The sequence below is a fragment of the Jannaschia sp. L-14R genome, assembly GCF_056857695.1.
Genome location: NZ_JBSXNP010000010.1, coordinates 511,901 through 839,491, shown reverse-complemented (window position 1 = coordinate 839,491; position 327,591 = coordinate 511,901). Strand labels below are relative to the sequence as shown.

The 327,591-nt window shown below is 61.8% G+C and carries 340 protein-coding genes, 2 tRNA genes, 1 other RNA gene and 4 pseudogenes (1 of these 347 running past the window's edge); 160 read left to right on the top strand and 187 right to left on the bottom strand.

What is annotated here, in order from left to right; translation table 11 throughout:
* Nucleotides 1-170, top strand: a 170-nt coding sequence (locus tag AC13C2_RS12595) for a transposase domain-containing protein (RefSeq protein WP_482887016.1), incomplete at its 5' end; no start/stop codon positions are given.
* A gap of 87 nt (nt 171-257) precedes the next feature.
* Here AC13C2_RS12595 and AC13C2_RS12590 read toward each other — a convergent pair.
* A pseudogene (locus tag AC13C2_RS12590) lies at nt 258-425 on the bottom strand (transposase); the annotation flags it as partial.
* A gap of 158 nt (nt 426-583) precedes the next feature.
* On the opposite strand from AC13C2_RS12590, the pseudogene AC13C2_RS12585 reads away from it, so the two are divergent.
* Nucleotides 584-732 (top strand): annotated as a pseudogene (locus tag AC13C2_RS12585) (IS5/IS1182 family transposase); the annotation flags it as partial.
* 36 nt (nt 733-768) lie between these two features.
* On the opposite strand, the gene AC13C2_RS12580 reads toward AC13C2_RS12585, so the two are convergent.
* The 8 genes from AC13C2_RS12580 to rfbF all read right to left on the bottom strand — a co-directional run bounded on the left by AC13C2_RS12580 (nt 769) and on the right by rfbF (nt 6,765).
* Nucleotides 769-999, bottom strand: coding sequence for a CmcI family methyltransferase (locus tag AC13C2_RS12580; RefSeq protein WP_482886998.1), 231 nt, complete (start codon nt 997-999; stop codon nt 769-771).
* A gap of 73 nt (nt 1,000-1,072) precedes the next feature.
* The gene (locus AC13C2_RS12575) at nt 1,073-1,858 is read right to left on the bottom strand and encodes a cephalosporin hydroxylase family protein (protein ID WP_339643016.1); all 786 of its coding nucleotides are present in this window, start codon (nt 1,856-1,858) and stop codon (nt 1,073-1,075) included.
* A gap of 28 nt (nt 1,859-1,886) precedes the next feature.
* Nucleotides 1,887-2,681, bottom strand: a complete 795-nt coding sequence (locus AC13C2_RS12570; RefSeq protein ID WP_339643019.1) for an NAD-dependent epimerase/dehydratase family protein — start codon at nt 2,679-2,681, stop codon at nt 1,887-1,889.
* Nucleotides 2,678-3,181: an acyltransferase gene (locus tag AC13C2_RS12565; RefSeq protein ID WP_482886997.1), complete on the bottom strand. Its 504-nt coding sequence runs from the start codon at nt 3,179-3,181 to the stop codon at nt 2,678-2,680. Before AC13C2_RS12565 ends, AC13C2_RS12570 begins: the two co-directional genes overlap by 4 nt.
* Nucleotides 3,178-4,407: a class I SAM-dependent methyltransferase gene (locus tag AC13C2_RS12560; protein ID WP_482886996.1), complete on the bottom strand. Its 1,230-nt coding sequence runs from the start codon at nt 4,405-4,407 to the stop codon at nt 3,178-3,180. The genes AC13C2_RS12565 and AC13C2_RS12560 overlap by 4 nt, the downstream gene beginning before the upstream one ends.
* Nucleotides 4,404-4,952, bottom strand: a complete 549-nt coding sequence (locus AC13C2_RS12555) for a dTDP-4-dehydrorhamnose 3,5-epimerase family protein (RefSeq protein ID WP_424338286.1) — start codon at nt 4,950-4,952, stop codon at nt 4,404-4,406. The genes AC13C2_RS12560 and AC13C2_RS12555 overlap by 4 nt, the downstream gene beginning before the upstream one ends.
* A complete protein-coding gene (rfbG, locus tag AC13C2_RS12550; protein WP_482886994.1) occupies nt 4,949-6,034 on the bottom strand; it encodes a CDP-glucose 4,6-dehydratase in 1,086 nt (361 codons plus the stop codon). The genes AC13C2_RS12555 and rfbG overlap by 4 nt, the downstream gene beginning before the upstream one ends.
* Complete coding sequence (gene rfbF, locus AC13C2_RS12545; protein WP_482886993.1) at nt 5,995-6,765, bottom strand: glucose-1-phosphate cytidylyltransferase; 771 nt, start codon at nt 6,763-6,765, stop codon at nt 5,995-5,997. The genes rfbG and rfbF overlap by 40 nt, the downstream gene beginning before the upstream one ends.
* Nucleotides 6,766-6,939: 174 nt before the next feature.
* Between rfbF and AC13C2_RS12540 the strand changes: the two genes are divergently transcribed.
* Complete coding sequence (locus tag AC13C2_RS12540; RefSeq protein ID WP_482886992.1) at nt 6,940-7,785, top strand: glycosyltransferase family 2 protein; 846 nt, start codon at nt 6,940-6,942, stop codon at nt 7,783-7,785.
* Nucleotides 7,786-7,789: 4 nt separating this feature from the next.
* On the opposite strand, the gene AC13C2_RS12535 is transcribed toward AC13C2_RS12540, so the two are convergent.
* The 10 genes and pseudogenes from AC13C2_RS12535 to AC13C2_RS12490 all read right to left on the bottom strand — a co-directional run bounded on the left by AC13C2_RS12535 (nt 7,790) and on the right by AC13C2_RS12490 (nt 16,273).
* Nucleotides 7,790-8,755 (bottom strand): glycosyltransferase family 2 protein, encoded by a 966-nt coding sequence (locus AC13C2_RS12535; protein WP_482886991.1) that lies wholly within the window; start codon nt 8,753-8,755, stop codon nt 7,790-7,792.
* Nucleotides 8,756-9,057: 302 nt separating this feature from the next.
* Nucleotides 9,058-9,360 (bottom strand): annotated as a pseudogene (locus AC13C2_RS12530) (transposase); the annotation flags it as partial.
* A gap of 84 nt (nt 9,361-9,444) precedes the next feature.
* Nucleotides 9,445-10,329, bottom strand: coding sequence for a DUF2189 domain-containing protein (locus AC13C2_RS12525; protein WP_482886990.1), 885 nt, complete (start codon nt 10,327-10,329; stop codon nt 9,445-9,447).
* Nucleotides 10,323-10,493, bottom strand: a complete 171-nt coding sequence (locus tag AC13C2_RS12520; protein ID WP_482886989.1) for a hypothetical protein — start codon at nt 10,491-10,493, stop codon at nt 10,323-10,325. Before AC13C2_RS12520 ends, AC13C2_RS12525 begins: the two co-directional genes overlap by 7 nt.
* Nucleotides 10,490-11,368, bottom strand: a complete 879-nt coding sequence (gene ccoP / locus AC13C2_RS12515; protein ID WP_482886988.1) for a cytochrome-c oxidase, cbb3-type subunit III — start codon at nt 11,366-11,368, stop codon at nt 10,490-10,492. The genes AC13C2_RS12520 and ccoP overlap by 4 nt, the downstream gene beginning before the upstream one ends.
* The gene (locus AC13C2_RS12510; protein WP_482886987.1) at nt 11,359-11,532 is read right to left on the bottom strand and encodes a cbb3-type cytochrome c oxidase subunit 3; all 174 of its coding nucleotides are present in this window, start codon (nt 11,530-11,532) and stop codon (nt 11,359-11,361) included. The genes ccoP and AC13C2_RS12510 overlap by 10 nt, the downstream gene beginning before the upstream one ends.
* Nucleotides 11,529-12,308, bottom strand: a complete 780-nt coding sequence (ccoO, locus tag AC13C2_RS12505) for a cytochrome-c oxidase, cbb3-type subunit II (RefSeq protein ID WP_482886986.1) — start codon at nt 12,306-12,308, stop codon at nt 11,529-11,531. Before ccoO ends, AC13C2_RS12510 begins: the two co-directional genes overlap by 4 nt.
* 4 nt (nt 12,309-12,312) lie before the next feature.
* Nucleotides 12,313-13,965 (bottom strand): cytochrome-c oxidase, cbb3-type subunit I, encoded by a 1,653-nt coding sequence (gene ccoN, locus AC13C2_RS12500; RefSeq protein ID WP_092763082.1) that lies wholly within the window; start codon nt 13,963-13,965, stop codon nt 12,313-12,315.
* A complete protein-coding gene (gene ccoS / locus AC13C2_RS12495; protein WP_092763080.1) occupies nt 13,962-14,138 on the bottom strand; it encodes a cbb3-type cytochrome oxidase assembly protein CcoS in 177 nt (58 codons plus the stop codon). The genes ccoN and ccoS overlap by 4 nt, the downstream gene beginning before the upstream one ends.
* Entirely contained in the window at nt 14,135-16,273 is a 2,139-nt protein-coding gene (locus AC13C2_RS12490; protein ID WP_482886985.1) for a heavy metal translocating P-type ATPase, read from the bottom strand. Before AC13C2_RS12490 ends, ccoS begins: the two co-directional genes overlap by 4 nt.
* A 530-nt stretch (nt 16,274-16,803) precedes the next feature.
* Here AC13C2_RS12490 and nirK point away from each other — a divergent pair.
* Nucleotides 16,804-17,970: a copper-containing nitrite reductase gene (nirK, locus tag AC13C2_RS12485; RefSeq protein ID WP_482886984.1), complete on the top strand. Its 1,167-nt coding sequence runs from the start codon at nt 16,804-16,806 to the stop codon at nt 17,968-17,970.
* A 136-nt stretch (nt 17,971-18,106) separates the two neighbouring features.
* On the opposite strand, the gene mprF is transcribed toward nirK, so the two are convergent.
* The 3 genes from mprF to AC13C2_RS12470 all read right to left on the bottom strand — a co-directional run bounded on the left by mprF (nt 18,107) and on the right by AC13C2_RS12470 (nt 22,705).
* Nucleotides 18,107-20,707 (bottom strand): bifunctional lysylphosphatidylglycerol flippase/synthetase MprF, encoded by a 2,601-nt coding sequence (mprF, locus tag AC13C2_RS12480; protein WP_482886983.1) that lies wholly within the window; start codon nt 20,705-20,707, stop codon nt 18,107-18,109.
* Nucleotides 20,708-20,839: 132 nt separating this feature from the next.
* Nucleotides 20,840-21,964, bottom strand: coding sequence for a S1C family serine protease (locus AC13C2_RS12475; protein WP_482886982.1), 1,125 nt, complete (start codon nt 21,962-21,964; stop codon nt 20,840-20,842).
* Nucleotides 21,965-22,087: 123 nt separating this feature from the next.
* Nucleotides 22,088-22,705, bottom strand: coding sequence for a DedA family protein (locus AC13C2_RS12470; RefSeq protein WP_482886981.1), 618 nt, complete (start codon nt 22,703-22,705; stop codon nt 22,088-22,090).
* Between the two features lie 315 nt (nt 22,706-23,020).
* Here AC13C2_RS12470 and AC13C2_RS12465 point away from each other — a divergent pair, with 315 nt between their 5' ends.
* Nucleotides 23,021-23,278, top strand: coding sequence for a hypothetical protein (locus AC13C2_RS12465; protein WP_482886980.1), 258 nt, complete (start codon nt 23,021-23,023; stop codon nt 23,276-23,278).
* Here AC13C2_RS12465 and AC13C2_RS12460 read toward each other — a convergent pair.
* The gene (locus AC13C2_RS12460; protein WP_092763067.1) at nt 23,231-23,560 is read right to left on the bottom strand and encodes a YidH family protein; all 330 of its coding nucleotides are present in this window, start codon (nt 23,558-23,560) and stop codon (nt 23,231-23,233) included. The genes AC13C2_RS12465 and AC13C2_RS12460 overlap by 48 nt on opposite strands.
* Between AC13C2_RS12460 and AC13C2_RS12455 the strand changes: the two genes are divergently transcribed.
* From AC13C2_RS12455 to AC13C2_RS12435, 5 genes are all read left to right on the top strand, one after another.
* A complete protein-coding gene (locus AC13C2_RS12455; RefSeq protein ID WP_482886979.1) occupies nt 23,537-24,394 on the top strand; it encodes a DUF502 domain-containing protein in 858 nt (285 codons plus the stop codon). The two genes, AC13C2_RS12460 and AC13C2_RS12455, sit on opposite strands and share 24 nt — an antisense overlap.
* Before the next feature lie 140 nt (nt 24,395-24,534).
* A complete protein-coding gene (locus tag AC13C2_RS12450; RefSeq protein ID WP_092763062.1) occupies nt 24,535-24,753 on the top strand; it encodes a hypothetical protein in 219 nt (72 codons plus the stop codon).
* Nucleotides 24,754-25,236: 483 nt separating this feature from the next.
* Nucleotides 25,237-25,668 (top strand): hypothetical protein, encoded by a 432-nt coding sequence (locus tag AC13C2_RS12445; protein WP_245737585.1) that lies wholly within the window; start codon nt 25,237-25,239, stop codon nt 25,666-25,668.
* 77 nt (nt 25,669-25,745) lie between these two features.
* Complete coding sequence (locus AC13C2_RS12440) at nt 25,746-26,417, top strand: winged helix-turn-helix domain-containing protein (RefSeq protein WP_482886978.1); 672 nt, start codon at nt 25,746-25,748, stop codon at nt 26,415-26,417.
* Nucleotides 26,414-27,793 carry a HAMP domain-containing sensor histidine kinase gene (locus AC13C2_RS12435; protein ID WP_339640723.1) on the top strand — a complete coding sequence of 460 codons (1,380 nt, stop codon included), beginning with the start codon at nt 26,414-26,416 and terminating at the stop codon, nt 27,791-27,793. Before AC13C2_RS12440 ends, AC13C2_RS12435 begins: the two co-directional genes overlap by 4 nt.
* Before the next feature lie 215 nt (nt 27,794-28,008).
* Here the strand turns inward: AC13C2_RS12435 and AC13C2_RS12430 are convergent, their stop codons facing one another.
* The 3 genes from AC13C2_RS12430 to AC13C2_RS12420 are packed head-to-tail and all read right to left on the bottom strand — an operon-like array spanning nt 28,009 to nt 30,937.
* On the bottom strand, nt 28,009-28,419 hold the full coding sequence (locus AC13C2_RS12430; RefSeq protein ID WP_217638807.1) for a GtrA family protein: 411 nt from the start codon (nt 28,417-28,419) through the stop codon (nt 28,009-28,011).
* Nucleotides 28,419-29,414, bottom strand: a complete 996-nt coding sequence (locus AC13C2_RS12425) for a glycosyltransferase family 2 protein (RefSeq protein WP_482886977.1) — start codon at nt 29,412-29,414, stop codon at nt 28,419-28,421. Before AC13C2_RS12425 ends, AC13C2_RS12430 begins: the two co-directional genes overlap by 1 nt.
* Nucleotides 29,411-30,937 carry an ArnT family glycosyltransferase gene (locus AC13C2_RS12420; RefSeq protein WP_482886976.1) on the bottom strand — a complete coding sequence of 509 codons (1,527 nt, stop codon included), beginning with the start codon at nt 30,935-30,937 and terminating at the stop codon, nt 29,411-29,413. Before AC13C2_RS12420 ends, AC13C2_RS12425 begins: the two co-directional genes overlap by 4 nt.
* A gap of 146 nt (nt 30,938-31,083) precedes the next feature.
* Between AC13C2_RS12420 and AC13C2_RS12415 the strand changes: the two genes are divergently transcribed.
* Nucleotides 31,084-31,755, top strand: coding sequence for a response regulator transcription factor (locus AC13C2_RS12415; RefSeq protein ID WP_092763050.1), 672 nt, complete (start codon nt 31,084-31,086; stop codon nt 31,753-31,755).
* Nucleotides 31,748-33,109, top strand: a complete 1,362-nt coding sequence (locus AC13C2_RS12410) for a sensor histidine kinase (RefSeq protein WP_482886975.1) — start codon at nt 31,748-31,750, stop codon at nt 33,107-33,109. Before AC13C2_RS12415 ends, AC13C2_RS12410 begins: the two co-directional genes overlap by 8 nt.
* Before the next feature lie 58 nt (nt 33,110-33,167).
* On the opposite strand, the pseudogene AC13C2_RS12405 reads toward AC13C2_RS12410, so the two are convergent.
* Nucleotides 33,168-33,451: pseudogene (locus AC13C2_RS12405) on the bottom strand (transposase); the annotation flags it as partial.
* A 99-nt stretch (nt 33,452-33,550) separates the two neighbouring features.
* On the opposite strand from AC13C2_RS12405, the gene AC13C2_RS12400 reads away from it, so the two are divergent.
* Both AC13C2_RS12400 and AC13C2_RS12395 read left to right on the top strand, forming a co-directional pair.
* Entirely contained in the window at nt 33,551-33,862 is a 312-nt protein-coding gene (locus AC13C2_RS12400; RefSeq protein WP_482886974.1) for a hypothetical protein, read from the top strand.
* 120 nt (nt 33,863-33,982) lie between these two features.
* Nucleotides 33,983-34,639, top strand: a complete 657-nt coding sequence (locus AC13C2_RS12395) for a hypothetical protein (RefSeq protein WP_482886973.1) — start codon at nt 33,983-33,985, stop codon at nt 34,637-34,639.
* A gap of 66 nt (nt 34,640-34,705) precedes the next feature.
* Here the strand turns inward: AC13C2_RS12395 and AC13C2_RS12390 are convergent.
* Nucleotides 34,706-34,780 (bottom strand) — tRNA-Asn (locus tag AC13C2_RS12390).
* A 71-nt stretch (nt 34,781-34,851) separates the two neighbouring features.
* On the bottom strand, nt 34,852-35,736 hold the full coding sequence (locus AC13C2_RS12385) for an MBL fold metallo-hydrolase (RefSeq protein ID WP_092762999.1): 885 nt from the start codon (nt 35,734-35,736) through the stop codon (nt 34,852-34,854).
* Here AC13C2_RS12385 and AC13C2_RS12380 point away from each other — a divergent pair.
* Nucleotides 35,735-37,042 carry an ATP-binding protein gene (locus AC13C2_RS12380; protein ID WP_339640727.1) on the top strand — a complete coding sequence of 436 codons (1,308 nt, stop codon included), beginning with the start codon at nt 35,735-35,737 and terminating at the stop codon, nt 37,040-37,042. The genes AC13C2_RS12385 and AC13C2_RS12380 overlap by 2 nt on opposite strands.
* 28 nt (nt 37,043-37,070) lie before the next feature.
* Here AC13C2_RS12380 and AC13C2_RS12375 read toward each other — a convergent pair.
* A tRNA-Ile gene (locus AC13C2_RS12375) sits at nt 37,071-37,147 on the bottom strand.
* 54 nt (nt 37,148-37,201) lie between these two features.
* Here AC13C2_RS12375 and AC13C2_RS12370 point away from each other — a divergent pair.
* Nucleotides 37,202-37,624 (top strand): ABZJ_00895 family protein, encoded by a 423-nt coding sequence (locus tag AC13C2_RS12370; protein ID WP_482886972.1) that lies wholly within the window; start codon nt 37,202-37,204, stop codon nt 37,622-37,624.
* Nucleotides 37,625-37,756: 132 nt separating this feature from the next.
* Nucleotides 37,757-37,969 (top strand): hypothetical protein, encoded by a 213-nt coding sequence (locus AC13C2_RS12365; RefSeq protein ID WP_092762993.1) that lies wholly within the window; start codon nt 37,757-37,759, stop codon nt 37,967-37,969.
* 2 nt (nt 37,970-37,971) lie between these two features.
* Here AC13C2_RS12365 and AC13C2_RS12360 read toward each other — a convergent pair whose 3' ends face one another.
* The gene (locus AC13C2_RS12360) at nt 37,972-38,868 is read right to left on the bottom strand and encodes a sterol desaturase family protein (protein ID WP_474521604.1); all 897 of its coding nucleotides are present in this window, start codon (nt 38,866-38,868) and stop codon (nt 37,972-37,974) included.
* Nucleotides 38,869-38,970: 102 nt separating this feature from the next.
* Between AC13C2_RS12360 and purM the strand changes: the two genes are divergently transcribed.
* Genes purM through rnd form a run of 3 tightly spaced genes read left to right on the top strand, consistent with a single transcriptional unit; the run spans nt 38,971 to nt 41,843 of the window.
* A complete protein-coding gene (gene purM / locus AC13C2_RS12355; RefSeq protein WP_482886971.1) occupies nt 38,971-40,020 on the top strand; it encodes a phosphoribosylformylglycinamidine cyclo-ligase in 1,050 nt (349 codons plus the stop codon).
* Complete coding sequence (gene purN, locus AC13C2_RS12350; protein ID WP_482886970.1) at nt 40,017-40,634, top strand: phosphoribosylglycinamide formyltransferase; 618 nt, start codon at nt 40,017-40,019, stop codon at nt 40,632-40,634. Before purM ends, purN begins: the two co-directional genes overlap by 4 nt.
* Before the next feature lie 51 nt (nt 40,635-40,685).
* On the top strand, nt 40,686-41,843 hold the full coding sequence (gene rnd / locus AC13C2_RS12345; protein WP_424338089.1) for a ribonuclease D: 1,158 nt from the start codon (nt 40,686-40,688) through the stop codon (nt 41,841-41,843).
* Here the strand turns inward: rnd and AC13C2_RS12340 are convergent.
* From AC13C2_RS12340 to AC13C2_RS12300, 9 genes are all read right to left on the bottom strand, one after another.
* The gene (locus tag AC13C2_RS12340; protein ID WP_482886969.1) at nt 41,840-42,301 is read right to left on the bottom strand and encodes an SH3 domain-containing protein; all 462 of its coding nucleotides are present in this window, start codon (nt 42,299-42,301) and stop codon (nt 41,840-41,842) included. The two genes, rnd and AC13C2_RS12340, sit on opposite strands and share 4 nt — an antisense overlap.
* A gap of 98 nt (nt 42,302-42,399) precedes the next feature.
* Nucleotides 42,400-43,248 (bottom strand): hypothetical protein, encoded by an 849-nt coding sequence (locus AC13C2_RS12335; protein WP_482886968.1) that lies wholly within the window; start codon nt 43,246-43,248, stop codon nt 42,400-42,402.
* Between the two features lie 21 nt (nt 43,249-43,269).
* Nucleotides 43,270-44,367, bottom strand: coding sequence for an ABC transporter ATP-binding protein (locus tag AC13C2_RS12330; RefSeq protein ID WP_482886967.1), 1,098 nt, complete (start codon nt 44,365-44,367; stop codon nt 43,270-43,272).
* Nucleotides 44,364-45,161, bottom strand: a complete 798-nt coding sequence (locus AC13C2_RS12325; protein ID WP_092762982.1) for an ABC transporter permease — start codon at nt 45,159-45,161, stop codon at nt 44,364-44,366. The genes AC13C2_RS12330 and AC13C2_RS12325 overlap by 4 nt, the downstream gene beginning before the upstream one ends.
* The gene (locus tag AC13C2_RS12320; RefSeq protein ID WP_092762981.1) at nt 45,161-46,081 is read right to left on the bottom strand and encodes an ABC transporter permease; all 921 of its coding nucleotides are present in this window, start codon (nt 46,079-46,081) and stop codon (nt 45,161-45,163) included. Before AC13C2_RS12320 ends, AC13C2_RS12325 begins: the two co-directional genes overlap by 1 nt.
* Before the next feature lie 42 nt (nt 46,082-46,123).
* A complete protein-coding gene (locus tag AC13C2_RS12315; RefSeq protein ID WP_092762980.1) occupies nt 46,124-46,444 on the bottom strand; it encodes a hypothetical protein in 321 nt (106 codons plus the stop codon).
* A gap of 169 nt (nt 46,445-46,613) precedes the next feature.
* Nucleotides 46,614-47,132, bottom strand: a complete 519-nt coding sequence (gene rpsI, locus AC13C2_RS12310) for a 30S ribosomal protein S9 (protein ID WP_092762979.1) — start codon at nt 47,130-47,132, stop codon at nt 46,614-46,616.
* 2 nt (nt 47,133-47,134) lie between these two features.
* Nucleotides 47,135-47,596: a 50S ribosomal protein L13 gene (gene rplM, locus AC13C2_RS12305; protein ID WP_092762978.1), complete on the bottom strand. Its 462-nt coding sequence runs from the start codon at nt 47,594-47,596 to the stop codon at nt 47,135-47,137.
* 151 nt (nt 47,597-47,747) lie between these two features.
* Nucleotides 47,748-49,193, bottom strand: a complete 1,446-nt coding sequence (locus AC13C2_RS12300) for an aminotransferase-like domain-containing protein (protein ID WP_482886966.1) — start codon at nt 49,191-49,193, stop codon at nt 47,748-47,750.
* Nucleotides 49,194-49,303: 110 nt separating this feature from the next.
* Here AC13C2_RS12300 and AC13C2_RS12295 point away from each other — a divergent pair, with 110 nt between their 5' ends.
* Nucleotides 49,304-49,531, top strand: coding sequence for a DUF1127 domain-containing protein (locus tag AC13C2_RS12295; protein ID WP_092762976.1), 228 nt, complete (start codon nt 49,304-49,306; stop codon nt 49,529-49,531).
* A gap of 134 nt (nt 49,532-49,665) precedes the next feature.
* Nucleotides 49,666-49,965, top strand: coding sequence for a hypothetical protein (locus AC13C2_RS12290; RefSeq protein WP_474521614.1), 300 nt, complete (start codon nt 49,666-49,668; stop codon nt 49,963-49,965).
* Nucleotides 49,966-49,967: 2 nt separating this feature from the next.
* On the opposite strand, the gene AC13C2_RS12285 is transcribed toward AC13C2_RS12290, so the two are convergent.
* On the bottom strand, nt 49,968-50,417 hold the full coding sequence (locus AC13C2_RS12285) for a PaaI family thioesterase (protein ID WP_474521615.1): 450 nt from the start codon (nt 50,415-50,417) through the stop codon (nt 49,968-49,970).
* Nucleotides 50,418-50,473: 56 nt separating this feature from the next.
* Here AC13C2_RS12285 and AC13C2_RS12280 point away from each other — a divergent pair, with 56 nt between their 5' ends.
* The 16 genes from AC13C2_RS12280 (at nt 50,474) to egtD (ending at nt 64,685) form a co-directional block, all read left to right on the top strand.
* Nucleotides 50,474-51,259, top strand: a complete 786-nt coding sequence (locus tag AC13C2_RS12280) for an enoyl-CoA hydratase (protein WP_482886965.1) — start codon at nt 50,474-50,476, stop codon at nt 51,257-51,259.
* 37 nt (nt 51,260-51,296) lie between these two features.
* On the top strand, nt 51,297-52,091 hold the full coding sequence (surE, locus tag AC13C2_RS12275; protein ID WP_092762973.1) for a 5'/3'-nucleotidase SurE: 795 nt from the start codon (nt 51,297-51,299) through the stop codon (nt 52,089-52,091).
* A gap of 24 nt (nt 52,092-52,115) precedes the next feature.
* The gene (locus AC13C2_RS12270; protein ID WP_092762972.1) at nt 52,116-52,733 is read left to right on the top strand and encodes a protein-L-isoaspartate(D-aspartate) O-methyltransferase; all 618 of its coding nucleotides are present in this window, start codon (nt 52,116-52,118) and stop codon (nt 52,731-52,733) included.
* 43 nt (nt 52,734-52,776) lie between these two features.
* Nucleotides 52,777-53,970: a peptidoglycan DD-metalloendopeptidase family protein gene (locus tag AC13C2_RS12265; protein ID WP_482886964.1), complete on the top strand. Its 1,194-nt coding sequence runs from the start codon at nt 52,777-52,779 to the stop codon at nt 53,968-53,970.
* Nucleotides 53,971-54,091: 121 nt separating this feature from the next.
* Entirely contained in the window at nt 54,092-54,352 is a 261-nt protein-coding gene (locus AC13C2_RS12260) for a twin-arginine translocase TatA/TatE family subunit (RefSeq protein ID WP_092762970.1), read from the top strand.
* Between the two features lie 21 nt (nt 54,353-54,373).
* Complete coding sequence (gene tatB / locus AC13C2_RS12255; RefSeq protein WP_482886963.1) at nt 54,374-55,015, top strand: Sec-independent protein translocase protein TatB; 642 nt, start codon at nt 54,374-54,376, stop codon at nt 55,013-55,015.
* A complete protein-coding gene (gene tatC / locus AC13C2_RS12250; RefSeq protein ID WP_092762968.1) occupies nt 55,012-55,860 on the top strand; it encodes a twin-arginine translocase subunit TatC in 849 nt (282 codons plus the stop codon). The genes tatB and tatC overlap by 4 nt, the downstream gene beginning before the upstream one ends.
* Entirely contained in the window at nt 55,857-56,696 is an 840-nt protein-coding gene (locus tag AC13C2_RS12245; RefSeq protein WP_092762967.1) for an ATP-binding protein, read from the top strand. Before tatC ends, AC13C2_RS12245 begins: the two co-directional genes overlap by 4 nt.
* A gap of 123 nt (nt 56,697-56,819) precedes the next feature.
* Nucleotides 56,820-58,010 (top strand): ABC transporter substrate-binding protein, encoded by a 1,191-nt coding sequence (locus AC13C2_RS12240; protein ID WP_092762966.1) that lies wholly within the window; start codon nt 56,820-56,822, stop codon nt 58,008-58,010.
* Between the two features lie 69 nt (nt 58,011-58,079).
* Nucleotides 58,080-58,871 carry an ABC transporter ATP-binding protein gene (locus AC13C2_RS12235; RefSeq protein ID WP_482886962.1) on the top strand — a complete coding sequence of 264 codons (792 nt, stop codon included), beginning with the start codon at nt 58,080-58,082 and terminating at the stop codon, nt 58,869-58,871.
* Nucleotides 58,868-59,689, top strand: coding sequence for an ABC transporter ATP-binding protein (locus AC13C2_RS12230; protein ID WP_482886961.1), 822 nt, complete (start codon nt 58,868-58,870; stop codon nt 59,687-59,689). The genes AC13C2_RS12235 and AC13C2_RS12230 overlap by 4 nt, the downstream gene beginning before the upstream one ends.
* 3 nt (nt 59,690-59,692) lie before the next feature.
* Nucleotides 59,693-60,061, top strand: a complete 369-nt coding sequence (locus AC13C2_RS12225) for a hypothetical protein (protein ID WP_482886960.1) — start codon at nt 59,693-59,695, stop codon at nt 60,059-60,061.
* A 40-nt stretch (nt 60,062-60,101) separates the two neighbouring features.
* Nucleotides 60,102-61,112, top strand: coding sequence for a branched-chain amino acid ABC transporter permease (locus AC13C2_RS12220; protein WP_092762962.1), 1,011 nt, complete (start codon nt 60,102-60,104; stop codon nt 61,110-61,112).
* Nucleotides 61,109-62,410: a branched-chain amino acid ABC transporter permease gene (locus AC13C2_RS12215; RefSeq protein WP_175495851.1), complete on the top strand. Its 1,302-nt coding sequence runs from the start codon at nt 61,109-61,111 to the stop codon at nt 62,408-62,410. The genes AC13C2_RS12220 and AC13C2_RS12215 overlap by 4 nt, the downstream gene beginning before the upstream one ends.
* A gap of 92 nt (nt 62,411-62,502) precedes the next feature.
* Entirely contained in the window at nt 62,503-63,753 is a 1,251-nt protein-coding gene (gene egtB / locus AC13C2_RS12210; RefSeq protein ID WP_482886959.1) for an ergothioneine biosynthesis protein EgtB, read from the top strand.
* Nucleotides 63,753-64,685, top strand: coding sequence for an L-histidine N(alpha)-methyltransferase (gene egtD, locus AC13C2_RS12205; RefSeq protein WP_482886958.1), 933 nt, complete (start codon nt 63,753-63,755; stop codon nt 64,683-64,685). Before egtB ends, egtD begins: the two co-directional genes overlap by 1 nt.
* A 4-nt stretch (nt 64,686-64,689) precedes the next feature.
* Here the strand turns inward: egtD and ispG are convergent, their stop codons facing one another.
* From ispG to AC13C2_RS12185, 4 genes are all read right to left on the bottom strand, one after another.
* Nucleotides 64,690-65,820 (bottom strand): flavodoxin-dependent (E)-4-hydroxy-3-methylbut-2-enyl-diphosphate synthase, encoded by a 1,131-nt coding sequence (ispG, locus tag AC13C2_RS12200; protein WP_482886957.1) that lies wholly within the window; start codon nt 65,818-65,820, stop codon nt 64,690-64,692.
* 85 nt (nt 65,821-65,905) lie between these two features.
* Nucleotides 65,906-67,231 (bottom strand): helix-turn-helix domain-containing protein, encoded by a 1,326-nt coding sequence (locus AC13C2_RS12195; RefSeq protein ID WP_482886956.1) that lies wholly within the window; start codon nt 67,229-67,231, stop codon nt 65,906-65,908.
* 136 nt (nt 67,232-67,367) lie between these two features.
* A complete protein-coding gene (gene hemA, locus AC13C2_RS12190; RefSeq protein ID WP_092762957.1) occupies nt 67,368-68,612 on the bottom strand; it encodes a 5-aminolevulinate synthase in 1,245 nt (414 codons plus the stop codon).
* A gap of 121 nt (nt 68,613-68,733) precedes the next feature.
* Complete coding sequence (locus AC13C2_RS12185) at nt 68,734-69,300, bottom strand: 5-aminolevulic acid synthase (RefSeq protein WP_482886955.1); 567 nt, start codon at nt 69,298-69,300, stop codon at nt 68,734-68,736.
* A gap of 108 nt (nt 69,301-69,408) precedes the next feature.
* Between AC13C2_RS12185 and AC13C2_RS12180 the strand changes: the two genes are divergently transcribed.
* Nucleotides 69,409-70,785 (top strand): M20/M25/M40 family metallo-hydrolase, encoded by a 1,377-nt coding sequence (locus AC13C2_RS12180; RefSeq protein ID WP_482886954.1) that lies wholly within the window; start codon nt 69,409-69,411, stop codon nt 70,783-70,785.
* 334 nt (nt 70,786-71,119) lie between these two features.
* Here the strand turns inward: AC13C2_RS12180 and AC13C2_RS12175 are convergent, their stop codons facing one another.
* Nucleotides 71,120-71,467 (bottom strand): DoxX family protein, encoded by a 348-nt coding sequence (locus AC13C2_RS12175; RefSeq protein ID WP_482886953.1) that lies wholly within the window; start codon nt 71,465-71,467, stop codon nt 71,120-71,122.
* A gap of 17 nt (nt 71,468-71,484) precedes the next feature.
* Nucleotides 71,485-72,741: a phosphoribosylamine--glycine ligase gene (gene purD, locus AC13C2_RS12170; protein ID WP_482886952.1), complete on the bottom strand. Its 1,257-nt coding sequence runs from the start codon at nt 72,739-72,741 to the stop codon at nt 71,485-71,487.
* Between the two features lie 103 nt (nt 72,742-72,844).
* On the opposite strand from purD, the gene xseA reads away from it, so the two are divergent.
* Entirely contained in the window at nt 72,845-74,404 is a 1,560-nt protein-coding gene (xseA, locus tag AC13C2_RS12165; RefSeq protein WP_482886951.1) for an exodeoxyribonuclease VII large subunit, read from the top strand.
* 73 nt (nt 74,405-74,477) lie between these two features.
* Here the strand turns inward: xseA and AC13C2_RS12160 are convergent, their stop codons facing one another.
* From AC13C2_RS12160 to fabD, 14 genes are all read right to left on the bottom strand, one after another.
* A complete protein-coding gene (locus tag AC13C2_RS12160) occupies nt 74,478-75,095 on the bottom strand; it encodes a TetR/AcrR family transcriptional regulator (RefSeq protein ID WP_339640798.1) in 618 nt (205 codons plus the stop codon).
* Entirely contained in the window at nt 75,088-75,960 is an 873-nt protein-coding gene (gene ppk2, locus AC13C2_RS12155; RefSeq protein ID WP_482886950.1) for a polyphosphate kinase 2, read from the bottom strand. Before ppk2 ends, AC13C2_RS12160 begins: the two co-directional genes overlap by 8 nt.
* A gap of 98 nt (nt 75,961-76,058) precedes the next feature.
* Entirely contained in the window at nt 76,059-77,060 is a 1,002-nt protein-coding gene (locus AC13C2_RS12150; RefSeq protein ID WP_482886949.1) for an alpha/beta fold hydrolase, read from the bottom strand.
* Nucleotides 77,035-77,949: a homoserine O-acetyltransferase MetA gene (gene metA, locus AC13C2_RS12145; protein WP_092762949.1), complete on the bottom strand. Its 915-nt coding sequence runs from the start codon at nt 77,947-77,949 to the stop codon at nt 77,035-77,037. Before metA ends, AC13C2_RS12150 begins: the two co-directional genes overlap by 26 nt.
* 50 nt (nt 77,950-77,999) lie before the next feature.
* On the bottom strand, nt 78,000-78,854 hold the full coding sequence (locus AC13C2_RS12140; protein WP_092762948.1) for an ATPase: 855 nt from the start codon (nt 78,852-78,854) through the stop codon (nt 78,000-78,002).
* Nucleotides 78,851-79,789: a DMT family transporter gene (locus tag AC13C2_RS12135; protein WP_482886948.1), complete on the bottom strand. Its 939-nt coding sequence runs from the start codon at nt 79,787-79,789 to the stop codon at nt 78,851-78,853. Before AC13C2_RS12135 ends, AC13C2_RS12140 begins: the two co-directional genes overlap by 4 nt.
* A 112-nt stretch (nt 79,790-79,901) precedes the next feature.
* Nucleotides 79,902-81,047, bottom strand: coding sequence for an OmpP1/FadL family transporter (locus tag AC13C2_RS12130; RefSeq protein WP_482886947.1), 1,146 nt, complete (start codon nt 81,045-81,047; stop codon nt 79,902-79,904).
* 137 nt (nt 81,048-81,184) lie between these two features.
* A complete protein-coding gene (locus AC13C2_RS12125; protein WP_482886946.1) occupies nt 81,185-82,072 on the bottom strand; it encodes a DMT family transporter in 888 nt (295 codons plus the stop codon).
* 6 nt (nt 82,073-82,078) lie between these two features.
* Nucleotides 82,079-82,534, bottom strand: a complete 456-nt coding sequence (gene ccmE / locus AC13C2_RS12120; RefSeq protein ID WP_339640813.1) for a cytochrome c maturation protein CcmE — start codon at nt 82,532-82,534, stop codon at nt 82,079-82,081.
* 12 nt (nt 82,535-82,546) lie between these two features.
* A complete protein-coding gene (locus AC13C2_RS12115; RefSeq protein ID WP_474521636.1) occupies nt 82,547-83,356 on the bottom strand; it encodes a glutamate racemase in 810 nt (269 codons plus the stop codon).
* 22 nt (nt 83,357-83,378) lie between these two features.
* Entirely contained in the window at nt 83,379-84,251 is an 873-nt protein-coding gene (locus AC13C2_RS12110) for a lysophospholipid acyltransferase family protein (RefSeq protein WP_482886945.1), read from the bottom strand.
* A 130-nt stretch (nt 84,252-84,381) separates the two neighbouring features.
* On the bottom strand, nt 84,382-84,615 hold the full coding sequence (locus AC13C2_RS12105; RefSeq protein ID WP_055086694.1) for an acyl carrier protein: 234 nt from the start codon (nt 84,613-84,615) through the stop codon (nt 84,382-84,384).
* 157 nt (nt 84,616-84,772) lie between these two features.
* Nucleotides 84,773-85,510 carry a 3-oxoacyl-[acyl-carrier-protein] reductase gene (fabG, locus tag AC13C2_RS12100; RefSeq protein ID WP_092763348.1) on the bottom strand — a complete coding sequence of 246 codons (738 nt, stop codon included), beginning with the start codon at nt 85,508-85,510 and terminating at the stop codon, nt 84,773-84,775.
* Nucleotides 85,511-85,537: 27 nt separating this feature from the next.
* A complete protein-coding gene (fabD, locus tag AC13C2_RS12095) occupies nt 85,538-86,476 on the bottom strand; it encodes an ACP S-malonyltransferase (RefSeq protein ID WP_482886944.1) in 939 nt (312 codons plus the stop codon).
* 319 nt (nt 86,477-86,795) lie between these two features.
* Between fabD and AC13C2_RS12090 the strand changes: the two genes are divergently transcribed.
* From AC13C2_RS12090 to AC13C2_RS12070, 5 genes are all read left to right on the top strand, one after another.
* Entirely contained in the window at nt 86,796-87,407 is a 612-nt protein-coding gene (locus AC13C2_RS12090) for a holin-associated N-acetylmuramidase (RefSeq protein WP_092762940.1), read from the top strand.
* Complete coding sequence (locus AC13C2_RS12085) at nt 87,398-87,907, top strand: holin family protein (protein ID WP_482886943.1); 510 nt, start codon at nt 87,398-87,400, stop codon at nt 87,905-87,907. The genes AC13C2_RS12090 and AC13C2_RS12085 overlap by 10 nt, the downstream gene beginning before the upstream one ends.
* Nucleotides 87,908-88,034: 127 nt before the next feature.
* Nucleotides 88,035-90,008, top strand: coding sequence for a heme lyase CcmF/NrfE family subunit (locus tag AC13C2_RS12080; protein WP_482886942.1), 1,974 nt, complete (start codon nt 88,035-88,037; stop codon nt 90,006-90,008).
* Nucleotides 90,005-90,457, top strand: a complete 453-nt coding sequence (locus AC13C2_RS12075) for a cytochrome c-type biogenesis protein (protein WP_092762937.1) — start codon at nt 90,005-90,007, stop codon at nt 90,455-90,457. Before AC13C2_RS12080 ends, AC13C2_RS12075 begins: the two co-directional genes overlap by 4 nt.
* Before the next feature lie 350 nt (nt 90,458-90,807).
* On the top strand, nt 90,808-91,584 hold the full coding sequence (locus AC13C2_RS12070; RefSeq protein WP_092762935.1) for an enoyl-CoA hydratase-related protein: 777 nt from the start codon (nt 90,808-90,810) through the stop codon (nt 91,582-91,584).
* Between the two features lie 61 nt (nt 91,585-91,645).
* Here the strand turns inward: AC13C2_RS12070 and AC13C2_RS12065 are convergent, their stop codons facing one another.
* Entirely contained in the window at nt 91,646-92,260 is a 615-nt protein-coding gene (locus AC13C2_RS12065) for a class I SAM-dependent methyltransferase (protein WP_092762934.1), read from the bottom strand.
* A gap of 244 nt (nt 92,261-92,504) precedes the next feature.
* Here AC13C2_RS12065 and fabF point away from each other — a divergent pair, with 244 nt between their 5' ends.
* Nucleotides 92,505-93,758, top strand: coding sequence for a beta-ketoacyl-ACP synthase II (gene fabF, locus AC13C2_RS12060; RefSeq protein ID WP_092763346.1), 1,254 nt, complete (start codon nt 92,505-92,507; stop codon nt 93,756-93,758).
* Nucleotides 93,759-93,778: 20 nt separating this feature from the next.
* Nucleotides 93,779-94,957, top strand: a complete 1,179-nt coding sequence (gene mltG, locus AC13C2_RS12055) for an endolytic transglycosylase MltG (protein WP_339645785.1) — start codon at nt 93,779-93,781, stop codon at nt 94,955-94,957.
* Between the two features lie 117 nt (nt 94,958-95,074).
* Here mltG and AC13C2_RS12050 read toward each other — a convergent pair whose 3' ends face one another.
* Nucleotides 95,075-95,737: an SH3 domain-containing protein gene (locus AC13C2_RS12050; RefSeq protein WP_474521641.1), complete on the bottom strand. Its 663-nt coding sequence runs from the start codon at nt 95,735-95,737 to the stop codon at nt 95,075-95,077.
* Nucleotides 95,738-95,748: 11 nt separating this feature from the next.
* Nucleotides 95,749-96,045 carry a hypothetical protein gene (locus AC13C2_RS12045; RefSeq protein ID WP_482886941.1) on the bottom strand — a complete coding sequence of 99 codons (297 nt, stop codon included), beginning with the start codon at nt 96,043-96,045 and terminating at the stop codon, nt 95,749-95,751.
* Nucleotides 96,046-96,071: 26 nt separating this feature from the next.
* Between AC13C2_RS12045 and AC13C2_RS12040 the strand changes: the two genes are divergently transcribed.
* The 19 genes from AC13C2_RS12040 to cysE all read left to right on the top strand — a co-directional run bounded on the left by AC13C2_RS12040 (nt 96,072) and on the right by cysE (nt 111,286).
* Complete coding sequence (locus AC13C2_RS12040; RefSeq protein WP_474521642.1) at nt 96,072-96,437, top strand: hypothetical protein; 366 nt, start codon at nt 96,072-96,074, stop codon at nt 96,435-96,437.
* Nucleotides 96,379-97,701: a DNA-packaging protein gene (locus AC13C2_RS12035; RefSeq protein ID WP_482886940.1), complete on the top strand. Its 1,323-nt coding sequence runs from the start codon at nt 96,379-96,381 to the stop codon at nt 97,699-97,701. The genes AC13C2_RS12040 and AC13C2_RS12035 overlap by 59 nt, the downstream gene beginning before the upstream one ends.
* 68 nt (nt 97,702-97,769) lie before the next feature.
* A complete protein-coding gene (locus tag AC13C2_RS12030; RefSeq protein ID WP_092762930.1) occupies nt 97,770-98,921 on the top strand; it encodes a phage portal protein in 1,152 nt (383 codons plus the stop codon).
* Nucleotides 98,918-99,217: a hypothetical protein gene (locus AC13C2_RS12025; protein ID WP_092762928.1), complete on the top strand. Its 300-nt coding sequence runs from the start codon at nt 98,918-98,920 to the stop codon at nt 99,215-99,217. Before AC13C2_RS12030 ends, AC13C2_RS12025 begins: the two co-directional genes overlap by 4 nt.
* A 43-nt stretch (nt 99,218-99,260) precedes the next feature.
* On the top strand, nt 99,261-99,629 hold the full coding sequence (locus tag AC13C2_RS12020) for a hypothetical protein (RefSeq protein WP_139204704.1): 369 nt from the start codon (nt 99,261-99,263) through the stop codon (nt 99,627-99,629).
* A 45-nt stretch (nt 99,630-99,674) separates the two neighbouring features.
* A complete protein-coding gene (locus tag AC13C2_RS12015; protein ID WP_424338076.1) occupies nt 99,675-100,202 on the top strand; it encodes an HK97 family phage prohead protease in 528 nt (175 codons plus the stop codon).
* A 31-nt stretch (nt 100,203-100,233) separates the two neighbouring features.
* Nucleotides 100,234-101,379 carry a phage major capsid protein gene (locus AC13C2_RS12010; protein ID WP_092762922.1) on the top strand — a complete coding sequence of 382 codons (1,146 nt, stop codon included), beginning with the start codon at nt 100,234-100,236 and terminating at the stop codon, nt 101,377-101,379.
* A 215-nt stretch (nt 101,380-101,594) separates the two neighbouring features.
* Nucleotides 101,595-102,146, top strand: a complete 552-nt coding sequence (locus AC13C2_RS12005; RefSeq protein ID WP_482886939.1) for a head-tail connector protein — start codon at nt 101,595-101,597, stop codon at nt 102,144-102,146.
* Entirely contained in the window at nt 102,146-102,487 is a 342-nt protein-coding gene (locus AC13C2_RS12000; RefSeq protein WP_482886938.1) for a head-tail adaptor protein, read from the top strand. The genes AC13C2_RS12005 and AC13C2_RS12000 overlap by 1 nt, the downstream gene beginning before the upstream one ends.
* Nucleotides 102,484-102,918, top strand: coding sequence for a DUF3168 domain-containing protein (locus AC13C2_RS11995; RefSeq protein WP_482886937.1), 435 nt, complete (start codon nt 102,484-102,486; stop codon nt 102,916-102,918). The genes AC13C2_RS12000 and AC13C2_RS11995 overlap by 4 nt, the downstream gene beginning before the upstream one ends.
* A gap of 3 nt (nt 102,919-102,921) precedes the next feature.
* Nucleotides 102,922-103,335, top strand: a complete 414-nt coding sequence (locus tag AC13C2_RS11990) for a phage major tail protein, TP901-1 family (protein WP_339645806.1) — start codon at nt 102,922-102,924, stop codon at nt 103,333-103,335.
* Nucleotides 103,335-103,658, top strand: coding sequence for a gene transfer agent family protein (locus AC13C2_RS11985; RefSeq protein WP_482886936.1), 324 nt, complete (start codon nt 103,335-103,337; stop codon nt 103,656-103,658). Before AC13C2_RS11990 ends, AC13C2_RS11985 begins: the two co-directional genes overlap by 1 nt.
* A complete protein-coding gene (locus AC13C2_RS11980; protein ID WP_474521650.1) occupies nt 103,655-103,870 on the top strand; it encodes a rcc01693 family protein in 216 nt (71 codons plus the stop codon). Before AC13C2_RS11985 ends, AC13C2_RS11980 begins: the two co-directional genes overlap by 4 nt.
* Nucleotides 103,863-104,519, top strand: a complete 657-nt coding sequence (locus tag AC13C2_RS11975; protein ID WP_424338364.1) for a phage tail tape measure protein — start codon at nt 103,863-103,865, stop codon at nt 104,517-104,519. The genes AC13C2_RS11980 and AC13C2_RS11975 overlap by 8 nt, the downstream gene beginning before the upstream one ends.
* A 10-nt stretch (nt 104,520-104,529) precedes the next feature.
* Nucleotides 104,530-105,162: a phage distal tail protein, Rcc01695 family gene (locus tag AC13C2_RS11970; protein ID WP_339643046.1), complete on the top strand. Its 633-nt coding sequence runs from the start codon at nt 104,530-104,532 to the stop codon at nt 105,160-105,162.
* The gene (locus AC13C2_RS11965; protein WP_482886935.1) at nt 105,159-106,028 is read left to right on the top strand and encodes a DUF2163 domain-containing protein; all 870 of its coding nucleotides are present in this window, start codon (nt 105,159-105,161) and stop codon (nt 106,026-106,028) included. Before AC13C2_RS11970 ends, AC13C2_RS11965 begins: the two co-directional genes overlap by 4 nt.
* Nucleotides 106,025-106,471: a C40 family peptidase gene (locus AC13C2_RS11960; protein WP_482886934.1), complete on the top strand. Its 447-nt coding sequence runs from the start codon at nt 106,025-106,027 to the stop codon at nt 106,469-106,471. The genes AC13C2_RS11965 and AC13C2_RS11960 overlap by 4 nt, the downstream gene beginning before the upstream one ends.
* Nucleotides 106,472-106,474: 3 nt before the next feature.
* Entirely contained in the window at nt 106,475-110,401 is a 3,927-nt protein-coding gene (locus AC13C2_RS11955) for a baseplate multidomain protein megatron (protein ID WP_482886933.1), read from the top strand.
* 66 nt (nt 110,402-110,467) lie between these two features.
* Nucleotides 110,468-111,286 carry a serine O-acetyltransferase gene (cysE, locus tag AC13C2_RS11950; RefSeq protein WP_092762898.1) on the top strand — a complete coding sequence of 273 codons (819 nt, stop codon included), beginning with the start codon at nt 110,468-110,470 and terminating at the stop codon, nt 111,284-111,286.
* 74 nt (nt 111,287-111,360) lie between these two features.
* Here the strand turns inward: cysE and AC13C2_RS11945 are convergent, their stop codons facing one another.
* The 4 genes from AC13C2_RS11945 to AC13C2_RS11930 form a co-directional block, all read right to left on the bottom strand.
* Nucleotides 111,361-112,722, bottom strand: a complete 1,362-nt coding sequence (locus AC13C2_RS11945) for a pyruvate dehydrogenase complex dihydrolipoamide acetyltransferase (RefSeq protein ID WP_482886932.1) — start codon at nt 112,720-112,722, stop codon at nt 111,361-111,363.
* A 12-nt stretch (nt 112,723-112,734) separates the two neighbouring features.
* The gene (locus tag AC13C2_RS11940; RefSeq protein ID WP_482886931.1) at nt 112,735-114,114 is read right to left on the bottom strand and encodes a pyruvate dehydrogenase complex E1 component subunit beta; all 1,380 of its coding nucleotides are present in this window, start codon (nt 114,112-114,114) and stop codon (nt 112,735-112,737) included.
* 1 nt (nt 114,115) lies between these two features.
* On the bottom strand, nt 114,116-115,135 hold the full coding sequence (gene pdhA, locus AC13C2_RS11935) for a pyruvate dehydrogenase (acetyl-transferring) E1 component subunit alpha (protein WP_092762892.1): 1,020 nt from the start codon (nt 115,133-115,135) through the stop codon (nt 114,116-114,118).
* A 129-nt stretch (nt 115,136-115,264) separates the two neighbouring features.
* Complete coding sequence (locus AC13C2_RS11930; protein ID WP_339643068.1) at nt 115,265-115,564, bottom strand: FtsB family cell division protein; 300 nt, start codon at nt 115,562-115,564, stop codon at nt 115,265-115,267.
* 373 nt (nt 115,565-115,937) lie between these two features.
* Here AC13C2_RS11930 and AC13C2_RS11925 point away from each other — a divergent pair, with 373 nt between their 5' ends.
* Nucleotides 115,938-116,144, top strand: a complete 207-nt coding sequence (locus AC13C2_RS11925; RefSeq protein ID WP_482886930.1) for a hypothetical protein — start codon at nt 115,938-115,940, stop codon at nt 116,142-116,144.
* A 57-nt stretch (nt 116,145-116,201) separates the two neighbouring features.
* On the opposite strand, the gene AC13C2_RS11920 is transcribed toward AC13C2_RS11925, so the two are convergent.
* From AC13C2_RS11920 to AC13C2_RS11900, 5 genes are all read right to left on the bottom strand, one after another.
* Entirely contained in the window at nt 116,202-117,095 is an 894-nt protein-coding gene (locus AC13C2_RS11920; protein ID WP_482886929.1) for a fructose bisphosphate aldolase, read from the bottom strand.
* Between the two features lie 79 nt (nt 117,096-117,174).
* Nucleotides 117,175-117,486, bottom strand: coding sequence for a hypothetical protein (locus AC13C2_RS11915; RefSeq protein WP_092762884.1), 312 nt, complete (start codon nt 117,484-117,486; stop codon nt 117,175-117,177).
* Nucleotides 117,487-117,702: 216 nt separating this feature from the next.
* Nucleotides 117,703-118,875 carry a phosphoglycerate kinase gene (locus AC13C2_RS11910; protein ID WP_482886928.1) on the bottom strand — a complete coding sequence of 391 codons (1,173 nt, stop codon included), beginning with the start codon at nt 118,873-118,875 and terminating at the stop codon, nt 117,703-117,705.
* A gap of 120 nt (nt 118,876-118,995) precedes the next feature.
* Nucleotides 118,996-120,000 carry a type I glyceraldehyde-3-phosphate dehydrogenase gene (gap, locus tag AC13C2_RS11905; RefSeq protein WP_092762880.1) on the bottom strand — a complete coding sequence of 335 codons (1,005 nt, stop codon included), beginning with the start codon at nt 119,998-120,000 and terminating at the stop codon, nt 118,996-118,998.
* Nucleotides 120,001-120,144: 144 nt separating this feature from the next.
* Nucleotides 120,145-120,288: a hypothetical protein gene (locus AC13C2_RS11900; RefSeq protein WP_175495850.1), complete on the bottom strand. Its 144-nt coding sequence runs from the start codon at nt 120,286-120,288 to the stop codon at nt 120,145-120,147.
* A gap of 139 nt (nt 120,289-120,427) precedes the next feature.
* Here AC13C2_RS11900 and AC13C2_RS11895 point away from each other — a divergent pair, with 139 nt between their 5' ends.
* Nucleotides 120,428-121,384, top strand: coding sequence for a DUF808 domain-containing protein (locus AC13C2_RS11895; RefSeq protein ID WP_092762876.1), 957 nt, complete (start codon nt 120,428-120,430; stop codon nt 121,382-121,384).
* 16 nt (nt 121,385-121,400) lie between these two features.
* On the opposite strand, the gene AC13C2_RS11890 is transcribed toward AC13C2_RS11895, so the two are convergent.
* The 3 genes from AC13C2_RS11890 to tkt all read right to left on the bottom strand — a co-directional run bounded on the left by AC13C2_RS11890 (nt 121,401) and on the right by tkt (nt 125,367).
* On the bottom strand, nt 121,401-122,072 hold the full coding sequence (locus tag AC13C2_RS11890) for an NYN domain-containing protein (RefSeq protein ID WP_482886927.1): 672 nt from the start codon (nt 122,070-122,072) through the stop codon (nt 121,401-121,403).
* 74 nt (nt 122,073-122,146) lie between these two features.
* Nucleotides 122,147-123,337, bottom strand: a complete 1,191-nt coding sequence (locus AC13C2_RS11885; RefSeq protein WP_482886926.1) for an NADH:flavin oxidoreductase/NADH oxidase family protein — start codon at nt 123,335-123,337, stop codon at nt 122,147-122,149.
* Nucleotides 123,334-125,367, bottom strand: coding sequence for a transketolase (gene tkt, locus AC13C2_RS11880; protein WP_474521660.1), 2,034 nt, complete (start codon nt 125,365-125,367; stop codon nt 123,334-123,336). The genes AC13C2_RS11885 and tkt overlap by 4 nt, the downstream gene beginning before the upstream one ends.
* 147 nt (nt 125,368-125,514) lie before the next feature.
* Here tkt and AC13C2_RS11875 point away from each other — a divergent pair, with 147 nt between their 5' ends.
* Complete coding sequence (locus AC13C2_RS11875; protein WP_482886925.1) at nt 125,515-125,904, top strand: hypothetical protein; 390 nt, start codon at nt 125,515-125,517, stop codon at nt 125,902-125,904.
* Entirely contained in the window at nt 125,897-126,298 is a 402-nt protein-coding gene (locus tag AC13C2_RS11870) for a cell division protein ZapA (RefSeq protein WP_482886923.1), read from the top strand. Before AC13C2_RS11875 ends, AC13C2_RS11870 begins: the two co-directional genes overlap by 8 nt.
* Nucleotides 126,299-126,322: 24 nt before the next feature.
* Here AC13C2_RS11870 and AC13C2_RS11865 read toward each other — a convergent pair whose 3' ends face one another.
* Nucleotides 126,323-126,994 (bottom strand): SDR family NAD(P)-dependent oxidoreductase, encoded by a 672-nt coding sequence (locus AC13C2_RS11865; RefSeq protein WP_339643102.1) that lies wholly within the window; start codon nt 126,992-126,994, stop codon nt 126,323-126,325.
* 126 nt (nt 126,995-127,120) lie between these two features.
* Here AC13C2_RS11865 and AC13C2_RS11860 point away from each other — a divergent pair, with 126 nt between their 5' ends.
* Nucleotides 127,121-127,696 carry a biotin transporter BioY gene (locus tag AC13C2_RS11860; RefSeq protein ID WP_482886922.1) on the top strand — a complete coding sequence of 192 codons (576 nt, stop codon included), beginning with the start codon at nt 127,121-127,123 and terminating at the stop codon, nt 127,694-127,696.
* A gap of 54 nt (nt 127,697-127,750) precedes the next feature.
* Here AC13C2_RS11860 and AC13C2_RS11855 read toward each other — a convergent pair whose 3' ends face one another.
* The 4 genes from AC13C2_RS11855 to radA form a co-directional block, all read right to left on the bottom strand.
* A complete protein-coding gene (locus tag AC13C2_RS11855) occupies nt 127,751-128,164 on the bottom strand; it encodes a DUF1284 domain-containing protein (protein WP_474521662.1) in 414 nt (137 codons plus the stop codon).
* A gap of 56 nt (nt 128,165-128,220) precedes the next feature.
* Nucleotides 128,221-129,699, bottom strand: coding sequence for an amidophosphoribosyltransferase (gene purF / locus AC13C2_RS11850; protein WP_474521663.1), 1,479 nt, complete (start codon nt 129,697-129,699; stop codon nt 128,221-128,223).
* Between the two features lie 84 nt (nt 129,700-129,783).
* Nucleotides 129,784-130,374 (bottom strand): CvpA family protein, encoded by a 591-nt coding sequence (locus tag AC13C2_RS11845; protein ID WP_482886921.1) that lies wholly within the window; start codon nt 130,372-130,374, stop codon nt 129,784-129,786.
* Between the two features lie 30 nt (nt 130,375-130,404).
* Complete coding sequence (gene radA / locus AC13C2_RS11840; protein ID WP_482886920.1) at nt 130,405-131,772, bottom strand: DNA repair protein RadA; 1,368 nt, start codon at nt 131,770-131,772, stop codon at nt 130,405-130,407.
* Nucleotides 131,773-131,990: 218 nt separating this feature from the next.
* On the opposite strand from radA, the gene AC13C2_RS11835 reads away from it, so the two are divergent.
* Nucleotides 131,991-133,007 carry an autotransporter outer membrane beta-barrel domain-containing protein gene (locus AC13C2_RS11835; protein WP_482886919.1) on the top strand — a complete coding sequence of 339 codons (1,017 nt, stop codon included), beginning with the start codon at nt 131,991-131,993 and terminating at the stop codon, nt 133,005-133,007.
* A 72-nt stretch (nt 133,008-133,079) separates the two neighbouring features.
* Here AC13C2_RS11835 and AC13C2_RS11830 read toward each other — a convergent pair whose 3' ends face one another.
* The 6 genes from AC13C2_RS11830 to pyrC all read right to left on the bottom strand — a co-directional run bounded on the left by AC13C2_RS11830 (nt 133,080) and on the right by pyrC (nt 139,101).
* On the bottom strand, nt 133,080-133,865 hold the full coding sequence (locus AC13C2_RS11830) for a DNA repair protein (RefSeq protein WP_482886918.1): 786 nt from the start codon (nt 133,863-133,865) through the stop codon (nt 133,080-133,082).
* Nucleotides 133,866-134,064: 199 nt separating this feature from the next.
* Nucleotides 134,065-135,111 (bottom strand): alanine racemase, encoded by a 1,047-nt coding sequence (alr, locus tag AC13C2_RS11825; RefSeq protein ID WP_092763334.1) that lies wholly within the window; start codon nt 135,109-135,111, stop codon nt 134,065-134,067.
* Between the two features lie 46 nt (nt 135,112-135,157).
* Nucleotides 135,158-136,651: a replicative DNA helicase gene (locus tag AC13C2_RS11820; RefSeq protein ID WP_339646847.1), complete on the bottom strand. Its 1,494-nt coding sequence runs from the start codon at nt 136,649-136,651 to the stop codon at nt 135,158-135,160.
* A 128-nt stretch (nt 136,652-136,779) separates the two neighbouring features.
* Nucleotides 136,780-137,235 carry a hypothetical protein gene (locus tag AC13C2_RS11815; RefSeq protein WP_092762851.1) on the bottom strand — a complete coding sequence of 152 codons (456 nt, stop codon included), beginning with the start codon at nt 137,233-137,235 and terminating at the stop codon, nt 136,780-136,782.
* A gap of 104 nt (nt 137,236-137,339) precedes the next feature.
* Complete coding sequence (locus AC13C2_RS11810; protein WP_482886917.1) at nt 137,340-138,017, bottom strand: orotate phosphoribosyltransferase; 678 nt, start codon at nt 138,015-138,017, stop codon at nt 137,340-137,342.
* 64 nt (nt 138,018-138,081) lie between these two features.
* On the bottom strand, nt 138,082-139,101 hold the full coding sequence (gene pyrC / locus AC13C2_RS11805) for a dihydroorotase (RefSeq protein ID WP_482886916.1): 1,020 nt from the start codon (nt 139,099-139,101) through the stop codon (nt 138,082-138,084).
* Between the two features lie 54 nt (nt 139,102-139,155).
* Here pyrC and AC13C2_RS11800 point away from each other — a divergent pair, with 54 nt between their 5' ends.
* The 11 genes from AC13C2_RS11800 to AC13C2_RS11750 all read left to right on the top strand — a co-directional run bounded on the left by AC13C2_RS11800 (nt 139,156) and on the right by AC13C2_RS11750 (nt 146,287).
* A complete protein-coding gene (locus AC13C2_RS11800; RefSeq protein WP_482886915.1) occupies nt 139,156-139,962 on the top strand; it encodes an urease accessory protein UreD in 807 nt (268 codons plus the stop codon).
* A complete protein-coding gene (locus AC13C2_RS11795; protein ID WP_092762842.1) occupies nt 139,959-140,279 on the top strand; it encodes an urease subunit gamma in 321 nt (106 codons plus the stop codon). Before AC13C2_RS11800 ends, AC13C2_RS11795 begins: the two co-directional genes overlap by 4 nt.
* A gap of 5 nt (nt 140,280-140,284) precedes the next feature.
* A complete protein-coding gene (locus AC13C2_RS11790; RefSeq protein WP_339646869.1) occupies nt 140,285-140,593 on the top strand; it encodes an urease subunit beta in 309 nt (102 codons plus the stop codon).
* The gene (locus tag AC13C2_RS11785; RefSeq protein ID WP_092762840.1) at nt 140,590-140,880 is read left to right on the top strand and encodes a hypothetical protein; all 291 of its coding nucleotides are present in this window, start codon (nt 140,590-140,592) and stop codon (nt 140,878-140,880) included. The genes AC13C2_RS11790 and AC13C2_RS11785 overlap by 4 nt, the downstream gene beginning before the upstream one ends.
* Nucleotides 140,877-141,290, top strand: a complete 414-nt coding sequence (locus AC13C2_RS11780; protein ID WP_245737579.1) for a lysozyme inhibitor LprI family protein — start codon at nt 140,877-140,879, stop codon at nt 141,288-141,290. The genes AC13C2_RS11785 and AC13C2_RS11780 overlap by 4 nt, the downstream gene beginning before the upstream one ends.
* Nucleotides 141,291-141,580: 290 nt before the next feature.
* Entirely contained in the window at nt 141,581-143,290 is a 1,710-nt protein-coding gene (ureC, locus tag AC13C2_RS11775; RefSeq protein ID WP_482886914.1) for an urease subunit alpha, read from the top strand.
* Between the two features lie 115 nt (nt 143,291-143,405).
* The gene (locus AC13C2_RS11770; protein WP_482886913.1) at nt 143,406-143,840 is read left to right on the top strand and encodes an urease accessory protein UreE; all 435 of its coding nucleotides are present in this window, start codon (nt 143,406-143,408) and stop codon (nt 143,838-143,840) included.
* The gene (locus AC13C2_RS11765) at nt 143,830-144,447 is read left to right on the top strand and encodes an urease accessory protein UreF (RefSeq protein ID WP_482886912.1); all 618 of its coding nucleotides are present in this window, start codon (nt 143,830-143,832) and stop codon (nt 144,445-144,447) included. Before AC13C2_RS11770 ends, AC13C2_RS11765 begins: the two co-directional genes overlap by 11 nt.
* Before the next feature lie 33 nt (nt 144,448-144,480).
* Complete coding sequence (gene ureG, locus AC13C2_RS11760; RefSeq protein WP_482886911.1) at nt 144,481-145,110, top strand: urease accessory protein UreG; 630 nt, start codon at nt 144,481-144,483, stop codon at nt 145,108-145,110.
* An 86-nt stretch (nt 145,111-145,196) separates the two neighbouring features.
* Nucleotides 145,197-145,568, top strand: coding sequence for a VOC family protein (locus tag AC13C2_RS11755; protein WP_482886910.1), 372 nt, complete (start codon nt 145,197-145,199; stop codon nt 145,566-145,568).
* A 5-nt stretch (nt 145,569-145,573) separates the two neighbouring features.
* A complete protein-coding gene (locus tag AC13C2_RS11750) occupies nt 145,574-146,287 on the top strand; it encodes a helix-turn-helix transcriptional regulator (protein WP_092762826.1) in 714 nt (237 codons plus the stop codon).
* Between the two features lie 6 nt (nt 146,288-146,293).
* Here AC13C2_RS11750 and AC13C2_RS11745 read toward each other — a convergent pair whose 3' ends face one another.
* The 7 genes from AC13C2_RS11745 to AC13C2_RS11715 all read right to left on the bottom strand — a co-directional run bounded on the left by AC13C2_RS11745 (nt 146,294) and on the right by AC13C2_RS11715 (nt 153,762).
* On the bottom strand, nt 146,294-147,076 hold the full coding sequence (locus AC13C2_RS11745; RefSeq protein WP_092762824.1) for a TatD family hydrolase: 783 nt from the start codon (nt 147,074-147,076) through the stop codon (nt 146,294-146,296).
* A gap of 48 nt (nt 147,077-147,124) precedes the next feature.
* The gene (locus tag AC13C2_RS11740; protein ID WP_482886909.1) at nt 147,125-148,183 is read right to left on the bottom strand and encodes a DNA polymerase III subunit delta'; all 1,059 of its coding nucleotides are present in this window, start codon (nt 148,181-148,183) and stop codon (nt 147,125-147,127) included.
* Nucleotides 148,180-148,776, bottom strand: coding sequence for a dTMP kinase (tmk, locus tag AC13C2_RS11735; RefSeq protein WP_092762820.1), 597 nt, complete (start codon nt 148,774-148,776; stop codon nt 148,180-148,182). Before tmk ends, AC13C2_RS11740 begins: the two co-directional genes overlap by 4 nt.
* A 116-nt stretch (nt 148,777-148,892) precedes the next feature.
* Entirely contained in the window at nt 148,893-150,065 is a 1,173-nt protein-coding gene (locus AC13C2_RS11730; RefSeq protein WP_482886908.1) for a D-alanyl-D-alanine carboxypeptidase family protein, read from the bottom strand.
* Between the two features lie 49 nt (nt 150,066-150,114).
* Nucleotides 150,115-151,239, bottom strand: a complete 1,125-nt coding sequence (locus AC13C2_RS11725) for an SPOR domain-containing protein (RefSeq protein ID WP_482886907.1) — start codon at nt 151,237-151,239, stop codon at nt 150,115-150,117.
* A gap of 362 nt (nt 151,240-151,601) precedes the next feature.
* On the bottom strand, nt 151,602-152,870 hold the full coding sequence (gene clpX / locus AC13C2_RS11720) for an ATP-dependent Clp protease ATP-binding subunit ClpX (RefSeq protein WP_339646011.1): 1,269 nt from the start codon (nt 152,868-152,870) through the stop codon (nt 151,602-151,604).
* A gap of 244 nt (nt 152,871-153,114) precedes the next feature.
* The gene (locus tag AC13C2_RS11715; protein ID WP_474521683.1) at nt 153,115-153,762 is read right to left on the bottom strand and encodes an ATP-dependent Clp protease proteolytic subunit; all 648 of its coding nucleotides are present in this window, start codon (nt 153,760-153,762) and stop codon (nt 153,115-153,117) included.
* 242 nt (nt 153,763-154,004) lie between these two features.
* Between AC13C2_RS11715 and AC13C2_RS11710 the strand changes: the two genes are divergently transcribed.
* Together AC13C2_RS11710 and AC13C2_RS11705 are read left to right on the top strand one after the other, a co-directional pair.
* Nucleotides 154,005-154,736, top strand: coding sequence for an ArsR/SmtB family transcription factor (locus AC13C2_RS11710; protein ID WP_482886906.1), 732 nt, complete (start codon nt 154,005-154,007; stop codon nt 154,734-154,736).
* On the top strand, nt 154,736-155,383 hold the full coding sequence (locus AC13C2_RS11705; protein ID WP_339640609.1) for a hypothetical protein: 648 nt from the start codon (nt 154,736-154,738) through the stop codon (nt 155,381-155,383). Before AC13C2_RS11710 ends, AC13C2_RS11705 begins: the two co-directional genes overlap by 1 nt.
* A gap of 12 nt (nt 155,384-155,395) precedes the next feature.
* Here the strand turns inward: AC13C2_RS11705 and AC13C2_RS11700 are convergent, their stop codons facing one another.
* Together AC13C2_RS11700 and AC13C2_RS11695 are read right to left on the bottom strand one after the other, a co-directional pair.
* Nucleotides 155,396-156,385, bottom strand: a complete 990-nt coding sequence (locus AC13C2_RS11700) for a hypothetical protein (protein ID WP_482886905.1) — start codon at nt 156,383-156,385, stop codon at nt 155,396-155,398.
* An 8-nt stretch (nt 156,386-156,393) separates the two neighbouring features.
* On the bottom strand, nt 156,394-159,531 hold the full coding sequence (locus AC13C2_RS11695) for a valine--tRNA ligase (protein WP_482886904.1): 3,138 nt from the start codon (nt 159,529-159,531) through the stop codon (nt 156,394-156,396).
* A 142-nt stretch (nt 159,532-159,673) separates the two neighbouring features.
* Between AC13C2_RS11695 and AC13C2_RS11690 the strand changes: the two genes are divergently transcribed.
* Complete coding sequence (locus tag AC13C2_RS11690) at nt 159,674-161,971, top strand: xanthine dehydrogenase family protein molybdopterin-binding subunit (protein WP_482886903.1); 2,298 nt, start codon at nt 159,674-159,676, stop codon at nt 161,969-161,971.
* Complete coding sequence (locus AC13C2_RS11685) at nt 161,958-163,037, top strand: DUF2235 domain-containing protein (protein WP_482886902.1); 1,080 nt, start codon at nt 161,958-161,960, stop codon at nt 163,035-163,037. Before AC13C2_RS11690 ends, AC13C2_RS11685 begins: the two co-directional genes overlap by 14 nt.
* Nucleotides 163,038-163,057: 20 nt before the next feature.
* Here AC13C2_RS11685 and AC13C2_RS11680 read toward each other — a convergent pair whose 3' ends face one another.
* The 6 genes from AC13C2_RS11680 to AC13C2_RS11655 form a co-directional block, all read right to left on the bottom strand.
* A complete protein-coding gene (locus tag AC13C2_RS11680) occupies nt 163,058-163,486 on the bottom strand; it encodes an SRPBCC family protein (protein ID WP_482886901.1) in 429 nt (142 codons plus the stop codon).
* Nucleotides 163,483-163,797: an ArsR/SmtB family transcription factor gene (locus AC13C2_RS11675; RefSeq protein ID WP_424338094.1), complete on the bottom strand. Its 315-nt coding sequence runs from the start codon at nt 163,795-163,797 to the stop codon at nt 163,483-163,485. Before AC13C2_RS11675 ends, AC13C2_RS11680 begins: the two co-directional genes overlap by 4 nt.
* Nucleotides 163,798-163,994: 197 nt before the next feature.
* On the bottom strand, nt 163,995-165,308 hold the full coding sequence (locus tag AC13C2_RS11670) for an HlyC/CorC family transporter (protein ID WP_482886900.1): 1,314 nt from the start codon (nt 165,306-165,308) through the stop codon (nt 163,995-163,997).
* A gap of 79 nt (nt 165,309-165,387) precedes the next feature.
* On the bottom strand, nt 165,388-166,323 hold the full coding sequence (locus tag AC13C2_RS11665; RefSeq protein WP_482886899.1) for a site-specific tyrosine recombinase XerD: 936 nt from the start codon (nt 166,321-166,323) through the stop codon (nt 165,388-165,390).
* A complete protein-coding gene (locus AC13C2_RS11660) occupies nt 166,320-167,846 on the bottom strand; it encodes a hypothetical protein (protein ID WP_092762794.1) in 1,527 nt (508 codons plus the stop codon). The genes AC13C2_RS11665 and AC13C2_RS11660 overlap by 4 nt, the downstream gene beginning before the upstream one ends.
* On the bottom strand, nt 167,836-167,964 hold the full coding sequence (locus tag AC13C2_RS11655) for a hypothetical protein (RefSeq protein ID WP_281243217.1): 129 nt from the start codon (nt 167,962-167,964) through the stop codon (nt 167,836-167,838). Before AC13C2_RS11655 ends, AC13C2_RS11660 begins: the two co-directional genes overlap by 11 nt.
* A gap of 106 nt (nt 167,965-168,070) precedes the next feature.
* Here AC13C2_RS11655 and AC13C2_RS11650 point away from each other — a divergent pair, with 106 nt between their 5' ends.
* Both AC13C2_RS11650 and aroB read left to right on the top strand, forming a co-directional pair.
* The gene (locus AC13C2_RS11650; protein ID WP_245737593.1) at nt 168,071-168,652 is read left to right on the top strand and encodes a shikimate kinase; all 582 of its coding nucleotides are present in this window, start codon (nt 168,071-168,073) and stop codon (nt 168,650-168,652) included.
* A gap of 7 nt (nt 168,653-168,659) precedes the next feature.
* The gene (aroB, locus tag AC13C2_RS11645; RefSeq protein WP_092762792.1) at nt 168,660-169,754 is read left to right on the top strand and encodes a 3-dehydroquinate synthase; all 1,095 of its coding nucleotides are present in this window, start codon (nt 168,660-168,662) and stop codon (nt 169,752-169,754) included.
* Here aroB and AC13C2_RS11640 read toward each other — a convergent pair.
* The 9 genes from AC13C2_RS11640 to AC13C2_RS11600 all read right to left on the bottom strand — a co-directional run bounded on the left by AC13C2_RS11640 (nt 169,751) and on the right by AC13C2_RS11600 (nt 175,735).
* Nucleotides 169,751-170,014, bottom strand: coding sequence for a ribbon-helix-helix domain-containing protein (locus tag AC13C2_RS11640; RefSeq protein ID WP_092762790.1), 264 nt, complete (start codon nt 170,012-170,014; stop codon nt 169,751-169,753). The two genes, aroB and AC13C2_RS11640, sit on opposite strands and share 4 nt — an antisense overlap.
* Nucleotides 170,011-170,187: a DUF4169 family protein gene (locus AC13C2_RS11635; RefSeq protein ID WP_092762788.1), complete on the bottom strand. Its 177-nt coding sequence runs from the start codon at nt 170,185-170,187 to the stop codon at nt 170,011-170,013. Before AC13C2_RS11635 ends, AC13C2_RS11640 begins: the two co-directional genes overlap by 4 nt.
* A complete protein-coding gene (gene fumC, locus AC13C2_RS11630; RefSeq protein WP_482886898.1) occupies nt 170,184-171,575 on the bottom strand; it encodes a class II fumarate hydratase in 1,392 nt (463 codons plus the stop codon). The genes AC13C2_RS11635 and fumC overlap by 4 nt, the downstream gene beginning before the upstream one ends.
* 85 nt (nt 171,576-171,660) lie before the next feature.
* On the bottom strand, nt 171,661-172,218 hold the full coding sequence (locus AC13C2_RS11625) for a class I SAM-dependent methyltransferase (RefSeq protein ID WP_092762784.1): 558 nt from the start codon (nt 172,216-172,218) through the stop codon (nt 171,661-171,663).
* A 156-nt stretch (nt 172,219-172,374) separates the two neighbouring features.
* Nucleotides 172,375-172,854 (bottom strand): SspB family protein, encoded by a 480-nt coding sequence (locus tag AC13C2_RS11620; protein WP_092762782.1) that lies wholly within the window; start codon nt 172,852-172,854, stop codon nt 172,375-172,377.
* Between the two features lie 239 nt (nt 172,855-173,093).
* Nucleotides 173,094-173,446: a transfer-messenger RNA gene (gene ssrA, locus AC13C2_RS11615) on the bottom strand.
* Nucleotides 173,439-173,789 carry a DUF4345 family protein gene (locus AC13C2_RS11610; RefSeq protein ID WP_175495848.1) on the bottom strand — a complete coding sequence of 117 codons (351 nt, stop codon included), beginning with the start codon at nt 173,787-173,789 and terminating at the stop codon, nt 173,439-173,441. The genes ssrA and AC13C2_RS11610 overlap by 8 nt, the downstream gene beginning before the upstream one ends.
* An 88-nt stretch (nt 173,790-173,877) precedes the next feature.
* Nucleotides 173,878-174,927, bottom strand: coding sequence for an extracellular solute-binding protein (locus AC13C2_RS11605; RefSeq protein WP_092762780.1), 1,050 nt, complete (start codon nt 174,925-174,927; stop codon nt 173,878-173,880).
* A gap of 82 nt (nt 174,928-175,009) precedes the next feature.
* On the bottom strand, nt 175,010-175,735 hold the full coding sequence (locus AC13C2_RS11600) for a FadR/GntR family transcriptional regulator (protein ID WP_423787115.1): 726 nt from the start codon (nt 175,733-175,735) through the stop codon (nt 175,010-175,012).
* An 88-nt stretch (nt 175,736-175,823) separates the two neighbouring features.
* On the opposite strand from AC13C2_RS11600, the gene AC13C2_RS11595 reads away from it, so the two are divergent.
* From AC13C2_RS11595 to AC13C2_RS11535, 13 genes are all read left to right on the top strand, one after another.
* Complete coding sequence (locus AC13C2_RS11595) at nt 175,824-176,534, top strand: DUF2182 domain-containing protein (protein WP_482886897.1); 711 nt, start codon at nt 175,824-175,826, stop codon at nt 176,532-176,534.
* A complete protein-coding gene (locus tag AC13C2_RS11590) occupies nt 176,531-177,217 on the top strand; it encodes a DUF1326 domain-containing protein (protein WP_092762778.1) in 687 nt (228 codons plus the stop codon). Before AC13C2_RS11595 ends, AC13C2_RS11590 begins: the two co-directional genes overlap by 4 nt.
* A gap of 11 nt (nt 177,218-177,228) precedes the next feature.
* Entirely contained in the window at nt 177,229-177,729 is a 501-nt protein-coding gene (locus AC13C2_RS11585) for a DinB family protein (RefSeq protein WP_482886896.1), read from the top strand.
* The gene (locus AC13C2_RS11580) at nt 177,726-178,805 is read left to right on the top strand and encodes a dimethylsulfoniopropionate demethylase (RefSeq protein ID WP_482886895.1); all 1,080 of its coding nucleotides are present in this window, start codon (nt 177,726-177,728) and stop codon (nt 178,803-178,805) included. Before AC13C2_RS11585 ends, AC13C2_RS11580 begins: the two co-directional genes overlap by 4 nt.
* Nucleotides 178,802-179,791 (top strand): acryloyl-CoA reductase, encoded by a 990-nt coding sequence (gene acuI / locus AC13C2_RS11575; RefSeq protein ID WP_482886894.1) that lies wholly within the window; start codon nt 178,802-178,804, stop codon nt 179,789-179,791. The genes AC13C2_RS11580 and acuI overlap by 4 nt, the downstream gene beginning before the upstream one ends.
* 110 nt (nt 179,792-179,901) lie before the next feature.
* A complete protein-coding gene (locus tag AC13C2_RS11570; RefSeq protein ID WP_092762772.1) occupies nt 179,902-181,287 on the top strand; it encodes a cryptochrome/photolyase family protein in 1,386 nt (461 codons plus the stop codon).
* A 67-nt stretch (nt 181,288-181,354) separates the two neighbouring features.
* Nucleotides 181,355-182,566: a class I SAM-dependent methyltransferase gene (locus AC13C2_RS11565; protein WP_339640652.1), complete on the top strand. Its 1,212-nt coding sequence runs from the start codon at nt 181,355-181,357 to the stop codon at nt 182,564-182,566.
* Nucleotides 182,566-183,027, top strand: coding sequence for a TrgA family protein (locus AC13C2_RS11560; protein ID WP_482886893.1), 462 nt, complete (start codon nt 182,566-182,568; stop codon nt 183,025-183,027). The genes AC13C2_RS11565 and AC13C2_RS11560 overlap by 1 nt, the downstream gene beginning before the upstream one ends.
* An 18-nt stretch (nt 183,028-183,045) precedes the next feature.
* Nucleotides 183,046-184,161 (top strand): NUDIX domain-containing protein, encoded by a 1,116-nt coding sequence (locus AC13C2_RS11555; RefSeq protein ID WP_482886892.1) that lies wholly within the window; start codon nt 183,046-183,048, stop codon nt 184,159-184,161.
* A 53-nt stretch (nt 184,162-184,214) separates the two neighbouring features.
* A complete protein-coding gene (locus AC13C2_RS11550) occupies nt 184,215-185,240 on the top strand; it encodes a cysteine synthase A (RefSeq protein WP_482886891.1) in 1,026 nt (341 codons plus the stop codon).
* A complete protein-coding gene (locus tag AC13C2_RS11545) occupies nt 185,237-187,678 on the top strand; it encodes a DUF3772 domain-containing protein (protein WP_482886890.1) in 2,442 nt (813 codons plus the stop codon). The genes AC13C2_RS11550 and AC13C2_RS11545 overlap by 4 nt, the downstream gene beginning before the upstream one ends.
* Nucleotides 187,675-188,391, top strand: coding sequence for an alanyl-tRNA editing protein (locus AC13C2_RS11540; protein ID WP_482886889.1), 717 nt, complete (start codon nt 187,675-187,677; stop codon nt 188,389-188,391). Before AC13C2_RS11545 ends, AC13C2_RS11540 begins: the two co-directional genes overlap by 4 nt.
* An 871-nt stretch (nt 188,392-189,262) precedes the next feature.
* Nucleotides 189,263-190,093: a bifunctional allantoicase/(S)-ureidoglycine aminohydrolase gene (locus AC13C2_RS11535; RefSeq protein ID WP_092762758.1), complete on the top strand. Its 831-nt coding sequence runs from the start codon at nt 189,263-189,265 to the stop codon at nt 190,091-190,093.
* A gap of 50 nt (nt 190,094-190,143) precedes the next feature.
* On the opposite strand, the gene AC13C2_RS11530 is transcribed toward AC13C2_RS11535, so the two are convergent.
* The 3 genes from AC13C2_RS11530 to puuE are packed head-to-tail and all read right to left on the bottom strand — an operon-like array spanning nt 190,144 to nt 193,530.
* The gene (locus tag AC13C2_RS11530; RefSeq protein WP_482886888.1) at nt 190,144-191,586 is read right to left on the bottom strand and encodes a uracil-xanthine permease family protein; all 1,443 of its coding nucleotides are present in this window, start codon (nt 191,584-191,586) and stop codon (nt 190,144-190,146) included.
* A 49-nt stretch (nt 191,587-191,635) separates the two neighbouring features.
* Complete coding sequence (locus tag AC13C2_RS11525) at nt 191,636-192,124, bottom strand: ureidoglycolate lyase (protein ID WP_482886887.1); 489 nt, start codon at nt 192,122-192,124, stop codon at nt 191,636-191,638.
* On the bottom strand, nt 192,121-193,530 hold the full coding sequence (gene puuE, locus AC13C2_RS11520) for an allantoinase PuuE (RefSeq protein ID WP_482886886.1): 1,410 nt from the start codon (nt 193,528-193,530) through the stop codon (nt 192,121-192,123). The genes AC13C2_RS11525 and puuE overlap by 4 nt, the downstream gene beginning before the upstream one ends.
* Before the next feature lie 142 nt (nt 193,531-193,672).
* Here puuE and uraH point away from each other — a divergent pair, with 142 nt between their 5' ends.
* From uraH to AC13C2_RS11500, 4 genes are all read left to right on the top strand, one after another.
* Entirely contained in the window at nt 193,673-194,026 is a 354-nt protein-coding gene (gene uraH / locus AC13C2_RS11515) for a hydroxyisourate hydrolase (RefSeq protein WP_482886885.1), read from the top strand.
* Nucleotides 194,027-194,059: 33 nt separating this feature from the next.
* The gene (locus AC13C2_RS11510; RefSeq protein WP_424337939.1) at nt 194,060-195,316 is read left to right on the top strand and encodes a urate hydroxylase PuuD; all 1,257 of its coding nucleotides are present in this window, start codon (nt 194,060-194,062) and stop codon (nt 195,314-195,316) included.
* Between the two features lie 160 nt (nt 195,317-195,476).
* Entirely contained in the window at nt 195,477-196,544 is a 1,068-nt protein-coding gene (locus AC13C2_RS11505; RefSeq protein WP_482886884.1) for an SDR family oxidoreductase, read from the top strand.
* 197 nt (nt 196,545-196,741) lie between these two features.
* Nucleotides 196,742-197,761 (top strand): PAS domain-containing protein, encoded by a 1,020-nt coding sequence (locus tag AC13C2_RS11500; protein ID WP_339640680.1) that lies wholly within the window; start codon nt 196,742-196,744, stop codon nt 197,759-197,761.
* Here AC13C2_RS11500 and AC13C2_RS11495 read toward each other — a convergent pair.
* The 6 genes from AC13C2_RS11495 to dctP form a co-directional block, all read right to left on the bottom strand.
* Nucleotides 197,758-198,486: a Crp/Fnr family transcriptional regulator gene (locus tag AC13C2_RS11495; RefSeq protein ID WP_482886883.1), complete on the bottom strand. Its 729-nt coding sequence runs from the start codon at nt 198,484-198,486 to the stop codon at nt 197,758-197,760. The two genes, AC13C2_RS11500 and AC13C2_RS11495, sit on opposite strands and share 4 nt — an antisense overlap.
* Nucleotides 198,487-198,842: 356 nt before the next feature.
* Entirely contained in the window at nt 198,843-200,357 is a 1,515-nt protein-coding gene (locus AC13C2_RS11490; protein WP_482886882.1) for an AMP-binding protein, read from the bottom strand.
* An 11-nt stretch (nt 200,358-200,368) separates the two neighbouring features.
* The gene (locus tag AC13C2_RS11485; protein WP_482886881.1) at nt 200,369-201,559 is read right to left on the bottom strand and encodes a malonyl-CoA decarboxylase; all 1,191 of its coding nucleotides are present in this window, start codon (nt 201,557-201,559) and stop codon (nt 200,369-200,371) included.
* A gap of 59 nt (nt 201,560-201,618) precedes the next feature.
* Nucleotides 201,619-202,938: a TRAP transporter large permease gene (locus AC13C2_RS11480; RefSeq protein ID WP_482886879.1), complete on the bottom strand. Its 1,320-nt coding sequence runs from the start codon at nt 202,936-202,938 to the stop codon at nt 201,619-201,621.
* On the bottom strand, nt 202,938-203,498 hold the full coding sequence (locus AC13C2_RS11475; RefSeq protein ID WP_245737573.1) for a TRAP transporter small permease: 561 nt from the start codon (nt 203,496-203,498) through the stop codon (nt 202,938-202,940). Before AC13C2_RS11475 ends, AC13C2_RS11480 begins: the two co-directional genes overlap by 1 nt.
* 68 nt (nt 203,499-203,566) lie before the next feature.
* Nucleotides 203,567-204,553: a TRAP transporter substrate-binding protein DctP gene (gene dctP, locus AC13C2_RS11470; RefSeq protein WP_482886878.1), complete on the bottom strand. Its 987-nt coding sequence runs from the start codon at nt 204,551-204,553 to the stop codon at nt 203,567-203,569.
* A gap of 177 nt (nt 204,554-204,730) precedes the next feature.
* On the opposite strand from dctP, the gene AC13C2_RS11465 reads away from it, so the two are divergent.
* Nucleotides 204,731-205,408, top strand: a complete 678-nt coding sequence (locus AC13C2_RS11465; RefSeq protein WP_092762737.1) for a GntR family transcriptional regulator — start codon at nt 204,731-204,733, stop codon at nt 205,406-205,408.
* 98 nt (nt 205,409-205,506) lie between these two features.
* A complete protein-coding gene (locus AC13C2_RS11460) occupies nt 205,507-206,079 on the top strand; it encodes a hypothetical protein (protein ID WP_482886877.1) in 573 nt (190 codons plus the stop codon).
* Between the two features lie 169 nt (nt 206,080-206,248).
* Here AC13C2_RS11460 and AC13C2_RS11455 read toward each other — a convergent pair whose 3' ends face one another.
* The 9 genes from AC13C2_RS11455 to AC13C2_RS11415 all read right to left on the bottom strand — a co-directional run bounded on the left by AC13C2_RS11455 (nt 206,249) and on the right by AC13C2_RS11415 (nt 216,129).
* Complete coding sequence (locus AC13C2_RS11455) at nt 206,249-206,923, bottom strand: ferric reductase-like transmembrane domain-containing protein (protein WP_482886876.1); 675 nt, start codon at nt 206,921-206,923, stop codon at nt 206,249-206,251.
* A gap of 334 nt (nt 206,924-207,257) precedes the next feature.
* The gene (locus AC13C2_RS11450; RefSeq protein ID WP_482886875.1) at nt 207,258-208,622 is read right to left on the bottom strand and encodes an NADH-quinone oxidoreductase subunit N; all 1,365 of its coding nucleotides are present in this window, start codon (nt 208,620-208,622) and stop codon (nt 207,258-207,260) included.
* Nucleotides 208,622-210,085 carry a complex I subunit 4 family protein gene (locus AC13C2_RS11445; protein ID WP_424337932.1) on the bottom strand — a complete coding sequence of 488 codons (1,464 nt, stop codon included), beginning with the start codon at nt 210,083-210,085 and terminating at the stop codon, nt 208,622-208,624. The genes AC13C2_RS11450 and AC13C2_RS11445 overlap by 1 nt, the downstream gene beginning before the upstream one ends.
* 13 nt (nt 210,086-210,098) lie before the next feature.
* Nucleotides 210,099-211,913 carry an NADH-quinone oxidoreductase subunit 5 family protein gene (locus AC13C2_RS11440; protein WP_482886874.1) on the bottom strand — a complete coding sequence of 605 codons (1,815 nt, stop codon included), beginning with the start codon at nt 211,911-211,913 and terminating at the stop codon, nt 210,099-210,101.
* Nucleotides 211,910-212,221, bottom strand: a complete 312-nt coding sequence (nuoK, locus tag AC13C2_RS11435; protein WP_092762725.1) for an NADH-quinone oxidoreductase subunit NuoK — start codon at nt 212,219-212,221, stop codon at nt 211,910-211,912. The genes AC13C2_RS11440 and nuoK overlap by 4 nt, the downstream gene beginning before the upstream one ends.
* Nucleotides 212,218-212,742: an NADH-quinone oxidoreductase subunit J family protein gene (locus AC13C2_RS11430; RefSeq protein WP_245737571.1), complete on the bottom strand. Its 525-nt coding sequence runs from the start codon at nt 212,740-212,742 to the stop codon at nt 212,218-212,220. The genes nuoK and AC13C2_RS11430 overlap by 4 nt, the downstream gene beginning before the upstream one ends.
* The gene (locus AC13C2_RS11425) at nt 212,739-213,638 is read right to left on the bottom strand and encodes a complex I subunit 1 family protein (RefSeq protein ID WP_092762721.1); all 900 of its coding nucleotides are present in this window, start codon (nt 213,636-213,638) and stop codon (nt 212,739-212,741) included. The genes AC13C2_RS11430 and AC13C2_RS11425 overlap by 4 nt, the downstream gene beginning before the upstream one ends.
* Nucleotides 213,635-215,323, bottom strand: coding sequence for a heavy metal-binding domain-containing protein (locus AC13C2_RS11420; protein ID WP_482887015.1), 1,689 nt, complete (start codon nt 215,321-215,323; stop codon nt 213,635-213,637). The genes AC13C2_RS11425 and AC13C2_RS11420 overlap by 4 nt, the downstream gene beginning before the upstream one ends.
* Before the next feature lie 440 nt (nt 215,324-215,763).
* Complete coding sequence (locus AC13C2_RS11415) at nt 215,764-216,129, bottom strand: NADH-quinone oxidoreductase subunit A (RefSeq protein ID WP_482886873.1); 366 nt, start codon at nt 216,127-216,129, stop codon at nt 215,764-215,766.
* Nucleotides 216,130-216,507: 378 nt separating this feature from the next.
* On the opposite strand from AC13C2_RS11415, the gene AC13C2_RS11410 reads away from it, so the two are divergent.
* Nucleotides 216,508-217,194, top strand: coding sequence for a DUF6629 family protein (locus tag AC13C2_RS11410; RefSeq protein ID WP_092761971.1), 687 nt, complete (start codon nt 216,508-216,510; stop codon nt 217,192-217,194).
* Here AC13C2_RS11410 and AC13C2_RS11405 read toward each other — a convergent pair.
* Nucleotides 217,191-217,889 carry a DsbA family oxidoreductase gene (locus AC13C2_RS11405; protein ID WP_482886872.1) on the bottom strand — a complete coding sequence of 233 codons (699 nt, stop codon included), beginning with the start codon at nt 217,887-217,889 and terminating at the stop codon, nt 217,191-217,193. The genes AC13C2_RS11410 and AC13C2_RS11405 overlap by 4 nt on opposite strands.
* A 254-nt stretch (nt 217,890-218,143) precedes the next feature.
* Between AC13C2_RS11405 and AC13C2_RS11400 the strand changes: the two genes are divergently transcribed.
* The 7 genes from AC13C2_RS11400 to AC13C2_RS11370 all read left to right on the top strand — a co-directional run bounded on the left by AC13C2_RS11400 (nt 218,144) and on the right by AC13C2_RS11370 (nt 223,179).
* A complete protein-coding gene (locus tag AC13C2_RS11400) occupies nt 218,144-218,782 on the top strand; it encodes an RNA polymerase sigma factor (RefSeq protein ID WP_482886871.1) in 639 nt (212 codons plus the stop codon).
* An 88-nt stretch (nt 218,783-218,870) separates the two neighbouring features.
* Nucleotides 218,871-219,215, top strand: coding sequence for a hypothetical protein (locus AC13C2_RS11395; protein WP_482886870.1), 345 nt, complete (start codon nt 218,871-218,873; stop codon nt 219,213-219,215).
* 158 nt (nt 219,216-219,373) lie between these two features.
* On the top strand, nt 219,374-219,862 hold the full coding sequence (locus AC13C2_RS11390) for a hypothetical protein (protein ID WP_482886869.1): 489 nt from the start codon (nt 219,374-219,376) through the stop codon (nt 219,860-219,862).
* A 46-nt stretch (nt 219,863-219,908) separates the two neighbouring features.
* Nucleotides 219,909-221,303, top strand: coding sequence for an ethylbenzene dehydrogenase-related protein (locus tag AC13C2_RS11385; RefSeq protein ID WP_482886868.1), 1,395 nt, complete (start codon nt 219,909-219,911; stop codon nt 221,301-221,303).
* Nucleotides 221,304-221,368: 65 nt separating this feature from the next.
* Nucleotides 221,369-222,067, top strand: a complete 699-nt coding sequence (locus AC13C2_RS11380; protein WP_482886867.1) for a DUF2231 domain-containing protein — start codon at nt 221,369-221,371, stop codon at nt 222,065-222,067.
* Nucleotides 222,060-222,779 carry a rhodoquinone biosynthesis methyltransferase RquA gene (gene rquA, locus AC13C2_RS11375; protein WP_482886866.1) on the top strand — a complete coding sequence of 240 codons (720 nt, stop codon included), beginning with the start codon at nt 222,060-222,062 and terminating at the stop codon, nt 222,777-222,779. The genes AC13C2_RS11380 and rquA overlap by 8 nt, the downstream gene beginning before the upstream one ends.
* A gap of 157 nt (nt 222,780-222,936) precedes the next feature.
* The gene (locus AC13C2_RS11370) at nt 222,937-223,179 is read left to right on the top strand and encodes an EF-hand domain-containing protein (RefSeq protein ID WP_482886865.1); all 243 of its coding nucleotides are present in this window, start codon (nt 222,937-222,939) and stop codon (nt 223,177-223,179) included.
* Nucleotides 223,180-223,412: 233 nt separating this feature from the next.
* Here the strand turns inward: AC13C2_RS11370 and AC13C2_RS11365 are convergent, their stop codons facing one another.
* Nucleotides 223,413-224,150 (bottom strand): acetoacetate decarboxylase, encoded by a 738-nt coding sequence (locus tag AC13C2_RS11365; protein ID WP_482886864.1) that lies wholly within the window; start codon nt 224,148-224,150, stop codon nt 223,413-223,415.
* Between the two features lie 23 nt (nt 224,151-224,173).
* Nucleotides 224,174-225,292: a DUF3734 domain-containing protein gene (locus tag AC13C2_RS11360; protein WP_482886863.1), complete on the bottom strand. Its 1,119-nt coding sequence runs from the start codon at nt 225,290-225,292 to the stop codon at nt 224,174-224,176.
* Nucleotides 225,293-225,819: 527 nt separating this feature from the next.
* On the opposite strand from AC13C2_RS11360, the gene AC13C2_RS11355 reads away from it, so the two are divergent.
* Together AC13C2_RS11355 and AC13C2_RS11350 are read left to right on the top strand one after the other, a co-directional pair.
* Nucleotides 225,820-227,175, top strand: coding sequence for a class I SAM-dependent methyltransferase (locus AC13C2_RS11355; protein WP_482886862.1), 1,356 nt, complete (start codon nt 225,820-225,822; stop codon nt 227,173-227,175).
* Complete coding sequence (locus tag AC13C2_RS11350) at nt 227,172-228,089, top strand: DMT family transporter (RefSeq protein WP_482886861.1); 918 nt, start codon at nt 227,172-227,174, stop codon at nt 228,087-228,089. The genes AC13C2_RS11355 and AC13C2_RS11350 overlap by 4 nt, the downstream gene beginning before the upstream one ends.
* A 13-nt stretch (nt 228,090-228,102) precedes the next feature.
* On the opposite strand, the gene AC13C2_RS11345 is transcribed toward AC13C2_RS11350, so the two are convergent.
* Complete coding sequence (locus AC13C2_RS11345; RefSeq protein ID WP_474521735.1) at nt 228,103-228,501, bottom strand: MerR family transcriptional regulator; 399 nt, start codon at nt 228,499-228,501, stop codon at nt 228,103-228,105.
* Between the two features lie 106 nt (nt 228,502-228,607).
* Here AC13C2_RS11345 and AC13C2_RS11340 point away from each other — a divergent pair, with 106 nt between their 5' ends.
* From AC13C2_RS11340 to AC13C2_RS11320, 5 genes are all read left to right on the top strand, one after another.
* On the top strand, nt 228,608-229,000 hold the full coding sequence (locus AC13C2_RS11340) for a mercuric transporter MerT family protein (protein WP_482887014.1): 393 nt from the start codon (nt 228,608-228,610) through the stop codon (nt 228,998-229,000).
* 15 nt (nt 229,001-229,015) lie between these two features.
* On the top strand, nt 229,016-229,321 hold the full coding sequence (locus tag AC13C2_RS11335; protein ID WP_092761945.1) for a heavy-metal-associated domain-containing protein: 306 nt from the start codon (nt 229,016-229,018) through the stop codon (nt 229,319-229,321).
* A 50-nt stretch (nt 229,322-229,371) separates the two neighbouring features.
* Nucleotides 229,372-229,758, top strand: coding sequence for a mercury resistance system transport protein MerF (merF, locus tag AC13C2_RS11330; RefSeq protein ID WP_482886860.1), 387 nt, complete (start codon nt 229,372-229,374; stop codon nt 229,756-229,758).
* Nucleotides 229,759-229,833: 75 nt separating this feature from the next.
* A complete protein-coding gene (gene merA / locus AC13C2_RS11325) occupies nt 229,834-231,264 on the top strand; it encodes a mercury(II) reductase (protein ID WP_482886859.1) in 1,431 nt (476 codons plus the stop codon).
* Nucleotides 231,265-231,286: 22 nt separating this feature from the next.
* Nucleotides 231,287-232,639, top strand: coding sequence for a dihydrolipoyl dehydrogenase family protein (locus AC13C2_RS11320; RefSeq protein ID WP_424337927.1), 1,353 nt, complete (start codon nt 231,287-231,289; stop codon nt 232,637-232,639).
* 193 nt (nt 232,640-232,832) lie between these two features.
* Here the strand turns inward: AC13C2_RS11320 and AC13C2_RS11315 are convergent, their stop codons facing one another.
* The 7 genes from AC13C2_RS11315 to AC13C2_RS11285 all read right to left on the bottom strand — a co-directional run bounded on the left by AC13C2_RS11315 (nt 232,833) and on the right by AC13C2_RS11285 (nt 239,892).
* The gene (locus AC13C2_RS11315) at nt 232,833-233,672 is read right to left on the bottom strand and encodes a multicopper oxidase domain-containing protein (protein ID WP_482886858.1); all 840 of its coding nucleotides are present in this window, start codon (nt 233,670-233,672) and stop codon (nt 232,833-232,835) included.
* Between the two features lie 14 nt (nt 233,673-233,686).
* A complete protein-coding gene (locus AC13C2_RS11310) occupies nt 233,687-235,264 on the bottom strand; it encodes a cytochrome c oxidase subunit I (RefSeq protein ID WP_339646503.1) in 1,578 nt (525 codons plus the stop codon).
* Between the two features lie 34 nt (nt 235,265-235,298).
* Nucleotides 235,299-235,901 carry a cupredoxin domain-containing protein gene (locus tag AC13C2_RS11305; RefSeq protein WP_339646505.1) on the bottom strand — a complete coding sequence of 201 codons (603 nt, stop codon included), beginning with the start codon at nt 235,899-235,901 and terminating at the stop codon, nt 235,299-235,301.
* A gap of 619 nt (nt 235,902-236,520) precedes the next feature.
* Nucleotides 236,521-237,138 carry a phosphatase PAP2 family protein gene (locus AC13C2_RS11300; protein WP_482886857.1) on the bottom strand — a complete coding sequence of 206 codons (618 nt, stop codon included), beginning with the start codon at nt 237,136-237,138 and terminating at the stop codon, nt 236,521-236,523.
* 258 nt (nt 237,139-237,396) lie between these two features.
* Nucleotides 237,397-238,545: an aminotransferase class I/II-fold pyridoxal phosphate-dependent enzyme gene (locus AC13C2_RS11295; protein ID WP_482886856.1), complete on the bottom strand. Its 1,149-nt coding sequence runs from the start codon at nt 238,543-238,545 to the stop codon at nt 237,397-237,399.
* The gene (locus AC13C2_RS11290) at nt 238,535-239,446 is read right to left on the bottom strand and encodes a fatty acid desaturase (RefSeq protein ID WP_482886855.1); all 912 of its coding nucleotides are present in this window, start codon (nt 239,444-239,446) and stop codon (nt 238,535-238,537) included. The genes AC13C2_RS11295 and AC13C2_RS11290 overlap by 11 nt, the downstream gene beginning before the upstream one ends.
* 101 nt (nt 239,447-239,547) lie before the next feature.
* Nucleotides 239,548-239,892, bottom strand: a complete 345-nt coding sequence (locus AC13C2_RS11285) for a hypothetical protein (protein ID WP_482886854.1) — start codon at nt 239,890-239,892, stop codon at nt 239,548-239,550.
* A 526-nt stretch (nt 239,893-240,418) separates the two neighbouring features.
* Here AC13C2_RS11285 and AC13C2_RS11280 point away from each other — a divergent pair.
* Nucleotides 240,419-241,024, top strand: coding sequence for a DedA family protein (locus AC13C2_RS11280; protein WP_482886853.1), 606 nt, complete (start codon nt 240,419-240,421; stop codon nt 241,022-241,024).
* Between the two features lie 219 nt (nt 241,025-241,243).
* Here AC13C2_RS11280 and AC13C2_RS11275 read toward each other — a convergent pair whose 3' ends face one another.
* The 4 genes from AC13C2_RS11275 to AC13C2_RS11260 all read right to left on the bottom strand — a co-directional run bounded on the left by AC13C2_RS11275 (nt 241,244) and on the right by AC13C2_RS11260 (nt 244,902).
* Entirely contained in the window at nt 241,244-242,026 is a 783-nt protein-coding gene (locus tag AC13C2_RS11275) for a 3-hydroxybutyrate dehydrogenase (RefSeq protein WP_092761918.1), read from the bottom strand.
* Nucleotides 242,027-242,529: 503 nt separating this feature from the next.
* Complete coding sequence (locus AC13C2_RS11270; RefSeq protein ID WP_092761916.1) at nt 242,530-243,222, bottom strand: endonuclease/exonuclease/phosphatase family protein; 693 nt, start codon at nt 243,220-243,222, stop codon at nt 242,530-242,532.
* 5 nt (nt 243,223-243,227) lie between these two features.
* Nucleotides 243,228-244,574, bottom strand: a complete 1,347-nt coding sequence (locus tag AC13C2_RS11265) for a phospholipase D-like domain-containing protein (RefSeq protein WP_482886852.1) — start codon at nt 244,572-244,574, stop codon at nt 243,228-243,230.
* Between the two features lie 142 nt (nt 244,575-244,716).
* Entirely contained in the window at nt 244,717-244,902 is a 186-nt protein-coding gene (locus AC13C2_RS11260) for a hypothetical protein (RefSeq protein WP_424338373.1), read from the bottom strand.
* A gap of 489 nt (nt 244,903-245,391) precedes the next feature.
* Between AC13C2_RS11260 and AC13C2_RS11255 the strand changes: the two genes are divergently transcribed.
* From AC13C2_RS11255 to AC13C2_RS11245, 3 genes are all read left to right on the top strand, one after another.
* On the top strand, nt 245,392-246,810 hold the full coding sequence (locus AC13C2_RS11255; RefSeq protein WP_482886851.1) for a cytochrome ubiquinol oxidase subunit I: 1,419 nt from the start codon (nt 245,392-245,394) through the stop codon (nt 246,808-246,810).
* Nucleotides 246,811-246,820: 10 nt separating this feature from the next.
* Entirely contained in the window at nt 246,821-247,831 is a 1,011-nt protein-coding gene (cydB, locus tag AC13C2_RS11250; protein WP_482886850.1) for a cytochrome d ubiquinol oxidase subunit II, read from the top strand.
* 123 nt (nt 247,832-247,954) lie between these two features.
* Nucleotides 247,955-248,191: a YrhK family protein gene (locus AC13C2_RS11245; RefSeq protein ID WP_092761904.1), complete on the top strand. Its 237-nt coding sequence runs from the start codon at nt 247,955-247,957 to the stop codon at nt 248,189-248,191.
* 212 nt (nt 248,192-248,403) lie between these two features.
* On the opposite strand, the gene AC13C2_RS11240 is transcribed toward AC13C2_RS11245, so the two are convergent.
* The gene (locus AC13C2_RS11240) at nt 248,404-249,096 is read right to left on the bottom strand and encodes a CBS domain-containing protein (protein ID WP_482886849.1); all 693 of its coding nucleotides are present in this window, start codon (nt 249,094-249,096) and stop codon (nt 248,404-248,406) included.
* Between the two features lie 117 nt (nt 249,097-249,213).
* Entirely contained in the window at nt 249,214-249,696 is a 483-nt protein-coding gene (locus tag AC13C2_RS11235; RefSeq protein ID WP_424338452.1) for a hypothetical protein, read from the bottom strand.
* A gap of 610 nt (nt 249,697-250,306) precedes the next feature.
* On the opposite strand from AC13C2_RS11235, the gene AC13C2_RS11230 reads away from it, so the two are divergent.
* The 5 genes from AC13C2_RS11230 (at nt 250,307) to AC13C2_RS11210 (ending at nt 254,055) form a co-directional block, all read left to right on the top strand.
* Nucleotides 250,307-250,915: an RNA polymerase sigma factor gene (locus AC13C2_RS11230; protein ID WP_482886848.1), complete on the top strand. Its 609-nt coding sequence runs from the start codon at nt 250,307-250,309 to the stop codon at nt 250,913-250,915.
* Nucleotides 250,916-251,042: 127 nt separating this feature from the next.
* Nucleotides 251,043-251,375 (top strand): YncE family protein, encoded by a 333-nt coding sequence (locus tag AC13C2_RS11225; RefSeq protein WP_482886847.1) that lies wholly within the window; start codon nt 251,043-251,045, stop codon nt 251,373-251,375.
* A 139-nt stretch (nt 251,376-251,514) separates the two neighbouring features.
* Entirely contained in the window at nt 251,515-252,000 is a 486-nt protein-coding gene (locus AC13C2_RS11220; protein WP_482886846.1) for a c-type cytochrome, read from the top strand.
* Between the two features lie 189 nt (nt 252,001-252,189).
* A complete protein-coding gene (locus tag AC13C2_RS11215; RefSeq protein WP_339643831.1) occupies nt 252,190-252,576 on the top strand; it encodes a DUF302 domain-containing protein in 387 nt (128 codons plus the stop codon).
* 153 nt (nt 252,577-252,729) lie between these two features.
* A complete protein-coding gene (locus AC13C2_RS11210) occupies nt 252,730-254,055 on the top strand; it encodes an APC family permease (RefSeq protein ID WP_424338453.1) in 1,326 nt (441 codons plus the stop codon).
* 315 nt (nt 254,056-254,370) lie between these two features.
* On the opposite strand, the gene AC13C2_RS11205 is transcribed toward AC13C2_RS11210, so the two are convergent.
* Genes AC13C2_RS11205 through AC13C2_RS11170 form a run of 8 tightly spaced genes read right to left on the bottom strand, consistent with a single transcriptional unit; the run spans nt 254,371 to nt 262,755 of the window.
* The gene (locus tag AC13C2_RS11205; RefSeq protein ID WP_482886845.1) at nt 254,371-254,982 is read right to left on the bottom strand and encodes a hypothetical protein; all 612 of its coding nucleotides are present in this window, start codon (nt 254,980-254,982) and stop codon (nt 254,371-254,373) included.
* A gap of 15 nt (nt 254,983-254,997) precedes the next feature.
* Nucleotides 254,998-257,433, bottom strand: coding sequence for a copper-transporting P-type ATPase (locus tag AC13C2_RS11200; protein WP_482886844.1), 2,436 nt, complete (start codon nt 257,431-257,433; stop codon nt 254,998-255,000).
* Nucleotides 257,434-257,481: 48 nt separating this feature from the next.
* Entirely contained in the window at nt 257,482-258,249 is a 768-nt protein-coding gene (gene fabI, locus AC13C2_RS11195) for an enoyl-ACP reductase FabI (RefSeq protein WP_482886843.1), read from the bottom strand.
* Nucleotides 258,250-258,293: 44 nt separating this feature from the next.
* Complete coding sequence (locus AC13C2_RS11190) at nt 258,294-259,322, bottom strand: bifunctional enoyl-CoA hydratase/phosphate acetyltransferase (protein ID WP_482886842.1); 1,029 nt, start codon at nt 259,320-259,322, stop codon at nt 258,294-258,296.
* A 3-nt stretch (nt 259,323-259,325) separates the two neighbouring features.
* A complete protein-coding gene (locus AC13C2_RS11185; protein WP_482886841.1) occupies nt 259,326-260,534 on the bottom strand; it encodes an acetate/propionate family kinase in 1,209 nt (402 codons plus the stop codon).
* Nucleotides 260,531-260,716 (bottom strand): hypothetical protein, encoded by a 186-nt coding sequence (locus tag AC13C2_RS11180; protein WP_424338167.1) that lies wholly within the window; start codon nt 260,714-260,716, stop codon nt 260,531-260,533. Before AC13C2_RS11180 ends, AC13C2_RS11185 begins: the two co-directional genes overlap by 4 nt.
* Nucleotides 260,717-260,734: 18 nt before the next feature.
* Nucleotides 260,735-262,489 (bottom strand): DUF3141 domain-containing protein, encoded by a 1,755-nt coding sequence (locus AC13C2_RS11175; RefSeq protein ID WP_424338166.1) that lies wholly within the window; start codon nt 262,487-262,489, stop codon nt 260,735-260,737.
* Nucleotides 262,486-262,755, bottom strand: a complete 270-nt coding sequence (locus tag AC13C2_RS11170; protein ID WP_175495816.1) for a DUF5676 family membrane protein — start codon at nt 262,753-262,755, stop codon at nt 262,486-262,488. Before AC13C2_RS11170 ends, AC13C2_RS11175 begins: the two co-directional genes overlap by 4 nt.
* Before the next feature lie 553 nt (nt 262,756-263,308).
* Between AC13C2_RS11170 and AC13C2_RS11165 the strand changes: the two genes are divergently transcribed.
* From AC13C2_RS11165 to AC13C2_RS11140, 6 genes are all read left to right on the top strand, one after another.
* Complete coding sequence (locus AC13C2_RS11165; RefSeq protein ID WP_092761879.1) at nt 263,309-263,974, top strand: L,D-transpeptidase; 666 nt, start codon at nt 263,309-263,311, stop codon at nt 263,972-263,974.
* A gap of 524 nt (nt 263,975-264,498) precedes the next feature.
* Complete coding sequence (locus AC13C2_RS11160; RefSeq protein ID WP_482886840.1) at nt 264,499-266,886, top strand: heavy metal translocating P-type ATPase; 2,388 nt, start codon at nt 264,499-264,501, stop codon at nt 266,884-266,886.
* Nucleotides 266,887-266,941: 55 nt separating this feature from the next.
* Complete coding sequence (locus AC13C2_RS11155) at nt 266,942-267,220, top strand: TFIIB-type zinc ribbon-containing protein (protein ID WP_092762037.1); 279 nt, start codon at nt 266,942-266,944, stop codon at nt 267,218-267,220.
* A gap of 78 nt (nt 267,221-267,298) precedes the next feature.
* The gene (locus AC13C2_RS11150; protein WP_482886839.1) at nt 267,299-268,216 is read left to right on the top strand and encodes a cation diffusion facilitator family transporter; all 918 of its coding nucleotides are present in this window, start codon (nt 267,299-267,301) and stop codon (nt 268,214-268,216) included.
* A gap of 30 nt (nt 268,217-268,246) precedes the next feature.
* Complete coding sequence (locus AC13C2_RS11145; RefSeq protein WP_482886838.1) at nt 268,247-268,858, top strand: hypothetical protein; 612 nt, start codon at nt 268,247-268,249, stop codon at nt 268,856-268,858.
* Nucleotides 268,855-270,288: an alkaline phosphatase D family protein gene (locus tag AC13C2_RS11140; protein ID WP_482886837.1), complete on the top strand. Its 1,434-nt coding sequence runs from the start codon at nt 268,855-268,857 to the stop codon at nt 270,286-270,288. The genes AC13C2_RS11145 and AC13C2_RS11140 overlap by 4 nt, the downstream gene beginning before the upstream one ends.
* An 18-nt stretch (nt 270,289-270,306) precedes the next feature.
* Here the strand turns inward: AC13C2_RS11140 and lspA are convergent, their stop codons facing one another.
* Both lspA and AC13C2_RS11130 read right to left on the bottom strand, forming a co-directional pair.
* Entirely contained in the window at nt 270,307-270,801 is a 495-nt protein-coding gene (gene lspA, locus AC13C2_RS11135; RefSeq protein WP_482886836.1) for a signal peptidase II, read from the bottom strand.
* Nucleotides 270,798-271,271 (bottom strand): copper chaperone PCu(A)C, encoded by a 474-nt coding sequence (locus tag AC13C2_RS11130; protein WP_482886834.1) that lies wholly within the window; start codon nt 271,269-271,271, stop codon nt 270,798-270,800. The genes lspA and AC13C2_RS11130 overlap by 4 nt, the downstream gene beginning before the upstream one ends.
* A 197-nt stretch (nt 271,272-271,468) precedes the next feature.
* On the opposite strand from AC13C2_RS11130, the gene AC13C2_RS11125 reads away from it, so the two are divergent.
* The 3 genes from AC13C2_RS11125 (at nt 271,469) to AC13C2_RS11115 (ending at nt 273,765) form a co-directional block, all read left to right on the top strand.
* Nucleotides 271,469-271,897 carry a MerR family transcriptional regulator gene (locus tag AC13C2_RS11125; protein ID WP_482887013.1) on the top strand — a complete coding sequence of 143 codons (429 nt, stop codon included), beginning with the start codon at nt 271,469-271,471 and terminating at the stop codon, nt 271,895-271,897.
* Between the two features lie 333 nt (nt 271,898-272,230).
* Nucleotides 272,231-272,839 carry a cation diffusion facilitator family transporter gene (locus tag AC13C2_RS11120; RefSeq protein ID WP_092761867.1) on the top strand — a complete coding sequence of 203 codons (609 nt, stop codon included), beginning with the start codon at nt 272,231-272,233 and terminating at the stop codon, nt 272,837-272,839.
* 11 nt (nt 272,840-272,850) lie between these two features.
* Nucleotides 272,851-273,765 (top strand): cation diffusion facilitator family transporter, encoded by a 915-nt coding sequence (locus AC13C2_RS11115; RefSeq protein ID WP_482886833.1) that lies wholly within the window; start codon nt 272,851-272,853, stop codon nt 273,763-273,765.
* 33 nt (nt 273,766-273,798) lie between these two features.
* Here the strand turns inward: AC13C2_RS11115 and AC13C2_RS11110 are convergent, their stop codons facing one another.
* Nucleotides 273,799-274,833, bottom strand: a complete 1,035-nt coding sequence (locus tag AC13C2_RS11110; RefSeq protein ID WP_474521770.1) for a cytochrome c oxidase assembly protein — start codon at nt 274,831-274,833, stop codon at nt 273,799-273,801.
* Nucleotides 274,834-275,668: 835 nt separating this feature from the next.
* On the opposite strand from AC13C2_RS11110, the gene AC13C2_RS11105 reads away from it, so the two are divergent.
* From AC13C2_RS11105 to AC13C2_RS11070, 8 genes are all read left to right on the top strand, one after another.
* On the top strand, nt 275,669-276,154 hold the full coding sequence (locus AC13C2_RS11105; RefSeq protein WP_482886832.1) for a DUF411 domain-containing protein: 486 nt from the start codon (nt 275,669-275,671) through the stop codon (nt 276,152-276,154).
* A 70-nt stretch (nt 276,155-276,224) separates the two neighbouring features.
* On the top strand, nt 276,225-276,353 hold the full coding sequence (locus tag AC13C2_RS11100) for a hypothetical protein (protein WP_339642502.1): 129 nt from the start codon (nt 276,225-276,227) through the stop codon (nt 276,351-276,353).
* 77 nt (nt 276,354-276,430) lie between these two features.
* Nucleotides 276,431-276,967, top strand: a complete 537-nt coding sequence (locus tag AC13C2_RS11095; protein WP_482887012.1) for a DsbE family thiol:disulfide interchange protein — start codon at nt 276,431-276,433, stop codon at nt 276,965-276,967.
* Entirely contained in the window at nt 276,964-277,476 is a 513-nt protein-coding gene (locus AC13C2_RS11090) for a TlpA family protein disulfide reductase (RefSeq protein WP_482886831.1), read from the top strand. Before AC13C2_RS11095 ends, AC13C2_RS11090 begins: the two co-directional genes overlap by 4 nt.
* A gap of 58 nt (nt 277,477-277,534) precedes the next feature.
* Entirely contained in the window at nt 277,535-277,819 is a 285-nt protein-coding gene (locus AC13C2_RS11085; protein WP_482886830.1) for a hypothetical protein, read from the top strand.
* Between the two features lie 247 nt (nt 277,820-278,066).
* Nucleotides 278,067-278,723, top strand: a complete 657-nt coding sequence (locus tag AC13C2_RS11080; protein WP_424338162.1) for an SCO family protein — start codon at nt 278,067-278,069, stop codon at nt 278,721-278,723.
* A gap of 94 nt (nt 278,724-278,817) precedes the next feature.
* The gene (locus tag AC13C2_RS11075; protein ID WP_092761853.1) at nt 278,818-279,558 is read left to right on the top strand and encodes a cytochrome c biogenesis CcdA family protein; all 741 of its coding nucleotides are present in this window, start codon (nt 278,818-278,820) and stop codon (nt 279,556-279,558) included.
* Nucleotides 279,559-279,856: 298 nt separating this feature from the next.
* Nucleotides 279,857-280,924 carry an aldo/keto reductase gene (locus AC13C2_RS11070; RefSeq protein ID WP_424338161.1) on the top strand — a complete coding sequence of 356 codons (1,068 nt, stop codon included), beginning with the start codon at nt 279,857-279,859 and terminating at the stop codon, nt 280,922-280,924.
* Nucleotides 280,925-280,951: 27 nt separating this feature from the next.
* Here AC13C2_RS11070 and AC13C2_RS11065 read toward each other — a convergent pair whose 3' ends face one another.
* The 10 genes from AC13C2_RS11065 to AC13C2_RS11020 form a co-directional block, all read right to left on the bottom strand.
* Nucleotides 280,952-281,548, bottom strand: a complete 597-nt coding sequence (locus tag AC13C2_RS11065) for a dihydroxyacetone kinase subunit L (RefSeq protein ID WP_092761850.1) — start codon at nt 281,546-281,548, stop codon at nt 280,952-280,954.
* Entirely contained in the window at nt 281,545-282,546 is a 1,002-nt protein-coding gene (locus AC13C2_RS11060) for a dihydroxyacetone kinase subunit DhaK (RefSeq protein WP_092761848.1), read from the bottom strand. The genes AC13C2_RS11065 and AC13C2_RS11060 overlap by 4 nt, the downstream gene beginning before the upstream one ends.
* Complete coding sequence (locus AC13C2_RS11055) at nt 282,543-283,517, bottom strand: ABC transporter permease (protein WP_482886829.1); 975 nt, start codon at nt 283,515-283,517, stop codon at nt 282,543-282,545. The genes AC13C2_RS11060 and AC13C2_RS11055 overlap by 4 nt, the downstream gene beginning before the upstream one ends.
* Nucleotides 283,514-284,503 (bottom strand): ABC transporter permease, encoded by a 990-nt coding sequence (locus AC13C2_RS11050; protein ID WP_092761844.1) that lies wholly within the window; start codon nt 284,501-284,503, stop codon nt 283,514-283,516. The genes AC13C2_RS11055 and AC13C2_RS11050 overlap by 4 nt, the downstream gene beginning before the upstream one ends.
* A gap of 50 nt (nt 284,504-284,553) precedes the next feature.
* Complete coding sequence (locus tag AC13C2_RS11045) at nt 284,554-286,056, bottom strand: sugar ABC transporter ATP-binding protein (RefSeq protein WP_092761842.1); 1,503 nt, start codon at nt 286,054-286,056, stop codon at nt 284,554-284,556.
* A gap of 66 nt (nt 286,057-286,122) precedes the next feature.
* Complete coding sequence (locus tag AC13C2_RS11040) at nt 286,123-287,106, bottom strand: autoinducer 2 ABC transporter substrate-binding protein (protein WP_092761840.1); 984 nt, start codon at nt 287,104-287,106, stop codon at nt 286,123-286,125.
* 74 nt (nt 287,107-287,180) lie between these two features.
* The gene (locus tag AC13C2_RS11035) at nt 287,181-288,365 is read right to left on the bottom strand and encodes an alpha/beta fold hydrolase (protein WP_482886828.1); all 1,185 of its coding nucleotides are present in this window, start codon (nt 288,363-288,365) and stop codon (nt 287,181-287,183) included.
* On the bottom strand, nt 288,353-289,345 hold the full coding sequence (locus tag AC13C2_RS11030) for an alpha-ketoacid dehydrogenase subunit beta (RefSeq protein WP_092761836.1): 993 nt from the start codon (nt 289,343-289,345) through the stop codon (nt 288,353-288,355). Before AC13C2_RS11030 ends, AC13C2_RS11035 begins: the two co-directional genes overlap by 13 nt.
* A complete protein-coding gene (locus AC13C2_RS11025; protein WP_424338159.1) occupies nt 289,342-290,346 on the bottom strand; it encodes a thiamine pyrophosphate-dependent dehydrogenase E1 component subunit alpha in 1,005 nt (334 codons plus the stop codon). Before AC13C2_RS11025 ends, AC13C2_RS11030 begins: the two co-directional genes overlap by 4 nt.
* Nucleotides 290,343-291,833, bottom strand: coding sequence for an FGGY-family carbohydrate kinase (locus AC13C2_RS11020; RefSeq protein ID WP_482886827.1), 1,491 nt, complete (start codon nt 291,831-291,833; stop codon nt 290,343-290,345). The genes AC13C2_RS11025 and AC13C2_RS11020 overlap by 4 nt, the downstream gene beginning before the upstream one ends.
* A 106-nt stretch (nt 291,834-291,939) precedes the next feature.
* Between AC13C2_RS11020 and AC13C2_RS11015 the strand changes: the two genes are divergently transcribed.
* Both AC13C2_RS11015 and AC13C2_RS11010 read left to right on the top strand, forming a co-directional pair.
* Nucleotides 291,940-292,875 carry a sugar-binding transcriptional regulator gene (locus AC13C2_RS11015; protein ID WP_092761830.1) on the top strand — a complete coding sequence of 312 codons (936 nt, stop codon included), beginning with the start codon at nt 291,940-291,942 and terminating at the stop codon, nt 292,873-292,875.
* Nucleotides 292,872-293,723, top strand: a complete 852-nt coding sequence (locus AC13C2_RS11010; RefSeq protein WP_482886826.1) for a sugar phosphate isomerase/epimerase family protein — start codon at nt 292,872-292,874, stop codon at nt 293,721-293,723. Before AC13C2_RS11015 ends, AC13C2_RS11010 begins: the two co-directional genes overlap by 4 nt.
* A gap of 610 nt (nt 293,724-294,333) precedes the next feature.
* On the opposite strand, the gene AC13C2_RS11005 is transcribed toward AC13C2_RS11010, so the two are convergent.
* Both AC13C2_RS11005 and guaA read right to left on the bottom strand, forming a co-directional pair.
* Nucleotides 294,334-295,368 carry a Gfo/Idh/MocA family protein gene (locus tag AC13C2_RS11005; protein ID WP_482886825.1) on the bottom strand — a complete coding sequence of 345 codons (1,035 nt, stop codon included), beginning with the start codon at nt 295,366-295,368 and terminating at the stop codon, nt 294,334-294,336.
* Nucleotides 295,369-295,570: 202 nt separating this feature from the next.
* On the bottom strand, nt 295,571-297,142 hold the full coding sequence (gene guaA / locus AC13C2_RS11000) for a glutamine-hydrolyzing GMP synthase (protein ID WP_482886824.1): 1,572 nt from the start codon (nt 297,140-297,142) through the stop codon (nt 295,571-295,573).
* 156 nt (nt 297,143-297,298) lie between these two features.
* On the opposite strand from guaA, the gene AC13C2_RS10995 reads away from it, so the two are divergent.
* Nucleotides 297,299-298,843 (top strand): trimethylamine methyltransferase family protein, encoded by a 1,545-nt coding sequence (locus tag AC13C2_RS10995; RefSeq protein ID WP_482886823.1) that lies wholly within the window; start codon nt 297,299-297,301, stop codon nt 298,841-298,843.
* A gap of 13 nt (nt 298,844-298,856) precedes the next feature.
* On the opposite strand, the gene AC13C2_RS10990 is transcribed toward AC13C2_RS10995, so the two are convergent.
* A complete protein-coding gene (locus AC13C2_RS10990) occupies nt 298,857-299,153 on the bottom strand; it encodes a DUF6477 family protein (protein ID WP_245737550.1) in 297 nt (98 codons plus the stop codon).
* Nucleotides 299,154-299,375: 222 nt separating this feature from the next.
* Between AC13C2_RS10990 and AC13C2_RS10985 the strand changes: the two genes are divergently transcribed.
* Nucleotides 299,376-300,452 (top strand): DUF6456 domain-containing protein, encoded by a 1,077-nt coding sequence (locus AC13C2_RS10985; protein ID WP_482886822.1) that lies wholly within the window; start codon nt 299,376-299,378, stop codon nt 300,450-300,452.
* Between the two features lie 68 nt (nt 300,453-300,520).
* On the opposite strand, the gene gltA is transcribed toward AC13C2_RS10985, so the two are convergent.
* The gene (gene gltA / locus AC13C2_RS10980) at nt 300,521-301,816 is read right to left on the bottom strand and encodes a citrate synthase (protein ID WP_092762029.1); all 1,296 of its coding nucleotides are present in this window, start codon (nt 301,814-301,816) and stop codon (nt 300,521-300,523) included.
* A gap of 103 nt (nt 301,817-301,919) precedes the next feature.
* A complete protein-coding gene (gltX, locus tag AC13C2_RS10975; RefSeq protein ID WP_482886821.1) occupies nt 301,920-303,347 on the bottom strand; it encodes a glutamate--tRNA ligase in 1,428 nt (475 codons plus the stop codon).
* 113 nt (nt 303,348-303,460) lie between these two features.
* On the opposite strand from gltX, the gene AC13C2_RS10970 reads away from it, so the two are divergent.
* Nucleotides 303,461-305,530, top strand: a complete 2,070-nt coding sequence (locus tag AC13C2_RS10970) for a ComEC/Rec2 family competence protein (protein WP_482886820.1) — start codon at nt 303,461-303,463, stop codon at nt 305,528-305,530.
* Between the two features lie 62 nt (nt 305,531-305,592).
* Here AC13C2_RS10970 and lexA read toward each other — a convergent pair whose 3' ends face one another.
* From lexA to AC13C2_RS10940, 6 genes are all read right to left on the bottom strand, one after another.
* Nucleotides 305,593-306,288, bottom strand: a complete 696-nt coding sequence (gene lexA, locus AC13C2_RS10965; protein WP_424338155.1) for a transcriptional repressor LexA — start codon at nt 306,286-306,288, stop codon at nt 305,593-305,595.
* Between the two features lie 128 nt (nt 306,289-306,416).
* Nucleotides 306,417-307,589, bottom strand: coding sequence for a molybdopterin molybdotransferase MoeA (locus tag AC13C2_RS10960; RefSeq protein WP_482886819.1), 1,173 nt, complete (start codon nt 307,587-307,589; stop codon nt 306,417-306,419).
* Nucleotides 307,586-308,068: a cyclic pyranopterin monophosphate synthase MoaC gene (moaC, locus tag AC13C2_RS10955; protein ID WP_424338153.1), complete on the bottom strand. Its 483-nt coding sequence runs from the start codon at nt 308,066-308,068 to the stop codon at nt 307,586-307,588. The genes AC13C2_RS10960 and moaC overlap by 4 nt, the downstream gene beginning before the upstream one ends.
* Nucleotides 308,065-308,877, bottom strand: a complete 813-nt coding sequence (gene trpC, locus AC13C2_RS10950) for an indole-3-glycerol phosphate synthase TrpC (RefSeq protein WP_482886818.1) — start codon at nt 308,875-308,877, stop codon at nt 308,065-308,067. The genes moaC and trpC overlap by 4 nt, the downstream gene beginning before the upstream one ends.
* On the bottom strand, nt 308,874-309,893 hold the full coding sequence (trpD, locus tag AC13C2_RS10945; protein ID WP_092761809.1) for an anthranilate phosphoribosyltransferase: 1,020 nt from the start codon (nt 309,891-309,893) through the stop codon (nt 308,874-308,876). The genes trpC and trpD overlap by 4 nt, the downstream gene beginning before the upstream one ends.
* Nucleotides 309,890-310,489 (bottom strand): anthranilate synthase component II, encoded by a 600-nt coding sequence (locus tag AC13C2_RS10940; RefSeq protein WP_092761808.1) that lies wholly within the window; start codon nt 310,487-310,489, stop codon nt 309,890-309,892. Before AC13C2_RS10940 ends, trpD begins: the two co-directional genes overlap by 4 nt.
* A gap of 132 nt (nt 310,490-310,621) precedes the next feature.
* Between AC13C2_RS10940 and AC13C2_RS10935 the strand changes: the two genes are divergently transcribed.
* Nucleotides 310,622-312,217 carry a divergent polysaccharide deacetylase family protein gene (locus tag AC13C2_RS10935; RefSeq protein ID WP_482886817.1) on the top strand — a complete coding sequence of 532 codons (1,596 nt, stop codon included), beginning with the start codon at nt 310,622-310,624 and terminating at the stop codon, nt 312,215-312,217.
* Nucleotides 312,218-312,246: 29 nt separating this feature from the next.
* Here the strand turns inward: AC13C2_RS10935 and AC13C2_RS10930 are convergent, their stop codons facing one another.
* The 5 genes from AC13C2_RS10930 to AC13C2_RS10910 all read right to left on the bottom strand — a co-directional run bounded on the left by AC13C2_RS10930 (nt 312,247) and on the right by AC13C2_RS10910 (nt 316,511).
* The gene (locus tag AC13C2_RS10930; RefSeq protein ID WP_092761804.1) at nt 312,247-313,080 is read right to left on the bottom strand and encodes an arginyltransferase; all 834 of its coding nucleotides are present in this window, start codon (nt 313,078-313,080) and stop codon (nt 312,247-312,249) included.
* Between the two features lie 119 nt (nt 313,081-313,199).
* Complete coding sequence (locus AC13C2_RS10925; protein ID WP_482886816.1) at nt 313,200-313,664, bottom strand: RDD family protein; 465 nt, start codon at nt 313,662-313,664, stop codon at nt 313,200-313,202.
* A 68-nt stretch (nt 313,665-313,732) separates the two neighbouring features.
* Nucleotides 313,733-314,164, bottom strand: coding sequence for a DUF2852 domain-containing protein (locus AC13C2_RS10920; protein WP_092761800.1), 432 nt, complete (start codon nt 314,162-314,164; stop codon nt 313,733-313,735).
* 308 nt (nt 314,165-314,472) lie between these two features.
* Nucleotides 314,473-315,840 carry a sensor histidine kinase gene (locus AC13C2_RS10915; protein WP_482886815.1) on the bottom strand — a complete coding sequence of 456 codons (1,368 nt, stop codon included), beginning with the start codon at nt 315,838-315,840 and terminating at the stop codon, nt 314,473-314,475.
* Nucleotides 315,837-316,511 (bottom strand): response regulator transcription factor, encoded by a 675-nt coding sequence (locus AC13C2_RS10910; RefSeq protein ID WP_092761796.1) that lies wholly within the window; start codon nt 316,509-316,511, stop codon nt 315,837-315,839. Before AC13C2_RS10910 ends, AC13C2_RS10915 begins: the two co-directional genes overlap by 4 nt.
* 160 nt (nt 316,512-316,671) lie before the next feature.
* Here AC13C2_RS10910 and AC13C2_RS10905 point away from each other — a divergent pair, with 160 nt between their 5' ends.
* The 4 genes from AC13C2_RS10905 (at nt 316,672) to AC13C2_RS10890 (ending at nt 321,937) form a co-directional block, all read left to right on the top strand.
* The gene (locus AC13C2_RS10905) at nt 316,672-317,751 is read left to right on the top strand and encodes a tricarboxylate transporter (protein ID WP_423787131.1); all 1,080 of its coding nucleotides are present in this window, start codon (nt 316,672-316,674) and stop codon (nt 317,749-317,751) included.
* 65 nt (nt 317,752-317,816) lie between these two features.
* Nucleotides 317,817-319,844, top strand: a complete 2,028-nt coding sequence (locus AC13C2_RS10900) for a tripartite tricarboxylate transporter permease (protein WP_482886814.1) — start codon at nt 317,817-317,819, stop codon at nt 319,842-319,844.
* Nucleotides 319,845-319,854: 10 nt separating this feature from the next.
* Nucleotides 319,855-320,946: a 4-oxalomesaconate tautomerase gene (locus tag AC13C2_RS10895; RefSeq protein ID WP_482886813.1), complete on the top strand. Its 1,092-nt coding sequence runs from the start codon at nt 319,855-319,857 to the stop codon at nt 320,944-320,946.
* 4 nt (nt 320,947-320,950) lie between these two features.
* Nucleotides 320,951-321,937: a D-2-hydroxyacid dehydrogenase family protein gene (locus AC13C2_RS10890; protein WP_482886812.1), complete on the top strand. Its 987-nt coding sequence runs from the start codon at nt 320,951-320,953 to the stop codon at nt 321,935-321,937.
* 17 nt (nt 321,938-321,954) lie between these two features.
* Here AC13C2_RS10890 and AC13C2_RS10885 read toward each other — a convergent pair whose 3' ends face one another.
* From AC13C2_RS10885 to AC13C2_RS10875, 3 genes are read right to left on the bottom strand one after another with little or no spacing between them, the layout of a single operon-like run.
* Nucleotides 321,955-322,641, bottom strand: coding sequence for a transporter substrate-binding domain-containing protein (locus tag AC13C2_RS10885; RefSeq protein WP_482886811.1), 687 nt, complete (start codon nt 322,639-322,641; stop codon nt 321,955-321,957).
* 50 nt (nt 322,642-322,691) lie between these two features.
* Nucleotides 322,692-323,726 (bottom strand): AbrB family transcriptional regulator, encoded by a 1,035-nt coding sequence (locus tag AC13C2_RS10880; RefSeq protein WP_482886810.1) that lies wholly within the window; start codon nt 323,724-323,726, stop codon nt 322,692-322,694.
* Nucleotides 323,723-324,373, bottom strand: a complete 651-nt coding sequence (locus AC13C2_RS10875) for a GntR family transcriptional regulator (RefSeq protein WP_482886809.1) — start codon at nt 324,371-324,373, stop codon at nt 323,723-323,725. The genes AC13C2_RS10880 and AC13C2_RS10875 overlap by 4 nt, the downstream gene beginning before the upstream one ends.
* 60 nt (nt 324,374-324,433) lie before the next feature.
* On the opposite strand from AC13C2_RS10875, the gene tcuA reads away from it, so the two are divergent.
* Nucleotides 324,434-325,903: an FAD-dependent tricarballylate dehydrogenase TcuA gene (gene tcuA, locus AC13C2_RS10870; protein WP_482886808.1), complete on the top strand. Its 1,470-nt coding sequence runs from the start codon at nt 324,434-324,436 to the stop codon at nt 325,901-325,903.
* Nucleotides 325,904-326,206: 303 nt separating this feature from the next.
* On the opposite strand, the gene AC13C2_RS10865 is transcribed toward tcuA, so the two are convergent.
* Nucleotides 326,207-327,591, bottom strand: the 3' portion of a protein-coding gene (locus tag AC13C2_RS10865; RefSeq protein WP_482886807.1) for a GcvT family protein. Its footprint extends 1,051 nt past the window's final position; the window shows 1,385 of its 2,436 coding nt (coding positions 1,052-2,436); its start codon lies off the right edge, out of view; the stop codon is at nt 326,207-326,209.

Sequence of the window (327,591 nt, the reverse complement as noted above, 5' to 3'; positions counted from 1 at the left end):
CCCGCGCCATGACCATCATTGAGACAGCCAAGCTCAACGGCCTCGATCCCCTGGCCTATCTCGCCGACATTCTTGACCGCATACATGATCACAAGATCAAAAGGCTCGATGAATTGCTGCCGTGGAATTGGACGCTGCGGGCCTCGAAAACCGACAGTCAAGCCGCATAAGCTGCGGCATCAATGGGGCGGTTACGAAGAAGTCGATGTCAGAGATGCTTTGACGGGTTGCGCGGATTGGCCGAACGCCGCCCTTCTTCACCCAGGCGCCGTTGCTGGTACCAATTTAGCCACTTTGCGAAGGTTCAGAGCGGTTGCTGCGAGATGGAACTGTTCGTTTGCGCCTTTGGGTACTCGGAGCCGCATCATCCGCAAACCGATGTATCGCTTGAGATGGGCAAACAGCATTTCGACCTTTCGTCGCTGGATGAACGAGGTCAGCATAACCAGCTGATCATCGGCCAGGACGGGTCAGCGTATCCAAAGCCGACACTATCGAACACTCTCTATGCGTGGCAGAGCGGTGACGCCGGACGGTTACGAAAGACAGAGGAATAAGTGCCTGCACCGTGATTGAAAGCAAGAAGCACGTCGTCAAATACGACAAACAGCGTCACAGACTGCACGCCCGCATCGAGGTCATGTTCGGTCGGCTCAAAGACTGGCGCCGTGAGCGGCCAGATATGACCGGTGTCCCAAGACCTTCTTTCCCGCCATAGCTTTCGCCGCGTGAGTGGTGAAACGCACGTCTTGCAACTTGGAAAATCAGCTATTTCACACGACGCAAATATCCGTTCGGCGCAACCGAGATCTGCAATTTCGCGTCAATCGTGTGGTCGATTTCGAAATTCTCGTTGGCTTGAAGAAATGCCCGCACGGCTGTCTTTGGATTGTTACCCGGCCCCCAGGGCCGATCCGGAAACATCGAAGCCTCCATGTCTTCGACCACTGTATCGAACACAACGCAGTAGCTTCCATTCCTGAGAAAGGACCGCACCATCAAACCGTGGGAACAAATACCTAGGGAACAGGCTTTCTCGGCCCCTTGCGGCCCCGTCGCCTGAATAATTGGACTATTTCACGCGAAGTAGAAACCCATTCGGAGCGACTGAGACCTGCAGTTTTTCGTCCATTGCATTGTCCACTACGAAATCATCGGTACCTTTCAGAAATGCCCGCACGGCGGTCATCGGGTTGTTGCCAACATCCCATGGCCGATCCTCGAAGAACGCTTCTGGCATATTCTCGACAAACGTGTCGAACACGACACAATAGCTTCCGGGGGTTACAAGCGTTCCGTAGGCATTTAACTCTGCGATCACATGATCATGGGTATGCATGGAATCGAGGAAGGCCAAAACCTTGCTGCCCTTTGGAATATGCGCCTTTACGGCCGCGATTGTCTCTGGCTCAATGGACGAGCCTTCTACCATGCGAATGCGCGACGCCATGCAGTGAGACTCAATCGCGTCGCGGTTATGAGCCCGGATGTCGATATCAACGCCCACCACAGTTCGTTTTGGGGTGGCAGGGTCAAGCGCTTCGCCATTGCTGACGGCGTCGTCGTAGTCCAACATCGCCAGAACAGAGGCCGACAGAATCAACGATCCGCCGTGGGCGATTCCCGTCTCAACCACTACATCGGGGCGCACCCGCCAAATCAGTTCCTGCACGGCGACCATGTCTTGCGGGTATTGGATGATTGGCCTTCCTAGCCAGTCGAAGTTGTAGACGTACCGGCGCGACATGCTTTGCTGAAGCCACTCTTGCGATAAAGATTTGAACGCGTCGTCGGTGCCGTATTGTGCAATCACCTTGCGACGTTCGGCTTCAAACTTTGCTCTTTCGTCCATAGTCATACCTTTTTTACCTTATACTGCCCTGATTTTATTTTAAAATCTGAACAATCTGTTCGATTGGATTGATCGGCGTATGGTCGAATTCTGCAAAAATACGGCCCGTATTTATGGCCGCAAAGCTCATATTTGGGGCGCCGGGAGCTACATGGATATCGCATCGAGTGTGGCGCGCCAAGGCATCGACCCAGTCACGATGCGTGGTCTGCGCTCCACGGGCAACATTGTAGATCCGCTCCGTGCCCCGCTCGGCAATATTTAAGATAGCTTCCGCAGCGTCGTCGATCCAAAGATAGTCCTTCGCAGTGTCGAGCGCACTTTCCAGTCGAATCTCACCCTCTTTCGCCTGCTGCGCAATTGCGCCCAAGAATGTTGAGCGCCCCGCCTCTTTTGGACCCACAATGTTGGACAGTCGGACGACTGTGCCATCCTTACCTTCCGCCGTCAGAACAAGCGCCTCTCCTGCAAGCTTGGTGACGTTATAAAGGTCAGAGGGATCGCCGGGGCGCACCGACAAGGTGGCGTCTTCGGATGTGTTGGTGCCCGTTGAATAAACGCGGGTGGACGACAAGAACAGTACCCTATCGTGGGCCCGTTGCGCCAGAATTTCGGCCAATAGACCTACATGTGCAACGGCCGTATCGTAAGGTCGGTTGCGAAAATCCGCCGTCAACCCGATACACCATATGATCGTTCCATGCCTACCCTCAGGCACAGTAATACTTCCGCGTGGAGGGCAGATCACTTCATAGCTGCGCTCTTGCGCCTTGCGCGCCACAGCGCGCCCGATGAAACCGTGACCCCCGAAAATCGTGATCCGGCTCATGATTTTGTGTCGCCGCGCGGGCGCACAGCGCGCAAAGGAGTGCCTGCGAAAATTGTTGCAGGATTCAACCTGCTGCGTACAATTGATCCCGCTGCGATAACTGATCCCCGGCCAATATGTGCCCCATCCAGCAGCACGCAATTGGCCCCGATCCAAACGTCATCCTCAACAATGATCCCGCCGCGCGACGGTTGGAACCCCTGCATACAAATGGGACGGCTTGGATCATCAAATGCATGGTTGGTGGCCGCAATTGTACAGTTTGCGGCGATCAACACGTCGCGCCCGATGGTGACGCCATGGCCTGAGTAGATCACGCAGCCGCTGTTAAGGTAACTGTTCTCTCCAATCGTGACGTCGCCCGTTCCACCAGCCATTTTGATCTTCACGAAAGCATCTATCATCACCCCTTCCGCTACCCGCAGAACACTGCCTTTAGAGGAAATCTCAAGATCAGCCATCGGGCTAATATGAGCGTCAGGAGCAATATCCCGGCTCATACGATCTTCAACTCAGGCACGAAGGTTACAAACCGTGTGCCAGCCTCCGCCAAATGTGACAGTTGCGCGCGGACTTCATCGGCGATGTTCCACGGCAGGATCACGACATAATCGGGGCGCGCATCATTGAGCGCCGAGGGCGCAAGGATCGGGATGTGGCTACCGGGCAGGAACATGTTCTGCTTGGCGAGCGCCGCGTCGTGGACACGTGGCAAAAGGTCCGGGCGAATACCCGCGAAATTCATCAGCGTGTTGCCTTTTGCCGCTGCGCCGTAGCCCGCGACGGTCTTTCCGTCGCGCTTTGCGTCCAGAAGGAAGCGGACGGCGGCGTCCTTGACGGCTTCGGCTTCGGCCTGGAAACCTTCGTAGAAAGCGGGGGTGTCCATGCCGCGGGTGCGTTCTTCTGCAAGAACTGAAGCCACGTTGCCTGATGCGACGTGGCTCGCGTCCGCCCGACATCCGTAGACGCGAAGCGATCCACCGTGGGTCGGCAGCTCTTCGACGTCCACCACGCGCAATCCGTTGGTTTCGAAGATCCGCTGGACGGTCATCAGCGAGAGGTAGGAAAAATGCTCATGGTAGACGGTGTCGAACTGGCGAAGTTCGACCATCCGCATCAGATGCGGGAACTCCAGCGTGACCACGCCCTCGGGCTTCAGCGCCGTGGCGATTGCACGAGTAAAATCGTTGATATCTGGCACATGGGCATAGACGTTGTTGCCAAGGATCAGATCGGCGGATTTTCCTTCTGCTGTAAGAGTTTCAACCAGAGCCATGCTGAAGAAATCCTCGACGATCTCGATCCCCTTGGCCCGTGCCGCATCTGCGGTGGCAGTCGTGGGTTCCACCCCGAGGCAGGGCACGCCCGCCGCTTTCATGTGTTGCAGGAGGTAGCCATCGTTGGCGGCCAGCTCGATCACGAAACTGTCCGGGCCAAGATCCAGACGCTCCACGATCATGTCAGTGTAGCGTTTCGCGTGGGCCACCCAGCCCGATGAAGTGGAGGAAAAATAGGCGTAATCCGCCCCGAAGACATCCGCCGCGCTGGTGTAATCCTCCGTCTGCACAAGGCGGCAGGCGGTACAGACGTTGAGGCGCAGGGGATAGGTCACCTCGGCCGCCTGAAGGCCCGCCGCGTCCAGATAGCCGTTGGACAGGGGCGCATGGCCGAGGTCGAGGAACCGTTCGGACAAGTGGGCATCGCAATGGCGGCAGGTGTGGATCATATCGCAATCGGCTCCAATTCGGACAGGCGAGGGTGCCCGGTGTCTCGAACGGATACTTCCGTCGGGGGAAAGGGCCAAGGAATGGCAAGCGCCGGATCGTCCCATGCTAGACCCCCTTCATGGGGCTTGGAATAGGGCGCGCTGTGAAAATAGAGCATCTCCACATCGGGCGTCAGGGTCTGGTAGCCGTGGGCGAAGCCCGCAGGTATATATAGCATATCGCGGTTGTCTTCGCTCAATTCCACACAGGTGGCATGGCCGTAGGTATCGGACCCTGCACGAATATCCACGACGACATCGAGGATCACACCGCGCACGCATCGCACCAGCTTGGCATCTGCCATCGGCGGACGTTGGAAATGCAGGCCGCGCAAGGTGAACTTGGTCTGGTTGAACACTGAATTCACCTGGCACCAGGTTACGTCTATACCGACCTGCGCGAACTCTTCGGCACAGAAGGTGCGGGCGAAAAAGCCGCGCGCATCTTCGCGCTTCTCGATGCTAATGTTGTAGAGGCCTTGGGGGGGCAGGGCGTGGAAGATCATGTGCCGCCCTCGAAGGCCTGGATCTGCGCACGGGTCATGGCTAACGCGTCCGCACCGCCCGTGACCGCGCGATACCAGTCAATGGTGTGCTTGACGGATTCTTCAAAGTCCCAGCAAGGGGACCAGCCGAGGGAGTCTTTCGCCAACTCAGTGGAAAGTGCGAGACGTCCTGCCTCATGGACCTGCGCTCCGCCCGAGACGTCGCGCCAGCCCCCCGGCCAATGACGCAGGGCCACGTCAAGCAGGTCGCCCACGGGGCGGTTGGCATTAGGGTCCGGGCCGAAATTCAGGGAGGGAGGAGCAGTGCCTGTGTGCAGGCGCTCGGCGTAGGCAAGATAGCCTGATAAGGGCTCCAGCACATGTTGCCAAGGCCGCGTGGCGCCTGGATTGCGAACTTCGACGGCGCGGCCATCGCGCAGGCTGCGCACGAGGTCTGGGATGATGCGATCCTCCGCCCAGTCGCCGCCGCCAATCACGTTTCCGGCGCGGGCGGAGGCGAGCTTCACATCGCCCTCGGCAAAGAACGCATCGCGGTAGCTGGCAATCACGAGCTCTGTCGCCGCCTTGCTTGCGCTGTAGGGGTCATGGCCGCCGAGGCGATCGCTTTCACGATACCCATAAGTCCATTCGCGGTTCTGATAGACCTTGTCGGTAGTGCTAACGACCACGGTACAGGGCCGCCCAGCCGTGCGGATCGCATCGAGCACATGGACGGTGCCTTGCACGTTCGTGGCCCAAGTCTCCACCGGTTGCGCGTAGGAGCGGCGGACGAGGGGCTGGGCGGCAAGGTGAAAGACGACGTCGGGGGCCACGGCATGGATGCGGGCGGTGACGCCTTCCGCGTCGCGCAGGTCGACTTCGGCATGATCCATGCGGTCCCGCAGCCCGAGTTGATCGAACAGGGCCGGTACCGTGTCAGGGGCCAGTGCCATCCCGAAGACCTCGGCACCCATATCGCTCAACCAGAGCGACAGCCACGATCCCTTGAAGCCAGTATGGCCGGTGACAAGCACCCGATTGTCGGACCAGAACGCCGCGTCGGTCATGCCCAGACGCGCCAGGGCGCTTGATTTCCGGCCCATTGCGCCTCCAGCACATTTCGGTCGCGGAGAGTGTCCATGGCAGTCCAGAAACCTGCGTGGCGATAGGCCGACAGTTGTCCGTCACGGGCGAGGCTCTCCAAGGGTTCACGTTCCCAGATCGTCGCGTCGCCTGCGATACGCTCCAGCACCGAGGGCTCGCATACGAAGAAGCCGCCGCTGATCCAGCGGCCATCGCCTTCAGGCTTCTCGATAAAATGGCTGACGCGGTCCTCCAGCAACTCGATCGCGCCGAAGCGGCCTGCCGGCTGCACCGCCGTCACCGTCGCCTCGCGTCCGTTTGCTTCATGAAACGCCACCAGCGCGCCGATATCCACGTCCGAGACGCCATCGCCGTAAGTCAGGCAGAACGTGTCATCGCCGATATGATCGGCCACCTTCTTCAGCCGCCCTCCCGTCTGGGTCAGTTCGCCGGTATCCACGAGGGTCACGCGCCACGGCTCGGCATTTTGCTGATGTACCTCCATGTTGTTGTCGCTCATGTCGAAGGTGACATCCGACATGTGAAGGAAGTAGTTCTTGAAGTATTCTTTGATGACATAGCCCTTATAGCCACAGCAGATCACGAATTCGGTGATCCCGTGATGGCCGTAGAGCTTCATTATGTGCCAGAGGATCGGTCGCCCGCCGATCTCGATCATCGGTTTAGGCTTGAGGTGCGATTCTTCGCTGATGCGCGTGCCAAGCCCGCCGGCAAGAATTACGGCTTTCATATGATCGACTGCGCTCTTCAGGGGGACAAACTAACTGTCAACTTGCACTGAATAGACAGGTCGGTGCAAGAACGACCGGCTGCATCGTCTGCGTCCGTTCGTTCGCAGCCCTCGAACGCTTCGGAGGACGCGAGATTTTTGAGCACCAACACTTGCTACGGGAATTGTGAGACCATGGGAATTGTCAAAGTCGCCGTTGTCATACCGGTCCATAACGGTGCTGCAACCCTGGCGGCCACGCTGGACAACCTGTTGCAGCAGACCCTTGCTGATATTTCCATCACCGTCGTGGAAAATGCATCGACGGATGAAACCATTCGCGTGGCACAGGAATTTCGCGACCGCGACGACCGGGTCTCAATCGACATCGGGACGACGCTCTTGCCGCCGCTGGAGAATTTCAGCCGCGCCATGAGGATCGGCGCAACAAAGGGCGAATACTTCGTGCTGCGCGCTTGCGACGATGTCTCGACCCTCGATTATCTTGAAGTCTTGGCCGAAGCCCTCGACAGCCAGCCCGCATGTCAAATGGCGGCTGGTAAAACAAAGCTAGTCGCCGGACCTAAGGGCGAGCGGTTCAAGACCCCGCATCCCAACGTTTTCAACTTCAAGGACAGTTATGAAGGCGGGCGGGTGCCCAGGAACCTCACCTTCCCAGCCGAGTGGATTTACGGGATGTTCCGTTCCGAAACGGTCGACCGGTTGCAGGCGCGATGGAGGGAGCTGGGGACGCCGTGGTGCTCGGCATCATATGCCGTGTACGATTTCGTCTTGCAAGATCAGGTGGCCTATGTGCCTGATACGTATTATATTTTTGCGGAAGGGTCGGGGTCCGATAAAACATACGGCGCAAAGGGCTTCCGCGCTCAACTGAAGCGACGCTTGGATTATTGCCTGGGCTGCTTTGCGCTGCGCCATGATCTTCCGCCGGTCTCTCCGGTTACGACAGTCAGGTTCTTCTTGATGTGTTGGGCCGACTCGCGTCGTAAAACCGGCTACAAAATGCTCGGTTTCCTCTAGGGTATCAACGAACAATACCCGAAAGGGACGCAACGCCGTCGAAGCGGCGTGTGATGTCGCACATGGGTGACTGCGCAAGGGCATCGGTCCGGCTTATCATCGTGGCATACATCTGTGCACCGCCGGCATGTTGGCCCCGTTTGGCATTGTACTCGAACCCGTTCACGCCCTTGTAGAACTTGTAGTGAAGAAGCGCCGCAATGGACTCGGAGACCGGGACGGCGGTGTCGATCGCATGTGGCCCGCGATGAAATTTCATGCCCGCCTGCCATCTGAGCAATGCGAATTTATTCAACACCACCGGAGAGTTGGTAAAGGCGGATTTTGTCACGGCCCGCGTGATCCTGTTCTGCCAGGCTTGCAGCCGGTTTGGATTTAGCGGTCGCTCCATCGAGGAATACCGGGACATCAGCGCGCGTTGGAATTTGGACAACGGCTTTGGGGTGAAGAAATGTCGCTCCCTCACGCCGCCCATGAAGCACACCGCCGGGGTCGGAAACCGATTGGCGAAGCTTTGCGGCAATGCCGAGATGCGCAATCCATCTGGCGGCATCCCTTGCCCGTCAAAGAACGGGTAGGCATCCTGGAGCGGGCTTGTGCCTTGATAGTGTTGCTCGGTAAATGGCCGATCAGCATACATGTCGATCATCACCGCCATCAGCGCGTGTTCGTCTTTTTGATCCATGGATTGCGCGAACTTCGGCAACGTTCCGGCCTCTTCCCGGAGATAAAGGAATTCATCCATGTCTGGCAGGCTGACCCATGCGTTGTCGCAAAAATGGTCCAGAATGTCCTGCCGCCAAACGCCGACGTTATTTTTGAATTCAGCGCCCTGATCGGGCCGGAATACGGCCACGTCTGGCTGATTTTGCAGGTTTTCGAAGGTGCCATCGGTGGACCGGTCATCCACGATGTAGAACTGATTGACGCCTAGGGCACGGTAGTGATCAAGGAATTGATCGACGATCATCGCCTCGTTATGGCACAGGGTGACACAGGACACCTGCGGCAGACCATCGACAGTGGCGTCGGATCTTGCGCCAGTGATCTGTTGCAGGGATCCAAGTCGTATGAGATCCGGGTTGAGGCTCATTTCCTGTTCCTTGTCCGAATGGACCAGCGTGAATTGGGCCATGCGGTTTGCGCCGATTATCAAGAGGTCACCCGATCTTTGAGGCTCGCCCAGAACGTGGGTAACGCAGCCGGGTGGGGTTTCCAAGCGACTTGAACTGACCCGACGAAACCTGTTTTTGGAATTCCTAGGGTCAGGGCTCATAGCCAATATATGACAGTTGCGGCGAGGGCGATGGCGGAGAGGAAGACCTTGGGACAGCGATCACAGTGTGTCGCCACACGCCGCCAATCCTTGAGCCTGCCGAACATGATCTCGATGCGGTTGCGTCGCTTGTACCGGTGCTTGTCGTACTAGATGGTTTTCTTACGCTGTTTTCGACCGGGGATAAATGCGCGTACCCCTTTGTCTTTCAACGCTTCTCTGAACCAGTCGGCATCATTTCCGCGGTCTCCGAGCAGCCAGTCGACGTCCGGCAGGCTGCTCAGCCATGCTCGCGCGCCGATAGGGCTTCCTTCCATTCCGTCAAATGGATTGCACCATCAAACCGGGGGATCAAACACCGGGAAAGGGCGCGATCTTCGAGGTCATTCCGCCGGACGGATGAACATGCGCTCGGTGTCACCCTCTTGCCGATCATCGGGACGGATGGCGCGGTAGGCGTGCCATGTGGCGTGACCCAGCATCGGAAAGACGATGACCAATCCGATAAAGGCCGTCGCGACCGAAAGGGCGAAAAGGACCATCACGATCGCACCCCAAACCAGCATGACCGGAAGGTTGGCCCATACCATCGCCATGGAAATGCCCATGGCCGAGAGAGCGTCCGTCCGCTCGTTCAGCAGCATGGGCACGGCGAAGACGCTGATCGCGAAGGCGAAGGCCGCGAAAAGCGCCCCGACCGCACTCCCCGTCAGAAGCAGCGCCCAGCCGGTCGGGGTCAGGAACAGCATCGGGATCAGCGCATCCGTGCCTGGAAAGGGAACCATGCCGAAGAAGAGTGCGTAGATCAGCACGGCGGCCCTGAGCCAAAGCAGGAAAAGCCCCAGCAGCATGACGCCCATGAACAACGCCTGATAGCCGGAACGCGGTTTTACAAAGATCATCCCGGCCAGGTCGGTTCTCTCGCCCGTCTCCAGACGACGGCTTTTTTCATAAAGACCGTTCGCGATTAGCGGGCCGAGGACCATGAAACCCGCAAGCGCGGGAAAGAGCGCGTATTCATAGCGGAACTGGAACAGCACCAGAACCACGAGAAGCGAGCCGGCAAAAACGCCCGCTCCGTAGAGCAAGCTGGACACCGGATTTGTCCACAAATCAGACCAGCCTGCCCGAAGCCATGTGAAGACCGTACGCCACGGCAGGTTGCGTGCGCGCAGGTTTTCGCGCGGCAAGGGCGGAACCACCTTGGGGATGATGCCCCCAGCATGGGGATTGTCGGGCGGGGGCGGATCAGTGCGGTCGCTCAGCATGACGGTTTCGCCGCACGAGGAGCGGCGCCTTTTTCTTTTGTGACTTCGAGGAGGCAATCGGGCTGGGACCCGATGGCAACGATGACAAGGTGGGCATTGGCCGCGACAAATCCCGCGACCAGCAGACCGGCCGAGCTGACGGCGAAAAGGCGCGGGCGGGTCATTCGCCTTGCTCCGCGCCAAGATCCTGGATGTAGAGCGTAAGTGCCATGCGCTCGGCGACCGTCAGTCGGTCTTCCCACGCAGGCATCCAACCTTGGCGGCCGAGGTTGATCGTCGTGAACATCGACGCATCGTCCCCACCGTAAATCCAGAAATCATCGGTGAGATTGGGTGCGCCAAGTTCCTGTATGCCCTTGGCGTTCTCGCCGTGACAACTTGCGCAGTTTTCGGCGAAGATCGTCTCGCCTTCGGCCAACCGGTCCGGGGCAGCTTCCGTATCGAGCCCCGAAAGGGACTGGACGTAGTCCACGACGGTCCGAATTTGCGGTCGGGTCAGGATGCCGGTCTCACCGAAGGCCAGCATCTGCGCCCAGCGGCTTTCGGGATGAGGTGCGTTGATCCCGACGCGCAGGGTTTCCATGATCGTCCCTGCGTCTCCTCCCCAAAGCCATGCACCGTCCACAAGGCTCGGGAAGCCCGGCCCGCCAGCAGCATCTGATCCGTGACATGCGGCACAGCTGTCGCCGTACAGGGCTGGCGCGGTCTGTTCGACCCGAGCCATCAGGACGGCATCCTGGCGGATTTCCTCTACCGGAAGTGTGGCGAGCGCCCGCGTCCACTCTGCTTGTTCGGCATCGGCCGTGAGCACTTGCTGTTTGATCCGCTCCCGATCATCGTAGCCCAGAAGGCCCTTGGTATATGTCGTGACAAGTGGCCACGCTGGCATCAGCACCCAATAGACCAGAGCCCAGATATGGGTCACGGCAATAAAGAACCAGACCGCCCGTGGCACGCGCGTGTTCAATTCGGTGATACCGTTCCATTCGTGGCCGGTCGTTTCGTGTCCGGTCAGCGGATCGCGTTCCTTTACTGACATGGGCCGTCCTCATCGTCGAGAATGCTCTTGGCGGCCTTGTCGAAGCGTTTCCCCAGACTCGGCCAGAACGCATAGACGGTGATTCCAACCGACAGGACCATCAGGTAGATCAGGCCAAAGGATTGGGCGAACGCCGATGTCCATTCATAGGTCAGTTCCATCATTCCTCTCCACTTGCCGGTTGCGTCTTGGTCGGCAGATCGGTCAGGCCGCCCAGAATTTGAAGGTAGGCGACCAGCGCATCCATCTCCGTCAGACGGTCGCTGCGACCGTCGAATATCCGCACGTTCGTCTCGTCTCCGTAGCGGTCGAGGACACCGTCCGCGCGCTCGGTGTCGGGCAGGGCCTGACCAAGCGCATCGGAGGCCGCGCTTCCAATCTGATCATCGGTATAGGGCACACCCACAGCCCGCAGGGCGGCAAGACGACCCGGCAGGCTGTCGGTTTCAAGCGCGGTATCCAGTAGGAAGGCATACTGCGGCATCACTGATTCCGGCACCAAAGCACGAGGGTCGACCAGATGGCGCACCTGCCAGTCGTCCGAATACTTCTCGCCCACGCGCGCAAGATCGGGACCGGTGCGCTTCGATCCCCAGAGCATCGGGTGGTCATACTTGCTTTCGACCGCAAGCGAGTAGGGACCGTAGCGGTCCACATCGTCCTGAAGCGTGCGGATCATCTGGCTGTGACAGGCATAGCAGCCCTCGCGGATGTAGATATCGCGCCCGGCCTGTTCGAGCGGAGTATAGAGCCGCATGTCGGGGTCGGCTTCCACGGTGTCGTCGATGGTGAAGAGCGGCGCGATCTCAATGAAACCGCCCACGCCCGCAGCCAGGATGATCCCGACGCTCAGGGCCATCGAATGCCGCTCGGCGCGGTAATGGGTCTTCGCGTGAAACTCGAAGAAGCGGGTGAAGGGTTTGAGAAGTGTCCTGAACATGGTTCTACTCCGCCGCAGGGACGGCAGGCTCGTTTGCCTCCGATCCGGTTGGATAATCGAGTTGCGGTGCCTGATGACCGGCACTCCGGATCGTCATCACGACGTTAAACGCTCCGATCACGGCACCCGCGAAGAACAGGGCTCCGCCGATCATGCGCGCGATGTAGTAGGGATGCATCGCCACAAGTGTATCGGTGAAGGAATAGGCGAGCGAGCCGCTCTCGGTATAGGTGCGCCACATCAGCCCCTGGGTGATGCCGCTGTTCCACATGGCGAAAACGTAGATGACGGTTCCGGCCAGGGCGAGCCAGAAGTGCCATTCGACCAGCTTCCAGCTGTACATCGTCTCCTTGCGCCAGAGCACCGGCACGACTGCATAGATCGACCCGAAGGTGATCAGCGCGACCCAGCCCATTGCCCCCGCATGCACGTGTCCCACCGTCCAGTCGGTATAATGCGACAACGAGTTGACCGGGCGGATCGCCATGAACGATCCCTCGAAGGTCGATAGGCCGTAGAACACCGCCGCCACCATCATGAAGCGTAGCGTGGCGTCGTCGCGCACCTTGTGCCATGCACCGTTCAGCGTCATCAGCGCGTTGCCAGCGCTGGCCCAGGACGGCACCAGCAGCATGACCGAGAAGGTCATTCCCAGCGTCTGCACCCATTGCGGAATAGCGGTATAGTGCAAATGGTGCGAGCCCGCCCAGATATAGAAGAACACGATCCCCCAAAAAGACAGGATCGACAGGCGGTAGGAATAGATTGGCCGTTCGGCACGCTTGGGCAGGAAGTAGTAGAGCATGCCGAGGAAACCGGCGGTCAGGAAAAAGGCCACCGCGTTATGGCCGTACCACCATTGCGTCATTGCATCCTGCACACCGGAGAAGGCGGAATAGCTCTTTGCCGCGCCGAAGGACGCCGGAACTGCAAGGTTGTTGACGATGTGCAGCACCGCAACAACCAGGATGAAGGCCAGGTAATACCAGTTGGCGACATAGATATGCGGCTCGTTCCGCCGCGCCAGCGTGCGGATATATAGCACGAAATAAACGACCCAGACGATCACCAGCCAGATGTCGGCATACCATTCCGGTTCGGCGTATTCCTTGGACTGTGTGACGCCCATCAGATAGCCCGACGCCGCAATGATGCAGAACAGGTTGAAACCCAGCAGCACGAACCAGGGCGAGATATGGCCAGCCAATCGCGCGCGACTGGTACGCTGCATGATGTGAAACGAGGTGGCGATAAGGGCGTTGCCGCCGAAGCCGAAGATAACGCCCGATGTATGGACGGGCCGGATGCGCCCGAAGCTCGACCAGGCGGCATCGAAGCGCAGCTCTGGCCAGGCCAGTTGCGCCGCGACCCAGACGCCCATGCCCATGCCCACGACCGCCCAGAACAAAGACAGAAGGATTCCGACCTTGGTGGGATCATCGTAGTAGCTTGCCGAGCGGTCTTCAGTCGGCTCGGGACCATAGAGTACGTTGCCCACGAGGAAGAACAGCACCCCGGCAAAGATCAGCGTGATCCAGCCATGCACTCCCATCGGATCGCCCCGGCCGACTATGGCCATGGCGAAACCTGCCAGAGCGACCATGCCCGACAGGACCATCGCAGCCTGTCGCTCACCCGTGGTCAAGCGGTTCATCATCTTGCGGTCTCCTTTTTCGGGGGAAGCGGGGTGTCGCCATCGTCATGCAGGATGCGCTCGGCGTCGCCTGCGAGATCGTCGTATTGACTGCTACGCAAGCTCCAGAAGAAGGCACCGAGGCCGATGGCACCCATCAGCAGTGTGATCGGGATCAGAAGGTGGAGGATCGTCATGCCGGAACTTCGCGAAACATTGCATCCGGCACAGCGTTTGCGACCGCACGTGGGTTCAGGCGCAGCGAATTCGCTACCACCGCAATGGACGACGCCGACATGGCGATGGCCGCGATCAGCGGCGTGACGAGACCCGCGACCGCAAGCGGTACGGCGATGCAGTTGTAGAGGATCGCCAGGCCGAAATTCTGCCGCACGATGTGGCCCGTGCGGCGGGCAACGCCGACGGCCTGCGGTACGGCGCGCAGATCATCGCGCAGGAACACCAGGTCGGCGGCAGCGCGGCCCGCCTCGGATGCCGATGCCGGTGACATCGACACATGCGCGGTGGCCAGCGCCGCCGTATCGTTCAGACCGTCGCCCACCATCAGCACCCGGATGCCCTGCGCGCGCAGGTCGTCAAGCCACGCAATCTTGTCAGCGGGGCTCATTGCCGACTGTGCACCGCGAAGACCCAGAAGGCCCTGAACCTGCGCCACGGCCGGGGCCGCATCGCCGGACAGGATTTCCCCCGGCAGGTTCATCAGGGCAAGGTCCGACACTGAATCCACTGCACCATCGCGCAGTTTTTCATCCAGCGGAAACCGCAGCATCTCGCCGCCTTCGAAGGCAAAGGCAGGCCCGTCACCTGTCATCACATCGGCCGCAATTTCGCCGACCCAGGATTCCCGGCCCAGCCGCGCCCGTCGCCCGTCGATCACACCTTCGACGCCGAAACCGGGGCGTTCTGCGACATCCACGGGCGCTGTGCCGGGCACGGCAAGTCGCGACGCGATCGCGCGTGCCGCCGGATGCGCCGATCGCGCGGCCAGAGACGCAACTGCAACCTGCGATGCGGCATCAAGCTTCGGCAGTACCCTGATCGCCGGTTCTCCGGTCGTTAGCGTCCCAGTCTTGTCCCACGCCACGAGGTCGATGTTCGCCAGCCGCTCCAGCGCCGAGCCATCCTTCATCAGGATGCCCTCGGCCATCAATCGTCCGGCGGCGACCACGTGGGCGACCGGCACGGCAAGGGCCAGCGCGCAGGGACAGGTCACGATAAGCACGCTGATCGCGATGAAAGCGGCCTGCTGCCAATCGCCGGTGACGGCCATCCAGCCGATGAATGTCGCCAGCGCCAACAGGTGAATCAACGGCGCATACAGCCGCGCCGCGCGGTCGGCGATCCGGACATACTGTCCGCGACCTTCCTCCGCCGTGGCCAGCATTCCCATCATCTGCGCAAGAAAGCTTTCGCTGACAGGGCGCAGGACCACCACATCGATCGGACCGGTCAGGTTCAATGCCCCGGCCTCGATCTCGCAGCCGGTGCGCACGGATACGGGACTGGACTCGCCAGTCACCAGGGCCCGGTCGAGATCGGTAGCACCAGAGACGATGCGGACATCGACTGGAATACGCTCGCCTGCCGCGATCCTCAGGACCATGCCCGGAACGACTGCATCGACCGCAATCGTGCGCTGCCCGCCCGAGGGGGTGATCTCCACCGCTTCGCGCACCGCGAGGCGTGCGAGCCCCGTCATCGCGCTGCGCGCTCTGTCCCGCATCCTGTGGTCCAGCCAACGACCGATCAGGAGGAAGAATGTCAGCGTCACGGCGGCGTCGAAGAACACCTGTTCGCCACCCCGGACCGTCTCGTAAAGGCTCAGCCCCGTTGCCAGCGCGATGGCCAGTGCAATGGGAACATCCATGTTCACGCCCCCGCGGCGCAGCGCGGCCCAGGCCGAGACAAAGAAGAAGCGCCCCGCATAGGCCACGATCGGAACCGCGATCAGGGCGGAAATCAGATGGAACGTCTCCCGCGTAGTGCCTGTCGCACCGGACCAGACTGCCACAGACATCAGCATGACGTTCATCGCACCGAACCCCGCCACGGCGACGGCACGCAGCAGCGCCTGGCCTGTCCGATCACCCGCTTCCACGGACAAATCGGCTGCGTCGATCGGTGTCGCCGGATGGCCGATCCTTTCCAGTTCGGCAAAAATCCCCATGAGACCGGGTGAGTTCGGCACAGGCGTCACAACGATCCGTCGCAGTGTCAGATTGGCGCGCACGCTCTCCACATCCGGAAGCGCCGCAAGGGCGCGCTCAATCGTTGCAACGCAGCCGCCGCACCGGATGGTCGGTGCAGACAAGGTGACTGTTTCTGAACGTGTCGAACTGATGGCGGCGGTGGCAGGCACAGGAGGGACCCAAGGTTTTGTTTATCAACTCCTAATGTCGCGCGCTTCTTCACTTCTTGACTTGGATCAATTCGGTTGAGGTTTGGTGGTGTAGCAAGAATTATTCTGTCGTGATGGGAACGTATTGCGGTGCTGCATTCAGATGTTTCCTTAAAGGCGCGCACTTGTTGCTGTTCCTATTCTGCATTGGGATCGCGGTCGCTCAGCTGCCCGATCATCCACGCGCCCGGTTCCGCCATGACAGGGCAACGCATCGATGATGATGTAGTCGCAGTGCGTCCAGAAATTCTCGAAAATTTGCAAGAGGATGAGAATAAGCTCCGGCCGCACCACCGCGACACATGCCTTCACCGTAATGAAAGCCGACCGAGAACGTCATTACGACGGGTGAGACTAAATCGCGAGCGCCGTAGCTTTTTCAAGAAGACGTCCCTCCATGGACCGTTTCGATACCGGATGACAATCTTGAAGGAGAAACAGCAATGCCAACGCCAAACAACAAGGCAAACGCCAGCCGGAAAGACCACACCGCATCAGGGGCCGACGGGGCTTTGCGCGTCGACCGCCGAAGTCTTCTCGTCGGCTCGGCCGGTCTGGCCGCTGGGAGCATTCTGGCATATTCGCCTGTCGTCGCACAGACCGCCCAGGCCGGGCAGGCCCAAGCTGCCGGACATGGGCTGACCCCGGGTATGGTCGGCAACCGGCTATATACTTCCAACCCCACCCACCCAACCATGGCGGACATCAGCGAGAACCCGGCCAACGTGCCGCCGCCGATCACGCGCACCGAACCTGCGACCGTCCGGCTGGAATACGAGACAATCGAGCTTGAGGCGCATCTTGACGGCAATACGAGCTATCGGTTCTGGACCTTCAACGGCAAGGTTCCCGGTCCGTTTGCGCGCGTCCGGGTCGGCGATACCGTGGAGGTCTATCTCAAGAACAACGAGGACAGCTGGTTTGCCCATAACATCGACCTGCACGCCGTAACCGGACCCGGCGGCGGCGCGGCGCTCGGCTCGCCGGGGCCGGGGGAGAGCTACAGTTTCAAGTTCAAGGCGCTCAATGCCGGGCTTTATGTTTATCACTGCGCGGTATCGCCGGTGGCGCAGCACATCTCGAACGGCATGTACGGCCTGATCCTGGTCGAGCCGGAAGGCGGGCTGCCCCCGGTCGATCGGGAATACTATGTCATGCAAGGCGAGCTTTACACCGAGGAACGCATCGGAACCCCGGGTCTGCTGACCGAAAGCTACGACAAGCTGGTCGACGAGCGTCCCGAATTTTTCATCTTCAACGGCCATACCGGCGCGTTGACCGATCACTACCCGCTCAAGGCCAAGGTCGGCGAGACCGTGCGCATCTTCTTCGGTGTCGGAGGACCCAATTTCACGTCGTCGTTCCACGTCATCGGCGAAATCTTCGACCGGGTCTATGTGCATGGATCGCTGGAGACGCCGCCGCTGAGGGATATCCAGACCGTCATTGTTCCGGCTGGCGGCTCCGCCGTGGCGGAATTCAAATGCGATGTTCCCGGACGTTTCGTGCTGGTCGATCATGCGCTGTCGCGGGCGGAAAAGGGCCTCGCGGGCTATCTGATTGTCGAAGGAGACGAAAACCCGGATCTGTTCACGTCGCTGGACACATAATAGATCCGCTTTGGGTCAAGAACAGGAAGCGGGTGCCGAGGCCGTGCGGCTCCGGCACCCTCGCTGCAGAGCTCTGAAGCGCGTCGCGCGATTTCCCGGATGAACCCGTCCGGTTTTCGGGGGTTGACGTAACACATCACCCCGGCGCGACGACTTTGCGCATGCCGCCGGCAATCAGCGACGCCGCGTCCGTCGCGATTAGCAGGATGTTCGCGCGGGGCGGAGCAACCAGAAAGCGGGGTTTCCACTCGGGATCAAACTTCTCCTTGAAGTTCCGCAAACCATCGAAATTGTAGAAATGCCCGCCGTGGCGATAGACAAGTGCGCCAAGTTTCATCGTCCACCGACTGCCGCGCCGGGTTTCAAGTCCGGCGAGCGGTGCCATGCCAAGGCTGAATGCACGGAACCCTTCGGCTTTCAGGTGCAGCATCAACTCGGTAAACAGATAATCCATCAATCCGGACGGTGCATCGTCGACGTGTCGCATGAGATCTATCGTTGCGGTGTCTTTCCCTTCGGTCGTCAGGACATTGGCAAAGGCGACGATGCGCGTATCGTGCCGCACGATGGCAATGGGAAACCGACGCAGATAGTCAGGATCGAACCGGCCGACGGAGAACTGCTTTTCCGAGGTGCGCTTGTCCGCTAGCCATTGATCCGAGATGTTGCGCAGCACATCGATTGTCGTGTCATCGACCGGTGCGCTCAGCATTTCGAAGCTAAGCCCATCCCGGCCCGCGCGATTGTAGGCCGTGCGCAATTTCTTGCGGTGACTGCCTTCGAGCGAGAAGTCGGCCAATGGCACCACGGCCTCTTCGCCCATCTTGTGCATGGCAAGACCCATCTCGGCCCAGAGGGCCAGATTGTCCGTCGCGACCTCGTAAAATACGGGCCGCGCATTGGCCGCATTGGCCGCATCGAAAAATTCCCACGCCAGTTGGGCAGCTTCGTCCGGATCACCGACAGGATCGCCAAGCGCGATCCATGAACGTGCTTGAACGCGATACATCAGAAATGACCGCCCGCTGTCGGAAAACAGCAGCGACTTGTCTCCGGTCAGAGCGAAATTCGCATCCGGATTGGCCTGTGTCGCAATGACTGAACGAGCCTGTTCGATTTCTTCTGGACTGGCGAGTTCGGCTATGACCCTTGGCGGGCGCAGGGCGGTCACGAGTGCGAACAATCCGATCAGAAGCGCCCCGACCAGGCCGGCGCGGGTTGCACGCGGCGCGGATTGATCCGCCGCGAACTGCCACCACAATTCATTGCTGTATGGAGTGGCCTTGTATGCAAAGAAATAGACGCTGGTACCAGCGATGATGATCGATACCAACAGCAGGACCCAGCGCAGTGACAGCGGGTTACGCGTCAATCGCGCGCTTCGGTAAAACTCGCGCTTGCAGGGCAGCAGAATGAGGATCATCAGCAAAAGGATGCTCGCCCGCTCATAATCAAGCCCATGCGCCAGCGATGCCACGATCCCGGCCGCCAACGCGCCCACTGCAACCCACCACGCGCCCTCCACACGTCGCATCAGGCCATGCGCAATAACCAACAGCGCTGCCCCGATGGCGCTGGATAACAGGGCGCCGCCTTCCACCAGGCCCAGGGGTAGGAGCAGTTCCATTTCTTCGGCGACGTCGCTGGACGCCGGAATAACAGCCGAAAGAAGCATGAAGACGCCGGACGCGAATATCATCGCCGACATGGCCAGCGGCACGATCGAGCTGACGGCACCAAAGATCGGCGCTAGAGCCTGCATTCGGGGTGACTGGACCTTGGTGCTGGCCATGCGCAACTCGCTGAGGGCCAAAAGAGCAAGGGCCATCGCGAAAGGCACAAGATAATAGATCAGACGGTAGAGCAACAAACCCGCAGCGGCCTGATCGACAGGGACCGAAGCGGGCAGGGCCGTGAGTATGATGGTCTCGAAAACACCGACCCCGCCGGGCACATGGCTGGCGACGCCTGCGAAAATCGCAGCGGCGAAGACCGCCAGAAACGTGGCAAACCCCATGTCGTTGGGCGGCAGCAGGAGATAGAGAACAGTCGCCGCCATGAGGATGTCGATGGCGGTAAACAGCAACTGACCACTAAGCAAACCCAGAGATGGCATACGGAATCTACGGCCGCGCAGGGTGATTTCGGATTTCCGCAGCGCCATGATGGCCGGGATCCCCAGAGACGCAACCAATGCCACGATCCCGGTCCATCGAAGAATGGCCGGGCTAATAGAAGTCAGCGATTGCAAGGCATATGGGTGATAGGCGAGTGCGCCGAACCCGACAATTGTAGCCCCAAGCCCAAACGCCAGTGACCCGAAAACCGCAATCGCCGCGATGTCGTAAGCGGTTAGTCCCAGGGATGAATAGATGCGATAGCGCACCGCGCCGCCGGTAACCGGACCTGCCCCGACGGTATTGCCGAGAGCATAGCCCAGAAATCCGCCCGTCATGATCACAGGAAGCGGAAGCTTCTTGCCGAGATACCGCAGGGCGGACCAGTCATATCCAATCAGGGCGGCGTAACCCGCGAACATTGCCAGCAAAGACAAGGCGATGATATGCCATGGCGTGCTGCGGACCTGATCCATGACGTCCCTGAAATTCACCGGTTTCAGCAACTGGTAGAGCGCGTATGCGCCGAGTGCGAACAATCCGGCGGTCAGGAGATAGGGGGCGACCGGCTTGACCCGTGCCCAAATGCCGGAAGATGGCGAAGTATCGGAAATCGTCACGTTGGCCCCTCATTTGGCGTCTTTTATAAATATGTAACCCGCCCCGGCGCAAATGGCACCAGGGCGGGTCGTCGGCCGTGAGTGACGACCTCCGCTGCGTCCCGAAGGGTTCGAGCCGCAGCGAAGCTTTTATCAGGCGTCCTGCGCTTTCGCGCGATTTGCCAGAGTGACATCCAGCGTCATGCGTTCTCCTTTCCGCAGAACCTGGACCTTAGAGACGGTATCGGGGGCAGTGCCGGCAACGGCGCGGGTCAGGTCGCGGGCTTCGTCGATCTGTGTGCCATCAAAGTTGAGAATGATGTCGCCGGTTTGCAGGCCGGCCTTTTGCGCCGGTGCACCGTCCACGACTTTCTCGATCTGCGTGCCCTGGCCCTCCTGAAGGCCGAGGATGGATGCGACTTCATCGCTCACCGGCTTGATCTGGACGCCCAGCCAACCCCGATCGATCTGACCATCGTCCTGAAGATCTGCAACCACCTTTGCGACAAGGTCAGACGGTACGGCAAAGCCGATACCGGCGCTTGCACCATCCGGCGAGAAGATCGCGGTGTTGACGCCGATCACTTCGCCCTTGTCATTGAAGAGTGGCCCGCCGGAGTTGCCTTTGTTGATGGCCGCGTCGGTCTGGATGAATTCGTCGAACGGTCCCGCGTTGATGTTACGGTCTTTGGCCGAAACGATACCTGTCGTGACTGTGCCTCCGAGACCAAAGGGATTACCCATCGCGATGACCTCGTCGCCCACGCGCATCGTATCGGATGAGCCAAAGGTAACGGTCGGCAGGTCCGACCCTTCGATATCCAGCAATGCGATATCGGTCAGCGGGTCGGTGCCGACCACTGTGGCTTCGTATTCTGATCCGTCGGCGAACTTGACCGTGACGGTCGTTGCCCCGGCGATCACATGGTTGTTGGTGACGATCAGTCCATCGGACGAGATGATGAAGCCGGACCCAAGACCTTGTCGGTCAGGCACGTTCGGCATTTGCGGCATGTTGTTACCGAACCGCCGCTGGAATTCCCTTAAGAACTCCTCGCTGGGCATCCCGCCGTCAGCGCCGACAGGAGTAGCCTTCTGGGTGACCTCGACCAGAACAACGGCCGGGCTGAATTGTTCGATCAGATCGGCATAGCCGCCTGCAGGAACCGCAAGTGCGGCGGAAGGCGCCAGCGAGACGAGACCGGTAGATGCAACGGTCGCCGCAAGGAGTGCTCCCGTCAGCTTCGTACGCCGTTTGGGAGAGTGTAGATGTGTCATGAGAGAAACTCCGTATTCATGCGTTGTGAAACACATGTCGGCTCGGCAGATTAAGCTGTCTTCGCGGCGGCTATACAGATTTGTAATCTTCGGCGGATTTTTGCAGTGGTCCGTTCGGGCACGTTAGTCGGCCTGTGCTTCGCGTCGCCTGAAAAACTGCCGGACAAGACGATAGATGTAAGCCCCAATCAGCCCGAAAACCACGACCGTCGAAACCGGGTCGATCCAGACCGCAACGGTCTCATATTGCGATTGCAGCAGGTATCCCGCACCCGCAAGCAGCCCGGTCCAGACGAAGCTGCCAAGAGTCGTGAATATGAGGAAAGGCTTGAGCGGCATTCCTGCCATACCTGCAGGCACCGAAATGAGCGTGCGCACACCGGGGATCATGCGTCCGAAGAAAACTGCGCGCCAGCCATAGTTTCTGAACCATGCCGCGGCACTGTCGACGTCTTTCGGAGAGATAGTGAGCCAGGCACCATGTCGTGCAGCAAACCGCTGCAACCGTTCTTCACCGATCCAGACGCCGATGTAATACCAGAACAATGCGCCAAGAACGGAGCCGAGGGTTCCGGCGAGGATCGTTGCTGGCAGCCAAAGCTGGCCTTCCGCTGACAAATATCCCGCAAGGGGCATCACAAGTTCGGACGGGATCGGTGGAAAAACATTTTCAGCGAGCATCAGAGCAGCAACGCCCACGTGGCCAAGACCACTCATCCACGTCGTGATCATTTCAAACATGCTCGGACCTCCAGGGCTCTCCGGGAAGCCGCATATCCTGCGAAACCCCTTTATGCGTCGAATAGATAGAGAAGGGACCTCTACGCGAACCTGACGGTTGGATTACGGATTGGTAAGGATATGAAGCCGAGATTATAGGCACGGATTAAAGCCTTGATTTGTTAGGGAAACTCTAAAAGGGGGTATGCTGAGGCAAATGGCACATCTTAGCGTACGATCCCGACTCCTATCTCGCTCAACATCGCCAGATGATCCGCCATCTTTGCCATCTTCGGTATGCTGATCATCTGGTTTCCGGGACTGACCTGGTGCTAGTTGCGCGGCCCGTCGCCGTCTGATCGAGCAGATCTCGGGTCGGTCCTCGGCCCCCCGAATGATCTGATCTTGCGGGTCTGGTGTGCAGATCCTGCGGTTGCTTTTGACGTGAAATACGACATCACCGAGGCCATCAAGAAGCGCTTCGATGCCGAAGGGATCGAGATCCCCTTCGCCTATCAGAACGTCATCGTGAAATCTTGGCCGGAGTCAGCCGCCGCGGGCAAGCCCGATAAGAAAGACGAAAACCGTGAGTAGAAGCATGGCCAACATAGAGGCAAAGAGAATTTCGATTGCGCCGAACATGGATCGCCCCGGGTCCGACCGCTCGATTTGCCTGCGAATGAAGATAAACCGTAAAGAGGCGAGCGCGACAAGCGCTGCGCTCGAAATAACCAATGCCAAGCCGGTCCATGTACCGTTGGGCGTACCGGGCAGGCGCTCAATGACTATTCCGAAACCGGCAATCGCGATCGCAGTCCGTATCCATGATAGATAGGTCCGCTCATTTGACGCATGGTCCTGAAACTTGTCGATCATCCGATCTCCTTGAAAGTTCGGGCTGTTTTGCGCACCACAGCCAATTATGAATTCATCGGCCGCAAATCACCAGCCGAAGTCCTGCCAACTTATGTAGGATGGCTGTACAACGAGAAGGACGAGACAGTGAATCCTTTGCGGTACTTCTGGGAAAAGGGGATAGCGAGTGCGTTCCTGACCGGGTTGTTTGTGCTGTTGCCGATCATCCTGACGCTTCTGATCATAGAATGGCTTGTCGGGAAACTCCGCGGTGCTTTGGGTCCCGGTACCCTCTTGGGCGATCTGCTGACCTCTGGCGGGTCAACGGTGATCGGCCCTGGTCATGAAACAGTCGCTTTCTGGCTTGGCCTGGCCAGCGCGCTGATCGGTGTCTGGGCACTTGGTGTCTTGGTGAAGTCTCAAGCGAAACGGCAGTTGGCGACCTGGATCGATACCTTGTTTTCGCGCGTTCCGCTGGTGCGCACCATCTACAAGCCGGTGAGCCAGGTCGTGCGATTGATGAACACTGACAATCAAGATGAATTTCAGGGGATGTCAGTTGTCATGTGCCGTTTTGGCAATGAGGAAGGCGCAGAGGTGCTCGCGCTGCTGACGTCGCCGCAGACCTATGAGGTCAGTGGCAAAAGACGGAAGCTTGTCTATTTACCAACATCGCCGATCCCGATGTCCGGTGGACTTGTTTTTGTGACCGAAGCCGCCGTCAGCGCCGTACCGGGCATGAATGTCGACGATCTTATGAAGATATATTTCTCGCTTGGGGCGTTGATGCCGGAACCGGACAAGGGTGGCCTGCCCAAGGCACCGCGTGTGGTACCGGAACAGGCGCCCTCATGAGATTTTCGTTCGCCTGAGACAGCGTGTGGGCGTTTCGAAGTTGGAAGCGTCGAAGCATTACATCGTTGTAATGCCACCGACAGGACGCGGTCCGTGATGCGACCCATATTCCTTTCACAAGGAACAAGGAGACCTGACACATGGAACGCATCAAATCATTGCTGGCAAGCGCGCTCGTGGCCGTGATCTTATTCGCCGGATTCGGCTTCGGTATCATTGCTGTAGGCTTTGCGATCGTCCTGGGTGGCGCCTTTGCGCTGGCGCTGCGATTGGCGGGACCACGGATCATAGCGGAGGCTGAAAAACGCGCTGAAACAGTACAGGACGAAACTTTCGAGGGTCAGCCTGCATCCGCCTGAGAACCAGTCTGACGACAAGGCAACGGCATGGGGTTACCAGCCGTTGCCATTTTTTATTATAAACCCAAGGCAGCAAACTCGATCAGCCACCGGACTTTGATGTTCCTGAGTTGTACAGAGCCGATAGTTGCTCAATATCTTGATGGCCCGGCATTTTCCGACTTCGCTGCCTGCCCCTCACATCAGCATCACATTGCCCCTATTTTCATCTCGGGCAGAATGCGGATCGTCGCTCGACCGCCCGGAAATGCCGACCGATGACCTCATGAGTGTGTCAGCAAGTCATGCCGGATTTATCCGTCAAGCCCGCCAGAGCCAGCATTCGATCAGTTCGCCCCCAGTCCCCGTGCATGACGAATGGACGTCTGGCAGTCCGATCGAACCTAACAAAGATGTAATGCAACGGTCAGTCGAACGAGAATGTCGCTCCATAGATCTGTCTCATCGGACGGGATGGTCCCGCCCAGCACCAAGGAGACGAACATGAAACGCAACAAACTCGCACTCGCTGCCACCTCCGGTCTTGTCGGCCTCTCGGTCTTTGCAGGATCGATGGCATATGCCGCCGAAAACTCCGACGCAAAATCGGCTGAGGAACTTCAGCAGTTTCTGACAGCCAACCCTGAAGTCGCAGCTGTCGTGGCGGATGTCGAAACCAAGACCGGCGGCAAGGTCATGGAAGCCGAGTTCGATGACGAAACCAAGGGCAACGGTGTTGTGGAGTTCGAAGTCGTGATGCCCGACAGCTCGAAGCAAGAGGTACAATACACTCTCGCCGACGGGTCGATGGCCGTCGATGTCCACGATAATGACGATGATGGCGATGACGGCGATGATGGCGACAACGAAGCCGACGATGACGGCGACAACGAATCTGACGATGACGGCGACAACGAAGCCGACGACGACAAGTAAGTCGCAGACATCTGATAAAGATGTAAGAATGCTGGTGGCCTCGTTTCGGGGCCACCAGAAGATCATGGAAGTGCATTATGAAAATTCTTGTCATCGAAGACGACAGAACGACAGGCAACTACGTTGCCGAAGGTCTTCGGGAAGAAGGCCATACGGTCGATTTGATGACTGACGGCAAGGATGCGCTTTTACAGGCCAGCACGACCGACTATGACATACTGATCGTTGATCGGATGCTGCCTGGGCTAGACGGCGTGTCGGTTGTGAAAACCATGCGCGGCGCCAAAAATCAGACACCTGTTCTGTTCCTGACCTCTTTGGGAGGCGTCGATGACCGGATCGAGGGCCTGAATGCAGGCGGCGACGATTATCTCGTGAAACCTTTTGCGTTCGGCGAGCTGTCGGCTCGTGTCGCGGCACTGGCCCGTCGCCCGCGTGCGACACAGGATGAAATAGTCTTGCGCGCCGGTGATCTGGAAATGGATATTATGCGACGCAAGGTGACGCGCGGGGGACAGCATATTGATCTCTTGCCAAGGGAATTCGCGCTTCTCGAACATCTTCTTCGCCGCAAGGGAAGGGTGCAGACCCGGACCATGCTGCTGGAAGCGGTCTGGGATATCAGCTTTGACCCGCAAACGAACGTGGTGGAAACACACATCAGCCGGTTGCGCGCAAAGGTCGACAGACCATTTGAAACAGAGCTGATCAAGACGGTCAGAGGGTCCGGCTACCGGATCGAAGAATGACAACTTTCAAAGAGAGAACGCAGGCCTTGCTACGGTCTACGCCGTTGCGCCTCGCCCTTGCTCTTGTTCTGCTGTTCGCGTTTGTAAGTCTTCTCAGTCTCGGCGCGTCATATCTGGTCATCCGGGATTCCTTCAGCAAAACAATGGAAACTGATCTGCGTCAGGACCTGGCTGGATTTCAGGCAGCCCCCTCGGCCGGTGCGGTCGCCCAGTTGATAGCAGCCGAAGCCGCGGTAACGGATCCGGAACGACGAATTCTCAGCTACCTGACTGCTGACGGAAAATACTATGGTAACGCGATGATCGCACGCTCCAGCGAGGGCTTCGGCGTGCTTTCCTTTCCCGATGGAGAAAACCTTCCTGAAGGTCCGTATCTTGCTTTGACCGCCAACCTCTATGGTGGCCAGTTGACGGTTGCCAACAGTCGCTCGCAGATCGAGGATTTGGAGGAACTTTTCCTCTATATTCTTCTTCTCAGTGTCCTGCCCACAACCGCCATCGCACTTGCGGCCGGGTTGATAATTTCCCGCCGCAGCGGTCGACGCATCGAAGCCGTCGGCCAAACCTTGAAGCAACTCACCCACGGGGACCTGTCTGCGCGGGTCAAGAACACGGCCGGGCGCGAAGATGATCTGTCTTCCATTGCCGAGCAGGTGGATCGCATGGCTGCCGCACAGCAATCGTCCGTCAATGCGCTACGGCAGGTCTCTGCTGATATCGCGCATGATCTCAAGACTCCGATCCAAAGGGTTGCTGTCCTTCTGAACCGGGCCAGAGAACTGCCGAACCTGCCTGACAAGCTTGAAACCATCCTGGATGAAGCGGGTCAGGAGACAACCGGCATCGTCGCGACCTTTCAGTCATTATTGCAAATCGCACAGATCGAAGGCGGTAGTCCGAAGAACAGGTTTCAACCGGTCGATCTGGGAGCACTGGCTGCGACCTTCGTCGAGGTCTACGAACCTTCAGCTGATGAATCCAATCATCGGATCGAGTCCGATCTGCCGGGGCAGGGAACCGCAATCGTTTCAGGTGAAAAAGGTTTGCTTGGTCAGGTTCTTGCAAATCTGATTGAAAACGCTCTGCGCCATACGCCGACAGGATCAGCCATCAGGGTTGCTGTTCAGGCGAGCCCCTCACGCATAGAACTTACTGTTGCCGATAATGGCCCCGGTATCCCAGTCGAAGAACGCGAGAACGTGTTGCGAAGGCTCTACCGGCTGGAGCGGAGTCGGACCACTTCAGGAAATGGTCTGGGCCTTAGCCTGGTTTCCGTGATCGCCGATTTGCATGATGCAAAGCTCGAACTTGGCTCAAACAACCCCGGTTTGCTTGTCAAGCTCACTTTTCCTAAGGCATCAAATGCGCCCGGCTGAAAATGCACAGACCGTCACTGCCGGTTCGCGGCGAAGTTGAAAGCAGAGCAGATATGCGAGAGGCCGGATTGAACGCGATCACATTCGCTGACAAGCGCCGTATGCGTCCGATAGTTTCGTCGGTCATGTCAAAGGCCTGTACCCTGTGGACGTCGCCGGGTTTGCGTTTGAAAAGCGTCTTTCGGTGACCACTCGCGACCCTTGGGTTGAACCTTTCATCGCCCGAGGTGCATTCGCGGGGCGGGATCTTTCGACAATCGCCGAAACGCCCAATTCCGGCTGGCGAAGAAGGTCACTATGGCGGCAATGCCGGTGGAAAGGATCAGTGATGATATCTGGGGCAGGAGGCTAGTCCATACCAGCACGGCGAGGAGCGCTTCGTTCACGATGAACCCGCCAAATGCTACCAATGCGAAACGTTTCAGGGAGGTCGTTATCTCCTTTTCCTGATCGGAAAAGGAAAAACCGTAGTGACCCATGAAACTGACTCCAAACGCGATCAGAAACGAAACCGGGTTGGCAGACAGTGCGGACCAACCAGAATGGATAAGCGTCGCGCCGATGAGCATATGGACAGCTGTTGCAAGCACCCCGACAAATCCAAACCTCAGGAACTGATTCAGCATCATCTTTGATCCTTAATCAGACTGTGCGTTTCCGCGATTATAAACCCCGGGCGTCCTTTGACCTCGGTAAAGACGCGGGCCAGATATTCACCAAGCACCCCGATCGAAATAAGCTGCACGCCCCCCAACAGGAACACCGCAACCGCGAGCGTTGACCAGCCGGGCACATCGACTCCGAAGATCATCGTCTTCGCAGCGATCCAGAACCCGTACAGAATAGAAAGCGCGGCGACGCTCATGCCGATCAAGGTCCAGACCCGCAATGGCCAACTGGTGAAGGACGTCAAACCGGTTAGACCTAGCGTCAAAAGGTTTCGAAAGCCGAATTTGGACGTTCCGCCTGTGCGCTGCTCCAACTCGATCGGTATGGCTTTGGAGCGAAAGCCGACCCAGCCGTACAGACCTTTCATGAAGCGGTTTCGTTCGGGCAGGGCACACAGCGCATCCACTACGCGGCGATCCATCAATCTGAAATCGCGCGCGTCCGCCGGAATATCGGCTTCGGTTCCCAAGTTTAGCAATTTGTAGAAAACGCCGCTGAAGAAACGCTTCAGACAGGGCTCATCGTCCCGGTGTGCGCGCACTGCATAGACAACCTCGAACCCTTCGGCCCGGTGCTGCAGCATGGTAGCAAGATGGCACAGCGGCTCCTGCAGGTCGGCGTCAAGGATCACCACCCCGGAACCCGTCGAAGCCACAAGCCCGGCCATGATCGCCTGTTCCTTTCCGAAGTTGCGCGACAGTCGCAGGATACGCAGAGGAATGTGGCCCGTGGCCTTCTTCGCGCTCTCGAATGTGCTGTCCGAGCTTCCATCGTCCACCACGATAATTTCGTGGGACCGTACCAATGTCCGGGCCTCATCATTGACGCGTCGGATCGTCTCCGCGATGTTTTCTTCCTCGTTGAAGGCTGGGATTACAAAGGAAAGCTCTGGCACATTTACAGGCGCCGGGACTGCCTGAATGTCGTGTATCGGCATTGTGGCCAGTTTCATGGCTTTGCTCCTGAGGCATCCGCTTCAACTAGAAGGAAGTCGCGCCCAAACTGTCCAAGATTTACAAAACTTTCGCCCAGAATTGCCGAGACTTCGTCGAGTGCACCGCGCCGCACCGCGACGGCATCCCTGACATTATTGAAGGCAAGCGCCTTTAGGCTTTGCGGGTCTATGGCCACCTGCGCTTGGCCGCTTGTGTAGAATTCAGCGGAGTAGCTGCGCTTGCCCCAATAGGTCAGACGCATATCCGGATCGATCTGTGCAGCCTGCTCGACCAACGCCTCTTGCGACTTCAAGTTTAGTGTGTCCGGAGCGAAATGAGCAAGAATCGTGAGAGCAAGAAACAATGCCGTGGCGGCGCCTACACAAAGGCCGAATATCGCTTTGGTACCATTTCCAGGTGATCCTTGAACCGAGGACCAAAGGGACACCAGCAATAGGATCGTTGCCGGAATACCCGGCAAGACATACGCTTCAAGAATGTTGGCAGCAGGCATGAAGAGGAGCATTGGCGCGATCGCCCAGAGCAGAAGATAGCTGTGCCAGCCGCGATTGTCTGCCTTTATGACCGCCACCACGTTCTTCGCGCGCAAAAGCAGCCAGCCTGCAAACAGTGTCCACGGCAGGAATGCACCAAGCCAGTAGAACCATATGAGGCCCTTCGCCCGTGCGTGCCCGGCGCCGTAGAGGTCACCTTGCCAGTTTGATACGGTGAAGCGCTCAAAGTGTTCGCCGATGATGAAATAGCGCAGAAAACCCGGTGTTTTCAGCTCTGCGGCGGCATACCACGGCAGCGTCAGCGCCAAAAGCAGTACTGTCCCGGACAGCCATGGAAGCGCCGCCAGCAGAGACCAGCGGCGTCCGATCAGTAGCCAAAGCCCGATTGGCATCAGCGTCAAAACAGACGCGACGGGCCCTTTTGCCAGCAATCCGATAGCCAACCCGACAAAGAACAGGTGTCCCCAGACAATCCCGCCGCCGCGGCGATCGGTCACAAGAGTGTAGAAAGCGACCATGCTCAGCGTTGTGCCAAGTGTCATGACCATATCGGTCATGACAAATGCCGAGGCCCCGAAGAACAGGATCGACGAAAACAGCACGACCATCACGACAAGTGCTTGGTCTGCGCCCGTTTGCCGTTTCATGAATCTGCCAGTCAAGCCGAGAACCGTCAGCCCCGACAGGAATATGAAGATACGTGCGCCAAAACCTCCAATACCGAATATCTGCATGCCAAGAGCGGAAAGCCATGTGTGCAGCGGCGGTTTGCCCCAGAAGGGAATGCCGTAATCAAATTGAGGCGTGATCCAGTCACCCGTCTCGATCATTTTTCGTGCTATCTCGGCGTAACGCGCCTCTGTCGTGTCCGTGAAAGGCAGCCACAACATGAACAGGACGCGGATGGCCAGCAGCGTACAAAGCGCCGCGAGAAGAAATCTGCGATCTGACATCGAAAGCCTGAAAGGGCGAGGAATCCCAATCGAGCGAGGTTGGATTGGGATATTGGTATCGAGCGTGACCATGTCTGCCTCTTGGAGCTTCAAGCTCTCGATTAAGGCAGCCGATCTGGCCTGCTGGTGGTCGTGTCTATACCGATTGGTAATGTGGCGACCATGGTGGATCGAGAATTTTGGAAGTAATCTCGAAACACAATTCGAAAGTGAGCTCTATGCGCGTCCTGATCGTGGAAGATGATCAAGAAACTGCCGACTACATCTGCTCAAGCCTGCGGGAGCTTGGGCATATGTTCGAACGGGCAGCAGATGGTAAGACCGGATTTCTCAGCGCGCTCGACAGCGATTTTGACGTCATGGTCATCGACCGGATGTTGCCGGGACTGGATGGATTGTCGTTGGTCAAGTCGATCCGCAGCGCGGATGTCGCCACGCCAATCATCATTTTGAGCGCCATGGGCGGCATAAACGACAGGGTCGATGGTCTGGAAGCCGGTGCAGACGACTACCTGGTGAAGCCCTTCGCATTTTCGGAACTCTCTGCCCGCCTTACGGCGTTGGCACGCAGACCCCCGATGCAAACCGAAGAGACAAGATTGCAGCTTGCCGATCTGGAAGTCGATCTGATCAAGCACACAGTTGTCAGGGCAGGGGCTCCGATCCAGATTCAGCCACGTGAGTTCCGGCTGCTGGTCTATCTTATGCGCAATGCCGAACGGGTGGTTACACGGACGATGCTGCTTGAAGGCGTGTGGGATTTCCACTTCGATCCGAAGACGAATGTCGTGGAAACCCACATCTCAAGGCTCAGGAACAAGGTCGACAAATCCTTTGACCGGCAATTGATCCATACCGTGCGCGGGTCCGGATACAGCATGCATGCTTAGGCTTGGCCGGACATCGCTGCGACTGTCGCTGCAGTTCGCATTCCTTTATTCTGTCTTGTCGGCTGTCATCTTCGTTGGTGCCTATTGGTTCACTAACTACGAGGTCCGCGACTGGCTGCACGATCAGATGTCCTCGGATATAATAATCCTTGCTGAAATCTATGACAAAAACGGCATTCAAGAGCTGGTCAAGAGCGTCGATGTCATGGCCGATGTCAATTTCGAGAATGCACGCATTTTTCAGCTACTTGGCCCGGACGGAACAATACTGGCAGGTAATGTTTACGCAATGGAAGGGGCGGTGTCCGAAGGATACATCCCAGCCGACAGAGTTGATATTGAGGGCGAGCATTCAGACGAAGTCTCTGGTTACTGGATCGCGCAAAGCAACATTGGTCCGTATACGCTGCTACAAGGAACTGGAAACCATGTCATAGCCGAGGTTCTCGAGGCACTTGGCATCACGCTGGTCGCCGGTTTCATTCTCATCATGGCATTCGGGACGTTTGCGGGTGTTTGGGTCGGCCGCCTGACGGAGCGCAGGATTGAAGCGATCTCAGGTACAATGGAACAGGTGGCGGCGGGCCAGCTTGCTGCGCGTATCCCGACCGATGCTACATCGAACGACGATTTGTCACGCGTCTCCATCAGCATCAACGACACCTTGGAACAGCTTGAAAACCTGATGGAAAGTCAGGTCCAGATTTCCAGCGACATCGCACATGATCTTCGCACACCCTTACAACGCTTGCGGCAGCGCCTGGAGAAGATGTCCGGCCAGCAGGTCATAAATCCCCAGGACGCCGTTATCGCGCTGGAACAGACCGAGGACATCATCAGCACCTTCAATGCGCTTTTACGGATTGCTCAGATAGAAGCGGGGGATCGGCGCGAGCGATTTCAGCGCACCGACCTGCGAAGCCTCGTCACAAACGTTTACGAAGCGTTCGAACCTTCGGCAGAGGACGGCGGACAAAAACTTGATCTTAAGGTGTCGGATCAACCTGTCGTCGTTTTGGGCGACCCCGACCTTTTGATGCAGCTGATTTCCAATCTTGCTGAAAACGCGTTGCGGCATACCCCCAAAGGCACAACGATAACACTGGCGACCTCATACATGGATGAATGTCCAGTTCTCAGTGTTTCTGACACTGGTACCGGAATCGCGTCCCAAGATCGTGAAAAGGTGTTCAGACGCTTTTATCGCGGCGAGAAAAGCCGGACGACAGGGGGCAACGGTTTGGGGTTGAGCCTGTGCAAAGCGATCGCGGAACTTCATCATGCGAACCTTGAGGTTTCAGACAATCAACCGGGCCTTCGGATCGAAGCTCGATTTCCACCTCCAGCCAAATGAATTGCTGCTGTATGACGATAATGCGGCCGCAACGGAAAGGTGACTGATCTGGATCCTGTTACCCCATAACATGCGGAATTAGGCTCCAGACATCATTGATGTATACCCAGAACAAGACGGTTGCTGCGAGCGCGATTGATGAAAGGAACCGTCGGGGATCTGTCGTAGCGGGTGGCAACCCGACGCCAGTCTTTCAGGCGTTCGAACATGATCTCGATCCGACTGCGTTGCTTGTATCGCCGCTTGTCGTATTTGACAGGTTTGTCGCGCGACTTCCGCCCGGGGATGCAGGGCTTGCCCCCCCCTTTCAAACAGGGCCTCACGGAATAAATCCGCATCATAACTTGCCTGAAGACTACGTGTCGAAAGCAAGGACGATCACACCCGTTCCGTTCGACACCTTCGATCCTGAGCGGAATTGCCCCAGCTGGGTGGCGTTCCTTGACCAAGCCCTTGGTGCCCACAGGCCAGCTTGCCGCCCCCTTCGCCGCCGACCGCATTGAACGGCCCATTGACGGCCTACCGTCGCCCGCTGACCGCGTGGCGCACTTGTTCGGGCACCGGCTAGGGGTAGACCTGCCCGACGTGCTGACTGTGGCCCTGTCGTCGCCTGCACAAAGCGTCATGGACGTTCTGACGGGGGAAGGGCTAGGTGACCTTGATCTTGCCACAGCGGCCGTCTTGGCGGTGCCCCTGTGGGCACTTCCCGCCGACCATCGCGCGACCGTTGCAGGGTTGTGCGAATACCCTTAACGAACTCCGCAAGAGTGTCTAACTGCCGTCCCTTCGGGGGGCGGCTTTTTTGTGCATATTGGATAGTCACTGCGGGAACTTGCATGTTACCTTCGTCCAAATTCAGGCCGGGAGACTTCGATGCAATTTGCGACTATCGCAATTTCAGTTCTAGCATTGCTTATATCAGGAGCGACACTTTGGTTTTCGCAGATTCGACGGGGCAAGTTAAAAATGACGCGGCCTACGGTTGTGTTCTTCGGACCCGACGGCGGCGAAGGTGGCATTTCAAAGGTGTTTCTGCGGACCTTGCTCTATTCGACGGGAAAGCGGGGTACGGTTTTAGAACATCTATTCATACGATTGCGTCGTGGGGAAACTCAACAGAACTTCAATGTTTGGGTATATGGCGAGAAAGATTTAGCCCGTGGAAGTGGTTTGTTTGTTAGCGAAGCAGGCATTGCGACCAATCACCATTTTTTGACTCCGATAGACATACGAGGCTTCGACTTTGCAGCAGGCGACTACGAACTTGAAGTGTTTGGGAAAGTAGTCGGCAAAGACGCGACTCTGCTTCTGTCAACCATTTCCCTATCTATTGACGCCCATGAAGCAGATCAACTTCGACAACAAGACCACGGCATATACTTTGATTGGGGTCCAGACGCAGGCCGTTATCAGAAGAAAATCGAAGGTCTCCGGTCTAAGGCACTTGATCCATTGAAGTTACTTGAGGCGTTGCAAAACGGCACATCGCTTGAGCCGCAGACGAACGAAGAACCTGCTTCGACAGAGTAAATTCTGTAAGTAGGCTGTTAGTAGATTTTATGGATTGCCAATTTCCTCAATGAAATCAAGGAAGATTGGCTCCGGCGGTAGGGATCGAACCTACGACCAATTGATTAACAGTCAACTGCTCTACCGCTGAGCTACGCCGGAATACCGAGGGCGGGATTAGCCAAGCGCGGCGCGTGGCGCAAGGGGGGTGCGTGGTATTTTTGTGCAGGGTGTCATGCGCGACTGTAGCATGCGTCGGGGCCCGCTACCGGGGTGGCTGTGACCAGGCCCTGCTGAATCAGGTGAAGAAGATGGGCCAGCACATTGCGGCCCGCTGCCCCCAGAAGGGCGGGAGGGGTGTCGGCATAGATCTGTGCCACGATGCCCGGGATCGTGTGGGTCTGGTCCAGCGCCATCAGAATCGCCGCAGTGCGGGCCTGCCGGTGGTCTCGCAAGGCGCGGCAGCGGGCGGCGGGGGCATGAACCGGTCCGCCGTGGCCGGGATGAAACACCTTCGCTTCCAGCCGCTCCAGACTGTCCAGCGCGTCCATGAACTGCCCCAGATCGCCATCGGGCGGGGAAATCATCGTGCTGGCCCAACCCATAACGGTATCACCGGTGAATACGGTCGCCGCTTCTGCCCATTCAAAGGACAGGTGGTTGGCCATATGTCCGGGCGTCCAGTGTGCGCGCAGCGACCAACCGTCCCCTGAAACGAGATCGCCCGACGACAACAGCCGATCCGGCATGAAATCGTGGTCCACGCCTTCTCCGCCACCCAGACCCGTTAGAGCCTCCATCTCAGGTGTGCGGCCTGCCGTCGACGGGCCGAACCCCAGCACCGGCGCTTGCAGCCGGCGCGACAGCGGTTTTGCGGCGGGGGAATGGTCCAGATGCGAATGTGTAATCAGGATCGCGATAACCCGGCGGCCCGCCACCGCCCGTTCCACTGCGTCCAGATGCGCGTCCAGGGCTGGACCCGGATCAATGATGGCGACATCGGACCTGCCCAGGACGAAGGTGTTCGTCCCCTCGGCGGTCATGGGCGAGGGGTTCGGAGCCAATACCCGGATCAGATCGCTTCCAACCCGGCCGTCGGAGGGGTAGCTTTCGGTCATGTACACTCCTCTGGATCCTTCCGGTCTCGATCGTCCCGGACACGACCCCGTCCGTTCGGACCCGTATCGCAGCAGCTTGCTGCGCCGCTGGTTGCCACGCAGCTTTTATGCCCGCGCCGCGCTGATCCTGATCGTTCCGGTCGTCGCGATCCAGCTTGCCGTGGCGGTGATGTTCCTGCAACGCCATTACGAGGATGCCACGGTTCAGATGACATCCAACATGGCGCGCGAAATCACCCTCGTCCGGTCGCGACCGGAACTGGGAGAACCGCTGGAGATCGCGTTTGTCGACCCGCCCGATGCCATGATGACGCGGTTCTGGGATCTGTCAGGCCGTGCAATGCGCGACACGCTGATGAGCCGCTTTCCCGATCTGGTGACCATCGACACGCGCACCGATCGCAAGAAGGTGCGCCTGGGGTTCGCGGACGGGACCGGCCTGATGTTTTCCCGCAACGAAGTCTCGACGGCAAATCCGCATCAGCTTTTGGTGCTGATGTTCGGAACCGCGATCCTGATGACGGCGGTGTCCTTTCTGTTCATGCGCGGCCAGATCCGCCCGATTCGCCGTCTGGCCCGCGCGGCCCAGGCCTTCGGGCGCGGCCAGATGACGGACTACCGTCCTTCCGGTGCGACCGAGGTGCGGGCGGCGGGCATGGCGTTTCTGGACATGCGCGCCCGGATAGATCGCCATATCGAACAACGCACGCTCCTGCTCTCGGGTGTCAGCCACGATCTCAGGACGCCGCTGACCAGGATGAAACTGGAGCTGTCGATGATGGACTCGGCCGAGGCACAGGCGCTGGCCGACGACGTCGATGCAATGGAGCGGATCATCGACACCTTCCTCGACTTCGCGCGCGAAAGCGCAACGGACGAACGGACCCGCACCGAGGTTCTTTCACTGGTCCGCGAAGCCGTTGCGATGGCTGCGCCCGGGCGCGACCTGCGGGTCACGGGCATCCCGGTTGAAGCGGATATCTTTCCCGACGGGATGCGCCGCGCGGTTGCGAACCTTGTCAAGAATGCGCTGAGATACGGAGTTGAGGTGCGGGTATCGATGCAGCTTGCCACCTCGTCCATCGTGATCGTGGTCGAGGATGACGGGCCGGGTATCGCACGCAAGGACCATATGGAGGCGATGCGCCCCTTTGCTCGGCTGGATGCAGCGCGCTCCAATACATCCGGCAACGTAGGTCTGGGACTGAGCATCGTACGCGATGTGGCCCGCGCGCATGGCGGAGCCTTGCGGCTCGGGGTCTCCGACCTGGGCGGCCTGAAAGCCGAGATCGTCGTGCCGCGCTGATCGGACGGCGCGCGGGGCAGGGGGAATATGGTAGGCCCGGCAGGACTTGAACCCGCAACCAAGGCGTTATGAGCGCCCTGCTCTAACCAATTGAGCTACAGGCCCCCTGGGTCGATGCGATACCAGATGGCCCGGAGGGGTCAAGACAGGAGACACAGGATGACCGACGCGCGAACACCATTTCTGGTCCGATATACCCTGGTTCTTGTCGGGACGCATATTGCGCTGACCGCACTCGGCATGATCGTCGTGCAGGTTTTCGCAGTGGCGATTCCCTCCGGTGCCATAGCAATCATTCCCCCGATGATCGCCGCACTCGCCGCCGGTCAAGGCTGGGGCCGGGCCATCGGCGCGGTGCCCGACAGTGCTGCGGCCTGGCGATTCGCGGTATTCGGCGGGCTTATCGCGCTGGCCCTGCAACTGGCGATCGCCATGTTCGCACTGGTCGCGCTGTCGGGTTTCCAACTGGACACCGGGGCCATGTTGACGCTGATGGCGATCATGGCTGTGGTTTTCGTCATGTCGGTGCTGGTGAACAGGTTCTTCGTGACGATGGGGGCAAAGGCTGTGCTGCGCGGCTGAAGGTTTCTGACCTGCGAAACCGCCTGTCCCATCAAGCAGAATATCAATCACCGAGAGAATTTCATGAGGCGTTTACGCTTGCCGCAGCGTCATGTCGTTCCTAAGGTCCACGCGCACAACCGGAGTATTTTCATGAAGTTGACGAAAACCCTCGCTGCCGCCGTTCTGATCGGCAGTCTGTCCCTCGGCTCCGGCAACGCAGGCGTGCTTCAGCCCGCGCCGTCCAGCGGCGGGTCCGACAGCAACGGCGGCTTCCTGATCGCCGCCATCATCGTCATCGGCGCGGCAATCTTCGCTGGCAGCCGGGCTGCGACGGACACGAGCGCGACGACAACGGACGAATAGCTTCAGCCACGCCCAAGACGCCGCAGCGGCTCCCACAGGGCCGCGCGCAGGGTATGAGTGGTGAGCTTCGGCTCATCCTCCAACCCGAACTGCACAACTTCGATGCCCCGCGTCAGATAGAGCGTGCCGAACATCCAGTCCCAAACCGACAGGACCTCGCCAAAGTTGCGCCCGTGATGTCGGGGCAGGGTGGAATGGTGGATCTGATGTTGCGCCGGCGAGATGAACAACCGCTCCAGCACCGGACCATAGCCGATCCAGACATGACTGTGCCGGAAGTTGGCCAAAGCCGCGTGACTGATTACCAGAAAGGCATTCACCCCGGCGATTTCCGCCACCGTGGGTCCCGCATCCAGCACGCCGATCGCCAGACCGGACACGATGCCGATCACTGCGGAATAACCCAGCGGAACGATCAGCTGCATCAGGGGATGATGGCGATAGGCGGTCACAGGGGTCATCACTTCGGCGCTGTGATGCAGCGCATGCAGGGGCCAGATCGCGGACCAGCCATGCAGCACGCGGTGCATCCAGTAAAGCGTCAGGTCGCCCACCACGAACATCAGCGCCGCCAGCGTCCAGGGAGACATCTCGACCGCTCCGCTGCCGATCGCGTCGGCGACCCAGGTGGCGATGAACGGCGTCACCGTCAGTCGCGTCAGCAGACCCGACAGCACCAGCAGACGCCCGATCCCGAACAGGATCAGGTCCAGCCGGTGCGACCTGTGACCCCAGATCGACCGGGGCGTCAGCCAGGCCCAGAACCCGATTCCCGGTCGCCGCCACAGCCACAGGCCGAAAGCAAAGATCATGGCGGGCACGATATATTCCGGTGCCAGCAGCGATTGCATCCCGAAGAAGGCGCCGTAGATGTCCATCAATTCCATATCGGCCCTCATATCGGGCGCATTTCAGGCAAACCCTTACCCGCCGTCAAGCTTGCACCATTGAAGCGAACTGCCCCGGCTGATACGCCGCAGCCGACAAACAGACAGGTCGGGATGACGATGACGAAAAATGGCCTCACCTATGCCGATGCAGGCGTGGATATCGACGCGGGAAACGCCCTTGTCGATCGCATCAAGCCCGCTGCGAAAGCCACCGAGCGGCCCGGAACGATGGCCGGTCTGGGTGGGTTCGGCGCGCTGTTCGACCTGAAGGGCGCGGGTTATTCCGATCCTATCCTTGTCGCGGCGACTGACGGTGTCGGCACCAAGTTGCGGCTGGCGATCGATACGGGACGGATGGACACGGTCGGCATCGACCTTGTGGCGATGTGCGTCAACGATCTGGTGTGCCAGGGGGCGGAGCCGTTGTTCTTCCTCGACTACTTCGCCACAGGCAAGCTGGTCACCGAAGACGCGGCGCAGATCGTCGAAGGCATCGCGGCGGGGTGCGTGGCCAGCCGCTGCGCCCTGATCGGCGGTGAGACGGCCGAGATGCCCGGCATGTATCACGCGGGCGATTTCGACCTTGCCGGGTTCGCGGTCGGCGCGATGGAGCGGGGCAGCGACTTGCCCGCAGGGGTCGCTGCGGGCAACGTGTTGCTGGGCCTGCGCTCGGACGGGGTGCATTCCAACGGGTTCAGTCTGGTGCGCCGGGTGGCGGAGCACGCGGGGCTGACGTGGGACGATCCCGCACCCTTCGCCGATGCCACGCTGGGCGCGGCCCTGCTGACGCCGACGCGACTTTACGTGTTACCCGCGCTTGCCGCGATCCGTGCGGGCGGGGTCCACGCGCTGGCCCATATCACCGGCGGCGGGTTGACCGAAAACCTGCCCCGCATCCTGCCCGACGGCCTGGGTGCCGATATCGATCTGTCCTCCTGGGAGGCACCCGGCGTTTTCGGCTGGCTTGCTCAGGCCGGGGGCATCGCGCGGGACGAGATGCTCAAGACCTTCAACTGCGGTATCGGCATGGTTGTGGTCGTGTCCGCCGACCGCGCGGACGCGCTGGCCGAAGTGCTGACGGGTCAGGGCGAAACCGTTGCCCGTCTGGGCACGGTCACCGACGGCGCAGGCATCCGCTATTCCGGCGATCCGCGCTGGTGAGCGACAGTGCGAAAAAAGTCGCGATCCTGATTTCCGGCGGCGGCTCCAACATGGAGGTTCTGGCCCGCGATATGACCGGCGACCACCCGGCGCGGCCCTGTCTGGTGCTGTCGAGCGACCCCGACGCGGGCGGGCTGGCACGCGCAGCCGCCCTGGGCATCCCGACTGCCGCCATCGACCATCGCGCCTATCCCGATCGCGCCGCGTTCGAGGCCGCCTTGCAGATCCGTCTGGCCGAAGACGCTCCCGATATTATCGCGCTGGCCGGGTTCATGCGCATTCTGACGCAGGGTTTCACACGTGCCTGGCAGGGCCGGATGCTGAACGTTCACCCCTCGCTCCTGCCGCTCTACAAGGGCCTTCACACCCATGCCCGCGCCATCGATGCAGGCGATGCAGAGGCGGGATGTTCGGTTCACGAAGTCACTGCCGAACTGGACGACGGCCCCATTCTGGGACAGGCTCGCGTGCCCGTCCTGCCGGACGATACGCCCGATACGCTGGCGGCCCGCGTCTTGATTCAGGAGCATCGGCTTTACCCCGCCGTTCTGCGCCGTTTCGCGGGTGGTGATCGCACCCGGCTGGACCTTCCCCCTGTTGTGAATATCAACTAGACCGGCCCGACACATCCGTTCCGAAAGGTCGCCGCCATTCCCGCCTCGCAGATTACAACGCTGACCACGACCGAGGCGCTTGCCGCCTTCTGCGCCGAGGCCGCGAAAGCCCCCTACGTCACCGTCGACACGGAATTCCTGCGCGAGCGGACGTATTATTCGAAACTCTGCCTCGTGCAGCTGGCCTATCCCGGCGATGGCGAGACCGATGCCGTCCTGGTCGATCCGCTGGCCGACGGCATCGACCTTGCCCCCCTGTATGACTTGTTCCGCGATACCTCCGTCGTGAAGGTATTCCATGCTGCACGTCAGGACCTCGAAATCTTCGCCATAGAAGGCGACACCATTCCTGCGCCGCTGTTCGATACGCAGATCGCGGCGATGGTCTGCGGCTTCGGCGAACAAGTCGGATACGAGACGCTGGCCCGCAAGGTCGCCAAGGCGCAGATCGATAAATCCTCGCGTTTCACCGACTGGTCGCGCCGTCCGCTGTCGGACGCGCAGAAGATATATGCGCTGGCCGACGTGACGCATCTGCGGGTGATCTATGAATATCTGGCCGCGGAACTGGAAAAATCCGGCCGTCAGGCCTGGGTCGAGGAGGAACTGGATATCCTGCGCGACCCCGCCACCTATCGGGTCGAGCCGCGCAGCGCGTGGAAGCGTCTCAAGATGCGGAATCCGTCGCCGCGCTACGTCGCCATCGCCCGCGAACTGGCCGCTTTCCGCGAGACCTATGCCCAGTCGAACAACGTGCCGCGCACACGCGTCTACAAGGACGATGCCCTGCTGGAACTGGTCTCGATGAAGCCCAGGGACGCGGGCGATCTGTCCAAGGCCCGTCTTTTGCTGCGCGAGGCCCGGAAAGGTCCGATCGCCGACGGCATCCTTGCCGCCGTGGCCACGGGGCAGGCGATCCCGCGTGAAGACATGCCCAAGCTGCCCGACCAGAAAAGCCGCGACCAGATCAATGCCGCTTTGGCCGACCTGCTGCGCGTGCTGCTCAAGGCCAAGGCGGAACAGGCGGGCGTGGCGTCCAAACTGATCGCCACGGCATCCGATCTGGACGACATCGCTGCGGGCGAGCGGTCTGGCGATTGGGCCAGGGGATGGCGGGGCGAGGTCTTCGGGGCCGATGCCCTGCGTCTGTGCGAAGGCCAGATCGCGCTTGCCTGCAAGGGTAACGAAGTTCGGATCGTGTCGCTTTAGCGCGACACGTAGGCGCCATGCACCCATCCTTCGGCCCCGGTGGCGTGGCGCACGGCGATCCAGTCGCCCTGGGTTCGCAATGGAACCAGCCGGTCGCCCGGATAGACGCGGCGCAGAATGCGGTGGCTTGTTCCGGGTCCGGCGCGGAAGTTCAGATATCCGTCGGAGGTCTGCTTGACGAACAGCACATTGCCCGCCCGCTTTTCCCCGCGTTCCAGATAATTGCCCGACACCCAGCCACGTTCGCCGGACGACAGGCGGATATAGTACCATCTGCCCAGCGTCTCCTCTACGTCCACGCGGTCGCCGGGGGACAGGCGGCGGATGACGTCGAATCGCGTGCCGGGACCGGCTCGCATATTCAGATAACCGTCGTCGGTCTGCGCCACGTAAAGCGTTTGCGCCATTGCACCGAGCGGGACGAGCAGCAGGAACGCCATAAATAGCACGTGTCGCATGGGGATCTCCGGGTAGCCTTGTTGTCTGGTGCATCGTGGCCCGCCGCTGCGACAGGATCAACCGTTGGCGCGACGCATTCTCGCCCGCTGTCGCGCCGTCAGGTCCGCGCCCAACGCAGCAGGGCCGCACCCAGCAGGGTCGTCATGGTCGAAAATAACTTCATCAGGTTCAGAGGCTCTCGCAGGATCATGACACCGATGAACAGCGCGAAGATGATCGACGTCTCGCGCAGGGCGGTGACAAGGGCGATCGGGGCCTGCGTGAAGGCCCAGGTGACAATGGCGTAGGCCACGAAAGAAGCGCCGCCACCGATCCAGAAGGTCCTTTTCCCCGGTCCGGCGAGTTGCCGGAACGTGCCAGGCGACCGCAGCGCGAGATAGAGCGCCATCATCGCCGCGTTCCCTATGGAAAGCCATGCGTAATAGCCCACGGCGGTGCCCGCGGCCCGCGCGCCGGTGCCGTCGACCAGCGAATACCCCGCTATGAACCCACCCGTGACAAGCGCCAGAAACGCGGCGCGTCCGTTGCGAAGCCCGTCCGCATGCCGGGCCAGTCCCAAACTGACGATCCCAAGCCCGATGATCAGGACAGCGAGAAGCTCCATCGGCGCAAGGTCGACGCCCAACAGCACGACTGAAACGGCGGCCACGATCAGGGGCGCGGACCCGCGGGCGATAGGATAGACCTGCGTCAGATCGCCGATCCGGTAGGAGTTGATCAGGAACATCTGATACCCGAAATGCAGCGCCATGCCGCCAACCATCCATGGCAGGGCCCCGGCGGCGGGCAAGGGGACGAAAAGCAGGCTGGCCAGCGCGAAGGGAACGTGACCCAGCATGATACCGGCCATGCCCAACAGCTTGTCGCTGCCGCCCTTGACCATCGCATTCCAGACTGCATGCAGGGCCGCCGCACCGAGTACCGCAAGGAAGACAGTCAGTGTCATACGTCATCATTTCCGGACAAATCAGCGAAACAGCGTCAGAGCGCCCGGCGACCAGGCCAGCCGCGCCTGTGTGCCGATATCCAGCACGGGCCGTCCGAACACGTTGCGCATGGAGATCCGCACCGGGGCATCGCACCCGTCCAGCCGGACATCGTAATAGGTCATATCTCCGTAATAGACCACTTCGGTGACGCTGCCGTCCGCCACCCGGCCCTCCGACGTCTGCCCCGGAAACAGGAGAGTGGCGGTTTCGGGCCGGAACCCGACTACCGGCTCCCCGTCGGTCGTCGCGATCGACTGCAGGTCGTCCACCACGATCTTGCCCAGCCCCGCGACTTCTACCACGTCGTCGTCGACCGTCGCGGGCAGGAAGTTCATCGTGCCGATGAATTCGGCCACGCGGCGGCTGACGGGCCTGCGATACAGATCCTCGGCCTCGGCCAGTTGCGCGATCTCGCCCTCGAACATGACGGCAATGCGGTCGGACATGACCAGCGCCTCCTCCTGGTCGTGGGTGACAAGAATGAAGGTGATGCCGACCTGCCGTTGCAGGCGGATCAATTCCACCTGCATCTGTTCGCGCATCTTCTTGTCCAGCGCGCTCAGCGGCTCGTCCAGCAGCAGAACCTTGGGCCGCAGCACCAGCGCACGGGCCAGCGCGACCCGTTGCCGCTGCCCCCCGGACAGTGCGTTGGCCGCCCGCCCGCCAAAGCCGCCAAGCCCGACCATGTCGAGTGCCTCCGCGACCAGCCGGGCCTTGACTTCGGCATTCAGGTCCGACCGTTTGCGCAAGCCGAATCCGACGTTCTGGGTAACGCTCAGATGAGGGAAAATGGCATAGGACTGGAACACCATATTGGTGGGCCGCTTGTTGGGTGACAGCTTGGTCATGTCCCGATCCGAGATGACGACAGTGCCCCCGGATACATCCTCGAACCCCGCGATCACGCGCAGCAACGTCGTCTTGCCGCACCCCGACGGCCCCAGCAGGGAGAAGAACTCGCCCGCGCGGATGTCCAGGTCGATGCCGCGCAGGGCATGATAATCGCCATAGTATTTCTGGATGCCTGTCAGATGAATCAGCACATCTCCGGATGCGCGCGCATGTAATTCGGTCACAGAAACCCTCCGGTATCTTTGCCACCCATGCGCGCGATGCCACGGCGGCGGTTCCATTCGGCCAGCGTCAAAATCAGCACCGACACAAGCACGAGGATCGTGCCCAGCGCCATGATGACGGGCAGCAGCTTTGGAAACCGCAGCAGCGACCAGATATAGACGGGCAGGGTGGTGTCGCTGCCGGTCAGGAAGAACGCGATGATGAATTCGTCGAGCGAGATCGTAAAACAGATCAGCAGCGCGGCCACGATGCCCGGCATGATCAGAGGCAGGGTAATCAGCCGGAAGGTCGAGGCACGGGTCTCGCCCAGATCGATGGCCGCTTCTTCGAGCGCCGGATCGAGGGCCTGAAAGCTGGCGTTCAGGATGGCAATCGCAAAGGGCGTGCTGATCAGGACATGCGCCGCGACGACGGTCCAGAGCGACAGCGACCAGCCGAAGAACCGGACAACCACCACCAGAAGCGACGTCGCAACGATGATCTCGGGCAGCACGAGTGGCAGCATCACCAGACCAAGCGCCGCCGCCTTGCCCGGAAAACGATAGCGCACGTTGGCCCGCGCCGCCGCCAATCCCAGCAATACCGACAGCACCGACGAGGCGCCCGCGACCATCAGTGAATTGCCCAGCGCGCGATGCAGCTCCGCATTGGTCCAGAGCTCGGCGAACCAGTCCAGCGTGAATCCATCCAGCGGGAAAGCAATCACCGTGCCCGAATTGAAGGCGAACACCGGCAACAGCAGGATCGGCGCATAGAGGAACAGAAGGAAGGCGAATACATAGAAACGCAGCATCAGCGCGGTCCCCCGGCCAGTCTGCGCGCCAGCCAGACCGTGGCGAGCGCGATGATCGTGACCAGTATCATGGCGATTACCGCCAGTGTTGCGCCCATCGGCGCGTTGTTGAGACCCAGAAACTGCGTCTGGATCATGTTGGCAATCATCAGCCCGCCGGGCCCGCCGACCTGCGCCGGGGTGACATAATCCCCGACTGTCGGGATGAACACGATTAGCAGCGCGGCCACGATGCCCGGCGCGGCCAGTGGCAGGGTCACACGAAAGAACGCGGTAAGCGCGGTTTCGCCCAGGTCGCGCGCCGCCTCCAGCAGGCTGCGGTCGATCTTTTCCAGGGCTACGAAAATCGGCAGGATGGCGAAGGGCGCAAAGGCGTGGGACAGGGTCAGGACGACGGCGCTTGCCGAATAGAGCGGCGCGCTGAGCCCCTCCTGCATCCAGAGGATTCCAGTTGCATTTCCAAAGGCTTCCAGCGGGACGTTGATGTAATCCAGAATCGAATTCAACACGCCATTGTAGCCCAGGATCACCTTCCACAGGAATATCCGCAGCAGGTAACTTGTCCAGAACGGAATGGTGATCAGGAACAGCCACAGGCTTTTTCGGTCAGGACGCACGCGAAAGCTGACGTAATAGGCGACCGGAAAAGCCAGCAGAACGGTGATCAGCGTCACCAGCCCCGAAATCCACAGGCTGCGCCCCATGATGGCGCGATAGATCGGGTCGGTCAGCGCCTCGCGGTAATTGGCCAGGGTCAGGGTGCGGTCGATGGTCAGGTAATCCTGCGTCCAGAAACTGAACAGCACGATGGCCAGCATCGGACCCGCCATCAACGCGACCGCATAAAGGAACGGCGGCGCGATCAGCGTCAATCCGCGTTTGCTGTCCTGATCCAACGGCACCCCCAAGCGATAACGCATGTCATGCGCGACGTTTGTCGCCTTCGCAAGTGGTCACCCGTATCAGTCGCCGGTTTGACGGGGCGTGGCCCGTAGACCCGTATTGCGGTGCAGGGCCGGTACTGTCGCCTTGGCCTGCGCGTCCAGTCGCGCAAGGATCGCCGCCGTGGTTTCCGCCGTGACGACCTGAACCCGCGCCGCCAGTGTCTGAGCCACCACCAGCAAGCCGCCGATTGCCAGTCCGCCGCCGGTGCCCATCAGCACCGGGTCCATCGCATAAAGGAACACGCCGCGTCCGGCGATCATGGTTCCGAACCCGACCAGAGCCCAGCCGCAGACGGCGATGATGAACAGAAGGATACGGGTGAAGATGAAACGGGCCATTTGCAGCGATAGAGCCGCATGAACGGTCGTCCTGCAATGCTCAGCGCAAATCCATGTCGTCTGCGCGGGGTTCGGCGCAGGCTAAACGATGGCAGCCAACGGCCCAGGGGTATGCGAAAAGGGCCCGCACATGGCGGACCCTTCGACAATCGCAATGCGAGGCCGAGACTTAGCGCTTGGAGAACTGGAAGCTCTTGCGGGCCTTGGCCTTACCGTATTTCTTCCGCTCGACGACACGGCTGTCGCGGGTCAGGAAACCTGCCGCTTTCAACGCGCCGCGCAGACCGGGTTCATACAGTTGCAGGGCCTTGGAGACACCGTGCTTCACGGCACCGGCCTGTCCGGTCAGACCACCGCCCTTGACGGTCGCCATGACATCGAACTGACCTTCGCGGTCGGTGATCTCGAACGGCTGCTTCAGGATCATCTGGAGCACGGGACGCGCGAAATACGTGTTCACGTCCTTGCCGTTGACGACAACCTTGCCGGAACCGGGCTTGATCCAGACGCGGGCGACGGCATCCTTGCGCTTGCCGGTGGCATAGCTGCGGCCCAGCTCGTCGCGGACAGGCTCGCGCGGGGCGGAGGTGTCCAGCAGGACAGTCTCGCCACCGTCAGTGGAGGCGGTCGAACCGGAAGTGTCGACGGCGCCCTTGAGGTCTTCGAGGGAGTTCAGTTGCTCGGCCATGCTCAAGCGCTCCTGTGGTTCTTGGGGTTCATCGATTTGACGTCCAGCACTTCGGGCGACTGCGCCTCGTGCGGGTGGTCGGCGGAGGCATAGACGCGCAAGTTCGTCATGATGTGACGCGACAGCTTGTTGCCGGGCAGCATCCGCTTGACCGCCTGCATAACGACCCGCTCGGGGAACTTGCCATCTAGGATTTCCTGCGTCGTGCGCGACTTGATACCACCGGGGTATCCTGTGTGCCGGTAATGCGGCTTTTCACGCTTGTTGCCGGTGATCTGCACCTTGTCGGCGTTGATCACGATCACATTGTCGCCCATGTCCATGGACGGCGTGAATGTCGCCTTGTGCTTGCCGCGCAGGCGCGTGGCGATGACTGACGCAAGACGCCCCAGAACCACGCCTTCGGCGTCGATCAGGATCCATTTCTTGTCGATCAGGTCGGGGGTCATGGTAAAGGTCTTCATGGCCTTGCCCTTCTCTGGGTGAATGACGATGGGGCCAGGCCCCGCATGGAGGCCTTATAGAGGCGGCATTGACGGCGTCAACGCGCAAAATATTGTAATAAAACAGTATAATCAGTTGTTTACGAATGGGGTTTTATTTTACCCCATCCGTTCAGACCCCAATCCGCTCCGATGGGTTGTCCAGCAGGTCGCGCAGACGCCGGATCGCCGCTTCGAAGCTGGTCAGGCTGACGCCCGCATTGATCGCCAGCCGCACGGCATGGGGCGTATGGTCGTCGCGGGCCGCAAACTCCTCGGCGGCGCGGATGCGGACGCCAAGGCCGGCTGCGGCCTGGCAGAAGGCGCCGGCGCGCCACCCTCCGGGCAGGGTCAGCCAGAGGAACGGCACATCCATACGCCAGTTCAGGTCATAGCCGCCAAGATGGTTCGCGGCGGTCTGGATATAACGATTGACCTCGGCCCGTGCGGCGGCGCTTTGTCCCGGCAGATCAGGATGCGGCAGCAACAGCCCCGCCAGATCGGTCAGCGGGGTTCCCAGGCCGAAATAGCCGTGTTCCGCCGACCGCCGCAGCGCGGGCGTCCAGTCGCCGGGCGCAATGGCGAACCCGAAACGCAGCGCCGGGGTTACCGTTTTTGCGATCGAGGAGACATACCAGCCCCGTTCCGGTGCCAATCTGCGATAGCAGGCGGCCTGCGACCGGCCCATTCGGTAGCAATCGTCCTCCATGATCTGAAGGTTGTGGGCGCGGGCGACCTCGACGATTTCCAGCCGCCGGGTCTCCGGCGTGAAGATGCAGGTCGGGTTGTGAACTTCCGGGGAAGTGCAGAGGACCTGCGCGTCGCATCCCTGCGCCGCTTCCGCCAGCGCTTCGGGGACGATGCCATGACGGTCCATCGCGACAGGCACGACATTGGCGCGCAATGCCTGCGCGGCACGGCGGAACCCCGGATAGGACAGCGCCTCGACCAGAACGGTCGGCTTCGATCCGGTCAGCACGGTCTGCAGGACCTGGAAAATGGCGCTTTGCCCGCCATGGGTCAGAACGATGTCCGACTCGCTCACCGGGCCGAGCGGCGTGTTGTCGAGCCAGGCCAGAACGCCTTCGCGCGCTGCCTGCGCCCCACCGCGACTGGGATAGTGCATCATGCCCGACGGCGGATTTTCGGCCACTTGAGCGAGCAGTTTCCGGATCAGCAGATGTTGCCCTTTTGCAGGCAGATGCGGCGAGAAAAGGTTGACCTCATAGCTGTCGCCGCCGGTGCGATGCGGGATCGAGTCGACCTCGATCATGTCCTCGATCACATCGGCGATCAGTGGGGCAGGCCGGGCACTGACCGGCTCCGCTACATATGTCCCGCGCCCGACCGCGGCACTCAGGATGCCCTTGTCGGTCAGGCGGCTATAGGCCCGGGCGACGGTGCCCGGCGTGACGCCGATCTTCCATGCCAGTTCGCGCACCGGGGGCAGGCGGGTGCCGGGGGGCAGGGCGCCCCGGTCGATGGCGGCCCGCACGGCGGATTCCAGCACCGCATACTTTGGCCGGGAATCCTCGCCAAACGAGACCTGAATTACATTCGTATCCGGAATTGTATTCATCACAATGTATCGCTGGATTCGGGTGCGGGAAGATTGTATCTATAAATCACACCCTAGCGGTGAAATTGTATCAATACAAGCACAAGGTTATATCCCGAAAGGAACAGACCATGACGGCCCTCGCATTCGATCACCCCGCCCTCAACGCATACGCTGTCTCCGGCGCTTCGCCAGTCGCCACTGCGCTGATTGCCGCCGGATCGACGCTGGCCAAATGGGAGACACGGGCGCGGACGCGCGCCGGGCTCAAGCGTCTCGATGCGATACAATATCCCGATATCGGTCTGACCACCGCCGAAGTGCTGCACGAGGTGGCAAAGCCGTTCTGGCGCGCATGAGGCGTCCGGACACTTCCCCCCTGGGCCGGGTCGTCTGCGGACACCCGGTCCTTTTTTATGCGGGGCACAAGATTTGAGCGAACCGTCGACGCGGCTTTTGCGTTGAGCCGCATCAACAAACGACGGAGCCAGCCATGCGACCCCTTCTGATTCTCGCCCTCTCTGCCGGTTCCGCCCTGGCGCAGCCGGTCGATCCCGAAGCCGATCTCGATACACTGGACTGCAAAGCCACCGCAGGCGGAGTCGAATGCGCCGTCGAAAGCATGACAGGAGACGATGCCGAAAACACGGTCCTCTATTGTCTTGCGGAAGATGCCGAAGGAGAGCCTTTGGCCAATTCCACAGTCAGCACCGGAACCGGCATTGCCGTCTTCAACAGCATTGCGCCAGAAGATGTGGATCGTATCGCCGCCGTGACCTGCCGCGCCGAATGACGTCAGGATACGGACGGGATGGAATAAGTCAGTGTCGCCCGCGCTACGGGCCGGACGTCGCCTTCCGATCGAAGCAGACAATCCCCCACCGCCAGCGCGCGCCCCAGTTTGAGGATCCGCACCTCGCAGATCAGGTCGGCCCCGGCGACGGGTTTGCGCATGAAGTCGATGGAGCAATTTGTCGTCACAGCCAGCGCGACCGGACCGATCCGCGACAGGATCGCCAGATAGACGCCCACATCGGCCAGCGCGAACATCGACGGACCGGACACCGTGCCGCCGGGGCGCAGATGCCGGTCGGCGACTGTCATGCGAACAGTCAGGCCATCCATATCGACGCGGTCCAGCGTGAAATCCTCGGCCACCTGCAGGAATTCGGCCGACAGAAACCGTTGCAGCGCGCGCGCATCCATTTTCAGCCCGGTCGTTTTCGGCCCAGTCATTTCCGTCATTGCATCCCCCCCGTTCCGGTCGCACCCTTATCGCCACGGATCGAGGAGGATTTCAAATGTCTGACATTTTACTTCGGGCCGACGCCGATGGCATTACGACCCTGACGCTGAATGACCCCGGCACACTCAATTCCCTCTCGGATGCAATGCTGGCCGCCCTGCGCGATCAATTGTCAGACATTTCGGAAGGGTCGTCCCGCGTCGTCGTCCTGCGCGCGGCGGGCCGAGCATTCTGTGCCGGACACAACCTTCGCGAAATGCAGGACATGCGCCAGCACGAGGACGGCGGGGCGGCTGCTTTTGGCGATTTGTTTGACCGATGCAGCGCCGTGATGGCTGCCATCCAGACCCTGCCCCAGCCGGTGATCGCGCGTGTCCAGGGCCTCGCCACCGCCGCCGGCTGTCAGTTGGTGGCAACCTGTGACATGGCGATTGCGTCCCAGGACGCGGAGTTCGGTGTGAACGGGGTCGATATCGGTCTGTTCTGTTCCACGCCCATGGTCGCCCTGACCCGCAATGTCGGACGAAAGCGAGCGTTCGAGATGCTGTCGACGGGTGCCTTCCTGACCGCGCCCGAGGCGGTCACGGCGGGGCTGATAAATCGCGCCGTGCCGCAATCCGCGCTGGATGACGCGGTAGCGGCCATTGCGGGAAAGGTTGCGGAAAAGCTGTCGACCGCCGTGCGTATCGGCAAGGGCGTGTTCCATGCCCAGGCCGAATTGCCCGTGGAGGCGGCTTATCACCTGACTCGTGATGCGATGGTGGCCAATCTGGCGGACGACGACACGGCAGAGGGGATACAGGCCTTTCTGGAAAAGCGCGCGCCCCGCTGGACGCAGTGACCCCGGCAACATAACAGGAGGGCGAAAGGGGCCTTTCATGCGCATTCTGATTACCAACGACGACGGCATCTCGGCTCCGGGTCTGGCCGTGCTGCACGACATCGCCACCGCCGTGGCGGGCGACGACGGCGAAGTCTGGACCGTTGCGCCCGCGTTCGAGCAGTCGGGCGTCGGGCACTGCATCAACTATGTCAAGCCGTCGATGATCAGTCAGCTTGGCCCGCGCCGGTTTGCGCTGGAAGGCGCGCCTGCGGATTGCGTTCTGGCGGGCCTGGGCGATCTGGTCGACGGGCCGGTCGATCTGGTGTTGTCGGGCGTGAACCGGGGCAACAACGCGGGCGAGAACACGGTCTATTCCGGCACCATCGGCGCCGCGATGGAGGCGGCGTTGCAGGGTATCCGCGGCATCGCCTTGTCGCAGTTCTATGGCCCTGACAACGTCCACCTGGACAATCCCTTCGAAGCGGCCGCCGAACACGGTGCAGACTGCGTCAGGCGTCTGTGGGCCGACGCGCCTTGGGGCGGCGATGCCTACAAACTGTTCTACAACGTCAACTTTCCGCCGTGCCCCGCCCAACGGGTGCGCGGTCTGGCGGCAGTGGCGCAAGGCTATCGCGGCGACGCACGCATGTCGGTCGCGCCGCAGACCGCACCCTCGGGTCGCAAGTATCTCTGGATCAAGGGGTCCGCGCAGGCCGAGGCGACGCAGCCCGGCACCGACGTCAAGGCCAACATGGATGGCTGGGTGTCGGTCACTCCGATGCGGTGCGACCTGACCGACGCCGCCGCGCTGGACGATCTTCGGATCGCTTTTCCAAAATACAGCGACTGAGGTTCCGTGACACCCGAAAACACCATGCGCCTACAACTGTCTCTGCGATCGCGCGGCGTGACGGATGCGCGCGTTCTGACGGCGATGGAACTGGTGGACCGCGCGCTCTTCGTGACCGAGACATTCGCAGCGCGGGCCTATGACGACGTGCCACTGCCGGTCGCGGTCGGCCAGACCATCAGCCAGCCCAGCGTGGTTGGCCTGATGACACAGGCGCTGGACGTGCAGCCGCGCGACAAGGTGCTGGAGGTAGGGACCGGCACCGGATATCAGTCCGCGATCCTGTCGCATCTGGCGCGGCGGGTCTATACCGTCGAACGCCACCGCGCCCTGACGCGGATCGCTCAGCGGAATCATCAGGCGATGGGTCTGTCGAACATCACCCAGATCACCGGCGATGGCAGTTTCGGTCTGCCCGAACAGGCACCCTTCGACCGCATTCTTGTTACCGCCGCTGCCGAAGATCCGCCCGGTCCGCTGTTGGCACAGCTGCGTATCGGGGGTAGCATGGTGGTACCGGTGGGCGTGTCGGATCACATCCAGATGCTGATCAAGGTGACGCGCACGCCGGACGGATACGATTACGACGAACTTTCGCCAGTGCGCTTCGTGCCATTGGTGGAGGGGGTGGAACACGACTAAAGGACGTGGCATCCCGAATTTGGGCAGTGACAGGGGGACAGTGATGTCCAGAACAGGCAGAACCGCATGGGTGGGGCTTCTGATGGGTGTGGGCGTCCTTGCGGGATGCGCGGAATTCCAGTCAGGGAACCTCGACTTCGATCTACGAAATCAGGCTGGCACGATCGACACGTCTGAAGGGGTGCAACGTTCGGTCGCTGAACGGCCATCGCCCGATGCGAATGGTCTTATCACCTATCCGAATTATCAGGTCGTCGTGGCGCGACGCGGCGATACGGTCACGTCTGTCGCTGGCCGCATCGGATATTCCGCCACCGAACTGGCCCGTTTCAACGGGATGGAGCCAGACAGCCGCCTGAACAAGGACGCGGTTCTGGCCTTGCCGAGTCGCATCGTGCCCGGCGCGTCCGGGACGAACGGGCGCCCTGACATCACCTCGATCGCGGGTGCCGCCATTGATCGCGCATCGGGCGGCAACGCCCCGGCGCAGGTCGCCGTGCAAGACGGGCAGGAACCGGTCCGTCACCGCGTCGCCCGTGGCGAGACGGCATTTTCCATCGCACGTCTATACGGAGTCAGCCCGGCTTCTCTGGCGGACTGGAACGGCCTGGGCACCGATCTGGCTGTCCGCGAAGGCCAGTATCTGCTGATCCCGTTGGTGATCGGCATCGACGGCGCAGAACAGGTGGCGACGGCCGGTTCGGGATTGGGGTCCGGTGCTCCGCTGCCGCCTTCGGCCAGTTCGGCCCTGCCCGAGACGATCGAAGCAGAGGCGCTGCCCGAAAGTCCGAACCTCGATCAGTTCCGCACGGCGGCCAGCGCGCCTGAACCGGCGGCTCAGCCCGTCACGCCTGCCGCCGCCACCGCCGCTCCTGCTGCCTCCGCCGCGACCACGGGGCTGCGCAGGCCGGTATCGGGCGAGGTGCTGCGTTCGTTTTCGGACGGTATCGAAGGCATAGACATACGTGCCGCCGAGGGCACTGCCGTTCTGGCGGCCGCCGGGGGCTCCGTCGCCGCGATCACGCGGGATACCGATCAGGTACCGATCCTGGTGCTGCGCCATCCCGACGGGTTGCTGACGGTCTATGCGAACATCAAGGACATCCGTGTGTCCAAGGGCGATTCGATCACTGCGGGTCAGCGCGTCGCCAGTGTTGGCGGCGGCAACCCGGCGTTCCTGCACTTCGAGGTGCGGCGCGGCTTCGATGCGATCGACCCGGCCCCCTTGCTGCGCTGATCATCGCGAGACCCAAGCAAATTTGCGTGCGGGCGCTTTCATGTGCCCGCCTCAATGCGTAAGTAATGTCCGAAACGCAGACTGCGGGCCTGTCGAGAGGCCCCTTCGAGGGAGACTTACCATGCTCAACAACATTGGCCTGCCGGGCCTTCTTCTTATCGCCGTCGTCGTTCTTGTGCTATTCGGTCGGGGCAAGATTTCCTCGCTGATGGGCGAAGTCGGCAAGGGCATCACGTCCTTCAAGAAAGGCGTCGCGGACGGCTCGAAGGACGATGAACCCGACACCACGGCCACCACGTCCACTGCCGCCGATCCGGCGCTGGCAGACGGGACCGCCGCGCGCGACGTGACGCCGGAAGCGGCGAAGAAGGACAAGGTCTGATCGCGACCCAGGGGCGCTGACATGTTCGACATCGGCTGGAGCGAATTGCTGGTCATCGGCGTCGTCGCCCTGATCGTGGTGGGTCCGAAGGATCTGCCGCGCATGTTCCGTACGCTGGGTGAGTTCACCGGCAAGGCCCGAAAGATGGCCCGCGAATTCCAGACTGCGATGAATGACGCGGCCGAGGACAGCGGTGTGAAGGATATCGCGGGTGATTTGCGCAAAGCGGCCGATCCCAAGCAGTTCGGGCTGGATGCCATCAAGGACGCCACGGGCGAGTTAAGCGCCTGGAATCCCGACGAAGCCGATGGAACGGCCGCCAAGCCCGACGCGGGCCTGAGTCCGGACCGCGCCGCCGCGCGCGACAAGATCCAGGCGGCAACCGCCGCTCGCGCCGAGGCGCGCTTGGCAGCCGAAGCCGCCGAGATGTCGGACGAGCCGGATCTGGTGCCCGATCCCGCTGCGGCCGCGCCCAAGCAGACCCCGCGTAAACAGACCAAACCGAAACAGGCCGCTGCCAAGCCCGCCGCAGCGAAATCTGCCGCCCAAAAGGCGCCCGCGGCCCGCAATCCCGCCGCCAAGAAGCCAGCCGCCAAGAAGCCCGCGGCCCGCAAGCCCGCGGCGAAGAAGCCTTCTCCGGCCAAGTCGGAGGGCAAGGCATGAGCGAGATGGACGACAGCTCCGCCCCGCTGATCGAGCATCTGGCGGAGCTTCGGACCCGGTTGATCTGGTCCGTCGCGGCGTTCCTGATCGGTATGATCCTGTCTTTCATCGTGGCCGAGCAGATTCTGAAATTTCTGCTTTTGCCGATTGAAAATACCATGCGGTCTCTGGGCAACCCGAACCCGACGATGATCTATACCGCCCCTCAGGAGTATTTCTTTACCCTGATCCGCGTGTCGGTCGTGGGCGGGCTGATCCTGTCGTTTCCCGTCATCGCGCATCAGTTGTGGCGGTTCGTGGCACCCGGTCTCTACAAGCAGGAAAAGAATGCGTTCCTACCGTTCCTGATCGCCTCACCCCTGTTGTTCGTCCTTGGCGCGGCCTTCGCGCATTTCGTGGTCGTGCCGCTGGCGATGCAGTTTTTCCTCGGGTTCGCGGATGCCGCGTCCCTTTTGGCCGCTCTGGTGGCCGAAGGAGCCGACGGCGTCAGCGCGTCGGGCATCGGCATCGTGTTCCAAGGCAAGGTGAACGAGTCGCTCGACATCTCTCTCAAGATGATCGTGGCCTTTGGTCTGTGCTTTCAGCTTCCGGTCCTGCTTACGCTGATGGGCAAGGCGGGACTGGTCAGTTCCGCCGGACTGGCCGGCGTGCGCAAATATGCCGTGGTCGGCATCCTTTTGGTCGCAGCCCTCGTGACACCGCCCGACGTGGTGACGCAGCTGATCCTGTTCGTGGTGGTTTTCGGGCTTTACGAAATTTCGATCTGGCTGGTGCGTATGGTCGAACGGCAGCGTGAAAAGCGGATGCGCGAAGAAGGCCTGCTGGACGAGGACGAGACGTTTTGAGCGACGGGCAGGGTGATGCGCTGGATCGGATCGCCGCGGCGCTGGATCGTCTGGCGCCCGCGCCGTTCGCAGCGCCGGACTGGAGTGCATCGGCCTATGTCTGGGACACGGCACCCGACCGCCTGTTGCCGGTGCCAAGTCCGAACCGCATCCCCCTGAACCTGTTGTTGGGTATCGACCGGGCGCGCGATACGCTTCTGGATAATACCCGCCGGTTCGCCGAGGGGTTGCCCGCCAACAATGCCCTGCTCTGGGGTGCGCGGGGAATGGGAAAATCAAGCCTTGTCAAGGCTGTCCACGGCGATCTTGAGGAAACTGGACTGAAACTGGTCGAGTTGCAGCGCGAGGATATCCAGACCGTCGGAAACCTGTTGCACGTGTTGCGCGATGTGCCGCACCGGTTCGTGCTGTATTGCGACGACCTGAGCTTCAGCCATGATGACGCGGCATACAAGTCGCTGAAAGCGGTGCTGGACGGCGGGATCGAAGGGCGGCCCGATAACGTGATCTTCTATGCCACGTCGAACCGTCGCCATCTGATGCCCCGCGACATGATCGAGAACGAGCGCGGATCGGCCATCAATCCGTCGGAAGCGGTCGAGGAGAAGGTATCGCTGTCCGACCGATTCGGCCTGTGGCTGGGATTTCACGCCTGCGATCAGGACGCCTATCTGGCAATGATCCGGGGCTATTGCGATGCTTACGGCGTGACCGTTTCGGACGCCGACCTGCGCGCCCAGGCGGTCGAATGGCAGGCGACGCGTGGGTCGCGTTCGGGACGGGTGGCCTGGCAATTCTTTGTCGATTTGGCGGGGAGGCAGGGGATTTCTCTGTAACGTCCCATTTTCGCAGAGATAAAAATTTGCGAACCGTTCATATCATGGCTTTCATCTCGGCAGGATGCTGCATACCCTCCCTTCCCAAGACTCGAGAAAGAGTCGCCAACCGGGAGAATACATATGAGAAAGTTTTTGCTGGCTACAGCCGCGACGCTGGCCACGACAGCCGCCTTCGCGGACGCGCACAGCCCCATCAAGCTTGGAGTCGTCCTGGGCTTTACGGGTCCGCTTGAATCACTGGCACCCGCTATGGCCGCCGGTGCCGAAATGGCGATGTCGGAAGTCTCGGATTCGGGCATGTTGCTGGATGGCGTCATGGTCGAGCCGGTGCGCGCCGACAGCACCTGCATCGACGCCGCTGCTGCCACATCGGCGACCGAGCGTCTGATCACCGGCGATGGTGTCGTGGGCATCGTGGGCGCCGATTGTTCGGGCGTCACGGGTGCCATGCTGTCGAACGTCGCCGTGCCGAACGGTATCGTGATGATCTCGCCCTCGGCCACCAGCCCCGGTCTGTCGACCGCCGAAGACAACGGATTGTTCTTCCGCACCGCCCCCTCGGATGCGCGTCAGGGTGTCATCATGACGGAAATCCTGATGGACAAGGGCATCGAGAGCGTCGCGCTGACCTATACCAACAACGACTACGGCAAGGGTCTGGCCGATGCGTTCCAGACCGCGTTCGAGGAAGCCGGTGGCGAGGTCACGATCTCGGCCGCGCACGAGGACGGCAAGGCGGATTACTCGGCCGAAGTCGGCGCGCTGGCCGCGGCCGGGGGCGACCGTCTGGTCGTCGCGGGCTATGTCGATCAGGGCGGTTCGGGCATCGTGCGCGCGTCCATCGACTCGGGTGCGTTCGACACGTTCCACTTCCCGGACGGCATGATTTCACAGGCTCTGGTCGACAACTTCGGCTCGGAGATCGACGGCTCGACCGGCCAGAACCCCGGAACCGACAGCCCCGGCGCGAAGCTTTATCAGGACATGGCCTCGGCTGCGGATTATGACGGCACCTCGCCGTTTTCGGCCGAAGCCTATGATGCCGCGGCCCTCATCCTGCTGGCCATGCAGGCGGCAGGGTCCACAGACCCGGCAGCCTATAAGGACAGTGTGATGGACGTCGCCAACGCCCCCGGCGAGCAGATCCTGCCCGGCGAATTGGCCAAGGGTCTGCAGATCCTCAAGGACGGCGGCGACATCGATTACGTCGGTGCCTCGGCTGTGGAACTGATCGGACCCGGTGAATCGGCGGGCAACTACCGTGAAGTCACTTTCGAGAATGGTGAGTTGGTGGTCGTAGGCTACCGCTGATCCTACTTTGACGCGATCGAACGGCCCCGGCACTCTGCCGGGGCTGTTTGTCTAATCGGGGGAACAGACATGATCGAGGTCACCGACCTGCATCGCCATTTCGGCGGCTTCCGGGCCGTGGACGGTGCGACGCTGCGGATCGAGCCGGGCACGATCACCGGGCTTATAGGTCCGAACGGCGCGGGAAAAACAACACTTTTCAATGTGATAGCTGGCGTTCTTAAACCGACATCGGGCACGGTCACGATGGCGGGCGAAGACATCAGCGGCCTGCCGCCGCACGAACTTTTCCACAAGGGTCTGCTGCGGACATTCCAGATCGCCCATGAGTTCAGTTCGATGACCTGTCGCGAGAATCTGATGGTGGTGCCGGGCGACCAGTCCGGAGAGGGTCTGTGGAACACATGGTTCGGGCGCAAGCGCATTGCCGATGAGGAGCGCGCGTTGCGGGCAAAAGCGGATGAAGTGCTGGAGTTCTTGACGATCACACACCTTGCCGACCAACGGGCAGGCCAGATTTCGGGCGGGCAGAAGAAGCTGCTGGAGCTGGGCCGCACGATGATGGTCGAAGCGAAGATCGTTTTTCTGGACGAGGTCGGCGCGGGCGTGAACCGGACCCTGCTGAACACGATTGCCGATGCGATTCTGCGCCTTAACCAGGAACGGAACTACACGTTTGTCGTCATCGAACACGACATGGATTTCATCGGCCGGATCAGCGACCATGTCATCTGTATGGCTGAAGGGCACGTGCTGGCCGAAGGTTCGCTGGCCGAGATCAAGGCCAATGAACAGGTGATCGAGGCCTATCTGGGCACCGGCCTGAAGAACAAGGATCAGCTTGCCGGGGCGGGCGCATGACGCAGAACGACTGGCAGGACAGCCGCGGCAACAAGGACCGGTCGATCACCCGGCCCGGCGGCAGCACGATGGAGCAGGGCAGCGCGCCCGCCGACCGGGTCGAGACGACGAACGCCTTTCTGGTCGGCGACAGCATGACCGGCGGTTACGGGCAGGGGCCAGACATCCTGCACGATTGCACGATTGCCGTCGATCCGGGCGAAATCGCCGTAATCGTCGGTCCAAACGGCGCGGGCAAGTCCACCGGTATGAAGGCCGTGTTCGGGATGCTGAACCTGCGGAAGGGCAGCGTTCGGCTGGACGGCGAGGATATCACCGCCCTGTCGCCGCAGGACCGTGTTGTCCGGGGCATGGGGTTCGTGCCGCAGACATCCAATATCTTCACCTCCATGACGGTCGAGGAAAACCTTGAGATGGGGGCTTTCATCCGTCGCGATGACTTCCGGCAAACGATGGAACAGATCTATGACCTGTTTCCGATCCTGCGCGACAAGCGCCGTCAGCCCGCTGGCGAATTGTCTGGCGGCCAGCGTCAGCAGGTCGCCGTCGGGCGTGCCCTGATGACCAAGCCCAAAGTCCTTATGCTGGACGAGCCTACGGCAGGGGTCAGCCCCATCGTCATGGACGAATTGTTCGACCGCATCATCGAGGTCGCGCGTACTGGCATTCCGATCCTGATGGTCGAACAGAATGCCCGGCAGGCTTTGGAAATAGCGGATCGCGGGTATGTTCTGGTACAGGGGCGGAATGCCCACACTGGCACGGGTGAAGAGCTTCTGGCTGACCCCGAAGTCCGCCGCAGCTTTCTTGGAGGATAAGATATGTCCCGATTTTTACACACGGCCGCGATTTTGACTGTGACCACGATGGCCACGATGGCCACGATGGCCAGCGGAGCCAGCGACGATGCCTGGGACAATGCCGGTGTCGTCAACTGGGTCTGCACATTCGCGTCCGCCCCGCGCAGCGCGCAGGTTCGGCTGACCGTGAATGACGAAAGCGGCGGGTTGCGCTCCGGGTCGGCGACGGTCACCACCTCGTCCGAGGAATTCCGCCTGCAAGGCGCGCTGACGAACGATACCGCGCGGTTCACCGATGGTATCTCCGGCCCGGTCATCCTGACGATCAAGCGCAGCGACGGATCGGCCCTGCTGGCCCCGGTCGCGCGCGGAACCTGCGTGCTGCGTTGACCGACCGCACCCCCTATCCGACCTCTGAGGACACGTCCTGATGGAACCGCTCAACGCGCTGGTAAGCCTCGCGAACTTCGTCCTCATTCCGGCCACGGCATACGGCGCGCAACTGGCACTCGGCGCGCTTGGCGTCACGCTGATCTATGGCATCCTGCGGTTTTCCAATTTCGCCCATGGTGACACGATGGCCTTTGGGACGATGGCGGTGATCCTGACAACATGGGGGTTTCAGGCGATTGGAATTTCCGCCGGGCCTTTGCCCACGGCACTTCTGGCGCTTCCGATCGGGATCGCGGTGACGGGGCTGCTGCTGCTTGGTACGGACCGGGTGGTCTATAAATTCTACCGTACGAAAAAGGCTGTGCCGGTAACCTTCGTGATCGCCTCGCTGGGGGTGATGTTCGTGATGAACGGGCTTGTCCGTTTCATCATCGGGCCGGACGATCAGTTGTTTTCAGATGGCGCACGCTTTCTGATAACTGCGGGCGATTTCAAACGAATGACCGGTCTGGACGAGGGGATGGCAATCAAGACGACGCAGGTCATCACCGTTGTGGTGGCAGTGATCGTGGTCGCGATCCTGTTCTGGTTCCTGAACCGGACCCGCACTGGCAAGTCGATGCGCGCCTATTCCGACAACGAAGATCTGGCTCTGCTGTCGGGCATCAACCCCGAACGCGTGGTGATGTATACCTGGTTGATCGTGGCTGCCTTGGCGACGATCGCGGGCACGCTTTACGGTCTCGACAAAAGCTTCAAGCCGTTCACTTATTTCCAGCTTCTTCTGCCGATTTTCGCCTCGGCCATCGTTGGCGGCCTCGGCTCCCCCGTGGGGGCCATCGCAGGTGGATTCCTGATCGCATTCGCCGAAGTCACCATCACCTATCCGTTGAAAAAGGTGCTGGGCTATCTGATGCCAGAGGCGTTGGAGCCGGACGGCCTGATCCAGCTTCTGTCCACCGATTACAAGTTCGCGGTCAGCTTCGTTATCCTGATAATCGTGTTGCTGTTCCGGCCCACGGGACTGTTTGCGGGGAAATCGGTATGAGCAGCTATAACATCCGCGTGGTCGCCCTGTTTTCCCTCGTGGCGGTACTGTTCGTCGGGACCGGCTTCATCCAGTCGTGGAATGTCGCACTGACGATCTTCAATATGGGCCTGATCTCGGCGATCATGGCGCTCGGCGTCAATATGCAGTGGGGCTATGCCGGGCTGTTCAACGTCGGCATAATGGGGTTCGTTGCGCTTGGCGGTCTGGGCACTGTGCTGGTCTCGACGCCGCCGAATACCGAAGCCCTGGCAGCGGGCGGTCTACGCGTTGTCGGCGGCCTGGCCCTTGGCGCGGCAACGGTGATCGCGGCGATCATGGCATACCGGAGGCTGAAAACCTATCGCGGCTGGATCACGGCGGCGATCCTGCTGGTCGGCTTCTTCGTGTTCCGCGCGGTTCTGGACCCCGGCGTCGAAGCGGTCGAGGCGGTCAATCCGGCCAGTGCGGGCAACATCGGCGGACTTGGCCTGCCAGTGCTTCTCGCTTGGCCCGTCGGCGGTTTGCTGGCGGCAGGCGCGGCCTGGGTGATCGGCAAGACGGCCCTGGGCCTGCGGTCCGATTACCTGGCCATCGCAACGCTGGGCATCGCCGAAATCGTCATTGCCATCATGAAGAACGAGGATTGGCTGGCTCGCGGCGTCAAGAACGTCATCGGCCTGCCGCGCCCTGTTCCCTACGAAATCGACCTTCAGGCATCGTCAGGGTTCAGAAATTTCGCAACCGGGCTGGATGCCGACCCGGTTACCGCGTCGACCATTGCGGTCAAGCTGGCCTACGCGGGCCTGTTCGGCGTCGTGCTCCTGCTCCTGATCTGGCTGACGCAGGCCGCGCTCGCCTCTCCGTGGGGGCGAATGATGCGCGCCATCCGCGACAACGAGGTGGCGGCCGAAGCGATGGGCAAGGACGTTACCGCCCGTCATCTGCAGATCTTCATTCTTGGATCCGCCGTCGTAGGACTGGCTGGGGCGATGATGACGACGCTGGACGGGCAGCTGACGCCCGGCACCTATCAGCCACTGCGCTATACCTTCCTGATCTGGGTGATGGTGATCGTCGGCGGGTCGGGCAACAACTGGGGCTCGGTGCTGGGCGGTTTTCTGATCTGGTGGCTCTGGGTTCAGGTCGAACCGCTGGGTGCGCTTCTGATGGAGGGGGTGACGGCGGGCATGGCCGATGGCTTCTGGCTCAAGGGGCATCTGCTGGCGTCGGTAGCACATATGCGTCTGCTGACGATGGGTGTCATCCTGTTGCTGGTGCTACGATTCTCGCCGAAGGGCCTGCTGCCGGAGCGTTGATCCGCGCACAATGGCCATGACACAAAACGGTAACGGGCAATCTGAATGAGATGACCTAAGTATGAGGTTCGTTCAGATTCTGGAGGAGCCCCATGGCCGCCATTGCCCCAGCCCCGCTTGCCCCGCCCGAAGCTCTGTCGTTGTTCGAGCGTACGCGCCATCGCACGACCAACCTGACGGAACGCCTGCGTCCCGAAGACATGATGCTGCAATCTATGGAGGATGCCTCCCCCGCGAAATGGCATCTGGCGCATACGACGTGGTTCTTCGAAGAGTTCATCCTGAAGCCCCGTTTGCCCGATTATGTAAGCCCCGACGACCGCTTCGCCTTCCTGTTCAACAGCTATTATACGCAAGCCGGGCCGCGCCACGCCCGTGACCGGCGCGGCATGGTCAGCCGTCCGGATTGCGCCGAAGTCGCCGGATATCGCGCCCATGTCGACGAGGCACTGGCCGGACTGCTATCGTCGAACCGTGATGACGCAGATGATATCGCCAGTCTGGTGGAACTGGGCTGCCATCATGAGATGCAGCACCAGGAATTGTTGGTCACCGACCTGCTGCACGGGCTTTCGTTCAACCCTCTTCTGCCCGCCTATCGCGACCCCGAGCCTCTGCCGGTGACGTCCGAAGTTCCGCTCACATTCACGCGCCACGACGGCGGGCTGGTCGAGATCGGGCATGACGGGAAAGGCTTCGCCTACGACTGCGAACAGCCGCGCCACCCGGTCTTTGCACCCGCTTACGACATCGCCGACCGCCCTGTAACCAACCGCGACTGGATCGACTTCATGGAAGACGGCGGCTATGGCGACGCGCGCCACTGGCTGATGGAAGGGCATGCGGTCGCCACCCGCGAAAGCTGGGAACATCCGCTTTACTGGTGGCAACAGGACGGCGAATGGTGGACGTTCACACTGCGCGGCGCGCAACCCTTGGCACTGGATGCACCGGTCGTTCACGTCAGCTATTACGAGGCGGAGGCCTTCGCCCGCTGGGCAGGGACGCGCCTGCCGACCGAAGTGGAACACGAGTTGGCGTTTCGCGACACGCCGATCAACGGTAATTTCCTTGATCACGGCCAGTTACGTCCGATGCCGGGGCAGGGTGTCTGGGGCGACGTCTGGGAATGGACTGCCTCGCCCTTCACGCCCTATCCAGGGTTCCGCCCGCCGGAAGGCGCGCTAGGCGAATATAACGGTAAATTCATGGTCAACCAGATGGTCCTGCGCGGCGGGTCCTGTGCCACGGCCCGCGACCAGATGCGCCCGACCTATCGCACCTTCTTCTATCCCCACCAACGCTGGCAGATGATGGGCCTGAGATTGGCGCGGGACCTCTGATGAAGGATGTTGCCAATTCCGAGCTTCTGGACGATGCGCTGGCCGGCCTGACTGCCCCGCAGAAACACCTTAGCCCCAAATGGTTCTATGACCGGCGCGGGTCCGAATTATTCGAACAGATCACGCAGTTGCCGGAGTATTATCCGACCCGCACCGAGGCTTCGATCCTGCGCGCCAATGCCGACACGCTGGTGGACACAGTGCCCGACGGTGGTGCGTTGGTCGAACTGGGATCAGGCGCATCGGTCAAGACGCGGACTCTGCTGGATGCGGGCCACCATTTCGCAAGTTACGTGCCCATCGACATTTCGGAAGACTTTCTGCTTGCGACAGCGAAGGACCTGCGCGCGCGCTATCCCCGGTTGGCGATCCATCCGGTCGTGGGCGATTTTACTGCACCCATCGATTTGCCGCATTCAATGGACGGAATTGCGAAGGTCGGGTTCTTCCCAGGTTCGACTATCGGCAATCTGGAGCCGGTTGACGCGATCTCCCTGTTGGCGCGGGCCCGTGACTGGAACGGCGTTTGCGGGTTCATTCTGGGTGCCGACCTGGTCAAACCGATCCCCGCCCTGATTGCCGCCTATGACGACACGCAAGGCGTGACGGCAGAATTCAACTTGAACATTCTCAGACGGTTGAACGCCGAAGTTCATGCGAATTTTGACATCGATGGCTTCACGCACCAAGCGCGGTGGTGCGAAAACCCGGCCCGGATCGAGATGCATCTGGTGTCGCGAAAGGCGCAATCCGTCAGGCTCGACAGTCAGGTGATCACATTTGCCGAGGGTGAGACGATCCATACGGAAAGCTGTCGGAAATACACGCCGGATTCACTGTCGGATATGGCCGGAAAGGCAGGCTGGCAGGTTGAGACGATGTTGACCGACGATCGCGAACAGTTCGCTGTCGCGGTACTGCGACCCGCCTAGACGATCATTCTGCCGCCTGTGCTGTCTCGGCCTCGATCGCCGCAGCACGCGCCTCGACCTGTTCGACGATGTGGTCAACCATCTGGTCGTTCGATAATTTGTGGTTCTGCTTGCCTGCCAGGTACACCATGCCCGAACCATTGCCGCCGCCGGTGAAACCGACGTCGGTCATCAGCGCCTCGCCCGGACCGTTGACGACGCAACCGATGATCGACAGCGACATCGGCGTCCTGATGTGTTCCAGCCGACGCTCCAGCTTTTCGACCGTCTTGATGACATCGAACCCCTGGCGCGCACAGCTGGGGCAGCTGATGATATTGACGCCCCGATGCCGCAGACCCAGCGATTTCAGGATCTCGTAACCGACCTTCACCTCCTCCACAGGATCGGCGGAGAGCGAGACACGGATCGTGTCGCCGATCCCCATCCACAACAGGTTGCCCAGCCCGATGGCCGATTTGATCGTACCGGAGACCAGCCCCCCGGCCTCTGTGATGCCAAGGTGGATGGGGGCATCGGTCTGCTCGGCCAGCCCCTGATAGGCGGCGGCGGCCATGAAGACGTCGGACGCCTTGCAGCTGATCTTGTAGTTGCGGAAGTCGTTGTCTTCCAGGATGCGAATATGGTCCAGCCCGCTTTCGATCATCGCGTCGGGGCAGGGTTCGCCATACTTGTCAAGAAGATGCTTCTCAAGCGAACCGGCATTGACGCCGATGCGAATGCTGCAACCGTGATCGCGCGCGGCGGCGATTACCTCGCGCACACGGGCGGTATCGCCGATGTTGCCGGGGTTGATCCGCAGGCATGCGGCCCCGGCTTCGGCGGCTTCGATACCGCGGCGATAATGGAAGTGGATGTCGGCCACGATGGGCACCGTCACTTCGGCAACGATGTCCTTCAATGCTTTCGAAGATGCCTCGTCCGGGACCGAGATGCGGACGATATCGGCCCCGGCATCTGCGGCGGCCTGAACCTGTGCGATTGTGCCAGCGACATCCGTGGTCAACGTATTGGTCATCGTCTGCACGGTGATCGGGGCATCACCGCCGACAGGCACGTTGCCGACCATGATCTGACGGCTCTTGCGGCGGTCGATCTGGCGCCAGGGACGAATGGAATGAAGGGTGTCGGACACGGGCAGGGACCTCAGGTCGCAGAATTCGTGTCACAGGTAATATCTGGGCGCAGAGGGCGCAACCGGCACCCCCTATGCCGCACCATCATTCGACGGGCGCGGCCACCAGATCGGGACCACCGGGCAGGGCCGGATCGACCTCCAGCTCGGCGACGACGCGGGCCAGGTCGCTGTCGTCTTCAAGGTTGGCGACGGTGTAGTTGTCGCGCACCGATGCGGCGTCGAGCGCGACATTCGACACGACCTGCGGGCCGGGGGCGACGGGGCCGAACGTCTGCCCCGCGACGGACAGGTACAGCGCGCCGGAATTGCCGGTCCGAAGGGTGGCCGGGGCTTCGGCCACAGGGACTTCGTAGGTGTCGCCGGGGTCCAGGATCTTCTCGAACAGCGTATTGCCGTCCGCAGACCGGACACGCACCCAGGCCGAGCGCACGGCTACAAGGACCACTGCATCCGGGGCATCTGCCAGGACACGCGGAGTCATGGGGCCAGACAAGGCATCGGGGGTATCACCGCCCATGGCTTCGATGAGGGCAGCGTTGATCGAGGCGTTGATCACCTCGGAACTCGCGTCCGGGCCATCAAGGCCGGAGCGTTCGGCCGCGGCCAGCGCACCGAAGCTGCCGGGTGAAATGGTCGAAATCGGCGCGTCGCGGGCCGTCATGATCGGCACGTCCAGCGCCTGCGGCCGATACAACCGCGCCAGCGCGTCCTGCGACTGAGCGGGAACGCCGGTATCTTCCGGAGCGGACAGTTGCAGCGTAGCGGGGGCCAGGGGGTCAAGTTCAGCGATCAGTTCGGGTGCCTGTTCGACAGGCGCAACCTGCACACGCTGGATTTCCTGCACCACGGTCCAGCCACCATACCCCAGTCCGCCCGCCAGCGCGACCAACACGGCAAGCGAACCCAGCGCGCCCGGTTCGAACCCGGCGAAGACAGGACGAGACTTGTTGGCAAAGAGATTGCCCGAGCCCATCAGCGGATCCATCGCGACGGCCGGCTTGGTCCGGGTGCCGACGTTGAAGGCTTTGGCCTTGGCGATCGGCTGGTCGAAAATGGCTTGCCGGCGCGACACTTCCGATTCCATCGGTTTCAGGGCCGAGAAGCCGCCGAACCCCGATTCCTCGCAAAAGCGGGCGAAAACGATCTCGGGTTCCAGGTCCAGATAACGCGCGTAGCTGCGCACATAGCCTGCGACGAACGACAGCGAATCGAAAGCCGACAGGTCGGTATTTTCGATGGCGGCAATGTAACTGGCCTTGATGCGCAATTCGCGCTGAACATCCATCAGCGACTTTCCCTGCGTGGCTCGTTCGCCCCGCATTTCATCGCCTAGACGCAACTCGAAACTGTCGTAACCCCGTGACGGATTGTCGACTCTTGATAGAAACTTGCTCTTTCGGCCAAACATATGGGCCTGCCCCGCAATCTCTGGACGCGCCTCATTAACGTGCGCGTTTCCGCTTATGATTTAGACCCCGACTCCCCATCGGAGATCTACTGCACGCTTAGGCTACCAGAAAATAAGGCACAATGCACGATAATGCTTATCCTGCGGCTTGAGCGCGATTCAGCGCACAATGCGACCAGAGATCGTCCATTGCGCGGACCAATGCATCCATCATGGGCGGCGTATGAACCGGCGACGGCGTGAACCGCAGACGTTCGGTGCCGCGCGGCACGGTTGGAAAGTTGATCGGCTGGCAATAGACCCCGTGATCCGACAGCAGCCGGTCCGAAATCATCTTGCATTTGATCGGATCGCCGACATGCACGGGCACGATATGGCTGCCGTGGTCGATGATCGGCAGGCCCAGCCCGCGCAGGCGCAGCTTCAGCACGGCAGCGCGTTCCTGGTGCAGGTCGCGCAGGGCCTGGTCGGTTTTCAGGTGCGCGACGCTGGCGGCGGCACCGGCGGCGATGGCCGGTGGCAGCGAGGTTGTGAAGATAAAGCCCGGCGCATAGGACCGCACCGCATCGCACATCTTGGCCGAAGCGGCGATATAGCCGCCCATCACGCCATAGGCCTTGGCCAATGTGCCGTTGATAATGTCGATTCGGTGCATCAGCCCGTCACGTTCGCACACACCCGCGCCCCGGCGACCGTACATTCCTACGGCATGCACTTCGTCGATATAGGTCAGCGCGCCGAATTCGTCGGCCAGATCGCAAATCTCGGCAATTGGACCGAAATCGCCGTCCATCGAATAAATCGATTCGAAGGCGATCAGCTTTGGCGCGGCAGGGTCGTCGGCGGCCAGCAATTCGCGCAGATGCGATACGTCGTTGTGTCGGAAGATGCGTTTCTGTCCGCCATTGCGACGCACGCCTTCGATCATCGAGGCATGGTTCAGCGCATCGGAATAGATGATCAGTCCCGGAAAGAGCCTGGGCAATGTCGACAGCGTGGCGTCGTTCGCGATGTAGGCCGAGGTGAAAACCAGCGCGGCTTCCTTGCCGTGCAGATCGGACAGCTCGGCCTCCAGTTGCTTGTGATAAACTGTCGTGCCGGAAATGTTGCGCGTGCCGCCAGACCCGGCACCGGTCGCCCTCAATGCGTCGTGCATCGCCGACAGGACGACGGGGTGCTGGCCCATGCCCAGATAATCGTTGCCGCACCAGACGGTTATATCCTGTTCCGACCCGTCGGCGCGGGTCCAGACGGCATGGGGGAACTGACCGCGGCGGCGTTCGATATCGATGAACGTCCGGTACCGGCCTTCGTCGTGGAGCGCCTTCAGCGCGCGATCCAGGGCGAAATCGTATCCCGAGGGTGCCGTCTTTTCCGTCATGCGCTTCGGTTCCTTTGCCGTGGGGCCGTCTTTTGTCGGATGTTAAAGGGCGTATCACCCGATGCCTAGCGTCTACGACAAGGTGCGGCCTTGATATAGATCACAGATTGTCGCGCAAAGATTATCGGCTGACGGCGACTTCACAATCGCGCGCACCCTTGGCAGCACAACTGGCTGTTGCAGCCGCTCCGCCATCGCCCAGACCCCATGCGCCGGTCGCCGGGCTGATCGCCAGGGCGGCATTCGCTCCCGCGCGGCGGAAATCGCGTCCCTTCACGATGCGCGAGGCATCCTGGCTGAGCGTCAGGGGACGACCGGGCTGGTATCGGCGAGGATAGATTTCGGCCACCAGAACGCAGCTGGCGCCGCAGCCGGACAAGGCGGCGGCACGGGCATCCTCGATGGAATGGAAGTTGAAGGCCCCCCGTGTCTGAGCGGACTGCAACCCCTCGGCGGGGCTGGCGGCAAGGGCGCCGTAATATTTCAGCTCTGCGACCTTCGGCATCTTCTGAAGCGTGGCAAGGTCTGCTGCGGACAGGAATGGTTGCCGGGTGATGACGATCTGCGAGTTGCGAGTGGAAAACAGCATCCGTTTGGCGGTTGCCTGATCGGGAACCTGTTGCGCGCCCGCAGGCAGAGCGGCAGGCAGCGAAAGGGAAAGCAGAGCAATCAGGGTCGCGCGGATCATGTCGGGCCTCGTGAGTTGGCAGGGCCCGATGGTTCTAACGCGGGATGTCGCCTCTGGACAGCCCCCGAAACCCGGCGCACCTTTGGCGCGAACCGTGCCGGAGGCCCCATGACCGATCCCATTCCCGCCATCCTCGACCGTATCGACGCCGACCAGTCCCGCGCGCAGGACCGACTGAAGGAGCTTTTGCGAATCCCTTCGATCTCGACCGATCCCGAGCATGACGACGATTGCGAGACCGCCGCCGACTGGCTGGTGGCGGAGTTGACGCATCTGGGCTTCGACGCCAGCAAGCGAACCACACCGGGGCATCCGATGGTCGTGGCGCATGGCGGGGCAGGCGAACGCCATGTGCTGTTTTATGGCCATTACGATGTGCAGCCGGTCGATCCGCTGTCCTTGTGGAACCGCGACCCCTTCGACCCTGCCATAGACCAGACGCCGCGCGGCCCGGTTATCCGGGGGCGGGGGGCCAGCGACGACAAGGGCCAGTTGATGACGTTCCTGGAAGCCTGCCGTGCATGGAAGGACGAGACCGGCGGACTGCCCTGCCGCATTACCATCCTGTTCGAGGGAGAGGAGGAATCGGGCTCGCCCTCGCTGATCCCGTTTCTCAAGGCCAACAAGGAGGAATTGACCGCCGAACTGGCGCTGATCTGCGACAGCGGTCTGTACGACGACCGCGTACCTGCCATCGTCACCACCCTGCGCGGGCTTCTGGGCGAGGAATTGACAATCACGGGCCCCGACCGCGATCTGCATTCCGGCATCTACGGCGGTCCGGCGATGAACCCGGCCCGCGTATTGACGCGCATTCTGGGCAATCTGCATGACGATCAGGGCCGCATTGCGATTCCCGGCTTCTACGACGGCATCGGCGAGCCGCCGAGCGAGGTGAAGCAGGGTTGGAAAAACCTCGGTTTCTCGACCGAAGCTTTCCTGGGCGACGTCGGCCTGTCGCATCCGGCGGGCGAGGTCGGGCGCACGGGACTGGAACAGCTCTGGTCGCGACCCACAGCGGAAATCAACGGCATTTCGTCGGGATATACCGGGGCCGGTTTCAAGACCGTCCTGCCGTCCAAGGCGACGGCCAAAGTCAGCTTCCGTCTGGTCGGCGGGCAGGATCCCCTGCGCCTGCGCGAGGCATTCCGCGACTGGGTGATCGCGCAGATGCCGCCAGATTGCCACGTCACCTTCAAGGACCATGGGGCCGCGCCCGCATCGACCATGACGACTGACAGCCCGATTTTCGCCGCCACTCAGCAGGCCCTGACCGAGGAATGGGGCCAGCAGGCGGCCTTCGTCGGTGCCGGTGGGTCGATTCCAATCGCGGGTTATTTTCAGCAGGTGCTGGGAATGGAATCCTTGTTGACCGGCTTTGCCAGGGACGATGACGCGATTCATTCTCCGAACGAGAAATATGACGTCCAGAGTTTCCACAAGGGCATTCGAAGCTGGGCGCGGGTGCTGGGCCGGATCGCCTGATCCGGGGAAGGCACGGCTGGATCATGTCGAGGGTGGTGACCGTGCGGTTCTACAGCACGGTCAGTATGCGATCTCCCGGACTGTCGATGCTCTGGTCGTCATTAGCGACAGCGAGGGCAGCGCCGCTTGCAGGTAAGGCGAGGGCGGTAATGAAAACCCGTCTCATGGAGCGATCTTTGCTTGGCAGAAGCCCGGCCTAGACAGATGCTCTATACACGCCTTCCGTTTTTTGGATCGCGGCCCGCCATCCCCAATAACGTCATGCATGATCTGCCGACCGGATTGGCATGCGCTTTTCCTGCCGTCCGCTCGACGTGATGCGTGAAAATGGCCTTCAGGCGTCCGGCGCGTTCGATTGCTGCGCGGCCACCGCCAGCGCAAGGCATCCGCCCGCGATGGCCCAGTTCTTGACGAAGATCGACATCTGCCACGGATCGTCCGGGATCAGATGAAAGAAACTGGTCAGGGCAGAATATGCCGCCAGCGACATCGTCACCGGCACCACCCGCCAGCCCGCGAACAGGGCCGCCGCCGCTGCCGCGTTATAGATCAGTGCGGGCCAGACCAGTGCGCCCGGCAACCCCAGTCCACGCAGCAGTTCCGCTGCCGCCTCGGGTTCGACCGCCTTCTGCACGGCACCGGCGGCGAACAGCGCGCCGATCAGGACGCGCGCGACGATCATAGCGGGCCGGGTCCATGTCACAGCGCGCGCCAGCCGATGTCGCGGCGGCAGAACCCCTCCGGCCAATCGATCGCATCGACCATCGCATACGCCCGGTCGCGCGCGCCCAGCAGATCATCGCCTCGTGTGGTCACACCCAGCACGCGTCCGCCATTGGCCACCATGCGTCCGTCGGCCAGCGCGGTTCCGGCGTGGAACACCATGTTGCGACTGTCGGCAGGCAGGGCGTCCAGCCCGCCGATTGCCGTCCCCTTGGCATAGGCACCGGGATAACCTTCGGCGGCCATCACGATGCAGATCGCGTGATCGTCGGCCCAATGCACCTGCGCGCCGTCCAGCCGCCCCTCGGCGCAGGCCAGCAACAGGTCCAGCACCTGACCGCCAAGGCGCATCATCAGGCACTGACACTCCGGGTCGCCGAAACGGACGTTGTATTCAACCAGGCTGGGTGCGCCGTCCTCGATCATCAGTCCGACGAACAAGACGCCGCGCATCGGCGTGCCGCGACGGACCATCTCGACCATCGTCGGACGGACGATTTCATCGAGCGCGCGGGCCTCGACCTGTGGCGTCATGACCGGCGCGGGGGAATAGGCGCCCATGCCGCCGGTGTTCGGCCCAGTGTCGCCGTCGCCGACCCGCTTGTGGTCCTGCGCGGTGCCAAGGGGAAGGACTGTCTCGCCATCGACAAGACAGAAGAAGCTGGCCTCTTCGCCGCGCAGGAAGGCCTCTATCACCACCTCGGCCTTGCCGTGGACGCCGCTGAAGATATCGGTCAGCGCGCCCTCAGCCTCTTCGATGGACGCAGCGACGGTGACGCCTTTGCCTGCGGCCAGCCCGTCGGCCTTGATAACGATGGGGAGCGGTTGATCCGCCAGATAGGCCCGGGCCGCCTCCAGATCGTCGAACCGGCCATAGGCCGCGGTGGGCGCATTTACGGCGGCGCAGATTTCCTTGGTGAAGGCCTTTGACGCCTCCAGTTTTGCTGCCGCCGCTGACGGCCCGAACACCGCGACTCCTGCGGCGGTCAGAGCATCCGACACGCCCGCCGCCAGCGGCGCTTCCGGCCCGACGATCACAAAATCCACGCTTTCTTCATCGGCAAAGGTGGCAACGTCGGACCCGTCCAGAATGTCCAGCGCCGCACATTCCGCGATCTGGGCTATCCCCGCGTTGCCCGGGGCCACGATCAGGCGGTCGCACTTCGGGTTCTGCAGCACGGCCCAGGCCAGCGCATGTTCGCGCCCGCCACTGCCGAGGATCAGAATGTTCATGACGCGCCCCTTCGTATTCGACAGGGGCGGTGTAGGGTTGACACGGCACGAGGACAAGCGCGCCGGTATGGTGACGGCAGGCGCGCCGCGCTAGAACCGCCCAATGGACGATCTGATTGACGATTCCGGCCCCGCGCCGCGCCGCAACGAAGCGGAATATACCGTTTCCGAAATCTCGGGTGCGGTGAAACGCACGCTGGAGGACAGCTTCGGGCGCATCCGCGTGCGCGGCGAGATCGGGCGTATCTTCCGGGCGCGGTCCGGGCACCTCTATTACGATATCAAGGATGACCGGAACGTGCTGGCCTGCACCACGTGGAAGGGCCAGATAAGTCAGCTTTCGGTGGAACCGGAAGAAGGCATGGAGGTTATCGTTACCGGCAAGCTGTCGGGCTTCGGCGCGCAATCGAAATACAACCTGAACGTCGACGCGATGGAGGTCGCGGGCGCTGGCGCGCTGATGGCGATGCTGGAAAAACGGCGCCTGGCGCTGGCCGCCGAGGGGCTGTTCGAGCCGTCACGCAAACGGCCGATCCCATTTCTGCCGGGCGTGATCGGCGTCATCACCTCGCCGCAGGGTGCGGTGATCCGCGACATCCTGCATCGGTTGCGTGACCGGTTTCCGCGCCATGTTCTGATCTGGCCGGTGGCGGTGCAGGGTAAGGCATCTGCCCCTGAAATTGCCAATGCCATCCGCGGGTTCAACGCGCTGACCCTGGATGGCGCGATCCCGAGGCCCGATCTTCTGATCGTCGCGCGTGGCGGTGGCTCGATCGAGGATCTCTGGGGCTTCAACGAGGAAATCGTGGTCCGCGCGACCGCCGACAGCGCGATCCCCCTGATTTCCGCCGTTGGACACGAAACGGACACCACGCTGATCGATCATGCTGCCGACCGGCGTGCGCCGACGCCGACCGCTGCCGCCGAAATGGCGGTGCCGGTGCGGTTGGACCTGATGGCGCATGTCGACGGTCTGGGGATGCGTCAGATGCGGGCGGCGCGAGCCTTGGTGGCGGCGCGGGGACAGCGGCTGACCGACCTGTCGCGTGGCCTGCCTCGGCCCGAGGCGCTGCTGGCCAGTGCGCGGCAGCGGCTGGATCTGGCCACCGACCGTTTACCCGCCGCCCTGCGCGCGCGGACGGACCGGGCCCGCGTCGCCCTGTCGCGGTTGGAAGGCCGCATCACGCCCGCCGCGCTGACCGGCACAGTGGCCGAGCGACGGCGCAGGTTGGCCGAAATATCGATGCGGCTGGCACAGGCGCTGCCCCGCGCACAGGCCGCGAAGCGCCGCGATCTTGATCGCTGGGCGACTGCGCTGCGATCCGCCCCGCTGCTGCGACAGGTGCGACAGGGCGAGACGCGGTTGCAGGCTCTTGCGTCACGATTCGTGACGACGGCCACGACGCGTCAGACCCGTGCGCGGGATCGGCTGGAAGCGCTGGATCGCATGCGTCTTTCGCTGGGCTACGAGCGCACGCTGGAACGTGGCTTTGCGGTCATCCGCGCTGGCGATGAGATCGTCACCGACGCCGCCGCTGCCCGCAACAAGCCGACATTGAGGATCGAGTTCGCAGGCAAGCAGACAGTCGATGTGGCGACCGGCGAGTCGCGTGCAAAACCCCGTGCGAAGCAGACGCCCCCGGACCAGGGCAAGCTGTTCTAGCCTCCCGCTGTCCTCTTGGTGGAAATATCCCGGGGAGTGCGAGGGGCGGCGCCCCTCGTTCCGCCACCGAGAATCAAGAATCCGGCGCGACCAGCCCAAGTCCGCGCAGATAAATTCCGATCCCGGCCTCCAGCAGATCCTCGGGCGGGAAGGGGGCGTTGCCGCCGGGATTGCCACGCGCGAAAAGCTCTACCACGCCGTGCGACATAGCCCAGATGTGCGAAGAGAACATCGTCGCGGGCGGGCGGCGGTCTTCGGGGATGTGCTGCGACAGCTCTTCGGCGGCTTTCTCCAGAATGCCACGCGATCGACCGACGGCGCGCGACAATTCGGGTGTGGCATGGCGGGACAGGCCGGATTCGAACATCGCCATATAGTGGCCCGGATACTTGCGCGCAAAGGCCAGATAGGCGCGGCCCGTCGCCTCGAACGCCGCCAGGGCCGAGGGCTGGCCATCCTTGTAGGCGAAGTCCATCAGGTCGCCGAAAATCTCGTGCCCCTGTAATGCGCATTCGATGATCAGCTGTTCGCGACCCTCGAAATGCCGATAGACTGCCGCCGGGGTGACGCCCGCCTGCTTGGCCGCCTCGGACAGGGTGAACCCGGTCGGTCCTTTTTCGGTAATCAACGACAACGCGGCATCGACCAGCGCCTGCCGCAGGTTGCCATGGTGATAGCCGCGTTTAGGCACCGTTCAGCCAAAGCTCAGGCCGACCGGCGATCTTGTCGTCGATCCTGAGCGCCTTGTCGTCGCGTCCGGCATAATCCACCTGTATCAGCACGCTGCGGATCGCGTTCAGGCGTGCGCGACGCTTGTCGTCGGAACGCACGACGGTCCATGGTGCGGTGTCGGTGTGGGTGCGCTCGAACGTCTCGGCGATTGCATCGGTATAGGCGTCCCACCTGGCCAGTCCCTTGACGTCGATCATCGACAGCTTCCACTGCTTCAGGTGGTCATCCTCGCGCGCGAGGAACCGGCGCAACTGCTCGGCGCGTCCGACATTCAGCCACAGCTTCACCAGTGTGATGCCATCCTGGGTCAGCATCGCTTCGAAATCGGGAGCCTGGTCGAAGAAAGTCTCGCGCTGCGCATCAGTGCAAAAGCCGAAGACCTTTTCCACGACGGCTCGATTATACCACGAGCGGTCGAACAGGACCATTTCACCCGCCGTCGGCAGATGTTCGACATAGCGTTGGAAATACCATTGCCCGGCCTCGGTTTCCGACGGTTTAGACAGGGCGACGGTGCGGGCGACGCGGGGGTTCAGGTTTTGGCGGAAGCGTTTGATCGTGCCGCCCTTACCGGCGGCATCCCTGCCTTCGAACACGACAATGACCCGCGCGCCGCTGTCGCGCACCCAGGCCTGACACTTGACCAGTTCGATCTGAAGCGCATCGAGCTGATCTTCATAGTCGTCCTTGTCCATCCATTCATCATACGGAAAATCGTCGGTCAGGATGTCCTTCTTGTCCGCCTTTTCAATGGCCTTGCGGATATCTTTCGGGGCCTCGTCTTCGAAGAACCTCGTGATGGCGGCGTCGAAGGGTTTGGACATACGGAACTCCTTTCCCGAGACATAGCGTGTGCCGCAACGGCGCGACAGTGGGTCTGCCTTCACGGCCCCCGCAATACTGCAGGGGCAAAGACAAAGTGTCAGCTGCGGGCGGCGGCGCGGTCGATGGCGGCGACGACCGCTTCGGGGTCGGCGTGGTGCGGCATGTGGCCGATGCCGTCCAGAAGGGTCAGGTTACCATTTGGAAGCATGTCGATCAGGACGTTCGCATGAATGTCGACGGGAACGATGGTGTCGGCGGTGCCATGCACCATCTCGACCGGCAGAGTCAGGTCGCGATAGCGACGTTCCATCGCGAGGACGTGCGGCTTCAACCCGTTCACCTGCCGCGCATTGGAGCGCAGGCCGTCGCGCCGCAGGATCAGTTGCGCGCCGACATGGGCGAAATACCCGTCGGGCATGGCATCGGGCGCAAAGATGCCTTCGGTAATGGAGCGCAGCCGGTCGATACTTACGGTGGCGGTCAGAAGGGGCACGGCGAGGGCGCCGCCCGGAGCGGAGGCATTGAGGGCATAAAGCGGTCCGAGGCCACCTTTCCAGCGGTTCGACGCGGCAGCCAGCAGGATCAGGGCGCGCGCAGGTTGGTCCAGACCCCAGGCCAGTGCGACGGTTCCGCCGAAGCTGTGTCCCAGCACCAGCGGCGCACGCCCATCGCCTTTCAGCGTGCCGATCTTGGCATAGGCCGTGGCCAGCAGGGCGGCCTGCTCGGCCGGGGATTCCGCTTCGGAGCTGAACACGGCGGCGTATCTCGGATCGGTATGGCCGGTATAGCCCAGACCGGGTCGGTCGAAGGCGATGCACCGATAGCGGTCCGACAACCGGTCGATCATGTCAAAGGTGAATTCCCGTGAACTGCCGGATGCCCCATGGATCAGGATCAAATCCGGGCCAACGCCACGCACAACCGCGTGGACAGGGACCGAATTGCCGTTGAACGTCACGTCCAAAATTTCACCCTCGGGGGGAAATGCGGCTTCGAAACGGGCTTCGCGCGCGGCGGCCCGGCGCTCCATCGCGGTGCCTCCGAGTTTCGCGGCAAGGGTCGCCACCCCGCCCTTAACGGCCAATCTGCGAGATATCATAATGCGTGGTCTGGTAAATCTGGTTGATCCAGTTGCCATATAGAAGGTGCGCGTGACTTCTCCAGCGATTGAGCGGTTTACGTCGCGGATCGTCGTTCGGGTAGTAATGCCCCGGTATGTTGATCGGCGTGCCCATGGCGACGTCGCGTTCGTACTCGGTCTGCAACGTGTCGCTGTCGTATTCGAAGTGATTGAAGATATGCACGGCGCGGTGGGCGGTATCCTCGATCAGGCAGGGACCGGTTTCCTCGGACCCCAGCAGCACCTTCATGCCTGCCGCCTCGACCTCGTCGCGGCGCACTTCGGTCCAGCGCGACACCGGGATCACGCATTCGTCGGAAAACCCGCGCAGATAGGGCGACGACGGGTCTTCGTTCGACACCCGGAAACAGCCGAAAGCCTTGCGGTCCAGCATGTGTTTTTCAACCCCATGGAAGTGCCACGCCATCGCCATGCCGCCCCAGCAGACGCCAAAGGTGGAATGCACGTTGGTCTGGGTCCAGTCCATGATCTGCCGCAGCTCGTCCCAATAGGTGACCTCTTCGAACGGCAGATGTTCGATGGGTGCGCCGGTGATGACCAGACCGTCGAATTTCTCGTGCTTCACGTCCTGAAAGGTCCGGTAGAATTCCTCCATATGGGCGGGGGACGTATGACGCGACTGGTGTTCGGTCATGCGGATCAGGGTCAGATCGATCTGCAACGGCGTCGCGCCGATCAGCCGGGCAAACTGAGTTTCGGTCGTGATCTTCATCGGCATCAGGTTCAGCAGGCCAATCCGCAGCGGACGGATGTCCTGATGCGTGGCCGCATCTTCCGACAGAACCATCACGCCTTCGTCGTCGAGCACGTCATAGGCGGGCAGGTCGCGGGGCAGGGTGATGGGCATGGGTCGATCTGTGTCCGAAGGTCAGGAATAGACGATGGGGAGGGGCAGAGTTAGGTTCGCCCGCGCCGTTTGCCAATGGCTTCGGCCACAAGCGCGGTCACATCGCTGGCATCCCGCGTTGTCGCCACGTCGGCGGCGGCCACCGTCACGCCCCAGTTGCGCGCCATCGCGGCGTATCGCGGATGTCGTGCCATGATGGCGTCGCGATAGGTCGCGATGGCGAATTCATTGGGGTCGACATCTTCGCCCCCGTGTCTGGCCCATTTTTCGTTCAGGAATTCCGGTCGATAGCACATCGGCTTGGGGTCGTGGGCAAATCGCGCGACCAGCGTTTCGACGTGATCGGGCGTGCCTTCGATCCAGACGGGCAGGGAATTCGCGGCCAAAGTCGCCATCACCGGATCTTCCGGGTCTTCGGGGTCGATGACTTCGCAGATGGACCCGCCGGTATCGCAGACGAAATTGTCATAGCCATAGATGTCGCGCGCCCGTTCGATGAAGAACGGCGTATCCAGCAGGGCGTTCACTTCGGCCCGATGGTGCAATTCCTGCCGCCGCGCGTATTCGTCGAAAGGCAGGCCGCCCCTGGCCGGATCGCCGGGTTGGCCCAGAAACGTCGCCAGCGGACTCAGGTTCCCGAAGGTGATGTTCGACCCGATATAGATGCTGTCGGTACGCAGAAGCTTGGCCAGAAACGGCTCCCGCATGGCGTGACGCTTGAGGTTGTCGTTGATGTGCTCGCCCATATAGGCGGTGCCGATGCGGTAATCGATGGAATAATGAAACCAATCCCCGTTGCCGCGCAGGATTTGCGACAGATGGGTCTTCCCCAGCCCGGACATGCCGAAAAAGGTGATGCGCTTGTCGGGGGCCTGCCGCCAGGCCTGCGGGCTGTCGTAGATCATCGCCGTGACGTAGCGCGCGCCCGCAATCGGTGCAACAGGCGGCCATCCATGATCAGAAGGCCAAGGGTCAGCAGGGCAAACCCGGCATAGACGTTGGGTGACAGAACCTCGCCGCGCACCCAGGCACCCAGAAGGATGGCGACAGGTGCGACCATCAGGGTGCAGAGCATGGTATTGCCACTGCCGGCGATGGCCAGCACGCGGAAATACAGCAGATAGGCGACTGCCGTGGCGATCACCGCGTAATAGGCGATGGCCAGGATCGTATCGGTCTGCTGCGGCATAACCGGTCCGTCGATCCACAGTGCCGCCGGGATCATCACCAGGCTGGAGCCGGTCAGCATTCCGGCTGCCGAAACCTGTGGCGCAAGGCCGCGCAGGTTCACTCGCGCCCAGACGCCCGCGAGGGCATAGCAGATAGTGCCCGCCACGACGGCCAGTTGCGCCGCCGAGCGGATGTCGAAATTAGCGAGATTCTCCAGTCCGATAGCCGTCGCAACGCCCAGAAATCCAAGGCCTACGCCGATGGCGCGCCGCACCGTCAGACGCTCGTCGGCAAGGAAGATCGCCGCGGCCAGAACGCCGAACACCGCGGTGCCCGCGTTCAGGATCGAGGTCAGCCCGGTTTCGATATGCAGCTGACCCCAGGCCATCAGGCTGAACGGCAGGACGTTATTGAGCAGCCCCATCATCAGCAGGGCGCCCCAGATGCGCGGATCGCGCGGCACCGGCAGGCGACGGATTGCGACATAGACCCAAAGGACCAGCGCCGCGATGCCCACCCGGAAGGCGACTGTGGTGACAAAGGGGATTTCGTCCAGCGCGATGCGGACGGCCAGAAAACTGCCGCCCCAGATGAAGGACAGCAGGATCAGTTCGACCCAGGCCCGACTGGACAGGGTGGGACTGGACAGGGTGAAGGGGGCATTGGTCATCACCGCCATCGCTACTGCTGTACGATCACCTGCACCACCCGGAACATGCACCAAACGCAAAGCGCCCCGTCGCGGAGACGGGGCGCTTCGGTCGTCAGGTGGTGCGGAAAGGTCAGAAGCTGTAACCGATCCTGAAGCCGACGCCTATGGCGTCGTTGTCCGTGAAGTCGGCGGCGGCGACCGGCGTAGCACCGGCGGTGCGCGGATTGCTGTCACCAAAGCGCGTGTAGTTGATACCCGCCGTCAGTTCGACATTCTGGATCGAGTAGGTCCCACCCACGGTCAGACCAAATTGCCCGTTCGTCGGCCCAAGCGGGGAGACCAGATCGTCGCCACCTTCCTCGTAGGTCAGCGAGATCGCGCCGGAGAACTGCTCGCTGAACTTGCGACCGACCCCGAGGGTCAGGCGGTAGAAATCGTCGATGTCGGTCAGGCTGCTGCCGCCCAGACGGGATGGGCGAACCTTCACTTCGCTATAGTCGGCCCAGCGCACGCCACCGAACACCAGCGTATCGGCCGCGACGCCGGTCTGGAAGTCGATGTTGACGGCCTGCGGGGTGGTCAGCGGCGTGTCCGGACCAGCGGCCCTGGGCGCGCCACCGGGGCCGCTTTCAATGGTGTCGAGGGTATGGTCGATCTCGGAGAAGTAGGTCACCGCAACGCGCAGCGCGATCTCGGGGATCTCATAGGCGGCACCCAACTGGTAGCCGAAGCCGGTATCGCCATCGAAATCGGCGGCGTAGCCCGAAGCCGGGCCGTATGCGGCACCGTTCAGGGTCACCGCGGCATCGATATCCTGCGCCCGGATACCGCCGAGAACGCTGAAGCGATTGTTGATTTTGTAGCGAAGCATACCGGTGATGGAGCGCGAGTTGAGCGTGGCCGTGGTGCCACCCAGGTTCACGCTTCCGCCCACCGGATAGGCGATGTCGGCGCCGTAGGGCTGATCCACGATGATTGCGAAGGAAAGCTTGTCGCTCAGGTCCTGCTTATAGCCGAAAGAGCCTTGGAAGAAGTTATCCGCAACATCACCGCTGGCGCCTGCGCCCGCACCGAGGTTCCGGTCCGTGCCGTCGACCGAAGGCGCGACATAGCCGAAGTTCAACTCGGCATAGGTGCCTTCCTTGAAGATGATGCCGGTGGCTTGGTTAGAACGATCCAGCCCCCCGGCAAATGCGCTGGACGTGCTGACGGTCGCCGCGACCACGGCGAGTGTGAAACGATTCATATTGTTCTCGTCCCTTGTGGTGCCCCCCATTAAGGGGCATGGACCGAACGGCGAGCTTCCTCTTCCCGGTCGCACGGTTGCTGATGACGAAATCGATGGATTCTGCAGCGGATTCGGTCAAATAAGACCCTACGTCACAAATCTTACTAATTTGCTGCGGTCCTGAACTATGGCGCTCGCGCAACAATCTGACCCTTGGGCGGTCGGGCCAGCTGAAGATTGATCCAGGCCGCACTGAAAATAACGGCACCGCCGATCAGCACCATTGGATCAAGGGCCTCGGAATAGATCCAGGTCCCGACCAGCGCGATCAGTGGCAGGCGCAGAAAATCGACCGGCATGATGGTGGAGGCCGGGGCCAGTCGCAGTGCGTTGGTCAGGCACCAGTGGGCGCAAAGTCCGGCCAAGCCGATGGCGACGACCCAGGCGACAAGCGATTCGTCCGGCACCGCGATGTCCCCGTCCCACCCGGCGGCGACCAGCCCGAACAGCAGTTGCAGCGACGTCAGCCAGAACAGGATGCCGGTGACCGTCACGGTTCGCGTCAGACGGCGGGTCAGAAGGTTGGCAATGGCGAAAAACACCGCGGCGATGCCGACGTACAGCAGGCCGATGGAGACGTTGCCCGAAAACGGCTGCGCCACGATCAGCACACCTGCGAAGCCTGCGATGGCAACTATGATCTGCGAACCGCGCACCCGTTCGCCAAGGACCAGCGGTGCCAGCAGCAGCACCCAGATCGGCGAAGTGAACTCGACCGCGAAAACCTGCGCCAGCGGGGCGATCGTGATAGCGAGGAACCAGAGGTTCTGGCCTGTGAAATGCGCCAGGTTGCGGACGATCTGCAACGGCATGTGACGAAGGGAAACCTGACCCATCCGTCCGGTCGCGACGGCCAGCCCCAGAACCACCACAACGCCGGTCAGCGACCTGTAGAGCATGATTTCGAACGTATCGAGCGCAGGGCTGACGACCCGCCCCGCGATGGCCATCAGGCAGAAACTGGCCACACTGCCCAGCATCCAGAGCGCGGCCACAAAGGTCTGTGATGACATCCGGTGTCAGCTTCCGGTGGCCGCGTCGGGGTCCTGATACACACCCTGTTCCTTAAGCGCGTCGATCACTTCCTTGGGCATGTATGTCTCGTCGTGGCGCGCAAGGATTTCGGTGGCCTGAAACGTCGCATCGACATACCGCCCGGTGCCAATCATGCCTTCGCCCTCGCCGAACAGATCGGGCAGAACACCGGTATAGGTGACGGGGACAGACGCGCCACCGTCGGTGACGCGGAACGTGATCTGGGTGCCCTCGCCGCGGATCAGGCTGCCGTCTTCGACCAGGCCGCCGATGCGAAACACCTGACCGGGCGGCGGCGGCGCGGCGGTTACTTCGCTGGGCGACATGAAGAACTGGATGCCGCCCCGGAAACCATAGCCGATCAGGGCCGTCGCTCCGGCCAGCGCGACAGCCGCAATCACGATGATCTGGATCCGGCGGGTCTTTTTCAGCGAACGCATCGGTGGGTATCCTCAGGCGGCATCAAACGATAGGGGGCGGCGCAGAAACTGCGTGGCGCGGGCCGAGACCTGTTCGGGATCGCCGGTCGTCAACATCCGCGACACACCACCGCGCGCCATGTAGGGCCTGCGCGACAGGTAATCGGTAAGGCTGGCGGCGACAATATCTGCCTGACTGTACACGGTCACGTTTTCGCCAAGCGCGCGCTGAAATGCATCCTGCACCAGCGGATAATGCGTGCAGCCCAGAATAGCCGCCTGCGGCGCGGGCATCTTGCGGCGCAGGGCATCAACGTGACTGCGGACCAGCGCCTCGGCCAGGATCATGTCGCCGTCCTCGATCGCATCGACGACACCGCCGCAGGCCTGCGCCTCGACGTCCACGCCGATGGCTCGAAAGGCCAGTTCGCGCTGAAACGCGCGGCTGGCGACGGTGGCGGGCGTGGCGAACAGCGCGACCTGTTTCACATCGACTTCGCGCGGCGGAGAGTTGTCGCCCCAATTGCGTTCGGTCAGTGCCTCGATCAGTGGGACGAAGACACCCAGCACGCGCTTGCCCTCTGGCACCCCCGCCTCCTGCATCCGGCGCAGGGCAGCGGCCGATGCCGTGTTGCAGGCCAGAACCACCAGATCGCAGCCCTTGTCCCACATGTCATGGACGGCGGTGCGGGTCAGGTCGTGGATGGCGTCCGGCTCGCGCACGCCATATGGGGCATGGGCATTGTCGCCATAATAGGTGACGGCAAGATCGGGCATCCGGCGCGTCACCGCATCCCAGATGGTCAGGCCGCCAAGGCCGCTGTCGAAGATGCCGACGCTCATGCGCGGGCCGGTGTCGTGGAATTCATGTGCAGCCCGCTTTCTGTTTATCCCAGTCGAAGCCCAATGCGGCATCCTCCTGCCCGGCCAGATAAGTCCTTGCGCGCAGAATCGCCATCAGATCTGCCTGATTTCCGGGAATCGCGGCGATTTCGCCGGGTGGCAGCGGTGCACCGACCGACACCCGAACGGGTCCGTCGACACGCGCCCTGAATTCGCGGACCAGAAGACCCATCCGCAGCGTTGCATGAATGTGGCTGGCAAGCTGGAACATGCGCGAATTCGATCCCTGAAAATGCAGAGGAACGACCGTCGCACCCGATTGCCGGATCAACTTCGCCGAAAACCCCCGCCAATAGGGATCGCGGGCCCGGCCGAACGGCCTCACCGGGGTCGAAACCGCACCGCCTGGGAAGACGCCGATGATGCCGCCTTCGGCCAGATAGGCCAGAGCACTCCGGCGCATGGAAAGATTGGTCGCCTGACCGGCCCGGCTGTCGTCGAAACTAACCGGCAGGATCGCATCAGCCAGATCGGGCGCACGCAGGAAAACGTCGTTGGCAACGATTTTGAACCCCTGCGGCCGCACCCGCGACAACAGCAGCGACAGCATCAGCCCGTCGAGGATGCCATAGGGATGATTGGCAACCACGACGACCGGCCCTTCGCGCGGGATCAGGTCCAGCGTTCCGCGCACGATATCGGGATACAATCCGTAGCGGCTGGCCATTTCCTCCCAGAAGATCGCGCCTTCGGCTACGGCGTCGTCATACCCACGCGCGCGACGCAACAGGGCATGGCGACCGGTCAGGGTTTCCAGTCCGCGAATGACCATGCGTCCGCTCCGGGTCCGGGCGGAGTTCGCGTAGGTGATATCGCGGGCGACATTCGAGGTCATGTCCGGTTTCTAGCATCGGTGCGGGATGCGGTGCCATTCCAATCTGCGGGACAGGGATATGCAGGCAGACATGCAAAAGGCGCCCCGTGGGGCGCCTTCGATCCAACGATCCGAAACGGATCGAATGGGATCAGGAGTTCGCTTTGATGAACGTCACCGCATCGCCGAATGTCTGGATCGACTCGGCGGCGTCATCGGGGATCTCTATCCCGAACTCTTCCTCGAAGGCCATCACAAGCTCGACGGTGTCGAGCGAGTCGGCACCAAGATCGTCGATGAACGACGCATTCTCGGTTACCTTGTCTTCCTCGACGCCCAGATGTTCGACGACTTTCTTGCGGACCCGGTCCTCGATGTCGCTCATGTCTCTACCTCATCTCGATGCCCGATTTCGGGCGGGTGTGCATGTCCGTGACCCCATGCCGGGTTGCCCGAAACGCCGGGCCTCGGGGTCGCCCCCGAATGTGTGCGCCGCCTATATCATGGAGGCGCAAGATGGCAAATCCTTTGTCCGGCGCGGCCTAGAGCATGGCCATGCCGCCGTTCACGTGAATCGTCGCCCCTGTGACATAAGCCGCTTCTTGGCTGGAAAGATAGGTCACGGCGGCTGCGATTTCGCCCGGTGTCCCCATTCGACCGGCGGGAATCTGATCGTTTATCTTGGATTTCTGGTCGTCGGTCAGCTTGTCCGTCATCGGCGTGGCGATGAAACCGGGGGCAACGGTGTTGACGGTGATGTTGCGCGACGCGACTTCATAGGCCAGCGATTTTCCCATGCCGACCATGCCCGCCTTGGACGCGGCATAGTTCCCCTGACCGGGGTTACCGGTTGCCCCCACGATGCTGCTGATGTTGACGATGCGGCCCCAGCGCGCCTTCATCATGCCACGCAACACGCCTTTGGACAGGCGAAATGCCGACGTCAGGTTGACGTTGATGACGTCGGCCCATTCCTCCTCGGACATGCGCATGAAGAGGTTGTCGCGGGTGATGCCGGCATTGTTGACCAGAATGTCGACCGATCCCATTGCCTCGATTGCCTGTTTGGGCAGGGCGTTGACGGCATCGGCATCCGACAGGTTGCAGGGCAGGATATGCGCCCGCTCGCCCAGATCGGAGGCCAGCGACTTCAGCGGTTCTTCGCGTGTGCCGGACAGGCCAACGGTGGCACCTTGACCATGCAGCGCGCGGGCAATTTCCGCGCCGATGCCGCCGGACGCGCCGGTAATCAGTGCGCATTTTCCTGTCAGATCAAACATCTGCTGGCCTTTCTTCATGTGAATGTCTCAAACCGACGCAGTTGCGTCTGCCACGTCCGAAGCCGTGCCGATGGCGCGCGTCGCGACACCCTTGTCGATGCGCCGGATCATGCCGGACAAAGCCTTGCCAGCCCCGATTTCCCAGACCTCGGTCACGCCCATCTCGACCATGCGGCCCACGCTTTCGCGCCAGCGGACCGACCCGGTGATCTGATCGACCAGCAGCGACCTGATCGAAGTGGCGTCCTGAACGGGCTGGGCCGTGACATTCGCGATCAGCGGCACGGAGGGGTCGGCGATGTCCACATCGTCCAGCGCCTCGGCCATGACGCGGGCCGCAGGTTCCATCAGATCGCAGTGGAACGGGGCCGAGACGGGCAGCAACATCGCACGCTTCGCCCCCTTGTCCCTGGCGATGACAAGCGCGCGCTCGACCGCTTCGCGGTGGCCTGACACGACGACCTGACCCGGATCGTTGTCGTTCGCGGCCTGACAGACCTGATCCTCGGCGGCTTCACGGGCGACGGACTGCGCCGCCTCGAAGTCCAGTCCCAGAAGGGCGGCCATCGCACCGATACCGACCGGGACGGCGTTTTGCATCGCCTCGCCGCGGATGCGCAACAGACGCGCCGCATCGGCCAGCGTGATCGACCCGGCGGCGACCAATGCGGTGTACTCGCCCAGACTGTGACCGGCCACGACGGCAGCGTGTTCAGCGACTGTAATACCTTCGGATTCCAGGGCACGCAGGGCGGCGATCGACGTGGCCATCAGGGCAGGCTGTGCGTTGCGCGTCAGCATCAGGTCGTCGGCTTCGCCCGACCAGATCAGGGCCGACAGGTTTTCGCGCAGGGCGCTGTCCACCTCGTCAAACACGGCACGGGCCGCCGGATAGGCGTCGGCAAGATCGCGCCCCATGCCGATGGCCTGCGCGCCCTGACCGGGAAAAACGAATGCTCTGCTCATGATGTGCCCCCTTGTTTGCTAACGGTTTACCGATGCCGGACGGCGGTGTGAACCCTGCACGTTCCGGTGCGATGACGCACACAAATACGGAATGGTCCCTGGGCGGGCTCTCGGGCCTCGACTGCATGCCGGACCAGCGCTGCTTGCATTCGCGACCTGCCCCGGCGTCATCGAACATCGACGTCGGTATGATCGCTGACGTTCGTGGCCGCGATGTGCAGGTCCTCACGATCCCCGACCGTGCGCTGCCATAACGCTTCGTTAACCGTTCGACCCGAGCCTCTGGCTTTCACGCAATCAGAGCATGGGAGGTCGGGCCATGTTGTCGGTTCGTGCCATCGCAGAAGAAATCGTCGCCCGCGAGGGTGGCTATGTCAACGATCCGGACGATCCGGGCGGGGCGACCAATTACGGTGTTACCATCCATACGATGCGGGCGCTGGGACTCGATATCGACGGCGACGGGGATGTCGATACGGACGACGTGCGCGCCCTGCCACGCGCCCGCGCCGTCGACATTTTCATCGACAATTATTTTCGTCGCGCCCGGATCGATACACTGCCCGAGGCGTTGCAGGCCTCGGTCTTCGACATGCAGGTCAATTCCGGGGCCAATGCGGTCCGTATCCTGCAACGCCTGCTGGGGCGCATGGGGCATCGCGTCTCGGTCGACGGGCGCATCGGTCCCAGGACCGCCGCCGCCGCCCGTGCGGCGCAGGACGCCGCGCCGGATCACCTGGCCGACGCCTACGGCATCGCGCGGCGCAACTGGTACTATGCGCTGGCCGACCGGCGCCCGTCGTCGCGCAAATACGCCCGCCGCAGGGATGGCGGCAAAGGCGGCTGGATCACGCGAGCCGAGGCATTCATCTCGCCGCGCTATCACCTGACGGCGGCGGAGCATGCGGAAAGGACGGCAAAATGGGGGTAGTGTCGGGCATCGTCGCGGGCACAGGCGCGGTCGATGCGCTGGGCCGGGCGGCGCGGGGGGTGGCCGAAGTATTCCTGCCCAACGCGACCGACGGGCAGCGTCTGGGGGCCGAGGCGCAGAAAGCCGCACTGGAGCAGCTGGGCGGTGAGTTCGCACTGGACCGGCGCGGTCTGTTCGACCGGTTCGTCGACGGGCTGAACCGTTTGCCGCGCCCGATGCTTGCAATGGGAACGCTGGGCCTGTTCGTTTATGCGATGGTCGACCCATTGGGGTTCGCCGCCCGGATGGGGGGGCTCGCCTATGTGCCCGACCCGCTGTGGTGGCTGCTGGGCGCGATCGTCGGTTTCTATTTCGGCGCACGGGAGATGCATTATCTTCGGGCACCCGCGACAGTCCCGATCCCCGTACGGCCCGAACCCGTGCAATCCGCCTGGATCGCCGGAGAGGATGATGACAGTGCAAATTCCGCGCTGAGCGATTGGCAAGCCGACCGCGACTGATCGGGTTGACGCGGAAGTGCCCAGTTGACGCGGAAGTGTCCAGTTGACGCGGAAGTGATCGTGCTCGCCTGTGACCGCCGGTCGCGCCCCATTGGCTGCGACCGGCTGTTGTCGTAAGGCAGGCCCCATGATTGCAGAACTTGGACACTTCGCCCTGATAACGGCCTTCGCGGTCGCCATCGTACAGATGATCGTGCCGATGATCGGCGCGTGGAAGGGATGGAGCGGATGGATGGCCGTCGCCAGCCCCGCTGCCTCCGCGCAGGTCGCTTTGGTAGGCGTTGCCTTTGCGGCACTGACCTATGCCTTCGTGACGTCGGACTTCTCGCTACGGCTCGTGGTGCTGAACTCCCATACCGACAAGCCGATGCTCTACAAGATCACCGGCGTCTGGGGAAACCATGAGGGATCGCTGCTGTTGTGGGTGCTGATTCTCGCGCTGTTTGGGGCGACGGCGGCCTGGTTCGGGGGGCAGTTGCCCGCGACGCTCAAGGCGCGTGTTCTGGCCGTGCAGGCCAGCATCGGCGTGGCTTTTTATGCCTTCATCCTGTTCACGTCGAATCCGTTTATTCGCATGCCCGTTCCGCCCTTCAACGGTGAGGATCTGAATCCCCTGCTGCAAGATCCGGGCCTGGCCTTCCACCCGCCGTTTCTCTACCTCGGCTACGTCGGCCTCAGCATGTCGTTCAGCTTTGCAGTGGCTGCCCTGATCGAAGGCCGCGTCGATGCCGCATGGGGCCGCTGGGTCCGCCCGTGGACGCTGGCGGCATGGCTGTTTCTGACCGTGGGTATCGCGCTGGGATCGTGGTGGGCCTATTACGAACTGGGCTGGGGCGGGTTCTGGTTCTGGGACCCGGTCGAAAACGCCAGCTTCATGCCTTGGCTGATTGCCGCCGCCCTGCTGCACTCCGCCATCGTCGTCGAAAAACGCGAGGCGCTGAAGGCCTGGACGATCCTGCTGGCAATTCTCGCGTTCGGATTTTCACTCGTGGGGACGTTCATCGTGCGCTCGGGCGTGTTGACGTCGGTCCACGCCTTCGCCAACGACCCTGAACGCGGCGTGTTCATTCTGGCCATCCTCGGCTTCTTTACCGGCGGCGCACTGTTACTCTATGCGGTTCGCGCGCCGGTAATGCAGGCCAAGGGCGTGTTCGGCGTGGTCAGCCGGGAATCGGCTCTTGTGGCCAACAATCTCCTGCTGGTGGTCAGCGCCTTCGTGGTCTTCACGGGCACTGTCTGGCCACTTGTGGCTGAACTGGCGTTCGGACGCACACTGTCCGTGGGGCCGCCCTTCTTCAATATGGCGTTCACCCCCTTCGTGATCGTTCTGGCCGCGATTCTGCCGGTGGGCTCGATCCTGCCGTGGAAGCGGGGGCGGGGCCGGGTGCTGCGCGTGCTCTGGCCCGTGGCCGTGCTGGCACTGGCAGTCATGGGACTGGTCTGGGCAATGCAGACCGGACGCAGCCTGGGTGGGCCGCTGGGTGCTGGCCTTGGTGTCTGGCTGTTCGCGGGTGCGGTGGTCGATCTGGCGACGCGCACGGGACGCGGGCGCTGGTCCGATCGTCTGGGTCGTGTCACGCGACTGCCGGGGGCAGACTGGGGTAAAGCGCTGGCGCACGGGGGGCTGGGTATCACCGTATTCGGTGTCGCCGCTCTGATCGCATGGCAGCAGGAAGGGATCGCGGTCCTCGACATCGGTGACCGGCTGACGGTCGGGAAATACGAAGTGGTACTGAACGACGTGACCCAGTTGCGCGGCCCGAATTATGTCGCCACCCGTGCCGATCTGACGGCTTGGGAAAACGGACGTCTGCTGGGCGACCTGTTTCCGGAAAAACGTATCTATCCCGTCGCCCAGATGCCCACGACCGAGGCCGGGATCGACAGCAGCCTGACTCGCGACGTCTATGCCGTGATCGGCGATGCGCAAACAGGCGGCGGCTGGGCGATCCGGGTCTATATCAAACCCTTCGCCAACTGGATCTGGGGCGGCGCGATCATCATGGCGCTGGGCGGATTGCTGTCGCTGACCGACCGCCGCTACCGCGTGGCAGCAGGCGCGCGCAAGGCGCCCGCAACCGGTGGGGTGCCAGCGGAATGAGGGGGTTGGTCCTGGCCGCGCTGATTGCCGCCACTCCTGCGCTTGCCGTCGAACCGGGCGAGCAGTTGGACGATCCGGTGCTGGAGGCACGGGCCCGCGAGCTGTCGAAAGGATTGCGCTGTCTGGTCTGCCGGAACGAAAATATCGACGAAAGCGGCGCGGACCTCGCCGCCGAGTTGCGCATTCTGCTCCGTGAACGGCTGGTGGCGGGCGATACCGATACGGAAATCATCGATTACATGGTCGCGCGCTACGGTGAATATGTCCTGCTGAAGCCGACCATGACCGGGGTCAACATGATCCTGTGGATCGCGCCGCTCACCCTGTTTTTGCTGGGCGGTGCGGTCGCGGGCGTGGCGATCACGCGGCATCGTGGCACGCCCGCCGCCCTGAACCCAGAGGAAGAGGCGCGCTTGCAGGCTTTGATGGATGGCGACAGGCTGACCTGATAACTCGACTCTGCGATCCGCAGCCAATCGAGGCATGCCATCTGCCACGCGATGTGACCTTTTTTCTGAATGGTGTCTGCCGGTTCAGACATCTCCTGCGCAATCAGCTGGAATACGTTCCCGCGCATCGAAGCCTGCTGAGCGCCGTCTTGCGCGCCGCAGGTTTTTTGGCGCGGCACAGCGGGCGGAGGGGGCGCAGGCAGCGCGTGGAACGGGCCGAATACCGCCGCCCGACACCGACGCCGCGCGCGATGATCCGGGCTGTCGTGCCCTGATCCGTGCCGTCAGGTTCCGCTAGCGATGTGCAGCGGCCCGCCCTAGGGTCGCTGCGAACGTGGACGGAGACCCCTATGGACTATGAAACGATCCGGCTCAGCGAACGCGACGGTGTCGCAACGCTGACCCTGCAGCGCCCTGACGTGTTGAACGCGCTGTCGACTCAGATGCGCGCCGAAATCCTGCATGCCGTGCACGAGTCCGAAAAGACCGCCCGTGTTCTGGTGATGACCGGCAAGGGCAAGGCCTTCTGTTCCGGGCAGGATCTGGGCGACCGCGCCAATCTCAACACCCTGAACCTGGAACGCACGCTGCGCGACGAATACGAGCCGATGCTGATGGCGATTTTCGACTGCGCCATTCCCACCATCGCTGCCGTCAACGGCCCGGCGGCGGGGGCGGGTGCGAACCTGGCGCTGGCCTGTGACGTGGTGATCGCGACGGAATCGGCGGTGTTCCTGCAGGCGTTTACCCGCATCGGCCTGATCCCCGACGCGGGCGGCACCTACTGGCTGCCGCGTCAGATGGGCATGGCCAAGGCTATGGGTGCGGCGCTGTTCGCCGAGCCTGTCACCGCGCGCCAGGCCAGCGACTGGGGGATGATCTGGGAGGCGGTTGCGGACGAGGATTTCGCCGAGGTCTGGAACGAGCGGGCGACGCATCTGGCGAACGGCCCCTCGCTGGCCTACCGGAACGTCAAACGGGCAATCCGTGGATCGTTCGAGAACTCGCTGGCCGAGCAGCTGATGCTGGAGGCCAGGCTCCAGGGCGAAGCCGGTCATTCGCGCGACTTCAAGGAAGGTGTGATGGCGTTTCTGGAAAAGCGGCCGGCCAAGTTCGAGGGGCGGTAGATCGGTCTCAACTTGTAGTGCCTGGATGGCCTGAGCCAACGGGTGTGCGTCGCGGCTTCGGTCACTCTTTCAGTTTGAAAAGACTGAATTGGAAGGACTGCGGACTGCCCCATGGCGTCTGGTGCAGATCACGACGAGACGTCACGAGTTCGAACTTCGCGCCCAGAACCGCGCCGAGGCTCTCTGGGCTATATCGAACGACCGGCAGGCCGCTGCATTTTTCGGGGCCGTCCGGCGCAAAGGTGGCAATGATTGCATGTCCGCCGGGACGCAGGGCACGGCCAAGCCGATCGATGTAGGCGGCGCGATCATCCCTATCGACCAGGAAGTGGAATACGGCCCGGTCGTGCCAGAGATCGAAAGTCCTCTCCGGCGTCCATGTCGTGACGTCGGCGACGACCCAATCGATTGACTTGCCCGGCTCGCCGGTCTGCTGTCGCGCTCTCTCCACGGCGGATTCGGCGATATCCAGGACGGTCACATCACGAATTCCCAACTGGAGGAGCCGTTCGGCGAATTGCGATGTCCCGGCCCCCACATCGACGACGGACGCGATGGGGCCGGCCTGTTTGCAGAGTTCGAGGGAAATCTCGGGATCGGCCTGATGCCAGCTCAATTCGGTCTCGGTCTTCTCGTCATAGACCTTCTCCCAATGGCTCGTTCGATCCTGTGTCATGGAACTTCTCCTGTCTTGCAGCTCGCCTGGGGGCAGGCCGCTTGGGTATTGTCTGCATAGTATCGGATGGCCGCAATGTCCCGCCCTTGAGGTATTCCATCGACATGGCCGGTTCTGGTCCGAAATCGCATCCGCGTTTGTTTCGGGATGCGCCCACGCCCGCCGCCGCCGCATCACCATGCCTTGAGAGGGGGGGCATCGCAGTGTATCAGCCCTTAAAGACTTGGAGGTAGGGCAGATGCAGATGCGCCGTGTCGTCGTGACAGGACTGGGAATGGTGACGCCGCTGGCCAGCGGCGTTGAGGAAACGTGGCGGCGACTGATCGATGGTGAGTCCGGGGCCGGACCGATCACGCGGTTTGACGCGAGCCATCTGGCGACAACCTACGCTTGCGAAATTCCGCGCGGCGACGGCAGCGACGGCACATTCAACCCTGACGACTGGATGGAGCCGAAGGAGCAGCGCAAGGTCGACGACTTCATCCTGTACGGCATGGCGGCGGCGGTTCAGGCAGTCGAGGACAGCGGCTGGCAACCCGGCGAGGAAGGCAAACTGCGCACCGGCGTGATGATCGGGTCGGGTATCGGCGGGTTGCAGACCATCGCGGAAACCGCTGTTTTGCTTAAGGAACGTGGGCCGCGGCGGGTGTCGCCATTCTTCATTCCGTCGGCTTTGATCAACCTCGTCTCCGGTCAGGTTTCGATCCGGTATGGCTTTAAAGGCCCGAACCACGCGGTCGTCACCGCCTGTTCGACGGGGGCGCATGCCATTGGCGATGCGTCGCGTCTGATCGCACTGGGCGATGCGGATGTGATGATCGCGGGCGGAGCGGAAAGCCCGATTTCCGAGATTGGAATCGCCGGTTTCAACGCCTGCAAGGCGCTCTCGACCAAGTGGGGCAACGATCCGACCAAGGCCTCGCGCCCCTATTCCGAAGACCGCGACGGCTTTGTCATGGGCGAAGGCGCGGGCGTCGTCGTGCTGGAAGAATACGAACATGCCAAGGCGCGCGGCGCAAAGATCTACGCCGAGGTTCTGGGCTATGGCATGTCGGGCGATGCCTATCACATCACCGCGCCCAGCGAGACGGGCGACGGGGCCGAACGGTCGATGCGCGCCGCGCTGAAGAACGCCGAAATAAAGGCGGGCGATGTGGATTACATCAATGCGCACGGCACATCGACGATGGCCGACACGATCGAATTGGGCGCGGTGGAGCGTTTGCTGGGCGATCACGCGGCGAATGCCACGATGTCATCGACGAAATCCGCCATCGGGCATCTTTTGGGGGCAGCTGGAGCGGTCGAGGCGATCTTCTGCATTCTGGCCCTGCGCGATCAGGTTGCGCCGCCGACGCTGAACCTAGATACGCCTGCGGTAGAGCCCAAGCTGTCGCTTGCGCCGAAAGTGGCCGAGAAGCGGAAGGTCGACGTGGTCTTGTCGAACTCCTTCGGCTTTGGTGGCACAAACGCATCGCTCGTCATGGGCAAGCTTTAACTTCGAGGCATAAATATCTGATGTGGAAGCATATTGCCGCCAACGCGCTGACCCTTGGCGTCGTTTTGATCGCTGCGCTAGCCGGGATTATCCAGATCGGGAAATCCAGATGGGCCGAGCCGGGACCGCTGGAGTCCGCGACCTTTTTCGAAGTGCCGCGCGGATCGAATATGCGCGAGGTCTCGACCCGTCTGGCCGAGGATGGCATCGTGTCTTCGGGAAGCATCTTCCGCATAGGCACCGGCTATGCCGAGCGGGACGGCGACCTGAAGTTCGGAACCTACGAAATCCCCTCCGGGGCTTCCATGCCCGAAGTTCTGGACATCCTGACCGCCGGAGGGCCGTCGGTGTTTCCATACACGGTTACTTATATGGTGCGGCAGACCGACCCGGAAATCCGGGTACGGGAACGGATACCGGGGCAGGACCAGCTGATCGAGATCGCAACCTTTGCGCCCGGAGACGAGGTACCGGAGGATTACGCCGCGCTTCTGGAGCGTGGCGTTCCGATCACCTGGCGTGTATCAGTGGCACCGGGACTGACATCCTGGGATATCATTAACGGCCTGGAATCGGTCGACTTTCTGGATGGCGCGGATATCCCGGTCCCCCCCGAGGGAACGCTTGCGCCCGATACCTACGACGTGGCGCGGGGGTCGTCGGCCGAGGAGTTGGTGAACCGCATGCGCGTCTCGCAGGAGCGTATTCTGGCGGATGCCTGGGCCAGCCGTGCCCCGAACCTGCCGATCACCTCGCCCGAGGAAGCGCTGATCCTGGCGTCCATCATCGAGAAGGAAACGGCCATCGCGGAGGAGCGACGTCGCGTGGCGGCGGTGTTCATAAACCGTCTGAACCAAGGGATGCGCCTGCAAACAGACCCGACGGTGATCTATGGTATCACCAAGGGTGAGGGCGGTCCGCTGGGACGGGGCATCCGGCAATCGGAATTGCGGGCCGAAACGCCTTACAACACCTATGTGATTGACGGTTTGCCGCCGACGCCCATCGCCAACCCCGGTGCCGAAGCGATCCGCGCGGCACTGGACCCGGAACAGACGAACGAGATATTCTTCGTGGCTGACGGGACAGGCGGACATCTCTTTGCCGAGACGCTGGCCGAACATAATCAGAATGTCGCGGCATGGCGCGCGATCGAGGCGGCGCGGGAGGCCGCGGAAGGCGCACAGACCGGCAATTGAGATTTCAAATGTCTGACATTTGAAGTCTCGTCGGAAAACGGATCAAATGTCAGACAATTGGTCATGACGTGCGAAAGGGCAGCCATATGGCTGCCCTTTGCAGTTTTCCGAAGGTGATCAGCGCACGATGCGAACGATGGTGCGGTTCTCGGGGTTCACCAGAACCGGGCTACCGTTGAGGTTGACGTAAGCCAGTTCACCGTCCTGAACGGGAACGAGCGTGACCTCGGCCGGCAGGGTGGCCCCGGTGACAACTTCGCCCTGCACGTAGATCGGCTGGATGGGGTTCTGCTGGACGTAGGTCACGGTCTCTTCCTTGACCTCGACGCCTGCTGCGGCACCCAGAGCGGAGCCGATGAGGACACCGCCAACGATCGCAGCGGGACCACCGATGGCAGTTGCAGCAATGGCCGCACCGGCGCTGCCGCCGATGAAGGCTTCGTCGCCGTTGTTGCTTTCGTCATAAGTGACCGTTTCGACGGTCGTGACGGTGGCGGAGGGCAGTGCGACCATCTGTTCTTCTTCGGTCACGACAAGATAGGGCGCATAGGCATAGCCCGTCTCGTCTTCATAGGTGACCTCGCACCAGGAGCCACCTTCGACGCAACCAGAGACGTCGACCATGGCTTCTGCGGGCAGGGTGCTTTTGATGACGTAGTTTTCGCCGGGACCGACGCGCAGATTGAGATCGGTAGCGACCTGGGCCTGAGTTTGGGCCAGGACGGGTGTGGCGGCAATCAGCGCTGCGGCGCTGACGGCGGAAAGAGTACGGTAGGTCATATGATGCTCACTTAATTGTTTGCAGGCACGTCCGGAAATCCGAACGCCATCGCCGAAGCGACGCGATGACAACAAGCGAGATGCTGTGGCGTTCCCTGATATGCGATAACGGGATGCTGCAATTCTGAAACAATCATGAAAAATGTGTAATAAAACAAATGTTTGAAAGATAAGTATGCGGAAATGAAGAAATCCTGTTGACCCACCGAACGCTCAAAAACATCTTTAGGGCAAGCTGGAAGAAATGGGCGAGGCGGCACGGGTGACACCCCGGTCGCCTTTTTCGTTTCTGCCGACGTGCGGACCAAACCGAAACTGCACGGAGCTTGAAGATATGGTCAGTGAACAAATGATCCACCCGTCCGAAGAGGCGGATATCGACACGCGGACACGGGCGGAGGGCGCATTTCTGAGCATGCTCGCCCTTCGCAAGACACTTCAGGGAAGCCTGGACGCGCTTAAGGACAAGCCCTTGGCCGAGCTGGAGATTGCCGGGCTGGCAACGCTTCACAAGGATTTGGGCAAGGCCGTTCAGATGATCCTGGTGGAAGAAGGGAAGGTGGAAGATGCGCTATGCACCCAACGAGGAGGAGACGGGATCGACCTTGACGCGGCACGCGCTGAGATCGGGCGCCGTCTCGATGGCATCCGCGCCCATCTGGATGCGGGAGAGATTTCTGGAGCAACTGAAAGCGAATGAGCTTCAGGCACTGCCGTATCTTTTCGACTTCTGGGCTTTGGACCATCAACTGCCACCCGAGGGTGAATGGCGCACCTGGGTCATTCTGGGCGGTCGCGGCGCGGGCAAGACCCGCTCCGGGGCCGAATGGGTGCGCGCACAGGTCGAGGGGGCCCGGTCGTTACAGGCCGGGGTCGCCCGCCGGGTGGCACTGGTAGGGGAAACATACGATCAGGTGCGGGATGTGATGATCGAGGGGGAGAGCGGCATTCTGCGCTGCACGCCCCCGGATCGGCGCCCGCAGTGGAAAGCCACCAGCCGCAAGTTGGTCTGGCCGAACGGAGCCGAGGCGCAGGCGTTTTCGGCGCATGATTTCGAGGCGCTGCGCGGGCCGCAGTTCGACGCGGCCTGGGTCGACGAGCTGGCCAAGTGGAAATCGGCGGAAGAGGCGTGGGACATGTTGCAGTTCTGTCTGCGGCTGGGAAACAATCCGCAGGCCGTGGTGACGACGACACCCAAGAACGTGCCGGTTCTGAAGGACATCCTGGCGCGGAAATCGACGGTGATGACGCATGGCGCGACGGAAGTGAACCGGGCCAATCTGGCGCGCGGATTCCTGACGGAAGTGATGGAACGCTATGGCGGGACGCGGATGGGGCGTCAGGAGCTGGACGGTCTGTTGCTGGAGGATATCGAGGGGTCGTTCTGGTCGACGCCCCTACTGGATGCGTTGCGTGTGGATGAGGTGCCGGCGTTCGACAGGATCGTGATCGGCGTGGACCCGGCGGTGTCGTCGGGCGGGACCGCGGACGAGACCGGGATCGTGGTCGTGGGCGCGGTTACGTCAGGACCGCCACGGGACTGGACAGCCTGGGTTCTGGAAGATGCGACGGTCTCGGCGGCCAGCCCCAGCGAATGGGCGAAGGCGGTGGCGGATGCCTATGACCACTGGGGCGCGGACCGGGTGGTCGCGGAAGGCAATCAGGGCGGCGAGATGATCGAGGCGGTGCTGCGGCAGGTCGCGCCGACCGTCAGCTATCGCAAGGTGATGGCGCGCAAGGGCAAGGCCGCGCGGGCCGAGCCGGTGGCGGCGCTGTATGAACAGGGCCGGGTGCGGCACCTGCGGGGGCTGGGGCCGCTGGAGGATCAGATGTGCCGGATGGCCGTGGGCGGATATCGCGGCAAGGGATCGCCGGACCGCGTGGACGCGCTGGTCTGGGCACTGTGGGCGGCACTGCTGGACCCGGACCGCACGCGGTCGGGACCGAGACTGCGGCAGTTGTAATCGACGGAACAAGGAAGAATGGGGGCCCGGCGGGGCCCTTTCTTTTTGGCAAGACGGAAGGACGACCGATGTTCGGATTTGGGCGAAAGGACGGGGGCGGCGCGCCCGAGGTGAAGGCTTCGGCGACGGGACGGCTTGCCGCGATGGGATCGGCCGGGCGCGCGGTCTGGTCATCGCGGGATACCGGCACGCTGACGCGGATGGGGTTCACCGGGAACCCGGTCGGGTTTCGCGCCGTGAAGTTGATTGCGGAGGCGGCGGCGTCGGTGCCGCTGACCTGTGCGGACCACGAAGGGCGGCTGGACATGCACCCTGTGCTGGGACTGCTGTCGCGGCCCAATGGCGCACAGGGACGGGGCGAGTTTCTGGAGGCGATGTTCGGACAGTTCCTGTTGACCGGCAATGCCTATGTCGAGGCGGTCGGGCCGGACGGTCTGCCGCTGGAATTGCATGTGCTGCGGTCGGATCGGATGGCGGTGGTGCCGGGATCGGACGGCTGGCCGGTGGCGTATGATTACACGGTCGGGGGCCGGGTACATCGGTTTCGCGTCGGCGAGACCTCTCCGATCTGCCACGTGCGGGCGTTTCATCCGCAGGACGATCATTACGGATTGTCGCCGTTGCAGGCGGCGGCGAATGCCATCGACGTGCACAATTCTGCGTCGCGCTGGTCGAAGGGCCTGCTTGATAATGCTGCGCGCCCTTCGGGGGCGATCGTCAATTCCGGTGAAGGTCTGACCCAGGAGCAGTTCGACACGCTGGCGTCCGAGATGGAGGCGCAGCATCAGGGCGCGCGCAATGCCGGGCGGCCGATGCTGCTGGACGGTGGTCTGGACTGGAAGCCGATGGGATTCAGCCCGTCGGACATGGAATTCCAGAAGACCAAGGAGGCCGCGGCGCGCGAGATCGCGATGGCCTTCGGGGTGCCGCCGATGATGCTGGGGATCCCCGGCGACGCGACCTATGCCAATTATGTCGAGGCCAACCGGGCGTTCTACCGTCTGACGGTTTTGCCGCTTGTGGCAAAGGTCTGCGAAGGATTGGCATACTGGCTGGGCGAACATGCGGGCGAGAGCCTCACCCTGTCGGCAGATCGCGACCGTATTCCCGCATTGCAGGCCGAGCGCGACGCCGAATGGAGCAGGATCGCGTCGGCCACGTTCCTGACGGACGCCGAAAAGCGCCGGATGCTGGGGCTGCCCCCGGCAGAGGATGCATGACGGCGGGCCGGACCGGCGGGTCCAGGTTTCTCTACGCACCGTTTTCCGACACCGAGGCGGCATTTCGGCGCGCGGAGGAGCGGCTGGCGGCGGTCGAGACGGCAGCTGCACGTCTGGAGACGTATCGGGCCGTGAACGAGGAAAAGCAAAAGCGCCTGGAGACGCACTTCAGTCAGATCGACAAGCGGCTTGATCGGATTGATGCGCTGATCTCGCGTCTGGTGTGGCTGATCCTCGCGGCGATCATCGGGGGGTTTATGTCCTTCGTTTTGAAAGGAAACCTTCTCGGTGTCTGACATAGCGAAAGTAACGCGGGCTGCGTTGGTGCTGGGGATGAGCATGGCGCTTACACCCGCGGTGTTCACCGTTGGACCGTTGCTGGAGAGCCGGTTTTTCCCAGTCGTGTCACGGGCGGATATCTTCGATCAGGCGTCGGAGGCGGATGGGGTGATATTCCACGTCCGGTTTCGCAAAATGCGCCAGTGCGAATTTCTGGGGCTGGCCTGGTACGAAGGACCGGTGCGACGGTTGGTCGAATTCCAGCCGTCCGTGACGGAAGTTGTGCCTGTGAGGACACGTCCCAAGGGGTTTCAGCAGGCGGGCCCCTGGCGGATCGGGGGGCTTCGCAGCCTTCGCGGCACACGGGCCTATGCATTGCACAGGTGCCACCCGCTCTGGATCACGATCACGGATTTCTTTGAAGGCTGAGGCGTCCGCCGTCGGGCGAATGCCAGCCGAAGCAGGAGTAATGACATGATATTGGAACGCAAGTTCGCGCAGGGAGAAACCTCCGTGCGTCTGGAGGAAGATGCCCGGATCGCAGGCTATGCCTCGTGGTTCGGGGTAGAGGACACCGGGCGCGATGTCGTCGCGGCGGGAGCCTATTGTGACAGTCTGGCGCGTATTTCAGCCGAGGGGCGCCGGGTGAAGATGCTGTGGCAGCACGACCCGACCTGCGTGATCGGTGTCTGGGACGAGGTCCGCGAGGATGCGCGCGGATTGTTCGTGAAGGGACGTCTGTTGCCGGGCGTCGAGAAGGCCCGTGAGGCGGCGTCACTGATCGAGGCGGGTGCTCTGGACGGGCTTAGCATCGGATACACGGTCAAGCGGGCCGGAAAGGACAGTCAGGGGCGCAGGCTTCTGAAGGAACTGGAGCTTTGGGAGGTGTCGCTTGTGACCTTTCCGATGCTGCCCAGTGCGCGGGTCGGGGCCAAGGCGGACCCTCTGCGTGAAATGGCGCGGGCGATCCAGTCCGCGCGTCTTGAACTGGCGCGCGACTGACGCCGCCGACCACCCTCGAAAGGAACACCGGATGAGCCATGACGGCGTCGGGGAAGTGACTGAGGCGTTGACCGGACTGGTTAGCGATTTCAAAGGCTTCCGCCAGGATATCACCCAGAAGATGAAGCAACAGGAAGAACGTCTGAACATGACCTACATGAGCCAACGCCCACAACTTTCCACATCCGACATGGTGGAAGCACCGCATCAGAAGGCAATGGATGCCTATCTGCGGTCGGGCGACGACGACGGCCTGCGGTCGCTGGCGCTGGAGGGCAAGTCGATGAATACCGCCGTCTCGGCCGAGGGCGGATATCTGGTCGATCCGCAGACCGCCGAGACGGTCAAATCGGTGCTGACATCTTCGGCGTCGATCCGGTCGATCGCCACGGTGGTCAACGTCGAGGCGACATCGTTCGATGTTCTGGTCGATCGTACCGAAATGGGGGCCGGATGGGCCACCGAGAACGGATCGACCCAGGAAACCGATACATCGCTGTTCGACCGTATCTCGATCCCGCTGCATGAGCTGTCGGCGATGCCGAAAGCATCGCAACGCTTGCTGGATGACGCGGCCTTCGACGTCGAGGGTTGGCTGGCCACACGTATTGCCGACAAGTTCGCCACCTCTGAGGCTGCGGCCTTCATTACCGGGGATGGCATAGACAAGCCGCGCGGTTTCCTGGTCTATCCGAATATCGACGAGCAGAGCTGGACGTGGGGCAGCCTGGGATATGTCGCAACCGGCGCGTCGGGCGATTTCGAAGCAAGCAAGCCGTCTGATGCGATTGTCGATCTGGTCTATGCGCTGGGTGCGAAATACCGTGCCAACGCGAGTTTCGTCATGAATTCCAAGACGGCGGGTGCGGTGCGCAAGATGAAGGACGCGGACGGGCGGTTCCTGTGGACCGATAGTCTGGCCGCAGGGCAACCCGCACAGCTGATGGGATACCCGGTGCTGATCGCCGAGGATATGCCCGATATCGGCGTGGACACTACGGCCATCGCATTCGGCGATTTCGGCGCGGGATATACCGTGGCCGAACGTCCCGATCTGCGGGTGCTGCGCGACCCGTTCAGTGCCAAGCCGCATGTTCTGTTCTATGCAACCAAGCGGGTCGGCGGCGATGTGACCGATTTTTCCGCGATCAAGCTTCTGAAGTTCACGGTCGTCTGATCCAATTGCGCGGTCCCGGTCTTACAGTCGGGGCCGCCTGAAAATCTGTCGCCCGAAGCAGGGGCGATTCCCGTCCTTTGCGGGCCTGAAGGGTTCGCAGGGGAGGGTGGGGCCGGTGGGCCTCCGGCCTGGTCCGCACGTGCGGCGTACTGGTTCCACCCACCACGTTCGGAAAACACCAGACATGAAACTCGACGCGCAATGCGGAGGTGCGGATGGCGATGAAATTACAGAGGTCCGAAGGGATCGCGGATGAGGCGCTGCCGGTGGCGCAACTGGCCGCGCAAATGCGGCTGGCGGAAACCTACGACATCGTTCCGGGTCAGTCGGAACGGCTGAGATTACGGTTGAGGGCCGCGATTTCGTCGATTGAGGCGCGGCTGGGCAAGGTGTTGATCGCGCGTGAGGTTGTTGTCGCAGGCCTTACGGGCGGCGGGCAGGAGATTTCCTTGCCGATTGCTCCGGTTGCGGAGATTTTGGGGGCCGAATTGACGATGCGCAGTGGCCTCCGCGCGCTGGGGCCGGTGACGCTGCGGAGCGATCCGCATCGGCCGGTTGCCCTGCTGTCGGAGAAGGTCGGGGCAGGGCTGCCGCTGACGATGACGCTACGCGCGGGATACGGGACGTGGAATGCGGTGCCGGATGCGCTGCAACAGGCGGTTCTGCTTATGGCGGAAACGTTGGACGCGGGCGATATGGCGGTCGGCGTTCAGATCGACGCGCTGCTGGCGCCATTCCGGGGTCTGCGCCTTGGAGGCATGGGCTGATGGGGCAGGTATACACCCGGCGGCTGACGCTGGAGGTGCCGGTCCGCACGCCCGATGGCGGCGGTGGTCAGGTCCGGGGCTGGGAAGAACGCGGTGCAATCTGGGCGGACGTCCGGATGCGGTCAGGCGGTCTGAAACACAGCGAATTCGGGCGCACACCGCGCTTGCAGGTGCGGATCAAGACTCACGCATTACCCGACGGTCACCCGACGCGACCGATTGCGGGTGACCGACTGCGCGATGGAAGCCGCGTCTACGAAGTCGAGGCGACGCATGAGGAGCTGAAGCATGTGCTGGTGATCCTGGCCAGCGACGTCCCCGGGGAAAGGACGACACCATGAGTTACACCATGGGCGAAAGCCTTCAGACCGCCGTTTATGGCCGCCTGATCGCCGATCCGGCGGTGGATGCATTGCTGGGCGGCGCAGTGTTCGATTCGACACCCGAATCCGCCCCGGACCTTTTCGTAGCGCTGGGGCACGAGCGGGCCGTGGGCATTTCCGACGCGTCGGGACAGGGGGCCATTCACCGAATGCGCGTCAGTGTGGTGACGCGGCGCGAGGGGTACATTGCCGCCAAAATGGTGGCTGCGGCGGTTTCGGACGCATTGGTGGGGGACGAGTTGCCGCTGGCGCGGGGGCGGCTGGTTTCAATGCGGTTCTTGCGGGCGGATGCCCGGCGAGACGAGGGCGAGGGCATCCGCAGGATCGACCTCTGGTTCCGCGCCCGGACCGATGATCAGACCGTCCAGGTCGCAATTTCAGGAGTGTGATACATGAGTGTTCAGGCAGGTAAGGACCTTCTGCTGAAGGTTGATCAGGATGGCACCGGCGTTTTCGTGACGCTGGCCGGGCTGCGCGCAACGCGGCTGACATTCAACGCGGGCAGCATCGATGTGACGTCGACGGAAAGCGCCGGGGGCTGGCGCGAATTGCTGTCTGGCGGCGGTGTGAAATCGGCGCAGGTCAGCGGATCGGGCATCTTCCGCGACGAGGATACAGATGCGCGTGCGCGGCAGTTGTTCTTCGACGGCGAAGTCCCCGCATTTCAGGTGATTATTCCCGACTTCGGCATCGTGCAGGGTGCATTTCAGATCACGTCGCTGGAATACGGCGGTACGCACGATGGCGAGGCGACCTATGAAATCGCGCTCGCCTCGGCCGGGGAACTGACGTTCACGCCGCTTTGATGGGCGACGGAAACCCCTATGCGGGCGAGGTGGCGCTGGTCTTGGATGGCGAGCGTCACCTGCTGAAACTGACGCTGGGTGCCTTGGCCGAGTTAGAGACCGAGATGCAGGCGGACAGTCTGGTCGGTCTGGTGCGACGGTTCGAGAACGGCGGGTTTCGGGCGCGCGATGTCGCCCGGTTGTTGCTGGCAGGGTTGCGGGGGGGCGGTTGGCAAGGGAACGCCGGCCGACTTTTATCTGCTGAAATTGAGGGCGGGCCGGTCGAGGCCACCCGGGTTGCCGCGCTGTTACTGGGACGGGCGTTCGCCCTGCCGGAGCGATGAGCAGGGCAGAGGATGAAGCCTTCGACTGGCCCGCGTTGATGGCCGCGGGATTGCGCGGTCTTGGTCTGAAACCGGCGGAATTCTGGGCGCTGACCCCTGCGGAACTGGCGTTCCTTCTGGGGCATGGCGACGGGCGATTGCCAATGGACCGGGCGGGGCTTGATGCCCTTGCCGCCCGGTTTCCCGACAAGGTGGAGACACGGAATGTATGACAGGGATCTGGACGAGGCGGGTATCGACGCCTCGCTCGACGCGCTTGAAGCGCGGTTGGGCGGGTCGGAGGTGGTTGTTGCTCAGTTTACGGCGGAACTGGGAACGTTGGAGGGGCAGATGTTGCATACCCAACGGGAGGTGCAGGGTTTGTCACGCACCTTTGGCGGGTCACTGAAACGGGCGTTCGACGGCGTGATTTTCGATGGCGCGAAGCTTTCTGATGCGCTGACCGGACTGGCGCAATCGATGATCAACGCAACCTACAACACGGCTGTCAAACCCGTCAGCCAAGCCTTTGGAGGCCTGCTGGCAGGCGGATTGAATGCGGTTCTGCCGTTTGCGAACGGAGCGAGCTTTGCCCAGGGCCGCGTGATGCCGTTCGCCAAGGGTGGCGTGATCAGCGCGGCGACCCAGTTTCCAATGCGCGGCGGCACCGGATTGATGGGGGAGGCCGGACCCGAGGCGATCATGCCGTTGGCACGCGGTCCGGATGGGCGGTTGGGCGTGCAAACGAATGGCGGGTCGAGCGGTGCTGTGACGGTGCAGATGAATATCTCCACCCCCGACGCTAAGAGTTTCCGTCGGTCGCGCAGTCAGATCGCCGCTGAAATGTCCCGTGCCCTTTCGCGCGGCACCCGCAACCGCTGAGGTATTCGATATGTCATTCCACGAAATACGCTTCCCGTCGAGGTTGTCCTTTGGATCGGTCGGTGGACCGGAGCGGTTGACCGAAGTCGTGACGTTGGCCAACGGCTTCGAGGAGCGCAATACGCCCTGGGCGCATTCGCGTCGTCGGTATGATGCCGGGGTGGGCATGCGATCTCTGGACGATGTAAGCGAGTTGATAGCGTTCTTCGAGGCGCGGCGCGGACGGTTGCACGGCTTTCGCTGGAAGGATTGGGCAGACTTCAAGACCAGCCTGTCGGCGGATCGGGTGAGCTACATTGATCAGCGGATCGGGACGGGGGACGGCGCGACCACGGTGTTTCAGCTGTCGAAGACATACCGGTCCGGTGAGCAGACTTATGTTCGTCCGATCAGCAAGCCGATAACCGGGACCATCCGCGCCGGGATACAGGATGACGAACTGGATGAGTTCCGGCACTTTACTGTCGATGCGGCAACAGGTTTGATCACCTTCGCTGAGCCACCCGATGTCGGCGTTGAAGTAACTGCCGGCTTTGAGTTCGACGTCCCGGTGCGGTTCGATGCCGACGCCATCATGACATCAGTCGCCAGTTTCCACGCGGGCGAAGTGCCGGACGTGCCAGTGGTGGAGTTGCGGGTATGAGCGCGCTTTCGAAACATCTGGCCGGGGGCACAGCGACTGTCTGTCGCGTCTGGATTGTCCGTCGTGCCGATGACGTCGTGCTGGGTTTCACCGATCACGATCAAACATTGGTCTTGGAAGGTGTCGAGTGTCTTGCGGCGTCTGGCATGACGGCAGGTGCATTACAGGCCACGTCCGGTCTGGCCGTCGACAACGCCGAGGCACAGGGCGCGTTAAGTCACGATTCAATCCGTGCCGAGGATCTGCGTGCCGGACTTTGGGACGCGGCCGAGATCACGGCCTACCTTGTCAACTGGACCGATCCGACAGTGCATGAGATTCAGTTCCGTGGCTCCCTGGGCGAGATTTCCTGGGGGGAAGGCACGTTTTCCGCCGAGTTGCGCGGACTGGCGGAAGCTTTGAACACGACGCGAGGGCGGGTTTATCAAGCGCGGTGCGATGCGGTGCTGGGCGACAGTCGATGCCGCAAGGATCTGGGACCGTTGTTTGCCGGCGAGAGTGAAGTTCTTGCCGTGGATGCGGATCAGAAGCTGCGGTTTCCCGTTCTGCGGGAGTATGCACCGAAGTGGTTCGAGCGCGGGCGTCTAATCGTGCTTTCGGGTAAAGCGAAGGGGGCGTCCGAGCGTATCAAGGTGGACCGTATCGACGGAGATGCTCGGCAAATCGATCTTTGGACATCGCTGCGTCGGAATCTTGTCGTCGGAGACCGGGTGAGGTTGGAGGCAGGATGCGACAAGCGGATGGAAACCTGCCGTTTGAAGTTTGACAACCTTCTGAACTTTCGGGGATTTCCAGGCATTCCGGGCGAAGACTGGTTAATGAGCTATCCTGTGAAGGCTGGTCGGAACGATGGAGGTCGGCTGTGAACCGCGTCGCGGATATCGCACGGCGCTGGATCGGGACGCCCTATGTGCATCAGGCTTCGGTGCAGGGTGGCGGGACGGACTGCCTTGGGTTGATCCGCGGTGTCTGGCGCGAGTTGTACGACCACGAGCCGGAAGCCGTTCCCGAATATTCACGCGACTGGTCGGAGCCACAAGGCGACGAAGTCCTGACGGCTGCCGCAGACAGGCATTTCATACGCGTGTTACGCGGTCGCGATGTCCATTCGGGCGAGATGTTGTTGTTTCGGATGCGCGACGGATCCGTGGCGAAACATCTGGGTGTTGTCGGGGTCGGCGGGAGCAGCCCTACGTTTATCCATGCCTATAGCGGACACGGTGTCGTCGAAAGCCATCTGTCCGCGGCGTGGCTGCGGCGCGTATCCGCACGTTTCGATTTTCCGACTGCGCCGATCAAGGAGACCTGAAAAATGGCAACACTGATACTTGGTGCGGTCGGTGCGGCCGTCGGGGGAAGTCTGGGCGGATCGTTCATCGGTTTGAGCGGTGCCGTGATCGGACGTGCAGTCGGCGCGACTTTGGGTCGGACCATCGACCAATCGATCCTGGGCGGTGGTGCAGATGCGGTGGAATACGGTCGGCTGGATCGACTGCGTCTGACGGGGGCGTCGGAAGGCGCGGTAATTCCACGGGTGGTGGGGCGCGTTCGCGTCTCAGGTCAGGTGATCTGGGCGACGCGGTTCATGGAAAACCGGCAAACGACAGGCGGAGGAGGGGGCGGCAAGGGCGCGCCCAAAGCGCCGACACAGACGCAATACAGCTATTCCATATCGTTCGCGCTGGCTCTGAGCGAGGGCGAGATCACTCGTGTGGGTCGCGTCTGGGCGGATGGTAGCGAAATCTCGAAATCGTCAATCCAGATGCGGATCTATCGCGGCACAGAAGACCAGATGCCTGATGCATTGATCGAGGCTGTGGAAGGCGCGGGCAATGCCCCAGCGTATCGCGGCATTGCCTATGTCGTGGTCGAGGGTCTGGATTTGACGCCGTTCGGCAACCGTATGCCGCAACTGTCATTCGAGGTCGTGCGCACAGCGCGTGCGCCCGGCGAAATCCCGGCCCCCATGGACTTGATCGAGGGGGTAGCTATCATTCCGGGCACCGGGGAATACACTCTTGCCACGACTGCGGTTCATTACGATCTGGGGCGCGGGCAGAAAGATTCCGCGAACGTGAACACCGAGCAGGGCATTCCGGATTTCACCGTCTCGATGGATGATCTGACTGAAGAATTTCCGAACTTGAAGTCGGTCTCTCTGATCGTGTCGTGGTTCGGGGACGACTTGCGATGTGGGAGTTGTACCATTCGTCCGAAAGTCGAACAGGCCGGTTCGGACGGCAAGCCGTTGAGATGGAATGTCTCAGGCGTTGACCGAGCAGCGGCAGACATCGTTCCAAAACTTGACGGGCGGTCGGTTTACGGAGGCACACCTTGCGATAGCTCGGTGATCGAGGCGATACGCGACCTGAACGCGCGGGGTCTGGACGTCACGTTTTACCCCTTCATCCTGATGCAGCAATTGGCAGGCAACGGGTTGCCCAATCCTTGGGGGCAGGGCGAGCAGCCGGCGTTGCCGTGGCGCGGACGAATTACAACGGACGTTGGACCTAGCCTATACGGGTCGACCGACAGGACGGAAGCTGCCGAATCCGAAGTAGCGTCGTTTTTTGGCACAACGGTTAGCGGTGATTTTTCCTTGCGCAATGTCGGCAATTCCGCAGCCGGCCAACAGGTGATTATGCAGGGGCCGGATGGCGACTGGTCTTATCGCCGCTTCATCTTGCACTATGCGAGACTCTGCGCGGAAGCGGGTGGCGTCGAAGCATTCTGCATTGGCTCCGAAATGCGCGGCCTGACGCAGATCAGAGGGGCGGGCGACACGTTCCCGGCAGTGTCAGAACTGATTGCATTGGCGGCGGAGGTCCGCAGAATTCTGCCTGATGCTAAAATCAGCTATGCTGCTGATTGGACGGAATACTTCGGGTATCAGCCTGCGGATGCGGACAGCCTGCATTATCATCTGGACCCGCTTTGGTCCGACGACAACATCGACTTTATCGGGATCGACAATTACATGCCAATGGCCGATTGGCGCGAGGGTAAAGACCATGCAGATGTCGCGGCGAAAACCTGCCTGAACATTGATTATCTGCACAGTCAGATCGAAGGTGGTGAGGGTTTCGATTGGTTTTATGAAACCTCCGAGGCACGCAATGCACAGCGCCGCGAGCCGATTACGGATGGAGCATACGACGAACCCTGGGTCTGGCGTTACAAAGATATCCGAAACTGGTGGGGCAATGCCCACCATGATCGGATTGATGGCGTACGGACCGACCTGCCGACTCTTTGGGAGCCGCGCCTGAAGCCGATCCGGTTCACGGAATATGGCTGCGCCGCGATCGATAAAGGGGCAAACGAGCCTAACAGTTTTGTCGATGTGAAGTCGTCCGAATCGCGTCTGCCACGATATTCCAACGGTCGTCGGGACGATGCGATGCAGATGCAATATCTGCGGGCGCTGCTGTCCTATTGGCAGGGTCCCGAGGCGAATGTTGCATCTGACCGGTATTCGGGGCCAATGCTCGACCTTGGGCACAGCTTTGCCTGGGCTTGGGACGCGCGGCCCTGGCCGTATTTCCCCGAGTTGGAGGAGGTCTGGTCCGACGGCGTGAATCATCAGCGTGGGCACTGGATATCGGGACGAAGCGGGAACCAGCCGCTTGCGACTGTGATCCGCGAAATTTGCGAGGCGAGCGGCCTGACGCAAGTCGATGTGTCCGGCGTTTACGGTGTGGTCCGCGGCTATGCGATGACGAACATGCAGGCGGCGCGGGCCGATCTTCAACCATTGATGATGGCCTATGGCGTCGAGGCAAGTGAGCGGGAGGGCAAGCTTGTTTTCTCGATGCGCGCTTTGGCGGAAGAACATGCGATTGATCCGGAATTTCTTGTTCGGCAAGACGGGCCAGTGATCGGATGGCAACGCGCCGCCGAAGCAGAAACACCAAAGCGGGTTATCGTCCATCATTTAGACGCTGAGGGCGATTTCGAGGTCCGGGTAGCCGACGCGGTAGTGCCGGGGACCACTGTTGTTCCGGTTTCGGAACAGGAGCTTCCCGTCGCCTTGACAAAAGGCGAGGCACACGGACTTGCAGAGCGATATCTGACGGAAACCACTGTCGTGCGCGATACGATCGAGTTCGAGCTGCCGCCGTCGCGTCGTCATGAAAAGGCCGGGGACGTTATCCGGCTGGATGGGACCACCGATCTTTGGCGGATCGATCGATTGGAAGACGCCGGTCCGCGAAAGGTTCAGGCCGTGCGCACAGAATTGGGGCTGTTCGAGCCAAGCGATGCAGTCGAAGACGGATCGGGACGGATTCGTCCCCTTGCGCCGCTGCCGGTCGACGTGACCTATCTGGACCTGCCGTTGTTAACAGGTGAGGAGGTGGCGCATGCCCCATATGCTGCGGTTTCGGCATCGCCTTGGCCGGGATCAGTCGCGGTCTATTCCTCGGTCGAGGACAGTAATTATGGCCTGAACATTTTGATTGGCGCTCCGGCGCAGGTCGGAGTGACCGAAACGATCCTATCTCCCGCCATGCCAGGTTTGTTCGACGAGGGACCGGAGCTAATAGTACGGCTGGCTGCCGGAGAACTGGAGTCGGTCTCGGTGGAAGCACTGCTGGCGGGCGTGAATGCCGCAGCCATCAACGATGGGTCACCTTGGGGCTGGGAAGTGTTTCAGTTCCGGACGGCACGTCTGATCTCAAAAGGTGTCTGGGGACTGTCGTCGCGGCTGCGGGGACAGCGTGGGACAGAGTGGGCGATGGCATCAGAGCGGCCGATCGGAAGTCAGGTCGTATTCTTGCAAAGTGGTTTGCCGCAACTGGAGTTGGCAAAGGGATCTCTCGGACTTGAGCGACATTATCGCACCGGGCCTGCAAACCTGAGTTTCGACAATGCCGCCTTCGAATATGAAGCCTTAACCGTTTTCGGAGAGGGGCTGCGGCCCTATGCGCCTGTGCATCTGACAGCACGGTGGAACAGCGATGGTCTAGCAGTCGGCTGGATTCGCCGCTCGCGCCTTGGAGGGGACGGCTGGGACGTGGCGGACGTCCCGTTGGGGGAGGCCAGGGAATCTTATATCGTGAGGGTATTGCGGGAAGATGGAACGATACTTTCGGAAACGGCGACCAGTGGTTCAGCCATCCTTTTGGGTGCGTCGATCCCGGAACGCGCGCAACTGATGGCGGAAGGCGCGACCATCGCCGTCGCGCAAATTTCCGAGGATGTAGGCCCTGGCACATTTGCAACCTTGACGATATCTTGATGTCGCGTTTGAAGACCGCCCTGATTTACCCTATATCAGATAGATAATAACGCGGAGCGCGGCGACATGACCTTGGCGAACAGACACGTGCATGCGATCGATCCCGTCTGGGATCGGATCACAGAGGAAGCGCAGAATGCCATTCGTGACGAACCTGTCTTAGCGGGGTTGATCCATTCTTCGATCCTGCACCATCCGACGATCGAGATGGCTTTGGCTTATCGTTTCGCGCAGAAACTCGCATCCGGCGAAATGAGCGAACAGATCCTTCGCGGATTGGCCGATGAAGCGTTGACCAGTGATCCGGCTATTGCGACGGCCGCGCGCGCCGACATCGTGGCCACGTTCGAACGCGATCCGGCCTGTGATCGATTCCTTCAGCCGATGATGTTTTTCAAAGGCTTCAAGGCAATACAGGCCAGCCGGATCGGAAGCTGGCTTTGGCGGCAGGGGCGCAAGGATCTTTCGTATTTCGTTCAGATGCGTGTCAGCGAGTTATTCGGCGTGGATATTCATCCTGGCGCTCGCATTGGGCGTGGCATCATGATCGATCATGCACATTCGATCGTCATCGGCGAGACGGCTGTGGTGGGTGACAACGTGTCGATGCTGCATTCTGTTACGCTTGGTGGAACCGGCAAGGAAGACGATGACCGGCATCCCAAGATCGGTGATGGCGTTTTGATAGGTGCAGGCGCGAAAGTTCTTGGAAATATTACAATCGGGCAATGCTCTAGGATCGCAGCAGGATCAGTCGTGCTGGAGGATGTGCCGCCGAAAACGACTGTGGCCGGTGTACCTGCTCGCATCGTTGGCGAGGCAGGGTGCGCGCATCCGTCGGTGATGATGGATCAACTGATTGGGATCAGGGCACCGGACGTCTGAATAACTAGAACATTCTGAATCGGAAAAGCCGCCCCTTCGGGGGCGGCTTTTTGTTTGCGCCAATGTAGCGAGCATCAGGCAAGCATCGTGATCGGATTTTCCAGATTTTCTGCAATCGCATTCAGAAAATTCGCACCAAGTGCACCATCGATGACCCGGTGATCGACGCTGAGTGTAACCGACATGACAGTCGCTGCGGTGATTTCGCCATCGGCGCCGATCACTGGCTGTTTGACGCCTGCGCCAACGGCGAGAATGGAGCCATGCGGCGGGTTGATGACGGCATCGAAATTGGTGATGCCGAACATCCCCAGGTTGGAGATCGCGAAGCTGCCGCCCTGATATTCATGAGGTGCAAGCTTGCGGTCGCGCGCGCGGGCCGCGAGATCTTTCATTTCGGCCGATAACGCCGAGAGGGACTTCAGATGCGCGTCTTTCAGAACCGGCGTGAACAATCCACCTTCGATGGCCACAGCCACGGCTACGTCCGACGGCTTGAGCTTCAGCATCCGGTCACCGGCCCAGACAGCGTTCGCATCGGGCACCTGTTGTAGAGCCAGGGCACTGGCCTTGATGATGAAATCGTTTACCGACAGCTTCACGCCGCGATCCTCAAGCTGCTTGTTGAGCTGGCTGCGGAACTTGAGCAACGCATCCAGCTGGATGTCGCGGCGCAGGTAGAAATGCGGAATAGTCTGCTTTGCTTCGGTCAGACGGGCGGCGATAGTCTTGCGCATCCCGTCCAGCCTGACCTCCTCAAACTCACGGTCTTCGTACATTTTGGCAACCTGATCCGCGGTCATGCCCGCTGGGGCGGTCGGCTTTTGGCCTTCGGTCGCGGTCCTGGGTGCCTCTGTGGCGGTTGCGGCGGGTTTTGTCTCTCCAGGCTTTGCGGTCTCGACATCCATTTTCACGATGCGTCCACGAGGGCCGGAACCTTTAATTTGGCTCAGATCGAGGCCCTTGTCCTTAGCGATGCGACGGGCGACGGGAGTGGCGAAGACCCGGTCGCCGGATGCGGCCGTCCGGGCAGGGTTAGACTCGGCCTGTTCGCCGTCGACCTTGGCGCCGTTATCATCGTCCGCCTTCGGCGCGGCTTCGCGGCCATAGCCTTTTTCGGGCTCCGGCGCAGGCGTCTCTGACGAAGCCACAGGTGCAGATGACGCGGCGCTATCGATAGCCGCCGCATCCTCGCCTTCCTCCAGCAAGACCGCGATGGGAGAGTTCACTTTGACGCCCTCGGTGCCTTCGGCGACGATAATCTTGCCGATCACTCCTTCGTCAACGGCTTCAAACTCCATCGTCGCCTTGTCGGTCTCGATTTCGGCCAGCAAGTCACCGGATGAAACCGTATCTCCTTCCTTGACCAGCCATTTCGCCAGCGTTCCTTCCTCCATCGTCGGGGACAGGGCGGGCATCAGAATCTCGGTAGCCATGTCGGTTTCCCCTTAGCGGTAGGTGACTTTGCGGACGGCCTCGACGACCTCGTCGGTGGTGACCAACGCCAGTTTCTCAAGGTTCGCGGCATATGGCATCGGCACGTCCTTGCCGGTGCAGGTGATGACGGGCGCGTCCAGATAATCGAAGGCGCGCTGCATGATCGTGCTGGCCATATGGTCCGAGAAGCTGGCGACCGGGTAACCTTCTTCGACCAGAATGCAGCGGTTGGTTTTCATCACCGAGGCCAACACCGTGTCGTAGTCAACAGGGCGCAGGGTCCGCAGGTCGATGACCTCCGCTTCGATTCCGTCTTCGGCCAGCTTGTCGGCTGCGGCCAAGGCATAGGTCATGCCGATGCTCCAGCTGACGATGGTCACGTCCTTGCCTTCGCGCCAGACTTTCGCCTTGCCGAACGGAACGGTGAAATCATCCAGTTTCGGCACCTCGAACGACTTTCCGTACAGAATCTCGTTTTCAAGGAAAATGACTGGGTTCGCATCGCGAATGGCCGTTTTCATCAAACCCTTCGCATCCGCTGCAGAATACGGCATCACGACCTTCAGGCCGGGGACCGAAGCATACCACGCCGCATAATCCTGACTGTGCTGCGCGCCGACGCGCGCGGCTGCTCCGTTGGGACCGCGGAACACCATCGGCGCACCCATCTGTCCACCCGACATATAGAGCGTCTTGGCAGCAGAGTTGATAATCTGGTCAATGGCTTGCATGGCGAAGTTGAACGTCATGAACTCGACAATCGGCTTTAACCCGCCAAAGGCAGCACCGACGGCGATGCCGGTGAACCCGTGTTCGGTGATCGGCGTGTCGATGACGCGCTTCGATCCGAATTCGTCCAGCATGCCCTGCGAAATCTTGTACGCGCCCTGATATTCCGCGACTTCTTCGCCCATCAGGAATACGTCACCGTCGCGGCGCATTTCTTCTGACATGGCTTCGCGAATGGCTTCGCGGACGGTCATCGTGACCATCTCGGTACCTTCTGGCCAATCGGGCGAGGCATTGGACTTCGGCGCGGGCGTGTCATCCGATGCAGCTGCGGCAGGCTTCGGAGCTGGAGCCTCGGCATTTACCTCCGCGTCGGCCTTCGGGGTTTCGGATTTGGTGTCGATGTCGTCCGCGCTTTCGCCTTCCTCAAGCAAAACGGCGATGGGCGAATTCACCTTCACCCCTTCGGTGCCTTCAGAGACGATGATCTTGCCGATGGTGCCTTCGTCTACCGCCTCGAATTCCATCGTGGCCTTGTCGGTTTCGATCTCGGCCAGAATGTCACCGGATTTGACGGTATCGCCTTCCTTGACCATCCACTTGGCAAGGGTGCCCTCCTCCATGGTGGGGGACAGGGCGGGCATCAGGATTTCGGTCGCCATATTACACGGCCTCCTGCGGAATTTCCTTGGCATAGATATCGGTCCACAGCTCTTCGAGCGCGGGCTCCGGGCTTTCCTTGGCGAATTCAGCCGAGGCGTTGACCACGTCTTTAATCTCCTTGTCGATGGCTTTCAGATCTTCTTCGCTGGCGTGTTTGCCGGTCAGAAGTAACTGACGGACCTGTTCAATGCTGTCGCGCTCTTCACGCATCTTCTGAACCTCGTCGCGGGTGCGGTATTTTGCCGGGTCCGACATGGAATGCCCGCGATAGCGATAGGTCTTGACCTCGAGGATATACGGACCCTTGCCCGCGCGGCAGTATTCAACGGCCCGCATTCCGGCATCCTTGACCGCCAGAACGTCCATGCCGTCGACCTCTTCGCCCTCGATGCCGTAGGCTGCACCCCGCTCCCAGTAGGAATTCGATTTGGTCGACCGCTTGGTCGAGGTGCCCATGGCATACTGGTTGTTTTCGATCACGAAGATAACCGGCAAATCCCACAGCTCGGCCATGTTGTAGGATTCGTAGACCTGGCCTTGATTGGCTGCGCCGTCGCCGAAATAGGTGAAGGTGACGTTGTCATTGCCGCGATACTTGTCGGAAAACGCCAGCCCCGCGCCGATCGGCACCTGTGCTGCGACGATGCCGTGACCGCCGTAGAAGTGCTTCTCCTTGGAGAACATGTGCATCGAGCCGCCCTTGCCCTTGGAGTACCCCCCCTCGCGGCCCGTCAACTCGGCCATGACGCCCTTGGGGTCCATGCCACAAGCCAGCATGTGACCGTGATCGCGGTACGAGGTGACGCGTTTGTCACCTTCCTTAGCCGCAGCTTCCAGTCCGACGACCACGGCTTCCTGACCGATATAAAGGTGACAGAAGCCCCCGATCAGACCCATCCCGTAAAGTTGCCCCGCCTTTTCTTCGAAACGGCGGATCAGAAGCATGTCTCGATAGTATTGGAGGAGGTCCTCCTTCGATACATTCGGCTTCGCTTTCGCGGCGGTCTTGCGGGTGGCCATAGGGCGCGTCTCCTCCGGACACAGGAATCGTTCAATGTTAAACAATCGCTAACGCATAGGGTTCCGGCAGAAAAGGCCAAACACATGCCGAACGAAATGTCTTCGACAGCGAATCCGTTTTTATAAAGGTTATTCGACGATGATTTCGTCGGAACGGGCCATGCCCAGAATCATCCGCGCCCGTTCGTCCAGCAGGTCGAGGTCCAGGTAGTCATCCGACAGCCGCCGCGTGCGATCGCGCATCTTGTCGGTCTCGCTATCCAGCAGCGCCAGTTCCGCCAGCAGCACCTCGCGCTGCGCTTCCAGTTCAACACGGCGGAACACCCCGTATTCGCCCTGCACGGCGGCAAAGACGAAATAGCCCCCGAACCCCATGAGCAAGAATGGAATGATAAGGCCGTAGCCTCCGCGTCTGCGATTTGATGCCATGCGTCTATACCTGCTCCAGCACCTCTCGCGGGCGCTCGCGGGCAGGATGGCACATTTGGACGCCGGTGGGAATCCCCCGCCTCACGATCCGGAGTAAGCAATCCCATACCTGACGCTGACCGAACCCGTCGTATGAAAGGGCACCGGAATTGATCCGGGCGCCGGGCCATTTGCGGGGCGGAAAATCCATCGAGAATTCATTTTCCAGGAGAGTCTATTTCAGGAGGGTCTAGATGCCTGATTTCACCAAATCCCAGGACAGCACGACGACGATCGCAATCACCGCGAAAAGTCCCGCACATTTATCAAGATCACGGCCAGCGAGGCCTGGCTCAAAGGTCGCAAGGTAAGCCACGGGCACGAGGCGCGCGCCGTGATGGTCGAACACGCCTACAAACTGCCGATGCTCAAGGACATGGTGGGCAGCGGAAAAATCGGCGCATGGCCGCTGCATTTCGGTTTCACCGACATCAACGGGGCGATCCCGCTGGTAACCGGAACGATGGATGTGGCCGCATCGACCGACTGCTGCACCTGCAACGATGCGAACCCGCCCGAACAGGCCTGCGCTCCCTGCTGATCTGAACGCCCGGAATGACACGGGGCGGCGATATTGCCGTCCGGTTATCCGTCCCGGTCAGTCCGCGACCGATGCCGCCTGTATGCTGTCGATGGTCCGGGCCAGTGCGGCCTCGAACTCCGCATCGTCCTGGGCGTCCGACAGGCCTTCGGTCAGGGCGCGGCTGAAACTGGCGATAACACCCCGATTGCGCGCCAGACGGGCATTCGCCTCGTCGCGGGAATAGCCGCCCGACAGGGCCACGACCCGCATGACCTTCGGGTGGTCGACCAGCGGTGCGTAAAGCCCCGCCTCTTCCGGCAGGGTCAGCTTCAGCATGATTTCCTGCCCCACCGGCAGATCGTCCAGATGCCGCAGAATGGCATCGCGCAGCATCGTCTCGGCACGGGCCTTGTCGTTCATGCCGATGCTGATTTCCGGCTCCAGGATAGGCACCATGTCATGCGCCAGAACTTGACGGCCGACATCGAACTGCTGGGCCACGATGGCCTCGATCCCGGCCGCGTCGGCGGCATCGATGACCGAGCGTTCCTTGGTGCCGAACATGCCCGCCGCGCGTGCACGTTCCAGCGTTGCATCCAGGCCAGGGATCGGCTTCATCAGCTTCACGCCGTTCGCCGTCTCCTCCAGTCCCTTGTCGATCTTCAGGAAGGGCACTACGCCGCGCTGTTCCCACAGATAAACGGGGGCGGGGAGGCCTTCGAACTCGCGGTCCATCGTCTGTTCGAACAGGATCGCGCCGACCACCTTGTCGCCGGTGAAAGCAGGCGCGCGGACGATGCGGGCACGCATGTTGTGGATCAGGTCGAACATCTCGGCGTCCGAGGCATAGCGATCCTCGGACACCCCATAGAGCCGCAGTGCCTTTGGGGTCGACCCGCCCGATTGATCCAGCGCCGCGATGAAACCCTGACCGGCACGGATTTTCGCGGCTTTATCTGGATCGAACATGGGGGCCTCCGGGGGGGTGCGAATGAATGGTCCCCCGGCAGTAAGCCGCCCTCCGGATTGCCGCAAGTGACTGGTTGCGCTAACGGTCCCCCTGCGTCAGCCAGAAGGCGGTCGCCCGCCCGGCAACGTCATCCGCGACAGGTTGCCAGACCTTCGCCCCGTCCTTCGGAAGGGTGTGGTCGATGCGGTCCAGCAGGGCGGGTACTCGCCTGTCGCCACGGGCTGCCGCGACACTGGCATAGATCAGCGCATTGGCCAGCGACCGGGGCGCGTTGACGCCGCGCAGATACGCCCGTGCAGGGTGACGCAGTTCGGCGGGCGGGCCGCTCAGGTCCGCCTCGTTCGGGTCAGGCGCGGCGGATTGAAGGCGCAGTCGGGTGGCAAAGGGCATCTCGCGTTCCAGAAGGGCTACGCAGACCCGCTGCAGATGAACCAGATTTCAGAGCGACCTGTCCTGCGCGGACGCGGGCAGGGTGGCGGGAGCAAGCAGGGCGGAGCAGAACAACAGGTGCTTCATGGAAGGCCTCCTCGCTGGCTGAATATCCTCAGCCCAGAGGCAAGATCCCGTGCCGGGCAATCGCGGCTTCGGACAGTCTTCGAAGGCGCGTCAATCCGACAAGGCGGCGACACCGGGCAATTCCTTGCCCTCCATCCATTCCAGAAACGCGCCGCCGGCAGTGGAGATATAAGTGAAATCGTCGGCGACCCCGGCGTGGTTCAGGGCCGAGACGGTATCGCCCCCGCCCGCGACCGACACCAGCTTGCCCGTGCGCGTCAGTTCGGCGGCATGGAGGGCGGCGGCGACGGTTGCCGCGTCGAATGGCGTCATCTCGAATGCGCCCAGCGGGCCGTTCCAGACCAGTGTGGCGCACCCATCGAGGAGCGTGTTGATATGCGCGACCGAATCCGGCCCCGCGTCCAGGATCATATGCCCCTCGGGCACCGCATTGGCGGCGACCACCTGCGTCGGCGGATCAGCACGGAATTCTGCGGCCACCACCACATCGCGCGGCAGCAGGATCGCGCAACCGGCGGCTTCGGCCTTGGCCACGATCCCGCGCGCGATGTCCAGAAGGTCATGTTCGCACAGCGATTTCTGCACGTTCACGCCTTGGGCGGCCAGAAATGTATTTGCCATGCCGCCACCGATGATCAGGTTCTGCACCTTGGTCACGAGGTTGCCCAGCAGGTCCAGCTTGGACGACACCTTGGCCCCGCCGACCAGCGCCGCAACGGGCGGTTTCGGTGTTCCGAGGGCCGCGTCCAGCGCCGTCAGTTCCGCTTCCATCGACCGACCTGCGCAGGACGGCAAAAGCCTCGCAACGCCTTCGGTCGAGGCATGCGCCCGATGTGCCGCCGAAAATGCGTCATTACAGTAAATATCGCCCAGGGAGGCAAGGAATTGCGCCATTTTCGGATCGTTCGCCTCCTCCATCGGGGAAAAGCGCGTGTTCTCGATCAGGACCGGGCCGTCCGCCGCCTCCAGCGTCGCGCGGTCCGGGCGCTCCACGAAGGTCACGTCACGGCCCAGCGCGGCCTCCAGTGCGGGCACGACCTGACGCAACGACATCTCAGGCACCGGCTTGCCCTTGGGCCGTCCGAAATGCGCCAGCATCACCGGCGTGCCACCCCTGGACAGGATCTCCTTGATGGTCGGAACGATGCGGTCGATCCGGGTGGTGTCGGTCACGCGCCCGTCCTCGACCGGCACGTTGATGTCCACGCGGGTCAGCACGATCTTTCCGTCCAGGTCCATGTCGTCGAGCGTCTTGAAGGTCATGGGGGACTCCGGCTGAGGTGAGAGTGGGGTGGTGCCTGGATAACTTCTGTGCGGCTGTGACGGTTTCCGAGGGGAAACCATCACCTTGCCGCCACGAGAGTATCGACTTCGCGACTCTCGCTAAATCAATTTGCCCATCGCGACGGCGGTATCCGCCATCCGGTTCGAGAAGCCCCATTCGTTATCATACCACGACAGGATGCGGCACATCTTGCCCTTCTCCATCACCTTGGTCTGATCCATGTGGAAGATCGACGAATGCGGGTCGTGGTTGAAATCGCTGCTGACCAGCGGCTTGTCGGTATAACCGAGGATACCTTTCAACTTGCCGTCCGCGGCCTTGCGGATCGCCTCGTTGATCTCCTCGACCGAGGTCTCGCGCGATGCCGTGAACGTCAGGTCCACAACCGACACGTTCGGCGTGGGCACCCGGATCGCCACACCGTCCAGCTTGCCATTCAACTGCGGCAGGACCAGCCCGACGGCCTTGGCGGCACCGGTCGACGTCGGGATCATGCTGAGCGCCGCGGCACGGGCGCGATACAGGTCCTTGTGCATGGTATCCAGCGTCGGCTGATCGCCGGTATAGCTGTGGATCGTGGTCATGAAGCCGCGCTCGATTCCAATGACGTCATCAAGGACATAGGCCACCGGCGACAGGCAATTGGTGGTGCAGGACGCGTTCGACACGATGATGTCGTCCGCCGTCAGCGTGTCGTGGTTGACGCCATAGACGATGGTCTTGTCGGCGTCCGAACCGGGGGCCGAAATCAGCACCCGCTTGGACCCGTTGTCCAGATGCGCCTGACATTTTTCCTTGCTGGTAAAGATACCGGTGCATTCCATCACGATGTCGACGTCTGACCAGGGCAGGTCGGCGGGGTTACGAATGGCGGTGACGCGCATCCTGCCGCGTCCCGCATCGATCCAGTCGTCGCCGGTGGTAACCTCGGACGGGAAACGGCCATGCACGCTGTCGTATTGCAGAAGATGGGCGTTGGTCTCGACCGGGCCCAGGTCGTTGATCGCGATGACCTCGATATCGGTGCGCCCCGACTCGATGATGCCACGCAGGACATTGCGTCCGATCCGACCGAAGCCGTTGATTGCCACTTTGACCATGATGTCACCTCCGGGGAATATTCTCAGCCATCTCGCATAGAACCGATGTCGGCGTCAGGCCGCAACCTGTCGTGACCGCTAACGGCTCCGGCGCTATCATGGCGGTGGCATTCGGTGCAACAGCGCGCGATCTCCGGTGCGGGCGGCTTACCGCCAGAAGGCGATGTATTCGATCAGGTCCATCAGGCGTCGGCCCATGAAGTTCAGTCCCTGCGCATCGTTGAACAGCCAGTCCGCCCCGATCACAGACACGAGGAGAATGGCGACGACGGCGGCGGTTGCATTGCTCATGGCCGATCAATCGCAGGCCGGTCGCCGTTTGCAAGCCCCGGATTGCGTTCGCGGACCAGGCCATCGGGTCGGGGGTACACGTTGACCCCGGCCCGCATGCGCTAGATCGTTATCCGGACACGACAGGGATTCGAATGACATGAGTGGACTTCTCGCGCTTTTGGACGACGTGGCGGCCATCGCCAAAGTGGCGTCGGCCTCCATCGACGACATCGCGGCCCAGGCGACGAAAGCGGGTACCAAGGCTGCTGGCGCGGTGATCGACGATGCCGCCGTCACGCCGAAGTATGTTCAGGGCTTTCAGGCCGCGCGCGAATTGCCGATCGTGTTCAAGATCGCCCGCGCGAGCGTTTTCAACAAGCTGGTGATCCTTTTGCCGATCGCGATGCTGCTGTCGCGGTTCGCGCCCTGGGCGATCCCGTATCTGTTGCTGCTGGGGGGGCTGTATCTGTGTTTCGAAGGGGCCGAGAAAGTCTGGCACTGGCTGGTCCCGAAAGATGATCTGAGCGACATAGACCCGGAAACGACCACTCTCGACGCCACCCATCTGGAGGAACAGCGCGTCAAGGGCGCAATCAAGACCGACTTCATCCTGTCGGCGGAAATCATGACGATCATCCTGTCCAATATCGAGCCCGGCCTGTCCGCTTGGATGGAGGCGGCGATTCTGGCGCTGGCCGCACTTGTCATCACCCTTGCCGTCTACGGGGCCGTGGCCCTGATCGTGAAAGCAGACGACATGGGCCTTGCCATGGCCGAAGGGGGTCGGCTTTCCGTCACCCGCTCCATGGGTCGTGCCGTGGTCAAGGGGATGCCGACGTTCCTGCTGGTACTGACGGTCGTCGGCACGGCGGCGATGATCTGGGTCGGGGGGAATATCGTGGTTCACGCCATCAGAGAGATCGTCTGGTATCTTCCCTATGAAACCATCAAGGGCATCGCGGGCGCGGCGGCGCAGGCGGTACCTGCGGCGGCGGGCTTTGTCGAATGGACGGTGACGGCAGTGCTGGATGGCATCGTCGGGCTGGCTCTGGGTCTGTTGCTGATGCCGGTGGTTGCTTTGCTGCCGGGCGGAAAGGATGCCGAGGCGCATTAGGCGGTGTTGGTGGCTTTTACCGCGCACCAACATAGTACACGACTTGCTGGGTGCCTTTCTTCTCAAGACGAAATAACTCCGACCGCTGTTCTGCATATTTCGGCCAGCCGCTTTCGGGAATGTTCTTTTTGGTGAGCGCGTGGATCTGAGACATGCGCAATCCCAACTGTTGAATCGGCAGGCCCCCGTCCGGGTGGGCGTGTTCCTTGATGACCGCGATCACTTTGGCCTCGATTTCTCCAGCCTTGCAATCCTTGGCCTTCACCGTCGATTTCAGCGGCTCGAACGCTGTGAAACAAGCTCCAAGGCACTTCTTTGCATCCTGTGTGCCGACACCGATCACCCTGATACCGCGTTCGCGCAAGCGCAGTGCCAGATGTGTGAAGTCGCCATCGTCGCTGACAACCACGAAGGTATCGAACCCGCCAACATGTGCGGTGTCCATCACGTCGATGCACAGCAGAAGATCGGCCCCGTTCTTGGCTGCGCCCGCATCGACACTCTTGAATCCCGGCACCTTGCGCCACTGCGGTTTGCGAACAGCATCGGCATAGACGCGCAGCAGATCCGGGCGGCCTGACTTGCGGGCGATGGCCATGATTTCGTCGGCATAAGCCGCGCTTATATTGTCGCCATCTACGAAGACGGCAACACGGCTTTTTACAAGGTGGGGATCGTGGAAAGACATGCGCCGATCATGTCCGTCCAAGTATGGCGGCACTTGGGCGATGGCGTGGAAAAGGGACGCAGATGCCGTCGTCTCTACCCGAACTGCCGCCGCCAATGCACGGCGCGCTCCGCGTCACGGGTCTCATAGGCATCCACCATCGCGGGCAAATCCTCGGGCGCAGGGCCAAATTCGTCACGCGACAATGCAGTCAACCGCATCGTGTACCATGCGGTGATGCCACCCTCGGGCGGAGAGTCGAAACGCGGAAACGCCGGGTCGGGACCGTCGGTTGCCCATGTCTGCGGCAGGGACGGGTCCAACACCATGGCGCGCGCCATACCGATCACATCGACCGCGCCCGACGCCAGAACTTCGACCGCCTGTGCCCGCGTCTTGATCCCACCGGTCAGCATCAGCGGCTTGGACGTCACCGCGCGTGCCCGGTGCGCAAACGGCAGGAAATAGGCCCCCTTTGCCGTCCCGTCGGACGCCGAGGCCGCGCCCGGAAAATACGTGCCGCCGCTGATGTCGATCAGATCGACCGATGTCGCGTTCAGCGCGGCGACGACCTGCACCGCCTCGTCCTCGGAAAAGCCGCCCTCAAGCTGGTCCGTCGCGTTCAGCTTCACTGCCACCGGCACAGATGGCCCGACTGCATCGCGCACGGCGGCGATCACTTCCAGCGTCAGGCGCATCCGGTTGGACAGACTGCCACCATAGGCATCGGTGCGCTTGTTGAACAAAGGCGACAGAAACTGGCTCAGCAGGAAACCATGCGCCGCGTGAACCTGAACACCACCGAACCCGACCTCCACAGCCATACGCGCCGTTCGTGCGAACGTAGCGGGCAGCGCGGCGATCTCGTCGCGGGTCAGCGCGGCGCAGGTCAGACCGGGCATGTCCAGCGCAGAGGGCCCCCTGGGCGTGCCGATGGGCGGATGCGTCATCGCGCCGGCGTGACCCAATTGTGCCCAGATGATCGTGTCGCCCGTCGATCCGCACCGCGTCAGCTCCGTCAGGGCGGCGCGGTCCGACAGCGGCCCCAGCACCAGGTTGCCCGGCTTTTCCGCCGCAAACGGGTCGCCCTGGACCTCGCCCACGATGGTGGCGGCGATCCCGCCCTCGGCCCAGCGTTCATACAGACGTGCCTGTCCGGGACCGGGGTTTCCGCGTCCGTCGCCCAGCGAATCCGACATTGCCGACTTTACAAGCCGGTTGGCCAGCACCGCGCCACAGGGCAGGGTGAGGGGCTCAAACAGCAGGGCGACCGGCTGAGCGGTCACAACATCGCGCGCGCGGCCTTGACGACGGCCTCAGCGGTGATGCCGAAATGCTCGAACAACTCGTCCGACGGGGCCGAGGCACCGAAGCCTTCCATTCCGACGAAAGCGCCCTTGTCGCGCTTGCCCCGCTCGCCGAACAGCCAGCGGTCCCAGCCCATGCGCGCGCCCGCCTCGACTGCCACGCGGACCGGGCCGGGGGGCAGGATTTTCTTGCGATACTGCTCGTCCTGAGCCTCGAACAACTCCCAGCATGGCATGGAAACCACGCGCGTGCCGATGCCGTCGGCCTGCAGGATGTCGCGGGCCTTCATCGCGATCTCGACCTCGGACCCGGTGGCCATCAGGATGACCAGACGTTTGCCTTCGGTCGTGTCGGCCAATGTATAGGCCCCCTGCGCCACGAGGTTCTTGTTCGAGAAGGTCGTCCGAAGCGTCGGCACTCCCTGTCGCGTCAGCGCCAGAACCGATGGTGTGCGTGCCGAGGTCAACGCCAGTTCCCAGGCTTCTGCTGTCTCTACCGTGTCACAGGGACGGAAGACGTTGGTGTTGGGCGTCGCGCGGCAGATCGCCAGATGCTCGACCGGCTGGTGAGTCGGGCCGTCCTCGCCCAGACCGATGCTGTCGTGGGTCATGACGTAAGTGACCGGCACGCCCATCAGGGCCGAAAGGCGCATCGCAGGACGGGCATAGTCGGTGAAGCAGAAGAAGGTGCCGCCATAGGGCCGGATGCCGCCATGCAGTGCCAAGCCGTTGAGCGCGGCGGCCATGCCGTGTTCCCGGATGCCATAGTAGATATAGCGGCCCGCGCGGTTCTCGGCCGAAAAGATGCCCATACCTTCGGTCAGCGTGTTGTTCGATCCGGTCAGGTCCGCCGATCCGCCGACGGTTTCCTGCATGATCGGGTTCACCACCTCCAGCACCATTTCCGACGATTTGCGGGTCGCGACCTTGGGCTGGCTTTCGGCCAGTTGGCGCTTCATCGCCTTGATCGTGGCCGAGAGCTTGCGGGCCGGATCGCCGCGCAACGTCCGCTCGAACTCGCCGCGTTTGCCCTGACCCAGATCGGCGAAGCGCACTTCCCATTCGGCCCGCGCCTCGGACCCGCGGGCGCCGATGGCCTCCCATTCGGCCTTCAGATCGGCAGGTATCTCGAACGGCGCCTGATCCCAGCCATAGGCCCGCTTGGTATCCGCAATCACCTTGTCATCGGTCAGCGCGCCGTGGCCTTTCGACGTGTCCTGCGCCGAGGAGCCGAGGGCGATATGCGTCTTGCAGGCCACCATCGTGGGCTTTTTACCCTTTTTGGCATCGGTGAGGGCGGCGTCGATGGCGACCGGATCATGGCCGTCGACTTCGATCACATCCCAGTTCGCGGCCTTGAATCGCTGCTTCTGGTCGGTGCTGTCGGACAGGGACACCTTGCCGTCGATGGTGATGCCGTTGTCGTCCCACATCACGATAAGATGCGACAGTTCCAGATGTCCGGCCAGCGTGATGGCTTCCTGGCTGACACCCTCCATCAGGCAGCCGTCACCGGCCATGACCCAGGTGTAGTGGTCGACGATCTTGCGGCCATAGCGCTCGCGCAGGATTTCCTCGGCGATGGCCATTCCGACGCTGTTGGCGATGCCCTGACCCAACGGCCCGGTCGTGACCTCGATCCCCGGCGCATAACCATATTCCGGATGACCTGCAGTGATCGAACCCAGCTGGCGGAAGTTGCGGATCTGGTCCAGCGTCATCTCCGGGTAGCCGGTCAGATGCAGCAGCGAATACAACAGCATCGACCCGTGTCCGACAGACAGGACGAACCTGTCGCGGTCTGGCCACTCGGGACGGCTGGCATCGAACTTCAGATGCTTCTCGAACAGCACCGTGGCTACGTCCGCCATGCCCATCGGCATGCCAGAGTGGCCCGAATTCGCGGCGGCGACGGCGTCCAGCGTCAGGGCTCGGATCGCAGTGGCCCGGCGCCAGTGATCGGGGTTCGCGGCGCGCAGGGCGTCGAGGTCGGGGTGCTGATCGGTCATGGCTTGGGTCTCTCGGATTTGGCTTCTGTGGCTTTGTCATGTTCCTAGCAGGCTGTCGCCCGCGTGCAAGGACGGGACGTCCGGCCTTTGACATGGGCGCGCATTTGCGGTCCCTTGGGCGCAAAGACGTATTTTGGGGATCAGGACATGGCAGAACAGGCGGATATGGACAGCGCACTGGCGCGACTGGAGGCGGCACTGACTGTCGCGGTCGACGCGCTGGAGCAGGCGGAGGCGGTCGCGGACAATGGCGCGGACGTGAAGCGGCTTGAGGGCGAGTTGGCGCAGGCACATCAGAAGATCGCCACGCTGGAGCAGCTGGATCGCGATCGGGAGGCGGCGCTGGACGCCGCGCTGACTCGCGCCAGGACCGCCGAGGACCGGCCGGTCGAAGCCGCGCCCTCGGCACCTTCGGCCGACACCGCCGCGCTTGAGACCGAAATCGCGGAACTGCGCACCGCCCGCGCGCAGGATCTTGCCGAGATGAAGGCCCTTCTGGCCGAACTGGAACCCATGCTGGAGACGTCGAATGCCTGATATGACCATCGTAATTGGCGAGCGCAGCTTTGCCGTCGCCTGTCAGGACGGCGAGGAGGGTTACCTGTCGGCCGCTGCCGAACTGCTGGACCGTGAGGCAAAGGTGCTGGCGTCCACGGGCAATCGTCTGACACAGGACCGGATGCTGCTGATGGCCGGGCTGATGCTGGCCGACAAGTCGATCTCGGCCGAGGAGGAATTGCGCGCGCTGGACCGGCGGCTGGCCCAGCAGACCCAGCTTCTGGACGAAATGCAGGCCCGCCAGGCCGCCGAGCCGAAGACCGTCGAAGTCGTCAAGGAGATCGTGCCCGATGCCGCGCTGGCCCGCCTGAACGCGCTGGCGGACAAGGCCGAAGATCTGGCCGCCAGGACCAGGGCGCGCGCGGCAGGCTAGGCGCAGGCGGGGCCTTGTGCCGGACTAAAGCCCGATCTCGCCCATCAGCCGCGCCGCCTCGGACCGGGTATCGCTCAGGGCCGCGCGGTCCTCGCCGGGATGGAACCGGGCGCGGACGGCGGTCGGCATCGGGCGGGGCGTCATCAGATGCACATCGGGTGCGGCTTCGGTTGTCGCCTCCGCCTGCCATGCAGCGATCAGGGCACGCTGCGCGGCCTTGGTCGCCAGATAGGCCCCGGCGAACTTGACCGGGCGATCATCGTCGAAGAACACCGCGCGCGCCTTCCCCCTGTCGCGCGCCGCGGCCTGCAACAGCGGCGACACATATGGGATCAGCCGCTGCAAAGCCGTCACATTGGTGGCCAGCGATTTGGCGAAGTCCCTTTCGTCGGCCATGTCGGCGGGCGACAGCGGAGGCACGTGGACAGCGGTATGCACCCACAGCGGCAAAGCGCCCCAGCGGTCGTGGATGCCGCGACACAGATGCTGCATCGCATCCGCTTTCGTCACATCCATCGGGGCCAGCGTGGTCGCGCCACCCGCCGCCTGAATGCGGTCGTCCAGCTCTTCCAGTGCACCCTGTGTGCGGGCGACGGCGATGACGTGGCAACCCCGCGCTGCCAGATGTTCGGCGATGGCCGCGCCAAGGCCGCGAGAGGCACCCGTGACAAGGGCAAGGGGGGGATAATCACTCATGACCGCCCCGGTGCCATGTCCCGCGCGCGGGATCAAGTCGGCAGTCCTGTGCGCGGGTTCAAGTTGACACCCGCGCGGCGGACGCGGAAAAGATACACCACAGCATGCATCCGAATGGAGAACGACATGACACTGACCGCAATGGCCCTTGGCCGCATGACCGTGATGAAACAGGCAGCCCTCGTGCTGGGCGGGACGGTTGTTCTGGCGCTGGCCAGTCAGGTGGCGGTTCCGTTCTACCCGGTGCCGATGACGATGACGACCTTTGCCGTCCTGTCGATCGGCTTCGCCTATGGTGCCCGTCTGGGCGCGTTGACAGTCCTTGCCTGGTTGCTGGAAGGGGCGCTCGGCGCACCGGTTTTCGCCAACGCCATGAACGGTGCGGCCTTCTTCGGTCCGACAGCGGGCTTCCTGATCGGTTTCATCGGCATGGCATTCCTTGCCGGTCTGGCCAGCGAACGCGGTCTGGCCGCGATGGCGGGGATCGGCCTGTTGGCCTCCGCGCTTCTGTATATCCCCGGTCTGGCCTGGCCGATGGGCGTGGCCGAAATGCTGGGCGTGCAGGTCTGGGGTGCCGATCTGGCCTTCCCGGCGCTGTTCGATGCCTTTGCCGCCAAGTTCCTGCTGGGCGATGCGGTCAAGGCGGTGCTGGCCGCGCTGCTGGTGTCGGGGGGCTTTGCCGCGTTGCGCCGTAACGCCTGATCCACTGCAAAACTGGTTCGCAAAACCGCACGCCGTCCCGTTCGGGGCGGCGTTTTACGTCTGGGCCAGCAATTCGGCGACGGCTGTTTTGCACATACCCAACGGCAGCCACTGGCAGCCCTCGCAGATATCATCGAGGTCATCGGGCGTAATGCGCGCCCGGACCCGTTCGACGCATTCGCCCCATGACAATGTGTCGCCGGCCCTCAGGTCCAGTGCCTGGGAATGGGCCGCGTCCAATCGGGCGATATCATGCTGCGATGCGCATCCCAGTCCGATCCGGTGGGGGCAGGGCGCGCAAAACGAATCGGCCTCCAAGGTGATGTGAACCTGGGCCTTCTCTCCCCCCGGTGCCATGAGCTGGCCAAAGACGATGTTCGCCATATTCGCGATGAAGGCGCTGTCATAGCCTTTGCCCTCGAATCCGAGAGAGCAAAGAACGTGGTGAGGTCGCAATCGGACTGTCATGGACGCCTGTGTCTGCCAAATGAGCGCACGACACAAGTTTTGCCGCGCCACACTTCTTATTCGGCAGCCTTCAACTGAAATCCGTTCTCGACCTGATCGGACGGCTCGACCGGATAATCGCCCGAGAAGCATGCGTCGCAATATTGCGGGCTGGCCGGATCGCGCCCGTTCTTTTCCCCGACCGCGCGGTACAACCCGTCGAGCGAAATGAACTTGAGGCTGTCGACACCCAGATGGGTGCGCATTTCCTCGGCGGTCATGGTCGCGGCCAGCAGCTTTTCGCGCTGCGGCGTGTCGACGCCATAAAAACAGGGCCAGGCCGTCGGCGGCGAGGCGATGCGGAAGTGAACCTCCGCCGCCCCGGCATCCAGTATCATTTCCTTGATCTTGCGGCTGGTCGTGCCCCGCACAACGCTGTCATCCACCAGAATGATGCGCTTGCCCCGCACCAGCGCCCGGTTCACGTTCAGTTTCAGGCGCACGCCCATGTTCCGGATCGACTCGCTGGGTTCGATGAATGTCCGGCCCATGTACTGGTTGCGGATGATGCCCATCGCATAGGGGATACCCGATTCCAGCGAATATCCGATCGCCGCTGGTGTACCCGAATCCGGAACGGGGCAGACCATATCGGCGTCTACCGGGGCCTCCTTGGCCAGTTCGCGTCCGATGGCTTCGCGGGTGGAATAGACCGACTGGCCGCCCAGAATGCTGTCGGGGCGGCTGAAATAGACATGCTCGAATATGCAGAACCGCGATTTCTTCTGCTCGAACGGGCGGTGCGACGTCACGCCATCGGCGGTGATGACGACCATTTCGCCCGGCTCCACCTCGCGAAGGAATTCCGCGCCGATGATATCCAGTGCGCAGGTCTCCGACGCCAGAACCCAGCCATCGCCCACTTGCCCAAGCATCAGGGGGCGCACGCCCAGCGGATCGCGCACGCCGATCAGTTTTGTGCGCGTCATGGCGACGATGGAAAACGCGCCCTCGACCCGGCGCAGCGCATCTTTCATCCGCTCGGGGATGTTGCGCTGCAACGACCGGGCCATCAGGTGGATGATGCACTCGGAATCGCTGCTGGACTGGAAGATCGATCCGCGTTCGATCAACTCTCGGCGCAGGCTGGCGGCATTGGTGATGTTGCCGTTATGCGCGATCGCAGCCCCGCCCATCGCGAATTCGCCGAAGAACGGCTGCACATCACGAATCGCTGTCGCGCCCTTGGACCCGGAGGTGGAATACCGCACATGCCCGATGCCGATGGGACCGGGCAGGGTGTCCATCACGTCCTGTTGTGTGAAGGTATCGCGCACATAGCCAAAGCGGCGGACCGAGTTGAACCCCTGTTCGGGGTCGTGCACGACGATGCCGCCCGCCTCCTGGCCCCGGTGCTGCAATGCGTGCAACCCGAGTGCAGTGAAATTCGCGGCGGAACTAACCCCGACGACGCCGAACACGCCGCATTCTTCCTTGAGCTTGTCGTCGTCGAAAGGAGTGCTGCGCCAGTCGGTCATCGGGAACGAATCCTGCATGGGTCGATGCGATTGCGCGTCACATAAGCCCGTCGCGCGGCGATGTCACCCGGCCTTCACACCTTGTGGGGCCGGATCGTCGTGTCAGTTGACCGCCGCCGCGGCCTCGACCGATTGGGCGGGCACGCCGCATTCGCCGACCAGAGCTTCATAGCGGGTCAGGATCCAGCCCGGCGCATCTTCGGGAATTTGCTGTTCGATGCCCGACTTGGCACGGCTGAACACAACGGCGGAGCGGCTGTTCTCGACCATGGGCACGCCTTCGCTCACGGTCACGCGGTCATAGACGATGAAGGCAACCGCCACCAGCAGAACACCGCGCAGCACACCGAACAGGAAGCCGAGGCCCCGATCGGACGGACCGAAGGCGGAATTACGGATCGCCCCCGACAGAAGCGGCGTGAAGAAACTCGTCAGAACCAGCGCCAATATGAAGACCAGCGCGAAAGCCGACAGAACGGCCAGTTCGCAATTGTCACCGAGCATTTCGCCGACATAGGGAATTTCGCGCACCAGCGGTTCCGCCGCCCCGGCGAAGGTGAACGCCAGGAAACCGGCCGCGATCCAGCCGACGATGGCCATCGTTTCACGCACCAGTCCGCGGGAATAGGCAAGGATCGCAGAGATCAGGATGACGGCCGCGACCGCGCCGTCCACGATGGTAAATCCGTCCATGCTTCCCCTCGTGTCGCCCGCTTGAGGCGCTTATCCCGCACCGAACACGTCACCCACAAGGGTAATCAGGTCCGGCAAAAGGCGCACCGATATTCCCGATGCATTCCCCGTCTTGCACCCTTTGGGTGCCATGGCGGCGGTAAAACCAAGTTTACCCGCCTCTTTCAACCGATTTTCCGCCTGTGCCACCGGACGCAGTGCGCCGGAAAGCGACAACTCGCCAAAGACGACGGTTTCCGGAGGGATCGCCGCGTCCTCCCGCGAGGACAGTAGCGCGCAAGCCACGGCAAGGTCGGCGGCAGGTTCCGAGATGCGGATACCGCCCGCCACATTCAGGTAAACATCGAGACCCTGAAAGCTGATCCCGGTCCGCGCCTCCAGTACGGCCAGAACCATCGACAGGCGGCTGCCGTCCCATCCGACCACAGCGCGGCGCGGCTGACTCAACTGTGAGGGTGCTACAAGCGCCTGAATTTCCACCAGAACCGGTCGCGTGCCTTCGATGCCCGCGAACACAACCGACCCCGGCGCGGGGGCATCCCGGTCGCCCAGAAACAGGGCCGAGGGGTTGGCGACTTCGGCCAGACCCATGCCCGTCATCTCGAATACGCCGATCTCGTCGGCGGGGCCGAAGCGGTTTTTGACGGCGCGCAGGATACGGAACTGGTGCCCGCGCTCGCCTTCGAAATACAGCACCGTATCGACCATATGCTCGACCACGCGCGGTCCTGCGATCTGACCGTCCTTTGTGACGTGGCCGACCAGAATGACCGATGTGCCGAACCGTTTGGCAAAACTGGTCAGCTCATGCGCGCAGGCGCGCACCTGAGAAACCGATCCCGGTGCCGAATCCACCGTGTCCGCCCACATCGTCTGGATCGAATCGATGATGCAGAGGTCGGGCTTCTCGGCTTCCAGCGTGGTCAGGACGTCGCGCAGATTGGTCTCGGACGCCAGTCTGACGGTGCTGTCGGCCAGCCCCAACCGCTGCGCGCGCATGCGAACCTGCGCGGTCGCCTCCTCGCCCGACACATATACGACGCTGTGACCGGCATTCGCGAAGGCGGCAGCGGCCTGCAACAGCAGGGTCGACTTGCCGATCCCCGGATCGCCACCCACCAGCGTCGCGGATGCAGGCACCAGTCCGCCACCCAGCACACGGTCCAGCTCCCCCATGCCCGACAGGGTGCGGGGCGGCGGCACTTCCTCGGACGACAGGTCGGTCAGTGCCATGCGCTTGCCCTTGGCCGTGCCCAGCGATTTCTTCGACGGCCCCTGCGACAGGGGCACTTCTTCCTGAATGGTATTCCACGCGCCGCAACCGTCGCATCGCCCGATCCATTTTTTATGAACGGCGCCGCAATCGGTGCAGGCGAACTGGGTGACGGGTTTGGCCATGTTCGCCTTTTGGTCCATGCGCGGGTTGGGCGCAAGTGGGGGCAGGATGGGAAGTCGGCGCGTCATCTTTCTGCCACTGTCCGTGGCGATTTCGCCACGCGAATCCACGAGTTGACTTGGGGGAACGCTTCGGCACTCGAAGCTTCGTGACGTTCATGTCATGGCGACTGCGCGACAACGGACGGCTTGATACAGGCCAAGACAAGAAAGTGTTAAATATGAGCAGAACGATTTTTTCCGGTATTACGGGTGCCACGATCCTGGTGGCGACGACGATGTTGGGTAACGCCGCGTGGGCCTGCAACATTAGCGGTTGTGGTGAACCAATCCTCCCACCCCTCCCAAAAGGCCCCGCCGCCGCCACACAATTCACCGCCCTCTCCCAGGGCACCGCGGCCGTCACGCGTGGCGTGGTGGCGCAGGCCGGGGGCGTGGCCGCCACGCAGGCGCAGAGCGGGCTGTCGCTTGAAACCAACACCACTGCTTCGACCCGCGGCACCAAGTCCAAAGGCGTCAACACCTGGATCGAGTTCACCGGCTTCGCCGTCAACGGCAACGACCTGCGCCAGACGGCCACCGGCTTCCAGCTGGGCGGTGATGTGCATGTGACGCCTAACCTCGCCCTCGGTCTGTCCATCGGTCACGATCAGATCAACTCCGACGCTGGCGGGTTCGACCTGTCGGGCGACCTGACGTTCCTGCAGCCCTATGCGGCCTACGTCAGCGGCCCGATGCGCACCGAAGCCTCGCTGATCTACGGACGTGGTGATTTCGAACAGGTGTCGCTGGGCGGCACCGGGCAGGCGGACACAACGCTGATCGCGGCCACGGTTTCCGGGGCCTATGACATGGCGCTGTCGACCGGCCAGACCCTGTCGCCAATGGCATCGCTGTCCTACGGCGAGGAGGAGTCCGAGGGCACCGGCGGCACACTGGCCGGGGCTGGAAAGGACACCACCAGTTTCGGTCGCGCTTCGGTGGGGGCACGTCTGAGCACGGCTTTCGACGCGGGCACCGCCTTCGTGGGCCTGCATGCCGACTACGACTACAGCAACGGCGATACCGATCTGGTCGCGGGCTTCGACGATGACACCGGTTTCGCGGGTCGGATCGAACTGGGCGTAAACGCCGCCATCACGCAACGCCTGAGCCTGCGGACCTCGATGTCGGTCGGCGGTCTGGGCACCGGCACCAAGGACGTTGCCGCCGGTCTGACTTTGAACATGAAGTTCTGATCACAAGACACTGAACAGAAAAGGGACGCGCCCGTCACAGGCGCGTCCCTCTTTCGTTTCGGCATGGCGGGCCTATTCCGCCGGGGCCGCCATCTTGTCGCCCATGCCATCGCGCCGCGACAGGCCCACGACATTCTTCGGCCTGTCATGGCCGGTCAGTTTCAATGCATCAGTCACCTCGGCCAGATCCATTTGCAGACGCTCCAGCTGTTTCTCGGCCAGACCCTCCTCGACCGACACGGCCTGCATCCAGCGCTTGATCTCCTGCACGGTTGCCTGCGCCATCGAGATACGCTGCCGGTAATCCTCGACCTCTTTCTGGCGCTGGCGCAGGAAGCTGCGGGCGCGGTCGACCTTTTCGTCGGAATAGACTTCGGCCAGTTCGCGGCTCTCGACGGACATCTGGGCCGCGACCTCAAGGACATCATGCTCCATCCCCGCCAGATCCGGATGCGCGCGCATCCATTCGATCCGGTCGCGCATGGCATCGAATTCGCGGCTCAACTGGAATGTGCCTTCGCGGTCGGCTGCATGAACCATGGCATAGGCCTGCGTAACGTCGTCCATAGAAAGGTGAAAATTACGGTTCGTGACTTCCAGACGGCGGACGCGGGAATTGGCGGGCAGGAAACCGACCAGCAACAGCACAAGCACTGTCAGGCCGATTTGAGCGATCATCCCGGCCTGCGCCACTTCGGTCTCGCCAATGGCCAGCGGCAGGTCGAGCCAGGGAAGAAGCCCCATGAGTGAAGCGACGGTGAGGCCGGTCAGACTCAGGGCGATAAGGACAAGCAAGAAAGTGCTCACCTGCTGCAGAAAGCTTGTCGCGACGGCGACCGGAGGCGATATGTTATTCATGTAGCCGAACCCTTGTTTGGCGGTGATGATCGGGTTTTTGGCTGCTCGATTCAAACTATAGCAGACACTTGCGTTACCAATGCAACCAATTCTTGAAAAGTTCCGTTTGGCGAAACCTTTCGCTGTGACTGTTACAGGATTGTAGCAAACCGGCATCGCGTTGCCGTTGCCTTTGCGCAGATCAGGACAATCTGCCGCGTTACTGGCCGCCGCGATACTGGCGCTTGTATCGCCGCCCCATCGACGTCAGCACTTCATAGCCGATCGTTCCCGCCGAGGCGGCCAAGGTGTCGACGCCCCGGTGCGCGTCCAAAACGCGAACCGACTCGGGGTCGCGGTCCAGATGACTGATATCCACGGTCAGCAGATCCATCGACACACGCCCCACGACATTACAGGGCACCGGGCCGACCATCACCTCCATCCCCTGTGACAGGCTGCGCAGCAACCCGTCGGCATAGCCTCCACCGACCGTCGCAATGCGCGAAGGTGCGCGCGCGGTCCAGGTCGCGCTGTATCCCACCGCCTCGCCCGCAGCGATGTCGAAGCAGGATATGACCGGCAGATCCAGTGCGACCACCGGGTCCGCCTTGGCGAAGGGCAGGCCGCCGAACAGGCCGATGCCCGGTCGTGTCATGTCGAAATGATACTCACCGCCCAGCAGGATGCCACCTGTCGCCGCAAGACTGCGCGGCACCGAAATGCCATCGGTCATTTCGTGAAACCGGGCCAGCTGATCGGTGTTCTGTGCCGCATCCGGCACGTCGGACGAGGCCAGATGCGTTGTCACCAGAACCGGTTCGGCCCGCAGCGCAAGTTCGGCGACGGCCGCCCATTCCTCCATCTTCAGGCCCAGACGGTTCATGCCCGTATCAAGTTGCAGCCCGAAGGGATGACGCGGCAACGCCTCCAGATGGCGCATCAACTGCTCCAGCGAACAGATCAGCGGCACAACGTCAGCGCGCGCCAAGGTCGCCGTATCTCCGGTCATATGGCCGTAATACGCATAGATCCGCGGCTCCGGTCCCAACGCACGGCGCAGTTCCAGCCCCTCATCAGCTGTGGCCACGAAGAACGCGCGGCAGCCTTCCGCGAACAGACGGGGCGCGACCTGCGTGACGCCAAGGCCATAGGCATCCGCCTTGACGGTTGCCGCCGTTTCGCAATCGTAGGACGACAGGGCATCCAGCGCGCGCCAGTTGGCGGCGATGGCTTCGAGGTCGATATGTAGGATTCCGGTGGGCATATGCGGCGTGATGGTCAGGCCTGACGTCGCCGTCAAGCGGTCCCGATCACCGATTGCCGTCCTGCCATGGTTTCACAAGGTTGCCGAAGCGGGTGAACCGCCCTTCGAAGCTCAATTCCACCGTGCCGATCGGACCATGCCTTTGCTTGCCGATGATGACTTCCGCCTTGCCGTGCACGGCTTCCATCGTGGCCTGCCATTCGGCCATCTTGTCCAGTTGGTGATCGCCCGGTTTTTCGCGTTCTTTATAATATTCATCGCGGTAGACGAACATCACGACGTCCGCATCCTGCTCGATCGAACCCGATTCCCGCAGGTCGGACAGTTGCGGACGCTTGTCTTCGCGCGATTCGACCTGACGCGAGAGCTGCGACAGGGCAATGACGGGGATATCCAGTTCCTTGGCGATGGCCTTGAGACCCTGGGTAATCGCCGACACTTCGTTGACGCGGTTGTCGCCCTTGCCCGGTGCCGTGACCAGTTGCAGATAGTCGATGATCAGCAGGTCCAGCCCATGCGTCCGCTTTTGCCGCCGCGCCCGCGCGGCCAGCTGCGCGATGGGCAGGGCGGGCGTGTCGTCGATATAAAGCGGGCAGGATTCCAGCGCTTTCGCGGCCTCGACGAAGCGGCGGAACTCGGCCTCGGTCATGTCGCCCCGACGGATCTGCTCGGATGGCACCTCGGAGGCCTCGGACAGGACCCGCGCCGCCAGCTGCTCGGCGGACATCTCCAGCGAATAGAACCCCACGACGCCGCCTTCGACCGCGCCGTCGCGCCCGTCATAGGTGGTGCCGCGTTTGTAGGCCTTGGCGACGTTGAACGCGATGTTCGTGGCCAGCGAGGTCTTGCCCATCGACGGGCGCCCGGCAAGGATCAGAAGGTCCGAGCGGTGCAGGCCCCCCAGCTTCTTGTCCATATCGACCAGACCGGTCGAAATGCCCGCAAGCCCGCCATCACGCTGATAGGCGGCATTGGCCACGTCGACGGCCTGTTTGATGGCCGACAGAAAAGACTGGAAACCGCTTTCGGACCGGCCCTGCTCGGCCAGGGCATAAAGCTTCGCTTCGGCTTCGACGATCTGATCGGCGGGTTCCCGTTCGACTGTCACGTCGTTTGCCTGCGCGCTGATGTCCCGGCCCAATGCGATCAACTCGCGCCGGATAGCGAGGTCATAGATCATCTGGGCATAATCGCGCACCGCATAGGCCGCGATGGCCGATGCAGCCAGCGTTACCAGATAGGACGGCCCGCCAAGGGCGCGCAGACCTTCGTCCTCCTCCAGAAACGGCTTGAGCGTGACCGGCGAGGCCAGCGCGTTTTTCTGGATGCGCGCGGCGCAGATGTCATAGATTCGGGCGTGAACCGGGTCGTAGAAATGCTCGGACCGGATGACCGATGCAGCCCGGTCATACAGATCGTTGTCGGTCAGCAACGCGCCCAGAAGCTGTTGTTCGGCTTCGATGTTATGCGGCAACGTCGCATCGCCGGAAATCTCGATCCTGGCTGGAACGCCTGAGTCCACCCTTGCAATCTCGTTCATTGTTCTGCCCCTGCGACCTCGCCGTCACCCTAGGCCAAGGGGGACTATACGACAACGGGGGTCGCCTGTGGAAAGCGGGGGCGGTGTGAATGTCGTCTTGTAAAGTGCTGAAATAAAACGAACGGAAATCAGCTTTGCGTCGCCCGAGCCACGGACTGACGCAAATCGTCGATCCAGTTGCAGGCCAGCCCGTCGCCGTCGTCGTCCAGCTTGTGGCGGTCGTTGCGTGGCCCGCCGGAGCCCATGAACTCCACCTGCGCGGCGGCATCGGTCAGAAAGTCGTCGCAGTTGACCCCGTCGAGGGCCGGGTCGTCCTGTGACGGGCGGCGATAGCGCCCGCGCGCGGCCTGCGCCAGTGTCCGGCGGCCCAGATAGCCGATGCTGGACGAGAACTGATCCCGGCTGCCCAGCTCCGCCTCGACCTGCGACAGCTCGACCATATCCCGTGTCGATGCCTGAACCCGCCAGAGCGTGGCGGTGTCCAGCGCGTTTATGCGCCGCGCTTCGTCGCGCGCGGTCTCGGGCGTTACGACAAAAGCACCGCAGGCGGTAAGCAATGGCAGAAGCAGAAGAACGCGCATCATCTCGATACTCCCGAAGGCAGGCGGAGAAGATTCAGGGTCACTTGTTCAGTGGGACCGGGTTTTTGCAAAGGCGTCAAGCTTGGTGGTGAAACCGGCCCGCGGCGTCACTTCTTGTGCTTTTCCTGCCACCTGCGCGGATCGTTCAGGAAGTTTTCGACCCCGGCCAGCGTTTCGGCATCGAAGCTGCCTTGCGCGCGCGCCTCGGCCAGAACATCCCACCATGTTGCCAGCGCATGCAGCGTCACACCATGGTCACCCAGCGTCTTGGTGATTTCGGGGAAGATGCCATAGCTGAAGATGACGCCGGTATGGGCACAGGTCGCCCCGGTTTCGCGGATCGCGTCGACGAAGGACAATTTGCTGCCGCCATCAGTAGTCATGTCCTCGATCAGCAGGACGCGCTGGCCTTCGGTCATCAGCCCCTCGATGCGGGCATTGCGGCCATATCCCTTGGGCTTCTTGCGCACATAGGTCATCGGCAGGGCGAGGCGTTCTGCGATGAAAGCTGCAAAGGGGATGCCGGCGGTTTCGCCACCCGCGACATTGTCGAAAGCCTCGAACCCCGCGTCGCGCATCACCGTGACGGCCAGAAAATCCATCAGCGTGGCGCGCAGGCGCGGGTAGGAGATCAGCTTGCGGCAGTCGATGTAGGTCGGGCTGGGCAGGCCGGAGGCAAGTGTAAATGGCTCGCGCGAATTGAAGTGAACGGCTTCGACCTCCAGCAAGGCGCGGGCAGTCAGGCGGGCGATTTCGGCAGATGGCGGGAAGGTTGTCGGGATCATGCGGGTCTCCGGGGGCTGTTCCCCGCAGGGAAATAACGATTTAGTAACAGGCGTTTAAGTTTGATTAATCGACGACATGCCAGTGGATCGGATGGCCGGGGTCGAACAGGGTGACGGACTGACCGTAAGCCTCGATCCTGGCAGGGAAATCCAAATGGCTGCCCTTTGAAAGCGTGATCGTGTCGTCATTGACCGGAAGCCCGTAATGCGCGGGTCCGTGAAGCGAGACGAAGCCCTCCAACCGGTCCAGCGCATCCTCCTCCTCGAACACATGCGCCAGCAGGGGCAGGGCGTGCGTTGCGGTGAAGCACCCGGCGGAACAGCAGGCCGATTCCTTGGCGTGGGTCGGGTGCGGGGCACTGTCGGTGCCGAGGAAAAACTGTGCCTCGCCCGAGGTCGCGGCCTGACGCAGCGCTGTCTGGTGCGTGCCGCGTTTCAGGATCGGAAGGCAGTAGAAATGCGGGCGCATCCCCCCGGCCAGCATGTCGTTGCGGTTCGCCATCAGGTGCTGAACCGTGATCGTGGCACCGACGCCGGGATGAGCGCGGACCCAGTCAACGGCCTCGGACGTGGTGACATGTTCCAGCGTCAGTTTCAGGTCCGGATGCGCGGCGCGCAGGGGTGTCAGCACGCGGTCCAGAAAGCGGGCTTCGCGGTCGAAGATGTCAATGCTCGCATCGGTGACTTCGCCGTGCAGGCAGAGCGGCACGCCCGCCGCCTCCATCGCCGTCAGCACGTCACGCACGTTTTCGAAATTCGATACACCGGAGGCCGAGTTCGTCGTGGCCCCCGCCGGGTAAAGCTTCACCGCGGTGATGATGCCGTCGGCGTGGGCCTGCACGACGTCCGTCGGGTCGGTCGTTTCGGTCAGATACAGCGTCATCAGGGGGCGCGCGAACCCGGCGGCGATTACGCGATCCCGATACGATGCGGCCTGTGCGCCGGTAACGACGGGCGGCACCAGATTGGGCATGATGATCGCGCGCCCGAAATGGCGGCTTTCTGGGGCGACGGCGCGCAGCATGTCGCCATCGCGCAGATGCAGGTGCCAGTCATCGGGACGGCGGATCGTGAGGCTGTTCATATGCCCCGGACTAGTCCCCTTGCGCCGCCTTGGCCAGAGGGTCAGGGTGCGCGGATGCCTGATACTTCCCTTATGCAGCGTGTCCGTGGCGAGGCGCATGTCACCCTTGGCCGCCACGGGCTGCGCGATCTGCGGCAGGCCGGGTCGGCCAAGGCGATCCTGCCGCGCACCGATGCGCCCGAGCCGGAGGTGGTGTTCCTGAACACGGCGGGAGGGATTACATCGGGGGACCGGCTGGATTATATGCTGACGCTTGGATCGGGCGCGCGGGCGACGGCGGGGACACAGACGGCAGAAAGGGCATATCGCGCGACAGACGGCCCCGGTCGCGTTGTCACGACACTGAAGCTGGGCGCGGGCGCGCATCTGGATTGGTTGCCGCAGGAGATCATCGCATTCGAAGGCTGCGACCTGTCGCGTATCACGCAGGTCGAGATGGCGGGCGATGCCACGTTTCTGGGTGTCGACACGGTGGTTCTGGGCCGCGAAGCGCATGGCGAGACGCTGCGTGCGGCGCGATTGCACGATTTGCGGAGGATCACGCGAGACGGCGTGCCGTTGCATATCGAACATCTGACGCTGGGACCGGATATGCTGAATGATCCGGCCTGTCTGGGCGGTGCCCGCGCGATGGCCACGCTGGTGATGGCCGGCCCGGCGGTGTCGGATGCACTCGGACCGCTGCGCGCCGTTCTGTCCGTTCAGGACGTGACCGCTCATGCCAGCGCCTGGGACGGACGGCTGGTCGCGCGCTTCCTGTCGCGGCATCCGGCCCCGTTGCGTCGGGCGCTTGTCTCGGCCATCTTGACGTTGCGCGGCAGACCGATGCCACGCGTCTGGCAGTGCGAGGTGACGACATGAACCTGACCCCCCGTGAAAAGGACAAGCTGCTGGTCAGCATGGCCGCGATGGTGGCGCGCGGCAGGCTGGCGCGCGGCGTCAGGCTGAACCACCCCGAAGCGATCGCCCTGATCACCGATTTCGTGGTGGAAGGCGCGCGGGACGGTCGGTCGGTGGCCGATCTGATGCAGGCGGGCGCACATGTGATTACCGCCGATCAGTGCATGGAGGGTATTCCCGCCATGATCCACGATGTGCAGGTCGAGGCGACGTTTCCCGACGGCACCAAACTGGTCACCGTGCATCATCCGATCCGCGTGGCGGAGGCGGCGGAATGAGTGGTCTGGTTCCCGGCGAGATCCTGACCGCGCCCGGTGATATCACCCTGAACGATGGGGCAGAGGTCACGACGATCGAAGTCTCCAACACCGGTGACCGCCCGGTGCAGGTCGGCAGCCATTATCATTTCGCCGAAACCAACCCCGCGCTCGACTTTGACCGGGACGCGGCGCGGGGCCAGCGGCTGAATATCGCCGCAGGCACCGCAATTCGTTTTGAACCCGGACAGTCCCGGCGCGTTACACTCGTGCCGCTGTCCGGAGATCGCCGGGTGTTCGGCTTCAATGGCAAGATAATGGGAGATCTCGGATGATGGAATTGTTCCGCCTGCAGATGCGGACCGCGCAGATGCTGGTCGAGGCCTCCAGTGTGATCAACATACGGATGCTGGGCATGGCAGGGGTAATCTCGTCGGATGCCGGAGAAATGAAGCGGATGGTGACCGAAAAGCAGACCGCTTTCATGGAATCGGGTCGCGCCGCGATGGGTGCGCTGATGGCGGGCAAATCGGCGGCACAGGCCTATGGGGTCGCGCTGACACCCATCGGGCGGACGACACGGGCAAATTCGCGGCGTCTGGTGAAATGGAAATCGCCGTGAAGACCCTGATCGCGATCCTGCTTGTTCTGGCCGCTCCGGTCGCGGCCCAGATCGCGCCGCAGATCGACTGCATGGCCAGCGATCTGACGGCACCGGAATACAGGTTCTGCGCCAGTCAGGCCTACGAGGAGGCGGATGCCGAACTCAACCAGGTCTACCGCCTGGCGATTGCCCGCGCCCAGGTCTTCGACCAGGAGGTGGCGGTGCTGGACCAGAGCGGGCCGATCACGCTGGAGGAGGCGCTGCGTCAGTCGCAGCGCGACTGGATCGCCTTCCGCAACAGCGCCTGCGAGGCCGAGGCCGTGATTTTTCGTGACGGGACTGACGCGCCGGTCGTCGGGACGATCTGCCTTGCCCGCAGGACTGTCGAGCGCACCGAGGAACTTCGGACCTTCGCCTCTGACCTGTGATCCCTGTGCGGACCATGCAGGTGACAGGTGCGGTCCATGACATGACCCGCGCCCGGATGTGCAGTTTCCATCCATTCAGCCCATTCCTGCGCGCCGGTTGATCGCGTGGCCGGTCGCATCACTGCCGATGGGATGGGACCGGCGGTCCGGTTGATATATTTTTCGGCAGTCTGCTGCGCACAGTGCCCTGAATTTAGGCAGGATGTGATTTGCGCATAGCCCTAGCGCCGTCCCGGTTTGACAAGCGGCAGGGGCGGCGGGACATCTGTCGTCTACCGACAGGAGACCCGATGCCCGCAACGATTTCCCGCCGTGCCTATGCCGATATGTATGGTCCCACGACCGGCGATCGCATCCGTCTGGCCGATACCGAGTTGTTCATCGAAGTCGAACGCGATCTGACCATTTATGGCGAGGAGGTCAAATTCGGCGGCGGCAAGGTGATCCGCGACGGCATGGGCCAATCGCAACGCACGCGCGCAGAAGGGGCGGTCGATACCGTCATCACCAATGCCCTGATCGTCGATCACACCGGCATCGTGAAGGCCGACGTTGGCCTGCGCGACGGGCGTATCGTGGCCATCGGCAAGGCGGGCAATCCGGATACGCAGCCGGGCGTCGATATCGTTATCGGACCTGGAAGCGAGGCCATCGCGGGCGAAGGTCGCATCCTGACCGCCGGGGGCTTCGACTGCCATATCCACTTCATCTGCCCGCAGCAGATCGAGGATGCGCTTCATTCCGGCATGACCACGATGCTGGGCGGCGGCACCGGACCGGCGCACGGCACACTGGCCACGACCTGCACACCGGGATCGTGGCATATCGGACGTATGATGCAGAGTTTCGATGCGTTCCCGGTGAACCTGGCGTTGTCGGGCAAGGGCAATGCATCGCGTGCTGCGCCACTTGAGGAAATGGTGCGCGCCGGGGCCTGCGCCCTGAAGCTGCACGAAGACTGGGGCACGACCCCCGCCGCCATCGACACCTGCCTGAGCGTGGCCGACGATATGGACGTGCAGGTGATGATCCACACCGATACGTTGAACGAGAGCGGGTTCGTCGAGAACACCATCGCCGCCATAAGGGGCCGCACGATCCATGCCTTTCATACCGAAGGCGCGGGCGGGGGCCATGCACCCGATATCATCAAGGTCTGCGGGTTGAGCCATATCATCCCGTCATCCACCAATCCGACGCGGCCCTATACTGTGAACACGCTGGAGGAACACCTCGACATGCTGATGGTGTGCCACCACCTCGACAAGTCGATCCCCGAGGATGTGGCCTTCGCCGAGTCGCGCATCCGCCGCGAAACCATCGCCGCCGAGGATATTCTGCACGACATGGGTGCGATGAGCATCATCGCATCGGATTCGCAGGCAATGGGCCGCGTCGGAGAAGTCGCCATTCGCACGTGGCAGACCGCCGACAAGATGAAGCGCCAGCGCGGACGACTGGAGGGCGAGACGGGCGACAACGACAACCTGCGCGTCCGGCGATATATCGCGAAATACACCATCAATCCGGCGATTGCGCATGGCATCGGCCACGAAATCGGCTCGGTCGAGGTCGGCAAGCGCGCCGATCTGGTCCTGTGGAACCCCGCATTCTTTGGCGTGAAGCCTGAAATGGTGCTGGTCGGCGGCACCATCGCCGTGGCCCAGATGGGCGACCCCAATGCCTCGATCCCGACACCGCAGCCTGTCTATTCGCGGCCCATGTGGGGCAGTTACGGGCGCAGTGTCGAACGCGGTGCGGTGATCTTCGCCTCGCAGGCGTCGATTGATGCGGGCGTCGGTGGGCAGTTGGGGCTGGCGAAGGAGCTGGTCGCGGTGAAGGGGACGCGCGGCATCGGCAAGCGGGATATGGTTTTGAATGATGCGCTGCCCGAGATCGAGGTGGACCCGGAGACCTATGAGGTGCGCGCCGACGGCGAACTGCTGACCTGCGAGCCGGCGGAGGTGCTGCCGATGGCGCAGCGGTATTTCCTGTTTTGAGGTCCGCGATGACGAGAGAGTGGATTTGCTGGCGACCGCGCCCATCCGCGGGTCGGGGCGAACGGGTAGTGCCCGGCAGGTTTCGCCGGGCGAGAGCATGGAGGGGGGGATTTCTGTGACGACACTCCTGTCCCACCTCCACACCCCCACCGACACGATCCGGCTCGACTACGACGCGCGGCTCGTGCGTCGTAAACGGCTGATGACCGAGCGGGGGATGGCGGTGATGCTAGACCTCCCTGAATTGACCGACCTGTCGCATCACGCGGGCCTGCGTCTGGATGACGGGACCGAGATCGCGCTGGAGGCGGCGGCGGAGCCTGTTCTTGTTATCAAGGGAAATCTGCCCAGTCTGGCGTGGCATATCGGCAATCGGCACACGCCCTGTCAGATCGACGGTGACACGCTGGTAATCCGCGACGATCACGTGTTGCGCGCGATGCTGGAGGGGCTTGGGGCGCAGGTTACGGCGGACACACGGCCCTTCCATCCCGAAGGCGGAGCTTACGGTCACGGGCGCACGTTTGGCCATGATCCCCATGACCACTGACCTTTTGCGCCTGACGCAGTGGCTGTCGCCCGCGTTCCCGGTGTCGGGCTATGCCTATTCGCACGGGCTGGAGACGGCGATGGCCGGGGGCCACGTGACCGACGCGACCAGCCTGACGGCCTGGGTTCGCGCCGTTCTGACCCACGGGACCGGCCCGCTGGATGTCTGGGCCATCCGCCGCAGCATGGCTGGCGACGACCCGGCCCATCTGACCGCGATCCTGCGCGCCCGCGCGGGCAGTCCCGAACGCTGGCAGGAGGCGCGCGACCAGGGTGCGGCCTTCTGCGACGTGACCACCGCGATGGGCGATATGCCACTGGACGATTTGCCGCTGCCCGTAGCTTTGGGCGTGCGGGCGCGGGGAATGGACGCGGGCGTCGTCGCGCTGTTGTTTCTGCAAGGCTTCGCGGGCCAGATGGTGTCGGCTGCCGCGCGGTTCCTGCCGCTTGGCCAGAGCACGGCGCAGACCGTGTTGCGTGGCCTGCATGCCGATGTCGCCGTGACGGCGGCGCGCGATGAGATTGACCCACCGGGGTCTGCGGCGGTGCTGGCCGAGCTGGACGCGATGGCGCATGAGTCGCTGCAACCGAGGATCTTTCGGACATGAAGACGTATTTCAATTGCTTGAAGTAATTACGATATGATTAGCGTGAACGGCCCTCTGCGCATCGGCATCGGTGGCCCCGTGGGCGCGGGCAAGACCACGCTGACTGAACATCTGGCCCGCGAATTATCGCGCGATCTGTCCGTGGCGGTCATCACCAACGACATCTACACGCGCGAGGATGCCGAACACCTCATGCGCGCGCAGGTCTTGCCGCTGGACCGCATCCGGGGAGTGGAAACAGGTGGCTGCCCGCACACCGCGATCCGCGAGGATGCGTCGATCAATCTGGCCGCGATTGCCGATCTGCGCGCCGCGCATCCCGATCTGGATGTCGTGCTGATCGAGAGCGGGGGCGACAATCTGGCCGCGACCTTCAGCCCGGAACTGGCGGATCTGACGATCTATCTGATCGACACCGCTGCCGGTCAGGACATTCCGCGCAAACGCGGGCCGGGGGTGACGCGGTCGGACCTTCTGGTGCTGAACAAGACCGATCTGGCCCCGCATGTCGGCGTCGACCTGGATCGCGCGCGCATTGATCTGGACACGGCGCGCGGCACCCGGCCTTATGTCTTGGCAGCGCTGCGAAAGGGGCAGGGCGTGGATCAGATCGTCGCGTTCATCCAGCGCGAGGGCGGGCTGGAGAAATCCACCGCCTCCTGAACGCTCCTGACAGTATGCTGTCAGGAGGGGGGTGTCAGGATATGTCCGGTGCCCCGACGGTCGGGGCCGTAAACCGGAGAACAAAAATGTCTGATCCAACGAATGTCGTCGTGTGGGCCGAGATACCCGTCACTGACATGGAACGCGGCCGGGCGTTCTATGCCGCCGTGCTGGAGCGCGAACTGCACCTGGACGAGAGCGGGCCGAACCCGATGGTCCCGCTGGGGACCAGCATGGACGATCCCGGCGTGGCCGGGCATCTCTACCCCGGCAAGCCGGCGCCCGAGGGCACGGGCAATACCATTCATCTGGCCGCGCCGGGTAAGCTGGAGGCGATCATGGACCGTGTTCGCGGGGCCGGGGGCCAGGTGGTCAGCGATGCGATCCCGATCCCGGTGGGGCGCTTCTTTTATGCAATCGACCCCGACGGCAATTCCGTCGGCCTGTTCGAGGGCTGACGCCCATGCGCCGCGCCGACCGCCTTTTCCGTCTGGTGCAGACCCTGCGCGGCGGCAAGCTGTGGACGGCGGCGCGGTTGTCGGAAATCGCCGAGGTGTCGGAACGCACGATCTATCGCGACATCGCGGACCTTCAGGCGTCCGGCGTCCCTGTCGAGGGGGCGGCGGGCGTCGGATATGTCATGCGCTCCGGCTTCGACCTGCCGCCGCTGATGTTCACCGAAGCCGAGGTGACGGCCCTGGCCTTGGGGGCGCGCATGGTGTCGGCCTGGGGCGGACATGACATGGCCGGTGGCGCGCGCGACGCCTTGTCGAAGATCGAAGCCGTTGTGCCCCGCGCGCAGGACGTGCAGGACGCGCTGTCGCGTCTGAGCGCACCCATGGACGGGATGGCGGCGTCCGATCGAGAACGCCTTGATGTGCTGGACCGTCAAATTCGGGACCGGTGTCTGGTGCGAATGGTCTACGTCACGCCGGATGGAAATCATACGAACCGCAGGGTGCAGCCCTTGGGCCTGTGGTTCTGGGGCCGCGTCTGGACCTTGGTGGCGTGGTGCGAATTGCGCAGCGATTTCCGCATGTTCCGTATTGACCGGATCGGTGTTCTGGAGCCGCTGGACGACGGCTTCGACCCCCACCCGGACCGCAGCCTGTCGGCCTGCATCGCCCAGATTGAGGCGCGGGAGGGGTGCGTCCTGCCGTCCGATCCGCTGGCATGATCCGGATCAGGCCGCCTTGGTGAACAAGCGTTCGAAATTCGCCTCGGTCGCGGCGGCGAAGTCGGCATACTCCATGCCGAAGACCTCCGCCCCCTTGCGCGCCGTCAGATTGACGAACGACGGCTCGTTGCGTCTGCCGCGATGGGGGGGCGGGGCCAGATAGGGGCTGTCGGTCTCGACCAGCACGCGATCCAGTGGTGCGGCGGCGAAGATATCGCGTACCTCCTGCGAGCGGGGGAAGGTCGCGATACCCGACATCGACAGGTAGAACCCCAGGTCGATCGCAGCTTGGGCCAACGCAGGCCCGCTGCTGAAGCAGTGCATGACGCAGGTATAGGTGCCCGCGCGATGTTCCTCGGCCAGAATGCGCGCCATGTCTTCATCGGCATCGCGGGCGTGGATGATCAGCGGCAGGCCGGTGCGGCGCGCGGCTTCGATGTGAATGCGCAGACTTTCCTGCTGAACGGCCATGCTGTCGGCCGTATAGTGATAGTCCAGCCCCGTCTCGCCGATGCCGACCATCTTGGGGTGTATGGCCAGGGCGACCAGGTCTTCGACGGTGGCCAGTGGCTCGTCAGCGGCGCTCATCGGATGCGTTCCGGCGGCCCAGAAGACAGGGGCGTGGGCATCTGACAGGGCGCGCACGGCGGGCGCGTTCTTCAGCTTGGTGCAGATCGTGACCATGCGATGGACGCCCACTTTCGCGGCGCGATCCAGAAGGTCGGGAAGCTCGCCCTCGAACTGCGGAAAGTCGAGGTGGCAGTGACTGTCGGTGACTTTGGGTTCCATGTCGCGCGGATTAGGCCACGGGCAGTCCGGACTCAAGGGCGCGCGCGGTCAGATCTGTCGTGCCTGCGCGTCGATCCGGGCAAGTGCGTCCCAGACGATTGCGGCGGGGTCGACGTTGACGGCACGCGCATGGGCCACGCGGTCGCCGATGTCCTGCGCCAATCTCGCCCAGACGCGGGCGGCGGCGTCGTGCGGGGCCAGCCGCGTCAGGGTGCGGACTTCGGCGTCTGGCGCATCCGGGGGCGGGCCCAGCAGACCGGTGCGCGCGGCGCGGTGCAGCAGGCGGGCGATGGCGGTGACGGTCGCATCCAGGCGTGCAGCGCCTGCCTTGCCCGCGCAGGCATCGGCCATGGCGCGGGCACGGGCGCGGTCCATCTGCGGTTTGGACAACAGGTTGACCAGTGCCTCGTAGGTGTCGGCACCCCCATCGGCCAATTCCAGCGCCGCACCGACCGATCCTTCGGCCAACGGGTTGGCGGCGGCGGGGTGACCCCCGGCCTGCACGACTGCGGCCTCCAGTGCATCCGGATCCAGCGGGGCCAGTCGCAGCACCCGGCACCGCGACCGGATCGTCGGCAACAGCCGGGCGGGTCGGTGCGAAATCAGCAGCAGCGTGGCTTTCGCAGGCGGCTCCTCCAGCAGTTTCAGGATCGCATTGGCCGCCGAGGGGTTCAACTCGTCCGCCGGGTCCACGATCACGACGCGGCGCCCCCCGGCGGACAGGCCGAAGAAGCTGCCGAGGCGGCGGACTTCATCGACGGTGATCTGCGTTTTCAGCTTCTTCGCCTTCTCGTCCCAGGGACGCCGGATCAGCATCAGAGACGGCTCGGACAGAGCACGGATTCGGGGCAGGGCGGCGTGGCCCGGAGGGGCGTCCAGCGTGTCGGCCTGCGCGGGCGGGTCTGTCAGCAGAAACCGGGCGATACGCCACGCCAGCGTTGACTTGCCTACGCCGCGCGCCCCGGTCAACAGCCAGCCATGGTGCAGACGCCCCGTATTCCAGGCGTCCAGAAACTCAGCTTCCGCAGCAGATTGACCGAATAATTGCGCCGTTTCGCGCGGGTGCGGCGCCTCGCCCGCGCGGTCGGCTTCGGGAATGTCGTTCACACCAGGGCCTCGACCCGGCGTGCGACCTCGTCCGCCCCGGCCATGCCGTCGACGATGCGGATGCGATCGGGGAAATCACCGGCCAGCGCCAGGAATCCGGCGCGCAATTTCTGCTGGAACGGCAGGCCGAAATCCTCGAACCGATCTTCGCCAGATCCGCGTGCCAACCCGCGCGACAGTGCGACTTCGGGGTCCATGTCGATCACGACGGTCAGGTCCGGTTCGCGCCGGATGACCAACCCGTGCAGCGCATCGACCAGTTCGCGCAGATCGCCGCGCGTCGCGCCCTGATAGACGCGCGTCGAATCCGCAAACCTGTCGGATACGACCCAGGCACCGCGATCCAGCACGGGAAGGATCAACCGCTCCAGATGATCGCGCCGCGCCGCATTGAACAGCAGAAGCTCCGTCTCGGGTGACCAGCGATCAGGATCGCCTTCGACCAGCAGGCGGCGGATGGCCTCGGCCCCGTCGGAACCGCCCGGCTCCCGCGTCAGGACGACATCGTGGCCGCGTGCGCGCAGAAAATCGGCCAGCCGCCGCGCTTGCGTCGACTTGCCTGACCCGTCGATGCCTTCGAACGAAATAAACATGAAATCGGCCTAGCAGGCCCCGTTCAAAGGGAAAAGACGATAGGCGATGCCGCCGCTTTTCTTGGCTCGGCAGGTATTCGTGCCAAGGGAGAAAACGACCACGGAGAACGGACCCTTTACTGGAATCGTTCCATCGCCGATCCCAGCAGATCGCCTGCGACGCGCCCGCCCGCGATCTCGAGCCGGCGCATGGGCCCGGCCCGCTCCACGTCGGCTGCCGCGATCAGCGGCACCTCGATCGGTGGCACACCCGGATGCGACAGGGTCAGCGTACCCAGTCGCGTTCCCGCCGTGACCGGAGCCTTGATCGGGCCGTCGTAAGTGATTTCGCCTGTCACCGCCTTGCGGCCCGTGACCGGCAGCAACAGTGTCACCGCATTTTCCGGGATCAGGTCGACAGTCTCAGCTTCGCCCATGAAAACATCGGCCTGCAGTATTGCTTTCTGATCGGCCAGAAGCTCGACTTCGGCGAACTGGCGGAACGCCCAGTTGACGATGCGTTCGCTTTCCTCGGCGCGTGCTGCCTCGGAGTCCAGGCCCGAGATTACGAAAGTCACGCGGCGGTCACCCTGAACGGCGCTGCCGACAAGGCCGAAGCCCGCTTCCTGCGTGTGTCCCGTTTTCAGGCCATCGGCCCCGATGTTCAGCCGCAGCAAAGGGTTGCGATTATAACGGTTGGAGGGCGATCGACCGTCGAAGGCGAACTCGGTTTCGGCGAAGTATTTGTAATATACAGGAAATTCGGTAATCAGACGTTCAGCCAGAATCGCCAGGTCGTTCATCGACATGACATGTCCCGGTGCGGGCCAGCCGTTCGAATTGCGAAACACCGAATTGACCATTCCCAATTCGCGCGCGCGTTCGGTCATCATCCTTCCGAACCCGGCCTCGGTCCCGTCCGGCGACAGGGCTTCGGCCAGAACGGCGCTGGCGTCGTTGCCCGACAGGACCACGACACCGCGGATCAGATCCTCGACCGATACGCGGTCGCGCGGGTCCAGAAACATCGTCGATCCGCCATAGCTGGCCGCTTCCTGCGAGACCGGAAGTTCCGTTTCCAACGTCAGCTGGCCACTGGCCAGAGCCTCGAACGTCATGTTCAGGGTCATCAATTTGGACATGGATGCGGGCGGCAAAGGCACGTCGGCGTTCTTCGACAGCAGGATCTGTCCGGTATTGTGGTCGACGACGACGGCGGCCCCGGCCTGGGTCGCGAATTCCTGTGCCAGCGCACTGCTGGCAAAAGTGAAAGTGGACAGTAGCACGGCCGCGATCAGAGGGCGGAGCATGGGCAGGGTTCTCCGGATATTGGGAATAGTCTTCGGTCGATATAGGATATTAGCCGCCGACAGCAAAAGCATCGGTGAAGCCAAGCCCCTTGGCCTTGCGGATAACCGCCGCCCGGTCCGATGCGGTTGTCGACGGTCCGACCACGACACGCCAGAATCGGCGGCCCTGGCTTTCCTGTTCCAGCACCGTCGGCACGACCCCGGCAGTGGACAGCGACGTCGCCGTGTTGCGGGCGTTTTCCTCGACCGAGAAGATGCCGATCTGGACATAGGCCCGGTCAAGGCCTGTGCTGCGCGCGGGTGCCGGTGCGGCGGAAGCGGTTCGCACCGGCGGTGCATCCAGCGAGGTGGCGGTCACGGTGGGGCTGATCGCGCTGGAAGCGGCGGGCCCGGCGTCTGACAATGCTGTGGTCGACGGGTCTGACGGTGCAGCGGACAGGGGGGTGCTGGCGGGTGTCTTGCGGCCGAACAGGCGCTGGAAGACATTGCGGCGGCGCGCAGGTTGTTCGACGGATGCGGCGACGGACACCTCTGCGCCTTCGGACCCGATTGCAGCCGTGGTATCGGATTCGGCAGTGTCGATGGCCGCTGCGGCTGCGGCGATGGCATCGGGGTGCGGTGTGGCGGGAACGACGTCGGTCTGGACCGTTTCTTCGGTCAACGGCACGGTTTCGGTCTCGGTCAGCGGGGCACTGGCGGCGGGCGCGGCGACCGGCTCGGACACTTCTTCCCGGCGCAGGGCGACGACGTCGATGATCGTGGGGGCCCCGGCGATGATGCCAAGCGCGGCGGCCGCATCGGACGACAGTTGCAGGGCCGGGCCGGGGTTGTCCCGTTCACGCTTGAACAAAGCGCCTATGACAAATTTGCCATTGTCGGAATTGCGGATGATGACCCGCTCCGGGTCACGCACACCAGGAGCCGCGACCCAGACGCCGCCAAGACTGGGTCGTCCATCCCAAAGTGCGCGATCCTGTGCCTTGAAAACCTCGGGCGCCTCGACGTCGCGTTCGATCAGCTGGACGCTGTCAAAGGCCGGGGCCGCACGGGTAGCATCGCTGCCGCCATTGAGCGCGGACTGGCAGCCCGCGATCAGGGCGATCAGCGCGACGGATGATGTGAATCGGATGGTTCTGGAGGCAAGCGCCCCGTGAAATGCCTGTCGCACTGTCATCTGCCCCAAGACTGTTTACTGCCGGTGGCGGTTCGTTGATCGGACCTGCCTTGGCGGGACCCTAGCGCATATTCCCAAACCTGTGAAGCCTGCTGTTCTCGGCCCACCATATCTTGGGGAATCGTGGCCAATATGTCGGGGGTCGCGTCTCCAGACCGAACCGCTGCGGCGTGCGGTCATGTCGCCTGTCGGTTTCCGGCATGCGGTCAACCGGGGCGAACCTGTTCTCCGGGCCCAGGCTGATAAGGTCATGGCGGCACGTCCTGACGGACGCAATGCCGCGGATGGATGACGGGAGAGGGATGCCACGCAAACCGAAACGCCGCCCCAGGGGGCGGCGCGTCAATAAGATAGCGATAGGATCACCCGGCCGAGGCCGGTTCCTCCACCTTCTTGTCGGAGTGGATCAGCAGCGGCTTGACCTCGCGGCGGACGGCCTCCTCGTTCACGACGACTTCCTCGACCGTATCCATACCGGGCAGTTCGAACATCGTGTCGAGCAGGATGTCCTCCATGATCGAGCGCAATCCGCGCGCACCGGTCTTGCGCTCGATCGCGCGCTTGCCGATGGCCTGCAACGCGTCGTCGGTGAAGGTCAGCTGCACATCCTCCAGGTCGAACAGACGCTGATACTGTTTGACCAGCGCGTTCTTCGGCTGCGTCAGGATCGTCACCAGCGCGTCCAGGTCAAGATCGGTCAGCGTCGCGATAACCGGCAGGCGTCCGACGAATTCCGGGATCAGACCGAATTTCAACAGGTCTTCCGGTTCCAGATCCTTGAAGTATTCGCCCACGGTCTTTTCGTCAGGGGCCTTCACATCGGCACCGAAGCCCATGCTGGACCCCTTGCCGCGCTGCGCGATGATCTTGTCGAGGCCGGCAAAGGCCCCGCCGCAGACGAACAGGATATTCGTCGTGTCGACCTGCAGGAATTCCTGCTGCGGGTGCTTGCGCCCGCCCTGCGGCGGCACGGAGGCGACGGTGCCCTCCATTATCTTCAGCAGCGCCTGTTGCACGCCTTCGCCCGATACGTCGCGGGTGATCGACGGGTTGTCGGACTTGCGGGTGATCTTGTCGACCTCGTCGATATAGACGATGCCGCGCTGTGCCCGCTCGACGTTGTATTCGGACGCCTGCAACAGCTTGAGGATGATGTTCTCGACGTCTTCGCCCACGTAACCCGCTTCGGTCAGCGTGGTCGCGTCGGCCATGGTGAACGGCACATCCAGAATCCGCGCCAGCGTCTGCGCCAGCAGCGTTTTGCCGCAGCCGGTGGGGCCGATCAGCATGATGTTGGACTTGGCCAGCTCGATGTCGGATTTCCCGGCATTATCAAGGCGCTTGTAGTGATTGTGGACAGCGACCGACAACACACGCTTGGCATGTTCCTGACCGATCACATAGTCGTCCAGCACCTGGCAGATTTCGCGCGGCGTCGGCGTCCCTTCGGAGGATTTCAGGCCCGCGGCCTTGGTCTCCTCGCGGATGATATCCATGCACAACTCTACGCATTCGTCGCAGATGAACACCGTCGGACCCGCAATCAGCTTGCGAACCTCGTGCTGTGACTTGCCGCAAAAGCTGCAATACAGCGTATTTTTACCATCACCTGAAGTGGAAGTGTTGGCCATATTAGCCTCCTCGTCGTGCCGCCTTGCCTGTGGCCGCCGACAGCGGGGCGCACCCCGCCGCTCATGAATTCCGAATATCTGACCCAAAGCCTAGGCGGATCGTCCGGGGGCCACAATGGCAAAATCGGCGCCCAAACCCCGGTTCGCCGGTGGCCTTTACGTTAACCTGTTCCGCACCCCGAATGGGCATGGATCGAGCCGCGAATTGCACTTCGCGGCCCGTCGTCCGGGAAACCCCGCAGGGTCACTTCTTGGTCGCCGGTTTCTCGTCGGGTTTCGCGTCGCCCCGGTTTTCGACGATCTCGTCGATGTGACCCCAGTCCTTGGCTTCCTGCGGCGACATGAAATTGTCCCGCTCCAGCGCCCGCTCGACCTCTTCATAGGTCTGGCCGGTGTGCTTGACATAGATGTCATACAGCTGCTTGCGGATCTTTTCGGTCTCGCGCGCATGGATCATGATGTCGGTTGCCTGACCCTGATATCCGCCCGAAGGCTGGTGAACCATGATCCGGCTGTTGGGCAGCGAGAAGCGCAGACCCTTTTCGCCTGCCGCCGACAGGACCGATCCCATCGAAGCGGCCTGACCGACGACCAGTGTGCTGACGGCGGGGCGGATGTATTGCATCGTGTCGTAGATCGACAGGCCGGAGGTCACGACGCCACCGGGCGAGTTGATATACATGCTGATTTCCTTCGACGGGTTCTCCGCCTCCAGATGCAGCAATTGCGCCACGACAAGCTGGCTCATGCCATCGTGGACCGGGCCGTTCACGAAGATGATCCGCTCTTTCAGCAGACGGCTGAAGATATCGTACGCCCGCTCACCGCGACTGGTCTGCTCGACCACCATCGGCACGAGATTGTTCTGAAAATTATCGACCGGGTCGATCATGGCACTGCCCCTTCTGCCACCGCCTCCACGACTGTCGCGGGCGGGCTTGGCAGGAACCTATGCGCGGGGGACGGGGCCTTCAAGCCGATCTGTCCAACCTGTCTTACTTCTGCGACAACCGGGATCGGCCGGGATCGGGCCGTGGGCAGGGTTCCGACGATCACGGGCGGGGATGCGCCGCGCAAGGCATTGTCAGACCGACGTGATTGACCCGCGCAGCCGTGCGGTGAATAGGATCGGGCATGAGTTACGAGACAATTCTGACCGCGCTGGCCGACCCGACGCGCCGCGCCGTATTGGACCGTCTGAGGCGCGGACCCCAGCCGGTCGGTCGCATTGCCGACGATCTTCCGGTTTCCCGTCCCGCCGTATCGCAGCATCTGAAGGTTCTTCTGGACGCGGGGCTTGTGTCGGTTCGGGCACAGGGGACGCGAAATCTCTATGCATTGGTGCCGGGCGGCGCTGGCCCGCTGGGCGATTGGCTGGGCAGTCTGCGGACCGATCCGGCCGATGCTCAACCGGATGGTGCCGTGACCGATACCGCGGAAGGCACCCTTCGCCGCAGACTGACAACCCGCCTGACACCCTCCGAGGCATGGGCCCTGTTTTGCGACGACCTGTCGATCTGGTGGCCCGTTGCCCGCGTGTCGCTGTCGGCGCAATCCGGTGGCGCGCTGCCGCAGATCGTCACCCTGGACGCGCGTCCCGGTGGCCATCTGCAAGAGGTGCTGTTTGACGGATCACGCGGCATTTGGGCCACGGTCATCACGGCGCGCGCGCCCGGCTATCTGCAGCTGGACTGGCGGCTGGAGACGGTGGGCGGCTCTGTCGTGACCGTCGTTTTTACGCCCCAGGACGGGGGGTCACGCTTGACCTTGACCCAGGATACCGACACGACCCGGACGGCGGACCTGTGGGATGCGGTGCTGGACCGTTTCTCGGCCGCCGCCAACTCGAGCCTGTCGAACTTCTGATGCGTCCCATCCGCGTGTTTGCCCTTGCCCTGCCGGTGCTGGTCCTTGCCAGCTTTTCGTTTCCGCGCACCGTGCTGTTGCCCGGAGCGCACGGGTTCCGCGAGATTGCGCCGCGCGTCTGGATGCAGCCCGGCGCGCGCGATCCCGTCGAGGTATTGAACGAACTCGACTGGGCCGAAACCAGAATCGAAGAATGGTGGGGTGACGCGACTGAACGGCCCCGCATCCTGATCTGTGGCGATACCGGATGCGACGGGTCGCTTGGCGGCGTGGGGCCCTATGCGCAGGCCTACGATCAGTATCTTCTGATTCTGCATTCCCGGCTGAGCACCGAGGACGCGGACCTGCGCCGGGCGATTATCGCCCATGAACTCAGCCATGCGGCGCTGGCATCGCGGGTGTCATCCTGGCGGCTGCTGACCGGCGATATGCCGGCCTGGCTGAACGAAGGGCTGGCGGTTCTTGCCTCTGACGATCCACGCTTCGACCTGACGCCCGAGCGCTGCGCGTTGCTTGCCGACGAAACCCTGCCTGAAAGTATGCGCGACTGGGACCATGCGGCGGGTCAGCGCGATCGCCCGATCTATCAGGCAGCGGCCTGCCGGGCCCGCGACTGGCTTGCAACCAACGCCCTGTCGGACCTTTAGCCCGCAGTCGCTTCAACGAAGCCAGAGACCTTCGCGCTTCAGCCGGTTGCGGATTGCCTGTTCCTTGCGGGGCAGGTCGCTACGGTCGAACAGCGCCCGCGCCTTGCCGCCCTTGGGCTGATACAGGAACCGCTTGAACGGTTCGTAGTCCTTGAGAACTTTCTTGACCGGGTTGGGGGCCGTCGCCCCCTGGACCGCTGTGATCACATGGTCTGGCGCGGTCGCGTACATCAACGGCAGAAAGCGGTAATGAAAGCTGTGGCTGCCATCCAGCAGGCCATCGTCGATCCCGCCCTTGTCACCGGGTCGCCCGCCGCCCAACTCGTGAATCGCCAGGGGGAGCGCGGCCTGATCCAGCCAGGGATCCAGCACCTGACAGGCGACCTCGTCGGGCGGGTCGTCACGGATCATCAGGGCGGCGTCCAAAAAGGCTCTGCGAAACGCGTCCGGATGTTGTCCGAAGAACCACCCCGCATTGAAATAGAGATAGCGCTGCCAGTATTCGTCAGGCCAGTTCAGATCCAGCGTATCTGCCAGCCGTCCGCCACGTCTTGCATGAAGAACGCCCCATATATCGTTGTAACCAGGCCCGTAAATCTCGATTTCAGGCCAGGTCCCCTCGCGCTTCATGCTGGCGGCAGGACGCGAGAAATCAATATCCAGCGTCGAGATGTCACTTGTGATTACAGTATCCGTATCGAAGAACATGAACGGCCCGTCGGGCAAAGCCACCAGGCCTTCGATCTTGTTGCCGTTGGGATAATAGCTTCCGAAATGCCGACTCTCGAATGGCACGATCTCAGCGCCCAGCGACTCCAGAAGATCACGCTGCGGCCCGGCCGGTATGCGCGGATCGGCTGACCAGCGATCGCCCGGCTGCGGCTCGGCCACGATCAGCCGTCCATCCCAGCCCGGCGCGTTGTGGCGCAGGGTCGCGGCGAAGAGGCAGGCTTCGTGGGTCAGGCGGCCGCGCTGACCGACGATCATGATATTGAAGGTCATCCCGAGCCTCAGCCCAACTCCGCCAGACTGTTGAGCGCGGTCTGCACCGCGTCCCGTTCCGACTGTCGTTCGGCAAGGTTGGCCCTGGTCTCCTCCACCACCTCGGGCGGGGCGGACCCGGCGAATTTCGGATTGTTAACTCTGCCCTCTATGCTTTTGATTTCCTTGTCGAGCTTGGCCAATGACTTGTCCAGTCGCGCCCGTTCCGCTGCAACGTCGATGATGCCGTCCAACGGCAAGGCAAAGCGGCTGCCCATGGCGGTCACGGCGATCGATCCCTTCGGGGCCGCGCCTTCGGTCAGGCCTTCGATCCGGGCCAAGGCAGCAATCATCACCGCATTGGTTTCATAGGACTTTCTTGCCGTATCGTCCCAATCAACCGCGACCACAGGGACGTAGGCCCCGGCCGGGACGTTCATCTGCGCGCGCGCAGAACGCACAGCTTCGATGAAGGCGATGACCCAGCGGATTTCTGTTTCAGAAGCAGTATCAATGTCTTCCGAGGTGACGTTCTCAGGCCATGTGCCATGGACCAGCATGCCGTCGTGACCGGTGACGCGCCACAACTCCTCGGTCACGAAAGGCATGAACGGGTGCAGCAGGGTCATGCAGTTGTTCAGAACCCACCCCATGACGGCCTGCGTTTCCGCTTTTTCGTCAGAGGCTTCGCCCTGCAACACAGGCTTGGAGAATTCGACATACCAGTCGCAGACCACGTTCCAGACGAACTTGTAGAGCGCGCTGGAGGCATCGTCGAACCGATATGCGGCAAGGGCGGCATCGACGTCTTCGCGGACACGCGCAGTTTCGCCGATGATCCAGCGGTTGACCGTCATATTCACGTTTTGGGGTAAGTCCGCACCGCTGGTTAACGCAAATTCCACGTCATACATTCCGGCAAACCGGACCGCGTTCCACAGCTTGGTCGAGAAATTGCGATAGCCGGTGACGCGCGCCGTCGACAGTTTCAGGTCCCGACCCATCGAGGCCATGGAGGACAGGGTGAAACGCACGGCGTCGGCCCCGAATTCGTCGATCAGTTCCAGCGGGTCGACGACATTGCCGAGACTTTTCGACATTTTCACACCCTTGGCGTCCCGCACAAGCGCATGCACGTAAACGTCTTTGAAAGGAATGCGGTCTGCGACGGGCCTGGATTGGTCGGTGACGGCCAACTGCATCATCATCATCCGGGCGACCCAGAAAAACAGGATATCGAAGCCAGTGACAAGGACGGACGTCGGGAAGTATTTATCGAGTTCGGGTGTCTCTTCGGGCCATCCCAACGTACCCAACGGCCACAGGCTTGAGGAAAACCAGGTGTCGAGGACATCCGGGTCCCGGAAGGCCGGTATCGTCTGCGGACTCTGCGGCTGACGGATCTTGCCTTCGGTTCGGGTGTTCAGACCGGCAAGATCGTCGCGGATCACGTCGAGCGCGGCGGACTCATCCTCGACGAAACGTATGTCGGCGTCATCGCCGTGGATCAGGCGAAGTTGCTCCAGCGCCGCTGCCTCGGACGTTGCGCAAATCGGCAGCCAATCCGCATCACCATCGGGGTCGAGCGTGTACCAGACCGGCACCTGATGCCCCCACCAGAGTTGCCGGGAAATGCACCACGGTTCGATGTTCTCCAGCCAGTGGAAATAGACTTTCTCGTCCCCCTTGGGCAGGATACGGACGGTTCCGTCCCGCACAGCGTCGATGGCGGGCTGCACGATTTTCGCGGTGTCGACGAACCACTGATCGGTCAGCATCGGCTCGATCACGACCTTGGAGCGGTCGCCATAGGGCTGCATGATTGTCTTGGATTCGACCAGCGGAACCAGAGCCAGTTCGGGCGGTATGCCGCCTTCCTCGAAGCTGTCGGTCGGGGCCCCGGCCTGTCCATCGGCGGGCGCGGCGGAGGAGGCGGACTTGCGCCCCAGGCGGGGGTCGCTTTCGGGGACCATGACGGCCAGCCCTTCAGCGGTGATATCCTCGACCACGCGTTTGCGCGCCTCGAACCTGTCCAGCCCGCGATAGGCGTCGGGCACGAGGTTGATGGCGTCGATCTCGGCTTCGGACATTTCCTCGCCGTCGCGGATGGCCTTGGCTTTTGCTGCCTCCTCGGCGTAAGGCGCGCCGTCGTCGCGCATCGCGGCGGTGGTGTCCATCAGGCGGAAACACGGGATATTGCCGCGTTTGGCCACGGCGTAGTCGTTGAAATCATGCGCGCCGGTGATCTTGACCGCGCCCGAGCCAAAGTCCTTGTCGGGGTATTCGTCGGTGATGATAGGGATCAGGCGGCGTTGATCCTTCGGCCCGACCGGGATTTCGCAGAGTTTGCCGACGATGGAGGCATAGCGTTCATCCGTCGGATGTACTGCAACCGCGCCGTCGCCAAGCATGGTTTCGGGGCGCGTCGTGGCAATGGAAATATAGTCGCGAACTTCGGTGAACAGGATTTCACCATTTTCATCACGTTCGGTATATTCATAGGTCTCGCCATCGGCGAGCGGATATTTGAAGTGCCACATGTGGCCCGGCGTCTCGATATTCTCGACTTCCAGATCGGAAATCGCCGTCTCGAAGCGCGGGTCCCAGTTTACCAGACGTTTGCCGCGATAGATAAGGCCGTTGTCGTACATATCGACGAAGACCTTGATGACGGCATCGTGGAAATTCTGGCTGCCCGGCCTGACATCGGAATCGCCCGGTGCCCCGCCCATGGTAAAAGCCTCGCGGTCCCAGTCGCAGGACGCGCCGAGGCGCTGAAGCTGACTGATGATGGTGCCGCGCGATTGCGTCTTTTGTTGCCAGACCCGCTCCAGGAAGGCGTCGCGGCCCATCTCTTGTCGCGATGGCTCACCGTTCGCGGCCATGTCGCGTTCGGTCACCATCTGTGTGGCGATACCGGCATGATCGGTTCCCGGCTGCCACAGGGTGTCGAAGCCGCGCATCCGGTGCCAGCGCGTCAAGATGTCCTGCAAGGTGTTGTTGAAGGCATGGCCCATGTGCAGGCTGCCGGTGACATTGGGCGGAGGGATGACGATGCTGAACGTCTCGGGACGCGATGCATTGGCCCCTGCGCGGAAATATCCACCGTCGATCCAGTCCTTGCTGATCCGCGCTTCGGCGGATTTTGCATCGAATGTCTTGTCCATTTCGGGCCTCATGTTCTGTTGCCCCGGTCCTAGCGCGACGGCAGGCGAAGGGGAAGGTGGACTGGGGGAGGTGCATGGCTGGACTATGGGACGCGGGCCGCTAGTGTCCGCATCAGCACCTTCATTCCGTTCGGAGACATCCATGGACAAGTTTGGCCTGAGCCAATCGACACGACGCACTGAAGATCCCCGGTTTTTGACCGGGCAGGGCGCTTACGTTGACGATACCGCGCCCGCAGGGGCGCTGCATGCCTATGTCTTGCGTTCGCCCGTGGCGCATGCGGATATCACTTCGCTTGACGTGTCCGAAGCCGAGACAATGGACGGTGTGCGCGCCGTGCTGACGGCCGAAAGCGTCGAGGCGGCAGGCGTCGTGAATAACCTTCCGACGGCGGTGGCGAAGAATCGCGACGGATCGCGGGCGGCGGACCCGCAGCGGCCGTTGCTGGCCAGGGACCGTGTGCGGTTCGTGGGCGAGGGCATCGCGATGGTCGTGGCCGAGACGCTGCAGCAGGCGCGCGATGCGGCGGAGGCCATCGAAATCGACTTCGAGGAGCTGGACGTCAAGATGGACGTGGCCGATGGCGGCCCGACGATCCACCCCGAGGCCCCGGACAACGTCGTCTATGACTATGCCAAGGGCGACGAGGCGGCGTGCGACGCGGCCCTGGCCAAGGCGGCGCGGGTCTTGGACCTGACGGTCGACGACAACCGCATCATCTGTGCGTCGATGGAACCGCGCGGGTCCTGGGCCGAGGTGGAGGACGACCGGCTGCACGTCTGCGTGAACGGACAGGGTGTCTGGGGCATGAAGGATCAGCTGGCCAAGTCGTTTGGCATCGACAAGTCGTCGGTGCGCGTGACCAACCCCGATGTGGGCGGCGGATTTGGCATGAAGGGGATGAATTATCCCGAGACGGTGCTGGTGGCGCATGCGGCGCGCGAATTGGGCCAACCGGTCCGCTGGATGGGCGACCGGTCCGAGGCGATGCTGTCGGACAATGCGGGCCGCGACCTGATCTGCCGCGCCAGGCTGGGGTTCGACGCCGACAACAGGTTGATCGCCTACCGGATGGACAATGTGGCCAACATGGGGGCCTATAATTCGGGCTATGCGCAGCATATCCAGTCGGAACTGTTCAGTAAGGTGATGCCGGGCTGCTATGACGTGCAGGCCTGTTTCATGACGTCCCGCGGCATCTTCACCAATACCACGCAGGTCGACGCCTATCGCGGGGCGGGACGTCCCGAGGCAATCTATGTGCTGGAACGTGCGATGGATTTCGCCGCCAGAGAGTTGGGGGTGGACCGGTTCGAATTGCGGCGCAAGTGCTTCATCCAGCCCGATCAGTTCCCCTACGAGAGCGCGATGGGCGAGACCTATGACGTGGGCGATTTCCCCCGTGTGCTGAACCGCGCCATGCGCGAGGCGGACGTGGCCGGGTTCGACGCGCGGCGCGAGGAGAGCGCCACACATGGCAAGCTGCGCGGGCTGGGCCTGTGCTATTATATCGAGAGCATCTTGGGTGACCCGAGCGAGAGCGCCGAAATCGAGTTTACCGATGACGGCCGCGTGACGCTTTACGTGGGCACGCAATCGAACGGGCAGGGGCACGAGACGGTGTATCGGCAATTCCTGTCAACCGATCTGGGCATCTCGCCCGACCTGATCGATATCGTGCAGGGTGACAGCGACCGCATCGCCATGGGCGGCGGCACCGGCGGGTCACGGTCGGTTACGACGCAGGGCACCGCGAACCGCGCGACGACGGCCAGGGTGATCGAGAAGTTCACGCCTTTCGTCGCCGGTCTGATGGATGTGGAGACGGTCGACTTCGAAGACGGCGGCTTCCGCGCCGCAGGATCGAACACGGTGATGACCGTACTGGAGGCCGCCGCCGCCGCGCGGGAAGCAGGTGAGACGGAGCTTCTGAAAACCCGCGAGACCGCGACTCTGCCGGGGCGCAGCTTCCCCAACGGCGCGCATCTGTGCGAAGTGGAAATCGACGGCGATACCGGCCATCTGGAGGTGGTGAAATACACCGTGGTCGACGATTTCGGTAACCTGATGAACCCGATGCTGGCCGAAGGTCAGGTGCATGGCGGTGTCGTGCAGGGCATCGGTCAGGCGGTCAGTGAACACGTTGTCTATGACGAAACCGGGCAGCTTCTGACCGCGTCGTTCATGGACTACGGCATGCCGCGCGCCGTGCAGGTGCCGATGATCGCCTTCCATTCCGAGCCGGTACCATCGACGGCCAACGTGCTGGGCATGAAGGGCTGCGGCGAGGCGGGGACGGTGGGCGCGATGGCTGCCGTCGGTAATGCCGCGCTGGACGCCCTGTGGGACCTGGGGCTGCGCCGGGTCGACATGCCGTTCACGCCATCGCGTGTCTGGTCGATGCTGCAACAAGCGAAGGGTTCGATTGCCGCTGAGTAACTTCATCACTCGCCTGTTCGGGCGCGACACGGCGGGGATCACCCGTAATGTCGCGCGCGCGCAGACGCACGTGGTTCTGATCGACGGGACGTTTTCGTCGTTGCAACCGGGAACCGAGACGTCGATCGGACTGACCTATCGCCTGTTGGCAAGGCAGGGTGCGCATTGCCTCTATTACGAACCGGGGATCGAATGGCGCGGATGGTGCAATTTACCCGAAGTGATGGCCGGCGTCGGCATCAACCACCAGATAAGGCGCGCCTATCAGTTTCTGGCCGAACGCTATCGCCCCGGTGATCGTATTTTTCTGCTGGGGTATTCGCGGGGCGCCTATGCGGTGCGGGCGCTGGCGGGCCTGATCGACCGCATCGGCCTGCTGCGGCCCGAACATGCCAGCGACGATCTGGTGCTGCGGGCCTATGGCCATTATCGCGACGACCCCATCCATCCGAGCGCGCGCAGCTTCGCGGCGCAGTATTGCCATACACGGGCCGGGATAACCGCCGTCGGTGTGCTGGATACGGTGCAGGCGGTGGGTATCCGCTGGCCGATCCTGTGGCGTCTGTTTCCCAAGGTCCATGCCTTTCGGTCGCATCGTCTTGGGCAATCGGTCGAATACGGGTTTCACGCCATGGCATTGGATGAAAACCGCAATGCCTATGCGCTGGACCGCTGGCGCACGCGGGGCAACCGGACGGCCAGTGTGGAGCAGGTCTGGTTTCGCGGCACACATGGCGATGTCGGTGGGCAGTTGAACGGGCGAACGACAGCCCGGCCCCTGGCAAATGTTCCACTGGTCTGGCTGCTGTCGGAACTGGAGCGTGTCGGTCTGGACCTGCCCGGCGGCTGGCAGGATGGTCTTCCGACCGACGCGACCGCGCCGTCGGCGGGCAACTGGGGCGGGTTCGGACCGGTATTCCTGTCGCGCAGACGGCGGCGCGTGGGGCAGGACCCCAGTGAATGGCTGCACCCGAGTGCGGCGGGCCACCGTGCGGCGCGGCAGTTGCGGATCTGGGCTGCCCGGCAGGGAGACACCGTTCGGAGTGAGACGGACGCGGCCGAATAGGCACCGCGCCCGTTGTTTCATCAGATATCGTGCAGCGACTGCCGCATCCGGGCCATATGATCGTCCCAGCCCTTGTCCAGCGCCAGGATCAGATCGAACGCCGCTGCCCCTTCGGGCAAGCCTTCGTGGGTCATCGACAGCCGGGTTCCGTCGGCGACATCCTCCAGTCGCCAGCGAACCGTGCTGGTCGCCTCACCCATCGGGGCGACGGTAAAGCTGTAGTCGAGACGCGAATAGGGTTCTGCCAGAAGAACTTCGCCCCATATCAGCCTGTCTCCGCTGTCGGTTCCGAACAGCTCGTATGGACCCGCAACCAGCGGTTTCTCCGGCTTGTGGAACCAGATCGCCAGCTTGTCAGGCTCGGTCAGATAGGCCCAGACCTGTGCGGGTGAGGCCCTCAGGTAAATGGATTTCCGGAGGGTTCGGTCAGACGTCGTATGGCCGGTCATTGCATGTCCTTTTCAATGGATGCCTTGAGGCGGGAAAGCCGGTCGTCCCAGAAGGCGTCGAAATATCCGAACCAGTCGAAAACCTGCTTCAGCCCCTGGGGGTTCAGCGTGTTGATCCGGGCGCGACCTTCCGGACGCACGGTGATGAGATTGCCGTCGCTCAGAACGGACAGGTGCTTCTTGACGGCTGCGCGGGTCATGTCGAAATTTTCGGCGACCTCGGCGATGGTCATGTCCTGATGTGCAAGCATCATCAGGATGTCGCGTCGGGTCGGGTCCGCCAACGCGCGAAATGCGGCCTGCGCGGTCATGGGCGCGCCGATTCGACCTGGGCGCTACGGATCATGCGGACAAGGATGGGAAATTCGGGCATATCAGACACCTTCGTAATACCATTCGGTATCAATATATATGAAACCTTATGGTATCATGTCAAGGGTGTCACCGGACACTGCCGCTGCACAGGGTTACGCTCGCCTCCAAAGCAGAGAGTTTCTTGCCTTACGCCTCACCTGAGGGGCCTGATCCGCAGCATCGTGATCCGGTTCGCCTCGCGGGACGCGACCTCGAAACGGAAGCCATGGAAACTGAATACCTGACCCTTGGTGGGAATCGTCTGCGCCTCGTGAATGACCAGACCGGCAACGGTGTTCGCCTCGTCATCCGGCAGGCCCCAGTCGGTCGCGCGGTTCAGATCGCGGATCGTCATGGCACCGTCGATCAGATAGCTGCCATCGGCTTCCGGCAACAGCTCCGGCTCCTCGGGGTGGTCGTATTCGTCGGTGATCTCGCCCACGATCTCCTCCAGAATATCCTCCAGAGTGATCAGACCCTGCAACGCGCCGTATTCGTCCACCACCAGCGCGAAATGCGTATGGCGGCGCAGAAACTGACGCATCTGATCGTCCAGCGTCGTGGTTTCGGGGATGAAATACGGCTCCATCATCACCTGCGTCACATCCAGACGTTCGACCGCATCTATACCACCGTCCTGCCCACGGACCAGACGGTCGATGGCCCGCAGCAGATCCTTGGAATGCAGAACGCCGATAATGTTCTCCGGCTCGTCGCGATAGACGGGCAGGCGGGTGTGACGGCTGGCCAGCGACTGGTCCAGAATCGCGGCGGGCGCGGAATCGACGTTTACCATCTCGATGCCGGAACGGTGCAGCATGATCTCCTCGACGAAGCGGTCGGCCAGGTCCAGCGCGCCAAGCAGGCGGTCGCGGTCCTCCTTCTCGACGTTGCCTTCGGTATGGCCCAGGGCGATGGCCCCCATGATTTCCTCGTGCGCGGACATGATGTTGCTATCGGGGTCGGTGTCGACGCCGAACAACCCCAGAACCACACGCACGAAGGCCCGGACAGCCGAGACGATCGGACTGAACACCCGGATCACGACGGCGATGGCCGGGGCGACGCGCGATGCGGCCGACTCGGGGTTGGTGATGGCATAGGTCTTGGGCAGCACCTCGGCGAAAACCAGAACCAGCGCCGTCATTACCAGTGTCGCGATGGCCACGCCCTGTTGCCCGAACAGCGTCGTAAACAGCGCGGTCGCCAGAGAGGCCGACAGGATGTTGACGATGTTATTGCCCAGAAGGACGCTGCCGATCAGACGTTCGTTGTCTTCGGTCACGGCAAGTGCGCGGGAAGCCCCTGCGCTGCCCTTGTCGGCCTGATTGCGCAGCTTGGCGCGACTGGCGGCGGTCAGGGCGGTTTCGCTGCCCGAAAAGAACGCCGACAGGATCAGCAGCAGGACGATGCCCGCCGCCGTGCCCCAGGTCGCGCCCCAGTTGATCGTGTCGATAGTGTTTTCCATGTCGGAGTTATGCGCGGCCCCTGCACCTGCGGCAATGGGCGTCACTTCCTCTTGGCATAAATATCCCCTGTTGCGTCGCTTATTCCCGCGCCAGCGGATGATGCGTCAGCACCAGCTCCTTCAGGCGGCTTTCCAGAACATGCGTATAGATTTCGGTCGTCGAGATATCGGCATGCCCCAGCATGGTCTGGATCGCCCGCAGATCGGCACCGCCCGCCAGCAGATGCGTGGCGAAGGCATGACGCAGAACATGCGGGCTGACCCGGTTGGGGTCAAGCATGGCGAAGGCAGACAACGCTTTGATACGACTGTGAAACCAGACGCGGGTCAGGTGTCCGGCCTTGCCCCGCGACGGGAACAGATGCGGCGAGGCGGGCGCGCCGCTGTCGATCTTCGCACGCGCCTGTTCGGTGTCGCGGTGCGCAAGCCATGCGGCCATCGCATCGCGGGCAGCGGGCGACAGCGGGACCATGCGTTCCTTGCCGCCCTTGCCGCGCACCAGAAGCATCCGGGGATCGCCCCGCGCGGCGGAAACCGGCAGGCCGATAAGCTCCGACACGCGCATGCCCGTCGCATAGAGAAGTTGCATCAGGCAGGTGTCGCGCAGGCGCTCGGCCTCGGTCTCTCCCATGTCCTCCGCCGCCGACAGCAGGGCATCGACGTCCGCCTCCGACAGGGTTTTCGGCAGGGATTTCGGCTTTTGCGGGCCGGTGATGCGGATCGCCGGATCGTCGTCGCGCAGCCCTTCCTCGTGCGCGAAGCGGTAAAGGCCCCGAATTGCGGACAGGCGCCGCGCGCGGGTCGAAGCGGCCAGACCTTCGGCCTCGCAGGCGATCAGAAAGGCCTCGATCTGGGTCCGGGTGGCGGTGCCGACCCCATGGCCACGCGCTTCCAGATGGGCGGCATAGGCGTCCAGATCACGGCGATAGGCCATCAGCGAGTTCAGGGCGGCACCGCGTTCCGCCGCCTGCGCTTCAAGGAACAGGTCGACCCAAGCACTGCCGTCGCCGCTCATGCCAGCAGCAGTTGCAGAGCCGTGCGCCGGGCCACGTCCAACAGTCCGACAGACCTGAAGAACGCCAGCGCATCGGCGATATCCTGCGGATCGGCCTGGGCACCGCCCGACAGCAGGCTCGCCGCTTCCAGCAGGGCCTCGGCCAGCCGTTCGCCTTGGGCCATACGGGTCAGACGGTCGGGGGCCGGGCCCGTCAGCCCGTCTGAAATGGCCTGCATCAGATTTCCGGGCGGGGGGGGCGCAGCGAAGTCGTCCTGTGCAATGGCGACGGCGAAGGCGTCGCGCGGCAGGGTCGGACTCGCGTCGCGGGCGACGCGTTTGTAGGCGGGCGACAGCAATCCGACGCGCAGGGCCAGATCCGCCGCCGAACCGTTCAGCCTGACCTGCGACAGCCGCTCGCCATAGAGATCTGCAAAAGGCACCAGCAGTCCGGCCTCCCGCATGCGTGCCACTGCCTGTGGCAGCGCGCTGGCTACCGCCACAGGATCGCCGGCGATCAGTGCGGTGTCCAGTTTCTGGATCGAGGCGGCCCGGTCCCAGACGCCGCCCGACGCGGACGGACGCCCTTCGGTATAGAGCGCCAGTAGCCGGTTCGGGTCCAGCGCGCGGGCGCGAACCAGACGTTCCGCCGCTTCGATCTGGGATTTCCAGCCGGTCGTGGGCCGCAGATCGGCAACCGCGAAGGCCAGTGGCAGGTCCAGCGTCGGAGGCGTCTCGCCGATGCCGTCCAGCAAACGGAACGCCAGCGGAGTCATCGGACGTGGCGGAACCGGTGGCGGCAGTCCCTCGAACAATTCGGGGTCGAGAAAGTTGGCCAGCAGCGCGTCTTCCTCGTCGGTGATCATCCCCAACGCGCGCCCGGTGTCCAGCGTCAGGGCGGCGGCGGCCCAGTCGCCCGATCGAGACAGGCAGAAGATGCGCGCGGGCAGGGTGGGCGCGACGCCCGGATTGGCGGTCATCGCATCGCAGGCGCGGGTGTCGAAACCGGTCAGCAGCGACGTGTCCCACCACCGCCGGAAGGCTTCGGGATCGGTCGCGCCTGCACGTTCCAGCAACGCCTGCGCCTGATCCAGCGCACCGAAGCGCAACAGCCCGTCGATGCGCGCGAAAAACAACCTGTCGGTGTCCCCGGCGGCGCGGGGCGGGTCCAGTTCGGCCAGCATCAGCATCAGCGCCAGATCCTGCATCGCCGGTATGGCGTCCCCCGGCAGAGTCTGGATCAGGTCGGCAATTCGTTCCGGATCGGATCCGGCCACGGCATCGCGCGGCAGACCGGTCAGGCGGGTCGACAAAAGACCCACGGCGTCGCGCCGCGTCTGTCCCAGCGGCATGACAGTGACTTCCGGGCCGGTCAGGGGGACAGCCACAGGTTCGTCCATGGTGGAAGAGGCTTGCGGCGCGGCCAGACTGTCGGACAGCCAGGGAATTGCCGATTCGGGTGCGCCCTGCGCGGCGACGGCCATTGGAAGCAGCCCTGCGATCAGTGCAAGACCTGCGCAGGCCAGCCGCCGATCACCCCGCATCGATTTCGATCGTGGTGCTGACCGGGGCTGTCTCGGGCTCCATCAGATAGGAATATCCGAATAGTCCGATCGTGCCGAGCACGAGCAGAATTAGAAGGTATTTTAAAAATCGGAACATGCCTGCCTGCCTGTTATCATTGCATCCATTGTGGCGGGCGGAGATATAGTTGGCAATCGGTCAAGCGACAGGTCAAGGAAACGTCATGCGGGCGATGGGCGACAAGATGCCGGAAGAGGCGGGACAAGCGGAACGGCGTGTAACCGCCGAGACCGGCCTCAGTCTGACGCGTCCGGTCGTGCTTGTCGGCATGATGGGCTGCGGCAAGACCGCTGTCGGCACCGCGCTTGCCAGCCGTCTGAACGTGCCATTCCGCGACACCGACGAGGCGCTGGAGTCGGCCGCGCGCATGACCATCCAGGAGATTTTCGACCGCGACGGCGAGGCCTTCTTCCGCGCCCGCGAGAGCGAGGTTCTGCGCCGTCTGCTGGAACAGGGTCCGGGTATCCTCTCGACCGGGGGCGGGGCGTTTCTGCGCCCTGAAAACCGTGGCGTCATAGGCAAGTCGGGCGTGTCGGTCTGGTTGAAGGCGGACGGCGAACTGCTCTGGTCGCGGGTGAAGCACCGCACCACGCGCCCGCTTTTGATGACCGACGATCCGAAAGCGACATTGCTGGCCCTGCTGGCCGAGCGTACAGACTCCTATTCAGAGGCCAGCCTGACGGTTCAGTCCGTGCCGGGACTGTCGATCGCGCAGATGGTCGATCGCGTCATCGCCGCCCTGCAAGACGCCGCCATCCTGACATGAGGCCTGAATGACCGACATCGTACATGTTCCTTTGGGGGACCGGGCATATGACGTGCACGTCGGGCAGGGGTTGTTCGCGCAGGCGGGCGATCTGATCGCGCCGTTGCTGGGCCGTCCCCGCGTCTTCGTCGTGTCCGAGCGGCGGGTGGCGGGGCTGCATCTGGATCGGTTGCAGAACGGTCTGGGCGACATCGAGGCCCCCGCATTGTTGCTGGAACCGGGCGAGGCGACCAAGGGCTGGGCCGGTTTGACGCAGGTGGTCGAATGGTTGCTGGACCAGAAATGCGAACGCGGCGATGTGGTGGTGGCCCTGGGCGGCGGCGTGATCGGCGATCTGGTGGGATTCGCCGCGGCGATCCTGCGGCGCGGCGTGCGATTTGTGCAGGTGCCGACGTCTTTGCTGGCACAGGTGGACTCGTCGGTCGGCGGCAAGACCGGGATCAACACGCGGCACGGCAAGAACCTTGTCGGCGCCTTTCATCAGCCGTCGCTGGTGATTGCGGACGTCGACGTGCTGGACACACTGACGCCGCGCGATTTCCGGGCCGGGTATGGCGAAGTGGTGAAATACGGGTTGCTGGGCGACGCGGATTTTTTCGAATGGCTGGAGGACAACGCGCCCCGTCTGGCGGACGACGCCGCATTGCGGGTGCAGGCCGTGCGTCATTCGGTGCAGATGAAGGCCGATATCGTCGCACGCGACGAGACCGAACAGGGGGATCGCGCGTTGCTCAACCTGGGTCACACGTTCTGTCACGCGCTGGAGGCGGCGACCGGGTTCGGCGACCGTCTGCTGCACGGGGAGGGCGTCGCCATCGGCTGTGCCCTGGCGTTCGAGCTGTCGTGGCGTCTGGGCCTGTGTTCGCAGGAAGATCCCAGCCGTGTGCGGGCGCATTTGCAGACGATGGGCCTGTCCCGCGACCTGCGCGACATTCCCGGCGACCTGCCGGGGCCGGAGGGGCTTCTGGCATTGATGGGGCAGGACAAGAAAGTCGTGGATGGCACGCTGCGCTTCGTTCTGGCACGCGGTATTGGTGTGGCGTTCGTTACTTCGGACGTGCCCGCGGATGCGGTGCTCGGGGTGCTGCGGGCGTCGGCCTAGCGCCCGGAACGGTCGCCGTCGTCCCGTCGCGGATCATCCGCCATCTGCTGCAGATCCCGCAACACCGCTACCCGGATGGCCGAGGCCAGTCCCGCACTGACGCCCCGGTCCCGGTCGATCTGCGCGGCCAGCGCGTTGATCGACAGGCCCTTGGCCCGCGCCATGTCGACGAAAGCGGTCCAGAACGCCTCCTCCAGCGACACCGATGTGCGGTGGCCATGCAGGGTCAGCGATCGTTTGCGGGGTCGTGCGTCGGTCATTCTATTTCGTGGTCATCGACGTGACGTTGCGCCTTGTCGGCCTGCGCCTTTTCGACGTCCTTTTCGGCTCTGGTGCGACCGAACCGGGCGGCATTCGCATCCGCCCGGACCTTCTTCGCATCCCGGTCGCGCGCCTTGCGGGCCGCGGAGAGGGAGACGACCTTGCCTGTCACTTCGGACCGATCATCAATTTCGGATCGACGACCCGGTCAAAGGTTTCCTCGTCCACCAGACCCATGGCCAGTGCCTCTTCTTTCAGCGTCGTGCCGTTCCTGTGGGCCGTCTTCGCAACCTTGGTGGCGTTGTCATAGCCGATGGTGGGGGCCAGCGCCGTCACCAGCATCAGCGACTCCTTCATCAGCTTGTCGATGCGTTCGATATTGGCTTTCGTTCCCACCACCATGTTGTCGGTGAAGCTGCCCGCCGCGTCGCCCAGAAGCTGCATGCTCTGCAATACATTGTAGGACATCATCGGGTTATAGACGTTAAGCTCGAAATGGCCCTGCGATCCGGCAAAGCCGACGGCGGCATCGTTTCCCATGACATGGGCGCAGACCATGGTCAGCGCCTCGGCCTGCGTCGGGTTCACTTTACCCGGCATGATCGACGATCCCGGCTCGTTTTCAGGCAGGATCAATTCGCCCAGCCCTGACCGTGGACCGGAGCCAAGAAGACGCATGTCATTGGCGATCTTGAACAGGCTGGCGGCAACGGTCCTGAGTGCGCCGGAGAACATGACCATCGCGTCATGGGCGGCCAGCGCCTCGAACTTGTTGGGGGCGGTGACGAAGGGAAGTCCCGTGATTTCAGCGATTTCCGCGGCGACCTTCTCGGCGAACCCCTTGCGGGTGTTAAGGCCGGTGCCGACCGCCGTGCCGCCCTGCGCCAGTTCATAGATATCGGACAAGCAGGCTTCGACCCGCTCGATCCCCTTTTTCACCTGATGCGCATAGCCGCCGAATTCCTGCCCCAAAGTCAGCGGCGTGGCATCCTGCGTGTGCGTGCGCCCGATCTTGATGATGTCCTTGAACTCATCCGATTTCGCGGCCAGCGCATGGTGCAGCTTGTGCAGACCGGGCAGCAACGTATCGCGCGCCATCATGCCGATGGCGACATGCATCGCGGTCGGGAAGGTGTCGTTGGACGACTGCCCCATGTTGCAATGGTCATTGGGATGCACGGGATCCTTGGAGCCGATCACACCCGACAGGATTTCAATGGCGCGGTTCGAGATGACCTCGTTGGCGTTCATGTTCGACTGTGTGCCCGATCCGGTCTGCCAGACGACCAGCGGGAAATTGTCGTCGAACTTGCCGTCGATGACTTCCTGCGCGGCGGCCGAGATTGCACCCGCCCGCTTGGCGTCCAGATCGCCGAAGCCGAAATTCACGGCCGCCGCCGCCTTTTTGACCACACCCAGCGCGCGCACGATGGCGATGGGCTGACGCTCCCAGCCGATGGGGAAGTTCAGGATCGACCGCTGCGTCTGCGCGCCCCAGTATTTGTCGGAGGGCACCTCCAGCGGGCCGAAGCTGTCGGTTTCGGTGCGCATGTCGGTCATCACGATCTCCGGTGGTCTGTCATCTCGATGAGGCGGACATAACGAAGGCTGCCGCACAGGTCCATCGCCCGCGCGCACACGCCCGTCAGACACCGCGCTGAAAGGAAAAGACACGCGCAGGGGGCAGGTTGCGCCAGACCTTGGGGCCGGCGATGCAGGCAAGGCCCAGTTCGTCCAGCGTCTGCGAGGCCACCGGCTGACGCATTCCGTAGGTGAATTGCAGAATGCGACCGCCCGGCAGCAGCCGGTCATGCGCTGCCACCATGATGGCCAGCACCACATCGGCGGGAATCGACCGCAAGGGCAGGCTGGAAACGATGGTGCTGACCCGCGGCAGATTCAGCGCCACAAGGTCCGTGGCACTGGCCGGATAGATCCGCACGCCCGGACACCGGCGGGCCAGGATGTCGCAGAACGTAGGGTTCATCTCGACCGCGTGGATGTCCGATGCGGGCACGCCGCGGCCCAATATGGCCTGGGTAATCGCACCGGGACCAGGACCCAGTTCTATCACCGGACCTGTCCCGACACCGAGTCCATCGGTCATTTCCCGGCCCAGGTAGCTCGAAGATGGCAGGATCGCACCGACTTCCTGGGGTCGCGCAAGGATCTGTCCGAGAAACTGGGAGAGGTGCAGCGACATCAGATGATCCCTGTAAGATACGTCGCCCACGCCGAACGAACCGACTGCTGAGTTGTGGGGCAAAATGTCGGACGTCAATACATCTTGGGACGATCTACAAAGACGTGATCGCGCAATCTCCGGATCCGGCCTTCGTGTCGGGTCTTCGGGTCCGGCCTATTTGCGGAAGCGATCCAGGCTGACGACTTCGGCATCCTGGCGCGGTGCAGGTTCTTCCTCAAGCTCGGCGAAGGGGGCCTCATCTCCGTCATCGGGGCCGTCGGGGTCGTCATCTTCATGCCGCTCGAACCGGAAACCGAATTCGACGGACGGATCGACGAAGGTCTTCATCGCCGCCCAGGGCACGGTCAGGGTTTCCTGACTGTCTCCGAAATTGAGCGTCACGGAAAACCCGTCATCCCGCACATCCAGGTTGTCGTACCAGTGCTGTAACACGATGGTCATGTCGTCGGGATAGCGGTCCCGCAGCCACGCCGCGATTTCGACGCCGTCGAAATTGGTGTCGAACGAGATGAAAAAATGGTGGTCGCCCGGCAAACCCTGTTCGGCCACGCGGAGAAATACCCGTTTGATGAGGTCGCGCATGGCATCGTGCATCAGCGTGCCGTAGTCGATCGTCGCAGATGAATCTGTCATTGGCCCCTCGGTGTGTCGCCTGGGAAAAGTAGAACAGAGCGGCGGAGGAGCGGCAAGGGCAGGTCGGGTGGAAAGCGGCGATATGCAACAAAGGTCATATCAAGCCACCAGACCTTCGGGTCCGGGCAAGCCCGGTGTTGATAAGTGCAGGCTTCTGTTGCCTCAACGTTTTTCGCGCAAGCGAAAGGCGGCGCCAGGGTTTTGGACGCCGTTTCATCTCGAAAACGCAAGGGGGTAGAAGTGCAGGCTTCTGTTGCCAGGTGCCTGCGAACCCCGCCTTACGCTGCTAGGCGCAAGGGCTTAAGTTTCGGTCTCGACGCAGCTTACGCTGCGACGGCGACCGGAGCACGGTTGATATTGGCAACTGTACATTTTGTACCGATAACGGTGGTAACTCACCGAGCGAAAGCATTACCCCTTTAGACGTCCGTCGATCCTGTTTCGACCCCATGATCCCCCAATACGGGATGTATGGTGGAGTCGCCGGGTACCGCCCCCGGGTCCGATCCGCTTATTACGGGCGCGTTTATCGCCATAGTCCTCCGAAGAAGACAAAGTGAACATAGTCTGTTCCGTGGTCCGATTCAAGTCAGGTTGATGCCCAGAAGAAGCACTGCGAACACGATTTCGGTGCCGAAGAACCCCCATTTCCGTGTCGTCCGCCCATCGAGCAGCAAAGACGTCGCCCGACCAAGGGCGCCGCCGCCCCAGACGAATCCCAACATGGCATAGGCTGCCGGAAATCCGATCAGAATCGCACCTACCCCGGCCACGACGAACAGCGCGCCCGAGGCCGCGCGCACTTCCGACAGGCCCATGGTCGACCCGCCGTCGCGCAGGTCGACCTTTTCCATCGTCCAGCGGGGGGCCAACCAGCCTGCGGCCCCGAAACCAATGGTGGCGAGGGCCAGGAGGAGGTTGAGTATGTCGGCCATGGCGGGTCTCCGGTCAGATGCGTTCGTCTTGAACAAAAGCCCTGCCGAAAGGTCCGGCAGGGCATGTGTTACGGGGTTGGCCGTCCGATCAGAATCCGGCCTTGATCCGCTCGAAGGTCTCGGCCTGTTTCTGGCGCAACTGCCCGTCCATCGGAAGCTGCGCCAGCACCGGTGCGTCGATGGTGCCAAGACCGGAGGCGGTCAGCGCTTCCTCGCCCTGACCTTCCATCGCGGGCAGGTTCGACTGGCCGTATCCCGCCTCCAGCAGCGGCACGGTCGAAGACGCATCCAGCATCGCATTCACATAGTCATAGCCCAGTTGTTCGTCCGACGTACTGTCCTTCATGTTGACGTAGCCGCACAGCCAGAGCGATGACCCTTCGGCCGCCTCGCGCTGGAAGCCGATGGGAAAGCCCTCGTCGGCCATCGTCGGAAGCGTCTCGTTCCAGGCCCAGCTTACCAGAACCTCGCCCGAGGACAGAAGCTGCGACAGCTCCGCCGGGTCGGTCCAGTAGGTCCGCAGGTTGACGTGTGCCTTGCGGAGCCACTCGGATGCCGCGTCGAATTGTGCGTCGGTGGCGTTCGACCAGTCGGTGGTGCCGGTCGCCAGATAGGCCAGCGCATAGGCGTCGTCGACATTGTCGGGCAGGGACATGCGGCCCTGGTATTCCGGGTTCAGAAAGACATCGAGCGACGCGACGTCTTCGGCCGGTACTTCGTCGGCGTTATAGGCGATCGCGGTGGACCCATAGTCCACGGGCACGAAATACACATCGCCATCGTCCCCGACTTTCTGGCCAGTCAGATCGCGGCTCAGGTTATCCCATTCCGTGATCTTCGACAGGTCCCATGGCTCGATCAGGCCGGATTCGACGAACTTGGTGACGGAGCCCGCGCAGATGTGCGTGACACCCGGCTCGTTATATCCCGACGACAGTTTCTGGAATGCCTCCTCCTCGTCGCCGAAGAAAGCGAAGTCCGGACCGGCACCATTGGCCTCGATATAGGCCGAGTGGAAGGCCGGGTCTTCGAAGCCGGAATAGTCGAAGACCGTCAGGCTCTGGGCACCGGCGGGCAGGGCGGCCAGCGTCGCGGCACCGGTCACTGTGGTGGTCAGAAGGGCAAGGCGTAAGGTCATGTATATAGCTCCCGAGGTTGGATGTTTTGCCCGGAGGTTGCGACCTGTCGCACGGAATGTCTAGCGCCTGTCGGGCAGATCTCTAGCGCCGCGCCCGCCGCGCCTGTCCCCGTTGAAACAAAGCGATCATCAGGGCCTCCAGCTCGTCCAGAACATGCCTGACTTCGCCCGCATCCCGCGCCTGCAGGGCCCCGGCTATACGGCGATACAAGCGGATGATCGTCTCGCGGTCGCGGTCGGCATAGGTGATCATGTTCATCAGCGGCTGCATCGCCTCGACCGCGCCCGCCAGTTGATACGACAGCACCGGGTTGTGCCCCGCATCGACCAGCGCCCGGTGAAACGCGACGTCGGCGGCGCAGAACGCCTCGTCGGTGCAGCGGCTGGCCAGACGGTTGATCGCATCTTTCAGGGCGCGCAGGTCGGCGCGGTCGTGCTGCGCGACCGCCAGATCGACGCAGGCGCGTTCCAGGGCGAACCGCGCCTCGGCGGCGGTCTGGAAATCGACGGCATTCATCGACAGCAACAGCATGGATGTCGCGACATGCGAATCCAGTGCCGCGGCATAGGTCAGGTCGGCCACGAAAGCGCCGCCGGAATGGCCGCGCGCGGTGCGGATCAGGTTCTTGGCGGCCAGCCGCTTCAACGCCTCGCGCACCGTTGCGCGGGAACAGTCGAATTGCAGCGCAAGCTCCGCTTCGGAGGGAAGGCGATCGCCCGCCATCAGGTCGCCATCCGCGATCCGCGCGGCCAGCCGGTCCGAGATGGACAGCGAAATCGATTTCGCGGGAGGGGTCTTCGTCGGCACCGGCAGAATCCAATTGTCTGACTTTTAAATGTCTGACATTTGATATGGGTGAATCGGCAACGGATCAAGCGGCTGGGGAGGGCGGTTGATGAGGCATCTGTCACGCATGACCGCACCGCACTGGCTGGCGCTTTATGCCGGGCTATTGCTGGCATGGGCCGCTGTTTTCCTGATCGGCGTCGATAACGGGTGGGCGATGGCCCTTCACGACATGTTTCGCCTGCCGGTCGATGCCGTGGGGGTGGCCGGGGCTTTCGCGATGTGGCTGATCATGTCGGCGGCGATGATGTTGCCGACCGCTTTGCCCGCCTTCGCCACGCATGACGACATCGCCGACTCCCAGGGCACGGGCGGCGGGGGGCGGCTGGTCACGGGCTATCTCGTTGTCTGGGTGGGTTTTTCGGGTGTTGCCGCCGTGGCGCAACTCGTCCTGTCGCGCGCCGGTGTGCTGGAAGGGGCCTGGCTCGCCGCTGCGCTATTGACCCTTGCGGGGGCCTACCAGTTTTCGGCCGTCAAGGACGCCTGCCTGTCGAAATGTCGCCAGCCGCTGACGTTTTTCATGAACCATTGGGACGAAGGACCGCTGCGCATGGGCCTGCGTCTGGGCGCGACCTGTCTGGGCTGCTGCTGGGCGCTGATGGCGCTCGGGTTGGTCGGCGGCGCGATGAATCTGGGCTTCATGGCATTGGCCACCTTGTTGATGGTATTGGAAAAATTAACACGCGGGGCCTGGGTGCCGCGCGCAATCGGCCTCGCCTGTCTGACCGGCGCGGGCTATCTGATCGGAGGAACGATATGACCAAGATCGCCGCGCCCGCCTTGTCGAGCCGCCACCCGCAAGCCCGTCCGCAAGGGGCCGCCCAGACGCCTTGGGCGATCAAGGGCGAGCTGATCCTGAACTGCAATTGCACGGTCTTCTGCCCTTGCGTCGTGTCTCTGGGCAAACACGCCCCGACCGAAGGCTATTGTCAGGCGTGGTCGGGCATCCGCATCGACAGCGGACATTACGGTGACACCGATCTGTCGGGTCTGAACGTGGGGCTTCTCCTGGAAATTCCTGGTCTTATGGCGCGCGGCAACTGGAAGGCGGCGGCGTTCATCGACGACCGTGCAACCCAGGCCGCCTATCTGGGTCTGATCGAGATATTTTCGGGCCGGGCCAAGGGAACGACAGGTCTTTTCAAGCTGCTGGTCAGCGAATTCCTCGGGGCCGAACGCGCGGCGATCACCTATGAGACCGAAGGCAAGTCCCGTCGCCTGATGGTCGGCAAGAAGATTCAGGGCGAGGTGGTGCCGGTCAAGGGCAAGGACCCCGAGCGCGATATCGTCGCCACCAATACCGAATACTGGATGGGCAGCGACATCACCGTCGCCACCGCCACCAAGGGCCGGGTGCGCGCCTTTGGCCGTGTCTGGGACTTCGATGGGCGCAGCGCCGAAATCTGTCAGATCGACTGGTCCGGACCCGAGGTCGCCCGGTGATGGAGACACCGATGATCTCACCGGAATGGGTGCGCATGATGGTGCGGTTCGGGGCGCAGCAGAACGTGGCCTATGCGGACCTGACCTCCGATCTGGACGAGGCCGCGTGGTGGGCGGACCGGGGCGCGTTTTTCGGGTCCTTGGGCGCGACGCTCAACCACATCCTCTGGGCGGACCTGATCTGGCTTTCGCGACTGGCGTCCCGTCCCGCACCCGAAGCCACGCCGGGTGGGCGTGACATCGCCTCGACGCGGGTTGACTGGGCCGCGATGCGCATCGGCGCCGATGCAGAGTTGACCGCCTGGGCGGGCGGGCTTTCCGAAACGGATCTGTCCGGCGACCTCGACTGGGTGTCCGGGCTGTTCGGGCCGCAGACGGCGCGGCGCGATTTTGTCGTCACGCATGTTTTCAACCACGCAACGCACCACCGCGGGCAGGTCCACGCCATGCTCACGGCCATGGGGCGGGAGACGCCGACGACCGACCTGATCTTTCTGCGTGACGTCCAATGACGGCGCTCGCGCCCTCGAACCGGCTGCGCCGAACGTGGTGGACCGATGCGGTCGAGGCGGCGGGAGTGTCTGCCTTTACGGTCTATAACAAGACCTTGCTGCCCGTCGTGTTCGAAAGCCCGTCCGAGGATTGCCGTCACCTGAAGTCTGCGGTTCAGGTCTGGGATGTCGCCTGCGAGCGTCAGATCCGCATCGAAGGGCCGGACGCGACCAAGCTGATGCAGCGCCTGACCCCGCGCGATCTGGACCGGATCAAACCGGGCAAATGCGCCTATGTCCCGATCTGCGATGTGAACGGCGGGATGCTCAACGACCCGGTCGCGTTGCAACCGTTTCCGGGGGTATGGTGGATTTCGCTGGCCGACAGCGACCTCGCGCTTTGGGTCGAAGGGGTGGCGATGGGGACCGGATACGATGTGTCCGTATCCGAACCTGACGTTCAGATACTGGCCGTGCAGGGGCCGTGGGCCGGTGATCTGGCCGCCGAGGTGTTTGGCGAAGACACGCGGGACATCCCGTTCTTCGGTTTCAAATGGCTGCCATTTGAGAACGGCAAGGTTCTGGTCGCACGCTCGGGCTATTCCAAACAGGGCGGGTTCGAGATCTACGTGACCGATCCGGCGCTGGCGACGACGCTGTGGGACACGCTGATGTCCAAAGGGCAGCCATTCGATATCCGCGCCGGATGCCCCAGTGGCCCCGAACGGATCGAGGGCGGGATGCTGTCCTATGGCAACGACATGACCCGCGCCGACACCCCGTTCGAGGCAGGGCTGGGGCGCTATGTCCAGCGGTTCGATTGCATCGGGGGCGCGGCGTTGCGGGCGCATGTCGCGTCGCGCAAGATCGTAGCCGTTGAGTTGGAGGGCGCACCGCCGGTCTGCGACCGGGAATGGCCGTTGATGGACGGCGATGTGCAGGCCGGTCGCATCCGGTCTGCGGCGTGGTCGGACGAGTTTCAATGCGGTGTGGCGATCGGTATGGTCGGAATGAACTGGGAGCCGGGCGATCGGCTGACCTGCGTGACGCAGGACGGCGAGATTGCGGCCACGATACAGGAGAGGTTCTGGAAATGAGCGAGACATTCAAGGCGCTGGTCGTCGAAAAGGAAGATCAGGGGACCTCGGCTTCGGTTCAGGATCTGACGCTGGCCGATCTGCCCGAGGCGGAGGTTACCGTCGCGGTCGAATATTCGACGGTGAACTACAAGGACGGGCTGTGCATCGGGCCGGGCGGCGGGCTGGTCCGCAACTATCCGCATGTGCCGGGCATCGACTTCGCCGGCACGGTCGAGGCGTCGTCTGACGACCGGTACAAAACGGGCGACAAGGTCGTCCTGACCGGCTGGCGGGTCGGCGAAGCGCATTGGGGCGGCTATTCCCAGAAGGCCCGCGTCCGGGCCGACTGGCTGGTGCCGCTGCCCAAGGGGCTGACCACACGGCAGGCGATGGCGGTCGGCACAGCGGGGTTTACCGCCATGTTGGCGGTCCAGGCGCTGGAAGATCACGGAATCAAGGCCGGGCCGGTTCTGGTCACCGGGGCCGCAGGTGGTGTCGGATCCGTTGCGGTCGCGCTGCTGTCGGCGATGGGCAAGCAGGTTGCCGCCGTCACCGGACGGCCTGAACAGGCAGAATATCTGACTTCGCTGGGGGCCACGCAGATTATCCCGCGCGAAGACCTGGCAGAAACCGTCAAGCGTCCGCTGGAGGGCGAGACATGGGGTGGCTGCGTCGATGCGGTCGGTGGCGCGATGCTGGCGCGACTGCTGGGTCAGATGGAATATGGGGCCAGTGTTGCGGCAGTTGGACTGGCCGGCGGCGCATCGTTGCCCGCAACGGTAATCCCGTTCCTGTTGCGGGGTGTTAACCTTCTGGGCATCGACAGCGTGCTGCAGCCATATGAAAACCGGGTCCGGGCCTGGGATCGTTTGGCCGAACTGCTGCCGATGGACAAGCTGGAGGCGATGATCGTCGAGAAGACGCTGGAGGACCTGCCGCGAACCGGCGCCGATATCCTGAAGGGTCAGGTTCGGGGACGTGTGGTCGTCGACGTGAATGCCTGACGCTGCGTCATAGGGGCCTCGGCCCGGAAACGTGGATATTTTTACCAAGAGGAAGCTGGGCGACCGGACGGATGGCCCTATGATCCCTTCGATATGACGAAGGGTCTTGGATGACGCCGATCATTCTGTGGATGCGCCGCGACCTGCGGCTGACTGACAATCCGGCAATGGATTGGGCGGCAAAGTCGGGGCATCCCGTCATCCCAGTGTTCCTTCTGGACGAGGTGGTCGAGACATGGGGCGCCGCCCCGGCATGGCGGCTGGGTCTGGGTCTGGAGGCAGTAACGACCGCCTTGGAGGGTATCGGGTCGCGGTTGGTCCTGCGACGGGGGCGCGCGCTGGATGTGCTGCGGGCGCTGATCGCGGAGACCGGGGCCGAGACAGTGGTCTGGAACCGTCTTTATGTGCCCAACGAGCGGGCACGTGATACCGAGGTGAAGGAAAAGCTGCGCGAAGGCGGCATCGAGGCGCGGTCGTTTCAGGGCCATGTGCTGTTCGAGCCATGGACGGTCGAGACCGGGACCGGGGGCTATTACAAGGTTTTCACGCCGTTCTGGAAATCGGTTCGCACCCGCGATCCGGAGACGCCGCTGGCCCCGGTGAAGGCATTGCGCGCGCCTGACGCCTGGCCCGCCAGCGATACTCCGGGCGACTGGGATCTGGGCCGCGCGATGGGGCGCGGCGCTTCGGTCGTGGCGCAACACGTTCACGTCGGAGAACAGGCGGCGCGCGACCGGCTGGTGGGGTTTCTGGACGAAAAGGTCGGCGATTACAGTGACGCGCGCGACATGCTGGCGGTCGACGGCACCTCCGGCTTGAGCGAAAACCTGACCTATGGCGAGATCAGCGTGCGGGAATGCTGGTTCGCGGGCAAACGCGCGATGGAGGATGGGAAGGCGGGGGCCGAAACCTTCCTGAAAGAGATCGTCTGGCGCGATTTCGCGCATCATCTGGCTTATCATACGCCGCGCCTGGTCACCGAGAACTGGAAGCCCGAGTGGGACGCATTTCCTTGGCGGGAGGATAACCCCGATGCCGAAGCCTGGCGGCGCGGCTGCACCGGGATGGACGTCGTGGATGCCGCCATGCGGGAGCTGTATGTGACCGGGCGGATGCACAACCGCGCCCGGATGCTGGTCGGCAGCTATCTGACCAAGCATCTGATGACGCACTGGAAACTGGGACGCGACTGGTTCGCGGATACGCTGGTCGACTGGGACCCCGCGTCGAACGCGATGGGCTGGCAGTGGGTCGCGGGGTCGGGGCCGGATGCCTCGCCGTTTTTCCGTATCTTCAACCCCGAGACACAGGCCGAAAAATTCGATCCAAACGGCATTTACCGGCGTAGATGGCTGGAAAATGATGCATTTTTCGAGGCGATCCCGCGCAGTTGGAACATGACGCGCCGATCCGGCCGTCCGTCCGAGCCTATCGTCGGTCTGTCCGAGGGACGAGTGCGCGCATTGGATGCATACAAGCAACGGGACGACGGATAGCTGCGAATTTTTCTTGCAGAAACCGATCGCAGGGTGGTTTTCTTCCACCAATATCAAAGGGATTAACATGAACGCATTCACGACCACGGACGGACAGGCCGGTCTTCCGCGTTACTTCAAGCGGGCGTTCGCGATGGCGCAGGGCGCGCAGTCGGGCCGCATGGACGTGGTGCTGCCTGATGGCCGCCGGTTCCGCCACGACAGCGCGTCGCCCGGACCCGTGGCCGAAATCGTGACCCACAACAAGGATGTGTTCGCCCGTCTTGTGCGCGAAGGCGATGTGGGTTTCATGGAGGCCTATATGGACGGGTCGTGGACGACTCCCGACCTGCAGGCGGTGTTCGATTACATCAACAAGGAAGGGGACATGCTGATCCAGAAGTTCCCCGGGCTGAAACTGGTGCAAGCCTATGAAAAGGTGCGGTTCTGGATGCTGCGAAATACAAAGGCGCAGGCAAGGAAGAACATCTCCAAGCACTACGATCTGGGGAATGATTTCTATGGTCTGTGGCTGGACGAGACGATGACCTATTCGTCTGGCATGTTCGCCACATCGCAGGACCCGCTGGAGACTGCGCAGACCGCGAAATACAAGTCCATCATCGACCGGATGGAGGTGCAGCCGGGCGATCACGTCCTGGAAATCGGCTGTGGCTGGGGTGGCTTTGCGGAATATGCCGCCGCGGAGCGGGGGCTGCGCGTTACCGGGCTTACGCTAAGTAAGGAGCAGTTGAACTTCGCCGAGGAGCGCATTGAAAAAGCTGGACTTTCCGATCTGGTCGAGTTCCGCTTGCAGGATTACCGCGATGAGACAGGCGTGTACGACGGTATCGCGTCGATCGAGATGTTCGAGGCGGTGGGCCGCGAATACTGGCCGGTCTATTTCGACACGCTGCGCGACCGGCTGCATCCCGGCAGGCAGGCGTCGTTACAGATCATCACGGTGCCGGACACGCGGTGGGCGGTGTATACACGCAGCGTCGATTTCATCCAGAAATATATCTTTCCGGGTGGCATGCTGCCTGCGCCGATGAAGCTGGCCGAACAACTTGCGCGCGCCGGGCTGGAGGATCGCGGGTCGATCAGTCTTGCCAAGGATTATTCAATCACGCTGCGGCGCTGGTATGACCGGTTCAACCACCGTTGGGACGAGGTCGCGGCACAGGGTTTCGACGAGCGGTTTCGCAAGATGTGGAACCTGTATCTGACGGGCTGTGCGGGGGCGTTTGAATATGGCATGTGTGACGTCATCCAGATGACGGTCCGAAAGCCAACCTGATGCCAACCCCCGCCAAACTTGTCAGTGCCATCCTGTTTGCCGCGTTGGCCTGGGCTGTAGGCGAAGCCATTGTCCGCTATACGCTGGAGGAAGGGACGCGCGTCGGCCTGTTCCGCGAATTTCTGGCCTTCGGCGGTCTGTTGATCGGGTGGCGGTATATCGGGCGGATCGCGTCGGGGCCGACGATGCGGGGCAACACCGTCACCAATGTCATAACGGCGGGCATCGGAGGGGCGGCAATACTGCTGGTTCTGGGTCTGTTGCTTCACGCCTTCGGAGTCATGATCGCCGAGTCGCTGCAGGGCAAATACACCGCCATCGGTACGGCGGCGTCGGCCTGGATGGGGTTCTTGGTCAAAGACGCGGTGACAGTCTTCCATCCGGTTGTGATGGGCCTGCTGTTCGGTGGCGGTGCGGTTGTCGGGCTGATCGGCGGCCTCGTCGGTCGCACGATGCGATGAACCAGCGCTGACCGGAACATGAGCCGCTATTTCCTGTTCGGAACCCTTATGTGGGATGCGCTTCTGACCGATGTGGCTGGGGGCGATGTCGGCTGCATACGCGCCACGCTGAACAACTGGTCGGTCGAACGTGCGATGGCGGGTGACTGGCCTGTGCTGGTCTGCGGGGGGCAGGCAACCGGGTATCTGACCGCCCCACTGGACGGCACGGCCAAGGCCCGGTTGGACTGGTACGAAGTGGCCTTCGGATATGCCCCCGAAGCGGTAACGGTGGACGGGCCCGAGGGGGCAGTCTCTGCTCTGGTCTATCGGGAGGTCGGCGGGGCCGGAGGCGCGGGTGTGCCCTGGTCGCTGACCGATTGGGTTGCGGCGCATGGCGCGCGGACCCGGCTGGCCGCCGCCGAAGTGATGCGCGGCATGGGGCGGGTGACGCCCGCTGAAATTGCGGCACGGCGTGACGTGGTCCAGTCGCGTGCGGAGGGTATCGTCGCGGCGCGGAACCACCGCAGGGTCGCAACTGTCGGGGGCGAGGGACGGACCGATCAGGTCGACGTTCAGCGGGTCGACTATCCCTATGAAGGGTTTCATCGGGTCGAGGAATGGCATCTGGATTATCCGCGCTTCGACGGCACCCGTTCGGGCGTTCTGCAGCGCGCGATCTCTCATGCCACGGATGCGGCGACGGTTTTGCCCTATGACCCGGTGCGTGAGCGCGTCCTGCTGGTCGAGCAGATCCGTATCGGTGCGCTGGCCAAGGGCGATCCGCAGCCCTGGATGCTGGAGCCTGTCGCCGGTCTGATTGACGCGGGCGAGACGGCCGAGACCGCGGCCATCCGCGAAACGGCGGAGGAGGCGGGTCTTAACGTCGACCCGCAAAACTTTCATTTTGTTGGACGTTACTATCCCAGTCCCGGTGGTCTGGCGCAGATATTACACTCCTACGTAGCGGTCTGCGATCTGCCGGACGACAGCGACGGCCTGCACGGTCTGGACGGCGAGGACGAAGACATTCGTGTCCACGTGGTGCCTCTGGACGATTTGCTGGCGATGGTCGCGTCGGGCGAAGCGGTGAATGCACCGTTGATCATTTCTGCGCAGTGGCTGGCGCTCAACCGGGACACGCTACGCGGTTGAAGCCATGACGACCGAGGGGTAGATGGGATTGTAACCCATCCGGAGGCCCAGACATGATCCATCAGAACCTGACCGAGGCCATCGGTAACACGCCCCTGATCCGGCTGAACCGGGTCAGCGACGACACCGGCTGCGAAATTCTGGGCAAGGCGGAGTTTCTGAACCCCGGTCAGTCGGTAAAGGACCGCGCGGCGCTGTATATCATTCGCGATGCGTTGGCGTCGGGCGCGTTGAAACCCGGTGGCACGATAGTCGAAGGCACCGCCGGAAACACAGGCATCGGTCTGGCGCTGGTGGGCGCGTCGATGGGGTTCAAATCGGTGATCGTCATTCCCGACAGCCAGAGCCAGGAAAAGAAGGACATGCTGCGCCTTGCAGGGGCCACGCTGGTCGAGGTGCCGCCCAAGCCGTATCGCGATCCGAACAATTACATCCACTATGCCCGCCGATTGGCGGACAAGCTGGCCGAGACCGAACCGAACGGCGCGATCTTCGCCAATCAGTTCGACAACACCGCGAACCGGCAGGCGCATGTTGAAACCACTGCCCCCGAAATCTGGGAGCAATTGAATGGCCGCATCGACGGTTTCATCTGTGCCGCAGGGTCGGGCGGCACGGTGGCGGGCGTGGCCCAGGTTCTGCAGCCAAAGGGCGTCAAGGTCGGGCTGGCCGATCCGATGGGCGCGGCGCTTTATAACTTCTATAAGAACGGAGAGCTGGCGTCCGAGGGCAACAGCATTTCGGAAGGCATCGGGCAGGGCCGCATCACCGACAACCTTGAAGGGTTTACCCCCGATTTCGTCTGTCAGGTGACCGACGAGGAAGCGCTGCCCATCGTCTTCGATCTGCTGGAATTCGAGGGTCTCTGCATGGGCGGTTCGACCGGCATCAACATCGGCGGAGCGATGCAGATGGCACGGCATATGGGGCCGGGGCATACAATCGTGACAATCCTGTGCGACTATGGATCGCGCTATCAGTCGAAGCTCTGGAATCCCGCGTTCCTGCGCGAAAAGGGGCTGCCGGTGCCGCATTGGCTGGATGGTCCACCGCGCGAGGTGCCGACGGCATTCGAATGATCCGGTCACCAATCCGTGTTCTGAGTGCCGTGTTGGTGTGGTTGGTGCTGGTGCTGCCGGTGGCGGCGCAGGACGCCACTGCACCCCAGCCAAGTACTTCGCCGCAAACCTCCACGCCGTCGTCGACCGCGCAGCCGCAGAACGCAGCCACGCCTGCCGCCGAGTCCCCGGAATGGACCGATCTGGCAAAACGCGCGCGCGATGTGATCGACAACGGAGCGGCTTCGATCGAGGCTCTGGGAAGGTTGCGGTCCGATCTGGTTCGCTGGCGGACGCAGTTTTCCGGGGACCGCGAGGTAGGAGCAGAGCGCATCGCGACGCTGAAGACGCAGATAGAAGCGCTCGGCCCGGCTCCCCAAGAAGGGTCATCCGAGGCACCCGATATTGCGTCGCAGCGCGCAGACCTGAATGCCCAGCTGGAAACGCTCATGGCTCCGGTCCGCCTGGCGCAGGCCGAATTCGCCCGCGCCGATGGTCTGATCGCCGAAACGGACCGCCTGATCGAGCAGGACCGCACAAAGCGAGTCCTGGAAAAAGGTCCCGCGCCACTCAATCCAGTCAACTGGCTGCCAACCGTAACCGCCATCGGAAGCTGGCTTGCCGCTTTCGGGCGGGAAATGTGGCAGCCGTTCGCCACCCCCACGGACCGCGCCGTCTGGCAGTCGCGCGGGGTTGAACTGGGGCTGCTGATCTTTGTGGCGGTCATGCTCCTTTGGAGATCGGGCGTCTGGCTGGCCCGCCTGCGCGACCGCATCGCCAGGGATGAGGCGGACAGCGCAATAGTGCGTATCATCCTGCTGGGGATTTCGCTGATCCGTCTTATCCTGCCGGTACTGGGCTTGTTTGCGATTGTCCGTATCCTGCAACTGATGGGGGCCGAAGGTCCGCGCGTTGCAGTGGCCACGACGACACTGCCGATCATGGGGCTGGTCACGCTGCTGGCGCGCTGGCTGGCGTTACAGGCCCTGCCGCGGCGAGAAACGGTTGAGGCGTTCCTGCCGGTCGCGCCCGAGCGTCGGGCCGAGGCGCGACGGCATGCGCTGATGCTGGGTTTCCTTCTGGCCTGCGCCTTCGCGGTCGAGGTGATTGCGCCCACATCCGCCGACCCGGCGGTCAGCCGTGCGGTGTCGCATTTCGTCATCCTGACATTTGCCGGGCTGATCCTGTTCCGGCTGGGTCAGTTGTTCCTGTCGCAGGGACTTGCCGCGCGCGACGACGAAGCGGAAGGGTTCTGGGCACAGGTCCTGCGTTTTCTGGGCCGGGCGCTGATCGTCGTCGGGCTGGTGACACCGGTCATCTCGGCGGTCGGCTATGTCAATCTGGCCGGAGCGATCCTCTGGCCTTCTGTCATGTCGCTGGCGTTGATCATGCTGATCGGCATCCTTCAGGGGCTGGCGTTCGACATCTATGCCGCCGTGACGCGCCGGTCGGATGCCGGACGCGATGCGCTGACACCGACGCTGATCGGGTTCGCACTGGCCATCGCATCTGCGCCTGCGTTCGCTATGATCTGGGGGGTGCGCGGGACGGTTCTGGCGGAATGGTGGACAAGGTTCCTGCGCGGTTTCACCATCGCCGGGACCGATATTTCGCCCGCAAGTTTCATGACCTTCGCGATTGTCTTCGCGCTGGGCTACATGATCGTCCGTCTGCTGAAGGGTGTGTTGCGCATCAGTGTGCTGCCCAAGACCAAGCTGGATACGGGCGGGACCAACGCCATTCTGTCCGGCACCGGCTATCTCGGGATCACGGTTGCCGCGCTGGTCGCCATCACGGCGGCGGGCATCAACCTGAGCGGTCTGGCCATTGTCGCGGGTGCTCTGTCGGTCGGTATCGGTTTCGGCCTGCAGACCATCGTGCAGAACTTCGTGTCGGGTGTCATCCTGCTGATCGAGCGTCCCATCAAACTGGGCGATTGGGTGAACGTCGGCGGGGTCGAGGGATTCGTGCGCGAGATTTCGGTGCGCTCCACCCGGATCGAGACGTTCGACCGTCAGGATGTGATCGTGCCGAACGCGGATCTGATTTCTGGAGTTGTGACCAATTATACCTTGCAGAATTCCTCCGGGCGCGTGGTTCTGACGGTCGGCGTGGCCTATGGCAGCGATACGCGCCGGGTCGAGAAGATCCTGACCGAAGTGGCCGAAGCCCATCCGATGGTCGTGCTCAACCCCGGCCCTCTGGTGACGTTCGACGGGTTCGGGGCGGATAGCCTGAACTTTACGATTCGCGTCGTCTTGCGCGATATCCTGTTCAGGCCGATCGTCGCGTCGGAGCTGAACCACGGGATTGCAGAACGTTTCAAGGCGGAAGATCTGGAGATTCCTTTCGCGCAACGCGATATCTGGTTACGAAACCCCGAGGTGCTGCGGACAACCGCGCCCGATACTGCCCCGCCATCCGATCACACGCCCGACCAGCCCCCCGAGACGACATGACCGACATGCTGTACCGCACCCATCCCTATCGGAAGTCCGCCGTCGGCCGTGTGATGGCGCTGACGCCCGAGGGTGGGATCGTGCCTGATGCGTCGATCTTCTATGCCAAGGGCGGCGGTCAACCCGGCGACAGCGGGCATATCGCCTGGGACTGTGGCGGCTGTGATATTGCGGGCGCGGTCAAGGGGGTGGAGGACGCCATCGTTCTGGTCCCCGCCGAGGAATCGCCGCTGCCGCCGCTGGGGGCCGAGATCGAGATGCGTCTGGACTGGGACCGTCGCCACCGTTTCATGCGGATGCACACGGCGTTACATCTTCTGTCGGTCGTGGTGCCGTTGCCGGTAACAGGAGGTCAGATCGGAGCGGAGAAGTCGCGGCTGGATTTCGTCATGCCCGAGGTGATCTTTGATCGGGATTTCATTCAGGACCGGCTGACCCAGTTGATCGCCGAGGATCATGCCGTCACCGAGGAGTGGATCACCGAAGCCGAGCTGGATGCCAATCCGGGCCTGGTCAAGACTCTGTCCGTGCAGCCGCCGCGCGGGGCCGGGCATATCCGCCTGGTGCGGATCGGAACCACCGATGCGCCGGTCGACCTGCAACCCTGTGGCGGCACGCATGTCCGCTCCACCGCCGAGATCGGCGCGGTCGAGGTCGGCAAGATCGAGAACAAGGGCAAGTCCAACCGGCGGATCTCGATCATTCTGGTCTGAGGTGGGGACGGGTCGGAGGCGCGGTACGCATGGCCCAGGCTCCCGCAGATATACCCCAGGCGGGAATTGCGTCCCTAAGTCTTATGGGCAGGGGGCGAGGTGCCATACTTCATCTGCGGGGGGCGCGGTCAATGGGTCAGAATCTGACTGGCTGGACTATGCGTCATCGCGACGAGGGCGCGGGCTGCGATACCGGATCGACGCCCCCCGCATGCCAAGCAACACGTATGAGATTGCAGCGAACAAAGGCGCGGCCACCGCGATCAATACCCCGGTGTGAGCCAGGGTGCAGATGCGGTGGTCGGCCTCGTTCCAGGGCACGATCCCGGTGCGGGCGGATCTGTGAGTGACCGTGGAGCAAACCGGGGTCGTACGACCGGAAATCGACGACAGTGCAGACCTGCCGAAGCCCAAGTTGTAGGAAGGATCGGGATTGAACATGAAAAGAATCGAACTGGTAAAAAAACTAACGCGTCTTAACGTATTGTTAACTATTATCACGAACGGGTGATTCATGCGTGTCAGGCATTTCCCGTCAACCTGTAATACCTGCCTTAACTATTTGTAATTGTGTGTATAGCTGCCGAAATATTTCGTAAGTCGCGGCCAACCTGTTGTCCAGGCGCTCTCGATCCGTCTTCGGTCAGGCTGCGGGCTCGGTGGTGCAAGATCGGAATTCGCCGCCCTGAACTATGCGCCATCCGCAGAGGATTGCGGCGGACGCCTGGACGCTGCTGGCGCCCGCACGATACGTAGATCGTGACCCCGCGCGGGCCGGACACGTTGACATCGGGGACAGTCGCCCGACAAGTTGCGGCAATTGCGCCGGGTTCATGTCTGTCGCATCGCCAATCAATAATCCGGAGCAGGCATGTCAAAGACACCCTATTTCGCCCCCAGGGGCGGCCACCCGCCCCAGACCGACCTGCTGACCGATCGCGCCGTCTTCACCGAAGCCTATGCCGTGATCCCCAAAGGGACGATGCGCGATATCACGACCAGTTTCCTGCCGTTCTGGACAGCCACGCGCCTCTGGGTCCTCGCCCGGCCCCTGTCGGGGTTCGCCGAGACCTTCAGTCACTATATCATGGAGGTTCAGCCCGGTGGTGGGTCGGACAGGCCCGAAACCGACGCGGGCGCACAGGGCGTGTTGTTCGTGGTCGAGGGCACCGTCTCGCTTACGGTGGCGGGGCAGGCGCATGATCTGGGCGAAGGCGGCTATGCCTATGTCCCTGCGGGCGCGGACTGGTCATTGCGCAACGACGGCGGTGCAGTCGCGCGGTTCCACTGGATCCGCAAGGCCTATGTCGCGGTCGAGGGGCTGGACGCTCCGGACCCGCTGATCCTGAACGATGCCGACATCGCGCCGACCGTCATGCCCGACACCGACGGTGCCTGGGCTACGACGCGGTTTGTCGATCCGACCGATCTTCGCCACGACATGCATGTCACCATTGTCACGTTTCAGCCGGGCGGTGTGATCCCGTTCCTGGAAACGCACGTCATGGAACACGGGCTGTATGTGTTGGAGGGCAAGGCTGTCTACCGCCTGAACGCCGACTGGGTCGAGGTCGAGGCGGGCGATTACATGTGGCTGCGCGCATTCTGTCCGCAGGCCTGTTACGCGGGTGGGCCGGGGCCGTTCCGGTATCTGCTCTACAAGGATGTGAACCGGCATATGGCGTTGCCGCGTTCTGGCTAGCGACGGTTCGATCCGGAACGGCCCCCGCCCGTAAGCGGGGGCCGGATATCCTAGTGGCGCGGGGTCTCCAGCGGGATGCCCTCTGGCTGCCTGCGTCCGGCCATGCCGCCAGAGACTTCCTCGGTTGCCTCATCTGACAGGTGTTCGGGCAGAACGAGATTCAGGATGATGGCGATGAACGCCGCAGGCAACAGACCCGAGACCATCAGGACACGCGCCCATTCAGGCAGATACTGCACTGCGCCCGGTTCCAGCTGAAGGCCAAGGCCAATCGACAGGGAGACCGCGAAGATCACCATGTTGCGCCGGTTCCAGTCGACATCGGACAGCATCGAAATGCCCGCCGCGACGACCATGCCGAACATCACGATCACACCACCGCCCAAGACCTCGATGGGCACTGTTCGGATGACGCCGCCGACTTTCGGCACCAGTCCCGAGATGATCAGGAAAATCGCGCCGCAGGTCACGACGTGACGCGACATCACGCCGGTCATCGCGATCAGGCCGACGTTCTGGCTGAACGATGTGTTCGGGAACCCGCCGAACACGCCTGCAATCGCAGTACCCAGACCGTCGGCATAGGTCGCGCCCTGGATCTCCGTATCGGTGGCTTCGCGTCCCGCCCCGCCCTTGGTGATGCCCGACACGTCACCGACCGTCTCGATGGCCGAGACGAAGGCCATCAGGCAGAAGCCGACGATGGCCGCGACGCTGAACTCGAATCCATACTTGAAGGGTTGGGGCAGGGCGAAGGCGGCGGAGCGGTTCCACGATGAGGTGATGGCCTCGACCGTCAGGATGCCGACGCCCAATGCATAGACATAGCCGACTATCAGGCCGATCAGCACCGCCGAGACGGCCAGCATGCCGCGGGTGAAGAACTTGAGGCCCAGCGTCACCGCAATGACGACCAGTGCCGCCGACCAGTTCAGCAGGCTGCCGTATTCCGGCGTGCCGATGGCGGGAACGCCGCCTGCCGCGTACTGGATGCCGACGCGGACCAGCGCCAGGCCGATCATCGTGACGACAAGGCCGGTGACCAGCGGTGGCAGCGCAAAGCGGATCTTGCCGATGAACGTGCCGATCAGCGTGTGGAACAGACCGCCGATGATGACGCCCGTGAACAGCGCGGCCAAGCCATCGACACCCTTGCCCGCAACCAGCGGGATCATGATGGGCAGGAAGGCAAAGGATGTGCCCTGCACGATGGGCAGGCCCGCACCGACCGGCCCCAGCGTGATGGTCTGCAACAGGGTGGCAACGCCAGCGAACAGCATCGACATCTGGATCAGGTAGAGCAGTTCCGGAAAATCGGGAGAGTTCGACCCGAAGCCGAAGCCCGCCGCACCCGCGATGATGATCGCAGGCGTGACATTCGAGACGAACATGGCGAGGACGTGCTGGATGCCCAGCGGGATCGCCTTGTGGAGCGGTGGAGTATAGTCCGGATCGCGGAGCTGCTCCGGCGTTCCGATGGATGTGTCGGTCATTTCGTATCCCTCTTGGTGTGGTGGGACCGCTCTTGTCGGCGGTTCCCGATCAGTTGGCCGTTACCCGCCAGGGGGTTTCGAACCAATGTTCTTCCAGGTTGTCGCCCGGTCCGATCCGGTCGATGACCGCAAACAGGCCCGGTGGGGCCAAAGGCGTCAAGACGCCGTGCCATGTGCCGCGATGAAAGTTTACGCCCTGACCCTGTGAGGCAACAAAGGCGCGGGGCGCGCCCGGCGTCCCGTCGGCGTCGGCGGCCACGATCACCAGCCAGTCGTTCTGGTGCATCGGCACGAAGGCCTGAGACCCGTCGGGATGTCGTTCCATCATGTCCAGATCGTGCGGCAGGCTGCGCGGGACGGCATCGAAAATGCTGATCCCGGCGCGTCCTTCCATGAAGTCCAGCCGGGCACGGTCATGAAAGCGGCTACAGAGACCCTGATTGATGATTTTATCGGCATCACCGGAAGCGGCCAGCACATCGCCGAACGGGGCGAAAGCCTTGGCCGTCAGCGGTTCGGGCCGGATCGTGCGGGTCATGGCAGAATGGCTTTCAGGCGGTGCAGGGCGATGCGCTCGACTTGCTGGCAGGCCTCGTCGAATTCGCGGGCGCGATCATGAGCAACGCGGCTTTGGAACGCGGCGAGGATGCTGCTCTTGTCGTGGTCGCGCACCGCGATGATGAAGGGAAACCCGTGGCGCGCGACATATTCGGTATTCAGCCGGGTAAATATCGCACGCTCGTCGTCGGTCAGGGCATCCAGGCCCGCACTGGCCTGTTCCGAGGTGCTTTCCTCCGTCAGACGCCTGGCCGCAGCCAGTTTGCCAGCCAGATCGGGATGCGCGGTCAGGACGCCAAGGCGGTCGTCCTCGGACGCGCAGCGGAAGGCGCGGCAGAGGGCGCTGTGCAACCCGACTGCCGTGTCGTGCGCAGGACCTAGCTCCAGATCGAAGGCGCGTTCCGCGACCCACGGCGAGTGCTCGAAAATACCACCGAAGCGGGCGACGAAACTATCGCGATCCATCTGGCTGGGGTTTTCGCGCCGTGTATGGGGATGGGTTGCGGCCCAATGGTCGGCGATCTGTTCGCGGGTGGCGAACCAGACATCACCCCTGGTCCGCGCGTGGTCGAGAAACCGTTGCAGGGCTTCGGCCCGACCCGGGCGACCGACCAGGCGGCAATGCAACCCGACGGACATCATCTTGGGCGCACCCGCGACACCCTCGGCGTGCAGCGTATCGAAAGTGGCGCGCAGGTAGTCGAAGAACTGTTCGGGCGCATTGAACCCCTGTGGCGTGGCAAAGCGCATGTCGTTGCAGTCCAGCGTATAGGGCACGATCAACTGATCCCTGTCACCCACTTCAATCCAATAGGGCAGGTCGTCGGCATAAGAGTCGGCAACATATGCAAAGGCCCCTGTCCCGGTGGCCAGCCGGATCGTGTTTTCCGATGATCGCCCGCAGTAGAACCCCCGCGGTGGCGTGCCCACAACCTCGGTATGCAGGCGGATGGCTTCAGCGATGGCGGTGCGTTCGTCGTTTTCCGCCATGTCCTTGTGCTCGATCCATTTCAGACCGTGCGACGCGATTTCCCAACCGGCATCCCGCATCGCATCCACCTGTGCGGGCGACCGGGCCAGTGCAGTGGCAACCCCATAGACGGTTACAGGCAAATCGCGCAACATCCGGTGCAGTCGCCAGAAGCCTGCGCGGGCGCCGTATTCATAGATCGATTCCATATTGGCGTGGCGTTGGCCGGGCCAGGCGGCGGCCCCTACGATTTCCGACAGGAAGGCTTCGGACGCCGCATCACCATGCAGAATGTTATTTTCACCGCCTTCTTCGTAATTCAGGACGATCTGAACGGCGATCTTCGCGCCGTTCGGCCACTGCGGGTCCGGCGGCGTGGGGCCGTAGCCCTGTAGGTCGCGGGGATATCGGGTCATCGGCGGCTCCTGCGGTGCTGACGGTTATATGGCGACAGCTTTGCGGTGACTTTCAAGGGAAGGGGCGGGATTTTCGGGATTCTCCACTTCACCTTGGCTCGCGCGCATTGCATCCTTACGACTTGCAAAAGGAAAGCATGCGATGGCCGGATACCTTACGACGCACGTTCTGGACACGGCGCGCGGATGCCCCGCCGAGGGGTTGGAAGTTCACCTGTACCGCATCGATGGCGATGCCCGGACGCCGCTGCGCGTCCTGACGACCAACGTCGACGGACGCACCGACACGCAGATCCTGCCGGCGACGGAATTCACGGCGGGAACCTATGAACTGGTGTTTCACTGCGGTGATTATTTCGATCGCTGCGGCGTACCGTCGGAAAGCCCCAGGTTTCTCGACATCGTGCCGTTGCGGTTCGGCATGTCACAGGCGGCGCATTACCACGTGCCGCTTTTGCTGTCGCCGTTTGGCTATACCACCTATCGCGGCAGCTGAGCCTGCCTGCCACCGACGACGGAGATGCTGCCGATGTACGATCTTGCCATCATGTGGGACTGGCTGGCCTTTGCGGTGCGCTGGCTGCACGTCATAACCGCGATCGCGTGGATCGGGTCGTCGTTCTATTTCATCGCGCTGGACCTGGGCCTGCGAAAAAACGTGCCCTTGCCCCCCGGCGCGTCGGGCGAGGAATGGCAGGTCCATGGCGGCGGCTTTTATCATATCCAGAAATATATGGTCGCGCCGGACAACATGCCCGACCACCTGATCTGGTTCAAATGGGAAAGCTATGCCACATGGCTGTCCGGCGCGGCTCTTCTGGCGGTCGTCTACTGGGCCGGGGCGGAGTTATTCCTGATCGACCCGGCCAAAGCCGACCTGACCACATGGCAAGCCATCGCGATTTCGGCGGCGTTCCTTGCTGCGGGTTGGATCGGTTATGACCTGCTATGCAAATCCCCTTTGAAAACAAGACCGACGACAGTGATGTTAATTCTGTTTGTGGGGATCGTCGTATTCAGTTGGGCGCTCAATCAGGTCTTTACCGGGCGCGCCGCCCTGTTGCATCTGGGTGCGATGACGGCGACGATCATGACGGCCAATGTCTTCTTCGTCATCATGCCGAACCAGCGCGTCGTGGTTGCCGACCTGCAGGCCGGGCGCAGTCCTGACCCGAAGTACGGTCAGATCGCCAAGCTGCGGTCGACGCATAACAATTATCTGACATTGCCGGTGATATTCCTGATGCTGTCGGGCCATTATCCACTGGCCTTCGGAACGCAATACGCTTGGATCATTGCGGCGCTTGTCTTCCTGATGGGTGTCACGATCCGGCATTACTTCAATACAAAGCATGCGACCGGCAGCGGACCAGCCTGGACGCTGGGCGCGACGGCGGTGATTTTCGTGGTGATTGCCTGGTTGTCTACCGCTTCCACATGGGACGGCGATTACGACGCGATCGAAGCCATGCCGCTGACCGATAGTCAGATGCGCTATGCACAGGCCGAGGGTTTCGCCGAGGTCGAGAGCATCGTGCTGGGCCGCTGTTCGATGTGTCACGCACGCACACCGAACTGGGACGGCCTGCGGTGGGCCCCCAAGGGCGTCTATCTGGAAACCACCGGAGACATCGCGGCGCAGGCCCGCCAGATATATTTGCAGGCTGGTGTGACGCAGGCCATGCCCCCCGCCAACCTTACCGGTATCACGTCCGCCGAACGCCGTGCCCTTATCGCGTGGTTCAATGCGGCAGGTGGTAATCGGCTTGCGGATCTTACGGACTGATCCTTTCTGCGCAAGATCGCAGACGGGTCCGGTCGTGCCTGCGGCGTGCGGTTGTCCTGGAAGATAGAATGCCGGGTGCCGGAACCTTTTGCGTGGGAACCTGCGTTTGTTAGACCAAACGGTCCATTGGGTCGCATGGCCATTTCCGCAGGAGTCCTCAATGTCCCCAACCCATCATCCCGTCGCCGTGGTCGCCGGAGGGTCCGCCGGTGTGGGCCGCGCGACAGTAGATGCACTATTGGACCGGGGATACCGCGTCGCGGTTCTGGCGCGAGGGCAGGAACGTCTGGATGAAATGGCGGCCGAACTGGGCGACCGCATCTGGACCGAGGCTGTCGATGTATCGGACGGCACAATGTTGGATCAGGCCGCAAACCGGATCGTGGCGGAATTGGGTGTGCCTGAAATCTGGGTCAATTCCGCCATGCTCACAAGCTTCTCGCCCTTCGACAAGGTCGGCGAGACGGAGTTCCGCAAGATCACCGAGACCACGTATCTTGGTACGGTAAACGGCTGCCGCGCTGCGCTGCGCATCATGTCGCATGGCAATATCGTCAATGTCGGGTCCGGCCTTGCCTATGTCTCCGTTCCGAACCAGGCGGCCTATTGCGGAGCGAAACATGCGGTCGAAGGCTTCACACAGTCCCTGCGCATTGAAATCAGGCGGGCCGGTCGCCCGATTACATTGTCGATGGTGCAATTGCCTGCGGTGAACACGCCGCAATTTGACTGGGCGCGCAACCGGATGGACCGCAAACCGCAACCCGCCCCGCCGATATTTCAGCCGGAAGTCGCTGCACGGGGTATTCTTCGGGCCATTGATACGGATGCGCGGGAAATGCTGGTCGGTAGTTCTGTGCTGAAACTGATGGTCGGCAATATTCTGGCCCCCGACGTGGTGGAGAGCAGATTGGAGGATGAGGGCGTTCGCATGCAAAAGTCCGACCGACCGACGGAGGATGGACCCGATAACCTGGATGGGCCGGTTCGGGATCAGGCGGCGACGGCGCACGGTCCCTATGACAGTCGCGCTTATGATGACGGACTGATTGTCGACGGCGATCTTATGCGCAAGGTGCTGGTCTTCGGCGGGGCCGCAGCTATCCTGGGGCTTGGCATCCTTGTCGGGCGTTCGACGAAACCGGCGAACGGATCTTCGCCACAGCAAGATCGGAATGGGACATCGGCCTTACCGTTCTATCATCGACCGACCGAATACAGATCCTGAGATATCCGTGCGTATTATGCACCAGCATAAATCGGTCGGATGATATATTGATATTTGATAACATCGTACATTTCCCTGCGTGAGCTGGCTTGAGGACGCCGGAGAACTGGGTTCTATGGGGGCGCGCCGTAGGGCATTGCGGTGCGGCATGATTCAAGAATTCCTGCACCAACTGGTCCATTTCGAAAGGATTAAGATTGGAAGATGTCGTCGCAGCGCGACTGGCCGAACTGTCGGCCAGTTGGAACAAAGCCAAAGGTGAAGTGTTCCGGCAGGCAATCAGTCATATCCGCATGCCCCTGTGCATCAGCGATCCTACGCAAACCGACAATCCCATTGTATTCGCGAACGATGCCTTCTGTGATTTGACAGGTTATTCGATGGAGGAGGTCATCGGTCGGAATTGCAGGTTCCTGCAGGGACCGGGCACCACACGCGACAGCATCGAGAGGTTGCGCGAGGTCCTGATCAGCGAGGAGCTGGCGACAGTCGAGATCGTGAATTATCGCAAGGATGGCTCGGAATTCATAAATGCGTTGCAACTCGGTCCGATTTCCGACCCGGACGGCAATTTGCTGTTTTATTTCGGATCGCAATTCGACGTCTCGTCTCAGCGCAGGAAAGAGAAGGAGGCAGCGGCGCTTCGGTCCCGCGAATTGCTTCACCGGTTGCGCAATATCGTGAACGTCATGGCCGTCGTCATCAAGATGACAAGTCGGGACTATCCAGGATCCGAAGCCTTGCGCGATGTGATCACGGGCCGATTGCTGGCCTTGGGAAAAGCGCATTTCGACACGATCGGAGAGGATGGATCACGGGAAAGTCTTGCTCTGTCTCAGATCGCCGAGACCATCCTTCATGCCTATGCTCCGATGGCCGGAACGCAAGTTGTATTGAACGGTCCGGTCGTGGTTCTGCCCGAATCCCGGGTCACGCCTTTGACACTGATTCTGCATGAACTTGCGACCAATGCAGTGAAGTACGGTGCACTGAGCGCGCCGCAAGGGCATGTCGACCTATCCTGGCACTTGGATTGCGGTGTTCTGAACCTGGCTTGGCAGGAAAATGGGGGTCCAGCCGTCACCGTTCCGAAACGCGAGGGCGGGTCCGGGATCATTCGCACCATCGTCGGGGCCATGGGCGGGACGATCGTGTTCGACTGGAAAGCGGATGGCCTGCGTGTGGATGTGCAGATGTCCGTTGGAGAGCATGTCTAGGTCCGGTTCAGTCCGATTGTCAGGAAGCCTGGATCGAACTGACCGATTTCGGTCAGCTTTGGCAGATCGGTGATCGTCACGCGACCGTCCTGAAAGACGCAGCAGCCCGCCTCGCGCAGCTCCCGCAGGACGCGGTTCACGTGCACGGCGGACATGCCGCAAGCTTCGCCCAGATCGGTCTGCGTCAACGGCAGGTCGAAACTCTGACCTTCGGCCAGTCCAGCCATTCCCAGCCGGGTCTCCATCTCGCACAGGAAATTGGCGATCCGCCCGCTGGCCCGAAGGGCGCCGACGCGGAACGACCAGTAACGGTGAATGGATGCGTCGATGACGGTCTGACCCCAGAGAGATATGCCTACGTCAGGCATGTCGATAAGCAGTTGTCGAAGGAGATCGTGAGGAAAGACGGCGAGTCTGACATTCGTCATGGCCGTCACGTCATGATCCAGGGTTCCGATCGGAAAGCTGTGCAGATCGACGAAGTCGCCCGGAACCTCCAGCGCGACCATTTCACGAAAATCGCGGTGCGGTCCGGGAACATGCCGCCCGACGATCCCGTCTATCAGCAACAGGCTGCGGTCCAGCGACTCGCCCATTCGCGAGATCAAGGTCTTGGCCGTAACATCCCTGACTTCAGTGCAGCAGTCGCGGACGGCTTCCCATTCGCGATCCGTCAGTCGCGCGGCCATGCCCCGTTTAACAAGATCGCTCTTTTCGACGGTCATCTTCGCCCTCCTCTTGGCGTGTGCCAGCAGATTTCATCTATCAGGTATTGCGCAAGCCCCGGGTGTCCATGCAAATCCGGCTTTCTGTGACTAATTGCTGTTTAAAATCGCTTTTTCGAGTTATCGACCACCTGTGATGGCGCAGAACCCTGGAGAGCTGGCGCTGTACCAAGATGGGTTTACTGGCAATGAATCCGCGTTGCTTGAAGGTTCACGCCACAGGAGTTGCGCGGGGAACAAGACCCGTATCTTCCGTCCACGTCTCTGGCTTGACCCATCAAGACTCCCGGCAACCATACTGGCTTGCACGGCCTATGGCGGGACGCGGGTTCGATCAGTGGACAATGTGCCCGGTATCAGTTTCCGCCGAAGATGCGTCGCAGTTCGGTTTTCTGTACCTTGCCCATTGTATTACGTGGCAGCGCGTCAAGGAAATGGATGTGGCGCGGGTGCTTGTAGCGGGCAAGATCCGGCGTCACGGCAGCAAGCAGATCCTCGTCCTTCAGGTCTGCGCCCGGCAGGCGGACGACGGCAACGGCGACGCTCTCTCCGAAGTCGGGATGAGGCACGCCGAAGACCGCGCTTTCGGCCACGCCGGGAACAGCGTCCACCAGCGTTTCGATCTCCTTGGGATAGATGTTGTAGCCGCCCGAAATGATAAGGTCCTTCGACCGCCCGACGATGGTATAGTAGCCGTCGGCATCCACCGTGCCGATATCGCCGGTAGCGAACCACCCACCGGGCCGCATGTCTTCCGCAGTCTTCTCGGGCATGTTCCAGTAGCCCGCGAATAGGTTGGGGCCGCGCACCTCGATATCGCCGGGCTCGCCCGTGGGCACGGGGGTGCCGTCGGCCCCGGTCAGCCGCACCTCCACCCCCGGCAGGGGCAGGCCCACGCTACCGGGCTTGCGCATGCCGTCGTAGGGGTTCGAGGTGTTCATGCAGGTCTCGGTCATGCCGTAGCGTTCCAGCACGATATGTCCGGTGCGATCGTGCCATTTCGCGTGCGTATCCGTCAGCATCGGCGCGGAACCGGACACGAACAGGCGCATGTGTGCAGCCGCCTGTCGCGTCAGGCCCGGCTGGTCCAGCAGCCGGGTATAGAAGGTCGGCACGCCCATCAGCGTCGTGGCACGGGGGAAGTCGGCCAGAACGGCGGCGGCGTCGAAGTTGCGGTGCAGAAGGATCTGGCCGCCGGCCATCAGGGTCACATTGATCGCGACGAACAGGCCGTGTGTGTGAAAAACGGGCAGCGCATGGATCAGCACGTCGTCTGCCGTGAATTGCCACAGGTCGCGCAGGGCAACGGCGTTCGAGACAAGGTTTCCGTGCGTCAGCATGGCCCCCTTGGAGCGGCCCGTCGTGCCTGATGTATAGAGGAACGCGGCGATGTCACCGGCTTCGCGCGGGATGGCTGCGGGCAGGGGGGCCGCGTCTTCCATCGCCTCGGCGAGGGTGCCCCGTCCATCGGCATCGAGGGTGAGGATGTGGGCGACCGCGGCCTCGCGCGTGGCTGTCTTCATCTCCGCCTGCCGGGCCGGGTCGCAGACGAAGACGCGGGGGGACGCATCGGTCAGGAAATACTCGACCTCGGCGGCAGTATAGGCAGTGTTGAGAGGCAGATGGACTGCTCCGGCCATCACTGTGCCAAGGTAGCATTGCAGCGCGGCGACCGACTTCTCGACCTGCATGACGACCCTGTCGCCCGGTTCAACGCCAAGCGACACGAGCGCCTGTGCCATGCGGGCTGCCCCGTCCCAGAGATCGGCGTAGGTCGTGACCGTCCCGGTAGTATCGGTGGCGAAGAGTGCGTCGCTGCGTCCATCGGAGGCCGAGCGAAGGGCACGGATCAGATGATTTGTGTCGGGCATGTCGGCCCCTCTCAGTGTGATTTCAGCAAGCGCCGCACGGCGGGGGCGGCGATGACCTGATCGTCGGTCGAATAGGCTTCGTGATTCCGCTCGATCGTTGCAAGGTCATAGAGATAGTTGACCATCACGCCCCAGGACCCTGCCATGCCGCGTGGGCTGCGATCTGCGGCGGGATGGATGCGCTCCAGCCGGGCACCGTTACCCAGATGGAACCGCGCGACAGGGTCGGTGGCACCGCCGCGGTCGGCACGGGAGACGAGCATGTAATACGCCGTCAACTCGGCCAGGGCCGAAGCCTCCGGCGTATCGGAGGACGCCGTTTTCGACAGGCGCGGTGGCAGGGCGTCGGCGTTTTCCCTGGCCCAGCGGCGCAGGCCAGGTACCGGCGAGAGCGTGACGAAGGTATCGAGGCCCGAGAATTCGCGACGCAATTCCTCGACCACCTGCTTGATGAGGAAGTTGCCGAAAGAGATGCCACGCAGTCCCGCCTGACAATTGGAGATGGAATAGAATACAGCCGTCTCGGCCTGTCGCGGCTCCAGCATTTCGCGACTTTCGGCCAGAATGGCACCGATGTCGCCGGGAATGCCGGTCGTCAACGCTACCTCAACGAAGATAAGCGGGTCGTCGGCGAGAGCGGGATGGAAAAACGCATAGAGCCGACGGTCGGGCGCGCCCACGCGGCGGCGCAGATCGTCCCAGCCGCTGATCTCGTGGACAGCCTCGTAGCGGATAATCTTTTCGAGGATGGCCGCCGGGGTGGACCAGTCGATGGAGCGCAGCTCGAGGAAGCCGCGGTTGAACCACGAGGAAAAGAGATGACGGAAATCGTCGTCCAGCGGCTTGAGCGTGGCATCCTTGGCCAGAAAGTCGAGCAGATCGCGCCGCATCGCCACCAGCCGACGCGTGCCACCGGGCGCGCGGTTGAGCCGTCGGATCAGTTCCTGCGAGCGAGGCTCCGATGCGGTGTGCAGGTTGCGCAGGTCGCCATCTTTCCGGCCCGCCCACGCAGCCTCGACCCGTGCGGCGTCGACGCCGAAACGGTCGCGCAGGGTGCCAAAGAAGACGCGCCGGCGGTCGGCGGTCATGGCGTCGTAACGCTCGAAGATGGCACGGGCCTGCGCCAGCCCCGTCGCCTCGCCCTTGCCAGACAGAACCGCCTCGCAAAGGTCGGCGATGTCGCGGGCGGGCGGGGCCGACATAAGACCCCGTCCCGCATCCGCGACCCGGCCCACAAGGTCAGACAGAAGGCTCGCGCCCCTCACAGCTCAGGTCCCATCACGATATCGGGCAGCCAGGTCACAATGCCGGGGAAGGCCGACAAAATGATGATTGCTACCACCATGCTCAGCACGAAGGGCAGCGATCCAGCGAGGATCTTGCGCAATGAGATATCGGGCGCGATGCCGTTGATGACATAGAGATTGAGACCAACGGGCGGCGTGATCAGGCCGATTTCCATATTGATCGTGACGATGACAGCGAACCAGTAGGGGTCGAAGCCCGCGGCCAGGATAATCGGCAGCAGGATCGGTGCGGACATCAGGATGACAGCGACGGGCGGCAGGAAGAACCCCGCGACCAGCAGGAAAAGGTTGATGATCGCCATCAGCACCCAACGGTTCACATCGAGATCGGCGATCCACCCCGCGATGGACTGGGTGACAAAGAGCGACGAAAGCATGAATGAAAACACCCCCGCCGCGCCGATGATGAAAAGGATCATCACCGATTCCCGCGTCGAGTCGCGCAACACCGCCCAGAGCGCATCGAACCGGAACATCCGGTAGACGACGACCGCGACGACAATGCACAGCAGCGCGCCGACGGCCGCCGTTTCCGATGGTGTCGCGATGCCGCCGTAAAGGGCATAGAGCACGCCCGCAATAATCAGCAGGAACGGCACCACGCGGGGCAGAATTTCCAGCCGTTGCGCCCATGTATAGCGTACCCCCGACAGCGCCACGCCCGCAGCCCCCCGTCGCCAGGTATCGAAGATGGCCCAGGCGATGAACAGCATGACGAGGAGAAGGCCTGGCAGCACCCCCGCCAGGAAGAGCCGTCCGATCGAGGTCTCGGTGGCGATGCCGTAGACGATCATCGTGACCGACGGTGGGATCAGGATGCCCAGCGTTCCGCCCGCCGCGATCGAGCCTGCCGCCACTTCATCCGGATAGCCGCGCTTGCGCATCTCGGGGATGCCCATCTTTCCGATGGCCGCGCAGGTCGCGGGGCTGGAGCCGGACATCGCGGCAAACAGTGCGCAGGCCCCGAGGTTGGAGACGACGAGGCCGCCGGGCACGCGGGTCAGCCAGCGTTCCAGCGCCTCGTAGAGATCCGGCCCCGCACGCGTCGACGCGATGGCGGAGCCCATGATGATGAACATCGGTATCGACAACAGCGCGAAGGAATTCAGATCGCCGTAGAACAGCTCCGGCAGGGCCTGAAGGCTGCGCGGGCCGTCGAACACGAAGAGAAAGAATGTCGACACGATCAGCAGGCCGACCGCGACCGGCACACCCGAGAACAGGACGATGATCGTGGCGATGCCGACCAGACCGCCAAGGACCAGCGGGTCCATCAGTATTCCTCCAACGGTTCGGGACCGATCGCGGGCAATCCTTTTTCGTCCATCGGAGCGCCGCGCAAAGTCAGCCACAGATCGGCCGCCAGTTGCAGAAGGAAAAGGCCGAACCCTAGCGGCACGAACAACCACGGAATCCACAGCGGCACGGCCATGACAGTCTCCGACTTCCAGTTGCGAACCCAGGCCAGGTACCACATTTCCCAGCCGTAGAAGAGCATGACCGCCATCATCGCCGCCGTCACCGCCAGCGTTATTCCGGCCAGCGCACGGCGGAACGAGGCGGGCAGAAGTGTCGGCAGCAGGTCGACGCCGACGTGACCGCGCAGCTTCTGGACGTAGGGCAGGCCGATGAGCGTCGCGGCGATCATCAGGTAGATCACCACTTCGGTCTGCCAGACCGTAGAACGGTTAAGGACCGTGCGGACGAAGATCATCTGGCAGGTGATGAGGACGGATGCCAGGATCATCAGCGACGCCGCAATGCCGCAGAGGGTCGAGACGTGGCCGATATAGCGAATGGCCACGGGGTGTTCGCGGGTTACGATGGGGGTCACGCAGGCGTTCCTTCGGGTCAGTGAAGGGCGGCGCGTAACGCGCACCGCCCCGGATCAGGTTGGTCAGATCACTCGACCGAGAGAGCCATGTCCAGCAGACGCTGTCCGTCCGGCGTCTCCTCCACGAAGGCGGGATAGGAAGTGGTTTTCGCCAACTCGCGCCACGCGTTGAAATCCGCCTCGGACATCTCGGCCAGTTCCACGCCGTTGTCAGAGAAGACCTTGGCTGCGTCCGCATCGCCCTTCTTGGCTTCCTGCAGATAAAAGGCCTCTGCGTTGGCGGCGGCAGTGGTCAACGCCTCCTGCTGTTCAGGTGTCAGGTTGTCGAAGGTCGTTTTGTTCATGAGCAGCGGCTGATACATGAACCACAGCGCATAGTCGCCCGCGGGTGTGTAGCAGGACAGCTGCTCATACAGACGGTAGCTCACGAAGCTTTCGGACGAGGTGTTGGCCGCGTCGAGAACGCCGGTCTGAAGCGCCGGGTAGATTTCGGACGATGCCATCGAACTGATCGAAGCCCCGGCTCCGGCCAGCATCTGTTCGAACGACTTGCCCGCGGCGCGGATGCTGAGGCCCGCCACATCTTCTGGCGCAGTGATGCAACCCTTGTTGGAGCCGAAGCCGCCCGCGAGGTATCCGTGGACAAGGACCATCACATCGTCCCCGGCCATGATCTTCTGGATTTCTTCCATGAACGGCGAATTTGACAGGCGGTCGCCGTGGTCGTGGTTCTTCACCAGTCCGGGCATCAGCGTCAGGTTGTACGCCGGTTGCTGCCCGCCCGCATAGGACAGCGGCAGGACGGTCATATCAAGCTGCCCGCGGCTGAGCGGCGTGTACTGCTCGCGCGCCTTGAAAAGGGTCTGGTTCGGAAAAATCTGGATCTCAAGGTCGACGTCGGCTGCGGCCACTTCGTCGGCGACCATCTGGGCGACCTTGTGGCGCACGTCGCCCTCAGACCATTGATGGCTGAGCTTGAGGGTCTGGGCGAACGCGCCCGATGCGAGCAGCGTGGTGGCAAGCACGGCTGCGAAGGCGGTACGAACATAGGTCATTTGTGATCCTCCCGAATCTTTGTCTGGTATCGGCGGTGCGTCCCTCCCCGGACGGCACTCTTCCCGTGACGACACGTAACCTGGTCGAATGTCCCATATCAATCTTTTTGTATACAATTCCGCGCTTCTTATATTCTTCGCGCCGGGCTAGTGTCGGGGCAGGAGGGACGACCGACCATGCCAGCCACGCCCATCGATCTGCGCGACGCACTCGAAGATCGCATACTGACAGGCCATATCCGCCCCGGCGACCGGCTGGACGAAGCGGCGCTTGCACGCGATTTCTCAGTCTCGCGCACACCTGTGCGGCAGGCGATCTTTCAGCTCGCCGCCACCGGCCTGGTCGAGCATATTCCCCGGCGCGGAGCTTTCGTCGTCGAGATCGGGCCGGAGCGTCTGTCGGAGATGTTCGAGGTCATGGCCGAACTGGAGGCGCTGTGCGCGCGCAATGCGGCGCGGCGGGCACTGACCGACGACCTTGCCGATCTGGGTCGGCGGCACGACGCCTGCACCGAGGCCGCGGCGGCGGGCGACGCCGATGCCTACTACTATGCCAATGAACGGTTTCATGCAGCCATCCGCACGATCGGCGGCAATGCCTTCCTGCTCCAGGAGATCGACCGGCTGCAAAAGCGGCTCAAGGCGTTCCGCCGCATCCAGTTGCGCGCCCGTGACCGCATCACCACTTCGCTCGAAGAGCATGAACGCATCATGCGCTGCCTGATTGCGGGCGATGCCGAAAGTGCCGCCAGCGAGATGCGAAAGCATATTTCGATACAGGGGGATCGTTTCGGCGACCTTATGGCGACCCTGTCGCGTGATCAGAAGCCGCGCCATTACATGAAGCAGGCCTGATACCACTCAATGCCACTATCCAGCTTGAAAAAACGCTAAAGTTAACGTAGCGTAAAGCATGCGGCTGGATCGGAAGTTCATTCGAGAGGACTCATCGTATGAGACATGGATTTATACCACTTACGGTCAGCGTATTGACCGTCGGTGCCGCCTTGGCCGAGACCGATCAGATCGACACGATCCTGACCGCGACGGCGAAATATGCAGATATCAACGTGGCTCTTGCCGAGGGCTTTTTCCCCGCACCTCCCGGCGATTGCGTATCCGCCGCTGCTGAAGGCCTGCCCGCCGAGATGGGAGCGATGGGCATTCATTATATCCATCCGGGGCTTCTGGGGCTGTCCCCCCCTGGCACGGGCCGGGTGAACGGGAATGGTATGAACACAGATTTCACCACTCCGTCGATATTGCTTTATGAACCACAGCCCGACGGATCGTTGCAGCTTGTCGGTGTCGAAAACCTGATATTCCAGGCTGCCTGGACCGCGGCGGGGGAAGACGGAGTGCCGATGTCTGGCGATCAGCCCTGGGATGTCATGGCTGACATGAGCGACACCGAAGGCGACGAAGCCCATGGGTTTGAACCGCATTACGACCTGCATATCTGGACACAGCGCGAAAATCCGACCGGGGTTTTCGCCCCATTCAATCCCGATGTGACCTGCGGCTGAGACCGGCTCGAAGGGATGGGCTGCCGCATCCCTGATGGTCTGAGTGGTTCTTGGCTGAGCAAGCTATCCTTGCCCTGAAGGGCGCAGAGGGCCGGACCGGTATCCGGGCACGACGAAGAGGTCCTGCCCGGAAACCTGTAAGTATCTGACCCGCACCGAACAGGCTGGGCTAAACCGTCGCTGCTGTGCCGGTTCCCCTCTGACGCGCCTTTCGCCAGGTCTTCAGGGATGCCGCAATCTGAAGAACCATCACAGTCCCGACCAGAGCGACGAACGGCCACTGGAACCAGTTTGCATCCGGCGTGCTGCGATGAAAGTCGAGAAAGTGAATGAACAGGAAATATGCGGTATGGGCCACCGATAGCCACCACAGCACGTAAGTGCCTTGTTGAACGAATTTCCAGACCTTGTCGCCAAGCCAGCGCAGGCTGAAATCGTTCGATGTTCCAGCAAGGACTGCTCCGTAGAGAAGCGCCAGCACACCGATCAGGTTGGCCAGCGCAAAGCCCTGCTGCACCATGACATATCTTTCCAGACCGGGATGATATTCAAAACCGATCAGGCGCATCAGATCCAGCTGGACCCAGCCAAACAGGATAACCCCTGCGTGGATCAGTGCCAGAAGGACCGCATAAATACCCAACTCGCGACGATAGGGCAGTATCCGGACGAAGCCTCGGGAAAGCCGGGATATCGGTCCCAGTACCATCGCCATAGCCACCAGAACCAATGACATGTCACCCAATGCCCGGTTCCATCGGTGCATCGGCGACCACTCGGTCCGACTGTACAGGAACATCGCAGTTCCCAGGGCCGCCAGCGCAATCACAATGAGATGGCGCATCCACCACCGCTTCATGAGTCCGTCTTTTGCCATCATCAATCCCTCTTCCAGTAGGCCAGTCGAGCGTTACTCTGGTGAGTACGCAAGTCATCGCGACAGGCATATGCGCTGGAAAACACAGACGGTAGCAATTCTGGTTACAGCCATGATCACAATAACGGGATCAGCGCATCAGCGCTCTGTCCCATAAAATCGGATATGCCGGATTTTCCGGGAGGTTTGGTTGCCGGGCAGGACCATGGATAGTCGCATCGTCGATCAGGAACAGGCCAGATGGGCCGCTCGCCCGTCGACTGAAGAAGCAGGTCGCACACTCCCTGGTTCGGTTCATTCTCTAGCCCGGAAACAGGCCAGCCAACAGTCCCATGCCCAACGTCACAACCGAAGTCACACCTATGACCGCGATGAGTGCCGGGTGCGGCGAATTCCTGAAGCCTGCCACGTCCTCGGGCGCTGCCTGATACATCGGCACGACGATCCGCAGATAGACGCCGAGCGCCAGCACGGAGTTGAGGATGCCGATGATCGCCAGCCAGAGATATCCGGCCTCGATGGCTGCACCGAACAGGTAGACCTTGCCGACAAACCCGAACAGCGGTGGTATGCCGGTCAGCGACAGGAGAAACACCACCATTGCCACACCGGCTATGGGATGGGTGCGCCCGAAGCTTCTGATGTCGTCGAGGTGCCGCCCGGCCACAAGGACGATGGCGAAGGCACCGAGATTCATCGCCACGTAGGCCGCAGCCATGATAATAACACCGGGAACGGCCAGCGGGCTGACGCCCAGCGCCACGATGCCCATAAGGAAATAACCTGATTGCGCGACCGAGGAATAGGCGATCAGCCGCACCAGATTGGTCTGCACCACTGCGGCCAGATAACCGTAGGTCATCGTCGCGGCGGAAATCAGGGCAATCACCAGCGGCCACCCGCTGCCCGTCGGCAGATCACGCAGCACCTGTGCGAAGGCGAAGATCGCGGCTGTTTTGGTGATCACCGAAAGATAGGCCGCGACCGACACCGGTGCACCGTCATAGGCGTCCGGTGCCCAGAAATGGAACGGCACCAGCGAGGCCTTGTAGCCCAGCCCGACGATCACCGCGACCAGCCCGGCAATTGCGATGAGCGGTTTGCCGTCCAACGCGCCGAGGTCTGCGAACAACGTCGAGCCAGCACCGCCGAACCAGAAGGTCAGCCCGTAGATCATCACCGATCCGGTGACCGCACCGAAGACCAGATATTTCATCCCCGCCTCGGTCGCGGCGTCGTCGCGCGGATAGGCAACCAATGCGAACGACCCCAGCCCCGTCAGCACTACGCCAAGCACCAGCATCATCATGTCACCTGCGCCCGCAAGCATCAGCGCGCCCAGCGTGACGAGACACAGGAGCGAATAGACACTGCCTTCCCGTTCCTTCCCCGCGATCTCGGCCCTTGCGAGCAGCAGCGACAGGGCGGTACCCGGCAGCAGGATCAGTTTGGCCCAGCCGTTCAGAAGGTCGATCCGGTAGGTGCCGCCGAAGACGATGGTATCCGTGGCCAGCAACGGCAGAGTGGCCAGGGTGGCGGCAGTCAGCCCGACCAACCCGATCCATAACGCCAGTCGGGCCAAGCGCGCCATTTCGGCAATCAGCATCGCCACCACCGCAAGCGACAGCAGGATCTCGGGGATCAGGAACGACAGATCGCGCGCCATCAGAAGCTCAGGCTCGCCATGGTGGTGTGGATCATGTTCAGAAGCCAGGCGGGCGCCACACCGATCAGGATCGTCAGGATCAGAAGCGGTACGATCACCAGCATCTCGCGCCGGTCAAGATCGGGCATCGCGGCCCATTTCTGGTTGAGTTCGCCAAGGAACACCGCCGCGACGGAGCGCAGATACAGCCCCGCAGTTACTACGATGGCAAGGATCGCTACCACCGCCCATGGCTGTGCGTTGAGGGTCGCCAGAAATACCTGGAATTCGGCCGGGAAGTGCGCCAGCCCCGGCAATCCGAGCGAGGCGAAAGCCGATAGGATGAAGGCCCAGCCGAGCCACGGCACCTGACCTAGAAGCCCGCCGAAATCGCCCATGTCGCGAACATGGGCGCGATCCTGCAACATGCCGACCAGGAAGAACAGCGCGCCGGTGACGATGCCGTGGCTGATCATCTGCAAGGTTGCGCCGTCCAGCGCCACCACGCGGATCGCTGGATCGGTGGCAAGTGCCGCCACTGCCACACCCATCACCACATACCCCATGTGATTGACGGAAGTGTAGGCGATCATCTTCTTCAGATCGGTCTGCGCCAGTGCGGCAAAGGCACCGTAGATCGCGCTGACCACGCCGAAGACAAGGATCACCACACCTGCACGCGTGAAGGCTTCGGGCGTCATCTGCAAAGCGAAGCGGATCAGCCCGTAGGTTCCGAATTTCAGCATTACCCCGGCCAGAATGACGCTGCCCGCCGTGGGTGCCTGCACGTGCGCCGCCGGAAGCCATGTATGCACCGGAAAGGCCGGGATCTTGACCGCGAAGGTGAACAGCATCGCGATCAGTGCCAGCATCGCGGCGATGCCGGTCAGCGACGGGGCGTCGATCCAGACCCGCATGTCGAAACTGCCGGAGTTGAGATATAGTCCGAGGATGGCCAGCAAAAGCGGCAGAGACCCAAGTAGAGTGTAGAGAAAGAACATCAGTGCGGCGCGTTGCCGGTCCTCGTATCCCCAGCCGGCGATCATGAAATACATGCCGACCAGAGAGACCTCGAAGAAGATGTAGAAGAGCAGCCCGTCCAGCGCCATGAAGGTCCCGAGCGAGGCAGTTTCCAGCATCAGCATCAGCACCACATATGTGGCCGCCCTTTCGGTCACACGCGCCGAATAGATCGCCGAGAGCAGAAACAGCAGCGAGGTCAGCAGCACCAGCGGCAGGCTCAGCCCGTCCAGCCCCAGCCGGTAGGCTGCGCCAATGGCCGGAATCCAGGAAATTTCCTCGATCTGGGCAAAACCGCCCGGAACGATACCGCGCGCCCAGATCGCCAGCGTGATCAGGAACGTCAGGCCGGTCACGCCGATCGACACCCCGTGTGTCACCCGCGCGGATCGGTCGGGTAGCGCCATCAGGACCAGCCCGCCAAGAATGGGCAAAAACGTGGCGATACTCAGAAGCGGCAACATTGCTGCACTCTCCTCAAACCAGATAGGGGGCCGCGAAGAGCGCGACGATTATGACGGCGATGCCGATCGTGGTGATCGCCAGTTCACGATGGATGAAGCCGCTTTGCAAACGGCGTGCGCGGGCACCGAGCATGACGGTACGGTCGACGAGGCCGAAGATCGCGGCGTCGATGGCATCACGGTCGGCGCGCCTCGCCGATTGTCCCAGCGACAGGCTGGCACGGCCCAAAGCCAGCACGCCATCGTAAAGCCGACGTTCCAGCCGCTCGCATCCGGCGGCAATGGCCAGCGCCGGGCGGACCATCAACGCATCCATGCCGCCCGCTACAACAAAGCCGCGCTCGGCCGAGGGCAGAAGCCCGCGCAGCAGCCCGGTCACCGGCACCAGCCAGCCAAGCGCCAGCCCGCTCAGCGCGGCGGCTAGCCCGAGCGCAGGAACGGCCAACCCGAACTCGGGCATTTCCGCATTCAGCATCTGCTCCAGCGGGCCGAAGGTCGCACCCAGCACGACGGCCAGCGCCACCAGCCCCGCCATTCCTGTGGCCATCAGCGGGATCGCTCCGGGTTTGGCGCCGGGGTCGCCGTGCCACAGCACCCTGAGGGCGCGCCCCATATAGGCACCGGTCAGCACCGTACCCGCCAGCGTCAGCGGCAGCAGCCAGGCAGCCGATGGCGAGGTCAGCGCGGCGGCTATAATCGCATCCTTGGAAAAGAACCCGGCCAGCGGCGGAATGCCCGCCAGCGCCAGCGCGGCGATGGCGAAGCCCGCGAAGATACCGGGCCGGGCGCGGCCTGCGCCCGCGACCGCGTCCATCGTGGTGCTGTCGCGGTCATGCTGGAACACGCCCGCGCCCAGAAACAGCGAACTCTTGATCGCGGCATGGGCGATCAGGTGCAGAAGCGCCGCCACCGGCGCGCCAGCGCCCACCGCGACCAGCATAAGCCCGTATTGGCTGGACGTGGAGGCGGCCAGCAGTCGCTTGAGGTCGCGCTCGGCCAGCGCGATCAGTCCGGTGATGACCGCCGTTACGCCACCGACGATGCCGATGGCCAGCAGTGCGCCTCCCGGCAGCATCGGCGCCACACGGATCAGAAGGATCGCCCCCGCAGCTACCAGCGTCGCCGAGTGCAAAAGCGCGGACACCGGCGTCGGACCGGCCATGGCGCGCTGCAGCCAGTCCTGCAGCGGCACCTGCGCAGATTTGCCCATCGCGGCGACCAGCAACAGCAGCCCGGCGATCAGCGCCGGTGTGCCGGTGGTGGCAAGGGTCGCGGAAATCTCCGACGTGCCCGCCACGCCGATCAGCAGGAATGCCCCCAGATAAAGCCCCAGATCGGCGCTACGGGTGTAAAGGAAAGCGCGTTTCGCCGCGCTGGCCACGCCGTCGCGGCGATACCAGAAGCCGATCAGCAGGTAACTGGCGAAACCGATCATCTCCCATGCCGCCAGAAGCATGATCCAGTCGCCCGCCAGCACCAGCCCCTGCATCGCCGTTACGAACAGCAGCAGGGTGCCGAAAAAGCGCGGTTTTTCGGGATCTTTCGCCATGTAGCCCGTAGCATAGGTCAGAACGAAACCGGCGACCGTGGCGACCAGCAGCGCCAGAACCGCCGTCAGCGGCGTCGCGATCAGCCGCAGCGGCATGTCGGGCAGGCCTGTCAGCACCGCCTGCACATCGCCACTGCCTGCCGTTGCGAGCAACCCCAAGGCCCCGACCAGTCCCAGCGCGGCACCCGCCAGTCCCAGCGCTTCGGACGCGCGGCGCAGGACGAGGATCGTCAGCCCCGCCAGCAGCGGCGACAGTATCGTGAACGCGAGAAAGATCATCCCTTCAACTCGCGCGCTTCTTCCATCTCGACCGACCCGCGCGACCGGAACCGGGCGATGGCGATACCGAATCCGACCGTCATCTCGACCGCCATCACCGCCATGATGATCAGCACGAACATCTGCGCGGCAGGTTCCTCGGGGTGCAGGTAACGCCAGAAGGCGACCAGATTGACCAGTGCCGCCGCCAGCACCAATTCGACACCCATGATGATCATCACCAGGTTGGTCTGGCTCAGCGCGCCGTAAAGTCCGGTGCCGAACATCGCTGCGCCTGCGGTCAGCGCGATCATCAATTCAAGGATCATTCCTTCCGCTCCTTCCGGGGCGCGATCGCCACCATTGTCGCCGCTACCATCGCCGTCAGGATCGTCAGACCGGCGGATTGGAAGATAAACATCGAGCGGCCCAGCAACTCGCGCCCCAGATCGGCGGCCTGTTGCGCGGCACCGGGGATGTTCGGTACCGCAGGGCCCCATGCGGCCAGCCAGATTACCGCCAGCGCCGCGACCAGACCAATGCCACCCGCCCAGAGCGACAGGCGCTTCTGATGCGTCATGTCCATCGCGCCCATGCCGCCGGGATCCATCATGAACATCACCATGAAGATCGCCATCACACTCATCTCGGTGGCCATCATCATGATCTGCAGGACACCCAGAAATTCGGCCTGCATGACCAGAAACATCAGCCCCACTGCGGTTTGCGAGAACAGCAGCGCCAAAGCCGAGCGCACCATCGACTTGGTCCGGAAGACCACGATGCCGAACCACACCGCCGCCGCGCCGAAGAAGGCCAGAAAGATCATCTGCGCGGTCATTCCGGTCATATCGGGACCACCAGTGCAATGACGCCGACAAGGAAGATGTTTGTGAGGGCCAGCGGGATACCCAGCTTCCAGCTCAGCGCCAGATAGCGCGCCTCGCGCACCCGCGGCACCAGCCGCCCGGCGCTGACCATCAGCCCGGCGACCAGCAGGATTTTCAGCCCGCTCCAGACCGGCGCCGGAAGCCATGGCCCCAGCCAGCCGCCCAGGTAAAACGTCACAGTCGCGCCTGCCAGCGCAAGGATCACAGTCATCCGGGCCAGCCGCAGCACGGCCAGGCGCACACCGGTATATTCGGCCTCGATCCCGCCTGCCAGATCGCCCGGCGCTGTGGGCAGGTCCAGCGGCGGCAACCAGGCCAGGCCCATGGCGGCCACGACGAACAATGCGAAGCCAACCGGCTGATACGCGATGTTCCATAGGGCCGCCTGCGATGTGACGATATCCACGGTCGAAAGCGACTCGGCCCGCATCGCCACGGCGGTGATCGGCATCACGATCAGCATGGCATAGGCGACGAACTGACCCAGGAACCGCCAGCCGCCGATCATCCCATAGGCACCGTTCGGTCCCCAGCCAGCCATGATCAGCGCTACCAGGACATAGGCCAGGGCTGCATTCAGAAACAGTGCGCCGGTGGCCAGGTCGGTGACGATCAGCCCCGGTGCCAGCGGAATGACCGCCACTGCAAGAAGCCCCGCGACCAGCAGCAGCACCGGCCCGGCTTCGAAGAAAAGCCGGTCTGGCGTGCGCGCCAGCAACGATTCACGGCCCAGAAGCGCCAGCGCCGAAAACGCGGGACGCGCGGGTTGCAGGCGTCCATGCACTGCCCAGCTTTCCAGCACCGCGATCAGATAGGCCCCCACGAGGAACGCCAGCAAAATCCAGATGATCGTCACGCTGTCATCTCCCACGGGCTGATGTCGAGCGATCCTATCGCCGTCAACGCGTCACCCAGTTCCCGGCCCTCGGCCACCGTGCCGATCAGCGCGATATGTGCCGCCGTGGGTGTGCCGATCTCGGCTGCCGTGATTTTTCCGTCGGTCATGGTCAGGCGCAGCCGTGCGGCACCGCGCGGGGTTTCCACCACTGCATCACCATCCCCGGATGCCGTGCCGATCTCCATCGGCATGGGCGCTTCAATCGCTCCCGCCCTCGAAATCAGATCAATGCTCTGTGTAATTTCGCGTGTGCGTTGCGTAAGACGCGCCAGTGCATCATCGCCAGCTCCGGTCAGCACGACAAATCCTAGCGCCTTCAGGACAGGATCGTCGCTGCGCGCGTCGACAGCCTCACCCGAGGCCCGCGCTGCCGGGCCGGACAGTGCACCGCCACCCGTCAACCGGCCAACCCCACTGAGCTTGTCATGCAGCAGCGGCGTGCGGTGAACCCGGCGCAGAAGGGTTGAGATCCTTGGCGCCAGTCTCGCGATTTCGTCCATGTCCGCGGTGCGCAGCGCCTTTTGCAGAGCACCCGCACCGGCTTCCAGCCAACCGCAACCCGTCTGCGCGCCGAACCCTGCAAGCCAGTTCAGATGGCTGGCAATGCGCTCGCGCTCCACTGCTGCCACGCGGGCATTTGCGGTATCGGCGGCAGCACTCTGGCCTGTCGCCCGCTCCAGCGCGCGGCAGGCCAGTTCACGGTAAGCCACCGGGCTGAGCGGCGACAGTGCGGCCAGACGATCGACGAAAGCTTCGGGTGTCATTCCAGCTTCTGGCAGCAGATCACCACTGCCCATCTGGCTTTCGGCCTTTGCCTCGGCCACCGCATCGCCATCAAGTATCAGGTCAAGCCGCAGCCCACCGGGCAAGCCTGGAAAGAATGGTCCGAACGGGACATCGATCCATTCCATCTTCAATCCGTCTGGGCTGGCGGGCATGTCGCGGGTCAGATCGACCATCGACATGAAATTCGCCTCGATCCCCTCGATCTCCGGACCGCCGCCATGCCCGGAATGTGCGCCATGCCCGCCGCCACCGTCGCCATGCCCGCCGTGTTCGTCCTGGGCCGCGACAGGCACCAGCGTCATGCCGCATTTGGGGCAGGCGCCGGGTTCGTCGCTGATCACTTCGGGATGCATCGGGCAGGTGTATTGCGCGGCTGTTTCGGTGCTGGCTTCGGCAACGACATGATCGGAGGGGTCATGCCTGGCCGCCATCGCGTGGGCAGGGCCTTCGCTGGGCATCGGATGGTCCGTTCCGGGCATGGCGTGACCGGTATGGGAGGCGGATGCGGCGGCGTGTTTGCCATGGCCGTCGCCATGCCCGCCGTGTTCGTCCTGCGTCGCGACGGGCACCAGCGTCATGCCGCATTTGGGGCAGGCGCCGGGTTCGTCGCTGATCACTTCGGGATGCATCGGGCAGGTGTATTGCGCGGCTGTTTCGGCGCTGGCTTCGGCAACGACATGATCGGAGGGATCATGCCTGGCCGCCATCGCATGGGCGGGGTCTTCGCTGGGCATCGGATGGTCCGTTCCGGGCATGGCGTGACCGGTATGGGAGGCGGAGGCAGTTTCACGCGGTACCAGTGTCATGCCGCATATCGGGCAGTTTCCTGGTTCATCACTGACAATTTGCGGATGCATCGGACAGGTGAATTCGGTGCGGGTCTGAAGCGCCGGAGCATCGTAGTCCTGCACCTCGGGCCGGAACGAGCCTTCGGCCAGAACCCGGCGCAGACCGGCCAGCGCCGTGACAAGCCCGGACTGGGTGAGCGGTCCGATAGCATCGGGGGTGGGCAGGGGGCCGACATCAACCGGACCCAAGGCGAGAATAGCGCGTGGGCGCGGCATCTGGGCATAGGCAATACTGGCGGCATCGCGCAGACCGGCAGGCAATGGCCCGACGATCACAAGGACGCTGGCATGACGCGGCGTGGCAACCAGGTGCAGCCCGGCGCCGGCAAGATCAAGTCCGTGCGCCCGCGCGACATCCGCGCCGGGCACCACGAAGGCGCAGAGATCGCGCGACATGGCCGCAGCGACCAGTCGCCGAAATCCGGTCATCGCGCCTTGCCGCGCGCCGATCATTCCTGCCGCCTCAATGCGCCCTGGCTCCAGCCGTAGAGCAGGCCGAGAAACAGAATCGCCAGGAACACGCCCATATCGAGCAGCGCGATCAGACCTTCTTCCCGGTAGACCACCGCCCACGGATACATGAAGGCCATTTCCATGTCGAACGCCAGAAACAGCAACGCATAGCCGTAGTATTTCGCGTGATAGCGCACCCACACCGGATCGCGCGACAGGCTGCCGGCCGTGGCGGGCACATCCTTGCCCGGTTCCGCCCGGCTGCGGCCGATGGCGCGGGCAACCGCATAAAGACAGACCACGAAGCCGACAGCCCCCAGAGTCAGGCCGAATAATATCGCGTATTGGGCAAGTGCACTCATTCCCTCATCGGTCCTCGCAATTTTTCTTGCTAATACCTTCGGCGATGCCGACGAAACCGGTAAACGACATTGTGCCGCATGCGTCTGGTAAACACCAAGCTGTCATAAGATGAAATACATTCAACAGCATATTTTCTGACCAGTCTGAAATTTCCTGAACTTACTATCGACGTATTGCGCAGGAAGGTTTCCAGACCGCACTGGCAGAGGAGCGTTGGACAGCGTGTAAACCTGATTCTTCCATGCCTGACGCCATTTCCCTAAAAAGACAACCAAGGCAGGCAGACAGGGCAGGCGGGTTGTCGGTGCCCGGAAACGACACTACAGATCAGCATATGAATGGGCGACCTGTGCCCTAGTGTCGGGGTTGTCCGCTTCATGTGCCTTTCCCAATCCGTCAGCTTCACCGCCGGCGCTTTTCTTGTCGTTGGTGGCGGTTTCGCCCTTACCAAGGCGTGGCAGATCAACAAGCGATACCTTCCGGTGGCGTTGATGCCACTGTTCGCGGGTCTGCAGCAATTCATGGAAGGCGGCGTCTGGTGGGGCGTGAATACCGGTGACCCTGGCACAACGCTTTGGGGCGCAATGGGGTTTATCTTTTTCACGTGGTTCATGTGGCCATTCTGGATTCCGGTGGCGAGCTATGTGCTGGAGCCGTCCGGAAGCAGCAGGAAACCCTGGATGCTGGCGATGTCGGTGGCAGGGCTGGCCTTTGGCCTCGCGCTTTACGTTCCGCATCTGCTCAACCCGGATTGGGTCGAGGTTTCGGTCAATCGCGATTCGCTGGCCTATGAGGGCACGATGATCCTTGATTATCTGATGCCGCGCGAACTGACCTATGTCATCTATCTGTTCCTGATCATCGCGCCGCCTGCGATCTCGACCTACCTGCACATGCGCTGGTTCGCGCTGACCATCGTGGCTGTGGTGGTGGTGGATATCCTGTTCCTTCGCTACGCCTATATCTCGTTTTTCTGCCTGCTTGCCGGGCTGGGCACGTTACATTTGATCTATATCATCATGCGCAATAAATGCGCTCGCGAATGTCCGATGCTGTTTGCCTAGCACCAGCTGGCCTCGCCCTCGTTCCTGCCGTCTATGACTTCGTGGACATTGGCCTCGAGCAGCCTGTAGCCGACGTTTCCAAAAAGCCTCTGGCGACCTTCGTTCATCAGGAATGTCGGGCTGCCTTTTATATCCTTGGCCAGGCCTTGGGTGTAATCGGATTCAAGCCGCGCCAATGCCTCGGAGGACCGGATCGCGCGCTCGATCTGCCCGTAATCGATGCCCAGTGCCTTGGCAATATCCCGGTGCGTATCCCAGTCTGAAATGTCCCTGGCTTCGACGAAGAACGCCTTGCGAAGCGCCCAGGCTGCGCGCGTCGAAAGCTTTTCAAGATAGGGTTTCGGGGTCACGTCGTTCCCGTCTCGGTCTGCCTCGATAATTTCGACTGCTTTGACGAACAGGTGCGCGGCGGCGGATGTGCGGGGAACGGTCCTGTTCCAGACGTCGCTGTGAACCTCGATATGCGGAAACTTTTCGGCGACACTTCTGACATGCGCGCTGTAACCCTCAAACCCCCCCTTGTTTTCCCACAGCCGTAAGATTTTTTCACGAGCATCCGGAAAAACGGAACAGACATATGCTGTTATTTCGATCCGGTCTCCGAAGGTTGCGATAAGCTTCTCGATCCGCAGCTGCGTGACATAGGCCCAAACGCAAAGGATGTCGGAATGATATTCAATCTTGATGGGCGACATGGAAATCACTCCGGCTGCGATGGAAAAAGACCTGAGCCACGTCTGCGCACAGCCCGATGAACGAGTGACACTTTGTCAATCAGGTTCATATTGCAAGGTCCAGACTGATGGCCAGTCGATACGGCGATACTTGTGCAGACCATGCGGTTCCAATAGAAGCAGACCGGCTGCTCAGGAGGCAGGGCTCGTCGATTTCGGCACGATATCGGGCAACGCCTGCCCTGGCATTCAGAAATCAGCGCGGAGCGCGGCGCATGACCGTTCGTAATGCAGTATCGGACCAAAAACATCGGGACGACGATCCTTCCATCAGGGCGCTTTCGGCCAACCGCCAGATGTTTTTGGGATTTCTCGTCAATCGCCTGGGCAATCTGTCCGAGGCCGAAGATGTTCTGCAGGAATTCTGCCTGAGGGTCATCAAGCGCAAGGATCAGTTGCGCGATGCTGAAAAGCTGAACGGCTGGCTCTATTCGGTGCTGCGTTCGGCCCTGAACGATCACTATCGCAAGACCGGTCGACGCAAACGCCTGGGCGATGCCGTCGCGATCGAAATGCAGTCAGCGGAGGAGACTTCGGACCCTGCTGAAACGATGGCCAGGATATGCGCCTGCGTGAATGGCCTGGTGCCGGAATTACGCGCCGCGGATGCCGACCTGATCCGCCGGATCGACATCGATGAAGATGACCGCGCCACGGTCGCCGCAGATCTGGGGCTGAAACCGGGAACCCTGGCCGTGCGCCTGCACCGCGCCCGCGCAGCACTTGCCGACACGCTGCTGGGCCATTGCGGGTTCTGCTGCAAGCATGGCTTTGAGGATTGTTCCTGCCCGCCCGCCGGCTGCGAACATCCGGTCGCCCAAACCGATTGTACCGACGGAAGTTCCACTGTCTGACCGGGCGGCACCCCTCGTAATCTTTCCGCATCAAGCACGTCTAACCTGAGAGCGGTCTTCGGGCCGACACTGAGGAGGAGGACGACATATGACGGATGTGAAACGGTCATGTTCCGGATTCGACAGGGCAGAACTGTCCGACGACGAGGAATTGCGAGCCATTTTGGACGCCCTGTTCTGTACCTGTATCGAAGATCTGTCGACGCAGGATACCTTGCAGCACCGCGATCTTTTTCGTCTGGCCGAAATCGAAGGGCAAGCGTTGCCCGACGCGGCCCGAGCGCTTGGCCTTGACGTAGAAGAGGCCGAAAGGATGCTGACCAAGACCCGGCGAGAGGTGGCCCTGCTGCTGGTCCTGGGGCTTTGCAAGCCGTCCAGTGCCGCGAAGAGCGCTGAAGCGCAGTTCCGCAGGTGCAGGTGCAAGACCATCTGACATTTCCTGCAAGAAACGGAAACACCTTCGAGCGCGGCCAGGATACCAGTCTGCGCGACGATTTTTCGGACGTCTCCGAAATATCTGTAATGCCACGAAGCCACACACGTCTTTCTGTTCATGCGAAGTCCTGGCCGCGCATTCACGGAGAAACAGCCATGATAATTAGTTCATCCCGCCCTCTCGGACCGATGCAGACCCTGCGGCAGGGGCTGGCCGCCCTTCTTCTGGTCTTTGCAGGCGCGGCCTATGGGCAAACCTCAAGCGATTACGCAGTCGTCGATGGCGTGACGATCTATTATGCGGTTCTGCCTGCCGAGATGCTGCGCGGCTTTCCCCCGGGTTCCGATGAGGTGCAGATGCATGGCGGTGTGCCTGGCGGCAAACATGTCCACCATGTGCAGATCGCCCTTTTTGACGCCGGGACCAGCGTGCGCATCACCGATGCCCGCGTAACCGCCACAGTCGCCGAGGTCGGTTTGAGCAGCGAAGAGCTGAGCCTCAAGCCCTTTCTGGTGGGCGATGCCCTGACCTATGGCGGCTATTTCGAATTCCAGAAACGCGAACTTTACAAGATCGATGTGCGGGCAACGCTGCCGGATGGCGGGCGCGTGATCGAGAAAACCTTCAACTACCGCCACCAGTGAAGCGCCGGAGATAAGGCCGCGCGGTCTGCCAGAGAATGGAAGCCAAATGACACTACGAACGACATACCTTGCCGCCTCGGTGGCGATTTTCAGTGGCCTGCTGGTCCTCGGCTGGGTCACGCATGGAACCGGCATCGTCAAGGACGACCCGGAGCGAAACATCGTGATCCCGGACGAACTGATGAGTGAATTGCAGGTCAAGGCCGCATATGACGGCGAAAAGATATGGTTCCGCTACCGCTGGCCCGTCGACCGGCCCAGCATTTTCAACGATGTACTGGTCTATCAGGACGGCAAGTGGGAGACTCGCGGCGGCGAGGCGTTGGGGCCAAACCCGGACTTCCTGACCGAGGATCGGGTTGCGATGATGATCGACGACGGCTCCGTCCCGCTGTTCGGTCGCTATGGCGGCTACATCACCATCGGCGACGGGCTGACGACCTTTACCGGCGTGCCCGAAACCGAGGAAGAGCGCACGAAATACCTGCCCTCGACCCGGACCGACCCCAATGATTTCGAGGCCCTGAAACCTGAAAGCGATCTGGAGATGCTGCGCGCCGCCGGTCAGTTCATCGACCTGTGGCAATGGCGCTCCAGCCGGTCGAACCCGATCGGGCTGGGCGACGACGGTTTTGTCGCCGAAGAGCGTGGCGGTGACGCGGGCACCGGCCCCTATACGACAAACTGGGACAGTGCGACCGAACAGCCACTCTACATGTTCGACCCGGACGTCGCAGGCAGCGCCGCGCTGTCGATCGACGCGGTAACGGGCGGCGATGTCGGGTTCAACGACATCTACTACCTCAGCGCCGACACCGCCCTGCCTTTCGATCCGACGCTTGCCTGGAAAAACGGCGATACCATTCCGCGCCGCTATCTGCGCCCCGCCACAGGGTCTCGCGGTGACGTCGTGGAACCTTCCGTGGCGCGCTGGCGAAACGGGTTCTGGGACGTGACGCTGGTGCGCGACATGGATACCGGCAACCCGCTGGACGACAAGATCTTCCGCGATGGCGGCAGTTACGATCTGGCCTTCGCGGTGTTCCGGAACGCTTCGACCATGCGCTGGCACTATGTCACGTTGCCGGTCTCTCTCGGGCTGGAACAGCCCGCGCAGATGGTCGCTGAACGCATCGAGTCGGGCACCGAGCCGGATTGGACCCAACCCTGGACCGAGATCAAGACTTTCTATCCCGGCCAGGTCACCTGGGGTCGACTGACCGATGCACGCCAACACCCCGGTGCTGACCGTATCGCGCAGCGTGTGCCGGTGGCCGTCCGCCATACTGAGGAACAACTGGCGCTTTACGGTGTGCAGATGGAATTCGCCGAGGAAATCAGGCGCCAGTGGATCTGGACACTGATCGCAAGCCTCGGCCTGATCGTCGGGCTTGGCATCAACGTCAACCTGCTGATGCGCCGCAATGAGGAGGAAGTGTGATGACCCGCCCGGACACGACACAGGCTCGCCTCCACACCGCAGAAAAGGCACGAAAGGATAACGACATGAAACGCTCTGGATGGATGGCGCGCGGCAGCCGGATCGGGCTGACAAGCGCCGGCATACTGGTGGCGGCGACCGGCGCGGCGCTGGCGCATGGCGCGGACGGCGGGGTGGCCGTGGCCGTCGAGGGCGCACCCTCGTGGTCGCTGAGCCCGGTCTATCACATTCTCGTGGCGCACTTCCCGGTCGGTCTTTGGATGACGGCCTATCTGTTCATCCTGATCCGCTCATTTTCAGATTCGAAGTTCGCGGTTCGCGTGCAAAATGCGATCTGGCCGGTGGCGGCACTGGGCACACTGGCCGGTTTCGTGACCTATGGTCTGGGCCTGACGATTTATCCATGGTCGGCGATCACCGAAAGCCCGTTGGGCCGCAATCACATCATTCTGGCGACCTGGACGCTGAGTTATTGGACCGTGATGAGCGTGCTCGGCTATCGTTTCCGCCGTCACCTGTTCGTAGGCGCGCAGCGCTGGATCACCTTCACGCTGGCGACGATCGGCGCGATCGTCATCACGATCACCGGCACTCTGGGCGGTTCGTTGACCGGCACGCCGTCGCTGGTGACGAAAAGCCTCAGCTGGATCGGCTGGAACGTCTATATGACCTTCTATCTGCCGACCTGGATGTTGGCAGTCTATGTTGCGGGCGCGCTGCTGCTGATCGCCATCGGCATCATCGGCTGGAAACGCCGTGTCTGACAGGGACGCTCGGTTCGTCAGAGCACTTGGAAAAGTCGGTAATCCGGAAACGGAGCTGCCGGATTATCTGGAACGCACCTATTGGTGGGCCTATCTCAGGCCCGCCAGTATCCGTATTTTTGACCACAAAGTAATAGTTTCGGCGATCCTCTGGGGCCAGTATCGCCGCTTGTCGGACACAGTGCTGACGAGGATTGCAGGTGGCAACCGGGTGCTGCAACTCGCCTGCGTCTATGGCGACCTGTCGCAGCGGCTGGCCAGGCAGGTCGGTCCGGAGGGTGCGCTCGACATCGTCGATGTTGCGCCGATCCAGATTGCCAATATCCGCCGCAAACTGGTGGGGATGGACTGGGTGCGAGCGAGTGTCGCCGATGCCACCACCACCCGTTCAGGCAGTTTCGACTGCGTGCTGAGCTTCTTTCTGCTGCACGAAATGCCGGACCCGCTGAAACGCCGCGTCGTCGATGCCGCGTTGGCGGCGGTGGCACCTGGCGGAAGGGCGATGTTTGTCGATTACGCTTGTCCGTTGCGATGGCACCCGCTGCGGCCGGTGATGGCGGCGGTATTCGCGCTTTTGGAACCCTATGCCACCGCGATGTGGCACACACCGATAGCTGCGCTGGCGTCGCACCCGCAGGAATTTTCCTGGACGCGAGAAACCCGTTTCGCAGGGCTTTTTCAGGTGGTCATCGCCGAACGTTTCAACGTCTGAAAATGCCTGTCCGGGCGCCATGGGCCTGTGCTTTGCGAAATCCCGCCGAAGATTGCCTTGGCATTTCCGAAAATGTGTAATGCCCGGCGCGATTGAGCGTCTTTCTATCAGTGGACGCAAGAGCTGTCCGCTTTCACAGTCAACAAGGTGAAATACCATGAACACCAAAATATTGATTGCCGCTGCTGCCATCGGTACCGCCGGCTTTGCCGGTGCCGCGCTTGCCCATGAGATGGATACCGATCAGGACGGACTCTATTCGCTGACCGAAATGCGGACAGAATATGCTGACCTGACCGAAGCCGATTATGCCGCGCTGGACACCAATAAGGATGAAGCGGTGGACGCCGAGGAACTGGCGGCCGCGATCGAGTCCGGTCAACTGCCGTCGATGGAGTAACGTGCGTGCCGGTCTTCGGACCTGCGACAGGCGTCGTGCGGCGCGGTCGGCTGGTGAGGCCGGGAATTGACCGCCGGATCAGTCCGGACCGCGCCCAGACAGCAAATCCAAGTGCACGTTGCACCGGCTTGACCGGTGCAACGTGATCGGTTCAACGCGTCGTTGCGCCCATCGGCGTCTTCGGAACGAGCCGCTTCGAAGGCCGTAGGCAACACTGCCCACGACGGGAAAAGTCAATCCATGTAGTCGTGCACGACCCGGCCCAACCCAAGCGTCAGGTCGGCCAGCACATGCGTGGCCGACAGCACCTCCAGCACCGGCAACTGCGCGACGGGGGCGAGGGCATGGCCTTGCAGTTCCAGCGCCGCAGGGCCGCTCCACGCGCCTTTTACCGTGACATCTTCCAGATAATATTCGACCAGCTCGCAAATGCGCGGCGTGCAGTCGACATGCGGGATGATCTTGAGAAGGTAGCTCGGAGCCAGCAGGCTTTCGCGCACCACGTCGCGGTCAAGTTCGCGGTGTTTGTAGCCCATGGTGCCGCTGGCGACCTGAATCGAACCGACATTGAGTGTGCCGACCAGCGTGTCCTTTTCAACATGCATGCAGGGCTCGGCCAGTTTCTTCGGAAAGCCCCAGATCTCGCGCCCACCCGCAATCGGGCTGTCATCGTTGAGATACATCGCATGGACATAACTGCCCTTGCGGCCCTCAAAATCGACCGGAATGACCTGACCGCTTTCGGTGTAATCGCCGAATCCGGTCGAATCCGGCATCCGGATGAATTCGTAATTCACCAACGGTTCGGTCACTTCCAGCGGCTCGGGTACGACGGCACGAAGGGCGTCGATATCGGTGCGGTAGGTGATGATCATGTATTCGCGATTGACGAATTTATACGGACCCGGCGGATAGGACGGGCTGGTGAGCGGCATCGCGAAGGCGGACTTGCGAATATCGGCAATTTTCATAGGGCTTTCCTTTTACGCAACCGTCAGGGCCGTTCATCTGCCAGATCGAAAACCCGAACCTGGGCGGGATCGTCATGGCGCGCGATCCATTCCGGATGGGCCAGGGTGGTGGCCGTATCCTGCGCACCGGCTTTCCAGTGATCCAGCATCGAGCTGCGCGAAAACTCATAGTCCTTGGACTGGGTCTCGTGCGGGGTCTGGCGGTAGATGAGGTGGGCGACGGTGATTTTCGGATCGTGTCTGTTCGTCAGCAACGCCCGCGCATCGGGATCGTCGCGCAACTCCGGTGGCAGTTTCTCGTATAGTCGCCGTCCCGCAACGTGGGCTGTCTGCATCTCGCACAGCATGTCGGTGTTGAGCCGGGTGCGGCTGGAAAAGCGGATGTCCTTGGCGCGTGCCTCGATATCCCAGACCGAGGCGGGCAGGGGGCCGCGTGCACTGAACAGATCGACCTGAAACACGCAGAGATCGTCTGGCCCGCGTTCGTCATAGACATATTGCAACGGCGTGTTCGACACCAAACCGCCATCCCAGTAGAATTGCCCATCGATCTCGACTGCAGGAAAACCGGGCGGCAGCGCGCCGCTGGCCATCACATGCTCTGGCCCGATCCTGTCATGTGCGCTGTCGAACCAGATCATGTTGCCGGTTTCGACATTGACCGCGCCCGTGCTGAATCGGGTCGGACCGTCGTTGAGGTAATCGAAATCCACCAGGTCCAGCAGTGTGTCGCGAAGCGGGGCGGTATCGTAAAAACTTGTTGCTCCGGCGCTGCCGGGCGGCATCAGGAAAGCGGGCGGAAAACGTGGCTGGAAGAAGCCCGGCACCCCTGTCGCCATGACCGTTCCGGCGCTGAGTTCATTGAATATACCCCGCGCCGCGAAGCCCGACGGCAACTTGAATACCGCTGTCGCCTGCGAGACCCGTTCCCAGAACATGCGCAGGCGTTCCACGCGCCGCCCCGCCGGATTGCCCGCGATCAATGCCGCGTTGATCGCCCCGATAGAGACCCCTGCAACCCAGTCGGTATGTCGCCCGCTGGCAAACAGCGCCTCGAACGCGCCGGCCTGATAGGCCCCCAATGCACCGCCGCCCTGAAGCACCAGAACGTCCAGTTCCTTGATTTCCGTCGTCGCATTCATGGCGATTTCCGTCTTCGGGTGTCTTGCGCAGATACTGACGGGAACAACGCGTTTCAAGGCTCGGGGCGGAATGCCCGCCTTTCGATGAGGCGAATTCGCGGTGATATCCCGTGGTAATATCCAGTGACCGTCTTCCAGCGAATGGCCCGGCCCTGGCCCGGGTCGGGTGAAGGTGTTCGCCCCGTCATCCTGTTTTCGAACCCATCTGTAATATCGCGCGTCAGGGGACGTCTTAGTGATATCGGCGACTATGCGATCACGGCTTGAGCCTGGTTCCCGATCCTGTGTCGGAAAGGTGTGAAGTCAATGCAATGGGTAGTCTATAATTGGCCGCTTGTAGTGCTGATCGGCAGTGGCATCTTCGCCTGCTTCCGTTTTCCGCAGGTCCGACAACCATGGACTCCACGGGAGGCCGGAGTGATCGCCGCCAGTCATCGGGACGGATCCCGGACTGGCTTTACGGCTATGGCTTGGAACGATCCCCTCGCGGGTCTGCACGCACACGATATCTGCGACAGGAGCATATCATGACCGATTGTTACAACTCCGACCAGACCTCGGCACCTATCCTGAAGCGCCCGTTCGTATCGCAATGGCTGCTGGAACGCGCACTTAAATCGATCATCCGCCGTGGCACGCTGCATCTGCGTCTGCCCGATGGAACCAGGCGAAAATTCGGAAAGGGCAGACCCGAAATCGCGATCGCAATCCGTGACTGGAGCACACTGCGACGTGTCGCGTTCAATGCGGATATAGCCATCGGCGAAGCCTGGATGGACGGCACTCTGACGGTTGAACGCGGCGATATCTACGGCTTTCTCGATCTCTGCCTTTCCAACACCCGAACAGGGGCAGGTTACGGGCTGCGTCGGATGCAGCAAAGGCTGCGGCGGCTGGTGCGGCCGCTGTTGATGCACAATCCCGTCGGCAAGGCCCAGGAGAACGTCGCGCATCATTATGACCTGAGCGACGATCTCTACGATCTGTTCCTGGATCCCGAGCGGCAATATTCCTGCGCCTACTACGCAACGCCCGACGACAGCCTTGAGGAAGCGCAGACGCGCAAGATGCGCTACATCGCTGCCAAGCTCCGGCTGGAACCGGGACTGAGGCTGCTTGATATCGGCTCGGGCTGGGGCGGGCTGGGATTGTTCATGGCGCGCATGGCAGGCGCGGATGTTACCGGGGTAACGCTGTCGGTAGAACAACAGAAACATGCCAAGGCGCGCGCGGACCGGGAAGGGCTTGGCGCTCGGGCACGTTTCATGCTGCGCGACTACCGGCAGGAACAGGGGCATTACGACCGGATTGTCTCGGTCGGCATGTTCGAACATGTCGGTGCAGGACATTACGACGAATATTTCGCCAAGGTCGCGGCGCTGCTGAAAGATGATGGCGTGGCGCTGATCCATACCATCGGCAGCACGGCCGAACCCGCTGCGCCGCATCCCTGGATAAGAAAATACATCTTCCCCGGCGGTTATATCCCGTCGCTCTCCGAGATCATGCCGGCGGTCGAGAAGAGCGGACTGGTGGTGAGCGATATTGAAGTGCTGCGGCTGCATTATGCCGAGACGCTGAAAGCCTGGCGCGCGCGCTTCATGGCGCGCCGCCACGAGGTTGTGTCGCTTTACGACGAGCGGTTCTGCCGGATGTGGGAATTCTACCTTGCCGCTTGCGAGGCCGGGTTTCGTCACAACGGTCTGGTGGTGTTCCAGCTTCAGCTGGCGCATCGTATCGATGCCGTGCCGCTGACCCGCGATTATCTGATCGAAGCCGCAACCGTGCCGCGCCCTCAATTGTCGGCAGATGCGACTGTCGGCGCACGTTTTGAAACGGGCGGGCGCGTGAAGGAACCGACCGTCTGCACGACCACCGGATGATCGCCACATCGCGGATCGTGCTGGTGATGTTCCTTTGGGCGGTCTGCTTTCCGCTCATCACTGCGGGCTACGCCTACGCGCCGCATCTCACCTTCGCGGCGCTGCGCGCCTTTCTGGCGGGGGCTGCACTGGTCGGTCTGGGGCTGGTCCTCGGGCGCCCGTGGCCACAGGGGGGCCGGACGTGGCTTACCCTGATCGCCGTCGGCTTCGGAGCCACCAGCCTCGGATATCTGGGCATGTTCATGGCCTCCGAGTTCATTCTGCCCGGCATTGCGACGGTTCTTGCCAATACCCAGCCGCTTCTGGCGGCGGTCCTTGCGGGTTTTGTCCTGCAAGAGCGTCTCGGGCACATTGGCTGGACCGGCATGGGGCTGGGCTTTGGCGGTATCGTCCTGATCGCGCTTCCACAGCTTTTCACCCTGGAGGCAGGGAGTTTCGGACTGGGGGCGGCCTATATCCTGCTGGCGGCTCTCGGCATCACCATCAGCAACGTTCTGATCCGGACCATCGCCGGAAAGACAGACCCTGTCATGGCTATGGGTGCCCAACTGATGATTGGCGGCCTGCCCCTGCTGGCCGGGGCCTTTGTCTTCGAGGATCCGGCCAATGTTCGCTGGTCGCTGGAATTCGTCATGATCCTGGGCGCGCTCAGCCTTTTCGGCTCTTCGCTGGCCTATTGGCTCTGGAGTGAAATCCTCGCCACGACCGAATTGAATCGCGCCAACGCCTTCAGCTTTCTGGTCCCGATCTTCGGTCTTGCGATGGGGGTGGCATTTTTCGGCGAGCGTCTGGGTTGGATCGAGGTCGCGGGTATCAGCCTGTCGCTTGCTGGCATCGCGCTGGCCAACCGGCGTCCTGCAACCGATGACCCGATGACAGCCGGAGCGCTGCAGGGCGAAGGATCGGAACCCTGACGACGCAGTTTTCTCAAGCTTCAAGCAGCGCATCAATGACGGCGCAGTCCGGGGCGGCGTCGCCGGTACATCTGGCAACAGTCTCTGACAGGACACGTTCAATCCGGGCCAGATCGGCAATTTTGGCCTGAACATCTTTCAGGTGGCTCTCGGCAACAGCCTGGACCTCGGCACAGGTTTGGGTCCGATTATCGACCAATCCCATCAGCTCCCGGATTTCTTCCAGACTGAAGCCCAGATCGCGGGACCGCATGACGAATTTCAATCGCCTGACGTGGGTGTCGTCATAGCTTCGATAGCCTTTTGCGCTGCGGGGCGGGTCGGGCATGATGCCGACCGTTTCATAATAGCGGATGGTTTCGAGGTTGCAGCCAGTGGCCCGCGCCAAGTCGACCCGCCGGAGCGGTTTCACGCTTCTGTCATGCATTTTACGCAAAAGCCCCTTGAGCCTGTATCAGCTACAGACCTTAGGAGGATGGAAACAACCAATCAAGGGCGATTCGATGGAGCAGGGTTTTATGGAGCAGATCACCAGCCAGACGCGACCGGCCAGTGATGAAACCGCAAAGGGCTGGGGCGCGACCGGCTTTGGCGTTCTGGGCGCGGTGGCAATGACCTCGTGCTGTATCCTGCCGCTGGTCCTTGTGAGCTTCGGCGTGACAGGCGTTTTCATCGCGCAGCTTGGCGCGCTCTATGCCTACAAGTGGTACACTTTCGCTCTGAGCGCCGCATTCATAGGATACGGGTTTTACAAGGCCTACAAGCCTGTGAACGCGGAGGCTTGTGCGGACGGCACTTGTGCGCGTCCGGTTGATCGTCGCGTGATGCGGGCGACGCTCTGGATCGCCACCGTGATAGTCGTTGTCGCGATGATCTTTCCATACATCACCCCGTATATCCTGAAATTCTGACCAAGGATCAAATTCATGAAGCACCTACTGTTGTCATCGGCACTCACCGTTGCCGCGCTATCGTCTGCGGCCTTGGCTGAAGAGCGCAGGATCGAGATCACCGTCGGCGAATTGACCTGTCCGTCCTGTTCTTTCATCGTCGCGAGCGCTCTCCGGGGCGTTCCGTCAGTGGAAATCAATGGTTTCGAGGATGGACCGGAGGACGGTCAAGGTATCTTCGCCGTGAGTTTTGAAGATACCGAAACAACCGTAGCGAGCATCATCGCGGCAGTGACTGCCAACGGCTATCCGGCGTCTGTTCTGCCCGAAATTGACTCGTGAAGCGCCAAACCCCGGTCATTCCTCAACGTAGTTCAATGAAAGCCAGACCCTTGACGGACACACCTGAAACCCCCGACCGATTGCTGAAACGAGGGCTCGGCGGTGCGCTCTTCATGGCTGTTTGTTGCTTTACACCGCTGCTGGTCGTCGTTGTAGCAGGTGTCGGCCTGTCTGCCCTGACCGGCTGGCTCGATTATGTACTGTTCCCGCTGCTGTTCTTATGCCTTGCCGTCGTTGCACAGGCGCTCTGGTTGCGCGCGGGCCGACGGGGACCAAGTCCGAAACTCTGGGCGACGGCGATTGCCGCTTTGTTGTCGGCTGCCCTCATCTGGCTGGAGTTTCGCTTCGCCCTCCGCATCTCCGTCGGTGCGTTTGCCGCTGTCGGACTCTACGCGCTTTTCCTCAACCGGATGAAACCCAGCGAAGCGATACGATGATTACAGCCGTCGAGGCGATCGACTGTCTGATTGTCGCCAGACAGAACAATCCAGACACAAATGAGGCATACCAATATGAAAGACACTGACAGGAATGACGACGGCTACGGCGGCTACGACCTGATTGTCATAGGAGCCGGATCGGCAGGGTTTTCTGCGTCGATCACCGCTGCTGACGCGGGCAAGCGCGTGGCGCTTGTCGGGCACGGCACCATTGGGGGCACATGCGTGAATGTCGGGTGCGTGCCGTCGAAAGCGATGATCCGCGCGGCCGAGGCGATCCATGGGGCCCACTCGGCCGGGCGGTTTCCCGGCCTGTCCGGTCAGGCCCAGGTTGATGACTGGCAAACGCTGGTTCAGTCCAAGGACGATCTGGTGGCGACCCTGCGTCAGAAGAAATACGCTGACCTGCTGCCGCAATATGCCGGTGTCGATTACATTGATGACGGCCCTGCGCAAATCATTGAAGGCGGTATCATCGTCGGCGGCCGCACCCTAACCGCGTCGAAGCTGATCGTCGCGACGGGAGGACGCCCGGTCCTGCCGGCGATTGACGGGATCGAGGAGATCGGCGCCCTCAACAGCACCAGCCTTCTGGAACTGACGACCCTACCTGAAAGTCTGATCTTCATCGGCGCGGGATACATCGGCGCGGAACTGGCACAGATGATGGGCAGGATGGGCGTCAAGGTCACGCTGGTCACGCGGTCGCGCCTGTTGCCGGATGCAGAGCCAGAAGTATCGGAGGCCTTGACGGACGCCTTTGCGGCCGAGGGGATCACGCTGCTTACAGGGCTGAGCTATGAAAGCGTGCGCCGTGATGCGGCAGGCGTGACCCTGCGGGTCATACGGGACGGCGAACCTGTCGAAGTGACGGCGGATCATCTTGTTTCAACCGCTGGAAGGCGTGCCAATACCGATGGTCTGGGCCTAGAAGCGGTCGGCGTAGAGACCAACGCGCGCGGATCCATCGTGATTGGCGACGACATGCGGACCTCGGTGCCCGGCATCTACGCGGCGGGCGATGTGACCGACCGGGATCAGTTCGTCTACATGGCTGCCTACGGCGCCAAGCTTGCAGTGAAGAATGCCGTTCTGGGCGGTGACCAGCGCTACGACAACTCCGTCATGCCATGGGTCGTGTTTTCTGACCCTCAGGTTGCCGGTGTCGGCCTCGGCGAGCATGAGGCGCGGGAGGCCGGATTCGATGTCAAGACTTCCATCGTGCCGCTCGATCAGGTGCCGCGCGCACTGGCCGCCCGCGACACACGTGGATTGATCAAGCTGGTGGCGGACAAGGACTCCGACAGACTGCTTGGCGGCCAGATCGTGGCACCCGAAGGGTCGGACACCATCCAGACACTGGTCATGGCTCTGAAGTTCGGGATGACGACAAAGACACTGGGCGAGACGATCTTCCCCTATCTGACGACCGTGGAAGGCCTGAAGCTGGCGGCGCAGACCTTCGACATGGATGTGGCGAAATTAAGCTGCTGTGCAGGATAAGACATCAAGCGAGGACCAGAATATGGAAGAAATATACGACCTGATCGTTATCGGCGCAGGCATGGCCGGGGTCGCGGCGGCGAACAAATGCGGAGCTGCGGGCTGGCGTGTGGCTATCGTCGATGCGCTGCCCTACGGCGGCACCTGCGCATTGCGCGGCTGTGATCCAAAGAAAATCCTCCGGCGCGGCGCAGAGATCGTCGATGCCGCACGACTGATGCAGGGCAAGGGGATCGACCCCCATGGCCTGACGATCAACTGGTCCGACCTGATGGCCCACAAGCGCGGCTTCACCGATCCGGTCCCGGACAAGATGGAGAAAGGCCTGACGGGTAACGGTGTCGAGACATTGCACGGTGCTGCGCGATTTACCGGGACAAATACGCTGGAAGTCGATGGAAAGCCGTATGAGGCGCGCCGCTTTCTTGTCGCTGCCGGTGCGATGCCCAGGCCGGTTCGTTTTGACGGAGCCGATCTGATGATCGACAGCACGGAATTCCTCAATCTGAAGGCGCTGCCCAAGCGCATCCTTTTTGTCGGCGGCGGCTTCGTATCCTTTGAGTTTGCCCATATTGCGGCCCGTGCCGGCGCGGCGCCGGTTATCGTTGATCGCGGCCCACGACCGTTGAGAGCCTTTGACCCCGATCTGGTCGAGATGATGATCGAGCGCAGCGCACGCATCGGAGTGGAACTGCAGCGCGAAACCGAGATCGTATCGGTTGCGGAGAACGGTGGCGTCTTCACTGTCGAGGTGACATCGGGAGGACAGGCCAGGACCATCGAGACCGATCTGGTGGTACATGGCGCAGGTCGCATCGCGGCCCTTGCGGACCTGAACCTGGAGGCCGCGGGCGTCACCTATGGCGACAAGGGCATTGCAGTGGCACCGCATCTGCAAAGCACGGCGAACAGCGCGATCTTTGCCGCCGGAGACTCCGCCGATACCGGGGGCATGCCGCTGACGCCGGTTGCCGTGATCGAAGGCAAGGTCGCGGCCTCGAACATGCTTAAGGACGCTCAGGTGGCACCGGACTACGCAGGTATTCCGACGGCGGTATTCACGGTTCCTGAACTGGCCCGTGTCGGACTGCTGGAGGCGGAAGCCAAAGAGGCCGGGCACGATGTCGACGTCCGATTTACCGACACTGGCGGCTGGTATTCCAATTATCGGATCGGAGAGACATCCGCCGCCGCGAAAATCCTGGTGGACAAGTCGGACGGCAAGATCCTCGGGGCGCATATGTTCGGGCCGGAGTATGGCGAGCTGATCAACTTTTTCGGTCTGGCGATAAAGCTGGGGCTGACCGCAAAACAGCTCAGGTCGATGACAGCGGTCTATCCCAGTGTAGGGTCGGATTTGGGATCGCTTCTTTGATCGAACATGGGTCTTTTGGCACAGGCATGACAGTCAATGACCGTTGTCGCGATAGGCGGCAGGGTTTGCTGGCGGTGTGACGTTGGAAGGATTCGGGGTATGGTCAGGGCCGGATATCTCCGGCCCTGAAAGCAATGTCGCCCAGTTGCGCAGTCCTTGTCTTCACGCGGAGCCGGACCGGACGGATATGGCTTTACATATCCATCGCCATTCCAGGTGTGGCGATCTGTCCCATCATGCCCATCTGCATGTGGTAGGGCAGCATGCACATGAACATCCAGCCACCTGGTCGAAGAACTTCGGCCACAAAAGTAATCTCCTCGCCGGGCAGCATCAGCGACTTTTCATAAAGCGCCACATGTTCCAGAAGACTCCAATCGGCCCGCCGGGCGCGGTAATTCACGCCCTGCATTCCGGCCATACTCATGAACATGAACTCGTGCAGGGTCTCACCATCATTGCGCAACGTGAAGCGGATCCTCTCCCCGGGCTGAGCTTCGATATCGAGGTCGGAAAACGTCCATTCCGACATCGACAGGCTGATTTCACGGTCGAAAGGACCGTCATCGGTAATGATCAGCCCGGCCATTTGCCCCGCCATCAGGCGTTCGGTTTCTTCTTCGCTGATCTCGCCATCATCCACAGCCATGTCGCCCATGTCGGTGGCGGCAGGCGTGCCCATGTCCATGTTGCCCATGTCAGGCTCGGCAGGGGTGTCCGCCGCCATGTCGCCCATGTCGGTGGCGTCAGGCGCGGCCATGTCCATGTTGCCCATGTCCATTCCTGACATGTCCATGTTGGCGATTGCTGCTTCCAACATGACCTCGTCTTGAGGCGGCACTTCAAAGACGTCGTGTTCGACTTCTTCGTCTTCCGCCAGAGGACCGACCGGCAGCAGGCCCTCCTCTTGCAACATGGTTACATTGGACATGAACGGAGCAGCCTGAACCGTGGGCGGCGTCCGGCCGACCACGAAATAGGCTGTCCCCCCCAGAAGGAGCAATCCGAGAAACAGGAAAGTTCGCATTATCATCTTGATATCTCCTTCTATTCTGCTGGAGCGGCGGCGGCGGCGGGCGTGTCCGCCATTTCGATCGGCCAGGGATCACCCTGAACGGTCCGGCCACGGGTGCTGCTCCACATGATGTTGAATACGAACACGATGAATCCCAGGCCGATCAGATAGGCGGCACCTGTCAGCATCAACTGTGGAATTGCCCATTGCGGCAGCGGCAGATAATCCACCACCCAGCGCGGGAAATACACGAAGCCAAGATAGTACATCATCATTACCTTGCCCAGAATCCCAACCTGCCACAGCCAGAAATGAAGGTTACCCATTCGCTGGCTGAACATCCGGCCGGTGAAGTAGGGGTAGAGGTAGTAAACCCCCGCCATCGCCATATTTCCCATGAAGCCCACGAACATCGCATGAAAGTGTGCCGGCACGAAGTAGGTGTTGTGCACGAAGTCAGCATTCACCGCGATCTGCGCGTTGAGATAGGCAGTCACTCCGCCGAGGATCAGAAAGAAGATCGCAGCGATGATGAACTTGAACGGGATTGCCCGTTTTGCCGATATGGGGATGTCGTCATACCACAAAGTCGCGATCCAGTTGAACACGTGCAGGGTCGACGGGATGAAGATCAGCATCGTCAGGATCTGTGTCGTGCGTTCCAGCAAGCCGCTGACCGTATTGGCGGGCTGGAAGTGGTGTGGATAGACCACGAAAGACAGCACGGTCAGGATCGCGAACGCGGTGACGCCGGACCAGTAACTCCAGATCGGGCGCCCCAGGAATCGCGGCATCAGGGTATACAGCACCGCGATTGCCGGCATCAGCGGCAGGTAGACGGCCGGGTGGCCGTAGAACCAGAACAGGAACATGAAGGTCGGAATGTCGCCGCCCCGTGCCGGATCGAACAAGGCCGTCGTGCCCAACCAGTCGGTCATCAATGCGCCGCCAACGAAGGCCAGAGCAGGGGTGGAGATCGTCAGCAGCAGGCCTTCCGATATCGCCGCCCAACCCATCAATGGCAGCTTTGACCAGCCGATGCGCTTTGCCGCGTTCCAGCCGTTCGCGATGACGACGCAGCCGGCCAGAAATTCGGAAATCGCAACCAGAACGATGGCCAGATAGCCCATCCAGATCAACTCGCCACCGACGCGCAGCGACATCGGCGGATAGAAGGTCCAGGTGAAATCGGGGCGTGAGATGACCAGCAGCAACGCCGCCACGATCAACAACCAATAGCTCCATTGTGCGCCGCGCGCGAATATCAGCCGGTCGGTGCCCAGAACCTTGGGCATCATGTAATACATCAGGTTGACGACGAACGGGATCACGAAGCCGAAGACCATCAGCATCCCGTGCAGCGTCATCAGTGACATATAGGGCCGGGCATCGAAAAACTGGATATCGGGTACGGCAAGTTCGGTGCGGAACAGCATCGCCATCAGGCCGCCTAGGCCCAGCATGACAATCGACGTCAGGATGCCCTTGATCGCAATATGTCTGTAATCGAGTGAAAACAGCAGATCGGACAGGGTCATCTTGCCAAGAACGTCGGCAGGTTCCCAATGGGGCAGGCCACCCATGCGGGCGGTATCGTTTGCGCTTGTCATCATTCTTCTCCGCTCAGGTATTTGCTTGCGACGCTCATACTTCACCACCTTCTTCCGGACCCTCGACCACAAGCCATGCCTTCATCTGCGCGTGTCCGACGCCGCAGTAATTCAGGCACTGGATCAGGTATTTTCCAGGTTCCTTGGGTGCCCTGATCCAGACCTGCCGGTTTTCACCCGGTCCGAATTCGGTGGTGATGCCGACGGCAGGAATGTTGAAACCATGGATCACATCATTCGAAATGATTTCGAACAACACGCGCTCGCCGGGTTGGACGACCGCCGCATTGCGGCTGATCTCGTCTTCGTCGGTCAGAAACGCAAATCCCCATTGGAACGCGATTACCCGCAAGGTGCGGTCGAATTCCCCGGCAGCTTCATAGCCGTCGACCGAGAGTTCCCCTGACTCGTTCAGGTCGGCCTGATAGGCGGAATAGACTTCGGTGCTTTTGCGGTCGGCATACCAGACCAGCACGGCCAGCAAGACCACAAAGCCGATTTCCATACGATATTTCATTTTCCACCGCTTGGGCCAGAATATGGCCATCAACAGGCCACCTATTCCCAGAATTCCCAGCGCGAATACGATGGTCATCATCGTTGCCTGATACCCGGTCAGGCCTAGTGCATTTTCCATTTACTCTTCCCCTGGACGAAAATTTTCGCCCCTCAATTCAGAATGTGTGCTGTGTCTTGGCTGCGATGCGGGTTGTCGGATGCCCTGGAATTTCACGGGGTTCATCCACAAGACGGTTGTCCGAAACAATGTCCGGTCGCAGGTGTGACGGAAAGATGAGATGTCTGCCGGTTCTTCAGCGACACCCCTGTCCGGGTGCGATCAGACCAGCGGTGGCCGGAATAGCCCGTAGTCTTCATGAATGCTGGCGCCAAGCGTCAAATGGTGCCTGCTGACGGTGCTGACCCGGGTCAGCAAAAAAGCCATGGTCGGTTCAGTATCACACAGTGCAATCTGGCACGCGGTTGCGACATGACCGGCGGTGCTGCAGGACGTAGACGTGGTCATCATCGGACACACCGGGGCTTCGAATAGAGAAACCGCCGATGACGAGACGTCGTTGACTGTGCTGTCGGAGATCAAGGCGACTGGCCCGGTCCGCATTGCCAGAGCCATGCGTGTTGCGCCGTACCCCGAAAGAAGCAACGCAGACAGTAATACAAGAGATAAAAACCGCCCAACCATTCGGCATGGTGGCAGAGACTCGCCAGTTTTGCAAGCCGTTGTTGACGATCTCAGACTATGTCTCATTTGGCGATTCGCCGGTGCGAAAGTCCGGTCCGCCCAGGAATCGCGCCACAGCATATCCCACTGAGCTGCCAATCAGGATGCCCGACGCGAACTCGGACAGCCAGTGATAGCCAAAGCTGACCCCCAGACCGATGAAAAGTGCAAGCGGCGTTCCGAAGATCACCACATAAGTTCTCCGCCGGGCAAGAAGCACCAGCGCAACAAGGACGGCGAAGGCGACAGTTGCATGGGACGATGGCCAGCCGCCGATAAGCGGTTGATTGAGGAACCCGAACTGAAAGGCCGCACTGTTGTCGGCCCCTGCAAGACCGGCACCGAAGGCATGATGGGGCGGTGACATCCGACCGGTAACCGATTTTAGTGCCATAGACACCGCAAGACCGCCCAAAGCGGCGGCAACCGACGCCCCAGTCAGCGACCAAGCGCCCCGCCGCGGCGCGACGGTTGCGACCGCAGCCAGACCCAGAGACACCAGAACCGGGGCAACATATCCGACCCGATCCGCCAATGGCAGAAGCCCCACGGCACGGCTATTCTGTATCCAGACGAAATATCTCCAGTCCAGTCCGCTTTGCACGAGCAGGGCCGTTAGCAGCGAGCTGGCCAAAATGCTTCCGACAAGGACGCAAATAATTCTCAACAAAATCCCCTTTGCTTGGTCTTGCTGTTGCTTCGCTGTCCGACGATCAGCGAATTTTCGGGCTTGTTCAATCGCGCACGGGGGTGTCCGATCTTGAACTGGCTGCGGCCTGTTCGGAGCAACAGGGTCCGTTGCCGGGACCAATCACACGATGGGGTCACCCGGTCGTGCCGCGCAGTCGTGCAGCGGGAGATGTTGTGCCAAAGCCGTCGGTTTCCATAGGTTCTAAGCCTGGGTCATGGACCGTCTGCGCCGCAGGAAGGCCGACACCTTGGGCAAACCGCCGCGCATTGCCGCCGGGTCGTTGGCAAAGCCGATCCGCACCGTGCCCTCGACCCCCATGACCGCGCCGGGCGTGAACAGCACGCCTTCTTCAGCCAGCAGATCGAGGCAGAGCTGTTCGGATGGCATGTCCAAATCATAGCGGATCAGCGCCGTCGTGCCCGCAGTGGGGCGCACCCAGTTCAGGGCCGGTTCAGACGCCATCCAACCGGACAAAAGCGTAAGGTTCCCGCGCGTGATCTCGCGGGATCGGGCCAGAATGCGATCTCTCGCGCCAAGCGCCAGCGTGGCCAGATGGTCGTCGATCATGCCGACCGAAATCGTATTGTAGTCGCGGTGATGCGACACCGCCTGCAACACATCGGCGGGCGCGCAGATCCAGCCCAGGCGCAGGCCGGCCAGCGAGAACACTTTCGACATTCCGGCCGTCGAAATGCCGCGATCATAGACATCGGCGATGGACGGACCCATGCCGTCATCGTCCTGCGCCGATCCTCGATAGACCTCATCCACCAGAACCCACGCACCCGCTCCACCCTGACCGATGCGCGCGATTTCGGCGATCTTCTCCAATCCTGCGCGGTCGATCAGCGATCCGGTTGGGTTGTTCGGGTTGGTCAGAGCGATGACCAGGGTGGCTGGCGTCACGGCGGCGGCGAGCGTTTCCATGTCCGGCAACCAACGATCAGCGGCGCTCAGTTGAACCTTCGTGACCTTGGCGCCCAGACTTTCTGGGATCGAAATGTGTTGCTGATAGGTTGGCACAAGGCTGACGACAGGATCATCCGGCCCAACCAGCGCTGCCCATACCAGCGCATTCGCTCCGGCGGTGCCGTGGGTCACAAGGATATCGTTGCGCGTTTTTGCAGCGTAAAGCCCGGCAATGGCATCCCGCAGTCCGTCCGACCCCTCGATCGCGCCATAGGTCAGCTTGAGCGGCAAAAGCTGAGACAGGGCCGTCGCATTCCGTCCCGACAGATGCAGAAGTTCCTCCAGCGTCAGGCTGGTGACGCAGGTTTCCGCAAGGTTGTGGTCACAGTCGTTTTCATGCGCGTTTATCCACATCTCGACGCCGAAAGGATCAATGTGCATCTGGGACTCCGGTGGATAATTCTCGGATCAACTCGCGATGAAAGGGGACGTAGCCCGGCGTGACCTCAGCCAGATGCGGGTGCATCAGGCGGTGCAATTCGGGCAGGCGGTGAAACGGGACGGTTGGCCAGACGTGGTGTTCGGTGTGATATGGCATGTTCCACGCGATCCAGCGCACCGCACGATTGGTCAGTGTCGTCCGGGTATTTTCCAACATGTTCGCAACCGTGGCACATCGCCCGTGTTCTGCCAGCAGATACAGGCGCAGGAACGGCTGTCCCAGCAGCATCGGCATGATCCAGACCCAGAGCAGAATGAAGCTGCCTTCGGCAAGACTGGCGGTCAGGGCGAATGCATAGAGACCCAGCATCAAAAGCGCCTCGTCCCGGACGTGCGCAAGACGGGAGGGCTGTACATACGCATATTCGGCGCGCCCCGTCGCATTGCGGAGTAACGTCCCGATCATCGTCCGCCAGACCGGCAGGCCGCTTATGTGCAGTATGTATTGCGCCCGCGTTTTCGGTTTGGGCGTGGCCAGTTCCGGGTCGTTCGCCAGGTCCTGCGTATGGCGGTGATGCGCAAGATGGAACAGGCGGAACCACGTCGGCGGCAGCAGCAGGATCAGCCCGCAAAACCGTCCAACCCATTCGTTCAGCGCGCGATTGCGAAACGGCGTCTGATGTGTGGTTTCGTGCTGCAGCGTGAACAGGAAAATCAGCACGATGCCCAGCGGCAGCATCAGAACCGGCCAGCCAGGCACCTTGACGAAAACGGCACCGGCCAGCAGTCCGATCAGGGCGAGGTGGCCCGACAGATGCGTAAGTCCGGCGCGGTCGGACAGGGCCGTAAGACGGGTCCGTTCGGCGGGCGGAATGGTGGTGAGGAAGGTTCTGTGGTCCATGCGCCAGCCATATCAGGTGGGGCAAACCGGACGGAAGGGGGAAACACAGCCCCGACGGGTTGGTCGAAGGCCTGCCCCATGTCGACGGACCGCAGATCTTTCTACCGACTGGCTTTCCCGCCGACCCCGTGCAGGTTTATTGGCACCAGCGGAACGAGCGCATAGGGATGCCAGACCAGCGCACCGAAGCCGATGATCGTTGCGCCCAGCCCGAACGCCAGCGATCCGAGCAGGACGATTGCCGCGATGTCATAGCCCGACAGGCCAAGCGCAGAATAGATGCGATATCGCACCGCTCCGCCCGTCACCGGGCCTGCACCGACTGTATTGCCGATGGCATATCCCAGAAAACCGCCCGTCGCGACGGCGGAAAACGGGACGCTCTTGCCGATATGGCGAAGCGTGGACCAGTCATAGCCGATCAGTGCGGCATAAGCCCCAGCCACACACAGCAGGGCCAGCGCGATGATATGTCACCGGGTGTGCCCCGGACCTGTCGCATTATCTGCACCGGACCGACGGGGGTGAGCAATTTATTGACCGCAATAAACACGCGGCGAACAATACGGTCGTCATGACATAGGGAAGGAGCGGTATGATCCTGCTCCAGACAGTCAGGTCGGTCGGGGTGACCATTGGCGTCACTCTGCTATCCTATGTATCTCGATCCGTGCAGTTTGCGGCAATGCTCCGACCGTCCGCGTCGCTAGGTAAGATCTGGGCCAAAGACGAGCGCTCGTTGCGTTATGACGCTGCTATCGGTTGAGTATTGTCGGTTTGCCCCGCTGGGTATTTGCAACCTTCGCCCTGACAGGTCATCGTCCGCCATATGTTCCAAGAATGAGGGAGTAAGAGAATGTCTGACCGTGCCTGATTGCCAGTAATGCTCCAAGGCATTGCGGGAATGGGCAAAACAGTGGAGCGGTTTCCACAGGGGAGATCAAGCCCTTGATCTGGATACGCGACAGTATAATGACCCTGGTCGACCAATACGGCCCGATCGTTCTGTTCTTGTCGCTGACCCTGGAAACGCTGGGCCTTCCCGTGCCGGGGGAAAGCGCGCTTATCCTGTCGTCCGCAATCGCGGGCACCGGACAGATCAGCATCTGGCAGGTGGTGATCGCGGCCTGGCTGGGCGCCGTTCTGGGGGACAACATAGGCTATTTTCTTGGGCGCAGATACGGGCGGCAGGTCTTGCTGACATACGGTGCCCGCTTCGGCATCACCGAAAGTCGTTTCGCCAAGGTCGAGGCGATTACCGCGCGTTATGGTCCGCTGATGGTCATCGTTGCGCGTTTTGTCGTGCTGCTGCGTCAACTGAACGGGCTGGTCGCGGGAAGCGCGCGCATGCATTGGCTGACGTTCCTTCTGTCCAATATGCTCGGTGCAGCGCTTTGGGTCGGATTCTGGGCGATACTGGCTTACAGGCTTGGACAGTCAGTCACGATCCTGCCCTATATCGGGCGGCACATCGGGATGCTGGTGGCGATTGTCGTGCCACTTCTGATCGGCGCTCTGATCTTCGGATATCTTCGTCTGCGCCGACGCAGGGCGTCAGACATGCCATCCGATCCTTGATGGCATAGAGATCACTGGAAACACAGGTCAACCTCCACAAATATGTCGCACTGTCCCGCAAGGTTAGCCGGACAGGTCTAAGGGATATGGCGGGCCATCACAGAACGTTAACAGTGATCAGTCTGACACATCCGAAAAAGGCGGATGCCATGGACGCGAAGGTGACAGCGTTCCATTCGCCGCTGACATTCTGACAGGGTGGCGGCCCGCCGAAGCCGGTTACTCCATGAACCAGCCGTGGCTGACGATCATCGACTGGCCGGTCAGGGCATTTGTCGGGAAGGCGGCGAAGACATGCGCGATTTCGGCTACATCCTCGACGGTGGTGAATTCCTTGTCGACGGTGCCGCCCAGCATGATGTCGTTGATCACCTCCTCCTCGGTGATGCCCAAATCCTTTGCCTGTTCTGGAATTTGCTTTTCCACCAGCGGAGTTTTCACAAAGCCGGGACAGATCACATTGGCGCGCACGCCATGTTCCGCGCCCTCCTTTGCGATGACGCGGGCGAGGCCCAGCAGGCCGTGCTTGGCGGTCACATAGGCCGATTTCAGCGGCGAAGCTTCCTTGGAGTGGACCGACCCCATGAGGATCACCGAGCCGGACCCTGCCTTGTACATATGCGGCAATACCGCCTTGGAAGTCAGGAACGCGCCATCCAGATGAATCGAAAGCAGCTTTTTCCAGTCGTCATAGGGAAAGTTTTCCAGCTTGTGGACGATCTGGATGCCGGCGTTCGACACCAGCACATCGACGCCGCCCCAATGATCGACGACCTGCTGCACAGCGGCGTTCACCTGCGCCTCATCAGTCACGTTCATCTCGACACCGATGGCTTCGCCCTTGCCGTTCTTGGTCAGTTCTTCTGCGGTCGCCTTGGCCGCGTCGAGACGCAGGTCGGCAATGGCAACCTTGGCACCATCCGCGACATAGCGTTCTGCAATCGCCTTGCCGATGCCGCTGGCAGAGCCGGTGATGATGCAGACTTTTCCGTTGAGGTTCATGGTATTCTCCTTTGACTGCGGGGTGGCAGACTTTGTTGATCGGGCGACAGACATCCAACCGTCTGGCCCGAAGTATCCTTACGCAGGGACCATATCTCTGCCGGATTCAGGTTCTTCGTAAAGTGGCGAATGACGGCCAGACCGGCACGGTCAACCAGAATGGTACAGACCAGATTGGTCTGACTTGCGTGTATGAACATGACAACCTCAACAAGACCACCGCCATCCGGGTTCCCTCCATGATCCATGGCGAAGATACCGCCCTGAAAAGCGGAGCGTGAAAATGATCTGCCTGAATTTCGAAATGCACGATCGCGACAACTCAGGTCATCGTCTTGCCAGGGCAACTGCAAAGCCAAGGTTCAGAGTCCGGGCAGGAAAGTCGACCGTCGTCCTGCGCCAGCCCCCTAAGCCATGATGTGTTGGGGGCCGACGGTTCGGGCGCCGCCGCACAACGGGCACGAGGGTGGTGCATTTTTCGGCCGGGGAAAGGGGCATCCATGTCAATCCTTCAGATCAAGCGTGGCGACCAGTGGCAGATGATCGGAGGCCCGTCGGGTATCGTGGGTCAGGGCCGCGGCGACACCATGAGACTCGAAGTGATGGGTGACGGCGATCCGATCGAGGGCCACCACGGGTCGCCGGGCGTGGAACGTGGGCGGCGCGGGCAGCAACCGGAGCGCCGTGCCCATCGCCGTCAGATGCGCCGCGCCGAACCATTCGTTGAAATCGCCTGCAAGAACGGTCGGCTTGGCATCATCATGCCGCGAGAATTGCTGTAATGCCGTCAGCTGCGCGCGACGTGATCGGCGCAGCAGGCCCAGATGGACGCCGATTGCGCGAATGTCGCGCCCTTTATACCGAAGTTCGGCCAGGACGGCGCCGCGTGGCTCGAACCCCGGAAGGTCCGCGTGGTCAGTAGACAGAACCTCGATCTCGTCGCGGATCAGAATGGCATTGCCGTGCCAGCCCAGACTGTCCCGGCCATGGTCGAAGGCGACATGGCGCAGCCCGTGCGCCTGCAACAGGTGGGGCGAGAATGCGGGTGGGCGATGGCCCAGTCGCATGTCGGCCTCCTGCAGCATGACGATATCGGCATCGAGTCTTTCGATCACACGAAGCGTGCGCTGGGCATCGCGGCGCCGGTCGGTGCCAAGGCACTTGCGGATGTTGTAGGTGGCGATGCGTAAGGTCATGTCGGTCACAGGATCGGCGCCCCCAGCCGGAATACGCCCTCGGCGATGCGCCGGAGCAGGCCCGGCCGGACAATGCCTACCGCGCAATCGGAGGCCACTGCCTCGAACCAGTCGCGCACCCCGCGCACCGTGTCCGTGTCATAGATCATCAGTACGGCTTCAAAATTCAACAGCATGGAGCGCACATCGAAATTCGCCGAGCCGATCCATGCCATGTCGTCGATCACACCGGCCTTCGCGTGCAGCATTCCTGGAGTGAAGCGCAGGATACGGCAGCCCGCGCCGTCAAGGTCGCGCAGATAGGCCCCGCGTGCCAGATCGGCCGTCCATTGGTTCGATCGTTCGGGTAGCATGATCCGCACATCAATCCCGCGCCGGGCGGCCGTGGCCAGTGCCTGGCCCAGCGCGTCTGTCGGCAGGAAATAGGGTGTCGCGATCCAGACATTCTGCCGCGCCCGATGGATCGCGTTCACCAACGTATCGTGCAGCGCATCCAGCGGTGTATCCGGCCCCGAGGGAACAAGTTGCACCGTGGCCGGGCCCATAGGCGCACACTGACAGATCAGTGGTTCGATGGTCTTGCCGGTCACATCCCAGTCCGATGTGAAGACATCCAGAAACGTCTGCACGGCTGGTCCGCGCAGAACATACCCCATGTCGATCCAGATATTGCGGTCGGTCAGATATTCGTCGCCGATGTTGCGCCCGCCCGCCCAGACCCGTTCACGGTCAGCGATCACCATCTTGCGGTGATTGCGCAGATTCAGGTGTCCATTATCGGGCGGATGCAGAAAGGGCGAAAAATACCGCACCTCTCCCCCGGCGGCAGTGAGTTCACCCAACGCTGCCCAAGGCGCACGCAGCGTACCCAATCGGTCGAGGACCAGATGCACGGCAACCCCGTGCCGGGCCTTTCGTGTCAGCGCCGCAATAAAATCATGCGCCGTCGCATCATTGGCCAGAAGATAGAAGATGATATCGAGCCGAACCGTCGCTGCTTCTATTGTTTCAAACAGCGATACTCTGGCGTTGGCTGAATCGATGTTCAGCGTAATGGCGTTTCCATCGGACGGACCGGGAATGCCAAACTGGCAGAATGTCTGCGCCACAGGGTGCGCGTCGGCAACGGATGATGTGACGTTATTGAAGTGGATTGATGGAAATCTTGATCCCTGTTTGCGAAATCCGAGTGCCAGAAAAAGCGGAATCGCGACATAGGGAAGCAGAAGGATGAACAGCACCCAGGCCGACGCGGATTGAGGCGTACGACGTTGTTGCAAAACGAAGATAACGGCGATTCCGGTCGCGATAACCAGAAGAATGATCATCCCGTAGGAAACCAGCCAGGTCATCGACACACCCCGTTTCGTCGGGTCGCAGGGGTGTGACAGAACATTCGGGTCATGACGCGCGCTTTACTGACGTGGTGGACATAAGACCGTAGACGAACCGAACGATCAACATTGCATACGGAAATATCGCCACCTATCGGTGTCAGCCGCGCGTCACTGTCCTTGCGATCCGGCTTTTCGCCTGTCGGTCCGTCATGAGCTTGTCGCGCATGCTGCAATATGGCGCATTGGCCTTGACCACCCCGATCACGCTGCCGAACATATTCTCTGCAATCAGCACGACGAAGGCGAGGCTGGCCGACGCCGGGCAAAGTCCGGCGATGAACATCTCCCACTGATCGCGGCATGTTATCGGAAATGCGGATGCAGACTTTTCCCTGCGGCACGGAAGGAAGCGAGATGTCAGACGCCTTTCAGAATGCTTGCTTGGAAAGACCGGAGGCGGAATGGCGGGGCCGGGTCGCTTATCGACCGAACCCAGTGCTTTGGAAAACTATGCAATGCTTGGGCTATTTCATGTAGGCTGGGCGAACGGTCCCGACCGTCTATGTTCCTGGAGGAGCCGAAATTCCCCAGCATGAAAGGGAGCGATTTGACATTGATCAGCGCGGGCGGTCCGTCATGGCCTGCCGCAGCAGGGATGATCACACGGTTATCCTGAACGATTTTGTCGCATACCGCTTGCTTGACCTGTTGCCTATGTCTGTGCTGCGGAAAGACATACCCCGGAGACGACCCCTTTTTCCGCAGGGAGCCGTTGTCTCATCGGGGCCGATGCGATCACACCTGCCTCCGCCCGAAAACTGGAGTGTGCCAGATGTTTTCTTTTGCCGACCCTGTCTTGCTGGCGCGAATGCAGTTCGCGTTCACGATGTCATTCCACATCATTTTTCCGGCGTTTTCCATAGGCTTGGCCAGCTATCTCGCCGTACTCGAAGGACTGTGGCTCAAGACCGGAAAGGACGTCTATCTGAACCTGTTCAAGTACTGGATCAAGATTTTCGCCGTCGCCTTCGGAATGGGCGTCGTGTCGGGCATCGTGATGTCCTACCAGTTCGGAACCAACTGGTCGGTTTTTTCCGACAAGGCAGGGCCGGTCGTCGGGCCACTGATGGCCTATGAGGTGTTGTCGGCGTTCTTCCTCGAAGCCGGTTTTCTGGGCGTGATGCTGTTCGGCATGAAGAAGGTCGGGCGGGGTCTGCATTTCTTTGCCACGCTGATGGTCGCGGTGGGCACGCTGATGTCCGCGTTCTGGATCCTGTCGGTCAACAGCTGGATGCAGACGCCCACAGGTTTCACCACCAATGCCGACGGGCAATTCGTGCCGCTGGACTGGCTGGAAGTGATCTTCAACCCGTCGTTCCCCTACCGGCTGGTTCACATGGTTCTTGCCGCGTATCTCACGACCGCACTGGTCGTTGGCGGGGTGGCGGCGTGGCATTACCTGCGTGGACGAGCGGGGGCGGAAACTCGCAAGATGTTCTCGATGGCGATGTGGATGCTGGTCTTGGTCACGCCGCTTCAGATTCTGGCGGGTGACGAGCACGGGCTGAACACCTTGGAGTATCAGCCCGCCAAGGTCATGGCGATGGAAGGACATTTCCAGAGCTATCCTGATGGCGCGCCGCTTATCCTGTTCGGATGGCCCAACATGGAAACCGGGACCGTGGATTACGCGCTGGAGATTCCCAAGCTGTCTTCGCTGATCCTCAAGAGAGATCTGAATGCGCCGCTGAACGGATTGAACAGCATTCCACGGGAAGACTGGCCGCCGGTGCCGATCGTGTTCTGGTCGTTCCGGATCATGGTATCCTTGGGCTTTGCGATGCTGGGCCTTGGGCTGCTTAGTCTGCTGGCCCGCTGGCGGGGGCGTCTGCATGACTGGCGGGCTCTGCATTATCTGGCGCTGGTTATGGGGCCTACCGGCTTCGTCGCCGTGCTGGCCGGATGGGTCACGACCGAGGTCGGGCGGCAGCCGTTCACAGTCTATGGTGCGTTGCGCACGACCGATAGCGTCTCACCGCTTGCGGCCCCGGCGGTCGGCGCGTCGCTCGTGGCATTCATCGTAGTCTATGGCATCGTGTTCGCGGCGGGCGCTTTCTATCTGCTGCGGCTGATGAATGTTGCGCCGAAGCCGCATGAACCCGGGCTGACCAGTGGGCAGCCTGTACGGGCCGCGGGGATAACGCCCGCCTCCGCCGTTAATCCCGACCAGATGATTCCGCAGGAAGAATAGGAGCGTGACGATGACACTTATACCCGACCTGGCGAGCATATTGGCCTTCGTCATCGCCTTTGCGATCTTCCTTTATGTGGTGATGGACGGTTTTGACCTGGGGGTGGCGTTATTGTTCCCGTTTTTTCCGAAACCACAGGACCGCGACGTCATCATGAACACGGTCGCCCCGGTCTGGGATGGCAACGAAACCTGGCTGGTGCTGGGTGGCGGTGCGGTCTTCGCGGCGTTTCCGCTGGCCTATGCCGTTCTTATGCCAGCGCTTTATGCTCCGATCATCGCGATGCTGCTGGGGCTGGTATTCAGGGGCGTGGCTTTCGAATTTCGCTGGCGTACGAAACGGGGCCAATTCCTGTGGGACATAGCTTTCACCGGCGGTTCGCTTGTCGCCGCTCTGGGGCAGGGGATCGCCCTGGGGACAGTGTTGCAGGGCATTACGGTCGAGGGTCGGGCCTATGCCGGGGGCTGGTGGGATTGGCTCACGCCCTTCACGATGCTCACGGGGGCGGCTGTGGTCGTGGGGTATGCGGCATTGGGCGCGACATGGTTGATCCTGAAGACGACGGGCGACCTTCGGGACCGCGCCTATGCACTGGCACCCGGCCTGGTCATCGCGACGCTGGGGGCGATCGCCCTTGTCAGCGCGGTCACGCCCTTTCTGGAGGGGGCCTATTGGCAGAACTGGTTTGCCTGGCCGCGTATCCTGCTGGTCGCTCCGGTTCCGCTTGCCGTTGTGGGCGTCGCGATCCTGCTGTTCAGAATGCTGGCGGCGCGCCGGGACGGATGGCCATTCGTGCTGATGCTGACTCTGTTCGGGCTTTGCTTCGTGGGGCTGGGCGTTTCGATCTTCCCCTTTATCGTGCCCGGCGCGATCACGATTTATCAGGCGGCGGCCCCCGAAATCAGCCAGAGATTCATCCTTGTGGGCGTGTCGATCCTGATCCCGATCATTCTGGCCTATACGGCCTATGCCTACTGGGTGTTCCGCGGCAAGATTGACACTGATGCAGGGTATCACTGATGGCTGCGTCCGAACGCCCGCTTTGGTATCGGCTCCTGTGGTTCATTCTGCTCTGGGGGGTGGGCGTCGTGGCCGTGGCCGGGGTCGCCTATGGTCTGCGGCTCTGGATAGCATGAGGGTGGAATGACAGGAATTGAACTGATCGTGCGGGAATACCGCCATTGGCACCTGACGATAGCGGTTACTGGCAACACGCTGTTTTTGCTGGGATCGGTATTGTTTTTTCAAGTGTTTTCGTCATGGCAGACGTTGGCAGTCTGGATGTTTGTGCTGGGTTCGACCCTTATGCTTGTCGGTGCAATGGGCGAGGTTGCAAAATCTGTCTACGAACGGCGTGAAAAGGCAGCAAATCGCCGCTGATGCAGCCAAACTGCGTGACCATTCTGGGAAGCACGGCTCTTTAGAAGGCAGTCGATCCTCGCTCGGATCGCAGGTTTCAGTGTTTTATCGAACGGGCAGATCGTGCAGTTGACGTTAACCGTAGCCACCTTATCGCCCAGGTGTGGTGAATCAGGCTTCGGCGCGCAGCCTCGACAGCGCAAGTCCCGGAATTTCCAATGTGGTCCGGGACCTTAAATGCCCCAGGCGTAGCCGGGTACTCGACCCAAATTGATAGACACTTCTCCAATTCCGTCAATCGCTTCCAGCGCAACTCTGGCCGCATCTTCTTCGTCTTTGGAATTCACGATGCCCCAGACGTCAACGCGATTGTCTGCCACGATGACGTTCAGATGAACCGGGTTTAATCCTGGCACCTTGGCCAGCGCACCCAAAACGATGTCACGCTTTTCATCCAAGTCCGCATCTGCACGGATGTGCACAACGGGTTGTGCTGCGATTGCTTGCAGCAGATTGGCGCGACTGACGATGCCCACCAACTCGCCATCGTCTATTACCGGCACACGCTTGATATGCCGTTTTTCAAGCAATCGGGCAATCTTTCCAACGGGTGTATCGGGCGACACGGTAATGACTTGTGTGGTCATGATGTCCCTGAGGTACTGACCGTGCTTCAACACAAAGCCCTTGGCATTTGCCTGGGACACGGAAAAAAGCGACAGCCACCAAGACCGGCTCTGGCCTTTTTCTCCTTCAACGCGGGGCATCAAATCACCTTCACTCACGATGCCCACGATCCGTTTCTTGTCGTCGAGGACGGGAATGGCGCTGATGTGGTGTTGCGACATCAGTTCGACGGCTTGTCCAACGGTTGTGTCCGGCCTTCCGCTTATGACCGTTTTCGTCATGATATCTGATGCGTTCATGCTTGTTTCGCCTTTTGCGCGCTACTTTTCGACTTCAGTACAGTCAACTGCTGTATCCGGGGCTATTGATCAGAAGACGCGCCAAGCCATGAAACATTACCGGTTCGGCACAAAGCGTCAGCGCGCATGGTGGCCAAGATCGACAGTCCCGATCGCCAGTCGACGCATGTACCATAGCACCAAGAGGGGCACGAAAATCCATTGCAGGATCGGGGACAACCCGGTGCCTAGGACCGGGAGGGTCGGCATCACTCCGTCATAGGACCAACGTTCCAACACTTCGGTGTTGAGGTATTCGAGACCAACGGTTGCCAGCAACCCGGTCGCGAAGAAAACCACAAGTGCGGTACGACCAGTGTTCGCAACCCAATTTCGGTCTTTGCTTACAAGCGCGGCGCTCCAGAAAGCCGCAAGCGCTATAGCCAGATCGCCGAGCGTTGCCTTCAGGCATATGGCGATGCCGGTGAAATGATCGACCTGGCTGAGACTCGCGAATAGCGGGGACTGTAATATTTCCCAAGCAAAATGCCCCAGGAATGACAGGACAAGGAAGTCGACCTCTGGCGGAAGACGGCGGGGAAGCGCTACGGGTGCGGGCATGTGGAACCTGATGTTTTCAATGCAGAACAGGATAGGGAACACAGTGGCTTTATCCTGAAAGTCCCGATGTGAACAGTCACGTGGCAGTGGGCGAGACCTGCGTGCCACCCCTGGCTTTTGATGAATTTGAAGATTGACTCAAATCAAAGCCTGGCACTGACCTCGGGCCTAAATCTGCATGCAGCATAAGAAAGTATGGACGCATGTTCGGATTCACGCAAACAGATCGGGGTTTCGCAGTGCCATCGGGAGCCGGCCCGGTCCTGGCGCGTGCCATCTCTGCATTTGCGACGTGGCCCCGTTGCGGATCATCGTGTTCTGCCCCTGCAACCGACCGTCTTTTCGTCGAGAACAGGGTCTTCGCCGATAAAGGTGCCGTTTTGTCCGCACCGGACACGAAATGCGATCAGGGCCGCAGCCTCAGCGTCGCGATGGCCGGTCGGCGGAAGGACTCTGGCAGATTTCAAAAACCTTCCTGCCCACTTTTCCCAAGTGCCTACCGCCCATCAAGGCACGCGTTCGGTTTTTCTGTCTGCCTTACTTTTCTCAGGGATGACCGTCGACATCGGTTTTTCGGCGCGGCTCGAAATCACGTGATAGGAGCGGAAAAATGTTGATAGAACAGAAGCAGCGACCAGCGAAAGTTTCGCGCCGCGACGCTGAGGCAAAGCTTGTCGAATGCCGCAACAAATTCCTGGGTTTCCTTCGCAAGCGCCTGAGAAACCCGCAGGATGCCGAGGACGTTTTTCAGGATTTCTGTCTCAAAGTTCTTCGTAATCATGCCTCTATCAAGAACGGCGAGCGGCTGGATGCCTGGCTGGGTATCACCTTGCGGCACACCCTGACCGATCACTACCGGCGACAGGCAACGCGAAAAGCATGGGCGGACGCCTATGCGAACGAGGCCAAACTAACGGAACCGGAAACCGAGGGTGTAGATGATACTGTTTGCAGATGCATTTCAGTGGCCTTGAAAGAATTGGAGCCTGCGCAGATCGAATTGCTGACACGACTGGATCTGCAGGAGGAACCTCGTATTGCGATCGCCGCTGACCTTGCGGTCAGTCAGAATGCTTTGCGCGTGCGCGTCCATCGTGCCAGGGCGGAATTGAAGAAACGCATAACCGAAATCTGCCCTCTTTGCGGCGCCGGCAAGTTTATGCAGTGTGGCTCTGATCATTCCCTGAAAGGCTCCTTAGGAAATAGAATTCCAGCCTGAGAGTGGACGACGCATAGAGCCTTATGTTTTGAGAGACCAAAAGTCCATAATGAAGGTGTAAAATGTTGAGGTAAAACAAAACCAACCATGCATCCTCTATGCCATCGATGCGGACGAGGGCAATGTGATGGAGCTGCTTCTGAATGATGGTTCGGTTCCGCGCAGCTTTGCCATTGGTGGCGAGTTGCACGGGATGGACCTGTCGGACGATCGCATGAGCCTATACGTTGCCGGTCGAGGCGAGGACAAGATTGCGGCAGTGACGCTTTCGACGGGTGATGTGACAACTGCTCCCTTATCTCCGGAACCGTATCATCTGACCACCATTCCTGGAACCGGCACATTCTATGTCTCGTCACGAGCCGAATCGAAGGTCTGGATCATTGATGAGGCAACACTGACACCTGTAGGAGATTTTCCGATTGAAGGCGAAGGACATCAGATAGTGGCTGTGCAATGATGTTCTTTCGAGCAGTATTGGATGTATACTTCTTGCTTTTTCGCGCTAGAATGTGAAAGCTTGATACCATGTGCGTGGCAGATCAACGATATTCTGGCAAGTCCCTGATCCTGGGAACCATGTATGAAAGGAAGTTATAATGATTGTTACAATTCGTAAATCGCTCCCCGTTGCTGTTCTGTTTGCGGTATTCGCGGGACCATCTTTTGCCGATAGCCATGGTGCCAATATGGAAATGATGGCATCGGGATTGATATTGCCTGAGATGAACGCACAGGAAGGCCGCGAACTGTTCGCGTCGAAGGGTTGCGTTGTCTGCCATTCAATCAACGGGGTCGGTGGGGTCGATGCGCCGATGCTGGACGCAGAATTCATGGACTCCCCGATGAACCCCTTCGAATTTTCAGCACGCATGTGGCGCGGTGCAGAGGCGATGGTCGAATTGCAGCGGGATGAACTTGGCGAGGTGATCGACCTGACCGGCGAAGAACTGGCCGCGATCATTGCATTTGTTCACGACGCAGAAGAACAGGCAAAATTTTCCGAAGCGGATATCCCTGAAGAAATTGAAGCGATGATGGTTCATGTAGAAGACAAGGACGCGGATGAGGAGGGGCATGATTAGTCCGGTATAATACATTTGGCTTCTGCGACCAGATCAGGTCCTGTGGTTGCCTCCTCAAAGTTAGAAAGGAGCCGTAGTATGCCAGGTTTTGGCATGGGTCTTGGCAGTTTATGGATGCTGTAGATCCTGTTTCTCGTTGTCTTGGTGTAGCTGTATTGGTCAAGTATCTGCGAAAATGAGGAAAAATCTATGAGCTATACGATCAACCGTACCATCCATGATGCTTCCCTTGATGATATCGAGCGTCGTGTCCGAAGTGCGCTTGCCGATGCGGGTTTCGGCGTTCTGACCGAAATCGACGTCAAGGCCACGATGAAGAAGAAAATCGGCAAGGACATGCCGGGATACCTGATCCTCGGCGCCTGTAATCCCGACATGGCATGGCAAGCGATCGGTTTGGAGCCACGCGTGGGCGCGATGTTACCATGTAATGTCATCCTGCGAGAGATTCCGTCCGGGGTCGAAATTTCGGCAGTCGATCCGCAAGCGTCGATGGCCGGAATCGACAATGACCAATTGCAGCATGTGGCTGGACAAGTTCGCGATATGTTGCGCGGCGTGGTTCAGGCGATCTGATTTATCCATAGTTCACCAGAGCGTACCGGGTAGCAATCCGCTTCCCGTTACGAAGGCGTTTGTTTGGTGTGCGCAGTTCGGCCGGACAATCAGATTTTCTCCGGCATGAGTATCCGATACTCAGGCGCAGAACAGATCAACCGAGGCAGACATATGACACATTCCAGCGGCGACGATGCGATGCAAAAGGGCTCCATCAGCCTGAGTGGCGCGGTCGGTATGGGCACGGGTGTAATGATCGGTGCGGGGATCTTTGCGTTGACCGGCCAGATCGCGCAGCTTGCTGGTCCATATTTCGCCTTGTCATTCGTGTTTGGGGCCATTGTTACGTCTTTCAGCGCCTACACTTACGTCAAGATGTCGAATGCCTGGCCGTCTTCGGGCGGAATCGCAATGATCTTGCAAAAGGCCTATGGTCCGGGCGCGATTGCCGCTGCCGCGTCACTTTTGATGGCGCTGTCGATGGTGATATCTGAAAGCCTCGTGGCACGGACGTTTGCCACCTATGTCCTTCGTCCGTTCGAGATCACGAGTGGACCGTTGGTGCCGATACTGGCGGTTGCGGTGATCCTGTTTGCATTTCTCGTGAACGTTTCAGGCAACCGGTCCGTCGGACTTCTTTCCATCGTCATGGCGGCAATCAAGATCGGAGGCATCGCATTGTTCGGCATCGTCGCTCTGTGGTCGGGTGGGTTCGGCTTTCCAGAGGCCAGCAACAACGCTGACGGGTTTAGTATTACCGGCTTTGTCGCCTCGGTGGCGCTGTCGATCCTGGCGTTCAAGGGTTTCACGACGATTACCAACAGTGGCGGGGAAATCACCAATCCGCACCGGAATGTCGGGCTGACCATCGTGATCTCGATCGCGATCTGCGTCGTAATATACCTGCTGGTCGCGCTGGCCGTCGGGTCGAACCTGTCCATCGACCAGATTATCGCTGCCAAGGACTATTCGCTTGCCGAGGCGGCGGCGCCGGCACTTGGACAGTTCGGATTCTATTTCACCGTCGTTCTGGCGGCGGTGGCCACAGTCTCCGGGGTGTTGGCCAGCGTTTTTGCCGTGTCGCGAATGCTGACAATGCTGACGGACATGAAGATGATACCGCACCGCCATTTTGGAATGTCCGGCCCGATCCTCACCCACATGCTGGTCTATACTGTCGTCCTTGCTTCACTGCTGGCGGTGTTTTTCGATCTCAGTCGGATCGCCTCGCTTGGCGTGTTCTTCTATCTGATCATGGATATGTTGGTGCATTGGGGCGTGTTGCGATATTTGCGACAAGAGGTTGGTGCAAACGCAGCGATCCTGCTGTCCGCAATAGCGTTCGACGCAATTGTCCTGATCGCATTCACGGCGATGAAGCTGGGATCGGATCCTATGATCGTGCTTTATGCAGTGGTTGGGATTACAACGGTTTTTGTCTACGAGCGGTTTTTTCTGTCACGCTGGATCGCGCCAAATTCCGAAAGCGATCACTGAATATTTGCCCATCTGTCGGCACCTGATTATTGCGAGCTGGATTACTGCGAGCGAGGCCGTTCGCGCCGCCTTATGCCTGTCGCGGCCTTCAGTGCGCTTGGCCCCATGATGACGTGCGGCATCATTGGTAGAGCCACCGCTTGAGGAATACGATTGCAACCGGGAAATTGGCGAACCGAGACACCGCGGTTCCCCAGTTGATGTCGGGAAAGCGGGTCGGCAATCAGTCCGAAGCGCGGTTTCCAACGTATTGTGCAAGCGTCCTTGGCGGCGTGATCTTGATGCTCTGGATTTTGCCATGCAGAGTTTTCGAATTCACCATTCGATCCCGTCTGCTGTGGCTGTCAGCGCGTCGATTAACGCCGGACGGTCGGCAACGCCATTCGTCGAGCGCAATGCCAGGTCGACCCGTCGCGCTGCGTTATAGCCTTCGATCGCCGCTCGATTTGGGCGCAGACCATAAGCCGTCATAAACCGGGTCTCAAAGTCGCGGCCGGCCTCCGTCGGTTCACTGACGATCCTGCCAGGCCGGACGACGACAGTTTGCGGGTCAAGCTGCGACAGATCCTGATCGTCCCCGGAACCGGGGCCGAGCAGGACCGCGATGTTGATGGGTCGTCGATTGACGTCCCGGAGTCCATCAATGTCTGCCGCGGCCTCGGTCGGCAGGGGAACAAGGAAAACATCAAGCCCGCCGAGGTGGCCGTCCGAAGTTTCGTTCGCGTGGCTGTCCCGCTCCCGAGTGGCCAGCAAGATGCCCTTGATCGCGGAGTCGAGAGCTGTTGGCAGGTCTGATCCATCCGCTGAAACGCCCAGCGAAAAGCTATGCGCCTGCGCACCGGCAATCGGCATCGTGGCGAAAAGAAAGGTCGCCAGCACCCCGCCCACAGCACTGCGGATCGGGCGCATAGATTCAGGTTTCCTCATCGAACAAACTCCAGTTCAAAACTTCAACCGTCGCAGCCGTAGCGCATTGAGAACCACCGACAGCGACGATGCGCTCATCGCGAACGCGGCAAAGATCGGGCCGATCAGGATGCCGAAAAACGGAAACAGGATACCGGCCGCAATCGGAACACCGGACGCATTGTAGATCAGCGCGAAAAACAGATTCTGCCGTATGTTGCCCATGGTCGCAAGACTCAACTTTCGTGCCCGCACGATCCCGTCGAGGTTGCCTTTTACCAATGTGAACCCCGCGCTTTCGATCGCCACATCCGCGCCGGTCCCCATGGCGATGCCGACATCGGCCTGCGCAAGGGCAGGGGCGTCGTTCACGCCGTCTCCGGCCATGGCGACCTTCCTGCCCTGATCCTGCAACTCGCGGATGATGCGCGCCTTGTCTTCAGGCAGCACGTCGGCCCGGATCTCGTCGATGCCCAGGCGGCTGGCGACGGCCTGCGCGGTGCGTTCGTTGTCGCCGGTCGCCATGATGATCCGAAAGCCCAGTTCGTGCAGCGCCTTGAGCGCGGCTGGCGTGGTCTCCTTGACCGGGTCGGCAACACTGACCAGCCCGGCGATGGCCCCGTCCAGCACGATGAACATCACCGTTTCGCCTTCGTCGCGCCGCGCATTTGCGGTGCTTACCAACGCGCCGCTGTCCAGCCCCATGTCCCTGATCAGCGCGGCATTGCCCAACGCAACGGCCTTGCCGTCAACGATGCCCTTGACGCCCTTGCCGGTGATAGCCTCGAAATCTTCGGCCTTGACCAACTCGACGCCGCGCTCTTCGGCACCGCGCACGATGGCCTCGGCCAGCGGGTGTTCCGACCCGCGTTCCAGTGATGCGGCAAGACGCAGCACTTCGGCCTCGTCATGGCCCTTCTCGGGCAGCACCGCGACCAGTTTCGGCTTACCTTCGGTCAGCGTGCCTGTCTTGTCGACGATCAGCGTGTCGATCTTCTCGAACCGCTCCAGAGCTTCTGCGTTCTTGATCAGGACGCCCATCTGCGCCCCGGTCCCCGTCGCGGTCATGATCGACATCGGCGTGGCCAGGCCAAGCGCACAAGGGCAGGCGATGATCAGGACGGCAACCGCCGAGACAAGGCCATAGGCCAGCGCAGGTTCCGGCCCCCAGATACCCCAAATGATGAACGATAGGATGGCGACACCGATGACCACCGGCACGAACAGACCCGCGACCTTGTCGGCGTATTTCTGGATCGGTGCGCGGCTGCGCTGCGCATTGGCGACCATCTGCACGATCTGGCTCAGCATGGTGTCGGCCCCGATGCGGGTCGCCTCCATCACCAGACTGCCGGTGCCGTTGATCGTGGCACCGGTCAGCTTGTCTCCCGCGGTTTTCTCGACCGGGATCGGCTCACCCGAGATCATCGACTCGTCCACCGACGAGCGGCCTTCGACCACGACGCCATCGACCGGCACCTTGTCACCGGGCCGCACCCGCAGGTGATCGCCCAACTGCACCTGGTCCATCTCGACTTCCTCTTCGGTGCCGTCGGGGCGGATCACCCGCGCCGTCTTGGCGGCCATGTCGAGCAAAGCCCGGATCGCCTTGCCGGTGCCTTCGCGGGCGCGCAGCTCCATCACCTGGCCCAGCAGGACCAGCGTGACGATGACGGCGGCGGCCTCGAAATAGACGCCCACTGCGCCGGTTTCCGGATCGCGGAATCCGTCAGGAAATATGCCGGGTATGAGAACAGCGACCATCGAAAAAATAAAGGCCGCGCCGACACCCATGCTGATGAGGCTGAACATGTTCAGGTTCATCGTGCGGAACGAATTGTAACCACGGGTGAAAAACGGCCAGCCAGACCACAGAATGACCGGCGTGGACAACAACACCTCAATCCAGAGCGAAGTCTGTTCGCCAAAGAATTCACGGATTTGCGGATAGCCCAAATAGATTGGCATAGTGATAATCAGCAGCGGTATCGTCAGTGCGACGCCGACCCACATGCGTCGGGTAAAATCGACCAGTTCCGGGTTCGGACCGTCTTCCTCCAGGCTGATTGTTTCAGGCTCCAGCCCCATGCCGCAGATTGGACAGGACCCGGGGCCGGGATGGCGCACCTGCGCGTGCATCGGGCAGGTATAGATCGTGCCGTCATATCCGTCGGGCACGGTGTCGTATTCGCCGCCCTTCGCATCCGCCTTCCCCGCACCATGTGCATGGCCATGGTTGGAGTGGTCGTGACAGGAATGATCGTGGTCTGCATGTCCGTGATGCCCATGCTCCGCGGCTTCGCCCTCGGGCGTCAGGAACATACCGCATTTCGGGCAAGATCCTTCTTCGGTGCTGCGCACCTCGGGGTGCATCGAACAGGTATAAACGGTGCCAGAATACCCCTCCGGAACGGTATCGTAATTGTCATGGGCGTCGTTGGCTTTTGCCAAACTGCCTTTGTTGATGTTCATCTTGTGTCCTTCCGGTCCTTGTTCCGCGCCCGTGACGCAGGTCTGTGTTCAGTGAAAGATCATGCCATCGACGTGGAATCCGGCATCGACATGCAGGATTTCTCCGGTGATGCCGGTTGTATGGTCGCTGGCCAGAAGAAGGGCGGCGCGTCCCACCTCGTCGGCGGTCACGGTGCGGCGCAGCGGTGATTTGGTTTCCGTCTCGCGGATCAGCTCGTAGAAATGTTCAATTCCCGAGGCCGCGCGGGTCTTGACTGCCCCGGCGGAGATTGCGTTGACGCGGATGCCCCTCGGTCCCAGTTCATGTGCCAGATAGCGCACCGATGTTTCCAGCGCGGCCTTCACCGGCCCCATCAGGTTATAATGATCCACGACCTTTTCGGCCCCGAGAAAGCTGAGCGTCGTAAGGCTGCCGCCCCGCGTCATCAGCGGCTCCGCGAGCCGGGCCATACGAATGAAAGAATGGCACGACACCTGCATCGCCTGCGCAAAGCCAGTTGCCGAACAATCCGCGAGCCGCCCGTGCAGGTCGCCCGCGGGCGCCCAGGCGATGGCATGGACAAGAAAATCGAGCCGCCCCCAGGTCTTGGTAATGGTGTCGAATACTGCCTCCAGCTGGCCGTCCTGAGTCACGTCGCAGGGCAACAGGATCGGCGCATTTATGGACTTCGCGAGGGGTTCCACAAACCGCCGCGCCTTGTCGTTGAGATAGGTTACCGCAAGCTCCGCGCCCGCTGCATGACAATTGCGCGCAGACGCCCAGGCCAGGCTGCTTTCGTTGGCGATGCCGACGACAAGGCCTTTCCTGCCAGTCATGTCGAGCAACTTGCCGGGGTCAGGTGAAGGGATTGAAACCGTCATCATGCCAACTTTGCTTGGTTTGCTGTCAGGCCGGGCGCGCAACAGGCAGGATTGTGTTGGGGGGCGGCGGCGACGCTTGTCTCTGCCGACGGGCGCGGCATCTTCTGCGCCTTGCTGTGACGCAACATCAGCGCCGCAATCGCCAGCGACGCCATCCGCGCAGGGGCGGGATCGGCGCGCGACGTCAGCACCACTGGGGCCGAAAGGCCCAAGGCGACACCGGCTGCGACTGCGCCGCCGAGATATTCCAGCGCCTTGGCAAGAATGTTGCCCGACACCAGATCTGGCACCAGCAGGATGTCGGCCTGGCCTGCCACCTCCGACAGAATGCCTTTCTCAGCGGCGGCGCGTTGCGAAATTGCGTTGTCCAAGGCCAGCGGCCCGTCGAAATATGCGCCGGTGATCTGACCGCGCCGCCCCATCAGCGTCAGGCAGGCCGCATCGAGCGTCGAGGCGATGCTGGCTGTCACCGTCTCGACCGCCGAAAGGACCGCGACGCGCGGTTCGGCCACACCGAGCATGTGAAACAGATCGACGGCATTCTGGCAAATCTCGCCCTTGGCGGCGAGATCGGGGGTAATATTGATGGCCGCATCGGTAATCCCGATCAGCCGGTCATGCCCTGGAATATCGACTACGAAGACGTGACTGCACCGACGATCAGGCAAACGTAGTCCGGTCGCGCCATCCAGAACGGTCCGCATCAGGATATCGGTATGAATGTTGCCCTTCATCAGAAGATCGGCACCGCCGCTGCGCACCAGCTTCACTCCGATCGCTGCGGCTTCGGCATCTGATCGGGCAGCAATCAACCATTCGGCATCAGGGGTCCAGTCCAGGGCGCGGCACAGCCGCAGCGTCGCCTCTGGGTCGCCGATCAGCCGCGGTTCGGCGAGACCGGCACGCGTGGCGTCCCGCAGAGTTTCCAGAACCACGGATTGTGCCGCATCGACGACCGCGACACGCACCGGTTCCTGACCCATGGCCTTGTCAATCAAATGCTGCAGCTTTTCAGGGTGCACCGTCATGGATCAACCCTCCGTGCCGGTTCGATGTGACATCGGATGAATGGCAAGTTGTGCCGCGACATGCCGTGCGATCATCTTTTCTTCGTCCGTCGCGCGCGCCTCGACGATCACGCGCGCCCCCGATTTCGAGATCACCGTATTGCCCGCCTTGTTCGCTCCGCTTTCCACCTCGACCCCGAGATAGCCAAGACCGGCACAGATACGTCCGCGTATCTCGGCCGAATTCTCGCCGATACCGCCGGTGAACACGAGACGGTTGAGCCCGCCAAGCGCACCGGTCAGTCGCGCCAGCTGGAGCTTGGCTTGATAACAGAAATAGTCGACGGCTTCCGCTGCCGGGGCTTCATGGCTGCTCAGAAGATCCTGCATGTTGCGGCTCAGACCCGAAACCCCGAGAAGCCCGCTCTGATGATAAAGCAGATCGGCGATGTCATCGACTGACATGCCTTTTTCCTGCATGAGGAAAAGGATTATACCGGGATCAAGGTCACCGGTGCGCGTGCCCATCGGCAGACCGGCAAGTGTAGAGAACCCCATGCTGGTCTCGACAGGTTCACCACCCCGGAGCGCGGCCATCGACGCGCCATTGCCCAGATGGGCGATGATAATGCGTTCTGCATCGGTATCCACGCCGTCCTGACGCAGGGTCTCCGTGATGTATTCATAGGACAGACCATGAAAGCCGTAACGCCGGATGCCGTCATCGGCATAGGCGCGGGGCAGGGGCGTCATCCGGGCCAGATGGGGCAGATCGTGGTGAAAGGAGGTATCGAAACAGGTCACCTGCAGCAGGTCGGGACGGGTTTTGCGAACCGCATCGATTCCCGCCAGATTGGGTGGCATATGCAGCGGGGCAAGCGGAGTCAGCCGACGCAACCGGGCCAGAAGGGCCGGCGTGACGCGCTTTGGGCAGTCGCAGTCCGGCCCGCCATGCACGACCCGGTGGCCGACGGCCACCAGGTCCAGCCCCCCCGGCAGACTTTCGATGGCGCCTAGCAACCGGGTGAGCGCCATATCGTGGTCACCCAGATGGCCCGGTTCATCGACGACGACGGTATGGCGCGCATCGCTGAGTTGGTAATGGGTATTGGGCATCCCGATCCGGTCGATCGCCCCCGACCAGAGCCGTTTTGGCTGGCTGGCCGCAGTGAACAGCGCGAATTTGAGTGACGAAGATCCCGCATTGAGGGTCAGGATGACTTGTTCAGTCATTGATGCCTTCTTTCATCCGATTGGTCAGTTTTTTCCATGCCAGATGCTTCTGACTTTTCGGTCGGGCCAGGATGTGTGGATTTGTCCCCGCCCTTGTGCCCATGGCCGTGGCCAAAAAGATGCATGGCGATCATTCCGCCGCCCACGGCCAGCAGCAGCCAATTTTCGGCAATCCATTGCATTTGCAGTCTCCTCCCCGATCAGACGGGCATGTAGGGATCATTTTCGATGTCAGACGTTTCGCCGCCATAGAGCGTTTTGAAAGCGCGTTCGTACTTGGCGTCGCGGTCGATGCGCGCCCGTTCGATGGCCTTGCCGATTGCCTTGATGGCCGCCCGCTCCCGCAGGATCATCGGATCGTTCGGGTCGAGCGGTTCGCGCGTCCCGGAAATGTTGTCCGCGGCCTGTCGGACCAGACGCATCCACGGATTGAACCGTTCGGAAAACATCAGGCGGCTTGTGCGCATGGGGTGCATCCATTTCATCATCTCGGCGCTGGCCGGGGTTGTCATCAGCTGCACCCAGGGGCTGACGAATGTCGCATAGAATGCCTCGTTGATTTCCGACGCGCGCCGCGCAGCATCGAAACCCCTGTCCGGCGCATAGGCGTCAAGGTCACTTACTTTGCGCGGCTCGAACCGCACTTTGTAGTGTGGCGCGTGGCAGTCGGGATCGCCTGACGGATTGTCGATTTTCATTTCGTAGAGACCGGGCTTCAGCTTTTCGATCCTGCCCAGGCTTTCCAGAATGGCGCGGTGTTCAAGCTTTGCCACCGAGGCCGATACGAAGATGCCAAGATGTCCGACATGATCGTTGGTTAGATAGACAATACGCTGTCCCGCCGCCTTGAGGTCGGCGGTGTCCTTGTAGACCACCGGGATCCATCCCAGGGCCTGCGCGGGCGGCGTTATATTGTCGCCGTATGAGGCGAAGACGATCACCGGGCTTTTGATCTTGCGCAGATCGGCCACGCAATGATCGCCGATCGGCATCTCGCCGCTTTCCAGCCGGTTGCCGATGAACAGGTTCTGGGTGATCGACAGAATTTCCGGGCGGCTGAGAGTGTAGAACCCGTTCCACCACCGTTCGAACTCGAGAAAGCGGTCGCGCTCGGTATCCACGTTTTCCAGCAGATTTGCGTATTTTTCCCAGATCGCTTTTTCTGGTTTTAGGCTTTCGAAATTCTGCGCCAGCCAGGCCCCGTCAAAGCGCCCGTCGCCCAGATCGGCGGTCAGGTGGGCCAGCCACGCACCGCCCAGCAAGCCGCCAGAGATGCGCATCGGGTTCACGCCTTCCTCGCCCGCCCAATAGGACAGCGGCGACCCGTTCAGCACGACCGGCCCGGCAAGTCCTTCACAATGCGCCGCCAGCAGAACGACCGCCCAGCCAGCCTGACAATTGCCATAGAGAACCGGGGCCGTGTCATCGTGACGCGCCGCAACCTCTTCTACAAAACGGCGCAGGGCGAACAGCACAGCCTCCAGCGTTTGATCGGGTTCAGGTTCCGGAAAGAAGATGACGAAATAGACCGGATGCCCCTCGGCCATCGCCATGCCGACCTCGCTGTCACGTTTGAACCCGCCGATGCCCGGCCCATGGCCCGCACGGGGATCGACGACGATGACAGGCGGTTTTGCTGCATCGACACAATCGTCCCAGCAGTTTCCGTCGACTTCGGTGACCCTCAGCAGGGCGTAATTGGCCGGACGCTCGAACTGCCGCGCATCCAGCAGGGTTTCGTATTTGAAATCCAGCAACGGCGGCATGCCCGCCCGGTCATGGGCGATCATATTGTCGGCCCGTTGGCGCAGCGTATCCAGAAACAGCACCGAGCGTTCCCAAAGATCGCGCCCGTAGGCAAGCGGATCGGGTGGGGCGTGCGTGCTGACAACCCGCTCACTAGCGGCTTCTGTATTTGCGGCGATCAGCGGTTTCATCGGCGTGACGATGTTCATGCCATGGCCCTTCTTGAGAAGAAGTTCCAGGCGGGCACGAAGATCACGGCGATGTACCAGCCGTAAGCAAAGCTTTCGACGAGGCCCAGAAGCGCGCTTGGCCAGCTGATCCAGCTTACGCCGGGCAGCAAAGGTAGCCACGCCTGATACATCGTTGCCCAAGGAAACAGGAGCCCGAACAGCACGCAGAGTGCGAAGCTGAACGCCAGCAGGATGCCCAGCGACATGCCGACCGGATAGATGCGGATGGATTTGGTATCTGACATTTTGGCCTCTCCTCAAAGCGCGAGGTCGCGCAACGACGATCAAATCCACGTTTCCGCGGGATCGTTATGAGGACGTTGGCAGTGCGAATCCGTTACAGGATCAGCGCAAGAAATCTGGAATGGACGTCTGTTGTGGTCCGACTGCAGGAACCACGCGGCGGAAGATGATCCGGCAAATGTGTAAGTCTGTGGATGGGCCCGGCGTACTATATCGCCAGGTTGGACCGGTCGTTCAGCGACAGGAATGAACGTTTGCCGTCAGACCCGGCAAGAGTTCGCCCGCATTTTTCTCGCACACCAATCTGTTATTATAGTTTCTGACTGAAGTCGGTGTAGGTAATCGTCGCGCCGCATAGATGCTTTGGCGCGCACGCTTGGGGGCAAGACCGACCATGTTTCTCGAAGGATTGAGAAGTTGGTGCGGAAAGGTCTCTGAAACATTCTCCTGGTTGCATGCAGCTGCGACAGTTGAAACAAACGCTTGAAGCTCTAGTTTCAATAGAAGCTATTTGATAGGCGAACGGACAAATCTTTCTCAAGGGACCTGAATAACATGCTGAAAAGAAGACATTTCATATCGACATCCGCAGCGTTGTTCTCGGTTGCGCTTACCCGCCCGGCGTTTGCCAGCACATGGCCGAGTGACGCGCAGAAGGCGGAGTGGGATGCTCAGATAACGCCTCCGAACTATGATCCTGCTGTCTCGAATCCGTGGGGCTTGCATCCACGTTTCATGCCTACGCGGGTGGAAGCCAATGACACGCTCACACCGGGCGATATTCACGTCGATGCCGTTGCGAGATATCTTTATCACATCGAACCGGGCGGAACGGCCATGCGCTACGGTGTCGCCATTGGCCGTGGCGATTTGTATGAGCCGGGCACCTACAAGATCCGGCGTAAGGTAGAGTGGCCCCACTGGACCCCGACGCAGAACATGATCAAGCGTGAACCCGAAGTCTATGCGAAGTATGCGAAAGGGATGGAGCCTGGCCCCGAGAATGCACTCGGTTCGCGTGCTCTCTATCTGTATGTCGGCAACCGAGACACCTATCTACGGATCCACGGCACCCCGTCACCGCGCTCCATCGGCAGCCGGGCGAGTTCCGGCTGCGTCCGCATGGTGATGGCTCATATCAACGATCTCTACCCGACTGTTGCTATGGAATCGACCGCTGTCCTTTACCCTGCTGAAGATGCCGTGACAGCCCGAAGCTGAGTCGCACCTGCGGTTCTCGCAAAGGCTTCTAACTCAATCGACGGATGATCGGTCATGTCTTGCTTTGAAGGCAGATAGGTTGTCCGTCGACGTTCACGAGCGGCAGCAATGTCGTTTCCACAGGTCCGGTATGTTCATACCAGTAGCAGTTGTCCTGTGGCAGAAGGCGCGCAGACGCGACGTTCTGTCCCGGCGCGGCCAGGGCGGCGATGGCTGCAGCCCGCTCGGCGTCTCGGGTCGCTTCTCGTCCAGAGGGAGTGATGGCCGATGCGGCGCAACCCGCCGTAAAAAGCACAGATGACATTACCATCACTGTTTTACTGCGTACCCACATATCGTCCTCATCAATTTCGATTCTCCGGCGCTAGCGTTGCATCCGGTGACGCTGGCTGCAACTTGCAATGTTTCGTCTTGGACGAGCGTTCACACCGACCCGGTTCATTAAGTGTGACATGCCTCTTGAAGCTCTAGTAACTGTAGCTCCTATCTTCGGCCTGAAGTTATGATTCGCCTGGAGAAAACCTATGGCCGCCCCCAAACAAGACCATGACCATTCACGCGACAAAGATCACAAGCATGATCATCAAAAGCACGTGCATGGCGCAGATTCATCCTGCTGCGGGTCGGACAGTGATGCGATGTGCGGGGATATAGGTCCAGTCGGCAATGTAGATGCGGCGGGGCGCAGCTTTCTGGTCAACGGACTGGATTGCGCTGAAGAAGTTTCGATCCTGAACAAGGCACTTGGACCGGCGGTCGGCGGAACCGAGCATCTGGCCTTCGATGTGATCAACGGCAGGATGACAGTTCTGGACACCGCCACGCCCTTGCCCGACGACCGGATAATCGCCCTGATCGGCAAAACCGGCATGACCGCTTCAGTCTTCGATTCAGGACGCGCCGAGGTCGACCGCGCGGCGCATCTGAAACGGCAGAAATTCTTTACCGCCCTTTCGGGCGGGTTCTGGGCCGGCGGTTTTCTATATCACGCGGTGGAAAGCGGCCCGGCAGGAGCGGTGCAGATTTTTTCTGATCACGGGGCAACGGCGATGCCCGTAGTCGAGATCACGTCGTTTCTGCTGGCGATCGTGTTTGGTGCCTGGCTGGTGGCCCCCAAGGCCTGGTCTTCGGCGCGGCGACTGTCGCCAGACATGAACCTTCTGATGATCATCGCGGTGGTCGGAGCCATCGGCCTTGGGGCCTATTTCGAGGCGGCGACGGTGGCCTTCTTCTTCTCGCTGTCGCTCTATCTGGAAAGCTGGAGCGTCGGGCGCGCCCGCAACGCCGTAGCGGCACTGCTTGATCTGGCACCTCCGACCGCGCGGGTCATCCGTGATGACGGCACCGAGGCGGATGTGCCCGCGGCACAGGTCGTTGTCGGCGACAAGTTCATCGTGCGCGGCGGCGACCGGATCGCGCTGGACGGCGAAGTTGTCGCAGGTGCGGGGGGCGTCGATCAGGCCTCGATCACCGGCGAAAGCGCGCTTGTGTCGAAAGAGCCGGGCGACGAGGTCTATGCCGGCACGATCAATGGCGAAGGCACATTGACGGTGCGTGCGATCAAACTGGCCAGCGACACGGTGCTTTCGAAGATCATCCGCATGGTCGGCGACGCGCATTCGCGCCGTGCCGATGTCGAACAATGGGTGGCCAAATTCGCCCGCATCTATACCCCTATCGTGATGGTGCTGGCGATCCTGATCGCCTTTGTGCCGCCGCTTGCCTTTGGCGGTGCCTGGGCCTTCTGGATCTATAATGCGCTGGTGCTGCTGGTTATTGCCTGCCCCTGTGCGCTGGTGATCTCGACGCCGGTTTCCATCGTCGCGGCGCTGGCCTCGTCGGCGCGCAACGGCGTGCTGATCAAGGGCGGTGCCTATGTCGAGGCCCCGGCGCGCCTGACCGCACTTGCGATGGACAAGACCGGCACGATCACCATGGGCGAACCCGAGGTGGCGAGCCTGCATCCGCTGGGCGACACCTCGGAGCGCGATCTGATCGCGGCGGCGGCGGCGCTCGAAGCGCGCTCGTCGCATCCTCTGGCCCGCGCAATTCTGGCACGCGCCGAACGCGACGGCATCAAGGCCACGCCCGCCGAGGACACCCGTACCGTGCCGGGGCGCGGCGTCGAAGGTCTGCATGCTGGCCGCGCGATCTGGCTTGGATCCGACCGCTTTGCCACCGAGAAGGACATGGGCGCCGCAATGCCCCGCAACGTCGTGGACCGGATCGAGGGCGCGGGCAGTACGCTGGTCGCGGTCGGCGATGACAAGGGCCTTCTGGGCCTGATCGAGCTGCGCGACCGGATCCGTCCTGACGCCAAAGGCATTGTCGCCAAGCTGCATGCGCAGGGCGTGAACACCATTGTCATGCTGACCGGCGATAATGAACGCACTGCGCGTGCTGTGGCCGCCGAGGTTGGTATCGACGAGGTGCGCGCCGAGCTTCTGCCCGAAGACAAGGTGACGGCGATCGAGGAACTGGTCGCGACCCACGATATGGTGGCGATGATCGGTGACGGGGTGAATGACGCCCCTGCAATGGCGCGGGCGCATTTTGCCATCGCGATGGGGGCCGTGGGGTCGGATGCGGCGATTGAGACGGCGGATATCGCGTTGATGACCGACGATATCGGCAAAGTGCCGTGGCTGGTGGGCCATTCGCGGCGCACGATGTGGATCATTCGCCAGAACATAGGTTTGTCACTTGCGACCAAAGCCGCCTTCGTGGGCTTAACCGCCTTCGGCATGGCCACTATGTGGGGGGCAATCGCCGCCGATGTCGGCGTATCGCTGATCGTGGTTGCCAACGCACTGCGCCTGTTGCGCGCCAAGGGGCAGGGGCCGGCGGCACCGAAAGGCGGCGAGCGCGTTGGCGAAAACATGGCAAAAGGAGCACTGGCACATGGTCATTGAACTCAAGGAACCCGGACGCGAGCCGGAACGGACATCCGCCGACAAGACATCCTCGATGCTTTGTCCGGTGTGCAAGGTGGCGCTGACCATGTCGGATCGGCAAGGCGTCGAGATCGACTATTGCCCCCAGTGCCGCGGCGTCTGGCTCGACCGGGGCGAGTTGGACAAGATCATCGAGCGTAGCGCCGCCGATCTGGCGCCGCGCGCCCCTGAACCGCAGCCGCGCGGCTATGATGACGACGACAGGTATCGCGGCCATGGCAGCAAACACGGCGGCTATGGCAAACATGGCGGCTATCGCCGCAAGTCCTGGCTGTCGGAAATCTTCGACTAGACAAGGTTGCATGTAGGCAACGCAATCGCGGGCGGGCACCGGACTTCGGTGTCCGCCCCAAAACGGCAGGGGCCGACAATGGGCGCAGGACATGGTGCAGGGACCGCCGGGGCAACCGACACCGCAGCGGGGCGCCACAGCGGCGGCCTGAAATGGGCGCTGGCGATGACCTCGACCTTTCTGGTGGTCGAGGTTATCGGCGGGCTCTGGACCGGCAGCCTGGCCCTTCTGGCTGATGCGGCGCATATGCTGACCGATGTCGGCGGGCTTTTTCTGGCACTGGTGGCGATCCGCTTCGCCGCCCGGCCGGCGACGCCGCAAAAGACATTTGGCTATGTGCGGATGGAGGTGCTTTCGGCGCTGGCCAATGCGGTCGTACTGCTGCTGCTGACGGTCTACATTCTCTACGAGGCCTGGCAGCGGTTCCTCGCCCCACCGGAAATCCTCAGCGGGCCGATGCTGGTGGTTGCGGTCGTGGGCCTTGCTGTCAATCTGGTGTCGATGCGGCTGCTGCATGCCGGATCGAAGGAAAGCCTGAACCTGAAGGGCGCCTATTTCGAAGTGCTGGCCGACATGCTGGGTTCGGTCGGGGTGATACTGGCGGCGTTGGTGATCATGTTCACCGGCTGGGCACTGGCCGATCCGATCATCGGTGCTGGCATCGGGTTGTTCATTGTGCCGCGCACGTGGATCTTGTTGAAAAGCGCGGTCATCATCCTGATGGAAGGCACACCACCAGAGGTCGATATCGGTCTGCTGGAGCGTGGTTTGCTGGACCTGCAGGGGGTAACGGCGGTGCATGATCTGCACGTCTGGACCCTGACGTCGGGCTTCGATTCAATGAGCTGTCATCTTGTCGTCGATGATATCGAGACCCGGCGCGATACTCTGATCGCCGCGCAGAATAGCATGCGCGAGGGCTTTGGCATCACCCATACCACGATCCAGATCGAGGATGCCGCCCTACGCGAGGCCGAAGGCGAGACGCATCGCTGAGCGAAATGGCGGCGAATTTGGAGTAGCGAGGTGGGGTATCACCGCAATCAGCATGGCCGCAACATGTCGCGGTATTCCGAACCGCGCGGCGGCGAGGGCCGACGTACCCATGACGGGACGTCAGGCCGCATACGGCTTTCTCCAGGTTTGATCGTGACCGCGCTGATTGTCTGGTCTGTTCCGTTCTGGGGCGCTTATCTGCTGGTCGATCCGGTGCTTGACTGGCTCGCCGGATCAGTCGGCCCCTTGACCGATGCAGGCACTGGCGTCGCGCGCTGGCTGGGGCTTGGTCAGCAAGCGGCAGTCCTGAGCGATATGGCCAATGTCGGGGGGAGGGATCGGCTGGGCGGTCGGCCCGCTGCATTTCATCATCAAGGCAGGGCTCCTGCTGGTCTGGATTGCCGGGGGCTTCGCGTTAATTGCAGTGTCGGCAATCCTGAGGCGCAGGTCGCGATGGTGACAATTATCGGTACATCCACAACCATTCCTGTCCGAATTTCCGTGCATTGGCCTACCTCGTCGATGTCTGATGCGACGTTTGGGCTCGATAGGCCTGAAACTCGGCAAGACCTGCGCCTGTTGTTCTGGTCTGGACCATCATCGTGGAACGCTGGACATCAAGCCTGTGGAAAAGTTGCATGACTGCGTCCCGTCCGCTCATGATTGGTCCAATCCTTATCCTCGACAATATTGCCGACGCGGCGCTGAAATTTTCGGCGCTGTTCATTTCGGAAGAAGCAGAGCGCCCGCCGCCCGTCGAAGCGGCCGACGGCATGCATGATGCCATTGTACTGGCGCGGTTCGACCGGGCAACGGTCTGGCGCGCGCGTTTCAATCTGCCAGCTGATCGGCCTTCCGAATATCGTTGGAACGGCAAGACATACCCTGTGGCCTGCAACCTGCGCGGCGATCTGCGGATCGCCTTTGTGTCGTGCAACGGTGAAGAGGTCGGCGACCTGGAGCGCGAGGGGTCGGAACGCAACGCAATGTGGGCGCGTCTTAGCGAGGCGCACCGCGAGGCGCCGTTCGCACTTTTGCTGCATGGCGGGGATCAGGTCTATGCGGACGAAGTCACGCGAGGACATCGCCTGAGTGAGAACTGGCCATCGCAGATCCCACCGGACCCGTCGTCCGCTGATCTGTCCGATTTGCGCCATCATTTGCGCGAACGGCTCTTGGATCGCTATGCGGCGCTTTATGCCGCGCCCGAATTCGCGTGGATCGTCGCGCGCGTGCCGTCGCTGATGCAGTGGGACGATCACGACATCTGTGATGGCTGGGGCTCGCTCAGGCGATGGCAGACCCATTCTGCAGTCGGCCAGACGCTGTTTGGGACCGCACGTGAATGCTCGCTGATTTTCCAGCAGGCGGCGGTGGACGGCGATCTCCCCGCGCGGTTCCACGATCCGGCGGGGCACCATCTGGGCTGGAGCGTCCGCGCGCCCGGTCTGCGCATTCTGGCACCGGACCTGAGGTCGGAGCGCACAAGGAGCAGTATCCTCGGGCCGGGCGGCTGGGCCATGATGGACGCAGAGGCCAGACACCACCCGCCGGGGCGCACTCTGCTGATATCCAGCGTGCCACTGCTGGGACCGCGCCTATCAGTTCTCGAGACGCTCATGGTCGCGATTCCGAGGATGCAGAAATACGAAGACGACCTGCGCGACCAGTGGCAGAGCCGTGCGCATCGCGAGGAATGGCGGCGGATGCTGCGCCTCGTGCGGGACATGGCGCGCACGGACGGGCAGAACATCACCGTGGTTTCCGGCGAAATTCATCTGGCGACACGTGCGGTGATGGAACTCGGCAAGGGCCTGCGGGTCGATCAGCTTGTCGCTTCCGGTATCGCGCACAGGCCGCCGCCCCGGGCATGGGCAAGATTTCTCGGCAGCCTAGCTCAATTGGGAGACGCGCCGCTCGCGCATCATCCGATCCGCACCGAACGACTGCCGGGGCAGCGCGCTCGCTATATTGCTGAACGCAATTACCTTATACTTGAACGACAATCGGACCAGTGGAGCGCCGCCTGGGATCTGGAAGAAAGTGGCTTGACCTCTGCGCTGGAACTGTAGTCGCCGACCGGCTGGCAGCTAGCCGAGGTCGGCGCTGCTCTCGCGTCGTCCCGATTTTCGTGACCCAAGGAACTCGGACAACAATATCAGGCCTACGCCGCACACTACGGCGACATCGGCCAGGTTGAAGGCCGGCCAGTGCCAGCTGCCTATATAGACATCGAGAAAATCCGTCACCGCCCCAAAGCGCATACGGTCCGCCACATTACCGAGTGCGCCACCGATGATAAGGCCGTAGGCGGCGGCATCCAAACCATATGCTGACCGCGCCAGCATGACCGCCAGCCAGACAGTGATAACAAGCGCCAGCCCGGACAATGCCCACCATGGCACACCGCCAAGCATGCCGAAGGTGACTCCATCATTTCGCAGAAAGATCAGGTTGAAGCCAGGCACGACCGGAATGCCATCCGCCAATATGTCGCTATAGGCTGTGGCTACAGACTTGCTGATCTGATCAGCTGCATACGCAAACGCGACAGAGAGAACGCCTAGCGATTTTGGCCGGGTCATGGCTGTGGTCCGGTCGTATCGGATGGAAGGATCGGCACAATGACGGTCAGATCGTCGCCATCGTAGAACTTGAGCCGCAAGGGCAGGGTTTCGCCTTCGATGAGAGGTGTATCCAGGTCAAGGAGCATGACATGCAGACCTCCGGGTTCGAAGGTGACAGACTCACCCGGAGCGATCCATAAATTCGCCAGAGCACTCATACGGACCGAACCCTGCGCGTCTGTCGTAGTTTTATGCAGGGTCTCGATGGAAGCCCGGTCAGTGCGCACACCGATCAGGTCGATCTGGTTCTGTCCGGTATTTCTGATGGTGAGATATACGGCTGCAGCCTTGTTGCCCGGCGTCGTGGCGCGGGCCCAGAGGTTCTCGACGATTATATCGCCATCCCCGGTCGCCTGCTGCGACAGCGCCGCCAAAGGCCAGAGTGCCAGTTGCAGGATCAGGGCGCCTTGTGCAAACCTTCGCTTCATTGTGGTGCCTTTATTTACGATATGTGGCGAGGTCTTGCCGTAAATGACGATTGACGGACGCTTTACAAGCTTCAGCAGCTAGAGCTTCAAGCGAAATCTTCTGGTACCGGGATGTTACGCGAACTTCTTTGACGCAGACGCTCGAACTGTCTGCACCGCGCCTATATTACTCTAGTCATTGTAGAGACGAGGATAAGATGCTGACCATCGGAACACTATCGCGCAAGACCGGAACCAAGGTCCAGACCGTGCGGTATTACGAGCAGATCGGCCTGTTGCGTGAACCGGGTCGCTCCGAAGGCGGCCAGCGCCGATATGAAGAAGCCGACCTGGACCGGCTCGCATTTATCCGCCACGCGCGGCAACTTGGTTTTTCACTCGATGCGATCCGCGAATTGCTGGACCTGTCGGATCATCCGCAGCAATCCTGTGCGGATGCGGATTCGATTGCCCGACGCCAGCTGAAACAGGTTGAACAGCGGCTTTTACGGCTTCAGGCCCTACAAAAAGAACTGAAGCGGATGATTGTTGAATGCAGCGGCGGCCAGGTGGCAGATTGTCGTGTGCTGGAAGTGTTGCGGGATCACTCCGAATGCCTGACCGCGCATGACGATATCGGATCTTGACCGCAAGTTACGGGAACCCTTCTACCGTCCGGGTCGTTTGAGCGGGAACAGTTAAGAACGGAACGGTGTGACCTCACCCTGGATTTACACATCAGCGCCCGCCATTCTGGCAGTGATCGCTTCATGGATCGCCGTCAGTGCCCATCCCGGCCCGATGTGGGTAAGTGCGACCCAGTCATCACGGGTTTTCTGGCGTTCGGTCTTGTCGCATTGCTGTATCTCGTGACCAAAGAATTATTGGTCGAGGCTCGCGAAATGCCAGACACAACCCTGTGTCGCGGCAATTTTCTATGTCGGTTTTGTGCTGCTATTGCTGTTTGAGGAAATAATCGAATGACCGAAATGCAGAGCCAACAACGCAAAACGCTATGGATCGTACTCCTGCTCAATGTTGCCATATCACTTGGCTTCTTTGCGACTGGCGCACTCGGTGATTCCAGTGCGCTGATCGCGAACGGGCTCGATAACACATCCGACAGCATGGTCTACGCAATCAGCCTGTTTGCCATGACCCGATCCGACAAATGGCAGCGCATCGCGGCAAATGTGTCGGGAACGGTGCTTCTTCTGTTTGCAATCGGCATCGTGATCGACGCTGTACGACGCTACTACGCAGGCTCCGAGCCACTGGGGCCTCTGATGATTACAATGGCATTGATTGCGGCTGTGGTGAATCTCGTCTGCGTCTGGCTTCTTGCAAGGATCAAGGACCCGGACGTGAACATCCGGGCGGCGAATACCTTCAGCATCAATGATTTTGCTTCGAACGGTGGCATCCTTGTGGCGGGCGGACTGGTCTGGTGGCTTGGAACAAGCTGGCCCGATCTGGCGGTCGGAATTGCAGTTGCGGGCATAGCGGTATGGGGAGGGATCAACATCCTGCGGGATGCACACCGCGAACATCATCTGGCTGTTCACGATGGCCCTGACGCGCGATCCTGATGGGGAAACGGATGCCACACAATCACGACCATGCCCATCTGGACCCTGACGCCGGCGACCGACGCGTCGGCATCGCTATCTGGGCGAATGGCATCCTGACTGTGGCCCAGATTGCCGGCGGAATCTTTGCTGGCAGCCTCGCACTCATCGCCGATGCGCTGCACAACTTTTCCGACATGGCGTCGCTGGTGATCGCCTTTGGAGCGCGTAAGATTGCCCGCCGTCCGGCCGACGCACGGATGACATTCGGTTACGGCCGGATCGAGATCGTGGCAGCCCTGATAAACTACACGACGCTGATCGTGATCGGACTTTACCTGATTTATGAAGGCGGGATGCGGATGATCGACCCGCCCGAGGTCAAAGGCTGGTGGGTGGTCTGGCTGGGTGGAGTTGCGCTGGTTGTGGATACCGCGACCGCGCTGTTGACCTATTCGATGCAGAAGGGCAGCGTGAATATCAGGGCCTTGTTCATTCACAACTTGTCCGACGCACTGGCTTCGGTCGCGGTGATCGTCGGCGGTGTGCTGATCCTGCTTTACGATATTCGATGGGTCGATCCGGCAATCACAATCCTAATTGCGGTCTATATCCTTTACCTTGCCTTTACCGAGATCGGCGGCACGATCCGCACCCTGATGCTGGGCAGTCCGCCGGACATCGACACCGACGAGGTTCTGGACGCGGTTGCGGAAATCGATGGCGTCGTCGGCGTGCATCACGCGCATTTCTGGCAGATGGAGGAACACGCTGCCGCGCTGGATACCCATGTCGTGATCGACGTCGCCCGCTGGGGTGATTTGGAGGAGATAAAACGCACGATAAAGTCGGAGTTGAAAAATACCTTCGGGATCAGGCATTCGACACTGGAATTCGAAAGGTCCGATCAGGCGCATGAAGATGCCAAGCGCTACGGCCACGGGTGATGACGGATGGGTGCGTGCGACGCAGTCGGGTCGCTACAACTGCAAAACGGTGATCGCGGTTGCCATGACGATACTGAACAGCGCCAAACTGCCCAGAGCCAGGCTTTGCCCCATTCGCCGGTTCGGACCAGCAACCTTAATTCGCAACTCTGCCGCTGTTTCGGGGAATTCGAGCGCGGCACTGTTGGACCCGGTCCATTCATAGCGCCGTGCAAAGCGTCTCTCTTCGGCGGCATTCCAGCCGCGAAACGTCGCGATGATCGCTATTATGATCATCATGCTGGAGGGTACCCAGATAATGTAGCCGCCGCCAGTTTCGTCGACCAGCGGCAAGATGCCAAAAAGCCGCCCCTCGATATCGTAGGCAGTATAGAGCACAACTTCCTTCAGTGTCGTAAGGGCACCCAGAAGAATGTTTGAAACAATCGTTGCAAATAACAGAAAAATCCGAAGTCCGTGGCCATGACTGGCCTTGGTATCACGTCGGGAAAAGATCATGGCAAAGAAAAGAAATCCCGCGATCAACATGGTAATGTGCATCGCATAGTGGATCGCCGAATTCGTCAAAGCGGCGTTGTGAACCGAAGGTATCTGCCAGACATAAAGCGATAGCACGAACAGCCAGAACGCCGCCCAAGGCCGGGTGAGTGTCGAAAAAACGGTCGATAGTCTCCGGTTCGTCAAAACCGGTGCAATTAGCCGCTTTCGAACCTGTCGTGGCAGACCCGCGATCAGTACCGCTTCGGGGTAGGACAACACGATCAGCATCGGCCCGACCATGCGCAAAAGTATGTGCTGGATCTGGTGCGCCAGGAACATGCGTTCCGCCATCGCATCGACAGGGGATTGCAGCGCCAGAAACAAACTCAAGATCCCGGCAATAAACATCAGATGTCGCAAAGGACGTTGCGGTCCGGAGCTGGTTCGCCGCCGCACCGCGCCGCGCAGATAGATCACAAGCGTCAAGGCGGTGAGACCGCTTACCTCGGGAGTGAAATTCCAGGCCGACCAGACAGTTTGCTCGGTCAGGCCCTCTCCGCCATGAGCCATCGTTCGTGGTGCAGACATCAGGAGGGCAAGTGCCGAATATGACGCGACCAATCCGACTTTGACTGAAACGTTTCGTATGTTCATGCGGCGCTGGCTATCTGGACGATCCGTTGAATTCCAGACCGCGAACCGCGGGAGGAGCACTTTGTCGCAGCACGGTGTCTGCCTCGCTTTGTCGAGGATTCAAGCTGACTTCCACATGCGGCGCAATGTCACCGCAAGGTGATGTGACAGCTATTGACCTTATCCCCAGGACAGGGTCGTAAATGGTGCCATGATCAAAGCCCTGATTATAGCCTTCGTGGCAGCTCTATCATTCGGAACTTCCGTGTCGGTCGCGGATGTTACCGATGCTGTTCCGACGCTTGGTGCCGTTTCGGTAACGGAGATAGCGGCAATTTCCTCGATGGTTGCTGATACGGACTGCCCGGATTGCATAGACCAGACCGAACGTGACGTTCTTGCCTGCGAAGGCGGGTGTCCTGTGCCTTGCGCCTTTTCTATCGGGTCTGCGGTCATGCCCTCGGCAACGGCAGTGAACTGGTCATTGCGGGTTTCGCTGGCACCCAGGTTTGCGGTTGCAAGCTTTCTTGCGGGTGTGAGTCCGCCGCCCGATCTCTCGCCCCCGCGATGGATGGCCTGAACGGCGTAATCCCGGTCGGGTCTGCAGCCGCCGCTGATTTTTCCACACCGGATTATCAGGTCAAGGCAACGGCATGACATTCCCACCGACTTTGTTCAGTCTCTAAGACTGCGCCAGAATACGCCATTTCTATCGGTATCCGCCCTTGGGAACTCTGTGTCAGCGGTGCCGATTTCATATCCTGACATCTATCATCCTAGGACTTCGAACATGAAAACGATCAACTCATTTACGCGCAGAACACTGCTCGCCGGGGCGGCGACGGTGATTGCCGGATTTGCCGCCGCGCCCGGATACGCACAGACGTCCCTTTCACCATCTGTCACCGCCGAAAAGGTGACGCTCTACAAGGATCCGTATTGCGGATGTTGCCAGGGCTATGCTGAATTCCTCACGGCAAACGGTTTCGAGGTCGAGGTCATCCCGACCGACGATCTGGAGCAGATAACTGCCGATGCCGAGATCCCGGCTGACTTTGCCGGCTGCCACATCTTCAACATCGGCGACTATGCTTTCAGCGGTCATATTCCGCTGGCGACCCTGACCGAGTTCCTGACCGAACGTCCGGAGATGATCGGGCTGACCGTGCCGGGCATGCCGATGGGATCGCCGGGCATGGGTGGCGAGAAGATGGAGCCACTGAAGGTCTTTGCAGTCGAAGCAGGGCAAACACCGACGGTTTATGCCGTCGAGTGAACGACGTCTCCGGTCCGGCGGCGGATGGTAGCCGCCGGACCGGAGAAATGCATATGAAAGGACGACGAGTATGATGTTTGAACTGTACGGCGGCGGCATGGTGGCAGTGGCGGGACTGGTCTGGCTTCTCGTGATCGTTGTGTTGGTATTGGCCGCAATGGCATTGTTGAAAGACCTCAGATCGGACAATGGCACATGACGCCTGACGGGGAAAACAGTACGACTGTCGACAATTCTGAGGCGATGGCAGCCAAACCGCGCCGAGGTTTTGCGCTGATGATTGCGCCGCTGGTTGCCTTCGCGCTGATGGGTCTGTTTGGCTGGGGCCTGTTCTTTAGCAGCAGGGATCTGCCGTCACCGCTGATCGACAAGCCAGTGCCCGAATTTGTACTGGCGCCGGTTCAGGGTCAGGCCGACGGTCTGGCAACCGCTGACCTGCGGGGGCAGGTGTCGCTGGTGAATTTCTTCGCCTCATGGTGCGTGCCCTGCCGGGCGGAACACCCGCTGTTCATGGAACTCGCTCAGAGCGGTGAGGTGAAGCTTTACGGGATCAACTACAAGGACCTGCCCGACGAGGCCGAAGCCTGGCTCGAAGAACTCGGCAATCCTTATACTCGGGTCGGCGCCGACCCGAACGGACGGGTAGCGATCGACTGGGGGGTTTACGGGATTCCCGAAACCTTTGTCGTCGCTGCGGATGGTACCATTGCCTACAAAGTGATCGGGCAGTTGACGCGGCCGATCCTTGAAAATCAGGTGATGCCGGTCGTGCGGCGTCTGAATGCGGAAAATTCAGGGAGTATGACGCAATGAAACATACAGTTCTGGCGTTCGCGGCGTGGCTGTTTTCCGCAATGGCCGCAGCCGCCGTTCCACAGGGTTTCGCTATCCATGACACTCCGCAAATTGTGCCCAATGTTCGCTTTGCTACCAGAGACGGAAGCCGCATGGATCTGGAGGATTTCCAGGGGCGGGTCGTTCTTCTGAATATATGGGCGACCTGGTGCGTTCCCTGCCGCGAGGAGATGCCGACGCTTGATGCCCTTCAGGCAGAGCTTGGCGGGCCGGGATTCGAGGTTCTGGCGCTGTCGATCGACCGAGCAGGCGCAGGCGTGGTTCAGCGGTTCTATGATGAGATCGGTATCAGCAAACTGAAAATGTATGTCGATACCACCATGCTGTCGGCGACGGCGTTGCGCGCTTTCGGGTTACCTACAACGCTGCTGATCGACCGGAATGGTCGTGAAATCGGTCGGCTGGTCGGTCCGGCAGAATGGGATGACCCGGAGATGATCGCCTTTATGAGACAATACGTGAAGTAACTTCCCGTGATCCAGCTTTGCATCTGAATATTATAACGCTCTGCAACGAGAGAGAAAAATGTCAGACACATCCACTACATCCACTACATCCACCATTCTGCCCGAAACTCGCGCGTCGCTATCCGCGCTGACGGTTTGGTTCACGCGGCGGCGACTTTTGATACTGGGCGCGATGATGCTGATCGGCGGCGGCATGGCGCTTAATTGGGGTTGGCTGGCGGCTGTCGGGGCGGCCCCCCTGATCCTTGCACTGGCACCCTGCGCGGTAATGTGCGGGCTTGGACTTTGCATGAAAGGTGGAGCGGGAAAGACCTGTGCCAAAGATGATGGCACGGGAAGTTAAGACCTGGCGACCGGAAATATTAATGACGACGACCCAAGGAGAACGGCCATGAAATTGGCGCAGATGAACCAGATGATGACCGCGATGAATAACGGCACGATGCCGATGGATGAAAGCGGCACCATGCCGGTTTAGCCCGAAAACAAGGGCTAAGGCATGCACGTCCCGCTTCCATAAGAGGGCGCGGGATGGTGCCGACAGGAGAGATCGGATGACTGTTGTAAACAGACGCGCGGCACTGACCGGGATGCTGGCTCTGGCCGCAACGCCGCTCCGCGCCCACTCGGTGCAGGAACTCGAACAGGAGTTCGGCAGCAAAGAGCCTTATTTTCAGGCGCTCGACAAGGATGCGCCCGACTTTTTGCTGAGCGATGCCGATGGCACGCTGTTCAGGTTAGCAGACTTTGCGGGCAAGGTTGTCATCTTGCATTTCGTCTATACCCAATGTCCCGATGCCTGCCCGCTTCACACAGAAAAGCTGGCCGATGTGCAGGCTCGGATCAATCAGACGCAGATGAAAGACCGCGTGCAATTTGTCTCGATCACCTCCGACCCTGAGAATGATACGCCTGAAGTGCTGCGGGACTACGGAGCGATCCATGGAATGGATCCGGCGAACTGGGCCTTTCTGACCATCGCACCCGGTCAGCCCCCGGAAACAACTCGCGATCTGGCGCAGGACTTCGGCCACAAGTTTGCAGTCGCGCAGGACGGAACACAGACCCACGGCGTCGTGACCCACGTGATCGACAAGACGGGACGCTGGCGCGGGAATTTCTACGGACTCGAATTCGATTCAGTCAACATGGTGTTATTTGTCAACGCTTTGGTCAACGATTATGGCAAGCCGCATAATGCCAGTCCGCGCGGGCTCTGGGTTCGGGCTGTGGACATGTTTAGATGAACGGGAAGGGTGCTTTGGGTGATTCAAACCGATATCCGTATATTCAAGACTGTTTGTCGATCTTGACCCTTGCCCGGCCAGAGGGGCATCGCTGATGCCGGATATCTCGGGCATCGGCATTCTTGCCGCGTTTCTGGCCGGCGCGATCTCGTTCCTCTCGCCCTGCGTTTTACCGCTGGTGCCTGGCTATGTGTCCTACATCGCAGGTCAGCCGAACCTGATGCGCAAGCGCCGCGTCGGAATTCGCGCGCGCCTTGGAGCACTGGGGCTAAGCACTTGCTTCATTCTGGGCTTTTCATCGGTATTTGTGGCGATGGGTGCCGGGGCCAGCATGTTGGGATCGCTGCTTTTGTCCTGGCGGACCGAGCTGAACCTGATCGGCGGGGCCATCATAGTATTGTTCGGTCTCGTGATGATGGGACTATTCCGGCTTGATATCATGACCCGAGACAGCCGGTTCAACCTTGATATACCGGGCGGACGTCCGCTGGGGGCTTATGCGCTTGGCCTGGCCTTCGCCTTTGGCTGGACCCCCTGCATCGGCCCGGTCCTGGGTGCGATCCTGACGCTCAGTGCCAGTTCTGCCAACCTCAGCAGCGGCATCTGGCTGTTGTCGATCTATTCGCTCGGACTGGCAGTTCCGTTTCTGCTCGCAGCGCTCTTTACCGACGCGATTGCCGCGCGAACCCGACGCATCGGACGATCAGGCCGCATTCTCTACAAAGGGGCGGGCGGTGTCATGGTGCTGATGGGCATCGCGGTGATGACCGGGCAGCTGTCGCGCTTGTCCTACTGGATGCTGGGCACCTTTCCATTTTTGGCAACGATCGGATGAGAACTTGCCCGTTCTTGGTATGGTGAAGCTTATGGCGGGCCATACTTCCTTGGTGCATCAGTCCAGTGTAAGCGATTGTAGTTGAATCAGTGGGCCTGAAACTTAACATTCGTACCGAACCACTCTATGAAGGCACCGCAGATGTCCGACCGTCGATTGGTATAGTGACGTCTTTCGAAATGCGCTCGTTGTTTGTTGTCATCTGCACCTTCGTGGCCTCGACTAACATTTTGTCAGTGACGCATCTGTGGACAGCGGCGTTCTGGCGCGGCAGCGTGAAAATCAGGAGGATTGCAGGATGGAGTACAGGTATCTTGGACGGAGCGGCTTAAAGGTTTCGGCCCTCACCATGGGCACATTCACCTTCGGTGGACGTGGCGATTTCGGCATGACTGGCGCGCAAGACGTGGCCGATGCTTCGCGTCTGGTCGACACCTGTCTCGACCGGGGCGTTAACCTGATCGATACGGCCAATATGTATTCCATCGGTCTCTCAGAAGAAATTGTCGGCGCTGTGATGAAGGATCGCGATCCGGATGTATTGATCTGTTCCAAAGCGCGGATGCGGATCGGAGATGGGCCCAACGATGAAGGGCTTAGCCGTTGGCATCTGATCCGCGAATGCGAACGCTCGCTGAAGCGGCTGGGGCGCGATCACATCGATATCTACCTGATGCACGAATGGGACGGTCAGACCCCGATGGAGGAGGTCATGGCCGCGCTGGATATCCTCGTGAAGCACGGCAAGGTCCGGTATTTCGGCTGTTCCAACTGGTCTGGCTGGCAGGTGATGAAGGGGCTCATGGCCAGCGGCGCAGGCGGGCTTGAACGGTTCACAGCGCAGGAGATTCACTACACTCTGGAGGCGCGGGAGGCGGAGTACGAGCTGCTGCCACTCTCGGTCGATCAGGGCCTTGGTGTGATGATCTGGTCGCCGCTGGTTGCCGGATTGCTGACCGGCAAACATACCCGCGAAGGGTTCGCCGAGGATTCGCGTCAGGCGCAGGGCTGGTCGGAGCCGCCGATCCGAGACTGGGACCGGTTGTGGAATATCGTGGATGCGCTGCGCGAAGTGGCAGCAGACCGTTCCGTCGCTCAGGTGGCGTTGGCCTGGTTGTTGCAGCGACCTGCGGTGGCGACTCTGGTCGTGGGCGGGCGGACCGAGGCGCAGTTTTCCGAGACGCTCGGCGCGGTTGATCTGACGCTGACACCCGAGGAAATCCAGCGTCTGGATGCAGTGTCGCGCCCGCCGCTGATTTATCCGCACTGGCATCAACACCAGTTCGCCAAGCCGCGTTTCTCTGAGGCGGACTGGGCGCTTCACAAAGGGCAAAAGGTAGACGGGCTAGAGGGTTACAAGCCATAGTTGAAGTTCGTGAAAAGCTGGCCGGTCCTAACGTCCGGTCAGCGCTTTCACGATCTTCGTCATGGCGAGCATGCCCGGATCGTCCATGCCTACTGATTTCTCGCCGAAGATACGTGCCCGACCGACAGTGGCGGGTTTGCTCCGAAAGGCGACCTGCGCGTCCTCGGCGGCCTGCACCGCCGTCGCGGCGGGGTCGTCCGTGCGTGTCAGCGCCCGCGCCATTGCATCCAGCGAATCCAGCACCGTCTTGCCGCGCAATTCCGCTTTGCCACGCGCCATCATCTTGGTCACAGCCGCGTCCAGCAACGCGGGAAGCTCGTCAGGGTCGATGCCCTCGCGCCCCTTGGCCTCTTTCGCCGCCGCCATCAGTCCGGTCGCCAGTAATGTGCCATAGGACGACGCCGACACCTTGGTGAACGCCTGCGCGCAGGCCATCAGGGCCATGCCGAAATCCTCCGGCAAATCCTCTGCCTTTTCCGCCACGGCCCGCGACCCACGCCGCATCGTCACCCCCAGGTCGCCGTCACCCAACGCGCCGTCTGCGGCGTTGAGCGCATCGGCCTCCGCCTCCATCGCATCCCGCAGGCGCAGGGACGCGGCACGAAGGTCGGCGACGGTAATCATTTGACGATCCAGAAGGCACAGTCGCAGGGTGCCTTGAGATACCCCTCCAATTCCGCGTCAAGCTTGCAGAGGGTGAAAGACACGCCCGTCATCTCCATCGACGTCGCATAGCGTCCGACCAGCGGCATTACGACCTCGGCACCCGCCGCTTTCAGCCGGGCGTGGACATTGCGGTAGAGGATATACAGCTCCTCATGCGGTGTCGCGCCCAGCGAGTTCACGAGGACCGACACGCGGTCGCCACCACCGATCTCGATATCGGCCAGCAGGCGGTCCAACATCTCTTCGGCAATGGCATCGGCGGGGCGCAGCGTGTCGCGCCAGACGCCCGGCTCGCCGTGGATACCCATGCCCATCTCCATCTCGTCCTCGCCGATCTCGAAGGTGGGTTTACCTGCCTGCGGCACGGTGCAGGAGGACAGCGCCGCCCCGACCGACCGGCAGGCATCGGCGGTCTTCTGTGCGACGCGTGTGACCCCGGCCAGATCCAGACCGGCCTCGGCGGCGGCCCCAGCAATCTTGAATGCATAGACCATGCCTGCCACGCCGCGCCGCTTCTCGGCCTCCTCGGGCGGGGCGGAGGCGACGTCGTCGGCCAAGAGGACGGTGGTGGTCTCGATATCCTCTATCTCGACCAGATCGCCGGCCATGTCGAAATTCATCACATCGCCGCCGTAGTTTCCATACAGCCGCAGCACCCCCGCGCCCCGGTCGGCGACACGGATGGCGTCGGCCATCTGTTCGGACGTGGGCGAGGCGAAAACGTCGCCGATGGCGCAGGCATCCAGCAAACCCGCGCCGACATAGCCGGTGAAGACCGGCAGGTGACCCGATCCGCCGCCCGACACGATGCCGACCTTGCCGTCCCGGCCTGGCGTGGTGCGGGCGACGGCGCGTCCCTCTTCGCCCACAAGACGATAGGTCTCGGGGTGCGCAGCGCAAAGGCCGGCGAGAGTTTCGTCGACGTAGGCCTCGGGATCGTTGAGGATCTTTTTCATGATTTCCTCCGGAAGGTGAGAAGGTTGATAAGCATCACGCCGATCAGCAAAACGCCCCAGATCATTTCGCGCGCGAAGTTGGTGACTTGCAGCAGGTTTAGGCCCGAAGACAGGAATTGCATCGACAGAACGGCGAGGACAACGCCGACAATCCGACCGTATCCGCCATAAGGATTCACCCCGCCTAGCACCGCGATGAGGACGGCCAGCAGCAGATAGCTGCTGCCGTAATCGGCCTTGGCCGAATTGGCGCGCGACATGACGATTAGTCCCGCGATGGCCGACAGCACGCCACACAGGGCATAGACCTTGAGCAGGACGCGGCCCGTGTCCATCGCGGCGTAGCGCGCGGCAAGGGGGTTTGCACCGAACATGCGGGTCTTGAGCCCGAAGGCAGTGCGTTTCAGAACCCAGCCCAGGGCGATGGCAAGAGCGGAGAAAATGACCAGCGGCACCGGGATATCAAGCAGCGTGCCGTTGCCGACCCAGGCCACGGCGGGCGGCAGGCCCATCACCGCGCTGCCCCCGGTCATGGCGATGGCAAGTCCTGTGTAAATCAGGCCTGTGCCCAGAGTCGCAAGGATCGGCGGCAGCCCGAAGGTCGCCACGAGGATACCGTTGAACAGACCCGTCACCAGACCCACGGCCAGCGACAAGGCTATGGCCGCCAGCAGGATGCCGGTGCCTGTGCCGCCATTCGCTACCGTGCCTGCGAACTGGCTCATGAACAAGGCCGCGACCACGGCGGAGAGGTTGGCGGCGCCGACGACGGACAAGTCGATCCCCCCGGTCAGCATGGCGACCGCGACGGCCAGCGCCAGGATCGCGAATTCGGGGAATTGGAAGGCCATGGATGTCAGGTTGGCGGGCGACAGGAACCTCTCGGGTGCCAGGATCGACATGGTGATGAAAACGACCAGAGTTATGATCGCCAACCGACCTTCGGTCGACTGCAGGATGCGGCCCATCATGTTTCCCGCGCCTCCGCACGTTTCGCCTGCCACGCGGGCAGGCCGGTGCCGACAATGATCAGGACGCCGATCGCGACCGATTGCCAGGTCGAGGGAATGCCGATCACGATCAGCGAATTGCGCACAAGCACGATCAGCGCAACGCCCAGCAACGTACCGGTCAGCGTGCCGACACCCCCGGTCAGACGCGCGCCACCCAGCACGACGGCGGCGATCACGCTAAGTTCCAGACCGACCAGGTCGAACGGATTCGAGATGCGGGCCATCGATGCGTGGATGATGCCTGCAAGGCCTGCCAACGCACCGACGAAGACATAGATGAAAAACTGCGTCCGGCGCACGTTTATGCCGATCCGTCGCGCGCTTTCGGGCGCGCCCCCAATGGCATAGATCGCACGGCCCAACATGGTGCGGTTCAGGATGAACCAAGTCGCAGCCACGATGATGACCAGCGCCGCGAAGGCCCATGGCAGCGAATAGAACGAGCCGTCCGAATTGGTACCGCGAACCATCATCCAGCGACTGAAATCACGCATCCCCGGCGGAAGGTTCGAGATTTGCAGCGTGCCGACAAAAGTCAGCAGGGACCCACGGAACACCGACAGCGTGCCCAGTGTAACGATCAGCGTCGGCAAACCGCAGAATGCGATAAGCACGCCGTTGATCGACCCCAGAACGGCACCGATCATCGTGGCAATCGCAAACGCCAGCGGCCAGGGCAGGTCGGGGGCAAGGTCGCGCAACAGGACCGTCGTGGCATACATCGCGAAGGCGGCGACGGCGGTGAAGCTGACGTCGATGCCGCCTGATACCAGCACAACCATCGCGCCTACGGCAAAGATGCCAAGCACGATCGAATTGCGCATCAGGTCGGTCAGTGTCGGGATCGACAGGAAGTTCGGGTCGCTGATGGCCGCCAGCGCACAGAACGCGACGATAACGACGAAGACGAGGGTTTCGTTGCGGGCCCAGTCGATGGATTTCATCCTGTTTCGCCTGTGTTGTGTTGCGCCTGTGGTCAAGTCTGTCTGTACCGTCATGACGCGAGCCTGTGGCTCAGTTCGGACTCGGTGACGCCTGCACCGCCCGAAACTTCTTCGGTGATGATGCCGTCCTTCATCACTAGAATGCGGTGACAGGTGGCCAGCAACTCGGGCAGGTCGTCGGAGATGACGATGACGCCCAGACCTTTGGCGGCCAGATCGGCCATGATGCCGTGGATTTCCGCCTTGGACCCGACGTCGACGCCGACGCTGGGACCGTTCAGGATCAGGACGCGCGGCTTGCGGGCCATCCAGCGGGCCAGCACCACGCGCTGTTGATTTCCGCCAGACAAGGAGCGGACCGGGGCGGTCGGGTCGGGGGCCTTGACCGACAGGCGTTTCAGCCAGACTGTGGCCTCCTCCCAAAGGTTTTTCAGGTTGAGCACACCGCTGTGCGAATGGGCGTCGAAACGACCGACGGCGATGTTGTGGGCGATGCTCTGTTCCAGAAACAGGCCTTCAGTCAGGCGGTCTTCAGGGACGTAGCCGATGCCTGCCGCCGCCGCCGCGATGGGATCGCCCAGCGGAATGGCCGCGCCGTTCAATGTCACTTGGCCCCGGTCGGGTCGGGCCAGTCCGAACAGCGCCTTGGCCAGCGTCGTGCGCCCCGAACCCAGCAGGCCCGCCACCCCCAGAACCTCGCCTGCGCGCAAAGATAACGAAACGTCTTCGAAGGCCCCGGCGCGGCACAGCCCATCGACGCGGAGCAATGGTGGTGCAGCGGCATCCAGAGGGGTCGGCGGGCCGGAGGCCACGTCTCGCCCGGTCATCGCCCGCGTCAGCGAGGCGGAGTCGAAGTCGGCAGCGGGTCCTTCGGCGACCTTGGCCCCGTTGCGCAGGACGACGACAGTCTCGCAAACCTCCAGCACTTCGGCCAGCTTGTGGGACACGAAAAGGACGGCCACGCCATCGGCCTTGAGCCTGCGGATAAGGTCCAGCAGGCGCGCGACCTCGCGTTCGGTCAGGGCGGTCGTCGGCTCGTCCATGATGATGAGGCGCGCATCAGCGGCCAACGCACGGCAGATCGCGACCAGTTGCTTGTGCGCAACGGGCAGGCGTTCGACGCGGGCGTCGAGGTCTAGGTCCACGCCGACGCGCGCCAGCACTTCAGCGGCGCGGGCGCGGGCGCGGGCGCGACGCACCATAAGCGTGCCGGTTGCCCGTTCGGCGGTCATCGAGATGTTCTCGGCGACGGACAGGTTCGGGAACAGGCTGAAATCCTGAAAAATGACCTGGACCCCGGCGGAGGTCGCGGTCGTCGGGGTCAGCCGGGTCTGGGGCACGCCGTCGAACAGGACACGACCCGCCGAGGGTTGTTCCACCCCCACCAGCACCTTGATGAGCGTCGATTTGCCCGATCCGTTCTCACCGGCAAGGCACACGGCCTCTCCGGCGTGGATGTTCAGGTCGACGCCGTCCAGCGCGGTGATCGCGGCGTAGCGTTTCGTAACCGACTCCAGCGTCACGAGCGGCATCGTCTCTGGGTTCTTGGCCATGGTACGTCCCTGTTGTGGACGCGCCCCCACGATTTGGGGGGCGCGCCAAGGAGAGGATCGGGACGATCAGAAGTCGTATTCGCCCATATTGGACGCATCGACGTCGACGAAGGCCTTGCCGGTTATGACCTTGCCTTCCAGCGTCACGGCCTCGTAGCCTTCAAGCCCGAGGTCCATGCCGTCGGTGATCTCTTCGCCGTTCATCACCATCATCGCGACCTTGTTCATCGCGATGCCCGCAATCTTGGGGTCCCAGAAGCCGATGCCGTCGACGGCTCCCGTCTCCATGTACTGACCCGCGATGGACGGCAGTGACGTGCCGAAGACGCAGGTCGCGTCCTCCATCCCGCGCTCCTCGATGGCGAGGCCGATACCGGCCACGTCGGTCGAGGCAGATCCTTGCAAGCCCTTGATGTTCGGGAAGGCCCGCAGCACTTCCTGGGCCTTGGCATAGGCCTGCTGCTGATCGTCGGCGGTCTCGTTCTTATCGCCGACGAGAGTCATGTTTGGATAGGCTTCCTGCTGTCGGGCGATCGCGCCGTCGACCCACTGATTGTGGGTCTGGCTGCCCAGCGAACCGACAAATACGGCATATTCGCCCTCCTCCTCCATGCAGGCGGCCATGCGATCCATCAGGTTGGCGCCGAAGTCCTCGTTCTTGAAGGCCTCGATGTCATACAGGGTGTTTTCCTGGCTCGCCGCCTCGTGGGTGATGACGGTGATGCCAGCGTCCATCGCACGGCCCAGCACAGGCTCGATCGCTTCTGGCGACATAGGCACGACCAGAAGGGCATCGACACCCTGCGCGATCATGTCCTCGATCAGCGCGACCTGCTGCTGCGGGTCGGCCTGGGCCGGACCTACCAGATAGGCGTTATTGCCGGTCTCGGCGGCGTACTCATCCACGCCCAGACGCATGCGGTTGAACCAGGCGATGCCATCGATCTTGACGACGGTGGCCATCTGCTTGCTATGGGCGTCCGCCAGAACGGGTGTGGCCAGCATCGTTGTCGCCATCAACGCAGCGGCGGTGGTGATCAGGTGTTTCATTGTCTTCCTCCCAGAAGTTATCCCGGTCTCAACCGGGGTTATGCCTACGCACGGTAAACAGCGGAGCAGCTCGATCAAGCAGTTTCCGCAGGGTCATGCCGGGGCGCGATGAGCGCTGCGGCAAGATCGGGCCGAACAAGATGGGGCAGGTGCCCCGCGTTCGGGATGAGGTGGATGCGCGTCTCGGCCGGCAGATGGGCTACATCGCGCCAGTCAAGGATTCGATCGGCGGTTCCGAAGACGACCGTGACGGGGCAGGGCGCGGCTGCAATGTCGGCCGTGGCGTCGATCTGTTGCCTGCCATCCCGCGCGACCGCTTCGGCCAGCCGGGACCGTACGGCGAGGCCCGCGAGATGCTGGGGCAGTTGCTGTGCAATGGCTGCGTCGGAGATCGGTCCGCCGTCCAGAAGGGCCAGCACTGTCTTCAATGCCTCTGCGGAACTGGCTTGTGCCATACCTGTCAGAAAGTCTGCCGAGATCGCAGCCCCTAGACCGGCAGGTGCGAAAAGTGTCAGGGACCGCGCACGCGCACCGATCCGGGTGGCAAGGCGCGCGGCAAGGGCGGCCCCGAGCGAATGGCCGACGAGGTGCAGAGGACCAATGGGGAGGCGGTCGGCCAGCAGGGCCGCTGCCTGATCAAATGTGTCGGCAGACGTGGTGTCGGTACCGTGGCCAGGCAGGTCAAGCGTGATACAGGCGAGGCCGCGTCGCGCCAGGCGCTGCGGCAAGCCGCGCCAGCCGGTCGAATTGTCGAACAGGCCGTGGATCAGGACAACGGTTCCGTCATCATCGCCCCCGACGTCATCGGCGGTAATGCGCCCGCGCCGCCCGCTGCCGGACATACCTGAAAGCGACACCCCGCGTCTGCGTGCCTCGGCCCGCGCGGCGGGAGAAGCGGCGATGCGGCCGCTGGCGTCTCGTGGTGCGGACGGCGGCGTCGGTGCAGGTTTCGTCGGGGCCGGCATATCGGCGGTCGGAATCGGTGCCGTAGGCTCGGGACCGGCGACCGAAACATCACCTTCCTGCTCGACCTCGGCGATGGGTGCGTCGAGTTCAACCATGTCGCCGGGGGCCACAAGCTGTTTCAGCAGAGTGCCTGCGGCCAGCGCGGGCACTTCGACGACGGTCTTGTCGGTTTCCACCTCCAGCAGGACGTCCCCGCGTGCATAGACTGCGCCGATGGCGACGAGCCATTCGGTGACCTTCGCCTCCTCCATCGTCTCGCCCAGACGGGGCAGGGTGAGGATTACGCGGCCCATGACGGTGCCTCCCGCGCGACAAGCCAGCGCGCGACGTCTTCGATCAGACGCGCGTCGGGGATCGAGGCGCGTTCCAGGGCGGGCGAGACGGGGATGGGAATATCCTCGCCGCCCAAACGCAGGGGCGGCTCTTCCAACCAGTCGAAACACTGTTCGCTGACACGCGCCGCGATCTCGGATGCGACGGAGCATGTGGTCACGGCTTCGGTCACGATCAGGCAGCGTCCGGTACGGCGCACGCTGTCCATCAAGGGGCCGTCGTCCAGCGGGTTGAGGCAGCGAAGATCGACGACTTCGGTCTCGATTTCGGGGGCAAGGGCCTCGGCGGCAGTCAGCGTTTCCTGCAACATGCGCGAATAGCTGGCGATGGTCAGGTCGCCGCCCCGGCGGCGGATCGCAGGTTGGCCCCATGGCGCATCAGGCACATCCCCGATCTCGCCCTTCATCGTATACAGCCCCTTGTGCTCGATGAAGACCACCGGGTCCGGCTGTCGCATGGCGTCGCGCAAAAGGTGATAGGCATCCGACACCGTGCCGGGCATGCACAGGCGCAATCCGGGGGTGTGCATCATCCAGGCCTCCAGCGACTGGGAGTGCTGGGCCGCCGCCGACCGGCCGGTGCCGCCCTGGGTGCGCAGAACCATCGGTACGCCGATCTGACCGCCGAACATATAGCGCGACTTGGCCGCCTGATTGGCGAGCTGGTCCATGACCATACCCGCGAAATCCACGTACATGATCTCGGCCACGGGGCGCAGCCCGGTCATCGCCGCGCCAATGGCAGCCCCGACGATTGCAGGCTCGGAAATGGGCGTGTCGATCACGCGGTTGGCCCCGAACCGGTCGAGCATACCCTTGGTCACACCGTAAGCCCCGCCGTAAAGCCCGACCTCCTCGCCCATCAGAATAACTGTCTCGTCGGCATCCATCGCATCCAGCAGGGCCTGAAGCAGGGCGTCGCGATATGTGGTCTGGGTCATGCTCGTTCCTCCAGAACATCGGCGAGGCGGGCGCGCTGCGGACGCGGCGCGGGGGTGGACGGGTCGTAGACGTCCTGGAACATCGTGTCCGATGCCGGAGGGGTGGCGGCGATGGCGGTCTTCATGGCGGTATCCATCTCAGCCTCCGCCTCGGCGTCGATGGTGTCGAGCAAGGTGTCGTCGGCCAGAGACGTGCGGGCAGTGGCAAGCGGGTCGCGGGCGCGGCCCTCCTCCTCCTCCTCCGGGGTGCGATAGGGTGATTTGTCCATGCGTGCATGACCGTGGAAGCGGTAGGCGTCGATCTCCATGAAGCCGGGCTGTCCGTCGCGGGCCCCCTCGACGATGGCCTGCGCCGCGTCATGCACCGCCTCGACGTCCGATCCGTCGGCGCGGGCGGCCCGCAGTCCGAACGCCTCGGCCCGTGCGGGGAAATCCTGTCGTCCGGCAGAGCGGTCGACCCGCGTTCCCATGCCGTACTGGTTGTTGATGCAGCAGAACACGACCGGAAGCTTCCAGAGCGCGGCCATGTTCATCGCCTCGTACAGAATACCCTGACCCATGCCACCGTCGCCGAAGAAAGCCACTGATACGGCCCGCGTGCCGGTGTTGCGCGCTGTGATCCCGGCTCCCACCACATGCGGGATGCCGCCACCGACGATGGCGTTCGCGCCCAGATGACCCAGACCCCGATCTGCGATATGCATGGAGCCACCCTTGCCACGACAATACCCGGCCTCGCGTCCAGCGATTTCGGCCAGCATCCGCATCGGATCGGCCCCGCGCGCCAGAAATATGCCGTGGCCGCGGTGGTGGGTGGTGAACGTATCGCCTTCGGCCATGTGGTCAGTCAGGCCGACGACGGCCTCCTCTCCGATGGACAGATGCAGCATGGATCCTGCGGATTCGCCTTTGAGGAACAATTCCCCCACCCGCTCCTCGAAGGTTCGGATCCGGCGCATCGTACGATAGCGGGCGAGGGGAGCGTCGTTTGCAAAGGTCATTCACGAAGTTTCTTCAATGCGCCAAAGGCGGCTTGGTAGCGGTCAAACATGGGGGCGTAGGCAGCATGTGCGTCCATGTCTGGCACGATTACGCGCGACGTGCGGACCATGGCGGCGCAACCCGCGTCGATGTCGGGATAAGCACCGGCGCCGACGGCGGCGAGGATAGCGGCACCCAGACAAGGTGCCTCGGGCTGTTCGGTGACCTCCAGCGGCAAGCCCAGCGTATCGGCGTGGGTTTGCAGCCAGAAGGGCGCGTTTACGGCCCCGCCTGCAACCACGATGCGCCGCGCCTCGAATGCGCCGCCGAAGGCACTGATGATGGAGCGGGTGCCAAAGCAGATGCCTTCGATCAGCGCGCGATAGACATGTGCGGAGGTGTGCTTGAGCGTCAAGCCGGTGACGGCCCCGCGGGCCAGCGCGTCGGTATGAGGTGTCCGGTTGCCTTGGAAATGGTCCACTGCCAGCAAGCCCTCGGCCCCGGGCGGCAGGGCGGCGGCGGCGGCGTTCAGATCCTCGTAGGCGGTATCGGGAGCGAAATTGCGCTTGTACCAGGCGATGACTGAACCGGTAGAGGTCTGGCCGCCCTCGATGATGTGGCGCCTGGGATAAACGCAATCCGCATAGGTGCCCCAGACGCCTCCCGCGTGGGTTTCTCGCATCGCGACGCCCAGTTGCAGGTGCGACGACCCGGTGATCAGCGCCAGATCGCCAGGCTGTGTCACGCCCAGGCCGATCATGCCGATGAAAGCATCGGCCCCGCCTTGCACGACCTGACAGGTCTGGGGCAGGCCCAGATGGACGGCGGCCTCGCGGGTGAGGGGGCCGATCACTTCGCCCGGAGCGGCAAATTCAGCGGGCCAACGGTCGCGCAGATCTGACAGGTCGATCTGCGCAAGCAGGGCGTCGGGCCAGCCGCCATGGCGCGTCTGATAATGCCATCGCATCGTCATGTTGTTGAGCGAGGCGACCCATCGCCCCGTCATACGCAGTGTCAGAAAGTCTTGATATTCGCCCACCTTCGCGGCACGCGCCCAGACATCGGGCTGGTGCTGTTTGATCCAGAGCGCCTTGGGCAGCATCCATTCCGGACTGACCGGCCCGGCACCGCCGCCGTTTATACGCAGGGCGGGATCGCCGGTGGCCAGAACGTCTGCTGCCTGCCGATGGCCGCGGACGTCCATCCACAAAAGACAAGGGCGGACAGGGGTTCCAGCCACATCAAGCGCCACGACGGTGCAGCTTGTCGTGTCGCAAGCCAGCGCCGCGATGTCCGCCGGGTCCACACCCGAAGACACGATGGCACCCCGTGTGGCAATCCCGGCGGCGGCCCACCATGCCTCGGGGTCCTGCTCGGCATGGCCGGGGGCGGGAAAATCGGTCGCATAGGGCGCGGCATGATCGCCGAGTGATCGTCCGGAGAGATCGAACACTCGCGCCCGAAGGCTTTCGGTGCCACCATCGATGCCGAGGACGTACGTGGTCATGTTGCGCCCCTTCCACCGTTACACGCTGATTTGCACAATTGTGCAATCTGCAAACACATGTGTAAGATGCTGGGGACGTTGGGTCAAGTTCGGGTTTGGAGTGAACATGGACGACGATATTCGTATCCGCGCGGCCTGGCTGTATCATGTCGGTGGACTGAGTCAGGATGAGGTGGGACAGCGGCTGGGGCTGTCGCGGTTCAAGGTGCTACGCCTGTTGTCGGACGCGCGCTCGGCAGGCGAGGTCGTCGTGTCGCTGGACCATCGCAGTGGCGGAACGCTCGCATTGGCCGAGGCGTTGCGGCTGCGGTTCGGACTGAAGGACGCGCTGGTCGCACCGGACGTCGGTGGCGCGGAGGGCGCGGCGCGACACGCGGTCGGGATGGTCGCCGCCGGATGGCTTCGCCGTGTCGCCGCGACCGGGGCGCTGACCGTTGGCGTCGGTTGGGGGCGCACGTTGTCGGCGATGGCCGACGCGCTGACCGGTCTGCAAAACCCGGACCTGCGCGTCGTTTCCCTGATGGGGGCGATGGTGCGAACCGGCCCCGAAGGGCCGATCGACGTTTGCGCCCGGATCGCCGCCGTCGCGAGGGGGCAGGCCCTGTTCCTCCCCGCACCATTTCTGGCCGACACGTCCGAGGATGCCGCGGTCCTGATGCGCCAGCGTCTGGTCCGCGAGGCGTTGGAAGTGGCGCGGTCGGCAACCCATATGATCGTGTCGGTGGGCGAAGGTGGGCGCGACGCGCTGCTGACCACATCGGGCGTTCTGGACGCGGCGGATCTGGACGCGCTGGAGGCGGCGGAAGTGGTGGCCGATACGACGGGCAAGTTCCTGCGCGCAGATGGAACCCTTGCCCCCGTCGATCTGAACGACCGGACGCCGGCCATCGGGCTGAATGACATGAAGCGGGCCGAGGTGACGCTGCTGGCGGCGGGCACGTCCAAGGCGCGGGCGACGCGCGCCCTGCTGCGCGCCGGTCTGGTGGACCGGATCGTGGTGGATGAGGCGCTGGCGATCATACTGAAGGAGGATGAAGCATGAAAGGATTTGGGGTCCACACGAGCATGTGGACGATGACCTGGGACAAGGCGGGGTCGGAACGAGCGGTCGCAGCCGCGACGACCCATGGCTTCGACTTCATCGAGATCGCGCTGCTATCGCCCGATGCGGTCGATCCTACCGCCTCCCGCGAGCTGCTGGAGGCGGCTGAGTTGCCGGCCGTCTGTTCGTTGGGCCTGCCGGAAGCGGTCTGGCCGTCACGGCACGGGCCTGACGACGCCGTCGCATTCCTGACGGGCGCGCTCGACGTGGCCCATGCGATCGGGGCCGAAGCGCTGTCGGGCGTGACATATGGCGGTATCGGCGAGACCACCGGCACGCCGCCCACAACGGAGGAACTGGACCATGTCGCCATCACGTTGGATCGTGCCGCAGCCCATGCCGCGCGTCTTGGGATGCGCTTCGGCATCGAGCCGGTGAACCGCTACGAGAGCCATTTGATCAACACGGCCCGCCAAGGCATCGAGATGATCGAGCGGATCGGCGCAGAGAACATGTTCCTGCATCTCGATACCTATCACATGAATATCGAGGAGCGTGGCATTGCGATGGGCATTCTGGAGGGACGGGACCATCTGGCCTATATCCACCTGTCGGAGTCGGACCGGGGCACGCCGGGTGCGGGCAACGTGCGGTGGGACGAGGTCTATGGCGCGCTGGCGGCAGTAGGGTTCAACGGTGGTCTTGCCATGGAAAGCTTCATTGATATGCCGCCCGAGATTGCCAATGGCCTCGCCGTGTGGCGCCCGGTTGCCGAGAGTCGCGATGTCGTACTGGAACGGGGCCTGCCGTTCTTGCGTAACAAGGCGGCACAATACCGGCTGATCTGACCGGCATCGGATGTAACAGGGTGTGGAACCTTGCAGTTAGTGGGGGGAGTAGCCTGCGATTGTTCATCGACTGCCCTCTGCCGTTCTTTCCCCTGGTCCCATGCCAAGGTTAATGGATATCGACCGGCACGCCGTTCGACCCGGTCCGTTTTCCGGTCGGCTGAAGCGGAAGCGCGTATCGCGACGCTTCGTCAGTTCTGTTGCAAGTTGATCGGGTGAACGCGTTTTCTGTGGTCGCAGTTGGGATATTTCCTGTTTCAGCCTGTCAGGAACCCGGGCCGTGGATGCGATCTGCCTCAGGCGCATTGCACGGCGTCCAGACTGCGGTTGAAAAAGGAGCGTGCTTGGCTGATCGGGCGGACCAAGGGCGGAGACCCTATCAAACAAGTCAAACGGCACAACAGGATAGAGATCCTGTTCGGTGCCAGACTACGGCGCGTGTGAAAGTTCAACTCTGCTATTGGCGCGATGTGCGCCGAGCCGAATTCGCTGCGAGTGCCGAACGACAATTGCGCAACCAACAGGCGCGGACATTCTCCGCCAGGCATTTTATGAACCTGCATCCGAATGTGAAGCCATGTCCTCGGGCCTGGATACAGGTGGCAGCGCTTCAGTGCTTTGGTCGCGTTGCGTTACCGCTCACGGCGGCTTCGTATGCGGCATCGCAGAGCGCGTAGGTTTTGATATTGTCGACAGCGGAAACTGAGGCCGGCTTCCCTTCCTTCCATCGATTCAAAATGTGCTGGCAGGTGTTGCGCACACTGTCCTGAACTACATGCCAAGGCCGCTCCGCCCAACTAAGAACGGCGGCGTCGGCATTGATGGTCGTCGACTGATCGCCGGACGAGACCGTCAGGCTCATATCGGCACCGAGGCGGAGTGCGCCTCGTGTGCCTTCGATTTCAATGAGCGTGGCGGGGAAGGGGTCCGGTAGCTGCTGTGAAGCATACGTGCACTCTACCACGCTGACCGCGCCGGACAGGTGCCGCAGCATCATCGTCGCCGTATCTTCTCCCTTTACGTCACGATCCCGGCGCTGCAATTCGGCAGACAGGTGGTGGACTTCTCCGAAAAAGACGCGCGCAAGATCAAGGACGTGCACGCCCACGTCGGTCAGGATGAACCGCTCCTCTTCCCTCAGATAGGGTTGCCCTGAATAGATGTCATAGCCGGTTCGAAAACTGATCCGTCCCCAGGTGGGATCGCCGATTTTGCCTGATGCCAGGATGTCGCTGATCATCATGTGCGGGTGCTGAAAGCGAAAGTTCTCATGCACGGCCAGAAACTGTCCCGATGCCTGCGCCTTGGCAAGCATTCCCTCGCATTCAGCAAGCGAGCGACCAAAGGGTTTTTGAACAATGGTGGCAATCCCGGCATCAAGTGACTGCGAGACCAGCGCCCTGTGAGAGTTCACCTGTGTGACAATATCGACGATGTCGAGGTCACCCTCGGCGATCATCGCAGCCATATCGGTATGAATGCCGGGAACTGAAAAGGCCTTCGCGGCTTTTTCGGCCTGCTCCCGTGACAAATCGCAAACGGCCACAAGGTCGACACCCTGAGCGTGTAGGGAATGCCATGAGTTGAGATGGTTTTGAGAAAAGAAGCCACATCCGACGACTCCGACACGACAACGTTTGGCCATTCAGACGATTCCCATTTCCATATACCGGCAAGCCTTGCGATCACGTTGCATCCGGCGCGTGTCACGCTTGAGCTTTGCTTATGTATTAGCACCTTATATAAATACTTATACCGCAATAGCGTTTGATGAAACGCGCGGACTGTTTTTCACTATATACTAAACAAACAATTCGTACTTAAGCGGATAATCAGACATCCTAGGTTCATTCCCATTCGATGGTACCCGGAGGCTTGGACGTGATGTCGTAGGTCACGCGATTGATGCCCGGCACCTCATTGATGATGCGGGTTGCGGTTTCGCCCAGGAAGTCATGGGTGAACGGGTAATAATCGGCGGTCATGCCATCAACCGAGGTGACGGCCCGCAGGGCGCAGGCGAAATCATATGTGCGCCCGTCGCCCATGACGCCGACCGTGCGGACCGGCAGGATCGCCACGAAGGCCTGCCAGATATCGTCATACAGACCGTGCTTGCGGATCTGATCGATGTAGACGGCATCGGCGCGGCGCAGAATCGTCAGCTTTTCGCGGGTGATTTCACCGGGACACCGAATGGCCAGACCGGGGCCGGGGAAGGGGTGGCGACCAATGAAACTGGGCGGCAAACCAAGTTCGCGACCCAGGGCGCGCACCTCGTCCTTGAACAGTTCGCGCAGGGGTTCGACCAGTTTCAGGCCCATCTTTTCGGGCAGCCCGCCGACGTTGTGATGCGATTTGATGGTGACCGAGGGGCCGCCGGAAAAGCTGACCGATTCGATGACATCGGGGTAAAGGGTGCCCTGTGCCAGAAACTTGACGCCTTCGATTGCGTCGGCATGCTTCTGGAAGACGTCGATAAACAGCTTACCGATGATCTTGCGTTTGGTTTCGGGGTCGGACACACCGTCGAGCTGACCCAGAAACAGCTCCTCTTCATTGGCGTGGATCAGGGGAAGGTTATAGTTGTCGCGAAACATCTTCGCGACTTCCTCGCCTTCACCCTGCCGCAAAAGCCCGTGGTCGACGAAGACGCAGGTCAGTTGATCGCCGATCGCTTCGTGCAACAGGACCGCTGCGACCGAAGAATCGACGCCGCCGGACAGGGCGCAGATTACCTTGTCAGTCCCGACCTGTTCGCGGATCGCCGTTATGGCCTGCTCGCGATACCCGGCCATCGTCCAGTCGCCGGTGAACCCGGCCAGCCTTACGAAATTCTCGTAGAGCTTGGCGCCCTTGGGGGTGTGGTGAACTTCGGGATGGAACTGCATGCCATAAAAATGGCGGTCGGTGTCGGCGACCACGGCGAAGGGTGCGCCGGACGAGGTGGCATAGACCTCGAAGCCGTCGGCAAGGCGGCTGACGTGATCGCCGTGTGACATCCAGACCTGTTCGCGGCCCGTCGATTCGGGGCCGTCGAACCAGCCTTGTAGCAGATCCAGCGGTTGTGATGGAGTGACAAAAGCGCGCCCGAACTCCGCCGTTCCCTCGCCGCGGATGACCAGACCGCCCAGCATCTGCATCATCACCTGCTGGCCGTAGCAAATACCCAGAACCGGCACGTCCAGGTCGAAGACTTCCGCAGGCGGACGGGGGCTATCCGCGTCGGGCACGCTGGCCGGACCGCCCGACAGGATCACCGCCCTGGGGGCGAAGTCGCGCAGAAAGTCGGGCGTCACGTTCTGAAACGGGTGGATTTCGCAGTATACATTCAGTTCCCGCAGACGCCGCGCGATAAGCTGCGTAACCTGCGATCCGAAGTCCACGATGAGAAGGCGTTGATGATCGGGCATATCCATGCCGCGCGGCTTACGCCGGGGCTGGGCGGGGGGCAAGTATTGGACCCCGCTATTAGGCGATGTCGCCTTTGGCCCCGCCGGGACGCAAACGGTGGGTGAGGGCGGCTTGGCGCGGGGTAGCAGTCGGCTCAGGATAAGGAACCGAAGGGGTTTGTCATGGCGGAAGCGGCAAGGGGACGGCGGGGCGGCGGTGGCGCGGCCCGGCGGGCGGAGCGCACAAGCACCAAGGTCGAGCAGGCAGCCTACATCACCCGCGGCATCCCCGACTTCGAGATTCTGACGGCTGAAGCGCTTGAGATCATCGAGACCAATGCCGAAGTCGTACTGGAAGAAATCGGCGTCGCCTTCCCCGAGAACGAGACTGCGCTTGAGTTATGGCGTCAGGCCGGGGCGGATGTGCGCGGAGACCGGGTGCATATTCCCAAGGGATTGGCCCGCAAGTTATGCGCCACCGCACCCTCTCGGTTTACCCAGATCGCCCGCAACTCTGACCGCAATGTCGAGATCGGCGGACGTAACCTGGTGCTGGCTCCGGTCTATGGCCCACCTTTCGTGCGCGATGCGGGCGGTCGGCGTTATGCCACGCTGGAGGATTTCCACAAGTTTGTGAAGCTGGGGCATATGTCCAAGTGGCTTCACCATTCGGGCGGCACGGTCTGCGAGCCGACGGACATTCCGGTCAACAAACGACATTTCGATATGTTGCTCGCGCATATGACACTGACCGATAAACCCTTCATGGGCTCGGTGACCGAAGCCAGCCGCGCCGCCGATTCGGTCGAGATGTGCGACATCCTGTTCGACGACGGTACCGGATCGGGCCTGAACGACCGCACCGCGATGATCAGCCTGATCAACATCAACTCTCCGCTGACCTTCGATTCGATCATGATGGGCGCGTTGGAAGTCTATGCGAAGGCCAATCAGGCCGTCATAATCAGCCCCTTCATCGTGGGCGGGGCGATGGCGCCGGTTTCAGTTGCAGGCACACTGACGCAGGTTCTGGCTGAAGTGATGGCCGGTGTCGCCTATAGCCAGTTGGTACGTGCGGGCGCGCCCGTGGTTTTCGGGGCGTTCGTTACGTCGATCGACATGAATTCGGGGGCGCCGACGTTCGGCACACCGGAAGCGGCGCAAATTACCTATGGTGCGGGGCAACTTGCACGACGGCTGGGTCTGCCGTATCGCAGCGCCGGGTCATTCAACGGATCAAAACTGCCGGACGCACAGGCGGCCTATGAGACAGCGAATTCACTGAACACAGGGTTGCTGTCGGGGGTCAATTTCATGCTGCATGCCTGCGGCTGGCTGGAAGGGGGTCTGGTCGCCGATTTCGAAAAGTTCGTGATGGACGCCGATCAGTTGGGCGTTTTGCACGGGTTGGCACGCGGAGTTGAGATCGACGAGAACGCGCAAGCGATGGATGCTCTGCGAGAAGTAGGCCCCGGCGGGCATTTTCTGGGCTGTGCGCATACCCAGGCGAACTACAAACAAGCCTTCTGGAAGTCGCAATTACTGGATTACAAATCCTATGAGACATGGGCGGACGAGGGGTCGCGGGATACCCGCGCGTTGGCCTCGGCCCGGGTAGAAAAGTTATTAGCGACTTATGAGCAACCTGCTCTGGACCCCGCAATACGCGAGGCCCTGATCTCATATGTGGCCGAGAAGAAATCCGGGATGCCCGACGCCTTCATGTAATGGCGGTGCCGCTTCAGGCGCGTCCGAAGGCCCGTGCCTCGGACACCAGCGCGACAAGGATGTCGACGTGGCGGACGAAGCTGTAGTTTTTGTCTGAGGTCTGGCGGCGTCGCTCCAGTGCGGCCTCGATCGGTAGAAGTTTTTCCAACGCCGCGCGGGGCGATGCAGGGATCGCAACGCGTAGCATCCGACGCAGATCGCGGCGGCGTTCGTATCGGGCTGAGCCGTGGTTGGCGGCATCGACCAGCAGGCCGGGGCGACGAAGGGCGGCGAGTTCGGAAGAAATCTTGCACATCTTGGGCAGGTCCATCTTGTGTTGCGATTGCCCTGATCCTGCGCCACCGGACGGCATTGTTGCGCGGTTTCCAAAAGCACCGTTCGCATGCGTTGTTGCGTTTACACTTTGGAAACAATTGTGGCCGGGCCGTGGATGATTAACGTCTTGGTAACCAATCGGAGCGAGTTCTGGGCCAAGTTTTCCACAGGACCCGTTTCGGAGTTTTCAATGCCGTCCCGCCTTGCAGATCGCCCCATGGAAAGGTGGCCCGACTGGGTCCCCGGATCGGCCCGCGCCTATGTCGCGCATGCCTTTGAGGGGCGCCCTCTGCGTGCCGTCGCCGAGGAGTCGGGCTGTGCGGCATCGACCGTGTTGCGGCAGGTGCGGCGTATCGAGCAACGCCGGGATGACCCGCTTGTGGACGACATTATCGAACGGCTCGCAGAAGCCGCCATTGACGGTACGGATTCCACAGCAGCAAAGGATATATCCCCCATGTCCGCCATTCCCCAACGCGCAACCCTGATCGACGACGAAACCCTCAACCGCGAGGCCCGGCGCGTCCTGCGACGCCTGTGTGAAGGCGATGCCTTCCTTGCGGTCGGGCAGGGCATGCCGCAAGCCGTCGTCCTGCGCGAAAATGGCGAGACGCCGACTCGCACCGCGACGGTGCAAAAATCCGTGGCCCAGGCCTTCGTGCTGAAAGACTGGGTAAGCTGTTTCAAGGCTGGTCGCGTCACCCGCTATCGCATCACCGAGGCCGGGCGCGCCGCTTTGAAGCGTCTTCTGAACGACACGCTGAACGCGCGACAGGAAGCGCGGGGCATGGCCGAGTCACCCAGCCCTTTCCTGACTCAGCATATGGAAATGGGCGAACGGGCGGTTCCTGGCCCGCGCGGCGATGAAGTCATGCGTATCAATCTGGCGGAATCTCCGCTGGGGGCCCTGGCCCGCAAGAAGGATCGCGATGGCAAACCGTTCCTGAGCATGGATCTGGTCATTGCGGGCGAACGTCTGCGCGAAGATTTCGAACGGGCGCAGATGGGTCCGCGCGTCGGCCAGAACTGGGAGAGGTTCCTGACTGCGGGGGGGCGCGGACAGATGGGCCCCGGCAGCAATTGTTCAGGCCCCAAGGATGCACGCGAACGGGTCAGTCAGGCATTGCGTGCCCTGGGTCCAGGTCTGGCTGATGTGGTGCTGCGGGTGTGCTGTTTTCTGGAAGGTCTGGAAACAGCTGAAAAGCGTATGGGGTGGGCCGCGCGGTCCGGCAAAATCGTCCTGCGGATCGCATTGCAGCGACTGGCCGGACACTACGACAGCCTGCACCGTTAGATCATCATGCTCGCCGGAAAATGAACACGCCGCCCGGCACAAGGCGGCGTGTTAGGACAATTTCAGAGTCAGCGGTCTTCGACTTCCACGTAATCTCGGGCCGTCGCGCCGGTATAAAGTTGGCGCGGACGACCGATCTTGAGGTCCGGGTCCGACAACTGTTCCTTCCACTGCGAGATCCAGCCGACGGTACGTGACAGCGCGAAGATCGGCGTAAACATCGAGGTCGGAAAGCCCATGGCTTCGAGGATTATGCCCGAATAGAAGTCGACATTCGGAAACAGCTTCTTCTCTGCAAAATACGGATCTTCCAACGCCTCTCGCTCAAGTTCCTTGGCGACCTGAAGGATCGGATTGTTGTGAATGCCCAGAAGTTCCAGCACTTCGTCGGCGCTTTGCTTCATTACGGTCGCACGGGGGTCGAAATTCTTGTAGACCCGGTGTCCGAAGCCCATCAGGCGAAACGGATCGTCCTTGTCCTTGGCGCGCGCGATGAATTCCGGGATGCGGTCCACAGTTCCGATCTCGTTTAGCATTTCCAGACAGGCCTGATTGGCCCCGCCATGCGCCGGGCCCCAAAGACAGGCGATGCCAGCTGCGATGCAGGCAAACGGGTTCGCCCCGGATGACGAGGCCAAGCGAACGGTCGAAGTCGAGGCATTCTGTTCGTGGTCGGCATGCAGGGTGAAGATACGGTCCATGGCGCGGGCAAGGATCGGATCGACGACATAATCCTCGGCTGGCACGCTGAAACACATGTTCAGGAAGTTCGACGCGTAATCCAGATCGTTCCTTGGATAGACGAAAGGCTGTCCGATGGAATATTTATAGGCCATTGCCGCGATGGTCGGCATCTTCGCGATCAGGCGAAAGGATGCGACCTCGCGCTGCCATGTGTCGTTGATATCGGTGCTGTCGTGATAGAAAGCGGACATCGCGCCCACCACGCCCACCATCGTTGCCATCGGATGCGCGTCGCGGCGGAATCCGCGGAAAAAATTGTGCATCTGTTCGTGGATCATGGTGTGCTTGGTCACCGTGGTTTCGAACAGCTCAAGCTGCTCGGCGGACGGCAACTCACCATAGAGTAACAGGTAGCACACTTCCAGATAGTGAGAGTCGGCGGCGAGTTGGCCAATGGGATAGCCGCGGTGCAGCAGAACGCCCTCTTCGCCGTCGATGAAGGTGATCGCGCTGTCGCAGGCCGCTGTGGACGTGAAGCCCGGATCATAGGTAAATACCCCGGCCTGTGCGTAGAGCTTGCGGATATCGACCACGTCGGGACCGACTGTCGGGGAATGGATGGGCAAATCGTAGGTTTTTCCATCCAGCGTCAGCGTCGCAGTTTTCCGAGTGTCAGCCATGTCCGTCCTTTCGAGATGATGCAACATGAAGATCATGCTGCATCCTGTTGTATTGCCGAACCATTAGTTCGGTTGAGCGCGAATTTGAGCGCGCCCGAATGGCTCAAATATGCTCTCCGGACTCCGGTTCGCCAACGGCATCCTGAAGCCGCAGAAGCGTTTCGTCCTGTCCGAGAACAAGCATCATATCGAAAACGCTGGGGGTGGCGGTTCGACCGGCAAGCGCTGCGCGGAGTGGCGCAGCCAGCTTGCCCAGACCCAGTCCCCTGGACTGTGCCAGATCACCCACGACACCCTCCAGCACATCGCGTGTCCAGCTAGCAGTTTGCAGGTGCGGCGTCAATTCCGACAGTATGCCACGGGATACCGGATCAAGCGCTTTCGCGGCCTTTTCATCGGGCGTTACCGGACGATCGACCAATGCGAAATGCGCGCGCTCGACAATCTGGGGCAGGGTGCGGCTGGCGTCCTTCACGATTGGGATCGCAGGGGCAAGCCGGTCGATGTCAACGGAAGGCACGTCTGCGCGGGCTATCCAATCTTGTACGGCAGCCAAAATATCGCTGTCTGGCATCGCGCTGAGATGCTGTCCGGACAGGTTTTCCAGTTTTTTCAGGTCCAGCCGGGCAGGAGCGCGACCGATGCCTTCCAGATCGAACCAGGCACGGGCCTGTTCGTCGGTAAAAAACTCGTCGTCACCATGGCTCCACCCCAACCGCGCAAGATAATTCCGCAGCGCCTGCGCCGGGTATCCCATTGCGGCATATTCCTCGACGCCAGTCGCGCCATGCCGTTTGGACAGCTTCTTGCCATCGGCGCCGTGGATCAGGGGAATATGCGCCCATACCGGCTGTGCCCAACCCATCGCATCGTAGGTTTGCGCCTGACGCGCGGCATTGTTCAGATGATCGTCGCCCCGGATCACATGCGTGACACCCATGTCATGATCGTCCACCACAACCGCCAACATATAAGTCGGTGTGCCGTCGGAGCGCAGCAGCACCATGTCGTCCAGCTGATCGTTGCGGAAGGTTACCTTACCCTGAACAGCATCGGCGATTATGGTCGTGCCGTCGCGCGGGGCTTTCAGACGAATGACCGATGGCGTGTCCGGATGATCGGATGGATCGGAATCGCGCCAGGGCGACTGGAACAGGGTCGTGGTGCCGGCTTGGCGCGCGGCCTCCCGAAATGCCTCGATCTCTTCCTGGGTCGAGAAACAGCGATAGGCATGGCCCGAGGCCAGCATCGCATGCGCCACCTCGGCATGACGCGGGACCTGATCGAATTGGCTGACGGCCTCGCCATCGTGGTCAAGACCAAGCCATTTCAGACCCTGAAAGATCGTATCGGTCGCTTCAGGGGTAGAGCGTTCGCGATCGGTGTCCTCGATCCGCAACAGGAATTGCCCGCCATGACGCCGCGCGAACAGCCAGTTGAACAGCGCCGTCCGCGCCGTACCGATGTGCATCGTGCCGGTGGGGGACGGGGCGATACGGGTCACCACGGGGGCGATCTGGGGTTCGGACATGGCGTGGGGTTCCTCGTCTGACGGCTGTGTGACTGCGCATGGTTAACGATTTGTAAACCCGGCGGCGCGCATGATCGGGTGGGTGATAGGCACCCCCGAGGGATAGGGCAAGGATGCACCCCGTCGACGTCGCGCCACCTGTCGCGCCCGGCCTGCTGGCGCGGGCTATCGGCGCTTGTCAGTCACTGCGCGGGCACCGACTTCCGTGGCTGGCTCTGGCCTTTGGCGCCGGGGTCGGCATTTATTTCGCTCTCCCGGTGGAGCCATCGGACACCGCTGCCATCATAATGGGCCTCGTTGCAGCTTGCCTGCTGTTCACCGCCTTTCTCTGGCGCGGCGGCCTTGGCCTCATCCCACTCATGTTGGCATGTGCCGTGCTGGGCGTCCTCATCGCCCAGGCTCGCACGCAGTTGGTAGCCGGTCCTGTCCTGGGCTATCGCTATTACGGTGCGGTCGAGGGGCGGATAATCCTTATCGACCGCTCCGCCTCGGGTGCAACGCGCCTGACTCTGGATCGGGTCCGGCTGGACCGGATGGCGCCATCGGCCACTCCGCGCCGCGTCCGCATTTCGCTGCAGGACGATACCGGCGTCACCCCTCAGCCCGGCTTGCGCGTCATGACGACTGGCCATCTGCTCGCCCCCTCGGGCCCGACCGAACCGGGGGGCTTCGATTTCCAGCGTCACGCCTGGTTCCTGCAACTGGGCGGTGTCGGCTATACGCAGGTGCCGCTGCTTTTGGCCCAGCCGTCGAAAGGTGGCGCGTCCCTTGTCGTTGCACGCATCCGCGCGGCCGTAGGCGACGGTTTCCGTGCCCGCATGCCCGGGCAGGCGGGGCAGGTAGCGGCGGCGATCACCACCGGCGACCGCGCGGGTTTGTCGGACGCGGTGACCGCCGACCTGCGCGCTTCGAATCTGGCCCACCTTCTGGCGATTTCCGGACTGCACATGGGATTGCTTGTCGGATTTGTCTTTTGGGCCGTTCGCGGCGGTCTGGCCCTGATCCCCTCGATCGCGTTACGCCATCCGACCCGGGCCTGGGCGGCGGCGGCAGCCTTGCCCTTCGCGCTCGCCTATCTGTTTCTTTCGGGCGGCAGCGTAGCGACACAGCGTGCCTTCGTCATGGCCGCCGTAATGTTGGGTGCAATCTTACTGGGCCGCCGCGCACTGTCGATCCGAAGCGTGGCGATCGCCGCAATCCTCGTGTTGATCTGGCGACCCGAAAGCCTGACCGGCCCCGGATTTCAGATGTCCTTTGCTGCGACCGGTGCCCTGGTTCTGGCCTTCGGTGCATTCGCGCGGAGCGACCGGCCCGACTGGATGCGGGGCTGGCGGGGCGCAGTGATTTCACTCCTGCTGTCGTCGGTCGTGGCCGGCCTGGCAACAGGACCATTCGCGGCTTTGCATTTCAACCGGATCGGCCAATACGGTGTGCTGGCCAACATGTTGGCAGTGCCGATGATGGGGTTGGCGGTCATGCCGCTGCTTTTCATTGGTCTGATCCTGTGGCCCATCGGACTGGAAATGGTGCCGTTGCGCGTTGCGGGTTGGGGAATCGAGTGGATATTGTTCGTGGCCGACCGGGTTGCGGCCTTGCCCGGCGCCATCGGGGCCATGTCCGCGCCAGACTGGACGGTCCTGCCGATCCTCGGCATCGGATACGGCTTGCTCGGGGCAGGACGGGGACGTGTATCGCGAGGCGGAGGCGTGGCGGCCCTGATCCTTGCCGCCGCACTCTGGCTGCAAAGCCCCCGCCCGGACGTTCTGATTTCGGACGATGCGCGTTTGATTGGCATCATGTCGGGCGACGGACGCTGGTTGAACCGCGAGAGCGGCGCCGGGTTCGTCGCGGCGTCATGGCTAGAAAACGATGGTGATATCGCGGATCAGATCGCAGCTGCCAGCCGTGCCCGGCCCGACCTGCGCGCGCGCGGCATCATACTGTATCATGCGCGGGGCAAGCGCGATATTCCCGAGGCGGTCGCGGCCTGTGCCGCTCGGCCCGGATGGCTGATCCTGCCAGAAACGGTCGAGACTATCCCCCCCGGCTGCGATTTGCTGGAACCGGAGCGTTTGCGGAAGACCGGGGCAATTGCATTGTTTCAGGGGAATGACGGTCTCGTCGAGGTCAGAACCGCCCGCACTCTGCAAGGCGACCGACCCTGGTCGACTGACACCCGATAGCGGCGCGTCAAAGGATCGACATGAGAAGGGCGGTTGCACCGATACCGGCGCATCCGCATCGATCAATAGCTTCGGATCAGACCGACCAGACGCCCCTGAACCTCGACCTGGTCATCCCTAAGCAGGCGCGTCTCATAGGCGGGGTTGGCCGCCTCCAGCGCGATCATACCCTTGACCCTGCGATAGCGTTTCAACGTCGCCTCGTGGCCTTCGACAAGCGCCACGACGATATCGCCGTTGTCGGCAGTGTTCTGTTCACGGATGACCACGACATCGCCGTCGTTGATTCCAGCGTCGATCATCGAGTCGCCCTTGACCTCCAACGCATAATGATCTCCGCCCCGATCAAGCATTTGACCCGGCACGGCGACGTGGTGCGAGACTTCGCTGATCGCCTCAATCGGAACGCCGGCGGCGATGCGGCCCATCACCGGCAATTCGGTCGCGTCGATCTGGACCGGCAGGGCGCGGGCAGGTTGCGAATTGGCCGGCCGGGCATTGCCGTCGATCACGGTCGGCACGAAGGTCGATGCCCCGCCAAGATCTTCCGGCAGGCGCGTGATCTCGATGGCACGGGCGCGATGGGCCAGCCGACGGATGAAGCCACGTTCTTCCAGCGCTGTTATCAGGCGATGGATGCCGGATTTCGATCGCAAGTCCAACGCGTCTTTCATTTCGTCGAACGACGGCGGCACGCCATCGCGCTGCACCCGCTTGTGAATGAAAGCCAGAAGATCGCGTTGTTTGCGGGTCAGCATGGTTAGTTTCCCCTTGAAATCCGGCCCGGAATATCGGGCAATCGCCTTATGTTCTAGAAAGGTTCCCGTTTTGTGTCAACTGGTGGCTTTCGAACGATTGGCAATTCTGCGGACATGATACCAACGCTTCAACTTGGCAGCATGACGGTGCGGACGCGATGCCCGATCGGCAGTGCAGGATCGTCGGGCGGGCGCACCACAAGCAGATCGGCCCGCGCCAGTACGCTTAGCAAACTGCTGTCCTGACGGGGTTCCACGACCACGCCTTCCGGCGAAAGACGCCCCCTCATATAGTGCTGACGAGGGCCATTGGCTGGAACAGATGTGGCAAGCACGTGGGACGTCTCGGTCAGTTCGGGCGGAAGGCCAAGCATGCGCCGAATCAGTGGTAATATGAAGATTACACCACAAACCATTGATGAAACAGGATTACCGGGCAAGCCAATCAGTGTGGAAGATCCGATCCGTCCTGCCAGCAATGGCTTTCCGGGGCGCATTGCAACCTTGTGGAATGCCATATCGAGACCGGCATCCCTGGCCGACCCTGCGACAAGATCGTGATCTCCGACCGACGCGCCGCCGATGGTAACAATCAGGTCTGCATCGCGGGCCAGTGCAAAGGCCTGCTCCAGGCTATCGACGGTGTCGCGGGCGATGGGCAAAAGCCGGGCATCGGCCCCGGCCCCCTCGACCATTGCCGCCAATCCGAAGCCGTTGGAGGCAGTGATCTGTCCGGGGTTCAGCGTCTCGCCCGGCATCCGCAGTTCATCCCCGGTCATAATGAACGCGACGACGGGTTTACGCACGACCGGCACGGCATTGTGGCCCATCGCGGCCAGAAGTGTCACATCTCGGCTGCCCAGAGGGGTCTTCGGATGCCACGACATACCCTTGGCGAAATCTCCCGCTGCGGGTCTGATGTGAGTTGCCGGTCCGGGGTCAGTCGTGATGCGGATCTTGTCGCCGTTGCGCGCGATGTCTTCCTGAATGACGACGCGGGTCGCACCGTCGGGCAATGGCGCGCCGGTGAAGATGCGCACGGCCTCGCCTGCCGCGACAGGCCTGCCGAACGGGTGGCCTGCGGCGGAGGTGCCGATCACACGAAACATGTCTCCGGCGGTTGCGTTGCCCGCAATGGCATATCCATCCATGGCAGAGGCAGGGAAAGGCGGCTGATCGTGCTGCGCCGTCAGCGGCCCGGCCATGATCCGCCCGGAGGCGGCGCGCAGCGGAACCTGTTCGGAGGGCAGGACATCGACTAGCAACAGCAGTCGCGCCGTAGCCTCGGCGACCGAAATCACGGCGGTGACGCTTTCCAGTCGCCCGACTTGCCGCCGGTCTTGGATAGCAGGCGAATGCCCCCGATCTGCATGTCCTTCTGCACCGCCTTGGCCATGTCATAGACCGTCAGGCAGGCTGTGCTGACGGCGACAAGCGCCTCCATCTCCACCCCTGTGCGCCCTGCGGTCCCGACTGTCGCCGTGACCCGAAGACCCGGCAGCGCGTCGTCGACGGTCAGGTCGACCGCCACACGCGCGATCGGAAGGGGATGGCAGAGAGGGATCAGGTCGGAGGTGCGTTTGGCCCCCATGATCCCGGCCAACCGCGCGATACCGATAACATCGCCTTTTTTTGACGTGCCTGATCTAATGATATCAAGTGTTTCCGTTGACATCTTCACCCAACCTTCGGCCACGGCGACCCGGTCGGTTTCGGCCTTGCCCGACACGTCGACCATATGGGCGGCCCCTGCATCGTCGAAATGTGTCAGACGGCTCATCGTCCGGGCACCAACGGATCGGTCAGGATCCGGGCGGTTGCGGCGGCAACATCGTCCTGACGCATCAGGCTTTCCCCGATCAGGAAACAGCGCATGCCATAACGGGCCAGATTCGCCAGGTCTTCGGCGGTGTTCAGGCCCGATTCAGATACCAGGATGCGATTCACGGGGACGTGGCGCGATAGGTCCCGGCTGACGGCAAGATCGGTGACGAATGTGTTCAGGTCGCGATTGTTGATGCCCAACAGACGCGAGGACAGATTTTCGGCCCGCTCAAGCTCCTCGCGGTTGTGGACCTCGACCAGACAATCCAAGCCCCAGTCGGTGGCCGCAGACTCCAATTCAGCGGCCTGTGCGTCGGATACGCTGGCCATGATGATCAGGATACAATCCGCGCCCAGGCTGCGGCTTTCGGCGACCTGCCACGGGTCATACAGGAAATCCTTGCGCAGCACCGGCAGGTCGACGGCCGCGCGCGCGGAGACGAGATAGCTGTCATCGCCCTGAAACGAAGGACCGTCGGTCAAGACCGACAGGCATGTGGCGCCGCCCGCCTCATAGGCTTCGGCCAGCGCGGGCGGGTCGAAATCGGGGCGGATCAAGCCTTTGGACGGACTGGCCTTCTTTATTTCTGCGATCAGCCCGTAACCTTCCAGGATCACCTTTTGCAGTGCATCCGCGAAAGGCCGAACTTTCGGAGCGTTGCGGGCGGCATCCTCGATCGTCGCCTGATCACGCTCGGCCTTGCGGGCAGCCACCTCCTCCAGCTTGTAGGCCTTGATCTTCTCGAGGATCGTGGGCGTGCTCATGCTGCGGTCTCCGTTGTGAATTTTGCCAGCCCGTCGACCTTTGCCATAGCCGCGCCTGAATCGATTGATTTCGAGGCGATTTCAACGCCATCCGATAAGGTTTTCACACGACCGGCCACGATAAGCGCGGCTGCGGCGTTCAGCAGGACGGCATCTCGATAGGCACTGGGCGCGCCATCGAGCAGTTTGCGAAAGGCGCGACCGTTCTCGGCCGGATCGCCGCCCATGATCGCCTCGAACGGATGGGTCGGCAAACCTGCATCGTCGGGGGTGACGATACGCTCTGTGACATCGCCATTCTCCAGAACGGCAACGGAAGTAGGACCGGCAATTGAAACCTCGTCGGTGCCGTCCTCGCCATGAACCAGCCATGCTACCTCGGACCCGAGCGCGCCCAGAACTTCGGCCATCGGACGGATCAGGGAGGAAGAATACGCGCCAGTGAGTTGTCGCTTGACGCCTGCCGGATTGGTCAGAGGGCCGAGAATGTTGAATACCGTCCGCGTCCCCAGTTCGCCGCGAACGGGCATGACATGGCGTATTGCGGGGTGGTGCATTGGCGCCATCATGAAGCAGATGCCCACCTCTTTCAGCGCCTTTTCAGCCATTTCCGCGCCGTGGTTCACGTCGATTCCCATCTGGGTCAGCACATCCGCCGCTCCGGATTTCGACGACAGGTTGCGGTTGCCGTGTTTGGCGACCGGCACGCCCGCACCCGCCACCACGAAAGCCGTGGCGGTCGAGATATTCAGCGTGCCTTTGCCGTCGCCTCCGGTGCCGACGATGTCCATCGCGCCATCGGGGGCCGAAACACGGTTCATCCGGGCGCGCATGGCGGCGACGGCAGCCGCGATTTCGCCGGTCGTTTCACCCCGCGTGCGCAGTGCCATCAGCAACCCGGCGATCTGCGAGGGCGTGGCATCGCCGTCGAAGAAGGCAGCAAAGGCGGCTTCGGCCTCTGCATCGGTCAGGGGACGGTCGGGAGCCACGTTCAGGATTGCCTTGATGTCGATCATGCAGCAGCCGTCCGGGTGTTGAGAGGGGGCATCATCTCGATGAAATTGCGGATCAGCGCATGACCGTGTTCCGAGGCGATGCTTTCGGGATGGAACTGCACGCCGTGGATCGGCAACGTGCGGTGTCGAAGGCCCATGATCATACCGCTGTCCAAAGCGGCATTGACGATCAGATCGTCGGGCAGGCTGTCACGATCGACCGTCAGCGAATGATAACGTGTCGCATCGAACGCATCGGGCAACCCGGCGAACACTCCACTGCCGTCGTTCAGCATCCGCCCCAGCTTGCCATGCACGATTTCGCCCGCTCGCACGACCTTGCCGCCGAATGCCTGACCTATGGCCTGATGGCCAAGACATACGCCCAGAAGGGGGGTGCGCGTCTCGGCGCAGGCGGCGACCATTGCAAGGCAGATCCCGGCCTGATCGGGGGCGCAGGGGCCAGGCGACAAAAGCACGCCGGTCGGGTTCAATGCCATAGCGGCCTGAACGTCCATGGCGTCGTTGCGCACCACTTTCACTTCGGCACCCTGTTCGGCCACATAGTGCACCAGGTTCCAGGTGAAGCTGTCGTAGTTGTCGATCAGCAGAAGCAAGCCAATCCCTCCTGTCGGGTATCGCGCGGGGTGTGAATGTCCGGCCTTCGGGTTATACAGGACGAAAGGCCCGGCGAAAGGCCTAGCAGGGTGTTGTTGAGGGTCCATTTTGGGCAAGGGGTATTTCAGGATATGATCAAGGGTCTGTTGCTCGGGGGGGCAAGTGCGCTGGCGTTGGCGGCGTTGTTCGTGGCTTCGGTGTCGTTGCTGGTGCCGCCGCCTTCGCTCGTGTCCGACCGTCCTGTCGCCGTGCGTCCCGACGCGCCTGTCCTACGCGACCAATCAGAAGTCGCCGTCCGCGTGCCCGAGCCGCCTGTCGACACGGTGCCGATCATCCCGGCGGAGATCACGCCGCAGCCCTCTCCGGCCGAAACGGGCACGCCCCAAAGTGTCACGCGAACCACGACGCAGACGGCGACGGTCACGACCACCGTCCGGCCTGCGGTCGATCTGCCAGCGGGCAGCCAGTTCAACCGTCCGCCCGAAGACGGCGATGCGATCACGCCGCAGGCGGATATCGCAACGCGTGCTGTCATTTCTGCGACCCGGCCCGACGCCGGCGCGGTTCGGGTCGACGCACCGGACTTGCGAACCGAAAGTGCCGCACAGCCGCAACCGACAACGATCGCTGGTCTGTCCGCCGCGCCCGAAGCCGGGGATGCGCCGAATTTACCGAATGTTCCGGTCGAAAACGCGCCGCAGACGTTCGGGTCGGTGGAGATCGTCGAACCCGTGAATGAAACCGCTATGCCCGAGGGGACCCAGACCGCCATCATCCAGACGCCCGCGCCATCCGACAGCGATACGGTGGCAACCGATCCAACGGATGCGGCAGCCGAACAGGCCGCCGATGATGGGCGGGACGTCGATGTGGTGCAGACCCCGTCGTCTCCCATTACCGAAGTGCTGGACCCGATCGTTCCCGAACGCGTGGAACCGGAACCGGAGGAGGATACCCCCGTCGTCATGCCGCGTCGTCTGGTTCTGGACAGCGAACGCGCCGAAGAGACAGGGGAGGACGCTGTCGTCGAATCTCCCGCCCGTGGCGCGCTGCTGGCGAACGCGGCGAGGTTCCGGAACCCGGAAGAATTGCCGCTTTTGTCTGTCGTCCTGATCGACGATCCGGATGCAGGCGTTGATCGCGAAAACCTGATCGGCATGGACTTTCCGGTCACATTTGCCGTCGACCCCTCGCGCGCTGGATCGGCTGAAGCCGCAACAGCCTATCGCCAGGCCGGTCATGAAGTCATCTGGCTGGCGGATGCCCTGTCCCCGAACGGGACCCCGCAGGATATCGAGGTGGCAATGACCGGAGCGCAAATGGCAGTACCCCAGGCCATTGGTGTACTGGACCTGTCCGATAATGGATTTGTCGACAATCGCACCGCATTGGAGGCGCTGCTGCCCGCATTGTCCGAGGCCGGCATGGGTTTCGTCGCCTATCCCGGCGGGTTGAACAGTGGCGTGACTTCGGCCTTGCGCGGCGGGATTCCGGCGGCGACGCTGTATCGTGTGCTGGACGCAGAGGGCGAACGTGCCGCCGTTATAAGCCGATATCTGGACCGCGCGACCTTTGAGGCGACATCCACAGGGACGGCCGTGGTGGTCGGTCGAACAACGCCCGAGATGATTGCGGCGCTCTATTCTTGGCGCCTGAGCAATCGGTCGGACCAGATCCTGCCAGCGCCTTTGTCGGCCGTGCTGTTGCTGACTGTTCCGGCAAATTGAGCTGCATCCGATCCGACCGGGAATGGTGGTCAGCCGAAGGCCGCCCCCGGCAGGTCGATCTGCGCCACCTGTTCCGCAATGGGTTCGACCGACAGGGGATGTGTTTCGTCAGCGTGATCAAGGGCATCGCCGATGGCCTGCCATTCGCGGTTCTTGAAGATTTCCAGAGCCGAGAAATGTGCTTTGTAGCCCATCTTGGGTGAACCAGGGACCCAATATCCGAGATAGACATAAGGCAGTTTGCCGTCATGGGCGATGTCGATGTGGTCGAGGATGATCTGTGTGCCCAGCGAATCCTGCGGGCAATCGGGGTCGTAGAAGGAATAGACCATCGACAGCCCGTCATCGAGGACATCCGTAAGGCAGACGGCGCGCAAGGCGGGCTGCCCCCCGCAGGCTTTGGGCCGATCGTCCCAATATTCGATGACGCGGGTGCGGATCGGGGTTTCCTCGATCATCGCGGCAAACTCGAAGATATCCATATCGGCCATGCCACCGTCGGCGTGGCGCGCGGTCAGATAACGGCGGAACAAGGTATATTGTTCTTCGGTGGCCCAAGGCGACGTTACCTCGCGTCGCAGGTGGGCATTGCGGGCCATGGTCCTGCGTTGGGACCGGGATGCCTTGAAATCGGCGATGCGGATGCGCGCCGAAAGACAGGCCGTGCAATCGGCGCAACTGGGCCGGTAGAGGACGTTTTGCGACCGCCGGAAACCCTGTTTGGACAGCTTGTCGTTCAGCTCGGCCGCGCCGGAGCCCTGTAGTGCAGTGAAGAGCTTCCGCTCCCGGCGCCCATCGATATAGGGGCAGGACTGCGGTGCCGTCACATAGAACTGCGGCGTCAGCGGTAGGCTGTGGCGCATGAAGACAGGGTTTCCCGATAATGCAAGTAAGGCGTTGGTTCCATGGCGCAGCCTAGACGCAAGACCCGGCAGGTCAATTAAAAAGACCTGCCGGCAAGGTTGGGGACGCTGCGATTTAATCAGGACGGACGATTGATCGCAGCCGATCCCAGGATCAGATCGGTCAGACCCTGTCGCCGGTCGGTGAGCAGCATGGCACCGATCGACACCAGCGCAGGCAGTACGAACATCATCGAAACATAGTAACCCGAGACATGCAAAATGGCCTGCGGTGTATCGAAACGGTCGCCGCCGTGGCTGCGCAGTTCGATTCCCATCAGTCGCATGCCCCATGTCGCCGAGCCGCGCGCCAGTGTCGTCACGCGGTAGAGGGCACCGATGGCGAGGAAGAACAGCGGCCAGAGAAAAAAGCCTACAGTCAATGTGACGATGGCTGCGACAAGGGTCAGCGCGGTAATGACCGCCATGTCGACAACCCACGCCAGAGCGCGTTTGGTCAGTACGCCTTCATAGAATTCCGGCGTTTGGTCCGGGTCGGGCAAGCCGCTGTTGTCTCGATTGGTCATATCGGTCCAATGGGTCACTTTATGGGGCTCCGCTTGGATGGGAATGGACAATCCCCGCGCCGGGAGGAGGCGCAGGGAAGGGGAGATCAGGCCTCTGCGGTATCACCATTGTCGGCGGTCGAGGGCTTGGCGCGATCTTCCATGAACTGGTCGAACTCGGCCTTGTCCTTGGCTTCACGCAGACGCTGAAGGAAGGTCTCGAACGCTTCCTGTTCGTCCTCGAGACGGCGCAGCATATCGGCCTTATAGCTGTCGAAGGCCTGGTTTCCGGTGTTGCGGAAGCGGGTCGGTGCCATACGGCGAGACTTGCAGGATGAGATGGATTTGTTGCCGTTGAACATGCGTTTGCTCCAGATCGTGTAGGCCAGAATGGCAAGGCCAACGGGCCAGAATAAGATGAAACCCAGGATCATCAATGCGATCCAGGCACCCTTGCCGCGGGCATCGAGCCAATCGGTCGTTCGGGTGAACCAGCCGCCCTGTGCGGCGGAGGTGGCATATGCGGCAGCGGTATTCATCAGGGTCACTCCTTGTGGATCATTACGATGTGAATGTCTTTCACATGATCAGAAATGGGGAGGCGAAACATGTACTGCAAGGGCTTGGGGCGAAAAAGTTAAGTGGATTTACATACAAAATGTAGCGGAAGTCGTTGCTGCTGCGCCCAACAGTGGCGATTGAAGCAATTAACATTCAAAAAAGGGCCACTGAGCCTCAGGCAACCTCTCGAAGCCCGTGGGCATAGGAGAACCAACGTCGATGATGGCTGTCTGAAAGGCCAGTAGGGACGGCCCACGCTATCAGGTGCAATCAATTCAACGGGTGATCAATCACCTTCTATCGGAAATATAAGGACAATCATCGTACCGCTGGAAACGTCTTCAATCCGTAGCGCGCCACCATGGTTTTTCATGACACGGGCAGCAATCGGCAGACCCAACCCGCTGCCAGGTCCGCCTCGCGTCTGTCCAAAGCGGCTTACAGCTTCAACATGATCCTTGGCGGGGATACCGACGCCATCATCCCGAATTGAAAGAACAGCTTGTCCGCGGGCGCAAGACAGGTCGAGGCTGATCTTTGACACACGCGATCCGCCGTGAACGACCGAATTGGTCAGAATATTCAGGATTGCTTCCTGTAGCATGACGGCATCGCCCTGAATGCGCACATCCGCCTCTGGCAGACCCAAAAAAATCTCGATCTTCGTATCGGAGTTCTGTTGGCGAAAGCTGTCGACGACCTGCTCGACCAAAACTTTCAGGTCCAGTGGCTCACCGGATTGATCGAGTTCCTTTCCTCCAGCCCTCTCGAAGGAAAGCAGCTGGTTGGTCAAAATACTGGTCTCCCGCGCCGCCTGCACCAGTTCAGCGCTGCGATGTTTGGCGGCTTGGACATTCGGCGCGTTGTGAACCGCTTCGGCAAGGGCAAGGACGCCCGCCACAGGATTCCTGAGCTGATGCGCGGCGTTCGATATGAATTCGTCCTTGGAACTGATACGCCGCGAAATCCGATCAAGAAGCCGGTTCAACGTGTCGACCAGTCCCCGCGCCTCGATAGGGACGGCACGGCGAATAGGTTCCAACTCGGTCGGAGATCTTTTCGCGATCGCCTTTTCCAGATCAAGCAGGGGCCGCAAACCCAGTCCCACACCGAACCACACAACCAAGGCAACCGATAGGATCAGAAGGGCAATCACCGCGAACGATCGAGAAACCACTTCACGGACGAAACTGCTGCGGACATCGGCGTTCTGCCAGACGGTAATGTTGAAGATGCCGGCAATGCCGCTGACGGTAGTGCCATCCTGAAAGCGCAGCACGCGAACGTCCTGACCCTGATACCGTGCATTGAAGTAGTAAGGCTCTGTCTGTCGCAGGGGTGCAGCTTTCGGCAATATGGGCGGGGTCGAATAACCGGTCACGAAAACTCCGTCCGGGGCGAAGACATGGTAGAACAGTTCCCCGCCCGAGGTGTCGTTGATCAATCGCCGCGTCGCGGGACTTAGTGCGTCGCCGTCAGAAACCGCAATGTCGCGCGAGATGGCCAACGCCGCAGACAGAAGGCCGCGATCAAATATGCTTTCCGCGCGAAGGGTTGTGGTTCGAAATTGCCATGCGCCAGCCACGAGCGAGATGACCAGCAGGGGTGCGAGGATAATCAGGATCAACCGGGATCTGAGCGAATGGGACCTCATTGCGATGCATCGGCCAGCAATTGGTAGCCAAGACCGCGCTGCGACTTGATTTGCAAGCCGTAGGGGCTGAGACGGCGGCGCAAACGCGAGACATAGACTTCTACGACAGTGTCTTCGACATCCGCACCCACCCCGTAGACATGGTCGAGGACCACGCTTTTCGACACCAGGCGACCAGCCGCGGCGAACAGGCATTCGAATACGGAAAACTCCCGGCGGGGAATGTCAATTTCGACCCCGTCCGCAAATAACTGCCGGGAGACTGCATCATAGTTGAGCGCACCGATCCGGAGAATCTGCTGCTGCGGTGTCGCGCGCCGACGCAACAACGCCCTGACGCGTGCCTCAAGCTCGGCCATTTCGAAGGGCTTGATCAAATAATCGTCTGCGCCCGCGTCCAAACCCAGAACGCGATCTTCGGTTTGGGCGCGCGCCGTCAACAGGATCACGGGGCGGGTGTCGCCACGCTTGCGCATCCGTTTGAGAAGCGTCAGCCCGTCCGTTCCGGGCAGGTTGACGTCCAGAATGATAAGGTCCGCGCCGTCGCCCGTCAGATGGCTTTCCGCATCGCTTCCGTTTCCAAGTACAGTCACAGCGTGACCTGCGTCTTCCAGACGATAGCAGATGCCCTTGGCGAGGCTGATATTGTCTTCGACCAGAGTAATACGCACGGCAGGATTTCTCGGACATGCAAGTTTCACGCAAGGTTCGCAGGTCAGACAAGCGACATCAACAGGGGGCGGACACCCCCCGGCGATTCGATTTTGGCCCTTAACGTCAGGGCCGAGCTTTAGGGAGGAATATATGTCCACTTTGAAAACCACGCGTCGCGTGGCCGTCGGCCTTGTGGCCGCAGCCGCAGCGACGTTCTCGCTTCAGGCGCAGGCCGAAAGCCATGCCATGGACATGACAGGCAAGACCGTCGAATGGATCATTCCGTTCTCGGAAACCGGCGGTTCGGCCAAATGGGCGAATTTTTACGCTCCGCTGCTGTCCGAGGCCTTGCCAGGCCAGCCAACAGTCGTCGTGAAATTCATGCCCGGTGCAGGATCGACCAAGGGCGCGAACTTCTTCCAGGATCAGCAATTCGAGGACGGCACCACGATTTTCGGGTCCAGCGGATCTACCCAGTTTCCGTTTTTGCTTGGTGATCCCAGGGTAAAGTATGACTACGCTGACTGGAATGTGGTTCTGGCGTCCGGCACGGGTGGCGTCGCCTATTTGCCGCCCGAATTGGCTGCGCAAATGGATGGAATGGACGCCAGCGCCTTGCAGGACGTCGATTTCATCTACGGCAATCAGGGCGCAACCCGGCTTGATCTGGTTCCGACGCTGGCATGGGAAATGCTGGGCCTGAACGTCGAAAGCGTCATGGGCATCAAAGGCCGCGGCGACGGACGACTGATGTTCGAGCGTGGAGAGGCGAATATCGATTATCAGACGTCATCGTCCTACCTGTCGGGCGTCACGCCTCTGGTCGAAGCGGGCACCGCCGTGCCGATGATGACCTGGGGCGCACTTGACGACGACGGCAACATCGTGCGCGACCCGACATTCCCGGAAATCCCGACCTTCAAGGAAGTCTGCGAAGCGACCGAAGGCTGTGAGACGTCGGGCGAAAAGTGGGACGCATGGAAGGCGTTCTTCATCGCGGGTTTCCCGGCCCAGAAGATGGTGTTCCTGCCCAACGGTGCATCCGATGCGGCAATCGCCACCTTCACGGATGCTTTCGAAGCCATCAAGGCGCGCCCCGACTTCGTGGAGATTTCCGAAAACCGTCTGGGCAAATACCCTCAGATGACGGGAGCCGCGGCGCAAAAAGCGCTTGAAAGCGGCACCAGCGTTTCGCCCGAAGCCAAGGAATTCGTGGTGAACTGGCTGCAGGAAAAGTACGGCGTATCGCTGAACTGAGCCTTGCTTTTTGAACGCCCCGCCATCTTGGCGGGGCGTTCCGTCAAGCAAGGTGGGGAAATTTCATGGATGTGATCATGGAGGCGCTGCCGGCACTGGGCAGCGCGTGGGGCTTGATATTGCAACCTGTTGTCCTGGGCTATCTCGTCCTGGGCGTCCTGATGGGTCTGTGTATCGGAGTCTTTCCGGGCCTGGGCGGTATTGCGGGACTATCTCTGCTTCTGCCGTTCATGTTCGGCATGGACCCGATCCTCGGGCTTGCGCTTATGATCGGCATGGTCGCGGTTGTTCCGACATCAGACACCTTTGCATCGGTCTTGATGGGAATACCCGGGTCTTCGGCCAGCCAGGCTACTGTGCTGGACGGCTTCCCCATGGCCAAGAAGGGTCAGGCCGCGCGCGCGCTTTCGGCGGCCTTCGCCTCATCGCTGTTCGGTGGACTTGTCGGTGCCAGCTTTCTGACCGTGTTCATACTTATCGCCAGACCCATAGTCCTGGAATTCCGTACGCCAGAACTGCTGATGATCACTATCTTCGGTCTTTCCATGGTTGGCATTCTTGCGGGACGTATCGCCATAAAGGGTATCGTTGCCGCTGGTCTGGGGATGCTGATCGGGACGATCGGCGAAGGCGCGTCTTCGGGTGATCTGCGCATGTCGTCCTATGATTTTCCCTACCTTACGGATGGACTGAAACTGGTCATCGTCGGACTTGGTATATTCGCCATCCCCGAGATCATTTCTCTTCTGCGACAGGACCGCGCCATCTCGGCCGAGCCGCAGATCGGCGGGGGGTGGCTGGAGGGCGTCAAGGACTGGTTTGACAATATCTGGCTTTCGGTCCGCTGCTCCATCATCGGTGTGATTGTTGGGGTCATTCCCGGCCTCGGTGGATCGGTGGTCGACTGGATCGCTTACGGTCACGCGGTGCAGACCACCAAGGACAAGTCCAGTTTCGGCAAGGGTGAAGTGCGCGGCGTGATCGGGCCGGAAAGCTCGAACAACGCCAAGGAAGGGGGGGGACTTGTCCCGACCCTGCTGTTTGGCATTCCCGGCTCGGGGTCCATGGCGATTTTCATCGGTGCAATCGCGCTTCTGGGGTCCGGACAGATCGAGGTTGGACCGGCCATGCTGAAAAACAACCTCGACATCACTTATTCCATCGTCTGGCTTCTGGCCCTTGCGAATGTAATCGGAACGATCATCTGCATTGCCGCCTCGGGGGGGATCGCCAAGCTGACCACGATCCGGTTCGCGTTGCTGGCCCCTTTTCTTTTCATGATCATCAGTTTTGCGGCCTTCCAGTCGGGTCAGAACCTGATGGACCTCGCGGCACTGCTCGGGATCGGCTTCCTTGGCATCATGATGCGCAGGTTCGACTGGTCCCGTCCCGCATTCCTGATTGGTTTCGTGCTCTCCAACCCTGCCGAGACTTACGCGAACCAGGCGCTGCAGATCGCACAATCGCGGTTCCGAAAGGGCTTCGGCGAAGGGATCGATTATATCTTCACTCCGATCGTCATCATCCTGCTAGTCATCACTGTCATCTCGGTGGTGGTGGGGCTGCGACAAGCCAAGAACATACTTGCCGAAGGCGATGTGCAATCTGGGTCGAAACGCGCGCCGTTCGTCTTTCTGCTCATCGTCACAGGCTACATCGCCTATGCATTTTACGACGCAGCATCGATCCCCGCGTTCAGCCGCGATCGAGATTTTCCGATGTTCGTCGCAGGGGTGAGCCTACTTGGCTGCCTGGCCCTGATTGTCCGCATGATGCTTAAACCGGAAACGGACACAATTTTTGCCGACCGCGAGCTGGTTGGAGAAGACGCCGACGCCACTCATGGATTGTGGCCCACATTGGCATGGTTCGCAGCACTTCTTGGGCTGACCGCATTGCTTGGTTTCATCCTGGCCCTGGGACTGTTCCTGTTCAGTTTCATGAAGCTGCGCGCCCGGATCAGTTCGGTCTATGCACTGATCTATACTGGTTTGGGCATTGCCTTCATGAGCACGATGGCATGGCTTTTGAACCGGGATTTCCCGCCTGGCCTGTTGCAGGAATACACCCAGCTGCCCTGGCCGTTCAATTGAGGAATTCGACATGACACAAACGGCTATACCATTTCTTTTTATGCGCGGGGGCAGTTCACGCGGTCCCTATATGAACCGCGCCGATCTGCCGGATGACCTTGAAACACTGGCGAATGTGCTGATTGCCATTGTCGGGTCGGGCCATCCGCTGAATATCGATGGAATTGGGGGCGGCGCGGCAGTTACCACCAAGGTTGCCATGCTGTCACGCTCGGATGACGCCTGGGCCGATGTGGATTATTTCTTTGCGCAAGTCAGCGTTGAAGACCGGTTGGTCGACTTCAAACCGACCTGCGGAAACATCCTGTCCGGTGTAGGGCCCGCCGCCATCGAAATGGGTCTGGTCGAACCGCAAGATGGCGTGACGACTGTCAACATTCTTGCCGTCAATACCGGGGCCAAGATCACCGCCGTGGTTCAGACGCCAGACAAGGTGGTCAGTTACGAGGGCACGACGCAGATCGATGGAGTTCCGGGTACGTCCGCCCCCGTGGCCCTGAATTTCATGGATACGATCGGCGGGGCGACCGGATCTCTGCTGCCGACGGGAAATGCGAAGGATGTCATCGACGGCATCGAGGTGACCTGCATGGACGTCGCCATGCCCATGGTGATTGCGCGGGCAGACAGTTTCGGTCTGACGGGATACGAGACGGCCGCCGAACTGGACGATAATGCTGCGTTTTTCGCCAGACTGGAAGCTGTCCGCCTGAAAGCCGGAGAACTAATGGGTATGGGTGATGTTTCCAAATCGGTGACGCCAAAATTCGGACTGTTTGCCCCGTCATCGCAAGGCGGCACGGCCGCAGCTCGATATTTCATGCCGTGGAAATGCCACCCCACGATGGCGGTCACAGGGGCGCAATGCCTGTCGTCCTGCCTGCTGACACCGGGAACGGTCGCCGAGGGTTTGGCCTCGCAGCCGGAAAAATCGCCAGCCCGGATCACGCTTGAACATCCTTCCGGAACAATCGACGTCGTCGTCGATTTCGATAAAACGGCAAAGGGCCTCGACATCAAATCGGCCGGTTTGGTTCGCACGTCGCGTAAACTGGCGGTGGGTGATGTCTTCGTGCCGAGGTCTGTCTGGGCCGGGAAATGAATGCATGAATGTCCATATTCTCGACGACTGGTTCGATACGCTTCGCAGTCTGCCCTGTTTTCGCAAACTTGCGGATCACGATGTCACCGTCTGGACGGATCACCAACCCGACCCCACCGCCTTGGCCACACGTGTGCAGGCCGCCGAAGCGCTCGTTCTGTTTCGCGAACGCACCAGGATCGGCGCGGAACTTCTGGAGCGTCTGCCGAGCCTCAGACTGATCTCGCAACGCAGCGTTTATCCGCATGTCGACGTTGATGCCTGCACGGCCAACGGCGTGTTGCTCTGTTCGAACATGCATTCCGATGCGCCATCCTATGCGGCGGCCGAGCATACGCTTGCGCTGATACTGGCCAGCTATCGTCAGATCCCGCAACAGACGGCGTCGTTGCAGGCTGGCAGATGGCAGTCTGGCGTCGGGCGCACATTGCGCGGCCGGACATTGGGGCTTTATGGTTATGGTCGGATCGCCGGAGCCGTGGCAGATTACGCTAGGGCCATAGGGATGAAGGTGCAATGGTGGTCGTCGCCGGACGGGCGTGCGCGGGCCGAAGCGGCAGGCGAAACCGTTGCACCCTCGCGCGAGGCGTTCTTTGCGACTTCGGATATCATCAGCCTTCATGTGCGTCTCAAGCCTGCAACCCGTGGTCTCATTACGGCGAAAGATCTGGCTGCGATGCAATCACGCGCATTGTTCGTGAACACGTCACGTTCGGGACTGGTCGAGCCAGGTGCTTTGGAAGCCGAAATCGCCAGGGGACGTATCCATGCGGCGGTCGATGTTTTCGATCAGGAACCCCTGACCGACATTCGGAACCCCTTGCTGACCCATCCGAACGTATTGGCGACGCCGCACATCGGATATGTGACGGAAGATGAATTCGACCTGCAGTTCTCTGACATCTTCGACCAGATCAATGCTTATTCTGAAGGCAACCCGATCCACATGATCAATCCATCCGTCTGGAGCAGGGCAGAGGGTGATGCCTGAACACTGTGGGTAGTGATTCAGTCGTGCCCAGTTTCAGCCATGATGGACGCAACGAATCCGTCGCCGATCGCCCTTGCGACAAAATCGTCCAGGGCCGCGATCAGAGGAGCCTGTGGATCCGGCAGGACCATCGCTTGTCTGACCGAGGTCAGGACGCCCGGCAGGATGCGAATAGCGGGGTCATTTTCGAAGTCCTCGACAAGCGAAGCCCTCACACCGGCCACGGCGTCGCATTGGCCATCGCGAAACGCCGCGAAACTTTCTGGCGGGGTGCCCGACCGCTGGAGCCTCGCGTGTTGCAGACTAGACGTCAGGTGCATGTCATACGCCGATCCGGCCGAGGTCAGAACCTGCACACCAGAACGGTCCACGTCGTCCACATCATGAAAGTCTGAATCCGCCCGCACGGCATATGTCGCCTCGATTGTCAGATAAGGGCGGGTAAAGGCTATGGCGCGGGCGCGTTGCGGGTCGATCGCCAGAAAGCCGACGTCCCATTTATCTTGCTGCGCATCTGCGAAAACCCGCCCCGCGCCTGGATAAACGACCGGCATCATCGTTGCGCCGATCTCATCGGCCAGTCTCCTCGCCAGCGCCGGGCTGATCCCCGCAAGAGTGATCGCATCGCCCTGAACCAGCGCGCGGTTTCCGGTATTGATGGCGGTGCGCAGCACGCCATCATGCGCCAGTGCTTTCAATTCCATGTCTTTCTGCCTCACTTTCCCTGATGCTCTGGACTGCCGCGATTTCCATTTCAGGGCCGTTTTGCGGCCCGGTTCCGGAAAAACCGCGCAAACAGCGGCGCACCAAGAATGACCACGAAAATTCTTAGCACATGATGGGCAACGACGAACGCCATATCCGCCCCGACGATCAGCGCCAATACTGTCAATTCCGCCTGACCTCCGGGGGCGAATGCCAGTATGGTTTCCATTGCCGGGGCAAGCCCGAACCAAAAGATCACTTCGGCAAACACAACTGTAAGCAGCAACAGGATGACGCAAAATCCCAGGGCTGCGGTAATGCATGTGCGAATTTCGGACATCGTGACGCCCGCGTATTTGATGCCGACACTCATCCCGATGAAGAATTGTGCGGCCCAGATCGCCTCGGCGGGGGGGCGATACTGAAGAATGCCGGCAAGGCTGAAGATCGCAGCCAGCAGAAGGGGACCCAGGATCGAGGCACCGAACATTCCCAGCCGCAGTGCAACCTGCCAACCGGCGATCCCGCAGAACGCCATCAGCGCCAACTGGGGCAGGCCGATAGTAGACGCAGGCGCGCCGGGTGCATTGCTGAGATCGGCGTTCCAGACCCAACTCAGCAGAAAGGGCAGCACCACGACCACCACCATGATCCGGGTCGCATGGACCAGCGACAATATCCGCAGATTGGCACCGGCCTCTTCCCCGAACAAAACCATGTCCTGAAATCCGCCGGGCATGGATGCATAGTAACTGGTTTGAAAGTCAAAACCCCAGAGGCGTTGAAAATACGGCACACCAATCGCTCCGATGACGATGACCATAACGGGGATCATCAGCAGCGTGGGCCACATTGAGGTCATCGAGATCAGAAGGGGGGTCGTGAAAGTCGCACCGACCGCTACCCCCAAGATGGTTCGCATCGCGTCCCCGATCAGCTTGTTGCCCCGCATCGGCATTCCAATCAGCGCGGCCACAAGACAGGCCACGATGGGGCCCAGCAGAAAGGGCAGGGGGAGTTGCAAAAGCTTGAATGCAGTCACTCCCAGGGCCGCTATGGCAAGAGACGATGCGTATCCGATCACGCGCGCATGACCTTCAGCCTTTGGCGCAGCGAAGTCTGTAGATGTGTCTCGGCGGCGATGCCCGCCGCTTCCGGTTCACCCGCGCGGATGGCTGCGATGATGTCGTCGTGCTGCTGACAGACGACCTTGATCCGCGCCTCGTCCGCCAATGTCGTCGGGCCCAACAAGATGAGCGCATTGTTCAATGCGCGGGCGGATTCCAGCAAGAAGCGATTGCGCGTCGCCAGATAGACGCAGCGGTGAAAATCCTGATTGAAGGCCGATGCTACCAACGCGTCGTCCCCGGCGGCTTTGATCTGCTGGTTTACCTCTTCCAAAGCATCGATTTCCGCGTCGCTGGCATGCTTGGCGGCCATTTCGGCCGCTGTGCGTTCCAGAACGACGCGCATCTCGTATAGTTCGACGACTTCGGTCTGGGACAAGGTCCGGACGACAGCCCCGATCCGGGCGCGATGTTCGACGATACCGTCGCTTTCCAATTTGCGCAGCGCCTCGCGGATGGGGGTCCGCGACAGCGTCAATCGGTCGGCCACCTCTATTTCTCTCAACCGGTCGCCGGGCTGGTAGAGACCTTTTCGGATGGCTGCGTGCAGGCTCCGATAAGCTGCTTCTCCCTGTGAAAGGTCTTGCGGGTCCGGGCTGGTCATTCTAATAGTCCAAGTATTGTATCCACTCGGATACAATACGTTCGAAATGAAGGAATGCCAATGCCCAGATCTGTGATTGTTGTCGGAACCGGAAACGCCGCCCTGTGCGCCGCCATCGCAGCTTTGGAAAAGGGGGCAGAGGTTTTGCTTTTGGAAAAAGCCGATGAGGCGCTGGCTGGCGGCAACACGAAATATACCGCGGGGGCCATGCGCTTTGCATATGACGGCAAAGCCGACCTCTTGCCGCTGTTGCGCGACATGGATGACCCGCGCCTGCCGCAAACCGATTTCGGCAGCTATACGGTCGACAAATTCTCGGAGGACCTTTTGGGGTTCAATGACGGTCGCCCGCTCTCGCCCGAGCAGCAAAGCCTTGTGTGCCTGTCAGGTGAAACGATGCAATGGCTGGCGTCGCACGACGTTCGGTTTGAACCGATCTATACCCGGCAAAGCTTCGAGAAGGACGGGCGTCACATATTCTGGGGAGGGCTGACGCTGGCTGCACAGAATGAAGGGGTTGGCCTGTTCGACATGGAATTGGCGGCGGTCAGGCGAATGGGGGGTACCGTGCGCTACAACAGCGCAGTCACAGGGCTGATCCAGGATGGGAACCGTGTGACAGGCGTGAAAGTGGGTAAGGAAGAGATACGCGCCGATGCGGTGATCCTGGCATCCGGCGGTTTCGAAGCTGATGAAGCGTTACGCGTCAAGCACATGGGACCGAACTGGAAGGCCGCGAAAGTGCGTGGCACCCCGCACAACACCGGCGATGGGCTGAGCATGGCCGTCGCGGCGGGCGCGGCTGAATACGGTCTGTATGCGGGATGCCACGCCACACCGATGGACCTGTACATGGCGGATTTCGGAGGTTTGGATTTGCCACCGGGCGAGCGCAAAAACTACCGCAAGATATCGTATTTCCTTGGCGTAATGCTGAACGCGAACGGCAAACGCTTCGTGGATGAGGGCGCAAATTTTCGCAATTATACCTATGCGCAATACGGTGCCGCAATTCTGAATGAACCTGGACAATTCGCGTGGCAGATCTTCGACAGCAAGGTTTTCGATCTGCTTTATGCGGAATACCGGTTCCACGATGCGCATTTCGTTCAGGCCGATACGCTGGAGCAACTGGTCACACAATTGAAAGGAGTGGATGCGGCCGCCGCGCTCGAAACACTCCATGCCTACAATGCCGCTGTGGACGACGACGTGCCTTTCGACCCGACAATTCTCGATGGCAAAAGCACGAAGGGGCTTTCGCTTGCCAAATCACACTGGGCACAGCGCATCGACCATGGCCCGTTTCGCGCGTTTCCGGTCACGGGGGGGATCACCTTCACCTATGGCGGGTTGAAAGTGGACGATTCTGGAAATGTCCTTGCTGAGACCGGGCATCCGATAGACGGACTCTTCGCTTGTGGTGAGATTGTGGGCGGTGTCTTTTTCGCAGGTTATCCGGGCGGCTCCGGTCTGACATCCGGCGCCGTATTCGGGCGGCGCGCAGGTTATGGGGCTGCTTCGGCCTGATTAAATCGGACAGTAGTGACTTTCCGGGGTCGAATGGATTCTACACGAAAAGGTCGATGGTGCTGACCATCTGATAAATCTTGAAGGCCGTCATGACCTTATCTTCGATGCCGTATTGAAGCGCATGAAGATACGTATTGTCTTCGCTTCCGTTTGAATGGAACGTCGGTTCCGTTCCGCGCGCCCTGAACTGGCCCGCTGCAGGGCCAATTTTCCGCACCGTCTTTGCCCATCTAACGAGGGGTGAAGACGACCGCGACGCATATCGTCAATCTGAGGTCGGCGGCACGACACCGCTACGGCTCACGATCGCATCCGCGCGAAGGAGGGATCGTAGGGGCCGGAGTCGATGACCGTTGCGGCCACGCTTCGACCGAGGATGTCGACGGCAAGGGATGTGCCGGTCGCGGCCAGGGTCGGCTCGACGAAAGCGTAGGCGAGGTTGAGCCCGGTCCGGTGGCCCCAGTCCCCGGATGTCACCGTGCCGACGATGTCCGCGCCCGCCCGGACCGACGTTCCTGCATGTGCCGGGGCGTCGTTGGTATCGACGACGAGCGTGACGAGCTTCCGCCGTGGTCCGGTCTCGGAGCGAGCGAGCAAGGCCGGTTTGCCGACGAAATCGGGCTTCTGGAGCCGGACAAACCGGTCCAGCCCCGTTTCGAACGGGTCGAACTCCGTCAGGATATCGGCCTTCCAGTGCAGAAACCCCTTCTCAAGGCGCATCGATTCGATGGCGCGCGACCCGAAAAGGCGCAGGCCGTGCGGCTCGCCGGCGCGGCGCAGCGCGGCAAAGGCCGCGTGCAGGCTTTCGTTGGGCACATGGATCTCGTAGGCGAGTTCGCCCGAGAAGCTGACGCCGAGGACCGTCGCCGGAGCGATGCCGACATATGCTTCCCGTATGGACAGCCACGGAAACGCCTCCCGCGTCCAGTCTCCGCGCGCAGCCGCGGAAAGGACGTCCCGCGCCCGCGGCCCGGCCAGTACAAGGATCGTCTGAGCGTTGGTCAGGGAGCGTATGCGGACGTCGTCGTCCGGACGCAGGTGCGAGACCAGCCAGTCCATGTCGTGATATTCCGACGCCGCAGCCGAGCCGTACCAGACCCGGTCCGGCTCGCGGTCGGACGCGGGGATGTTGGCCAGCGTCGCCTCGGCCTTCAGCAGGCCGTGGTGGTTCAGCAGATAGCCCAGCCCGACGCGGCCCGGCTTGCGCGGGACCGCGCCGCAGACCATCCGGTCGAGAAAGGCGTGGGTGTCGGCACCGGTCAGCTCGAACCGGTTGAAGCCGGACACTTCGGTGAGACCGACGCCGGTCGCGACGGCGTTCACCTCTTCGGCGACGACGGCATGGACCTCGTTGAACCGGAAGCTCAACGTTTCTTCGAAATCCGGCGATGGCTTGATGTAGTCGATGCGTTCCCACCCGTTGACAGTGCCGAATTCCGCCCCCTCGGATGCCAGAAAGGTCGTCAGGGGCGTCGTCTTCATGGGACGCCCCGCCGGGCGGTGCTCGTGGGGCAGGTGGAAACGGAATTCGTTCTGGTAATCCTCGACCGCCTTCAGCGCCGTCAGTTCAACCGTTGCGTGGCCGGTGAAACGGCGTGGGTCGATGACCCAGGTGTCGTACTCCGCCTCGCCGTGAACGATCTGCTGCGCGAGGAGCCAGCCGTGACCGCCGCCCTCGCCCAATC

Coding starts and splice junctions, on each gene's coding strand:
- AC13C2_RS12580 (WP_482886998.1), bottom strand. CDS start 999: ATGGTGCGGTCCTTTCTCAGGAATGGAAGCTACTGCGTTGTGTTCGAT.
- AC13C2_RS12575 (WP_339643016.1), bottom strand. CDS start 1,858: ATGACTATGGACGAAAGAGCAAAGTTTGAAGCCGAACGTCGCAAGGTG.
- AC13C2_RS12570 (WP_339643019.1), bottom strand. CDS start 2,681: ATGAGCCGGATCACGATTTTCGGGGGTCACGGTTTCATCGGGCGCGCT.
- AC13C2_RS12565 (WP_482886997.1), bottom strand. CDS start 3,181: ATGAGCCGGGATATTGCTCCTGACGCTCATATTAGCCCGATGGCTGAT.
- AC13C2_RS12560 (WP_482886996.1), bottom strand. CDS start 4,407: ATGATCCACACCTGCCGCCATTGCGATGCCCACTTGTCCGAACGGTTC.
- AC13C2_RS12555 (WP_424338286.1), bottom strand. CDS start 4,952: ATGATCTTCCACGCCCTGCCCCCCCAAGGCCTCTACAACATTAGCATC.
- rfbG (WP_482886994.1), bottom strand. CDS start 6,034: ATGGGCCGGAAATCAAGCGCCCTGGCGCGTCTGGGCATGACCGACGCG.
- rfbF (WP_482886993.1), bottom strand. CDS start 6,765: ATGAAAGCCGTAATTCTTGCCGGCGGGCTTGGCACGCGCATCAGCGAA.
- AC13C2_RS12540 (WP_482886992.1), top strand. CDS start 6,940: ATGGGAATTGTCAAAGTCGCCGTTGTCATACCGGTCCATAACGGTGCT.
- AC13C2_RS12535 (WP_482886991.1), bottom strand. CDS start 8,755: ATGATCGTCGATCAATTCCTTGATCACTACCGTGCCCTAGGCGTCAAT.
- AC13C2_RS12525 (WP_482886990.1), bottom strand. CDS start 10,329: ATGCTGAGCGACCGCACTGATCCGCCCCCGCCCGACAATCCCCATGCT.
- AC13C2_RS12520 (WP_482886989.1), bottom strand. CDS start 10,493: ATGACCCGCCCGCGCCTTTTCGCCGTCAGCTCGGCCGGTCTGCTGGTC.
- ccoP (WP_482886988.1), bottom strand. CDS start 11,368: ATGTCAGTAAAGGAACGCGATCCGCTGACCGGACACGAAACGACCGGC.
- AC13C2_RS12510 (WP_482886987.1), bottom strand. CDS start 11,532: ATGATGGAACTGACCTATGAATGGACATCGGCGTTCGCCCAATCCTTT.
- ccoO (WP_482886986.1), bottom strand. CDS start 12,308: ATGTTCAGGACACTTCTCAAACCCTTCACCCGCTTCTTCGAGTTTCAC.
- ccoN (WP_092763082.1), bottom strand. CDS start 13,965: ATGATGAACCGCTTGACCACGGGTGAGCGACAGGCTGCGATGGTCCTG.
- ccoS (WP_092763080.1), bottom strand. CDS start 14,138: ATGACGATCCTCCACCTTCTGATCCCGATCACACTGCTGATGGGTGCC.
- nirK (WP_482886984.1), top strand. CDS start 16,804: ATGCCAACGCCAAACAACAAGGCAAACGCCAGCCGGAAAGACCACACC.
- AC13C2_RS12475 (WP_482886982.1), bottom strand. CDS start 21,964: ATGACACATCTACACTCTCCCAAACGGCGTACGAAGCTGACGGGAGCA.
- AC13C2_RS12470 (WP_482886981.1), bottom strand. CDS start 22,705: ATGTTTGAAATGATCACGACGTGGATGAGTGGTCTTGGCCACGTGGGC.
- AC13C2_RS12455 (WP_482886979.1), top strand. CDS start 23,537: ATGGTCCTGAAACTTGTCGATCATCCGATCTCCTTGAAAGTTCGGGCT.
- AC13C2_RS12460 (WP_092763067.1), bottom strand. CDS start 23,560: ATGATCGACAAGTTTCAGGACCATGCGTCAAATGAGCGGACCTATCTA.
- AC13C2_RS12450 (WP_092763062.1), top strand. CDS start 24,535: ATGGAACGCATCAAATCATTGCTGGCAAGCGCGCTCGTGGCCGTGATC.
- AC13C2_RS12445 (WP_245737585.1), top strand. CDS start 25,237: ATGAAACGCAACAAACTCGCACTCGCTGCCACCTCCGGTCTTGTCGGC.
- AC13C2_RS12440 (WP_482886978.1), top strand. CDS start 25,746: ATGAAAATTCTTGTCATCGAAGACGACAGAACGACAGGCAACTACGTT.
- AC13C2_RS12435 (WP_339640723.1), top strand. CDS start 26,414: ATGACAACTTTCAAAGAGAGAACGCAGGCCTTGCTACGGTCTACGCCG.
- AC13C2_RS12430 (WP_217638807.1), bottom strand. CDS start 28,419: ATGCTGAATCAGTTCCTGAGGTTTGGATTTGTCGGGGTGCTTGCAACA.
- AC13C2_RS12425 (WP_482886977.1), bottom strand. CDS start 29,414: ATGAAACTGGCCACAATGCCGATACACGACATTCAGGCAGTCCCGGCG.
- AC13C2_RS12420 (WP_482886976.1), bottom strand. CDS start 30,937: ATGGTCACGCTCGATACCAATATCCCAATCCAACCTCGCTCGATTGGG.
- AC13C2_RS12415 (WP_092763050.1), top strand. CDS start 31,084: ATGCGCGTCCTGATCGTGGAAGATGATCAAGAAACTGCCGACTACATC.
- AC13C2_RS12410 (WP_482886975.1), top strand. CDS start 31,748: ATGCTTAGGCTTGGCCGGACATCGCTGCGACTGTCGCTGCAGTTCGCA.
- AC13C2_RS12395 (WP_482886973.1), top strand. CDS start 33,983: ATGCAATTTGCGACTATCGCAATTTCAGTTCTAGCATTGCTTATATCA.
- AC13C2_RS12380 (WP_339640727.1), top strand. CDS start 35,735: ATGTACACTCCTCTGGATCCTTCCGGTCTCGATCGTCCCGGACACGAC.
- AC13C2_RS12385 (WP_092762999.1), bottom strand. CDS start 35,736: ATGACCGAAAGCTACCCCTCCGACGGCCGGGTTGGAAGCGATCTGATC.
- AC13C2_RS12370 (WP_482886972.1), top strand. CDS start 37,202: ATGACCGACGCGCGAACACCATTTCTGGTCCGATATACCCTGGTTCTT.
- AC13C2_RS12365 (WP_092762993.1), top strand. CDS start 37,757: ATGAAGTTGACGAAAACCCTCGCTGCCGCCGTTCTGATCGGCAGTCTG.
- AC13C2_RS12360 (WP_474521604.1), bottom strand. CDS start 38,868: ATGAGGGCCGATATGGAATTGATGGACATCTACGGCGCCTTCTTCGGG.
- purM (WP_482886971.1), top strand. CDS start 38,971: ATGACGATGACGAAAAATGGCCTCACCTATGCCGATGCAGGCGTGGAT.
- AC13C2_RS12340 (WP_482886969.1), bottom strand. CDS start 42,301: ATGCGACACGTGCTATTTATGGCGTTCCTGCTGCTCGTCCCGCTCGGT.
- AC13C2_RS12335 (WP_482886968.1), bottom strand. CDS start 43,248: ATGACACTGACTGTCTTCCTTGCGGTACTCGGTGCGGCGGCCCTGCAT.
- AC13C2_RS12325 (WP_092762982.1), bottom strand. CDS start 45,161: ATGCTGCGTTTCTATGTATTCGCCTTCCTTCTGTTCCTCTATGCGCCG.
- AC13C2_RS12320 (WP_092762981.1), bottom strand. CDS start 46,081: ATGCGTTATCGCTTGGGGGTGCCGTTGGATCAGGACAGCAAACGCGGA.
- AC13C2_RS12315 (WP_092762980.1), bottom strand. CDS start 46,444: ATGGCCCGTTTCATCTTCACCCGTATCCTTCTGTTCATCATCGCCGTC.
- rpsI (WP_092762979.1), bottom strand. CDS start 47,132: ATGGCCGAGCAACTGAACTCCCTCGAAGACCTCAAGGGCGCCGTCGAC.
- rplM (WP_092762978.1), bottom strand. CDS start 47,596: ATGAAGACCTTTACCATGACCCCCGACCTGATCGACAAGAAATGGATC.
- AC13C2_RS12300 (WP_482886966.1), bottom strand. CDS start 49,193: ATGAATACAATTCCGGATACGAATGTAATTCAGGTCTCGTTTGGCGAG.
- AC13C2_RS12295 (WP_092762976.1), top strand. CDS start 49,304: ATGACGGCCCTCGCATTCGATCACCCCGCCCTCAACGCATACGCTGTC.
- AC13C2_RS12290 (WP_474521614.1), top strand. CDS start 49,666: ATGCGACCCCTTCTGATTCTCGCCCTCTCTGCCGGTTCCGCCCTGGCG.
- AC13C2_RS12285 (WP_474521615.1), bottom strand. CDS start 50,417: ATGACGGAAATGACTGGGCCGAAAACGACCGGGCTGAAAATGGATGCG.
- AC13C2_RS12280 (WP_482886965.1), top strand. CDS start 50,474: ATGTCTGACATTTTACTTCGGGCCGACGCCGATGGCATTACGACCCTG.
- surE (WP_092762973.1), top strand. CDS start 51,297: ATGCGCATTCTGATTACCAACGACGACGGCATCTCGGCTCCGGGTCTG.
- AC13C2_RS12270 (WP_092762972.1), top strand. CDS start 52,116: ATGCGCCTACAACTGTCTCTGCGATCGCGCGGCGTGACGGATGCGCGC.
- AC13C2_RS12265 (WP_482886964.1), top strand. CDS start 52,777: ATGTCCAGAACAGGCAGAACCGCATGGGTGGGGCTTCTGATGGGTGTG.
- AC13C2_RS12260 (WP_092762970.1), top strand. CDS start 54,092: ATGCTCAACAACATTGGCCTGCCGGGCCTTCTTCTTATCGCCGTCGTC.
- tatB (WP_482886963.1), top strand. CDS start 54,374: ATGTTCGACATCGGCTGGAGCGAATTGCTGGTCATCGGCGTCGTCGCC.
- tatC (WP_092762968.1), top strand. CDS start 55,012: ATGAGCGAGATGGACGACAGCTCCGCCCCGCTGATCGAGCATCTGGCG.
- AC13C2_RS12240 (WP_092762966.1), top strand. CDS start 56,820: ATGAGAAAGTTTTTGCTGGCTACAGCCGCGACGCTGGCCACGACAGCC.
- AC13C2_RS12235 (WP_482886962.1), top strand. CDS start 58,080: ATGATCGAGGTCACCGACCTGCATCGCCATTTCGGCGGCTTCCGGGCC.
- AC13C2_RS12230 (WP_482886961.1), top strand. CDS start 58,868: ATGACGCAGAACGACTGGCAGGACAGCCGCGGCAACAAGGACCGGTCG.
- AC13C2_RS12225 (WP_482886960.1), top strand. CDS start 59,693: ATGTCCCGATTTTTACACACGGCCGCGATTTTGACTGTGACCACGATG.
- AC13C2_RS12220 (WP_092762962.1), top strand. CDS start 60,102: ATGGAACCGCTCAACGCGCTGGTAAGCCTCGCGAACTTCGTCCTCATT.
- AC13C2_RS12215 (WP_175495851.1), top strand. CDS start 61,109: ATGAGCAGCTATAACATCCGCGTGGTCGCCCTGTTTTCCCTCGTGGCG.
- egtB (WP_482886959.1), top strand. CDS start 62,503: ATGGCCGCCATTGCCCCAGCCCCGCTTGCCCCGCCCGAAGCTCTGTCG.
- egtD (WP_482886958.1), top strand. CDS start 63,753: ATGAAGGATGTTGCCAATTCCGAGCTTCTGGACGATGCGCTGGCCGGC.
- AC13C2_RS12195 (WP_482886956.1), bottom strand. CDS start 67,231: ATGTTTGGCCGAAAGAGCAAGTTTCTATCAAGAGTCGACAATCCGTCA.
- hemA (WP_092762957.1), bottom strand. CDS start 68,612: ATGACGGAAAAGACGGCACCCTCGGGATACGATTTCGCCCTGGATCGC.
- AC13C2_RS12185 (WP_482886955.1), bottom strand. CDS start 69,300: ATGATCCGCGCGACCCTGATTGCTCTGCTTTCCCTTTCGCTGCCTGCC.
- AC13C2_RS12180 (WP_482886954.1), top strand. CDS start 69,409: ATGACCGATCCCATTCCCGCCATCCTCGACCGTATCGACGCCGACCAG.
- AC13C2_RS12175 (WP_482886953.1), bottom strand. CDS start 71,467: ATGATCGTCGCGCGCGTCCTGATCGGCGCGCTGTTCGCCGCCGGTGCC.
- purD (WP_482886952.1), bottom strand. CDS start 72,741: ATGAACATTCTGATCCTCGGCAGTGGCGGGCGCGAACATGCGCTGGCC.
- xseA (WP_482886951.1), top strand. CDS start 72,845: ATGGACGATCTGATTGACGATTCCGGCCCCGCGCCGCGCCGCAACGAA.
- ppk2 (WP_482886950.1), bottom strand. CDS start 75,960: ATGTCCAAACCCTTCGACGCCGCCATCACGAGGTTCTTCGAAGACGAG.
- AC13C2_RS12150 (WP_482886949.1), bottom strand. CDS start 77,060: ATGATATCTCGCAGATTGGCCGTTAAGGGCGGGGTGGCGACCCTTGCC.
- metA (WP_092762949.1), bottom strand. CDS start 77,949: ATGCCCATCACCCTGCCCCGCGACCTGCCCGCCTATGACGTGCTCGAC.
- AC13C2_RS12140 (WP_092762948.1), bottom strand. CDS start 78,854: ATGATCTACGACAGCCCGCAGGCCTGGCGGCAGGCCCCCGACAAGCGC.
- AC13C2_RS12135 (WP_482886948.1), bottom strand. CDS start 79,789: ATGACCAATGCCCCCTTCACCCTGTCCAGTCCCACCCTGTCCAGTCGG.
- AC13C2_RS12130 (WP_482886947.1), bottom strand. CDS start 81,047: ATGGGGGGCACCACAAGGGACGAGAACAATATGAATCGTTTCACACTC.
- AC13C2_RS12125 (WP_482886946.1), bottom strand. CDS start 82,072: ATGTCATCACAGACCTTTGTGGCCGCGCTCTGGATGCTGGGCAGTGTG.
- ccmE (WP_339640813.1), bottom strand. CDS start 82,534: ATGCGTTCGCTGAAAAAGACCCGCCGGATCCAGATCATCGTGATTGCG.
- AC13C2_RS12115 (WP_474521636.1), bottom strand. CDS start 83,356: ATGAGCGTCGGCATCTTCGACAGCGGCCTTGGCGGCCTGACCATCTGG.
- AC13C2_RS12110 (WP_482886945.1), bottom strand. CDS start 84,251: ATGACCTCGAATGTCGCCCGCGATATCACCTACGCGAACTCCGCCCGG.
- AC13C2_RS12105 (WP_055086694.1), bottom strand. CDS start 84,615: ATGAGCGACATCGAGGACCGGGTCCGCAAGAAAGTCGTCGAACATCTG.
- fabG (WP_092763348.1), bottom strand. CDS start 85,510: ATGTTTGATCTGACAGGAAAATGCGCACTGATTACCGGCGCGTCCGGC.
- fabD (WP_482886944.1), bottom strand. CDS start 86,476: ATGAGCAGAGCATTCGTTTTTCCCGGTCAGGGCGCGCAGGCCATCGGC.
- AC13C2_RS12090 (WP_092762940.1), top strand. CDS start 86,796: ATGTTGTCGGTTCGTGCCATCGCAGAAGAAATCGTCGCCCGCGAGGGT.
- AC13C2_RS12085 (WP_482886943.1), top strand. CDS start 87,398: ATGGGGGTAGTGTCGGGCATCGTCGCGGGCACAGGCGCGGTCGATGCG.
- AC13C2_RS12080 (WP_482886942.1), top strand. CDS start 88,035: ATGATTGCAGAACTTGGACACTTCGCCCTGATAACGGCCTTCGCGGTC.
- AC13C2_RS12075 (WP_092762937.1), top strand. CDS start 90,005: ATGAGGGGGTTGGTCCTGGCCGCGCTGATTGCCGCCACTCCTGCGCTT.
- AC13C2_RS12070 (WP_092762935.1), top strand. CDS start 90,808: ATGGACTATGAAACGATCCGGCTCAGCGAACGCGACGGTGTCGCAACG.
- AC13C2_RS12065 (WP_092762934.1), bottom strand. CDS start 92,260: ATGACACAGGATCGAACGAGCCATTGGGAGAAGGTCTATGACGAGAAG.
- fabF (WP_092763346.1), top strand. CDS start 92,505: ATGCGCCGTGTCGTCGTGACAGGACTGGGAATGGTGACGCCGCTGGCC.
- mltG (WP_339645785.1), top strand. CDS start 93,779: ATGTGGAAGCATATTGCCGCCAACGCGCTGACCCTTGGCGTCGTTTTG.
- AC13C2_RS12050 (WP_474521641.1), bottom strand. CDS start 95,737: ATGACCTACCGTACTCTTTCCGCCGTCAGCGCCGCAGCGCTGATTGCC.
- AC13C2_RS12040 (WP_474521642.1), top strand. CDS start 96,072: ATGGTCAGTGAACAAATGATCCACCCGTCCGAAGAGGCGGATATCGAC.
- AC13C2_RS12035 (WP_482886940.1), top strand. CDS start 96,379: ATGGCATCCGCGCCCATCTGGATGCGGGAGAGATTTCTGGAGCAACTG.
- AC13C2_RS12030 (WP_092762930.1), top strand. CDS start 97,770: ATGTTCGGATTTGGGCGAAAGGACGGGGGCGGCGCGCCCGAGGTGAAG.
- AC13C2_RS12025 (WP_092762928.1), top strand. CDS start 98,918: ATGACGGCGGGCCGGACCGGCGGGTCCAGGTTTCTCTACGCACCGTTT.
- AC13C2_RS12020 (WP_139204704.1), top strand. CDS start 99,261: ATGGCGCTTACACCCGCGGTGTTCACCGTTGGACCGTTGCTGGAGAGC.
- AC13C2_RS12015 (WP_424338076.1), top strand. CDS start 99,675: ATGATATTGGAACGCAAGTTCGCGCAGGGAGAAACCTCCGTGCGTCTG.
- AC13C2_RS12010 (WP_092762922.1), top strand. CDS start 100,234: ATGAGCCATGACGGCGTCGGGGAAGTGACTGAGGCGTTGACCGGACTG.
- AC13C2_RS12005 (WP_482886939.1), top strand. CDS start 101,595: ATGGCGATGAAATTACAGAGGTCCGAAGGGATCGCGGATGAGGCGCTG.
- AC13C2_RS12000 (WP_482886938.1), top strand. CDS start 102,146: ATGGGGCAGGTATACACCCGGCGGCTGACGCTGGAGGTGCCGGTCCGC.
- AC13C2_RS11995 (WP_482886937.1), top strand. CDS start 102,484: ATGAGTTACACCATGGGCGAAAGCCTTCAGACCGCCGTTTATGGCCGC.
- AC13C2_RS11990 (WP_339645806.1), top strand. CDS start 102,922: ATGAGTGTTCAGGCAGGTAAGGACCTTCTGCTGAAGGTTGATCAGGAT.
- AC13C2_RS11985 (WP_482886936.1), top strand. CDS start 103,335: ATGGGCGACGGAAACCCCTATGCGGGCGAGGTGGCGCTGGTCTTGGAT.
- AC13C2_RS11980 (WP_474521650.1), top strand. CDS start 103,655: ATGAGCAGGGCAGAGGATGAAGCCTTCGACTGGCCCGCGTTGATGGCC.
- AC13C2_RS11975 (WP_424338364.1), top strand. CDS start 103,863: ATGTATGACAGGGATCTGGACGAGGCGGGTATCGACGCCTCGCTCGAC.
- AC13C2_RS11970 (WP_339643046.1), top strand. CDS start 104,530: ATGTCATTCCACGAAATACGCTTCCCGTCGAGGTTGTCCTTTGGATCG.
- AC13C2_RS11965 (WP_482886935.1), top strand. CDS start 105,159: ATGAGCGCGCTTTCGAAACATCTGGCCGGGGGCACAGCGACTGTCTGT.
- AC13C2_RS11955 (WP_482886933.1), top strand. CDS start 106,475: ATGGCAACACTGATACTTGGTGCGGTCGGTGCGGCCGTCGGGGGAAGT.
- cysE (WP_092762898.1), top strand. CDS start 110,468: ATGACCTTGGCGAACAGACACGTGCATGCGATCGATCCCGTCTGGGAT.
- AC13C2_RS11945 (WP_482886932.1), bottom strand. CDS start 112,722: ATGGCTACCGAGATTCTGATGCCCGCCCTGTCCCCGACGATGGAGGAA.
- AC13C2_RS11940 (WP_482886931.1), bottom strand. CDS start 114,114: ATGGCGACCGAAATCCTGATGCCCGCCCTGTCCCCCACCATGGAGGAG.
- pdhA (WP_092762892.1), bottom strand. CDS start 115,135: ATGGCCACCCGCAAGACCGCCGCGAAAGCGAAGCCGAATGTATCGAAG.
- AC13C2_RS11930 (WP_339643068.1), bottom strand. CDS start 115,564: ATGGCATCAAATCGCAGACGCGGAGGCTACGGCCTTATCATTCCATTC.
- AC13C2_RS11920 (WP_482886929.1), bottom strand. CDS start 117,095: ATGTTCGATCCAGATAAAGCCGCGAAAATCCGTGCCGGTCAGGGTTTC.
- AC13C2_RS11915 (WP_092762884.1), bottom strand. CDS start 117,486: ATGCCCTTTGCCACCCGACTGCGCCTTCAATCCGCCGCGCCTGACCCG.
- AC13C2_RS11910 (WP_482886928.1), bottom strand. CDS start 118,875: ATGACCTTCAAGACGCTCGACGACATGGACCTGGACGGAAAGATCGTG.
- AC13C2_RS11900 (WP_175495850.1), bottom strand. CDS start 120,288: ATGAGCAATGCAACCGCCGCCGTCGTCGCCATTCTCCTCGTGTCTGTG.
- AC13C2_RS11895 (WP_092762876.1), top strand. CDS start 120,428: ATGAGTGGACTTCTCGCGCTTTTGGACGACGTGGCGGCCATCGCCAAA.
- AC13C2_RS11890 (WP_482886927.1), bottom strand. CDS start 122,072: ATGTCTTTCCACGATCCCCACCTTGTAAAAAGCCGTGTTGCCGTCTTC.
- tkt (WP_474521660.1), bottom strand. CDS start 125,367: ATGACCGATCAGCACCCCGACCTCGACGCCCTGCGCGCCGCGAACCCC.
- AC13C2_RS11875 (WP_482886925.1), top strand. CDS start 125,515: ATGGCAGAACAGGCGGATATGGACAGCGCACTGGCGCGACTGGAGGCG.
- AC13C2_RS11870 (WP_482886923.1), top strand. CDS start 125,897: ATGCCTGATATGACCATCGTAATTGGCGAGCGCAGCTTTGCCGTCGCC.
- AC13C2_RS11865 (WP_339643102.1), bottom strand. CDS start 126,994: ATGAGTGATTATCCCCCCCTTGCCCTTGTCACGGGTGCCTCTCGCGGC.
- AC13C2_RS11860 (WP_482886922.1), top strand. CDS start 127,121: ATGACACTGACCGCAATGGCCCTTGGCCGCATGACCGTGATGAAACAG.
- AC13C2_RS11855 (WP_474521662.1), bottom strand. CDS start 128,164: ATGACAGTCCGATTGCGACCTCACCACGTTCTTTGCTCTCTCGGATTC.
- purF (WP_474521663.1), bottom strand. CDS start 129,699: ATGCAGGATTCGTTCCCGATGACCGACTGGCGCAGCACTCCTTTCGAC.
- AC13C2_RS11845 (WP_482886921.1), bottom strand. CDS start 130,374: ATGGACGGATTTACCATCGTGGACGGCGCGGTCGCGGCCGTCATCCTG.
- radA (WP_482886920.1), bottom strand. CDS start 131,772: ATGGCCAAACCCGTCACCCAGTTCGCCTGCACCGATTGCGGCGCCGTT.
- AC13C2_RS11835 (WP_482886919.1), top strand. CDS start 131,991: ATGAGCAGAACGATTTTTTCCGGTATTACGGGTGCCACGATCCTGGTG.
- AC13C2_RS11830 (WP_482886918.1), bottom strand. CDS start 133,865: ATGAATAACATATCGCCTCCGGTCGCCGTCGCGACAAGCTTTCTGCAG.
- alr (WP_092763334.1), bottom strand. CDS start 135,111: ATGCCCACCGGAATCCTACATATCGACCTCGAAGCCATCGCCGCCAAC.
- AC13C2_RS11820 (WP_339646847.1), bottom strand. CDS start 136,651: ATGAACGAGATTGCAAGGGTGGACTCAGGCGTTCCAGCCAGGATCGAG.
- AC13C2_RS11815 (WP_092762851.1), bottom strand. CDS start 137,235: ATGATGCGCGTTCTTCTGCTTCTGCCATTGCTTACCGCCTGCGGTGCT.
- AC13C2_RS11810 (WP_482886917.1), bottom strand. CDS start 138,017: ATGATCCCGACAACCTTCCCGCCATCTGCCGAAATCGCCCGCCTGACT.
- pyrC (WP_482886916.1), bottom strand. CDS start 139,101: ATGAACAGCCTCACGATCCGCCGTCCCGATGACTGGCACCTGCATCTG.
- AC13C2_RS11800 (WP_482886915.1), top strand. CDS start 139,156: ATGCCTGATACTTCCCTTATGCAGCGTGTCCGTGGCGAGGCGCATGTC.
- AC13C2_RS11795 (WP_092762842.1), top strand. CDS start 139,959: ATGAACCTGACCCCCCGTGAAAAGGACAAGCTGCTGGTCAGCATGGCC.
- AC13C2_RS11785 (WP_092762840.1), top strand. CDS start 140,590: ATGATGGAATTGTTCCGCCTGCAGATGCGGACCGCGCAGATGCTGGTC.
- ureC (WP_482886914.1), top strand. CDS start 141,581: ATGCCCGCAACGATTTCCCGCCGTGCCTATGCCGATATGTATGGTCCC.
- AC13C2_RS11765 (WP_482886912.1), top strand. CDS start 143,830: ATGACCACTGACCTTTTGCGCCTGACGCAGTGGCTGTCGCCCGCGTTC.
- ureG (WP_482886911.1), top strand. CDS start 144,481: ATGATTAGCGTGAACGGCCCTCTGCGCATCGGCATCGGTGGCCCCGTG.
- AC13C2_RS11755 (WP_482886910.1), top strand. CDS start 145,197: ATGTCTGATCCAACGAATGTCGTCGTGTGGGCCGAGATACCCGTCACT.
- AC13C2_RS11750 (WP_092762826.1), top strand. CDS start 145,574: ATGCGCCGCGCCGACCGCCTTTTCCGTCTGGTGCAGACCCTGCGCGGC.
- AC13C2_RS11745 (WP_092762824.1), bottom strand. CDS start 147,076: ATGGAACCCAAAGTCACCGACAGTCACTGCCACCTCGACTTTCCGCAG.
- tmk (WP_092762820.1), bottom strand. CDS start 148,776: ATGTTTATTTCGTTCGAAGGCATCGACGGGTCAGGCAAGTCGACGCAA.
- AC13C2_RS11730 (WP_482886908.1), bottom strand. CDS start 150,065: ATGCTCCGCCCTCTGATCGCGGCCGTGCTACTGTCCACTTTCACTTTT.
- AC13C2_RS11725 (WP_482886907.1), bottom strand. CDS start 151,239: ATGACAGTGCGACAGGCATTTCACGGGGCGCTTGCCTCCAGAACCATC.
- clpX (WP_339646011.1), bottom strand. CDS start 152,870: ATGGCCAACACTTCCACTTCAGGTGATGGTAAAAATACGCTGTATTGC.
- AC13C2_RS11715 (WP_474521683.1), bottom strand. CDS start 153,762: ATGATCGACCCGGTCGATAATTTTCAGAACAATCTCGTGCCGATGGTG.
- AC13C2_RS11710 (WP_482886906.1), top strand. CDS start 154,005: ATGAGTTACGAGACAATTCTGACCGCGCTGGCCGACCCGACGCGCCGC.
- AC13C2_RS11705 (WP_339640609.1), top strand. CDS start 154,736: ATGCGTCCCATCCGCGTGTTTGCCCTTGCCCTGCCGGTGCTGGTCCTT.
- AC13C2_RS11700 (WP_482886905.1), bottom strand. CDS start 156,385: ATGACCTTCAATATCATGATCGTCGGTCAGCGCGGCCGCCTGACCCAC.
- AC13C2_RS11695 (WP_482886904.1), bottom strand. CDS start 159,531: ATGGACAAGACATTCGATGCAAAATCCGCCGAAGCGCGGATCAGCAAG.
- AC13C2_RS11690 (WP_482886903.1), top strand. CDS start 159,674: ATGGACAAGTTTGGCCTGAGCCAATCGACACGACGCACTGAAGATCCC.
- AC13C2_RS11680 (WP_482886901.1), bottom strand. CDS start 163,486: ATGACCGGCCATACGACGTCTGACCGAACCCTCCGGAAATCCATTTAC.
- AC13C2_RS11675 (WP_424338094.1), bottom strand. CDS start 163,797: ATGACCGCGCAGGCCGCATTTCGCGCGTTGGCGGACCCGACCCGACGC.
- AC13C2_RS11670 (WP_482886900.1), bottom strand. CDS start 165,308: ATGGAAAACACTATCGACACGATCAACTGGGGCGCGACCTGGGGCACG.
- AC13C2_RS11665 (WP_482886899.1), bottom strand. CDS start 166,323: ATGAGCGGCGACGGCAGTGCTTGGGTCGACCTGTTCCTTGAAGCGCAG.
- AC13C2_RS11660 (WP_092762794.1), bottom strand. CDS start 167,846: ATGCGGGGTGATCGGCGGCTGGCCTGCGCAGGTCTTGCACTGATCGCA.
- AC13C2_RS11655 (WP_281243217.1), bottom strand. CDS start 167,964: ATGTTCCGATTTTTAAAATACCTTCTAATTCTGCTCGTGCTCGGCACG.
- AC13C2_RS11650 (WP_245737593.1), top strand. CDS start 168,071: ATGCCGGAAGAGGCGGGACAAGCGGAACGGCGTGTAACCGCCGAGACC.
- aroB (WP_092762792.1), top strand. CDS start 168,660: ATGACCGACATCGTACATGTTCCTTTGGGGGACCGGGCATATGACGTG.
- AC13C2_RS11640 (WP_092762790.1), bottom strand. CDS start 170,014: ATGACCGACGCACGACCCCGCAAACGATCGCTGACCCTGCATGGCCAC.
- fumC (WP_482886898.1), bottom strand. CDS start 171,575: ATGACCGACATGCGCACCGAAACCGACAGCTTCGGCCCGCTGGAGGTG.
- AC13C2_RS11625 (WP_092762784.1), bottom strand. CDS start 172,218: ATGTCGCTGCACCTCTCCCAGTTTCTCGGACAGATCCTTGCGCGACCC.
- AC13C2_RS11620 (WP_092762782.1), bottom strand. CDS start 172,854: ATGACAGATTCATCTGCGACGATCGACTACGGCACGCTGATGCACGAT.
- AC13C2_RS11610 (WP_175495848.1), bottom strand. CDS start 173,789: ATGGCCGACATACTCAACCTCCTCCTGGCCCTCGCCACCATTGGTTTC.
- AC13C2_RS11605 (WP_092762780.1), bottom strand. CDS start 174,927: ATGACCTTACGCCTTGCCCTTCTGACCACCACAGTGACCGGTGCCGCG.
- AC13C2_RS11595 (WP_482886897.1), top strand. CDS start 175,824: ATGAGGCATCTGTCACGCATGACCGCACCGCACTGGCTGGCGCTTTAT.
- AC13C2_RS11590 (WP_092762778.1), top strand. CDS start 176,531: ATGACCAAGATCGCCGCGCCCGCCTTGTCGAGCCGCCACCCGCAAGCC.
- AC13C2_RS11585 (WP_482886896.1), top strand. CDS start 177,229: ATGATCTCACCGGAATGGGTGCGCATGATGGTGCGGTTCGGGGCGCAG.
- AC13C2_RS11580 (WP_482886895.1), top strand. CDS start 177,726: ATGACGGCGCTCGCGCCCTCGAACCGGCTGCGCCGAACGTGGTGGACC.
- acuI (WP_482886894.1), top strand. CDS start 178,802: ATGAGCGAGACATTCAAGGCGCTGGTCGTCGAAAAGGAAGATCAGGGG.
- AC13C2_RS11570 (WP_092762772.1), top strand. CDS start 179,902: ATGACGCCGATCATTCTGTGGATGCGCCGCGACCTGCGGCTGACTGAC.
- AC13C2_RS11565 (WP_339640652.1), top strand. CDS start 181,355: ATGAACGCATTCACGACCACGGACGGACAGGCCGGTCTTCCGCGTTAC.
- AC13C2_RS11560 (WP_482886893.1), top strand. CDS start 182,566: ATGCCAACCCCCGCCAAACTTGTCAGTGCCATCCTGTTTGCCGCGTTG.
- AC13C2_RS11555 (WP_482886892.1), top strand. CDS start 183,046: ATGAGCCGCTATTTCCTGTTCGGAACCCTTATGTGGGATGCGCTTCTG.
- AC13C2_RS11550 (WP_482886891.1), top strand. CDS start 184,215: ATGATCCATCAGAACCTGACCGAGGCCATCGGTAACACGCCCCTGATC.
- AC13C2_RS11545 (WP_482886890.1), top strand. CDS start 185,237: ATGATCCGGTCACCAATCCGTGTTCTGAGTGCCGTGTTGGTGTGGTTG.
- AC13C2_RS11540 (WP_482886889.1), top strand. CDS start 187,675: ATGACCGACATGCTGTACCGCACCCATCCCTATCGGAAGTCCGCCGTC.
- AC13C2_RS11535 (WP_092762758.1), top strand. CDS start 189,263: ATGTCAAAGACACCCTATTTCGCCCCCAGGGGCGGCCACCCGCCCCAG.
- AC13C2_RS11530 (WP_482886888.1), bottom strand. CDS start 191,586: ATGACCGACACATCCATCGGAACGCCGGAGCAGCTCCGCGATCCGGAC.
- AC13C2_RS11525 (WP_482886887.1), bottom strand. CDS start 192,124: ATGACCCGCACGATCCGGCCCGAACCGCTGACGGCCAAGGCTTTCGCC.
- puuE (WP_482886886.1), bottom strand. CDS start 193,530: ATGACCCGATATCCCCGCGACCTACAGGGCTACGGCCCCACGCCGCCG.
- uraH (WP_482886885.1), top strand. CDS start 193,673: ATGGCCGGATACCTTACGACGCACGTTCTGGACACGGCGCGCGGATGC.
- AC13C2_RS11510 (WP_424337939.1), top strand. CDS start 194,060: ATGTACGATCTTGCCATCATGTGGGACTGGCTGGCCTTTGCGGTGCGC.
- AC13C2_RS11505 (WP_482886884.1), top strand. CDS start 195,477: ATGTCCCCAACCCATCATCCCGTCGCCGTGGTCGCCGGAGGGTCCGCC.
- AC13C2_RS11495 (WP_482886883.1), bottom strand. CDS start 198,486: ATGACCGTCGAAAAGAGCGATCTTGTTAAACGGGGCATGGCCGCGCGA.
- AC13C2_RS11490 (WP_482886882.1), bottom strand. CDS start 200,357: ATGCCCGACACAAATCATCTGATCCGTGCCCTTCGCTCGGCCTCCGAT.
- AC13C2_RS11485 (WP_482886881.1), bottom strand. CDS start 201,559: ATGTCGGCCCCGCCCGCCCGCGACATCGCCGACCTTTGCGAGGCGGTT.
- AC13C2_RS11480 (WP_482886879.1), bottom strand. CDS start 202,938: ATGGACCCGCTGGTCCTTGGCGGTCTGGTCGGCATCGCCACGATCATC.
- dctP (WP_482886878.1), bottom strand. CDS start 204,553: ATGACCTATGTTCGTACCGCCTTCGCAGCCGTGCTTGCCACCACGCTG.
- AC13C2_RS11465 (WP_092762737.1), top strand. CDS start 204,731: ATGCCAGCCACGCCCATCGATCTGCGCGACGCACTCGAAGATCGCATA.
- AC13C2_RS11460 (WP_482886877.1), top strand. CDS start 205,507: ATGAGACATGGATTTATACCACTTACGGTCAGCGTATTGACCGTCGGT.
- AC13C2_RS11455 (WP_482886876.1), bottom strand. CDS start 206,923: ATGCGCCATCTCATTGTGATTGCGCTGGCGGCCCTGGGAACTGCGATG.
- AC13C2_RS11450 (WP_482886875.1), bottom strand. CDS start 208,622: ATGGCGCGCGATCTGTCGTTCCTGATCCCCGAGATCCTGCTGTCGCTT.
- AC13C2_RS11445 (WP_424337932.1), bottom strand. CDS start 210,085: ATGTTGCCGCTTCTGAGTATCGCCACGTTTTTGCCCATTCTTGGCGGG.
- AC13C2_RS11440 (WP_482886874.1), bottom strand. CDS start 211,913: ATGATCTTTCTCGCGTTCACGATACTGTCGCCGCTGCTGGCGGGGCTG.
- nuoK (WP_092762725.1), bottom strand. CDS start 212,221: ATGATCCTTGAATTGATGATCGCGCTGACCGCAGGCGCAGCGATGTTC.
- AC13C2_RS11430 (WP_245737571.1), bottom strand. CDS start 212,742: ATGACCGGAATGACCGCGCAGATGATCTTTCTGGCCTTCTTCGGCGCG.
- AC13C2_RS11420 (WP_482887015.1), bottom strand. CDS start 215,323: ATGCATCCGCAAATTGTCAGTGATGAACCAGGAAACTGCCCGATATGC.
- AC13C2_RS11415 (WP_482886873.1), bottom strand. CDS start 216,129: ATGAGTGCACTTGCCCAATACGCGATATTATTCGGCCTGACTCTGGGG.
- AC13C2_RS11410 (WP_092761971.1), top strand. CDS start 216,508: ATGTGCCTTTCCCAATCCGTCAGCTTCACCGCCGGCGCTTTTCTTGTC.
- AC13C2_RS11405 (WP_482886872.1), bottom strand. CDS start 217,889: ATGTCGCCCATCAAGATTGAATATCATTCCGACATCCTTTGCGTTTGG.
- AC13C2_RS11400 (WP_482886871.1), top strand. CDS start 218,144: ATGACCGTTCGTAATGCAGTATCGGACCAAAAACATCGGGACGACGAT.
- AC13C2_RS11395 (WP_482886870.1), top strand. CDS start 218,871: ATGACGGATGTGAAACGGTCATGTTCCGGATTCGACAGGGCAGAACTG.
- AC13C2_RS11390 (WP_482886869.1), top strand. CDS start 219,374: ATGATAATTAGTTCATCCCGCCCTCTCGGACCGATGCAGACCCTGCGG.
- AC13C2_RS11385 (WP_482886868.1), top strand. CDS start 219,909: ATGACACTACGAACGACATACCTTGCCGCCTCGGTGGCGATTTTCAGT.
- AC13C2_RS11380 (WP_482886867.1), top strand. CDS start 221,369: ATGAAACGCTCTGGATGGATGGCGCGCGGCAGCCGGATCGGGCTGACA.
- AC13C2_RS11370 (WP_482886865.1), top strand. CDS start 222,937: ATGAACACCAAAATATTGATTGCCGCTGCTGCCATCGGTACCGCCGGC.
- AC13C2_RS11365 (WP_482886864.1), bottom strand. CDS start 224,150: ATGAAAATTGCCGATATTCGCAAGTCCGCCTTCGCGATGCCGCTCACC.
- AC13C2_RS11360 (WP_482886863.1), bottom strand. CDS start 225,292: ATGAATGCGACGACGGAAATCAAGGAACTGGACGTTCTGGTGCTTCAG.
- AC13C2_RS11355 (WP_482886862.1), top strand. CDS start 225,820: ATGACCGATTGTTACAACTCCGACCAGACCTCGGCACCTATCCTGAAG.
- AC13C2_RS11350 (WP_482886861.1), top strand. CDS start 227,172: ATGATCGCCACATCGCGGATCGTGCTGGTGATGTTCCTTTGGGCGGTC.
- AC13C2_RS11340 (WP_482887014.1), top strand. CDS start 228,608: ATGGAGCAGATCACCAGCCAGACGCGACCGGCCAGTGATGAAACCGCA.
- AC13C2_RS11335 (WP_092761945.1), top strand. CDS start 229,016: ATGAAGCACCTACTGTTGTCATCGGCACTCACCGTTGCCGCGCTATCG.
- merA (WP_482886859.1), top strand. CDS start 229,834: ATGAAAGACACTGACAGGAATGACGACGGCTACGGCGGCTACGACCTG.
- AC13C2_RS11320 (WP_424337927.1), top strand. CDS start 231,287: ATGGAAGAAATATACGACCTGATCGTTATCGGCGCAGGCATGGCCGGG.
- AC13C2_RS11315 (WP_482886858.1), bottom strand. CDS start 233,672: ATGATAATGCGAACTTTCCTGTTTCTCGGATTGCTCCTTCTGGGGGGG.
- AC13C2_RS11310 (WP_339646503.1), bottom strand. CDS start 235,264: ATGACAAGCGCAAACGATACCGCCCGCATGGGTGGCCTGCCCCATTGG.
- AC13C2_RS11305 (WP_339646505.1), bottom strand. CDS start 235,901: ATGGAAAATGCACTAGGCCTGACCGGGTATCAGGCAACGATGATGACC.
- AC13C2_RS11295 (WP_482886856.1), bottom strand. CDS start 238,545: ATGCACATTGATCCTTTCGGCGTCGAGATGTGGATAAACGCGCATGAA.
- AC13C2_RS11290 (WP_482886855.1), bottom strand. CDS start 239,446: ATGGACCACAGAACCTTCCTCACCACCATTCCGCCCGCCGAACGGACC.
- AC13C2_RS11280 (WP_482886853.1), top strand. CDS start 240,419: ATGACCCTGGTCGACCAATACGGCCCGATCGTTCTGTTCTTGTCGCTG.
- AC13C2_RS11275 (WP_092761918.1), bottom strand. CDS start 242,026: ATGAACCTCAACGGAAAAGTCTGCATCATCACCGGCTCTGCCAGCGGC.
- AC13C2_RS11270 (WP_092761916.1), bottom strand. CDS start 243,222: ATGACCTTACGCATCGCCACCTACAACATCCGCAAGTGCCTTGGCACC.
- AC13C2_RS11265 (WP_482886852.1), bottom strand. CDS start 244,574: ATGACCTGGCTGGTTTCCTACGGGATGATCATTCTTCTGGTTATCGCG.
- AC13C2_RS11260 (WP_424338373.1), bottom strand. CDS start 244,902: ATGTTCATCGCCGGACTTTGCCCGGCGTCGGCCAGCCTCGCCTTCGTC.
- AC13C2_RS11255 (WP_482886851.1), top strand. CDS start 245,392: ATGTTTTCTTTTGCCGACCCTGTCTTGCTGGCGCGAATGCAGTTCGCG.
- cydB (WP_482886850.1), top strand. CDS start 246,821: ATGACACTTATACCCGACCTGGCGAGCATATTGGCCTTCGTCATCGCC.
- AC13C2_RS11245 (WP_092761904.1), top strand. CDS start 247,955: ATGACAGGAATTGAACTGATCGTGCGGGAATACCGCCATTGGCACCTG.
- AC13C2_RS11240 (WP_482886849.1), bottom strand. CDS start 249,096: ATGAACGCATCAGATATCATGACGAAAACGGTCATAAGCGGAAGGCCG.
- AC13C2_RS11235 (WP_424338452.1), bottom strand. CDS start 249,696: ATGCCCGCACCCGTAGCGCTTCCCCGCCGTCTTCCGCCAGAGGTCGAC.
- AC13C2_RS11230 (WP_482886848.1), top strand. CDS start 250,307: ATGTTGATAGAACAGAAGCAGCGACCAGCGAAAGTTTCGCGCCGCGAC.
- AC13C2_RS11225 (WP_482886847.1), top strand. CDS start 251,043: ATGGAGCTGCTTCTGAATGATGGTTCGGTTCCGCGCAGCTTTGCCATT.
- AC13C2_RS11220 (WP_482886846.1), top strand. CDS start 251,515: ATGATTGTTACAATTCGTAAATCGCTCCCCGTTGCTGTTCTGTTTGCG.
- AC13C2_RS11215 (WP_339643831.1), top strand. CDS start 252,190: ATGAGCTATACGATCAACCGTACCATCCATGATGCTTCCCTTGATGAT.
- AC13C2_RS11210 (WP_424338453.1), top strand. CDS start 252,730: ATGACACATTCCAGCGGCGACGATGCGATGCAAAAGGGCTCCATCAGC.
- AC13C2_RS11205 (WP_482886845.1), bottom strand. CDS start 254,982: ATGAGGAAACCTGAATCTATGCGCCCGATCCGCAGTGCTGTGGGCGGG.
- AC13C2_RS11200 (WP_482886844.1), bottom strand. CDS start 257,433: ATGAACATCAACAAAGGCAGTTTGGCAAAAGCCAACGACGCCCATGAC.
- fabI (WP_482886843.1), bottom strand. CDS start 258,249: ATGACTGGCAGGAAAGGCCTTGTCGTCGGCATCGCCAACGAAAGCAGC.
- AC13C2_RS11190 (WP_482886842.1), bottom strand. CDS start 259,322: ATGACGGTGCACCCTGAAAAGCTGCAGCATTTGATTGACAAGGCCATG.
- AC13C2_RS11185 (WP_482886841.1), bottom strand. CDS start 260,534: ATGACTGAACAAGTCATCCTGACCCTCAATGCGGGATCTTCGTCACTC.
- AC13C2_RS11180 (WP_424338167.1), bottom strand. CDS start 260,716: ATGCAATGGATTGCCGAAAATTGGCTGCTGCTGGCCGTGGGCGGCGGA.
- AC13C2_RS11175 (WP_424338166.1), bottom strand. CDS start 262,489: ATGAACATCGTCACGCCGATGAAACCGCTGATCGCCGCAAATACAGAA.
- AC13C2_RS11170 (WP_175495816.1), bottom strand. CDS start 262,755: ATGTCAGATACCAAATCCATCCGCATCTATCCGGTCGGCATGTCGCTG.
- AC13C2_RS11165 (WP_092761879.1), top strand. CDS start 263,309: ATGCTGAAAAGAAGACATTTCATATCGACATCCGCAGCGTTGTTCTCG.
- AC13C2_RS11160 (WP_482886840.1), top strand. CDS start 264,499: ATGGCCGCCCCCAAACAAGACCATGACCATTCACGCGACAAAGATCAC.
- AC13C2_RS11155 (WP_092762037.1), top strand. CDS start 266,942: ATGCTTTGTCCGGTGTGCAAGGTGGCGCTGACCATGTCGGATCGGCAA.
- AC13C2_RS11150 (WP_482886839.1), top strand. CDS start 267,299: ATGGGCGCAGGACATGGTGCAGGGACCGCCGGGGCAACCGACACCGCA.
- AC13C2_RS11140 (WP_482886837.1), top strand. CDS start 268,855: ATGACTGCGTCCCGTCCGCTCATGATTGGTCCAATCCTTATCCTCGAC.
- lspA (WP_482886836.1), bottom strand. CDS start 270,801: ATGACCCGGCCAAAATCGCTAGGCGTTCTCTCTGTCGCGTTTGCGTAT.
- AC13C2_RS11130 (WP_482886834.1), bottom strand. CDS start 271,271: ATGAAGCGAAGGTTTGCACAAGGCGCCCTGATCCTGCAACTGGCACTC.
- AC13C2_RS11125 (WP_482887013.1), top strand. CDS start 271,469: ATGCTGACCATCGGAACACTATCGCGCAAGACCGGAACCAAGGTCCAG.
- AC13C2_RS11120 (WP_092761867.1), top strand. CDS start 272,231: ATGACCGAAATGCAGAGCCAACAACGCAAAACGCTATGGATCGTACTC.
- AC13C2_RS11115 (WP_482886833.1), top strand. CDS start 272,851: ATGCCACACAATCACGACCATGCCCATCTGGACCCTGACGCCGGCGAC.
- AC13C2_RS11110 (WP_474521770.1), bottom strand. CDS start 274,833: ATGTCTGCACCACGAACGATGGCTCATGGCGGAGAGGGCCTGACCGAG.
- AC13C2_RS11105 (WP_482886832.1), top strand. CDS start 275,669: ATGAAAACGATCAACTCATTTACGCGCAGAACACTGCTCGCCGGGGCG.
- AC13C2_RS11100 (WP_339642502.1), top strand. CDS start 276,225: ATGATGTTTGAACTGTACGGCGGCGGCATGGTGGCAGTGGCGGGACTG.
- AC13C2_RS11095 (WP_482887012.1), top strand. CDS start 276,431: ATGATTGCGCCGCTGGTTGCCTTCGCGCTGATGGGTCTGTTTGGCTGG.
- AC13C2_RS11090 (WP_482886831.1), top strand. CDS start 276,964: ATGAAACATACAGTTCTGGCGTTCGCGGCGTGGCTGTTTTCCGCAATG.
- AC13C2_RS11085 (WP_482886830.1), top strand. CDS start 277,535: ATGTCAGACACATCCACTACATCCACTACATCCACCATTCTGCCCGAA.
- AC13C2_RS11080 (WP_424338162.1), top strand. CDS start 278,067: ATGCTGGCTCTGGCCGCAACGCCGCTCCGCGCCCACTCGGTGCAGGAA.
- AC13C2_RS11075 (WP_092761853.1), top strand. CDS start 278,818: ATGCCGGATATCTCGGGCATCGGCATTCTTGCCGCGTTTCTGGCCGGC.
- AC13C2_RS11070 (WP_424338161.1), top strand. CDS start 279,857: ATGGAGTACAGGTATCTTGGACGGAGCGGCTTAAAGGTTTCGGCCCTC.
- AC13C2_RS11065 (WP_092761850.1), bottom strand. CDS start 281,548: ATGATTACCGTCGCCGACCTTCGTGCCGCGTCCCTGCGCCTGCGGGAT.
- AC13C2_RS11060 (WP_092761848.1), bottom strand. CDS start 282,546: ATGAAAAAGATCCTCAACGATCCCGAGGCCTACGTCGACGAAACTCTC.
- AC13C2_RS11055 (WP_482886829.1), bottom strand. CDS start 283,517: ATGATGGGCCGCATCCTGCAGTCGACCGAAGGTCGGTTGGCGATCATA.
- AC13C2_RS11050 (WP_092761844.1), bottom strand. CDS start 284,503: ATGAAATCCATCGACTGGGCCCGCAACGAAACCCTCGTCTTCGTCGTT.
- AC13C2_RS11045 (WP_092761842.1), bottom strand. CDS start 286,056: ATGGCCAAGAACCCAGAGACGATGCCGCTCGTGACGCTGGAGTCGGTT.
- AC13C2_RS11040 (WP_092761840.1), bottom strand. CDS start 287,106: ATGAAACACCTGATCACCACCGCCGCTGCGTTGATGGCGACAACGATG.
- AC13C2_RS11035 (WP_482886828.1), bottom strand. CDS start 288,365: ATGGGCCGCGTAATCCTCACCCTGCCCCGTCTGGGCGAGACGATGGAG.
- AC13C2_RS11030 (WP_092761836.1), bottom strand. CDS start 289,345: ATGACCCAGACCACATATCGCGACGCCCTGCTTCAGGCCCTGCTGGAT.
- AC13C2_RS11025 (WP_424338159.1), bottom strand. CDS start 290,346: ATGACCTTTGCAAACGACGCTCCCCTCGCCCGCTATCGTACGATGCGC.
- AC13C2_RS11020 (WP_482886827.1), bottom strand. CDS start 291,833: ATGACCACGTACGTCCTCGGCATCGATGGTGGCACCGAAAGCCTTCGG.
- AC13C2_RS11015 (WP_092761830.1), top strand. CDS start 291,940: ATGGACGACGATATTCGTATCCGCGCGGCCTGGCTGTATCATGTCGGT.
- AC13C2_RS11010 (WP_482886826.1), top strand. CDS start 292,872: ATGAAAGGATTTGGGGTCCACACGAGCATGTGGACGATGACCTGGGAC.
- AC13C2_RS11005 (WP_482886825.1), bottom strand. CDS start 295,368: ATGGCCAAACGTTGTCGTGTCGGAGTCGTCGGATGTGGCTTCTTTTCT.
- guaA (WP_482886824.1), bottom strand. CDS start 297,142: ATGGATATGCCCGATCATCAACGCCTTCTCATCGTGGACTTCGGATCG.
- AC13C2_RS10995 (WP_482886823.1), top strand. CDS start 297,299: ATGGCGGAAGCGGCAAGGGGACGGCGGGGCGGCGGTGGCGCGGCCCGG.
- AC13C2_RS10990 (WP_245737550.1), bottom strand. CDS start 299,153: ATGGACCTGCCCAAGATGTGCAAGATTTCTTCCGAACTCGCCGCCCTT.
- AC13C2_RS10985 (WP_482886822.1), top strand. CDS start 299,376: ATGGAAAGGTGGCCCGACTGGGTCCCCGGATCGGCCCGCGCCTATGTC.
- gltA (WP_092762029.1), bottom strand. CDS start 301,816: ATGGCTGACACTCGGAAAACTGCGACGCTGACGCTGGATGGAAAAACC.
- gltX (WP_482886821.1), bottom strand. CDS start 303,347: ATGTCCGAACCCCAGATCGCCCCCGTGGTGACCCGTATCGCCCCGTCC.
- AC13C2_RS10970 (WP_482886820.1), top strand. CDS start 303,461: ATGCACCCCGTCGACGTCGCGCCACCTGTCGCGCCCGGCCTGCTGGCG.
- lexA (WP_424338155.1), bottom strand. CDS start 306,288: ATGCTGACCCGCAAACAACGCGATCTTCTGGCTTTCATTCACAAGCGG.
- moaC (WP_424338153.1), bottom strand. CDS start 308,068: ATGAGCCGTCTGACACATTTCGACGATGCAGGGGCCGCCCATATGGTC.
- trpC (WP_482886818.1), bottom strand. CDS start 308,877: ATGAGCACGCCCACGATCCTCGAGAAGATCAAGGCCTACAAGCTGGAG.
- trpD (WP_092761809.1), bottom strand. CDS start 309,893: ATGATCGACATCAAGGCAATCCTGAACGTGGCTCCCGACCGTCCCCTG.
- AC13C2_RS10935 (WP_482886817.1), top strand. CDS start 310,622: ATGATCAAGGGTCTGTTGCTCGGGGGGGCAAGTGCGCTGGCGTTGGCG.
- AC13C2_RS10930 (WP_092761804.1), bottom strand. CDS start 313,080: ATGCGCCACAGCCTACCGCTGACGCCGCAGTTCTATGTGACGGCACCG.
- AC13C2_RS10920 (WP_092761800.1), bottom strand. CDS start 314,164: ATGAATACCGCTGCCGCATATGCCACCTCCGCCGCACAGGGCGGCTGG.
- AC13C2_RS10915 (WP_482886815.1), bottom strand. CDS start 315,840: ATGAGGTCCCATTCGCTCAGATCCCGGTTGATCCTGATTATCCTCGCA.
- AC13C2_RS10900 (WP_482886814.1), top strand. CDS start 317,817: ATGGATGTGATCATGGAGGCGCTGCCGGCACTGGGCAGCGCGTGGGGC.
- AC13C2_RS10895 (WP_482886813.1), top strand. CDS start 319,855: ATGACACAAACGGCTATACCATTTCTTTTTATGCGCGGGGGCAGTTCA.
- AC13C2_RS10890 (WP_482886812.1), top strand. CDS start 320,951: ATGAATGTCCATATTCTCGACGACTGGTTCGATACGCTTCGCAGTCTG.
- AC13C2_RS10885 (WP_482886811.1), bottom strand. CDS start 322,641: ATGGAATTGAAAGCACTGGCGCATGATGGCGTGCTGCGCACCGCCATC.
- AC13C2_RS10875 (WP_482886809.1), bottom strand. CDS start 324,373: ATGACCAGCCCGGACCCGCAAGACCTTTCACAGGGAGAAGCAGCTTAT.
- tcuA (WP_482886808.1), top strand. CDS start 324,434: ATGCCCAGATCTGTGATTGTTGTCGGAACCGGAAACGCCGCCCTGTGC.